General features: G+C 60.9%; 449 protein-coding genes, 3 tRNA genes and 6 pseudogenes (1 of these 458 only partly in view). 232 read left to right on the top strand and 226 right to left on the bottom strand.

Going from position 1 to position 442,506, the window contains the following annotated elements; genetic code table 11:
• Positions 1-16, top strand: the end of a protein-coding gene (locus AB4Z13_RS06510; protein WP_310382837.1) for an SDR family NAD(P)-dependent oxidoreductase. It extends 725 nt beyond the left edge of the window; only the last 16 of its 741 coding nucleotides appear in the window; the start codon falls outside the window, past its left edge; it ends in the stop codon at positions 14-16.
• A gap of 9 nt (positions 17-25) precedes the next feature.
• Here AB4Z13_RS06510 and AB4Z13_RS06505 read toward each other — a convergent pair whose 3' ends face one another.
• The gene (locus tag AB4Z13_RS06505) at positions 26-775 is read right to left on the bottom strand and encodes a glycoside hydrolase family 25 protein (RefSeq protein ID WP_439014510.1); all 750 of its coding nucleotides are present in this window, start codon (positions 773-775) and stop codon (positions 26-28) included.
• A 354-nt stretch (positions 776-1,129) separates the two neighbouring features.
• On the opposite strand from AB4Z13_RS06505, the gene cysS reads away from it, so the two are divergent.
• Genes cysS through cimA form a run of 6 tightly spaced genes read left to right on the top strand, consistent with a single transcriptional unit; the run spans position 1,130 to position 6,538 of the window.
• Positions 1,130-2,506: a cysteine--tRNA ligase gene (gene cysS, locus AB4Z13_RS06500; RefSeq protein ID WP_439014509.1), complete on the top strand. Its 1,377-nt coding sequence runs from the start codon at positions 1,130-1,132 to the stop codon at positions 2,504-2,506.
• The gene (locus AB4Z13_RS06495) at positions 2,503-2,979 is read left to right on the top strand and encodes a GFA family protein (protein WP_439014508.1); all 477 of its coding nucleotides are present in this window, start codon (positions 2,503-2,505) and stop codon (positions 2,977-2,979) included. Before cysS ends, AB4Z13_RS06495 begins: the two co-directional genes overlap by 4 nt.
• A gap of 8 nt (positions 2,980-2,987) precedes the next feature.
• Positions 2,988-3,464: a GFA family protein gene (locus tag AB4Z13_RS06490; RefSeq protein WP_439017187.1), complete on the top strand. Its 477-nt coding sequence runs from the start codon at positions 2,988-2,990 to the stop codon at positions 3,462-3,464.
• Positions 3,461-3,937 (top strand): GFA family protein, encoded by a 477-nt coding sequence (locus tag AB4Z13_RS06485; RefSeq protein WP_439014507.1) that lies wholly within the window; start codon positions 3,461-3,463, stop codon positions 3,935-3,937. The genes AB4Z13_RS06490 and AB4Z13_RS06485 overlap by 4 nt, the downstream gene beginning before the upstream one ends.
• A complete protein-coding gene (pip, locus tag AB4Z13_RS06480) occupies positions 3,934-4,893 on the top strand; it encodes a prolyl aminopeptidase (protein WP_439014506.1) in 960 nt (319 codons plus the stop codon). Before AB4Z13_RS06485 ends, pip begins: the two co-directional genes overlap by 4 nt.
• 28 nt (positions 4,894-4,921) lie before the next feature.
• A complete protein-coding gene (gene cimA / locus AB4Z13_RS06475) occupies positions 4,922-6,538 on the top strand; it encodes a citramalate synthase (protein WP_007820198.1) in 1,617 nt (538 codons plus the stop codon).
• A gap of 104 nt (positions 6,539-6,642) precedes the next feature.
• On the opposite strand, the gene AB4Z13_RS06470 is transcribed toward cimA, so the two are convergent.
• On the bottom strand, positions 6,643-7,503 hold the full coding sequence (locus AB4Z13_RS06470; RefSeq protein WP_439014505.1) for a protein-L-isoaspartate O-methyltransferase family protein: 861 nt from the start codon (positions 7,501-7,503) through the stop codon (positions 6,643-6,645).
• A gap of 113 nt (positions 7,504-7,616) precedes the next feature.
• On the opposite strand from AB4Z13_RS06470, the gene rarD reads away from it, so the two are divergent.
• A complete protein-coding gene (gene rarD / locus AB4Z13_RS06465) occupies positions 7,617-8,531 on the top strand; it encodes an EamA family transporter RarD (RefSeq protein ID WP_442205943.1) in 915 nt (304 codons plus the stop codon).
• Positions 8,532-8,599: 68 nt separating this feature from the next.
• Here the strand turns inward: rarD and AB4Z13_RS06460 are convergent, their stop codons facing one another.
• Positions 8,600-9,223: a TIGR00730 family Rossman fold protein gene (locus AB4Z13_RS06460; RefSeq protein ID WP_081493273.1), complete on the bottom strand. Its 624-nt coding sequence runs from the start codon at positions 9,221-9,223 to the stop codon at positions 8,600-8,602.
• Between the two features lie 156 nt (positions 9,224-9,379).
• Between AB4Z13_RS06460 and AB4Z13_RS06455 the strand changes: the two genes are divergently transcribed.
• From AB4Z13_RS06455 to AB4Z13_RS06435, 5 genes and pseudogenes are all read left to right on the top strand, one after another.
• Positions 9,380-11,425, top strand: coding sequence for a LysM peptidoglycan-binding domain-containing protein (locus AB4Z13_RS06455; protein WP_439014503.1), 2,046 nt, complete (start codon positions 9,380-9,382; stop codon positions 11,423-11,425).
• A gap of 163 nt (positions 11,426-11,588) precedes the next feature.
• Complete coding sequence (locus tag AB4Z13_RS06450) at positions 11,589-13,466, top strand: ABCB family ABC transporter ATP-binding protein/permease (RefSeq protein ID WP_439014502.1); 1,878 nt, start codon at positions 11,589-11,591, stop codon at positions 13,464-13,466.
• 133 nt (positions 13,467-13,599) lie between these two features.
• A pseudogene (locus tag AB4Z13_RS06445) lies at positions 13,600-14,301 on the top strand (phosphatidylserine decarboxylase); the annotation flags it as partial.
• Positions 14,302-14,319: 18 nt separating this feature from the next.
• Positions 14,320-15,165, top strand: coding sequence for a CDP-diacylglycerol--serine O-phosphatidyltransferase (pssA, locus tag AB4Z13_RS06440; protein ID WP_113324910.1), 846 nt, complete (start codon positions 14,320-14,322; stop codon positions 15,163-15,165).
• 166 nt (positions 15,166-15,331) lie between these two features.
• Positions 15,332-15,466 (top strand): hypothetical protein, encoded by a 135-nt coding sequence (locus tag AB4Z13_RS06435; protein ID WP_018115574.1) that lies wholly within the window; start codon positions 15,332-15,334, stop codon positions 15,464-15,466.
• On the opposite strand, the pseudogene AB4Z13_RS06430 reads toward AB4Z13_RS06435, so the two are convergent.
• From AB4Z13_RS06430 to AB4Z13_RS06420, 3 genes and pseudogenes are all read right to left on the bottom strand, one after another.
• Positions 15,463-15,595, bottom strand: a pseudogene (locus tag AB4Z13_RS06430) (amino acid transporter); the annotation flags it as partial. The gene AB4Z13_RS06435 and the pseudogene AB4Z13_RS06430 sit on opposite strands and share 4 nt — an antisense overlap.
• A gap of 58 nt (positions 15,596-15,653) precedes the next feature.
• Positions 15,654-16,418, bottom strand: coding sequence for an SOS response-associated peptidase (locus AB4Z13_RS06425; RefSeq protein WP_310382827.1), 765 nt, complete (start codon positions 16,416-16,418; stop codon positions 15,654-15,656).
• A gap of 95 nt (positions 16,419-16,513) precedes the next feature.
• Complete coding sequence (locus AB4Z13_RS06420) at positions 16,514-16,834, bottom strand: YnfA family protein (RefSeq protein ID WP_439014501.1); 321 nt, start codon at positions 16,832-16,834, stop codon at positions 16,514-16,516.
• Positions 16,835-16,940: 106 nt separating this feature from the next.
• Between AB4Z13_RS06420 and AB4Z13_RS06415 the strand changes: the two genes are divergently transcribed.
• The 8 genes and pseudogenes from AB4Z13_RS06415 (at position 16,941) to AB4Z13_RS06380 (ending at position 22,137) form a co-directional block, all read left to right on the top strand.
• Positions 16,941-17,357 (top strand): NUDIX domain-containing protein, encoded by a 417-nt coding sequence (locus AB4Z13_RS06415; RefSeq protein WP_037095812.1) that lies wholly within the window; start codon positions 16,941-16,943, stop codon positions 17,355-17,357.
• A 68-nt stretch (positions 17,358-17,425) separates the two neighbouring features.
• A complete protein-coding gene (locus AB4Z13_RS06410) occupies positions 17,426-17,896 on the top strand; it encodes a TIGR02301 family protein (protein WP_439014500.1) in 471 nt (156 codons plus the stop codon).
• Positions 17,897-17,999: 103 nt separating this feature from the next.
• Positions 18,000-18,257, top strand: a complete 258-nt coding sequence (locus tag AB4Z13_RS06405) for a hypothetical protein (RefSeq protein ID WP_007820178.1) — start codon at positions 18,000-18,002, stop codon at positions 18,255-18,257.
• 19 nt (positions 18,258-18,276) lie between these two features.
• Complete coding sequence (locus AB4Z13_RS06400; protein ID WP_439014499.1) at positions 18,277-19,029, top strand: hypothetical protein; 753 nt, start codon at positions 18,277-18,279, stop codon at positions 19,027-19,029.
• A 162-nt stretch (positions 19,030-19,191) separates the two neighbouring features.
• A complete protein-coding gene (gene ygfZ / locus AB4Z13_RS06395; protein ID WP_439014498.1) occupies positions 19,192-20,031 on the top strand; it encodes a CAF17-like 4Fe-4S cluster assembly/insertion protein YgfZ in 840 nt (279 codons plus the stop codon).
• Positions 20,028-20,636, top strand: a complete 609-nt coding sequence (locus tag AB4Z13_RS06390; protein ID WP_113324903.1) for an HD domain-containing protein — start codon at positions 20,028-20,030, stop codon at positions 20,634-20,636. The genes ygfZ and AB4Z13_RS06390 overlap by 4 nt, the downstream gene beginning before the upstream one ends.
• Positions 20,633-21,163, top strand: a complete 531-nt coding sequence (locus AB4Z13_RS06385) for a tyrosine phosphatase family protein (protein ID WP_439014497.1) — start codon at positions 20,633-20,635, stop codon at positions 21,161-21,163. Before AB4Z13_RS06390 ends, AB4Z13_RS06385 begins: the two co-directional genes overlap by 4 nt.
• A gap of 54 nt (positions 21,164-21,217) precedes the next feature.
• Positions 21,218-22,137 (top strand): annotated as a pseudogene (locus tag AB4Z13_RS06380) (mechanosensitive ion channel family protein).
• 1 nt (position 22,138) lies between these two features.
• Here the strand turns inward: AB4Z13_RS06380 and AB4Z13_RS06375 are convergent.
• Both AB4Z13_RS06375 and AB4Z13_RS06370 read right to left on the bottom strand, forming a co-directional pair.
• Positions 22,139-22,654, bottom strand: coding sequence for a superoxide dismutase family protein (locus tag AB4Z13_RS06375; RefSeq protein WP_310382817.1), 516 nt, complete (start codon positions 22,652-22,654; stop codon positions 22,139-22,141).
• 126 nt (positions 22,655-22,780) lie between these two features.
• A complete protein-coding gene (locus AB4Z13_RS06370) occupies positions 22,781-23,122 on the bottom strand; it encodes a hypothetical protein (protein WP_439014495.1) in 342 nt (113 codons plus the stop codon).
• Positions 23,123-23,589: 467 nt separating this feature from the next.
• Between AB4Z13_RS06370 and AB4Z13_RS06365 the strand changes: the two genes are divergently transcribed.
• The 3 genes from AB4Z13_RS06365 to AB4Z13_RS06355 all read left to right on the top strand — a co-directional run bounded on the left by AB4Z13_RS06365 (position 23,590) and on the right by AB4Z13_RS06355 (position 27,076).
• The gene (locus tag AB4Z13_RS06365) at positions 23,590-25,491 is read left to right on the top strand and encodes a putative bifunctional diguanylate cyclase/phosphodiesterase (RefSeq protein ID WP_442205942.1); all 1,902 of its coding nucleotides are present in this window, start codon (positions 23,590-23,592) and stop codon (positions 25,489-25,491) included.
• Between the two features lie 73 nt (positions 25,492-25,564).
• Positions 25,565-26,209: an HD domain-containing protein gene (locus tag AB4Z13_RS06360; protein WP_113324897.1), complete on the top strand. Its 645-nt coding sequence runs from the start codon at positions 25,565-25,567 to the stop codon at positions 26,207-26,209.
• A gap of 9 nt (positions 26,210-26,218) precedes the next feature.
• The gene (locus tag AB4Z13_RS06355; protein WP_439014493.1) at positions 26,219-27,076 is read left to right on the top strand and encodes an MOSC domain-containing protein; all 858 of its coding nucleotides are present in this window, start codon (positions 26,219-26,221) and stop codon (positions 27,074-27,076) included.
• A gap of 8 nt (positions 27,077-27,084) precedes the next feature.
• On the opposite strand, the gene AB4Z13_RS06350 is transcribed toward AB4Z13_RS06355, so the two are convergent.
• The 12 genes from AB4Z13_RS06350 to rpoZ all read right to left on the bottom strand — a co-directional run bounded on the left by AB4Z13_RS06350 (position 27,085) and on the right by rpoZ (position 37,568).
• Positions 27,085-28,080 (bottom strand): aldo/keto reductase, encoded by a 996-nt coding sequence (locus AB4Z13_RS06350; protein WP_439014492.1) that lies wholly within the window; start codon positions 28,078-28,080, stop codon positions 27,085-27,087.
• A gap of 108 nt (positions 28,081-28,188) precedes the next feature.
• On the bottom strand, positions 28,189-28,959 hold the full coding sequence (gene recO / locus AB4Z13_RS06345; RefSeq protein WP_439014491.1) for a DNA repair protein RecO: 771 nt from the start codon (positions 28,957-28,959) through the stop codon (positions 28,189-28,191).
• 54 nt (positions 28,960-29,013) lie between these two features.
• Positions 29,014-29,505 (bottom strand): chemotaxis protein CheY, encoded by a 492-nt coding sequence (locus AB4Z13_RS06340; RefSeq protein WP_439014490.1) that lies wholly within the window; start codon positions 29,503-29,505, stop codon positions 29,014-29,016.
• Positions 29,506-29,727: 222 nt separating this feature from the next.
• Positions 29,728-30,480: a Crp/Fnr family transcriptional regulator gene (locus AB4Z13_RS06335; protein WP_439014489.1), complete on the bottom strand. Its 753-nt coding sequence runs from the start codon at positions 30,478-30,480 to the stop codon at positions 29,728-29,730.
• Between the two features lie 251 nt (positions 30,481-30,731).
• On the bottom strand, positions 30,732-31,670 hold the full coding sequence (gene era / locus AB4Z13_RS06330; RefSeq protein WP_310382807.1) for a GTPase Era: 939 nt from the start codon (positions 31,668-31,670) through the stop codon (positions 30,732-30,734).
• Between the two features lie 8 nt (positions 31,671-31,678).
• Positions 31,679-32,395, bottom strand: a complete 717-nt coding sequence (gene rnc / locus AB4Z13_RS06325; protein WP_113325270.1) for a ribonuclease III — start codon at positions 32,393-32,395, stop codon at positions 31,679-31,681.
• The gene (gene lepB, locus AB4Z13_RS06320; protein ID WP_113325277.1) at positions 32,392-33,135 is read right to left on the bottom strand and encodes a signal peptidase I; all 744 of its coding nucleotides are present in this window, start codon (positions 33,133-33,135) and stop codon (positions 32,392-32,394) included. The genes rnc and lepB overlap by 4 nt, the downstream gene beginning before the upstream one ends.
• Before the next feature lie 114 nt (positions 33,136-33,249).
• Positions 33,250-33,654: a holo-ACP synthase gene (gene acpS, locus AB4Z13_RS06315; protein WP_439014488.1), complete on the bottom strand. Its 405-nt coding sequence runs from the start codon at positions 33,652-33,654 to the stop codon at positions 33,250-33,252.
• A gap of 34 nt (positions 33,655-33,688) precedes the next feature.
• Positions 33,689-34,279, bottom strand: a complete 591-nt coding sequence (locus AB4Z13_RS06310; protein ID WP_439014487.1) for a DUF2062 domain-containing protein — start codon at positions 34,277-34,279, stop codon at positions 33,689-33,691.
• Positions 34,280-34,424: 145 nt separating this feature from the next.
• Entirely contained in the window at positions 34,425-34,574 is a 150-nt protein-coding gene (locus AB4Z13_RS06305; protein WP_018115599.1) for a DUF3563 family protein, read from the bottom strand.
• 195 nt (positions 34,575-34,769) lie between these two features.
• Positions 34,770-37,004, bottom strand: coding sequence for a RelA/SpoT family protein (locus AB4Z13_RS06300; RefSeq protein ID WP_113325272.1), 2,235 nt, complete (start codon positions 37,002-37,004; stop codon positions 34,770-34,772).
• Between the two features lie 159 nt (positions 37,005-37,163).
• On the bottom strand, positions 37,164-37,568 hold the full coding sequence (gene rpoZ / locus AB4Z13_RS06295; RefSeq protein ID WP_007820129.1) for a DNA-directed RNA polymerase subunit omega: 405 nt from the start codon (positions 37,566-37,568) through the stop codon (positions 37,164-37,166).
• A 297-nt stretch (positions 37,569-37,865) separates the two neighbouring features.
• On the opposite strand from rpoZ, the gene AB4Z13_RS06290 reads away from it, so the two are divergent.
• Positions 37,866-38,447, top strand: a complete 582-nt coding sequence (locus tag AB4Z13_RS06290) for a LabA-like NYN domain-containing protein (RefSeq protein ID WP_007820126.1) — start codon at positions 37,866-37,868, stop codon at positions 38,445-38,447.
• A 39-nt stretch (positions 38,448-38,486) separates the two neighbouring features.
• On the opposite strand, the gene smpB is transcribed toward AB4Z13_RS06290, so the two are convergent.
• Together smpB and dapA are read right to left on the bottom strand one after the other, a co-directional pair.
• A complete protein-coding gene (gene smpB, locus AB4Z13_RS06285) occupies positions 38,487-38,966 on the bottom strand; it encodes an SsrA-binding protein SmpB (protein ID WP_007820124.1) in 480 nt (159 codons plus the stop codon).
• A 151-nt stretch (positions 38,967-39,117) separates the two neighbouring features.
• Positions 39,118-40,002 carry a 4-hydroxy-tetrahydrodipicolinate synthase gene (gene dapA / locus AB4Z13_RS06280; protein ID WP_439014486.1) on the bottom strand — a complete coding sequence of 295 codons (885 nt, stop codon included), beginning with the start codon at positions 40,000-40,002 and terminating at the stop codon, positions 39,118-39,120.
• Between the two features lie 215 nt (positions 40,003-40,217).
• Between dapA and AB4Z13_RS06275 the strand changes: the two genes are divergently transcribed.
• Together AB4Z13_RS06275 and AB4Z13_RS06270 are read left to right on the top strand one after the other, a co-directional pair.
• Entirely contained in the window at positions 40,218-42,296 is a 2,079-nt protein-coding gene (locus tag AB4Z13_RS06275) for a transglycosylase SLT domain-containing protein (protein WP_439014485.1), read from the top strand.
• A 64-nt stretch (positions 42,297-42,360) separates the two neighbouring features.
• Positions 42,361-43,254, top strand: coding sequence for an alpha/beta fold hydrolase (locus tag AB4Z13_RS06270; RefSeq protein WP_439014484.1), 894 nt, complete (start codon positions 42,361-42,363; stop codon positions 43,252-43,254).
• 128 nt (positions 43,255-43,382) lie between these two features.
• Here the strand turns inward: AB4Z13_RS06270 and AB4Z13_RS06265 are convergent, their stop codons facing one another.
• Positions 43,383-44,435 carry a porin gene (locus AB4Z13_RS06265; RefSeq protein ID WP_439014483.1) on the bottom strand — a complete coding sequence of 351 codons (1,053 nt, stop codon included), beginning with the start codon at positions 44,433-44,435 and terminating at the stop codon, positions 43,383-43,385.
• Positions 44,436-45,120: 685 nt separating this feature from the next.
• Here AB4Z13_RS06265 and AB4Z13_RS06260 point away from each other — a divergent pair.
• Positions 45,121-45,453: a hypothetical protein gene (locus AB4Z13_RS06260; protein WP_113324158.1), complete on the top strand. Its 333-nt coding sequence runs from the start codon at positions 45,121-45,123 to the stop codon at positions 45,451-45,453.
• Between the two features lie 138 nt (positions 45,454-45,591).
• Here the strand turns inward: AB4Z13_RS06260 and AB4Z13_RS06255 are convergent.
• The 3 genes from AB4Z13_RS06255 to AB4Z13_RS06245 all read right to left on the bottom strand — a co-directional run bounded on the left by AB4Z13_RS06255 (position 45,592) and on the right by AB4Z13_RS06245 (position 48,242).
• Positions 45,592-45,681 (bottom strand) — tRNA-Ser (locus AB4Z13_RS06255).
• Positions 45,682-45,822: 141 nt separating this feature from the next.
• Positions 45,823-47,040: an NAD(P)/FAD-dependent oxidoreductase gene (locus tag AB4Z13_RS06250; protein WP_439014482.1), complete on the bottom strand. Its 1,218-nt coding sequence runs from the start codon at positions 47,038-47,040 to the stop codon at positions 45,823-45,825.
• Between the two features lie 86 nt (positions 47,041-47,126).
• Positions 47,127-48,242, bottom strand: coding sequence for a Gfo/Idh/MocA family protein (locus AB4Z13_RS06245; RefSeq protein ID WP_439014481.1), 1,116 nt, complete (start codon positions 48,240-48,242; stop codon positions 47,127-47,129).
• 207 nt (positions 48,243-48,449) lie between these two features.
• Between AB4Z13_RS06245 and AB4Z13_RS06240 the strand changes: the two genes are divergently transcribed.
• From AB4Z13_RS06240 to AB4Z13_RS06205, 8 genes are all read left to right on the top strand, one after another.
• Entirely contained in the window at positions 48,450-49,322 is an 873-nt protein-coding gene (locus AB4Z13_RS06240; protein WP_439014480.1) for a MurR/RpiR family transcriptional regulator, read from the top strand.
• A 93-nt stretch (positions 49,323-49,415) separates the two neighbouring features.
• Complete coding sequence (locus AB4Z13_RS06235; protein WP_439014479.1) at positions 49,416-51,350, top strand: bifunctional 5-dehydro-2-deoxygluconokinase/5-dehydro-2-deoxyphosphogluconate aldolase; 1,935 nt, start codon at positions 49,416-49,418, stop codon at positions 51,348-51,350.
• Between the two features lie 24 nt (positions 51,351-51,374).
• Entirely contained in the window at positions 51,375-53,225 is a 1,851-nt protein-coding gene (gene iolD / locus AB4Z13_RS06230) for a 3D-(3,5/4)-trihydroxycyclohexane-1,2-dione acylhydrolase (decyclizing) (RefSeq protein ID WP_113324162.1), read from the top strand.
• A gap of 66 nt (positions 53,226-53,291) precedes the next feature.
• On the top strand, positions 53,292-54,209 hold the full coding sequence (gene iolE / locus AB4Z13_RS06225) for a myo-inosose-2 dehydratase (protein ID WP_439014478.1): 918 nt from the start codon (positions 53,292-53,294) through the stop codon (positions 54,207-54,209).
• Between the two features lie 16 nt (positions 54,210-54,225).
• Positions 54,226-55,023, top strand: coding sequence for a 5-deoxy-glucuronate isomerase (gene iolB / locus AB4Z13_RS06220; RefSeq protein WP_310382793.1), 798 nt, complete (start codon positions 54,226-54,228; stop codon positions 55,021-55,023).
• 91 nt (positions 55,024-55,114) lie between these two features.
• Positions 55,115-55,360, top strand: a complete 246-nt coding sequence (locus AB4Z13_RS06215) for a DUF1127 domain-containing protein (protein ID WP_113324165.1) — start codon at positions 55,115-55,117, stop codon at positions 55,358-55,360.
• A 49-nt stretch (positions 55,361-55,409) separates the two neighbouring features.
• The gene (locus AB4Z13_RS06210; RefSeq protein ID WP_113324166.1) at positions 55,410-56,243 is read left to right on the top strand and encodes a helix-turn-helix domain-containing protein; all 834 of its coding nucleotides are present in this window, start codon (positions 55,410-55,412) and stop codon (positions 56,241-56,243) included.
• An 88-nt stretch (positions 56,244-56,331) separates the two neighbouring features.
• Positions 56,332-56,496, top strand: a complete 165-nt coding sequence (locus tag AB4Z13_RS06205) for a hypothetical protein (RefSeq protein ID WP_439014477.1) — start codon at positions 56,332-56,334, stop codon at positions 56,494-56,496.
• Positions 56,497-56,593: 97 nt separating this feature from the next.
• On the opposite strand, the gene AB4Z13_RS06200 is transcribed toward AB4Z13_RS06205, so the two are convergent.
• Both AB4Z13_RS06200 and AB4Z13_RS06195 read right to left on the bottom strand, forming a co-directional pair.
• Positions 56,594-57,961 (bottom strand): MATE family efflux transporter, encoded by a 1,368-nt coding sequence (locus AB4Z13_RS06200; protein WP_439014476.1) that lies wholly within the window; start codon positions 57,959-57,961, stop codon positions 56,594-56,596.
• Positions 57,962-57,998: 37 nt separating this feature from the next.
• A complete protein-coding gene (locus tag AB4Z13_RS06195) occupies positions 57,999-58,439 on the bottom strand; it encodes a glyoxalase superfamily protein (protein ID WP_439017186.1) in 441 nt (146 codons plus the stop codon).
• 369 nt (positions 58,440-58,808) lie between these two features.
• Here AB4Z13_RS06195 and AB4Z13_RS06190 point away from each other — a divergent pair, with 369 nt between their 5' ends.
• Positions 58,809-59,147, top strand: coding sequence for a hypothetical protein (locus tag AB4Z13_RS06190; protein WP_112544807.1), 339 nt, complete (start codon positions 58,809-58,811; stop codon positions 59,145-59,147).
• Between the two features lie 71 nt (positions 59,148-59,218).
• Here AB4Z13_RS06190 and AB4Z13_RS06185 read toward each other — a convergent pair whose 3' ends face one another.
• Positions 59,219-59,665 (bottom strand): baeRF12 domain-containing protein, encoded by a 447-nt coding sequence (locus AB4Z13_RS06185; protein ID WP_007821673.1) that lies wholly within the window; start codon positions 59,663-59,665, stop codon positions 59,219-59,221.
• Positions 59,666-59,820: 155 nt separating this feature from the next.
• On the opposite strand from AB4Z13_RS06185, the gene AB4Z13_RS06180 reads away from it, so the two are divergent.
• The 3 genes from AB4Z13_RS06180 (at position 59,821) to AB4Z13_RS06170 (ending at position 62,009) form a co-directional block, all read left to right on the top strand.
• Positions 59,821-60,222 carry a DUF2177 family protein gene (locus AB4Z13_RS06180; protein WP_439014475.1) on the top strand — a complete coding sequence of 134 codons (402 nt, stop codon included), beginning with the start codon at positions 59,821-59,823 and terminating at the stop codon, positions 60,220-60,222.
• A 181-nt stretch (positions 60,223-60,403) separates the two neighbouring features.
• Positions 60,404-60,802, top strand: a complete 399-nt coding sequence (locus tag AB4Z13_RS06175; protein ID WP_007821677.1) for a hypothetical protein — start codon at positions 60,404-60,406, stop codon at positions 60,800-60,802.
• Positions 60,803-60,896: 94 nt separating this feature from the next.
• A complete protein-coding gene (locus AB4Z13_RS06170; RefSeq protein ID WP_439014474.1) occupies positions 60,897-62,009 on the top strand; it encodes a pyridoxal phosphate-dependent aminotransferase in 1,113 nt (370 codons plus the stop codon).
• Between the two features lie 179 nt (positions 62,010-62,188).
• On the opposite strand, the gene AB4Z13_RS06165 is transcribed toward AB4Z13_RS06170, so the two are convergent.
• Positions 62,189-62,458, bottom strand: a complete 270-nt coding sequence (locus AB4Z13_RS06165) for an SEL1-like repeat protein (RefSeq protein ID WP_007821684.1) — start codon at positions 62,456-62,458, stop codon at positions 62,189-62,191.
• 431 nt (positions 62,459-62,889) lie between these two features.
• On the opposite strand from AB4Z13_RS06165, the gene AB4Z13_RS06160 reads away from it, so the two are divergent.
• From AB4Z13_RS06160 to amn, 3 genes are all read left to right on the top strand, one after another.
• Positions 62,890-63,228, top strand: coding sequence for a DUF2147 domain-containing protein (locus tag AB4Z13_RS06160; protein WP_113324171.1), 339 nt, complete (start codon positions 62,890-62,892; stop codon positions 63,226-63,228).
• Positions 63,229-63,359: 131 nt separating this feature from the next.
• Positions 63,360-63,539, top strand: a complete 180-nt coding sequence (locus AB4Z13_RS06155) for a hypothetical protein (RefSeq protein WP_113324199.1) — start codon at positions 63,360-63,362, stop codon at positions 63,537-63,539.
• A gap of 71 nt (positions 63,540-63,610) precedes the next feature.
• The gene (gene amn / locus AB4Z13_RS06150) at positions 63,611-65,113 is read left to right on the top strand and encodes an AMP nucleosidase (protein ID WP_113324172.1); all 1,503 of its coding nucleotides are present in this window, start codon (positions 63,611-63,613) and stop codon (positions 65,111-65,113) included.
• A gap of 46 nt (positions 65,114-65,159) precedes the next feature.
• On the opposite strand, the gene AB4Z13_RS06145 is transcribed toward amn, so the two are convergent.
• Positions 65,160-65,327 (bottom strand): hypothetical protein, encoded by a 168-nt coding sequence (locus AB4Z13_RS06145; protein ID WP_439014473.1) that lies wholly within the window; start codon positions 65,325-65,327, stop codon positions 65,160-65,162.
• A 155-nt stretch (positions 65,328-65,482) separates the two neighbouring features.
• Between AB4Z13_RS06145 and AB4Z13_RS06140 the strand changes: the two genes are divergently transcribed.
• The 4 genes from AB4Z13_RS06140 to AB4Z13_RS06125 are packed head-to-tail and all read left to right on the top strand — an operon-like array spanning position 65,483 to position 67,822.
• Complete coding sequence (locus AB4Z13_RS06140) at positions 65,483-65,833, top strand: YciI family protein (RefSeq protein ID WP_007821693.1); 351 nt, start codon at positions 65,483-65,485, stop codon at positions 65,831-65,833.
• 12 nt (positions 65,834-65,845) lie between these two features.
• Entirely contained in the window at positions 65,846-66,205 is a 360-nt protein-coding gene (locus AB4Z13_RS06135) for a YciI family protein (RefSeq protein WP_439014472.1), read from the top strand.
• Between the two features lie 2 nt (positions 66,206-66,207).
• Positions 66,208-66,567: a YciI family protein gene (locus tag AB4Z13_RS06130; RefSeq protein WP_439014471.1), complete on the top strand. Its 360-nt coding sequence runs from the start codon at positions 66,208-66,210 to the stop codon at positions 66,565-66,567.
• A 19-nt stretch (positions 66,568-66,586) separates the two neighbouring features.
• On the top strand, positions 66,587-67,822 hold the full coding sequence (locus AB4Z13_RS06125; RefSeq protein WP_439017185.1) for an RNA polymerase sigma factor: 1,236 nt from the start codon (positions 66,587-66,589) through the stop codon (positions 67,820-67,822).
• Here the strand turns inward: AB4Z13_RS06125 and AB4Z13_RS06120 are convergent.
• On the bottom strand, positions 67,812-68,780 hold the full coding sequence (locus AB4Z13_RS06120; protein WP_439014470.1) for a lysylphosphatidylglycerol synthase domain-containing protein: 969 nt from the start codon (positions 68,778-68,780) through the stop codon (positions 67,812-67,814). The genes AB4Z13_RS06125 and AB4Z13_RS06120 overlap by 11 nt on opposite strands.
• A gap of 79 nt (positions 68,781-68,859) precedes the next feature.
• Here AB4Z13_RS06120 and AB4Z13_RS06115 point away from each other — a divergent pair, with 79 nt between their 5' ends.
• Positions 68,860-69,870 (top strand): glycosyltransferase family 2 protein, encoded by a 1,011-nt coding sequence (locus AB4Z13_RS06115; RefSeq protein WP_439014469.1) that lies wholly within the window; start codon positions 68,860-68,862, stop codon positions 69,868-69,870.
• A gap of 1 nt (position 69,871) precedes the next feature.
• On the top strand, positions 69,872-71,362 hold the full coding sequence (locus tag AB4Z13_RS06110; protein WP_439014468.1) for an ArnT family glycosyltransferase: 1,491 nt from the start codon (positions 69,872-69,874) through the stop codon (positions 71,360-71,362).
• Here AB4Z13_RS06110 and AB4Z13_RS06105 read toward each other — a convergent pair.
• On the bottom strand, positions 71,359-72,726 hold the full coding sequence (locus AB4Z13_RS06105) for an aspartate aminotransferase family protein (RefSeq protein ID WP_439014467.1): 1,368 nt from the start codon (positions 72,724-72,726) through the stop codon (positions 71,359-71,361). The genes AB4Z13_RS06110 and AB4Z13_RS06105 overlap by 4 nt on opposite strands.
• A 45-nt stretch (positions 72,727-72,771) precedes the next feature.
• Here AB4Z13_RS06105 and AB4Z13_RS06100 point away from each other — a divergent pair, with 45 nt between their 5' ends.
• Positions 72,772-74,148, top strand: a complete 1,377-nt coding sequence (locus AB4Z13_RS06100; RefSeq protein ID WP_439014466.1) for a glutamine synthetase family protein — start codon at positions 72,772-72,774, stop codon at positions 74,146-74,148.
• 163 nt (positions 74,149-74,311) lie between these two features.
• Positions 74,312-76,090, top strand: coding sequence for a diguanylate cyclase (locus tag AB4Z13_RS06095; protein ID WP_439014465.1), 1,779 nt, complete (start codon positions 74,312-74,314; stop codon positions 76,088-76,090).
• Between the two features lie 3 nt (positions 76,091-76,093).
• On the opposite strand, the gene AB4Z13_RS06090 is transcribed toward AB4Z13_RS06095, so the two are convergent.
• Positions 76,094-77,038 carry a diacylglycerol/lipid kinase family protein gene (locus AB4Z13_RS06090; RefSeq protein WP_439014464.1) on the bottom strand — a complete coding sequence of 315 codons (945 nt, stop codon included), beginning with the start codon at positions 77,036-77,038 and terminating at the stop codon, positions 76,094-76,096.
• 302 nt (positions 77,039-77,340) lie between these two features.
• Between AB4Z13_RS06090 and AB4Z13_RS06085 the strand changes: the two genes are divergently transcribed.
• Positions 77,341-78,573: an MFS transporter gene (locus AB4Z13_RS06085; RefSeq protein WP_439014463.1), complete on the top strand. Its 1,233-nt coding sequence runs from the start codon at positions 77,341-77,343 to the stop codon at positions 78,571-78,573.
• A 214-nt stretch (positions 78,574-78,787) separates the two neighbouring features.
• On the opposite strand, the gene AB4Z13_RS06080 is transcribed toward AB4Z13_RS06085, so the two are convergent.
• Positions 78,788-79,213, bottom strand: coding sequence for a winged helix-turn-helix transcriptional regulator (locus AB4Z13_RS06080; RefSeq protein ID WP_439014462.1), 426 nt, complete (start codon positions 79,211-79,213; stop codon positions 78,788-78,790).
• Positions 79,214-79,317: 104 nt separating this feature from the next.
• Between AB4Z13_RS06080 and AB4Z13_RS06075 the strand changes: the two genes are divergently transcribed.
• Both AB4Z13_RS06075 and mgtE read left to right on the top strand, forming a co-directional pair.
• The gene (locus AB4Z13_RS06075; protein WP_439014460.1) at positions 79,318-80,331 is read left to right on the top strand and encodes a zinc-binding alcohol dehydrogenase family protein; all 1,014 of its coding nucleotides are present in this window, start codon (positions 79,318-79,320) and stop codon (positions 80,329-80,331) included.
• Positions 80,332-80,647: 316 nt separating this feature from the next.
• Positions 80,648-82,021 (top strand): magnesium transporter, encoded by a 1,374-nt coding sequence (gene mgtE / locus AB4Z13_RS06070; RefSeq protein WP_113324186.1) that lies wholly within the window; start codon positions 80,648-80,650, stop codon positions 82,019-82,021.
• Positions 82,022-82,337: 316 nt separating this feature from the next.
• Here the strand turns inward: mgtE and AB4Z13_RS06065 are convergent, their stop codons facing one another.
• The 5 genes from AB4Z13_RS06065 to AB4Z13_RS06045 form a co-directional block, all read right to left on the bottom strand.
• Positions 82,338-83,150, bottom strand: coding sequence for an ABC transporter ATP-binding protein (locus AB4Z13_RS06065; RefSeq protein WP_113324187.1), 813 nt, complete (start codon positions 83,148-83,150; stop codon positions 82,338-82,340).
• Positions 83,147-84,151 (bottom strand): iron ABC transporter permease, encoded by a 1,005-nt coding sequence (locus AB4Z13_RS06060; RefSeq protein WP_113324188.1) that lies wholly within the window; start codon positions 84,149-84,151, stop codon positions 83,147-83,149. The genes AB4Z13_RS06065 and AB4Z13_RS06060 overlap by 4 nt, the downstream gene beginning before the upstream one ends.
• Entirely contained in the window at positions 84,148-85,161 is a 1,014-nt protein-coding gene (locus tag AB4Z13_RS06055; RefSeq protein WP_439014459.1) for a FecCD family ABC transporter permease, read from the bottom strand. Before AB4Z13_RS06055 ends, AB4Z13_RS06060 begins: the two co-directional genes overlap by 4 nt.
• A 6-nt stretch (positions 85,162-85,167) precedes the next feature.
• Positions 85,168-86,100 (bottom strand): ABC transporter substrate-binding protein, encoded by a 933-nt coding sequence (locus AB4Z13_RS06050; protein WP_439014458.1) that lies wholly within the window; start codon positions 86,098-86,100, stop codon positions 85,168-85,170.
• A 133-nt stretch (positions 86,101-86,233) separates the two neighbouring features.
• Positions 86,234-86,707 carry an Lrp/AsnC family transcriptional regulator gene (locus AB4Z13_RS06045; protein ID WP_037071926.1) on the bottom strand — a complete coding sequence of 158 codons (474 nt, stop codon included), beginning with the start codon at positions 86,705-86,707 and terminating at the stop codon, positions 86,234-86,236.
• 144 nt (positions 86,708-86,851) lie between these two features.
• Here AB4Z13_RS06045 and AB4Z13_RS06040 point away from each other — a divergent pair, with 144 nt between their 5' ends.
• On the top strand, positions 86,852-87,757 hold the full coding sequence (locus AB4Z13_RS06040; protein WP_439014457.1) for a DMT family transporter: 906 nt from the start codon (positions 86,852-86,854) through the stop codon (positions 87,755-87,757).
• Between the two features lie 78 nt (positions 87,758-87,835).
• On the opposite strand, the gene AB4Z13_RS06035 is transcribed toward AB4Z13_RS06040, so the two are convergent.
• Entirely contained in the window at positions 87,836-88,456 is a 621-nt protein-coding gene (locus tag AB4Z13_RS06035; RefSeq protein WP_439014456.1) for a L,D-transpeptidase, read from the bottom strand.
• A 230-nt stretch (positions 88,457-88,686) separates the two neighbouring features.
• Complete coding sequence (locus tag AB4Z13_RS06030) at positions 88,687-90,351, bottom strand: electron transfer flavoprotein-ubiquinone oxidoreductase (RefSeq protein WP_439014455.1); 1,665 nt, start codon at positions 90,349-90,351, stop codon at positions 88,687-88,689.
• A 255-nt stretch (positions 90,352-90,606) separates the two neighbouring features.
• Here AB4Z13_RS06030 and AB4Z13_RS06025 point away from each other — a divergent pair, with 255 nt between their 5' ends.
• Positions 90,607-91,395 carry an SDR family oxidoreductase gene (locus AB4Z13_RS06025; protein WP_007825239.1) on the top strand — a complete coding sequence of 263 codons (789 nt, stop codon included), beginning with the start codon at positions 90,607-90,609 and terminating at the stop codon, positions 91,393-91,395.
• Between the two features lie 9 nt (positions 91,396-91,404).
• Here the strand turns inward: AB4Z13_RS06025 and AB4Z13_RS06020 are convergent, their stop codons facing one another.
• Positions 91,405-92,274, bottom strand: coding sequence for a phosphotransferase family protein (locus AB4Z13_RS06020; RefSeq protein WP_439014454.1), 870 nt, complete (start codon positions 92,272-92,274; stop codon positions 91,405-91,407).
• Between the two features lie 296 nt (positions 92,275-92,570).
• On the opposite strand from AB4Z13_RS06020, the gene AB4Z13_RS06015 reads away from it, so the two are divergent.
• The gene (locus AB4Z13_RS06015; RefSeq protein WP_439014453.1) at positions 92,571-93,890 is read left to right on the top strand and encodes an efflux RND transporter periplasmic adaptor subunit; all 1,320 of its coding nucleotides are present in this window, start codon (positions 92,571-92,573) and stop codon (positions 93,888-93,890) included.
• Positions 93,887-97,003, top strand: coding sequence for an efflux RND transporter permease subunit (locus AB4Z13_RS06010; protein WP_439014452.1), 3,117 nt, complete (start codon positions 93,887-93,889; stop codon positions 97,001-97,003). The genes AB4Z13_RS06015 and AB4Z13_RS06010 overlap by 4 nt, the downstream gene beginning before the upstream one ends.
• Positions 97,004-97,039: 36 nt before the next feature.
• Here AB4Z13_RS06010 and blaOXA read toward each other — a convergent pair whose 3' ends face one another.
• Positions 97,040-97,864, bottom strand: coding sequence for a class D beta-lactamase (gene blaOXA, locus AB4Z13_RS06005; protein WP_439014451.1), 825 nt, complete (start codon positions 97,862-97,864; stop codon positions 97,040-97,042).
• A 104-nt stretch (positions 97,865-97,968) separates the two neighbouring features.
• On the opposite strand from blaOXA, the gene AB4Z13_RS06000 reads away from it, so the two are divergent.
• The 5 genes from AB4Z13_RS06000 (at position 97,969) to AB4Z13_RS05980 (ending at position 101,898) form a co-directional block, all read left to right on the top strand.
• Complete coding sequence (locus tag AB4Z13_RS06000) at positions 97,969-98,859, top strand: LysR family transcriptional regulator (RefSeq protein WP_439014450.1); 891 nt, start codon at positions 97,969-97,971, stop codon at positions 98,857-98,859.
• A gap of 233 nt (positions 98,860-99,092) precedes the next feature.
• Positions 99,093-100,388 (top strand): Hsp70 family protein, encoded by a 1,296-nt coding sequence (locus AB4Z13_RS05995; protein ID WP_442205941.1) that lies wholly within the window; start codon positions 99,093-99,095, stop codon positions 100,386-100,388.
• A 68-nt stretch (positions 100,389-100,456) separates the two neighbouring features.
• Positions 100,457-101,359 carry a uracil-DNA glycosylase family protein gene (locus AB4Z13_RS05990; RefSeq protein ID WP_439014448.1) on the top strand — a complete coding sequence of 301 codons (903 nt, stop codon included), beginning with the start codon at positions 100,457-100,459 and terminating at the stop codon, positions 101,357-101,359.
• A 134-nt stretch (positions 101,360-101,493) separates the two neighbouring features.
• Positions 101,494-101,685, top strand: coding sequence for a hypothetical protein (locus AB4Z13_RS05985; RefSeq protein ID WP_113324116.1), 192 nt, complete (start codon positions 101,494-101,496; stop codon positions 101,683-101,685).
• 66 nt (positions 101,686-101,751) lie between these two features.
• Complete coding sequence (locus AB4Z13_RS05980; RefSeq protein WP_439014447.1) at positions 101,752-101,898, top strand: hypothetical protein; 147 nt, start codon at positions 101,752-101,754, stop codon at positions 101,896-101,898.
• Here the strand turns inward: AB4Z13_RS05980 and AB4Z13_RS05975 are convergent, their stop codons facing one another.
• Entirely contained in the window at positions 101,899-102,771 is an 873-nt protein-coding gene (locus AB4Z13_RS05975) for a hypothetical protein (protein WP_310382759.1), read from the bottom strand. It abuts the gene before it with no gap.
• 247 nt (positions 102,772-103,018) lie between these two features.
• A complete protein-coding gene (locus AB4Z13_RS05970) occupies positions 103,019-103,957 on the bottom strand; it encodes a DMT family transporter (RefSeq protein ID WP_439014446.1) in 939 nt (312 codons plus the stop codon).
• 452 nt (positions 103,958-104,409) lie between these two features.
• Between AB4Z13_RS05970 and AB4Z13_RS05965 the strand changes: the two genes are divergently transcribed.
• The 3 genes from AB4Z13_RS05965 (at position 104,410) to AB4Z13_RS05955 (ending at position 110,871) form a co-directional block, all read left to right on the top strand.
• Complete coding sequence (locus AB4Z13_RS05965; RefSeq protein ID WP_439014445.1) at positions 104,410-105,516, top strand: methyl-accepting chemotaxis protein; 1,107 nt, start codon at positions 104,410-104,412, stop codon at positions 105,514-105,516.
• Between the two features lie 186 nt (positions 105,517-105,702).
• The gene (pepN, locus tag AB4Z13_RS05960; RefSeq protein WP_439014444.1) at positions 105,703-108,351 is read left to right on the top strand and encodes an aminopeptidase N; all 2,649 of its coding nucleotides are present in this window, start codon (positions 105,703-105,705) and stop codon (positions 108,349-108,351) included.
• A 204-nt stretch (positions 108,352-108,555) separates the two neighbouring features.
• Positions 108,556-110,871, top strand: coding sequence for a PAS domain-containing sensor histidine kinase (locus AB4Z13_RS05955; RefSeq protein ID WP_439014443.1), 2,316 nt, complete (start codon positions 108,556-108,558; stop codon positions 110,869-110,871).
• A gap of 12 nt (positions 110,872-110,883) precedes the next feature.
• Here AB4Z13_RS05955 and AB4Z13_RS05950 read toward each other — a convergent pair whose 3' ends face one another.
• The 4 genes from AB4Z13_RS05950 to AB4Z13_RS05935 form a co-directional block, all read right to left on the bottom strand.
• Entirely contained in the window at positions 110,884-113,841 is a 2,958-nt protein-coding gene (locus AB4Z13_RS05950) for a bifunctional [glutamine synthetase] adenylyltransferase/[glutamine synthetase]-adenylyl-L-tyrosine phosphorylase (RefSeq protein ID WP_439014442.1), read from the bottom strand.
• An 81-nt stretch (positions 113,842-113,922) separates the two neighbouring features.
• A complete protein-coding gene (locus AB4Z13_RS05945) occupies positions 113,923-115,329 on the bottom strand; it encodes a HAMP domain-containing sensor histidine kinase (RefSeq protein WP_113324124.1) in 1,407 nt (468 codons plus the stop codon).
• A complete protein-coding gene (locus AB4Z13_RS05940) occupies positions 115,326-116,072 on the bottom strand; it encodes a response regulator transcription factor (RefSeq protein WP_029616368.1) in 747 nt (248 codons plus the stop codon). The genes AB4Z13_RS05945 and AB4Z13_RS05940 overlap by 4 nt, the downstream gene beginning before the upstream one ends.
• Before the next feature lie 135 nt (positions 116,073-116,207).
• A complete protein-coding gene (locus AB4Z13_RS05935) occupies positions 116,208-117,773 on the bottom strand; it encodes a Do family serine endopeptidase (protein ID WP_439014440.1) in 1,566 nt (521 codons plus the stop codon).
• 242 nt (positions 117,774-118,015) lie between these two features.
• Between AB4Z13_RS05935 and AB4Z13_RS05930 the strand changes: the two genes are divergently transcribed.
• From AB4Z13_RS05930 to AB4Z13_RS05915, 4 genes are read left to right on the top strand one after another with little or no spacing between them, the layout of a single operon-like run.
• Positions 118,016-118,363 carry a metalloregulator ArsR/SmtB family transcription factor gene (locus AB4Z13_RS05930; RefSeq protein ID WP_113324126.1) on the top strand — a complete coding sequence of 116 codons (348 nt, stop codon included), beginning with the start codon at positions 118,016-118,018 and terminating at the stop codon, positions 118,361-118,363.
• A 40-nt stretch (positions 118,364-118,403) separates the two neighbouring features.
• Positions 118,404-118,880 (top strand): SRPBCC family protein, encoded by a 477-nt coding sequence (locus AB4Z13_RS05925; RefSeq protein WP_439014438.1) that lies wholly within the window; start codon positions 118,404-118,406, stop codon positions 118,878-118,880.
• Between the two features lie 5 nt (positions 118,881-118,885).
• On the top strand, positions 118,886-119,302 hold the full coding sequence (locus tag AB4Z13_RS05920) for a VOC family protein (protein WP_439014437.1): 417 nt from the start codon (positions 118,886-118,888) through the stop codon (positions 119,300-119,302).
• Positions 119,299-119,688 carry a DoxX family protein gene (locus AB4Z13_RS05915; RefSeq protein WP_439014436.1) on the top strand — a complete coding sequence of 130 codons (390 nt, stop codon included), beginning with the start codon at positions 119,299-119,301 and terminating at the stop codon, positions 119,686-119,688. The genes AB4Z13_RS05920 and AB4Z13_RS05915 overlap by 4 nt, the downstream gene beginning before the upstream one ends.
• Before the next feature lie 43 nt (positions 119,689-119,731).
• Here AB4Z13_RS05915 and AB4Z13_RS05910 read toward each other — a convergent pair whose 3' ends face one another.
• The 8 genes from AB4Z13_RS05910 to AB4Z13_RS05875 form a co-directional block, all read right to left on the bottom strand.
• Positions 119,732-120,205: a cytochrome c-type biogenesis protein gene (locus AB4Z13_RS05910; protein ID WP_439014435.1), complete on the bottom strand. Its 474-nt coding sequence runs from the start codon at positions 120,203-120,205 to the stop codon at positions 119,732-119,734.
• Positions 120,206-120,378: 173 nt separating this feature from the next.
• Positions 120,379-122,373: a heme lyase CcmF/NrfE family subunit gene (locus AB4Z13_RS05905; RefSeq protein ID WP_442205940.1), complete on the bottom strand. Its 1,995-nt coding sequence runs from the start codon at positions 122,371-122,373 to the stop codon at positions 120,379-120,381.
• Positions 122,370-122,897, bottom strand: a complete 528-nt coding sequence (ccmE, locus tag AB4Z13_RS05900) for a cytochrome c maturation protein CcmE (RefSeq protein ID WP_439014432.1) — start codon at positions 122,895-122,897, stop codon at positions 122,370-122,372. Before ccmE ends, AB4Z13_RS05905 begins: the two co-directional genes overlap by 4 nt.
• Positions 122,894-124,048, bottom strand: coding sequence for a c-type cytochrome biogenesis protein CcmI (gene ccmI, locus AB4Z13_RS05895; RefSeq protein WP_439014431.1), 1,155 nt, complete (start codon positions 124,046-124,048; stop codon positions 122,894-122,896). The genes ccmE and ccmI overlap by 4 nt, the downstream gene beginning before the upstream one ends.
• Before the next feature lie 99 nt (positions 124,049-124,147).
• Positions 124,148-124,576, bottom strand: coding sequence for a hypothetical protein (locus AB4Z13_RS05890; RefSeq protein ID WP_310377810.1), 429 nt, complete (start codon positions 124,574-124,576; stop codon positions 124,148-124,150).
• 121 nt (positions 124,577-124,697) lie between these two features.
• A complete protein-coding gene (locus AB4Z13_RS05885) occupies positions 124,698-126,101 on the bottom strand; it encodes a sensor histidine kinase (protein ID WP_113324135.1) in 1,404 nt (467 codons plus the stop codon).
• Positions 126,091-126,762: a response regulator transcription factor gene (locus AB4Z13_RS05880; RefSeq protein WP_113324136.1), complete on the bottom strand. Its 672-nt coding sequence runs from the start codon at positions 126,760-126,762 to the stop codon at positions 126,091-126,093. The genes AB4Z13_RS05885 and AB4Z13_RS05880 overlap by 11 nt, the downstream gene beginning before the upstream one ends.
• Positions 126,763-126,816: 54 nt before the next feature.
• Positions 126,817-127,065 (bottom strand): hypothetical protein, encoded by a 249-nt coding sequence (locus AB4Z13_RS05875; protein WP_113324137.1) that lies wholly within the window; start codon positions 127,063-127,065, stop codon positions 126,817-126,819.
• 274 nt (positions 127,066-127,339) lie between these two features.
• Between AB4Z13_RS05875 and AB4Z13_RS05870 the strand changes: the two genes are divergently transcribed.
• Positions 127,340-128,554, top strand: a complete 1,215-nt coding sequence (locus AB4Z13_RS05870) for an MFS transporter (protein ID WP_439014430.1) — start codon at positions 127,340-127,342, stop codon at positions 128,552-128,554.
• Between the two features lie 478 nt (positions 128,555-129,032).
• Here AB4Z13_RS05870 and AB4Z13_RS05865 read toward each other — a convergent pair whose 3' ends face one another.
• The gene (locus AB4Z13_RS05865) at positions 129,033-129,344 is read right to left on the bottom strand and encodes a Dabb family protein (protein WP_439014429.1); all 312 of its coding nucleotides are present in this window, start codon (positions 129,342-129,344) and stop codon (positions 129,033-129,035) included.
• 88 nt (positions 129,345-129,432) lie between these two features.
• Positions 129,433-130,053 (bottom strand): annotated as a pseudogene (locus tag AB4Z13_RS05860) (hypothetical protein); the annotation flags it as partial.
• A gap of 154 nt (positions 130,054-130,207) precedes the next feature.
• Between AB4Z13_RS05860 and AB4Z13_RS05855 the strand changes: the two are divergent.
• Positions 130,208-130,345 carry a hypothetical protein gene (locus AB4Z13_RS05855; RefSeq protein WP_162748077.1) on the top strand — a complete coding sequence of 46 codons (138 nt, stop codon included), beginning with the start codon at positions 130,208-130,210 and terminating at the stop codon, positions 130,343-130,345.
• Positions 130,346-130,439: 94 nt separating this feature from the next.
• On the opposite strand, the gene AB4Z13_RS05850 is transcribed toward AB4Z13_RS05855, so the two are convergent.
• From AB4Z13_RS05850 to AB4Z13_RS05835, 4 genes are all read right to left on the bottom strand, one after another.
• On the bottom strand, positions 130,440-131,006 hold the full coding sequence (locus AB4Z13_RS05850) for a TetR/AcrR family transcriptional regulator (RefSeq protein WP_439014428.1): 567 nt from the start codon (positions 131,004-131,006) through the stop codon (positions 130,440-130,442).
• 27 nt (positions 131,007-131,033) lie between these two features.
• A complete protein-coding gene (locus AB4Z13_RS05845; RefSeq protein WP_113324142.1) occupies positions 131,034-131,495 on the bottom strand; it encodes a nuclear transport factor 2 family protein in 462 nt (153 codons plus the stop codon).
• 209 nt (positions 131,496-131,704) lie between these two features.
• Complete coding sequence (locus AB4Z13_RS05840) at positions 131,705-132,073, bottom strand: DUF983 domain-containing protein (protein WP_037105104.1); 369 nt, start codon at positions 132,071-132,073, stop codon at positions 131,705-131,707.
• A gap of 304 nt (positions 132,074-132,377) precedes the next feature.
• The gene (locus AB4Z13_RS05835) at positions 132,378-133,781 is read right to left on the bottom strand and encodes a PLP-dependent aminotransferase family protein (RefSeq protein WP_439014427.1); all 1,404 of its coding nucleotides are present in this window, start codon (positions 133,779-133,781) and stop codon (positions 132,378-132,380) included.
• A gap of 401 nt (positions 133,782-134,182) precedes the next feature.
• On the opposite strand from AB4Z13_RS05835, the gene AB4Z13_RS05830 reads away from it, so the two are divergent.
• From AB4Z13_RS05830 to AB4Z13_RS05790, 9 genes are all read left to right on the top strand, one after another.
• Positions 134,183-134,665: an MSMEG_0572/Sll0783 family nitrogen starvation response protein gene (locus AB4Z13_RS05830; RefSeq protein WP_439014426.1), complete on the top strand. Its 483-nt coding sequence runs from the start codon at positions 134,183-134,185 to the stop codon at positions 134,663-134,665.
• A gap of 85 nt (positions 134,666-134,750) precedes the next feature.
• Positions 134,751-135,791, top strand: coding sequence for a Nit6803 family nitrilase (locus tag AB4Z13_RS05825; RefSeq protein ID WP_442205939.1), 1,041 nt, complete (start codon positions 134,751-134,753; stop codon positions 135,789-135,791).
• Positions 135,718-136,836, top strand: a complete 1,119-nt coding sequence (locus AB4Z13_RS05820; protein ID WP_439014424.1) for an MSMEG_0568 family radical SAM protein — start codon at positions 135,718-135,720, stop codon at positions 136,834-136,836. The genes AB4Z13_RS05825 and AB4Z13_RS05820 overlap by 74 nt, the downstream gene beginning before the upstream one ends.
• Positions 136,833-137,375 carry an MSMEG_0567/Sll0786 family nitrogen starvation N-acetyltransferase gene (locus AB4Z13_RS05815; protein WP_113323035.1) on the top strand — a complete coding sequence of 181 codons (543 nt, stop codon included), beginning with the start codon at positions 136,833-136,835 and terminating at the stop codon, positions 137,373-137,375. The genes AB4Z13_RS05820 and AB4Z13_RS05815 overlap by 4 nt, the downstream gene beginning before the upstream one ends.
• Positions 137,375-138,352, top strand: a complete 978-nt coding sequence (locus AB4Z13_RS05810) for a sll0787 family AIR synthase-like protein (RefSeq protein WP_442205938.1) — start codon at positions 137,375-137,377, stop codon at positions 138,350-138,352. Before AB4Z13_RS05815 ends, AB4Z13_RS05810 begins: the two co-directional genes overlap by 1 nt.
• Positions 138,349-139,500 (top strand): MSMEG_0565 family glycosyltransferase, encoded by a 1,152-nt coding sequence (locus AB4Z13_RS05805; RefSeq protein ID WP_442205937.1) that lies wholly within the window; start codon positions 138,349-138,351, stop codon positions 139,498-139,500. The genes AB4Z13_RS05810 and AB4Z13_RS05805 overlap by 4 nt, the downstream gene beginning before the upstream one ends.
• On the top strand, positions 139,493-139,780 hold the full coding sequence (locus tag AB4Z13_RS05800; RefSeq protein WP_442205936.1) for an MSMEG_0570 family nitrogen starvation response protein: 288 nt from the start codon (positions 139,493-139,495) through the stop codon (positions 139,778-139,780). The genes AB4Z13_RS05805 and AB4Z13_RS05800 overlap by 8 nt, the downstream gene beginning before the upstream one ends.
• 14 nt (positions 139,781-139,794) lie before the next feature.
• Positions 139,795-141,066, top strand: coding sequence for an MSMEG_0569 family flavin-dependent oxidoreductase (locus tag AB4Z13_RS05795; protein WP_439014421.1), 1,272 nt, complete (start codon positions 139,795-139,797; stop codon positions 141,064-141,066).
• A gap of 2 nt (positions 141,067-141,068) precedes the next feature.
• A complete protein-coding gene (locus AB4Z13_RS05790) occupies positions 141,069-141,926 on the top strand; it encodes a Pnap_2097 family protein (RefSeq protein ID WP_439017184.1) in 858 nt (285 codons plus the stop codon).
• On the opposite strand, the gene AB4Z13_RS05785 is transcribed toward AB4Z13_RS05790, so the two are convergent.
• Positions 141,904-143,343: a PLP-dependent aminotransferase family protein gene (locus AB4Z13_RS05785; protein ID WP_439014420.1), complete on the bottom strand. Its 1,440-nt coding sequence runs from the start codon at positions 143,341-143,343 to the stop codon at positions 141,904-141,906. The genes AB4Z13_RS05790 and AB4Z13_RS05785 overlap by 23 nt on opposite strands.
• 87 nt (positions 143,344-143,430) lie before the next feature.
• Between AB4Z13_RS05785 and AB4Z13_RS05780 the strand changes: the two genes are divergently transcribed.
• The 5 genes from AB4Z13_RS05780 to AB4Z13_RS05760 all read left to right on the top strand — a co-directional run bounded on the left by AB4Z13_RS05780 (position 143,431) and on the right by AB4Z13_RS05760 (position 146,665).
• On the top strand, positions 143,431-144,294 hold the full coding sequence (locus tag AB4Z13_RS05780; protein WP_439014419.1) for a DMT family transporter: 864 nt from the start codon (positions 143,431-143,433) through the stop codon (positions 144,292-144,294).
• Between the two features lie 44 nt (positions 144,295-144,338).
• Positions 144,339-145,055 carry a class I SAM-dependent methyltransferase gene (locus tag AB4Z13_RS05775; protein WP_439014418.1) on the top strand — a complete coding sequence of 239 codons (717 nt, stop codon included), beginning with the start codon at positions 144,339-144,341 and terminating at the stop codon, positions 145,053-145,055.
• Positions 145,056-145,145: 90 nt separating this feature from the next.
• Complete coding sequence (locus tag AB4Z13_RS05770) at positions 145,146-145,835, top strand: glutathione S-transferase family protein (protein WP_439014417.1); 690 nt, start codon at positions 145,146-145,148, stop codon at positions 145,833-145,835.
• 24 nt (positions 145,836-145,859) lie between these two features.
• Complete coding sequence (locus AB4Z13_RS05765; protein ID WP_113323025.1) at positions 145,860-146,204, top strand: metalloregulator ArsR/SmtB family transcription factor; 345 nt, start codon at positions 145,860-145,862, stop codon at positions 146,202-146,204.
• Positions 146,204-146,665 carry an SRPBCC domain-containing protein gene (locus AB4Z13_RS05760; RefSeq protein WP_439014416.1) on the top strand — a complete coding sequence of 154 codons (462 nt, stop codon included), beginning with the start codon at positions 146,204-146,206 and terminating at the stop codon, positions 146,663-146,665. The genes AB4Z13_RS05765 and AB4Z13_RS05760 overlap by 1 nt, the downstream gene beginning before the upstream one ends.
• Here AB4Z13_RS05760 and AB4Z13_RS05755 read toward each other — a convergent pair.
• The gene (locus tag AB4Z13_RS05755) at positions 146,652-147,272 is read right to left on the bottom strand and encodes a CGNR zinc finger domain-containing protein (RefSeq protein WP_439014415.1); all 621 of its coding nucleotides are present in this window, start codon (positions 147,270-147,272) and stop codon (positions 146,652-146,654) included. The two genes, AB4Z13_RS05760 and AB4Z13_RS05755, sit on opposite strands and share 14 nt — an antisense overlap.
• Before the next feature lie 161 nt (positions 147,273-147,433).
• On the opposite strand from AB4Z13_RS05755, the gene AB4Z13_RS05750 reads away from it, so the two are divergent.
• From AB4Z13_RS05750 to AB4Z13_RS05740, 3 genes are read left to right on the top strand one after another with little or no spacing between them, the layout of a single operon-like run.
• Positions 147,434-148,144, top strand: coding sequence for an alpha/beta fold hydrolase (locus AB4Z13_RS05750; RefSeq protein ID WP_439014414.1), 711 nt, complete (start codon positions 147,434-147,436; stop codon positions 148,142-148,144).
• A 57-nt stretch (positions 148,145-148,201) separates the two neighbouring features.
• A complete protein-coding gene (locus AB4Z13_RS05745; protein ID WP_439014413.1) occupies positions 148,202-149,041 on the top strand; it encodes an alpha/beta fold hydrolase in 840 nt (279 codons plus the stop codon).
• Positions 149,042-149,065: 24 nt separating this feature from the next.
• Entirely contained in the window at positions 149,066-149,836 is a 771-nt protein-coding gene (locus AB4Z13_RS05740) for an SDR family oxidoreductase (protein ID WP_439014412.1), read from the top strand.
• Positions 149,837-149,842: 6 nt separating this feature from the next.
• Here the strand turns inward: AB4Z13_RS05740 and AB4Z13_RS05735 are convergent, their stop codons facing one another.
• The 4 genes from AB4Z13_RS05735 to AB4Z13_RS05720 form a co-directional block, all read right to left on the bottom strand.
• On the bottom strand, positions 149,843-150,217 hold the full coding sequence (locus tag AB4Z13_RS05735) for a VOC family protein (RefSeq protein ID WP_439014411.1): 375 nt from the start codon (positions 150,215-150,217) through the stop codon (positions 149,843-149,845).
• Between the two features lie 6 nt (positions 150,218-150,223).
• The gene (locus AB4Z13_RS05730) at positions 150,224-150,400 is read right to left on the bottom strand and encodes a hypothetical protein (protein ID WP_439014410.1); all 177 of its coding nucleotides are present in this window, start codon (positions 150,398-150,400) and stop codon (positions 150,224-150,226) included.
• 115 nt (positions 150,401-150,515) lie between these two features.
• Positions 150,516-150,950 carry a DUF1801 domain-containing protein gene (locus AB4Z13_RS05725; RefSeq protein WP_113323019.1) on the bottom strand — a complete coding sequence of 145 codons (435 nt, stop codon included), beginning with the start codon at positions 150,948-150,950 and terminating at the stop codon, positions 150,516-150,518.
• Between the two features lie 11 nt (positions 150,951-150,961).
• Entirely contained in the window at positions 150,962-151,402 is a 441-nt protein-coding gene (locus AB4Z13_RS05720) for a DUF1801 domain-containing protein (protein WP_439014409.1), read from the bottom strand.
• A 165-nt stretch (positions 151,403-151,567) separates the two neighbouring features.
• Between AB4Z13_RS05720 and AB4Z13_RS05715 the strand changes: the two genes are divergently transcribed.
• A complete protein-coding gene (locus AB4Z13_RS05715) occupies positions 151,568-153,190 on the top strand; it encodes an ABC-F family ATP-binding cassette domain-containing protein (protein ID WP_113323017.1) in 1,623 nt (540 codons plus the stop codon).
• Here the strand turns inward: AB4Z13_RS05715 and AB4Z13_RS05710 are convergent.
• Positions 153,187-154,140, bottom strand: coding sequence for an SDR family NAD(P)-dependent oxidoreductase (locus AB4Z13_RS05710; RefSeq protein WP_439014408.1), 954 nt, complete (start codon positions 154,138-154,140; stop codon positions 153,187-153,189). The genes AB4Z13_RS05715 and AB4Z13_RS05710 overlap by 4 nt on opposite strands.
• A 115-nt stretch (positions 154,141-154,255) precedes the next feature.
• On the opposite strand from AB4Z13_RS05710, the gene AB4Z13_RS05705 reads away from it, so the two are divergent.
• Positions 154,256-155,167, top strand: a complete 912-nt coding sequence (locus AB4Z13_RS05705) for an AraC family transcriptional regulator (RefSeq protein ID WP_439017183.1) — start codon at positions 154,256-154,258, stop codon at positions 155,165-155,167.
• Positions 155,168-155,297: 130 nt separating this feature from the next.
• A complete protein-coding gene (locus tag AB4Z13_RS05700; protein WP_113323014.1) occupies positions 155,298-156,203 on the top strand; it encodes a S1C family serine protease in 906 nt (301 codons plus the stop codon).
• 56 nt (positions 156,204-156,259) lie between these two features.
• Here the strand turns inward: AB4Z13_RS05700 and AB4Z13_RS05695 are convergent, their stop codons facing one another.
• Both AB4Z13_RS05695 and AB4Z13_RS05690 read right to left on the bottom strand, forming a co-directional pair.
• Positions 156,260-156,988 carry an esterase family protein gene (locus AB4Z13_RS05695; RefSeq protein WP_037105163.1) on the bottom strand — a complete coding sequence of 243 codons (729 nt, stop codon included), beginning with the start codon at positions 156,986-156,988 and terminating at the stop codon, positions 156,260-156,262.
• Positions 156,985-157,950 (bottom strand): acetylxylan esterase, encoded by a 966-nt coding sequence (locus tag AB4Z13_RS05690; protein WP_439014407.1) that lies wholly within the window; start codon positions 157,948-157,950, stop codon positions 156,985-156,987. Before AB4Z13_RS05690 ends, AB4Z13_RS05695 begins: the two co-directional genes overlap by 4 nt.
• A 343-nt stretch (positions 157,951-158,293) precedes the next feature.
• On the opposite strand from AB4Z13_RS05690, the gene otnK reads away from it, so the two are divergent.
• The gene (gene otnK, locus AB4Z13_RS05685) at positions 158,294-159,556 is read left to right on the top strand and encodes a 3-oxo-tetronate kinase (RefSeq protein WP_439014406.1); all 1,263 of its coding nucleotides are present in this window, start codon (positions 158,294-158,296) and stop codon (positions 159,554-159,556) included.
• Complete coding sequence (gene otnC / locus AB4Z13_RS05680) at positions 159,549-160,184, top strand: 3-oxo-tetronate 4-phosphate decarboxylase (protein ID WP_439014405.1); 636 nt, start codon at positions 159,549-159,551, stop codon at positions 160,182-160,184. Before otnK ends, otnC begins: the two co-directional genes overlap by 8 nt.
• Here the strand turns inward: otnC and AB4Z13_RS05675 are convergent.
• Both AB4Z13_RS05675 and AB4Z13_RS05670 read right to left on the bottom strand, forming a co-directional pair.
• Complete coding sequence (locus AB4Z13_RS05675) at positions 160,181-160,990, bottom strand: endonuclease/exonuclease/phosphatase family protein (protein ID WP_439014404.1); 810 nt, start codon at positions 160,988-160,990, stop codon at positions 160,181-160,183. The genes otnC and AB4Z13_RS05675 overlap by 4 nt on opposite strands.
• A gap of 70 nt (positions 160,991-161,060) precedes the next feature.
• Positions 161,061-161,975, bottom strand: a complete 915-nt coding sequence (locus AB4Z13_RS05670; protein ID WP_439014403.1) for an SDR family oxidoreductase — start codon at positions 161,973-161,975, stop codon at positions 161,061-161,063.
• A 102-nt stretch (positions 161,976-162,077) separates the two neighbouring features.
• Between AB4Z13_RS05670 and AB4Z13_RS05665 the strand changes: the two genes are divergently transcribed.
• The 3 genes from AB4Z13_RS05665 to AB4Z13_RS05655 all read left to right on the top strand — a co-directional run bounded on the left by AB4Z13_RS05665 (position 162,078) and on the right by AB4Z13_RS05655 (position 165,540).
• Positions 162,078-162,647, top strand: a complete 570-nt coding sequence (locus AB4Z13_RS05665; RefSeq protein ID WP_439014402.1) for a TetR family transcriptional regulator — start codon at positions 162,078-162,080, stop codon at positions 162,645-162,647.
• Positions 162,648-162,750: 103 nt separating this feature from the next.
• Positions 162,751-163,902, top strand: coding sequence for a class C beta-lactamase (gene ampC / locus AB4Z13_RS05660; RefSeq protein WP_439017182.1), 1,152 nt, complete (start codon positions 162,751-162,753; stop codon positions 163,900-163,902).
• Positions 163,903-164,031: 129 nt separating this feature from the next.
• Positions 164,032-165,540 (top strand): mechanosensitive ion channel family protein, encoded by a 1,509-nt coding sequence (locus AB4Z13_RS05655; RefSeq protein WP_113322585.1) that lies wholly within the window; start codon positions 164,032-164,034, stop codon positions 165,538-165,540.
• Positions 165,541-165,543: 3 nt separating this feature from the next.
• Here the strand turns inward: AB4Z13_RS05655 and AB4Z13_RS05650 are convergent, their stop codons facing one another.
• Entirely contained in the window at positions 165,544-166,038 is a 495-nt protein-coding gene (locus AB4Z13_RS05650) for a YcgN family cysteine cluster protein (RefSeq protein ID WP_310377891.1), read from the bottom strand.
• A gap of 187 nt (positions 166,039-166,225) precedes the next feature.
• Here AB4Z13_RS05650 and AB4Z13_RS05645 point away from each other — a divergent pair, with 187 nt between their 5' ends.
• The 3 genes from AB4Z13_RS05645 to AB4Z13_RS05635 all read left to right on the top strand — a co-directional run bounded on the left by AB4Z13_RS05645 (position 166,226) and on the right by AB4Z13_RS05635 (position 169,669).
• Positions 166,226-168,409, top strand: a complete 2,184-nt coding sequence (locus AB4Z13_RS05645) for a transglycosylase domain-containing protein (protein WP_113322583.1) — start codon at positions 166,226-166,228, stop codon at positions 168,407-168,409.
• Positions 168,410-168,540: 131 nt separating this feature from the next.
• Positions 168,541-169,128, top strand: coding sequence for a DUF1214 domain-containing protein (locus AB4Z13_RS05640; protein WP_113322582.1), 588 nt, complete (start codon positions 168,541-168,543; stop codon positions 169,126-169,128).
• Positions 169,121-169,669, top strand: coding sequence for a DUF1254 domain-containing protein (locus AB4Z13_RS05635; RefSeq protein ID WP_113322581.1), 549 nt, complete (start codon positions 169,121-169,123; stop codon positions 169,667-169,669). Before AB4Z13_RS05640 ends, AB4Z13_RS05635 begins: the two co-directional genes overlap by 8 nt.
• A 15-nt stretch (positions 169,670-169,684) precedes the next feature.
• Here AB4Z13_RS05635 and AB4Z13_RS05630 read toward each other — a convergent pair whose 3' ends face one another.
• Positions 169,685-169,855 carry a hypothetical protein gene (locus tag AB4Z13_RS05630; protein ID WP_439014401.1) on the bottom strand — a complete coding sequence of 57 codons (171 nt, stop codon included), beginning with the start codon at positions 169,853-169,855 and terminating at the stop codon, positions 169,685-169,687.
• Between the two features lie 541 nt (positions 169,856-170,396).
• Here AB4Z13_RS05630 and AB4Z13_RS05625 point away from each other — a divergent pair.
• Positions 170,397-170,606, top strand: coding sequence for a hypothetical protein (locus tag AB4Z13_RS05625; protein WP_439014400.1), 210 nt, complete (start codon positions 170,397-170,399; stop codon positions 170,604-170,606).
• Between the two features lie 256 nt (positions 170,607-170,862).
• Complete coding sequence (locus tag AB4Z13_RS05620; protein ID WP_113322594.1) at positions 170,863-171,915, top strand: DUF2336 domain-containing protein; 1,053 nt, start codon at positions 170,863-170,865, stop codon at positions 171,913-171,915.
• 160 nt (positions 171,916-172,075) lie between these two features.
• Here AB4Z13_RS05620 and AB4Z13_RS05615 read toward each other — a convergent pair whose 3' ends face one another.
• From AB4Z13_RS05615 to AB4Z13_RS05600, 4 genes are all read right to left on the bottom strand, one after another.
• Positions 172,076-173,662 (bottom strand): ABC-F family ATP-binding cassette domain-containing protein, encoded by a 1,587-nt coding sequence (locus tag AB4Z13_RS05615; RefSeq protein ID WP_439014399.1) that lies wholly within the window; start codon positions 173,660-173,662, stop codon positions 172,076-172,078.
• Between the two features lie 124 nt (positions 173,663-173,786).
• A complete protein-coding gene (locus AB4Z13_RS05610) occupies positions 173,787-174,125 on the bottom strand; it encodes a DUF1491 family protein (RefSeq protein WP_113322578.1) in 339 nt (112 codons plus the stop codon).
• A 37-nt stretch (positions 174,126-174,162) separates the two neighbouring features.
• Positions 174,163-175,611 (bottom strand): methyl-accepting chemotaxis protein, encoded by a 1,449-nt coding sequence (locus AB4Z13_RS05605; RefSeq protein ID WP_439014398.1) that lies wholly within the window; start codon positions 175,609-175,611, stop codon positions 174,163-174,165.
• Positions 175,612-175,801: 190 nt separating this feature from the next.
• Positions 175,802-176,776: an oxidoreductase gene (locus tag AB4Z13_RS05600; RefSeq protein WP_439014397.1), complete on the bottom strand. Its 975-nt coding sequence runs from the start codon at positions 176,774-176,776 to the stop codon at positions 175,802-175,804.
• 54 nt (positions 176,777-176,830) lie between these two features.
• Here AB4Z13_RS05600 and AB4Z13_RS05595 point away from each other — a divergent pair, with 54 nt between their 5' ends.
• A complete protein-coding gene (locus AB4Z13_RS05595; RefSeq protein WP_439014396.1) occupies positions 176,831-177,898 on the top strand; it encodes an AraC family transcriptional regulator in 1,068 nt (355 codons plus the stop codon).
• A gap of 86 nt (positions 177,899-177,984) precedes the next feature.
• Here the strand turns inward: AB4Z13_RS05595 and AB4Z13_RS05590 are convergent, their stop codons facing one another.
• The gene (locus AB4Z13_RS05590; protein WP_442205935.1) at positions 177,985-178,938 is read right to left on the bottom strand and encodes a peptidoglycan-binding domain-containing protein; all 954 of its coding nucleotides are present in this window, start codon (positions 178,936-178,938) and stop codon (positions 177,985-177,987) included.
• Complete coding sequence (locus AB4Z13_RS05585) at positions 178,910-180,448, bottom strand: sensor histidine kinase (protein WP_310377916.1); 1,539 nt, start codon at positions 180,446-180,448, stop codon at positions 178,910-178,912. The genes AB4Z13_RS05590 and AB4Z13_RS05585 overlap by 29 nt, the downstream gene beginning before the upstream one ends.
• 450 nt (positions 180,449-180,898) lie before the next feature.
• On the opposite strand from AB4Z13_RS05585, the gene AB4Z13_RS05580 reads away from it, so the two are divergent.
• On the top strand, positions 180,899-181,438 hold the full coding sequence (locus AB4Z13_RS05580; RefSeq protein ID WP_310380014.1) for a DUF5330 domain-containing protein: 540 nt from the start codon (positions 180,899-180,901) through the stop codon (positions 181,436-181,438).
• Between the two features lie 208 nt (positions 181,439-181,646).
• Positions 181,647-182,069 carry a SufE family protein gene (locus tag AB4Z13_RS05575; RefSeq protein ID WP_310377918.1) on the top strand — a complete coding sequence of 141 codons (423 nt, stop codon included), beginning with the start codon at positions 181,647-181,649 and terminating at the stop codon, positions 182,067-182,069.
• 97 nt (positions 182,070-182,166) lie between these two features.
• Here the strand turns inward: AB4Z13_RS05575 and AB4Z13_RS05570 are convergent, their stop codons facing one another.
• From AB4Z13_RS05570 to AB4Z13_RS05525, 10 genes are all read right to left on the bottom strand, one after another.
• Entirely contained in the window at positions 182,167-182,592 is a 426-nt protein-coding gene (locus AB4Z13_RS05570) for a YciI family protein (protein WP_113322572.1), read from the bottom strand.
• A 365-nt stretch (positions 182,593-182,957) separates the two neighbouring features.
• Positions 182,958-183,389 carry a MucR family transcriptional regulator gene (locus AB4Z13_RS05565; protein WP_007821525.1) on the bottom strand — a complete coding sequence of 144 codons (432 nt, stop codon included), beginning with the start codon at positions 183,387-183,389 and terminating at the stop codon, positions 182,958-182,960.
• 437 nt (positions 183,390-183,826) lie between these two features.
• Positions 183,827-184,159, bottom strand: coding sequence for a monovalent cation/H(+) antiporter subunit G (gene mnhG, locus AB4Z13_RS05560; protein ID WP_007821521.1), 333 nt, complete (start codon positions 184,157-184,159; stop codon positions 183,827-183,829).
• A complete protein-coding gene (locus AB4Z13_RS05555) occupies positions 184,159-184,470 on the bottom strand; it encodes a cation:proton antiporter (protein WP_310377923.1) in 312 nt (103 codons plus the stop codon). The genes mnhG and AB4Z13_RS05555 overlap by 1 nt, the downstream gene beginning before the upstream one ends.
• Positions 184,467-184,946 (bottom strand): Na+/H+ antiporter subunit E, encoded by a 480-nt coding sequence (locus AB4Z13_RS05550; RefSeq protein WP_310377925.1) that lies wholly within the window; start codon positions 184,944-184,946, stop codon positions 184,467-184,469. Before AB4Z13_RS05550 ends, AB4Z13_RS05555 begins: the two co-directional genes overlap by 4 nt.
• Entirely contained in the window at positions 184,943-186,490 is a 1,548-nt protein-coding gene (locus AB4Z13_RS05545) for a Na+/H+ antiporter subunit D (RefSeq protein ID WP_439014394.1), read from the bottom strand. The genes AB4Z13_RS05550 and AB4Z13_RS05545 overlap by 4 nt, the downstream gene beginning before the upstream one ends.
• Positions 186,491-186,551: 61 nt before the next feature.
• Positions 186,552-186,929, bottom strand: coding sequence for a Na+/H+ antiporter subunit C (locus tag AB4Z13_RS05540; RefSeq protein ID WP_310377930.1), 378 nt, complete (start codon positions 186,927-186,929; stop codon positions 186,552-186,554).
• Positions 186,929-187,348 (bottom strand): Na+/H+ antiporter subunit B, encoded by a 420-nt coding sequence (locus AB4Z13_RS05535; RefSeq protein WP_310377932.1) that lies wholly within the window; start codon positions 187,346-187,348, stop codon positions 186,929-186,931. Before AB4Z13_RS05535 ends, AB4Z13_RS05540 begins: the two co-directional genes overlap by 1 nt.
• Before the next feature lie 85 nt (positions 187,349-187,433).
• Complete coding sequence (locus AB4Z13_RS05530; RefSeq protein WP_439014393.1) at positions 187,434-189,794, bottom strand: putative monovalent cation/H+ antiporter subunit A; 2,361 nt, start codon at positions 189,792-189,794, stop codon at positions 187,434-187,436.
• 132 nt (positions 189,795-189,926) lie between these two features.
• Positions 189,927-190,130 (bottom strand): hypothetical protein, encoded by a 204-nt coding sequence (locus AB4Z13_RS05525; RefSeq protein ID WP_113322567.1) that lies wholly within the window; start codon positions 190,128-190,130, stop codon positions 189,927-189,929.
• Positions 190,131-190,345: 215 nt separating this feature from the next.
• Between AB4Z13_RS05525 and msrB the strand changes: the two genes are divergently transcribed.
• Positions 190,346-190,759: a peptide-methionine (R)-S-oxide reductase MsrB gene (gene msrB / locus AB4Z13_RS05520; RefSeq protein WP_113322566.1), complete on the top strand. Its 414-nt coding sequence runs from the start codon at positions 190,346-190,348 to the stop codon at positions 190,757-190,759.
• 46 nt (positions 190,760-190,805) lie between these two features.
• Here msrB and AB4Z13_RS05515 read toward each other — a convergent pair whose 3' ends face one another.
• A complete protein-coding gene (locus tag AB4Z13_RS05515) occupies positions 190,806-191,873 on the bottom strand; it encodes an NAD(P)/FAD-dependent oxidoreductase (RefSeq protein WP_310377937.1) in 1,068 nt (355 codons plus the stop codon).
• 76 nt (positions 191,874-191,949) lie between these two features.
• On the opposite strand from AB4Z13_RS05515, the gene AB4Z13_RS05510 reads away from it, so the two are divergent.
• Together AB4Z13_RS05510 and AB4Z13_RS05505 are read left to right on the top strand one after the other, a co-directional pair.
• Positions 191,950-192,489, top strand: coding sequence for a GNAT family N-acetyltransferase (locus tag AB4Z13_RS05510; protein ID WP_310377939.1), 540 nt, complete (start codon positions 191,950-191,952; stop codon positions 192,487-192,489).
• Positions 192,486-193,232 carry a class I SAM-dependent methyltransferase gene (locus AB4Z13_RS05505; RefSeq protein ID WP_439014392.1) on the top strand — a complete coding sequence of 249 codons (747 nt, stop codon included), beginning with the start codon at positions 192,486-192,488 and terminating at the stop codon, positions 193,230-193,232. The genes AB4Z13_RS05510 and AB4Z13_RS05505 overlap by 4 nt, the downstream gene beginning before the upstream one ends.
• Before the next feature lie 66 nt (positions 193,233-193,298).
• Here the strand turns inward: AB4Z13_RS05505 and AB4Z13_RS05500 are convergent, their stop codons facing one another.
• From AB4Z13_RS05500 to AB4Z13_RS05480, 5 genes are all read right to left on the bottom strand, one after another.
• Positions 193,299-193,997 carry a pentapeptide repeat-containing protein gene (locus AB4Z13_RS05500; RefSeq protein WP_113322563.1) on the bottom strand — a complete coding sequence of 233 codons (699 nt, stop codon included), beginning with the start codon at positions 193,995-193,997 and terminating at the stop codon, positions 193,299-193,301.
• A gap of 104 nt (positions 193,998-194,101) precedes the next feature.
• The gene (locus AB4Z13_RS05495; RefSeq protein ID WP_439014391.1) at positions 194,102-194,650 is read right to left on the bottom strand and encodes a GNAT family N-acetyltransferase; all 549 of its coding nucleotides are present in this window, start codon (positions 194,648-194,650) and stop codon (positions 194,102-194,104) included.
• A gap of 33 nt (positions 194,651-194,683) precedes the next feature.
• On the bottom strand, positions 194,684-195,352 hold the full coding sequence (trhA, locus tag AB4Z13_RS05490) for a PAQR family membrane homeostasis protein TrhA (protein WP_113322562.1): 669 nt from the start codon (positions 195,350-195,352) through the stop codon (positions 194,684-194,686).
• Between the two features lie 118 nt (positions 195,353-195,470).
• The gene (locus AB4Z13_RS05485) at positions 195,471-195,791 is read right to left on the bottom strand and encodes a TraR/DksA family transcriptional regulator (RefSeq protein WP_113322561.1); all 321 of its coding nucleotides are present in this window, start codon (positions 195,789-195,791) and stop codon (positions 195,471-195,473) included.
• 11 nt (positions 195,792-195,802) lie between these two features.
• Positions 195,803-196,213: a universal stress protein gene (locus AB4Z13_RS05480; protein ID WP_007821491.1), complete on the bottom strand. Its 411-nt coding sequence runs from the start codon at positions 196,211-196,213 to the stop codon at positions 195,803-195,805.
• A gap of 198 nt (positions 196,214-196,411) precedes the next feature.
• Here AB4Z13_RS05480 and AB4Z13_RS05475 point away from each other — a divergent pair, with 198 nt between their 5' ends.
• Complete coding sequence (locus AB4Z13_RS05475) at positions 196,412-197,368, top strand: VOC family protein (protein WP_439014390.1); 957 nt, start codon at positions 196,412-196,414, stop codon at positions 197,366-197,368.
• 271 nt (positions 197,369-197,639) lie between these two features.
• Positions 197,640-200,459, top strand: coding sequence for a phospholipase D-like domain-containing protein (locus AB4Z13_RS05470; protein WP_442205934.1), 2,820 nt, complete (start codon positions 197,640-197,642; stop codon positions 200,457-200,459).
• A 111-nt stretch (positions 200,460-200,570) separates the two neighbouring features.
• On the opposite strand, the gene AB4Z13_RS05465 is transcribed toward AB4Z13_RS05470, so the two are convergent.
• Positions 200,571-201,644: an aldo/keto reductase gene (locus tag AB4Z13_RS05465; protein ID WP_439014388.1), complete on the bottom strand. Its 1,074-nt coding sequence runs from the start codon at positions 201,642-201,644 to the stop codon at positions 200,571-200,573.
• A gap of 95 nt (positions 201,645-201,739) precedes the next feature.
• Here AB4Z13_RS05465 and AB4Z13_RS05460 point away from each other — a divergent pair, with 95 nt between their 5' ends.
• From AB4Z13_RS05460 to AB4Z13_RS05450, 3 genes are all read left to right on the top strand, one after another.
• A complete protein-coding gene (locus AB4Z13_RS05460) occupies positions 201,740-202,639 on the top strand; it encodes a LysR family transcriptional regulator (protein WP_439014387.1) in 900 nt (299 codons plus the stop codon).
• An 81-nt stretch (positions 202,640-202,720) separates the two neighbouring features.
• A complete protein-coding gene (locus AB4Z13_RS05455; RefSeq protein ID WP_439014386.1) occupies positions 202,721-203,890 on the top strand; it encodes an AI-2E family transporter in 1,170 nt (389 codons plus the stop codon).
• A gap of 22 nt (positions 203,891-203,912) precedes the next feature.
• Positions 203,913-205,205 (top strand): NAD(P)/FAD-dependent oxidoreductase, encoded by a 1,293-nt coding sequence (locus AB4Z13_RS05450; RefSeq protein ID WP_439014385.1) that lies wholly within the window; start codon positions 203,913-203,915, stop codon positions 205,203-205,205.
• Between the two features lie 127 nt (positions 205,206-205,332).
• Here the strand turns inward: AB4Z13_RS05450 and AB4Z13_RS05445 are convergent, their stop codons facing one another.
• Positions 205,333-206,115 carry a polysaccharide deacetylase family protein gene (locus AB4Z13_RS05445; RefSeq protein WP_439014384.1) on the bottom strand — a complete coding sequence of 261 codons (783 nt, stop codon included), beginning with the start codon at positions 206,113-206,115 and terminating at the stop codon, positions 205,333-205,335.
• Between the two features lie 161 nt (positions 206,116-206,276).
• Entirely contained in the window at positions 206,277-206,669 is a 393-nt protein-coding gene (locus AB4Z13_RS05440; RefSeq protein ID WP_113322554.1) for a DUF930 domain-containing protein, read from the bottom strand.
• Positions 206,670-206,900: 231 nt separating this feature from the next.
• Between AB4Z13_RS05440 and AB4Z13_RS05435 the strand changes: the two genes are divergently transcribed.
• Complete coding sequence (locus AB4Z13_RS05435) at positions 206,901-209,009, top strand: S9 family peptidase (RefSeq protein ID WP_439014383.1); 2,109 nt, start codon at positions 206,901-206,903, stop codon at positions 209,007-209,009.
• Positions 209,010-209,060: 51 nt separating this feature from the next.
• Positions 209,061-209,588 (top strand): DUF1697 domain-containing protein, encoded by a 528-nt coding sequence (locus AB4Z13_RS05430; protein WP_439014382.1) that lies wholly within the window; start codon positions 209,061-209,063, stop codon positions 209,586-209,588.
• Here the strand turns inward: AB4Z13_RS05430 and AB4Z13_RS05425 are convergent.
• A complete protein-coding gene (locus tag AB4Z13_RS05425) occupies positions 209,585-210,262 on the bottom strand; it encodes a TetR/AcrR family transcriptional regulator (RefSeq protein WP_113323227.1) in 678 nt (225 codons plus the stop codon). The genes AB4Z13_RS05430 and AB4Z13_RS05425 overlap by 4 nt on opposite strands.
• Positions 210,263-210,481: 219 nt before the next feature.
• Here AB4Z13_RS05425 and AB4Z13_RS05420 point away from each other — a divergent pair, with 219 nt between their 5' ends.
• Positions 210,482-211,429, top strand: a complete 948-nt coding sequence (locus AB4Z13_RS05420) for a homocysteine S-methyltransferase family protein (protein WP_439014381.1) — start codon at positions 210,482-210,484, stop codon at positions 211,427-211,429.
• A gap of 18 nt (positions 211,430-211,447) precedes the next feature.
• Entirely contained in the window at positions 211,448-211,687 is a 240-nt protein-coding gene (locus AB4Z13_RS05415; RefSeq protein WP_439014380.1) for a hypothetical protein, read from the top strand.
• 16 nt (positions 211,688-211,703) lie between these two features.
• On the opposite strand, the gene AB4Z13_RS05410 is transcribed toward AB4Z13_RS05415, so the two are convergent.
• Entirely contained in the window at positions 211,704-213,158 is a 1,455-nt protein-coding gene (locus AB4Z13_RS05410) for an MDR family MFS transporter (RefSeq protein WP_439014379.1), read from the bottom strand.
• A gap of 261 nt (positions 213,159-213,419) precedes the next feature.
• Between AB4Z13_RS05410 and AB4Z13_RS05405 the strand changes: the two genes are divergently transcribed.
• The 3 genes from AB4Z13_RS05405 to AB4Z13_RS05395 all read left to right on the top strand — a co-directional run bounded on the left by AB4Z13_RS05405 (position 213,420) and on the right by AB4Z13_RS05395 (position 217,967).
• Positions 213,420-214,922, top strand: coding sequence for a protein adenylyltransferase SelO (locus AB4Z13_RS05405; RefSeq protein WP_439014378.1), 1,503 nt, complete (start codon positions 213,420-213,422; stop codon positions 214,920-214,922).
• Between the two features lie 44 nt (positions 214,923-214,966).
• Positions 214,967-215,512, top strand: coding sequence for a glutathione peroxidase (locus AB4Z13_RS05400; RefSeq protein ID WP_439014377.1), 546 nt, complete (start codon positions 214,967-214,969; stop codon positions 215,510-215,512).
• 115 nt (positions 215,513-215,627) lie between these two features.
• A complete protein-coding gene (locus tag AB4Z13_RS05395; protein ID WP_442205933.1) occupies positions 215,628-217,967 on the top strand; it encodes a glucose/quinate/shikimate family membrane-bound PQQ-dependent dehydrogenase in 2,340 nt (779 codons plus the stop codon).
• 45 nt (positions 217,968-218,012) lie between these two features.
• On the opposite strand, the gene AB4Z13_RS05390 is transcribed toward AB4Z13_RS05395, so the two are convergent.
• Positions 218,013-218,696: a type 1 glutamine amidotransferase domain-containing protein gene (locus tag AB4Z13_RS05390; RefSeq protein WP_442205932.1), complete on the bottom strand. Its 684-nt coding sequence runs from the start codon at positions 218,694-218,696 to the stop codon at positions 218,013-218,015.
• 127 nt (positions 218,697-218,823) lie between these two features.
• Here AB4Z13_RS05390 and AB4Z13_RS05385 point away from each other — a divergent pair, with 127 nt between their 5' ends.
• Together AB4Z13_RS05385 and AB4Z13_RS05380 are read left to right on the top strand one after the other, a co-directional pair.
• The gene (locus AB4Z13_RS05385; RefSeq protein WP_310377985.1) at positions 218,824-219,714 is read left to right on the top strand and encodes a LysR family transcriptional regulator; all 891 of its coding nucleotides are present in this window, start codon (positions 218,824-218,826) and stop codon (positions 219,712-219,714) included.
• 96 nt (positions 219,715-219,810) lie between these two features.
• Positions 219,811-220,299: a hypothetical protein gene (locus AB4Z13_RS05380; protein ID WP_439014374.1), complete on the top strand. Its 489-nt coding sequence runs from the start codon at positions 219,811-219,813 to the stop codon at positions 220,297-220,299.
• Positions 220,300-220,414: 115 nt separating this feature from the next.
• Here the strand turns inward: AB4Z13_RS05380 and bla are convergent, their stop codons facing one another.
• From bla to dmeR, 3 genes are all read right to left on the bottom strand, one after another.
• The gene (gene bla / locus AB4Z13_RS05375; protein WP_439014373.1) at positions 220,415-221,299 is read right to left on the bottom strand and encodes a class A beta-lactamase; all 885 of its coding nucleotides are present in this window, start codon (positions 221,297-221,299) and stop codon (positions 220,415-220,417) included.
• A 71-nt stretch (positions 221,300-221,370) separates the two neighbouring features.
• Positions 221,371-222,330 (bottom strand): CDF family Co(II)/Ni(II) efflux transporter DmeF, encoded by a 960-nt coding sequence (gene dmeF / locus AB4Z13_RS05370; RefSeq protein ID WP_439014372.1) that lies wholly within the window; start codon positions 222,328-222,330, stop codon positions 221,371-221,373.
• A gap of 23 nt (positions 222,331-222,353) precedes the next feature.
• A complete protein-coding gene (gene dmeR / locus AB4Z13_RS05365; protein WP_007816163.1) occupies positions 222,354-222,626 on the bottom strand; it encodes a Ni(II)/Co(II)-sensing transcriptional repressor DmeR in 273 nt (90 codons plus the stop codon).
• 114 nt (positions 222,627-222,740) lie between these two features.
• Between dmeR and AB4Z13_RS05360 the strand changes: the two genes are divergently transcribed.
• From AB4Z13_RS05360 to AB4Z13_RS05345, 4 genes are all read left to right on the top strand, one after another.
• Positions 222,741-223,382 carry a MarR family winged helix-turn-helix transcriptional regulator gene (locus tag AB4Z13_RS05360; protein WP_439014371.1) on the top strand — a complete coding sequence of 214 codons (642 nt, stop codon included), beginning with the start codon at positions 222,741-222,743 and terminating at the stop codon, positions 223,380-223,382.
• A 41-nt stretch (positions 223,383-223,423) separates the two neighbouring features.
• The gene (locus AB4Z13_RS05355) at positions 223,424-224,290 is read left to right on the top strand and encodes a hypothetical protein (RefSeq protein WP_442205931.1); all 867 of its coding nucleotides are present in this window, start codon (positions 223,424-223,426) and stop codon (positions 224,288-224,290) included.
• Between the two features lie 205 nt (positions 224,291-224,495).
• Positions 224,496-224,990: a GNAT family N-acetyltransferase gene (locus tag AB4Z13_RS05350; RefSeq protein ID WP_310378008.1), complete on the top strand. Its 495-nt coding sequence runs from the start codon at positions 224,496-224,498 to the stop codon at positions 224,988-224,990.
• Positions 224,991-225,030: 40 nt separating this feature from the next.
• A complete protein-coding gene (locus AB4Z13_RS05345; RefSeq protein WP_113323213.1) occupies positions 225,031-225,609 on the top strand; it encodes a type 1 glutamine amidotransferase family protein in 579 nt (192 codons plus the stop codon).
• Between the two features lie 19 nt (positions 225,610-225,628).
• Here the strand turns inward: AB4Z13_RS05345 and AB4Z13_RS05340 are convergent, their stop codons facing one another.
• From AB4Z13_RS05340 to AB4Z13_RS05325, 4 genes are all read right to left on the bottom strand, one after another.
• Positions 225,629-225,907 (bottom strand): hypothetical protein, encoded by a 279-nt coding sequence (locus AB4Z13_RS05340; RefSeq protein WP_113323212.1) that lies wholly within the window; start codon positions 225,905-225,907, stop codon positions 225,629-225,631.
• A 39-nt stretch (positions 225,908-225,946) separates the two neighbouring features.
• A complete protein-coding gene (locus tag AB4Z13_RS05335) occupies positions 225,947-226,861 on the bottom strand; it encodes a cytochrome c (protein ID WP_113323211.1) in 915 nt (304 codons plus the stop codon).
• A gap of 143 nt (positions 226,862-227,004) precedes the next feature.
• Entirely contained in the window at positions 227,005-227,448 is a 444-nt protein-coding gene (locus AB4Z13_RS05330) for a c-type cytochrome (protein WP_439014369.1), read from the bottom strand.
• 134 nt (positions 227,449-227,582) lie between these two features.
• Positions 227,583-228,218, bottom strand: a complete 636-nt coding sequence (locus AB4Z13_RS05325) for a LysE family translocator (RefSeq protein ID WP_439014368.1) — start codon at positions 228,216-228,218, stop codon at positions 227,583-227,585.
• Positions 228,219-228,345: 127 nt separating this feature from the next.
• Between AB4Z13_RS05325 and AB4Z13_RS05320 the strand changes: the two genes are divergently transcribed.
• Complete coding sequence (locus AB4Z13_RS05320) at positions 228,346-229,047, top strand: helix-turn-helix transcriptional regulator (protein ID WP_439014367.1); 702 nt, start codon at positions 228,346-228,348, stop codon at positions 229,045-229,047.
• 33 nt (positions 229,048-229,080) lie between these two features.
• Here AB4Z13_RS05320 and AB4Z13_RS05315 read toward each other — a convergent pair whose 3' ends face one another.
• The gene (locus tag AB4Z13_RS05315; protein ID WP_439014366.1) at positions 229,081-229,851 is read right to left on the bottom strand and encodes an SDR family NAD(P)-dependent oxidoreductase; all 771 of its coding nucleotides are present in this window, start codon (positions 229,849-229,851) and stop codon (positions 229,081-229,083) included.
• Between the two features lie 159 nt (positions 229,852-230,010).
• On the opposite strand from AB4Z13_RS05315, the gene AB4Z13_RS05310 reads away from it, so the two are divergent.
• Entirely contained in the window at positions 230,011-230,925 is a 915-nt protein-coding gene (locus tag AB4Z13_RS05310) for an AraC family transcriptional regulator N-terminal domain-containing protein (protein ID WP_439014365.1), read from the top strand.
• Here AB4Z13_RS05310 and AB4Z13_RS05305 read toward each other — a convergent pair.
• Positions 230,922-231,767, bottom strand: coding sequence for a metallophosphoesterase (locus tag AB4Z13_RS05305; protein ID WP_439017181.1), 846 nt, complete (start codon positions 231,765-231,767; stop codon positions 230,922-230,924). The two genes, AB4Z13_RS05310 and AB4Z13_RS05305, sit on opposite strands and share 4 nt — an antisense overlap.
• 135 nt (positions 231,768-231,902) lie before the next feature.
• Between AB4Z13_RS05305 and AB4Z13_RS05300 the strand changes: the two genes are divergently transcribed.
• A complete protein-coding gene (locus AB4Z13_RS05300) occupies positions 231,903-232,340 on the top strand; it encodes an NUDIX domain-containing protein (RefSeq protein ID WP_439014364.1) in 438 nt (145 codons plus the stop codon).
• A gap of 73 nt (positions 232,341-232,413) precedes the next feature.
• Here the strand turns inward: AB4Z13_RS05300 and AB4Z13_RS05295 are convergent, their stop codons facing one another.
• The 4 genes from AB4Z13_RS05295 to AB4Z13_RS05280 form a co-directional block, all read right to left on the bottom strand.
• Entirely contained in the window at positions 232,414-232,635 is a 222-nt protein-coding gene (locus AB4Z13_RS05295; RefSeq protein ID WP_310378027.1) for a hypothetical protein, read from the bottom strand.
• A 41-nt stretch (positions 232,636-232,676) separates the two neighbouring features.
• The gene (locus tag AB4Z13_RS05290; protein WP_439014363.1) at positions 232,677-233,087 is read right to left on the bottom strand and encodes an SRPBCC family protein; all 411 of its coding nucleotides are present in this window, start codon (positions 233,085-233,087) and stop codon (positions 232,677-232,679) included.
• A complete protein-coding gene (locus tag AB4Z13_RS05285) occupies positions 233,084-233,407 on the bottom strand; it encodes an ArsR/SmtB family transcription factor (protein WP_310378030.1) in 324 nt (107 codons plus the stop codon). The genes AB4Z13_RS05290 and AB4Z13_RS05285 overlap by 4 nt, the downstream gene beginning before the upstream one ends.
• Positions 233,408-233,566: 159 nt before the next feature.
• Positions 233,567-234,169 carry a superoxide dismutase gene (locus AB4Z13_RS05280; RefSeq protein WP_007827154.1) on the bottom strand — a complete coding sequence of 201 codons (603 nt, stop codon included), beginning with the start codon at positions 234,167-234,169 and terminating at the stop codon, positions 233,567-233,569.
• Between the two features lie 503 nt (positions 234,170-234,672).
• On the opposite strand from AB4Z13_RS05280, the gene AB4Z13_RS05275 reads away from it, so the two are divergent.
• From AB4Z13_RS05275 to AB4Z13_RS05265, 3 genes are all read left to right on the top strand, one after another.
• Positions 234,673-236,214, top strand: coding sequence for a hypothetical protein (locus AB4Z13_RS05275; protein WP_442205930.1), 1,542 nt, complete (start codon positions 234,673-234,675; stop codon positions 236,212-236,214).
• 135 nt (positions 236,215-236,349) lie between these two features.
• The gene (locus AB4Z13_RS05270) at positions 236,350-237,018 is read left to right on the top strand and encodes a class I SAM-dependent methyltransferase (protein ID WP_439014361.1); all 669 of its coding nucleotides are present in this window, start codon (positions 236,350-236,352) and stop codon (positions 237,016-237,018) included.
• Positions 237,019-237,182: 164 nt separating this feature from the next.
• Positions 237,183-237,914 (top strand): sulfite exporter TauE/SafE family protein, encoded by a 732-nt coding sequence (locus tag AB4Z13_RS05265; protein ID WP_439014360.1) that lies wholly within the window; start codon positions 237,183-237,185, stop codon positions 237,912-237,914.
• On the opposite strand, the gene AB4Z13_RS05260 is transcribed toward AB4Z13_RS05265, so the two are convergent.
• Positions 237,911-238,258 (bottom strand): nuclear transport factor 2 family protein, encoded by a 348-nt coding sequence (locus tag AB4Z13_RS05260; RefSeq protein ID WP_439014359.1) that lies wholly within the window; start codon positions 238,256-238,258, stop codon positions 237,911-237,913. The two genes, AB4Z13_RS05265 and AB4Z13_RS05260, sit on opposite strands and share 4 nt — an antisense overlap.
• A gap of 193 nt (positions 238,259-238,451) precedes the next feature.
• Between AB4Z13_RS05260 and AB4Z13_RS05255 the strand changes: the two genes are divergently transcribed.
• A complete protein-coding gene (locus AB4Z13_RS05255; RefSeq protein ID WP_439014358.1) occupies positions 238,452-239,681 on the top strand; it encodes an MFS transporter in 1,230 nt (409 codons plus the stop codon).
• Between the two features lie 3 nt (positions 239,682-239,684).
• Here AB4Z13_RS05255 and AB4Z13_RS05250 read toward each other — a convergent pair whose 3' ends face one another.
• A complete protein-coding gene (locus tag AB4Z13_RS05250; protein WP_439014357.1) occupies positions 239,685-240,293 on the bottom strand; it encodes a TetR/AcrR family transcriptional regulator in 609 nt (202 codons plus the stop codon).
• A gap of 110 nt (positions 240,294-240,403) precedes the next feature.
• On the opposite strand from AB4Z13_RS05250, the gene AB4Z13_RS05245 reads away from it, so the two are divergent.
• Both AB4Z13_RS05245 and AB4Z13_RS05240 read left to right on the top strand, forming a co-directional pair.
• Complete coding sequence (locus AB4Z13_RS05245; RefSeq protein ID WP_439014356.1) at positions 240,404-241,087, top strand: glutathione binding-like protein; 684 nt, start codon at positions 240,404-240,406, stop codon at positions 241,085-241,087.
• A 153-nt stretch (positions 241,088-241,240) separates the two neighbouring features.
• Positions 241,241-242,206 (top strand): NADP-dependent oxidoreductase, encoded by a 966-nt coding sequence (locus tag AB4Z13_RS05240; protein WP_439014355.1) that lies wholly within the window; start codon positions 241,241-241,243, stop codon positions 242,204-242,206.
• Between the two features lie 50 nt (positions 242,207-242,256).
• Here AB4Z13_RS05240 and AB4Z13_RS05235 read toward each other — a convergent pair whose 3' ends face one another.
• Entirely contained in the window at positions 242,257-243,159 is a 903-nt protein-coding gene (locus AB4Z13_RS05235) for a LysR family transcriptional regulator (RefSeq protein ID WP_439014354.1), read from the bottom strand.
• A 137-nt stretch (positions 243,160-243,296) separates the two neighbouring features.
• On the opposite strand from AB4Z13_RS05235, the gene AB4Z13_RS05230 reads away from it, so the two are divergent.
• The 3 genes from AB4Z13_RS05230 to AB4Z13_RS05220 all read left to right on the top strand — a co-directional run bounded on the left by AB4Z13_RS05230 (position 243,297) and on the right by AB4Z13_RS05220 (position 247,443).
• Positions 243,297-244,514: an HlyD family secretion protein gene (locus AB4Z13_RS05230; RefSeq protein WP_439014353.1), complete on the top strand. Its 1,218-nt coding sequence runs from the start codon at positions 243,297-243,299 to the stop codon at positions 244,512-244,514.
• 77 nt (positions 244,515-244,591) lie between these two features.
• Complete coding sequence (locus AB4Z13_RS05225; RefSeq protein ID WP_439014352.1) at positions 244,592-246,214, top strand: MDR family MFS transporter; 1,623 nt, start codon at positions 244,592-244,594, stop codon at positions 246,212-246,214.
• Between the two features lie 47 nt (positions 246,215-246,261).
• Positions 246,262-247,443 (top strand): adenylate/guanylate cyclase domain-containing protein, encoded by a 1,182-nt coding sequence (locus AB4Z13_RS05220; RefSeq protein ID WP_439017180.1) that lies wholly within the window; start codon positions 246,262-246,264, stop codon positions 247,441-247,443.
• Between the two features lie 12 nt (positions 247,444-247,455).
• Here AB4Z13_RS05220 and AB4Z13_RS05215 read toward each other — a convergent pair whose 3' ends face one another.
• Entirely contained in the window at positions 247,456-248,343 is an 888-nt protein-coding gene (locus tag AB4Z13_RS05215; protein WP_439014351.1) for a branched-chain amino acid aminotransferase, read from the bottom strand.
• A gap of 250 nt (positions 248,344-248,593) precedes the next feature.
• Between AB4Z13_RS05215 and AB4Z13_RS05210 the strand changes: the two genes are divergently transcribed.
• Complete coding sequence (locus tag AB4Z13_RS05210) at positions 248,594-249,634, top strand: zinc-dependent alcohol dehydrogenase family protein (protein WP_439014350.1); 1,041 nt, start codon at positions 248,594-248,596, stop codon at positions 249,632-249,634.
• A gap of 105 nt (positions 249,635-249,739) precedes the next feature.
• Positions 249,740-250,654 carry an adenylate/guanylate cyclase domain-containing protein gene (locus AB4Z13_RS05205; RefSeq protein WP_439014349.1) on the top strand — a complete coding sequence of 305 codons (915 nt, stop codon included), beginning with the start codon at positions 249,740-249,742 and terminating at the stop codon, positions 250,652-250,654.
• 3 nt (positions 250,655-250,657) lie between these two features.
• On the opposite strand, the gene tetR is transcribed toward AB4Z13_RS05205, so the two are convergent.
• On the bottom strand, positions 250,658-251,293 hold the full coding sequence (gene tetR, locus AB4Z13_RS05200) for a tetracycline resistance transcriptional repressor TetR (RefSeq protein WP_439014348.1): 636 nt from the start codon (positions 251,291-251,293) through the stop codon (positions 250,658-250,660).
• A 53-nt stretch (positions 251,294-251,346) separates the two neighbouring features.
• On the opposite strand from tetR, the gene tet reads away from it, so the two are divergent.
• Positions 251,347-252,525 (top strand): Tet(A)/Tet(B)/Tet(C) family tetracycline efflux MFS transporter, encoded by a 1,179-nt coding sequence (gene tet / locus AB4Z13_RS05195; protein ID WP_439014347.1) that lies wholly within the window; start codon positions 251,347-251,349, stop codon positions 252,523-252,525.
• Positions 252,526-252,580: 55 nt separating this feature from the next.
• On the opposite strand, the gene AB4Z13_RS05190 is transcribed toward tet, so the two are convergent.
• Positions 252,581-253,399 (bottom strand): sugar phosphate isomerase/epimerase family protein, encoded by an 819-nt coding sequence (locus AB4Z13_RS05190; RefSeq protein WP_439014346.1) that lies wholly within the window; start codon positions 253,397-253,399, stop codon positions 252,581-252,583.
• A 284-nt stretch (positions 253,400-253,683) separates the two neighbouring features.
• Between AB4Z13_RS05190 and AB4Z13_RS05185 the strand changes: the two genes are divergently transcribed.
• The 3 genes from AB4Z13_RS05185 (at position 253,684) to AB4Z13_RS05175 (ending at position 256,125) form a co-directional block, all read left to right on the top strand.
• On the top strand, positions 253,684-254,148 hold the full coding sequence (locus AB4Z13_RS05185; protein ID WP_439014345.1) for a cupin domain-containing protein: 465 nt from the start codon (positions 253,684-253,686) through the stop codon (positions 254,146-254,148).
• Positions 254,149-254,479: 331 nt separating this feature from the next.
• The gene (gene tam / locus AB4Z13_RS05180) at positions 254,480-255,250 is read left to right on the top strand and encodes a trans-aconitate 2-methyltransferase (RefSeq protein WP_439014344.1); all 771 of its coding nucleotides are present in this window, start codon (positions 254,480-254,482) and stop codon (positions 255,248-255,250) included.
• Positions 255,251-255,468: 218 nt separating this feature from the next.
• Positions 255,469-256,125: a hypothetical protein gene (locus AB4Z13_RS05175; protein ID WP_439014343.1), complete on the top strand. Its 657-nt coding sequence runs from the start codon at positions 255,469-255,471 to the stop codon at positions 256,123-256,125.
• Between the two features lie 13 nt (positions 256,126-256,138).
• Here the strand turns inward: AB4Z13_RS05175 and AB4Z13_RS05170 are convergent, their stop codons facing one another.
• Positions 256,139-256,801, bottom strand: coding sequence for a LysE family translocator (locus AB4Z13_RS05170; RefSeq protein ID WP_439014342.1), 663 nt, complete (start codon positions 256,799-256,801; stop codon positions 256,139-256,141).
• A 149-nt stretch (positions 256,802-256,950) separates the two neighbouring features.
• On the opposite strand from AB4Z13_RS05170, the gene zwf reads away from it, so the two are divergent.
• The gene (zwf, locus tag AB4Z13_RS05165) at positions 256,951-258,459 is read left to right on the top strand and encodes a glucose-6-phosphate dehydrogenase (RefSeq protein ID WP_439014341.1); all 1,509 of its coding nucleotides are present in this window, start codon (positions 256,951-256,953) and stop codon (positions 258,457-258,459) included.
• 23 nt (positions 258,460-258,482) lie between these two features.
• On the opposite strand, the gene AB4Z13_RS05160 is transcribed toward zwf, so the two are convergent.
• The 5 genes from AB4Z13_RS05160 to AB4Z13_RS05140 form a co-directional block, all read right to left on the bottom strand.
• A complete protein-coding gene (locus tag AB4Z13_RS05160; protein ID WP_439014340.1) occupies positions 258,483-258,776 on the bottom strand; it encodes a hypothetical protein in 294 nt (97 codons plus the stop codon).
• Between the two features lie 252 nt (positions 258,777-259,028).
• Positions 259,029-261,197, bottom strand: coding sequence for a TonB-dependent receptor family protein (locus AB4Z13_RS05155; protein ID WP_439014339.1), 2,169 nt, complete (start codon positions 261,195-261,197; stop codon positions 259,029-259,031).
• A gap of 348 nt (positions 261,198-261,545) precedes the next feature.
• Positions 261,546-262,424 (bottom strand): MurR/RpiR family transcriptional regulator, encoded by an 879-nt coding sequence (locus AB4Z13_RS05150; RefSeq protein ID WP_113323184.1) that lies wholly within the window; start codon positions 262,422-262,424, stop codon positions 261,546-261,548.
• Between the two features lie 81 nt (positions 262,425-262,505).
• On the bottom strand, positions 262,506-263,867 hold the full coding sequence (locus AB4Z13_RS05145; protein WP_439014338.1) for a metallophosphoesterase family protein: 1,362 nt from the start codon (positions 263,865-263,867) through the stop codon (positions 262,506-262,508).
• 84 nt (positions 263,868-263,951) lie between these two features.
• Positions 263,952-264,347, bottom strand: coding sequence for a hypothetical protein (locus AB4Z13_RS05140; RefSeq protein ID WP_439014337.1), 396 nt, complete (start codon positions 264,345-264,347; stop codon positions 263,952-263,954).
• Between the two features lie 228 nt (positions 264,348-264,575).
• On the opposite strand from AB4Z13_RS05140, the gene AB4Z13_RS05135 reads away from it, so the two are divergent.
• Positions 264,576-266,129: a helicase HerA-like C-terminal domain-containing protein gene (locus tag AB4Z13_RS05135; protein ID WP_439014336.1), complete on the top strand. Its 1,554-nt coding sequence runs from the start codon at positions 264,576-264,578 to the stop codon at positions 266,127-266,129.
• A gap of 104 nt (positions 266,130-266,233) precedes the next feature.
• On the opposite strand, the gene AB4Z13_RS05130 is transcribed toward AB4Z13_RS05135, so the two are convergent.
• The 3 genes from AB4Z13_RS05130 to AB4Z13_RS05120 form a co-directional block, all read right to left on the bottom strand.
• Positions 266,234-266,536 (bottom strand): alkylphosphonate utilization protein, encoded by a 303-nt coding sequence (locus tag AB4Z13_RS05130; protein ID WP_183735631.1) that lies wholly within the window; start codon positions 266,534-266,536, stop codon positions 266,234-266,236.
• 173 nt (positions 266,537-266,709) lie between these two features.
• Entirely contained in the window at positions 266,710-267,210 is a 501-nt protein-coding gene (locus AB4Z13_RS05125; RefSeq protein WP_439014335.1) for a metal-dependent hydrolase, read from the bottom strand.
• Positions 267,211-267,351: 141 nt separating this feature from the next.
• Complete coding sequence (locus tag AB4Z13_RS05120; RefSeq protein WP_439014334.1) at positions 267,352-267,765, bottom strand: GNAT family N-acetyltransferase; 414 nt, start codon at positions 267,763-267,765, stop codon at positions 267,352-267,354.
• Between the two features lie 381 nt (positions 267,766-268,146).
• On the opposite strand from AB4Z13_RS05120, the gene AB4Z13_RS05115 reads away from it, so the two are divergent.
• A complete protein-coding gene (locus tag AB4Z13_RS05115; protein WP_439014333.1) occupies positions 268,147-269,664 on the top strand; it encodes an ABC-F family ATP-binding cassette domain-containing protein in 1,518 nt (505 codons plus the stop codon).
• A 49-nt stretch (positions 269,665-269,713) separates the two neighbouring features.
• Here AB4Z13_RS05115 and AB4Z13_RS05110 read toward each other — a convergent pair whose 3' ends face one another.
• The 3 genes from AB4Z13_RS05110 to AB4Z13_RS05100 form a co-directional block, all read right to left on the bottom strand.
• A complete protein-coding gene (locus AB4Z13_RS05110; protein ID WP_439014332.1) occupies positions 269,714-270,490 on the bottom strand; it encodes a VOC family protein in 777 nt (258 codons plus the stop codon).
• A 112-nt stretch (positions 270,491-270,602) separates the two neighbouring features.
• Positions 270,603-271,067 (bottom strand): DUF1579 domain-containing protein, encoded by a 465-nt coding sequence (locus tag AB4Z13_RS05105; RefSeq protein WP_439014331.1) that lies wholly within the window; start codon positions 271,065-271,067, stop codon positions 270,603-270,605.
• A 33-nt stretch (positions 271,068-271,100) separates the two neighbouring features.
• Positions 271,101-271,844 (bottom strand): DUF899 domain-containing protein, encoded by a 744-nt coding sequence (locus tag AB4Z13_RS05100; protein WP_439014330.1) that lies wholly within the window; start codon positions 271,842-271,844, stop codon positions 271,101-271,103.
• Between the two features lie 90 nt (positions 271,845-271,934).
• Between AB4Z13_RS05100 and AB4Z13_RS05095 the strand changes: the two genes are divergently transcribed.
• The 3 genes from AB4Z13_RS05095 to AB4Z13_RS05085 all read left to right on the top strand — a co-directional run bounded on the left by AB4Z13_RS05095 (position 271,935) and on the right by AB4Z13_RS05085 (position 273,863).
• A complete protein-coding gene (locus tag AB4Z13_RS05095) occupies positions 271,935-272,381 on the top strand; it encodes a MarR family winged helix-turn-helix transcriptional regulator (RefSeq protein ID WP_439014329.1) in 447 nt (148 codons plus the stop codon).
• A gap of 110 nt (positions 272,382-272,491) precedes the next feature.
• The gene (locus AB4Z13_RS05090; RefSeq protein WP_007818807.1) at positions 272,492-272,899 is read left to right on the top strand and encodes a MerR family transcriptional regulator; all 408 of its coding nucleotides are present in this window, start codon (positions 272,492-272,494) and stop codon (positions 272,897-272,899) included.
• Positions 272,868-273,863 (top strand): aldo/keto reductase, encoded by a 996-nt coding sequence (locus tag AB4Z13_RS05085; protein WP_439017179.1) that lies wholly within the window; start codon positions 272,868-272,870, stop codon positions 273,861-273,863. The genes AB4Z13_RS05090 and AB4Z13_RS05085 overlap by 32 nt, the downstream gene beginning before the upstream one ends.
• 63 nt (positions 273,864-273,926) lie before the next feature.
• Here AB4Z13_RS05085 and AB4Z13_RS05080 read toward each other — a convergent pair whose 3' ends face one another.
• Positions 273,927-275,471 carry an acid phosphatase gene (locus AB4Z13_RS05080; RefSeq protein WP_439014328.1) on the bottom strand — a complete coding sequence of 515 codons (1,545 nt, stop codon included), beginning with the start codon at positions 275,469-275,471 and terminating at the stop codon, positions 273,927-273,929.
• Between the two features lie 211 nt (positions 275,472-275,682).
• Between AB4Z13_RS05080 and AB4Z13_RS05075 the strand changes: the two genes are divergently transcribed.
• A complete protein-coding gene (locus AB4Z13_RS05075) occupies positions 275,683-276,981 on the top strand; it encodes a cytochrome-c peroxidase (protein ID WP_439014327.1) in 1,299 nt (432 codons plus the stop codon).
• Positions 276,982-277,038: 57 nt separating this feature from the next.
• Here AB4Z13_RS05075 and AB4Z13_RS05070 read toward each other — a convergent pair whose 3' ends face one another.
• On the bottom strand, positions 277,039-277,461 hold the full coding sequence (locus AB4Z13_RS05070; RefSeq protein ID WP_007818814.1) for an organic hydroperoxide resistance protein: 423 nt from the start codon (positions 277,459-277,461) through the stop codon (positions 277,039-277,041).
• A 128-nt stretch (positions 277,462-277,589) separates the two neighbouring features.
• On the opposite strand from AB4Z13_RS05070, the gene AB4Z13_RS05065 reads away from it, so the two are divergent.
• Positions 277,590-278,066 (top strand): MarR family winged helix-turn-helix transcriptional regulator, encoded by a 477-nt coding sequence (locus AB4Z13_RS05065; RefSeq protein ID WP_310378109.1) that lies wholly within the window; start codon positions 277,590-277,592, stop codon positions 278,064-278,066.
• 62 nt (positions 278,067-278,128) lie between these two features.
• Here AB4Z13_RS05065 and AB4Z13_RS05060 read toward each other — a convergent pair whose 3' ends face one another.
• Positions 278,129-279,529, bottom strand: a complete 1,401-nt coding sequence (locus AB4Z13_RS05060; protein WP_439014326.1) for an MFS transporter — start codon at positions 279,527-279,529, stop codon at positions 278,129-278,131.
• A 123-nt stretch (positions 279,530-279,652) separates the two neighbouring features.
• On the opposite strand from AB4Z13_RS05060, the gene AB4Z13_RS05055 reads away from it, so the two are divergent.
• Positions 279,653-280,615 (top strand): LysR substrate-binding domain-containing protein, encoded by a 963-nt coding sequence (locus tag AB4Z13_RS05055; protein WP_439014325.1) that lies wholly within the window; start codon positions 279,653-279,655, stop codon positions 280,613-280,615.
• A gap of 143 nt (positions 280,616-280,758) precedes the next feature.
• On the opposite strand, the gene AB4Z13_RS05050 is transcribed toward AB4Z13_RS05055, so the two are convergent.
• The 5 genes from AB4Z13_RS05050 to AB4Z13_RS05030 form a co-directional block, all read right to left on the bottom strand.
• Entirely contained in the window at positions 280,759-281,484 is a 726-nt protein-coding gene (locus tag AB4Z13_RS05050) for a L,D-transpeptidase (RefSeq protein WP_113323165.1), read from the bottom strand.
• 176 nt (positions 281,485-281,660) lie between these two features.
• Positions 281,661-282,473, bottom strand: a complete 813-nt coding sequence (locus AB4Z13_RS05045) for a L,D-transpeptidase (RefSeq protein WP_439014324.1) — start codon at positions 282,471-282,473, stop codon at positions 281,661-281,663.
• 147 nt (positions 282,474-282,620) lie between these two features.
• Positions 282,621-283,544 (bottom strand): alpha/beta hydrolase family protein, encoded by a 924-nt coding sequence (locus AB4Z13_RS05040; RefSeq protein WP_439014323.1) that lies wholly within the window; start codon positions 283,542-283,544, stop codon positions 282,621-282,623.
• Between the two features lie 115 nt (positions 283,545-283,659).
• A complete protein-coding gene (locus AB4Z13_RS05035; protein ID WP_439014322.1) occupies positions 283,660-285,285 on the bottom strand; it encodes a cisplatin damage response ATP-dependent DNA ligase in 1,626 nt (541 codons plus the stop codon).
• A gap of 3 nt (positions 285,286-285,288) precedes the next feature.
• Positions 285,289-286,299: a ligase-associated DNA damage response exonuclease gene (locus tag AB4Z13_RS05030; RefSeq protein ID WP_439014321.1), complete on the bottom strand. Its 1,011-nt coding sequence runs from the start codon at positions 286,297-286,299 to the stop codon at positions 285,289-285,291.
• A gap of 157 nt (positions 286,300-286,456) precedes the next feature.
• Between AB4Z13_RS05030 and AB4Z13_RS05025 the strand changes: the two genes are divergently transcribed.
• Complete coding sequence (locus AB4Z13_RS05025; protein WP_439014320.1) at positions 286,457-287,053, top strand: DUF922 domain-containing Zn-dependent protease; 597 nt, start codon at positions 286,457-286,459, stop codon at positions 287,051-287,053.
• A gap of 5 nt (positions 287,054-287,058) precedes the next feature.
• Here the strand turns inward: AB4Z13_RS05025 and AB4Z13_RS05020 are convergent, their stop codons facing one another.
• Positions 287,059-287,655 carry a dienelactone hydrolase family protein gene (locus tag AB4Z13_RS05020; RefSeq protein ID WP_439014319.1) on the bottom strand — a complete coding sequence of 199 codons (597 nt, stop codon included), beginning with the start codon at positions 287,653-287,655 and terminating at the stop codon, positions 287,059-287,061.
• Between the two features lie 110 nt (positions 287,656-287,765).
• Here AB4Z13_RS05020 and AB4Z13_RS05015 point away from each other — a divergent pair, with 110 nt between their 5' ends.
• Positions 287,766-288,737 carry a glycerophosphodiester phosphodiesterase family protein gene (locus tag AB4Z13_RS05015; RefSeq protein WP_439014318.1) on the top strand — a complete coding sequence of 324 codons (972 nt, stop codon included), beginning with the start codon at positions 287,766-287,768 and terminating at the stop codon, positions 288,735-288,737.
• Here AB4Z13_RS05015 and AB4Z13_RS05010 read toward each other — a convergent pair whose 3' ends face one another.
• Positions 288,738-291,035, bottom strand: coding sequence for a putative bifunctional diguanylate cyclase/phosphodiesterase (locus tag AB4Z13_RS05010; RefSeq protein ID WP_439014317.1), 2,298 nt, complete (start codon positions 291,033-291,035; stop codon positions 288,738-288,740). It lies immediately after the preceding gene.
• Between the two features lie 225 nt (positions 291,036-291,260).
• Here AB4Z13_RS05010 and AB4Z13_RS05005 point away from each other — a divergent pair, with 225 nt between their 5' ends.
• Together AB4Z13_RS05005 and AB4Z13_RS05000 are read left to right on the top strand one after the other, a co-directional pair.
• Positions 291,261-292,643 (top strand): TIGR03808 family TAT-translocated repetitive protein, encoded by a 1,383-nt coding sequence (locus AB4Z13_RS05005; protein WP_439014316.1) that lies wholly within the window; start codon positions 291,261-291,263, stop codon positions 292,641-292,643.
• Positions 292,644-292,739: 96 nt separating this feature from the next.
• Positions 292,740-293,405, top strand: a complete 666-nt coding sequence (locus AB4Z13_RS05000; RefSeq protein WP_439014315.1) for a glutathione S-transferase family protein — start codon at positions 292,740-292,742, stop codon at positions 293,403-293,405.
• Positions 293,406-293,408: 3 nt separating this feature from the next.
• On the opposite strand, the gene AB4Z13_RS04995 is transcribed toward AB4Z13_RS05000, so the two are convergent.
• Positions 293,409-294,305 (bottom strand): LysR substrate-binding domain-containing protein, encoded by an 897-nt coding sequence (locus AB4Z13_RS04995; RefSeq protein ID WP_113323155.1) that lies wholly within the window; start codon positions 294,303-294,305, stop codon positions 293,409-293,411.
• Between the two features lie 171 nt (positions 294,306-294,476).
• Here AB4Z13_RS04995 and AB4Z13_RS04990 point away from each other — a divergent pair, with 171 nt between their 5' ends.
• Both AB4Z13_RS04990 and AB4Z13_RS04985 read left to right on the top strand, forming a co-directional pair.
• Positions 294,477-294,671 carry a hypothetical protein gene (locus AB4Z13_RS04990; RefSeq protein WP_113323154.1) on the top strand — a complete coding sequence of 65 codons (195 nt, stop codon included), beginning with the start codon at positions 294,477-294,479 and terminating at the stop codon, positions 294,669-294,671.
• A gap of 42 nt (positions 294,672-294,713) precedes the next feature.
• Positions 294,714-295,067, top strand: a complete 354-nt coding sequence (locus AB4Z13_RS04985; protein WP_439014314.1) for an MmcQ/YjbR family DNA-binding protein — start codon at positions 294,714-294,716, stop codon at positions 295,065-295,067.
• Here the strand turns inward: AB4Z13_RS04985 and AB4Z13_RS04980 are convergent.
• Both AB4Z13_RS04980 and AB4Z13_RS04975 read right to left on the bottom strand, forming a co-directional pair.
• A complete protein-coding gene (locus AB4Z13_RS04980; protein WP_439014313.1) occupies positions 295,064-295,684 on the bottom strand; it encodes a glutathione S-transferase family protein in 621 nt (206 codons plus the stop codon). The genes AB4Z13_RS04985 and AB4Z13_RS04980 overlap by 4 nt on opposite strands.
• Positions 295,685-295,786: 102 nt before the next feature.
• On the bottom strand, positions 295,787-296,143 hold the full coding sequence (locus tag AB4Z13_RS04975; protein ID WP_439014312.1) for a DUF4406 domain-containing protein: 357 nt from the start codon (positions 296,141-296,143) through the stop codon (positions 295,787-295,789).
• A 123-nt stretch (positions 296,144-296,266) separates the two neighbouring features.
• On the opposite strand from AB4Z13_RS04975, the gene AB4Z13_RS04970 reads away from it, so the two are divergent.
• On the top strand, positions 296,267-297,022 hold the full coding sequence (locus AB4Z13_RS04970; RefSeq protein WP_439014311.1) for a DeoR/GlpR family DNA-binding transcription regulator: 756 nt from the start codon (positions 296,267-296,269) through the stop codon (positions 297,020-297,022).
• Here AB4Z13_RS04970 and AB4Z13_RS04965 read toward each other — a convergent pair.
• Positions 296,997-297,794, bottom strand: a complete 798-nt coding sequence (locus tag AB4Z13_RS04965; protein ID WP_439014310.1) for a hypothetical protein — start codon at positions 297,792-297,794, stop codon at positions 296,997-296,999. The genes AB4Z13_RS04970 and AB4Z13_RS04965 overlap by 26 nt on opposite strands.
• Before the next feature lie 91 nt (positions 297,795-297,885).
• Positions 297,886-298,890 (bottom strand): asparaginase, encoded by a 1,005-nt coding sequence (locus tag AB4Z13_RS04960; protein ID WP_439014309.1) that lies wholly within the window; start codon positions 298,888-298,890, stop codon positions 297,886-297,888.
• A 197-nt stretch (positions 298,891-299,087) separates the two neighbouring features.
• Here AB4Z13_RS04960 and AB4Z13_RS04955 point away from each other — a divergent pair, with 197 nt between their 5' ends.
• Positions 299,088-300,314: an MFS transporter gene (locus AB4Z13_RS04955; RefSeq protein ID WP_439014308.1), complete on the top strand. Its 1,227-nt coding sequence runs from the start codon at positions 299,088-299,090 to the stop codon at positions 300,312-300,314.
• Here the strand turns inward: AB4Z13_RS04955 and AB4Z13_RS04950 are convergent.
• Positions 300,301-300,924, bottom strand: a complete 624-nt coding sequence (locus AB4Z13_RS04950) for a helix-turn-helix transcriptional regulator (RefSeq protein WP_439017178.1) — start codon at positions 300,922-300,924, stop codon at positions 300,301-300,303. The two genes, AB4Z13_RS04955 and AB4Z13_RS04950, sit on opposite strands and share 14 nt — an antisense overlap.
• Positions 300,925-301,030: 106 nt before the next feature.
• Here AB4Z13_RS04950 and AB4Z13_RS04945 point away from each other — a divergent pair, with 106 nt between their 5' ends.
• The gene (locus AB4Z13_RS04945) at positions 301,031-302,488 is read left to right on the top strand and encodes an MFS transporter (RefSeq protein ID WP_439014307.1); all 1,458 of its coding nucleotides are present in this window, start codon (positions 301,031-301,033) and stop codon (positions 302,486-302,488) included.
• Between the two features lie 50 nt (positions 302,489-302,538).
• Here the strand turns inward: AB4Z13_RS04945 and AB4Z13_RS04940 are convergent, their stop codons facing one another.
• The 4 genes from AB4Z13_RS04940 to AB4Z13_RS04925 form a co-directional block, all read right to left on the bottom strand.
• Positions 302,539-303,537 carry an NAD(P)H-quinone oxidoreductase gene (locus AB4Z13_RS04940; protein WP_439014306.1) on the bottom strand — a complete coding sequence of 333 codons (999 nt, stop codon included), beginning with the start codon at positions 303,535-303,537 and terminating at the stop codon, positions 302,539-302,541.
• A 78-nt stretch (positions 303,538-303,615) separates the two neighbouring features.
• Positions 303,616-305,421 carry a GGDEF domain-containing protein gene (locus AB4Z13_RS04935; RefSeq protein ID WP_439014305.1) on the bottom strand — a complete coding sequence of 602 codons (1,806 nt, stop codon included), beginning with the start codon at positions 305,419-305,421 and terminating at the stop codon, positions 303,616-303,618.
• 153 nt (positions 305,422-305,574) lie between these two features.
• Positions 305,575-305,817: a ribbon-helix-helix domain-containing protein gene (locus AB4Z13_RS04930; protein WP_037105511.1), complete on the bottom strand. Its 243-nt coding sequence runs from the start codon at positions 305,815-305,817 to the stop codon at positions 305,575-305,577.
• A 211-nt stretch (positions 305,818-306,028) separates the two neighbouring features.
• Positions 306,029-306,577, bottom strand: a complete 549-nt coding sequence (locus AB4Z13_RS04925; RefSeq protein ID WP_113323144.1) for an HdeD family acid-resistance protein — start codon at positions 306,575-306,577, stop codon at positions 306,029-306,031.
• Between the two features lie 141 nt (positions 306,578-306,718).
• Here AB4Z13_RS04925 and betI point away from each other — a divergent pair, with 141 nt between their 5' ends.
• Genes betI through betA form a run of 3 tightly spaced genes read left to right on the top strand, consistent with a single transcriptional unit; the run spans position 306,719 to position 310,509 of the window.
• The gene (gene betI / locus AB4Z13_RS04920; RefSeq protein WP_113323230.1) at positions 306,719-307,306 is read left to right on the top strand and encodes a transcriptional regulator BetI; all 588 of its coding nucleotides are present in this window, start codon (positions 306,719-306,721) and stop codon (positions 307,304-307,306) included.
• A 34-nt stretch (positions 307,307-307,340) separates the two neighbouring features.
• On the top strand, positions 307,341-308,804 hold the full coding sequence (betB, locus tag AB4Z13_RS04915) for a betaine-aldehyde dehydrogenase (RefSeq protein WP_439014304.1): 1,464 nt from the start codon (positions 307,341-307,343) through the stop codon (positions 308,802-308,804).
• A 52-nt stretch (positions 308,805-308,856) separates the two neighbouring features.
• Complete coding sequence (betA, locus tag AB4Z13_RS04910; RefSeq protein ID WP_439014303.1) at positions 308,857-310,509, top strand: choline dehydrogenase; 1,653 nt, start codon at positions 308,857-308,859, stop codon at positions 310,507-310,509.
• Here betA and AB4Z13_RS04905 read toward each other — a convergent pair whose 3' ends face one another.
• On the bottom strand, positions 310,510-310,809 hold the full coding sequence (locus tag AB4Z13_RS04905) for a type II toxin-antitoxin system RelE/ParE family toxin (protein ID WP_439014302.1): 300 nt from the start codon (positions 310,807-310,809) through the stop codon (positions 310,510-310,512).
• The gene (locus AB4Z13_RS04900) at positions 310,806-311,087 is read right to left on the bottom strand and encodes a YlcI/YnfO family protein (RefSeq protein ID WP_439017177.1); all 282 of its coding nucleotides are present in this window, start codon (positions 311,085-311,087) and stop codon (positions 310,806-310,808) included. The genes AB4Z13_RS04905 and AB4Z13_RS04900 overlap by 4 nt, the downstream gene beginning before the upstream one ends.
• A 202-nt stretch (positions 311,088-311,289) precedes the next feature.
• Between AB4Z13_RS04900 and AB4Z13_RS04895 the strand changes: the two genes are divergently transcribed.
• Together AB4Z13_RS04895 and AB4Z13_RS04890 are read left to right on the top strand one after the other, a co-directional pair.
• Positions 311,290-312,168 (top strand): sigma-70 family RNA polymerase sigma factor, encoded by an 879-nt coding sequence (locus AB4Z13_RS04895; RefSeq protein ID WP_442205952.1) that lies wholly within the window; start codon positions 311,290-311,292, stop codon positions 312,166-312,168.
• 91 nt (positions 312,169-312,259) lie between these two features.
• Positions 312,260-312,847, top strand: coding sequence for a flavodoxin family protein (locus tag AB4Z13_RS04890; protein ID WP_439014300.1), 588 nt, complete (start codon positions 312,260-312,262; stop codon positions 312,845-312,847).
• A 23-nt stretch (positions 312,848-312,870) separates the two neighbouring features.
• Here AB4Z13_RS04890 and AB4Z13_RS04885 read toward each other — a convergent pair whose 3' ends face one another.
• The 3 genes from AB4Z13_RS04885 to AB4Z13_RS04875 all read right to left on the bottom strand — a co-directional run bounded on the left by AB4Z13_RS04885 (position 312,871) and on the right by AB4Z13_RS04875 (position 314,277).
• On the bottom strand, positions 312,871-313,341 hold the full coding sequence (locus tag AB4Z13_RS04885; protein WP_439014299.1) for a DUF6644 family protein: 471 nt from the start codon (positions 313,339-313,341) through the stop codon (positions 312,871-312,873).
• 9 nt (positions 313,342-313,350) lie between these two features.
• The gene (locus tag AB4Z13_RS04880; protein WP_113323136.1) at positions 313,351-313,737 is read right to left on the bottom strand and encodes a DUF6152 family protein; all 387 of its coding nucleotides are present in this window, start codon (positions 313,735-313,737) and stop codon (positions 313,351-313,353) included.
• A 93-nt stretch (positions 313,738-313,830) separates the two neighbouring features.
• Positions 313,831-314,277 (bottom strand): RrF2 family transcriptional regulator, encoded by a 447-nt coding sequence (locus AB4Z13_RS04875; RefSeq protein WP_007818882.1) that lies wholly within the window; start codon positions 314,275-314,277, stop codon positions 313,831-313,833.
• A gap of 419 nt (positions 314,278-314,696) precedes the next feature.
• On the opposite strand from AB4Z13_RS04875, the gene AB4Z13_RS04870 reads away from it, so the two are divergent.
• Genes AB4Z13_RS04870 through cysN form a run of 3 tightly spaced genes read left to right on the top strand, consistent with a single transcriptional unit; the run spans position 314,697 to position 317,897 of the window.
• Positions 314,697-315,440 carry a phosphoadenylyl-sulfate reductase gene (locus AB4Z13_RS04870; protein WP_439014298.1) on the top strand — a complete coding sequence of 248 codons (744 nt, stop codon included), beginning with the start codon at positions 314,697-314,699 and terminating at the stop codon, positions 315,438-315,440.
• A 17-nt stretch (positions 315,441-315,457) separates the two neighbouring features.
• Positions 315,458-316,411, top strand: coding sequence for a sulfate adenylyltransferase subunit CysD (gene cysD / locus AB4Z13_RS04865; RefSeq protein ID WP_113323134.1), 954 nt, complete (start codon positions 315,458-315,460; stop codon positions 316,409-316,411).
• Position 316,412: 1 nt separating this feature from the next.
• A complete protein-coding gene (gene cysN, locus AB4Z13_RS04860; RefSeq protein ID WP_439014297.1) occupies positions 316,413-317,897 on the top strand; it encodes a sulfate adenylyltransferase subunit CysN in 1,485 nt (494 codons plus the stop codon).
• A 26-nt stretch (positions 317,898-317,923) separates the two neighbouring features.
• Here cysN and AB4Z13_RS04855 read toward each other — a convergent pair whose 3' ends face one another.
• Positions 317,924-318,976, bottom strand: a complete 1,053-nt coding sequence (locus tag AB4Z13_RS04855; protein WP_439014296.1) for a LacI family DNA-binding transcriptional regulator — start codon at positions 318,974-318,976, stop codon at positions 317,924-317,926.
• A 522-nt stretch (positions 318,977-319,498) separates the two neighbouring features.
• On the opposite strand from AB4Z13_RS04855, the gene AB4Z13_RS04850 reads away from it, so the two are divergent.
• Entirely contained in the window at positions 319,499-321,004 is a 1,506-nt protein-coding gene (locus AB4Z13_RS04850) for a DegQ family serine endoprotease (protein ID WP_442205929.1), read from the top strand.
• A 51-nt stretch (positions 321,005-321,055) separates the two neighbouring features.
• On the opposite strand, the gene pdxR is transcribed toward AB4Z13_RS04850, so the two are convergent.
• On the bottom strand, positions 321,056-322,462 hold the full coding sequence (gene pdxR, locus AB4Z13_RS04845) for a MocR-like pyridoxine biosynthesis transcription factor PdxR (protein WP_439014294.1): 1,407 nt from the start codon (positions 322,460-322,462) through the stop codon (positions 321,056-321,058).
• A 106-nt stretch (positions 322,463-322,568) separates the two neighbouring features.
• Between pdxR and AB4Z13_RS04840 the strand changes: the two genes are divergently transcribed.
• Complete coding sequence (locus tag AB4Z13_RS04840; protein WP_113323131.1) at positions 322,569-323,234, top strand: GNAT family N-acetyltransferase; 666 nt, start codon at positions 322,569-322,571, stop codon at positions 323,232-323,234.
• A gap of 243 nt (positions 323,235-323,477) precedes the next feature.
• A complete protein-coding gene (yghU, locus tag AB4Z13_RS04835; protein ID WP_439014293.1) occupies positions 323,478-324,356 on the top strand; it encodes a glutathione-dependent disulfide-bond oxidoreductase in 879 nt (292 codons plus the stop codon).
• 330 nt (positions 324,357-324,686) lie between these two features.
• Here yghU and AB4Z13_RS04830 read toward each other — a convergent pair whose 3' ends face one another.
• Both AB4Z13_RS04830 and AB4Z13_RS04825 read right to left on the bottom strand, forming a co-directional pair.
• Positions 324,687-324,872, bottom strand: a complete 186-nt coding sequence (locus AB4Z13_RS04830) for a hypothetical protein (protein WP_310378195.1) — start codon at positions 324,870-324,872, stop codon at positions 324,687-324,689.
• A gap of 372 nt (positions 324,873-325,244) precedes the next feature.
• The gene (locus tag AB4Z13_RS04825; protein WP_113323122.1) at positions 325,245-325,958 is read right to left on the bottom strand and encodes a class I SAM-dependent methyltransferase; all 714 of its coding nucleotides are present in this window, start codon (positions 325,956-325,958) and stop codon (positions 325,245-325,247) included.
• 699 nt (positions 325,959-326,657) lie between these two features.
• On the opposite strand from AB4Z13_RS04825, the gene AB4Z13_RS04820 reads away from it, so the two are divergent.
• Entirely contained in the window at positions 326,658-327,041 is a 384-nt protein-coding gene (locus AB4Z13_RS04820; RefSeq protein ID WP_439014292.1) for a hypothetical protein, read from the top strand.
• Here AB4Z13_RS04820 and AB4Z13_RS04815 read toward each other — a convergent pair.
• Positions 327,025-327,101: transfer RNA gene (locus tag AB4Z13_RS04815), tRNA-Pro, on the bottom strand. The two genes, AB4Z13_RS04820 and AB4Z13_RS04815, sit on opposite strands and share 17 nt — an antisense overlap.
• A 261-nt stretch (positions 327,102-327,362) precedes the next feature.
• Here AB4Z13_RS04815 and AB4Z13_RS04810 point away from each other — a divergent pair.
• Positions 327,363-327,773, top strand: coding sequence for a hypothetical protein (locus AB4Z13_RS04810; RefSeq protein ID WP_439014291.1), 411 nt, complete (start codon positions 327,363-327,365; stop codon positions 327,771-327,773).
• A 95-nt stretch (positions 327,774-327,868) separates the two neighbouring features.
• Here the strand turns inward: AB4Z13_RS04810 and AB4Z13_RS04805 are convergent, their stop codons facing one another.
• The 3 genes from AB4Z13_RS04805 to AB4Z13_RS04795 all read right to left on the bottom strand — a co-directional run bounded on the left by AB4Z13_RS04805 (position 327,869) and on the right by AB4Z13_RS04795 (position 332,360).
• Positions 327,869-331,264 carry an acyl-[ACP]--phospholipid O-acyltransferase gene (locus tag AB4Z13_RS04805; protein ID WP_439014290.1) on the bottom strand — a complete coding sequence of 1,132 codons (3,396 nt, stop codon included), beginning with the start codon at positions 331,262-331,264 and terminating at the stop codon, positions 327,869-327,871.
• Between the two features lie 93 nt (positions 331,265-331,357).
• Complete coding sequence (locus AB4Z13_RS04800; RefSeq protein WP_008529123.1) at positions 331,358-331,639, bottom strand: YiaA/YiaB family inner membrane protein; 282 nt, start codon at positions 331,637-331,639, stop codon at positions 331,358-331,360.
• Positions 331,640-331,673: 34 nt separating this feature from the next.
• Entirely contained in the window at positions 331,674-332,360 is a 687-nt protein-coding gene (locus AB4Z13_RS04795) for a PspA/IM30 family protein (protein ID WP_439014289.1), read from the bottom strand.
• Positions 332,361-332,471: 111 nt separating this feature from the next.
• Between AB4Z13_RS04795 and AB4Z13_RS04790 the strand changes: the two genes are divergently transcribed.
• Complete coding sequence (locus tag AB4Z13_RS04790; RefSeq protein WP_439014288.1) at positions 332,472-333,074, top strand: TetR/AcrR family transcriptional regulator; 603 nt, start codon at positions 332,472-332,474, stop codon at positions 333,072-333,074.
• Positions 333,075-333,093: 19 nt separating this feature from the next.
• On the opposite strand, the gene AB4Z13_RS04785 is transcribed toward AB4Z13_RS04790, so the two are convergent.
• Positions 333,094-333,168 (bottom strand) — tRNA-Gln (locus AB4Z13_RS04785).
• A 158-nt stretch (positions 333,169-333,326) separates the two neighbouring features.
• On the opposite strand from AB4Z13_RS04785, the gene AB4Z13_RS04780 reads away from it, so the two are divergent.
• The 3 genes from AB4Z13_RS04780 to AB4Z13_RS04770 are packed head-to-tail and all read left to right on the top strand — an operon-like array spanning position 333,327 to position 334,998.
• Positions 333,327-333,623 carry a cupin domain-containing protein gene (locus tag AB4Z13_RS04780; RefSeq protein ID WP_037105544.1) on the top strand — a complete coding sequence of 99 codons (297 nt, stop codon included), beginning with the start codon at positions 333,327-333,329 and terminating at the stop codon, positions 333,621-333,623.
• 2 nt (positions 333,624-333,625) lie between these two features.
• Positions 333,626-334,540, top strand: coding sequence for an MBL fold metallo-hydrolase (locus tag AB4Z13_RS04775; protein WP_439014287.1), 915 nt, complete (start codon positions 333,626-333,628; stop codon positions 334,538-334,540).
• A gap of 2 nt (positions 334,541-334,542) precedes the next feature.
• Positions 334,543-334,998, top strand: a complete 456-nt coding sequence (locus AB4Z13_RS04770) for a thiol-disulfide oxidoreductase DCC family protein (protein ID WP_439014286.1) — start codon at positions 334,543-334,545, stop codon at positions 334,996-334,998.
• Between the two features lie 156 nt (positions 334,999-335,154).
• On the opposite strand, the gene AB4Z13_RS04765 is transcribed toward AB4Z13_RS04770, so the two are convergent.
• Positions 335,155-336,060: a DUF1499 domain-containing protein gene (locus tag AB4Z13_RS04765; RefSeq protein ID WP_439014285.1), complete on the bottom strand. Its 906-nt coding sequence runs from the start codon at positions 336,058-336,060 to the stop codon at positions 335,155-335,157.
• Positions 336,061-336,286: 226 nt separating this feature from the next.
• Here AB4Z13_RS04765 and AB4Z13_RS04760 point away from each other — a divergent pair, with 226 nt between their 5' ends.
• Positions 336,287-336,676 carry a hypothetical protein gene (locus tag AB4Z13_RS04760; protein WP_113323114.1) on the top strand — a complete coding sequence of 130 codons (390 nt, stop codon included), beginning with the start codon at positions 336,287-336,289 and terminating at the stop codon, positions 336,674-336,676.
• Positions 336,677-336,782: 106 nt separating this feature from the next.
• On the opposite strand, the gene AB4Z13_RS04755 is transcribed toward AB4Z13_RS04760, so the two are convergent.
• Positions 336,783-337,028 (bottom strand): hypothetical protein, encoded by a 246-nt coding sequence (locus AB4Z13_RS04755; protein ID WP_025669523.1) that lies wholly within the window; start codon positions 337,026-337,028, stop codon positions 336,783-336,785.
• Positions 337,029-337,137: 109 nt separating this feature from the next.
• Here AB4Z13_RS04755 and AB4Z13_RS04750 point away from each other — a divergent pair, with 109 nt between their 5' ends.
• Together AB4Z13_RS04750 and AB4Z13_RS04745 are read left to right on the top strand one after the other, a co-directional pair.
• Positions 337,138-337,335 (top strand): hypothetical protein, encoded by a 198-nt coding sequence (locus tag AB4Z13_RS04750; RefSeq protein WP_439014284.1) that lies wholly within the window; start codon positions 337,138-337,140, stop codon positions 337,333-337,335.
• 73 nt (positions 337,336-337,408) lie between these two features.
• A complete protein-coding gene (locus AB4Z13_RS04745; protein ID WP_037105558.1) occupies positions 337,409-337,684 on the top strand; it encodes a hypothetical protein in 276 nt (91 codons plus the stop codon).
• Here the strand turns inward: AB4Z13_RS04745 and ppdK are convergent.
• The 6 genes from ppdK to AB4Z13_RS04715 form a co-directional block, all read right to left on the bottom strand.
• Positions 337,678-340,344, bottom strand: a complete 2,667-nt coding sequence (gene ppdK, locus AB4Z13_RS04740) for a pyruvate, phosphate dikinase (RefSeq protein ID WP_113323112.1) — start codon at positions 340,342-340,344, stop codon at positions 337,678-337,680. The two genes, AB4Z13_RS04745 and ppdK, sit on opposite strands and share 7 nt — an antisense overlap.
• 441 nt (positions 340,345-340,785) lie before the next feature.
• Positions 340,786-344,244, bottom strand: a complete 3,459-nt coding sequence (locus AB4Z13_RS04735; RefSeq protein WP_442205928.1) for a chromosome segregation SMC family protein — start codon at positions 344,242-344,244, stop codon at positions 340,786-340,788.
• Between the two features lie 78 nt (positions 344,245-344,322).
• Positions 344,323-345,021 (bottom strand): DsbA family protein, encoded by a 699-nt coding sequence (locus AB4Z13_RS04730; protein WP_439014282.1) that lies wholly within the window; start codon positions 345,019-345,021, stop codon positions 344,323-344,325.
• 137 nt (positions 345,022-345,158) lie between these two features.
• A complete protein-coding gene (locus AB4Z13_RS04725; protein WP_439014281.1) occupies positions 345,159-345,485 on the bottom strand; it encodes a type II toxin-antitoxin system RelE/ParE family toxin in 327 nt (108 codons plus the stop codon).
• On the bottom strand, positions 345,448-345,723 hold the full coding sequence (locus AB4Z13_RS04720; protein WP_439014280.1) for a type II toxin-antitoxin system ParD family antitoxin: 276 nt from the start codon (positions 345,721-345,723) through the stop codon (positions 345,448-345,450). The genes AB4Z13_RS04725 and AB4Z13_RS04720 overlap by 38 nt, the downstream gene beginning before the upstream one ends.
• 69 nt (positions 345,724-345,792) lie before the next feature.
• Positions 345,793-346,281 carry a DUF721 domain-containing protein gene (locus AB4Z13_RS04715; RefSeq protein ID WP_007818063.1) on the bottom strand — a complete coding sequence of 163 codons (489 nt, stop codon included), beginning with the start codon at positions 346,279-346,281 and terminating at the stop codon, positions 345,793-345,795.
• A 97-nt stretch (positions 346,282-346,378) separates the two neighbouring features.
• Here AB4Z13_RS04715 and mutY point away from each other — a divergent pair, with 97 nt between their 5' ends.
• Genes mutY through AB4Z13_RS04700 form a run of 3 tightly spaced genes read left to right on the top strand, consistent with a single transcriptional unit; the run spans position 346,379 to position 348,456 of the window.
• Positions 346,379-347,470: an A/G-specific adenine glycosylase gene (mutY, locus tag AB4Z13_RS04710; RefSeq protein ID WP_439014279.1), complete on the top strand. Its 1,092-nt coding sequence runs from the start codon at positions 346,379-346,381 to the stop codon at positions 347,468-347,470.
• 2 nt (positions 347,471-347,472) lie between these two features.
• On the top strand, positions 347,473-348,087 hold the full coding sequence (locus AB4Z13_RS04705) for an HAD family hydrolase (RefSeq protein ID WP_439014278.1): 615 nt from the start codon (positions 347,473-347,475) through the stop codon (positions 348,085-348,087).
• Between the two features lie 3 nt (positions 348,088-348,090).
• The gene (locus tag AB4Z13_RS04700; RefSeq protein ID WP_007818057.1) at positions 348,091-348,456 is read left to right on the top strand and encodes a nuclear transport factor 2 family protein; all 366 of its coding nucleotides are present in this window, start codon (positions 348,091-348,093) and stop codon (positions 348,454-348,456) included.
• Between the two features lie 124 nt (positions 348,457-348,580).
• Here the strand turns inward: AB4Z13_RS04700 and AB4Z13_RS04695 are convergent, their stop codons facing one another.
• The 3 genes from AB4Z13_RS04695 to AB4Z13_RS04685 all read right to left on the bottom strand — a co-directional run bounded on the left by AB4Z13_RS04695 (position 348,581) and on the right by AB4Z13_RS04685 (position 350,546).
• Positions 348,581-349,711: a site-specific DNA-methyltransferase gene (locus AB4Z13_RS04695; RefSeq protein WP_439014276.1), complete on the bottom strand. Its 1,131-nt coding sequence runs from the start codon at positions 349,709-349,711 to the stop codon at positions 348,581-348,583.
• A gap of 149 nt (positions 349,712-349,860) precedes the next feature.
• On the bottom strand, positions 349,861-350,220 hold the full coding sequence (locus AB4Z13_RS04690) for an antibiotic biosynthesis monooxygenase family protein (protein ID WP_113323104.1): 360 nt from the start codon (positions 350,218-350,220) through the stop codon (positions 349,861-349,863).
• Entirely contained in the window at positions 350,217-350,546 is a 330-nt protein-coding gene (locus AB4Z13_RS04685; RefSeq protein ID WP_113323103.1) for an NIPSNAP family protein, read from the bottom strand. The genes AB4Z13_RS04690 and AB4Z13_RS04685 overlap by 4 nt, the downstream gene beginning before the upstream one ends.
• 72 nt (positions 350,547-350,618) lie before the next feature.
• On the opposite strand from AB4Z13_RS04685, the gene AB4Z13_RS04680 reads away from it, so the two are divergent.
• Positions 350,619-351,305 carry an ArsR/SmtB family transcription factor gene (locus AB4Z13_RS04680; RefSeq protein ID WP_113323102.1) on the top strand — a complete coding sequence of 229 codons (687 nt, stop codon included), beginning with the start codon at positions 350,619-350,621 and terminating at the stop codon, positions 351,303-351,305.
• Here the strand turns inward: AB4Z13_RS04680 and AB4Z13_RS04675 are convergent.
• The 3 genes from AB4Z13_RS04675 to AB4Z13_RS04665 form a co-directional block, all read right to left on the bottom strand.
• Positions 351,302-351,727 (bottom strand): DUF1284 domain-containing protein, encoded by a 426-nt coding sequence (locus tag AB4Z13_RS04675; RefSeq protein ID WP_439014275.1) that lies wholly within the window; start codon positions 351,725-351,727, stop codon positions 351,302-351,304. The genes AB4Z13_RS04680 and AB4Z13_RS04675 overlap by 4 nt on opposite strands.
• A complete protein-coding gene (locus tag AB4Z13_RS04670) occupies positions 351,724-352,314 on the bottom strand; it encodes a biotin transporter BioY (protein WP_439014274.1) in 591 nt (196 codons plus the stop codon). Before AB4Z13_RS04670 ends, AB4Z13_RS04675 begins: the two co-directional genes overlap by 4 nt.
• A gap of 191 nt (positions 352,315-352,505) precedes the next feature.
• A complete protein-coding gene (locus tag AB4Z13_RS04665) occupies positions 352,506-353,174 on the bottom strand; it encodes a GntR family transcriptional regulator (RefSeq protein WP_113323099.1) in 669 nt (222 codons plus the stop codon).
• 159 nt (positions 353,175-353,333) lie between these two features.
• On the opposite strand from AB4Z13_RS04665, the gene AB4Z13_RS04660 reads away from it, so the two are divergent.
• On the top strand, positions 353,334-354,023 hold the full coding sequence (locus AB4Z13_RS04660; protein ID WP_113323098.1) for an HAD-IA family hydrolase: 690 nt from the start codon (positions 353,334-353,336) through the stop codon (positions 354,021-354,023).
• A 131-nt stretch (positions 354,024-354,154) separates the two neighbouring features.
• On the opposite strand, the gene AB4Z13_RS04655 is transcribed toward AB4Z13_RS04660, so the two are convergent.
• Entirely contained in the window at positions 354,155-354,841 is a 687-nt protein-coding gene (locus tag AB4Z13_RS04655) for a hypothetical protein (protein ID WP_439017176.1), read from the bottom strand.
• Between the two features lie 264 nt (positions 354,842-355,105).
• On the opposite strand from AB4Z13_RS04655, the gene thrC reads away from it, so the two are divergent.
• The 6 genes from thrC to AB4Z13_RS04625 all read left to right on the top strand — a co-directional run bounded on the left by thrC (position 355,106) and on the right by AB4Z13_RS04625 (position 362,359).
• Positions 355,106-356,506, top strand: a complete 1,401-nt coding sequence (gene thrC / locus AB4Z13_RS04650; RefSeq protein WP_439014273.1) for a threonine synthase — start codon at positions 355,106-355,108, stop codon at positions 356,504-356,506.
• 27 nt (positions 356,507-356,533) lie between these two features.
• Positions 356,534-357,832, top strand: coding sequence for a M16 family metallopeptidase (locus AB4Z13_RS04645; RefSeq protein ID WP_113323095.1), 1,299 nt, complete (start codon positions 356,534-356,536; stop codon positions 357,830-357,832).
• Between the two features lie 30 nt (positions 357,833-357,862).
• A complete protein-coding gene (locus AB4Z13_RS04640; protein ID WP_113323094.1) occupies positions 357,863-358,477 on the top strand; it encodes a GNAT family N-acetyltransferase in 615 nt (204 codons plus the stop codon).
• Positions 358,474-361,386, top strand: coding sequence for an EAL domain-containing protein (locus AB4Z13_RS04635; protein WP_439014272.1), 2,913 nt, complete (start codon positions 358,474-358,476; stop codon positions 361,384-361,386). Before AB4Z13_RS04640 ends, AB4Z13_RS04635 begins: the two co-directional genes overlap by 4 nt.
• A gap of 134 nt (positions 361,387-361,520) precedes the next feature.
• Positions 361,521-361,946 (top strand): hypothetical protein, encoded by a 426-nt coding sequence (locus tag AB4Z13_RS04630; protein WP_113323092.1) that lies wholly within the window; start codon positions 361,521-361,523, stop codon positions 361,944-361,946.
• Between the two features lie 104 nt (positions 361,947-362,050).
• The gene (locus AB4Z13_RS04625) at positions 362,051-362,359 is read left to right on the top strand and encodes a Dabb family protein (RefSeq protein ID WP_113323091.1); all 309 of its coding nucleotides are present in this window, start codon (positions 362,051-362,053) and stop codon (positions 362,357-362,359) included.
• Positions 362,360-362,371: 12 nt separating this feature from the next.
• Here the strand turns inward: AB4Z13_RS04625 and AB4Z13_RS04620 are convergent, their stop codons facing one another.
• The 6 genes from AB4Z13_RS04620 to AB4Z13_RS04595 form a co-directional block, all read right to left on the bottom strand.
• Entirely contained in the window at positions 362,372-363,271 is a 900-nt protein-coding gene (locus tag AB4Z13_RS04620) for a metal ABC transporter solute-binding protein, Zn/Mn family (RefSeq protein WP_439014271.1), read from the bottom strand.
• A gap of 15 nt (positions 363,272-363,286) precedes the next feature.
• Positions 363,287-364,159 carry a metal ABC transporter permease gene (locus AB4Z13_RS04615; protein WP_439014270.1) on the bottom strand — a complete coding sequence of 291 codons (873 nt, stop codon included), beginning with the start codon at positions 364,157-364,159 and terminating at the stop codon, positions 363,287-363,289.
• Positions 364,156-364,896: a metal ABC transporter ATP-binding protein gene (locus AB4Z13_RS04610; protein WP_439014269.1), complete on the bottom strand. Its 741-nt coding sequence runs from the start codon at positions 364,894-364,896 to the stop codon at positions 364,156-364,158. The genes AB4Z13_RS04615 and AB4Z13_RS04610 overlap by 4 nt, the downstream gene beginning before the upstream one ends.
• Entirely contained in the window at positions 364,893-365,021 is a 129-nt protein-coding gene (locus AB4Z13_RS04605; protein WP_439014268.1) for a hypothetical protein, read from the bottom strand. The genes AB4Z13_RS04610 and AB4Z13_RS04605 overlap by 4 nt, the downstream gene beginning before the upstream one ends.
• Before the next feature lie 181 nt (positions 365,022-365,202).
• A complete protein-coding gene (locus tag AB4Z13_RS04600) occupies positions 365,203-365,688 on the bottom strand; it encodes a peroxiredoxin (RefSeq protein ID WP_439014267.1) in 486 nt (161 codons plus the stop codon).
• Positions 365,689-365,758: 70 nt separating this feature from the next.
• Positions 365,759-366,598, bottom strand: coding sequence for a protein-disulfide reductase DsbD domain-containing protein (locus AB4Z13_RS04595; protein ID WP_439014266.1), 840 nt, complete (start codon positions 366,596-366,598; stop codon positions 365,759-365,761).
• Between the two features lie 141 nt (positions 366,599-366,739).
• Between AB4Z13_RS04595 and AB4Z13_RS04590 the strand changes: the two genes are divergently transcribed.
• The 3 genes from AB4Z13_RS04590 to AB4Z13_RS04580 all read left to right on the top strand — a co-directional run bounded on the left by AB4Z13_RS04590 (position 366,740) and on the right by AB4Z13_RS04580 (position 368,789).
• Positions 366,740-367,345 (top strand): YqgE/AlgH family protein, encoded by a 606-nt coding sequence (locus AB4Z13_RS04590; protein ID WP_007818010.1) that lies wholly within the window; start codon positions 366,740-366,742, stop codon positions 367,343-367,345.
• Between the two features lie 89 nt (positions 367,346-367,434).
• On the top strand, positions 367,435-367,626 hold the full coding sequence (locus tag AB4Z13_RS04585) for a CsbD family protein (RefSeq protein WP_037105617.1): 192 nt from the start codon (positions 367,435-367,437) through the stop codon (positions 367,624-367,626).
• 86 nt (positions 367,627-367,712) lie between these two features.
• Positions 367,713-368,789, top strand: a complete 1,077-nt coding sequence (locus AB4Z13_RS04580; protein WP_439014265.1) for a zinc-binding metallopeptidase family protein — start codon at positions 367,713-367,715, stop codon at positions 368,787-368,789.
• Here AB4Z13_RS04580 and rnhA read toward each other — a convergent pair whose 3' ends face one another.
• From rnhA to AB4Z13_RS04555, 5 genes are all read right to left on the bottom strand, one after another.
• Positions 368,790-369,242, bottom strand: coding sequence for a ribonuclease HI (rnhA, locus tag AB4Z13_RS04575; protein ID WP_113323084.1), 453 nt, complete (start codon positions 369,240-369,242; stop codon positions 368,790-368,792). It lies immediately after the preceding gene.
• Positions 369,239-370,204: a homoserine kinase gene (locus AB4Z13_RS04570; protein WP_113323083.1), complete on the bottom strand. Its 966-nt coding sequence runs from the start codon at positions 370,202-370,204 to the stop codon at positions 369,239-369,241. The genes rnhA and AB4Z13_RS04570 overlap by 4 nt, the downstream gene beginning before the upstream one ends.
• A gap of 64 nt (positions 370,205-370,268) precedes the next feature.
• Complete coding sequence (gene ispH, locus AB4Z13_RS04565) at positions 370,269-371,273, bottom strand: 4-hydroxy-3-methylbut-2-enyl diphosphate reductase (protein WP_113323082.1); 1,005 nt, start codon at positions 371,271-371,273, stop codon at positions 370,269-370,271.
• A 61-nt stretch (positions 371,274-371,334) separates the two neighbouring features.
• Positions 371,335-372,087: an SURF1 family protein gene (locus AB4Z13_RS04560; protein WP_113323081.1), complete on the bottom strand. Its 753-nt coding sequence runs from the start codon at positions 372,085-372,087 to the stop codon at positions 371,335-371,337.
• Positions 372,080-372,460 carry a DUF983 domain-containing protein gene (locus AB4Z13_RS04555; RefSeq protein WP_007817996.1) on the bottom strand — a complete coding sequence of 127 codons (381 nt, stop codon included), beginning with the start codon at positions 372,458-372,460 and terminating at the stop codon, positions 372,080-372,082. Before AB4Z13_RS04555 ends, AB4Z13_RS04560 begins: the two co-directional genes overlap by 8 nt.
• Before the next feature lie 126 nt (positions 372,461-372,586).
• On the opposite strand from AB4Z13_RS04555, the gene AB4Z13_RS04550 reads away from it, so the two are divergent.
• Together AB4Z13_RS04550 and AB4Z13_RS04545 are read left to right on the top strand one after the other, a co-directional pair.
• Positions 372,587-373,228: a chloramphenicol phosphotransferase CPT family protein gene (locus AB4Z13_RS04550; protein ID WP_439014264.1), complete on the top strand. Its 642-nt coding sequence runs from the start codon at positions 372,587-372,589 to the stop codon at positions 373,226-373,228.
• Positions 373,229-373,433: 205 nt separating this feature from the next.
• Positions 373,434-374,045 carry a GNAT family N-acetyltransferase gene (locus AB4Z13_RS04545; RefSeq protein WP_439014263.1) on the top strand — a complete coding sequence of 204 codons (612 nt, stop codon included), beginning with the start codon at positions 373,434-373,436 and terminating at the stop codon, positions 374,043-374,045.
• A 127-nt stretch (positions 374,046-374,172) separates the two neighbouring features.
• Here AB4Z13_RS04545 and AB4Z13_RS04540 read toward each other — a convergent pair whose 3' ends face one another.
• The 6 genes from AB4Z13_RS04540 to coxB form a co-directional block, all read right to left on the bottom strand.
• Positions 374,173-375,051, bottom strand: a complete 879-nt coding sequence (locus AB4Z13_RS04540) for a cytochrome c oxidase subunit 3 (RefSeq protein ID WP_113323078.1) — start codon at positions 375,049-375,051, stop codon at positions 374,173-374,175.
• Between the two features lie 57 nt (positions 375,052-375,108).
• Positions 375,109-375,714 (bottom strand): cytochrome c oxidase assembly protein, encoded by a 606-nt coding sequence (locus AB4Z13_RS04535; RefSeq protein WP_113323077.1) that lies wholly within the window; start codon positions 375,712-375,714, stop codon positions 375,109-375,111.
• A gap of 4 nt (positions 375,715-375,718) precedes the next feature.
• Entirely contained in the window at positions 375,719-375,856 is a 138-nt protein-coding gene (locus AB4Z13_RS04530; RefSeq protein ID WP_007817987.1) for a hypothetical protein, read from the bottom strand.
• Positions 375,856-376,812, bottom strand: a complete 957-nt coding sequence (locus AB4Z13_RS04525) for a heme o synthase (protein WP_037105949.1) — start codon at positions 376,810-376,812, stop codon at positions 375,856-375,858. Before AB4Z13_RS04525 ends, AB4Z13_RS04530 begins: the two co-directional genes overlap by 1 nt.
• 65 nt (positions 376,813-376,877) lie before the next feature.
• Positions 376,878-378,581: a cytochrome c oxidase subunit I gene (gene ctaD, locus AB4Z13_RS04520; protein WP_007817983.1), complete on the bottom strand. Its 1,704-nt coding sequence runs from the start codon at positions 378,579-378,581 to the stop codon at positions 376,878-376,880.
• 16 nt (positions 378,582-378,597) lie between these two features.
• Positions 378,598-379,491 carry a cytochrome c oxidase subunit II gene (coxB, locus tag AB4Z13_RS04515; protein WP_113323075.1) on the bottom strand — a complete coding sequence of 298 codons (894 nt, stop codon included), beginning with the start codon at positions 379,489-379,491 and terminating at the stop codon, positions 378,598-378,600.
• 314 nt (positions 379,492-379,805) lie between these two features.
• On the opposite strand from coxB, the gene AB4Z13_RS04510 reads away from it, so the two are divergent.
• The 4 genes from AB4Z13_RS04510 to AB4Z13_RS04495 all read left to right on the top strand — a co-directional run bounded on the left by AB4Z13_RS04510 (position 379,806) and on the right by AB4Z13_RS04495 (position 383,135).
• Complete coding sequence (locus tag AB4Z13_RS04510) at positions 379,806-380,468, top strand: invasion associated locus B family protein (RefSeq protein WP_439014262.1); 663 nt, start codon at positions 379,806-379,808, stop codon at positions 380,466-380,468.
• Between the two features lie 81 nt (positions 380,469-380,549).
• Positions 380,550-381,965 carry a metalloprotease TldD gene (tldD, locus tag AB4Z13_RS04505; RefSeq protein ID WP_439014261.1) on the top strand — a complete coding sequence of 472 codons (1,416 nt, stop codon included), beginning with the start codon at positions 380,550-380,552 and terminating at the stop codon, positions 381,963-381,965.
• 12 nt (positions 381,966-381,977) lie between these two features.
• The gene (locus AB4Z13_RS04500; RefSeq protein WP_439014260.1) at positions 381,978-382,466 is read left to right on the top strand and encodes a GNAT family N-acetyltransferase; all 489 of its coding nucleotides are present in this window, start codon (positions 381,978-381,980) and stop codon (positions 382,464-382,466) included.
• A 42-nt stretch (positions 382,467-382,508) separates the two neighbouring features.
• A complete protein-coding gene (locus AB4Z13_RS04495) occupies positions 382,509-383,135 on the top strand; it encodes a hypothetical protein (RefSeq protein WP_439014259.1) in 627 nt (208 codons plus the stop codon).
• Here AB4Z13_RS04495 and AB4Z13_RS04490 read toward each other — a convergent pair.
• Together AB4Z13_RS04490 and AB4Z13_RS04485 are read right to left on the bottom strand one after the other, a co-directional pair.
• Positions 383,116-383,424, bottom strand: coding sequence for a pyrophosphatase (locus AB4Z13_RS04490; RefSeq protein ID WP_439014258.1), 309 nt, complete (start codon positions 383,422-383,424; stop codon positions 383,116-383,118). The two genes, AB4Z13_RS04495 and AB4Z13_RS04490, sit on opposite strands and share 20 nt — an antisense overlap.
• 62 nt (positions 383,425-383,486) lie before the next feature.
• A complete protein-coding gene (locus AB4Z13_RS04485; protein WP_439014257.1) occupies positions 383,487-384,773 on the bottom strand; it encodes a serine hydrolase in 1,287 nt (428 codons plus the stop codon).
• Positions 384,774-385,005: 232 nt separating this feature from the next.
• Between AB4Z13_RS04485 and AB4Z13_RS04480 the strand changes: the two genes are divergently transcribed.
• A complete protein-coding gene (locus AB4Z13_RS04480; RefSeq protein ID WP_439014256.1) occupies positions 385,006-386,040 on the top strand; it encodes a polysaccharide deacetylase family protein in 1,035 nt (344 codons plus the stop codon).
• A gap of 5 nt (positions 386,041-386,045) precedes the next feature.
• Here AB4Z13_RS04480 and pdxH read toward each other — a convergent pair whose 3' ends face one another.
• Entirely contained in the window at positions 386,046-386,666 is a 621-nt protein-coding gene (gene pdxH, locus AB4Z13_RS04475; RefSeq protein ID WP_113323067.1) for a pyridoxamine 5'-phosphate oxidase, read from the bottom strand.
• A gap of 64 nt (positions 386,667-386,730) precedes the next feature.
• Between pdxH and AB4Z13_RS04470 the strand changes: the two genes are divergently transcribed.
• From AB4Z13_RS04470 to AB4Z13_RS04455, 4 genes are all read left to right on the top strand, one after another.
• The gene (locus tag AB4Z13_RS04470; RefSeq protein ID WP_007817961.1) at positions 386,731-387,189 is read left to right on the top strand and encodes an RT0821/Lpp0805 family surface protein; all 459 of its coding nucleotides are present in this window, start codon (positions 386,731-386,733) and stop codon (positions 387,187-387,189) included.
• Between the two features lie 287 nt (positions 387,190-387,476).
• Complete coding sequence (locus AB4Z13_RS04465; RefSeq protein ID WP_439014255.1) at positions 387,477-388,646, top strand: DnaJ C-terminal domain-containing protein; 1,170 nt, start codon at positions 387,477-387,479, stop codon at positions 388,644-388,646.
• A 122-nt stretch (positions 388,647-388,768) separates the two neighbouring features.
• On the top strand, positions 388,769-389,587 hold the full coding sequence (fabI, locus tag AB4Z13_RS04460; RefSeq protein ID WP_007817957.1) for an enoyl-ACP reductase FabI: 819 nt from the start codon (positions 388,769-388,771) through the stop codon (positions 389,585-389,587).
• A gap of 30 nt (positions 389,588-389,617) precedes the next feature.
• Positions 389,618-390,208: a histidine phosphatase family protein gene (locus tag AB4Z13_RS04455; protein ID WP_007817956.1), complete on the top strand. Its 591-nt coding sequence runs from the start codon at positions 389,618-389,620 to the stop codon at positions 390,206-390,208.
• A gap of 16 nt (positions 390,209-390,224) precedes the next feature.
• On the opposite strand, the gene AB4Z13_RS04450 is transcribed toward AB4Z13_RS04455, so the two are convergent.
• Complete coding sequence (locus AB4Z13_RS04450) at positions 390,225-390,485, bottom strand: DUF1344 domain-containing protein (protein WP_439014254.1); 261 nt, start codon at positions 390,483-390,485, stop codon at positions 390,225-390,227.
• 246 nt (positions 390,486-390,731) lie between these two features.
• Between AB4Z13_RS04450 and AB4Z13_RS04445 the strand changes: the two genes are divergently transcribed.
• From AB4Z13_RS04445 to ribB, 3 genes are all read left to right on the top strand, one after another.
• The gene (locus tag AB4Z13_RS04445) at positions 390,732-393,905 is read left to right on the top strand and encodes an EAL domain-containing protein (protein ID WP_439014253.1); all 3,174 of its coding nucleotides are present in this window, start codon (positions 390,732-390,734) and stop codon (positions 393,903-393,905) included.
• Positions 393,906-394,080: 175 nt separating this feature from the next.
• Positions 394,081-395,178: a chorismate synthase gene (gene aroC / locus AB4Z13_RS04440; protein ID WP_439014252.1), complete on the top strand. Its 1,098-nt coding sequence runs from the start codon at positions 394,081-394,083 to the stop codon at positions 395,176-395,178.
• Positions 395,179-395,189: 11 nt separating this feature from the next.
• Positions 395,190-396,293 carry a 3,4-dihydroxy-2-butanone-4-phosphate synthase gene (ribB, locus tag AB4Z13_RS04435; protein WP_439014251.1) on the top strand — a complete coding sequence of 368 codons (1,104 nt, stop codon included), beginning with the start codon at positions 395,190-395,192 and terminating at the stop codon, positions 396,291-396,293.
• A 33-nt stretch (positions 396,294-396,326) separates the two neighbouring features.
• Here ribB and AB4Z13_RS04430 read toward each other — a convergent pair whose 3' ends face one another.
• Positions 396,327-397,517: a winged helix-turn-helix domain-containing protein gene (locus tag AB4Z13_RS04430; RefSeq protein WP_439014250.1), complete on the bottom strand. Its 1,191-nt coding sequence runs from the start codon at positions 397,515-397,517 to the stop codon at positions 396,327-396,329.
• Between the two features lie 125 nt (positions 397,518-397,642).
• On the opposite strand from AB4Z13_RS04430, the gene AB4Z13_RS04425 reads away from it, so the two are divergent.
• Genes AB4Z13_RS04425 through AB4Z13_RS04415 form a run of 3 tightly spaced genes read left to right on the top strand, consistent with a single transcriptional unit; the run spans position 397,643 to position 399,512 of the window.
• Positions 397,643-398,317 (top strand): energy-coupling factor ABC transporter ATP-binding protein, encoded by a 675-nt coding sequence (locus tag AB4Z13_RS04425; RefSeq protein WP_439014249.1) that lies wholly within the window; start codon positions 397,643-397,645, stop codon positions 398,315-398,317.
• The gene (locus tag AB4Z13_RS04420) at positions 398,317-398,925 is read left to right on the top strand and encodes a CbiQ family ECF transporter T component (RefSeq protein WP_439014248.1); all 609 of its coding nucleotides are present in this window, start codon (positions 398,317-398,319) and stop codon (positions 398,923-398,925) included. Before AB4Z13_RS04425 ends, AB4Z13_RS04420 begins: the two co-directional genes overlap by 1 nt.
• 23 nt (positions 398,926-398,948) lie before the next feature.
• A complete protein-coding gene (locus AB4Z13_RS04415) occupies positions 398,949-399,512 on the top strand; it encodes a biotin transporter BioY (protein ID WP_439014247.1) in 564 nt (187 codons plus the stop codon).
• Here AB4Z13_RS04415 and AB4Z13_RS04410 read toward each other — a convergent pair.
• Positions 399,509-399,910 carry an acyl-CoA thioesterase gene (locus AB4Z13_RS04410; protein WP_113323057.1) on the bottom strand — a complete coding sequence of 134 codons (402 nt, stop codon included), beginning with the start codon at positions 399,908-399,910 and terminating at the stop codon, positions 399,509-399,511. The genes AB4Z13_RS04415 and AB4Z13_RS04410 overlap by 4 nt on opposite strands.
• 186 nt (positions 399,911-400,096) lie before the next feature.
• On the opposite strand from AB4Z13_RS04410, the gene AB4Z13_RS04405 reads away from it, so the two are divergent.
• From AB4Z13_RS04405 to dxs, 5 genes are all read left to right on the top strand, one after another.
• Positions 400,097-401,032, top strand: a complete 936-nt coding sequence (locus AB4Z13_RS04405; RefSeq protein WP_439014246.1) for a histone deacetylase family protein — start codon at positions 400,097-400,099, stop codon at positions 401,030-401,032.
• 2 nt (positions 401,033-401,034) lie between these two features.
• Positions 401,035-401,286 carry an exodeoxyribonuclease VII small subunit gene (locus tag AB4Z13_RS04400; RefSeq protein WP_047613900.1) on the top strand — a complete coding sequence of 84 codons (252 nt, stop codon included), beginning with the start codon at positions 401,035-401,037 and terminating at the stop codon, positions 401,284-401,286.
• Positions 401,287-401,375: 89 nt separating this feature from the next.
• A complete protein-coding gene (locus AB4Z13_RS04395; protein ID WP_439014245.1) occupies positions 401,376-402,143 on the top strand; it encodes an SDR family NAD(P)-dependent oxidoreductase in 768 nt (255 codons plus the stop codon).
• 89 nt (positions 402,144-402,232) lie between these two features.
• Positions 402,233-403,156 (top strand): pirin family protein, encoded by a 924-nt coding sequence (locus tag AB4Z13_RS04390; protein ID WP_439014244.1) that lies wholly within the window; start codon positions 402,233-402,235, stop codon positions 403,154-403,156.
• Between the two features lie 102 nt (positions 403,157-403,258).
• Positions 403,259-405,175 (top strand): 1-deoxy-D-xylulose-5-phosphate synthase, encoded by a 1,917-nt coding sequence (dxs, locus tag AB4Z13_RS04385; RefSeq protein WP_113323054.1) that lies wholly within the window; start codon positions 403,259-403,261, stop codon positions 405,173-405,175.
• Between the two features lie 23 nt (positions 405,176-405,198).
• Here the strand turns inward: dxs and AB4Z13_RS04380 are convergent, their stop codons facing one another.
• Together AB4Z13_RS04380 and AB4Z13_RS04375 are read right to left on the bottom strand one after the other, a co-directional pair.
• The gene (locus tag AB4Z13_RS04380) at positions 405,199-405,462 is read right to left on the bottom strand and encodes an Atu4866 domain-containing protein (protein ID WP_405049676.1); all 264 of its coding nucleotides are present in this window, start codon (positions 405,460-405,462) and stop codon (positions 405,199-405,201) included.
• A 77-nt stretch (positions 405,463-405,539) separates the two neighbouring features.
• Complete coding sequence (locus tag AB4Z13_RS04375; RefSeq protein ID WP_439014243.1) at positions 405,540-406,277, bottom strand: SDR family oxidoreductase; 738 nt, start codon at positions 406,275-406,277, stop codon at positions 405,540-405,542.
• 175 nt (positions 406,278-406,452) lie between these two features.
• On the opposite strand from AB4Z13_RS04375, the gene AB4Z13_RS04370 reads away from it, so the two are divergent.
• Positions 406,453-407,328, top strand: a complete 876-nt coding sequence (locus tag AB4Z13_RS04370) for an AraC family transcriptional regulator N-terminal domain-containing protein (protein WP_439014242.1) — start codon at positions 406,453-406,455, stop codon at positions 407,326-407,328.
• 63 nt (positions 407,329-407,391) lie between these two features.
• Here the strand turns inward: AB4Z13_RS04370 and AB4Z13_RS04365 are convergent, their stop codons facing one another.
• Complete coding sequence (locus AB4Z13_RS04365; protein ID WP_439014241.1) at positions 407,392-409,338, bottom strand: methyl-accepting chemotaxis protein; 1,947 nt, start codon at positions 409,336-409,338, stop codon at positions 407,392-407,394.
• A 313-nt stretch (positions 409,339-409,651) separates the two neighbouring features.
• On the opposite strand from AB4Z13_RS04365, the gene AB4Z13_RS04360 reads away from it, so the two are divergent.
• Positions 409,652-410,398, top strand: coding sequence for a TlyA family RNA methyltransferase (locus AB4Z13_RS04360; RefSeq protein WP_439014240.1), 747 nt, complete (start codon positions 409,652-409,654; stop codon positions 410,396-410,398).
• Complete coding sequence (locus AB4Z13_RS04355) at positions 410,395-411,645, top strand: class I SAM-dependent RNA methyltransferase (protein ID WP_439014239.1); 1,251 nt, start codon at positions 410,395-410,397, stop codon at positions 411,643-411,645. The genes AB4Z13_RS04360 and AB4Z13_RS04355 overlap by 4 nt, the downstream gene beginning before the upstream one ends.
• A 7-nt stretch (positions 411,646-411,652) precedes the next feature.
• On the opposite strand, the gene AB4Z13_RS04350 is transcribed toward AB4Z13_RS04355, so the two are convergent.
• The 4 genes from AB4Z13_RS04350 to AB4Z13_RS04335 form a co-directional block, all read right to left on the bottom strand.
• The gene (locus AB4Z13_RS04350; protein WP_439014238.1) at positions 411,653-412,126 is read right to left on the bottom strand and encodes an SRPBCC family protein; all 474 of its coding nucleotides are present in this window, start codon (positions 412,124-412,126) and stop codon (positions 411,653-411,655) included.
• A 4-nt stretch (positions 412,127-412,130) separates the two neighbouring features.
• Positions 412,131-412,496: an ArsR/SmtB family transcription factor gene (locus AB4Z13_RS04345; RefSeq protein WP_113323047.1), complete on the bottom strand. Its 366-nt coding sequence runs from the start codon at positions 412,494-412,496 to the stop codon at positions 412,131-412,133.
• Between the two features lie 292 nt (positions 412,497-412,788).
• Complete coding sequence (locus AB4Z13_RS04340; protein ID WP_439014237.1) at positions 412,789-413,541, bottom strand: crotonase/enoyl-CoA hydratase family protein; 753 nt, start codon at positions 413,539-413,541, stop codon at positions 412,789-412,791.
• A gap of 10 nt (positions 413,542-413,551) precedes the next feature.
• A complete protein-coding gene (locus tag AB4Z13_RS04335; protein ID WP_439014236.1) occupies positions 413,552-415,330 on the bottom strand; it encodes an acyl-CoA dehydrogenase in 1,779 nt (592 codons plus the stop codon).
• Positions 415,331-415,642: 312 nt separating this feature from the next.
• Here AB4Z13_RS04335 and AB4Z13_RS04330 point away from each other — a divergent pair, with 312 nt between their 5' ends.
• Positions 415,643-416,635, top strand: coding sequence for a transporter (locus AB4Z13_RS04330; protein ID WP_439014235.1), 993 nt, complete (start codon positions 415,643-415,645; stop codon positions 416,633-416,635).
• A 54-nt stretch (positions 416,636-416,689) separates the two neighbouring features.
• Here AB4Z13_RS04330 and AB4Z13_RS04325 read toward each other — a convergent pair whose 3' ends face one another.
• Together AB4Z13_RS04325 and AB4Z13_RS04320 are read right to left on the bottom strand one after the other, a co-directional pair.
• Complete coding sequence (locus AB4Z13_RS04325; protein WP_439014233.1) at positions 416,690-417,175, bottom strand: BA14K family protein; 486 nt, start codon at positions 417,173-417,175, stop codon at positions 416,690-416,692.
• A gap of 143 nt (positions 417,176-417,318) precedes the next feature.
• Complete coding sequence (locus tag AB4Z13_RS04320; protein ID WP_439014232.1) at positions 417,319-418,563, bottom strand: aromatic ring-hydroxylating oxygenase subunit alpha; 1,245 nt, start codon at positions 418,561-418,563, stop codon at positions 417,319-417,321.
• A 392-nt stretch (positions 418,564-418,955) separates the two neighbouring features.
• Here AB4Z13_RS04320 and AB4Z13_RS04315 point away from each other — a divergent pair, with 392 nt between their 5' ends.
• The 3 genes from AB4Z13_RS04315 to AB4Z13_RS04305 all read left to right on the top strand — a co-directional run bounded on the left by AB4Z13_RS04315 (position 418,956) and on the right by AB4Z13_RS04305 (position 422,079).
• Positions 418,956-419,564, top strand: coding sequence for a DUF6656 family protein (locus AB4Z13_RS04315; protein ID WP_113323041.1), 609 nt, complete (start codon positions 418,956-418,958; stop codon positions 419,562-419,564).
• 90 nt (positions 419,565-419,654) lie between these two features.
• Positions 419,655-420,629 carry an L-threonylcarbamoyladenylate synthase gene (locus AB4Z13_RS04310; RefSeq protein WP_439014231.1) on the top strand — a complete coding sequence of 325 codons (975 nt, stop codon included), beginning with the start codon at positions 419,655-419,657 and terminating at the stop codon, positions 420,627-420,629.
• Between the two features lie 19 nt (positions 420,630-420,648).
• Positions 420,649-422,079, top strand: coding sequence for an FAD-binding oxidoreductase (locus AB4Z13_RS04305; RefSeq protein ID WP_439014230.1), 1,431 nt, complete (start codon positions 420,649-420,651; stop codon positions 422,077-422,079).
• Positions 422,080-422,114: 35 nt separating this feature from the next.
• On the opposite strand, the gene AB4Z13_RS04300 is transcribed toward AB4Z13_RS04305, so the two are convergent.
• Positions 422,115-425,861, bottom strand: a complete 3,747-nt coding sequence (locus AB4Z13_RS04300; RefSeq protein WP_439014229.1) for a DUF1217 domain-containing protein — start codon at positions 425,859-425,861, stop codon at positions 422,115-422,117.
• Positions 425,862-426,161: 300 nt separating this feature from the next.
• Here AB4Z13_RS04300 and AB4Z13_RS04295 point away from each other — a divergent pair, with 300 nt between their 5' ends.
• The gene (locus tag AB4Z13_RS04295; protein ID WP_007817899.1) at positions 426,162-426,728 is read left to right on the top strand and encodes a DUF6101 family protein; all 567 of its coding nucleotides are present in this window, start codon (positions 426,162-426,164) and stop codon (positions 426,726-426,728) included.
• A gap of 77 nt (positions 426,729-426,805) precedes the next feature.
• Here the strand turns inward: AB4Z13_RS04295 and ubiA are convergent, their stop codons facing one another.
• Positions 426,806-427,765: a 4-hydroxybenzoate octaprenyltransferase gene (gene ubiA / locus AB4Z13_RS04290; protein ID WP_113322438.1), complete on the bottom strand. Its 960-nt coding sequence runs from the start codon at positions 427,763-427,765 to the stop codon at positions 426,806-426,808.
• Positions 427,766-427,917: 152 nt separating this feature from the next.
• Positions 427,918-428,685, bottom strand: a complete 768-nt coding sequence (locus AB4Z13_RS04285) for a FadR/GntR family transcriptional regulator (protein WP_442205927.1) — start codon at positions 428,683-428,685, stop codon at positions 427,918-427,920.
• 476 nt (positions 428,686-429,161) lie between these two features.
• Here AB4Z13_RS04285 and AB4Z13_RS04280 point away from each other — a divergent pair, with 476 nt between their 5' ends.
• Together AB4Z13_RS04280 and AB4Z13_RS04275 are read left to right on the top strand one after the other, a co-directional pair.
• Positions 429,162-431,063 (top strand): autotransporter outer membrane beta-barrel domain-containing protein, encoded by a 1,902-nt coding sequence (locus AB4Z13_RS04280; protein WP_439014226.1) that lies wholly within the window; start codon positions 429,162-429,164, stop codon positions 431,061-431,063.
• A 161-nt stretch (positions 431,064-431,224) separates the two neighbouring features.
• Complete coding sequence (locus tag AB4Z13_RS04275) at positions 431,225-432,016, top strand: SDR family NAD(P)-dependent oxidoreductase (RefSeq protein ID WP_439014225.1); 792 nt, start codon at positions 431,225-431,227, stop codon at positions 432,014-432,016.
• A gap of 24 nt (positions 432,017-432,040) precedes the next feature.
• Here the strand turns inward: AB4Z13_RS04275 and AB4Z13_RS04270 are convergent, their stop codons facing one another.
• The 4 genes from AB4Z13_RS04270 to AB4Z13_RS04255 form a co-directional block, all read right to left on the bottom strand.
• Positions 432,041-432,850, bottom strand: coding sequence for a MipA/OmpV family protein (locus AB4Z13_RS04270; RefSeq protein WP_310378487.1), 810 nt, complete (start codon positions 432,848-432,850; stop codon positions 432,041-432,043).
• A 117-nt stretch (positions 432,851-432,967) separates the two neighbouring features.
• Positions 432,968-433,546, bottom strand: a complete 579-nt coding sequence (locus AB4Z13_RS04265; RefSeq protein ID WP_439014224.1) for a histidine phosphatase family protein — start codon at positions 433,544-433,546, stop codon at positions 432,968-432,970.
• A gap of 52 nt (positions 433,547-433,598) precedes the next feature.
• The gene (locus AB4Z13_RS04260; RefSeq protein ID WP_439014223.1) at positions 433,599-434,858 is read right to left on the bottom strand and encodes a class I SAM-dependent methyltransferase; all 1,260 of its coding nucleotides are present in this window, start codon (positions 434,856-434,858) and stop codon (positions 433,599-433,601) included.
• A 133-nt stretch (positions 434,859-434,991) separates the two neighbouring features.
• Positions 434,992-437,301 carry a Tex family protein gene (locus AB4Z13_RS04255; protein ID WP_439014221.1) on the bottom strand — a complete coding sequence of 770 codons (2,310 nt, stop codon included), beginning with the start codon at positions 437,299-437,301 and terminating at the stop codon, positions 434,992-434,994.
• A 238-nt stretch (positions 437,302-437,539) separates the two neighbouring features.
• Between AB4Z13_RS04255 and glyS the strand changes: the two genes are divergently transcribed.
• Complete coding sequence (glyS, locus tag AB4Z13_RS04250; RefSeq protein WP_439014220.1) at positions 437,540-439,717, top strand: glycine--tRNA ligase subunit beta; 2,178 nt, start codon at positions 437,540-437,542, stop codon at positions 439,715-439,717.
• 51 nt (positions 439,718-439,768) lie between these two features.
• On the opposite strand, the gene AB4Z13_RS04245 is transcribed toward glyS, so the two are convergent.
• Positions 439,769-439,978: a tautomerase family protein gene (locus AB4Z13_RS04245; RefSeq protein ID WP_439014219.1), complete on the bottom strand. Its 210-nt coding sequence runs from the start codon at positions 439,976-439,978 to the stop codon at positions 439,769-439,771.
• A gap of 97 nt (positions 439,979-440,075) precedes the next feature.
• Here AB4Z13_RS04245 and AB4Z13_RS04240 point away from each other — a divergent pair.
• The 3 genes and pseudogenes from AB4Z13_RS04240 to AB4Z13_RS04230 all read left to right on the top strand — a co-directional run.
• A pseudogene (locus tag AB4Z13_RS04240) lies at positions 440,076-440,213 on the top strand (LysR family transcriptional regulator); the annotation flags it as partial.
• 85 nt (positions 440,214-440,298) lie between these two features.
• Positions 440,299-440,985 carry a LysR substrate-binding domain-containing protein gene (locus AB4Z13_RS04235; RefSeq protein ID WP_442205926.1) on the top strand — a complete coding sequence of 229 codons (687 nt, stop codon included), beginning with the start codon at positions 440,299-440,301 and terminating at the stop codon, positions 440,983-440,985.
• 32 nt (positions 440,986-441,017) lie between these two features.
• Positions 441,018-441,368 (top strand): annotated as a pseudogene (locus tag AB4Z13_RS04230) (DUF523 domain-containing protein); the annotation flags it as partial.
• Here the strand turns inward: AB4Z13_RS04230 and AB4Z13_RS04225 are convergent.
• Positions 441,324-442,506: methyl-accepting chemotaxis protein (locus tag AB4Z13_RS04225; RefSeq protein WP_442205925.1), on the bottom strand; the 1,183-nt coding region annotated here is incomplete at its 5' end. The pseudogene AB4Z13_RS04230 and the gene AB4Z13_RS04225 sit on opposite strands and share 45 nt — an antisense overlap.

Raw genomic sequence — 442,506 nt, 5'->3', positions numbered from 1 at the left:
CCAGCTGCCGGAATAGCCGGACGCTTCAATTCGCTGCAGCAGTCGCGAACAGATGAGCGAAACCGGTCTCCGACGCGCACATCGCGTTAAGATCGACCGGTCCCTGGATACCGTCCAAGGTGCCGTTATCGGCGAATTGCCAGATTGACCAGTGACTGCATTCTTCCTGCCTAGGTTCCTTGAAGACGCTTCGAAGCCACAGGTAATGGTCGGGGAACCGTGATTCATTGCCTTTCAGATATTGATCAAAGAACTCCTGAGTAACGTAAAAAATGGGCTTCTCGGGAAAGGTGCCTTTCAACTCGACGAAGAACGCGTTCACCTCGGCAGCCATTTCCTCGATCGTTGGAATCTTGTTGCAGTTGCCGACAAACTCCAGATCGACTGCAATGGGTAGAGTCCCCGGCTCCTTTGACACCGTCGCCAGGACATTCTGCGCCTGATCCTTGCCCGGGCGACAGAAGGTGAAGAAATGATACGCACCCCTTACCAGTCCGGCATCCCCGGCACGCTGCCAATTCTCGGCAAATTTGGAATCCCGGTGATCTCCGCCTTCGGTCGCCTTCATGATCGCAAAACGGACATTCGCCTGCGACGCGACAGTCTTCCAATCGATATCGCCTTGATGGTGGCTGACATCGATACCCTGGATCGGATAGCGGCTTAGAGACGGATTGTTGAAGCGAAGCATACCGAAATCATAGGCGAAATATGCGGCGGACGCGATTGTCAGAATTGCGGTCGCTCCTATTGTCCATCGTGCCGCTCTCCTCACCCAATCCCCCTATTTTCACCGGTTTCGCAATTGGCTATGCAAGATTTGCGTCTTGAAAATGACCAAAAATCTTAAAGCAAGCACGCCTCCTTTACTGGATGTCCATCGCGGCCATCGATTCACGAGATGGATAGCTCCGGTTGCCCGCGGGATCGTTGCTCGCCCTCTTGACCAAACTCCGATCCCACGCCATAAAACGCGTCATGAAAACGGTTACCTGCATTATTTGCCGGAAGATTATTCGCTAGCCCAAAGCTGGCCTGGCCGTTTTCGTCTCCCAAATTTCCAAGATGCGAAACGCCCCGGCCTGCCGGTGGTGGTATATTTTCTGCATATGCATTTTAGGAGAGTGAAATGGGCGGCACGCCGGAACTGAAGCTGTACAATACGCTGACGCGGGAGAAATCGGTCTTCAAGCCGATCGATGCCGAAAACGTCCGCATGTATGTGTGCGGCCCGACGGTCTATGATTACGCCCATATCGGCAATGCGCGACCGGTCATCGTCTTCGACGTGCTGTTCCGCCTGTTGCGCCATGTCTACGGCGAAAGCCACGTCACTTATGCCCGCAACATCACCGATGTCGACGACAAGATCAACGCGCGGGCGCTGCGCGACTATCCGGGCCTGCTGCTGAATGCGGCGATCCGGGCGGTCACGGAAAAGACCGAGAGGCAGTTTCTTGACGATGCCTTGGCACTCGGCTCGCTCGAGCCGACGTTGCAGCCGCGCGCCACCGACAATATCGCTGAGATGATCGCGATCATCGAGCGGCTGATTGCGCGCGGCCATGCCTATCAGGCATCAGGCGAGGTACTGTTCGACACCAGGTCGATGGCCGATTACGGCCAGCTTTCGAAGCGCAATCTCGATGAGCAGCAGGCGGGCGCCCGCGTTGCCGTCGATGCTCACAAGAAGAGCCCCGGCGACTTCGTGCTCTGGAAACTCTCCGACGACAACGAACCCGGCTGGGAAAGCCCGTGGGGTCGAGGCCGCCCAGGCTGGCATATCGAGTGCTCGGCCATGAGCGGGCGCTATCTTGGCGACGTCTTCGATATCCATGGCGGCGGGCTGGACCTGATCTTCCCGCATCATGAAAACGAGATCGCCCAGTCGCGTTGCGCCCATGGCACGGACGTGATGGCGAATGTCTGGATGCATAACGGCTTCTTGCAGGTCGAAGGCCGCAAGATGTCGAAATCCGAAGGCAATTTCGTCACCATCTACGAGTTGCTGCACACGGAAACATTCGCCGGCCGCCAGTGGCCGGGCGAAGTGCTGCGTCTTGCGATGCTGATGACGCACTATCGCGAGCCGATCGACTTCTCGGTGAAGCGGCTGGAGGAAGCCGAGCGGCTGCTCGCCAAATGGCCGGCGGCCGAACCCGGCGATGCCAAGCCGGATGAGACCGTGCTGAATGCGCTCGCCGACGACCTCAATACGGTCGCGGCAGTGCAGGCGCTGCATGCGCTCGCCCAATCTGGAGACCCTGCCGTCTTCGCCGCCAGTGCCGCCCTGCTCGGTGTGCTGCCAAGGAAGACCGAGATCGACGAGGCGGTGGCTGCGGAAATCGATGCGCGGGTTAAGGCCCGGCTGGAACTGCTCAAGGCGAAGAACTTCGCCGAGGCTGACAAGATTCGCGATACGCTCGCCGCCGAGGGCATCCAGCTCAAAGACGGCAAGGATCCGGCAACGGGTGAACGCGTGACGACGTGGGAGGTGAAGAAATGAACACCTACACCGGCGGCTGCCAGTGCGGGGCGATCCGCTTCCGTGCCACAGGCGTCCCGCAGGATTCGTCGATCTGTCATTGCCGCATGTGCCAGAAGGCATTCGGCGCCTATTACGCGCCGCTGGTTTCCATGCGCGGGATGGAGTTCGAGTGGACCAGGGGGCAGCGCAAGACCTTCCGGTCCTCGAATTTCGTCAGCCGCGGCTTCTGTGGTGATTGCGGCACGCCGCTAACCTATGAGGCGCCTGACGGTGTGGCGGTTGCGGCAGGGGCGTTCGACGACCCATCGCTGCTGCGGCCGACCATCCAGTGGGGTATGGAAGGCAAGATCGGCTTCGTCGATCATCTGCATGAACTGCCGGGAGAACGGACCGAGGCGGACCTCGCCGTAGGCTCCTTCCTCCACGAAATCGTCTCCTATCAGCATCCGGACCATGATACGCCGGTCTGGCCACCGGAGGATCACGCTTGACGGCAAAGATGGAACTGACCGGTGGATGCCAGTGCGGCGCGGTTCGTTACAGGGCGAGCGGCGAACTCAACTATCCGCATATCTGCCACTGCCGCATGTGCCAGAAGGCCGCCGGCAATTATTTCCTGCCGCTTGCAGGGGTGATGCGGGTCGATTTCGAGTTGACGCGCGGCGAGCCGAAATGGTTCCACTCCTCCGGTCTCGTGCGGCGCGGCTTTTGCGGCGACTGCGGCACGCCGCTTTTCTATGATATTCCCGATGCTGACTCCATCACCATCGCGCTCGGCTCGCTGGATGATCCGCAGGCTGTAAAGCCCGTCATGCAATCCAATCTCGACAGCAAAATGGTCTGGTTTCATGCGCTCGATGGCTTGCCTGTCGAACCGGAACCGGAAACAACCGATCGCGAGGACAGGATCGCGGCGAGCAATCACCAGCATCCCGACCACGATACATCCCACTGGCCACCCGGAGCTCATCCATGACCGAGACGACAAGAACAGGCGGCTGCCAATGCGGCGCCGTGCGCTTCCGCATCACAGGAAAGCTCGGACGCCCGTCCATCTGCCATTGCCGCATGTGCCAGAAGCAATTCGGCGGCTTCTTTTCAGCACTGGTAACAGCGCCGGAGGAAGGCATGGAGTGGACACGCGGCGAACCCGCCTATTTCCAGTCTTCGGTCAATATCGAGCGCGGCTTCTGCCGGGATTGCGGTACTCCGATGACATATCGTCATCCGGGCGGGCTGGAGCTTGCGATCGGCACCTTCGACGACCGGAGCGACCTCGCCCCGCAGATCCAGGTCAATTATGATGCCCGCCTGCCCTGGGTCGAGACCATCTTCGACGCGCCGGTTCATAAGGACCCTGATTTCTATTCCCGGCAGGAGGCGATCATCTCCTTCCAGCATCCCGACCATGATACCGCCGTCTGGCCGGCGAAAGGCGTGAAGATATGACCGAAGTGCTGCGCACGCTTTATCCTGAGATCGAACCCTATGCTTCCGGCCATCTCGATGTCGGCGATGGCCACGTGATCTATTGGGAGCGCTGCGGCATGCCGGACGCCAAGCCGGCGGTCTTCCTGCATGGCGGTCCGGGCGGCGGCATTTCGCCTGCGCATCGCCGCGTGTTCGACCCGAAGCTCTATGACGTCCTCCTGTTCGACCAGCGCGGCTGTGGTAAGTCGACCCCGCATGCGAGCCTCGAAGCCAATACGACCTGGCATCTCGTTGCCGATATCGAGCGGCTGCGCGAGATGGCCGGCGTCGACAAATGGCAGGTCTTCGGCGGCTCCTGGGGCTCCACGCTGGCGCTTGCCTACGCCGAGAAACATCCGGAACGCGTTTCCGAACTCGTCGTGCGCGGCATTTACACGCTGACGCGGGCCGAACTCGACTGGTATTATCAGTTCGGCGTCTCCGAGATGTTCCCGGACAAGTGGGAGCGCTTTGTCGCACCCATCCCGCCTGAAGAACGCCATGAGATGATGCTCGCCTATAACCGCCGGCTTACCGGTCCGGACCGGGCCGTAGCGCTGAAGGCCGCGCAGGCCTGGAGCATCTGGGAAGGCGAGACGATTACGCTGCTGCCGGAGAAATCGACCAGCGGCAAGTTCGAGGAAGCCGAGTTCGCCTATGCCTTTGCGCGCATCGAGAACCACTTCTTCGTCCATGCCGGATGGATGGAGGAAGGCCAGCTGCTGCGCGATGCCTATAAGCTGAAGGATATCCCCGGCGTCATCGTGCACGGGCGTTATGACATGCCCTGCCCGGCCAAATATGCCTGGATGCTGCACAAGGCATGGCCAAAGGCCGAATTCCACCTGATCGAGGGTGCGGGCCATGCCTTTTCGGAGCCCGGTATTCTCGACCAGCTGATCCGGGCGACGGACCGGTTCGCAGGAAAACAATAAAGGCCGCAAGCGGCGACAGGAAACACCCATGACACGCGAAAGAATCTACCTCTTCGATACGACGCTCCGGGACGGACAGCAGACGCCCGGCATCGACTTTTCCGTCGAGGACAAGATTGCGATTGCAAGCATGCTGGACGAGTTCGGGCTCGACTATGTCGAGGGCGGTTATCCGGGCGCAAACCCGACCGATACTGCCTTCTTCGCTGAGAAGCGCACGAACCAGGCCTCTTTCGTCGCCTTCGGCATGACGAAACGCCCCGGTGTTTCCGCCTCCAACGATCCGGGTATTGCCGGCCTGCTGCAGGCGCGCAGCGACGCCATCTGTTTCGTCGCCAAGAGCTGGGATTACCACGTGCAAGTGGCGCTTGGCTGCACCAATGAGGAAAACCTCGAATGCATCGCCGAAAGCGTGAAAGCCGCTGTTGCCGCCGGCAAGGAGGCACTGGTCGACTGCGAGCATTTCTTCGACGGCTACAAGGCCAATCCGGAATATGCGCTCGCCTGCGCAAGGACAGCCTATGAGAACGGCGCGCGCTGGGTGGTGCTCTGCGATACCAATGGCGGCACGCAGCCGCCGGAGGTGCGCGCCATCGTCGAGGCCGTGATTGCCTTCGGCGTGCCGGGGCACTGTCTCGGTATCCATGCACATAACGATACCGGCCAGGCGGTCGCCAATTCGCTCGCCGCCGTCGAGGCGGGCGTACGCCAGATCCAGGGCACGCTGAACGGCGTCGGCGAGCGCTGCGGCAATGCCAATCTGGTGACATTGATCCCGACATTGGCGCTGAAGAGCGCCTACAACACGCGTTTCGAAACGGCGATCGATGCGGATCGGCTGACCAATCTCACCCGCCTGTCGCATGCCTTCGACGAGCTGCTGAACCGCTCGCCGGATCATCAGATGCCCTATGTCGGCGCCTCTGCCTTCGCTACCAAGGCCGGCATCCACGCCTCGGCGCTGCTGAAGGACCCGCGCACTTACGAGCACGTGCCGCCGGAAAGTGTCGGTAATTTCCGCAAGGTCATGGTCTCGGATCAGGGCGGCAAGGCAAACTTCATCAATGCGCTGAGGCGGCGCGGTATCGATGTCGCCAAGGACGATCCGAAGCTCGATCTGTTGATCTCCATCGTCAAGGAGCGCGAGGCATCCGGCTATGCCTATGAGGGGGCCGATGCGAGCTTCGAGCTTCTGGCGCGCCGTACCATGGGCACCATTCCGGATTTCTTCACCATCGACGGCTTCCGGGTGATGATCGAACGGCGCTTCGATTCCCACGGCCGCATCAAGATCGTCTCCGAAGCCGTCGTGAAGATCGCCATCGACGGCCAGACGCTGATGTCGGTTGCGGAAGCCGAGGGACCGGTCAATGCGCTCGACCTCGCGCTGCGCAAGGATTTCGGCAAGTATCAGCATGAGATCGACGATCTTGTGCTCGCCGATTTCAAGGTGCGTATCCTCAATGGCGGCACCGAGGCCATCACCCGCGTTCTCATCGAATCCACCGATTCCAGCGGCGTGCGCTGGTGGACGGTCGGCGTGTCCGAAAACATCATCGACGCCTCGTTCCAGGCGCTGATGGATTCGGTCATCTACAAGCTGATGAAGAACCGGCAGCTCGCCGGCAAGATCGCGGCCGAGTGAGCTAAAGCAATTCCAGCAAAAGTGTGCAGCGGTTTTGCGTCCGGAATTGCGTGAGAATAAAAGAGATAGGGCATTTCCGTGTTTCGAAGAAAAACGAAAGTGCCCTATAGGAGGCCCCAGTCCTCCTCCGAATACCATTCGTCCTCCTGCTTCGGCTCTTTCCAGCGCAGCCGCGTGACCCTTCCCATGCCGCCCTGCCGGAAAGTGGAGTCCAGCACCTTGTATGTCTCGATCGTGCCGGTCGCGCCATGGCCCCAGACGAAGACGGTAGGGCTCAAATAACGGGCGCGATAGTGTTCGGGCGTGCGCTGGATCAGGAAGAAGCCGCCGCGCGCGCTGCGTGGCCGCAAATTGTCGTTGCCATCCCGCGAGGGAGCGCAGAGCGGAAAGATCAGCCTGCCGCCGATGGCGAGATTGTCCACCCAGGCTTCGGACGGCCTATGGACCCCGAAATTGACGTAGATCGCGTCGGCCGGCGACTGCGGCCATTCCAGGCCGTTGCCGCAGACAACCTCGACATTGCCATAGGGAGCCAGGTTGGCAATGGCGCGGGCGGCGAGATCCCGGTCATATTCGATCGCCGAGACATGGCCACCGCTGCCCACCAGATGCGACAGCATGGCGGTGTAATAACCACCGCCGACGCCGATGTGACAGGCTGTATCGCCGGGTTGAGATGCCAGCCAGTGGAGGCCGAGCGCATGAAGCGAGGGGCTGCCGTTGTTGACCTGCCTTCCCTCCTGCAGCGCAATCAGAACATCCTGATAGAGGATGACGGGATCGGTCGACGGCATATCCTGATAGCCGGTCCCGTTTGCCATGCGCCACGGCGGCGGGTCCAGGAAATCCTCACGTGGCACTGTGGCAAAAGCCTGTCGCAGCCGCTCGTCGCCCACGATACCCATCTTCGCCAGCATTTGAGTGGCATAGGCTTGCCGGCAAATCGCCAGTTCCGTTTCGTCCATGCTTGCCTCCCGCGTTGCCAGGCGCATGCGGATCCATTCACTGAAATGAATTGGCCTATTCACGCCGCTTAAGCTAATCCGGATCAGAAACAGAACAAAGATGGAAACACCCGATGTCTGCCGATGCAAGCGCCCCCCTCATCAAGAACGAAGACAGTCCACGCGGCTTTGCCTTCGCGCTGACGGCCTATCTTCTGTGGGGCTTCCTGCCGATCTATATGAAGGCTCTGGCGCATATTTCGCCTGCCGAAGTCATCGCCCACCGTATCGTCTGGTCGCTGCCGCTCGCCGGCATTGTGCTTCTGGTGCTGGGGCGCACGCAGGATATCGCTATTGCGCTGCGTTCACCGCGCATGCTCGCCATGGCAATGATGACCGCGGCGCTGATCACCATGAACTGGGGCACCTATGTCTGGGCGATCGGCGCCGGCCATTCGCTCGATGCCGCCATGGGCTATTTCATCAATCCGCTCTTCAGCATCTTCCTCGGCGCCGTGCTGCTCAAGGAAAAGCTGCAGCCGATGCAGATCGCGGCGATCTGCCTTGCCGGCCTTGCGGTCGTCGTGCTCGCCTTCGATAGCGGCGGCATTCCCTGGGTGGCGCTGACGCTGGCGATCAGCTGGGGCTTCTATGCGCTGTTTCGCAAGACGTTGCCGCTCGGGCCGAACCAAGGCTTCTTCCTGGAAGTGCTGATCCTCAGCCTGCCAGCACTGCTCTATATCCTCTACCTGGAATTCGTCAGCGGCGAAGGGCATCTGTACCGCACGAGCCTTAGCGATACCGCCCTGCTGCTTGGCTGCGGGCTGATCACCGCCTTACCGCTGATGATCTACGCCAATGGCGCCAAGCTGCTGAAGCTCTCGACCATCGGCATCATGCAGTATATCGCGCCGACCATGATCTTCCTGATTGCCGTTTTCGGTTTCGGAGAAGAACTGGATACGGCGCGCATGATCGCCTTCCCGCTGATCTGGGCCGGCCTGTTCTTCTACAGCTGGTCTATGTTGAGGACGACGCGCGGACGTTAGACCTGCGCCTGTCTGCATGTAATTCCAGCAAAACCGCTGCGCACTTTTGCTGGAATTGCTTCGGCGACTTACATCTTCGAGATCACGTCATCCTCGCCGTCACGGTCGGCGGCAAGCTCTGCCGCCTGCGCCATGATGGCCGGAATGATGCCCGATATCTCATCGATGACCAGCGGCTGCACGCGATGGGCAGTGTGCAGGAAGCCCTCGCCCGTCATGTGGCGCAGGAGCTCCATCATCGGATCCCAGAAGCCGTTGATGTTGGCGAAGACCATCGGCTTTTCGTGACGGCCGAGCTGTGCCCAGGTCATGATTTCGACGATCTCTTCCAGCGTGCCGATACCGCCCGGCAAGGCCACGAAGGCATCCGAGCGCTCGAACATCGTGTGTTTGCGCGCATGCATGTCAGGGGTTACAATAAGCTCGTTGAGTTGGCCGAGCGAATGGCGAGTCGCCTCCATGTCGATCAGGAACTCGGGAATGATGCCCGTCACCTGACCGCCGTTGGATAGGGTCCCGCTGGCCACAGCACCCATGATGCCCTTAGTGCCACCGCCGTAGATGAGGCGAAGGCCATATTCCGCGATCTCTTTTCCGAGCGCGCGGCCGGCAGCCATATGGGAAGGATCGCGTCCCGGCCGAGAGCCGCAGTAAACGCAAATGGATCGAATCGGTACAGATTGTTCGGTCATAAGGGAAAAACAACTATTCCATTTCAATGCAGTCAAGAAAATTGACTGAAAAGCGGCTTCCGGAGCTTGCCTATTTGCTTTGAATGCTTGTGCAAAGCAACGGGAATCGCTAGCAATTTCTGAATACTACGGCAATTTGCCGCCTTTGGAGACGCAATGATGAAAAACCGTGCCGGCTTGCTGGCCCTCGCAGTGCTCGTAATCGCAATCATACTGATGGTGTTTTTCGTCATGCCACGGCTCGGCTCTGATGTGGCGAAGGTTGGTGACGCTATCAATCAGGCCGGCACCGAGGTCAACAACACGGTTAACGAAGCGTCTAAGACTTCCCGCTCCGCTGCCGCGGATGCCACAGAAGCCGCCCAGAAGGTCGGCAGCCTCACCGCCGATGCCGTGCGGTCTCTCTCCGGCCTGAAGGCGCTGTTTGCGGACGGTAAGGTGCCTGCTGCCGATGCGCTGGCAGGCGCAAAGACTGCCGCCGTGAATACGCTGACCACGATCGTCGATTTCGCTGCCCCTGAAGGTCTCGATACTACCACCGCAAGCCTCGTCTCCAAGGCCAAGGACGGTGCGGGCAAGGCGCGCGACATCATCCGCAATCTCCCTGAAAATGCGGCCGACGCATTGGCCGCCCTCGCACGGGCCGAAGCCGCGCTGACCGGTGCGCCGGAGCCAACCGGCCAACCGGCCGCAGCCAATAACCAGACTGCTCCCACAGCCGATACCGCTGCCAACACCGGCCCGAAGATCCCAGCTTTCGACGTGCTGCGTGTCGAGCCGGATGGTTCGACCGTCATTGCCGGCTCGGCTGAGCCGCATGGCAAGCTGGAAGTGCTCGACGGCGACAAGGTGGTCGTAACAACCGATGTCGACGGCACCGGCGATTTTGCGGCCGTTCTCGACAATCCGCTTCCAGCCGGCGACCATCAGCTCGTGCTGAAAGTAACCGGCAAGGATGGCAAGACCACGCTGTCTGAAGAAGTTGCAACCGTTTCCGTGCCGAAGGATGGCAGCGGCAGCGAGTTGCTCGCCATGGTTTCCAAGCCGGGCACGGCAAGCCGCATCATCACCGCACCGAAGGCTGAGGTCGCAAACGCCCAGCCGCCGGCTGCTGACAGCTCGCAGCCTGCCCCTAATAGTGGTGCTCCGAGCGACCAGGTCGCGATGCAGACGCCGAATATGCCCGTGACATCTGATGGTGCGGGCAAAACAGCACCTCCTCTTCCCAGCACTCAGCAGGGCACCGAGGCTGTTGCCGATGTGGTGATCACTGCTGTGGAGATCGAAGGCAACAAGATCTTCGTGGCCGGCACGGCGCGCGCCAATGCCAAGGTTATCGGTTACGCCGATGATGCGCTGATCGGCCAGGATACCGCGGAGCCGGATGGTCACTTCGTTATCAGCGGCGCGATGGACCTCCCGGTCGGTGATCACAAGATCCGTGTCGATGTCGTCGATGGGACGGGCAAGGTCCTCATCCGCGCGACCGTCAATTTCAACCGTCCGGAAGGCGATCAGGTAACGGTTGCCGCGCAGTCCGGCAGTAATGCCAATGTCAATCAGGCGACGGTGCCGCTCGACGAGGGCCAGCTCGGCAAGCTCAAGGGCGATGCGACGAAAGCCTTCGGCCTGCTGAAGGGGCTGTTCGCAGACGGCAAGGTGCCGGGTGCCGAGCAGCTTGCGGCAGCCCGCTCGGCCACCGAGTTCGCGCTGCGCTCTCTCGTCGACTTCCGTCCGGGCATCGATGCTACCGACGCCTTCAAGCAGGCATCGGCTTCCGCCTCACAGGTTGCGGCGAATGCGCTGACAGTGCTGCAGAGCCTGCCGAAGGATGCCAAGTCGGTCGGCGCGGTACTCGACAAGCTCGGCTCGATCATCGCCGAACTGACGGTTCCCGGTGCCAATGTCGCGCCGATGCCCTCAAACGAGGTATCGGACGCCAGCCAGCCAAAGACGATTGAGCAGGCGCCGCTGACGGCAAACAACAACGCGGTCATCATTCGCCGTGGCGATACGCTCTGGCAGATCTCCCGGCGTACCTATGGCCTTGGTGTGCGCTATACGACAATCTACATCGCCAATGAGGACAAGATCCTCAATCCGGACCGCATCCGTCCGGGCCAGGTCTTCGGCCTGCCGAAGGATGCGCTTCCGAATGCCGAGGAACTGCACCGCAAGCGGCTCTCGGGCGGGCATCTCTAAATCAAAAAAACGGCGGCCCATCGGCCGCCGTTTTCGTTAAGACCGGCGCGCAACACCCCGCCTATAAAATCCCCGTCAATGTTGTAATCCGCCAGCCGGTGGCATATCTCGCGGAAGCGGCGACAAGCCGCGGCGATAGCGGCCCGCCGGGCTGGAGAAAAGCATGGCAAACGGCAAGACAGTTTCAGACTCCAACCTGTTGGGAACGCTCTACAATCTCTGGCCCTATATGTGGCCGAAGGATAGGCCGGATCTCAGGATGCGGGTCGTATGGGCCTCGGTCTACCTGCTGATCTCGAAGTTCGTCCTGCTGCTGGTGCCCTATTTCTTCAAGTGGTCCACCGATGCGCTGAACGGCAGGATGGACCTGCAGGGCACGCTGCCGCCGCTGCTGATCGGCGCCACCGCCCTCGTCATCGCCTATAACCTGACGCGCCTCATCCAGCTCGCCCTCAACCAGCTCAGAGACTCGCTCTTTGCCAGCGTCGGCCAATATGCGGTGCGCCAGCTTGCCTACCGCACCTTCGTGCATATGCATGAGCTTTCCCTGCGCTTCCATCTGGAGCGCAAGACGGGTGGGCTTTCGCGCATCATCGAGCGCGGCACCAAGGGCATCGAAACGATCGTGCGATTCACGATCCTGAACTCGATCCCGACGGTCATCGAATTCCTGCTGACGGCGGCGATCTTCTGGTGGGGTTACGGCTTCTCCTATCTCGCCGTCACCGCCTTCACCGTCTGGGCCTATATCTGGTTCACGATCCGCGCTTCCGACTGGCGCATCTCGATCCGTAGGGCGATGAACGACAGCGATACGGACGCCAATACCAAGGCGATCGACTCGCTCCTCAACTTCGAGACCGTCAAATATTTCGGCAATGAGGAGATGGAGGCCAAGCGCTTCGACAAGTCGATGGAGCGTTATGAGAAGGCGGCAACCGACGTCTGGACCTCGCTCGGCTGGCTGAACTTCGGCCAGGGCGTGATCTTCGGCATCGGCACGACGATCATGCTCGTCCTCTCGGCCTGGTCGGTGCAGAGCGGCGAACATACGATCGGCGATTTCGTTTTCGTCAATTCCATGCTGCTGCAGCTTTCCGTGCCGCTGAACTTCATCGGTTTCGTCTATCGCGAAATCCGCCAGGGGCTGATCGATATCGAGCAGATGTTCGATCTTCTGGAAGTGAAGGCCGAGGTGCTGGACGCGCCTGACGCGAAGGATCTTGCCATCGCCCAGGGCACCATCTCCTTCAAGGACGTGCATTTCGCCTATGATGCGGCCCGGCCGATCCTCAAGGGCATTTCCTTCGAGGTGCCGGCGGGCAAAACAGTTGCCGTCGTCGGCCCCTCGGGTGCCGGCAAATCGACACTGTCGCGCCTGCTCTATCGCTTCTACGATATCCAGAGCGGTTCCATCACCGTCGACGGGCAGGATATCCGCACGATCACTCAGAAGAGCCTGCGCTCGGTGATCGGCATGGTGCCGCAGGATACGGTGCTGTTCAACGACACTGTCGCCTATAACATACGCTATGGCCGCCCTTCGGCCAGTGAAGCCGAGGTGAAGCAGGCGGCTGAAATCGCCCAGATCGGACATTTCATCGAAATGCTGCCGGAGGGTTTCGAAACCAAGGTCGGCGAACGCGGGCTGAAGCTTTCAGGCGGCGAAAAGCAGCGCGTGGCGATTGCCCGCACTATCCTGAAGGCTCCGCCGATCCTGATCCTCGACGAGGCGACATCGGCGCTCGACACGACGACAGAGCGGGAAATCCAGACGGCACTCGATGTCGTTTCCAAGAACCGCACGACGCTGGTCATCGCCCACCGCCTGTCTACCGTGATTGGTGCCGACGAGATCATCGTGTTGAAGAGCGGGGAGATTGCCGAGCGCGGCACGCACGCGGCCCTTCTCGAACAGAATGGCCTCTATGCCTCGATGTGGAGCCGTCAGCGCGAAGCGACACAGGCCGAAGAGCATCTCAAGCAGGTTCGCGAAAGCGACGAGCTCGGCATCGTCAACCGGCTGGCGCCGGCGAGCTAGCGCAGTAAACGGGCGAGATCGTCCGTTTTGTTGTTCAGAACCGACGCGCTGGAGGCGGCCTGAGATCCACGCCATTGCTCCTCCTGTCGTTTTTCTGTAACCAGCGGATACGAAAAACGACAGGAGACCGGCATTCATGAGCTTGTTCGATACGGTTCGCAACACGATCGTTCCGGTGCACAAGGAGGGTTACCCCTTCGTTGCCGCCTTCTTCGTCGCGTCGCTCGTATTGGGCTGGATCTTCAAGCCGCTCTTCTGGATCGGCCTCATCCTGACGCTCTGGTGCGCCTATTTCTTCCGTGATCCCGAACGCGTCACGCCGCAGGACGACGATCTCGTCATTTCGCCGGCCGACGGCAAGGTTTCCTCGATCCAGATGGTCACGCCGCCCGCCGAGCTGAACCTCGGCAACGAACCGATGCTGCGCATCTCCGTGTTCATGAACGTCTTCAACTGCCATGTGAACCGCGCGCCGATGCGCGGCCGCATCGTCAGCATCAACTACCGCCCCGGTACCTTCGTGAATGCCGAGCTCGACAAGGCGAGTGAAGAGAATGAGCGCAACGGCCTCGTGATCGAGACCCACCACGGCCAGATCGGCGTGGTGCAGATCGCCGGCCTCGTGGCACGGCGTATCCTCTGCTTCTCGCATGCCAATGAACCTCTCGATGCGGGCGAGCGTTTCGGCCTCATTCGCTTCGGTTCGCGCCTCGATGTCTTCCTGCCGGCGGGTGCCGCCCCGCGCGTCTCGCTCGGCCAGACGGCGGTTGCCGGCGAGACTGTTATCGCCGAATTCGCCTCGACCAAGGGTCCGGTCATCAGCCGCCGCAGCTAATTTTCAGGAGAGCGCGATATGGAAACACCCTTTCCGCCCTTCGAACCGAACGGCCCGAACGACGATTCGGCCCGCGGGCCGCGCCTGCGCGAGATTCCGATCCGGCTCGTCGTTCCGAACCTCATCACTATCCTTGCCATCTGCGCCGGCCTGACCGGCATCCGGCTTGCCTTCGAAGGCCGCTACGAGCTGGCTGTCGCCATGGTGCTCGTCGCCGCATTCCTCGACGGCATCGACGGCCGTGTCGCGCGGCTGATGAAGGCCACGTCGAAATTCGGTGCGCAGATGGATTCGCTTGCCGATATCGTCAATTTCGGCGTCGCCCCTGCCCTCGTGGTCTATGTCTATGCACTTGACGCGGCGCGTTCGCTGGGCTGGATCGCGGCGCTCATCTACACGATCGCCGCCGGCCTCAGACTGGCGCGCTTCAACGTGATGTCGGAGCGCGAGAACCGCGCGCCCTGGCAATCGGAATATTTCGTCGGCGTGCCGGCCCCGGCCGGCGCAATGCTGGTGCTTCTGCCTGTCTATCTCGGCTTCCTCGGCCTCACCACCGACCGGACCTTCGCCTTTCTCTCCTCCGGCTACACGGTCCTCATCGCCTTCCTGCTCATCAGCCGCCTGCCTGTCTGGTCCGGTAAATCCGAAAGCCGGATGCGGCGTGATCTCGTGCTGCCAGCCATGCTCGGTGTCGTGATCTACGTCGCGCTGCTGATGAGCTTTACCTGGGAAGTGATGGTCTTCACCGTCTGCGCCTACCTCATTTCGCTGCCCTTCGGCGCGCGAAAGTGGAAGCGCAAATATGGCACGCTGACCATCGAGGAACCCGGTATCGGCGAGGACGACATCGGTCGCCACATCTGAGCATCTACTTTATTAAGTAAGTATTAACGAACGCAGGCTTCGGTTAAGCCTCGCGAATTATGGTCTGTGTTTACATTTCCTGATAGGCGGTGCCTCGCTTTTGTCGCTATTAAAGACAAAAGAACAAGACAGATAAAATTCTAGAGAAACACGTAAGGAGAGTATCGTGACCTCGAAGAAGTCGGAACAGCAGCAGGCAGCCAAGCCGGATCTCGCGACCAACTACCGCCCGCTCGGCCTCAAGGCCGTGGCTGCGGCCTCGATGATGGCAAAGCCGGCGCCGGTCAAGAAACTCGCCTAAGCGAGTGCGAAGAAGCGCACGAGCGGGCTGATTGACAGCAGGCTCATGACGATGCCGGATACGGACATCCAGAACCCGCCATGCGGCGGGTCTGGCAAAAATGGGCTGAAAGAGACGCGCCTCTTGGCCAAAACCGGCTGGCAGAGATCACCGGGTTTTCCATTCAACAGGATGGTGGGTTCGGGTTTCAAAAGAAGCTGAGCTGGCCGTCGTCAGATGTCTTTTTCTGCGGCTGCTTCGGCACCTTTTCGAGCGGCACTGGATCCTGCAGATCCGGCCCCATATTGGCGACCTTGTTGACCTTGTCGGAGACCGGGATCGCCTCGAAGAAATCCTCCTGGACCGGCTGCATCAGGTCGGCGACCTCACGCGGCTCCTGCGTCTTGCAGTCCAGCCAGCGGGAAAAATCCTCCGGCTTGATGACGACGGGCATGCGGTCGTGGATCGAAGAGATCGCGCTGTTGGCCTTGGTCGTCAGGATGGCGCCGGTATCGACCTCAGACCCATCGGCCGAGGACCATGTCTCCATGAGGCCGGCAAAGGCGATAACGCCGCCGCGGCGCGGCCGGATCCAATAGGCCTGTGCCTTCTCGCCGCTTTCCTTTGAGGGTCGATGCCATTCATAGAAGCCGGAGGCCGGAATGAGGATGCGGCGATGGCGCATGGCGGCGCGGAAGGAGGCTTTGCCGATTGCGGTTTCCGAGCGCGCATTGATCAGCAGCGGAAATTCCTTGGGATCCTTGACCCAGCCCGGCGTGAAGCCCCAACGCACCAGAAGCGCCCGGCGATCCGGCAGGTTGCTGCCCGGTTCCTGCCCTTCGCCCGCAATGACGACGAGGATCGGCTGCGTCGGCGCAATATTGTAACGCGCCGGAAAGCCTTCCAGCTCGGCGAGACTGAAAGCTTCGGCGATATCCTTGACCACTTCTGTCAGGGCAAAACGTCCGCACATGGGGATGTCTTTGCATCGTGCCCGACATCGGTCAAGGCGGTTTGCCCTCAAGCAATTCCAAATGGGGGGCGCTGCACATCTTTTGCGGAATTGTTCTAACTGCGCGGTGCAAAGAGGATGATCGCCGTCCCGACGAGGCAGACCATCGCGCCGCCGATGTCCCAGCGATCGGGAACGCGGTTTTCCGCCAGCCATAGCCACAGCAGTGAGGCGACGATGTAAATGCCGCCATAGGCCGCGAAGGTGCGCCCGGCCGCCTCGCTCGGCACCAGCGTCAGCAGCCAGGCAAAGAGCGCCAGCGACGCCATGCCGGGCGCCAGCCACCAGACGGGCTTTGCCAGCCGCAGCCAGGCCCAGAAGGCGAAGCAGCCGGCGATTTCGAAGAGGGCGGCAAGGGCATAGATCAGGTAGGTCACGGGCATCTCGCAGGAATCGTGGAACCATATTCCATGCAATGCCGACAGTTGCGCAAGGTGAGCCGCCCGTGGGATAAGGCGCCATCACAGCAAAGCGTGCGAAGCAATGACCTCCCAAGCCAAACCCGCCTCTTCCGCCATCCTTGAACGTGATGGCCGGTTCCTTCTCGTGCTCAGGCGAAACCCGCCTTCGGCCGATATGTATGCCTTTCCCGGTGGACGAGGCGAACCCGGCGAGACGCCCGAGGAAACGGCACTGCGCGAATTCCTCGAGGAGACCGGCATTCAGGCACGAAATCCGCGCCTGTTCTCCACCTATGACCTGAAGACGCATGCACCCGATGGCAGCATCAGCAGCCATTTCTTCCTCTCCGTCTTCCGCGTCGAGGCGGACCGCCACCTGGTGGCTGAAGCCGCCGACGATGCGGCAGCGATCGGATGGTACAGCGTGGAAGAGATCCGGCGCATGCCGGTGCCACAGAGCGTGCTCGAATGCGCGGAGCGGTTGGCCGCCGGTGAATGAGGCCCTCGCTAGAATAGAAGTGGAACTAGAATAGAAGTGGAAATTGCCGCATCCGCCTTGTTCCTGTCATGCTCCCTGTATCAACTGGGAGCATGATTCCCGTTCGACGCGTTGTTTTGTCATCTCTCGTCTTTGGCGGCCTCGTCGGGGCCGGTCCCACAATGGCGCAAGGTGGGGCGCAGGGCGGCAAGAATGCGCCTCCGCCGGTGGAGGAGATAGTGCCGCAGGTTGCGACCGTACCCTATGACGACAAGCTGGCGCGGCTGGCGGAGGTTCTGGGCTCGGTGCATTATCTGCGCACGCTCTGCAAGGCGCCGGGGGCGGACGAATGGCGGGCCGACATGCAGCAACTACTTGATTCCGAAACGAATGGGGAGCCGCAGCGCAAGGAAAAACTGACCGCAGCCTTCAATCGCGGATACCGAGCATTCGCCTCTGTTTACACGGATTGCACGCAGGCGGCCATCGTGGCAGAAGAGCGCTACCGTAACGAAGGTGCAACACTTGCCACAGAAATTACTTCGCGCTTTGGAAATTAACGTTTAATTAACCTGATTTCGCATGCGGCCGTGTCGTTTTGGGAAAAGGCTGTTAGTGTTGTTAACGTAGCGGTAAGACATGAGAAGTTCTGAGGAAAAGATAATGGAACCAAGCCTCAACGACATCGACGACATGATCGTCCACGAAAAGATGCAGGCGGCTCTGGAATACCAGAACGAGGCTTGGGCTGACGGCATGGCCGATGGTATCGAGCCTGAAATCATTGCCGATGCTGCGATTGCTCATGCGTTGCGCGAGACGATCAGACTGCATGGAGAAAACAGTGCCGAGGCCTTGCTGGACTCGTTGCGCGACCGCATGCTGGCAGGTGAGTTTTCCACCAACAGGACCCTGCAATAGGGGCAATACAGAGAGTCTCATGCGTACCGGTAAAGATATTTCCTCGCGAATTTCGCTCGCGCCGGTCCTGCTTGCCATCGGCCTCGCCGCAGGCAGCATGCTGTCCGCTTCTTCCGCCTACGCGCTTTCCGAACTTCAGAAGATCCCGGGCCAGGCCGATGCGCCTGCCACGGCGCAGCAGAGCCCACAGCAGCCGGCTCCACCGCAGAACGGTTCGTCAGGCATTCCCCAGCCAGATCCGCTCGTCAACAAAGAGAGCGGCCAGAGCGTCGACAAGACGCCAGGCGCATCCGACGATTCCAAACCCGTCGAAGTGATCTACGACATCAGCAAGGCGCCGGAACCGGTGCGCAAGATGCGCGAACAGATCGTCGAGGCGGCCGCCTCAGGCGATCTCGAACGCCTGCGCCCGCTGATGGGGACCGGTGCCGATCAGACCCAGGTGACGGTCGGCGAACCCACGGATGATCCAATCGGCACGTTGAAGGATCTCTCCGGCGATCCTGATGGCGACGAGATCCTCGCGATCATGCTCGACGTTATCTCGACTGGTTTCGTGCATGTCGGTCAGGGCACGCCCGAGGAAATGTATGTCTGGCCCTATTTTGCTGAAAAAGACTTGAAATCGCTGACACCGCCGGAACGCGTGGAGCTCCTGCGCATCGTCACGGCAGGCGATCTCTCCGACATGCAGGAATTCGGCGGCTATAATTTCTATCGCGTCGGCATTGCGCCGGATGGCAAATGGAAGTTTTTCACAGCCGGCGACTGACGCTGGAGCGCCGTGCGTCCATTCGGACGCACTAACTCCTTGAATCTACGCATCAGGCTTTTTGAAAATCGATTCCGATTTTCGGGCCGATACTGTAGAGCGCTTGCACCATCCGCTTCAAAGACTTACCTCTGAGCGATCACCAACGAGACAGGTTTCGCCATGCCAGCCGTATTCCTGAAAGACCGCTCGCTCATTGCCGTCGGCGGCGTGGAAGCAGAATCCTTCCTGCAGAATCTGATCACCACAGACATCGTCTCGCTCGGTGCGGACGAGGCGCGGCCGGGCGCATTGCTGACGCCGCAGGGCAAGATCTTGTTCGACTTCGTCATCTGGCGCGAGGGTGATGACTTCATCATCGAAACGGATGCGACCCAACGAGAAGCCCTGCTGAAGCGGCTGACCATGTATCGCCTGCGCGCGCCGGTGACGCTGACGCCAGGTGCCGAAGATGGTGTTACCGTTTCCTGGGGCGAGGATGCCGAAAAAGGCGTCAAGGACAGTCGCTTTGCCAAGGCTGATGTTACCGTTCTGCGTCGTGCCGGTCATCATGGCAGCGATGATGCGGCGCTCTACGATGCGTTGCGCATCGAGAATGGCATCGTCACGTCAGGACCTGATTATGCGCTTCAGGACGCTTTTCCGCATGATGTGCTGATGGATTTCAACGGCGGCCTCTCCTTCAAGAAGGGCTGCTATGTCGGCCAGGAAGTAGTGTCCCGCATGCAGCATCGCGGCACGGCACGACGCCGTGTCGTGACCGTTTCGGCCGGGACTGCGCTGCCTGCAAGCGGCACCGAAATAACCGCCAATGGCAAGCCGGTCGGCATGCTCGGCTCCGTCGAGGGGTCGAGCGGATTGGCGATCGTGCGCATAGACCGCGCAGGCGAAGCCATGGCATCCGGCACGCCGCTGCTTGCCGGCGATGTTTCCGTGACGCTCAGCCTGCCCGCCTGGTCCGGGCTCAGCTTCCCGACTTCCTCAGACGAGGCCAGCGCGTGACGACTGCGAAGGCTCCACGTGCCTGGCAACGCATGCTGTCCGGCCGGCGGCTCGATCTGCTCGATCCCTCACCGCTCGACGTCGAATTGAGCGATATCGCCCACGGACTTGCACGCGTCGCCCGCTGGAACGGCCAGACGTCGGGTGACCATGCCTTTTCCGTTGCGCAGCACTGCCTTGTCGTCGAATCCATCTTCCGGCATTTCAATGAGGCCACACCCGGCGATTGCCTGATGGCGCTGCTGCATGACGCGCCCGAATATGTGATCGGCGACATGATCTCCCCCTTCAAGGCCGTCGTCGGCGGCGGATACAAGACCGTCGAGAAGCGACTGGAAGCGGCCGTGCATCTGCGTTTCGGCCTGCCGCCGCACCCCTCCCGCGAGCTCAAGGACAAGATCAAGAAGGCCGATACGATCGCCGCCTATTTCGAGGCAACTGTCCTTGCCGGCTTCACGCCTGCGGAGGCGCAAAAATTCTTCGGTCAGCCGCGTGGTATCACCCGGGACATGCTCTCGATCGATCCCGTCCCGGCGCTCGAAGCGCAGCGGCTCTTCTGCGAGCGTTTCGCTGAGATCGAGGCGGAGCGGGGCATCGCGTCGTGACCGTGATCGTGGTTTCCCCACTGGCGCGCATCGCCGAAATGGCCGTGCGGCACAAGGCGCGCGAGATGATCAGCCTGATGGCAAAGGAGCAGGCCTTTCACCGGCCAGGTGTCATCAAGGCCGACCGGCATCTGCTGCTCAACATGAACGATATTGCCTTCAAGGGCACGGGCGATCTGGTGGCGCCCGACGAAAAGCATGTGCGGGCGATCATCGATTTTGCCGCCGGCTGGCAGCAGGAAGCACCGCTGCTCGTCCATTGCTGGATGGGCGTGTCGCGCTCGCCTGCCGCGGCGCTGATAGCGGCTCTCTCGCTCGCGCCCGAGCAGGAGGATATGGCGCTTACCCGGCGGCTGCGAACCGCCTCGCCCTATGCGACGCCGAATGCCCGGATCGTCGAAATCGGCGATGCGCTGCTTGACCGGCGCGGCCGGCTCGTCGATGCCGTGAGAGCCATCGGCCGCGGTGCAGACGCCGACGGCAACGCGCCCTTCGTGCTGACCGTCAGGGGCGATTCAAACGGTTGACGCTCCTCACCCCTGCTCCATCTAGCCCCCGACGAGGCATTCGAGGAGTACGTGATGGAACAGCAGGCCACCGACCTTATCATTGCAACCCGCTCAGCGCTCGATCAGGCGAGCGCGCTTGCCGTACAATATTCCTTTTCCATCCTCGGGGCGATCATCCTGCTCATCGTTGGCTGGGTGACGGCGAGCCTCATCAGCCGCTGGGCCTATGAGGGCATCTCGCGCGTACGCGGCATCGACGAGACGCTCGCCCGTTTCTTCACCAATGTGGTGCGCTTGCGCTGCTGGTGCTGGTCTTCGTCACCGTTCTCGGGCAGTTCGGCGTGCAGACGGCATCGATTATCGCCACACTCGGCGCCGCCGGCCTTGCCGTCGGTCTGGCGCTGCAGGGCACGTTGCAGAATATCGCTGCCGGCATCATGCTGCTCGTGCTGCGCCCGTTCCGCGTCGGGGAATATATTGAGACGAGCAGCGTCTCGGGAACGGTTCTTGAGATCGGCCTGTTTGCCACCGAGCTTAGAACCGGAGACGGTCTCTACCGGTTGGCACCCAATTCAACGCTCTGGAACACGCCGATCACCAATTACAGCCGCCAGCCGACGCGGCAGAACGAAGTGAAGATCAACATTACGCATCAGAACGATCTCGATCTCGCCATGGAGACGCTGATGAAGCTAGCAACCGCCGACAAGCGCGTACTCAAGACGCCGGCGCCGAGTGTCTTCATTGATAGTCTCAGCGACAGTGCGGTCAGCGTGACGTTGCGCTACTGGGCATCGACCGGCGACTGGTGGAGCCTCAGTCGCGACATGATCAAGCGCGTCAAGCTTGCCTTTGACAAAAGGGGCGAGGTTGGCGACGCTCCGGCGGAGGTTTCGAACGCTCCCGTTCCCGAACCGGCACGCGAGGAAGCGCAGGTCAGGGTTTCGGCCCGCAAGAGGACGCCGAAGACGTCCGCGCAAACGCAGCCATAACCTATTTGATCACGCCGCAGGCGATCCTGTCGCCGGCGCCGCCCGAAGGCTGGGTTCGATAATCATCGGAATCGGCATGCACCATCAGCGCGCGGCCACGCACACCATCCTCCTTGCCGTCGAGCGAGATCATGGTGTCGAAGACCTGTGCGCGCAGGATGCCGTCCTGACCGACATATTGGTTCGGCATATCGCCGGCATGCGGTCCCTTGGCGGCCAGGAAACCATGCTCGGCCTTGGTCGGATTGAAATGACCGCCGGCCGATTCGTGATGGGTCGCGGCATCGCAGCGGCCGGTCTCATGAATATGAAAGGCGACCCATTTATTGACGGGCAGGCCGGAGATTTCCGCCTCGATGAAGACACCACCATTGGCCGCAGCGGTGAGTGTGGCGCGGCCGGCCTCCTTGCCGTCAGGGCCGATAAAATTTGCCGTCGCCGTCTGCTTGTCCTGGGCAAAGCCTTGGGACGCCGCCGCAAGCAGCCCGAGGGCAGCGATGGTGCATATGATTTTCATCAGGTTTCCTTCCGTTTCGGGGACTGTGTCCCAACGCCTCACGAGGGAAGGTGTTCCTGCCTGCATAAAAGGCAAGAAAAAGCCGGCCACGAGGCCGGCTCGACTTCTGCAGTCTACGACTAAGGCTCAGGCGGCGATACCGAGATCGAACTCGCCGTAGGTATTGCGATAGATCTGCATCGCCTGGTCATCAGCATCAGGAGCAACCTGCTGCAGCGCATAGGGAACGGCCGTGCCGGTTGCCGAGCCGTTGTCGCTGTATTCCATCATGAGCGCGACGAGGCTGCTCGGATATTTCGGCTGCGTATTATCGCCATCATCATCTTCGAGAAACTCTCTGATGATGCCGGGCTTCTCATCTGCCGCACGTTCCGTGCGGCTCAAGACGCCGTCACCATTGGCATCAAGCCGCGAGAGCGTTGCCAAATATGCATAAGAGATGTCTGGAACTGATGAAATAACAGTCATACAAACCTCCGTTCACCGCTTCTTCCGGTGAGAGTCTGTACGCAATACGCGGGTGGGAAATATCAAGGACTGGATTGTTGACTAAACTGATTTGCGGCTTCGGTCAATAAGCTGTTAACACTCGATTAACCATAGTTGACAAAGTGTAACGACCCATTTCCGCGGCACTTTCCAATTGCCTCAAAAAGCCAGGTTTCCTCGGTATTTCAGTAGTTTGCGAGATACACGCAAATTGCCGGCTAGCTATAATGGCCGGGAGTTGCAACCGATTATTAATCGGCCCGGTAGAAGATGCCGCCTGCGAGTTGCCGGAAATGGCCACCTGCTGCTTACAAAAAATGATTCTTGCATCCATTTTAGAGAGGTCTTTTTCATGCCCGGCTCGATATGGCACCTTTGCCAGTCGAAGACGCCTTCGCCTTTTGCCATGCTTCCATCGCAATCGTCCCGCGAGGGGACTCGTGCGCATGAAAGCTGAGACGCTTTTCTGGCAACAGTGCACGCAGGCCGTCGATGAGGACGGATCGATCGATGCAGAGCATCTGATGGAGCTCGTCATCGCGACCTATCGCAGCCAAGAAAGCGAATATGATGAAATCGAGCGCAGCGCCGGGACGCTGCTCATCGAAAACCGCGAACTGCAGAAAACGATCAGTTCCACCACGCAGGCCCTTGCGGAACAGCGCAAGCTCTTCGAAATTGTCCTGAACAACCTGCCGCTCGGCCTCAGCGTGTTCGATGCGGACCAGCGGCTGACCCTTTCCAACCTGCGCTTCCGCCAGCTCTTCGGCTTTAGCGACGGCGATGTCACGCCCGGCACTACGATTGCCGACCTGATGCACAAGACGCGTGGCACCGAGCAGGCCGGTGCCAGGACACGCAGCAGGAAGGAAGGCCAGGGAGCTTCCTCGAAGGCAGGACGCATCCGTCGGCGCGAATGGCTGATGGATGACGGCCGCATCATCCAGAGCGTCGTTACCATCCTTGCCGACGGCAGCAATATCGCCATCCATGCCGACATTACCGAAGACCGCAAGGCCGCCGAGCGCATTACCTATCTCGCCCATCACGATCCGCTGACCGGTCTGCCGAACCGCATTCGCTTCCGCGAGCAGCTCGATGCGGCCCTTGCCGAGCGCAAGGAAGACGAGCAGATCGCGCTCGTGCATCTCAATCTCGACCGGTTCAAGTCGATCAACAATACGATGGGTGTTTCTGCTGGCGACAAGATCCTGCAGCAGGTCGCAGAGCGCATCCGCGCCTCGGCCGGCTCGGAAAACATTCTTGCCCGTCTCGGCTCGGACGAATTCGCGATCCTGCAGACGCACCGCCAGCAGCCGTGGAACATCACAGCACTTGCCGACCAGATCCGCCGTGAGCTCAGCGAACCCTTCTTCCGCAGCGACAAGCAGGTGGAACTCAGTGTTTCCATGGGCATTTCGATTGCCCCTGACGATGCTGTCGAGACCGACAAGCTGCTGCGCAATGCGGCGATGGCACTCTCCCACGCCAAGGCGGACGGGCGCCGGCATGAACGCTTCTTCACCGTCGAGATGGACGAGAAGATGCAGGCCCGTCACGCGCTGGAGGCCGACCTGCGGGCTGCCGTGCACAACGAGGAATTCGAACTTCACTACCAGCCGCTCTACGACCTGACGCAGCATCGCATCTGCGGCTTCGAGGCGCTGATCCGCTGGAATCATCCAGTGCGCGGCCGGGTCTCGCCGATGGATTTCATTCCGCTTGCCGAAGAGGTCGGCCTCGTGGTCGATATCGGCCGCTGGGTTTTACGCCGCGCCTGCAACGATGCAGCGCAATGGCCCGAGGATATCAAGATTGCCGTCAATGTCTCGGCTATCCAGTTCAGCAGCAGCGACCTGCCGAAGGATGTCGGCGAGGCGCTTGCTGCCGCAGAACTTTCTCCTTCGCGTCTCGAACTGGAGATCACCGAAAGCGTGCTGATGGAAAATCGTGATGAGGTAATGCCGATCCTGCATGCGCTCAGGGAACGCGGCATCCGCATCTCCATGGACGATTTCGGGACGGGCTATTCGTCGCTGAGCTACCTCTCGAGCTTCCCGTTCGACAAGATCAAGATCGACAAGTCCTTCGTGAACGACATCGCCGAGAACAGGGAAGCACATGCGATCATGCGTGCGATCATCCTGCTTGGCGATGCGCTTGGCATGCGCGTGACCGTGGAGGGCGTGGAAACCGCAGAGCAGATGGCGCTGCTCGAACGCGAAGCGTGTGACGAGATCCAGGGCTATTATATCAGCGCCCCAAAACCGTTTGGCGATGCGACCCGCATGCTGTCCATGCCGCCAAAGGCGAATGGCATTACGCCGTTCGCCAAATTCCGGCGCTGATCTCGGCACGTTGCGACTCGCCGGCCAAGCCGTTATCGACGGTATACGAACCCTTTGAAAACCGGTGACGACGATGTTCAAGGCCGAAGCCTTCTCTCCCCACGAGTCTCTGGCTGTGGAGCTCATTCCACATGCGACCGAGGGTGACGACGGGTCCCACGACCTCGCCCATATCCTGCGTGTCTTCCGTAATGCCATGCGCCTCCACGCCGCAGAAGGCGGCAAGGGCCACGTGCTGGCCGCTGCCGTTCTGCTGCATGATTGCGTCGCCGTCGAGAAGAATTCGCCGCTGCGCGCCCAGGCATCGGCACTCGCCGCAGAAAAAGCGTCGCGGATATTGAAAGAGCTTGGATGGGGCGATGAGGATATCGCTGATGTCGCCCATGCGGTGACCGCGCACAGCTTCTCGGCGAACGTGCCGCCGGAAACGCTGGAGGCGAAAATCCTGCAGGATGCCGACCGGCTGGATGCCATCGGCATGGTCGGCGCGGCGCGCTGTTTCTATATTGCAGGTCGGCTCGGATCGGGCCTCTACGATCCTTTCGATCCGGCTTCCGAGGACCGGCCGCTCGATGACAAGCGTTATGCGATTGACCATTTCCAGACGAAGCTGTTCAAACTGGCGGATGGTTTCCAGACCCGGACCGGCCGCGAACTGGCCGCAGCCCGCGACAGGAGCCTGCGCGACTTCCTCGCGGCATTTATGGATGAAATCTAGGAGCCTATGATGCGTGTCAGCGATCTCTTCATCTACCCGCTCAAGAGCGCCCGCGGCATCGCCCTGCCCTTTACCGAGATCGATGCCTATGGCCTGCCCGGCGACCGGCGCGCCATGGTGACGGACGCGGACGGACATTTCATTACGCAGCGCGAGCTCCCGACCCTTGCCCGCATCGACGTACGGCCCGAGGCCGGCGCCTTCCGGTTGATGATGCAGGGCGAGCCTGACATCGCCGTACCGCCGCCGCATCCGGACCGGCGGCTCGATGTCACGGTCTGGAAATCGGTCGTCAGCGCTGCCGTTGCCGACGATGACAGCAATGCCAGACTTTCGGAATGGCTCGGCCGCGCGGTGAAACTCGTCTTCTTCGACGGTGCTGCCAAACGAACGGCCAATGCCGAATGGGCAGGCGAAAACACACCGGTCACCTTTACCGACGGCTACCAGATCCTGGTGACGACGACGGGATCGCTGACGGCGCTGAACGCCGATCTCTCGGCCCATGCCGAAGGCGGCATCGGCATGGAGCGCTTCCGGCCGAATATCGTCATAGACACGGACGAGGCCTGGGCCGAGGACCGCTGGGCTGCGATCGAGATCGCGGGCATCCGCTTCGACCTCGTCAAGCCCTGCGCCCGCTGCATCATGACGACACAGGACCAGTTGACGGGTTCACGCGAGGTGGCGAACCCCATGCCCGCCATGGGCCGCATCCGCATGTCGGGAGACCGGCGCGTGCCTGGTCCGCTTTTCGGCTGGAACGTGACCCCGCGCGGTACCGGCAGGGTCGCGATCGGCGACGAGGTGAAGATCATCGATGCGCGGCCGGAAGGCTGGACCTTCAAGGTTCGTGCCCGAGCCTGAACCCGGTCTCAGACACCGGCAAGTGCCGCGTCGATCTCCGCCATCACATCGGCCGGCAATGGACCCTTTTCCAGTGCGCCGGCATTTTCCTCGACCTGGGCCACGGTCCGGAAACCGGGAATGGGCAGGGTGCGCAGCGAGCGCGCCCAGAGCCAGGCGAGCGCGCCCTGCGTCAGCGTGCGTCCCTCAGATGTGAGCAGACTGCGCACGGCGTCGAGCCTTGCGGCGAATTCGGGCGCGATACGCCCATCCTTGAAATAGATCATCCATTCGAGTGCTGCGCCGCGCACGTCCTTGGCGCCCACGGCCTTGTCCGGCGTGAACTTGCCTGTCAGCAGGCCCATGGCCAGCGGACCGCGATTGATGGAGATGAGGCCGTTCTTCTCGACGACATCGATCATCTGGGGCACGGGCTCGAAGACGTTCATCGTATGCTGGATCGAGACGAAGCCGGGGCGGCGGGCATGGCGGGCAGCGCGATCGGGGAAATCCGTGCTCCAGCCGAATGCATCGATCTTGCCCTCCGTCCGCAGGGCCTGCAGCGTATCGAAGACCTCGTCGGACTGATCCAGCGGAAAATCATTGATGTGGAATTGCAGGAGGTCGAGGCGCTCCCGTGTCAGCCGGCGGAGCGACGTCTCGACGGACTGGCGGATGAAGGCCGGATCGGCAAAGGCACCGGTCGCCTGCTTCGTCTCCGGATTGGTGGCAAAGCCGAACTTGGTGGCGATGACGATGTCGGCGCGATTGCCGATCGCCTGTCCCAGAACCTCTTCCGAATGGCCGGCGCCGTAATTCGAGGCCGTATCGAAAAAGCGAATGCCAAGGTCGATCGCGCGGTTGATCGCGGCGATGGATTCATTGTCGTCCACCTCGCCCCAGCCGAGCGGCGTATCGCCCGCGAAGAACGGACCGCCGATCGCCCAGCAGCCCATGCCGAGGCGGGGAACCTCCTGCCCGTTCCAGAGCGTGATGGTGGTCGATGTATCGGGCCTGGTCAGCATGGCTTCCTCCTTGAGCGCATAGACTTTCCGTTGCCGGAGAGATAGGGATGCGGCGCGTGGGGGTAAACCGCCAAAACTGAAGACCGTTTTGCAGGGATGAAAAGCCGTTCAGGCAGAAAGTTCATCCGGCCGTAGAAGCGTCCGCGCAGCCGGATTCAGCGCTTTGAGTGCCGCTTGAACGAAACCTTCACGCGCTGCCGAAGCCTCCAGACCACGCGGTTCATAGACATGGCGATGCAGAAAGAATCCAGTCAGACGGAATGCTGCCGTGAGGCTTTCGAAATCGGCCGCATGGTTTTCCTGCACACTCAGGAATGCCGGCAAAACCAGCATCTTGTCGGCCCAAGGCTCTCCGGCACCACGGCTCACGGCACGGCCGGATTTCGGCGAGACATAGGCGAGATCGGCGCGGGTCCCTGTCGCCGCACATTCGGTAAGATCGAGCCCGAAGCCGAGGTCGTTCAGCACCGCAAGCTCGAAACGTACGAAAAGCTCACCGGCATCGGTGGGATTGTGGAGATGATCGAGGATGACTTCCAAAGCCTCGAAGAGATGCGGATGCGGATCGCGCTCCGGCAGCAGGCGCAGAAGGGCGCCCATGGCCTGCACGCCGTAAACGGCGGTCGCCGTCTCCATCAGCCGTGCGGCGCGCAGCTTTACCGGTTCGAGGCGGAATTCACCGAGATGTTCATCCAGCCGGGCACGCCAGGTGACTTCCACCTCATTGCCGGGCTGCAGCACCGGCTGCATGGTGCGCGAACGGCCGGAGCGAACGAGACCGAGATGACGGCCGCGCTCACGTGTCATCACCTCGGCGATGACACTCGTCTCGCCGTGGCGCTTGACGCCAAGAATGATCGCCTGGTCCTGCCATTGCATCGGAAAACCGTCCTTCAGCCTGCCGATCCATTTTAAACCACGGCTCGAACTATGTCATTCCGCCGGCGACGGGAAAAGCTTCTGGAGGAAGTCGCGCATCGCATTCTCATCGAAAGGCTTGACGAGAAGGGGCACATCCTGAAGGTCGGTCGGGAAATCCTGCGTATCGGAATAGCCGCTAACGAAGCCGAACGGAATATTGGCCAGCGACAGATCGCGCGCGAAATCGAAGCTCATCGCCTCTCCCAGATTCACGTCGAGAAGCGCGAAATCGTAATCCGCGACCTGGATTGCGTCCCTGGCCTGATCGACGCTATTGGCAATATCGATGGTATCAGCACCAACGAGGCGCAGGATGTCCTCCGCCTCCATCGCGATGATCAGACTGTCTTCCAGGACCAGAACACGGGTTCTTGCGTTCATGATCTCCATGCCCCTCGTGAAGCGCAAACATTGCAGCGCTTCGGCCTTTTTGCAAACATCATTCCGTCGGTACCCCGCCTGGACCGTTGACGGTGGTTGCCCACCATAACTGAATAGCCACATTTTTGTCTCCGGTCGATAAAAACGAAAGTCGGAGGAAAGATGACGTGACTCTAGTTTCCCTGACGCCAATTTGCATTTAAAAAAGACATCAAGGTTGACCAATCCGACCGGGAGAGATTCTAAAGCGTGTCGCGATCTTTCAGATCCGCTCGCAACGCTTTAAGTTATTGTTTGGCGCATGTCGTTGTCGCAAAACCGCTGCACAGTTTTGTGCGACATGCTTTAGATGAAAGGGCGCTTTCCTTCGCGCAGTCCTTCCCAGCCGGCCATCTGCATCAGCCCCTCCCCGTCCAGCACGTCGCAGCCGCGCTCCTGCCAACGGATCAGGTTGCGTCCTGCAAGCTTTTTCAGGGTCTTGTTGGTGTGAACGATCGAAAGACCAAGCGTGTCGGCAATATGCTGCTGCGTGATCGGGATAACATTGCGGCCGTTGAAAAGGTTGAGCTTCCTTGCGCGTTCAAACAGGAAGGCGATGAGATAGGCGGCTCTTTCGAGTGCCGTACGACGGCCGATGCTCAACAGGTGCTCGTCGAGAATGCGCTCCTCCTGCGCCGCGATCCAGGTAATATCGAAGGCAAGCGAAGGGTGCTTGTTATAAAGGGTCATCAGCTTGTCGCGCTCGAAGACGCAGAGCGTCACCGGCGACAGGGCCTCCACCGAATGCTGCATCTCGCCCATGATCGTACCCTGCAAGCCGATCAGGTCGCCCGGCATGATGTAGTTCAGGATCTGCCGGCGGCCATCCTCCAACATCTTGTAGCGGAAGCCCCAGCCTGAGAGCACTGTAAAGAGATGGGCGCTGTGGGCACCTTCGACCAGGACGGTCGCACCGGCATCGACGGCCAGTTCGCCCCTTTTGAATGTCGAAACGAATTCCAGCTCGTCGCGGCTGAACTCCCGGAAATGCGGCAATGGCCGCAACGGACACTGCTCGCAGGGCGTCTTGAAGGAATGGGTGGGTTTTGCCGTCGCCATCTTGTCCCTGCTGTCGCAAAAACCGGCGCTGCAGGGTGCAGCGCCGTTGGCAGATCAATGCGCAGGCAGGCCGATTTGTTCCTTGGAACAGGCAGCGATTTTTATAGAAAAACAAAGGACTGAGTGCCCCTTGTCAGTTTTCTCGTCAAACTAAAGCGCGTCGCGATCTTTCAGATTCGCTTGTCGCGCTCCAGGTTCTTGTTTTCGCATGTTGTTATCGCAAAACCGCTGTACACTTTGCGCGATATGCCTTAGCGCGGAAATTCGAGGCCCATTTCACGGAAGCGCTCGGGATCATCGCCCCAGTTCTCACGCACCTTGACGAACAGGAAGAGATGGACTGGCTGTTCAAGGATTTCCGCCAGCTCGCGGCGCGACGCCGATGAGATCGCCTTGATCGTTTCGCCGCCCTTGCCGAGTGCGATCTTCTTCTGGCTGTCGCGCTCGACATAAATGACCTGTTCGATGCGCACGGAGCCATCCTTGCGCTCTTCCCATTTTTCCGTCTCGACATGCGAGGAATAGGGAAGCTCCTGATGCAGGCGCAGGAAAAGCTTCTCGCGGGTGATTTCGGCGGCGAGCTGGCGCATCGGCAGATCGGAGATCTGGTCTTCCGGATAATACCAGGGGCCTTCCGGCAGGGTCTTTGCCAGATAATCCATCACATCGTCGCAGCCTGAACCGTTCTCTGCCGAGATCATGAAGGTCTGCTCGAACTCAACCTTCTGGTTTGCAGTTGCGGCAATCGCCAGAAGCAGCTCGCGATTGACGCGGTCGATCTTGTTGAGAACGAGGATCTTCCTCTGGGGAACATCCTTCAGGCCTTCGAGAATCGCTTCGGCATCACCACGCAGACCGCGTTCGCTGTCGATCAGCAGCATGATGAGATCGGCATCCTTGGCACCACCCCAAGCGGATGTGACCATGGCGCGATCGAGGCGGCGGCGCGGCTTGAAGATGCCGGGCGTGTCCATAAAGACGATCTGCGCGTTGTTGTGGATGGCAATGCCACGCACGATGGCGCGCGTCGTCTGCACCTTGTGGCTGACGATCGACACCTTGGCGCCGACGAGGCGGTTGACCAGCGTCGACTTGCCGGCGTTGGTCGGGCCGATCAGGGCGACGAAGCCGGAATGCGTCGGATTGCTTTCAGCGGAGCTTTCGGCCGCCATTTCGTTTTCTTCTGTCATTGATCCCGTCAATTTCCGGCAGATGTCGACTGCCAAATGCCTTCGCGCTCGAGCATTCTCGTCGCGGCGACCTGTTCTGCGGCGCGCTTAGAGCGCTCTATGCCTGTTTCCGGTGCAACGCCAGCGACTTCTACAGTCACCTTGAAGCGCGGATCATGATCCGGTCCGCTGCGTTCTTCAACCCGGTAGACGGGCGTGACGCCATATTTGGCGTGCGACCATTCCTGCAACTCGGTCTTCGCATCACGGCGGGCGCCATCGGCACGCACCGCCCTGCCCTCCCAATAGCGCAGAATGAAGCGGCGGGCGACCTCCAGGCCGCCATCAAGATAGAGCGCGGCGATCAGGCTTTCGACGACATCGGCGCGCACGTTCATCATGCGCTTGCCGGTCAGTTTCTTTACGTCGGCACCGGTGCGGATATAGAGGTGGAGATTGAGTTCGTCGGCAACTGCCGCGCAGGTTTCGGCGCTGACGAGCTGGTTCAGGCGCACCGAAAGCTCGCCTTCGGTCGCGGCACCGAAGGTGCGAAACAACAACTCGGCGATACAGAGCCCGAGAACCCTGTCGCCGAGAAATTCAAGCCGCTCGTAATTGCCCTTGTCGGTGCGCGCGCTGGCGTGGGTCAGCGCGCGGTCAAGACGTTCCTTCTCGGCAAATTCATGCCCGATCAGGGTTTCAAGCTTTGCGCGGTCCGCCGCTGAGAGCGCCTGCGCCTTGCTCATTCAACAACCTTGAAGAGACGGTCCCAGCGCATGTTGGTCGGCCATTTCCAGATTTCGCGGAAGGACGTATCGTTGCCCAGCGAGAAGAAGATGACGCTGGCGCGGCCGACAAGGTTTTCCGCCGGGACAAAGCCGACGTCGAAGCGGCTGTCGAGCGAGTTGTCGCGATTATCGCCCATCATGAAGTAATGGCCTTCCGGAACGATGAACTCGCGGGTGTTGTCGCCGCGAGAAACCGGCGACTGGTCGAGCGTATCATAGGTCTTGCCATCATCCAGCGTCTCGCGGAACACCGGCACGTCCTGGCCCGGATCGAGCTTGTAGTCGGAGTTGAAAGTGCCATCGGGCACCTTCGGAACCGGCTTGCCGTTGATGTAGAGAATACCCTCGGTGACCTGGATATGATCGCCCGGAAGGCCGACGACGCGCTTGATGTAATCGACCTCAGGATTCGGCGGGAAACGGAAAACGACGATATCGCCGCGCTTCGGATCGGAACCAAAAATGCGGCCGCTGAAAATGTCAGGCGAGAAAGGCAGCGAATATTTCGAATAGCCGTAAGCAAATTTGTTGACGAAGATATAGTCACCGACCAGCAAGGTCGGCATCATCGAGCCTGAGGGAATGGTAAAGGGCTGGAACAGGACAGTTCTGATAATCATTGCCAGGACGAGAGCCTGGATGATGACCTTGATATTTTCCCAGAGGGCATTCGGCTTGGCTTCGACTTTTTCGGACACGCAGTCTTATTCCTTCAAGACGCCATGAAGGCGCATTTCTTTCTGATGTTCTCTCTAGCGGCTTCGGCCGGTGGCGGCAATAACGACAGCATTAAAAGCGACGAGACGTCGCTATCATACGGCATTCGGCAGCGCTTCGATGATCACAAAAGCCTGAGCCAAGGGATAATCATCCGTTATTGTCAAATGAATGGCGGCCTTATGGCCGGCCGGCAGCATGGCCTCAAGGACGGTGGCGGCACCGCCCGTCAACTGCATCGTTGGCTTACCGCTCGGCAGGTTGACGACGCCCATATCCTTCCAGAAAACGCCCTGCGAAAGCCCGGTGCCGAGTGCCTTGGAGCAGGCCTCCTTGGCGGCGAAGCGCTTGGCATAGGATTCGGCGCGGTTGGCGCGGCGATCCGAGCGCGCACGCTCGATCTCGGTGAAACAGCGATGCGTGAAGCGCTCACCAAAGCGCTCGATGGATTTCTCCACGCGCCTGATGTCGATGAGGTCGCTGCCAATGCCGATGATCATGCGAGAGGCCTTTCGGGATAGAACTGCTTCGGGCTCAGACGGTCGGCATCTCGGTGGCGGGATCGCCGAGCCTGAGACGCGCACGTTCCATCAGCCGGGCGCGGCGACGCGCCTGAAAGCCCCTCACGGTGTAGAATGTCAGTACATAAAGCGCAACCGAGGTGATAGCCGCCGGCGGGATGGCGCCGATCAGCATCGGCTCCAGCACCGGTTTCCAGAGTTCCGTGAATTGCAGCTTGTGGAAGAGCTCAGCAAGATCGATCGTCTGTCCGGCCATCTGGTCCTGCCGGCTGAGCAGCAGGTGGCCGACTTCCCAGGTAATGCCCCAGATGAAGGGATAGGTCAGCGGATTACCGAAGGCCGCGCAGCCAAGTGCCGCCGCCACCATATTGCCCGACAGGAAATAGGTGATCACGAAGGCCATGACGAAATGCACGCCGATAAAGGGTGTCCACGAAACGAAGACACCCGCAGCGACGCCCACCGCAACGGCATGCGGCGAGGCAGTCAGGCGCAGGACGCGCATCATGAGATATTTTGGCGGGCGCAGAAAACCCTTGCGAGGCCATACGAGCTCTCGCAGCTTTTCCTTAAATCCCGCAGGCTTGCGACGGCGAAACAACATGGCGCGTATTTAGTGCAGTGCACACCGCCATGACAAGAGCGGCAAATGGAACCGCTTCACAAACAGGCCGTCTATTCTTCTTTTCTTCCAAGGGGCGTGGACCATGCATAACGCCCCCTTCCTTACGTCAAGTATATCTCAGTGATTAGCGATTACGGAAGATGCCGCGATCGACCTGACGCTGACGATATTCAAGATCAATACGGTCATGCGAGCCATTGAGATATGCCATTTCACGTTCCTGAGCGGTCGGAGCGCGAAGGGCGCGGGCGAATTTCCTGATCGGTTCAAACATTGCTTTGCCTCATCTTCGTTTCATTTCTTGATGACCAGAAGATAGTCGCGGCAACGGTTAATTACTACCGCTGTAACCGGAGCACAGCCATGCAGAGGGCGCATGGCTTGCCTTTTCAATATGCCGATTCGGCCATTAAATGATCACAAAATATGCAAAGCGCAATTTTGCGATCGGCAAAACTTTAATAAATTCCTACTCGTAGAGGCGCCGGACCGTCGCGATGCAGTCCAGGTCCTTGAGCTGAGAGAGAAGCTGGTTCAGCTGACGCAGGTCCCAGACTTCCACTTCCAGCACCATTTCGGTGAAGTCGGCGGCCACACGTACCGTGTTCAGCATGCGGATATTGACGTCGAGGCTTGCGACCGTCTGCGCCACCTTAGCCAGCGTGCCGGGCTCGTTCAGCGCGTTGACCATGATGCGAGCCATGAACCGGGATTTGTTGGCCTCATCGAGATCCCAGCGTACGTCGATCCAGCGATCCGGCTGATCATCGAAGCGCTGCAGCGATGGCGACTGGATGGGATAGATGGTGATGCCCTTGCCCTTTTCCATGATGCCGACGATGCGATCGCCGGGCACGGCGCCGGTCGGCGAGAACTTGACGTCGACATTGCCGGAGAGGCCGCGGATCGGCACGATATCGGGATCGCTCTCGGTGGAGGCGCGCTCGCCATCGAGATCGGCCTTGGTCTTGCCGGGGATCTTGAAGATCATGCCCGCGGCGCTGCGGACATTGAACCAGCCCTCGTCGCCGGCCGGCTTGACGGTGACGCGCTCGTCCTGATGATCGGGATAGACGGCGCGCAGCACGTCGAGCGAAGACATTTCGCCGCGGCCGACGGCAGCGATCGCATCTTCCACATCCTTCTGCCCCAGCCGGTGGAGGGCCGGCTTCATGGCGTCACGCGAGAAGATCTTGCCGGCGCGCTCGAAGGTGCGCTCCAGGATGCGGTGGCCGAGACCGGCATATTGTTTGCGGATCGCCATGCGCGTCGCGCGGCGGATGGCTGCGCGCGCCTTGCCTGTCACGACGATCTCTTCCCAGGCGGCCGGCGGCACCTGCACGCCGGAGCGGATGATCTCCACTTCGTCGCCATTGTTGAGGCGGGTCACCAGCGGCATGATGCGGCCATTGATCTTGGCGCCGACGGTCGTGTCGCCGATGTTGGTATGAACGGCATAGGCAAAGTCGATCGGTGTCGCACCGCGCGGCAGGGCAATCAGCTTGCCCTTCGGCGTGAAACAGAAGACCTGATCCTGAAACAGCTCGAGCTTGGTGTGCTCGAGGAACTCTTCGGGGCTGTCACCTTCGGCGAGCGCCTCGATCGTGTGCCGGAGCCAGGAATAGGCATTGCTTTCGCGCGAGAGGATATCGCCATCGGCATTGGTGGCGCCGTCCTTATAGAGCGTATGAGCGGCAATACCGAACTCGGCGATCTCATGCATGCGCTTGGTGCGGATCTGCAGTTCGATGCGCTGCATCGACGGGCCGACGATGGTGGTGTGCAGCGACCGGTAGTCGTTCTGCTTCGGGGTCGAGATATAATCCTTGAAGCGGCCGGGCACGACGCGCCAGCGCGTATGCACGATGCCGAGCGCACGGTAGCAGGAGGGAATATCCTCGACGATGAGGCGGAAACCGTAGACATCGGAAAGCTGCTCGAAGGAGAGCGACTTCGACTGCATCTTGCGGAACACCGAATAGGGCTTCTTCTGCCGACCCTTGACATAGGCAGTCGCCAATCCATTGGCGATCAGCAGGTCGCGCAGTTCGGCCTCGATCTTCTTGACCAGACCTTCATTGCGCTTCGACAGTTCCTCGAGGCGCTTGGTGACAGTCTCGTAGGCTTCCGGGTTCATGTGCCGGAAGGAGAGCTCCTCCAGCTCCTCGCGCATGTCCTGCATACCCATGCGGCCGGCGAGCGGCGCATAGATTTCCATCGTCTCTTCAGAAATGCGCGCGCGCTTTTCCTGGGACATATGGTCGAGAGTGCGCATGTTGTGGAGACGATCGGCAAGCTTGACCAGCAGGACGCGTACATCATCGGAAATGGCAAGCAGCAGCTTACGCAGATTTTCCGCCTGCTTGGCCTTCTTGGTGACGAGATCGAGCTTCTTGATCTTCGTCAGGCCCTCGACCAAGCGGCCGATATCCTCGCCGAAGAGTTCGTCGATCTCGGCGCGGGTCGCCGTCGTATCCTCGATCGTGTCATGCAGAAGGGCGACTGCAATCGTCGATTCATCGAGATGCATGTCGGTCAGGATGGCGGCCACTTCGAGCGGATGCGAGATGTAAGGGTCGCCGCTCGCTCGCTTCTGCTGCCCATGCTTCTGCATGGCGTAGACATAGGCTTTGTTCAGCAGAGCTTCGTTGGCATCGGGCTTGTATTTCTGAACCCGCTCCACGAGCTCGTACTGCCGCATCATTCCAAAGCCACTCCAATAAAATAAAAGCGCGCCAATCGCAGATTGGCGCACACATGGGCAATATTATGCCTAAGCTTTACAGGCGCAAGATTGATGATTGGTAATCGTCGATCTTTTGCCGCGCAGGAAGCCCCGGCCGTTCAAGGGCCAGGGATGCGCTTAGTAATCGTCGCTCTTTTCCGGCGGGACGAGACCTTCGATACCGGCCAGAAGCTCCTCTTCCGACATCTGGTCGAAGGTGATCGTTTCCGGCAGGTCGTCCTGCTCTTCGCTGTCGGCATTAGCCGTTGCACCGGCGGCGATCAGGCTTGCCGGATCGGGCTCGGGCTCGTCCACTTCCACATGCTTCTGCAGCGAATGGATCAGGTCTTCCTTCAGATCGTCAGGAGACAGGGTCTCATCAGCGATTTCTCGCAGAGCCACAACCGGATTCTTGTCGTTGTCGCGGTCGATGGTAATCGACGCACCCTGGGAAATCAGCCGGGCGCGATGGCTGGCGAGCAGAACCAGCTCGAAGCGGTTCTCTACCTTGTCAATGCAATCTTCTACTGTGACACGGGCCATTGCCTGTCCTTTGCGGTCGTCTTTTCGGGATTAACACGCCCGATACAATTAAAACCGGGCAAATTCAAGTTTTTCGTTAGGGTCCCCTCGCCTTTATCCGCAGCCGGTCTAAATTTCCATGCACAATATGACATTTCCACCGGGGGTTGCTTGGAATATCCCGAATCGTGCCCTAAATCTTTCATATATGAATAATTCATAAAGTACGGAACAGCTCGACGCCACATCCGCAAGCCGCTGTTTTTATTAGGCTTAGTGGCTTATGGATTTCGATTACTCTCTTTGGATTGGTAAGCGATGTTTGACCCACGCGAAAAAATTGCACTATTCATAGACGGCGCCAACCTTTACGCTGCATCCAAGAGTCTGGGCTTTGATATCGATTACCGCAAGCTATTGAAAGCATTTCAGAAACGTGGATATCTGCTGCGCGCATACTACTATACCGCGCTTATCGAAGACCAGGAATATTCCTCGATCCGTCCTCTCATCGACTGGCTTGATTATAACGGCTACAAGGTCGTGACGAAGCCCGCCAAGGAGTTTACCGACTCCATGGGACGGCGCAAGATCAAGGGCAATATGGATATCGAGCTCGCAATCGATGCCATGGAACAGTCCGAAACGGTCGACCATCTCGTCATCTTCTCCGGCGACGGCGATTTCACCAATCTGGTCGAAGCGCTGCAACGCAAGGGACGCAAGGTTTCGGTCATTTCGACCATGTCGACCCAGCCGCCGATGATCGCCGACGATCTGCGCCGCCAGGCCGATCACTTCATCGATCTTCTGTCGCTGAAAGCCGAGATCGGCCGAGATCCTTCCGAACGCCCGCCGCGTCCTGCCGAAGTAGCACCGGCCAGCGATTTCGAAGACTGAATCTTCATTCACGAATAGCATGATGCTGCAGGCAAAGAGTCAGCCGTTGTCTTTCAACAGACGACTCTTCTGCCTGTTCCAATCGCGCTCCTTCTCGGATTCGCGCTTGTCGTGAAGCTTCTTGCCCTTCGCGAGCGCCAGCTCGATCTTGGCGCGGCCCTGATCGTTGAAGTAGATCTTCATCGGGATCAGTGTCATGCCTTCGCGATTGATGCCCGCGCGCAAACGGTTAATCTCACGCCCGGACAAAAGCAGCTTGCGGCGGCGACGCGGCTCATGGTTGAAGCGGTTCGCCTGCAGATATTCCGGCAGATAGGAATTGATCAGCCAGATCTCACCATCCTCATCGGAAGCGTAGGATTCGGCGATATTGGCCTTGCCTTCGCGCAATGACTTGACCTCGGTGCCCATCAGCACCAAGCCCGCCTCATAGGTATCGATGATCTCGTAGTTGAAGCGGGCCTTGCGGTTTTCCGCAACGACCTTCTTCACGATACGCTGGCTGCCTTTGGGGGCCATGACGATAATTCCATTAGAGGGGCGCGAATGCCGCGCCCTCATTTCCTGTTATCTATGTAGGAGAACGGCCCGGTCTTGTGAAGACGGGCCGGGTTTACGCTTAAGGCATGTCGTTATCGCAAAACCGCTGCACAGTTTTGCGCGACATGCTTTAGTTCAGCAGGCCGGCGTGACGCATAGCGGCGTCGATCGCCGCTTCCGTCGAGGGCTCGAGCGATGACATCAGCGGCGAGCGCACGCTGCGGCTCATGCGGCCGAGCTTTGCGAGGCCGTATTTCGCGCCACAGACGCCGGGTTCCATGAAGACTGCCTTATGCAGCGGCATCAGCCGGTCCTGCAGCTCCAGCGCCTTGGTGTAATTTCCTGCGGTCGTCGCTGCCTGGAACTCGGCACAAAGGCGCGGCGCGATGTTGGCCGTCACCGAGATGCAGCCAACGCCGCCATGGGCGTTGAAGCCGAGAGCCGTCGCGTCCTCGCCGGAAAGCTGCTGGAACTCCTTGCCGCAGGTGATGCGCTGCTCGGAGACACGCTCGATCTTGCCGGTCGCATCCTTGACGCCGACGATATTCTTGTGCGCCTTGGCAAGCGCACCCATCGTCTCCGGCGTCATGTCGACGACCGAACGGCCGGGGATGTTGTAGATATAGATCGGCAGCTTCACGGCCTCGGCGATCGCCGAATAGTGAGCGATCAGCCCCTTTTGCGTCGGCTTGTTGTAATAGGGCGTGACGACCAGAACGGCGTCCGCCCCGACCTTCTCGGCATGCTGGGCAAGTTCGATCGCTTCACGCGTATTGTTCGAGCCGGCGCCGGCCATGACGGGCACGCGTTTGCCGGCAACTTCGATGCAGAGCTCCACCACACGTTTGTGCTCGGCATGCGACAGCGTCGGCGACTCACCAGTCGTGCCGACCGGAACGAGGCCGCTGCTGCCCTCCCCGATCTGCCAGGCGACATGGGCGGCGAAGCTGTCTTCGTCGATCAGGCCGGCATCGGTGAAGGGGGTTACGAGCGCGGGGATGGACCCATTGAACATGCAAAGCTCCTCACGGCCGATATCCTTGCTTCAGCCGCATTCCATGAATAAGAGTTGCGCACCATAGAGCGGCGAAAAGGCTGCGACAAGCGCGCATAGGTCGGTTAGGGCAAATTCCGATAGCAAATGTGAATGAATTTTACCCGAGACGGTAAGGTTTCATTAAGATGCCTCCAGCCAAATGGAGGGGCATGGTTTCGTTGCGAGTAATCCGGATGAAGAGAGCCGTTCTGATCCTGTCCGTCTTCGGCCTGGTGGCCGCGGCATGGGGCAGCGTTGCATCGCCGCTCCCCGGCGAGGGCGCCCCTGCGCCGGCCGTCAAGCCGCTGGGTTTCGTGCCGGAAACCGCGTCTTTCCCCGAAGCGATCACGACCGGGTCCATTCCGCGCAATGCGGCGATCGCCCCCGTCAACAGCGATCTGAAGGCTGGCCTCGATGCGCTCTCCAACAAGGATCCGCAACAGGCGCTTGCCATCCGCAATACGATGGCGGCAGGTACACTCGACCGCCATATCCTGACCTGGGCAATCGCCACTTCCGGCCTGAAAGGCGTTCCCTCCTATGAGATCGCCAGTGCTTCGGACGAGCTGAATGGCTGGCCAGGTCTGGAACGTCTACGCGGCAATTCCGAGCGTGCGCTTTATGACGAGAACCCAGCCCCAGCCGCCGTGCTGAACGCCTTCGGCGATACGGCGCCCGAGACGTGGCAGGGCGCGATCATTATGTCGCGCGCGCTCGTAGCAACCGGCAAGTCTGCGCAGGCGGCAAAATATATCGGCAAGATCTGGCACGGACAGGCGCTCGACAAAGCAACCGAAGACAAGATCCTGGCCGAATTTGCCGGCCTGCTGACCGCCGCCGACCACAAGACGCGGATGGACTACCTGATGTATCGCGGCCGCGTGGCACAGGCCAAGCGCTTCGGCGACATGGGCCAGGCGCAATCGCTCTACAAGGCCTGGGCTGCCGTCGACAACAATGCTGGCAATGCCGGCGCATTGCTGAATGGGATCGATGCGAAATGGCGCAGCGATCCGGGCTTTCTCTTCGCGCGCATCGAATATCTGCGCAAGCAGGACAAGTATCTCGACGCCGCCAAGCTCTTGCAGCAGATACCGCGCGACCGAAGCGAGCTGATGAACTCGGGCGAGTGGTGGAACGAGCAGCGGATCATCAGCCGCGGCCTCGTGGACCAGGGACAGTTCAAGGCGGCTTATCAGATCGTCGCCGCCTCCGTCGCGACGGTGCCGACGGATATCGTCGAAGCGCAGTTCCATGCCGGCTGGTATGCGCTGCGCGGACTGCAGGACCCGACGACGGCCGAGACGCATTTCCACAAGATCCTGCAGGTTTCGAACGGCCCGCTTTCCGTTTCCCGTGCCTGGTACTGGCTCGGGCGATCGGCGGAAGCCGGCGGGCCGGGCAAGGCCAGCGAATTTTTCACCAAGGCTGCGAATTTTCCGGGCACCTTCTACGGCCAGCTTGCGGCCGAGCGGCTTGGACGGAAGACACTGAATGTCACCTATCCGTCGCCGACGGCGGCCGACCGACAGAGCCTGCAGCAGCGCGAGGCCGTGCAGGCGATCGGGCGGCTCGAATCGGCCGGTCATGGCTGGCGTGCGGCAGCCATTTACCTGGCACTGGCCGAGCAGCTTCAAAGCCCTGGCGAGCTCGCAATCCTGACGGCCAAAGCCGAGCAGGCGGGCGACCATCATCTTTCACTGCAGATCGGCAAGATCGCCTATGGGCGCGGTATCGATGTCGCGGCGCTGGCCTTTCCGGTTGGCGTCATTCCCGCCAACGCCAATATATCCGGCTCCGGCAAGGCGCTCGCCTATGCGATCGCTCGACAGGAAAGCGCCTTCAATCCGGCCGCCGTTTCGGCCGCCAATGCCCGTGGCCTGCTGCAGCTCCTGCCGGGCACGGCCCAGGCCGTCGCCAAGCGGAACAACATCACCTATTCCAAGGACAAGCTGACAGCCGATGCCGGCTACAACGCAACGCTCGGCGCGCATTATCTCGGCGAGCAGATCGACGCCTTCGGCGGCTCCTATATCCTGACTTTCATCGCCTATAATGCGGGACCGAAGCGCGTGCCAGAATGGATCGGCCGCTATGGTGACCCTCGCGGCAAGCCTATCGACGAAATCGTCGACTGGATCGAGCGCATCCCCTTCCCCGAGACGCGCAACTATGTGCAGCGGGTGATGGAGAATTACGAGGTCTACAAGGCCCGCCTGGGTCAGACACCGGACATCGAGCGCGACCTCATCGGTGGCCGCGGCGCGACCTGAGGCCGATTGGCAGACTTGCCGAAAGCACGCTACATCTCGTTCTGGCGGACGGGATGGAGATGTCATGGCTGACGCAGTCACGAACGGGTTTACCGAAAAATTCTATGGATCAACCGATGGGCTGAGGCTTTACGCCCGTAACTACCAGCCGACCGGCGGAGATACCGACCGGTTGCCGGTCGTCTGCCTGCCGGGCCTTACGCGCAATGTCCGCGATTTCCACGAACTTGCATTGATTCTGTCGCGCGACGCAGCTTTCCCACGGCGTGTCATGGCATTGGACTATCGCGGACGTGGCCTGTCTGATCGGGATGATAACAAGGCGAATTACAATCTCGCTGTCGAATGCGGCGATGTGATTGCCGCCTGCGCTGCGTTCGGCATCGACCGCGCCATCTTCATTGGGACCTCGCGCGGCGGGCTAATCCTGCATCTGGTGGCGGCAATAAAGCCGGAACTGCTCGCAGGCGTCATCTTGAACGATATCGGCCCAGTCATCGAGCCCGCCGGGCTGATGGCGATCAGGGACTATCTCAACCGTCCTCGCAAACCTCAAAGCTGGAGTGAGGCGGTCGATATCCTCAAGGAGAATCACGGTGCTGCCTTTCCCGCACTTGGTCTCACCGACTGGGAGGGCATGGCGCACGCCATCTATCGGGAACAGAATGGCGTACCTGTCGCCGACTATGATCCGGCCATTGCCGAGCAGTTGAAAACAGTCGATTTCAGCAATCCCCTGCCCGACCTCTGGCAGCAATTCGAGGGGCTGCGATCTATACCGCTGCTGGTGATTAAAGGAGAGACCTCCAATCTGCTATCGCGGGAGACGATGGATGAAATGGCGAAGCGGCATCCGGGAATGGTGCAGACCTTGGCACAAGGCCAAGGCCACGCACCGCTTCTGCATCTCGGGGACATTCCGACGGTGATCCGAACGTTTATCAGTGAACTCGGCTAATTCCGCTCCAGCTCCCCACCTAAGTTTTCACCGACTTCCAGATCGCCCATATGCGTCGGCCTTCCGGCAGAAACGAAAAAGCCCGGCTCGAAAGCCGGGCTTCTCTGAATGACCGAAGTCAGATCAGATTAGAAAGCGCGCTGCAGGCGGAAGTAGCCCGAGGTAACGTCGTCAGCATGTTCCGGATCGAGGTACTGAACCGAAACCTTGGCAGAGAGGTTGTCGACGATCTGGTAATCGATCGTTACGCCAGCCTTCCAGGCATTGTTGTCCGAGAAATCAGCATCGGTCGCGGCGTTAACTACGCCGTAGTTGCCGTAGTACTGGACGCCCGGGGTGATCTTCAGCTTGTCGGTCGCCTTGATAGCGTACTCGGCAGCAACAGCCCATTCAGACTTGTTGTAGTAGGCGTTCGGGCCGCTGGAGTAGACAGCTGCGAGGCCGAGCGTGCCCGGGCCGATAGCAACGGTACCCATAGCGCGAACAGCGCCTTCTTCGTTGTCGGTGTCGTAACCAGCGGTGATCTGGTAGGTGAAGGCGCCAGCCTTGCCACCGAGGCCGATTGCTACGCCGAAGTTGTTCGGCTGTTCGCCGTTGTAGAACGGGCCGTCTTCCAGTTCGTCAACGCTGATGCCAGCGTAGAAGTCGCCGGTTTCGTACTGATAACGGATGGAGTTATGCAGCGTGACCGGGGAGCCGATGTCGTCCGTTTCGCCGGAGAGACCATCGTCCCACCAAGAGTAGAAGAGACCAGCGCGGAAGCCAGCGATGTCGAGGTAAGCAGAGTCAAGCTGCGTCTTCTGAGCCGAAGCGTTGTCAGCATTGGCCTGGATAACGATCACGCCGGTGAGCGGGCCGTATTCGGTGTCGCTCTTAGCCGTGAACTGAACCTGACCACGCGTACGAGCGTCCCAGTCCGAGTCGTTCGGAACAGAACCGCCGCCGCTGGCGCCGATCGAGCTTGCGTTCGGAGCAACGTCAACCTGGAAACGGATGTAACCGTTGATCTTCAGGCAGGTTTCCGTGCCCGGGATGTAGAAGTAGCCGGTGCCGTAAGCGTCGCAGACGCGAACGTATTCAACCGGTTCCGGCTCGGCAGCAACGATTGCGTCAGCTGCCTGAGCGCCGGATACTACTGCCATAGCAGCAGCGGAGCCGAGAAGAAGGCTCTTGATGTTCATAATGACCTCCAATTCAAGTTTCGATCGGAGATAGGATCACGCCTGGACAGCGTTTCCCTGCCCCATCTCCGGTGTTTGAAGAAGTCGGGCGGTCAAGCCCTTGCTTCCGAGAGTGAAAATACAAGACGAAAGCTGTCACGCAATCACCAACTTGTGTTCGGAAGGGGTTTACGAAAGCCTTACCGAAACCCTGTTGCTGAAAGGCCACAAGTTGGGCAACGGGGCCGCCGCTTGTTTAGGCTTTATTAAGAAAGTGCTTATTTTCCCGGTATTTATTGGGCTTTGTAAGAGGGCAGCGCGTCCCGCTGTGCCAAATCGGCACCATTTTTCTGCCAGATTCGGCCTTTTTGCGATAACCGGCTAGCGACTGGCGAAACTCGCCAATGCGAAAATCGAAACCGATTTCAGCTTTGGCCGACGAGAGACGATTGATTTCCGTATGCGATTCGCCCGGCGACCATCGCGATTCGGGAACGAGGCATGCGACAGGGAGAATTTCGAGCGGAGAAAATAGGCGGCGGAAACGAGAAGCCGCGCGCAAAGACCATAACACTATCAATGACGGAAAATGGCCCTCCAACACTGTGGCCGGCTGGCCGGCGATTCCAGGCCGCTCGATCGCTGAAGCCGTTCATCGGAGGTTCACGCCTGGGGGCTCAAGCTGAAAACCTGAGAGGATACGTCGATGAGAAAGCTATTATCAGCACTCGCAGCCGTGGTCCTGGCTGCATCTTTCGCCCCACCGCTAAACGCGGCTCCGATCTTCGTGCCGAGAGCAGAGCAAGTGCAGATCGGCAATGTCGAGCAGGTCAGACATCGGAGCTATCGGCATTGGCGTGCGGATCGCTACCGGAACCACCGGTACGCCTACCGTTCCTGCGGATATTATGGCAGATGCTACGGATATCCGCGCTACGGTTATAGATACCCGCGGTATTACGATCGCGATTATTACGGCTACCGCGATTATTACGGCTACCGTCCGCGGTCAGGAGTGACTTTGTATTTTCGTTTCTAGCCGGCGACACTTGTCCGCCATATCGCAGGGCGCGGCATTCAACGGCCGTCGCCCAGCCCGATTAAGGCAAGCGAAAATCGCGTTGCGGGTGGATTGCCACCGCTGCCATCTATCTGATTTCATTTAACAGAAAATAGATGGCGGAGAAGATGGGATTCGAACCCACGATACCCTCTCGGGTATACTCCCTTAGCAGGGGAGCGCCTTCGACCACTCGGCCACCTCTCCGGTGGGAGCCCTGATATGGGTATTCACCGGTGCGATCAAGCTTTTTTTGAAGTTTTCACACCTCCTTTATTTAGGCGGCAAGCGCGGTGGCGACAGTTCAAAACTGAAACTGCCTGCAGAGCCGGGCGAGCCGGCTCCACTTCAGCCCAGCAACTGCTTCAGGTCGGCCGCAGGATCGGCCAGAACTGCCCGGTCGGGGTTGATACCTGATTCCAGCATTTTCTTGCCCGTCACATAGGCTTTTGCATCGTTGATGGCGTCGACGGCGATCAGCCTGCCCTCGCGGAAATACCAGACGGAGCTCGCTCCTTCGCGGGTGCCGGGGCGCAGCAGCGTGTCGTCATAGCCCATATTGAAGCCGGCAATCTGCAGCTTCACATCATACTGATCCGACCAGAACCAGGGCTTCGGATCATAGGGTTCGTTGCCGCCGGCGATGACGGCGGCGGCGGCGTCCGCCTGATCGACGGCGTTCTGAACCGATTCGAGCCGGATGCGGCCGCCCTGCCAAGGCAGGCTCGCGCAATCGCCGGCCGCAAAGATCGACGGGTCGGATGTGCGGGCGAATTCGTCGACGATGATTCCATTGCCGACTTCAAGCTCTGCCTCTTTCGCCAGAAGGTCGTTCGGCACGACGCCGATGCCGACAATGACGAAATCCACGTCGATGGTGCTGCCATCAGAGAGTTCGGCGCCGGTCACGCGACCATCCTTGCCGATCAGATGCTTCAGGCCGGTCTTTTCACGAATCGACACATCATGGCTCTTATGGATCGCGCGCATGATGTCGGCGGTTTCCCTGGCAGCGACGCGCTGCAGGATCCGGTCGGCCATTTCGATGACGGTCACCTCTAGGCCGAGATGGCGAGCGACGGCTGCGGCCTCGAGGCCGATATAACCGCCGCCGATGATGAGCACACGACGGCCGGGTCGCATTTCCCCTGCCAGCAGGTCGGCGTCGCGCTTGTCGCGGGCGACATAGACGCCTTCCAGATCGCCGCCGATCGCCGCCGGTAGGCGGCGGGGCGTGGAGCCCGTCACAAGCGCCAGCGTGCCATAGTCGAGAACGGAGCCATCCTGCAGCAGGACCTGTTTCGTGTCGCGCTTGATCTGCTCGGCCCAGGTCGAGAGACGGATCTCGACATTATTGTCAGGGTACCAATACTCGGGACGGAACAGCAGGCGGTCGAAGGCCATCTCCCCAAGCAGGTACTTCTTCGACAGCGGCGGGCGCTGGTAGGGAAGCACGTCTTCGGCGCCAATCAGCGTGATCGGACGCGCATCCTTCAGCGCACGCAGCTTGGCTGCCAATGCGAAGCCTGCCTGCCCCGCGCCGATGATCACCAGTCTATCCGTCACGATGTCACTCCCGAATATCAGCTTTTCCACAGGGACAAGGCCTATCCCCTGCCCCAAACGCCGTCAACGGAAGCGAGGCCATTGCCTCAGCCGATCTCGATCCAGCGGCGCTCATGGAAGGACTGTGCCATGGCATGAACCGACTTCTCTATCCTGAGACCGTCTTCGAATGTCACGATAGACGCCGGCTCTCCGGAAATCGCCCGGATCAGCTCGCGGCATTCGATGATCTTGAGATCGTTGAAGCCGAGGCCATGGCCGGGCGCCGGAATGAAGCGATCATAGGGCTGGTGGGCGGGAGCCGCCAGTATCTTGCGGAAGCCCTGTTCGGAGCCTCGTCCTTCGGCCTGATAGAGTTCGAATTCGTTCATGCGCTCCTGATCGTAGAGGATCGAGCCTTTCGAGCCATAGATCTGCAGTGCGATGCGGCCCTTGCGGCCCCAGGCGGCGCGGTTTGCCATCAGCACCGCGGAAATACCGCCGCCAAGGCGCATCAAGACATTGGCCGCATCGTGATTCTCAACAGCGCGGCGGCCGCCTTCCTTCAGAGGACGGTCAGCATAGGGTTTGACCATATCCGTGGTGACGGCCTCGACATGGCCGAAGAGATACCAGAGCAGCGACAGCGGATGGACGGCGAAATCGTCGAGTGCGCCGTAACCGGCCGACAGCTCGCTCTTCCAATAGAAGAGGACGTCAGGATCGGCCATGAAATCCTCGTCCATTTCGACGCGGATATGATTGACGGAGCCGACCGCGCCTTCGCCGATCAGCGTCTTGATATGCCGCATGATCGGGTTCTGGATATAATTATAGCCGAGTACAGCGACCTTGCCGCACTGCCTGGCGATCTGAAGCATACGCTCGGCATCGGCATAGGCAGGCGCCATCGGCTTTTCACACCAGACATGTTTGCCGGCCTGAAGGGCGGCGATCGCCATTTCGGCATGGAACTGGTTGGGTGTGGTGACGGAAACGACATCCACTTCAGGATCGGCAATCAGCGCCCGCCAATCGGCCGTCGCTTTCTCGAAACCGAATTCGGCAGCGCGGGCGGTTGCGAGCCCTGCATTCGCCTCTGCAAGATGCACGAGGCGCGGGCGCTCGACATCGCCGAAGACCGTTTTCACCGCATTCCATGCCAGTGCGTGGCACTTGCCCATATAACCGGTGCCGATCAAACCTATGCCGAGTGGCTTCATGTCAGGGTCTCCTCCTCAAATCCGGAGAATTTTTGGAATATTTGGACCATTTTGACAAGCACGTCCTGATGCATCATTTCGCCTCGCCTTGTCGAAGACTGTCTAAAACCCTTCATTTTCAGCCTATTAAAAACAATTAGGCGGCTTCGAGGAAATCGTTTATGCTCCGAAATATGGAATATTTGTTTCATCTTCTGAGCCGTCAGCATGGATAGTGACCCCCAAAGAGCGCGTGTGCCGCGCGATTTCGAAAGCCTGCGCAGTACGATCATCGAGCGGAAGGCGAGCATGCCGAAACGGTTGGCACAGGTCGCCGCCTTTGCACTCGGCAATCCCGACGAGATCGCCTTCGGCACGACGGCGAGCATTGCCGCGGCGTCCGATGTGCAGCCGTCCACGCTGGTGCGCCTCGCCCATCACCTCGGCTATGAGGGCTTCTCCGATCTCCAGAGCATTTTTCGCGAGCGGTTGCGCGACCGGACGCTGAGCTATGAGGAACGCCTCGTCACGCTGGAACAGTCCGGCGGGGATGACGAGGATGCGACCTTGCTTTCCGGCTTCATTTCGGCGGCGAGCCAGTCCGTGAACCGGCTTGCGGCGACGGTGCAGACGGACACTTTTGCCAAGGCCGTCGATATCCTCGCGGCAGCGGAGACCATCTATCTTATCGCCAAGCGGCGCTCCTATCCGCTGACCGCGCATATGACCTATGCTTTTTCCAAGCTGAACATCCGTCATCAGATCGTTGCCTCACCGAACGGCGTCGATCCGGAGATGGTGCAATTCGCCACGCCGCGCGATGCGGCGATTGCGGCAAGCTTTTCGCCCTATGCCGCCGACAGCCTCACCCAGAGCCAGGAACTTGCTGATCGCGGCGTGCCAGTCATTGCGATCACCGATTCGGCCTTTTCGCCGCTGGCGGCCTGCGCGACACATTGGTTCGAGGTAGCGGAGGCTGATTTCGGCGGTTTTCGTTCACTCTCGGCTTCGATGGCGCTCACCATGGCACTGCCGGTTGCCATTGCCGAGCGACGGCGCAAACTGCAGCATTCAAAACCCGTAAAGACCAAAATGGAATAAACATTCCGAATTGACAAAGAGACGGAACCGATGTTTCATTATTCAAAATTCGCGGGCGTTCCAGGCCGCGTAAAAATCTAGCGGGAGGACATCATGGTACAATCGAATCCGGGCTCACAGCCGGAGCCGACACTCGACGTGATCACCATCGGCCGCTCTTCCGTCGATCTCTATGGCCAGCAGATCGGCTCGCGGCTGGAAGACATCGGCTCGTTTGCGAAGTCCGTCGGCGGCTGCCCGGCCAATATTGCGATCGGTACGGCGCGGCTCGGGCTGAAATCGGCGCTGATTACCCGCGTCGGCGACGAGCAGATGGGTCGGTTCATCATTGAGCAATCGGCGCGTGAAGGTGTCGAGACCAAGGGCATAAAGACCGACAACGATCGGCTGACGGCGCTGGTGCTGCTGGCGGTAGAGGCTGAGGGCGTCTCGCCGATGATCTTCTATCGTTCCGACTGCGCCGACATGGCGCTCGAAGAAGGCGACATCGATGAGGATTTCATCAAGTCCTCGCGCGCCGTGCTCGTCTCGGGGACGCATTTCTCCCGGCCCAATACCGAGGCCGCGCAGCGCAAGGCGATCCGGATTGCCAAGGCCAACGGCCGCAAGGTGATTTTCGATATCGACTACCGACCGAATCTCTGGGGCCTTGCCGGCCATGCCGAAGGCTTCGAGCGTTATGTGAAGTCCGACCGCGTCTCCTCGAAGATGAAAGAGACGTTGCCGGATTGCGACCTGATCGTCGGCACGGAAGAGGAAATCCTGATTGCATCGGGTGCCGATGACGTACTCGGCGCATTGAAAGAAATTCGCCGCCTTTCGCCTGCGACCATCGTGCTGAAGCGTGGCGCCATGGGCTGCATCGTCTATGACGGCCCGATCAGCGACAATCTGGAAGACGGCATTGTCGGCCAGGGTTTCCCGATCGAGGTATTCAACGTGCTCGGCGCAGGCGATGCCTTCATGTCCGGCCTGCTGCGCGGCTGGCTGAAGGATGAGCCGCTGAAGACCTGTGCCACATGGGCGAACGCCTGCGGCGCCTTTGCAGTTTCCCGCCTGCTCTGCTCGCCGGAATATCCGACCTGGGCCGAGCTCGACTTCTTCCTGAAGAACGGCAGTAAACACCGCGCGCTGCGCAAGGACGAGGCGATCAACCACATTCACTGGGCCTCCACCCGCAAGGGCGCAATCCCGCTTCTGATGGCGCTCGCCATCGATCACCGTTCGCAATTGACCAGCGTCTGCGACGAGCTCGGCGTCGACTACAAGCAGATCGTCGCCTTCAAGCGGCTGGCGGTGGAAGCAGCCTCCCGCGTCGCAGGTGGGCGGCAGGGCTATGGCATGCTGATCGACGAGCGCTTCGGACGCGATGCCTTCTTCGATGCCGCCAAGAAGAATTTCACCTGGATCGGCCGGCCGGTCGAGCTTCCGGGCTCCAAGCCGCTACGCTTCGAGTTCAGCCAGGATATCGGCTCGCAACTGGTGGAATGGCCGCTCGACCATTGCATCAAGTGCCTGTGCTTCTACCATCCCGACGATCCGGCAGCGCTGAAGAGCGAGCAGCAGGAGAAGCTGCGCACGCTCTTTGAAGCCGCGCGCAAGGTCGGCCGCGAACTGCTGGTGGAGATCATCTCCAGCAAGAACGGGCCGCTGACCGACGATACGGTCTCGACGGCGCTGGAGGAACTCTATGCGCTCGGCATCAAGCCGGACTGGTGGAAGCTGGAGCCGCAGGCCTCAACCGGCGCCTGGAAGAAGATCGATGCAGTGATTGCCAAAAATGATCCATGGTGCCGCGGTATCGTGCTGCTGGGGCTCGAAGCTCCCGCCGACGAACTGTTGAAGGGTTTCGAGGCCACACTGGCTGCTCCCTCGGTCAAGGGCTTTGCGGTTGGCCGCACGATCTTTGCCGATGCCGCGCGCGGCTGGCTTTCGGGCAAGATCAACGACGAGCAAGCGATCGGCGATATGGCAGGCCGCTTCAAACAATTGACAGAGGCATGGCTGAAAACGCGTGGCCTCAATTAAGAGAGTGAATTTGGGAGGCGCCTGATGGGCAAGACGGTAAGATTGACGATGGCGCAGGCCGTCGCGCATTTCCTTAAAGTACAGATGACCATCGTCGACGGCAAAAAGGTGCCGATCTTCGGCGGCGTCTGGGCAATCTTTGGCCACGGCAATGTCGCCGGCATGGGTGAAGCGCTCTACCAGGTGCGCCAGGAACTGCCGACCTACCGCGCCCATAACGAACAGGGCATGGCGCATGCTGCGATCGCCTATGCCAAGGCGAGCTTCCGCCAGCGCTTCATGGCCTGCACGACCTCGATCGGTCCCGGCGCGCTGAACATGGTGACGGCGGCCGGTGTGGCGCATGTCAACCGCATCCCGGTGCTCTTCCTGCCTGGCGATATCTTCGCCAATCGCGCGCCCGATCCGGTGCTGCAGCAGATCGAGGATTTCGGCGACGGCACGGTTTCGGCCAATGATGCCTTCCGCCCGGTCTCGCGCTATTTCGACCGTATCACCCGGCCGGAGCAGATCATCACGGCGCTGAAGCGTGCCATGCAGGTGCTGACCGATCCGCTCGATTGCGGCCCGGTGACGCTGTCGCTCTGCCAGGACGTTCAGGCGGAAGCCTTCGACTATCCGGAGAGCCTGTTTGAGGAAAAGGTCTGGACGGTGCGTCGTCCGCAGCCGGATGCCGACGAGCTTACCAATGCGATTGCGCTGATCAAGGCCTCGCAGAAGCCCGTCATCGTTGCCGGCGGCGGCGTTCTCTATTCGCAGGCGACCAAGGAGCTTGCAGCCTTTGCGGAAGCGCATGGCGTTCCCGTCGTCGTCACACAGGCCGGCAAGTCGGCGATCGACGAGCGTCATCCTCTGGCGCTCGGTTCCGTCGGCGTGACAGGCACATCGGCTGCCAATGCGATTGCCGAGGAAACCGACCTGGTGATTGCCGTCGGTACGCGCTGCCAGGATTTCACGACCGGCTCCTGGGCGCTCTTCAAGAATGAAGGCTTCAAACTGCTCAGCCTGAACATCGCAGCCTATGACGCGCTGAAGCATGACAGCCATCCGCTCGTCGCCGATGCGCGCGAGGGACTGAAGGCACTCTCGGCCGGTCTCTCAGGCTGGAAGGCGCCTACGGCGCTTGCCGAAAAGGCAACCAAGGAAAAGAAGGTCTGGATGGAGGCTGCCGCCAAAGCGATGGGCGCCACCAATGCCGCCCTGCCCTCCGATGCGCAGGTTATCGGCGCGGTTGTCCGTTCGATCGGCGGCGAGAAGACCACGCTGCTTTGCGCGGCCGGCGGCCTTCCGGGCGAGCTGCACAAACTGTGGCCGGCCACCGTTCCCGGCAGCTACCACATGGAATACGGCTTCTCCTGCATGGGCTATGAGATTGCCGGCGGCCTCGGCGCCAAGATGGCGCATCCGGAAAAGGATGTCGTCGTCATGGTCGGCGACGGTTCCTACATGATGATGAACTCCGAGCTTGCGACCTCGGTCATGCTCGGCCTCAAGCTCAATATCGTGCTGCTCGACAACAGAGGCTATGGCTGCATCAACCGCCTGCAGATGGCGACCGGTGGCGCCAACTTCAACAACCTGTTGAAGGACTCCTATCATGAGGTGATGCCCGAGATCGATTTCCGCGCGCATGCGGAAGCGATGGGCGCCATTGCGGTGAAGGTTTCCTCCATCGCCGAGCTCGAACAGGCGATCGCCGATTCGAAGAAGAACGACCGTACTTCGGTCTTCGTCATCGATACCGACCCGCTTGTTACCACCGATGCCGGCGGCCACTGGTGGGATGTCGCGGTGCCGGAAGTCAGCCCGCGCGGCGAGGTCAACAAGGCCCATGAGGCCTATGTCAAGGCACGCGCCGCCCAGCGCGTCGGTTGATCGGATTGCTGTCATTTTCTGGAGGAGCGGAAGCGCTCCTCCGCGCTATTTTTAAGGAGACTATCGATGAAGGCCAAACTCGGCATGTCGCCCATCGCCTGGTGGAACGACGATCTTCCTGAACTCAGCGACGACGTGTCCCTCGAAGAATGCCTGCGGCAATCCCGCACCGCCGGGTTTACCGGCATGGAGCAGGGTCGCCGGTTCCCTAGCAATCCCCAGGAAATGCTGCCCATCCTGCGTGCTGCCGACGTGACGCTCTGCGGCGGCTGGTTCTCGGGTACGCTGGTCAATGAGGAGCTTGCGGCCAACAAGGACCGCATTGCGCCGATGATTGAACTCTTCAAGGCGGTCAATGCGCCCTGCATCGTCTATGGCGAAGTCGGTCGCTCGATCCAGGGCGATCGCTCCAAGCCGCTCGCGACCAAGCCGCGTCTTGGAGATGACGAGATGAAAGCCTATGCGCGCCGCGTCACCGAATTCGGCGAATGGTGCGCGGACCAGGGCATGCCGCTTTCCTATCACCACCACATGGCGGCCGTCGTCGAGACCGAGCCGGAACTCGATGCCTTCATGAAGAATTCGGGTGCCGGCATTCCGCTGCTGCTTGATGCCGGCCATCTGGCCTTTGCCGGCGGCGACGTGCTGCGTGCCATCGACAATCACCACGCCCGCATCAACCATGTGCACGTGAAGGACATCCGGAAGTCCGTCGTCGACGGGCTGGATCGCAGCAAGCAATCCTTCCTCGATGCTGTGGCGCTCGGCGCCTTCACCGTGCCGGGCGACGGCTCGCTCGATTTCGGCGCCATCGTCAAGCGGTTCGCCGAATACGGCTATGAGGGCTGGTTCGTTGTCGAGGCCGAGCAGGATCCGCGCAAGGCGCCGCCGCAGAAGATGGCGGAGATCGGCCATGCGGAATTGATGCGCGTCATGACGGCGGCCGGTTATACGGTGGAGACGGAAGGTTTCCCGAAGGGATAACGGAGGAGAAACACCAATGCCAAACCTCAAGGTAAAACCGTCGGGCAAGACCGGCCGCGTCACGCATGTGACGCCCGAAAGCGCCGGCTGGACCTATGTCGGCTTCGACATGTACCGCCTGAAGCCGGGCGAGACGACCGCTGGAGAGACGGGCGAGCGGGAAGTCTGCCTCGTCTGGGTGAGCGGCAAGGGCAAGGCTTCGGCCGGCACCAGGGATTTCGGCACGCTCGGCGAGCGCATGAGCCCCTTCGACGGCGCGCCGCACGCTCTCTATATACCGATGGAATCGACATGGTCGGTGACGGCCGAGACCGATCTCGAGCTTGCCGTGTGCTCCGCACCCGGCGGCGGTACCTATGAGGCGAAGGCCATTCCGCCCGGCACCCACCCGCCGGTGACGCGCGGCAAGGGCACGAATGTGCGCCACGTCAACAACATCATGCCTGAGGATGACAGCTCGGCGCATTCGCTGCTCGTCGTCGAGGTCATCACGCCCGGCGGTCACACCTCTTCCTATCCGCCGCACAAGCATGATCAGGACAACCTTCCGCATGAGAGCATGCTGGAAGAGACCTATTACCACCGCCTCAATCCGCCGCAGGGTTTCGGCTTCCAGCGTGTCTATACGGACGACCGCTCACTCGATGAGGCGATGGCCATCGAAGACGGCGACGTGACGCTTGTGCCGAAGGGGTATCATCCCTGTGCGGCGACGCATGGCTATGATCTCTATTATCTCAATGTCATGGCCGGGCCGAAGCGCGTTTGGAAATTCTACAATGCGCCGGAACATGAGTGGCTGCTGAAAGCCTGAACGGGCCGCAGATCGCTAAATAATCTGACAGCGGGCGGGCCGCGCAAATGGTTCAATCCTCCCATTCAAACGCAATGGATGGAGGAACACCATGCGCGGCTCAAGCCTTACCGTTTACTCTCAGACCACTCGCCGGACAGAAATCAGGCAATCCCGTCTTCTTGCCAAACTCCTTGATGGTTTGCGCTGGCTGGCGCGCAAGATTGCCGAGCGGCGCAATCGCAGCGCCGTCATGGAATTGTCCGACGATCAGCTCAAAGATATCGGTCTTTCCCGCGGCCAGATCGAAAGCGACGTGCATATCTCAAGCCACTACTGGAACAACAAAGGATTGTGATAGGCTGGTGCGGCGGGCGATGCTCGCCGCCCGAATTCCGGAAAGACCGATGTCGCAATTTTCGACCGCATTGCTCCTGAAGACGAAGACCGTCACGATCCGTGACATCGTCTGCAATGGCGAATGCCGTCACAAGAGCGACGAGGAATGCGCCCACAAGACCAGTCTCGTCTATCCCTATCGCGGCGTCTTCATGCGCCATGTCGGGCGCAACGACACCGTGGCGGAAGCCAATCAGGTACTGTTCTTCAATGTCGGGCAAGGCTACCGCATCAGCCATCCGGTCGATGGCGGCGATGCCTGCATCGATCTGTCTATCGACGAATCCCTGCTTGCCGAGCTTGCGCCTAGGGATCAGGTACAGGCCGGCGAGTTGTTCGGCTTCAAACGCCAGCGCCGGCGTGTCGATCCGCGCGCGCAGGCGCTTGTCGCCCTTCTGCGCCATGGCCTTCGCCGCAACGTTGCCGAGACATTGGAGGCGGAAACGCTGGCGCTGACGCTCGTACGCCGCTCGCTCGGCGAGCGCACCTCGCATGCGGCGGGTGCCAGTGCCGGACGGCAGAAACTTGTCGACCGGGCAAAGCTCGTGCTCTCCTCTGATCTGGCGCGGCGGTGGACGCTGGCGGAAATCGCGACCGAAGTCGGCGTTTCGCCTGTCTATCTCACGCAGGTCTTCCAGCAGGTGGAGGCGACGCCGCTCTATCGCTACCAGCTTCGGCTTCGCCTTGCCCGTGCGCTCGATCTGCTCGGTGAGTATGAGGATCTGACTGCGCTCGGCCTCGATCTCGGCTTTTCCAGCCACAGCCATTTCACCTCATCCTTCCGCCAGGCCTATGGCCAGACGCCGGCGGAATTCCAGCGCGCGACGCGGCTGCGGGCGTAAAGTCGCTAAAGAATTCGACAGCGACGAAAGGGCCAGCAGTGGTCTTATGATCCTACCCCAGACGGGGACCCAACCGGAGGATGACAAGATGAAGAAGACCACATGCGCTGCCTGCGACTGCGAACTCGGACCTGATGCCATCAGCGTCAAGCTTGGCGGGAAGACCGTCGAGGTCTGCTGCGAGGAATGCGCTCAGGCGCTCGGAGAAGCGGAGGCGGCTGTGGCATCCGCACCTGCAGCAGGTCAGAATTGAAAGCAAGGCCGCGCCGAAAAAGGCGCGGCCTTGTTTCTTTGTTTTACGCAATTCCGGACGCAAAACCGCTGCACACTTTTGCTGGAATTGCTTGCCTTCAGGCAGGCAACAGCCCGTAGCGCCAGCCAAGCCGTTTCGCATTGCGCGCAAGTACGGAAAAGGCCAGCAGGAACATGCAGGCCTCGGCAAAGACCGGCACCATCCAGATGCCCATCTCCCCGAAAGCATACGGCAGCAGAAAAGTCAGCGGCAGCGTGAAGAGATAGGCACGCGACAGACCGAAGATCGCCGCACGTTTGGCATCGCCGATCGCCTGGAAATAGCCTGACAGCACGATCATCTGACCGAACAGGAAATAAGCGCCGACCGTCCAGGGCAGGATGCGCGAGACCTCGGCGATGACGATCGGATCAGCAACGAAGATGTGGCCGATGCGAGTTGCCAGCAGCTCCACCGTAATCTCGACGCCAGTGCAGTAGACGAGCGCTGCGATCAAGGCGATCTGCAGGCTGCGGCCGACCCGCTCTGAAAGACCCGCTCCGTAATTGTTGCCGCAAATCGTCTGGGAAGCGATGTTGAGGCCAAGCAGCGGCAGATAGGCGAGCGTCATGACGCGGGTGATGATGCCGTAAGCGCCGATGGTTGCGACATAGTCGCCCTCGCCCCAGATCGACAGGTTGAAGATCACGGCTGCCGAGCAGAGCGAGATGCCGATGAAGCCGAGGCTCATCGGCGCACCAAGCGCCAGGATCGGCCGCCAATCCGAAAGCGGAAAGCGGGATGCCGGACGGAGTGCGCGCTCATTGCGCCAACGGTAGATCAGCACGGCAACGAGGCAGATCGCCTGCGCCAGCACGGAGCCCAGCGCTGAGCCGGCCACACCCCATTGCAGAATCGCCATGAAGAACCAGTTGGCGACGATGTTGAGTGCCGTGGCAGCGAGCATCACCATGGTCATGAAGCCGATCCGGCCTTCACTGCGCAGGGCGTCGATATTGAGCGACAGGAAGAAGGCGATTGGCGCGGCACCGATCATGATACCCATGAAGGTGCGGGCATTTTCGGCTACTGTGAGGTCACCACCTGCCGCATTTGCGACGACGTTCCAGCCGACGGTCCAGTAAATCACGTTGATGACAAGCACCACCACGATTGCCAGCACATGGGCAGCCGCGAAGGTGCGCCGGGCGGCATCGCGATTGCCGCCGCCAAGCTCGCGGGCAAGGATGCTTGCCATGCCGTTCGAGACGAGCGACTGCAGGGCGACGAGCATCATCAGGCCAGGGAAAATCAGGGTAACGGCCGACAGTGCGCCAGCCCCAACATAGGCGCCGAGGAAATAGGCGTCCACCACGGCGAACAGGCCGTTGATGGTAGTGATCAGAATGATCGGCAGCGCCGTGCGGGCAAAAACGGCAAGCAGCGGGCCGGTCAGAAAAGTATTGGTTTCAGAACGTGAGGTCATGGACGGAATCCGGGTGTTGCGGGCAACGATTTGGCGATCAGATATCGAGAACGAGATGCGGCAGACCGTTCGAGGTCTTGCGCGGTGAAACGCCATTCTCGTCGATCTGGGCGTGGATGCGCTGGCGGAAGGCCGAGAAGCTCTCGAAGGACACGACATCGACAGGCTCATCGAAATGGATGGTGACCCTGTAGAACTCGCTGCCGGGCACCGCCGAAAGCGCCAGAACCTTGCCGGTGAAGGGCTGGTTCAGGTAACGCCCGCGAATATGAGCGCCGACGAAGATCGGCGAGGTGGGCTTGTCATTGGGCTTGGCTGCAAGGGCCGACAGCGTGTTCCAGTCGCGGGCGCCATATTGGCGGGCGATCAGTTCGAGGGCGGCGGCATGGCTCACCTCGCTGCCGCGTTCAGTCATGGCCTGGCGCAGGCGCTTTGCCTGGGCCTTCAGTTCGTCGACCGGTGGATAGGTCCCAGTCATGGGTATACGAGTCACGGGTTCAGCCTTTCAACGGCATGCCATTCGACTGTCAGGGGGGCTCGCATTGCCGTCAGTCAGCATGCACAGGGGCTGTGACCATGATCGCGAGGGCTTCACCATGGATCTTCATCCGCGAGCGGCTGGTGCCTCGAACCGGCTTTTTTATGCGCGACGACAGACGCCAAGTCAAGATCGGCACACATCTGGTGAAAAAATGGGCAGATTCTGGACAGTATTGCCGACAATAAAATCGCTATGCCGTTAGATTTTGCACAAGCTTTTAATTTTAAAGATATTGTTCAGCAGATGTGAGCAATCCTGCGTTAAAGTCTGATCATACAACAAGCGGAGGCTGACATGGCCTTTCAGATGCACCTCGACACAGAACATCCCAAGCCCGAACAGGCTTACAGAGAATTCAACCTCGATCGGCCCGGCAACATCATCTTCGTCGGCCATCACCTCAGCACCGGAACGCAAGTCCGCTGCCTGATCCGCACCATCACGCTCGCCGGGGCGCTGCTGGAAGTCAGCCCCAGCCTGGAAATGCCGCAGAATTTCTTCCTGGAAATCCTCGGCATCCATGACGAGATCGGCGCGACCGTGGTCAAGCGCGAAGACGAGTTCGTGACCATCAGCTTCAACATGCTGCTGAACCCCGAATTCCTGCACCACGTGCTGCGGCTGAGCTTCGAAACCAGCCTCTGATTTCAGCCCTCTCCCCATAAGGAAACGCGGGCCATACGACCCGCGTTTCGAACAGCGATGACTTATCGCGATCAAGCGGCGAGGTGCCGCTCGATCTGGTCGATTGGCAGATTGGTGTAATCCTTCGCCACTTCGGCCGAGATCGCGGCCTGCGCATCGGCGCTGAGATTGGGCCGTAGCGTGCCGAGCGCGCGCGGCGGCGCCACCAGAACGATGCGGCTTGCCTCCTTCTCATGCACGAGCTCGTCGAGCTTTACGGCAACTTCCTTCAGGAAGTCGGCTTCGGCCTGGTCCTGCCAGTTGGTCTCCTCCATGGCGCTGCCGCTCAGTCCGTCAGGCGCGTAAGAGCGCCCGGGCTTGTCGGTGCCGAGTTCACGGTCAGGTTGGTTGGGCTGCGTGAGCGTTTCGCGGACCTGGAGATTCATCAGTTCCGCATCGCCGGCATTCTGCAGGATCAGGGCCTTCGCCCCATCGCAGACAACGACCCAGGATTCCCAGGGGACTTTGACGTCAGTCATTTGATTTCCTCGCTTTCATGATTGGAAGCAGCGTACCGCTTGAGGAAAAACGCCCGGCAACTGAAAGAGTTCGGGAAAAATCTGCGCAAAGAGAATCAACGGCGATCCGGAGGGCATGCCATGGCGTAGAAGGACAAAGCGGGAGATCAAAGACGATGAAGACAGCGCTTGTCGCCTATGCCGGTTGCCTTCTCACCCTTGCCGTCATCGACGCAATATGGCTCGGCATCGTCGCCCGCACCTTCTACCGCGATCAGCTCGGCGAGCTGATGCTGCCCTCGCCGAACCTTGGCATCGCCGCCCTTTTCTACCTGCTCTTCACAGTTGCAATTGTCATACTTGCGGTTTTGCCCGGGCTTTCCAGCGGCTCGCTCGGCACGACGCTGCTCTATGGTGCCATTTTGGGACTGGCGGCTTATGGCACCTACGACATCACTAATTTGTCGACACTGAAGAACTGGCCGCTCGCTATGAGCTTTATAGATATGGTCTGGGGAACCTTTCTGACGGCACTTAGCGCTGCTGGAGGCTATTGCGCGGCAAGATTGCTGGCCTGAGCGCGAATGGTTTATTCCCAAGAGGGCACAATAGATGTGCCGCTAACGCACAAATTTCAAACTCGCTAAAATTGTAGTTTTATATTTGACGAATGTGAAAAACATTCGTGTGAGCCTCTCCGTCGAACAGCCTGAAATTTGAACTGCCCCAAATTTTGAACTGCCTGACGGAGAATGCGAAATGGAAATGCTCCGCGCAACGCACCTCGCCACGGTGAAGTCGGCTGTCTACGACATTCGCTGGGAGGAGTTCAACGTCAAACGACCGGCTCGTATCGTCGCCGTTCGCCCCTGTCTGACCGGGATTTCGATGCGCAGCGCCGAAATCCTCGATATTTCCCAGGGCGGCGCGACCTTCGTCGTGTCGACCACGGCGGGCCTGCCCAAACATTATTATCTCAACATCTTGGGGCTTGCCTACCGCATCGGCTGTGCCGAGGTCTACCGCCATCATGAGCGTATCGGCGTTCGTTTCATCAACCTGATAGAGCCGGATGTTCTACGCAAGGTAGTGCGCGCCGACTTCATGATCGGCAACACGGAAGCGATCGACGCTCGCCGCAACGGCAGCCGCGTCTGAGCCGTCACGAACGAGAAATAATCTTGCTTGCCTTGGCAAAGTGAGAGCCTATTGTTGCGCGGCATTTTCAATAATTCCGGGAAATTGCCCTCGCATGTCTGCCTTTTTGCGCTTCACGCCGCTTGCCAGCGCCCTGCCCTCCACCGTTCCTTTCGTTGGCCCCGAGGCCATCGAGCGCCAGCGCGGCGTTAAAGTCGAAGCGCGCATCGGCGCCAATGAAAACGGCTTCGGCCCGGCTCCCTCGGTCATTGCCGCCATGCAGGAGCAGGCTGGCGATATCTGGAAGTACAACGATCCGGAAAATTATGCACTGCGCGAGGCGCTCGCCACCCATCTCGGCGTGAAACCGGCCAATATCGCCGTCGGCGGCGGCATTGACGAACTGCTCGGGCAAATCGTGCGGCTGGTAATCGAGCCCGGCGGCACCGTCGTGACCTCCTTCGGTGCCTATCCGACCTTCAATTTCCACGTGAACGGTTTTGGCGGCCGACTAGTCACCGTTCCCTATGCCGGCGACCGTGAAAATCTCGACGCGTTGCTCGATGCAGTCAAGCGCGAGAATGCGCCACTCGTCTATTTCGCCAACCCTGACAATCCGATGGGAAGCTGGTGGGATGCCGACAAGATCGTCGCCTTCGCGCGCGCCCTGCCGGAAACCTGCCTGATGATCCTGGATGAAGCCTATAGCGAGACCGGCCCGGCCTCTGCCTTACCGTCGATCCAATCGCTCATCGACCTGCCGAACATCGTGCGGACCCGCACCTTCTCCAAGGCCTACGGACTTGCCGGCGCCCGCGTCGGCTATGCCATCTCGACGCCGGGCACGGCGCAGGCCTTCGACAAGATCCGCAACCATTTCGGCATGAACCGGCTTGCGACGGTTGCAGCCCTCGCAGCCCTCAAGGATCAGGCCTATCTTTCCGAAGTGATCGGGAAAATCCATGCCGCGCGCGACAGGATCGCTGATATTGCCAGGGCCAACGGCTTGCAGCCGCTGGCATCGGCCACCAATTTCGTGGCTGTTGATGCCGGGCGCGACGGCGCTCACGCGCGGGCCATCGTCGACGGGCTGATGGAGCACGGCGTCTTCATCCGCATGCCGGGTGTCGCACCGCTCAACCGCTGCATCCGCGTCAGCGTCGGGCCGGAAGCCGACATGGCGCTGCTCGAAGAAGCGCTCCCGCTGGTCTTAAAAAAACTCGCCTGACAATGGGAAACCAAAACGGGTAAACCGCGGCCGGCGGGAGGGCGCCGGTCGCGGTTTCCTTCTCCCGGCGTCGGCCCCGTCCAAAGCGCCCCGCCAGCTCCCCTCTTTTGAGGTTGTTATTTCGAATTATCTTGTTGGAGACGGTCCTTACAGCGTGTCGCGCCAAGCGACGACATGCTTTAGTGGATCGTCATCCATTCGCGGGCGGCGCGGAGCGCTTCGGCAAGCTGCATTTTGCTCATCGAAGCGGCCACATCGGCGCGCAGCTCGGCGGCGCGGTCGTTGCCCTTGATTGCGGCGATGTTCAGCCACTTGTGAGCGGAGACGAGATCGATCTCGCAACCACGGCCGGTCGCATACATCAGACCCATTTCGCAGAAGACATCGGCGCTGTTGTTTTCGCCACCCATGGTGGCCATTTCAGCATTGTGCATTTCAAAGCGTGCCATCGGTTTCTATCCCTGTTTAGCCTGTTAAGACGTACCCTGTTTTACCTTTGGGCCTTGCCATCTTCTGCGGCTTTCGGCCTCTCCGGTCCGGCGGGTTTGCCCCGCTCGTTTGATGGGTTCACTATGCCAAACTGCTTTCAAAAAACGCCTAAAATGCATGATTAATTTGACGCAAACAAAGTGCAAATGCTTGGTAAACTTGGGTTTTTGTTAAACATCGGAATCCCTGCAAATTAAGGATTTTTGCGCGCCTTTTACGAAAAATTCAGATTTGGAAATTGAGGATTTGTTCACTATGAAATCAGCATCGATCCGGCGATCATCAGAAAAAACCTGACGGGAAGGCCGGAATTCGGGCTCTTCGGAGGCGTATTTACCTTTACGTTCGCGTCAGTTATTTTCGCGCCATTTCATATCTTATGGAGGAAGAGATGATCCGTACCCTCGTTCTCGCCGGCGCGCTGGCACTTGTTGCAGGCCTTGCACAGGCGGATGAACCGATCGTCGGCAACTGGAAGACCCGCGCCGGCGACACGGCGGCGATTGCGCCCTGCGGCGGCGCTTACTGCATCACGCTGAAGACGGGCAAATATGCAGGCAAGAAGATCGGCAGACTATCCGGCACCGGCGGCAGCTATAGCGGCGAGATCACCGATCCTGCCGACGACAAGACCTATAGCGGCTCGGGCAGCATCTCCGGCGGCTCGCTCAAGATGCAGGGCTGCGTGATGCAGGTCTTCTGCAAAACGCAAACCTGGACCCGTCTCTGAGACGTTCAGGCAGGCTCTGAGAACCTTAGCCGGCCTCAGAAACTGAACGCAAAATGAACCGCCATCTCAGCACCCGTTCAGCCACATCATGGCAAAACAGCACCATGAAGGGCGTATATCGGGGTAAGGACGTGGACGTGTTCATTCTGGCGAGACGGTTTACAATCATAACGCTGTTTGCGGCGATCTTCGCGATCTCTTTTTCGGCAGTCGTCGTGCGCACCGGCGGCGGCGGCGCACAGCAGTCGCATTTCGGCGCGAACTATACCTGCCTGGAAAGCAGCGGCGGTTACTGCACCACCATCCGCTGAGACCTGGAAAAATCTGGGTCTCAGCCTTCGCGCGTCGTTTGCTTGTTAAAAACAACCCCCTATAATGCGCCATGAGCAAACGAATCTATCCCCTGTCCGCTTTCGACATCTCGTCCCCTCCCCCTTTCGAGCCGCAAGCCTTCGATGATCCGGCAAAAGCCGTCGAAGCTTTGACGGAGCTCTACGAGCGCAATACCTCGTTCCTGATCGACAGCTTCACGAAGCTCGCGCAAGGGGCGCCAGTCACCTCCCGCTACCGCGCTTTCTACCCGCAGGTCAGCATCGAGACGACGAGCTTCGGTCATGTCGACTCCCGCCTTTCCTATGGTCATGTGACCGCACCGGGCGTCTATACGACGACGGTCACGCGGCCGAAGCTCTTCAAACATTATCTGAAGGAGCAGCTGCTGCTCCTGATGAAGAGCCACAATGTGCCTGTCGTCGTCTCGGAATCCTCCACGCCGATCCCGCTGCACTTCGCTTTCGGCGAAGGCGCGCATGTGGAAGCGTCTGCGGCGGCTTTCGTCGATATTCCGCTGCGCGATCTCTTCGATACGCCTGACCTCAACACGACGGATGACGAGATCGCCAACGGAGAGTATCTGCCGCCTCCGGGCGAGCCCTCACCGCTGGCACCCTTTACCGCACAGCGCATCGACTATTCGCTCGCCCGTCTGTCGCACTATACTGCCACCGGTGCCGAGCATTTCCAGAACTTCGTGCTTTTCACGAACTACCAGTTCTATATCGACGAGTTCTGCTCCTGGGCGCGCAAGATGATGGCCGAAGGCGGCGACGGCTACACGGCCTTCGTGGAGCCCGGAAACATCGTCACGCTCGCAGGATCAAGCGTTCCGGAAACGGATGTGACGCTTGCCCGCCTGCCGCAAATGCCGGCCTATCACCTTAAGAAGAAGGGCCATGCCGGGATCACCATGATCAATATCGGCGTCGGTCCTTCCAACGCCAAGACGATCACCGACCACGTGGCCGTGCTTCGCCCGCATGCCTGGCTGATGCTCGGCCATTGCGCCGGCCTGCGCAACAGCCAGCGGCTCGGCGATTATGTTCTGGCACATGCCTATATGCGCGAAGACCATGTGCTCGACGACGATCTGCCGGTCTGGGTGCCGATCCCCGCACTTGCCGAAGTGCAGGTGGCGCTCGAGGCTGCCGTTGCCGAGATCACCGGTTACGAAGGCTTCGAGCTGAAACGCATCATGCGTACCGGCACGGTCGGCACGATCGACAACCGCAACTGGGAACTGCGCGATCAGGCAGGCCCGGTTAAGCGCCTGTCGCAGGCTCGCGCCATCGCGCTTGACATGGAATCGGCAACGATCGCCGCCAACGGCTTCCGCTTCCGCGTACCCTATGGGACGCTGCTCTGCGTTTCCGACAAGCCGCTGCATGGCGAACTGAAGCTGCCGGGTATGGCGACCGCCTTCTACCGTACACAGGTGAACCAGCATCTGCAGATCGGTATCCGGGCGATCCAGAAGCTTGCCGCCATGCCGCCGGAAGCCCTGCATTCGCGCAAGCTGCGCAGCTTCTTCGAAACGGCGTTTCAATAAGATATCAGGCGCGGCCCGGCCTTGTCCGTCGGGCCGCGCACTGTTCTCAAGCGCTTGCGGCAAGCTGCAGCGCTGCGATCAGGCCGGCAAACGCCGCCAGCGCAATCACGGTCCTGACCAGCACCTTTATCACCTCGACATTCTCAAGCGGCGGCATCTTGCATGCGCCGCGTGTGACGATCAGGTGTGCTATTCCGATTTCAAGCATGCTCATTGCTCCATCTCCTCGATGTTGTCAGATGAAGCTTTGTCGAGCGCTGCCTCGGCTGTTCGACATTCAGACCGCTTAAAAGATACTTTTCTTCCCTGTCGAAAAGCGCCTAGGCTGTTCGTCCAAGGGCTGTGAAAGCACAGCGTGGAGGATAAGCAATGAAATATCTTTGCCAGGTCTGGTTCGACGGCACGGTGCTGTCGGCCATGTCGCAGGAAGAGAAGAACAAGCTCGACCGGGACTCGCTCGCCTATGACCGCGATCTTGCCGACAGCGGTCATATGATCGTTGCCCAGGCGCTGCAGTCGCCGCAATCGGCGGTCACGGTGCGGGTGCGCGGCGGCGAGATGTCGGTCACAGATGGCCCCTTCATCGAGACGAAGGAGGCGCTCGGCGGCTTCATCCTGATCGACGCCAAGGACCTCAACGATGCGATCCGTGTTGCCGCCGGCATTCCGCTGGCGAAGCTCGGCGCGATCGAGGTTCGCCCCATCCATGAATTCGGCTGAGGAGGTGACGCCATGAAGTTTCTGGGCCAGATCTGGTTCGATACCGAAAAGAGCAAGCGGGTTACGCCAGAGGAATGGGAGGCTGTCACCCAAGAATGCATCGTCAGCGACGACAGCTGGCGCGAAAGCGGCCATATGCTGAGCGCGCTGGCGCTCTACGAGCCGGAGCAGGCCGTGACGCTCAGGGTTCGCAATGGCACCGTCGCTGCAACGGATGGTCCTTTCGCAGAGATCAAGGAGCATCTCGGCGGCTTCGTCGTGATCGAGGCTGGAGATATGGAGGAAGCGAAAGCGATCATCTCCACCTTCCCGATCCTCAAATATGCATCGATCGAAATCCGGCCCGGCTATTCGATCAAGGATGGGAGATAGCCATGCGCTTCGTCTGCCTCATCTATAATTCCGCCCATACGGACGGCACACTCAGCCAGGCCGAGGGCGACGAGCTCGTCAGGGCACATTTCCAGTATGACGAGGAACTTCAGCGCAAAGGCATCATGATCCATTCCGATGCGTTGGAAGGTCCTGACTGTGCCTCTGTATTGAGGGTGCGCGATGGCACTCTGTCTTCGACCGACGGCCCCTATGTCGAGACCAAGGAACATCTGGCCGGCATCTACATCATCGACGCGACCGATCTGGAAGATGCACGCAAGGTCGTTGCGGGCATTCCGAGCGTCCGGGTCGGGTCGATCGAATTGCGCCCGGTGAGACTGCTCACCCTGCCGCAGTGAGGGTCGGCCCTTGGGACAGGTGATTGGGGAACAGGCAATCGAGGATATCTACCGACAACATTCGCGCCGGGTTCTGGCGACGCTGATCCGCCTGCTCGGCGATTTCGACCGGGCGGAGGAAGCGCTGCACGATGCCTTTGCGGCGGCGGCGCGGACGTGGCCGGTTGACGGCATGCCCAACAATCCCGTCGCCTGGCTGGTTTCGACCGGCCGCTTCAAGGCGATCGATCACCTCAGGCGGCGGGCGCGCTTCAACGCCTCGCTGCAGCATATCGAGGACGGCCTTTACCCTGATGGCACAGAAACGGAGATCGGCGATATGGAACCGATCGAGGACGACATGCTGCGGCTGATCTTCATCTGCTGCCATCCGGCTCTTGCCGCCGATGCACAGACTGCGATGGCGCTGCGCGAGGTCTGCGGATTGACGACGGAAGAGATTGCCCATGCCTTCCTGGTGCCGGCGCCGACCGTCGCGCAGCGCATCGTGCGCGCCAAGAACCGCATCAGGACGGAGAATATCCCTTATGAAGTGCCTGTCGGGGCGGAGCTTCCGGAGCGGCTCGACCGGGTGCTGCATGTCATCTACCTCGTCTTCAACGAGGGCTATTCGGCATCCTCAGGCAACACGATCGTCCGCGCCGACCTGACGGCCGAGGCGATCCGGCTGGCGCGGCTGCTGGCGACCCTGCTGCCGCATCCGGATGTCGCAGGCCTGCTTTCGCTGCTGCTCCTGCAGGAGTCGCGCCGTGCTGCCCGGCAGGATGTCGACGGCGCGCTGGTGCTGCTTGCCGATCAGGATCGCTCGCGTTGGGACCGAAGCAAGATTTCAGAGGGGCTCTCGCTGCTCGCAAGCGCCATGCGCACGCCTGATATCGGCATCTATACGGTTCAGGCGGCGATCGCGGCGGAGCACGCGAAGACCGGCAGCGTCGAGGAAACGGACTGGCGGCGCATCGCCTTCTATTACGACCTGCTGATAGCTGCCCACCCTTCAGCAATTGCAGAGCTCAACCGCGCCGTGGCGATCGCCATGTCCGAGGGGCCGGAAAAAGGATTGGCACTTGTCGACGCCATTCTCGGCAAGGGGGAGCTGACGACCTATCACCTCGCCCATTCGGCGCGGGCCGATTTCCTGCGCCGGCTCGAACGCCGGGCCGAAGCGATTCAAGCTTATGAGACGGCGCTGACATTCTGCCGGCAGGAACCGGAACAGGTCTTTCTGCGCAAGCGCATTCTGGAGCTTACGACCTAGCCTTGCGCCGGCGGCCAAGGGGAAGCGAGATGGCGGTCCCGGTCAGGGCCGAGACGATGATGAGCAGGTGGGCGTTGACGCTTGCCTGGGCCAGCGCACCCAGCGCAGCGCGTTCGCTTGAAGCACCGAAGGCGATCGCGCCGGCAGTGATGCCGGCCGGATAGGTGCCAACGCCACCGGGCGCATGGACCGGAAGGACGGAGGAAAGCTCACCGCCCAGCGCGCCCCCGAAGCTCGCGGCCATCGGCATTACGCCCATCAGACCGAGCGCCCAGGCGAGCACCAGCACCTTCACCAGCCAGTTGACGATGGTCATCGCCCAGGCACGGCTAAAGGCGACGGCATCGAAAGGCAGTCCATTCTCGATTTCATGAAGCAGTGCCTGCGCCTTGCGCGGCAGAAGTTTTGCACCGAGGCGCAGCAGCGGCTTGCGGGCAGCGAAGGCGAAGACCGGCAGGAACAGGAAGATGACCCAGACAAGCCATGCAAGGGCCGCGTTCGGGGCGACCACAGCAAAGCCGAGGCCGGCGGCGGCCAGCAGCGCATGCAGGTCCAACAGCCGCATGACCAGCAGGGCGGAGGTGCCGCGTGTCAGGGGAATGCCGAATTCCGTGCGCATCAGCACCGGAAAGCTGGTCTCGCCGGCTCGGAAGGGCAGCATGATGTTTAAAAGGTTATGGATCTGGGTCACCCGGAAGAGCGTTGCGAAACGGCCCCCCGTCTCCCGTGGAAAATAATCGTAGATGCGCCATGTACGCAGGAAATAGGTGCTGGTCAGGAGTATCAGCGCGCCGATGACCGGACGTGGACCGACGGCGGCCCATTGTTCCAGTATGACCGACCAGCCCCAGAACCATTCGATGAAAAGTGCATAGGCTGCGACGATCGCGACCGTCAGGAGGCTCATGCGATTGCGCAGAAACCAGGATTGCCCGCTTTCAACACTCGGGGTCTTCATGTATCAGGCTTCCTAAGTTTGGCTGCGGCGGCTGGCTTCCATTGGCTTCCATTGCCGCGCCTTTTAGGAGAAATGAAAGTTGCAGACAACGGTAGAGTCCATTCGCGATGCGAATGATCAGGTGCAACCGCTCGAACTGTCGCTGGTCGTTCCTGTCTTCAACGAGGAAGAAAGCATCGGCCCGCTCGTCGAGCGCATTGCCGCGGCGATGGTAGACTATCCGCATCGCTGGGAACTGATCCTCGTCGACGACGGCAGCACGGACGCAACGCTCGTCAATGCCCGCAAGTTCGTCAACCGCGAAGAGCTGACGCTGCGCATCGTCGAGCTGCAGCGCAATTTCGGCCAGACCGCCGCCATGCAGGCCGGCATCGATACGGCGCGAGGCCGGCTGATCGCCACGATGGACGGCGACCTGCAGAACGACCCGAAGGATATCCCTTCGATGGTCTCGGAGCTGGAACGGCGCGAACTCGACCTGCTCGTCGGCTGGCGCAAGAACCGCCAGGACGGGTTGCTGCTGCGCAAAATCCCCTCCTGGTGCGCGAATTACCTCATCGGCCGCATCACCGGCGTGAAGCTGCACGACTATGGCTGCAGCCTGAAGATCTACCGTGCCTCGATCATCAAGCAGGTGAAGCTGATGGGCGAAATGCACCGCTTCATCCCGGCCTGGGTTGCCGGCGTCGTGCCGAGCTCGCGCATCGGCGAAATGGCTGTAACCCATCACGCACGCCAGCACGGCACGTCGAAATACGGCATCTCGCGTACCTTCCGCGTTATCCTCGACCTGCTGTCGGTGATGTTCTTCATGCGCTACAAGGCGCGTCCCGGCCATTTCTTCGGCTCGCTCGGCCTCGGCCTCGGCGGCCTCGCAGCGCTGATTCTCATCTATCTCGGCTTCGACAAGTTCATCATGGGCAACGATATCGGCACGCGACCGATGCTGATGGTCGGCGTCGTGCTGCTGCTCTCGTCCGTGCAGATGATCACGACCGGCATCCTGGCGGAGATGATCGCCCGCACCTACTACCGCGACGACGCCTCGCCGAATTATATCGTGCGCCAGATCTTCTCCCGAGAAAGCTGACGTGCAGAGCCTTTTCAGCCGCCGGCCACATCTGATCCTGGCGGTGCTCGGAACCTATTTTCTGCTCCACCTGATCGTACGGCTCAGCATTCCCAATGCGCTGGAGCTGGACGAGGCGGAGCAGATCCTGCTCTCGCAGTGGTTCGCCTTCGGCTATAATTCGCAGCCGCCTTTCTACAACTGGGTGCAGTATGGGGTGACATCGCTGCTTGGCGTGTCGCTCTTTTCGCTGTCGCTCCTCAAATGCAGCATGCTGTTCCTCTCCTACACCTTCTACTGGCTGGCGGCACGGCTGACATTGAAGAACAGCAGCTTGGTGGTGGTGGCGACGCTTGGCCTGCTCACCGTGCCGCAGATCGTCTTCGAGGCGCAGCGGGATCTCACCCATTCCGTGGCGACGATCTTTGCCGGCTCGCTGTTTCTCTATGGTTTCTTCCGCACGCTGAAGACGCCTTCGGCAATCTCTTATGCCATCGTCGGCATTGCGACCGGCATCGGCATGATATCGAAGTATAATTTTGCGCTTCTTCCTGCCGCCGCTCTGGTCGCTGCCCTCATCGACACCGATTTCCGCAAGCGGATTTTCGACTGGCGGCTCGCACTGACGATCGTCTTGTCGATCGCAATCGTGCTGCCGCATGCGCTCTGGTTCCTCCAGCATCTGGACCTTGCCGTCGATCGCACGCTGCACAAGATGACCGGTGCGGGTGAAGGCTTTCTGTCGCAGGTATCGACCGGCTTTTTCCGCTTCATCTCCGCGATGGTCGGCATCGCCGGCGTCTCGGTCGTCATTTTTCTGGCGCTCTTTGCCAAATCGCTGCGGGCAATGTGGCGCGCTTCCAGCCGCTGGACACGAATTGCCGGGCGCATCCTGCTGATCGAGATCGGCGCCATTGCGCTGATGATCCTGCTTGCCGGTGTCGACAACGTCGCCGACCGATGGCTGACGCCACTCTTCCTCATCCTGCCGCTCTATATCTGCATGAAGGCCGACAGTGCCGAAGTCGATGCAGGCGTGCCCTTACGGGCATCGCTTGCGGTAAGTGGCGTCATCATGGGCGCGGTGCTCGCCGTGCTTGCCATGCGGGCCTATTGGGGGCCGCTCATCGGCGATTATCAGCGCCTGAACATTCCCTACGACAGTTTTGCCGAGATCATCCGCAGGGATATCGGCGGCGAGCCCGGGCTGATCGTCGGCTATGATCCGCATCTCGACGGCAATATGCGCCTGCAAATGCCGGGCACCCCGGTGCAGTCCTATTTCTATCCGGAGTTCAAGCCGAAATTCCAGCTGGATGCGAAACATCCCGTCGTCTTCGTCTGGCGCGACGACAAGGGCGGGACCCCGCCGGCCTGGCCGAATGAATATTTTGGGGATGTGCTGGCGCAGACCGGCTTGAAACAGCCGGAGACGCATATCGTCGCCCTGCCCTATATCTACGGCCGGCCGGGTGATACCTATCAATTCGCCTACGCGGTCGCCTATCCTTAGGAGCGCAACTCCTTCCAGGCAGCATCCAACGCAATCTTGGTGATGCGTGCCATCTCATCGACTTCCTCGTGGCTGATGACGAGCGGTGGCGAGGCCAGCATGCGGTCGCCGGTGGCGCGCAGCACGAGGCCGTTTGCGAGCGCGTGATTGCGCACCAGCGAGCCGATCGGATCAGGCTTTTCGAAGCGGGTGCGGGTTTTCTTGTCGGCGGCAAGCTGCAGGCCGCCCATCAGGCCGACGCTTTCCGCCTGTCCTACGAAATCATGCTCGGCAAGGGCGCCCCATTTCTTGGCGAAATAGGGGCCGATATCGTCGCGAACGCGCTCGACCAGCTTCTCCTCCTCGATAATGCGCAGGTTTTCGAGGGCCGCGGCAGCGCAGACCGGGTGGCCGGAATAGGTGAAACCGTGATTGAAATCGCCGACCTCGTTGATCAGAACGTCGGCGATGCGATCGCTGACGAGCACGCCGCCGATCGGCAGATAGCCTGACGACAGCCCCTTGGCGATCGGTGCAAAATCCGGCTCGACGCCGAAATACTGATGGCCGAACCATTCACCGAGGCGACCGAAGCCGCAAATGACTTCATCGGTGACGAGCAGGATGTTGCGCGCCTTGCAGATACGGTCGATCTCCGGCCAGTAGGTCTCCGGCGGTATGATGACGCCGGCTGCCCCCTGGATCGGCTCGGCGACGAAGGCGGCGACGTTCTCCTCGCCGAGCTCATCGATCTTGGCTTCCAGCTCGCGGGCGACCTTCAGACCGAATTCGGCCGGCGTGAGATCCCCTCCCTCCCCATACCAGTAGGGTTGGCCGATATGGACGATGCCCGGGATCGGCAGATCGCCCTGTTCATGCATGTATTTCATGCCGCCGAGGCTGGCGCCAGCGACCGTCGAGCCGTGATAGCCATTGCGCCGGGCGATGACCGTCTTCTTCGACGGCTGGCCGACCGCCGCCCAATAGACGCGGGCCATGCGGAACCAGGTGTCGTTCGCCTCCGAGCCTGAGCCGGTGAAGAAGATGTGGTTGAAGCGCGGCCCGGCCTTGGACGTCACCTTCTGAGCCAGCAGGGTCGTCGGCGGCGAGGTCGTGCCGAAGAAGGCGTTGTAATAGGGGAGCTCGTTCATCTGCCTGACGACGGCATCGGCGATTTCCTTGCGGCCGTAGCCGATATTGACGCACCAGAGGCCGGCGAAACCATCGAGATATTTTTTGCCGTTGGCATCGAAGATATGCACGCCCTCGCCGCGCTGGATGATGCGCGTGCCGTCGGCATTCAGTTTCTTCATGTCGGAGAAGGGATGCAGATGATGGGCGGCATCGATCGCGGCAAGGTTCGACAACGGATAAGTATCGGACATGATTAGACCTTCGGATTGAAAGGCTTTCGGTGATAGTTTACGACCTTGGCCTTCTGCGAGAGGATTTTCAAGGTCATGGCGAGCAAGGGCAAAGAGGCTGGAGAGGGCGATCCGCGTTTCGAGATCCTGGTTGTCGGCATGAATGGCGATCTGCGCGGCAAGCAACTGCCGCTTTCGGCCGAAAAGAAAGTCTGGGCTGGCGACATCCGCCTGCCGACCTCCACGCAGTCGCTCGATATCTGGGGCGATGACAATGACGACATCACCGGCCTGTCGCTGACAATCGGCGACCCCGACGGCAATGTCATTCCCGACAAGCGCAGCCTGACGCCGATGCCCTGGGCGCCCGAGGGATCGATGCAGGTGCTTGCCATGATGCATGAATTCGACGGCAGCCGCAGCTTCATGGATCCGCGCAGCATTCTCGCTTCCGTGCTTGAACGCTATGCCGAACGCGGGCTGACGCCCGTCGTCGCGACCGAGCTGGAATTTTATGTGGTTGAGGAGAACTGGCGCGAGACGGGCATTCCCTCCCCGCCTGCAAGCCTCACCTATCGCGGCAATCCGAACGGCTTCCAGCTCTACGACATGAGCGCCGTCGATGCACTCGACGACTACCTGCAGACGCTGCGCGCCTACGCCAAGGCGATGAACCTGCCGGCGGAGGCAACGACGGCGGAATTCGGGCCCGGCCAGTTCGAGGTCAACCTGCTGCACCGGCCCGATGCGCTGGCTGCGGCCGACGACTGCCTCTACCTGAAACGCGTTGCCGAACAGGCGGCGCGCAAGCACGGGCTGAAATCGACCTGCATGGCCAAGCCCTATTCGGACCAGGCGGGATCGGGTCTGCATGTGCATGCCAGCATCATCGACAGGGATGGCAACAATATCCTCGATGCCAAGGGCGGCGAGCCGACACTTCTGAAATCGGTGACGGCAGGCATGCTGCAGACCATGCAGGAGGCGCAGCTCGTCTTCGCCCCCTTTGCCAATTCCTATCGCCGCTTCCAGCCGGGCTCGTTTGCGCCGACCGATCTGACCTGGGGTAGCGGGCATCGCGGCACGGCAATCCGCATTCCTGATAGCAACGGGCCGGCGGCGCGCATCGAGCACCGCGTGGCGGGTGCAGATGCCAATCCCTATCTGCTGCTGGCGACGATCCTCGGCGGCATGCTGCTCGGCCTCGACGGAGATCTCGATCCCGGCGAGGAAACGACGCCCGCCTATACGCCACCGGGCGCGAAGCGTCTGACGCATGATTTCCTGACGGCGGTCGAGGCCTTCCGGCAGTCGGCATTTATCGCCAATATCTTCAGCGATAAGTATCGAAAGTTGTATGGTGATACGAAGTACAAGGAAGCAATAGCGTACCTGCGCACCGTGTCGGATTTCGACTATCGCACCTATCTTGCGCGCCTCTAGTTAATAGAGCCCGTCACATAACTTTCACTTAGACGCTTTTCTTAACCCTGTTGGCATTATCGATTATCTATACTCGAAATCGGTAATATATGCCCGATATCAGCATATTCAATAAACCGGCAACGGCGCCGGATTGGATGACGAGTTGAAAGGGATCGGTTTGATGAACCGCATCACTCTTGAGGGAAAGCTGCTCTTTGCGACCGTCATCGTGGCGTTTCTGACCCTCATTCTGACAGCCAGCGCTCTCATTCCGACTTATGAAAGCTACCGCTCCACCAATAACAATCTGCTGGCTGTAGAGCGCTTCCGCCAGGTTCTGGAAGCGGCGAGCCGCATGTCGGCGGAGCGCGGACCGGCCAACGACATCATGGCGATAGAGCCAAATAGCAGCGCGCCCGCAACAGAGCGTTTAAAGGTCTTCCGGCGCATCAGCGATCTCTCGCTCGAGGCGCTCGATGAGCCGCCCGAAGTCGATCTATCCTCCTCGCTTCCCGATCTCCAGGGGGCGCTCTCTGAGACAAGGGCGCAGCTTCGCAGGGCTCGCCAAGCCGTCGACCGCGTTGCCGCAACACCGCTCGCCGACCGCGAGCCCGGCGATGTGCAAAACGCGATCGGCGAAATGATCGAGGTGATCGAAACATTCCAGCATGTCGTCGACTGGCACATAGCCGCTTTCACCACCCGCCGGTCGGAACTGACCGCGCCATTCCTGACGGGGCGGATGATCAGCGACATGCGCGAATATGGGGGCCGGGCCGCCTCGCAGATCATGGGTCCGATTGCCACCCGCCAGCCTTTACGCGACAGCCATATCACCGACGCGAACCGCACCATTGGCCGGCTTCTGGAACTGCGTGCGCTGATGCAGGGCCAGAAAATCGTCAGCGATCACGAGGCGCTCTCTGCGCAGCTCATGAAGGATGTCGATACGATCTTTTTCGGGTCTGGCCTCGAACTCGTCAAGATATTGATCGAGCAAGGCAAGATCTCGGGGGACTATTCGGTTTCCGCAGTTGACCTGACACGCGACTATGTTCCGACGCTGCAGCCGCTGGAGCGGCTGCGTACGGTCTTTCTCGACGATGTGGTGAAGCGCTACCGGACCCAGCACTACGCCGCTTCCTATCGCCTGGCGGTCATCGCTGTGATCACGGCCTCCGCTCTTGCGGTGCTGTTTACGCTCTTCCGCTCCATCCGCCTGCACATGCTCGGTCCGCTGCTGACGGCACGACGCCAGATCATCGCGCTCGCAGACGGCAGTCCCGCGACCGACCTGGAGACGATCTCCAAGGCGCCGGAGATGCGCAGCCTGTTCGAGGCGCTGGAATTGCTGCGCGGCAAGCTGGACGAACGGGCCGAATATGAGGCCCGCCTGAAGATGCAGGCCGAAAAGGACGGGCTGACCGGTGTCTGGAACCGCCGGGCGCTGGAAGGCTTCGGCAATGCCCCTTCGGAGCGCGAGGAAGATGTCTGCCTGATGCTGATCGATATCGATCACTTCAAGACGGTGAACGACACCTATGGCCATCTGACGGGCGACGCCGTGCTCATCGAAATCGCCACCCTGCTGCAGGGCGCGATGCGTCCGACGGACATCGTCGCGCGCTATGGGGGCGAGGAATTCGCCGTTCTCGTTTCCACATCCGATCTTTCGAACACCTTGGATTTTGCCGAAGAACTTCGCAGCCGCATTCAGGCGCATGTCATCCGTGACGCGGAAACCGGCGTCGCTCTCTCGATCACTGTCAGCATCGGCGTCGCCTCCGGCGCCTGTGGTGCTGAAGGCTGGCGACAGCTCATCGCATCAGCCGACGAAGCGCTGTACTGCGCCAAGAAGAAGGGGCGCAATCGCACCTGTGTTTTCGGCGACGAGGCGGACCGGGATATCGTCGAAAGCGCTCTCATTCCTTTCAGGGCCAGACGCTCCGCTTCGTTCTGAAAATCACGCGGCCGGTTCGCGCCGCTCCCTCTCGCCTTCCTGCGCGGCCAATCCCTGCTTGACCAGCACCTTCAATTCGCCCGGATGCAGCTTGACGGTGACATCGCGCTCCAGCGGCAGAAGCTCGCCATCCATCACGCAGTTCGCCTTGGCGCGCAACTTCGGGAAGTGCAGATGCACCTCGGCCGGATGCAGGACCATGACCGCATCGTTTTCCCGGAATCTGCCGCGCAGCATGTCGATCGCCAACCGTGCGACGCCGAGCGGTTTCAGCGGTTTTGCCGTGTAGAAGCCGAGTTCGCCGCTGCGCAGATTGTCGGCATAGAGCAGCGCGTTTTCGCCGAAGGGGTTGTTGGAGACTGATATCGCCGAGACGCGTCGGGTCTCCTTCATGCCGGCCGCCTCGAACTCGACCTCGAATTCCGGCGGGTTGAAGACGACGCCGAAGGCAGCGCGAGTGCTGGCGCCCATCTTTCCGAGGCGGGAGCGGTAGCTGTAGGAATTGCGGTAGCGCACCATGCGCGCATGCAGGCCGGCGGAGAACTGGTGGATGAACGGCCTTCCGTTGGCGCTGGCAATATCGATATTGTCGACTTCGCCGAAAGCCAGCACATCGAGCGCCTGCCAGATATCGAGCGGCACTTTCAGGGAGCGGGCAAAGAGGTTCATGGTGCCGGCCGGCACGACGCCGAGCGCCACGCCGTTCTTCCAGGCAATCGATGCGGCCGCCGAAATGGTGCCGTCGCCGCCGCCGGCGACGATGCCGTCGATGTCGTCGCGCCGTGCGGCCCGTTCCATGGCGGGAACGATCTCGTTGCCGGAGAAGACGATGGCATCGAAATCATGGCCGGCTTCGCGGAAGACTTCTTCCGCGCGTTTCTCATAAGCCTGCATGTCCGTCGTTCTGAAGGTACCGCCGTCGCGATTGAAAAAACCGACGAGCTTCATGAGGTGCCTGTTCCTATCCCGCTATCCATGCCCTCAAGAAATGGTTGACGCACCTGCGATTTCAAGCCGGATGGTTTTCCGGGTCACATCGCCGAAACGCAAATATTGCAATGGACGTATGCAGATAGCAGGACGCTGCACTGCAAAAAAAGCACTCGACGCTTCCGGTTTCCCGTTCAATAGATGGGATATTGGAGATCATATCTCCGCCCCCCGCCATTTCTGCCCACCAATTGCAAATGACCGGCCCTGCGCGTCCCGCCAGCGGCCGTCGCCAAGCTTAGATCCTCCGAGGACCGCCCGTGAGCCAGGTTGCCGTCAACGATTCTATCGATGCTTCTATCGATTCCGGGCCGGAGGCAGCGCTTCCCTCGGCCATGACCGTTGCCCTGGTCCAACTCGCACTTGCCGCTGGCGGCTTCGGCATCGGCACCGGTGAATTCGCGATCATGGGCCTACTGCCGAATGTGGCCGATACTTTCTCGGTCACGACCCCGCAGGCAGGTTATGTCATCAGCGCCTATGCGCTCGGCGTCGTCATCGGCGCACCGGTCATTGCCGTGCTCGCCGCCAAGATGGCGCGGCGCACGCTGCTGCTCTGCCTCATGCTGCTCTTTGCCGTCGGCAACATCCTGAGCGCCGTCGCACCGACCTTTGAGAGCTTCGCGGTGCTGCGCTTCATCACCGGCCTGCCGCATGGCGCCTATTTCGGCGTGGCAGCGCTCGTCGCCGCCTCCATGGTGCCGGTGCATCGCCGCGCACGGGCCGTCGGCCGGGTCATGCTCGGCCTGACGGTCGCAACTCTGCTCGGCACGCCGCTGACGACCTTCTTCGGCCAGGCGCTCGACTGGCAGGTCGCCTTCCTCACCGTCGGCATCATCGGTCTGTTGACGGTCGCCCTCATCTGGTTCTACGTGCCGCATGACAAGGTCGCCGAAGGGGCGAGTGCGCTGCGCGAACTCAGCGCCTTCCGTCGTCCGCAAATCCTGCTGACGCTCGCCATCGCCGCTGTCGGTTATGGCGGCATGTTTGCCATGTTCAGCTATATCGCCTCGACGACGACGCAGGTGGCGATGCTGCCGGAGACGGCCGTTGCGCTCATGCTCGTGCTGTTCGGTGTCGGTATGAATGCCGGCAATGTCATCGGCTCGTGGCTGGCGGACAAATCGCTGCTCGGCACGATCGGCGGTTCGCTGGTCTATAATATCGTCGTGCTGACGATGTTCTCGCTGACTGCCGCCAACCCCTACATGCTCGGGCTTTGCGTCTTCCTCGTCGGCTGCGGTTTTGCGGCGGGCCCGGCGCTGCAGACGCGCCTGATGGATGTTGCGGCCGATGCGCAGACGCTGGCCGCCGCTTCCAACCACTCTGCCTTCAACATCGCCAACGCACTCGGCGCCTGGCTCGGCGGTCTCGTCATTGCCTGGGGTTACGGTTTTGCGGCGACCGGCTATGTCGGCGCCGTCCTGTCCTTCCTCGGCCTCTTCGTCTTTGCGGCGTCGCTACGCTTGGAGCTCCGCAGCCGGAACGCTTAGAGCCTTTCCCGGTTATATTGCAGCATTCTGCCGGAGCAGGTTTTCGTCAGGGCAGAAGCGATTGGCGAAGGGCATACCCTGGGGTATGTCCGAGCCGATCGCTTCTGATCCTGGCGGAAAGATGCCCGGCCCTTCGGGTTGGCTGAAACGGGCCGGCTGATCGACCGGCCGGCTTGGCCGTAGATCTGGGCTACGACGCGCGCCGGCCGGTCGATCATCCGACTCCGTTTGAGCCAACAGAATGCTGCAATATAACCGGGAAAGGCTCTAACGCCTTTGCGATACGCAGCTCCCGTCCCTCCGGGCTGCAGAAGACGAATTCATCGCCCCAGGCGGCAAGCGCCCGGATGACCGGTTTCAGCGTGGAGCCGAGCGGTGTCAGCGCATATTCGACGCGCGGCGGCACGACCGGGTAAACAGTTCGTGAGATCACGCCGGATTCTTCCAGCTCGCGCAGCTGCTTCGTCAGCATGCGCTGGGTGATGGCAGGCAGATGGCGTCTCAGCTCGTTGAAGCGCAAAGTCTTGTCCATCAGGTGGAAAAGGATCACGCCCTTCCACTTTCCATCGAGATAAGTCAGCGTCGCTTCCACCGGGCAACCCGGGAAATTCTCGATCAGTTTGGCGCGCGGGCGTGACATTTACAGTATCCTTTTTGGTACTACGTACAGAATTTGTGCATTCTTGCGTTGCCGGAACATAGGTCGCATCTAGCTCTCGTACAACAGACACAGGAGTTACCAAGATGCGCGCCGTCGCCTACAAGACCCCACAGCCAATTGCCGCCGAAACCTCGCTGATCGATGTCGAACTGCCCACACCCGAGGCCAAGGGCCACGACCTGCTCGTCGAGATCAGGGCGGTCTCCGTCAACCCCGTCGATGTGAAGGTGCGCGCCAACATGGCGCCGCCCGCCGATGAGCTGAAAGTGCTCGGCTTCGATGCCGCCGGCATCGTCAAGGCCGTCGGTTCCGATGTGACGCTGTTTACGCCAGGCGATGAAGTCTTCTATTCCGGCGTCATCAATCGCCCCGGCTCGAATGCCGAGTTCCAGCTCGTCGACGAACGCATCGTCGGCAGGAAACCGAAGACTCTCGACTTCGCCGCTGCGGCCGCCCTGCCGCTGACATCCATCACCGCTTACGAAGCCTTGTTCGACCGCCTGCGCGTCACCGATCCGGTCCCAGGTGCTGCCCCTGCCGTGCTCATCATCGGTGGTGCGGGCGGTGTCGGCTCGATCGCTATCCAGGTCGCCCGCGCGCTGACGGACCTCACCGTTATCGCCACAGCCTCGCGTCCGGAAACGCAGAACTGGGTGAAGGAGCTTGGCGCCCATCACGTCATCGATCATTCGCAGCCGATCGCGCCGCAGGTCGCAGCACTCGGCATCGGCGCGCCGGGCTTCATCTTCTCGACGACGAATACGGACAAGCATGTCGCCGATATTGTCGAAGCGCTCGCGCCGCAAGGCCGGTTCGCACTGATCGACGACCCTAAGACCTTCGATATCGTTCCCTTCAAGCGCAAGGCCGCTTCGGTCCACTGGGAACTGATGTTCACCCGCCCACTCTTCGGCACGCCCGACATGATCGAGCAGCACAAGATCCTGAACAGGATTTCCGAGCTTGTCGATGCCGGCAAAATCCGCACGACGCTGTCGGAAACCGTCGGTGCGATCAACGCCACGAACCTGAAAAAGGCGCATGCCATGGTCGAAAGCGGCAGGATGAAGGGCAAGGTCGTTCTCGCCGGATTCTGAGGTTTTCGAGGTCGAAAATCCGCCTTTTCCGACGCTCGAAATATTGCGTAAAGGATGCTGACCTATAATGCCGCGCCGAGGGTGCGGCATTCTGGCGTTAAGCATTTAAGCAGCTTGACTTTTTCCGCATTCGAGACCACCTAGTGTGACACGTGGATGACGTACGTCGTGCACGGATATCAACGGAGCCATCATCACGATGCCAAGCGACAGTAGCAGTCGATTGCCTTTGCCGTACGCGGCCTTCGTGCGCTGACCTGGTTGCTCCGGGCTCGCCCGATCGGACGCTACGGCGGATCGACGGAAAGGCGAGCCAATGAATATCAATCGCTTCCCTCTGCGGGCCGGCTATGCCGCCCGTGCGTTCATGAATAACAGCCGTGTTGCGTCCATCGCCGAGCGCGTGGAATCTCTGAACGGGCTTGCCCCGGCTGAAGCCGGCCGCATCCTCTCGCGGATGCCGCAGGAATATGCCGTCAACATTCTCGACCGTCCGGAGCTGCGCAACGCACCGGCCATTCTGGCGCTGATGGACAGTGCGGATTCGGCCCGGCTGCTGCACGGCATGTCGAACGACCGCGTCGCCGACGTCCTGCTGGAACTCGACATCGATGACCGCGTACGCCTGTTCTCCAGCCTGGAAGAACCCGTCCGCGTCGCCATCCAGCATCTGATGGGCTATCCGCCGCGCACGGCCGGCAGCATCATGACGACGGAATTCGTCAGCGTGCCCGATGACTGGACGATCGCCCAGACATTGGACCATGTCCGGCAGGTCGAACGCTCGCGCGAAACCGTCTATGCGATCTATGTGCTGGATCATAATTCCGGCGTGCTGCTGCATGTCGTCACGCTGCGCCGCCTGATCACCGGCGAGCCCGATGCCTCGATCCTGTCTGTTGCCCAGAAGGGCACGCCGGTTTCGGCCAATGCGCTGATGAAGCAGGAAGATGTCGCGCGGCTGATCCGCAAGCATGACCTCCTGGCACTGCCCGTCGTCGACGATCACGGCATGGTGCTCGGCATCGTCACGGTCGATGACGTGATCGACACGATGATAGCTGATACGACCGAAGCCGCGCAGAAATTCGGCGGTATGGAAGCGCTCGGCAAGCCCTATATGAAGATCAGCTTCGGCGGCATGATCCGCAAGCGTGCAGGCTGGCTCTGCGCCCTCTTCCTCGGCGAAATGCTGACGGCAAGCGCCATGCAGCATTTCGAAGGCGAGCTGGAAAAGGCCGTCGTGCTGACGCTCTTCATTCCGCTGATCATGAGCTCCGGCGGTAATTCCGGTTCGCAGGCAACCTCGCTCATCATCCGGGCGCTTGCCGTCGGCGAGTTGAAGCTGACGGACTGGTGGCGAGTGCTGCTGCGCGAACTGCCGACAGGCATCGTGCTCGGCGCCATTCTCGGGCTTGTCGGCCTGCTGCGCGTGATCTTCTGGCAGACTGCCGGGCTCTATGATTACGGCCCGCATTGGCAGCTGGTCGGCCTGACGGTCTTTGCCGCATTGGTCGGTATCGTCACCTTCGGCTCCATATCGGGTTCGATGCTGCCGTTCATCTTGCAGAAGCTGCGGCTCGATCCGGCAACGGCATCGGCTCCGTTCGTCGCCACGCTGGTCGATGTGACCGGGCTCGTCATCTATTTCTCAGTGGCGCTGCTGATCCTCAGCGGGACGCTGCTGTAGATCCTGCTTCAGATTTCAGGCCGGTCGGCCTGAAATCATCCGCATCCAGAGCTTTGTTCTGATGCAATTCCGGACGAGGCCCTCAGTGCCTGCATAGGATGCATAAGATGCATAGGCAGTTTTCCACTGCTCTATAGGAAATGTCAGATACACACCTGTCATGTCACCATCTGACATTTCCCACACGGCGTATGGAAAATCCTATGCAAGTTATGCATCCTATGCACCCTATCAATGATCTGGCTGGCTCTGCGCAAGAACAGCTCCATCCCATCACCTCAACGCAAAATCGCTGCACATTTTTGTTGGAATGGCTCTAACGTTCGACGAAGGGGAGGCAGAGTGGTGTCCCATCAACGGGATGGGATATCACGACGGCGTCGATGCCGAAGACTGCGCGAATGAGCTCCGGCTTCAGAAGATCGGCAGGGCTGCCTGCCGCGTGAATGCCGCCATCGGCGACCGCGATGATGTGGTCGGCATATTGGGCGGCATGATTGAGATCGTGGACGACCATGACGATGGTGCGTCCACTCTTCTCGTTCAATTCCTTCAACAGTTCCAGAACTTCCAGCTGATGGGCGATGTCGAGATAGGTCGTCGGCTCGTCCAGCAGCAGGATCGGCGTTTCCTGCGCCAGCGCCATGGCGATCCAGGCGCGCTGGCGCTGGCCGCCGGAGAGGCGGTCGAGCGGGCGCTCGGCGAGACCGGTCAGGCCGGTCGCGGCCAGCGATGCCTCGACGATCTGCTCGTCACGGCGCGTCGTGCGCGACAACATGCCCTTGTGCGGATGGCGTCCGAAGCGGCAGAGCTGGCGCACTGTGAGACCATCGGGTGAAACAGGGCTTTGCGGCAGGAGCGCCAGCGTCTGCGCAATCGTCTTGCCGGGCATGGCGGCGATCGCCTTGCCGTCCAGCGTCACGGTGCCGCCGAGCGGCTGGATGATGCGGCCGAGCGCGCGCAGCAGCGTCGATTTACCGGAGCCGTTGGCGCCGATCAGGGCGGTGATCTTGCCGTCGGGGATCGTGACATCGACATGATCGAGAACCTTGATCGCGGCATAACCGAGCGTCAGGTCCTGCGCGGACAGGCGCGAATGGGCGGCATCAATCATACCTGCATCAGTCATGGGCGGCCTGCCTCCTTGATCAGCAGGAAAATGAGATAGGGACCGCCGATCACGGCAGCGACGATGCCGGCCGGGATCTCGTTCGGCAGGGCAACTAGCCGGCCGATCAGGTCAGCAGCGGAAAGCGTCAGGGCGCCGATCAGGGCGCTTACTGGCACCATGTGGCGGGCGCGCGGGCCGGCGAGCAGCCGGGCGGCATGCGGTGACAACAGGCCGAGGAAGCCCATGCTGCCGACGGCGGCGACGCTGCCGGCGCAGAGCAGCACCGAGACGACGATGAGGCCGCCGCGCAGGAGACCGGGCGAGATACCCAGGCTCGTCAACGTATCGTCGCCGAAACCGCCGGCATCAAGCCGGATGGTGGCGATCAGCACGAAAGGCAGACAGGCGAGAAGCCAGAGCGAGAGAGCGACCACATCGGTCATCGTCGAGCCATAGACGCTGCCGGCAAGCCAGACCATCGACTGGTCAGCGCGGGTCGGCACGAGCACCATGACATATTGCATCAACGCCTGGGCCAGCATGCCGAGGGCGACGCCGACGAGCGCCAATGCCGCTATGCCGCCACCGAAGCTGCGGCCGATCGCAAGCAGCACCAAAGCGCCGGCAACCGCGCCAGCGATGACACCTGATGGAATGGCCCAGACGGCCCAGGCCGGCGGGGTGAAGAGACCGGCGAGGAAGGCGCCGAGGCCGGCCCATTTGGTGATGCCGACCACATCGGGCGAGGCCAGCGGATTGCGCAGCGCACCTTGCAGGAAGGTGCCGGCAATGCCGAGCGAGGCCCCGGCGAGGATGGAAACGATGACGCGCGGGGCGCGGTACTGCATGACGATGAAGGCGCTCTTGCCGCCGGCGATACCATCCAGCACCTGGGCGACCGACAGGGTCACGGCGCCGATCGTCATGCCGAGCACGGCAATGATGAGGATGAGAACAGCGACGACGAGGCAGACGCTTGCCGCACGCAGGCTCTTCGATGGCAAGGCCGCACTGGTCATTTTGCCCTCTGCCGCCAGAGGATGGCAACGAAAGCCGGTGCGCCGATCAGCGCCGTCACGATGCCGACAGGGGTTTCGGCCGGAAAAGCGGCGACGCGGCCCACGAGATCGGCGGCAGTCAGGAGCAACGGGCCGGCGATGGCGCTCAGCACAATCACTGTCAGCTGGTCGTTGCCGGCGAGACGCCGCACGATATGTGGCACCAGCAGGCCGATGAAGCCAATCGGGCCGCTGACGGCGACGGCGGAGCCGGCGAGAATGACGATCAGCATTGCAGCAAGGCCGCCGACACGCCGGGCATTCTGGCCAAGCGAAACACCGGTGGTCTCATCGAGCGCCAGCACCCCGAAATGACGACCGGCGATGAGGGCGATCCCCCCGCCGAGAAGCGTGAAGGGCAGTATGATCCAGACCTTGCTCCATTGCGCGCCATTGATGGAGCCGGCAAGCCAATAGACGATATCCTGACCGGCATTGTTGGCAACGAGGATCGCCTGCACGAGGGCGGCAAGCACGAGCTGGATGGAGATGCCAGCAAGGGCCAGCTTCATCTCGTTCATGGCGCCCGATACCGACAGTGCCCACATGGCGAGACCTACGGCAGCCGCGCCAATGAAGGCCGGCCAGACCGTGCCGCCGGCACTCAGGCCGGGCATGGCGATGAGAGAGATGACGATGACCAGTGAGGCCCCGGCATTGATGCCGAAGGTCTGTGGCGAAGCGAGCGAATTGCGGGTCAGCGTCTGGATCAGCACGCCTGCAATTGCGAGATTGGCGCCGACCAGCATGGCGAGCATTGCCCGCGGCAGGCGCACATCCCAGACCAGCGCGCTATCCGGCGAGCCGTCGGGTGCAAACAGCAGATGAAGCGCGCGGGCGACCGGCAACTCGGAGACGCCGAAGGAAATGCCGGCGAGAATAACCATGGCGAGCGCCAGCAACAGGCAGAATGCCAGCAGCACGGGGCTGCCGGTTTCATGCCGCATGGCTGCGCCGCCTTTTGTCGTCATTGGCGCTTATCCGGCCTGATAGACCTTGGCGAGGATTTCGCGAGCGATCATCTCTGCCGTCGTCAACCCGCGGAAACGGGAAAACTGGTTGCGGTCGACCTGAAAGACCATGCCGGTTTTCACCGCCGCAATGTTGTTGAAGGCGGTGTTGCTCTTCCACTGGTCGAACACGGTGGCGCCGGCGTCGGTCGCGACCAAAAATACGTCCGGATTGACGGCGACGAGACGCTCGATCCCTGCCCCGCTTTCCACGGCATCGCTGGAATCGATCGCCGGCGTCAAGCCCATGGCCTTGAAGACGGAACCGGTGAAGGAGGAGGAGCTATGCAGGCTCATGGAATCGGGATTGGCGACGGCGAGCAGGAAGCGGCGCTTTTCGCCGGCCGGGATCTTTGCGACCAGTCCGGCGATGACGGCCTCATGGGCGGCGAGCGCCTGTTCACCCTTCGCCTTTTCACCCAGGGCATCGGCGATGGTTATGACCGAAGATTTGATAGTCTCGTAGCTGCCTTCCCAGCTGTTCAGCACGATGGTCGGCGCAATGGCACTCAATTGTTCGTAGATCGCCGAATGGCGGAGTTCATCGGCAATGATGAGATCGGGCGTCAGGGCGGCGACGAGCTCGAGATTGGGCTCCAGCCGCGTGCCGACCGAGCTGTAGTCGATCTTCTTGCCGAGAAGCTGTTCGATACGCTTCGGCTGGTTGTCGTCGGTAATGCCAACCGGCACGACATCGACCGCATTCAGCGCCTGCACGAAGGAGAATTCGAGGGCGACGACACGCTGCGGCTTGCCGGAGATTTCGGTAGTGCCGAGCTCGTGTTTGATCGTGCGCTTGTCATCATCGGCAAAGGCAAGGCTCGGTACGGCAGCAACCGCACCAGCCGAGAGCAACAGGCCGAACTGGCGGCGCGACAGCGGAATATCAAAAACGCTCACGGCAAATGTCCTCATACTGAAATGATCACCGGCCCTCACACCGGATGAGACACCCGCTACAGAAGTGAAGTGAATTTTTCAAGTAAAGTTTACAAAAACAATCACCTTATTGGGATGCCTTGTTGGGGGCGCGTCAGTTGCGCTCGGGCAGCTTCAGCGGTCCATGCGTCTTGATGCTGCGAATGGCGAAATTCGAGCGGATATCGGTGACATTCGGCAGGGTCAGCAGCGTCTCCGTCAATAGCCGCTCATAGGCCGAGAGGTCTTCGACCACGACTTCCGCCAGGAAATCGGCCGTGCCCGAGATCAGGAAACAGGAGACGATTTCGGGGATGGCGAGCAGTGCCGCCTGCTGGGCCTCGGAATTCTCCTTGCTGTGACGGGCAACCTTGAATTCGACGAAGACGGTGAGGCCGAGCCCGACCTCCTTGCGATCAATATCGGCTGTGTAGCGGCGGATGACGCCGAGCTTTTCGAGATTGCGGATACGGCGCAGGCAGGGTGATGGCGAGAGGTTCACCTTCTCGGCGATCTCGACATTGGTGGCGCGGGCATCCTCCTGCAGGCATTTCAGGATGGCAATATCGAACTTATCGAGATTTGGCATATTTGCGAAATCCATCAACATGAATTGGCAGATCATTGCGCATAACACGTTTTTTGAGCCACAGATAGCAAGGACATGCCTCGGCTTCCGGCGCTAAAGTTCTTTTCAACCGGATGGCATCCGGATGGAGGAAAGGACAGGACGATGAGCACGATCGCATTTTCAAACGAGAAATCGCCTTCGCAGACACTGGGTTATGCCGCCGGCACGATCACCGTGCTGATCTGGTCGACATGGTTTCTGGCAACCCGCCACAGCGCTGCAACGCCGCTCGGTTCCATCGATATCGGGCTCATCCGCTTCGGCATTCCGGCGCTCGTTCTCTCACCGGTCTGGCTGCGCACCGGGCTCTTGCCTAAGGGCCTTCCGCTTCACCTGCTGGCGATCATGGTCGCCGGCTGCGGTGCGATCTTCTTCCTGGTGACGACGCTTGCCATTCATTCGACGCCAGCCGCCTCGTCGGGCATCCTGCTCGGCGGCTCCATGCCGCTTGCCACCGCCTTGATCGGCGTTCTGCTGTTCGGCGAACGGCCGGATGCCACGCGGATTGCCGGGCTGCTCGCGATCGTCGCCGGTGTGCTGATCCTGCTCGTTCGCAGCCTTGCCGATGCTTCCCTGCCCTGGACGAGCTTCGTGCTGCTGCCATCAGGCGCCGTTCTCTGGGCAAGCTATACACATGCCTTCCGCCGTTCGGGCCTGACCGCCATCCAGGCCAGCGCGCTGATCGCCATCTGGTCCTTCCTGATCATGGCCGTCCTTGCGCTGGTCTTCGGCATTTCGCTGCCGCAGGCCCCTCTTCCGGAAATCGGCCTGCAGGTTCTGAGCCAGGGCATTCTTTCCGGCCTCGTTGCCATGGTCGCCTACGGCACGGCGGTGCGCACCCTCGGCGGAACGCAGGCTGCGGCTTTCACCGCGCTGACGCCGGTGCTTGCGACACTCGGCGGCGGCTTCCTGCTGGGCGAGCAGATGGGTCTTGCCGAAATCAGCGCGGCCGTGATCACTGGCATCGGTGTCGCGCTCTCGACCGGTATTGCCGCCAAGCGCCGCTGAGCATCCACCAAAAACAAAAGCCGCCGACAGCGATCCGCTGCGGCGGCTTTTGCATGCCTATCGTTCGGGCTTGGGGGTTCAGGCTGTCGCCTGGATGACGACGACCTTGGCACCGACTTCGACGCGGCTGTAGAGGTCGATCACATCGTGGTTCATCATGCGGATGCAGCCGCTTGACATGGCAAGGCCGATCGATTGCGGCTGGTTGGTGCCGTGGATGCGAAAATGCGTGTCGTTGCCGCCGCGATAGAGATACATGGCGCGCGCACCCAGCGGATTGTTCGGGCCGCCCGGCATGCCGCCGGCGAGCTTGCGATAGCGCTCCTCGCGACGCTGCATGTTTTCCGTCGGCGTCCAGCTCGGCCATTCCGCCTTGCGGCCGACATAGGCATTGCCGGCGAAGGCCAGCCCCTCACGACCGACACCGACGCCATAGCGCATCGCCCTGCCGTCACCGAGGATATAATAGGCGCGCCGTATCGGGGTATCGACGACGACAGTGCCCGGCGCAAAGCTGCCCTCATAGGCAACTTCGGTGCGGCGCAGCTCCGGCTTGATCTGATCGATCGGCACCTGTCGCAGCGGAAATTTCTCATCCGGAAGTGCGGCATAATTCGTCTGGCTGTTCAGAGTGGTCGAAGAGCAACCGGCGACAAATAGGGGCAGAGCGATCAGAAAGCCCCGGCGCGAGATCGTCATGAATGTGTCCTTAACGCGTCAAGAAGATGTCGCAAGCTAAGGAGATTATGGTTAATGAAATGATAAACGGGCGCGGCAGAAAGAGATAACGAATGTGTTATCAGGTATAGGCGGCGCATTGCTCGGCGCAGCTTTCAATACTACTCGCCAGTGCAAGATATTGATCTGCGGCAAGATTTTTCCGGGGTCATTCCGGCGCCGGGTTTACGGCGCCGAACAACCGCGCGGCCTCACATATTCGGATAGACCGGCCCCTCGCCACCCTGCGGCGGCACCCAGTTAATGTTCTGGTTGGGGTCCTTGATGTCGCAGGTCTTGCAGTGGACGCAGTTCTGCGCGTTGATGACGAAGGTCTCTTGGCCGTCCTTTTCCACCCATTCATAGACGCCGGCCGGACAGTAACGCGCCGACGGGCCGGCATAGATGTCATGTTCGGACGATTTCTGCAGGGCCATGTCCTTCACCTGGAGATGGACCGGCTGATCCTCCTCATGGTTGGTGTTCGACAGGAAGACGGAGGACAGGCGGTCGAAGGTGAGCACACCATCCGGCTTCGGATAATCGATCTTCTTGTGCTGTGAAGCCGGCTCCAGCGAGGCTGCGTCGGTCTTGCCATGACCAAGCGTGCCGAAGAAGGAGAAGCCGAAGAGCTGGTTGGTCCACATGTCGAGACCGCCAAGGGCGACGCCCAAGGCTGTGCCGAACTTCGACCATAGCGGCTTGACGTTGCGCACGCGCTTCAGGTCCTTGCCGATATCGCTCTTGCGCCAGTCGGTTTCGATCTCGGCTACTTCGTCATTGGCGCGGCCGGCAGCAATCGCCTCGGCGATGCGGTCGGCGGCCATCATGCCCGAGAGCACGGCATTGTGGCTGCCCTTGATGCGCGGCACGTTGACGAAGCCCGCCGAACAGCCGATCAGCGCGCCGCCCGGGAAGGAGAGCTTCGGCACCGACTGATAGCCGCCCTCGGTGATGGCACGCGCGCCATAGGAGAGGCGCTTGCCGCCCTCGAACGTGCCGCGGATCGCCGGATGCGTCTTGAAGCGCTGGAATTCCTCGAAGGGATAGAGATAGGGGTTCTTGTAGTTCAGGTGGATAACGAAGCCGACGGCGACAAGATTGTCTTCCAGGTGATAGAGGAAGGAGCCACCGCCGGTGGACATATCAAGCGGCCAGCCGAAGGAGTGCTGCACCAGGCCGCGGCGGTGGTTTTCCGGCTTGACCTCCCAGAGTTCCTTGATGCCGATGCCGAATTTCTGGGGTTGGCGGCCGCTCGAAAGATCGAACTTGGCAATCAGCTGCTTGGCGAGCGAGCCGCGCACGCCCTCTCCAACAAGCACATATTTGCCCATGAGAGCCATGCCACGCGCATAGTTCGGGCCGGGCTCGCCGTTCTTCTCGATACCCATGTCGCCGGTCGCGACACCGATGACAGCGCCCTCATCATTGTAGAGCATTTCGGTCGCGGCAAAGCCTGGATAGATCTCGACGCCGAGTTCTTCGGCCTTGGTCGCCAGCCAGCGACAGACATTTCCGAGCGAGACGATATAATTGCCGTGATTGCTCATCAGCGGCGGCATCATGATGTTCGGCAGGCGGATGGAACCGGCGGGGCCGAGCAGCAGGAAGTGATCGGCATTGACCTCGGTCTTGAAGGGGTGGTCAGCCTCCGTGCGCCAGCCTGGAAGCAGGCGATCGATGCCGATGGGGTCGACAACGGCGCCGGAGAGGATATGAGCGCCGACTTCGGAACCCTTCTCCAATACCACGACCGACAGTTCCGGATTGACCTGTTTCAGGCGGATGGCGGCTGAAAGGCCGGCGGGACCGGCGCCGACGATCACCACGTCGAATTCCATGCTCTCGCGTTCCGGCAGCTCAGTCATTTCGGTCATCCATCCGTCTCCGCTCGGCCCTCTCAAGGCCGTTCATCCCCATTCCTGAGGTACTCTCTTGTCAAAACCGGAAAACATTGTCGAGCCGGGAAGCGACAGCCAATCCTCCAATTCGCACAATGATGTTCCTCCGCACAGAAGATTATATGACGCTTACGTTAACGTCAATTATTGGAGTACCGTGAAAGCGGTCTTCGCGCTTTTCTTTCACGGGACTTGCGCCCTATAGAAAGGGCACAGGAAATGGAGGAAATCATGGATCTCGGCATCAAGGGCAAACGCGCACTCGTACTGGCTTCCTCGCGCGGCCTCGGGCTCGGCATTGCGAAGGCGCTGGCGCAGGAAGGGGCAAACGTTCTTCTCTGCGGGCGCAGCGGCGAGCAGCTGGACGCCAATTGCAAGGCGATCAATGAGCAAGGAAATGGCCGGGCCGACTGGATCTGGGCCGACCTTTCCGAGGACAATTTCATCGCGAGCGTAACGGCTGCCGTGCAGGAGAAATTCGGCGGGCTCGATATTCTCGTCAACAATACCGGCGGCCCGACGCCCGGCACGACCGAGGACATGTCGCCGGAAAAGCTCGAAACCTATTTTCTCTCCATGGTCGCGCGCGTCATCACGCTGACCAACGCCCTGCTGCCCGGCATGAAGGCGCAGGGCTGGGGCCGCATCCTGACAGTCGCCTCGTCAGGGGTGATCGAACCGATCGCCAATCTGGCACTGTCGAACACGCTGCGCCCGGCCCTTGCCGGCTGGAGTAAGACGCTCGCATCGGAAGTGGCCGGCCATGGCATTACCACCAACCTGCTTCTGCCCGGCAGCATTCTCACCGCACGGCTCGACGATCTCGACGGCGCGGCCGCCAAACGGACCGGCAAGAGCGTCGAGGAGATTCGCGTGGAGAAGGAAGCGCGCATTCCGGTCGGGCGGTACGGCAAGGTGGAGGAATTCGCCGCAACGGCGGCCTTCCTCTGCAGCCAGCCGGCAAGCTACATCACCGGATCGCTGATCCGTTGCGACGGGGGTGCTGCGCGCTCCGTCTGAGCAACTGCATCATCCAGCAGCGGCCCATGCTTTGACGCTGTCGATCATCTCGCCGGCATAGGTCGGATCGTCTGCAAATTCTGCGAGTTCCGACAGGCGGTGGAAGCCGGTGAGGATAGCGATGCGCCAGCGGTCGAGCCGGCGGCCGGTCAGCATCTCGTAGGCCGAGACGATGCGTGATGTCAGATCGGGCGAGATGAAGTTCGAATAGATGAACTCCTGATGCAGCGGGCCGAAGCCTGAATCCGAGAAATCATAGAGGCCGTTCAGCCTGCCCTCAGCATGGTCGAACGCCATATTCCAGCCATGACCGTCGAAGAAGCCGTAAATGACCCCGTAAGGATCTGGCGGTAAAGCAATGAAATCCCAGATAATCCTTTCTGCATAACTTACCAGCTCGGACGACAGCAGCGGTAGCGCCTTTTCCCGCACCGCGTCAGGTGATTGCCAAGGCAGGATCGGTCCGGCGCCGAGCGCGCGCAGGCGGTCGGCATCGAGAGCATGCAGTTCGGCATAGAAGCGGGCGAGATCGTCGCCGAGGCGCTGGCGGGCCGCTTCCGGCAGACGCTCGTAATCGCCGGCGATGAGATGTTCGCCCCGGATCTTGGCATGGTTGGAGAAGATCGGCGGGCCGTCATGGATGCGCATATCGGGAACCGCCATCGACAGCGACGGCCTGATGATGCCGAGAAGGGCCGCCTCTTTGACCAGTGCCCTCTCCGCGGCCAGATCGCGCGGGAACTTGAAGATCAGCCTGTCATCCACATCGATGGCTATCGAATCCCAACCCTTCGTCGCGAGCCGGAAAACGGAGGCCGTAAGCTCCGGAAAGATGTTGGTGATGAGTGAACGAAATTCACCGGCATTCAACTCGGCCATGACCGTCTGCCTCTGCGTTTTCCAGATTCTAACCCGCGCACAGGACCTGCAATTCGGAGCAAATAGTGTTCGCCAATACAGCCTGCGCTGGCAGGTCACCAAGGCGGAGGACGCTGCCTATCCGACTATATATTAGTATAGTTTGAATATTACAGAATGTTCATTACCAAAATTTAAGCCATTATAACCGCTTAGTGATCATCGCCGGGGTGATTATGTCTTTTTTGCGCCGCAATATAGGCGGCTCAATCAGCGCGGAAAATCACGCAATCTGCCCAACAAAACCGGTTTCGCTTATGAAGAAATTTTGGATCACCGTCACTATTGTAGCCGTGGCCGCGGTTGGCTTCTGGCAGTTCGGGGACAAGATCCCCTATGCTTCACGCATCCCCTATCTCTCACAGTTCATCAACAAGCCTGAGGGCAGCCAGAACAACGGCCATCAGCAGGCGCAGGCCGATCAGGCCCAGAGTGGCGGCGGGCAGCAGGGTGGTCAACAACAGGGTGGCGGGCGCAGGCGTGGCGCGAACGGTGGTCCCACGATGATCAAGACCGTTGCAGCCGTGAAGGCCGCTCTGCCCATGGATGTGACGGCGACCGGTTGGGCCGATGCCGAGGATAATACGACGATTGCCGCACAGGAACAGGGCCTCGTCGTCAGCATCGAGTCCGAAGACGGTGCGACGGTCAAGGAGGGCGATCTGATCGCCAAGCTGGACGACCGGACGGCCAAGGCCGCCGTCGACAAGGACAATGCGATGATCGTGCGCGATACGGCAACGCTCGCAGAATCCGAGACGGCGCTGACCCGGGCGCAAGACCTCTTCAACCAGAAGGCCGGCACCCAGCAGAGCCTCGATCAGGCCAGGGCTGCCCGCGATACTGCCGCCGCGACCGTCGAAGCCGACAAGGCCACGCTTGCTTCGGACCAGGTCATCCTCGAGCATACCGATATTCGCGCGCCCTTCGACGGCAGGCTCGGCGATATCGCCCTCAGCAAGGGCGCCTTCGTCAATGCCGGTGCGGCCATCGTCACCATCGCCAAATACGATCCGATCTATGTGAAGTTCCACCTGCAGGAGCGCTACCTGCGCGTCCTGAAGAAGGCGCTGGCCTCCGGTCCGGTCGAGGTCAGCACGGCGCCCAATTCCACCAAGGGGCAAGTGCGCAAGGGCGAAATCAGCTTCTACGACAATACGGTCGACACGGCATCGGGCACGATCCTCGCCAAGGCTAAGTTCGAAAACGCCTCCGGCGCTCTGTGGCCTGGCCAGTCGGTCAATATCGTCGTGCATTTCAACAACGACGAGCAGCAGGTGGTCGTACCGACGGTTGCCGTCAGCCCCGGCCCCGACGGTTTCTTTGCCTTCGTGGCCAAGGACGGAAAATCGCATCTGACGCCTGTTACCGTCGCCCGCGCCAACGGCGGCTTCACCGCCATCGCGTCGGGCCTTTCGGAGGGCGACCATGTGGTCGTCGAAGGCCAGGGTCAGCTCAGCGACCAGCAGGCGGTCAACGAACAATTCGACGACAAGACGCTCAACGTCGCGTCCGCTGACGTGCCTCAGCAACAGCAGCAACAGGCCGAGACGATCGCGGTGGGGGCTGAGCAATGATCCCGAATTTCTGTATTCAGCGCCCGGTGGCGACGACGCTGCTTGCGATCGGTGTCATTCTGGCAGGCCTCGCGGGCTACCGGCTCGTGCCGGTTGCGGCTCTGCCGCAGGTCGACTTCCCGACCATCAACGTTTCGGCGCAGCTGAGCGGCGCCTCGCCGCAGACGATGGCGACTTCGGTCTCGACACCGTTGATCAAGCAGTTCGAGACGATCCCCGGTATCAGCGAAATCAGCGCGTCGAGTTCGCTCGGCAGCACCAGCATCGTGCTGCAATTCGACCTGAACCGAGATATCGATGCGGCCGCCGCCGACGTGCAGGCGGCCATTTCGCATGCGACGCGGCAGCTGCCCGACAACATGACGACACCGCCGAGCTACCGCAAGACCAACCCGGCCGATGCGCCGATCATGCTGCTTTCGGTGCAGAGCAACACCATGCCGCGCAGCAAGCTCGACGAGATCGCCGAAGACATTATTTCGCCGTCGCTGTCGACGCTTCCGGGCGTCGCCCAGGTCAGCGTCTTCGGTGCGCAGACCTATGCCGTGCGCGTCGAGGTCGATCCCAACAAGCTGCTGACCCGCGGCATCGGCATCGACACCGTCAACAAGGCGCTTGCGGCCGCCAACAGCCAACAGCCGGTCGGCACGCTGCAGAACAATTCGCAGGCCATGACCATCACGGCGAATACGCAGCGCACCAACGCCGAGCAGTTCCGTTCGCTCGTCATCGCCAATCCGAACGGCGCGCCGGTCCATCTCGGCGATATTGCCGATGTCCAGGACAGCGTCGAGAACCAGTATACGGGCAGCTGGTATGACGGCCAGCGCGGCATCATCCTTGCCATCCAGCGCCAGCCGGATGCCAATACGGTCGATGTCGTGGATGCGATCAACGCCAAGCTGCCGCAGCTCCATGCCGAAATCCCGCCCTCGGTCAACACGGTCATCATGAACGATGCCGCAAAGCCGATCCGCGATGCCATCGCCGACGTGAAGTTCACGCTGCTTCTGACGATCGGCCTCGTCGTTCTCGTCATCTACCTCTTCACCGGCCATGCGACCGCTACGATCATTCCGGGGCTTGCCGTTCCGCTGTCGCTGATCTCGACCTTCGGCATGATGTATGTGCTGGGCTACAGTATCGACAATATCTCGCTGCTGGGGTTGACGCTCGCGGTGGGTCTCGTGGTGGACGACGCGATCGTCATGCTGGAAAACATCCTGCGGCATGTCGAGGAAGGCATGCCGGTGCGGGAGGCGGCTATCAAGGGTGCGGGCGAAGTCAGCTACACGATCATCTCCATGTCGGTGTCACTGATCGCGGTCTTCATCCCAATCCTCTTGATGGGCGGCGTGGTCGGCCGCGTGTTCAACGAATTCGGCATGGTGGTGGCGATCGCCATCATCGCTTCGGCCATCGTATCGCTGACGGTGACGCCGATGCTCGGTTCGCGCCTTTCCAACAACCACAGCCGTCCGCCACTCATCATCCGCATCTTCGACGCCGGTTTCGAGCGGACGCTGCGCGGCTACGACAATGCGGTCGGCTGGTGCCTTCGCCACCGCCCCTTCATCCTCGGGATCTTCTTCGCTTCCGTCGCGCTGACGATCTATTTCTTCATGACGCTGCCGACGAGCTTCTTCCCGCAGGAAGATATCGGCCGCCTGACGATCAGCACCCAGGCGCGACAGGACATTTCCTATTCGGCGATGGAAGCCCTGCAGCAGCAGGCTGCCGCGATCGTCAAGGCGAACCCAGCCGTCAACCATGTGATGTCGACGATCGGTGGCAACCCCAACAAGCCACAGAACAACGGCTCGATGTTCGTCGAACTGAAGGACAAGGATCAGCGTGCACCGCTTGACCAGACGCTGCGCGAGCTGCGCACGGCGATCAACAAGATCCCCGGCCTGCAAGCCTTCGTGACACCGAACCAGAGCCTGCGCTTCGGCGGACGCCAGACTGCCAGCCAATATCAGCTGGTCATACAGGCACTGAACGCCGACCAGACCAACTTGTGGGCAGGAAAGGTCCAGCAGGCGATGCGCGCCGACCGCCTGTTCACGGACGTGACCTCGGATGCGCAGAACAACGCCCTGCAAGCCAATATCGTCATCGATACCGAGCGGGCAGCCGCCTACGGGATCGACAACGACACGCTGCGCACGACGCTGCAGGAATCCTTCAGCGGCTTTGCGGCTGCGGAAATCCAGTCGACCGGCGACAGCTACGACGTCATCGTCGAATATGACACGAGCAAGCCCTGGGACGACCAGAAGCTATCGGAAATCCGGGTCGCTTCTTCCAATGGCAGCCTGGTGCCGCTGTCGAACTTTGCGCATGTCGAGCGCACGGTCGGACCTGTCACCATCAACCAGACGGGTCAGCTCGTCTCGACCACCGTGTCCTTCAACCTGCCGGAAGGCGTATCGCTCAGCGACGCGACGGCCAGGATCGAGCAGATCAAGAAGGACCTCGACATGCCGGCAGACGTCTTCACGTCCTATGGCGGTACGGCAGAGATCTTCCAGCAGTCGCAGGGCAATACGCCCTATCTGATCCTGGCGGCTGTTCTGACCATCTATGTCGTGCTCGGCGTGCTCTATGAAAGCTTCATCCACCCGCTGACCATCCTCTCCGGCCTGCCGGCGGCGGCCTTCGGGGCACTGCTCGCGCTTAAGATCATGGGCTTCGACCTGTCGATCATCGCCCTCATCGGCCTCCTGATGCTGATCGGTATCGTCAAGAAGAACGCGATCATGATGATCGACGTGGCGGTGGAAACCATGCGCACGACGGGCGAGAAGGCGACAGCGGCGATCCACGAAGCATGCGTGCGACGCTTCCGTCCGATCATGATGACGACCTTCTGCGCCCTGCTCGGCGCCCTGCCGATCGCGCTCGGCACAGGTGCGAGCTCGGAACTACGCCAGCCGCTCGGCATCGCCGTCGTCGGTGGCCTCATCGTCTCGCAGATGCTGACGCTGTTCATCACGCCTGTCATCTTCGTCGAGATGGACCGCTTCGGGAATTTCCTCCACCGCATGCTCAGCCGCGAGAAGAAGGAAGAGCATGTGGCAGCGGAAACGCGAGCGATGGCCGCGGAATAGAGAGACAGAAAGGGCGCCTTCCGGCGCCCTTTCGCATCAGCGGCCTTCGACCAGCTTGGGGAAATCCGCGACCAGCGTATCCCGCGTCTCGAAGCTGATCGGATTGTCGCTGTAGCGGTGATTGGCGATATAGAGCCTTGCGAAGATGAGCCGCCTGTCGCCCTTGGTCGCCCAGCCGACAAACCAGCCGAGCGGCCGTTCGTAATTGGTCTTGCCGGCCGCATTGCGCAACCAGCCGGCGCCGGTTTTGCCCTGAATATCCCAGCCGCCAGCCGCCTGGAAATGCGGCACGATCGCCTCCGTCATCTGCCGCGCACGTTCCGAAATCGGCAGGATGCCGGTCCGGAAGCGGCGCAGGAAGCGCACCTGATCTTCGGCCGAGATCTTCAGCGAGGACATCAGCCAGGATTCGGTCAGTCCATCCGTATTGCCAGGCCCGCCCGTAACATCCTGATTGCCGTAGCCGAAACGCCTGACGTAATCGGCAAAGGCGCGCTTGCCGAGCTTGCGGGTCAGCGCCTGTGAGAACCAGACGATGGAATCCCGCTCCCAAATGGTCGGATCGGTATCCTTCTGCTCGCGTGGGGATCGCCTGAGCTTCGGATCATATGTCCAGAGCGGATTGTGCTCGTCGACCAAAATGCCGGAATCATAGCCCATCATGGCCAAAGGCAGTTTGAAGGTCGACTGCGGATAGAAGCCCTGGTCGCAATTGCCCTGACGGTAAATCGTCTCGCCGGTCTTCTCATCGATGATGACGGTGCAGCGGATCGCATCCGCGGCATCGGCCGGCGATACACCCATGGAAATTGCTGTAATACTTATGGAAAATGCCAGAAGAAGAAGTCTTTCGAAAGCCACTTTCGTTCTCCATATGGTTCGACCTCAGCTTTCTAGGCCGGCCTGGAAGGCCTGATCAAACGATGATATTTCCGGTCAGGCATAAATCAGATTAGGCCATTGCCATGGTTCGACCATATTTGCCGCTGAACTCGCTGCGTGCTTTCGAGGCGGCGGCGCGGCACCTTTCCTTCACCCGGGCGGCGATCGAGCTCTGCGTTACGCAGGCGGCCGTCAGCCATCAGGTGAAGCTTCTGGAACAGCGCCTCGGGGTGAGCCTGTTCCGCCGCCTGCCACGCGGGCTGATGATCACGGAGGAAGGGCTTGCGCTGCTGCCTGCCCTGCAGGATTCCTTCGACCGCATGGCCGATATGCTGGAGCGTTTCGAGGGCGGCCATGTGCGCGAGGTGCTGAAGCTCGGCGCCGTCGGCACGCTCGCCGTCGGCTGGCTCCTGCCCCGGCTTGCCGATTTCCGCGAGCAATATCCATTCATCGATCTCAGGCTTTCGACCAACAACAATCGCGTCGATATAGCCGCCGAAGGGCTCGACTATACGATCAAGTTCGGCAATGGCGCCTGGCACGATATCGAGGCGGAGGCACTGTTCGAGGCGCCACTTTCGGTGCTCTGCATTCCCTCGATCGCCCGCCAGCTTTCTTCCCCTGAAGATGTCGCCCATCAGACATTGCTGCGCTCCTACCGCGCCGACGAATGGCCAAGCTGGTTTGAGACGGCGGGCGTCACACCGCCGCCGATCCGGGGCATGGTCTTCGATTCCTCCGTGCTGATGATCGAGGCGGCACTGCAGGGTGCGGGCGTGGCGCTGGCGCCGCCCTTGATGTTTTCCCGCCAGCTTGCGGCGGGCGAGCTGGAGCAGCCCTTCCCGATCTGGATTTCCAAGGGCAGCTACTGGCTGATGCGGCTCAAATCCCGCTCCGTCACGCCTGCCATGGAGATGTTCCGCAAGTGGATCGGCAGGATGGCCGAGGAGACGCGGATGCAGCTCGGAAACTGATTAGAGCGCCGTGCATCCGCACAGCGCTCTAACTCTCTAGATTTGCGCATCAGGCTTTCCGAAAATCGATTCCGATTTTCGGGCCGATGCTAAGGCGGGTTGCTTTCCGACCTCTCCTGTGCGATCACGCGCCTCTCAAAACATCTTCGGGGGCGCAGCAAAGCGCCCTTTCGCATTTCGGGGTATCTGCCCCGGCTCATAGATTTTCGACATATTTGATAGGGAGCACGGCCATGGCACGGGCGCTCGGGCTTGACTTCGGCACGACCAATACTGTTCTGGCGCTGGCAGATGGCGACGCAGACACACATTCCATATCGCTTACCAGCAGCGCCGGCACGGCCGACAGCATGCGCACCGCGCTCTCCTTCATGAAGGATCCGCAGCTCGGTGCCTCGGCGCTGAAGGTCGAGGCCGGGCACGCGGCGATCCAGCAGTTCATCGACAATCCCGGCGACTGTCGTTTCCTGCAGTCGATCAAGACCTTTGCGGCCAGCGCCCTCTTCCAGGGCACGATCATCTTCGGCAAGCGGCAGAGCTTCGAAGACCTGATGGAAATCTTCATCCGGCGCCTGCGCCATTACGCAGGCGAGAACTGGCCCGAAGATACCGGCCGCATCATTGCCGGCCGCCCGGTGCATTTTGCCGGCGCCAGTCCGGACCCGGTGCTGGCCGTGCAGCGCTACAACGAGGCGCTGACGCGTTTCGGCTTTCCGGAAATTCACTATGTCTACGAGCCTGTTGCGGCCGCCTTCTACTTCGCGCAAAACCTGAAGTCCGATGCGACCGTGCTCGTTGCCGACTTTGGCGGCGGTACGACGGACTATTCGCTGATCCGCTTCGAGACCAGGGCCGGCAAATTGACGGCAACGCCGATCGGCCATTCCGGTGTCGGCGTCGCAGGCGATCATTTCGACGCGCGCATGATCGACAACATCGTCGCGCCGCTGATCGGCAAGGGCAGCCATTTCAAGAGCTTCGACAAGATCCTTGAGGTGCCGTCAAACTACTATGCGAGCTTCAGCCGCTGGAACCAGCTGTCAATCTTCAAGACATCGCGGGAATTCGAGGATCTGAAGAAGCTGGTGCGCACGGCGCTGGAACCGGAGAAGCTGGAAACCTTTGTCGATCTCATCGATCATGACGAAGGCTATCCGCTCTATCAGGCGGTCTCGGCAACGAAGATGGCGCTTTCCTCCGCGGAGGAAGCACCCTTCGATTTCGCCCCGCTCGGGCGCGGCGGTCATCGCACGATCAAACGCCGCGATTTCGAAAGCTGGATCGTCGGCGACCTCGCCCGCATCGAAGGGGCGCTCGACGAGGTGCTGGAAAAGACCAATACGGATGTGTCCGGCATCGACAAAGTGTTCCTGACCGGCGGCACATCCTTCGTGCCGGCGGTGCGGCGCATCTTCACCGAGCGCTTCGACAGGGACAAGATCGAGACCGGCGGCGAACTGCTGTCGATCGCGCATGGTCTGGCACTGATCGGCGAACGCGACGATATCAACCAGTGGACTGTGCAATAGCAGCCGAAAGGGCGCCGGCAGACCTGCCCGCCCTTTCATTGCCGTTTTCGCTCCGCTAAAGTCTGTCCATGATCTCCGCCAACGACCTGAGTCCGGCCGAACTTTCAGCACTTCTGCATTTTCATGCGGAGGCGGGTGTGGACTGGCTGCTGGAGGAAGAGCCGGTCGATCGTTTCGCCGAGTTCGAGGCGATGAAGGCTGCGCGCCGTTCGGCGGCACCGGCCGCGCAACCGCAGCAGGATAGACAGGCACCACCTGAGAGGCAGGCGTCCTCCCGCCCTGCCCCACCCGCGCCGCAGCAGCACGCGGCCGTGTCGGCTCCTGCCTCGCGGCCACAACCGGCAATTCCCGACGGTGAGGCGGTGCAGCAGGCGCGGTTCGCAGCCGAGAGCGCCCGCTCGCTTGCAGAACTCAAGACGGCGCTCGAAGCCTTCAATGGGTGCAATCTGAAAAACAGCGCCCGCTCGACTATTTTCGCAAGCGGCGATCCGGCAAGCGGCATCATGGTGATCGGCCCGGCGCCAGGCGCCGATGACGAGCGTGAGGGAGTGGCCTTTGCCGGCCGGCAGGGCCAGTTGCTAGACCGGATGCTGGCCTCGATCGGGCTTGAGCGGTCAGCCATTCTCCTGACGCAGATCATTCCCTGGCGTCCGCCCGGCAGCCGCATGCCCTCGGCGGCCGAGACGGAGATCTGCCGTCCCTTCATCGAGCGGCAGATCGCGCTTGCCGAACCGCGCGCCATTTTGCTGCTCGGCAACTATACGGCACGATTCTTCTTTGGCGAAACTGACACGATCCACGGGCTTCGCGGCCGGTGGAAGGAGATCGCTGTCGCAGATCAGGTCATTCCGGCCATCGCCAGCCTGCATCCGCAAGACCTGTTAACCGCGCCAGTAAACAAGCGGCTGGCCTGGAGCGATCTACTGGCCTTCCAGGCTAGACTTAAAGAGCTGTCTCTGCTTACAAATTAGCCAAGTTTGAAAATATTATGAATTTGTCCATGCAATATACGCATGGCTGCATCCTGCAAGGGTGCATTGAAGAATCAATGCTGCACTGCAATATAGAAGGCGTGTCTTGGGAGGAATGAACAGGAACCAAGGCCATGAGCAAGCGTTTTCGTCCTATACATTGCGGGTTTGAAACCCTGCGCCAAGCAAGCGATCAGGTTCGCACCACGCAGGGCTACAGCCGTTTCGGCTTTGCCACAAACGAACAGATGATCGCCCGCGGTACCGGCATCAACGGTCGTACTTCGCGTCCGGTGATGATCTTCGCGGATTTCCAGGAATATTGAAAATTCCGGAATGATGATCCGGCAGGCGGTTCGCCTGCCTTTTCGCATTTCAAGAAGCAACGACCGATGTCAACAATTCTGATTTCACTGCTGCGCCACATCGACTCTTTCGAGCATATCCGTGCTGCCGTCTGCGCCGCGCACGAATATCGCCGCGAGCTTTGCGATGCGCCGTCCGAGGTCAAGAGCCCGGCTTCCGCCATCGCGCTCTGATCAGGCGCCTGCGCTCTCGAATCTTTCCTTGGCGGATTCGAAGGCTTCGTCCACATAGGCGAACTTGATCGCCTGCCAGCCGACATATTCCTTCAGGAAATCGCGCGACAGCCACAGTTGCGACTTCTTCGGCTCGTCGTACCAGCCGACACAGCCGCGCTGCGCGCCCTTGGCGAGTAGCCGCTGGAGATGTGTGCGCGACATCATGAAATCACCGGCAAGCGCGCGGGTTTCCACCTTGCCGATCGCCAGCCTTGCCGGATCGGATCCTTCGAGATCGAGCCGGGACATGAAGTGATCGATGACCATACCGCCCGCTTCCGTCCAGAGGAACAGCGCCACCTGTTCAGGCGGTTCGCGCCAGTTGATATCCTCGAGGCAGTTATAGGCAACACGCGGCTGGATCTGGCGGAAAAGCGTGGGATTTTCCTGCAGAAACGCCGCCCGGCTTCCACCATCGATGAGATCAAGCGCGCCGAGGTTGGAGTACAACCAGCCGAACATTGCCTGGTGGCTGACTTCGGCCGGCTCGAAATGGCGAGGACGGCGGCGTTCGTCACCGGGCGTATGGGTGATGAAGCGGTAGGTGAAGAGCTCTTCGATGAAGGCAAGCACCGTGTTGCGGCTGGCGATCTTGTGCGCCGTGATCTTGCCGGTCAGCCGGACGGCGGTGAAACCCGAGGTCACGTCCCGCGGATCATATTCCAGATGCAGCGCATAGGCCGTCTGCGTCAGCAGCCAGCGTTGATGCGAGGCCAGCAGGCGCGCCAGCCGCGGCCCCGCATCAAACATGCCGCGCATTTGCCCGGCCAGAAAGCGAATGCTCACTACAAAAGAAGGATCCCGCGCCAGTTGTTCCGCCGTGAACGCCATGATGCTTTTCCTCAACCCTCGCTCGCAAGCCAGCGTTCGGAGCAGCGATACCGAAACTCCCCCGGCATCTATGGCCTATCGATTATGCACGGCTTTGAATAAATGAAAGTAATTCACTTTCATAACCATATTTTTGCGAAAAGCGATATCCCAAGATTTCACCATCCCATTCTCTTTTGAGGGGCGGATGACATAATTTTTCAATCAGAGCGATAAAAAATTCGCCTTGTGATATAGGTTCAGCCGCTCAGGATTGCGGCGCACCGGCTTTTCGCGCTTCGCGGCGCTCCAGGCCAAGCTGGTGCTCGCGGTAGATGATGAAGATGCCGGCGGCAATGACGATGACCGTGCCGAAAAGCATCGTACTGCTCGGAACGTCGCCGAACACATAGTAAGCGACGATGCCGCCAAGCAGGATCGAGCTGTATTCGAAGGGAGCGACGGTGGAAACATCCGCGTGCCTGTAGCTCTCGGTCAGGAGGATTTGCGCCACACCGCCGCAGAAACCGGCAGCGATGAGGAAAGGAGCCGAGGACCAGTCGAGCAGAAGCCAGCCGAGGGGGACGGTCGCAAGCGAGAAGACCGAAGCGGTGATCGAGAAGTAGAGGACGATCGTCGCCGTCTTCTCTTCCTCCACGAGCCGGCGCACCTGGATCATCGCCATGCCGCCGAGCACGGCCGACAGCAGCACGCAGAGTGCACCGACCGCCTGTTCAGCCGCCATGCCGCCCTCCCGGAACAGCGTGAGCTTCGGCCAGGAGATGATGGCGACACCGATGATGCCGAAGCAGACGGCGCTCCAGCGATAGACGCGCACCGTCTCTCCTAAGAAAACCGCCGCGAAAATGACGGCGACGAGCGGCGTGGCATAACCGAGCGCGATCGCCTCCGGCAGCGGCAGATGCAGAAGCCCGTAGAAGCCGAGCCCCATCGAGATGATGCCGAGCGTGCCGCGCTTCAGATGGCCGATCGGATTGGCCGTATAGAAGGCAGAGCGCAGCTGACGCCGGTAGCCGAGATAGGCCATGATCGGAAACAGCGCGAAGAAGGAGCGGCAGAAAGTCACCTGCCCCGGCGGAATATCCGACCCAGCCAGCTTGATGAATGTCTGCATGGCCAGGAAGACCACGACCGACGAGACTTTCAGCGCAATGCCTCTCATCGGGTTTCTGAGAACCGATTCCATAATCCAGGCTCTTATGCGGGCATGCCGAGCGGGGGAGACGCGTTCGACTCGAACGCAGCGGATGATTTCTTCATCGTAACCGAAGAAATGCACCGGTGGGAAAAAATCTGCGCGCAGTAGAGCGCCGTGCGTCCATTCGGACGCACAAAGGACGCCCTAACTCTTGGAATCTAAGTATCAGGCTTTCCGAAAATCGATTCCGATTTTCGGGCCAATGCTGTGGGCGGCAAGTATTTACCCGCTTTTTGTCTGCCGCTTTTCTGTGCAATTCCGTTTTCTGATGAAAAAACTTCGCGTTTTACGCTTATTCGCCCGAAAATGTTCGCATCCGCACCCATTGCGTTAACCGGTTGCAAACCATGCCACCGCATCGTTCTCAGCTAATTAATCATACAAAAGAATCGCATTCGTTCCGCAGCCAGTCGCGTCAGATTATTTTCAGGATCTTTTTGATGAAGCCGCTCAGCGCAGAGATCGTTTCCCAGTCGCAGAACGCAACGCCCCGCTCGATGCGTGTCGTCACCGATGGCATCAGCACGGATCTGGAGCGCTTCAGCGCCGACAACACCAGCATCGTCAAGCAGATCAAGCTGCTTGCCATCAACGCGCTGATCGAGGCGGCCCGCGCCGGCGAAACCGGCAAGGGCTTTGCCGTCGTCGCCAATGAAGTGCAGCGGCTGGCGCAGATCGCCACGGAGATCACCAACAAGTTCGAAAGCAATGTGCTCGGGCGCATCGGTCTCAGCCGTGCGATGGCGGATTCGCTCGTCACCGAGATGGAAGGCGTGCGGTTGACCGATCTCGCGCAGACGCTGGTTCAGCTCATCGTGCGCAACCTCTTCGAACGCACCGCCGACGTGCGCTGGTGGGCGACGGATCCGGCGCTCTGGCAGGCGCTGCAGGAGCCGGACAAGGATCGTGTCGCGTTCGCGGCCGAACGGCTCGGCGTCATCAACCGCTTTTATACTGTTTATCTCGACCTCGTGATGACTGATCTCTCCGGCCGGGTGATCGCATCGGCCAATCCGACCTTTCAGCGCAAGATATCAGGTTCATCGCTTGCGGGCGATCCGTGGTTCCGGGCCGCGGCGGGCTGCGCCTCCGGCGACGACTATATCGTCGATGAAGTAAAACCGAGCCCTCTCCACGACCAGCGCCATGCGCTCGTCTATGCGACCGGCATCCGCGAAGGCGGCAAGCTCGACGGCAAGCTCCTGGGTACGCTCGGCGTCTATTTCGACTGGCAGAATCAGGGTCAGGCGATTGTCGAGAAGGAAGCGAACCTGCCGCCGCAGCTTGCGGAAAAGACCACCGTCATGCTGCTCGACGGCGCAAGCCGTGTGATCGCCAGCACCAATCCGGCCATGCTCTTCACCCATTTCGCGCTCGCCAACCAGACCGGTCAGCCTAAGGGCAGCTATTACGACAATAACGGCTCGATCGTCGCCTTCGCGCGCACGCTCGGCTACGAGGATTATGACGGGCTCGGCTGGTATGGCGTTGTCATCCAGCAGACGGAAAGCGACGCCGAGATCAAGACTGCGCTCAATCTCAAATAGCGGTCTTCTCCTTTCAGCTGCACATGCACGACAAATTGACCATAATAATTTGGCTGTGAACTTCGCATTCACGGTCGATTTGCTTTAACTTTAGTTCAGACTTTAATGTAATTATGGCGGCCAAATTTCAGCAGAGTGCGCCCGCCTCTGTAATCGGCCATTGTCTAATAAAGGTCTTCAGGCAACATGCGAACAGATACCGGTCAGGTCATCAATCTGGCAGATTACCGCCCAACAGATTTCGTGCTGGAACGCGTCGACCTGACTTTTGAACTGGATCCGACAGAAACAAAGGTGGAAGCGCGGCTGATCTTCCATCGCCGCGAAGGCGCCGATCTTTCCGCTCCCCTCATCCTCGATGGCGACGAGCTCAATCTTTCCAGCCTTCTCTTCGACCAGAACGAACTGGCGCCGGAACGCTATACGGTAACGCCCGAAAGCCTGACCATCCGCGACCTGCCGGAAACGGTGCCTTTCGAAGTGACCGTCACCACGATCATCAATCCGGAAGCCAATACACAGCTGATGGGCCTTTACCGCACCAGCGGCATCTATTGCACGCAGTGCGAGGCCGAAGGCTTCCGCCGCATCACCTATTTCCCCGACCGGCCGGATGTGCTGGCGCCCTATACGGTCAACATCATCGCCGACAAGGATGCCAACCCGCTGCTCTTGTCTAACGGCAATTTCCTCGGTGGTGCCGGCTATGGTCCGGGCAAGCATTTCGCCGCCTGGTTCGACCCGCATCCGAAGCCGAGCTATCTCTTCGCACTGGTCGCCGGCGATCTCGGCGTCGTCGAAGACACGTTCACCACGATGTCCGGCCGCGAGGTCGTGCTGAAGATCTACGTCGAGCATGGCAAGGAGCCGCGCGCGGCCTATGCGATGGACGCGCTGAAGCGCTCGATGAAGTGGGACGAAGAGGTGTTCGGGCGCGAATACGATCTCGACATCTTCATGATCGTCGCGGTTTCCGACTTCAACATGGGGGCCATGGAGAACAAGGGCCTCAACATCTTCAACGACAAATACGTGCTCGCCGATCCCGAGACGGCGACCGATGCCGATTACGCCAATATCGAGGCGATCATCGCGCATGAGTATTTTCATAATTGGACCGGCAATCGCATCACTTGCCGCGACTGGTTCCAGCTCTGCCTCAAGGAAGGCCTGACTGTTTATCGCGACCACGAATTCTCGTCCGACCAGCGTTCGCGCCCGGTCAAGCGCATTGCCGAAGTGCGCCACCTGAAATCCGAGCAGTTCCCGGAAGACGGCGGCCCGCTCGCCCATCCGGTGCGCCCGACCAAGTATCGCGAGATCAACAACTTCTATACGACGACGGTCTATGAGAAGGGCAGCGAAGTCACGCGCATGATCGCGACCCTGCTTGGCCGCGAGACCTTCAAGAAGGGCATGGACCTCTATTTCGATCGTCACGACGGCCAGGCCGTCACGATCGAGGATTTCATCAAATGCTTCGAGGATGCGAGCGGCCGCGATCTCGCGCAGTTCTCGCTCTGGTACCATCAGGCCGGCACGCCGCTCGTGACCGCATCCGGCACCTATGATGCAGGCGCCAAGACGTTCAGCCTGTCACTGGAACAGATGATCCCCGCGACACCCGGCCAGCCGACCAAGGAGCCGATGCATATTCCGCTGAGCCTCGCACTCTTTGCAGAGGACGGCTCCAAGATCGAACCTGCTACCGTCGACGGCGCCGAATATGCCGGCGAGGTGCTGCATCTTACGGCGCGGACACAGACTGCCGTCTTCCACGGTATCGGCTCGCGCCCGGTGGTTTCGATCAACCGCAGCTTCTCTGCGCCGATCAATCTGCATTTCGATCAGAGCCCGGCCGATCTGGCGCTGCTCGCCCGCTATGAGACGGATCATTTCGCCCGCTGGCAGGCGCTGACGGATCTGGCGCTGCCGAACCTCCTGAAAGCCGCCCGCGATGCCCGCGAGGGTGCGCCGATCGTCTGCGAACAGACCTTCGTCGATACGCTGATTGCGGCGGCTGCCGATGAAAGCCTCGAGCCTGCCTTCCGCGCCCAGGCGCTGGCCTTGCCGAGCGAATCCGACATCGCCCGCGAGCTCGGCAGCAACATAGATCCCGATGCCGTCCATGCCGGCCGCCAGGCGATCATGAAGCAGATCGCCGAAGCCGGCAAAGCCACCTTCGCGGCCCTCTACGACGCGATGACCACACCGGGTGAATTCAGCCCGGATGCCAAGAGCGCCGGCCGCCGCGCGCTGCGCAACACCGCCCTTACCTATCTCTCCTATGCCGAGGGCAGCCCGGCTCGCGCCAAGGCCGCCTTCGACGGCGCCAACAACATGACCGATCTCAGCCATGCGCTGACGATCCTCGCCCATCGCTTCCCCGACAGCGCAGAGGCCAAGGCGGCGCTCGAATCCTTCCGCAGCCGTTTCTCGGAAAATGCGCTCGTCGTCGACAAGTGGTTTGCGATCCAGGCCGGCATTCCCGGGTCGGGCGCGGTCGATCGCGTCAAGGCGCTGATCGAAAACCCGCTCTTCAAGCGCACGAACCCGAACCGCATGCGCTCGCTGGTCGGCACGTTCGCCTTCGGCAATCCGACCGGCTTCGGCCGCGCCGACGGCGAAGGCTACCGTTTCCTCGCCGGCGAGATCCTCGACATCGACCAGCGCAACCCGCAGCTAGCCGCACGCTTGCTGACCTCGATGCGCTCCTGGCGCTCGCTGGAATCGGCCCGCGCCGATCATGCACGCTCGGCACTGATCGAGATCGAACGGGCGGCCAACCTTTCAACCGATGTCCGCGACATCGTCGAGCGCACGCTCAAGGGGTGATTTTCCGCAAATGATTTGCCGCCTAGCTGTCTTCCACCCGTGGGACAGCTAGGCCCGCCATCAGCGAATCCCTCCGAAAAACCAGCAATCCCAAATGGTTAATAAATTTTTACCGCCGGCTCTGGACAAGGCGAATCACGCATGATTCTCTAGGTGTAGTTCGAGCGAGCGGCGCGCGAATCACACGAGGGATTAGGTTCAGAGATGATGGACGTGCGGCGGGCAACCGCGGCCGAAGGACGGCTGCGTGTCGATTTTGGCGGGCTCAAAGCCTGGCGCGACAGCCTGTCCGGACAGACCGCAAAAGCTCCTGAGCCATTGCTGCGCCACCTGCCAAAGGCAGAGCTTCTCCTGAAGCGGACGATCCCTGTTCTCATTGTTGCCTTTCTTGCTGTCGTTGCGGCCTCGCATTTCTTCGGCATGGTCAGCGAATATAGCCGCATGGAAGCCTCCGCACGGCATGCAACGGCGCTTTCGGCTGCAACGGCGGCCGCCGTCTTTGCCGATGCGACCGATCTCTTCGACGGCGGCAGTGCGGCAGAGGCGCAGGCGCGCCTTGCGAAATTCCTGCCGCAGGATCGGCTGGAGAACGGCGCCTTCGTGCTGCTGGTGCAGGCAAGCGGCAAGGTGTTTGCGGCAACGACGGCCGGTGCCTCCTATATCGGCGCCGATGTCTCGGCCCTCTTCCCGGAGATCTCCGCGATCCGCCGCTTCGGCGACCGCACTGATGTCATCGAAACCAGCATCGGCGGCGAGCTGCATTATGCCGAGATCTCCCTGATGGGCACGGCGGGCGGCTATATCGTTTCCGCCACGTCGCTCAACGAGATAAACCGTCTCTGGCGCGAGGAACTGACGCTCAACGTCACGCTGTTTGCCGGCATCTCCTCCATCCTGCTCGTCATCCTCTATGCCTATTACATGCAGGTGAAGCGGGCGCGCGATGCCGATGACATCTTCCTGGAATCCAATCTCAGGGTCGAGACGGCGCTGTCGCGCGGCCGCTGCGGCCTTTGGGATTTCGATTTCCACAATCGCGAATTCTTCTGGTCGCGCTCGATGTACGACATGCTCGGACTTGCCGGCTCCGACAAGACGATGGGCTTTGCCGATGCGGCAAGGCTCATGCATCCGGAGGATAACGGGCTGCACGAGATCGCCCGCGCCGTCGCCAAGGGCGATTCCGGCCAGGTCGACCAGATCTTCCGCATGCGCCACGCGAGCGGCCACTATGTCTGGATGCGCGCTCGCGCTCAGGTGATCCGCGGCCATTCCGGCCGCGTGCACATGATCGGCATCGCCATGGACGTGACCGAACAGCATCGGCTTGCTCAGCGCTACGCCGAGGCCGACCAGCGACTGGCCGATGCTATCGAGTGTACCTCGGAAGCCTTCGTGCTGTGGGACAAGAACGACCGGCTCGTCATGTGCAACGCGCATTTTCAGCAGGCCTACGGACTTCCGGACAGCGTGCTGGTGCCCGGCACGGAACGTACGGTCGTTCATGCCGCTGCGGCGCGGCCCGTCATCGAGCGGCGCATTGCCGATGCGGACGGTTCCGGCTATTCGCGCACGACGGAAGTGCAGCTTGCCGACGAACGCTGGCTGCAGATCAACGAACGTCGCACCCGTGACGGCGGTCGCGTATCGGTTGGCACCGACATCACGCCCTTGAAGCGTCACCAGGAGCGCCTGCGCGACTCCGAGCGCCGACTGATGGCGACGATCAACGATCTCTCCGCCTCCCGCCAGACGCTGGAATCGCAGAAGGCCGAGCTTTCGACCGCCAACTCCAACTATCTGGTGGAGAAGGAGCGCGCGGAAGCGGCCAACAAGGCGAAGTCGGAATTCCTCGCCAACATGTCTCATGAGCTGCGCACGCCGCTCAACGCCATCCTCGGCTTCTCGGAAATCCTGCAGAACCAGATGTTCGGGCCGCTCGGCTCGGCCAAGTACAATGAATATGCCCGCGACATCCATGACAGCGGCAAGCATCTCCTCAACGTCATCAACGATATTCTCGACATGTCGAAGATCGAGGCCGGTCACATGCTGCTGTCGCGCGAGCGCACCGACCTTGCGCCGCTGATCGAGGAAAGCCTGCGCTTCACCGCCATTCCGGCCGCTGAAAAGAACATCGTCATCGAGCAGCGCATCTCCTCGGGCATGACGCTGATGGCCGACCGCCGCGCCATGAAGCAGGTGCTGCTGAACCTGCTCTCCAATGCCGTGAAGTTCACCAATGAAGGCGGGCGCATTGCGGTTCGTACCCGCCGCGTCGCCGATGGCGTCATGGTCACTATCGCAGATACCGGCATCGGCATCCCGCGCGCAGCACTCATCAAGATCGGCCAGCCCTTCGAGCAGGTACAGAGCCAGTATGCCAAGAGCAAAGGCGGCTCCGGCCTCGGCCTCGCCATCTCCCGTTCGCTGACAAGCTTGCACGGCGGCAGCATGAAAATACGCTCGCGCGAGTCGGTCGGAACGGTCATCTCGCTGCGTATTCCCGATCAAGCCTGAGGCAATCCGGTCCTACGCCTTCACCACCGTCTGAAGGACCTTACGGACCGCCTTGGAAAGCCGCTTTACTTCGCCCTCCAAAGTCTTGATGTCAGGGCAGTCTCCGGCCCGGCAGACGAGCTCGGTCAGGCCCGCGGGTGCTTCCTTGGGATCGAAGAGGCTGTCGATGCAGAGCCGGATCAGTTGCGAAAGCTCTGTGTAGAGCGCGAAAGCTTCGAGGCAGGTATCGAGATCGGCGGAGGTCATCAACTTGTCGCCGATCGTCTTCAAAGCGGCACCGGTGGTAAGGCCGTTGATCTTGGTCTCGACACCCTTTACCGGCGCGATCAGGGCCAGATATTGGGCGATGAATTCGATATCGATCACGCCGCCCGGAATGAGCTTCAGATCCCAGCCATTTTCCGGCGCCTTTTCCTTTTCGATCAGCTCGCGCATCTCCGCGACGTCGTGGGCGACCTTGGCGATATCGCGTTTTGTTGAGAGCACGTCAGCAATGATGCCTTCCGCCTCGCCGACCAGGCTTTGGTCGCCGCAGATCAGTCGGGCGCGCGACAGCGCCATGTGCTCCCAGGTCCAGGCCTCTTCGCGCTGGTATTTGCCGAAGGAATTGATACGGGTCGCGACCGGTCCCTTGTTGCCGGAGGGGCGAAGCCGCATGTCGACTTCATAAAGCACGCCTTCTGCCGTGGGGGCCGAGAGGGCAGCAATCAGGCGCTGGGTGATGCGGGTGAAGTATCGCGTCGCATCGAGTGGTTTTGCACCGTCGGATTCGCCAGCGGCATCGTCGTAGTCGTAGAGCAGGATGAGATCGATATCGGAGCCTGCCGTCAGTTCGAAGCTGCCGAGCTTGCCCATGCCGGCAATCGCAATCCGTCCGCCGGGATAATTTCCGTGTGCAACGCGGATCTCGTTCATGACCGCGTCGAGGGCGGCTTCAATGATGAGATCGGCGAGATGGGTGAAGGCGCGCGCGGCCATGTCGCCATTGATTGCGCCTGTCAGCAGGCGGATACCGATCAGGAAGCGCTGTTCTGACGCGAAGATGCGCAGCCGGTCCAGCACTTCCTCATAGTGTCGGGCCTGCACCAGCGAGGCCTTCAGCCGCTCGCCGAGATAGTCGCGCGTTGGCAGCTCGGCCATCAGGCCGGGGTCGAGCATGCCGTCGAAGACATGCGGGCGGGCGGCGATGACTTCCGCGAGCTTCGGCGCCGAGGACATGATGTTGACGATGAGGGAGAGCAGCGCCGGGTTGCTGCCAAGCAGCGAGAAGAGCTGGATGCCCGACGGCAGGCCGGAAATGAAGCTGTCGAAGCGCAGCAGCGCCTCGTCCGCCCGCTTGCTTTCGCCGAAGACGCGCAGAAGCCCGGGCGTCAGCTCCGTCAGCCGCTCGCGCGCCTCGACCGATTGCGTGGCACGGTAGCGGCCGTAGTGCCAGGTGCGGATGATGCGGGAAATATCCGAAGGGCGTTCGAAGCCGAGTTTCCTCAGCGTCTCCAGCGTATCGGGATCGTCGCCCTGGCCGGTAAAGACGAGATTGCCTGTCCCAACGGAGAGTTTGGTTTCCTGTTCGAAGAGGTCGGCATAACGCCGCTCGACCGCCTTGAGCACCTCCACCAGCCGCTCGGAAAAACTCGGCGTATCGGTAAAGCCCATCAGGAAGGCGATACGCTTCAATTCCGCGTCCGTCTCCGGCAGAAGATGGGTCTGCTCGTCGCGCACCATCTGGATGCGGTGCTCGACATCGCGCAGGAACCAGTAGGCTTCGGTCAGCTCGTCTCGGGTTTCCGCGTCGATCCATTTTGCCCTGGTGAGTTCGGCCAGCGTCTCCTCGGTGACGCGGGAGCGCAGAGCCGGCATGCGCCCGCCGGCGATCAGCTGCTGGGTTTGCACGAAGAATTCGATCTCGCGGATGCCGCCGCGGCCGAGCTTGACGTTGTGGCCTTTCACGGCGATTGCGCCGTGGCCCTTATGGGCATGGATCTGCCGCTTGATGGAATGGATGTCGGCAATCGCCGCATAATCGAGATATTTGCGGAAAACGAAGGGAGCGAGGCCGCGCAGGAACTGCTCGCCTGCCGCGATATCGCCGGCAACCGCACGGGCCTTGATGAAGGCGGCCCGCTCCCAGTTCTGCCCCCTGCCCTCGTAATAGATCATGGCGGCATCGACGGGGATTGCGAGCGGCGTGGAGCCGGGGTCAGGCCGCAGCCTGAGATCGGTGCGGAAGACATAGCCATCCGCCGTGCGCTCCTGCAGGATGCGCACCAGCCGTCGCATCATGCGTGGGAAGATCTCGATCGCATCATCGGGGTCGGGCACGATGCCGGCCTCTTCATCGAAGAAGATGACGAGGTCTATATCGGAGGAATAGTTGAGTTCGGAGGCACCGAGCTTGCCCATGCCGAGAACGATTACGCCGGAGCCTTCGCTGGGAGCGGCGATATTTTTCAGTTTCAGCTTGCCGCTTTCATGCGTCGACAGCAGCAGGTGATCGATGGCGGCCTCGACCGAGGCCTCGGCAAGTTCGCTGAGCCAGCCGGTTGTTGCGCGACCGTCGAAGATACGGGCGAGATCGGCAAGGGCTACGAGGAAGGCCACCCTGCGCTTGACGATGCGCAGCCTGCTCATCACCTGGCTTTCGCCGGGCGTACTTCCTTCGCCGTCCGGTTTCCAGCAATCGCGCGCTTCTGCAATCAACGCTTCGATCTGCGGCTCCAGCGGGTCGCTGATAGCGGAAGCAAGGATTGCCGGATCGAGATTGGCGATTTCGCGCAGGTAGGGAGAGAGCGTCAGGACGGCGGCGATAAAGTCGCGCAGCGACCCCTCGGCTTTCAGCATCTCAGCCACGACAGGCTCGCTCTTGCCGATATCCTGCAGGTCGGCAAGCGCCGACTTCAGTTCCGCCTGGCTCAGCGGCCGCAGGAGTCCTTCAGCGACATCCTTCAGGCCGTGGTTCGATTTCGTCAGCATTTGCTCTCCCTGCCATGCAGCAATGCGACTTTAAACTAGGGTGTCGAAACGAAAGCGCCAATATGAAAATGATCAGGAAAATCAGGCTGCCTTAGCGGGGAAAACCATACTGACGGTGAGGCCGGGGCGTTCGGTATTGCCGGGCTCGGTGTCGGACAGTTCCAGCGTGCCACCATGCAGCTCCATGATCGCTTCGACCAGCGAGAGGCCAAGGCCGGTGCCCGGCTTCGAGCGGCTTTCATCCAGGCGCACGAAGCGCTTCACTACGTCCTCGCGCCTGTCGAGCGGCACGCCCGGGCCGTGATCGGCGACGGAAAGGCAGATGCCGTCAGGGCGGCGGCTGAGCTTCACCGAGACGGCGCCTGGCCCTTCGGTATCAGCGGAATATTTGATCGCATTGTCGAGCAGATTGAAGATCGCCTGGCCGATCAGTTCGCGATTGCCCTGGATCTCGATGCTGGGCTCGATCTCCGAGGTCAGGGCCATGCCCGCCTCATCGGCGACAGGCTCATAGAGTTCGGCGCTGTCGGCGACGATGGCGGAGAGCTCGATCGGCGACATTTCGGCGGCGACGGAACCGGCTTCCACGCGGGAGATCATCAGCAGCGCATTGAAGGTGCGAATCAGCTGGTCGGATTCTGAGATGATGCCTTCCAGCGCGCCGCGGCGCACCTCGCCGTCCTCAATGTCGAGCGCATCGGCGGCCTTGTTGCGCAGGCGCGTCAGCGGCGTCTTCAGGTCATGGGCGATATTGTCCGAGACCTGCCGCAAACCTTCGTTCAGCTTTTCGATGCGTTCCAGCATGTTGTTCAGCGAGACGGAAAGACGGTCGAACTCGTCGCCCGAGCCGGCGACCGGCAGGCGCTGCGAGAGATCGCCGGCCATGATCTTCTTGCCGGCGTCCGACATGCGGTCGATGCGTTTCAACGCGTTGCGGCCGATGCCGAACCAGATGATGATGGCGCCGAGGCCCATGATGGCGAGCGCGATCATCAGCGCCTGGCGCACCAGCACGCGGAAGCGTTCCGGCTCGCCGAGGTCGCGGCCGATCAGCACGCGCAGGCCATTGTCGAGAACGAAGATGTTGGCAATCGCCGTATGCCGCACCACGCCGCTATCGGTATAGCGCTGATACATGAAGGGCACCGAGGTCCAGCCCTGCTCCTCGAAAACACCCGGCTGCACGGAGGCGACGTTGCCGGCAAGGATATCACCCGAGGGGCCTGCAATGAGGTAGAGATTGGCGCCCGGCTGACGGGCGCGGCGCTCCATCGTGCGCAGAAGCAGGTTCATGCCGCCGGCATCATAGGCGCGCTGGACCTGCGTCACTTCCTGGGCGACCGCATCGCGGATCTGGCCGGTCAGCAGCCGCTCGGACATCGCCGTCACATAGAAGACGAGCGTTGCAGCGCAGATGGCGAAAAGCAGGATATAAAGTGCCGAAAGGCGGACTGCGGTGGACTTGAAGAGAACCCGGAAACGGCTCATCCCTCATCCTTGATCATGTACCCCGCACCTCGGATCGTCTTCAGCAGCGGCTGGCTGAAGTCTTTCTCGATCTTGGAGCGCAGGCGCGAGACATGCACGTCGATGACATTGGTCTGCGGATCGAAGTGGTAATCCCAGACATTCTCCAGCAGCATGGTGCGGGTCACGACCTGACCGGCATTCTTCATCAAATATTCCAGCAGGCGGAATTCGCGCGGCTGCAGCGGGATTTCCTTGCCGCCACGGCGAACCTCATGGGAAAGGCGGTCGAGCTCGAGATCGCCGACGCGATAGACGACATCCTGATCCGGCGTGCCCTTGCGGCGACCGAGCACTTCGACGCGGGCAAGCAGCTCACTGAAAGCGTAGGGCTTCGGCAGATAATCGTCGCCGCCGGCGCGGAGACCCGTCACGCGGTCGTCGACCTGGCCGAGGGCAGAAAGAATGAGAACGGGCGTGTGGATGCCCTTGCGGCGCAGCTCGCTGATGACGGAGAGACCATCGCGGCGCGGCAGCATGCGGTCAATGACGATGACGTCGTAAGTATTCTCCGATCCCATGAAAAGACCGCTTTCGCCGTCGCTTGCATGGTCCGCAACGATCCCCGCCTCACGAAAGGCTTTCGTGAGATAGACCGCCGCTTCGAGATCGTCTTCGATAATGAGAATCTTCATGCGGCCGACATTACCCGCCGGTTGCTTTTCGGCAAGGCTCAAAGCGTCTTCTTGTTGGGGGGAGGTCATTGCGGGCGTCCTTCATAATTGAAGAATTTGGCATAATTGAAGAATTTGGCAGCTGTGAAGAATTCGTCAGACTTGAGGCGTTGGAGCCGCGCGGCGTTTGCGCCTGCGCGGCTCCGGCATTCTGAGGCCAGAAGATCAGCCCTGGCCATTGATCGGAAGCGCGACGAAGCGGCTGCCGTCCTTCGACTGGATCTGGAACAGCGCGCGGGTGCGGCCGTCCTTCTTGGCCTGGTTGATGACGCGGACGACATCGTCGGCGCTGGAGACCTCCTGGTTGTTGACCGAGGTGATCGTCTCGCCTTCCTTGATGCCCTTGTCGGCAGCATCCGAATTCGGATCGATGCCGGTGATGGCGAGGCCCTTACCGTCATCCGACGGGCCGACCGTCAGGCCGAGATCGGCAAGCGCCTTCTCGGAAGCCGGCGGCTGGGCCTGCTCCGGCTGGCCGTTGTCGTCACCAGCAGAAGCCTGCTGGTCGGCCGGCAGCGTGCCGAGCTCGACAGTCACGGACTGGGCCTTGCCGGAACGCCATACCGAAAGCTCGACCTTGCTGCCCGGCGTCATCGCGCCAATGCGACGGCTGAGATCGCGGGCATCCTTGACAGGCTCGCCGTTGACGGCAGTGACCACGTCACCCGTCTTCATGCCGGCCTTCTGGCCGGGCGTGCCTTCCTGAGCGGAGACGACCAGAGCGCCACTTGCTTCAGAGAGACCGAGGGAGTCGGCGATATCCTTGGTGACCGGCTGGATCTGAACGCCGAGGTAGCCGCGCGAAACGGTACCGTCCTTCATCAGGTCGGCAACGACATCCTTGGCGGTGGAGGCCGGGATGGCGAAGGCGATACCGACGCTGCCGCCCGACGGCGAGAAGATCGCGGTGTTGATGCCGACGACCTGGCCGTTGAGGTTGAAGGTCGGGCCACCAGAGTTACCGCGGTTCACGGCTGCGTCGACCTGGAGGTAATCGTCATAGGGGCCGGAGCCGATATCACGACCGCGGGCCGAAACGATGCCGGCCGTGACCGTGCCACCGAGGCCGAAGGGGTTGCCGACGGCGACGACCCAGTCACCGACGCGGACCTTGTTGTCATCGGCCCAGTTGACATAGGTGAATTTGCGGCCCTTGCCATCGACCTTCAGCACGGCAAGGTCGGTGCGCGGGTCCTTGCCGATCAGCTTGGCATCGAGCTCGGTGCCGTCGTTCATGACAGCAACGAATGCGGAGCCGTCGGAAACGACGTGGTTGTTGGTGACGATGTAGCCATCTTCAGTGATGAAGAAGCCCGAACCTTGAGCGACAGGGCGCAGACGGCCCGGACCGCCCGGCTGGCCGAAGCGGCGCTGCTGGTTCTGACCCTGGTGGCCCTGGCCCTGTTCGCCGAACTGACGGAAGAACGGCTTCAGAGCGTCAGGCAGATCGTCAAAGCCGCGACCGTTGAAATCGAAGGAGAAACCGTCGCCATCATCAGAGGCCGGCTTGACGCGGCTTTCGACGCGGACGGAAACGACGGCCGGGGAAACGGCGTCAACGACATTTGCAAAGCTCGGAACCGAGGGGGACTGGACATTGACAGCCTCGGCATAGGAACGGGAGATCTCGACAGGGATACCGGTTGCAAGAACGGCGGCTGCCAGACCTGCAACGGTGGATGCCTGAAGCACCGTTTTGAGGGACGGACGTCCGCGGAAATTTTTCAGCATAAGAGTACCTTCTTTTCTTGTTCAGACCTTCGTTCCGGCGGTGCCGGACCAGTTATGACCGAGATATAGGACGCCGCACCTTACTACGAACTGTCCAGCCCATGAAAAATTCGTAATGTACCAATATTCTTTTGGTTGCATGCCGAAGGGCGAGATTAATTGACCAAACCGCATTTAACCGATCAGTTGACAATCGATATCGCGCCCTGTATTTAACCGTTGAGTTATATACGAGGCCCATCATGCAGACCGACACTCTGAGCGCCGCTTTCGCAGCCCTCGCAGACCCCACACGCCGGGCGATCATCGCGCGGCTGGCCGAAGGCGAGGCTTCGGTCAACGAACTCGCCGCCCCCTTCGAGATGAGCCTTCCGGCGGTCTCGAAACATCTGAAGGTGCTGGAAAAGGCAGGGCTTATCAGCCGGGGCAAGGAAGCCCAATGGCGACCGGCCAAGCTCGAACCGATAGCGATGAAGGGCATTGCCGACTGGCTGGAGCAATACCGGCGTTTCTGGGAATCGAGCTTCGACCGGTTGGATGGCTACCTTCAAAAGATCCAGAGAGCGGACGACAGCGGCCCCCGCAATTGACAGTCGCCCTCTCATTTTTCAATCACGATAGGGGAATACCATGGCCGATCAGCTATCGCGCCCCACATTGCATATGCAACGGATATTCAATGCACCGCGTGCCCTCTTATGGGCCGCCTGGACCCGGCCGGAAATGGTCGTTGCCTGGCTCGGCCCTGTCGAACGGCCGGCGGTCAGCGTCGTGCAGGATCTGCGCGTCGGTGGCACATACAGGGCATGCCTGAAGAATATCGGGGATGGCAGCCTGCTGTGGCAGAGCGGCGTCTATAGGGAAATCGAGGAACCCTCGCGTCTCTCTTTCACCTTCCAGTGGGAGGGATCGCATGAGGATGGCGAACCGGTCGTGACACTCGTGACCGTCGTCTTCGAGGAACTGGCCGATGGCCGCACGCTGATGGATTTCACCCATGCGGACCTGAGGTCCGAAGAGAGCCTTACCGGACACAGACACGGCTGGGAGAGCACCTTCGGCAGGCTGGAAAGCTGGATTGCGGCTCAAGGAAATCAAAGGGAGTGATGACCATGAAACTCGTAACGAATCTCGTCTTCAAAGGCGAATGCCGGCAGGCCTTCGAATTCTACGCCAAAGTGCTCGGCGGCAAGCTGAACGGCATGTTCACCTTCGCCGAAGCGCCCGGCGACATGCCGATCGATCCGTCCTTCAAGGACAAGATCATGCATGCCTGGCTCGATGTCGGCGACCAGTCCCTCATGGGCTGTGACGCCCCTCCCGGATATCAGGAGAACATGGGCGGCTTCAGCGCCACGTATCACAGTCAGGATGCGGCGGAAGCGAAGCGTGTCTTCGAGGCGCTGTCGGAAGGCGGCAAAGTGACCATGCCCTTCAACGCGACCTTCTGGTCGCCGGGCTTCGGCATGTTCACCGATCGCTTCGGCACACCCTGGATGGTCAATACGATCCCGGCGGATCAGCGATGAGCGATAAGGCCATGATCTGGACCGGTCGCGTGCTGACCGGGCTTTTCGCGCTCTTCATGCTCGGAGCATCGATCGCCCCCAAGCTTCTTGGCCTGCCGATTGCCGAGGAAACCATGACCCAGCTCGGATGGCCAAACGGCTATGTGCTGATGATCGGCCTGATCGAGCTGACCTGCCTCGTGCTCTACCTCATCCCGCAGACGAGCGTTTTCGGTGCGGTGCTGATGATGGGGCTGCTCGGGGGTGCCATGGCCACGCAGATCCGGGCCGGAAGCCCGCTCTTCAGCCATATCCTGTTCAGCATCTATCTCGGGCTGTTCATGTGGGGCGGCTTGTGGCTGCGCGATCCTGCAGTCAGGGCGCTGTTTCCCTATCGAAAGGCGTGAGGATCAACCATTCCGCCGTGATTTGTCGCGGCGGAATGGTTTCTTATTTTTCCAGTAGCTCGGCGAGCTTCGCCTGCTCTTCGTCCGTGAGTTTGCTGCCGGTTGGCTTGCCGGCCCGCTTGCGGGCAAAGACGATGAGCGAAACCCCGCCGGCGAGGATCAGCAGCACCGGTGCACCCCAGAGCAGCAGCGTGCGCAGGCTGAAGCGCGGCTTCAGCAGCACGAATTCCCCGTAGCGTGAGACGATGTAGTTCAGCACCTGTTCGTCGCTATCGCCATCGGTGATGCGCTCGCGCACCAGCAGGCGCAGGTCCTTGGCGAGATCGGCATTGGAATCGTCGATCGACTGGTTCTGGCAGACCATGCAGCGCAGTTCGGCAGACAGTGCCCGCGCCCGCGCTTCGAGGGCCGGATCGGTGAGCATCTCGTCCGGGTTGACGGCGAAGGCGGACAGGGGCGTGAAGAGGACGAACAGGATAATGAGGAGCCGGGAGAGCAGAGACGAGATTTGCGACATGCGCCGAACCTCTCCTCCCCTCATTCCTGTGCTTGTCACAGGAATCCAGCCACGGCGCGTCCGCGCCGTGAATGAATCCATGCCAGTGTCAAATGAGTCTTCTGCGCCCAAGGACTTGGGCGCGCTGGATTCTTGTGACAAGCACAGGAATGAGGGAGATGGGGGACGGCGCATCATTCCGCCGGCTCCATGGCGGGTGTCGCCGGCTTCGCCTTTGCCTTCCTGCTTGGTGCACCGACACGCAGACGCCGGTCGCTGAGCGAGACGAAGCCGCCGAGGGCTATAATCAAGGTCCCGCCCCAGATGCACAGGATGAAGGGTTTCCACCAGATACGCACGACGATGCCGCCGTCATGGGTGGCGTCACCCAGCGAGACATAGAGCTGGCTGAGACCGAAGGTGAGGATACCGGCTTCCGTCGTCGGCATCTGCCGGGCGGTGTAAACCCGCTTGGCCGACCAGACATCGGCGACTTGCGCGCCGCCGCGGCGGATCGAGAAATGGCCGCGGTCCTCGGTATAGTTGGGACCGGTGGCCGGCTGCATGCCATCGAAGACGATGCTGTAGCCGCCGGCATCGGTCGACTGGCCCTGCTTCATCTCGACCACATGTTCGGTCTGGAACGTGGTGACCGCGACAATGCCGAGCACGGTGACGCCAAGCCCGGCATGGGCAAGTGCCGTGCCGAAGGCCGAGCGCGGCAGGCCGGAGAACCGGCGCCAGGCGATATCCGCCTTCACCTTGCCGATACCGGCGCGATACCAGAGGTCGGCCACCGCACCTAAGATCAGGAACAGGCCGGCAGCAAGGCCGAGCACGGCCATGACCGGGCCGCCATGTTCGAGATAGAAGAAGACCAGCGCTGCGACGAAAGCGAGACCGGCAACAACGTACAGCCGCTGCAGGGCGCCGAGCAGATCGCCGCGCTTCCAGGCAAGCAGCGGCCCGAACGGCACGACGATCAGAAGCGGCGCCATCAGCAGGCCGAAGGTCAGGTTGAAGAAGGGCGGCCCGACGGAGATCTTGTCGCCGGTCAGCGTTTCCAGCACCAGCGGATAGAGCGTGCCTGTTAACACCGTGCCGCAGGCAACCGTCAGGATCAGGTTGTTGACGACGAGCGCCCCCTCGCGCGAGATCGGCGCAAACAGGCCGCCGGCCGACAGAAGCGGAGCGCGGAAGGCAAAGAGCGACAGCGCGCCCCCGATGAAGATCAAGAGGATGCAGAGAATGAAGACGCCGCGGCTCGGGTCGCTGGCGAAAGCATGCACCGAGGTCAGGACGCCGGAGCGCACCAGGAAGGTGCCCATCAGCGACAGCGAGAAGGTGAGGATGGCCAGCAGCACCGTCCAGATCTTCAGCGCCTCGCGTTTTTCCATGACGAGGGCGGAATGCAGAAGTGCGGTGCCGGCAAGCCAGGGCATGAAGGAGGCATTCTCCACCGGATCCCAGAACCACCAGCCGCCCCAGCCGAGCTCGTAATAGGCCCAGTAGGAGCCCATGGCGATGCCGAGCGTCAGGAAGGTCCAGGCGGCCAGCGTCCAGGGCCGCACCCAGCGCGCCCAGGCGGCATCGATGCGGCCATCGAGAAGGGCGGCAACGGCAAAGGAGAAGCAGACGGAAAAGCCGACATAACCGAGGTAGAGCAGCGGCGGATGGATGGCGAGCCCGATATCCTGCAGCACCGGGTTCAGGTCCTTGCCCTCGGCAGGGGCCGGATCAAGGCGGACGAAGGGATTGGAGGTCAACAGGATGAAGAGGATGAAGGCAACCGAGATCCAGGCCTGGACGGCGAGAACATTGGCCTTCAGCGTATCCGGCAGATTGCGGCCAAAGATCGCGACCAGGGCGCTGAACAGCGAAAGGATCAGGAGCCAGAGCATCATCGAGCCCTCGTGGTTGCCCCAGACGCCGGAATACTTGTAGATCAGCGGCACCAGCGAATGCGAGTTCTCCCAGACATTCTGCACCGAGAAGTCGGAGACGACATGGGCATAGGTGAGCACGCCGAAGGAGAAGGCGACGAGGGCAAAGAGCAGGACGGAACCGAGCGGGGCGACATCCATCATCGCCTGATCGCCGCGCCGGGCACCGATCACGGGCACGACCGACAGGACGATCGCGGTTGCGAGCGCCAGAACCAGCGCATAATGGCCGATCTCGATGATCATGGCGTCGCCTTTGTCTCTTGCGCCTGGGCTTCCTGAGCCTTGGCTTCAGCACCTTGCGGCGCCTCACCTTGCTTTGTCGGGCCCTTGCCCTCTTCCCAGAGGCCTTGAGCCTTCAGCCTGTCGGCCACTTCCTTGGGCATATAGGTCTCGTCATGCTTGGCAAGCACGGTATCGGCGGTGAAGACAGTGCTGCCCGTCTCGAAGGCGCCTTCGGTCACCACCCCCTGCCCCTCGCGAAACAGATCCGGCAGGATGCCCTCATAGCGGACATTGACGATCTCTCCGCTCGGATCGGTCACGGCAAAGCGCACGACCGAGCCCTCGCCGCGCATGACGCTGCCGCTTCCGACAAGGCCGCCGAGGCGGATGCGGGTGCCGGGCGCCACCGGTGTCTTGGCGAGATCACCCGGCATATAGAAATAGGCGACCGACTGGCTGAAGGCGAACATCACGAGTAGCACCGCGACAAGGATGAAGCTCATGCCGCCGGCAATCACCGCCAGGCGTTTCTGCTTGCGCGTCATTCACTCAATCCTTCCGTCGCGATGCCGAGTTCCTTTGCCAGCGCGAGCAGCTGCCTGCCCTCGTCGCCCGATGCCGGGAAGGCGGCAAGCCCCCGCTTCAAGGCGCCGGCAGCGCGATCCTTGTCGTTCAATACGGCGTAAGAGCGGACGAGACGCATCCAGCCCTCGAAATTATCAGGGTCAGCCGACAGTTTGGCATCCAGGCTTTCCACCATGCCACGGATCATCTGCTGACGGTCGCCGCTATTCATGTTCTGAGCCGCCGCCACATCCTCCGCCGTCGGCCCGACCGGGGCGGCAGGCTTGGCTTCTGGCTCGGCTACAGGGGCGACCGCCGTGCCGCCGTTCTTGGCGATATGCTCGTTGACCAGCGGAAGCCAGGGTGCATCATCAGGCGATTGCTTCGCCAGATCCTCGAAGGCCGTGCGCGCCTGATCCGGCTGGCCCGCCTGCTCCAGGCTCAAAGCAACATAGAAGCGCGCACGCGGGTTGTTCGGCTCAAGCGCCAACGACTGTTCCAGCACCTTGCGCGCATCTTCGGTCACCACGCCTTCGGCCATCGCCATCAGCGTTTCTGCAAGGCCGTCGAGACGCGCGGGGCTTGGGCCAAGCAAACGGATGGCGTTGCGATAGGCGGTCTCGGCGTCGGTAATGCGCATGGTGCTGAAATAGATCGGCGCCAGCACATCCCAGCCCTTGCCGTCGTCAGGGTTCTGCGCCAGATGCCGCTCCGCCTTGGCCACGAGAACGGCCATATCATTCCCGGGATTGGCAAGCCGCGCCTCTAGCGGCTGGGACGGCAGGTCGGGCCTGCCGGTATTCATGTAAAGACAGAGCCCTATGATCGGCAGGAGCAGCACGATGAAGGCTTCGGTCAGGCGGTGATGCCTTGCGGGCTTGCGTTCTTCGGCCGGAGCAACACCGGAAACGGCGATCAGCCGGCGTCCGATCTCCGCGCGGGCGTAATCAGCCTCGTCAGCGCTGATCAGGCCGCCCGATAGATCCCTGTCGAGTTCACGCAACTGGTCGCGATAGACGGCCGCTTCACCGGCGCGCGTATCCTCAGCCGCCTTCGCCCCACGCAAAAGAGGGTAAAGCAGAATGGCGGCAACAGCCGCCGTCAGGACGGCCACGAGAATCCAGAACAGCATATCGGCCCAATTACTTGAAGCGCGCCCTCATTCCAACTGCCAATGCCGGAATGACGAAGATTTGAGGCTTTTGGCCGCAAGGATAACGAGCAAGGGCGCTCAGCCGAGCGGCGACCAGGTGCCGTTTTCGTTGCGACAGGCGGCACCGCGCGCCAGCGTATTCTTGCCATCGACCGTCACCGTATGGGTGTACTGACGGCAGTTCTGCGAGCCGACCTGATAGGGTGCTGCCGCAACGACGCTGCCATTGGCATCGCGACCAGTCCAGGTCACCGGCTGCCCGACGGCTGCACCTTCCAGCGCGCGGTATTCGGCTTCCAGCGCCCGCTGCTTGTCGCTGTCATCAAGCTCCACGCCGGTGCGTCCGACGATGCCACCCTGCAAGGCGGAGATGAAAGCGGCCGAAGCCGGGGGCTTGCCGCCGCCAAAGAGCCCACGCGTTGTAGCTCCCTTCGTCGTCGTGCAGCCAGAGAGCGCAACGGCGACGAGAAGGGAAGAAACGATCATGCCTTGCGAACGTAGAGTCATTGCAATCGAACCACGATCAGGGGTGTCAAAATGAGCCGATCGAAGTGCAGCGTCCCCGTGTCAGCATTAAGGCAAAGCATGCTATACATTTGCCACTATCTTTGTGACATCAAGCAGTTGCTCATGCAACATCCTTTGTCACACCTGGCAGGATAAGCTTGGCTTTGAGTCCGCCCCACTCCCCGCGCGTGAGTTCCAGGCGGCCCTGGTACTCGTTGGAAATTTCGGTGACGATGGAGAGGCCAAGGCCGGTTCCGGGCTTGCTCTCATCCAGCCGCCGGCCGCGCTTCAGCGCTTCGCGGATCTGGTCGGGCTCCAGGCCCGGGCCGTCATCCTCGACGGCAAGCTCCACCCAATGTTTTCTGGCGCTGGCTTCTGTGCCCTTCACGTCATCGCCGGCTTCGACCGCCGAGAGGCGCACCTTGCTCTTGGCAAAACGCGCAGCGTTTTCCAGCAGGTTGCCGACCGTCTCCTCGAGATCCTGCTGCTCCATGGCAACAGCCAGATGCGGCGGCTGGACGATCAGTTCGAATTCGGTATCGACATTCAGGCGACGCATGACGCGCACCAGCCGCTCGAGCGCCGGTTCGGCATCGGTGCGCGCAAGCACGGATTCACGCTGGGCGGCAATACGGGCGCGGTTGAGATAGGACTGCACCTGCCCCTGCATGGCTTCGGCCTGATTGCGCACCAGGTCGCCATGCGATCTCTCAAGCACACGCGCTTCATTGAGCAGCACGGCTATCGGCGTCTTCAGGGAATGGGCAAGATTGCCGACCTGCATGCGCGCCCGCTCGACGATGCGGCGGTTGCTGTCGATCAGCGCATTGACCTCATTGGCAAGTGGCAGGATTTCGCGGGGGAAATCACCCTTCAACTGCTCGCTTTCACCGGCGCGAATACGCTCCAGGGCGGCGCGCGCCTTGTCGAGCGGCTTGAGGCCATAGAGAATGGCAAGCGCGTTGACGATGAGACTGCCGACGCCGAAGCCGGCGAGCGCCAGATAGAGCCGGTGGGAGAAGTTGCGGACGTCGTCTTCCACGACATCGACATTGCCTGTCACGCGGAAGCGCGCGGCTCGGCCGTCGGTATCGAGCACGACTTCGGTTTCAGCCACCTGCACGCGGTTCCCGGAGGCGTCCGTCACCTGGTAGTAGCGCTCGTAATTCTTGTCGAAGGGGGCTTCCACGACCGACAGCACCGGGATCGTCGCGGAACCAAGAGACGGCGAGACGAGCGGCGCGGTCGTATAGGTGCCGAGCGGCTCGACTACCCAGTACCAGCCGGTCTTCGGCTGGGCGAAGCGCAGGTCGCCGAGCTGCGGGCTGCCCGACAGGGCACCCTGATCACCGATCGTCACGGAATTGATGACGTTATACAGCTGCGCGCGCAGGAGATCCTGAAAGCCGCGCTCGGCGCTGCGTCTATAGAGTGTCGAAATCAACAGGCCGATCACCACCAGCGCCACCGTCGACCAGACCGTGGTCAGAAGGAGCACGCGTGCGGTGAGCGACTTAATTCGCATTGGTCGGCGCTTGGATGCGGTAACCGAGACCGCGCACCGTTTCGATCAGATCGACGCCCATCTTCTTGCGCAGGCGGCCGACGAAGACCTCGATCGTATTGGAATCGCGGTCGAAATCCTGATCGTACATATGCTCGACCAGTTCCGTGCGCGACACCACCTCGCCCATATGGTGCATGAGATAGGCAAGCAGGCGGTACTCATGCGAGGTGAGCTTCAGCGCCACGCCATTGACGATCGCCTTCGAGGTCTTGGTATCGAGCCGCACCGGGCCGCAGACGATTTCCGAGGAGGCATGGCCGGCCGCACGGCGGATCAGCGCGCGGATGCGGGCGAGCACCTCCTCGACATGGAAGGGCTTGGTGACATAGTCGTCGGCGCCCGCATCGATGCCGGCCACCTTGTCGCTCCAGCGGTCACGGGCGGTCAGGATCAGTACCGGTACGGAGCGGCCGGCGCCGCGCCATTTTTCCAGAACTGTCACGCCGTCCAGTTCGGGAAGGCCGATATCGAGGATGATGGCGTCATAGGGCTCTGTGTCACCGAGGAAATGGCCTTCCTCACCATCGAACGCCTGATCGACGACATAACCCGCCTCTTTCAGCGTGTCGCTCAGCTGTCGGTTCAAATTGACGTCGTCTTCGACTACCAGAATGCGCATCGCTTCGCCTTCATCCGCTGCAAATCACTGATGTCATGAATAAGCCGATTCCGCCTACATCGGAACCTTTACCGTCACCTTGCGCGGACGCTGGCCATTGCCCTGAACGAGAACGGTGATGATGCAGGCATTGCCTACCGGCTGCACGGAAAGAAGCTGGCCGCCCGTCTCTTCCACGACCTGCTGGGCTGCGGCGCTGCAATCGCCCGCCACACGCAGGACAAGCGTGTGCGTATCGTCCGGTGAGGGCGCCGAAACCGCCAGACCGGCGGCCAATGCTGCGACGCTCAGAGGAGAGGCCATGTGCTGTGCTTTCAATGTAATGCCAACTTGTCCCGAATATGTACTCACGCGACCTGAATGGCAAATGAATGCACGGTAACGCAGGGTTTTTAGAACAATTCTCGACTATTGCGCGAAATATACGTGATTTCTGAATGATGCCGCTAAGGCCTTCTGCCACTGGGAGAATCCCGACACAAGGCAAATCCGTACTGGATTTGTTCGATCAAGCCTTTCACCATCTGGTTGAAACTGCTATCGCTGGGCCGTCTTCATCCATTTCATTTTCGAATCCATGCAAAAATCACTTTCGCTTCGTACGGCGCAGACAGTTGGCGTGCTCGCAGTCACCCAGCTTATCGGCTGGGGCACCACTTTCGATATGCTCGGTGTCATGGGCCGCGTCATCGCACCATCGCTCGGCCTGCCGAATGAGGTGATCTTTGCCGGTCTGACCGTGATGATGGTCATCAGTGCCTTCGCCGGTCCAGCCACCGGGCGCTGGCTCGGCCGCTATGGTGCCGCGAAAGTGCTGGCGGCCTCGTCGCTCACCTTTGCGATCGGCCTGCTGCTGCTTGCCGCCGCCACCAATATCGTCGTCTATGGCCTTGCCTGGGTCGTCATCGGGCTCGGCGGCGCGCTCGGCCTCTCGGCGCCGTGTTATACCGCAGTTGTCGAACGCGAGGGTGCGAACGGCAAACGCGTCATCGCCATCCTCATGCTGTTCACAGGTCTTTCGGCGACCATCTTCTGGCCGATCCTGACGCTGCTCAACGAGAATTTCGGCTGGCGTGTCACCTTCGTCGTCAGCGCCTGCCTGCAGTTCTTCGTCTGCCTGCCGCTGCATCTCTTCGGCCTGCCGAAGCCGGTTGCGAGCCACACGCAGGGCAACGCCGCCGAAACACCGCCGGTGGAGCTTTCGCCTGCCGACCGGCGCAAGGCCTTCCTGCTGATTGCCGTCTCCACCACACTCTGCACCTTCATCACCTTCGGCGTCTCGCCGTCATTGCTCGAAATCTTCCGCCAGTCCGGCGCATCGTCGGCCCTTGCACTGCAACTCGGCTCGGCCCGCGGCGTCATCGGCATTTCGGCACGCGCACTCGACATGCTGCTCGGCAAGCGCGGCAATCCGATCCTGACATCGGTGATGGGCGTCAGCCTGATGCTGTTCAGCTTCCTGATGCTCTTCATCGTGCCGCCATCGACGCCGCTGCTCGTCACCTTCGTGCTGCTCTACGGTTTCGGCTCCGGCGTGCTGGCGGTCGCCCGCGCGCTAATGCCGCTCGCCCTCTTCTCGGCCAAGGAATACGGGCTGCAGGCGGCGCGCCTGTCGATGCCGCAGAACCTTGCCAATGCCATCGCACCCGTCATCTTCACCGCCATCCTCGATCGCGCCGGCGCCGGTCCGACAGTCATCACCTGCGCGGTGCTTGCGGCCATCGCCATGGTTTTCGTGCTGATGCTGATGTCACTGGTGCGCAGCGCGAGGCCGAGCGAGCAGCCGGCCTGACCGGCGACAAAACTGAGAACCAGCACTGTGCCTTCAGGCAGAGGAGGTTCCGGTCATACAGCATCAGGAACTGCCAAGCCGTTAAGCTTTTGAATCATTTACGGCTTTTTTCTCAAGAGCTGCTTCCGGCCCTTCACAGATTGATTCATCTGCAACCGGCATCGCTTCCGATCCTCCCTATCTATTTGAAACTGAATAAGAATTTTCAGAATGAGCCTTCAGTGTAGTGTTTTTGGGGCTAAGTCATTGATTCTGAATAAGTGATCCACTTAGCCTCAAAATTTCGCATAAGGAATTTCAAAATCAGAAGCAGCGTTTGCCGAAATCGAATTATTAAAAGATTTTTGTGCTTTGGTGGATCACTTAAACACTATCAATGACTTAGCCGGAAAATCACGGCAAAATGCACCAGCACTAGAAAATACTTATTCATTTTCAATGAGATAGATCTTCGCCCTAAGCGGCACACTCTTCATCGTCAATCGTGCAGGGGCCTGGTGACCGCTTTGCTGCTATCGAAATCGGCCGCGGTCCTCGTATCCCGAAGCGGCTTTACCGTGCGTGTGGAGAGATCATAATCGGGATGCGCCTTGTAAGCGGCAAGCGCCTCCTCGCTTTCAAATTCGCCATAGACGACGAAATCGACCGCATTGCCCCACTGGTCCGTCTTGACGTTTTCGCCGATCTCCAGCTTCAGCGCGTGCGGTATGCCCGTCAGTATGGAGAGCCCCTTGCGCACTGCCTCGCGGTTTTCCTCCGGCACGGTGAAGAAGACGATATGGCGGATCACGCGGACACTCCTGTGGCAATTCTCTGAGCTTAGGTCGGGCGATAACACGCGCCGCCCAGGCCTTCAACCGGGCCACAATGCCGCGTCAGGATGGCTTGCGCATGGCGGCAAGGAATGTCCGCCCATATTCGGCGAGCCTCTCCGCCCTGTCGGTGCCGTTGACGATGCGGCGCGCATTCACCCAGTCTTCCCTCTCCTCATTGAGGTGATCGCAAAGCCGGTGGCTGGTGAAGCTGCCGCGCAGCATGCCCTCGATCAGGATCGTCACGGCGGGCGTCATCTCCATAGCGCGGTCAGGATGAGCGACGAGATCGATGCCGGTCACCTCGCTCATAGCCTCGTAGTTTCGCTTATGGGTGAGCTGCACCAGCCCGCGGCCAAGCCAGCACTTGCCATCCTCATCCGGCCGCCAGTAAGGCGACTTCACCCAGGAGAGCCGGCCGGATGCGAAGGCGGTCTCGAGGATCTCGACGGCGCGCGAATCGCTCGTTGCCAGCGTCTCACGTACAGGCTGCATCGTGTAAGCCGTCTCATGAAACGCAGTCGCCAATACATAGGCCAGCCAGCGCCGATCGGCGGTAGCCAAATTCGCGTCCCAGTAGTCGAGGATCGCGTTCATGCCTTCGATCTGGGTAGTGGTGAGACTGCCTTTGAAGAGGGCGTTCTGCACGGTATCGAAGAAGAATTGCCGGTCGAGTGGGGCTGTCATGATACGCTTCTCTGAGGCCTGCTGTGGTTAACGTCGGCTTAATCGATTGAAATTAATTTAATCGTTTCAAGTGTGACCGGGGTAGATTTACACGCAGTTTTTGTTGTGCGATGCATCAATCCGTAAGCACACCCTTGCTGAGGAAGAGAGGCATATGATGCAGACCACCGCAGAAACTCCGACCAAGATCCCCCAGCACGTCGTCGACCAGATGGAAAACGAGTGGCGCCAGGTACGCACGCAGCGCGAGAATCCGCGCCCGGTCCGCCTGCCCTCCCAGAACGACTCTTAAGCACAATCTTGACGGGTGAGGACGTCCTGAACCCCTCACCCGCAGTTCCCCGCGTTGCCGGCATTCCTGCTCCTGCCAAGACAGCGGCCACCGCCTATCCCCCACGTTTCGTCGCAGCCAGCCTGCCGGTCAGCCGATCCAGGGTTCTGCGGAACATATCCTTGTCATCCAGCGCCCGCGAGAGCACCAGCGCGCCCTGAATGCCGGAGACGGCCTCTTCGGCCGCGGCAAGTGCGTCATCCTCGGCGGAGCCGGCGCGGACCAGCGCCTGGCGCAGCGCCTCGATCCAGCGGACGAAATAATCCCGGATGACAGGCGAAAAGCGCTGGCGCGTTTCGTCCAGCGCAAAGGCGCCGACGAGGCAGATGCGGCTGCCGGAGCGGAAATAGTCCATCACATTCGCCCACATCCCATCGATCGCCGCCCTGGGATCGTCACGTCGCAACGGCTCGTAGATAGCGCGCTCGAACCAGGCGTCGACATCAGCAAGGACTGCGGCCGCCATCTCCTCCTTGCCGCCGGGGAAGAAGTGATAGAGGCTGCCTTTGCCGATGCCGGTGCGTTCGGTGATGCGGCTCAATGTCGTGCCCTCATAGCCGAGCTCGCGGAAGATTTCCGCAAGCAGCGGCACGACATCGGCACGTTCATAAACGGTCTTCACAATTCACCCTCGGGTCACCTGCAGGCCTCAAAGGCCGAGGTCGGAAAGGCCCGGATGGTCATCAGGCCGCCGGCCGAGCGGCCAATGGAACTTGCGATCCGATTCCTTGATCGGCAGATCGTTGATGCAGGCGAAACGGCGCTGCATCAAGCCCTCTGCATCGAATTCCCAATTCTCGTTGCCATAGGAACGGAACCAGTTGTTGCTGTCGTCATGCCACTCATAGGCAAAGCGCACGGCGATGCGGTTGTCGGTGAAGGCCCAGAGTTCCTTGATCAGCCGGTAATCGAGCTCCTTCGCCCACTTGCGGGTCAAGAAGGCCACGATCTCGGCGCGGCCGGTGACGAATTCGGCGCGGTTCCGCCACTGGCTGTCGGGCGTATAGACGAGCGATACGCGCTGCGGATCGCGGCTGTTCCAGCCGTCCTCGGCAAGGCGGACCTTCTGGGTTGCGGTTTCATGGCTGAAAGGGGGAAGCGGTGCAGGCATGTCTGGTCTCCTTGATTGAATTGTACCTTTCGTCACGCATTGTACCGATCGGTACATAAAACGCAAGAGGCTTTGATATCCATTTCCTGCGGCATTTTGGCTTCAGACAACGACGGCCGCTTGCGCAGCAAAAAAGGCCGCTCGATGTTCCGAGCGGCCTTTCATACGCAAAGATCAGGATATCCCGCGCGATCCTTGACTACCCGAGATCAGGCGAGCTTGCCCTCTTCGGCCTTGTAGAAATACTGGCTTGCGACCAGCCATCCCTTCAGCGGCCTCAATGGCGGAATACAGGTGGCGAACATGAAGGGGCCGGTGACCAGCAGCTGGACCCAGAGCGGCGCGGAGAAGGCAACTTCCAGCCACACGCCAAGCAGCACGCTCGGCACGCAGGCGAAGCAGATTACGAAGAAGGCCGGGCCATCGGCCGGATCGGCGAAGGAATAATCCAGCCCGCAGACTTCGCATTCCTTCTTCAGCGTGAGGAAACCCTTGAACATATGTCCCTGTCCGCAGCGCGGGCAGCGGCCCCGGATGCCGGTCTGCATCGGAGGGAGAGGAGGATATTCGGTATCCATGGCGATCTCGCTTTTCGACGTTGCGAGGCATTGGCGTAATCCATTCAATGCCTCATAATGTATGCATACAATATAATTACATTAAAAGCGGATTGCCAGTCTATTCGTCAGAATGACGCAGAGATTCTTTGAATCGGGTTTGGGGCGTGAAAGAGTGGATGGCGGACGCACGAGCAGGCAAGCCGGAAGATCCGACGGCGGCCGTATTTTGTGCAAGGGAGAGTCATTCACCGCGCAGACGCGCGGTGGCTCGACCCTCTTGACATCCCTTGTGCCGGCACGAGGGCAAAGGGATGAGGCGACATCAGAAGAACGAAGCGGACATTTCCGGCGGGCCTTCGAGGGCATGGGCCATGAAGTCCAGCGCGCCTTTCAGCCTGTCGCGGCTGATCGGTCCGCCGAGGCAGACGCGCACGGCTTCAGGGGCGGCACCTTCCACTGTGAATGCGTCGCTTGCCACCACGCCGATGCCTGAGGAGCGCATGTGGCTGCCGAAAGTGGAGCGGGTCCAGCCATTGGTGAGCGGCAGCCAGATGTTGAAGCTGATCGGATCGGCCTTGTAGCTGCCGTCGGGCAGGATATTCGCCACCATCTGCTGGCGCGCCCCTGCTTCCGCGCGGATGAAGCGCAGGATCGTGTCTGCCGTGCCATCCTCGATCCAGCGCGTCGCAAGCGCCACGGTCATCGGCGAGGCCATGACATTGTTGGCGCGCATGGCGCTGACGAAGGGCCAGATCGCCTTGGTGTCCGGGGCGACCACATAGGCAAGACGCAGGCCGGCGCCGATGCACTTGGCGAGACCGCCGATATGCCAGGTCAGATCGGGCGCGATGGCCGCGAGTGGCGGCGGGCCATGCAGCGGGATGAAGCCATAGGCGTCATCCTCGACGATTGGCACGTGATATTTGCGGGCGACGGCAGCGATCTCCTCGCGGCGCTTTTCCGGAATGGTCAGCGTCAGCGGGTTCTGCAGGGTCGGATTGAGATAGAGTGCCTTCGGGGCCAGGCGCTGACAGGCCTCCGCAAAGGCGTCGGGCAGGATGCCCTCCTCATCCATCGGCAGGCCCGAGAGATTGAGCCGCAACTGGGCGGCGATCGAGCGCATGCCGGGATAGGTGATGTTTTCCGAGAGCACTGTTTCGCCGGGCTTTGCCAGCAGGCCGAAGATCGCGAGCAGAGCCGGATGGGCGCCGGGTGTGACGAAGATGCGCTCCTGCGACGGCACGAGCCCGCGACGGCTGAGCCAGGCGGCGGCGGCCTCCTTATCCATGCCGGAACCGCCGAAACCCTGGTAGCGCAAGAGCGGAATGAGATTGGTCGCCACGGCCGACATGCCCTCGCGCATGCGGGCGATCAGATCCTGATCATCCGGCTCCGGCGGCAGGTTCATCGAGAAGTCGACGACGGAGGCGCGGCGCGGATCGGGCGCCGCATCGGAGGCGAAGCCGCGGCGCTCCCTGTCCTGCCCGCCAGTCACGAAAGTGCCGCGGCCGACATGCGAATCCACCAGGCCGCGCTTCTGTGCTTCCACATAACCGCGCGCCACTGTGGTGAAATCGATGCTGAGGCGCTTTGCCAGCTCGCGCTGCGGCGGTAGCCGGTCCCCCACCGCCAGCACGCCGCTCCTCAGATCCATCTCGATCAGATCGGCAATTGCCATGTAACGGGGGCTGGAGGAGCGGCTGAGATCGGGATGCCAGTCTTTCATTTCATGTTCCGCAATTCGTGATCGACGCAGAGGGGGATTCCCGTCGACATTGACCGTATATTGTTGCATATTTCTTCTGTCACGCAAAAACAGCGTCGCGCCCACGTGCGCCAGACGACTGAATGCCGCATGCAAGCATGATATAATCAGCATCGCGCATAGCATCAATACATTGATAGCATTTTGACTGCATTCATTTCGATCTCTCTTGCATTCATTTTTTGCACATAAATGCCCGCCTAATCGGCGTCAAATTCACCTCCCTTCAAAATTGAATGTATAATTGAATGCTTTTCTGCATAAATTGACTGCTATTTGTGCAAAGTCAATTTGGCACGGCGCTTGCAATTCAATGGCTGTACCCCGCGAGAGGGGCCTGACTTCAAACACAGGAGCCATTCATGCCCGCAGTTACCGCACCGGCCCACGCAGATGGAGACTTCTTCGTCGATTATGAGGAAAAGGTCTTTGAAGACGTCCAGGCCAAGGAGGGTGAGAAAGCCCTCATCACCTTCCACACCGTCGCCTTCGAAGGGTCGATCGGCCTTGTGAACCTGCTGCAGGCCAAGCGCCTGAAGCGCAAGGGGTTCGAAACCTCCGTCCTTCTCTATGGTCCCGGCGTGACGCTCGGCGTGCAGCGCGGCTTTCCCAAACTCGGCGCGGAAGCATTTCCCGGCCATCTGAACTTCAACAATCAGATCAAGGGATTCCTGGAAGAAGGCGGCAAGGTCTATGCCTGCCGCTTCGCGCTGCAGGCGCTCTATGGCCATGGCGAACAGGCCTTGATCCCCGGCATCCGGCCGATCAGTCCGCTCGACGTGCTGGACCTGATCCTGATCCACCGTCGCGACGGCGCCTTCATCCTCGATACCTGGACGCTCTGACCCGGAAGCAACGCCGTCGTCAGCCGCGTTCGGGAGGCGGAGTTCCCCTCCTCCGCCTCCCTCACACCATCAGAAGGATTTCGTCATGGAGAAGAATACGACCGTCCGGGCCGCAGCCGCGCAGATCGCGCCGGATCTGACCTCGCCCGAAAAGACGCTGGCGCGCGTGCTGGAGACAATTGCCGAAGCCGCTACCAAGGGTGCCGAGATCATCGTCTTTCCGGAGACCTTCGTTCCCTGGTACCCCTATTTCTCATTCGTGCTGCCGCCGGTTCTATCGGGCCGCGAGCATCTGCGCCTTTATGAAGAAGCAGTCACCGTTCCGAGTGCGGCAACCGATGCGGTTGCAGCGGCTGCCCGCGAACATGGCATCGTCGTGGCGCTCGGCATCAACGAGCGCGATCACGGCTCACTCTACAATACCCAGCTTCTCTTCGATGCGGATGGCAGGCTCATCCTCAAGCGCCGCAAGATCACGCCGACCTACCATGAGCGGATGATCTGGGGCCAGGGCGATGCCTCCGGCCTCACGGTCGTCGATAGCAGCATCGGGCGGCTCGGAGCGCTCGCCTGCTGGGAGCATTACAATCCGCTTGCCCGCTACGCGCTGATGGCCCAGCACGAGGAAATCCACATCGCCCAGTTTCCGGGCTCGATGGTCGGGCCGATCTTTGCCGAGCAGATGGAGGTGACGATCCGCCACCACGCGCTTGAAAGCGGCTGCTTCGTCGTCAATGCCACGGGATGGCTGACCGAGGAGCAGATCAATTCCATTACCCCCGATCAAGGCCTGCAGAAGGCACTGCGCGGCGGCTGCATGACGGCGATCATTTCGCCCGAGGGCAAGCACCTGGCACCGCCGATCACCGAGGGCGAAGGCATCCTGATCGCCGATCTCGACATGAGCCTGATCACCAAGCGCAAGCGGATGATGGATTCGGTCGGCCACTACGCCCGCCCCGAACTGCTGCATCTCGTCATGGACGGCCGCGCCACCCAACCGATGGTCGGCTCTGCACATTCCTTCCAAACAGACACAGGGAGCAACACCGATGGACAATACGACGTTTCTGCCGACCGAGACTCTGATCAACGAGTTGCAGTCCTTCGGAGCCAGGCTCGTTGATCCCAAGGCCGGCCACGAGAGCCGCCGCGGCGGCGCCGGCCCATCCGATCACAAGGCGCTGACGATCGACGGCATGACCGTGATGGTACCGGTTCATACCGCACCGGCTTTCGAGAGCCCCTATCTGGTCGATAAACCCGATGAGGCCGGCAAGAGCCGCATCAGCCGCGATGGGCGCGTGCTCGGCGAAGTGTCCTTCCCGCTGCGCCCGCGTTTCTACGAGCGCAGCACGGCCGATGGCATTCCCTATTCGCAGATCGCCGTGCTGCATGGCCGTGACGTGCTGGCGACCACGGTGCTGCAGACCTGCATCCGCTATCAAAGCCGCACCAAGACCTGTCAATTCTGCGCCATTGGCCAGTCGCTGGCGGCGGGCCGCACCGTTGCCCACAAGACGCCGGAACAGCTCGCGGAAGTCGCCAAGGCCGCCGTCGAGCTCGATGGCATCAAGCATATGGTGATGACGACGGGAACGCCGAAGGGGCCGGATCGCGGCGCTTCGATCCTTGCCGACAGCGCCCGCGCCATCAAGGCGGCCGTCGACCTGCCGATCCAGGCGCAGTGCGAGCCGCCGGAAGACGACATCTGGTTTTCGATCATGAAGGAAGCCGGCGTCGATGCGCTCGGCATGCATCTCGAAGTCGTCACGCCGGAATTGCGTGAGCGCATCATGCCCGGCAAGGCGCAGGTCCCGATTTCAAAATACATGGCCTCGTTCAAGGCCGCCGTCGAAGTGTTCGGGCGCGGCCAGGTCTCGACCTACATTCTCGCCGGCCTCGGCGATACGCGTGAGGCGATCCTCGATATCTGCGAAAAGCTTGTTGCCATCGGCGTCTATCCTTTCGTCGTGCCCTTCGTGCCGATTTCGGGAACGCCGCTCGAAAGCCATCCGGCGCCGAAGCCTGATTTCATGCATTCGATCCTCGGCCCGCTCTCCAAGATGCTGGTCGATAGCGGGTTGAAGGCCGTCGACATCAAGGCCGGCTGCGGCAAATGCGGCGCCTGCTCTGCCCTTTCCTCCTATGAAAGGATGCTGACCAAATGATGCTGGAGCCCTTCTCGCCCTATCGCGCCAGCGAATTCCAGGTGAAATTTTCGACCTCGGAGTGGGAACGGCAGGAAGCGCATGCGCTGCGCCGCGCCGTCTTCTGCGAGGAGCAGAAGATCTTCGAGAGCGATGACCGCGATGTGATCGACGATCACGCCATTCCGATCGTGGCGCTGTCGATGATGGGCGTTGCCGCCGACAGGCTGGTCGGCACGGTGCGCATCCATCAGGAGGAGCCCGGCCTCTGGTGGGGCTCGCGGCTCGCCGTGCACGAGGATTTCCGTAAGATCGGCGCGCTTGGCGCAACGCTGATCCGGCTTGCGGTCTCCTCGGCCAATGCGATGGGCTGCCACACGTTTCTTGCCAATGTGCAGGTGCAGAACGGGCTGCTCTTCCGCCGTCTGCATTGGGATGTGATCGAGGAATTCGAGGTCTACGGCAAGCCGCATCTCAGGATGAAGGCGGACCTTGCCTGGTACCCGCCCTGCCCGACGCCGGAAACCGGGCTGGTGGCACTCGCCAGGAAGGCGGCGTGATGGGCGACAGGATCGATCTCACGGTGCTGGCAGCCAAGCTTTCCGCCTCCTCCGGCATCGCTGCCAAGGCGGATATCGGCACGGTTGCCGCGCGCCTTGGCCTTGCCGGTCAGCAGATACCGGTGGGCGACGATTGTGCAGCGCTGCCCGATGGCGACGGATACCTGCTCTTTGCCATCGAGGGCTTCATCAACGAGTTTGTTGCCGCCGATCCCTGGTTTGCCGGCTGGTGCGGGGTGATGGTCAATATTTCCGATGTCGCTGCCATGGGTGGCCGGCCGGTCGCCGTCGTCGATGCCGTCTGGGCGAATGGCGAGGCAGGCGCAGCACCTGTTCTTGAGGGCATGCGGGCGGCAGCCAGGACGTTTGGTGTGCCGATCGTTGGCGGCCATACCAATATCCGCACCGATCGCGGTCAGCTTTCAGTCGCCATTCTCGGCAGGGCGAAGAAGCTGCTGACGAGCTTCGATGCGAAGGTGGGCGATGTGCTGATCGCGGCGATCGATCATCGCGGCCGTTATCGCGAACCCTTCAACAATTGGGAAGCGGCAACCGATGCCCCGTCCGCCCGGCTGCGCGGCGATCTGGAGATCTTACCGCAGATCGCAGAAGCCGGATTGGCACTCGCCGCCAAGGATATCAGCCAGGGCGGAATTATCGGCACGGCAATCATGCTGGCGGAATGTTCCGGGGTCGGCATCGATATCGATATCTCGGCAATCCCGCTGCCGGATGGCGTGGCGCTCGAGCGCTGGCTCGCGACGTTCCCAAGCTTCGGTTACCTGATCTCCACCACGCCCGAAAAGGCCGATGAGGTGATCCTGCGTTTTGCCGCCCGCAATATCAGCGCGGCCGTGATCGCCAATGTCAAAGCTGGCAGCGAAGTGGCGATATCTGATGGCACCGATCGTGCCGTGATCCGCGATTATGGTGAGACACCGCTGCTGCAGCTCGGCCGGCAGGAGGATGCTGCATGAGCCGGGCGCTGCGCATCGCCATGCTTTCCCACTCCACGAACCCGCGCGGCGGCGTGGTGCATGCCATGCAGCTTTCCGAAGCACTGGCCGATCTTGGCCATGAGGTCGTGCTGCATGCGCCAGATGCCAAGGGGACAGGTTTCTTCCGCACGCCGGCCTGTAGCGCGATGTGCATTCCTGTCGGGCCTGCGCATGATGGCATGACCGCCATGGTCGAGCAGCGGATTGCCGATTATGTCAGGCATTTCGAAAGTGCTGGGGCCTGCGACTTTGATATTTTCCACGCCCATGACGGCATTTCGGGCAATGCACTGGCAACCTTGAAGGAGCGCGGGCTGATCCCCGCTTTCGTCCGCACCGTCCATCATATCGACCAGTTCGCCGATATCAGGCTGATGGAGCTGCAGGATCGATCCATCGACCAGGCCGACCTGTTCTTTACCGTCAGTTCGATGTGGCGCAAGACGTTCAAGGAAACACGCGGCATCAGCTCCACCGTCGTCGGCAATGGCGTCGACACCAAGCGCTTCTGTCCCACCGCCGACGGCACTTCGCTGCGCAGCAAACTCGCCTTGCCGGATGGCCCTGTTTTCCTTGCTGTCGGCGGCATCGAGGCGCGCAAGAATACGATCGCCATGCTGCAAGCCTTCGACCAAGTGCGCGCGATCCGCCCGGATGCGCAATTCGTGTTCGCCGGCGGTGCCTCACTGCTCGATCATCGCGGCTATCAGGGCGAGTTCCGCGCCGCGCTAGCCTCGCTCGGCGAGTGTGCGGCTGCCGTCCATATCCTCGGCACCGTTGCGGACGAGGACATGCCGGCGCTTTACCGGCTTGCCGATACACTGGTCTTCGCCTCGGTCAAGGAAGGTTTCGGCCTCGTCGTGCTGGAGGCGATGGCGAGCGGTGTTCCCGTTGTCGTCTCCTCGATCGCACCCTTTACCGAATATCTCGGCCCTGAAGACGTCGTCTGGTGCGATCCGCACAATGCCGCCTCTATCGCCGAGGCCATGGCGATTTCGCTTATGCCGCCGGTGCGTGCCGGGCTTATCCCGCGCGGGCTGAAGCTTGCCGCCCATCACGGCTGGCAGCGTACGGCTGCCGCGCATCTCCAAGCCTACGAGACATTGAAGGAGCCTGCCCATGCCTGAAATGCGTTTCGTCATCGCCTGGCCGGATGGCCGCGAGGAGACCTGTTATTCGCCCTCGCTCGTCATCCGGGAATTCTTCGAGGAAGGCCAGACCTATCCGATCCGCGATTTTCTCGACCGCAGCCGCAAGGCGCTGACCATCGCCAGCGACCGGGTGGAGGCGAAATACGGCTATCCGTGTTCGCTCGCCCGCGGCCAGCTCGCCCGCATCGAGGAGGGGGGCTCCCTGTTTCTTGCCGACGTCGATGCCCGCGTGCGCTGCGAAAGCTTCATTCTCTGAAAGGAACCCGACCAATGACCTTTTCCCTCAAGCCGCATTACAGCGCCGTCGTCATCGGCGGCGGTCAGGCCGGGCTTTCGGCCAGCCACTATCTCAAGGAGCACGGCATCGACCATGTCGTCTTCGAGAAGAAGACCGTGGCGCATAAATGGAAGAACGAGCGCTGGGACGCCTTCTGCCTGGTGACGCCGAACTGGCAGTGCCAGCTGCCCGACCACCCCTATGACGGCGACGATCCGCATGGTTTCATGGTGAAGGACGAGATCCTCGCCTATGTCGATCGCTTCGTGAAAAAGGTGAATGCGCCCGTGCTGGAAGGCACGACGGTCACCTCGCTGGAAAAGGCTGGCGATCTCTTCAGGCTCTCGACTTCGGCGGGATCGCTTACCGCCGACAGCGTCATTATCGCCACCAGCCTCTACAGCGCGCCGGCGATCCCACGCGCCGCCGAGCGCCTGCCGGATGATATCCTACAGATCCACACCGCTGACTATCGCAATCCCGGCCAGCTGCCGGAGGGCGCCGTCGTCGTTGTCGGCTCCGGCCAGTCCGGTTGCCAGATCGCCGAAGACCTGCATCTTGCCGGCCGCAAGGTGCATATGGTCACCGGCAATGCACCACGCTGCGCCCGTTTCTATCGCGGCCGCGATGTGGTCGACTGGCTCGCCGATGTCGGCCAATACGACATCACGGTCGAACATGACGGCATGACCAAGAAGAAGCACGACACCAACCACTATCTGACCGGCCGCGACGGCGGGCGCGATATCGATCTGCGCAAATTCGCGCTGGAGGGCATGTCGCTTTATGGGCGCATGGAGGGTGTTTCGGGTGGGCGGATGCTGTTCGAGCCGAATCTGAAGGCCAATCTCGACAATGCCGACCGCGTCTATAACGGCATCAACGCGCTGATCGACCGGCATATTGCCGAGAAAGGCATCGATGCGCCGCCGGCCAGCCTCTACACGCCGCTCTGGGAGCCGGAAAGCGAGCCGGCGGAACTCGATCTCAGGGCGGAGGGTGTCACTTCGGTGATCTGGGCGACCGGCTTTTCGCCTGACTGGTCCTATGTCGGCCTGCCGATCTTCGACGGCACCGGCTATCCGGTGCAGCGGCGCGGCGTGACCGGCATCGACGGCGTCTATGTTCTCGGCCTGCCCTGGCTCTGGACCTGGGGTTCCGGCCGGTTCCTGGCCGTCGGCAAAGATGCCGAGCATGTGGTGAACCACCTCGCCGGCCATCTTGAGGTCACCCATCAGGTCCTGAAACAGGCGGCCAGCGCTTGAACATGAATGTCGCGATCCTCGATTTTCATCCACCCGAGCCGTCAGCGCGCGAGCTGATGGAGCAGGCGCTTGCGCCGCATATGCTCGTCGGCATGCCGCACCTGACGCCGTCAGGCCTCTCGGAAACCTGGGCGATGAAAGAGCTCGGGCATCGCCACTGGCTGATGCTCGCGCGCCATCTCGGCATGGAGAATGCCGATTTCCGCGCGCCCGATGGCGGCGAGGCCTATGCGGCAATCTGCGCGACGTCGCTGGAGCATGCAAACTTCGGCGCGGTTCGCGCCAATGATGTGCTCACGATACGCTCGACACTGTCGCCCGTCTCGCGCACGCAGGTTTCAACTCGCCACCGGCTTTTCGTGCGTGGCAACCTGATCGGCGAGGTGGAGCTTATTTCCACTTTCGTCTGCCGCATGCGGGAGGGCGACAACTATTCGATCGCCCGCGTTCCCCTGCCCGGCCTGACGACGGCTGTGGAGGACAATGCGCTGGCAAGGACGGCAGCATTGCTGCGCGCCGGCACGCTGGAGGCGCATTTCGGCCTGCCTGCCAACCCGGCCAAGGCACTGCGCGGCTTTCGCTTCGAGCCGGATGCGTCGCAGGAGTTCAACGGCGCCGGGCTGTTCTACTTCGCCGAATTCCAGGCACTGGCCGACCGCGCCTTCGGGCGGTGGTTTCCCGAGCTTTCGCAGGTGTCTCGGCGTGAGATCTTCTTTTCCGGCAATATCCGGGCGAGCGAAGCCGTGCGGGTGGAGTTGATGGGGCTTTCTCCCGATCGGCGGCAAGCCCTCTGCCGGCTGCGGCGGGAAGAGGATGGCAAGGTGATCGGCAAAGCCTTCATGGAGTGGCAGGCGGACTAATTGATGCCTGCCTGAGCGCATCCCGAAGCACGTCAAACACCCTGTTGTCCAGTGTCTGGGAGACGTTGAAGCGCATGAAGCCGGTGGCCGATTGCGACAGGCTGAAGGCGTTGCCCGGCGCGAGCACGACATTCTGGGCGAGCGCGGCACGCGCCACGGCCGCGGCATCCAGACCATCCGGCAGATGGCACCAGAGGAACATGCCGGCTTGCGGCTCCAGCCATGGGCGGATGCCCAATGTTTTCAGCCGGGTCGTGACATCAAACATCGCCTTGGAGAGACGGCTGCGCAGGCCTTCGGCATGTTTGCGGTAGCTGCCGTCGCTGAGCACGCTCAACACCAGTTCGGCATTCAGCCGGGCGCCGCCGAAGGAGGTGGCAATCTTGAGGTCGATCAGGCCTTCGATCCATTCAGGCCGCGCCGCGATGAAGCCGCAGCGCGCGGCGGCCGAGAGTGTCTTCGAAAAGCTGCCGATATGGATGACGCGGTCGAGGCCGTCGAAGGCGGCAAGGCGGGGCGCCGGCGTCAGTTCGAAATCGGCGAAGATATCGTCCTCGATGATGGTGAGGCCATGTTGTTCGGCGAGCTTCAGCAATCGGTGCGCCGTGACCGGCGAGAGCGTGGCGCCGGTCGGATTGTGGATTGCGGAGTTGGTGATGTAGAGGCGCGGCCGGTGCTCGGTGAGGGCTGCGGCAAAGAGCTCGATATCGGGGCCTGAAGGCGTGTAGGGAACGCTGACGACCTTGGCGCGGTGGGCTCTCAGCAGCGCATGAAAATTGAAATAGCAGGGATCGTCGACCAGCACCGTATCGCCGGACTCGATGAGAAAACGGCAGAGGAAATCGATTGCCTGTGTGCCGGATTCGGTGAGCATGATCTTATCGGGCGCGGCCTCGATGCCGCGCTCGGCCATGCGCCTGGAAATCAGTTGGCGCAACGGCTTGAGGCCGAGGGGCGAGCCGTAGTCGGAGAGGCTTGCGGCGTCCGCACGCGACAGGGATCGCAGCGCCCGGCGAATGGCCTCCTCGGGAAGCCATGCGGGCGGCAGCCAGCCGCAGCCGGGCTTGAGATCGCTTTCCTGCGCCTCCAGCGATTGCCGCGATACCCAGAAAGGATCGACCGCGCGATCGAGCTTCGGGCCGATATCGGCCAGCGAGAGTGGCGCGGCCTGGCTCGCGACATAGAAGCCAGAACCGGGGCGCGAGAGGATCGCACCCTCGGCCACCAAGCGCTCATAGGCATCGACCACCGTAGAGGCGGAGACTTTCAAAGTTCCCGACAGGCTGCGGATCGAAGGCAGCTTGGCTCCGGGCGTGAGGCTGCGGCCGGCAATGCGCTGGCGGATGGTCGCCATGACCATCCCGACCCGGCTGCTTGCCTGTACTTGCTCGTCCATCCGTACTGCTTCCCCAACCATAACAGTTTCAGCCAACTGTATCGAACTGTGGCTGGTAGTACCAGTGCGAACGGCGGATAAGCATGGGGCAAACAAAGGAGTGCCCGCATGGATCGCACAGCGACCGGATGGATCAATGGTTTTATCGGCGTGCTCATCTTCAGCGGATCGCTGCCGGCCACCCGCGTGGCCGTCATGCAGCTCGATCCGGTTTTCCTGACGGTGGCGCGAGCGGCGATTGCCGGCATCCTGGCGCTTTGCCTGCTGATCACTTTCCGTGAGAAACGGCCTTCACGGCAGGATCTCATTTCGCTTGTTGTCATCGCGCTCGGCGTTGTCGTCGGCTTTCCGCTGTTGACGGCGCTGGCGCTGCAGCATGTAACCTCGGCGCATTCCATCGTCTTCATCGGCCTGCTGCCGCTGGCGACTGCGATCTTCGGGGTCATCAGGGGCGGCGAAAGGCCGAAGCCGGCCTTCTGGCTCTTCTCGCTGCTCGGCAGCGCGCTGGTGGCGGGCTTTGCGCTGGCGCAGGGGCTGACGGCCTCGCCTGTTGGCGATGCGCTGATGCTGGCCGCCGTCATCGTCTGCGGGCTTGGTTATGCCGAGGGCGCGCGGCTGTCGCGCCGGCTTGGTGGCTGGCAGGTGATCTCGTGGGCGCTGGTGGTGTCGTTGCCGGTCATGATCGTCGCCGCCATCCTCTACAGGCCGCCGAGCTTTGCCGAGATCCAGACGCCGGCCATGCTGGGCCTTGCCTATGTCTCACTCTTCAGCATGCTGATTGGCTTCATCTTCTGGTATCGCGGGCTTGCGCAGGGCGGCATTGCTGCCGTCGGACAGCTGCAGTTGCTTCAGCCTTTCTTTGGCCTGGCGCTTGCCGCGACGCTGCTGCGCGAAACGGTGAGCTGGAGCATGCTCGCGGTGACGGTCGCCGTCATTCTCTGCGTAGCCGGGGCACGCAAGTTCGCAAAATAGGTCGAAAATTGACAGCTCTGGCATCCTGTAATAATTAAAGTTACATGATGCGAGATCACAATTACCCTAGCCTGCCCACACCTCACAAGACGGCATCTGCCTTTACCGGCGATGCCGTCAAATCCTATCTCGAAGGGCCGCCGCGGCAGGTTCCCGGCTTATCAAGCCTGCACCGGATGGCGACGATGCTGATGGCGGAGCGGACGCCTGACAATGGCCGCGTGCTCGTGCTCGGCGCCGGCGGCGGACTGGAACTCAAAGCCTTTGCCGAGGCGCATGCGGGCTGGACTTTTGATGGCATAGACCCCTCTGCCGACATGCTGCAACTGGCGCGGCAGGTTGCCGGAGAGCACAGCAGTCGCATCGGTTTTCACCAGGGCGGCATCGATATCGCGCCCGAAGGCCCCTTCGACGCCGCCGTCTGCCTGCTGACCTTCCATCACATCCCCGTCGAGCAACGACCTGAAATACTTCAGCAAATTCGCCGCCGACTGAAAGCCGGTGCGCCGTTTGTTGTTGCGCATATGAGTTTCCCGCAAGACGAGCCGGGGCGGTCGATGTGGATCGATCGCCATATCGCCTATGGCGCTCCTGACGGAGGAGACCCTTCTCGGCAGGAGAATGCGCGCACCGCCATGCGCGAGAGGCTGCATATCCTCGCTCCGGAAGATGAGGAGGCCATGCTGCGCGCGGCAGGCTTTTCGGATGTCAGCCTGTTCTACGCCGCCTTCAGCTTCAGGGGATGGGTGGCATACGCATAGGCGCCCCTAAACTTTCCAGTTTTGGAAAGTATCTTGCGTGACAATAGCGACCGAGATATAGTTTCCGAAATTGGAAACTATAGGTGCCGTATGACGCTGACCCTTTACCTGCATCCGCTTGCCTCCTTCTGCCACAAGGTGCTGATCGCGCTTTATGAAAACGAGACCGCGTTCGACAGCCGGATCGTCAATTTTGCCGATCCGGACTCGGCCGCGGCCCTGTTCGACAAATGGCCGGTCGGCAAGATTCCGATCCTGCATGACGAGGCAACCGGGCGTACGGTCCCGGAGACGAGCATCATCATCGAATACCTGCAGGCCCATTATCCGGGGCCGGTGCGGCTTCTGCCCGATGATCCGGACGCGCTGCTGCAGGTGCGGCTCTGGGATCGGTTTTACGACCTCTATGTCAGCGTGCCGATGCAGAAGATCGTCACCGACAGAATCCGGCCGGCGGACGCCCATGATCCGCATGGCGTCACTGAAGCGAGAGGGATGCTTGATCAGGCCTATAAGATGATCGAGGCGGATATGCAGGGAAGGCTCTGGGCGACGGGCGATGATTTCACCATGGCCGATTGCGCGGCTTTGCCGGGGCTGTTCTTTGCTTCCATCGTGCATCCTTTCACAGCTGAGCAGCAGGCGCTTTCCTCCTATCTGGAGCGTCTGTTACAACGTGCTTCCGTCAAACGCGTGCTGGCCGAAGCGCAGCCCTATTTCTCGATGTTTCCCTATCGGGAGGCGATGCCAGCGCGTTATCTTGAAGCCGCGACATCTTGAGGCCGGGACATCTTGAGGCATATGATGGCAGAACTGGCGCCAGCCGAATTCGACCGGATATTTCAGGCGCTCGCCGATCCCTATCGCCGTGGCTTCGTGGAAAAGCTTGCCAGGGGGCCGGCCTCCGTCACGGAACTGGCAGAGCCCGCCGATGTCGGCCTGCCGGCGGTGCTGAAACATCTGCGAATTCTGGAAGAAAGCGGCATTGTCATTTCGGAAAAGGTGGGGCGGGTGCGCACCTATCGCATGCAGCAGCAGGCATTCGGCGCCATCAACCAATGGATCGAGCAGCGTCAAGCTGAAATGCACGCCGCCTTCGATCGCCTCGCCTTGCTGATGGCGGAAACTCCTGAGGAAAAGGATCACTGATGGGTGTCAGCGTCAATCACCGCACCTTCGTCATCAAACGCGACCTGCCCGGCAGCGTGGCGCATGCATTCCGCTTCTGGTCGGACCATGCGCTGAAACGGCGCTGGACCGCCTGCCATCCCGACTGGCAAGTACTGGAGGATCAATTCGACTTCGAGACCGGCGGGAGCGAGCGCATGACATGGCGCATGCCCGACGGGACGGAACAGGCGATGCGCGCCTATTATCTCGAAATCCACCCGCGCGAACGCATCGTCTATGCCTATACGATGCTGACGGCGGGAAAGAGCATCTCTTCCTCGCTGGTCACGGTGGAATTCACCGGACGCGGCGGCATGACGCTGATGACCTTCACCGAACAGGCCGTCTTCGGCGATGCCAAAGACGGCGATATCAGAGAGAGCGGCACCGGCATCGGCTTCGACCGGCTCGTCGAAGAGATGGCGGCTACGCCTGTCTGATCCGGTGCCGATGTGCGGCCTGCTTGGCGCGATTACCGCACATCGCCATGCTGCACCAGCGCCGGCGATGACCACGGGTATGGTCGGCAAACAGCAGGGTGCAGACTGGTCCTTCGCAGGCCTTCACATTGGAAAAATCCTCGGTACAGACGAAGCGGCCGAGTGCCTCGCCGACCGGTAGCAGCAATGATTCCGGCGAGCGCCATTTGCGCATGGGCTGGAAGTCGAAGACCGCGCCCTCATCCGTCTGCCGCGCCACGACGCGGCCATAGCCTTCGTCGCGCTCCAGCAGACGGTTCAGCGGTTCGAGCTCGGCCAGGGCGTCGGGCTTCAACTGCCTTCCCTTATGCTCGCGGACGAAGGTCCGGAACCACTCGCGCAGGTTCCTTGCCTGATCGGCGACGTTGTCGAGTTCGCCCGGCAACGCCTGGGCACGCAGGCTTTCGAGCGTTTCGCGCGGGACGAGGTTTGCCTGCTCGAGCCAGCGCAACAGTCCCTCCCCGTCCTCTATCCAATCAACAGGCGTGTCGACGGGCGTTGCCACCGAATTCAGGAAATCCAGTGCCAGCGCATCACCCAGAAACAGGGCGGGAGAGTGGTTATCCATGACAAGTCCTATTCCGGCTGCCGACCATAGTTGTAGGGCAGCCTGCTTGAAGACGCGACTCTTATGTAACCTGTCAAAAGGCTGTTGACAAGTTACCTTCCTAAGGAGTAACCGTCCTGTATCGATTTAAGCGGTTACAAGCCGAACGAAGGAGAAAGCAGATGTCGTCGCAGTCGATTGATCAGCAGACTATGCATATCGTGCTCGTCCATGGCGCCTGGGCCGACGGCTCTGGCTGGGCCAAAGTCATCGCGCCGCTTGTCGCCGAGGGTTTTGCGGTGACAGCAGCGCCGCTACCGATGACCTCCTATGCCGATGACGTTAAAGCCCTTGAGCAGGCGCTGGACCGTGTGGATGGGCCAGTGGTTCTTGCCGGCCATGCCTATGCCGGAGCGGTTATCGCCGGGGTGGGGAATGAAAATGTGAAGGCACTGGTCTATGTTTCTGCTCTCGCCCCCGATGAGGGAGAGACGGTTGCCGATGTCTTCTATCGCAGCGAACTCGATCCGCGGGCGCCGCAGCTAGCGCCTGATGAAAACGGCCTGATCTATTATCCGCATGAAGCCTTTGCCGCGGCCTATGCGCAGAATGCCACGAATGAGGAACTAGTGGTGCTTGCAGCCGTGCAGCGGCCGATCTCGCCTGCCTGCATCACGGCACCGGTCGGGCGGCCGCTCTGGAAGGATCGCCCTTCCTGGTTCCTGGTCGCCGAGGACGACCGTATGATCGCTGCCACCAACCAGCGCTTCATGGCGGAGCGCATGCAGGCGCATCAGCGGCCTTTCCCGGTCGATCATACGCCGATGGCGACGGCGCCGGAGGCAGTGCTGCAGGTCATCCGTGAAGCGGCGGCAAGTGTGGCCGCAGGCTGAATGACAGACATATCTCCCAACACATCGCCATTCATCTCAACTGAAGGAAACAGGACCATGACCAAGATCAGCTACCGCCACACCACCGTCGACGGCATCAAGATCGCCTATCGCGAGGCCGGCACCCAGGACGCTCCGAAGCTCCTGCTGCTGCATGGCTTCCCGACCTCCGGCCACATGTTTCGCGATCTGATCCCGCTGCTGGCCGATCGCTATCACATCATCGCGCCGGATCTTCCGGGCTTCGGGCAGTCGGACGATCCCGCGGTCAACAGCTTCGACAGCATTGCAGACACGATCGACCGCTTCACCGAGATCGTCGGCTTCGTTCGCTATGCCGTCTATGTCTTCGATTACGGCGCTCCGACGGGCTTCCGCCTGGCGGTCAAACATCCCGAGCGGATCACGGGCATCATTTCGCAGAATGGCAATGCCTATGTCGATGGCCTCAGCGACGCATGGAACCCGGTGCAGGCCTACTGGCAGGACGCCAGCGCAGAAAACCGCGCCGTGCTGAAGGGGTTCCTCGGGCCGGAAACGACGGCCTGGCAATATACGCATGGCGTTGCCGATACGACCAGGATTTCGCCTGACGGATATTCGCTCGACAATTTCTATCTCTCGCGTCCGGGCGCTGAAGATGTGCAGCTCGATCTCATGGGCGACTACAAGAGCAATGTGGCACTCTACCCGACCTTCCAGGATTACTTCCGGACCCACAAGCCGCGCTTCCTCGCCGTCTGGGGCAAGAATGATCCCTTCTTCCTGCCGCCGGGCGCGGAAGCCTTCGCCCGCGATATTCCTGACGCCGTGATCAAATTCTTCGATACCGGCCACTTCGCGCTCGAAACACATGCGGATGAAATTGCCGCTGCAGTCCGCGATTTCCTTGGCTGATAATCCCGCGACAGGAGAGATATCATGTCCGATAAAGTAGCCATCATTACCGGTGCCAGCCAGGGCATCGGCCAGGCAACGGCCATCCGGCTCGCAAAGGATTTTTCCAAGCTCGTGCTCGTTGCCCGCAACAAGGCCAATCTCGCGGAGACGGCGAAAGCAGTCGAAGCGGCGGGTGCCAAGACGCTCGTCATCGATGCCGACCTTGCGGAGCCGGTCGCGGCACAGGTCGTCGTCGACAAAGCGCTTGCCGTTTTCGGGCGGATCGATGCGCTGCTCAACATTGCCGGCGCCGTGCCGCAGATCGACGTGTTCGAAATGACGGACCGACAATGGGATGATGGCATGGCGCTGAAGCTGCATGGCGCACGGCGGCTGACCATCGCCGCCTGGCCGGCACTGAAGGAAACGAAGGGTTCCGTCGTGCTGATGTCAGGCAATTCGGCGGTCTTTCCGAAGGCGGCCTATGCTGCCGTCGGCACGATCAATGCGGCGATATCCGCACTCGCCAAGGCTTTCTCCGATCGCGGCATCGAGGATGGCGTGCAGGTCAACAGCGTGCTGCCCGGCCCGGTCATGACCGGCCGCCGGCGCAGCTATCTGGAGCACTGGGCGCCGCTGCACGACATGACGGTGGAAGAGGCGACAGCCCGGTTTCCGAAGGAGGCTGGCATTGCCCGTTATGGAGAACCGGAGGAGATCGCCGAACTCATGGCCTTCCTCGTATCGCCGGCGGCGCGCTGGATGACCGGCACGACGCTTCGCATGGATGGCGGCGAGGTGAAGTCTGTCTGACGCTGACTAATCGGAGGTGACGCAGAAATTGTTGCCTTCGGGATCGTTCAGCACGGTGTAATCGGCCGTCTCACGCACGAAGGTCGCGCCCAGAGAGATGAGGCGCGCGAGTTCTTTTGTCCGGTCGCCGACAGCGATATCGAGGTGAACGCGATTGCGGGCCGGACGCTCTCCCGGGCGAAGATGGAAGCAAAGGCGCGTTCCCGGTCCTTCGACCATCACCACCGGATCGGTTTCCGGCGTCAGGCCAAGCGTGGCAAGGCGGGCGATTTCCTCATCGTCGTAGGGCAAGACCGCATAGTCATCGAGCGCTTCGGCCCAGAAGCGGGCGACGCGGGAGGGCACATCGCAATCGATGACGATTTCCTTCAGCCGCCCCATGGTCACTCACGAATTGCCGGAGCGGCGCTGAGAAACACGCTCGGCGACAGCACCACCGACTACGGGCAGCAGGGCGAAAAGGACCAGCTGTGGCGTTCCTGTCAGCGTCAAAAGGCTGGACAGGAAAATGGCCACGAGCATTCCCGCCAGTGCGCCGGCCAGATAGGGAAGGTAACCCTTCAAGAGAGCCTCCGTCTTAGCGGGTTTCAATCGAAATGAGCTCGCAAGGCTCCACATAGGACGCTCCGCGGCATCGGCAATGACCAGTTGTTGCCCCAGATGCCTTTTACCCTCAGAACTAGGCGCTCGCTTTCTTCGATGCCGGTTTGCCCGCCGTGTTCAGCGCCACCGCGGCCTGCACCAGCGCCTTCAGCGCCGCCTCATCGATCTTATCCCCCTCGCGAATATCGATCGCCCGGCGCGTATTCCCTTCAAGGCTGGAGTTAAAAAGGTTGGACGGGTCTTCCACCGAAGCGCCCTTGGCGAAGGTCAGCTTGACCACCGCCTTGTAGGTTTCGCCGGTGCAGATGATGCCGGCGTGTTCCCAGACCGGGACGCCCCTCCATTTCCACGCCTCCTCCACCTCGGGATCGGCCTCGCGGATGATGGCCCTCACACGGGCGAGCGTTTCGCCGCGCCAGTCGACCAATTCCCTGATCTTGGCATCGATGCGTTCGGAGGGAGAGATTTCTTTCGGTTCCGCTTCCTTTTTCGTCGTCGCCGCTTTCTTCATGGTCTCTCTCCTTACATTTTCTCGCCCGGCAACAGGCTTGCCTGCCTGATCCAGTCGGCGAGCTGCGCCTCGTCGATCGGATCGTTCTCATGGATGTGGAAATAGCGCGTTTCCGCAGTCTTGGATTCTCCCGGCGGTATGGGCTGCAAAGCAGCGCCGCGGAAGAAGGCCAGCTTGATGTATTTGTTGAAGCAATGGATGCCGAGGAACCAGCCGTCGCCTTTCGTGCCGTAGAGCGGCGAGTTCCATTTGACGGCCTTGTGGGCATCTGGAACAGTGCGCATGATCAGTCCATCGAGGTGGCGGCCGACATTGCTTTTCCAGCCGGGCATGGCGGCGATATAGGCCTGGACGGGGCCATCGCCCTCGCCTTTGGCGATCTGCGGATTGCCGCCGGATAGCAGCTTGGGCTCTGCCGATTTTGCCGGCTTGCTGGACATCTTATTGACCATGGGCTCCTCCCCCTTGGGGATAATAAGGAAGCATCCCTCGATTTCCAGTCGTGCGGAATGGCCACAGCTGCAAAGATCACAGCTTGATGACGCGGAAAACCTGCGACACGGCGGCAAACCCGTGGCATAAGGGCGCCAAAATTCTCCCAAGCTCCCGCGTAAGACATGATCCGTATCGAAAATATCAGCAAGCAGAACAGCCACCGCATCCTCTTCATCGAAGCCACTGCCGCCCTCAATCGCGGCGAAAAGATCGGTCTCGTCGGCCCCAACGGCGCCGGCAAGACGACGCTTTTCCGCATGATCAATGGCGAAGAGCTGCCGGATGAAGGCCAGGTCTCAGTCGAAAAGCACGTCTCCATCGGCTACTTCAACCAGGATGTCGGCGAAATGTCCGGCCGCAGCGCGGTTGCCGAGGTGATGGAGGGGGCCGGCCCCGTCAGCATCGTCGCCGCAGAGCTGCGCGAGCTGGAAGCGGCCATGTCCGATCCTGACCGCATGGACGAGATGGATCAGATTATCGAGCGCTACGGCGAGGTGCAGGCGCGCTACGAGGAACTGGATGGCTATGCGCTGGAAGGCCGTGCCCGCGAAGTTCTGGACGGCCTGAGCTTCAGCCAGGAAATGATGGACGGCGATGTCGGTGCACTCTCCGGCGGCTGGAAGATGCGCGTGGCGCTCGGCCGCATCCTGCTGATGCGTCCCGACGTCATGCTGCTTGACGAACCGAGCAACCACCTGGATCTCGAAAGCCTGATCTGGCTGGAAGAATTCCTCAAGACCTATGAGGGCGCATTGCTGATGACCTCGCACGACCGCGAGTTCATGAACCGCATCGTCACCAAGATCATCGAGATCGATGCCGGCTCGCTCAACAGCTATTCCGGCGACTACGGTTTTTACGAGCAGCAGCGGGCGCAGAACGAGAAGCAGCAGCAGGCGCAGTTCGAGCGCCAGCAGGCGATGCTCGCCAAGGAAATCAAGTTTATCGAGCGCTTCAAGGCGCGCGCCAGCCATGCTTCGCAGGTGCAGAGTCGCGTCAAGAAGCTGGAAAAGATCGAGCGCGTGGAGCCGCCGAAGCGCCGCCAGACGGTGGCCTTCGACTTCCAGCCGGCGCCGCGCTCGGGCGAAGACGTCGTCAACCTCAAGAACGTGCACAAGAAATATGGCAGCCGTACCATCTATGAAGGGCTGGACTTCATGGTCCGCCGCAAGGAGCGCTGGTGCATCATGGGCGTCAACGGCGCCGGCAAATCGACGCTCCTGAAGCTGGTAACCGGCACGGCAGAGCCGGATGCCGGCAGCGTGGCGCTCGGCGCCAGCGTGAAGCTCGGCTATTTCGCCCAGCACGCCATGGACCTGCTCGATGGCGAACGCACGGTACTGGAATGGCTGGAAGATTCCTTCCCGCTCGCCGGCCAGGCGCCGCTACGTGCTCTCGCCGGCTGCTTCGGCTTTTCGGGTGACGACGTCGACAAGCGCTGCCGCGTGCTGTCCGGCGGCGAGAAGGCCCGCCTCGTCATGGCTCACATGCTGTTCGACCCGCCGAACTTCCTCGTGCTCGACGAGCCGACCAACCATCTCGACCTCGACACCAAGGAAATGCTCATCAAGGCGCTCGCCGATTTCGAGGGCACGATGCTCTTCGTCTCGCACGATCGCCACTTCCTTGCCGCCCTTTCCAACCGCGTGCTGGAGCTGACGCCCGATGGCATCCAGCAGTATGGCGGTGGCTATACGGAGTATGTCGAGCGCACCGGCTACGAGGCGCCCGGCATCCACGCTTAACGGCTGAACGCGTCTGCACCGGTCAGTTCCGCCGAGAACGCCCAGAGACGGGCCGCCTCGTCGGGATGGACGGCGTAAGCGCGCACGCTGGTTTCCGCACCGTCATCCGAGACGGATGCGATATCGCAGTCGGCGCAATAGAGGCCGCCAAGGTCTGCAAGCTGCGGCGAGGTTGCGGCCCAGACCTGCGTCGCGGCACCCTGCTCCGGTGTCTTGAACGTTGGGTCGGCCGCATTGCCGTCAGCGTCGATCCAGCCGGCGGCGACCATGTCTTCCTTCTCCAGGTGCCGCTGCAGCGGCGTCAGGATCTTGCCGGGATGCAGCGAGAAGGCACGCACGCCGGCATCCCTGCCCAGCCTGTCGAGTTGCACCGCAAAGAGCGCGTTTGCGGTTTTCGCCTGTCCATAGGCCTGCCACCGGTCGTAGCCCTCGGTGAACTGGACATCGTCCCAGCGGATGGGCGTGATGCCATGGGCACCGGAGGAGACGGCAACCACTCGGGCTCCCCTCGCCATCGCCGGCCAGAGGCGATTGACGAGTGCGAAATGGCCGAGATGGTTGGTGGCAAACTGTGCCTCCCAGCCCGGCCCGACCCGCGTTTCCGGGCAGGCCATGATGCCGGCGCTGTTGATGAGGATATCGGTCTTGCGGCCGGAGGCGACGAAGCGCTCGGCGAAGTCGCGGACGCTTTCGAGATCGGAGAGATCGAGCCTGTCGACCTCGACATTGGCGATGCCCGAGACCGCCTTGGCCGCCGCTTCCGGCTGACGCGCGCCGATCAGCACATGCGCGCCGGCCCGCGACAGCGCTTTCGTCGTCTCCAGTCCGAGGCCGGAATGGCCGCCGGTGACGATTGCCAGTCTGCCCGTGAGATCGATGCCCGCGAGCACGTCGTCGGCTGTGGAGCGAGCGCCAAAACCGGAGCCGATGGGGTGTTGTGTGTTTTCCATGGATGCCTCCTTCTGCTTTCGGCCGGAGACTAATGCGGTGGCGTCCATACGATCTATGCGTTAAAGTCCATGATATGTTTGCGATCGTCCGGATTTCCTTATGAGTTCTGTTTCCATGGATCCGCTTTCCGATGTGCTGGCGCTCTTGAAGCCGAAGAGCTACGTCTCGCTCGGGCTCGATGCCGGCCGTGACTGGGCGATCGATTTTCCGCCACCGCAGGGCATCAAGTTCAATGCCGTTCTCTCGGGCGGCTGCTGGCTGGAGGTGGATGGGGTCGCTGAGCCTGTGCGGCTGGAGGAAGGCGATTGTTTTCTGCTGACGCAGAGCCGGCCCTTCCGGATGATGAGCGACCGCAGCCTGCCGACGATCCCCGCCAATGACATCTATGCGCATGCTAAGGATGGTGTCGCGATCTGCAATGGCGGCGGCGCCTTTTTCCTCGTCGGCAGCCGCTTCGGCTTTTCCGGCGCAGGCGCCGATCTGCTCGTCGGCATATTGCCGCCGGTCGTCCATGTCAGCGAGCATTCGGATCAGGCCTCGGTGCTGCGCTTTGCGATCGACCAGATGGCGCGGGAGCTGCGCGGCCGCCACCCGGGCGGCTTCCTGATGACCGAGCATCTGGCGCATATCATGCTGATGCAGATCCTGCGGCTCTATCTCTCAGCACCCGATATCAAAGGCACCGGCTGGCTGTTTGCGCTCGCCGACCGGCAGATCGGCATGGCGATCGGCGCCATGCATGCAGAGCCGGCGCGGCGTTGGACGCTGCAGCAACTTGCTGCGATGACCGGCATGTCGCGCTCCTCCTTTGCCGAGCGCTTCAAGGAAAAGGTCGGAGCCGCGCCGATGGACTATCTCACACGCTGGCGTATGATGCTGGCGAGCGAGCGGCTCTCCAACAGCAGCGAGCCGATCGGCAAGATTGCACTTTCGCTCGGCTACGATTCCGAAAGCGCCTTCAGCACCGCCTTCAAGCGGGTGATGGCGCGCTCGCCGCGGCAATACAGCCGGGAAGCAGCAGGGTAAAAGACCGCAGGCTGCGGGTCTTGCAGAAACGACTGTCGTTTCATACCTATAGAAGGAATGGTATGCGTCCGGCCCTTGCCGGCCCTCGCTGCATTCCGAGCCTTTGTGCCCGCCTTACGAGGATGAAACCATGAATATCGACAGGATCCTGCGGTCAGTTGTGGCCGTTCGCGCCTCCATCCCCGAAGATGCCTTCACCGCGAATACGCTGGGCACCCGCCGGGAAGGAAGCGGCGTCGTCATCAGGGAAAACGGGCTGGTGCTCACCATCGGCTACCTGATCACCGAAGCAGACGAAATCTGGCTGACGCGCCATGACGGCAAGGTCGTACCTGGCCATGCGCTCGCCTATGACCAGGAAACCGGCTTCGGCCTCATCCAGTCGCTGGCGCCTCTCGACCTGCCGGCCATCGACATCGGCGACAAGGTCAAGACGACGGTCGGCGATGCCGTGATCTTTGCCGATGGTCTCGGCGAATTCGTGCAGGCCAATATCGTCGCCAAGCAGGAATTTGCGGGCTACTGGGAATATCTGCTCGACGAGGCGATCTTCATCGCACCCGCGCATCCCTCCTGGGGCGGTGCGGCGCTGATCAGCGACGACGGCAAGCTGCTTGGCATCGGTTCGCTGCGCCTGCAGATGGTTCAGGACGAAGAGGTCGCCGATATCAACATGGCCGTGCCGATCAACCTCCTTCCGCCGATCCTTGACGACCTGCTTAACCGCGGCCAGATCGACAGGCCGCCGCGCCCCTGGCTCGGCGCCTTTTCGGCTGAAAGCAACGGGGAAGTTGTCGTCATGAGCGTTGCCAAGGGCAGCCCGGCCGCGCAGGCCGGCCTGCAGCAGGGCGACGTGATCTCGGAAATCCGCGACGGCGAAGTGGACGGGCTTGCCGATTTCTACCGTAAGGTCTGGAAGAGTGGCCCGGCAGGCGCTGAAATCCCGATGCGTGTGCTGCGGAACGGCCGCGAGGCCTGGCTGCGGATCAAATCCGCCGACCGCAACAGCTTCCTCAAGAAGCCGCTGATGCAGTGAATCAGATATAGAGCGGCGCCATCCGGCGATGCCTAGATATAAACATCCGGCGATGCTCATATATAAAGGGGCGCCATCCGGCGCCAGGCACCGGCGCGGTGCGCCCTGCCATCCCAGAAATGCAGCCGATGGCCGACACCCATGTCAGCGAGAAGGCGGCTGAGATAGCGATTGTTATCGAGGAACGGATCCTCGTTGCCGATCGTCAGCACGATATCCACCTGCCGCAGCTTTTCCAGCCGCCAATCGCAGGCAAGGCCCGGCAGGAAATGTGTCGGCATGTGGAAATAGACCGTGTCGTCGTAATAACCGTCGAAGAGATCCGAGAAGGATTCGACCTTCATCGTCAGGTCGTAGCGGCCGGAAAAGGCCACCAGCTTGCGGAAGAGATGCGGGTGGCGGAAGACGAGGCTGGCGGCCTGGAAGGCGCCGAGGCTGCAGCCGTGGACGATGGTGCATTCGTGGCCGTTGCGGCTCTCCATCAGCGGCAGAACCTCGTTCAGCACATATTCCTCGAAAGCGATATGGCGACGGATACGATCGGCCGGATGGCGGCCGAAGTCGTAGAAGGTTTCGCCCGCGAGGCCCTCGATGCAGAACAGCTGCAGATGACCGGCCTCGAGCTTATCGGCGAGGCTGGCAACGATTCCGAGATGTTCATATTCCCAAAAGCGCCCTTCCCGCGTTGGGAACATCAGTACTTTGGCGCCGGCATGCCCGAACACCAGAAGCTCCATGTCACGATGGAGCCGATCGCTGTACCAGCGCAGATATTCTCGGTTCATAGACCCCTGAAAAACCGCCCGACTCGCTCGCGCAGCACAGTTTGCTGCACTGCACTATCAGCATAGTCGAAATGCCCGGCATCCAGGATGAAGATTTCATTAAATTTTGATTTCGGCAAAGCGTTGGCCACCGTGAACTGACAGGGGGGTGCAACCGCCGGATCGAAGAGGGCGACGGCGGCCAGCATCGGCACGGTGATGCGGGTCGCTGCCGTTGCGGCATCGAAGAGCCGCAACTTTTCGAAAACACCCGCGTGCGTCTTTGCATAATCCTGCACCGAATGGGCGCTGCCGACCGTCGGCAATGTTAGCCACAGCTTGCGGTTACCAAAGGTCGGTACCGTCAGATGGCCGCGGGCAATACGTTTATCGAAGGGAATGCCGAGCGCGCCGATGCCGCCGCCGAAGCTGATGCCGCTATAGCCGATATGGCCATCAAGCGCGGGATAGAGCGATAGCAGCGCCGACACTGCAACCCAGAGATCCTCAACGCAGCCGCCGATCACGTAATGATCGGGATCATCGATGTCGTGGAGCACATGCCAGGGCGCGTCAGGCGAAATCGGCGGATGGGCGCTGCGCGACATGCCGCGGAAACAGGGAAAGAGGATGGCGGTGTCCTCGACCGGAATATCGAATTCAGGCTGGTCCCTGCCTCCATAACCGTGGCCAACGACGAGGCCGCGCTTGACCTCGCCCTTGCGGGGCGTGAGCAGCCAGCCGCCGATGCGGACGTCATCCGTGGACGTGTAGACAATATCGCGTACCTGCCAGTCCGGATGGGTATCCTTGCTTGGGCTCAAGCGCGGCTCAGGCTTCACCGCCAGCGCCCTGGCATAACGCTTCTGCCAAAAGGCATCGAATCCCTCAGGCGCTTCCGGCGGGCGGATTGCCTGCAGGTCGGCAAGCGTCATGCCGTAGGTGGGGTCGAAGTCGAAAGGGTATTCTGTCGGGATGCTCATGCCATGCTTGTTGCCGCGAAACCGGTCTCGGAGCAAGGCCGACTGCCAATTCCAACCCACAATCAAACCGGACCCTCCGCCCGAAATTGCGTGACAGCCTTGCCCGGCTGGTCTTAACTAGAAACGCACCGTGCCTGCCGACTCAGGCGGCGGCGCGTTTTGGTTTGCGTTCACATCATCCGTCGGAAGGACCGCTTCAGATGAAAATCCTTGTGATCGGCGCAGAGTTTGGATGCCAGCCCCACCCTTTCGCTCGGCTTCACAGCCGAGACATCCTTTGACGACATTATCTGCGTCCATATCGAGGACGAATTGAACAACAGACTGCCGGAGCCTGCCTGACATGCTGCTTGGAGCCATTGCCGACGATTTCACCGGCGCCAGCGATCTAGCCAACACCCTTGCCCGCGGCGGCATGTCGACGATGCAGTTCGTCGGCCCCGGCCGCGGCAAAGTGAATTGCGAAGCCGGTGTGGTGGCGCTGAAGACGCGCTCGATCTCGGTCGAAGATGCGGTGTTGCAATCCATGGATGCGGCGCGCTGGCTGCTGGATCAGGGCTGCGAGCAGATCTTCTTCAAATATTGCTCGACCTTCGATTCCACACGTGAAGGCAATATCGGCCCGGTGGCCGAGGCCCTGCAGCGGCTGACGGGCGCCGATGTCACCGTGTTCTGCCCGGCCTTTCCGGCGACCGGAAGGCGGGTCTTCATGGGCCACCTCTTCGTCAAGGACAAGCTGCTCAGCGAATCCGGCATGGAGAACCATCCGCTGACGCCGATGACGGATCCCGACATCCGCCGCTGGCTGCGGCACCAGACCCGCGGCAGTGTCGGCAGCATTACGCTCGATACGGTGCGCGAAGGTTCCGGCGCCATCCGCAGCCGCCTGCGCGACGAACTGACCGATGGCAACCGCCTCGTCGTCGTCGATGCCATCGAGGATGCCGATCTGATAACCATCGGTGAAGCTGTCGCCGACCATGCGCTGGTAACCGGCGGGTCGGGAGTGGCGCAGGGGCTGGTGCGTAATTTCGCCAAGCTTGGCAAGCTTTCCGGTATTCCCGCCGAAGTGCCTATCGTTGCTGGCCCCGGCGTCGTCCTCTGTGGCTCCTGCTCGCTCGCCTCGCAGAACCAGGTCGCTTGCCATCTGGAGAACCATCCAGGCCTGTCGATCGATCCAGCAGCCATCGTGCGCGGCACCATGTCGGTGGAGCGCGCCGCCAGCTGGGTCGCCGCCAATGCGGCCGACAATCCGATCGTTTACTCCACCACCTCGCCGGATGTCGTGAGCTTCGTGCAGCAGCGCTTCGGCCGCGAGGAATCGGCAAAGATCCTTGAGGATTTCTTCGGCGGCCTTGCCAAGCGGCTCGCCGATTCCGGCACATGCCAGATCGTCGTCGGCGGCGGGGAGACCTCTGGTGCGGTTGTTGAGGCACTCGGCCTCAAGCATATGACCATTGGTGCGGAGATCGATCCCGGCGTGCCGGTTCTGGTGTCCGAGCGCGGCCGGCCTGCGCGGCCGATCGGACTCGCGCTGAAGAGCGGCAATTTCGGCTCGCCGGATTTCTTCGCCAAGGCTCTGGACAGGATTGCAGGCCATGAATGAGGCAGCGCTGCGCGAAGCCATCGTCCGCTGGGGAAAATCGCTTTTCGAGCGCGGGCTTACGGCCGGCTCCTCGGGCAATATTTCGGTAAAGACCGCAGACTTCTATCTCGCAACGCCGACCAATTCCTGCCTGGGCTTTCTCGATCCTGAGCGGCTGTCGAAACTCGACAAAGACGGCAAGTCCCTCTCGGGCGATGCGCCGACAAAGGAACTGCCGCTGCATTTCTCCTTCTATGAGAAACGGCCGCAGACGGGCGCGGTCGTACATCTGCATTCCACCTATGCAACTGCCCTTTCCTGCCTTGCCGATACCGATCCCAAGGACGCCATTCCACCATTGACGCCCTATGTGGTGATGCGCGTCGGCAAGGTGCCTGTCGTGTCCTATACACGGCCGGGCTCGGTTGACGTAAAGCCACTGATTGCTGAAATCGCCGGCGAGCACAGCGCCGTGCTGCTGGAAAACCACGGGCCGATCGTGTCGGCTGCCACGCTCGATTCCGCCGTCTTCGCGATCGAAGAGCTGGAAGAGGCGGCAAAGCTTTCGATCATTACGCGCGGCATGAAGGTGCGACAGCTCAATAGTGAGCAGATTGCCGACCTGGAGCGGCACTTTAAGCTGCGCTAGGTAAGATCAATCAACAGAGCCCGGTGATCGGAAACTTCGGGAGCCTCCACCACCTCGAAGCGCTTCACCACCACTTCCGGCGTCACCAGCATATAGTCGGCAAAGCGTCCATCCTTCGGATAGAGCGAGGTGCGGGTATCGGTAAAACCCCTGCCGGTGACGAGATCGTTGAGGCCGAGGCGGCCAAGCTTTTCGAAGGTTACGCTGTCAGGCAGCACGTTGAAATCGCCGCAGACGACCAGGCGTTCATCACCCGGCCAGACACGTTCGATCAGCTCGACGAGCGCATCCGCCTGCGCATGCCGAGCCGGAATATCGCCCTTGCCGGCGGGATCACGCAGGCCGTGGAGCTGGGCGATGGTGACGGAAAAGCCGCCGGCATAATCGAACAGGCGAATGCAATGGGCATTGCGCGAACGCGGATGCTCACCCCAGCCATTGGACGAGAAACCGCCATGGATGAAGTCCACCGCCTGGGCGATTACCGCATGCGACTTACGCACGAAGGTGGCAATGCCGAATTCGGTCGGGAAGACCGCCTCGCCGTGAAAGAGATGCCCCCGCGCGAATGGACAGAAGAAGCCGTCATGGTCAGGGAGGACGGCGGCAATCTCGTCATAGAGATGGGCGCGCTGCGGCAGCACAACGCCGCCATCACGATATTCCAGCCATCCCGGCGTATCGGCTGCGGACCGGACTACCTCCTGCAGGCAGAAGACGTCGGCATCCACATTTGCCAGATAGTCGATCAGTGGCGCGTGGATGCTGCCGCCCCAGGCATTCAATGAAATGATACGCAAAGCCATGCGAACTCCCTCTTCGTCGAGAGACTAGCAGATTCGCATGGGGATCGATCCCTCGGGCGGCAGCGTCTGATCAGCGATATCCAGTGTCATCCGCCGGCTTACCAGGTTCCTGCACTTCGGCGAGGTAACGCCAGCAGTCCGGCCGCGTGCCGTCGAGATCGGTGAAACCGTAGGCATCGGCCAGCTGGAAGCTTGAGAGCGACTGACCGTTCCATCTCTTGCGGTCGGGATCGGCGGCCAGTGCAGCCACTCCCCGGCCGGTGAAACGCGGCGTTTCCGAGATGACGAAATGCGGCTGGACTTTTGTGCCGTCGCGCCAATTTTCTTCCTTAACCCCATAGATTTCCAGCATCATTTCCGAGCGCATCCAGCCGGGTGAGAGCGAGACGGCAGTGGCACCATGCGCTGCCAGATCTTTGGCATGCGCCCAGGCCATACGGTTCGTGCCCGTTTTCACCAGATCGTAATAGGGGCAGAGCCTGTAATGCGTGGCATTATAATCCGCCGTGCCATCCGTCATCTCCACCAGCAATCCGCCCGGCTGCTCGATCATCAGTGCCAGCGCGTAATGGGCGGTGATGAAATGGGTGTCGATGGCAAGCCGCAGCATGCGCAGGCCCTTGTCGAGGGAATGCTCCCAGACCGGCTTGTTCCACTCCGTCAGATGCTCGCCGCCCCAGATATCGTTGACGAGGATATCGAGCCTGCCCTCCTCCGCGCGAATGCGGGCAACCAGCGCTTCGACTTGCTCCGGCACCAGATGATCCACCTGCACGGCGATGCCACGCCCACCTGCCGCGCTCACCAGTTCGGCGGTCTCCTCGATGGTCTCAGGCCGGCCGTATTCGGATTGCTGCGTGCGGGTCGTGCGGCCAGTCACATAGACGGTCGCGCCTGCCGCGCCCAGTTCCACCGCAATGCCGCGGCCGGCGCCGCGCGTTCCGCCGGCAACAAGCGCCACCTTTCCCTTTAAGTTCGCTGTCACTTCGCTGTCCTCCCCGCTAGAAGCAATTAACCGGCCCAGTCGGCTTACTTGTATATAAACGAATGTTCGTTCATAAATATGGCGAACGCAAGAGGGAATTTCATGCCGCGTCCGCGCACGCTTTCAGATGAACAGCTGCTTTCGATGGTTCTCGATGTGATCCAGTCCGAGGGGCCGGATGCGGCGACCTTTGCGGCGGTCGCGAAGGCAAGCGGCCTTTCCGGCTCGACACTGGTGCAGCGCTTCTCTACCAAAGCCGGCATGCTGCGCGCCGCCCTGCTCCACGCCTGGGACCGGCTGGACGCGGAAACGGCGCGGCTTGCCGATACGCTGCCGAAGACCGCGGACGGAGCGATCGCGCTGCTGACCGGCCTTTCCCAGGACTATGGCGATAATCCCGCCTCCTATGCGGAAGGCCTGCTTCTACTGCGCGAGGATTTCCGCGATCCGGTTCTCCGCGCTCGTGGCGCGGCCTGGGGTGCTGCCCTGACGGCAGCGATTGCCGAGCGTTTCGGGGGACAGGGGCAAGCGCAGACCATTGCCCGGCTGATGCTCTCGCAATGGCAGGGATCGCTGCTCTGGTGGGGCTTCTCGTCCGAGGGAGCTGTAGCCGACTACGTCCAGCGGGAACTACGGCTCTTTCTCGCCGCCCTCGAGCCCAAATTAAACTAGGGTCTCCTGCGAGTTCTTATCGTTTGTGGAGGGACAAAGGGCCACGCTATCGACCGTGTGTCGGCCATATTGCCGGATGCACAGAGAGGAACCGCTAGTGAATATGAGACACTGCCTCATCGCCCTCGCCTTGTCGGCGAGCCCGCTCCATGCAGCAGACATGACGGACAAAGCGTTCCAGGAGATGGTCGATCGCGTTTTTCAGCCGGTAATTAGGAAATACGACATCCCGGGACTGGCCGTCGGCGTGACGATCAACGGCTCGGAATTCTATTACACCTATGGTGAAGCCTCGCGCGAGACGAAAGCACCCGTCACCAGCGACACGATCTTCGAGCTCGGCTCCGTCAGCAAAATTTTTAATGTCACGCTTGCCGCACTTGCCGAACAGCGCGGCCTGTTGTCGATGGACCAGCCGGTTTCGACCTACCTGCCGGAGCTCAAGGGCGGCGCCTTCGACAAGATCACCCTCGTCAATCTCGCCACCCACACGTCAGGCGGCCTGCCGCTGCAGGTGCCGGATAGCGTGAATGACGATGCCGGGCTGATGACCTATCTGAAAAGCTGGAAGCCGGCCTATAAGGCAGGCACCATGCGCTCCTATTCCAATGTCAGCATCGGCCTTCTCGGGCGGATCTCCGGTGAGCGTTTTGGCGGCACTTACAGGCAGGCGGCCGAAGGCAAGTTGTTTCCCGCCCTCGGTCTCAAGAGCACCTTCATCGCGGTTCCGCTTGACGTCATGGATCGCTACGCCTTCGGTTATTCCAACGCCAATAAGCCGGTCCGCGTCGGACCCGGCGTCCTTGAGGACGAGGCCTATGGCATCAAGACCACGGCCCGCGACATGGTGCATCTGCTGGAACTCAATTTGAAGCCGGGTGCTCTGGCACCCGAATTCAAGGCCGCGATCGAGAAGACGCATATGGGCTATTTCGATACGGCCTATTACACGCAGGACATGGTCTGGGAACAATATGCCTGGCCCGTGGCGCTCAAGAAGCTCCTCGACGGCAACTCGGCCAAGATGAGTCTGGAAAGCCAGCCGGTCAAACAGCGGGCGAAGCCGCTTGCGCCGCAAAGCGCGGTGCTGATGAACAAGACCGGATCGACGAACGGCTTCGGCGCCTATGTCGTTCTGGTGCCGAAGGCGCATATCGGCCTGACGGTGCTGGCGAACCGGAACTATCCGAACCCGGTACGTGCCGAAACGGGGCTGAAGCTCATCCAGGCGCTGGAAGCTTACGCGGCGAAATAGCTCAAATGGCCGGCCGGGCAAAATCCCGGCCGGTATTATCAACGGTCACGACACCCTATCCATTCGTGTCAGAGGACAGGACTTCTTCTTCCGTGATATAGGGTCCAACGCCCAATCAGGATGTACTGCATGTCATGGCAGATGCTGGAAGATCCGCTGTATCAGTTTATTGTTCTCGTTCTGGCCAGTGCCGCGGCGCGGTTCATTTTCGGACGGGAACCTGCCTTCCGGCTGATCGCCAACTTCATCTTCTTCGCGCTGCTGACCTTGCTGCTCGTGAAGCACGAGATTGCCCCCTATACGTCCGATATGGGCAAGGCCGACGATCTCTTCCGGCGCATCTTCGTCGGGGTCGCCAAGGCCGTCTGGTGGATAGGCGGCGCAATGGTGCTGGCGAGCTCGGTGCGGCTCTTCCTGATTTTCGAGCGCAAACCACGCGAGGGGCGCCTGCTGCAGGATCTCGTCGTCGCCATCATCTATCTCGGCGCCGGGCTTTCGGTCGTGGCTTACGTCTTCGGCGCGCCGATCGGCACGCTGATTGCTACATCGGGTGTCTTCGCCATCGTGCTCGGTCTTGCGCTGCAGAGCACGCTGAATGACGTATTCTCGGGCATCGCACTCAATCTCGGCCGGCACTATAGCGTCGGCGACTGGATCGTCCTCGACGATGGCGTGCAGGGCCGCGTGGTGGAAACGAACTGGCGTTCAACCCATCTTCTGAACGGCACCAACGACCTCGTCATCGTTCCCAACAGCGCGCTCGCCAAGGCGCGGCTGACGAACCTGACGAGCCCTGAAGAAGCCCATGGCGTCTCGCTGAAGATCCGGGTTGTTCCCTCGATCCCACCGGCGACCATCGAAGAGACGATGCGCACGGTACTTTTGAGCAGCAACGCCATCCTGAAATCCCCTACCCCTGTTGTCAGCGTCACGGGGCTCGACAGCAATGCCATCGAGTTTGAGCTCTCTTTCCGTGTCTCCGGACTGGGCGAAGCGACGGCTGCCCGGAACGAAGTCTACGATCTCGTCTATCGTCACACCAAGGCGTCAGGCCTGCAGCTTGCGCCACCCGCCGGGTCGACGCTTCCCCCGGTTGCCGATCCGCTGGAAGCGGCCGGAAAGCACCCGAATTCGGCCTGGCGGCTGCTGAACGCCATCCCGCTCTTCTCAACACTGACGGAAGACGAAAAGGAGTCGCTCGCGGCCGACATGAAACGGCTGAATTTCCGCAAGGATGCGCTGATCGCGACGCAGGACACCTCGCTGACCTCCCTGATGATCGTGCGGCGCGGCGTTGCCGTCGTGGAGCGGATCGAGGGCAACGAGATCATCGAGCTCGCCAGAATTGCACCCGGCGATCTATTCGGGGAACGCGGCGTGCTGATGGGTGCGCTCGAGCCGGCCAATATCCGCGCGCTCACATCCGTCATCGTCTATGAAATCGCCAAGGACCATCTCGCCGCGATCATGCAGGAACGGCCGGCGCTTGCCGAAGAGCTGGGACTGCTGCTGTCGCGCCGGATCGAATCCGAGAAACATCACTTCAGCGCCGGCGTATCGGCTGAAGGCAGCCATCCGACGACGCTGACGACGCGCATCCGGCATCTGTTCCAGATCCCCCATGGCACCTGGCCGTAGCGGTCAGCCAGCCTTTTCTTCGGCTTCCCGGTTTTTTTCGGCGTCCTCTCCGACCGTCAGCGGCCAGTCGACGACATAATCCTCGAAATCATCGACATCGACGTCGTTTTCGCTGATGGTGCGGCCGCGGGCCGAGATGCCGGCAGCGTGGACGGTTTCCGGATCCCCTGATACCAGCGGGTGCCACCAGTAGAGATCACGGCCCTCATTGACGAGGCGATAGCCGCAGGTCGGCGGCAGCCATGCGATCTCGGAGACGTTCTCCTTGGTGAGTTGAACGCAGTCAGGCACGAAATCCCAACGGTTCGGATAGCTGGAACATTGACAGCTCTCGCTATCGAGCAGCTTGCAGCGGACCGAGGTGAAATAGACGTCGCCGCTATCCCATTCCTCGATCTTGTTGAGGCAACAGAGGCCGCAGCCGTCGCAGAGGCTTTCCCACTCCTCGGCATTCATTTCGGCAAGCGTCTTGCGCTTCCAGAAGGGCAGATCGTTCATCGTTCGTTTCTTGCAACAGCCGCCCGCAAATTCGCGTGACGACCGTTCAACTCTCTTGTTCTTGTGCGCAAAATCAACCAATCATTCAACATGCTCCGGCTATCCGGAGAGTTGCGGCCCCTTTCAGGCCCCGCTCCTGCGTCCGGATTTCACGGCCGCCGAGCGTGCTCAGGCGGGAATATAGGACGTGCAGGATCCGGACAACCCAGATAATGGGCCAGACGAGCCCGAAAACGGGCAAGGCAAGAAGCCTCAGAAGCAGCAGTCGAGAAACCGACACCTGCTGTTGCGTATCGATTCATGGATCGACTCGACCGTCTGGAACGCTGGCTTCCGCGCTGCAGAAATCTGGGAAGACACCACCATTTTCTTTCGCCGCTTTCGCGTTCGCGGCTGGAAACGTGCGGTGTTCGAACTCGCCGGCGAAGGGCTGACGCTCGGGGCCGTCGGTTTCGTGCTGATGCTGGCGCTCGCGCAGCCGGCTTTCGAGGCCACCAAGGAAGACTGGCGCAACCGCGGCGATTTTGCCGTCACCTTTCTCGACCGCTATGGCAACGTCATCGGCCATCGCGGCGTGATCCATCAGAATTCCGTGCCGATCGACGAATTGCCGGATTCGCTGATCAAGTCCGTCATCGCGACCGAAGACCGCCGCTTCTTCGACCATTTCGGCATCGACGTCATCGGCCTCTTCCGCGCCATGGTCACCAATGCCCAGGCCGGCGAAGTCGTGCAGGGCGGTTCGACGCTGACGCAGCAGCTCGCCAAGAACCTGTTCCTTTCCAACGAGCGCTCGATCGACCGCAAGATCACCGAGGCCTTCCTGGCGTTCTGGCTGGAAGCCAACCTTTCCAAGAAAGAGATCCTCGCGACCTATCTCGACCGCGCCTATATGGGCGGTGGCACATTTGGTGCGGCGGCTGCGGCGCAATTCTATTTCGGCAAGAGCATCACCGACGTGAACCTCGCCGAATCCGCGATGCTGGCCGGCCTCTTCAAGGCGCCGGCCAAGTATGCTCCGCACGTCAACCTGCCGGCGGCGCGCGGCCGCGCCAACGAGGTGCTGACCAATCTGGTTCAGAGCGGACTGATGACCGAGGGGCAGGTGATCGCCGCGCGGCGCAATCCCGCCACCGTCGTCGACCGCAATGAAGTGGAATCGCCCGATTTCTTCCTCGATTGGGCCTTCGACGAGGTGCAGCGTCTGTCGCCGCGCTTCCATCAGCGCTCGCTGATCGTGCGCACGACGATCGACATGGGCATCCAGCAGGCGGCGGACGATTCCATCGAGACGTCGCTGCGCGAATATGGCGAAGCCTATCACGCCAAGCAGGGCGCGATGGTGATGATCGAGAATGGCGGTGCCGTGCGCGCCATGGTCGGCGGACGCGATTATGGCGAGAGCCAGTTCAACCGCGCCACCAAGGCGCTGCGCCAGCCGGGCTCCTCCTTCAAGGTCTATACCTATTCGGTGGCCATGGAGAGCGGGATGACGCCGAAGACGACGATCATCGACGCGCCCATCTCCTGGGGCAACTGGAGCCCGCACAATTACGCAAACCATTATGCGGGCCGCATCACGCTGGAAACCGCGGTCGCCCAGTCGATCAATACCATTCCAGTGCGCCTGGCCAAGGAAAAGCTCGGCATCCAGCCGATCCGTGCCATGGCCAAAGCCATGGGCGTCGAAACGCCGATCCGCGACGACGTGACGATCCCGATCGGCACGTCCGAGGTGACGGTGCTGGACCAGGCGACCGCCTATGCGGTGTTCCCGACCGGCGGCTATCAGTCTCGTCGCCACGGCATCACGCAGGTTCTCGATTATGACGGTGACGTCCTCTACGACTTCGATCGTGACGAGCCGCCCGCCCAGCGCGTGCTGTCGGAACAGGCCGACAGCTACATGAACCAGATGCTGTCGCGCGTGCCCTATGTGGGTACGGCGCGCAAGGCAGCACTCGACAATGGCGTCGTCACCGCCGGCAAGACGGGCACGACGCAGGCCTATCGCGATGCCTGGTTCGTGGGCTTCACCGGCAACTACACCTGCGCCGTCTGGTTCGGAAACGACGACTATACGTCGACCAACAACATGACCGGCGGCTCGCTGCCTGCCATGACCTTCAAGCGCGCCATGGACTATGCCCATCAGGGTGTCGCGCTGCGCCCCATCCCCGGTATCGAAAACCCGCTGCCATCCGAAAAGGATGTCGCCAAGGCCCAGGCCAGCAAGCCGAAGGACGGCGTGCCGACCCTCATTCGCCCGCGCATGCTCTCCGTGCAATCGACAAACATTCTCAAGGGCATCGGCGAGAAACTGAAGGATGCTGCACCGCTCGAGGTACAGAAGGTCGCGAGCGCGGAGTGATGCTTCGGCTGTTTTAGTCAAACCGACATATCTGGTTTGCCAAGACTTGGGGGACACATCGCCTCACGGCATTCCACCCTGCCAGAATCAGTGGTAACCCTTTCAACTGATTTGATCTTCAAGGGCGCAAGGTGTTTCGGTTTCCCCTTTTCATCCTAATCACGCTGATCGTCGCCTTCGGCGGCGGCATCATGATTTCGCTTTATGCGCTGGATGCAACGCAGGGATTCGGGGCGATCAAGCTCGGGGCCTGGGAGGCCTTTCCGGAACTCCAGACCGTCGACGCAGACCCCTACGCAAAGTCGCATCGTGCGCGCGCAGGCAAGCTGCTCTATGGCAGTGCCGAGGGCCTGACCTTTACAGCGAGTGTGGACGATAGCGGCGAGCGGCTGAACGCTGCCTGCCGCTACCGCATCATCGGCCAGACGCCGCCGGCGCGGCTGTGGACGCTGTTTACCGCCGACAATGCCGGCAATCCCGCCTCGTTGCAGGCGACCCTGCCAGCAGCGCTGAATTCATGGACGGTGCTGCGACAGCCCGATAGCAGCTTCACCATCGACATTGCCGCACGCGCTGAGCCCGGCAACTGGCTGGCGCTGCCGCAGGCCGGCACATTCCGGTTGGTGCTGACGCTATTCGATACGCCGACTGCCGGCAGCTCCGGCGTGATCGACCTTTCGATGCCGAAGCTGACCAAGATCGGATGTGGCAATGCTTAGGGTGTTCTTCGCCCTCCTCACCGGGCTTTTCGGCGCAGCACTTCTGCACCTCGTCATCATTCTCGCTCTGCCACACTTCACCGGCCGCGATGCCGCAACGCGCGTGGAGGCTGAGGGCGATCCGAACACTTTCTATCTGCTTACCGGCCGCTATGACGAAGCAGGGCTCGCCAATGGCGATCCCTTCGTGCGCACCGCCGTCTGCTCCTTCGATGTGAGCGAGGCTCCGGTGCATTTCACCGCCAAGGGCAATGTGCCCTTCTGGTCAATCGCGATCTATGACAGCGCCTCGAACGAGGTCTTCAGCATGAACGACCGCACCTCCGTCGGCGGCGCGCTCGACGTTGTTACGGCAAGCCCGATCCAATTGACGGACCTCCGGAAGAACCTGCCGCAGGAACTGCAGCAGACGATCATGGTGGAGATGGCACATCCTGAGGGGTATGCGGTGCTGCGCACGCTGGCGCCGCAGGCAAGCTTCGACGAAGCCGCGCGAGCCTTCCTGACGGAAGCGACCTGCGATGAACTCGACGCCCGCTAGGGTTGTTTTCGTGAGTTACTTGTTATTGACGCGCGGCGCAGAATGCGCCGGATTTTTCTTCGGGGTTTCGACGATCCGTTCGTAACGGACGCCGGTGAACCAGAGGATTTTTGCTTCGCGGGGCTCTTTACCCATGCGGCGCGGCTCCTCACGCAGCCGGTCCGCCAATGCGACTACAATTGCCATTCTCGTCTCCATGCACTGCCCGAGACGGATGAACTTGCGATGGATTTCACCCTGCCCGCCATGCTGCGGGCCAGCGCGTCCTCAAGCGCCGGATGAACCGGACCGAGGGCATTCGCGCCTTTCTCACGGCACCTGACCGAAATACCGTGATGTTGCGGAGCTTCCACGATCCATATTCCCAAATCGCGTCGTTCCTGTCCGAATTGAGACACACGACCGTTAACAGATTACTAATATTCAGCCACTGCTTTGGGCAGTCTGCTCGGCATTGAGATAACGCGCAGAATGGTTGTTTGGTTTCAGTCGCGAAAAAGAAAAGGCCGGCTGAAAGCCGTCGGATAAAATTAGAAACAATTCAGATAGTTAACAGCCCCTCTCCGCTGAAACGGCCGTTGCACCGCAGGTGTTGCAAATATGCGTCACAAAAATATTAATTGCCGCAAGGGTGGATGGGTGTATTCTCGCCCCATCGGCCAAAAGTTTAAGGCATTGGCCGCCTGGGAGATTGTACGTGCTCTTGCTGCCATACGGAGAGCAACCCATGCCCCTTCTATACAACGCCACATTCACGTCAGAAGATCTGGATATATTGCGTAGCGCGCTGGATGCCTGGTGCGCGGAAAAGCAGATCGACATCAGAAGTGTCGAAGCGCAGTTTGCTGCTTCGACCGCGCTCGACCTTTTTTACCAGTCGGGCCATGACGACCACGACAAACTGCTGTCGGCACTCAGAGGCCACAAGGGCCTCTAGATTATTTGCCGGCTATTTATCCACATCTTTAAAAACTGGAAATCGCCCCGCTTCCGGGGCGTTTGATTTTATTTTGCCGGCTCACCAATCCACGACACGCGAAACGTGTATATTTCTGTTGCATTTTAATAGAATCTTCAGCATCCATTAACCGTGCCGGTGTAGGATTTGTTCATAACCGTATGTCTGACATGCGTCCCGCCAGCGCTTGTCGGCCCACGGTCTCCCGCTTGTTCTGCGTTTTCGGGGTGTTCTTGTGCGTGACCGGTTTCGAGACCTAGAGGGCCCCATGGCCATCAGGAAGAAGGACGTGGTGTTAATGGCGACTGTCAGCAGTTTCGAGAACCTGTCACATCCGACACGCTCCGAACTGCGCCAGTTTGCCGAACTCTTCATGCCGCTTTTCCAGGCCTCCTCCGAAGAGGCAAGACGCCAGGCCGTAGCAGCTCTTTCCCAATGCGAGAACATGCCGGCAGCAGTTGCACTGTTCATCGGCAACCAGCCAATCGAAGTCGCCGCACCTTTCCTCGCTGCCTCCAAGGCAATCAGCGACGATACGTTGATCACCATTGCCCGCACCCATGGTGCTGCGCATGTGAAGGCGATCGTCAGCCGGGATTCCCTGTCGCCGAAGGTCATCGATGCGCTGGTGGCGCTGCGCCAGGCCGAGCCGCGCCCATCCTCCGCCGCACCGGCCGAGCAGCCGGCTATGCCGCTTTCGCCGATGCCTGCTGCACCCGAAGTGGACCAGCAGGAAGCAGAACGCATTGCCAATGAAGAGGCGCTGCGCGAGCGCATCCGAAGCCTTGCCGGCCATCTCAGCCGCAACGATGAGGATCGGCTCGGCCTTCGCTCGCTGTCCGACATTCAGGAGGCGCTGCTGGTGCGCTTTGCCCGCTCGCGGGAAGCCACGCATTTCGCCACCGCACTTGCCGATGCGCTGTCTGCCAGCCGCTGGCTTGCCGAGCGCATCATGCTCGACCTCTCCGGCCAGCAACTCGCCACGACGCTGACGAGCCTCGGCATGGGCTTTCTCGATTCCGTCTTCGTGCTAGAAAAGCTCTATCCGCATCTTGCTGAAGTGCAGCACAATGTCAGCCGCGCCTTCCTCGTTCTCGATGCGCTGGACCCGGAAGAGTGCCATGCCCGTGTCGAGGCATGGCGCCGCGCCGACAGCTATACCTACAATCCGCAAAGCCCGGCAGCAGCCCAGCCGGCACCCGCAGCACAGCCACAGGCCGCGCCGGCCTATCGCTTCATCCGGCAGGCGCCGGTGCGCGACCTCAAAAGCGTCAACCGGGCGCGCTAACCGTCAAACAATCGCGTCGGTCCCGCGGCGGCGCGACGCGATATTATGCGCTTAAAGGCATTGCTGACGGCGCTCTTCGCGCTTTTCGCTGACCGACTCAGAGGCTACCGAGCGGCTCTGGTCGCTCAGCGAAAAGCTGCTCGGCATCTCCTTCACGTAACTATCTTGCAGGCAATTCCAGCCGACGCGCGATGCCGACCATCTCCAGAAACACCTCGTCATGGCTGACGATCAGCAGTGCGCCGTCATAAGCCCGGAGACCCGCTTCGACGGCGGCGATGGAATCGATGTCGAGATGGTTGGTCGGTTCATCGAGGATCAGCAGCGCCGGCGGTGTCGCGCCGCCGAGGACACAGGCAAGGCCAGCGCGCAGAAGCTGGCCGCCCGACAAAGTGGAAACGATCTGCAGCGCTGCATCCGCCCGGAACATGAAGCGGGCGAGTGCTGCGCGGCAGGCATTCTCATCCGATTGCAGGTTCAGCCGCCGGAAATTGTCGCGGATCGAGGTCGCGGGGTCGAGCAGGCTGACGCGCTGGTCGAGCATCGAGACGGAGGTCAGCACACGAACCGTTCCTTCCCACGGCTGCAGATCGCCTGAAATCAGCGCGAGCAACGTCGTCTTGCCCGAGCCGTTTGGGCCGGTAACGGCAATACGTTCGGGGCCGGTGATATCGAAGGACAGTTTGCGGATGATGGGTTCGTCCGTCTCGTAACCGGCCGTGACGGCGTCGATCTTCAGCACCGATCTGCTTGGCGGCAGGCCGGTCGAGGGCAGCTTGACGGAGAGCGGCTGCAGGATCTCGATGCGCTTGCGCGCCTCCTCGGCATCCTCGAGCGCCTGCGTGTGACGCCGTTCGGCGAGGCGGGCATTCTCGCCACTGGTACTCTCCGCCTGCCGCTTCAGGCCGCCGGCGATGATGCGCGGCATGTCGCCCTTGGCCGCTTTCTTCTTGCCGGCGCTGTCCTTGCGGGCCTTGCGCTCAGCCGTTTCCTGCGCGCTGCGGGCGACCTCCGCCACACGTTTCTTGGCGTCCGCCAGATCGTGCTCGGCGGCGGCAAGTTCCAGCGCCTTGCGGGCGCGGTAATCGCTCCAGTTTCCGCCATAGCGGGTGGCGCCCAAAGTCGTCAGCTCGACAACGGCGTCCATCGTCTCCAGCAGTTCCCGGTCATGGCTGACGACCAGAGCACCGTGGCGCCAGCCGCTGAGAAGCGAGATCACCGCATCGCGCCCATCCCGGTCCAGATTGTTGGTCGGCTCGTCGAGGATGAGGAAATCCGGATCTTCGAAGATCAGGGCGGCGAATGCTGCACGGGTGCGCTGGCCGCCGGAGAGCGCTGCCAGCAGCGTCAGCGGCCCGGCGGCGAGGCCGGCGCGCTCCAGTGCGGCTTCCATGCGGGCTTCGAGTGTCCAGTCGGCAAGGGCAAGCTCATCGGCGCTCGCTTCGCCACTTTCGGCGCGGTGGAGAATGGCAAGCGCCTGCGCCGCACCGAAGAGATCGGCAACCGTTTCATCCGGCCCGACCTGCACGCTCTGGCGCAGTATGCCTATCGTGCCGGATACGGCGACAGAGCCGGTCTGCGGCTGCAGTTCGTCGGCAACCAACTTCAGAAGCGTGGTCTTGCCAACGCCGTTGCGACCGACGAGGCCGGTGCGCTCAGCATTGAAGCTCAGATCGATATTGGAAAAAAGCGGCCGGCCGTCAGGTGTGGACCACGAAAGATTGGAAAGTGTAATGGATGCAGGCATGGAAATCCCCGATGGCAAGGCGAATTGGCATTGCGATCAGGTTGGAATCCATTTTGCACCGTCCTGTTGGTATTGCGGATGGCGGTAAACTAGGCGGGAATTGGCGTAAATTCAAGGCAGGCCGTCAGCCGGCCATCGGGATGAGTTCCGAGACCTTGTCTGTCTCCAACTCGACAATCCAGAGATCGGGGTCGAACTTGCGCTCGCGGTCCAGCATCTCCCGCACCTTGTCCGGCTCGGCGCGCTCCAGCCTGACTTCGAACAGGCGGTCGCCGCTGCTCTCCTCATCGAAGAAACTCTGCGGGGCTGGCGCATAGAGGGTTTCGAGGCCGTCACGGAAGCGCTGGCGGATGAAGATGGCACCGGCCTGCTCAGCGCCCTTCTTTTCCACGGCAGCAAAATCGCCCGCGGAGAAAACCCTGCGGACGAGAGCGGAAACGTAGATATCGGCGCGCAATCTCATGGGCGCGGTATAGACCGTGCGGCAGGTGGCGGCAACGCTATACCTTGACCGCCAGCCGCAGGCCGCCCCAATGCCGGCCGCGGACGGTGATCGGGGCGGAAATATCCTTCATCATGACAAAATTGCCGCCGCCCATGTCCCGTCGATAGGTCTGGACGAGGAAGGGCGCGGTGCTCCTTCCGGCGGCAAGGCCGACGCGATCGTTGAAGATGCGGCGGTTGCGGCAGTTCGCAGTATTCCAGACGATATCGCCCGGCCGCTGCGGCTCAGAGAACTTGCGGTTATGGGTCGGGAGGTAGCCATTTTCATCGATGGCGGCGCAGAAGGCGATGCGCTGGTCGGAGCCGGCCACCGGCTCCTGGATCGGCGGCAGCAGGCGGTCGGTGAGATCAGTGAAGGGGGCCATCATCTGCACCGGATCGGTGCCTGATATCGGCTGGTACTGGCGGTTGAACAAGCTCTCCATGCCGATTGCGCCTTCGGCAACGGCACGCTCGAGAGCATGCGATATCTTGCCAGCGACGGATTGCGCCTGTTCGATCCAGTGGCGGTCGGCGGTTTCCACGCCGGCGCTCGCGGTCAGCTGGATCAGCGTTTCCGACAGACCGACGACGCTGTCGACGCGTTTTGCCGCCTGCTGCAGTCGGCCGTTGGAATCCAGCACCTCGGCGGACATTTCGCCGAGCTTGGCAACGAAGCCGGCGCAATCGCGGTCCACGGCCTCGGTCGTATTGGCCATGACGGCGGATGAATCGAGGATGCGGGTGATGACATGCTCCATGCTTTCGAAGGCGCCGCGCATTGCCTCAGACTTTTCGCTGACGCCAGCAGCACTCTTGCGCGCGCCGCCGCCGACAGTCGAGAGACGATCGATCTTGACGCGAAGCTGCTCCAGCGTTTCCTGAATGGAGCCCGTCGCCTTGGAAGTCTGCAGCGACAAAGCGCGGATCTCAGAGGCGACGACGGCAAAGCCCTTGCCCGCCTCGCCGGCGCGGGCGGCCTCGATCGCTGCATTGAGCGCCAGAAGATTGGTCTGGCGGGCGATGGTGCTGATTTCGGCGGCCACCTTGTCGACGTCGGTCAGTGAGCGGGAGAAGCCTGCGATTTCCGTGCTGATCTCTTCCGATGACTGAACCATATGGCGGATTTCCTCGACCGAACCGGACAGGCGATCGGCCGATTCCTTCAGCATGTGGCGCGCTTGTGCGGCGGTACTATCCGTCTCACGCAGCGAAACGGCGACGGAACGGTTGGTCTCGGCGATGGAAAGGGCTGTGCGGGTGACGTCATCGAAGGCGGCGGCATGGCGGGCGGACATCGCCGCCATGTCCTGGATGGCGCCGGCTATATCGACGAGGTCGACGCCGAGCGTGGAGGCCTCTTCGGCAAGGCGCGAGAGGATATGGCGCAGAGCGTCGCGATCCGGTCCATCCGGTTCGTGGGCCGGGCTTACGGCATTCTCCTCCACTGCCTTCAACGCCTGCATGATCCAGCTCCCCCAAGCTACATTAGAGAAGCTTCAAACAACATGGTTAACAATTGTCTAAGAATATCGGGGCTTAGACTTAGGTCTTAGGGCCTCTGCCCCTCCGTCATTCTAGGTCTGTCCCCTGGCATCTGCTGGCAGCAGATGCCAGGCACAAGGCCGAGGATGACGTCAAGTGTGGGCTCCGTCTTCAGCTCTGCGTCAGTCCGGTCAGTCTTTCGCTCATCTGCCACAAACGCTCGGCAAGCTCCGGATCGGTCGCCCAGGGGCGCACGCCGAGCAACTCCTCGGAGTTGGCTGGAACAGCCTTGGCGATATCGCAGTTCTCGCAATAGACGCCGCCCATGCCTTCCAGCTCATCGCTGACGGCGCACCAGATGGTGGTTGCGGCACCCTGGGCGATGGTCTTCTTGTTGTTTTGGGGATCGATGACCGGGTTGCCATCGGCATCCACATAGCCGCTCGCCAGAAGATATTCGCGCGACTGATGGCGGATGAGATCGGTCGTGACGATGCCGCCCGGATGCAGTGAGAAGGCGCGCACACCCTCTCTTGCGCCCAAAGCATCCAGCGAGACGGCAAAAAGTGCATTCGCCGTCTTCGACTGGCCGTAGGCGACATAGGGCTGGTATTCGCGGTTTTCGAACATCGGATCGTCGAAATCGATGCCGGCGCGGACATGGCCGCGAGAGGAGACGGCAATGACGCGGGCGCCCTCCGCCTTCACCAGCGCCGGCCAGAGGCGGGCGGCGAGCTGGAAGTGGCCGAGGTGATTGGTGGAGAACTGCGATTCATAACCGCGGCTGTCGCGCGTCAGCGGATTGGCCATGACGGCGGCGTTGTTGATGAGGAAATGCAGCGGTTCGCCATTCTCCAGAAAACGGTCGGCGAAGTCGTCGATCGTGTCGGGATCCATGAGGTCCATGTAGTCGAGCTTCAGACTCGGAACGACTTCAGCGGCGGCCCTCGCCTTCTCGATATTGCGGGCGGGCACGATGACCTTGGCGCCGGCATCCGCCAGCGCGCGGGCGGTTTCGAGGCCGAGGCCGGCATAACCGCCGGTGACGATCGCCACCTTGCCGGTGAGATCATGGCCGGCAATCACCTCTTCCGCCGTGGAAGCGGCGCCGAAGGCGGAGCCTATAGGAGCTTGGGGAGTGGACATAGGATGTCTCCTTTCTAGTCGGAGAACATCTATGTCCCGCGAGCGGGATTCTGAATGCTTGTAAATCCCGATTTCTTGCGCCATCGTACAAAGATGACCAGTGATCCCCTCTCCGAAATGCTTAATCTGCTCGATGCCCGCTGCCTGATGGCCGGCGGGCTGATTGCCGGCGGCGCCTGGGCGCTTGCCTTTCCGCAGCCGAACCGCATCAAGATCAGCGCGGTGGCCAAAGGCCGCTGCTGGCTGGTGCTCGACAATGGCAGCGAGCCGATCCTTCTCGAAGCCGGCGACGTCGTGCTGCTCAACGGCAAGCATTCCTTCGTGCTGGCAACCGATCTTGCGGTGACGCCAGCCGATGCTGTCACAACCTTCAAGGAGAAGAAGGTCAATGGCATGGCGCGGCACGGCATGGGCGAGGATTTCCTCTATATCGGCGGCCATATCGCGCTTGGACCAACCGGCACGGCGCTGCTGCTCGATGTGCTGCCGCCTGTCATCCATGTGCGGGCGACCCTTGCTGAGGCCGGCGTGCTGCGGTGGCTGCTGGATCAGCTGGTGCGGGAAATGGCGGCGGGTAAACCGGGCGCACTGCTTGCCTCCACCCAGCTTTCGCAGCTCATCTTCGTACAGGTGCTGCGCGCCCATATCATGACATCGGAGCCGCTGACGGTCGGCTGGCTGCGCGCCTTCGGCGACGAGAAAATTGCGCCGGCGCTGCGACTGATGCATTCGGACCCGGCGCATGACTGGCAGCTTGGAGAGCTTGCGAAATCGGCCGGCATGTCGCGCACCAGCTTCGCGCTGCGCTTCAAGACGGTCGCGGGCGTCGCTCCGCTCACCTATCTCACCGCCTGGCGCATGCGCCTTGCCGAACGGGCGCTGCGCGAGGGCTCGATGCCCGTCTCCTCGCTGGCGCTTTCACTCGGCTATACTTCGGAAAGCGCTTTCAGCAATGCGTTCAAGCGCGTGACCGGCATTGCGCCGAAGCGCTACCGGACGTCGGCTGCCATCAATATCGGCCCGATCGAAGAAGTGGTGGATGTGGAAGGACGGGTGCCGACAGTGGACTACCGGCTCCTGCGGCTGGCGAACCAGCCATCGTCCCTTGCGCGCCAGGTTTGACGACTGGGTTGTCACCATCAGCAGCCAGTTTTGGTTCGTCTTTTCTTCCGGGAGCAAAACCGCTGCGCATGTTTGCCGGGATTGCTTTAAAGCGCGCCAATTTCCTTGAGCTTCTTCAGCACGGCTTCGCTCGGCTCGCCATTTTCCGGAAGATTATAGTGCTTCTGGAAGTGTCTGATGGCAGCGCGGGTCTGTTCGCCCGCTACGCCGTCGACGCCGACATTGGCGTAGGCCATGTTGGTGAGGCCCTTCTGGATCCTCAGCACCAGATCGACATTGGAAATGCCTGACAGCGGAACCTGTCTCGGCGCAGACGGCGCCGTCTTGACGGTCTTTTCGGCGCTGCGGATGGCAGCTGCAACCGGATCTTCCTCCGTCGCCTTCGACGTCACGTCCTCCCGCGGCTTTTCGACGGGAATGGTCGAGGGGCCGGCGGCATCGGTTCTGAGCGCTGCGAGCACTTCGGGCGTCGCGTCGCCGCTCTGCGCCATGCCGACCGTTTCCTCGAAGAAGAGGATGGCCGCACTGGTGCGCGGGCCGATGACGCCATCCGCATTGCCGTTATAGAGACCGCGGCGGATCAGCTCCTTCTGGATGTCCATCACGAGCTGGTTCGGCTGCTGGCCGGCCACGGCAGGTGGTGGCGTGGTCTGGGTCGTCGCGCTGGCATCGTCCGGCCGCTCGATGCGGAACGTGGTGACATCGCCTTGCGGCTCGGCCTGCGGACGAAAGCCGATAGCCGTCGGCGCGCCCGGATCGCGCGTGCGGAAGATCGGATGCGGGTGCGAGCCGGGCTGATACCAGAGCGCATTGGCGGCGACGAAAGAGAAGATGACGACGAAAGCGATCGTGCCGCCGGCAATGGAAGGATTGCGGCCGATGACGCCGCCGAGCGCACCAGCACCCCGGAGACCGAGGCCACCCAGCGCGGTCGCGCCCTGCAGGCCGACACCGCCGAGCGCCGCCACACCGGTCATCAAAAGGCCCGGCTGCTGCCGCCCTTTCCTGCCTTTAGGCGATTTTCGCTTGCGCGCGGCCATCGAAGAGCCCCTCCTCCAGTTCTACGGCGACCACCGCACCCTTCAGTCGCGGCGGAAACTCGACGGGCCCCGTCTGGCCGGTATCCTCGCCGGTGCAGGCGCCGGAACCATCAGCGGCGATCTCGATGGTGATGATCGTGCCTTCGCCCGGCTGGCTGGCGATGGCGAAATGACCGCCATGCAGGGCGACTAGGCCCTTGACCAGCGAGAGACCAAGACCCGTGCCCTCGAATCGGCGGGTATAATCATTCTGGATCTGGACGAAAGGTTGGCCGAGTGTGGCGAGCCTATCGGCCGGAATGCCGATGCCGGTATCGCTGACCGTCAGCTTGAGAATGCCGTCGCGCATGGCCGCATCGACAGTGACCACGCCGCCAGCTTCGGTGAATTTCACGGCATTGCCGACGAGATTGATGAGGATCTGCTGCAGCGCGCGCTGGTCGGCCACGACCTCTCCGATACCGCGCTGGACACGGTTCGTCAGCGTGACACCCTTGCTCTTGGCCTGCAGGGCCAGCATCGATTCGCAGGAGCGGATCGATGCGCCGATATCGAAAGGCTCGAGCATCAGCTCGTAGCGGCCGGCCTCGATCTTGCTCATGTCCAGCATCGTGTTGACGACGGAGAGCAGATGCGCGCCGGATTCACGGATCAGGCCGGCATATTCACGCTGACGCTCGTTCTCGAACTTGCCGAAATATTCGCCGATCAGGATATCCGAAAAACCGAGGATGGCGTTCAGCGGCGTGCGCAGCTCATGGCTGACGGCGGCAAGGAAGCGGGATTTGGCGTCATTGGCCGATTCCGCATCGGTCGCGCGCGCCTGCGCCTCGGCGCGAAGCCGCTGTTCTACCGAAACATCATGCAACTGGGCAACGACGGCCGAAAGCATGCCGTCGATATCGCGCCGCGCGGTCATATCCATACGCAGGTAAGCGAACTGCCTGCTATCGCGCGAGACCGAGGGACGCTCCAGCCTGAGATCGACGATCGCTTTTTCCTCGCCCTGGCGTAGTGCATCCAGCGCCTGCAGGAAAAGAATGCGGTCGGAAACATGCACCTGCTCGAAGAAGCCTCGGCCTTTCAGGTCGCGCATCCAGGCGAGATAGTCGCGCTTGTCGCGGCCGCCCGTCATCGTCACGCTGCCATGCGGATCGAGGAAGAGCACGAGGCCTGGGCTCATCTCAAGGAAGAGATCGTCGGCAGTGGCTGCCGCCACGTGCTGGGGGATAGCCTGCCGAGCCAGCGCGATGCTGCCGACGGCGGAAAAGAGAAAGGCGGCGCAGACGGTGGCGACACCGGCCGGCAGTGCAACAGCGGGGCTGGTGACGATGGAGAGGCCGACCGGAGCGGCAATAAGAGCGGCAGAAGACAGGAAGACGAGGCGGCGCAGAATCGCGAGCTCACTCTGGCGCACAGCTTCGCCACCGCTCGTCCGGGAGAGCCAGCCTGCCGCTGCCCGGTCCACGAGGGCTGTCGCCCGGCCGCCGATGTCACTCAATACACGCACGCAATACCTGCCCGAAAAGGCCTTTCATTACCCCGGACAATAGGCCCCCTCGGCTTAAGGAAAGGATAAGGCAAAGTCGCCTTCCACAGCCCAAAAACGCTAAAAGTCCCGTTTTGGGCCATCCGCATGGCTCTTTGAATTTTGTGGTTAATAGCAGGTAAGCGACGGATTTTCCTCATATTTCAGCATTGCGTTAACTCTTATGGCAGAGCGGCGGGCCAAAAGCCCAACGATTGCAGGCGGCGGCTGCCACCATGCTTAACGACATCTGGTAGAATTTGACTGAAATGCCCCGAAAATACCGATCATTAAAATTCGAGACAAATTTGCCGCAAATGCCAGTGAGTTTCGAAAAGCGGCATTCGCAACTTGGCGGTAGGGTGCAAACACACCGGACAACCGGCCCGATTCGGCGACAAGACCGGACGGGAAAACAGGATGGGCAAGACAATGTGGTTTCTGATCAAAGGATCATTCTGGTTTGGCCTTGTGCTCGTCGCTCTCTCCGTTTTCAGCTCGGAGAGCTTCGACAATGCCGGCCACCCGCAATTGCAGCTTTCCGACGCCTTCACGGCGGCAAGCGGCGCTTATGACTATATGACCGGCATGTGCTCCGAAAAGCCCGAGGTCTGCACCAAGGGCGGGGAAACCCTGACGGCTCTCGGCTACCGGGCCCGCGAAGGCGCCCGTGTCGCTTATGAACTGCTCGACAGCCAGTTTAGGGATGACAGCTCCAAAATGGCTTCTGCAAAGACGGCTGCGCCGCCGGCGCCTGTGGCACTCGCCGTTCCTTCCCTGCCGGAGGCCGTCACCAACACCGTGCGCGAGGCACAGGCCGCGCTGAACCAGCCGATGCCGCACCTGCCGCAGCCCTACCGCCCGCCGGTCGATGACGGTGCCTCGGCCGAACAGGTCGTGACTGGTACTATCTCGGCTAGCACCATTCCGGCAGGCTCGATCCCGCTGCCGACGCCGAAACCGGCGATCTGACGAATTTCGCGAGCATCCGCCCGCCCCCAAGCTTGCATCGGTGGTCCGCATGACGCGGAGATGCCCCATGCCTGACGTGCCTGCCCTGTTTATTTCAGCACTTTGCTGCGCCGTGAGGATGCCCATCCCTCACGGCGTTTCTTTTTAACTGTTCAAATCTGCGGTCGTTTCACCTATATCATCCGGTAACAGTGAAAGGCCTGACAGCATGGCGACCCTCGACCAGATCATCGACGACTTCTCCTTCCTGGATGATTGGGAAGACCGCTACCGATACGTCATCGAACTCGGAAAGGCGCTGCCTGATTTGGCCGACGCAAAGAAGACTTCCGAGAACAAGGTGATGGGCTGCGCCAGCCAGGTGTGGCTGGTGACGCATACGTCAGGCAATCCCGACAATCCGGTCATGACATTCGAAGGCGATTCCGATGCGCATATCGTGCGCGGCCTCGTCGCTATCGTGCTCGCCACCTATTCCGGCAAGACGGCGTCCGAAATCACTTCGCTGGATGCCTTCGAGATCTTCTCCAAGATCGGGCTCACAGAAAACCTCTCCTCGCAGCGCTCCAATGGGCTGCGCTCGATGGTGAACCGCATTCGCGAGGAAGCGCGTGTACGCGCTGCGGCCTGAGGGCGCGTGATCGGTATAATACAGAGCTGCGATCACATACGGCTGAGCGCCCGGAGGAAATCCGCCGGGCGCCCGAGTATAATATCCCCTGATGGGATTATTTGCCGTCAGCCATCTTTTCGCGCAGGCGCTCTTCCTGCTCGACAAGCTCCGGCGTGAAGGCTTCGCCGAAATCGGCAGCTTCGAAGACCTGGCGGATCTCGATTTCGCTCGGGCCAGGCATCGGATTGGGGCAGCGCTTGATCCATTCCAGCGCTTCATCCATGTCCTTGACCTGCCACAGCCAGTAACCGGCGATCAGTTCCTTGGTTTCGGCGAAGGGGCCGTCGATGACCAGACGCTTCGGGCCATCGAAGGCAACGCGCTTTCCCTTGGAAGACGGATGCAGGCCTTCGCCCGCCAGCATGATGCCGGCATTGACCAGATCCTCGTTATACTTGCCCATGGCCGCCAGAAGCTCAGTCGAGGGCATGACGCCCGCTTCACTGTCTGCTGTCGCCTTGACGATGACCATTACACGCATTGTCTCTTCTCCTCTTATTTGCGGCGGCATGAGTGCCTGCCTGTCATCAATCTCTTTGCTTCACGCAATTCCGAACGCATAACCGCTGGGCACTTTTGCTGGAATTGCCCTAAAGCGTGTCGCGATCTTTCAGATTCACTTGCCACGCTTCAGGCTTTTGTTTTCGCATGTCGTTATCGCAAAACCGCTGCGCACTTTTGCGCGACATGCTTTAGAGACGGATGAGCAATCGCGGGGCCGACATTTTTTGCCGCGCTTTTTTTGAAGATAAATGACGAGGGCCGAACATCCCCGGAAGGGACGATCGGCAAATACAAAAAAGCCGGGCAGCAGGCCCGGCTCTTTATCGTCTAGCGGTATGATACTCAGCCGCGTCCGCGTTTGCGGCGCTGACCCAGGCCCATTTCCTTTGCGAGGCGCGAACGCGCTTCGGCATAGGCCGGGGCTACCATCGGGTAATCGGCAGGCAGGTCCCACTTCTCGCGATATTCTTCCGGCGCGAGATTGTGATGCGTCATCAGGTGGCGCTTCAAGGACTTGAAGTTGCCGCCGCATTCCAGGCACGTAATCTGCTCGTCCTGTACGGACTTGCGGACAGAGACTGCGGGCTTCTGCTTTTCGACGACCGCTGCCACCGGCTGCGGTACGGATGTGTTGCTCAATGCCGAGTGTACATCGGAAATCAGATTGGCCAGGTCGCTGACCGGGACAACGTGGTTGCTGACATAGGCCGCGACGATATCGGCCGTCAGTTCCACAAGCAGCTCCGGCGCATTGCCGGTCGCCATATCCGTCATATTCTTTCTCCTGTTAGCATGCTCAAACGGTCCTTCTCCCAAAAAGACAAAGAACCCTCGTCGCAGAGCCAAACAGCAAAAGAGCAGGTCACAGCCTTTGTTTCGAAAAACCGGAATCCACCCCTAGATTCCGAAGACCGTATTCTGCACCAATACTGCCTGAAGGTGAGCTACTACGTATTCTTCCAGGCCGTCACCCAGTTAGACATTGGCAATCAAGGCTAAGGGACTTGGAAGCAGTACGTTTCTAATTCACAATCAGAACTCTACTTGGATTTTCAAATAGCATCGTTTTCGCAAAAGGCCAATTATTAATTGTGATTTTCCTAGAAAAAAAATCCATCACAAAGAATTGGTCAGCAGTTCAGCAAGCTTTACTCGTGCTTCCGGTGCATAAGTTTGCGTAAAATTGCTTAAAATTCTGAGTAGCCCCGCCTTCAGCGCATTCGCATATCGTCACGTACTGAGATATCAGCCGGGAAATGCCCCGATATATGCGAAGCTCTCGCAAGAAGGTGTGCAGAAACCGGTGCCGTCAGGATGAAGAAGAGGAAACCGGCCAGCGCTCTTGCAAGCACAGCAAGTTCGCCCGAGTAAAGCCCGGCGGCAAGCAACAACAAGCCGGAACCGACCGTGCCGGCCTTGGAAGCGGCATGCATGCGCGTATAGAGATCCGGCAGGCGCACGATACCGATCGCGGCCACCAGCGCGAAGAAGGCGCCGGCCAGCAGCAGGACGGCGGTGATTATAGCGAGCGCATAGTCCATCATCATTCGCTCCTCTTTCGCGTCTCAGGCCCCGCGTTTCCGCGCGAGAGCACGAAACGGGCGAAGGCGACGGTTGCCAGAAAGCCGACGAGGCCGAGCGCAATAGCGATATCGATGTAAAGCGAGAAGCCGGTGCGCACCGCGACGACGGCGATGAAGCCGATGGCGATGCCTGTCAGCATGTCGAGCGCCAGGATGCGATCCGGCAGGCTGGGGCCGGCAATGACCCGCCAGACCGTTATGAAGAGCGCCACGCAGAGGATGCCAAGCGCTGCGAATGCGGCAGTGGAAACGATGGCGGCGGGCGTTATCATCCGAAGGCCTCCATGATACGGCGCTCGAATCCGTCAGCAATATCGCGTCTGACGGCCAGCGGATTGGCACAGTCCAGCGCGTGCACATAGAGCGTACGCCGATCCGCTGACACATCGACCGAGAGTGTGCCGGGCGTGAGCGTGATGAGATTGGCAAGCAGAGTGATCTGGAAATCGCTCGTCACCGTCAACGGGAATGCGAGAATGCCGGGAGTAAGCTGCATACGCGGCGAAAGCACCGTCAGCGCCACCCGCCAGGCGGAAAGCGCCAATTCCTTCAGGAAAAGGCCGGCGAGCAGGAGGACATGCAAAGGGCGGATACGGCGCGGCGGCGAACGGTCGGCAAAGGCTTCGCGCACGACGGCGAGCGACAGCAGCGACAGGACGAGGCCGAAAACGAAATTATGCGGCGAGGCGCTGCCGGTCACGGCGACCCAGGCAATGGCGAGCGGCAGGCTCAGGAACAGCACGATCATCGTATAGTCCCTTCCGGAAAGACGGAAAAGATATAGGCGGAGGGATCGGCAAGCCCGTCGGCGGCCGACCGGGCGAGCTGCAGCAACTGCTCCGGCAGGACGCCGAAGCCGATGACGAGGATCGTCAATGCGGCAAGCGGCAGGCCGGTTGTCCAGCCGGTTCGCACCGGCGGGAGCGTCAGGAGGGCGGGACGCCAATAAGCAAACAGGAAGACGCGGCCACAGGCGATCGTCAGCAGGAAGCCGCCGAGCAGGATCGCGCCCGCCAGCCACCAGGCACCGACATCGAGCGAGGCCTTGACCAGCAGCACCTTCGGCCAGAAGCCGGAAAAGGGCGGCAGGCCGCAGGCGGCCAGGAGCAGCATGAGCGAAATCGCGGCAAACCATCCGCTCTGGCGATAAAGGCCCCCGAGCGCGGCCAGCGAGAAGGAGCCGCCCCGCCTGCCCGCTTCGCCGGCCAGAAGATAGAGCGCCGTCATCAGCACCACTGAATGCAGCGCATAGAAGACCGCGCCGCCGAGGCCATCGGCGGTGCCGAGTGCGGCACCGACCAACATGTTGCCGATGCCTGATATCACCACATAGCCGAGCAGACGACGCAGGTCGGTCTCGGCGAGCGCACCCAATGCGCCGACGAGAACGGTCAGGGCTCCGACGATCGCGATCAGCAGGCTGAGCTCATCGCGCTCGGCCGGCAGCAGCATGACCAGGACACGCAGCAGCGCATAGATGCCGACCTTGGTCAGCAGGCCAGCAAAGAGCGCGGAAACGGCGATGCGCGGCGTGTGGTAGGAGGCCGGCAGCCAGAAATTCACCGGGAAGGCCGCGGCCTTCATGGCGAAGGCGAGCAGAAAGAGGCAGGCGAGCGTCATCAGTGGCGCTGTGTCGCTCAAGCCCGCTGCCCGCTCGGCAATATCGGCCATGTTGAGCGTGCCGAAGCTCGCGTAGAGGATGCCGACAGCGATGAGGAACAGCGTCGTGGCGATGAGGTTCAGCACCGCATATTTCAGCGCGCCATCGATCTGCGCCCGTTCGGAGCCGAGGATCAGCAGGCCGAAGGAGGAGATGAGCAGCACCTCGAACCAGACATAGAGGTTGAAGATATCGCCGGTCAGGAAGGCGCCGGTGACACCAGCCATCAGCAGCATCAGCAGCGGGAAGAAACCGTAGCGCCGGCCGCTTTCGGTGGTATCCGAGAGCGCATAGATGCCGGCGGCAAGGGCAGCGACCGCTGCGGCGAGCGCCATCAGCGCGCTGAAGATATCGACCGTGAAAGCGATACCGAAGGGCGGCAGCCAGCGCCCCATGACCATGGTGAGCGGACCGTGTTCGACGACCTGCCGCAGGAGAGCGGCGTCGAGAAGCAGGAGGACGGCAAGGCCGGTGACGGCGATCCATGCCTGCAGGCGGGGAAGGTCCCGCAGCATCAGGAGCAGCGCGCCGAGGCTGATGCAGAGCACGACCGGCAGGATCGCCAGCCAGTGGGCCGGCGGGACCGGGGTGGTGACCATGGCGGCAGAGAGATCGGTGATGGGGGCGGCCATCAGGGGGTGCCTCCCTTGATAGCCGACGGGCAGAGGGGGGTGAGCATCCGCACAACCATGCTCAATACCCCACAGGCGGCAGCGGCCGGTCTTCGGGTTCGGCATCGTGCATGCGGGTCGTATCGTCTGTGCCGAGCTCCTGATAGGCGCGGTAGGTCAGCACCAGCAGGAAAGCGAGGAAGGAGAATGAGATGACGATGGCCGTCAGGATCAGCGCCTGCGGCAGCGGATTGGCCGCACCTGATGGCAGCATGTCGGCCCCGGCGGGTATGATCGGCGGCACGACGCGGGTCAGCCGTCCTGCCGTGAAGATCAGCAGGTTCACGGCGTTACCGAGAATGGCGATGCCGAGCATGATACGGATCGAGAAGCGCGACAGGATCAGATAGATGGCGGCCGAAAAGAACAGGCCGACGACGATGGCAAAGAGCGCCTCCATCAGTCCACCTCCCTTTCTTCCAGCGCCAGCGCGATCGAGGCGACGGCGCCGAGCACCACGAAATAGACGCCGAGATCGAAGAGCACGACGCTGGAGAGCGGCACCTCCACGCCTGCCACGACGGGATAGACCCAGAGGCCGGTCATGAAGGGCACGGCAAAAAGGACAGAGATCAGGCCGGCGAGGCAGGAGAGCAGCAGACCGAAGCCGGCAATCGCCAGCGGGTGGAAGCGGATCGCCCGGCGTACTGCCTCAACGCCGAAGGCAATGCCGTAGATCGCCAGAGCCGAAGCGGCAATCAGCCCGCCGATGAAGCCGCCACCCGGCTCATTGTGGCCGCGCAGCAGGATGAAGACGGAAAAGAGCAGCATCAGCGCGGTGATAAAGGGAGCGATCGTGCGGAAGATGATTGTGTTCATGCGGCGCCTCCGCTTCTCTGCGTGGCCGGGCGGTCAGACACGAGAAGGCGGATGCCGACGCCGACAGGTTTTGCGAAGACCCGGCTCATGCCTCCTCCGCATCCGGATCGTTCGTCGCCAGCCGGCGCTCCGTATTGCCGCGGATGCGGATGAGGGCCAGGATGGCGAGGCCTGTCACCGCCACGACGGCGATTTCGCCGAGCGTGTCCGTGCCGCGGAAATCGACGATGATGACGTTCACGACATTGGCGCCATGGGCGATCAGCTTCGAATGGGCGTTGAAGAAATCGCTGAGTGCCGTGTTGAACGGTGGCTCCGTGGCGCGCATCAAAAGCAGCGCGAAGCCGAGGCCGCATGCGAGTGAAAGCGCGATATCGAAGAGACGGCGGGCGCCGTGGCGCGGATCGGTCGGCGACAGGCGCAGACGGGTCATGACGAGGGCGAGGATGACGACTGCGAGCGTTTCGACCATGAACTGGGTGAAAGCGAGATCCGGAGCGCCGAAGAGCAGGAAGATCAGCGCGACAGCAAAACCCTGAATGCCGAGCGAGACGATAGCCGTCAACCGGTCGCGGGCGATCAGCACCGCGACGAGGCCGAGCATGGCGATGAGCATGATGCCCGCTTCGCGCAGGCGCAGGTCTGCGGGCCAGGCAAAGGCCAGCGGCAGTTCGTCATGGATGACGAGCGGCACGAGCAGCATCGCTGCCACACAGACAAAGGTGCAGGCGACATAGATATCGAGACGTCTCGGCTGGACGATGCCGATGAAGCGGTGCGCGAAACGCACAAGCCCGGCGATGACGTGATCAAAACCGCGATCGGGACCAAGGGCGGAGCGCAGGGCATGGGCCACAAGCGCGCGGGCACGGTCGAGATGCCAGTAGACAACGACACCGAGCACTATCGTCAGCAGCGACAGGGCAAGCGGCACCCCGATATGCGGGGCCAGCGAAATGGAGATGGCGGCCGTAGCTTCACCCGCCACGGCAGAGGCCATGGGCGAGGAAATCATGGCATGGGTGAAACCGGAAAAGAGCGCCGTGAGCAGCCCTGCGACAGCGAGGATCGCCGGACCGAACCAGAGCAGGACCGGCGCCTCATGCGGATGTTTCGGTGTTTCCACCGGCCGGCCGAGGAATGGCGTCAGCGCCACGGCAAAGGCGATCGCAAACATCAGGGCATTGCCAAAGACGGCGATGGCCGTGACGAGGATCGAATAGAGATCGCCGCTGGCGAGAGCCGTGTAGATTTCCTCCTTGGCGAGGAAACCGAAGAAGGGTGGCAGACCGGCCATGGAAAGGGCAGCTGCCATGGCGATCAGGAAGGTCAGCGGCATGGCCCTTCGCAGGCCCCGCAGCCGGGTGATATCACGCGTGCCGGTCTCATGGTCGATGATACCGGCGACCATGAAGAGCGCGCCCTTGAAGAGCGAATGTGCCACCAGATAGAGCACCGCCGCTTCGATGGCCGAGTGCGAACCGAAGCCGGTCAGCAGCACCAGCAGGCCAAGGGAAGAGACGGTCGTGTAGGCGAGCTTCAGCTTCAGGTCCGTCTGGCGGATCGCAAGCACCGAGCCGGTAACGAGCGTCAGGCCGCCGAAGACGGGCAGCAGGACCTCCCATGCGGGCGTCGCGCCCATGACCGGGTTCAGCCGCATCAGCAGGTAGACGCCGGCCTTCACCATGGTGGCGGAATGCAGGTAGGCGGAAACGGGTGTGGGCGCTTCCATGGCATTCGGCAGCCAGAAATGGAATGGAAACTGTGCCGATTTGGTGAAGGCACCGCCGAGCACCAGCAACAGGGTGGCGAAATAGAGCGGGCTGCCCCTGACGACATCGCCGAACTGCAGCAACTCGGACAACTGAGCAACGCCTGTCAGTCCCCAGAGCAGCAGCAAGCCGGCCAGCAGCAGCAGCCCTCCCCCGCCGGTGACGACGAGTGCCTGCAAAGCGGCGCGCCGTGCCGCCTCCCGCTCATGGTCGAAGCCGATCAGCAGAAAGGAAGTGATCGAGGTGAGCTCCCAGAAGATGAAGAACATCAGGAAACTGTCCGACACCACGACGCCGAGCATCGCGCCCATGAAAAGGAAGATGAAGGAGAAGAACCGGCCCTGATCCGGATGGCCCTTCAGATATCCGCCGGCGTAGAGCACGATCAGCGTGCCAATGCCGGTGATGAGCAGGGCGAAGGTGAGCGACAATCCGTCAAGGAACCAGGAAAAGCGCAGGCCCAAGCCCGGCACCCAGTCATAACCGCCGGTTATGACTTCGCCGTGAGCGATTTGCGGCACGAGACGCAGGAAATGCAGGAAGGCGAGCAAAGGGGCGATGGCGAGCAGCCAGGCACCGCCTGCGCCAAAGGCACGAATGATGAAGGGAGCCGCGAGAGCGCCGATCAACGGCAGACACAGGGCCAGAAATGTCAGAGCCGTGACATCGGCCATGTCCCCTCCCCGTGAGCACGGATGAAAGCCGGCAAGCAGCCTTTTCCAAGGCTTAGGCGAATCGGCTGATAGCCTCAAGCAATTTCGGCAACCCGCAATGGATGCAGGCGGCGGTTTTCACAGGCTTGGAGTTCAGGAAAGGCGTGTGACGAGACGGGAAACGGAACCGTGCAGGATGAAGAAAGCAAGCGGCAAAGGCCAGAGAATGCAGGCGATCAGCCCGCCAATGCGATGCACCGTCCAGCGGTCGTGATTGACCCAGCCTTCCAGCAGGGTCACGCCCAGGGCGATTGCGGCGACTGCGCCGTACAGAACAATCATCAGAGTATGAAACACCGTTTGTCCCCGAAACACGCAGCATTAAGCTTAATGGCACACTAAAGATAAAGCACGGGTGATTCGTCGTCTTCCCCCGAATTGGGTAGATGGTAATTGGGGCCTTGACGCGGCAGGTTTGATCGTGAGGCCTGATCCCAGACTTGATCAATCGTGCTCAGCGCACCACATTTGCGCACGAAAGAGATTGCCCCCATCGGCGAAAGGAGCACTCCATGGCCGAAACGACCACCACACCAAAAATTCACAAGACCGATGCCGAATGGAAGGAACTGCTGACCCCTGAGCAGTATCGCATCACGCGCCAGCACGGCACCGAACGCGCCTTTACCGGTCCCTATTGGGATTCGTTCGAGACCGGACTCTACCGCTGCGTCAGTTGCAATGCGCCGCTCTTCCGCTCCGACACCAAGTTCGATGCAGGATGCGGCTGGCCGAGCTATTTCGAACCGGTCTCTCCGGAGTCCGTGACCGAACACCGCGACACCACCTATGGCATGGTGCGCACGGAAATCCGCTGCGGCACCTGCGAGGCCCATCTCGGCCACGTCTTCCCTGACGGACCGCCGCCGACCGGCCTGCGCTACTGTATCAACGGGCATGCAATGGTTTTCGAGCCCGGCAAGTAAAGGCTTGTAAGTAAAAGAAAAGCGGACCCCACCAGGCCCGCTTTTTTCATATCAGCCCGGCGGATGGGATGAGCGGCGATCGCCGATCTTCCATTACATGCTCGGCGGCAAGCCGGCCGAGCAGTGGCGCGAGAATGACGCCGGGATGGCCGACGGCGACATAGGCGCCCTCGATGCCGGGCAGGAAACCGAGCCGCGGCATTCCATCGGAGAAGAAGGGCCGGTAACCTGCAGCCGCCTCGACCAGCGACACGCCTTCGGGCAGGCGCAGGCGCTCATGCATGACCTTCAAGATCCGCTGGCCGACCCTTTCCGGCGCGTTTTCGGAGGTATCGTCGATATAGCCCTTGGCGACATGCAGCATGTTGTCCGCCGACTGGCGGATTTCCAGGCCAGGGCCGCGGAGGATGCGGTTCACGACAGGCTCCGCGCAGCCATAGCGCAGGATGATGGAGGGCGAGGCTTCGACGCCTGTTCGGAAGCCCAGGCTTTCCGTTAGGCGGTCGACCGCTGTTCCGCCTGCGAGGATCACGAGATCGGCCTCGATCGCGCCATCGGCCAGACGCACGCCACTCACCCGGTCGCCCGAAAGGATGAGGCTTTCGACCTTCCGGCCAAAGGTGGCGGTTACGCCGGCGGCATCGATCAGGTCGCGTGACAGCCTTGCAGGGTCGAGCGCTAGATCGTCGGGCGAGAAGATCGCGCAGGCGGGAGGCTGACACAGATTGGGTTCCCATGCAGCAATCGCTGCGGCATCGACCAGTTCGACATCCGTGCCTGCAGCGCGATGGGCTGCGGCAAAGGCTTCGGTTTCGGCAGTACCTTTGAGCCAGAACAGAGAGCCGGGACGTGCAGCGGCAAAGGCATCCGGTAGATCGGCCTGCAGGCGGCTATAGTCGGCGAGCGCTTCCTGCACCAGGCGGTAATTGACCGCTCCCGGCGCGATGTTGATGATATTCACCCAGCCGAAGGCACGTGCCGTCACGCCGCTGCCGGCTTGCACATTCTCCTCCACCAGATGGACGGTGGCTCCGCGCCGGGCGAAATGGAAGGCGAGCGAAGCGCCGACAATGCCGGCGCCGATAATGATGACGCGTATCTTTGCAGATGCCATGACGGGAGCTCTCGTATAAATCGGGAGGAAGAGGTAGGCGCGGCTTAGGCACGCTCCATGACAGAGGGATGAAACAATGTCTATCATCCGGGAAATCCTGCGCAGCGACCGGCTGGTGTTGCGCGAAATCACCGTCGCGGACTTGCCGGCGCTCGAGCGCATCTTCGCCGATCCGCTGTGCATGCGGTATTACCCTTCCGTGAAGGATGCCGCAGCAACGCGCGATTTCTTCGACAGGCTCGCCTTCGGAAGCTACGAGAAAAATGGTTTCGGTCTCTGGGCGATGATCGATCGCGAGAGCGGCGATCTGCTCGGCGATTGCGGGATCACGCTGCAGGACACATCGCGCGGAATGGAGCCGGAGCTTGGCTACCATCTCTGGCCGGATTACTGGGGCAAGGGTTATGCCACCGAGGCCGCCCTTGCCTGCCGCGACCATGCCTTCTCGGTCATGGGACTGTCGCGCCTCGTCAGTATCGTCAGCCTGGAAAATCTTCCCTCGCAGAAGGTCGCCGGGCGGGTGCATCAGCGACGGGAGGTTTTCACCAAGCAGAATGCGGCCGGCGAGACAGTGGAACGCTATCTCTACATCAGCGAGAAGAATTCAGGCGCATGAGCACGAGTTCCGACGATCCCCTCTACCGCGATCCTTCACTTGCACAATTCTACGATACGGCCAATCGCTGGGGACCGGATTTCGACTTCTGCATGAAGCTGGCGGAAGGCGCCAATTCCGCGCTCGACCTCGGCTGCGGGACGGGCGAGCTGACGGCAGCGCTCGCCGCGACGCGCAACGTCACCGGCGTTGATCCTGCCGCCGCGATGCTCGACATCGGCAGGGCGCGGCCGGGCGGCGGCAAGGTGGCATGGGTCGAGGGTGACGCCCGCACCGTTCGCCTCAGGAAGAGATACGATCTCATCGTGCTGACGGGCCACGCGTTCCAGGTCTTCCTGACGGAAGAGGACCAGCGCGCCGCCCTTGCGACGATCGCAGCACATCTCAGCCCTGCCGGCCGGTTCGTGTTCGATACGCGCAATCCCGGTTTTTACGGGGAGCGCGACGTACGCCATAGCAGCGTGCGCCAGCTCGAGCATGCGGAACTCGGTGCGATAGAGGCCTCGGACGAGTCTCATTACGATGAGACGACCGGCATTCTTTCCTATGAGAACGGCTATCGGGTGCTCTCGACCGGCGAGCACTTCGCCGGGCGCTCGCAAATCCTCTACACGCCGCGCGACAAGCTTGCGAGAATGATCAGCGACGCCGGGCTCACCATCGATGCCTGGTATGGCGACTGGGAAGGCAACCCCTTCCATGCGCGGTCGCGCGAGATCATTCCGGTTGGTCGTCTCGCCTGAACCAAAGGGCCCTGTTTCCACGCAATTCCGGACGCAAAGCCGCTGCAAACTTTTGCTGGAAAGGCGCTAGTCCTGCTCCTGCGGGCAGGGCCAGCCTGAGGGAACAGAAAGCCCCGAAGGCAGCTTCGTCGAGGAATCGCCGCAGGCGAGGTCGATCTGCGCCTGCTGCAGGCCAGTAGCGGCGGACAGATCCAGCCCCTCGATGCGGGTCAGAAACATGAAGGCTCGGTCGAAGGTGATCGGACCTTCAAAGCTTGCGCCCGTCAGATCGGCGCGGGAGAGATTGGCGAGTGCGAAGCTGACGCCTGTCAGCACCGCCTTGTCGAAATTGGCCCGACCCAGCTCGGCCTTCTCGAAGTTGGCCTTCGTCAGCTGCGCCCCGGTGAAATCGGCCCGCTGCAACTCCGCACCGGCAAAGCTTGCACCATCGGCGATGGCCCTGGCAAAAGTCGATCGATAGGCTTCGATTTTTCCGAAGTTCGCGCCCTGCACGGTAGCGCCTTCAAGCGAGGCGCGCACGAGGGTCGCCTTTTCGGCATTGGCGGATTTGAGGTTGGCGCCGCCGAGATCGGTCAGCGAAAAATCCGTGCCGGCCAGATTGGCGCCCTGGAGGTCACTGCCCTGAAGCATCAGATTCTTCTTGTTGCACTCCTGCCAGTCGAGCTCCGGCGAAGCCGTGCTGCCGCAACTGGCCGCCATTACCGGCAGCGAATAGGCTGCCATGGCCAGAAAAGCCGAAAGACCGAGCACCGAGCGTCCAAACATCAACCTCTCCTCCGCGAGTCGCGCCATCAGAGATTTCTACAAGGCGCAGACTACGATAAAAATATGGTTAGTCCCCGCCAGCAATCAATCTGGAGATGGCCCTGTCAGGCTTTCGGTATGCGCAATTCCATGCAGGTGAGATCCAGCCAGCGGCCGAATTTGATGCCAACTTCGGAAAATGTGCCGGCGATGCGAAAGCCAAGCTTCGCGTGCAATTTGATGGAGGCGGTATTTTCGGCCTCGATGCCGGCGATCATGACGTGGATATTGCCGGCGCTCGCACGTTCGATCAATGCGCGCATCAGCTTTTCGCCAATGCCGGCACCGCGGCAATCCTTGTCGACATAGACAGAATGTTCGACCGTGTGGCGGTAGCCATCGAAGGCGCGCCAATCGCCATAGGAGGCGTAGCCGGCGACCTTGCCGTCCATTTCGGCGACGATGACCGGAAAGCCCCTGCCCTTGCGCGCCTTGAACCATTCCAGCCGGTTGTCGAGATCGACGAGCGTTTCGTTCCAGATTGCCGTGGTGTGCTCGACAGCGTGATTGTAGATATCTCTGATAGCAGGAAGATCGGCTTCGGCGGCGTCTCGGATGAGAACGGTATCGGTCATTTGGCAGGCCCGGTTCGAAATGGTCTTCTGCCGGGGCATACGCCGGGCGCGGGCCGATGTAAACGCCAGATATCAGAAGGCGGGAACCGAGAGGCTGAAGCAGGTCAGCACGGCCGAATAATGCACGGCGGCGGCGGCCACCACGAAGCCATGCCAGATGGCGTTCTGGAAGCGCAGCCTCTCCCAGACATGGAAGATGACGCCCAGCGAATAGATGATACCGCCGATGACGATCAGCAGCATGGAAGCATAGGGAATGCGCGAGGCGACGGGCTCGGCCACCAAGACGCCGCTCCAGCCCATGGCGAGATAAAGCAGGATCGCCAGGCGGTCATATTTGCCCGGAAAGACACATTTGACGAAGATGCCGAAGGCGGCAATCAGCCAGATGACGACCAGCATGCCAGACAGCAGCGGATCGTCGGCGCCGCGCTCCAGAAAGGGTGTATAGGTGGCGGCGATCAGGATGAAGATCGCCGAATGATCAAGCCGGCGCAGATACCATTTGGTGCGCGAAACCGGCCAGATATTATAGGAAAAGGAAATGCCGAGGGTCAGCACCAGCCCGACGCCGTAAACCCAGGCGGCAACCAGCGCACCGGCGGGGCTCCAGAGGGTGGCGTAGAAGATCAGCACAGTCACGCCGATCAGGGCAAAGAACAGTCCGACGCCGTGGACGATGCCGTCGGCGATCAGCTCATATCTGTCGTAGGCCCAGCGAATGCCGTTAATTTCGCCCATGCGCGCACCCCTACTCAGCGGAGGGGATCGTCGCATTGAATTCGCAAAGGCGCAACCGGACGCCCGGTGGCGTCAGGTTAAATCTTTGTGACGAGCCATGCTCGTTTTGATGACGCGCTTACTTGCCTGCCGCGCAATCCTCGCAGAGCGGCGTCTGCGGCAGCACTGCAAGGCGGGCCTCGGAGATCGCAGCACCGCAGCGGGCGCAGGTGCCGTAGGTGCCCCTGGCGATACGTTCGAGGGCGGCGTCGATGGCGCGCAGCTCATCCTCTCCGGCCTGGCCGAGACCTTCCAGCACTTCGTCATTCTCGTTCTCGATGGCGCGGTCGTCGTCATCGGTCGCCTTGGTGCGGCCGAGGTCCGTGTCGATCTTGCGCAGGCGCGCTGTCAGTTCGTGCCAGCGGTCGCGCAGGATCTTTTCCTGAAGTTTCATATCCATAGCTTCACGTCCTACCGATCCACCAGCACCGAGCACTTGGCGTGGCGCACCACGCGGTCGGCGGTGGCACCGATGAAATAATTGTAGATATCAGGAATGTGAGAGGCGATCATGACGAGATCGGCACCATGGCTTTCCGCTGCGGCAAGAATGCCGTTGGCGGGCGGGCCATTGCGGACTTCGACGGTGGCCGGAATGCCGGTCTTGGCGACGAGTTCATTCAGCCGGTCGCGGCCTTCCTTCATGGCATCCTCGACGACATTTCCCGGCAATTCAATGGCGACATAGGTTGGAATATCCTCGACGACATTGAGGAGGATGATCTCACCGCCATTGTCGAGCAGCTTTGCCGCCTTGCGGAAAATCTTCTCGCCTTTTTCGATGCCGCCGATTTCAACTGGAACGATGATCTTCTTGTACATGCTATCCTCCTTGAGGTGTTGATCTTCGTCATCAACCTCCTCCCTGGATAGATAAAGCGCATTGACTGATATCAAGTGGGGCGCGAGCCATCGTCAACGTTTGCAGAACGCTTCATCGTCAAAAACGAGCCTTCTGTGAACAATGAGAATGCGCCATATTGGGATCAAGTACAGCAGCCGAGGGGAGCTTACAGGCGAATGGACCGGCGAAAATTCCTCGCGCTCGCTACGGGCGGCACATTTGCCGCCACCGCCGGTACGCCTTTCAATTCCAGGGCAGGAGATCATTCCATGACGGCATCAGAACCATCTTACGCGCTGACGCGCCCTGCCTATATCGACCAGTCGCATCTGGTCGTGAAAGACTTGGCCGCGGTCTCCGGTTTCTATCAGAAGATGCTTGGCCTTTCGGTGCTCGAAAAGACCGCAAGCGGCGAAGTTCTGGGGGTTGCCGGCCTGCCGCTGCTGACGCTGACAACGGATAGCAATGCGCGCGAGGCCCCCCGCAATGCCGCCGGCCTCTTCCACACCGCTTTCCTGATGCCAAACCGCACCGAACTTGTCCGCTGGCTGCGCCATGCCGCGGACAACAATGTCACCCTCGAGGGCGCGTCCGACCATCTGGTCAGCGAGGCGATTTACCTTTCCGATCCTGAAGGCAACGGCATCGAAATCTATGCAGACCGTCCGCATGAAAGCTGGAAGTTCCATCCGGACGGCATGGTAGAAATGGCCACGCTGCGGCTCGACCTGCAGGCGCTCTACAACAGTGCGCCTGAGAATGCCTGGACCGGCATGGCTGACGGCACCGCGATCGGTCACATCCATCTGCAGGTCGGCGACATTCCGCAGGCAGATGCCTTCTATCGCGACGTGCTTGGCCTGAAGGTAATGGCGCGTTATCCGAGCGCAAGCTTCTTTGCGAGCGGCGGCTATCACCACCATCTCGCCGCCAATATCTGGAACAGCCGCGGCGCTGGCACCCGCGCCGACCACATGACCGGCCTTTCCGACTACAAGATCCGTTTCAATGACAAGGAAACGCTAGACAAAGCCGTTTCCAAGCTCGACGAGCTTGAGATCAAGAGCGAGAAGCGCGACGGCGGCGTCTTCCTGAAAGACCCGTGGGGCATCGGGCTTACACTCTCGGCCTGAAGGAATATCTTTTAAGGCACTCGGAAAGGATCGTTTTGGTATTTCACCGAAACGGTCCTTTCTGTTTTCAAGGAACTCCCAAAACAGTCGCGGCATATTCTCGATATTTGCTTTCAGGACGACCGAACGGTCGCGCAGGCGCTGGGCTCGACGCCATCATGCGGCTGTAATAAACTGGACGTATCTTCCCAGTTTACAACCCTCAATAGATTTCGCAGCCAATCCCCATCGTACACCGACGAAATGTCCGCCATCGGACGGAGGAGGCAGAATGACAGTGGAGGATTCCCAGCGCGTCCGGCAGGTGGCGGAGCAGGTTGTGGCCGCCAGCTCGGCGGGTGTGCAGGAGGACATCAACGCGCTGATGAGCAGCGCGCAAAGACCTGGCTGGCTTGATGAAGCCGGCCGCGCGATGAACGTCCGTTACGGCGGCGTGCGCGCATTGATGAACCGAGATCAGCCCGTCGAAGAAGGGGTCGATATCGGCCCACCTCCGGTCGGCGACTTGGAGACGATCGTCTTTGCCGTGGGTACGCCGGTTTTCCTTGTCAGGAACAATGCCGTCGACATCGACAGCGCCCGAGAGGAAGCGAAGGCCTGGCGCCGCATCCTGACGGACAACGCTGCGAACGTGGACCGGGCGATGGTTTCGATCGGCCGCGTCGACGTCACCAATGCCGACCGCGACTATGCCGGAACGGCATGGGTGATCGATGACGGCCTTGTCATCACCAACCGCCATGTGGCCAACCTTTTTGCGGAAGCAAGCGGCACCAGCTTCAAGTTCAAGATCGGCTTTGACGCGCGCCGCGAGATCGGCGTCAATATCGACTTCCTGGAGGAATTCGGTAACGCCACCAGCGACGAGGTGAAGATCGAACGTGTCGTCTGGGTGGCGCCTGAAAACGGACCCGATGTTGCCTTCCTGAAGCTGGAACAGAAATCCTCGCCGGTCGGCCGTCTGAAGCTCGACCTTGCCTCCGAGGTGCCGGTGCGCAACCTGCCGGTTGCTGCAATCGGCTATCCCGCCAGCGATTCCCGCTTCTCCGATCAGAGACTTGCCGAAAAGATTTTTGGCGGCGTCTTCACCAAGAAGCGGCTTGCAGTTGGCAACCTGCTGGCCGCCGACGAGAACCGTGTCACCCATTCCTGCTCTACCCTCGGCGGCAATTCCGGCTCTCCGTTGCTCGACATCGGCACTGGCAGGGTGATGGGGCTTCACTACAGCGGAACCGAATTCATCGAGAATGACGCGGTGCCGGCAGCCGTTCTGCGGCGTTGCCTGCAGCGCGCCCGAGGACTGCTCCAGCCATTGAACGGGGAGGTCATTGTGAGCAATAATGAGGAAAGCGGCACGGGCAGCGGCGGCGGCGGCAAGGTGACATTCACGATACCGCTGAAGATTACCGTCGAACTGGACACTGCAGCGTTGCAATCTTCGCTCGCAGGCGGACCAGCGGGCTCTCCTTCGGGGCCGTCCATTGTGATGAGTGCGACCGGTTCCGGTCCCAATCCGCCGTCCCCCTCGCCGATCGCAATGCCGACCAAGGAGCAGGTACTTGCTGCGGTCCGCAGCGCGCGATCTCAGTTTGCCAACCGTGACGACGTCGTTGCCATCAAGCCGGGCTATCGCTTCGAGAATGGCGAGATCACCGATCAGCGCGCCGTCGTGATCGCGGTCAATCGCAAGCTCGAACTGGGCGCCCTGGAATCGCGCGGCCGCACGAAGCTGCCGGACTACATCGATGGCGTTCGCACTGACGTCACTGTCGCCTCGGCGCAGGATCTCTTCGGCATTGACATGGATGAAGCCGCGAAGCCGAGCTGGCATACGAATTACAAGAAGCGCGACGACCTGCCGCTGACCCGTCGCCCGGTCAATGGCAAATTCGTCATCCATACCGGACCTGACGCGAGCTGGCCGCAGCTCGGTCCATTCCTGGCGAAGACCCGCAAGTCGCTGGTCGTTGCCATGTACGATTTCGGCGCGACGAATGTCGCCAATGGCGTGCTCGATGCGGTCAAGGGCCAGGCCGAAACCATCTCCATGGTGCTGCAGATGGGCGGCAAGGTGCATGATGGCGATCTGACGGATGCCGAAGCGGTCGCGCAGATCCGCGATGCGAAGGGTAACAAGTTCGATTTCGCGCCGGCGAGCGTCGGCAGGGACGGCATCTTCGATTCCGCCTACCATATCAAGGTCGCCGTGCGCGACCACAATGCCATGTGGCTTTCGAGCGGCAACTGGCAGAGTTCCAACCAGCCCAACGTCGCGCCTTTGACAAACAAGGATGACGCTCCATCGGCTCTCCGGCTCTACAATCGCGAATGGCATGCCATCCTTGAAAACGCCGAGCTCAGCAAACTCTACGAGGATCATATTCTGCGCGATCTGGAAGAGGCCAAGACGGTAACGGAGGCCGGCATCGTGTCGGAACAACTGGTCTTCCTGCCCGCCAACGTCGCCATGGACACGCTCGAAGCGCCCGAGAAGCCGCACTATTTCCAGCCGCTGACCGGCGAGCGCACAATCGACGTGCAGCCGATCCTGACGCCCGACAACTATCTCGATGTGGTATTGCCGTTCATTCAATCGGCCAAGAGCCGGATCTATTTCCAGAACCAGAGCTTCAATACCAAGACGGTGGGCGACAACTATCGCCGTCTGCTGGATGCGCTGCTCGAAAAGCAGAAGGGCGGGCTCGACGTGCGCATCATCTTCCGCAGCTTCGGCTCCGAGGACCGCGACGTCATCAGCAATGCCAAGGATTACGGCTTCGATACCAGTAAGATCCGCAAGCAGAAGAACTGCCATACCAAGGGAATCATCATCGACAGCGAAGCCGTGCTGATGGGCAGCCACAACTGGACGACAGCCGGCACCGGCTTCAACCGGGATGCGAGCCTGATCTTCTATGATGCCGAGATCGCCAAATTCTACGAGGAGATCTTCCTCTACGACTGGAACCGCATCGGCCCGGCGAAAATAGATGAAAATCTGCCGCCGCCGGTACTCGCACCATCAGGAGGGGAGACAGCACCGCCGTCAGGCTACATTGCCGTCCCGCTTTCGATCGCGCTTGGGCGGTGACTTCGGAGCGGCACAAACGGCGATTGGAACGCGCGGGGGCTGCGCTTTCGGAACAAAACTTCCAGACGACAAATGGCGCCGTTTCCGGCGCCATTTTCAGGTTTGCATGTTTCAATGACGGGGCTCGATGGTCACCTCGCCGAACATGACGCCGCGCGTCAATGGTTTAGCGAGGAAATCATGCGGGAAGCCGAGAACGATGGCGCTTGCTTCGGCCAGCCGAGTGCGATGCTCATCCGACAGGACCACATCAAGCGCACCGAGATTGTCTTCGAGCTGCGCCATCGTCTTTACGCCCATGATCGGCGAAGTTACGGCCGGGTTGGTGAGCGTCCAGGCGATCGCCACCTGCGCCGGCGTCTTGCCGATCTCGGCAGCGATTGCCTTTACGACCTCGGCGATGCCGAGGCTGCGCTCGGTCAGCGAACCGTTGCCGGCAGCGACATTCTTGCGGGTGCCGACGGCACTTGCGGTGCCACCGCCGATATCGAGGTCGGCACGACTATATTTGCCGGTGAGGACACCCATGCCGAGCGGCGACCAGGGAATGACGCCGAGACCGAGTTCAGCGGCCATCGGGATCAGTTCGCGCTCCACCGTGCGTTCGATCAGGCTGTATTCGATCTGGAGAGCCACCAGCGGCGCCCAACCACGAAGGTCTGCCAGCGTCTGCATGCGCGCGACCTGCCAGGCCGGTGTATCGGAAATGCCCGCATAGACGATCTTGCCGGCACGGACGAGATCGTCCAGTCCGCGCATCACCTCCTCGACCGAGGTCGTGAAATCCCAGGCGTGCAGGTAGAAGAGATCGATGTAATCGGTGTTCAGCCGCTTCAGGCTGTCTTCCACCGAACGGACCATGCTGCGGCGGTGATTGCCGCCGGAGTTCGGATCCCTGGGGCGCGAAGTGATCGTGTATTTGGTGGCAATCACCAGTTCGTCGCGGCGGCCTTCGGCAAAGCGGCCGACGAGGGTTTCGGACGTGCCGCCCGTATATTGATTGGCGGTATCGATGAAATTGCCGCCGCGATCGACATAGGCGTCGAACATGCGGCGGGACTCCTGCTCATCTGCTCCCCAGCCCCAATCTGTTCCGAAGGTCATGGCGCCGAGCGACAGCGGCGAAACGCGCAGGCCGGAACGGCCGAGGAGACGGTAGCGGTCAAGGGACAATGTATCAGTCATGGATAATCTCCTGTGTTGCAGAAAGAGGATGCGCCTTGCCGATACTGACAACAATGCTACATTATCGGCATGACTTCTTTAGAAACGAGAGCATAATGCGCGGCAGCGACTATGCCGAACTCAGGGCTTTTGCTGCGGTCGCCGAGCACGGCAATTTTGCCCGTGCGGCCGCCCGGCTCGGCATATCGGCCTCCGCGCTCAGCCAGACGATCCGCACGCTCGAGGAACGGATGGGCATCCGGCTGCTCAACCGCACGACGCGCAGCGTGGCGCCGAGCGAGGCGGGCCAACGGCTGCTTTCAAGGCTGCTGCCGGCGCTTGCCGATCTCGACCAGGCGGTGGCGGATGTTTCGGCGCTGCGCGATACGCCGGCCGGGTTGTTGCGCATCAACGCGCCGCGGGTTGCGATCGCGCACGGGCTGGCGCCGCTGATTGCGCCCTTCCATGCTGCCTTTCCCGATATCGTCATGGACATTATCGTGGATGACAAACTCTCCGATATCGTCGCCGATCGTTTCGATGCCGGCATCCGGCTGGGCGAGATGGTGGAAAAAGACATGGTGAGCGTAAAACTCGGCGGCGAGATGCGGCTCGTCGTGGTCGCCTCGCCCGACTACATCGCGCGCCACGGCATGCCGGACACACCGCGCGACCTGCGCGACCACTCTTGCGTCGTCTCCCGCTGGCCGACGGATGGCAGCCTCTATCATTGGGAATTCGAGCGCGGCGACGAGAAGCTCGAAGTGGCCGTCTCGGGGCCACTCAGCACCACAGACAACGACCTGATGCTGCGGGCCGTGCTTGATGGCATAGGCATCGGCTATCTCTTCGACTATCACGTGGCGGAAGATCTTACCGCCGGCAGGCTGGTGAGCATGCTGGATGACTGGACACCGCCCTTCCCCGGTTTCCACCTCTATTATCCGAGCCGGCGCCAGATGCCGCCGCCGCTGCGCGCCTTCGTGGATTTCGTCGGGCGGCGGCGGACGGCCTAGACGCCTCGATACCAGGGGGGAACCTGTAGCAAGCCTGCGCGTTGATTGGCGGAGCAATGGGGCTTCGGGGACACATCGCACATGGGAATCGCCAACGGCATCCGGAAACAGGCAAACAAGATCCGCCTCGGCGAACGCCACACCAGCGCATGGGCACGAACGCTTCAGGAAGAAGCTGCTGAAGAACTTCCACCGGCACCGATGCGGCGCGTCGAGAAGGACGGGCTCGATGTCAGCATGGCCTGGGCCATCATCGGCATCTTCGGCATCCTTGGGCTTGCCGCAGTCTATATGATGTCGCTGATTCTGATCCCCATCACGCTCGCGGTGGTCGTCGGCATGATCCTCGGCATGGCGGCAGAAAAGCTTTCGAAGATGGGCGTGCCGCGGCTTGCCAATGCGGCGATCCTTTCCTCCGCTGTCGCGCTGGTCATCGTCCTGCTGGCCAATTCGCTTGCCGGTCCCTTGGCGATGCTTGCCAATGAAGCGCCTGATTTCATCGAGCGCACGACCCAGCGCGTCATGCCCTATCTGGAGCGGATCGAATGGCTGCACATCACGCCTGCGACCTTCCAGAGCGGGCCGATGTCCATCGATGCGCTGCTCGAAAACACCGGAAACGTGCTGCATGTCGTGACAACAAACCTGACGCCGGCGCTGGTGCAGGGGCTGATCTTCTTTGCGGCGTTGCTGCTCTTTCTGGCAAGCCGCGTGAGCCTGCGCAAGACGATCATCATGACCTTTCGCGAACGGGCGCAGCGGCTGGCAGCGATCCGCGTCATCAATGCTGTGGAACAGGCGCTTGGCTTCTATTTCGCCACGGCCTCGCTGATCTATGTGGCGCTCGGCGTCGTGATGACTGTTATCGCCTATGCGGGCGGGCTGTCCATGCCAGTGCTCTGGGGTTTCTTTGCTTTTCTTTCGAGCTTCATTCCCTATCTCGGCATCACGATGATGACCGTTGCGGTCGCCATTGCCGGCGTTATCGCCCATGACGGCATCATTATCGGTCTTATACCTGCTGCAGCCTTCTTCACTGTTCACCTTGTGATGGAAAACCTGATCTTCCCCGCTGTCATGGGCCGGCGGCTGGAGATCAACCCGTTCGTCATCTTCCTGGCGATCATCTTCTGGACATGGATGTGGGGCGCGGTCGGCGCGATGCTGGCACTGCCGCTCTCGCTCATCGCCATGACCATCATGGAGGAACTGGTGATCGAGGAAAGACCGCAGCCGCAGCTGCCGAAGTAACGACACCGACTGGAGGCAAGCCATGGCATCCGACCTGCATCTCAACGAAGCCAGCCACGCTGAACTCGTAGGCGGCTGCTCGCTCTGGGGCAGGAACGGCGTGCGGCCGGCCTATCAGCCGCTCGAACTGAGCTTCAAGACCGATATCGCCATCATCGGCGGGGGGATAACCGGTGCGCTTGCCGCCGAACATCTGACGGCGCGAGGCTTTTCGGTCGTCGTCATCGACCGCGAGCAGCCGGGGTTCGGCAGTACCGCGGCAAGCACGGCCATGCTGCAATGGGAGATCGACCGCACACTCGGTGAGCTGGAAACCCTTTACGGCTTCGAGCGGGCAGCCGGCATTTATCGCCGCAGTGCTGCCTGTGTCGCAGGGCTTGCCAAGCTGATTGCGGCCCACGGCATTACCTGCGGTTTCCAGCCACGCAACACGCTCTATCTCGCCAATAATCACGAGGGTGCGCGCGAACTGATGGAGGAACGGCAGCTTCGCCGCCGGGCGGGATTGCCGGGCCATTATCTCGAACATCCCGATCTCCTCACCCAATACGAGTTCGACCGTGATGCGGCGATCCTCTCGCCGGGTTCGGCGGAGGCCGACCCGCTGCTGCTCACCTGGGCCTTGCTGCAGACTGCCTTTTCGCGCGGTGCGCGGTTGATCAACGCCTCGGTGACCAGGCTTCACAGCGAAGGCGGACATGTGACGGCCGAGACGAACGGCGCCCATGTAATCGAGGCGCGGCATGTGGTACTTGCGACCGGCTATTCCATGCCCGGCCTCGACATGCCGAAGCTGCATCGCACCAGTTCCAGCTGGGCTCTCGCCACCGTGCCCCAGAAGCCGGAAGACCTCTGGCGCGACGGCATGCTGCTCTGGGAAGACAGCCATCCCTATCTCTATGTGCGCACCACTGATGACAATCGTATCATCGTCGGCGGCGAGGACGATGACACCACCGATCCCGAAGAGCGCGACCTCAAGCTGCCGGGGAAGGTCATAACGATCCGGGAAAAGCTGAAGCGGCTGTGGCCGAGGGCGGATACGCGGGTGGAGCATGCCTGGTGCGGCACATTCGGCGAGACGGTGGATGGCCTGCCGCTGATCGGCCCGGTGCCAGGGATGGCTGGCGTCTATGCCGCCTATGGGTACGGCGGCAACGGCATCACCTTCTCCTACCTCGCCGCGCAAATGATCGGCGCAATGTTCGCCGGCATGCATCGTGACTGGTTCGAGGATTTCGCTCTCGACAGGGATGCGCCGACTGTGCGGAGTTTCATGGCGGGTTCGATACGGACCGGAGACGAACTGAGGTAAGCTTCGTTCCAGAGCATTTCCGTTTTCTTCGAATCACGAAAATGCTCTATCTCTTTGTCTTCACGCAATTCGGGGTTTTCACGCAATTCCGGACGCAAAACCGCTGCACGCTTTTGCTGGAACTGCTCTACTCCGTCGTCTTGTCGTCGCCCGTATCGGCAACATCCTGCAGCCGGACGAACTCCGTACCCTTTGCCTTGAGATCGACGAGTGCCTTGGCGACACCCGCACCGGCCGCATGCGTCGGCTGGTTGATGTGGGAGATGACGACGTCGCCGTCCTTGGCCGAGGAAATGCGCTTTTCGGTGACCGCGGCACCGAGCAGCGAACCACCGTCGCCATTCACGGAATAACCGGCGATGCGGTAGCCCATGGCGCGGATCTGGCCGATGGCCGAGAGATCATACTTGGCGGTCGAGCCACGGAACCAGCGGGGCGCCGGAATGCCCGACGCGACCATCGCGGCGGCACCACCTTCCACTTCCTGCCTGACGGCATCGGGCGAGCCGGCAGATGCGATGCCATAGACCCGCACCGGCTTGTCGATTGCCGGGATATGCTTCTCGCCGTGATTTTCCAGTTCGAAGAGATCCGGGTTCTGCAGGAAGACGGCAACCGCCTTCGGATTGCGCTTCAGCCAGCGGGCGGTGACGAAGATCGTCGCCGGGATGCGCTCGTTGACCAGCGTCGAGACAATGCGCTCATCGGCCTCGCCCATGCAGGCATCGAAGGTCAGCGCAATGCGCGCGTGGCCTGATATGTTGGAACGGGCGATGTGCAGGTGCGGCTCTACCAGCTTGGGACCTGCCGCGACCGGCGGACGGGCAGGTGCGGCGGCGGGCGTTTCCGCGGCAAAAGCCGATGAGGCAGCGGCGAGCAGCAGTGCGTAGCCGAGAAGAAAGCGGTTCATGAACAATCAGATTCTGTTGATGTTTTAGCAGGGCTTAAAGCAAAACAGGGACCCGAGCCATGTGGCCTGATGCCGCCCGTCGAGGACGGCTCATGTCTCAATCTGCCCGCATTCCTGTGCCTGTCACGGGAATGCGGAAGAGCAAAGAAGAGGCCAAGGGCTCAATCATAGAGATAATATTTGGTCCACTTATCCTTCGGCACCTTGTCGCCGATCTTGTACTTCAGGTCGCGAACGTTGATGTGCTGCGGGCCGGTGATGCAGGTATAGGAGAGATGATACCAGTCGCCCTTACTGCGGAAGACGGCGCCCGGGGCTTCGAGGCGGTCATCGCTCGGGATCGGGTCCTTGAAGGTGTAGGCGATGACCTTGTCCGGCCGGAAGCCCGTGCCGTCACTGTTGATGCGGCTCATGGCTTCCGTATCGCAGCTCTGCTCAAGGCGGGTGGCCGGATCGAGCTTTTCGAGCTGCTTCTTGATGGCGGGATCGACCGCAAGGGCGGACGAGGCGGCAAGGCCCGCGAGCGACATAAACAGGACCAGACGTTTCGGCATTACGGGGAAACCTTTACTGTTATGTATTCGTCACGCTGCCGCCGACCGCTTGCCGGGACCCGACGCTGGTGCAATTTTCGCGCAATGCCAGCGGACATTCTTAAACAATGTGGTGACATCAAGGCGACGCGCCGGTCATCTTGTCTCAATAAGGTTCACCGGCTGACGCTTGATCCTGACCTGCAGCACCTCTATCTCTTGCCCACCGACACCGCCCTTACGGAGCTTTCCTTGACCGCTTTCAAGAACCTGCCTGTCCCGCCCGCCGCTGAAAAAAGACCCGTCTCCGACACGCGCCACGGCATCACGCGGACCGACGATTATGCCTGGCTGCGGGCCGACAACTGGCAGGCCATGTTCAAGGATCCCTCCATCCTCGACCCCGATATCCGCGCCCATCTGGAAGCCGAAAACGGCTACATGAATGCTGCCATGGAAGACACCAAGCCGCTGCAGAAGACGCTGTTTGCCGAGATGCGCGGCCGCATCAAGGAAGACGACAGCTCAGTACCGATGAAGGATGGGACCTATGCCTACGGCACCTCCTTTGTCACCGGCGGCGAGCAGCCGCGCTATTTCCGCATTCCGCGCGATGGCAACGTAAAGGACGAGACGATCCGCATCATCCTTCTCGACGGCGACAAGGAAGCCGCCGGCAAGGCTTATTTCCGGCTCGCCGGCCTCGACCATTGCACGGACCACAGCCGCGGCATCTGGGGCTATGACGACAAGGGCTCGGAATTCTTCACGCTGAGGGTTCGTGATCTGGCGACCGGCGAAGACCTGTCCGACGTGCTCGAGAATACCGGCGGCGGCGGGGTCTGGGCGCCTGACGGCAGGAGCTTCTTCTATTCGGCGCTTGACGAGAACCACCGCCCCTCGAAGGTTTTTCACCACATTCTCGGCACGCCGCAGAGCGACGACCGTCTGGTCTACGAGGAAGAGGACGCCGGCTTCTTCATGGGCGTCGGCGGTTCGCTGCTCGACGACTTCATCTATATCGATATCCACGACCATGAAACGAGCGAATACCGGCTGCTTTCGACCAAGGACCTGACGGCCGAGCCGAAGCTGGTGGCGGTGCGCGAGGAAGGCATCGAATATTCGCTGACAGAGGGCGGCGACGTCTTCTACATCCTCACCAATGACGGCGGCGCCAAGGATTTCAAGATCATGGAAGCGCCGGTTGAAAAGCCGGGCAAGGAAAACTGGCGCGAGGTCGTACCGCACAAGCCGGGCACGCTCATCATCAGCCACATGGCATATGCTCGCCATCTCCTGTGGCTCGAGCGCAAGGACGGCCTGCCGCAGATCATGATCCGCGACCGCCGCACCGGCGAAGAACATGCAATCGCCTTCGACGAGGAAGCCTATTCGCTCGGCCTTTCGGGTGCCGCCGAATACGACACCGACGTCATCCGCTTCTCGTATTCCTCGATGACGACGCCCTCGCAGCTTTATGACTACAACATGGTCACCCGCGAGCGCACGCTGCTCAAGACGCAGGAAGTACCATCGGGCCATAATCCTGACGACTACGTCACTCGCCGCGTCTTCGCGCCGGCATGGGATGGGGAGAAAGTGCCGGTCACCCTGCTCTATCGCAAGGATACGCCGCTCGATGGTTCCGCGCCCTGCCTGCTCTACGGATACGGCGCCTATGGCATCACCATTCCGGCCGGCTTCAACACCAATTGCCTGTCGCTTGCCGATCGCGGCTTCGTCTATGCCATCGCCCATATCCGCGGCGGCAAGGACAGGGGCTTTGCCTGGTACGAAGACGGCAAGATGGACAAGAAGACCAACACCTTCAAGGACTTCATCGCTGCCGCTGATTATCTGAATCAGGAGAAGTTCACGTCTTACGCGAACATCATCGCCGAGGGCGGATCGGCCGGCGGCATGCTGATGGGGGCGGTCGCCAACATGGCACCGGAGAAATTCGCCGGTCTCATCGCCGCCGTTCCCTTCGTCGACGTCCTGAACACCATGCTCGATGACACACTGCCGCTCACCCCGCCGGAATGGCCGGAATGGGGCAACCCGATCGAGAGCCGCGAAGAATACGAGCAGATCGCCGCCTATTCGCCCTATGACAATGTCGGCGCGAAACCCTACCCGCCGATCCTGGCGCTCGGTGGCCTGACCGACCCGCGCGTCACCTATTGGGAGCCGGCGAAGTGGGTCGCCAAGCTGCGCGACAAGACGACAGGCAATGCGCCCATCCTGCTGAAGACCAATATGGATGCCGGCCACGGCGGCGCCTCCGGGCGCTTCCAGCGGCTCGAAGAGATCGCGTTCGAATATGCGTTTGCGGTCAAGGTGGCAGGCAAGATGTAGGAGCCGAATGTGGCGTGCCCTGCGCACGCCACGCAGTCAAGGGAGGGAGAAATGGCCGTCTATATCGCGCTGCTGAGAGCCGTGAATGTCGGCGGCACGAGCTCCCTGCCGATGGCGGAGCTGAAGGCGATATGCGAGGGGCTCGGCTTTTCCGATGTGAAGACCTACATCCAGAGCGGCAACGTCCTGTTCCGCTCTGATGAGGCCGAAAAGGCAGTCGAGGAGAAGCTCGACAACGCGCTGGGCAAGAAATTGGGCAAGAGGCCGGGCGTGATGGTGCGCAGCCGCAAGGAACTTGACGGCATCATCGCCCACGCGCCCTTCCCCAAGGCCAAACCCAATTTTCTGCTGGTCTATTTCCTGCCGGAAGCAGCACCTAAAGATGCCTTGGACAAGATGGCGGCGCCCGATGGCGAGGAAGCAAAGCTGGCCGGGCGCGAGATCTATGTGCACTATCCCATCGGCTCCGGCCGATCGAAGCTGAAGCTGCCGGCGCTGAAGGCGGGTACCTCCCGCAATCTCAACACCGTGCGCAAGCTCGCCGACTTGGCAGCTGAGCTGGAAGACGGCAAAACCTAAAGTCCGCCACTCCTCACCGTGCCGTAGATCTGGTCGTGCCTGACGGCAACGAGCGGCGACTCGATGGCCGGCAGGAAGAGCATCCTTACGAAGATGCGCAGCATCAGCACCTGTTCGGCGAGCGTATTCGGCTCCTTCAGCGTCTTTGAGAGAACGATACCGCCTTCGAGCACCGAAGAGACCATATCGGCGAGCTGGTCGACATCCACGGGCTCGCGTGGCGTATAGACGGCCATGATCTCGCGGAACATGCGGCCGAAGCGGCGACGCCAGGCGAGTACGGCATTGCGGTTAGTCTCCTGGATCTCGCGGTCGAAGAGCCGCTCGTAGTAGCAGACAGTCGCCACCAGGCAGCCCGGATGGCCGTTCGGCAGGTCGGCCACCAGTTCGGAGAGCAGCTTCAAGCCAAGCAGAAAGGACTGCAGCGGATCATCCATCAGATCGCGCGCGCGGCTGAAGATCTCGTCATAGATGCGTTCGTCGTTCTCGATGTAGCGGTTGAGCAGCGCTTTCGCGAGCTCGTTCTTGTCCTTGAAGTGGTAAAAGAAGCCGCTCTTGGTGATGCCCGTCTCGACGATCAGTTCCTCAATGGACGTGCCGCCGAAACCCTTCTGCAAGACCGCTGCTTCTGCCACATCAAGGATGCGATTCCGCGTTTCCTCGCCCTTTCGCATGTTCCCCTCCTGTACCCGCGGTACAGTTTTCTGCGCAGCAAGATCGGGCCTGGCTCCGCCCCCGGCAGCATTGGCCCATGCAAGGGATTGATTTCAATCCGCAAAATTCGAAACCCGCAGTAGTATACCGCAAGTCGCCTAGTTTGGCATCAGATTAAGCGGCAGAACATCACCATCGACGGCAGCCATTACTGGCGCCGCGACAGGAGAGGTTTCACAATGGCAAAGTACAGGCATGGGCTGCCGCAGCTAAAGGGCGGCACCTTCATTAGCGATGGCGGCATGGAAACCACGATGATCTTCCACGACGGCATCGAGCTTCCGCATTTCGCCTCCTTCGTATTGCTGGCTTCTGAGGACGGACGGGAGCGCACGAAGAATTACTATCGCCGCTATCTGGATATCGCCCGGCGGCACGGAACGGGTTTCGTGCTCGACACCGCCACATGGCGTGCCAATCCCGACTGGGGCCAGAAGCTCAACTATACGACCGAGGCGCTGCAAGCGGCAAACGAGCAAGCCGTCGAGCTTCTCGTGGGCTTACGCCACGCCTATGAGCGGCCGGAGCAGCCAATCGTCATCAGCGGCGCTATCGGCCCGCGCGGCGACGGCTACAAGGCGGGCGTGATGAGCGCCGACGAGGCGGAGGACTACCACGCCTTCCAGATCGAGACCTTCGCCGGCACGGAGGCCGATATGGTCGCCGCCTTCACGCTGACCAACATCGACGAGGCAATCGGCATTGCGCGTGCAGCCAAAACGCTCGGCATGCCCTGCGCGATCTCCTTCACGCTGGAGACTGACGGCAGGCTGGTGACCGGCCGCAGCATTCAGGACGCGATCGAAACGACGGATGCGGCGACCGGCGGATCGCCGGCCTATTACATGATCAATTGCGCCCACCCGACGCATTTCGAAGGGGCGCTCGATCACGGCAGCGCCTGGGTGAAGCGCATTTCCGGCATCCGCGCCAATGCCTCGACCATGAGCCATGAGCAACTCGATAACAGCGAGGTGCTGGATGCGGGGGATCCTGCCGATCTCGGCCGACGCTACCGCGAACTCCTTCGCCGCATGCCGCAGGTGCGGGTGCTCGGCGGCTGCTGCGGCACCGACCACCGCCATGTTGCGGCGATCTGCGAGGCCTGCCTGCCGCAGGCGGCGTGACGGGGCGAGCGGAAGGGCATGATTGTGACGATGGTGGGGGCAATGACGCGCCAGCGCAGCTGGCGTGATCTGTGGTTTGCGATCACAGGGCGGCAGACGCAAGCCGAACCGGAGGCGGTTGTGGAGGTGGCATTGCAGGATATGGATCTTGCAGCTTTCGAGGACCTCGACAGCCGCATGGCCTACGGGCTTCAGGCGGACCAACGCAAGGGGCGTCCATCGTGGCGCCGGCGATTGCGGAAGCCTATCGGCCTCTAACGAAGAGGAAGGCGCCTCAGCTTCCGGCTGCGGCGCCTTTTGTCTGCTTGGCCTTATAGCCGCTGATCTCTTCGCCTGCGGTCGGTGAGAAGCGCAGGTTCCAGATGGTGGCGCTAATCGAAATGATCGCAACCACGATGAAGGCGGTGGAGAAATCACCAAGCTCGGGCGTTTCGACACCGTTGAAGGCCATGGAGGCATGCAGCGCCAGTGCACCGATGCAGATGCCGAGCGAGAGCATCAGCTGCTGGAAGGTAGTGTAGAAGCTCGTTGCCGAGCTCATCCGATCCTGGCTGATCTCATCATAGGCGATGGTGTTGTAGGCCGTGAACTGGAACGACATGAAGAAGGCGCTGAGCACCAGCGCGATGAAGATCAGCGGCATCGGCCAGTCCGGCCGGAAGGCGGCGCAGAGACCATAACCGATCGTGCCGAGAATGCCGTTGATAATAAGGCTTCGGCGGAAACCGACGCGGCGGAAGACGGCCTTTGCCAGAGGCTTCATGAACAACGCACCGAGTGCCGTGGAAATGACGATCTGGCCGGCGGCAGCTGCCGAAAGGCCGAAGCCGATCTGGAAGAGCAGCGGCAGCAGGAAGGGCTGTGCGCCCTGCGTGATGCGCGTCAGCGAACCGGCGATGACCGAGGTGCCGAAGCTTGGCACCTTCATCAGCGAGAAATCCATGATCGGGGCCGGATGCTTGCGAGCATGGCGCAGATAAGCAATGCCGAAGAGCAGGCCGATGGCGATGAGGAAGATCGAGAACGAGCCCTGCCCTTCATGGCTAGACAATTCGAAGCCGAAAAGCATCGAGCCGAGCGAGATACCAGAGAGGATGAAGCCGAGCGTATCGAAGGGGCCGGCCGCCTTGCCCTTCACTTCGTCGATATAAATCGACACGAAGATCATGCCGATGATGCCGATCGGCACGTTGATGTAGAAGATCCAGCGCCAATCGAGATAGGTGACGATGAAGCCACCGAGCGGCGGGCCGACGATCGGGCCGATCAGCGCCGGCACCAAAAGCCAGGACATGGCGCTGACCATATCCTTGCGGTCGACACTGCGCATCAGCACCAGACGGCCAACGGGCATCATCATGGCACCGCCAATGCCCTGCAGCAGGCGGGCGAGCACGAGGAACGGCAAGGTCGGCGCGAAGGCACAGAGGATGGAGCCGATCACGAAAACGGCGATCGCAGAGCGGAAGACGGTGCGCGAACCGAAACTGTCTGCCATGCGGCCGCTGGCGGGAATGAAGATCGCCAGACTGAGCAGATAGGAGGTCAGGGCGATCGACATGGCCGGGGCGTCGACGCCGAAATCGCGCGCCATCGTCGGCAGTGCGGTCGCCAGCACGGTTGCGTCGACATTTTCCATGAGCATGGCACTCGCGACAATCATCGCGATCACCCGGAAATTGGGTGCTGCGCGCCGAACCATCGGCGCATGATAAATCTGATCCGACATCGTCAGGGATCACTCGCAAAGGCGCAGCGGAGCACACGGGGCGACAGGGCCGCGGGGGATGACATGGCAAAACTGCCAAGAGGAGATGATTTTGCTATACGCCTGCAATCATGGCGGCGCTATGTCTTTTATGGCACATCTGCTTTGCCGAGAGGTAAAGGCAGATCACCATTCCTTGCACTTTTTTGCCCTTCGTGAAGGGAATGGTTTCGGGGCCAAAATCGGCTTGCGTGACCGCACCTGCGGCCCTACCTATTAGTCATGACCTCCGCCCTGCAGAAAAAACGGCCGGATACGGCCTTCAGCTTCGACAACAGCTATGTGCGGTTGCCGCAGCGCTTCTTCGCTACGCAAGTGCCGACACAGGTAGCGGAGCCCTGGCTGATCAAGCTCAACGAGCCGCTCGCGGAAGAACTGGGGCTCGATGTCGATATTTTGAAGCGCGATGGCGCTGCGATCTTTTCCGGCAATCTCGTGCCCGAAGGCGCCGAACCGCTGGCGATGGCCTATGCCGGCCACCAGTTCGGCCACTTCGTGCCGCTGCTCGGCGACGGGCGGGCGATCCTGCTCGGCGAAGTGATCGACCGTAGCGGCGAGCGCCGCGACATTCAGCTCAAGGGTGCGGGACAGACGCCCTTTTCCCGCCGTGGTGACGGGCGGGCGGCGCTTGGCCCAGTCTTGCGCGAATATATCATCAGCGAGGCGATGTTTGCGCTCGGCATTCCCGCCACGCGGGCGCTTGCTGCCGTGTTGACAGGCGAAGGCGTGCGGCGTGAGGAGATATTGCCGGGCGCCGTCTTTACGCGCGTCGCGGCAAGCCATATCCGCGTCGGCACCTTCCAGTATCTTGCCGCTGGTGGTGACGAGGATGGCATCAAGGCGCTCGCCGATCATGTCATCGAACGGCACTATCCCGAGCTGAAGGCGGCGGAGAATCCTTATCTCGCGCTCTACGAATCTGTCTGCGACCGGCAGGCGGCGCTGATCGCGCGCTGGCTGCAGGTCGGCTTCATCCATGGTGTGATGAATACCGACAATATGACGATCTCGGGCGAGACGATCGATTTCGGTCCCTGCGCCTTCATGGATATCTATGATCCGATGAAGGTCTTCTCGTCGATCGACCAGCACGGGCGCTACGCCTATGCCAATCAGCCGGGTATCGGGCAATGGAACCTGGCACGGCTCGGCGAAGCGCTGCTGCCGCTGATCGATGCCGACAAGGACAAGGCGATCGAGCATGCCAATGCCATCATCAAGGCCTATGGCGAGCGTTTCCACGCCTTCTGGCTGCAGTGCATGCGCGGCAAAATTGGCCTGAGCGCAGCTGAGGATGACGATCTGGAACTGATCCAGTCGTTACTGGCGCTGATGCAGGCTGAGAACGCGGATTTCACGTTGACCTTCCGGCGGCTTTCAATCCTGGCAGGCGATGAGACGGCGGAGGCTGTCTTCGCCTCGAGTTTCCGGGAGCCGACTGCCACTGCCGAATGGCTGACGCGCTGGCGCGAACGGCTTTCGCGCGATCCGCAGACGCCCAGTGATCGGGCTGCCGCGATGAAGCAGGTCAACCCGGCCTTCATTCCGCGCAACCATCGGGTCGAGCAGGCGATCGAGGCGGCCGTTCAGGACGGCGATTTCTCGCTGTTCGAGGCGCTGCTGACAGTTCTTTCGCACCCCTATGACGAGCAGCCAACATTTGCGGCCTATATGGACCCGCCGAAGCCCGAAGAGCGGGTGCTCCAGACCTTCTGCGGAACCTGATTTCCGACAAGTCGATATCAACTGGGTCATACTAAAGGGAGATAATGATGACTGATCTTCTCGATATTCCGGTCAAGACCGTTCAGGGGCGCGAGACGACGCTCAACGAATATCGCGGCCAGGTGCTGCTTATCGTCAACGTCGCCTCCAAATGCGGCCTGACGGTGCAGTATGAAGGGCTTGAAAAGCTCTATGCCGACAAGCGCGAGAGAGGCTTCGTCATCGCCGGCTTCCCGGCCAATAACTTCAAAGGCCAGGAACCGGGGACGGACGCGGAAATCCTCGATTTCTGCACCAGCACTTTCGGCGTCGATTTCCCGATGTACTCCAAGATTTCCGTCAAGGGGCCGGACAAACATCCGCTCTATAAGAACCTGACAAGCTCCACCGTGGAAACGACTGGGGAAGGACCGATGCGCGAACGGCTGAAGGGCGCCGGTCTCGCCTCCGACGACAACGAAATCCTCTGGAACTTCGAAAAATTCCTCGTCGGCCGCAACGGCAAGGTCGTTGCCCGTTTCGCCCCCGACGTGACGGCTGACGATAACCGCCTCGTCTCGGCGATCGACCGCGAGCTTGCAAAAGCCTGACACCGCGACCGCTGCCAATTGTGGCGGTTGAAAGGTAAGCCTCCCGCTCTATCTGTCTGATCGGCGTATATTTTTCGCCATTCTCCGATCCGGCTAACCAGCGGGAGACTGCCTTATGGCAATCGTCATTACCTCCATCCTCTTCATCATTTTTGGACTGGCGCTGGGCACCGGCGGGCTTTGGCTCGTCACGCTCGGCGGCAGCATCTTCTATCTCTTCGCGGGGCTGATGTTCCTGCTGACGGCAGGCCTGCTTCTCATGCGTAAGGCCGTGGCGCTCTGGGTCTATGCGGTGCTCGTGGTCGTTGCACTCGCCTGGGCGATCTGGGAGGTGGGGTTCGACTGGTGGCAGCTTGGTCCCCGCGGCGGCCTCATCATCCTCTTCGGGATCTGGCTGCTGACGCCCTGGATCCGCCGGCCGCTCGGCTTTCGCAGCCCGACCGGCACTTATTACGGCGCCAATCCCTGGCCGCTCGCCATTCCGGTCATCGCTGCCATCATCGTCGCTGCCTATTCGATAACGACGGATCCGCATGATCTCGCGGGCGATCTGCCGATACAGACGGTTGCCACAACGCCAGCCTTCGGCGGCAATGTGCCCGATAGCGAATGGCACCAATATGGCCGCACGCCCTATGGCCAGCGCTATTCGCCGCTCGACCAGATCACTGCACAGAATGTCTCCACCCTGAAAGAGGCCTGGCGCTACCAGACCGGCGACGTGAAGCGGCCTGACGATGTCGGGGAAACGACCTATCAGGTGACGCCACTGAAGGTGGGCGACACGCTCTATCTCTGCACGCCGCACAACTGGGCGATCGCGCTCGATGCCAAGACCGGCCAGCAGAAATGGAAATATGACGCCAATTCCGGCATGAACCCGGACCGGCAACACCAGACCTGCCGTGGCGTCACCTATTACAGCGATGAGGCCACGCCGGCCGGCCAGCCCTGCAAGGAGCGCGTCTACCTGCCGACTTCGGATGCACGGCTGATCGCGCTCGATGCGACCAACGGGCAGGTCTGCACCAGTTTTGCCGAACAGGGCGTGCTGCAGCTACAGGCCGGCATGCAGTATAATCCGGCCGGTTATTATTACTCCACCTCGCCGCCGGTCGCTGTTGCGGGCAAGATCATCATCGGCGGGGCGGTCAACGATAATTATTCGACGAAAGAACAGTCCGGCGTCATCCGCGCCTATGACATCAACAGCGGCGCGCTGATCTGGAACTGGGACTCCGGCAATCCGGACCAGACGACGCCGCTGCCCGAGGGGCAGCATTACACGACGAATTCGCCGAACAGCTGGTCGGTCTTCAGCGTCGATGACCAACTCGGCATGGTCTATATCCCGCTCGGCAATCAGGTGCCGGACCAGCTCGGCATGAACCGCAGCGCCGATGTCGAGAAATTCTCCTCTTCGGTCGTGGCGCTCGACATCAATACAGGCCAGCTGCGCTGGGTGCAGCAATTCGTCCACCACGATCTCTGGGACATGGACGTCCCTGCCCAACCGGTGCTGCTTGATCTGACGAAACAGGACGGAACGGCGGTGCCGGCGCTGGTGGCATCCACCAAGCAGGGCGATATCTACGTGCTCGACCGGCGCGCCGGCCAGCCGATCATTCCCTTCAAGGAAATCCCGGCGCCTGGTGGCGCTATCCCGGAGGATCACACGGCGCCGACGCAGCCAATCTCCGATCTCACCTTCTCGCCGGAGCCACTGCAGGAAAAGGATATGTGGGGTGTCTCGCTGTTCGACCAGCTTGCCTGCCGCATCGAATTCCACCGCTACAAATATGAGGGCCGCTACACGCCGCCGTCGCTGCGGGGAACGATCGTCTATCCCGGCAATTTCGGCACCTTCAACTGGGGCTCCGTCGCTGTCGACCCCGAGCGGCAGGTTATGTTCGGCATGCCGACCTACCTCGCCTTCACCTCGCGCCTGGTGCCGGCCGCCGATATTCCGCCGCGCGGGCAGGATGAGAAGGGAAGCGAACAGGGCCTCAACCGCAATGACGGCGCGCCCTACGGTGTGTTCATGGGTCCGTTCCTCGGGCCGTTGCAGATCCCTTGCCAGGCGCCGCCATGGGGCTATGTCGCTGGCGTGGATCTGCGCACGGGCCGCATCGCCTATATGCACAAGAACGGGACGGTGCACGACATGACGCCGCTGCCTCTTCCCTTCAAGGTTGGCGTGCCCGGCATCGGCGGGCCGATGGTGACCAAGGGCGGCGTCGCCTTCCTGGGTGCTGCCGTCGACAACTATCTGCGCGCCTATGACGTGACGAACGGACGCCAGCTCTGGGAAGCACGTCTTCCGGCCGGCGGACAGGCAACGCCGATGACCTATACGACCGATGACAACAAGCAATATGTCGTCATGGTCGCCGGCGGGCATGGTTCTGTTGGCACCAAGCCGGGCGATTATGTGATCGCCTACACGCTACCATAACGACTGGACCGGCCCGCTGATATTGGGCCGGTGCTCTGGCAACTGTCAGGCGGTGAGCAGGTCGCGGATCGCCTCGCCGACACCGGTAGCAGATTGCGGGTTCTGGCCTGTAACGAGCCTGCCATCAACCACAAGCTTGGCATTCCAATCCGGCGCCGGATGATGGCTGGCGCCGCGTTCGATGAGCGTGCTGGCGAGCAGGAACGGAACCGTCTTGTCGAGACCGACCGCCCGCTCCTCGGAATCCGTGAAGGCACTGACGTTGCGTCCGGAAACGAGATAGCTGCCGTCGCTGAGCTTGACGTTTACCAGCGCTGCCGGACCGTGGCAGACCGCCGCGACGATGCCGCCGGTTTCGAAGATCTTCTGCGTAACGTCAAGCACAGCAGGGCTTTCCGGCAGATCCCACATGGCGCCGTGGCCGCCAGCAAAGAAGATCGCCGAATAGTTGATAGGATCGATATCAACGAGCTTTGCCGTGCCGCGGATCGCATGGCGAAATGTCTCGTCGTTCCAGTAACGGGCATTCGTCGCATCCTCGAGATCGAGGCCATCGACCGGCGGTTCCCCGCCCTCGATCGAGGCAAACTCGACCTTGATGCCGGCCGCATCGAGGACAGCCAGCGGGTGTGTTACTTCACCGAGGTAGAAGCCGGTCGGCTGACCGCTGTCGCCTTTGACGCCATGGCTGGTCAGAACGAAGAGTACGGGCTTTGTTGCGGATGTCATCGCTTTCTCCTGATGTTTGATCGGCTTGCGAAAGCCGTGATGCATTCGATGACAAAGGTTTATTATCTCCTTCAGAGAGGATAAAGCAGCACCGGTGGAAATCATCTGTTCTTAAAAGGTTATAATCATGCGGCGTTTCGATCATCTCGGCGATGTGGAAGCCTTCGTCACCGTGGTGGAAAAAGGCTCGATCAGCGGTGGCGCGATCGCGCTTGCAACCACGCCTTCGGTGCTCAGTCGGGCGATCACGCGGCTGGAGACGCGGCTTGGTGCGCAGCTCATGCGGCGCACGACGCGGCGGCTCAGCCTCACCGAGGCCGGCCGCGCTTATCTGGAGCAGACGCGAGCGGCCTTCTCGCTGATCGAAGATGCCGAGCGCGCCATTCAGGGACAGGACGGAGCGCTTAGCGGCCGCGTTCGTCTCAGCGTTTCCACCACCTATGGCCATTTCCGGCTTCCGGAGAAACTGACGCGCTTCTGTGCTGCCCATCCGCATGTGCATGTCGAAGTCAGCATCACCAACCGAAATGTCGATCTGGTCGCCGAAGGCTACGATCTGGCAATCCGCCTCGGGCCGCTGCCGGACAGCGGGCTTGTCGGCCGCAAGCTGGAAGACGCGCCGCTGCGGCTCGTCGCTTCGCCTGATTATCTCAAGCGCACGGGCACGCCCCGGACGATCGAAGACCTGGCAGGCTACAGATGCCTGCCGTTTTTCATGCCGAGCACCGGCAGGCCGGCGCCATGGCTGTTTCGAATCGATGGCGCGGAGACGGACTGGACGCCGGAGGGGACGATCGAGATCCACGACGATGTGCTGGGCGTCGTATCACTGGCCGAAGCCGGCATGGGCATCTGCCAGAGCTACGACTTCATCGTTCGCGACAGGATCGATCGCGGCAGCCTGATCGAGATTCTCCCTGACATCAGCGGGCGCTCGCGCCCTTTTTCGCTGGTCTACGCGCCGCATCGCCGTCTCTCGGCCGCGACGAGGACGATGATCGATTTCCTGCTGGATTAAGCGGTGGCCAAAGATTTGCTCGCCCTCTGGTAGAGACGCAAGCCTCAGACAGGCTCCGGGGAGAATGGTGCAGCCGGTTTTTCAGGGGGATTTTTCATGGAAATCGGTAGCAACCTCTCAATTTACTCTGGCCTCGGCTCGCTCTTCGAGCAGGGCAAATCCAAGAACAAGCAGACCGAGGAATTTGGCGGCAGCACGCGCAACCAGTCCGGCGCCGGCCTGCAGCCGAGCACCACCCCGCCGTCCATCGCCAATACGATGTGGGCGGTGCAGGCCGGCAACGAGACCTATATCAACCAACCCTCTGATGCAGAAATGGAAGCCAAGGCAGCACATAAGAGCCTGGTCGACGAATTCTCCGACTGGAGCAGCATGACGCCGGAAGAATTCATCCGCGCCCGCTATCTGGCAGCCCATAATCTCACCGAAGACGATCTGAAGGCGATGCCTGCCGACGAGCGCGCGGCGATAGAGAAGGAAATCGCCGAGCAGATCAAGCGCGAGCTCGCCGGCATCGAAGGCGGTGGAGACGGCACCACTGATCCTGCGACTGCGCAGGCAAGCAATACGAAGTCCACCGACTAGGCCGAAAACGGCTGATAGTTGCCGATCGATCACCTAAATCTTTCGAAAGCCGCAGGCCGCGAACCGGGCTGCGGTTTTTTCGTTGAGTCCGACCGACCGCGACGCTGTTGGCGGCCTACACCATCTCAGTGATCATCTTGCCGATTTCGGCGAAGACGGGATTGAATTCGTCCATCTTGACCGTCGTTTCCGCCATATAGACGGCGGCGACGATGGGGCCGCGCTTCGGCGGCCAGATGATGGCGATATCACCGGCCGAACCGTTGTCGCCTGTTCCAGTCTTGTCGCCGATCTTCCAGTCGCTGGGCAGGCCTGCGCGCAGGCGCGCGCCGCCGGTCGTGTTTGCAATCATCCAGTCGACCAGCTGATTTGCAGAGGTTTCTGCCAGAACCGAGCCGAGAGCGATATTGCCGAGTGAATCGAGCATTGCATCCGGCGTCGTGGTGTCGCGCGGATCGCCTTTCGCGGCCTCGTTCAGTGCGGTTTCCATGCGGTCGAGTCTTGTCGTGCCGTCGCCGATCGAGCGCAGCCAGTCGGTAAGTGCAGCCGGGCCGCCGAAACTTTCCAGCATCAGATTACCGGCAGTGTTGTCGCTCAGTGTAATGCCGGCCTTGCAGATCTCGGCCATCGTCATGCCGTCGCCGCCCGCATGCTTTTCGGTCTCGGGGGAATAGGTGACAAGCTTTTCCTTGCCGTATTTGACGGGCCGGTCGAGGCTCTCATCGCCCTTGTCGACACGGGCAAGAACGAGGCCGGCGGCCAGAACCTTGAAGGTGCTGCACATGGCGAAGGGCTCGCTGCCGCGATAGCCGAAGGAAACATTCGTGTCGCTGTCGAGAACGGAGACCCCGAGACGCCCGCCAATGCGCGCTTCCAGTGCTGCAAGCCGCTTGTCGATATCGGCGTCCTGCTGCTCAGCGCGTGCGAGAGGGGCAAAGCCCAATGCAGGCAGCAGCAAGGCGGAGCCCATGAAGCTGCGGCGGGTGAGGCTGTGATTCATGAAGACCTCCGGGGAATCAGGATCACAGGCGTAAGGCCCGATTGCGGCGGCATCTCGGCTTTTTGGCGGGATCAGGCAGCGTGCGTGACCTCCACCGTCACATGCGACAACTCGTCCAGGCTCGCGAGCCTCTCCTTGTAGAAAGCGGTGTCGCGCAGCTGTGGTGTCATTACGGCGACGATCGCTGCATGGTGGCCGGGACCGACCTGCCAGACATGCAGATCGGTGATGCTGTCGCCGTCTCCTTCGATTGCGCCGCGGATCTCATCCGGCAGCGTCTCACCCTCGGAGAGCACATCAAGCAGCACAGCTCCGGACGATTTCATCAGACCCCAGGACCATTGCGCAATGATGAGAGCGCCGACAATGCCCATCAGAGGATCGAGCCAGAGCCAGCCATAAAGGCTACCGAAGGTGAGCGCGGCGATGGCGAGCACCGAGGTCAGCGCGTCGGCGATGACGTGCATATAGGCGGAGCGGATATTGTTATCCGCATGACCATGGTGATCATGGCCATGGGCATGATGATGATCGTGATGGTGATCATGCCCGTGACCGTGATGGTGGTGGTCGTGGCCGCCACCGCTGAGGAGCCAGGCACTGACGAGGTTGACGGCAAGGCCGATGACGGCGACGGCAATCGCCTGGCTGAAGCTGATCGGCACGGGCGATGTGATGCGCAGGAAACTTTCCCACCCCATCAGCAGCGCGATCATTGCCAGAATGATGGCACTCGCGAAACCGGCTAGATCGCCGAGCTTGCCGGTGCCGAACGTGAAGCGCGGGTTGCGGGCCTGCTTGCGGGCGAAGAGATAGGCGAGCGCAGAGATGAGCAGCGCACTGGCATGGGTGGACATATGCCAGCCATCGGCCACCAGGGCCATCGAGCCGTAAATGGTGCCGGCGCCGATTTCGACGACCATCATGACCGCCGTCAGCGCGATCACCAGCCAGATGCGGTGTTCGTTCCGGGCATGGTCCTGCCCCAGGAAGATATGCTCATGTCCATGGGTATTCGTTCCGGCACTCATCGCCAGCTCCTTATCGATCCGGTTCAGCGGATATAGGTTCGCAAGACTTCCGATATTTCTTCGACTGCCTCCGCCCTCGCCTTCTCGTCGGCGGCATGCAGCACATGTTCGTGCAAATGGTCGTCCAGCACCTCGCCCGTCAGCCCCGTCAGCGCGCCGCGCACGGAGGCGAGAAGCTGGAGGATCTCGCCACAGGGACGCTCGCCCTCCAGCGCGCGCTCGACCGCCTCGAGCTGGCCACGGATGCGACTGACACGGGCGATGAGTTTCTTCTTCTGATGGGTCGTATGGGACATGGCAGTCTCTAATGTAGGATAGGGGGGTACCCTATATTACCCTCCCGAAAAACGAAAGCGGCAATACAGCGCAATTGTCCTTGAAATTACATAGGACTCCTATATATTACGTGCATGGAAACGCCTAAAGACCCCACATCGATCGACAACCGCATCAGCGAAGGCCTGTCGCGCATCGCAATCGCAATGCGCAGCGACGAATGGTCGAAGGCCGAAAAGGCCGGGCTGAAGCCGACGCAGCTTGCGATCCTCGAATTTCTCGCCGGTCGCAATGGCGCACGGGTGAAGGAGATTGCGGCGCATCTCGGCGTCTCGCAGCCGACGGCGACGGATTCGATTGCGGCACTGGAGCGCAAGGGGCTCGTCGCCAAGGCGAGCGCTCCCGACGACAAGCGCGCCACCGCGATCCGCATCACGGTCGAGGGAACGGCAGCGCTCGGCTCCGTTTCGCCGATCGAAACGGCGGCGATGGAGGCCGCCCGTTCGCTCTCCGCGAGCGAACAGGAGAGCCTGCTGCTGTCACTCGTCAAGATGATCCGGCATCTGCAGGAGGCAAACGCCATACCGATCCAGCGGATGTGCACGAGCTGTCGCTACTTCCGCCCCTACCAGCATTCTGGTGCTGCCAAACCGCACCACTGCAATTTCGTGAACGCGGCCTTCGGCAGGAATGAACTGCGCATCGACTGCCGTGACCATGAAACCGCCGATCCGGCAACCCGGGCTGCCACCTGGGACGCCTTTGAAAAAGGATAGGCGCACTCTCCAGGCAACCTAGAAAGAGAAGGAAGTCCAAAATGTTAAGGCAGTTGATCACCGGCGCAGCCATCGCCGGAACGCTGTCGCTTTGGCTCGGCTCAGCCGTGGCCCATCCCGTCACGGCCGAGCCGTCGAAGAGCGTGAGGGCCTCGTTCGACATCATTGAAACGCAGATTGTCACCAAGGGCGACAAGGCGATTTTCACAACCCGCGTGCCCGGTCCGTCGACTGCCATCGCCGGACCGGCTCTTTCCTCTCTCCAGGCAAATAGAGAAAGAAAACGCCAGGCAGGATTATCCCATTGCGCCCCGGATGCAACTGATGATGCGAAGGCCTGCCCAACGACCAAGGATTTCGACATGTCCGATCTGACACTCGCACCGGAACTTTCCGTCACCGAATGGTTCAACACGCCTCAACCGCTCTCCATCGCCGGATTGCGTGGCAAGGTGATTTACCTGCACAGCTTCCAGCTGCTCTGCCCCGGCTGCGTGGCCGAAAGCCTGCCGCAAGTGCGCCGCATCGAGCGCATCTTCGCCAACACGGATCTTCAAGTCATCGGCTTGCACACGGTCTTCGAGCATCACGAAGCGATGACACCAACCGTGCTCAGGGCTTTCATCCATGAATATCGGCTGACCGCGCCAATCGGTGTCGATCAGGCGGACGGGCGTTCCGACATACCGGTGACGATGCGCCGCTATGGTTTCAGGGGAACGCCCTCCTCGGTCCTGATCGGCCGCGATGGTGCTATCCTGCATCATGCCTTCGGGGTCGAAGACGATATCGCTCTCGGCACGCGCATCGGCATGGCGCTGGCGGCACCCATTCCAGCGGCGGCGCCCAGTGACAAGGCTGAAGGCTGCGCGGCAGGTGTCTGTGCCATACCCGCCAGTGCGGCCTGATTGGCCTGCATCTGCCATTGACAAACGGGCGGTTTCGGAGAATGTATGGCGCATGATCAAGAACGCGCACCATAACCGCTCGTATTTTTGGCTGTACCTGTAAAGGGCGGCCGAGACAGATCATAATGTCAACAAGCCGCCGTCAGGCGGCTTTGTTGTATCAGCAGCGTCCTGGCGGCATAAACTCAAAAAGGACGCGAAGACCATGCTTGAAATCGAAGACAGCGAAATATCGCTCATGCGACCGCCGGTCGTGACGATCCGCGCCGCCAAACCCCGCGACATATCCGAACTCCACCAAATGATCGGCCTGCTTGCCGCCCATCACGGCGACATCTCGGCTTCCACACCTGCACAGCTCGAACGCGATCTCTTCGGCCCGACGCCGTGGATTTCGGCCCTCGTCGCTGATGGTAGCGACGGGCTGATCGGCTACGCCATCCTCGTTCCACTCTACAGGGCGCAGGAGGGCAAGCGCGGCATGGATCTGCATCACCTCTTCGTACGCGATGGCCATCGCGGCCATGGCACAGGCCAGCTTCTCGTCGACCGCGCCCGCGAAACGGCACGTATTGCGGGCTGCGATTACCTCTCCGTCAGCGCTGCGACCGGCAATCTCAAGGCGCACCGATTCTACGAACAGATGGATTTCACCCCTCGCCCGGTCACCGGCATGCGCTATATGCAGGCTTTGTCGTAAGTGGCTACAGCCGCTCGGCCATCTTGCAAGGGAGGAAAGCATGACCCGACTGGCGGTGGTTCTGACCGAAGGCTTCGCGGACTGGGAAGTGGGGCAGCTTGCTGCCTCCGCCCGCACCCATTTCGGTTTCGATGTGGTGACGGCAAGTCCCGGCGGCGCGGAAGTGCGCTCCATGGGCGGCATGCGAGTGGCACCCGATGCGGTAGCCGAGAACCTGCATGGCGACGCCTTCGATGCGCTGGTCATCTGCGGCGGCACCATCTGGGAGACAGAAAAGACGCCCGACCTTTCGCCCGTGATCAACGACTTCATCGCACGCGGCAAGCTCACCGCTGCGATCTGCGGCGGGACGCTGGCGTTGGCGCGTGCCGGTGCTCTCGACCAGGTTGCCCATACCAGCAACGCCCCCGATCTCCTCGCCGGCGCCGAGGGCTATCATGGCCAAGCGCATTACCGTGAGGGACCGCAGGCAGTTCGCTCCGGCATGATCGTCACTGCGCCGGGTTCGGCGCCGATTACCTTTACGGCAGAGATCTACCGGGCACTCGGCTTCGGCAGCGAAGAGCTCGACACCTATGTGCAGATCTTTGGTGCGGAGCATCAGCCGAAGGCGGCCTGAGCGGCCCCAAGCATGCCAATCATTTGAGCCGTCGAGCCTCTTTCGGGAGGCTGTCTCCGGGCGCCACCTCATGCACCGGGCGGCTCGCCCATTGGTGAAGCGCCCTCTTTACAAACAAAAAGGCCGCAGCCCTTGCCTGCGCCAGATCGCCGGGATCATCGAGGCGGCTCGCGATTTTTGCTTCCATGACAGCAAGTGTGTCGGAAAACCAGCGCGCAAGAACGGCATTGCGCGCGGCAAGCCGGTCCTGCATGCGAGCAATCGCAGCGTCTGTTTCCTCAAGGGTCGGGTGCTTCATGGTGGCAGTGTGGCTTGCGGCGCTTGCCCCAGGCAGACGCTACTTGCTCGGCACGGCCTTCAAATAGGCTGCGATCGCTTCGATATCGGACTGCGGCAGATGGGCGATGTTCTGCTGCACGTCGACCATCTGGCCACCGGCGGAGTCGAAATCCGGGGTGAAGCCAGTCTGAAGGTAGTTGGTTATGTCGGCCTCGCTCCAGGAGCCGACGCTCTTCGAGCCCGGCGTGATATCGGGTATGCGGCCCTTGCCTTCCGGGTTCGGCGCGCCGGCGAGCCACTGATCGCGGACGAAGCCGCCGAGGAAATCGCGTGGGGTGTGGCATTCGCCGCAATGGCCGAGGCCCTCGACCAGATACTGGCCGCGCTTGAGCTTGTCGTCGGCATTGGCGAGCACGACGCGCGGCTGGTCGTTGAAATAGAGGAGTTTCCAGCCACCGAGCGCCAGGCGGATGTTGAACGGGAACGGCAGTTCATGTGGCGGTGCGACGTTGCTGCTCTTCGGCAGCGTTTTCAGATAGGCGAAGAGATCGTTGACGTCCTTGTCGCTCATGCGCGTATAGGAGCCGTAGGGGAAGGACGGGTAGAGATGCTGCCCATTGGGGCCGACGCCGCGCTTCATGGCATTGCCGAACTGGGCCAGCGTCCAGCGGCCGATCCCGGCCTGTTCATCCGGAGAAATGTTGGGCACATGGAAGGTGCCGAAGGGGCTCGTCAGGGCGAGACCGCCGGTCAGCGTCAGCTTCGCATCGTCTTTCGCACCGGGCGCGGCATGACAGCTGACGCAGCCGCCGGCCCAGAACACCTTCTCGCCATTCGCAACGTCGGGCGCGCCGAGATTGGCCCAATGGCTTTCCGGCAGCGGATCGGGCGCGGTGATAAAGTAGAAGGCTGCGCCGCCGATCACGACGATGCCGATGAGACAGAGCACAAAGCGGATGAACCTGCGGACCATGCGCCGCCTCTCCTTACTGTCGATATCAAGGGACATTCCCGGGTTTGCCGGCCCCGGCCCCGCTGCCGGGGAGAATAAGGCGATCCGCACCGGCGGCAAGGGCCGATGCGGATCGCGAGATCATACGGGAATAGCTCTATCGCCTAGTCCTTCTTGATGCGATAGAGCTGATGACAGCCACCGCAATTGCCGCCGAGCGTGTTCAGCGCAGCGCCGACGCCGGCGGCATCAGCCGGAAGCTGGGCGAGCACGGTTTCGGCGTCGGCAGACAGCTTCGCGGCGCGTGCCTTGAAGTCATCCATGTTTTCCCAGATCTTCGGGCTTGCTTCCTCGTCGCCCGTCTCGGTGCCCGGCTTGAACTGGTCCGGGAAGGCCTTCGCCGTGGTGGCGATCGTCGTCAGCGCCGTCTTCACGGCATCCGCATCATACGGCTTGGTGCCCTTGGCGATGGCGGACAGCGCGCCTGCTGCGCCACCGATCTGCTTCATCATTCCAATACGTGCGTCATGCGTGCCGTCGACGGCCATGGCCGAACCGAGGGCAATGCCGGCGAACGCAACAGCCGCCGCAACTGTTTTCCAATTCATGATTCTCTCTCCATTGTTCCACCGGCGAAGCCGGTCGAGGGCAATTTGCACCGGGATCATGACAAAATCCATGTGCTCGCATAGTCACGTTTAGCCGGATCCTCATAAAAACAATGTGATAAAAATAGGCAAGATCAGGCTGTCTTCCACCCTTGCCAGAGGCTGATCGCGGAGATGACGACCAGCAGCAGGCCGGCGAGACGGCCGATGACGGCAGTCGTCTTCGGGTTGGAAACCAGGAGATCGCGGCTGCGGCCGGCCGTCATCGCGAGCGTTCCGTAGACGGCGAGCTGCGTGAGCACGGTCATGATGCCCATTATCAACCCCTGCAGCCAGATCGGCCCATATTCCGGCTTTATGAATTGCGGATAGACGGCGAGCACGAAGATATAGGCCTTGGGATTGACGAGGCAGGTGACCGCGCCCTGCCGGAACGCCTTCCAGGTGGAACGCGCCGTGCCGGGGCCGACCGCCTCGACCTTGATCGAGCTGCGCATCAGCGAAATGCCAATCCAGATCATATAGGCGACGCCGGCAAAGAGCAGCACGTTGAAGGTCTGCGGCAGCATGGCGACGAGAATGCCGACGCCCGCCGCACCATAGGCCGAATGCACGGCCCCGCCGAGCATGATGCCGCTGGTGGCGGCCAGCCCGCGCTTGGTGCCGCCGGTCAGCGAGTTGGCGAGCACGAAGAGCATGTCCATGCCGGGCACGATGATGATGCCGAAGAGAAGGGTGAAGTAGAGCCAGAGGCTTTCGTGGTAATTCATGTCAGTTGTCCATCCTGTATTTTCGTGCGATTTTTCAGGAAATTCATCAATTTCAATCCGATAGATGGCTCTATACGGGAAGCCAACTGACAGTGTATTGTCAGGAGCGTTGGAGAAAGGGCGACAAATGCGCAAGGCCTCCAGGCTTTTCGAGATCATCCAGATATTGCGGCTGGCGAAGAAGCCGATGACCGCAGCCGTCATGGCCGAGAGGCTGGAGGTGACGGTGCGCTCGATCTACCGCGACATCGCTGCGCTACAGGCGATGCGCGTGCCGATCGAGGGCGGGCGCGGCATTGGCTATATCATGCGGCCGGGCTTCGATCTGCCGCCTTTGATGTTTTCGATCGAAGAGACGGAAGCGATCGTGCTGTCCCTGGCGCTCCTGGAGCGCACCGGCGACGAAGAGCTGAAGCTTGCCGCCCGGCGCGTCAACCAGAAGCTTGCCGGCGCAGTACCCGCACCGCTGCGCCAGGCGATGGAGAACAAGGCGCTGTTTGCCTGGGGCACGGTCGCCCAGGCGCCTGCAGGCGTCGACCTTGCCATTGTGCGCCGTGCGATCCGCGACGAACGCAAACTCACGCTCAACTATCGCGACGAAATGGGACGCACGACCGAGCGGATGATCCGCCCGATCGCGCTGATCTATTATTCCCAAACCGCCAATATCGTTGCCTGGTGCGAACTCAGGCAAGCGATCCGCAATTTCCGCGGCGACCGGGTGGAGGCCTGTGCCGAAGCCGACGTCTTCTTCAAGGGTGAAGGCGACGGTCTGCGCGCGCTGTGGACCGAGAGCTGGACGGAAAAGCCGCTGGCGGCCAATGCGTGAGCCAAGCCCGCCAACCCTCCATCCAGCAAGAACTCAGAGCGCCATGCCGCCGGAGACCTCGATGCGCTGGGCGTTGACCCAGCGGTTGGCTTCCGTCAGCAGCGAGGCGATCATGGGGCCGATATCATCGGGCACGCCGGCACGGCCAAGTGCCGTCATCGAAGCGACCCTGCGGTTGATTTCCGGATTATCGCGCACCATGCCGCCGCTGAAATCGGTGGCGATGGCGCCGGGTGCGACCGTGTTGACGGCGATGCCGCGGGCGCCGAGTTCGTTGGCCATGTAGCGCGTCAGCACCTCGACGGCGCCCTTGAGCGAGCCGTAGGCCGAGGAACCCGGCACGGCGACGCGGGCAAGGCCGCTGGAAAGATTGACGATGCGGCCGCCGTCGGCGATTACGGGCAGGAGCTTCTGGGTCAGGAAGAAGACGCCCTTGAAATGGATGTTGTAGAGCCTGTCCATTTCCTCTTCGGTCGTCTCCAGGATCGAGGCATGGTAGCTGGTTCCGGCATTGTTGACGAGAAAGTTGAAGTGCTCGCGGCCCCAGCCCTTCAGCACCGAGCGGACATTGTCCACGAAAGCATCGAAGGTGGCGACATTGCCGGTATCGAGCTGCAGGGCGGCGGCCTTGCGGCCGAGCGCTTCGATCTCGGCGACGACCTTGTCGGCCTCGGCGCGGTTGGAATTATAGGTGAAGATCACGTCGACGCCATCACGGACGAGGCTGACGACGGTGTTGCGGCCGAGGCCGCGGCTGCCGCCGGTGACGATTGCGATTTTCGAATTCGTGTTCTGATCGGTCATCTCAGTTACTCCTTGTTCGGATGACTGGAATCTAGGTCCTGACACCCCTTTTCTTGAATGCCGAAAGCCTCGAACTTCTTGCCTATTCCTCCAGATAGGTTGTCGCCTCCGGTCTACGGAGTAGGATAGCGGGCAAAGGCCGCTACCCGGAGAATGACGATGTCCAATGAAATCAAGACTGTACTCAACCAGTACATGGACAGCCACGGTGGCGGCGACGGGCTGTTTGCAACTGCCCTGCCCGGCTTCTACCTGATGCGTTCTTCCACGCTGACCATGCCAAAGCCTGCGATCTACCGGCCGGCGCTCTGCATCATCATCGATGGTGCCAAGCAGATCATGTTCGGAGAACGGCTCTATACCTATACAGCCATGCAGGCGCTGGTTATCAGCGTGGAAATGCCTGCCTTCGGCCAGGTGATCGAGGCAAGCGTGGAACGGCCGATGATCGCGCTGACGCTGGAACTCGATGTCACCATTCTGCGCGAGGTTCTGGAGGCGATGGAAACTCCGCCGAAGCCTTCGGGTGAGGGCGGTCCCGGCGTTTTCGTGCAGCATTTCGGGGCAGAGCTGCAGGATTGCATCCTGCGGCTGATGCGCATGCTCAACACACCGAAATCTATCCCGATCCTGCGACAGGCGATCCTGCGCGAGATCAGCTTCTGGCTGCTGTCCGGCGAGAATGGCAGCGAGGTCTGCAAGCTGGCGCTGCCCGGCAGCCAGACGCGGCGTGTGGCAGATGCCATTCACCTGCTGCGCGACAATTTCACGGCGCCGGTGCGCGTGGAGCAGCTGGCGGCGGCAGCAAGGATGAGCCCCTCCTCCTTTCACCAGCATTTCAAGATGCTGACCTCTATGAGCCCCCTGCAATATCAGAAACAGTTGCGGCTTTTGGAAGCGCGGCGGCTCATGGTGGCCGATGGCATTAATGCCGCCAATGCCGCCTATCAGGTGGGCTATGAAAGCGCCTCGCAGTTCAGCCGCGAATATTCGCGCATGTTCGGCACGCCGCCGAAGAAGGACGCGCAGGAGCACCGGGCACAGCCAGCGGCGATCGCAACGGAAGTGGCTTAGTAGTTGAGCGTGCGGCTATCCTCGCGGCCGAAACCGCGGATCTCCATCCGGTTCTCGTAGACATGGACGATGGCGAAGGTGTTTTCGCTCTCGGTATCGACCACGCCCTTGAAATTGACGAAGTGGCAGCCACCGACTTTGCCGTAATTGCCGACATGGTTATGGCCGTTGAGATAGGCGACGACGTTTTCCTGCGAGGACAGAAGCTCGACGATGCGCTGCCGGTCCCACATGTCATGCTCGCAGGGCGGATGGACGGGGAAGTGATTCATGACGATCACCTTCTCGCCCGCCGCTTTCGCTGCTTCGATCTCACCAGCCAGCCAGGCGAACTGTTCGTCGCTCAGCGATGCGTTCCACTCATGGGCGTTGTCGGCGCCGGCTGCCAGCAGAGCCGCCAGACGCTCGCGGCCAAGCGCACGGTGGGGATGGCCTTCCGGCGGCGCGAAGGTGCTGACCTCATTGCCGTTGAGTACGATGAAGCGGAAACCGTGGCGCTGGAAGCTGTAATAGGGCGCCGGCATGCCGACCCGTCCCGCGACCTTTTCCAGATGCTCAGAAGCCACGCCAAAATCGTGATTGCCGAGCAGGAAGAACGCTTCGTGATACAGCGTGTCATAGACCGGCAGGATATCGTCGAAGCTCTTGAAATCGCGGTCGATGATATCGCCGAGCGTCATGACGAAGCTCAGCTCCTCGCCATTGAAGGTCTCGATCGCGGCACCGACCTTGGCGAGGCTGTTGGCGTAATAGCGCCCCATCTCGACCTGCGGTTCGAATGCGGCATATTGCGGATCGGCGATGATGCCGAAGCGGAAAAGGGGAAGATCGGCGGAAGACATGCGGCGTGATGTAGAGGCGGCGGATGACAGCGATGTGACGGGCCAGCCGCGGTCTTGGGAGCCCCGCCAATACCGCTCTTGCATCGGTCGTCCGGCCCATACAACATGGGTCTTATCCTCTGAGGAGCATTCCAGATGACATCCTACATAAGGGAGCTTCGCGGCCTGATCGGAAACCGCTTGCTGATCCTGCCTTCGATTGCTGCTGTGATCCACGATCCCCGTGGCAATCTGCTCTTACAGGAAAAAGCTTCGGGAGAGGGATGGAGCTTGCCTGCCGGCGCAATTGAACCAGGGGAGACCCCGGAAGAAGCCGTCATTCGTGAGGTCATGGAAGAGACTGGCCTTGCAGTGACCCCTACCAACATCCTCGGCGTTTTTGGAGGTAGAGATTTTCGCTACACCTATCCAAACGGCGATCAGGTCGAATATGTCGTCACGCTATTTAAATGTCGGGTCATCGAAGATCGCGGCGGGTGGACAGATACTGAGACAAGATCACTCGAATATTTTGCACGAAACGAAATGCCCTCGCTTGCGCTGCCTTACCCTTTATCGACGCTGTTTTCGTAGGCATTTCGGCAACGCAAGATGAGGTATTTACGCAGGAATGGGGACAAACCCTTTTACGGGTAGCTGCGATTCCTTACCTTGCGGCCGACGCCTGTTCCCGGCGACCGGCAAAGTAGGGCAAGGCAAACATGTAGAGGCCGCTGAACAATAGCAGAAAGAGTGGTGGTAGCGGCGAGTAAACCACAAAGGCAGGCGGAGCGCCCACCGCCATGGTGGCGAAATTGGCAATGACAGTCACCGTGAAGATGATGGACAGCCAACGGTGAAGCTGGCGGATCGCCTTGTTCCAATTCATTATTCTTCCTCCTCAAACAATCAGACGCCGTGCGTCATGCTTCAGTCGGCGCGCGCCAGCACCTGTTCCAGATTTTCGAAGAAACGCTGCCAGCCGAACTTGGCGCCCTGGTAGGCCTGTTCCTGATCCGGACGGAAGCCGGCTTGTTCCATGCGCAGATGCGTGCCTGATTCGACAGGTGTCAGTGTCCAGGTAACGGTGCTTTCGAGACCGTAGGCATCCCAGGTATAGGCGAGCGTTCGGTTCGGCTCGATTTCCAGTACCCGGCAATCGACGGAGCCCCACTCGGCGGTCAGTTTGAAGCTGTGATCGCGCACGGGCTTGAAGTCGTTCTTCATCAGCCATTCCTGGATCAGATGCGGTTGGGTGAGCGCACGCCAGATCTTTTCCGGCGGGAACGCGATTTCCCGCTCGACGATGACGGAGCGGATTTCAGTTGCGGTGTCGTTCATTGGTCCATCCTTTTGAGCAAATCTTCCAAAGCGTCGAACCGGCTCTCCCAGAAGCCGGCCATCTCCGTCGTCCAGTCGGCGAGCGGAGCAAGCGCGCGGATTTCGGCGCTGTAATGCGTCTGACGACCTTCATGGCGGTCGCGCACGAGGCCGGCGTTTTTGAGCACCGCCAGATGTTTCGAAACAACCGGCTGAGACACACCCGCGTGAGTCGTCAGAGCGCCAACCGTCTTCTCGCCCTGACGGCACAGGCGCTCGAAGATGCCCCGACGGGTCGGATCGGAAAGCGCCCTGAACAGCGCATCTTGAGCATTCGACATTTGAATTCATACCCGATTGGCTATGGATCGATCTATAGCCAATCGGGTATGAATGAGTCAAGCCATCCTTGGCGGATAGATTGCAGGAGAATAGAAGCAGAAACGAAAACACCCGGCGCTTGCGGCGCCGGGTGCTGAAAATCAGATGCTCGGAAGTGCTTACTTCGTCGCCGCTTCGTAGCGCTCCAGGACGTAGTCCCAGTTGATCAGGCTGTCGATGAAGGCTTCGAGGTACTTCGGACGCAGGTTGCGGTAGTCGATGTAGTAGGAGTGTTCCCAGACGTCGACGCCGAGGATCGGGGTGGCGCCGTGAACGAGCGGGTTTTCGCCGTTCGGGGTCTTGGAAATTTCGAGCTTGCCGTTCTTGACGGAAACCCAGGCCCAGCCGGAGCCGAACTGGGTGGCGCCGGCAGCGGCGAAATCGGCCTTGAACTTGTCATAGCCGCCGAGGTCGGAATTGAAGGCAGCTTCGAGCTTGCCCGGCAGCTTGTTGCCGCCGCCGCCCTTCTTCATCCACTTCCAGAAATGGATGTGGTTGTAGTGCTGCGCAGCATTGTTGAACAGGCCGGCATTGGTGCCGAAGGACTTCTTGACGACCTCTTCCAGGGAGAGATCGGCAAGGCCGGCTTCCGCTGCGAGCTTGTTGCCGTTGTCGACGTATGCCTTGTGGTGCTTGTCGTGGTGGAACTCCAGCGTCTCCTTCGACATGAAGGGAGCAAGGGCTTCGTAGTCATAGGGAAGTTCAGGCAATTCGAAAGCCATATCAGATCTCCTCTTGGCAATAGATTGCGTCATCGGCAGGTGAGGCGGAACATAGGAGGGGAAGCATTGAGAGGCAACCGGCGAATTATCAAAAAACAACCGCTTCGAGGAAAAATTGCCTCTCGTCACGGGCTTTCTCCACACGCATAAATCACCCGGAGATGTCGCGCTTTCAGGGATATGAAGCAGCGTGACGACAAGACGGGAACTGCCATGCAAAGGAATAAAATCCCTCTCCTTGCGGCGCTCACATTCCCGTAATCGCCCCTGGAAGATGAGGCACGCTCGGGTCCGGCAGCCGCGCTTAGGGGCGGCGGCCRTTATTTCAATAAAAAACTGTTAATTTCTTTTGGGCGCTTTTGACAGGCGATGAATAGCGCGTCTTAGATGCAATCCAGGGCTATCAAAGAGCGTTAGCGCAACCTTTGATAGGAATAGCTTAATTAGCATTGCATAAATCATTTCAGGGACTTCTGACATCAACTTCGGGGCGTGTGATGGTCATGAGCTTTTTTCGTCGTAATGAAGAACCCGTCAAGCCGGGTTTGAGAGTATCCAGCCATCGCCAGATGTTGTCCGTCACCGAACAGACGGGTCTCGTGGACAAACCGCCGGTGCAGTACAGCGTTTCGGAAGTCGATGATTTCCAGGCTTTCGGCACGGCAATCGAGGAAAACAAGCAATCTTCCGAGGAGCTGCTCGTTAGCCTGACGTCGCTGCAGGAGCGGGTTTCCTCGCTGCTCGGTGCGCACAGTCACTCGCTCAACGAAACGGGCGCTCTGAGGGCCGAATGTTCGCGTTTGAGCTCGCTCCTCGACTATGAGAGCAATGCGCGGCGCAAGGCTGACCAGGAAAACCAGCGCCTGACGGCCGACAACAAGGAGCTGAAGCTCGACGGCAGCCAGCTTCGCGTCGAGGCCGGCACTTACCGCGAAGAACTGGTGAAGCTGCAGGGCGTGCATGAGCTGACGCGGGAAGAATTCACCGTCGTCGAGGCGCGGTTGATCGATGCCGAGCGCGAGATCCGCGACCGGGCGCTGCAATTCGACGAGGTTTCCTCACAGCTTCGCCGCACGCAGCAGGATCATGATGCGCGCAGCCGCGAACTGGCGAGCACCCGCGAGAAGCTGGAACTGGAAACCACGGCCCATCAGCTGCTCGTTGAAAGCTCGCGCCGCGAAAACAGCATCCAGCTTCGCGAAATCGCCCGTCTCAACGAAGAGCGCAGCCACCTCAAGACCAATCTTTCCGAGCATGAGGCGCTGACACGCGGCCTGCAGTCCTCCGTCGCCAACCTGAAGCAGGATCTGGTCGCTTCCGAGGAACGCTATCGCCGCCTGGAAACCGAATTCGAGACGCTGGAAACCTCCTCGACGCTCGAAATCGCAAACCTGCGCACCAGGCACGAGGCGATCGGTTCGAAGTCAGAGCTTGTCGAGAAGCTGCTGTCGACCGCCAACGGCCGCAACAAGATGACGGACGAGGAACTGCAGTCGACCCGTGCGGAACTGAAGCGTACGAAGGGCGAACTCGCCACGGCGCTGGCACGCCTGGAGCGGATGACCGACGAGCTCAACCGCGTTCGTCTCAACGGCACGGAAAGCGAAGCCGCCCGCCGCGAGCTCGCTGCCCACAGCAACGATCTGGTGATGAAGCTGCGCGAGGCCGAAGGCCAGCGCAGCAAGCGCGACCGCGAGATCGAAGCTTTCAAGCACGATCTCGACACGCGCCTCGATACCGACCGCTATGAAATCAGCCAGCTGCGGACGAGCCTTGAAATCGCCAAGTCGGAAATCCGCCAGCTCCGCGCCGAACGCGCGATCCTCAGCGGCCAGCTCGAAGTGGCGCGCGGCGATCGGCCGAGCCTCGCAGACGCCCTGCCCGTCGAAGAGCCCGTGAAGGAAGATGTCCGCATGCCGACCGCTACCTTCGCGCCGATGATCGACATTTCCAAGAAGTCGCTGCGCGGCAATGGCGTGGTCGCCGGCTCGGTCAGTGACGAACTCGCGGCCATCGAAACCAATCTGCGCACGCCGGCGGAATGATCGAAGCGCTCTTCGGCGGGAAGAAAATTTTCCGCCGAAGGCGAAAGCAGCACATCTGACAACTCCTCTGTCGTGTCGCCGGAACCGGAGCCTGCCTTTACGAGTTTGAAGGCAGGGTCTGGAGGAGGCGCTCTCATGGGACAAGTTCAAAATCGGGGACAAGTTCAAAATCAGGCGGAAGACCAGCAGAAGATCTATCAGCGCTGGGCACCGGTCTATGATCAGGTCTATCGCGGTCTCCTGCGCGACGGGCATCGCACGCTGGCGCGGCTTGCCGCTGACGCCGGTACGGACATTCTGGAAATAGGCGTCGGCACCGGGCTGGTGCTCTCCCACTACCCTCGGCGATCCCGGGTGACGGGCATCGACATTTCCGAGCATATGATCGCCAGGGCGCGGGAAAAGGTCGTAAGACAGAAGCTCTTCCATATCCGGCAATTGCAGGTGATGGACGCGCACGCGCTGACCTTCGAAGACCAGTCTTTCGATGCTGTCTGCCTGCCTTTCGTCATCACGCTCATCCCCGAGCCGGAACGGGCGCTCGATGAATGCGCCCGTGTTCTGCGGCCAGGTGGCGAAATCATTCTGGCCAGCAAGCTCGGCGACGGCGCCGGCCTGCAGGGCGCGATCGAGGAGGCCGTGGCGCCGCTTGCCCGGCGCATCGGCTGGAGCTCCTCCTTCCGGATCAGCCGGATCATCGACTGGGCGCGAGCGAGCGGTTTCGATGCCATTGAAATATTGCCGGTTTTCCCGAAGGGCTTCTTCAAGGTCATCCGCCTCAAACGGAGCGCTCTTGACGCTTGAAACGGAACTTTTTTCACCCTCAAAGCGTGTCGCGATCTTTCAGATTCGCTGCCACGCTTTAGGTCTTTGTTCTCTGCATGTCGTAATCGCAAAGCCGCTGCACAGCTTTGCGCGACATGCGTTAGGCGTGTTTTCAGTCGAGCTTTTGCTCACCAGGGATCTTCATGACCACGGATTTCTTCCTATTCATCATCGTCGGTTTCTGCGCTCAGATCGTCGATGGCGCGCTCGGCATGGCCTTCGGCGTGCTCTCGACGACCAGCCTGCTGGCGCTCGGCGTGCCGGTCGCCAATGCCAGCGCGATGACGCATGTGACGGAGATGTTCACGACGGCCGCATCGGGCATTTCCCATGCCTGGCACCGCAATGTCGACTGGAAGCTCGTGGCGCGGCTCGCACCCGCCGGCATGATCGGCGGGGCGGCCGGCGCCTTTCTGCTTGCCAATGTCGATGGCAAGGTCATTGAGCCCTTCGTTTCGGCCTATCTGATCGCCATCGGTCTCGTGATCCTCTGGAAAGCCTTCCACCCGATGCCGAAGCGCGATGTCCGCGACTGGATGGTGCCGCCCGTCGGACTTTGCGGCGGCGTGCTGGATGCGATCGGCGGCGGCGGATGGGGACCGATCGTCACCAGCTCGCTTGTCGGCCGCGGCCACGATCCGAAGCGGGTGATCGGCTCGACCAATTTCACCGAATTCGCGGTGACGCTGATCATCTCGATTACCTTCGTGCTGACGCTTGGCTGGTCGGAACTCGGCTCAGCGGTTGGCCTTATCATCGGCGGCGTGATCGCCGCGCCCTTCGGAGCGATCCTCGTCAAGCGGCTACCGGTGAAACCGCTGATGATTGCGGTTTCGATCATCATCATCACGACATCGGCGATACGGTTTTTCTAAGCGGTGTTGCGGCCGAAATAGACATCGACGGATGCTATGCGGTCGCGATCGAAGCGGAAGCTTTCGATATTGCGGAAGGCTTTGCCATCAGTCATTTCGGCCCGGTAGCGGACGACGGCCTCATCGCCACGGACCGCCAGGAACTCGATATCGAAGGCGTTCAGCTGCGGCTCGTTCGGCCAACAGCGCGCGAAATAAGTTGCGCGGTCGATATGATTATCCTGCGGGCTGGAAAAGGTGAAGTTCTCCGTCAGCATAGCGCCGACGATATCCTTCCGGCGATCCAGATAGGCTGCATAGAGCGCGCGCAGCATCTGCGCACGGCTTTCGTCCCTGTGATCCATGATTGTTCCTCCCTTGTAATTCTGATTGCATATTGCAATCAGTTAGAGGCAAAATCGTGGCTTTCGATGCGTTTTTCCTGATGACGGCAGGTCGGATCGGCCGGAATCCGTCCTTGGCAGCCCTCAGGGCGGTGCGTAAAGTGAGGATCGCTTCATCTTGGCCACGGCCAGACTGTACCGAAGAAGATCCGCAATGACCGACACTCAATGGGACGCCGCAAAGGTGGCGCCTGGCTCCGCCTACTGGAAACGCAATCTTGTCATCTCGCTGCTTGGCTCGTTCACGACCATCGTGGCGATGACGCTGCTGCTTCCTTTCCTTCCGCTTTACGTGGAGGAGCTTGGCGTGAGTGATCATGCGGCGATCGTACAGTGGTCGGGCATTGCCTATGGCGCGACCTTCTTTGCCGCCGCCTGCGTGGCGCCGCTCTGGGGCCGGCTGGGCGACATCTACGGTCGCAAGCTGATGCTGGTGCGCGCCAGCCTCGGCATGACCATCGCCATCTCGCTGATGGGCATGGCCGGCAGCGTCTGGCAGCTGGTGGCGCTGCGCCTCTTCGTCGGCCTGGCGGGCGGTTACGCCTCCGGCTCGATGGTGCTGGTGGCGACACAGACGCCAAAGGACCGCTCCGCCTGGGCGCTCGGCGTGCTCTCATCCGGCATCATGGCCGGCAATCTCGTCGGCCCGCTGATCGGTGGGGCGCTGCCGCCCATCATCGGCATCCGCGGCACGTTTCTCGCAGCCGGCGGCATGATCTTCTTCGCCTTCCTCGCCACCACCTTCCTCATCAAGGAGGAGAAATCGGCGGCCCGCAAACAGGCGGCCAAGGCATCCGGCGGCTGGAAATCCATTCCCGACAAGGGGCCGGTGGTCGCCATGCTTGCGACCGGGCTGCTGCTGATGCTCGCCAATATGTCGATCGAGCCGATCATCACCGTCTATGTGGCGCAACTGGTGCCCGATCAGGGTCAGGTGACGATGGTGGCCGGCATCGTCATGTCGGCGGCGGCGCTCGGCAGCATTCTGTCGGCCTCGCGGCTCGGCAAGCTTGCCGACCGGATCGGCCACTGGCCGGTCATTGCCGGCGCGCTCGCGGTTGCCGGACTGCTGCTCATTCCGCAGGCCTTCGTCACCGGCTCCTGGCAGCTGATTGCTCTGCGTTTCCTGATGGGCCTGGCGCTTGGCGGGCTCCTGCCCTGCATTACTGCCGTCATCCGGCATAGTGTGCCCGATAGTGCTGCCGGCAGCATTCTCGGCCTGTCCATCTCCTCGCAATATGTGGGCCAGGTCGCCGGGCCCGTTCTCGGCGGCTTCGTCGGCGGGCATATCGGCATGCCGGCGGTCTTTCTCGGTACCAGCGTCCTCCTGCTCGCGGGCGCGGCCTTCACATGGCTAGTGCGCACCAAGGAAGAGCAGGCCTGAGCCTCAGGCTTTGCCGCAGATCATGTCCACTCCGGACTGTGCCAGGGCCTCGAGCGTTTCGCGGCTATCGCCGGCCCGCGCACGGACTGCAAGCGAATGCATGACGGCGGAAGCGAGCCTTGCAAGCGTGTGAGGATCGCTTCGGTCGGGCAATTCGCCCCGTTCTATCGCGAGCTTCATGCGTTTTTCGATCTCCCCGTCGAAATCGTCGAGGCTGCGGCTCAATATTTCCCGGACCCGCTCATGCTGGATCGCCTCGGCTGTTGCTGTGCCGATGAGGAAGCAGCCACGTGCGGCGGTTTCCCCGTGTAGATAGATGGCCAGCGCACGTTGATAGACACGCGCGAGGTTTTGACGCAGGGGCAGCGATGGGTCGAGCGCATCTGCCAGCACGTCCATGCTTTCGGCGCGGTAGCCCTCAAGGGTATCGAGATAGAGATCTTCCTTATCGCCGAAGGCACCATAGAGGCTCGGGCGGTTGAGCTGGGTAGCGGCGCTCAGTGTGTCCAGCGACGTGCCGGCAAAACCGCGATCCCAGAACACCTCCCTCGCCTTTTCCAATGTCACCTTCGCATCGAAGGCCCTCGGGCGGCCGCGCTTCTTCTCGTTCATTTTGTACCATTTCGCATAAAATAATTGACCACAGGAATTTTATGCGAAATAGTACAAATGTCCAACGAATTGATGCAGGCGGTTTCACGCTGCCGCAGAAGGAGGAACCTATGAAACTCTATATGCACGCGGCCGCCTGTTCGCTTTCGCCGCATATCGTCTGCCGGGAACTGGATATCGATATCGAGCTCATCACGGTCGATCGAAAGACGCATCGCACCAGCAACGGCGAGGACTATCTCGCCATCAACGGCAACGGCTATGTGCCGGCGCTGATGCTCGACGATGGCAAGGTGCTGATGGAGGGGCCGGCGATCGTGCAGCTTCTTGCCGATAGCGCGCCTGAGGGCAGAAGGATGCTGCCCGAGATCGGCGACTTTGGCCGCAATCAGGTGCAATCCCTGCTGAATTTCATCACGTCGGAACTGCACAAGCCGATGGCAATGCTCTTCAATGCCGATTACGCCACCGCACATGAGGCGATGCGCACGGTCGTGAACAAACGCCTCGACTGGATCAATGGACGCCTTGCCGGTCCCTATCTCACCGGCGAGAATTTCACGGTCGCGGATGCCTATCTCTTCGTCTGCCTCAACTGGTCGCCTTGGATCGAAATCGATCTCGATCGTTTTCCCGCCCTTCCTGCCTTCATGAAGCGTGTCGCAGCCCGCCCGGCCGTGCGGGCGGCGTTGAGCGAGGAAGGGCTGATGGCCTTCAATGCCCGCGGCAACTTCTTTGCGCCCATCGCCTATATCCAGTCTGCCGGATATGTCGGCTCGCCGGTCCGGCCGTGATAAAATGTCGGTCCGGCAGAACGCGCGGCCGGACCGGATTATCCTCTGATGCTTGATAATCGTTCCCGAACAGCAGGGATTATCGAAAGTCTTCGATGGCGGCATCTTCACTCCATCGAAACCGGAGAGCCGGTTCACACGAAGGAGCAGAAGATGACCACGATTACCGAGAGCGAGACAAAGACGACCATGAAAGCCTACAGGGTTCATGCATTCGGACCGCCGGAAGCCATCATTGCCGAGGATGTCGAGATCCCCGCGCCCGGCAAGGATGAGGTTCTGATCAAGGTGCATGCGGCCGGGGTCGGTCCCTGGGATGGCTGGATCCGTTCGGGCAACAGCGCCCTGCCCCAGCCGCTACCGCTGACGCTCGGCTCTGATCTCTCGGGCACGGTGGAAGCGGTCGGCGAAGGTGTCACCCATGTAGCCCGCGGCGATGCGGTCTACGGTGTCACCAATCCGCGCTTCATCGGCGCCTATGCCGAATATGCGATTGCCGCAGCCGGCATGATTGGCGTGAAGCCGGCAAGCATCGGCCATGTCGAAGCCGCCTCGATCCCCGTCATCGCGGTGACCGCAAAGCAGGCGCTGTTCGACCACGCTAGGCTGACGGCTGGACAGACGGTGCTCATTCATGGCGCGGCGGGCAATGTCGGCGCCTATGCGGTGCAGTTCGCCCACAAGGCCGGGCTGAAGGTGATCGCCACGGCAAGCGGAAGCGATATCGAGACCGTCAAGCGACTCGGCGCCGATGTCGCCGTCGACTTCCGCAGCCAGCGTTTCGAGGACTTTGCCCATGAGGTCGATGCCGTCATCGATCTTGCCGGCGGGGAGACGCAGACACGCTCCTTTGCTGTGCTGAAGCGCGGCGGCAAGCTTGTTTCCGCCGTTTCGCAGCCGGATCAGGACCTAGCTAAAACGCAGGGCATCGAAGCTTTCTTCTTCCTCGTCAATGTCACGACCAAGGAGCTCCGCGAAATCACCGCGATGGTCGATGCCGGTCAGCTCGAAACCAATGTCGGCGATATGCTGCCGCTCGATGCGGCGATCGCGGCGCATGAGATGCTGGAAGGCAAACGCCCGCATAGCAAGGGCAAGATCGTGCTGAAAGTCATCTGACAAGGACCGTAAGGGCGCCCGGTGAGATAAACAGTCCCGCCGGACGCTTTTCATGCCATCCATTTTCGGTGTTCGGCGAAACGGTCCACCAGCATGTCGAGGAACAGCCGCACCTTAGTCGGCAAGTGGCTGCGGTTCGGATAAACGGCGTTGATATGGATCTCGACGCCGCGATAATCCGGCATCATTCGCACCAGGCGGCCGGCCTCCAGATCCTCGAAGACGACGAAGCTTGGTGCGAGGAAGATGCCCTGCCCGTTCAGCACCAGATAACGCAGGGTCTCGGCGCTGTTGGAGATGATGCTGCCGCCCACCTTGACGCTTTCCGGCTGTCCCTCGGTACCCTCGAAACGCCATTCCTCGCCAAAGGGATAGTAGGCATACTGCAGGCAATTGTGCCCGGCGACCTCCGCCGGTGTCGTCGGCATGGCGTGGGTCTTCAGATAGTCCGGCGAGCAGACGAGGAAATGCCGCCAGGGCGTCAGCTTGCGCGCAACGAGGCTCGAATCCGGTGATGGCGTCGTGCGGATCACCAGATCATACCCGTCTTCGATCATATCCACCGATCGCTCGCCGATGTTGAAATCGATCTGAACCGCCGGATAGAGCGTCATGAACTCATTGATGACCGGCAGCAGGAAGCGGACGATGGCGCTGCTCGTATAGAATCTCAGCGTGCCGCGCGGCGTCGAACTCAAGGCCCCGGCAGCCCGGTCCGCCTCTTCCAGATCGGCCAGGATCTGCGACGAGCGCTCATAATAATATTTGCCGGTTTCGGTCAGGCTGACCTTGCGCGTGGTGCGGTTCAATAGCCGTACGCCGAGGCGATCTTCCAATGATTGCACATGGTTGCCCACCATGGTGACGGACATGTTGAGGCGCCGCGCGGCAGCGGAAAAACCGCCGCATTCCACCACCCGACCGAAGACTGTGAGGCTGGTCAGCCGATCCATATTATTCCTCGATTATCCGCTGAGAGTTGATGATCCTTCCCGAAAACAGCAGATTATCAGAAAGCATGTCCGGGTCCATCTTCCGCTCATCGAACAGGGCTTCGCACTGATGAAGCCGAGACGAATGGAGAAGGACAATGGTCGAACTGCCCCGCAACGAAGTTTTCAAGAACGTCCAGCAGGCCGGAACCGCCCCCACCGCAGAAGCTGCAGCACCGGCTGCAGAAGCGATGGCTGCAGCCGCCGCCGCGGTCGTAGAGACCCCTGGGAAGACCGGCCGCAAGCTCATCAAGCGCGCCGTCATCGCCGCAGCGCTGCTTGCTGGTGTCGCCTTCGCCGGCGATTTCGGCTACCGCTACTGGACAGTCGGCCGCTTCATCGAATCCACCGATGATGCCTATGTGAAGGCAGATTATACGACCGTTGCCCCGAAGGTCGCCGGCTATATCAGGCAGGTCCTCGTCAATGACAATGACACCGTCAAGGCCGGGCAGGTTCTCGCCCGCATCGACGACCGCGATTTCCAGGCCGCCCTCTCACAGGCCAAGGCCGATGTGAAGGCTGCTGAGGCCGCCGTCACCAATCTCGATGCGCAGATCTCGCTGCAGCAGTCGATCATTGCGCAGGCCCGCGCAACGCTCGATGCATCGCAGGCCTCGCTGACCTTCGCCCAGTCCGATGCCAACCGCGCCAGCCGGCTGATCACCAACGGCGCCGGCACGCAATCCCGTGCAGAACAGAGCCAGTCGCTGAAGGATCAGGCCGCCGCTGCTGTCGAGCGCGATAAGGCGGCACTCGTTGCCGCCGAGAACAAGGTGCCGGTGCTGCAGACGCAGCGCGAGCAACTGCTCGCCCAGCGCGACCGCGCTGCTGCCGCCGCCGGCCAGGCCGAACTGAACCTCTCCTATACGGATATAGTCGCTGCCGTTGACGGCACGGTCGGCGCCCGCTCGATCCGCGTCGGCCAGTATGTCACCTCAGGCACCCAGCTGATGGCGGTCGTGCCGCTGCATGCGGTCTATGTCGTCGCCAACTTCAAGGAAACGCAGCTGACCTTCGTTCGCCCCGGCCAGACGGTGGAGATCAAGGTCGACAGCTTCCCGGATGTTGCCATCAAGGGCCATGTCGATAGCGTCTCGCCGGCCAGCGGTCTCGAATTCTCGCTGTTGCCGCCCGACAATGCCACCGGCAACTTCACCAAGATCGTCCAACGCATCCCGGTCAAGATCGTCATCGATGACGAACGCCTTGCGGGCCTGCTGCGCTCGGGCATGTCTGTTATCCCCGATATCGATACCAAGGCCGCTCAGACCTCCGCGGCCGCGGAGGAAGGATTATCCACTCCTGCTGGATGATCCTTCCATCCCTTTCTCAATTATCACCCGAAAAGCGTCATGAGACAGTTTTCCGCAGAGCCGGAAGGAGATAAGTCATGGCTACGCTTCAGATCGCCGCAAACAGCAATTCGGTCGCGCGCCCCGCCGCAGCGACGGTCCCCGCTGTCAAACCCGCCATGAGCCCGCTTCGCATGTGGACCGCCGTCGTCGGCTCCACACTCGGCGCCTTCATGGCGATCCTCAACATCCAGATCGTCAATGCTTCGCTGGCCGACATTCAGGGCGCCATCGGCGCCGGCACCGACGATGGCGGCTGGATCTCGACCTCGTATCTCATCGCCGAGATCGTCGTCATTCCGCTCAGCGCATGGCTTGCCCGGGTCTTCTCTGTGCGCAACTACCTGCTGGTCAACGCAGTGCTCTTCCTGGTCTTCTCGGTCGCCTGCGCCTTTGCGGTCAACCTGCAGCAGATGATCATTCTGCGGGCCATCCAGGGCTTTTCCGGTGGCGTGCTGATCCCGATGGCCTTCACCATCATCATCACGCTTCTGCCCAAGCCCAAGCAGCCGATCGGTCTTGCGCTCTTTGCCCTTTCGGCCACCTTCGCGCCGGCGATCGGCCCGACCATCGGCGGCTATTTCACCGAAAACTGGGGCTGGGAATATATCTTCTATATCAACCTCGTGCCCGGCGCGCTGATGGTCGGCATGCTCTGGGCTTCGCTCGATCGTGCACCGATGAATCTCGGCCTGCTCGCCAAGGGCGACTGGCCCGGCATCATCACCATGGCGATCGGTCTTGCCGCACTTCAGACCGTGCTGGAAGAAGGCAATAAGGAAGACTGGTTCGGCTCGGATTTCATCGTCCGCCTCACGATCATTGCCGCCGTCTCGCTAACGCTCTTCCTCATCATCGAGCTGAAAGTCGCCCATCCGCTCTTGAACCTGCGCCTGTTTGCTCGCCGCAACTTCGGCTTCGGCATCCTTGCGAACTTCCTGCTGGGTATCGCGCTCTATGGCTCCGTCTTCGTACTGCCGATCTACCTAACCCGTATCCAGGGCTATAATTCCGAGCAGATCGGCTTGGTGCTTGCCTGGACCGGCATCCCGCAGCTTCTGCTGATCCCGCTGGTGCCGCGCCTGATGAAGCACTTCGATATCCGCCTGCTGATCGTCGTCGGCTTCGTTCTCTTCGCCGCCTCAAACTTCATGAACGTTCATATGACGGGCGACTATGCGAGCGATCAGCTCTTCTGGCCGAATGTCGTGCGTGCCGTCGGTCAGGCCCTCGTCTTCACGCCGCTGTCGGCGATCGCCACCGCAGGTATCGAGCCGGAGAATGCCGGTTCGGCTTCCGCCCTCTTCAACATGATGCGCAATCTCGGCGGCGCCGTCGGTATCGCCTCGCTGCAGACCTTCCTGTCGAAGCGCGAGCAGTTCCACTCGAATATCCTGACCAATTCGGTCTCCGTCTTCGAGGAAGCCACCCGCGATCGCGTCGCAAAGCTCACGGGCTATTTCATGAGCCACGGCGTCAGCGACCAGGCCATTGCCACGCACAAGGCGGTCGTCGCCATCGCACTGAAGCTGCGCAAGCAGGCCAATATCATGGCCTTCAGCGACACTTTCTTCCTGCTCGGCGTCGCCCTCGTCATCGCTCTGCTCGCCTCCCTGCTTCTGAAAAAAACCGGCCAGGTCTCCGGCGGCGGCGCTCACTGAGCGCACCGTCCCAGCGAAGGAGAACACTCGTGAATAACCTGCTCGACATCGACTACGCCGTTGAAACCAGGGCACCGGCCAATAGCCTCAACACGACTGCGGTGCTCGGCCTCATCGAATGGCTGACCGGCGACGAATGTCATGCTCTCGACGAGGTCGGCCTCGTCTCCGGCCTCGGGCGCCGCCTTCGGGCGCTCGGTGTTCCAGTCGATCGGCTGACGCTGCATCTGATGACGTTGCACCCGGAATATATCGGCCGCACCATCGCCTGGGCGCCGGGCGAACCGGTGGAAATCCATGACCGCGAGCATGGCACACGGCTCGCCATTGCCAATACGCCACTGCAAAAGGTTTTCGAAAGCCGTGAAATGCTCGTCGTCGGCCCTGGCCAGAGCCCGCATGGCCGCTGGCAGCATATCGACGTCTTCGCCGGGCGTGGCCTCGTGCAGCTGATGATCGCGCCGCTCTGCAATGCCGACGGTCCAGTCAGTGCCGCCATCTTCGGCACCAAACGGCCGGGCGGCTTCACCGCTTCGGAGATGCAGGTGATCGAACGTATCGTGCCGGCGCTGCGCAATACCAGCGAACTCCGCATTCTGCGCCAGGTCGAGCTCAGCCTGCTCGACACCTATATCGGGCCGCTGACGGCAAGCCGTATCCTTTCCGGCCGCATCCGCCAGGGCGAGATCGAATCCATGCAGGCAGCCCTGCTGCTCTGCGACCTGCGCGGCTTTACCGAACTCTCCAACCGCTTGCCGGGCGAAACCGTGCTCGGGTTGCTGAACGCTTATTTCGACCACGTCATTCCGGCGATCACGCGAGAAGGCGGCGAAGTGCTGAAGTTCATGGGCGATGCGGTGCTCGCCTTCTTCCCCGGCTATGATGCGACCCGAACCTGCAATGCAGCGCTTTCGGCTGCCCGGGCGATTCTCGAGGCGCTGGATGGTTTCAACTATGACGGGATCGGCGCGAAGGCCGGCATCGCGCTGCATCACGGCGAGGTCAGCTACGGCAATATCGGCTCCGGCCGGCGACTGGATTTCACGCTGATCGGCGGGGATGTGAATCTCGTCAGCCGCATTCAGGGCGTGTGCAGTGAGCTTGGGGAGGCCTTGCTGATGTCTCAGGACTTTTTCAATGAGGTGCGCCCTGAGGATGCCGTGTCAGTGGGAAGCCACAGATTAAAAGGCTTCACGGATGGCGTAGAGCTTTATGCGGTGAGACGCTAGGCAGCGGCCACACTACTCCTCATTCCCCCCGCGCCCATAAGCCCAGTTCATGTAGAGCTCCAGCGCCTTGCGGGTAATCGGACCTTCCTGGAAATTGCGGCCGTCGAGCCTGTTGACGCCGACGACCTTCGAATAGTTGCCCGACGTGAAAATCTCGTCGGCGCCCATGAAATCCTCGACAGAAAGTGTCGCCTCGCGCACGTCGAAGCCGGCCTTGCGCAGCAAGCCGATGACGCGCAGCCGCGTGATGCCGGCGAGGAAGGTACGGTTGGCAATCGGTGTGAAGACGACGCCGTCCTTGACCATGAAGACGTTCGAGGAAGCTGTTTCGACCACATTACCGTTCATATCGCGCATCAGCGCATTGTCGAAGCCGCGGCCTCTCGCTTCGGCAATCGCACGGCCGCTGTTCGGATAGAGCGCGCCTGCCTTGGCATCGGTCATTGCGGTTTCCGGCGTGGGGCGGCGGTAGGGCGAGACGGTCAGCGAAGAGCCGCCATGGCCGCCCATCGCGGCTTCGAACAGGCAGAGCGCGAAGCGGGTGGATTCGCCATCAACGGCCACGACACTGCCCGGCGAACCATGCTCGCCCCAATACATCGGCTTGATGTAGATCGGAGTCTTGCCGTCGAATTTCTTCACGCCTTCCCAGGCAAGCGCCTCGATCTCTTCAGCAGTCTTCACCGGCTTCAGGCCCATGGCGACAGCGGAACGGTTGATACGCTGGCAATGCAGGTCGAGATCGGGCGCGATGCCATCGAACCAGCGGGCGCCGTCAAAGACGGTGGAGCCCAGCCACATGGCATGGGAGGTCGGCCCGATCAGCGGCGGGTTGCCGGCAATCCACTCTCCGTCGACATAGGTCCAGGTGGTCGTGCGGGGTGACGTATCGACGGGCATTTGCGGCTCTCCTCATGAAGTCGGCAAAGCAAAATCCTCCCTGTCGGGGGCGGTCAAGCGCAAATTGACGGTTGAAACATCGAAGCAATAAAATGCCCGATAGTGCGCTAGGATTGAAATATTGATGCGCGTGCCATGGTTCTAAAACGATGGGTCCATAAAGGAAAATGATGGAAAGGCGACTGGATGAAAACCCTCGCCGCATGCCATCATGGATGAAGACACGCATATCCCGCCCAGGAGAAGACAGATGAAAGCCATGTATTACGAAGCTTTCGAACAGGCGCCTGATATCCGCACCGTGCCGGACCCGACGCCGACGGAAGACGGTGTGGTCATCAAAGTCGGCGCAACCGGGCTTTGCCGCAGCGACTGGCACGGCTGGATGGGCCATGATCCGGATATCCACCTGCCGCATGTGCCGGGCCACGAGCTTGCCGGCAAGATCGTCGCGACCGGCAGAGGTGTCGTGCGCTTCAAGGTCGGCGACCGTGTGACGGTGCCCTTCGTTTCCGGCTGCGGCCATTGCAGTGAATGCCATTCGGGCAACCAGCAGGTTTGCCCCAACCAGTTCCAGCCGGGCTTCACCCATTGGGGTTCCTTCGCGGAATATGTCGGCATCGACTATGCCGATACCAATCTGGTGCACCTGCCCGAGAGCGTTGATGATGCCACGGCAGCGAGCCTCGGCTGCCGCTTCGCCACCTCCTTCCGCGCGGTTGCCGATCAGGCGCGCACCGGCCCCGGCGAATGGATTGCCGTACATGGCTGCGGCGGCGTCGGGCTTTCGGCGATCATGATCGCGACTGCGCTGGGCGCGAATGCTATTGCCGTCGATATATCCGAGCAGAAGCTTGCCTTTGCACGCGAATGCGGGGCCGTCGCCACGATCAATGCCTCCACGGTCGCCGATGTGGCCGAAGCGGTGCGTGAAATCACCAAGGGTGGCGCGCATGTCTCCATCGACGCACTCGGCCACCCCGTCACCTGCTTCAACTCGATCAAGAACCTGCGCCGGCGCGGCCGGCATGTGCAGGTAGGGCTGATGCTCGGCGAGCATTCCACGCCGCAGATCCCGATGGCGCAGGTGATCGGCCATGAGCTGGAAATCTACGGCAGCCACGGCATGCAGGCTTGGCGCTACGATGCCATGCTTTCGATGCTCGCCGCCGGCAAGATCGCGCCGCAGAAACTGATCGGCCGGCGCATCAGCCTGGCAGAGGCAGTGCCGGCGCTGATGACGCTCGACAAGGCCGAAGGCACGGGCATCAGCGTTATTACGCAATTCTAGGAATGTGGGATGGTAGCCCGCGCTGGAGCGGACTACCGAAACAAGACTGCGATCCCACTTATAGAATAACGAAGCCAGTTCCGGCCGGCGGCGATGGGGGATTTCATGAGCGAGACACAACGCAAGCTGACGACGATCTTTGCAGCCGACGTGCAGGATTATACTCGCTTGATGGGCGCGGATGAGGAAGGCACGCTCGCCATGCTCAAGCATTATCGCGATGCCATGTCCCGCCTCATCGCCTCGCATGGCGGACGCGTAGTCAATACCTGGGGCGACGGATTGCTGGCCGATTTCCCGAGCGTTGTCGAAGCGGTGCGGGCGGCGATCGACGTGCAGAACGAGCTAGCAGGCAAGAATGCAGCGCGGCCCACGGATGGGCGCATGCTCTTCCGCATCGGCATCAATCTCGGCGATGTCATCGTCGAAGGCGAGGATATCTACGGCGATGGCGTCAATATCGCTGCCCGCCTGCAAGCGTCCGCGCCGGCCGGAGGGATCGTGATCTCGAACACGGTCTATGACCAGGTGCGAAACAAGGTGGCTGTCGGGTTCGACTTTCTGGGGGCATTGGAGATGAAGAACGTTGCCGATGCCGTGCCTAGCTATGCCGTGCGCATCGGCGATATCAGCGCGGAGCCGCGGAAGCCGGCAGCCGCTCCCGAACGGCCCGTCGAAATGCCAGCGCCAAGACCGGCCCCGGCGCTGCGCCCGCGCGGCAGGCTGCGCAAGCTCGGCGGCATTCTCGCTCTTATCGGCGCCGTGCTCGTCTTCATCAACATTGCCACTTGGGAAGGCGAGTTCTGGGCCGTCTGGCCGATGCTTGCCTTCGCCTTCGTGACGGCAATGATATGGGTGCGGAGGCAGGATCGGTTCGATCAGCGCGTCGCCGCGTTTGCCGTCATCGGGGTCGGCATCGTCGCCATCAACATGCTGACATGGCAGGGGACATTCTGGGCAATATGGCCGCTGCTGGGGCTTTCGGTCGCCGCCGGCATTCGCTGGGCGATGCGCGACTGAGACTTAGGCGTCCTGCGACAACCGAAGGGCGGCGCCGTCGATCATCATCCTGAGGCCGGCCTCGAAGAAAGCCTCGTGGCCGCGATTGCGATAATGCGTGATCGCCCGGCGCGTCAGCGGGAAATCGGCTGCGGCCGCATCGAGCTTTTCCTGTTCCGGCGGCGGTTCGGCCTGTTCCTCGATGACGCAGCCGACAGTGTAGCGGGCGATGGCGACGAGCAGTTCCATAGCGAATTCCGCTTCCATGCCCGCTTCGACGAGAACGGCGATATGGGCTTCGACATTGGGAAGATCCTGCGGACTGGTTTCCGTGCCGGCATGCACGCGGCCGCCATCGCGATAACTCAAGAGCGTGCGACGGAAATCACGGGCGTTTTCGAGCATGAAATCCCGCCAATTATCAGGCACGACCGGCCAGTCGTGGGTGTGGCCGCGCGCCATGATCTCCTCGGCCATGGCTTCTATAAGCGCCCGCTTGCTCTTGAAATGCCAATAAAGCGCAGGCTGGCGCACATTCAGCCGATCGGCCAACAGCCGCGTGGAAAGCGCGTCGATGCCTACCTCGTTCAAGAGCTTCAGCGCTTCGTTGACGATCTGCGCCCGGTCCACCTTCATCCTGTTTCCATTCGCTGTTGCCATTTCAATTTATCAGCGATAAGGAACTTATCAGTGATAAATTTTCAGATGATCCCATGAAAAAAGCACTTACCGTCATCTATGCCACCGTGATCCTCGATGCCGCCGGGATTGGGCTCACCCTGCCGATCTTTCCGCGGCTGCTTCAGGATGTCGGCCATACCGATAATCTCGGCTGGCGATTCGGTGCCTTCCTGGCACTCTATGCGTTGATGCAGTTCATCTTCTCGCCGGTGCTCGGTTCGTTGTCGGACCGCTTCGGCCGCAAGCCGGTGCTGATGCTGTCGCTTGCCGGCGCGGCGGTCGACTATGTTTTCATGGCTCTTGCCCCGTCGCTCTGGCTGCTCTTCATCGGTCGGGCGATCGCTGGTATCACCGGCGCCAGCAATGCAGTGGCCGCCGCCTGCGTGACCGACATTACCGAAGATGCCGAGCGCACGCGCCGCTTCGGCCAGCTCAGCGCCTGCTTCGGCATCGGCTTCATTGCCGGGCCGGCGATCGGCGGCGTGCTCGGCGAATTTTCCGTGCGGCTGCCCTTCATCGCCGCCGCCGTGCTCAATGCGGCTAACCTGCTGATGGCGCTGTTCCTGCTGCCTGAGACGCGCAAGACCGGCGCGGAGGCCGAGAGCCAAGAGTTTTCACCACTCGCGCATTTCCGCTGGCTACTAGGCTACCGTCTGCTTTTGCCGCTTGCGGGCGCCTATTTCGTCCTGGCACTCGTCGGCGAAGTCGGCGGCACGATCTGGGTTCTCTATGGGCAGGACAAGTTTTCCTGGTCGCCGATGATGGTCGGAATCTCGCTTGCGGCCTTCGGCTTCTTCCACGCCGTCGTGCAGGCCTTCATTGCCGGGCCGATCAGCGAGCGATGGGGCGAGCATCGGGCGCTGCTGATCGGCATCATTGCCGACAGCGCGGCCTATATCATCATCGCGCTTTTGACGGAGGGGTGGATGGCCTTCCTGCTGATGCCACTTTTCTGCCTCGGCGGCATCGGTGCGCCCGCCCTGCAGTCTCTGGTGACGGGGCGCGTCGATAACGATCATCAGGGGCGTGCACAGGGGATGCTCGCGAGCATGACGAGCCTTGCCTCGATCATCGGGCCGCTGGCGATCAGCACCATCTACTTCGCCTCGCGCGATGTCTTTCCGGGGCTTGTCTGGGTGCTTGGCGCGGCTTTCTATGTGCTCTGCCTGCCGCTTGCCTTCACGCGCCGGCCGAAGGATGCAACGGCCTGAAAGTTAAGGGCGGCGAGATGATCATCACGCCGCCTGTTCCGATTACTTGACGCTGTTATTGGGCAAGGCCGAGCGAAGCCAGGTATTCGGCCGAAGCGATGATCTTCGACTTGTCCTTGATCTCGATGATCAGGCGCGGATTGCTTTCGACCTTAGCAAGTGCTGCGAAAACCGCACGCCAGTTGACGGTGCCTTCACCAAGCGCCCAGTGGCGGTCGGCATAACCGTCGGCATCCTGCAGATGAATGTGGCCGAGGCGGTTGCCGGCGGCATGAACGTAATAATCGACCGGCGGAGCGCCGGTATAGCCGTGGGCGTAATGCGCGTGGCCGGTGTCGATGGAGACGGATACGGCCGGCGAGTTGAAGCTTTCAGCCAAGGCTACTCGGATATGCGGATCCTTGTCTTCAATGTTCTCGATAACGAGGGTGCAGCCGATTTCATCGGCGCGCTTCACCGCTTCGCGCATCGTCTGATGGCAGTATTCAACGATCTTTTCGCGTTCGCCCTCGTTGTTGTCGAGGTTGTTGTAGCTCCAGGTCGTGTAGGGGCTATGGATGACCATATGCGTGCCGCCGATCGCAGCGCAGACATCGAGGCCCTGCAGCATACGGCGGGAGACGACGGCGCGGATATCCGGATCCTGCGAGGCGATGATGAAGCCCCAGAACGGGCCATGGATGCCGACGCGGCCCTTGTAGCCGTCGAGCAGCTTCCTGGCGCGATCGGCACGCGGCGTCCAGTCACCGTTCAGCACCTCGGCGTTGACGAAGCTCTGCAGCTCGAGATCGCGGGACTTTTCGAAGAGCCAGTCACGATGGGTTTCGAGTTCGTCGATCGTCATGGCTGCGCCGACGACGGGAAGTGAAGACATGGGGTTGCTCCGCTGATGGTATGCCTGATTGGCGGGGAAGGATCGGCGCGTTCTATGCGCCTCTTCTGTGTCGCCGATATTACAGGCCGGTATCATGGAAACAGCGGCTGCCAACCTGTCGCACTTGCGAAGCGGAGAAGCCATACCAATATGATCGTCGTCGGTTTCAGGGCCCGAGAGCGCGCAAAAGCCATCTCCGCTCACCCTCCCCTGATTTTGTGGCGGTTGCCAAAACGGCCGCAAAGGTCTATCGGACCGCCCCGCAAGAGCAAGAAAGAGACATCATGTCCAACTCATTTGTGAAAACAGATGCCCGGACGGAGGCAAAAAGCTTCTTCGTGCTGGGCGACAAGGTCGAGCGACGGGCTCGCCTCACAGGCAACTGGCTCAACATCTTCGACGTGACCGTTGAGCCCGGCGGCAAGACGCCGCGCCACGCCCATGCAAGCCCGGAAGTCTTCCGGATCATCGAGGGCACGCTGACGATCTGGCGACTTACCGATACCGGGCCGGAAGAGATCGAGGCGAGCGAAGGCGACATCGTCACCATCGCGCCTTTCATGGTGCACGGCTATTCCAACAATGGAACCGTCCCCGCGGTCTTTTCTGCCATCGTCGATCGCGACATGGCCGAATTCATCGAGACCGAGGGTGTTACCGAACAGCCGCAAGGCAGCCCGTCACAGGAAACGGTGGCGCGTATGCGGGCAGCGGCAAATGCCCATGGAATCACGATCCTGGCGGCGTAAGCGCCGTCAGTTTCTTCTGATGCCACGCAACGGCTAGCGAAGAGATCGTCATTGCCCAGTGACTGAACGACGACGCCAACAAATGTTTCATCGAGTTCTTCTACATCGACGGCAATAAGTGGAAGCCCATCAGCAAGACTGCGATCGGCGACACTGAAGTCTGTTAAAAACTGATATAGGAAAACCTTTGTTGAACCCGCTGAATCATGTCGAGGACCGGATATTTTCAAGCGTTGGCGCTGCGATCCTGGCTGCCTGAACCGGTCGGCCCGTATCGACAAAGTTCGCATCTGCTGCGTCGAGGACGTGGCCTGACTTCAGGAGAAAGACGATGGCATGGTCAGCCAGCCAGTATGTGAAATTCGAGGATGAACGCACCCGCCCGGCGCGCGACCTGCTGGCGCAGGTGCCCCTGACGGAGCTGCGCCACGCGGTCGATCTCGGCTGCGGTCCGGGCAATTCGACCGAACTGATCATCGAGCGCTATGGTGCGCAAAATGTATCGGGTCTCGACAGCGACCCGAACATGCTGGAGGCGGCCCGCAAGCGCCTGCCGGGCACGGCTTTCGTAGAGGCCAACCTTTCGACCTGGCAACCCTCGGAGCCGGCGGACCTGCTTTTTGCCAATGCCGTGTTCCAATGGCTGCCCAACCATCTCGACATCTTCGACAGGCTGATGGACGGGCTGGCGCCGGGCGGAGTGCTCGCCGTGCAGATGCCCGACAATCTCGGCGAGCCGAGCCATCTGATGATGGAGGAAACGGCGCATGCCGGCCCGTGGAAGACGGCTTTCGAGAAGAAGAGCGTGCGCCGCAATGTGCTTCCGCCGCCTTTGACCTATTACAGCCGGCTGATCGCCAAATCCTCCCGCGTCGACATCTGGCATACGATCTACAATCATCCGATGGACAATGCAGCCGCGATCGTCGAGTGGGTCAAGGGAACTGGCCTTCGCCCCTATCTCGACCATGCCGGCGAAGAGCATCGCGAGGCGTTTCTGGCCGACTATCTCGAACGTATCGACAGGGTCTATCCGAAGGCCGCCGACGGCAAGGTGCTGCTCAAGTTCCCGCGCTTGTTCATGGTGGCGGTGAAGGCCTGACCGGAAATTCTGAGTTCTATGACGCCGGCAGCAGTCCGCTTGATCGCTGCCGGCGAAACTTTGTCAGCCATCCGCAAGCCACACGCAAAGTTTGAAGTGTAGCGGTTCGCCCTGGGATTTCTCAATCCAGACGTGCTTTAGCGACGCCGCCAGCGTCGATCGCTATCCTTTAAACGCCTTTGCGCCACCAGTGCGAGGCCCGACAAAGAGATTTTCAGATGGTTTCTTCCGTTTCCACCATGAGGCTTATGACGGCGCAGATAGCGTTGCAGACGATCAAGGGCGGCTCCTCGGAGAGCAGCTCCAGCAGCACGACCGATCACGACTATTCCAGCCTTCCCTCGCAGACGCGCTCGGCGCTATCGGTCATGCTCGACAAGATCAATGCCGGCAAGGCAGGATCGACTGATACCTCCGGCAACACCACCGCCAGCACCGATATCACCACCGCCTCCTTCATGGCGCTGCTGCGCCAGAACATGACGGCTGCGGCAGACGCCAAGGGCGCCGGCAGCCAGGAAGCTGCCATGCTTGCCGCTTTCAAGAAAGGCCAGCTGACGGTTACCGATCCGACCAAGGGCGTTTCGATCAAGGCCTGGGACGTGACCGACCCCAAGGAAGCCGATGTCGACCAAAAGAAGGGCACGGCGATCAAGACGGACGACTGGAACGACTTCCTGCGCGACCATCTGCAGCGCGATTCGCACGGGCGCCTGGTCAGAAGCGAAAACGGCAGCTTCATCGAAAAGGGCACCGGCAACGAAGTCTATTTCGGCCAGGTCGGCACGCAGAATTACTACATCACCTGGCCGGTGAAGACCGACACGAAGCCGGCCACCGATACGACAACGGACAAGTCCGCCTCCAAGGCGTAAGTTATCCATCATCTTAAAACGGCCATTGCGGAAAGACCTTCAGCAATGGCCATATCGTTTCAGGCGCCGACAAGCTCGACCAGCGACAGTACCGCAGTCGCGAGAATGACGAGGCCAAGCAGATGTTGAGCGCTCGCTCGCTCGATGGCTCCAGCTTCACCTTGCCCAAAACAACGCCCAGCCACAGCCAGAAAATATCGACCACGATCATGACGAGGACGCAGAGCGCCCATTTGGCCTGCATGTCCAGCGCGCCATCCTGCGAAAGCCGGTAAGCGGCAAAGAGCGAGGCGAACGCGATATAGGCCTTGGGATTGGTGAGGCCTAGAACGACACCGCCGGCGATGGTTGGCGAGGCTTGCCGCCGTGCGGCGGAGAGATCTGCACCGACAGGCGCCGATGCGATCTTCCAGGACAGCCAGACGAGGTAGACGGTGGCAGCGACTGTCATCACCATCATCGCCAGCGGGATTGCCTCGATCAACGACAGAAGGCCGGCTGCCGCCGCGGCGGCTGCAATTGCCAAGCCGATCTGCAGCCCGACATGAAAACGCAGGCCGGTCGCCATACCATGGAGGCGGCCGATTGCCAGGAGCGCAGCGATGGCGGGACCGGGCGAACCGAGAAGGGCAAGAGCCGCCATGAGGAAGAAGCTGGCGCTGACAAGATCGATCATGGATCACCCAATGACATAACGATATCTTTATGTCTTTATGTATTTCTAGCACTGTGTCAAACGCTTGTTATTCTTGGGCTGCAAGGTGCTTGCGGCAGAACCGGAGCGCTTTATATTCGGCCGGGAGAATTAAGCTGGAGATGACACGCATGGACGCTCACCCCACCCCGCCCGTCACTCTCGTCATCTTCGGCGCCACCGGCGATCTGACACGGCGATTGCTGGTTCCGGCCATCATCAATCTCACCCGCAGCCATCTCGTCGGCGGGGACCTGAACATCCTCGGCGTCGGCATCGAGCCTGGTGACGATGAATTCCTGCGCCAGCGGCTGGACGCTTTCCTCACCCATCTCGATGGCGAGGAAGCAACTGGCAAGGACAAAGCCTGGGAGAGCCTGCGATCGCGCATCTCCTATCTGCAGGGCGATTTCACCAAGGATGATATCTTCCTCGAAATCGGCAAGCGCCTCGGCACGACCTGCAATGCAGCCTTCTATCTCGCAGTGCCGCCAAGCTTCTTCGGGCCGATCGTCGAGAAACTTGCGGATCTCGGACTGATGGACGAAAGCGGCGGTTGCTTCCGTCGTATTGCGATCGAGAAGCCCTTCGGCACCGATCTCGCCTCAGCCCGCGCTTTGAATGCGCGCATCCTCGCCCGCGTGGAGGAAAGCCAAGTCTACCGGCTCGACCATTTCCTCGGCAAGGAAACGGTGCAGAACCTGATGACGGCGCGTTTCGCCAACATGATGATCGAGTCGCTGTGGAACAATCGCTATATCGACCACGTGCAGATCACCGCCTCGGAGATCGTCGATGTCGGTACGCGCGGGAAGTTCTACGACGCGACCGGCGCGTTGCGCGACATGATCCCCAACCATCTCTTCCAGCTTCTGGCAATGATCGCCATGGAGCCGCCGAACAGTTTCGACGCCGAGGCGATCCGTAACGAGAAGAGCAAGGTGCTGAAGGCTCTGCGCATCTACACGCCGGAGGAAGCAAAGGCGAATGGCGTACGCGGGGCTTATACCGCCGGTCCGCTCAACGGTACCGACTTGCCCGCTTATCGCGATACGAAGGATATTTCGCCCGCCAGCAAGACAGAGACCTATGTGGCGCTGAAGCTCTATGCCGATACCTGGCGCTGGGCTGGCGTGCCCTTCTATCTGCGCACCGGCAAGGCGATGACGGCACGCGACACGGAAATCGTCATCACCTTCCAGCCCGTTCCTTTCGCGCAGTTTCGCGAAACGGAGGTCAACCGCCGTCTGCCGCCGAACAGGCTCGTCATCCAGGTGCAGCCCGATGAGGGCATGAGCATGGAGATTTCCATCAAGTCGCCGGGACAATCCGTCGACACCGTGCCGGTTTCGCTGGATTTCCGCTATGCCGACAAATTCGATATCGGCAAGACGACAGGTTATGAATCGCTACTCTACGACCTCTTCATCGGCGACCAGACGCTATTTCAGCGCGCCGACGGCATCGAGGCCGGCTGGGCGGCGGTACAGCCCTTCCTGGATGAGTGGGCGAAAGATCAGAGCGTGCCGGACCCTTACGCACCCGGCAGCATGGGACCGGCCTGCGCCGACGAGCTTATCCAGCGAGACGGGCGTGAGTGGCATGAGCTTGGCGTGATCCTGCACAAGAACGGCAAATAGCCGTTCCTGCACTGGAATTTAACTTACCGTCGGCGGCAGGCGGTAGCCAGCGTGCCGTCACGCTCGGCCGTGCGATAGGCGCTCGTACCAAGCCGCGGACAAGCCGTCCGGTCGGACGGAATGACGACGGTGATATTGTCGCTCTCGACGGGATCGAGCGGAATCGAAAAAGCATTACTTGATTCCGCGTCCGGCACCGTGCCGGGCGGCATGCCGCCGAAGCGTCCGGAATAGTCCATATCACCGAGGGCCTGGGAGAAGGCCGGAGCGGCGAACCCGAGGAGAATGATCGAGGCTGCTGCAATGACCGTACGCATGACCATATTCCTTCTTATCTGGCCGATATGAAACGGGATTTGGGTATCCATCGTTCCAGCCGATCCGGCCGTCGGTGAAAAATCCCGCACCTCTTAATCTAGGAAAGGTCAGTGCGAATTTCCATCCGACGGATGGATTGATCAGGCCCTTAAAGCGTGTCGCGATCTTTCAGATTCGCTTGCCACGCTTTAGGCTCTTGTTTTCGCATGGCGTTGCAGCAAAACCGCTGCACACTTTTGCGCGACATGCTTTTAAAAGGCGATCGATGCGTTGACGAAGAATGTGCGCGGCTGGCCCACGAACTTGCCGCCATTATTGTCCGTCGAGCGGGTGAAATACTCCTTGTCGAACAGGTTCTTCACGCCGAAGGCAAATTGCGGGGCATTCTTCTTGTCTTCCGGCTGATAGGCGACGCGCAGGTTGACGGTGCCGTAGCCTGGAATATCGCCGAGGCGGCCTGTCGCATCCTCTTCCGTCACATAGGTCGCGCCGGCATCGGCAGATCCCGGCGAATGCTGCTTTGACTGGGCCTGCAGGTCGGCATTGAAGATCCAGTCGTTGTAGCGGTAGCGCGCCCCGAGCGAGGCGACCTGACGCGAATAGAACGGCAGGTCGCGGCCTTCGAAGGCGCCGGCTTCATAGGTCGCCTCGGTGTAGGTGTAGCTTGCCGACAGCGACAGGCCGTCGAGTGCGGGCACGACATCGCCGATATCGTAGTTGATGGCGGATTCGATGCCGCGGTGGCGCGTGGCGCCGAGATCGGTCCAGATGCCCTCGCCGACGATGGTGCGGCCGAGATAGAGTTCCTTGTCGAAGTCGATATTGAAGGCAGTCAGCTCAGCGTTCCAGTTATCGCCCTCATAATGCAGGCCGATTTCGTAGGTCGTCGCCTTCTCGGGATGCAGGCCATCCGTGGTGGATGCGAGTTGGCTGTATTGCTGCGGGCCGAAGGAGACGCCGACATTGCCGAAGACGGTCAACTCATTGGTGAGCCGGTAGGAAGCCGACAATGTCGGCAGGGCTTCGTTCGCCTCGACCGAGGGAGAGAGCGAGCTGGTGACCGCACCACTGGTGCCGAAATTCACGACATCGTTGTGCGTGCTGATCATCTCGTAGCGAATGCCCGGTGTGATGGTCCAGTCGCCGATCTCGATCTTGTCGTCGATGTAGAAAGCATGGGCAATCGTGCCGCCATCGCTCGTCTGGTAGGTGGGCGAGCTACGCGTGGTCGGATCGATGCCCGAGGCTCTGCTGTAGAAAGCCGTGCGGGACGCGACTTCCGAGCTTTCTTCCCAGAGATACCGATAGCCGACGGTCACCTCCTGGGTAATGCCGCCGAGCTCGATCAGGCGGGAATAGCGCGGCTCGATGCCGAAATAGCTGTAGCTGCGCGGAGCAGACGTCAGGCGATAGAGGCCGGCGCTGGCGCCTGTGCCCTGCTGCTCCACATGGCTGCCGCGGAAGGAATCCACGTAGTAGGTCAGCACTTCGAAATTGTTGTCGCCATCGTCATGCTGGTAGCGCAGCGAGATATCATTGCGGCGACCGCTGAAATCGTCGTAGCGGCGTGTCGACTGGTAGGGATCGGCTTCATATTCGGCGCTCGTCAGGCCGCCGGGCATCTTGCCCTCGCCCTCATAGTGATGGAACTGGATGCCGAGCTTGTCCGTATCCGAAAACTCGTAAGCGCCCTTGGCAATGATATCGTCGATATCGGTGCGGTCGTTGGCGTCACGATAGCCTTCGCCGTGGATTCCGGAATAGAGGATGGCCGCACCAAGGCCGTCAACATTGGTACCGCCGATCAGGAAATTCGGCGTCGCCTTGACGTGGCCGTTGTTGCCGGCGATCTCCGCGCCCGAGGAGAAGCGAGCGGTGAAATCCTCCGGGATCGGACGGGTGACGAAGTTGATAATGCCGCCGACATTCTGCGGTCCGTAGCGTACGGAGCCGGCGCCGCGCACGACGTCGATCGTTTCGACATTTCCGAGCGTCAGCGGAAAGAGCGAAAGCTGCGGCTGGCCATAGGGCGCATAAGCCAGCGGGATGCCGTCCATCAATACGGTGGAGCGTGGCGACAGGCGCGAGGTCAGACCGCGCACGCCGAGATTCAGCGACACATCGCTGCCGCCGGTACCATTGGCTTCCTGCACCTGGACGCCGGGGATCTGGTTCAACGCATCGCGGATATCCTGCGCGCCGCGCTCTTCGAACTGTTCGCGATCGAGGATCGTGCGGGCGCCCGGATGTTTCAGCACCTTCTCCTCGTTCGGCTCTTCCAGCCAGTTGCCGGTGATCTTGATCGTTTCGAGCTGAGTGACGGTGCCGTTGGCTGCTTCCTGTGCGAGTGCCGATGTGGCGGATGCCAGAAGGGCGACGGTGAGAGCGAGCTGCTTTCCTTGGAGTTTGGGGGCAATCATGGGAGTTTTCCGTGGGCGTTCGAGAAATTCGGGCAACAGGGGACCTTGCCGAAAATGCCTAGGCATTCCGGTGCAAGAGACTGTTTTTGTTGAATGATTATGTGGTGGTGTCAGCCGTTACGCCGGTATCGGCGTCTGGACACAGTCTTATGGGAGAAGGGACGGACTTCAGCCGTCTTGCTGCGATGAAACAGGCGCGTCATGCAATAACCCCGACAGTCAACGCCGCTGCTGCACGGCGTCATGTCGTGTTGACTACAATATTGTAGTTCGCATTTCAATAAACATAACTTAATTTCTCATGTTTATTTTCATGCGGATGAAATTGCAAAGATATTGCCGTGGAGGTCAGTCGTTGCGCAGCGCCTGGTCGCGCAGGTCGGCGAGACGCTTCTTGGCATCCGTCGCCTGCTGCTGGTTACGGACCGCTACACCATAGGCGAGGAGATCGGCCACAACGATGGCGCCGATGCTCCAGCTTGCCAGCTTCGAGGGCGAACCGATGCAGGTCAAAATGGCCGAGACCTTATCGACATAATTGGCGCGCAGCTGCACACCGCAAACCAGAATGACCTTGCAACCGATATCCCGGAGCTGGCGAACAATGAGCTTGAATTCCGCCGTTTCGCGCACAGCATGGAACATGACGATGACATCGGCGGGACGCAGATCGATCAGCTCATTGGCAAGCGTAAAACCCGAGGCGCCGGAACAGCGGGTGCGCACGCCGGCGCGACTAAGCGCAATCGAACAATGGCGCGCCTCGACCTCGGCTGTGCCCATGCCGATGCACCAGACGGTATCGGCCTCTTCGACGAGCGAGATGGCGGCGGCGAGCATTGCGCCATCCATCTGCTCCTCGGTGGAGGTCAGCACCTCACGGGCGGTCGCAAACATCTGCGTCGCAACCTTTTCCAGATCATCGCCGGTGGCGCGGAAACGCTGTTCCAGACGCTCGCTGGTGGAAATGGTGCGCGCCATGACGCGGCCCGATACCCGCTTCAGCTCCGGCAGGCCGGAAAAGCCGAGGCGCTTGGCCGTCCGGATAACGGTCGCATCGCTGGTGCCGGTTTCGGCGGCGATCTCCTCGGCGCTGCGGAAAATCAGCACATCGATCGGCATCTTCACCAGATGCTCTGCTACTGCCAGTTCCGACCGGCTGAGCTTGGTTCTGTGCTCTTCGAAATGCTCTCTGAGCACCGATGACGATCGATCGCTTCCGTTCATCCGCCCTTCCCTAGATGATATTCAGAAGGCCGAATAACCGACTTTGGTGCATAGCGAAACAAGAAACCGATCAGGCGTTTTTCAACCTGCAATACTCAGGCTCAGGCTCCCGCCCATGAACGGCCGGTCGCCATCGCCTTTCTGGCCATGACCCACACTCCAGCGGGCGGGCCAGACAAGGCGTTGAAGCCCTGTCGAGGCGATCGCTTCGAAGGAGGACCATGCCCTGCTACCCTCCGTGCGCCAGAGCACGCCGCCTGGGCCCATGCAGGCATGGAGAAGGATGTGGATATCGAATTCCTTGCCCGGCGGCAGGTCCGGACCGAAGAAATAATAGGGGCTGCGACCAGGATCGCGACCGAGGATGAGCGTCAACTGCTGCTGCTTGCCGCGCAGGCCAAGCCACAGAAGCGCCAACCCTTCATCGCTGAAAGCCGAGAAGATGGTCTGCTGGGACGCGCAGGCGTCCGAAGCCATCCGACCGCTCAGACGGAGTTCGACGATCCGGTCCGTGTCCATCGGACCCGACCAGAGAGCGTCACTCACGCCATGGGCGGCAAGGTCGTGCCATTGATCCTCGCGTGCAAGAACGGGCGGCCATTGCAGGCGCTCGCGCTCAATGCCTTCGGTATCGAGGACCTGATAGCGCAGGCCGTCCTCATCGAGGGCTGCCTGGATGCAATGGAGATATTCGACACCCTCGGGCATTCTGTGCGCGGTTCCCGCCCCCGCCGTGCATATCTGCAGCACGCCGCGATGGGCCTGCACATCGAAAGCCAGGATATGGCTGCAGCAATAGGCGAAGACATCGGCCTCCACGAGAATATCCCAGAAGCGCTCGGCATATTCGCGGCCTATCTCACGCTGATAGGCGCCCGCATAGCCATTGATCGGAAAGACCGGGTGATGGCCGAGCACCAGCTTGTAGCGGGCATCGGCATGGGCCTTCAGGGTCGCCTCCAGCCACTCGGTCTCGACATGGCCTTCGCCGCCGAGACCTGTCCAGAGCGTATGGACAAAGACCATGAGCAGATCGCCCCGGCGCACCCAATAGGCCAGCCCTTCCTGCCCCGCCGGCCCGTTTGCCGGAAGGCCAAGCGTGTCGCGGAACACCGCCTCGCTCATCTCGTCATAGGTCGTGTGATTGCCGGTCGTGTGCCACATTGGAATGTTCGTTCGGTCGAGCCAGGCCATCTCGACATCGAACCAGTGCCGCCACTGGGCGCGCAGCGATGCTTCATCCGCCGTCAGGCCGATGATCTCGTCACCCGGAAAGAGGACGAACTGCGGCTGGGGCTCAAGCCGGCGCAGGACAGCGTTCACGGATGCGAAGGTACGCTCGTGCAGGGCGCCGGCAACGCCCGAGCAGGAATCGCCGTAGAGCACGAATTGATGGCCGCCTGACTTGGGCAGCAATGCTTTGATCGGGGACTTATCGGGCATGGAACACACACAAAGAAAAGAGAAAATGCTTAAAAAACAAAGCCCCCGGACAGTGCCGGGGGCTTGTGGAAATGATGGGTCGCCTTAGACGAACTGGCTGAGGCCGGGTACAGAGGCGACGACCTGATCGACCACCTCTTCGCCGGCATGTTCCTTGGCGATGGCGATGGTTTCCTTGGCGAGCGAGGTGATTTCGCTCATGCCGAGGCCTTCGCTCATCAGCTGCTGGCCGAGGCCCATGATGCCACCACCACCGAGTGCACTCATGAGGCCGCCGAGCAGACCGCCGCCGCTGCTGGATCCTTCGCCGTTGAACTGGGCGACGAGTTCGGTGGCGCCGGGGATCTTTTCGATCATCTCGGCGACCGGGCCGTCGGCTGCTTCGCGCTGCAGGAAGCCGAGCATCATGCCGAGCGCCTTTTCAGCCAAATCAGGCGCAATGCCCACACGATTGGCGATTTCAGTCACAATCTCATTCATCGTCTGCCTCCTGTTTTTGACGTTGACGTCAACGTAATCGAATCGAGGCGGCAACTCAAGCGGCGCTTTGTGAGGCGCCTCTTTCCTGCTTTCCCTTTTAACGCAGACAGTTGTCCGTCTCCCGTCGGCTGCTTATAACAGAGAAACGATATTTGCATGACTGTGCGGAAAGAGCATCCCGCATATTCGAGAATTGAGCGGCGGCATCGACCGAGGGAGACATTCTACATGCTCGAGGACGGCAAGATTTTCATCGGCGCAAGCCGCAATCCTGACGACAGCATCAACAAGGGCGAATATCTCGACCTCAAATTCGGCAACCGCCATGGACTCGTGACCGGCGCGACCGGTACCGGCAAGACGGTGACCCTGCAGGTGCTGGCCGAGGGCTTTGCGAGAGCCGGCGTGCCAGTTTTCGCCGCCGACATCAAGGGCGACCTCTCGGGCATCGCCGCCAAGGGCGAAGCAAAAGACTTCCTCACCAAGCGCGCCGAACAGATCGGCTTTACCGATTACGAATTCGAGCAGTTCCCGGTCATCTTCTGGGATCTCTTCGGTGAGAAGGGCCACCGGGTGCGCACGACCATCGCCGAGATGGGACCGCTGCTGCTGGCACGGCTGATGGATGCTTCCGAGCCGCAGGAAGGCGTCATCAACATCGCCTTCAAGATCGCCGACAAGGCCGGCCTGCCACTGCTCGACCTCAAGGATTTTACCTCGCTGCTCAACTATATGGGCGAAAACGCCACCGAGCTTTCCAGCCAGTTCGGCCTCATCTCCAAGGCCTCGGTCGGCTCCATCCAGCGCGCGCTACTGGTGCTGGAACAGCAGGGCGCGGAACATTTCTTCGGCGAGCCGGCACTGAAGATTACCGACATCATGCGCACGTCGAACAATGGCTACGGGCAGATTTCCGTGCTTGCCGCCGACAAACTGATGATGAACCCGCGCCTTTACGCCACCTTCCTGCTGTGGCTGCTCTCCGAGCTCTTCGAGGAGCTGCCCGAAGTCGGCGATCCCGACAAGCCGAAGCTCGTCTTCTTCTTCGATGAGGCTCATCTGCTCTTCAACGACGCGCCGAAGGTGTTGACCGAGCGCGTCGAGCAAGTGGTGCGCCTCATCCGCTCCAAGGGCGTCGGCGTCTATTTCGTGACGCAGAACCCGCTCGACGTGCCGGAAACGGTACTCGCCCAGCTCGGTAACCGGTTGCAGCATGCATTGCGCGCCTATTCGCCACGCGAGCAGAAGGCGGTGAAGACGGCGGCCGATACCTTCCGTCCCAACCCCGCCTTCGATTGCGCCACCGTCATCACCACTCTCGGCACCGGCGAGGCGCTGGTTTCGACGCTGGAAGCCAAGGGCGCGCCATCGATCGTCGAGCGAACGCTGATCCGCCCGCCATCCGGCCGCGTCGGACCGGTGAGCGATGTCGAGCGCCAGCAAATCATGGACCGCAGCCCGGTTCTCGGCGTCTATGACGAGGACGTGGACCGCGAATCTGCTTTCGAGATGCTGGCGGCGCGCGCCAAGAAGGCTGCCGATTCCGACGCTGCCAAGCGGGCGCAGGAAGAGGCGCCGGCGCCACAGGAGGGCAGCACCACGTCAGGCTGGACCCTACCTGGCTTTGGCGGCGGCGATGACGACAAGGCGCAGCCTCGCGGCCGCTCCGGTTATCAGCGCGAAACGGTGGTGGAAGCGGCGATGAAGAGCGTGGCGCGCACGGTGGCGACGCAGGTCGGCCGGGCGCTGGTACGCGGCATATTGGGAAGCTTGAAGCGGTAAGTCTAAGCGGAGCGCGATCTTTCAGATTCGCGCCACGCTGACCTTTGTCTTTGCGCATGTCGTTATCGCAAAACCGCTCCGCACTCTTGCGAGACATGCTTTAGTCACCGCTTACGGACAAATTCCGTGCGCAGGACGAGACCTTTGATCGTATCGTGACGGCAGTCGATTTCTTCGGGATTGTCCGTCAGACGGATCGAGCGGATGACCGTGCCCTGTTTCAGGGTCTGGTTGGCGCCCTTTACCTTCAGGTCCTTGATAAGCGTGACGGAATCGCCGTCCTTCAACACGTTTCCGGAGGCGTCGCGAACCTCGGACGCAGCCTGTGCGGCTGCAGCCATCTCGGAGGCAGGGCGCCATTCGCCTGTCGCCTCGTCATAAACATATTCGTCGTCACCGCCTGCCATCACTTCGCCCTCGATCAGGAATTTCCTCAGTCCATCGACGGCCGCTTATAACGATCGCACGGTGCTGTGCAACTAGAGTGGCAAACAGGCAGGCAGGCGAAATGTGTCCGGCCACGATCAGGGCGTTCCAGCCTTTGCGATAACCGCTGACCTGCGCGCCATCCTCCCTGTGGTCAGGCCGCAGATCGACCAGGTTCGGCGCGTCGGCGGCGCATCAGGAAGAGTGCCAGGGCCGAAAGGCAGATCGAGATTTCCAGCAGGAATGTCCAGTGAAGCAGGAAGCTCATGATCCAGCTGGCATGGGTTGCGGGAACTCGAACCAGCTCGAATTCATGAAAGGAAAAAGGTGCCAACCAAAAGAGCGGTGCCGCGATCGTGTCCATGACCATATGCAGCATGGCGGCGGCGAAGAAGACGCAACCTGCAGCGAGCCAGGCCGAACGAAACCATTTGAGGAGCGGCAGGATCAGGATCGCCGAGACCAGCCAGAAGAGCGGCCAATGCGTTACATAGGCATGGTGATGAACCCGGCCGCCGGAGGCGTAGAAATAGATCATGTCAAAATCCGGCATGACGCTGCCGATCAGCGCTGCCGCCATGACCGCAATGGACGAAGCCCTGCGTCGCGCGGCAGTTCCGAGAATATAGCCTGCCGGCAGATGAGCGATGAGCATGCCGTGCCTCCCTGTGACATCCGACATCGCTAAGAAGCGATTGTGTCGGGATCAAAGCGGCCGCGACATGAAGACTTCGGTGTGGCTGATTTCAGCCGGCACGCTGTGAAAAGGCGGGCAATGGGTAAAGCCGAAGGCTTCCTAGAGGGAAAGCGCGCTCTTCAGATAGGCGGCGGTATTGACGAGCATGGTGGGGCGGCCGCTCTTTTTTGCTTCCTCGAACACCCGCCGCATCAGCACATTGGCGATGCCCCGACCGCGAAAGGCGGGATCCACATAGAGTTTATGGATCTCCATCGCAGCAGTCTCAAATGGTGCGAGCGCGATGCAGCCTGCCGGTGCTCCCTCCCATCTGGCCAGGAACATCATCGCTTCGTCGGAGCTATATTTCCGGGCGAGGCTTTCATGATTTTCGCTGTGGAAGAGCGTCATGACGATCTCGGCGGGGATACCATGATCACGCCCGAGTTCCACATCCAGGGCGCCGAGTGCTTCGCAGAAGCCGGCGGCGATGACGAAATCCTCTGTGCTGCCTGCCCTTGCGATGGAAATCATCCCGCGTCCCCCGATCCCGGATGATGAAGGCCTTTCATACCATCTGAGCGTGTTTACTGCCATCATGATCCCTTGTTTCCAACCGCGAGCAATGGTATTTCCCTCTTGCAACCGAGAAAGAAGGAGGGCTGCGCGTGAATATGTATTTCCGGCATCATCGCCAGCGTGGCCCAGTCAACGCCCTGCAGATGCGTTTGCAGGGCTGACCAGAGACCGTTTCTCGCAAATCTCTTCCTGGTCTGCCCCTAGTGGCACTGCTGCACCTGAATGCCCGTCGTTCAAGCTGCAAGCATTTCATAATCCGCCAAGCATAACGCGCTTTCCGTTGATGGCTGGACGCCCCGGATATGCGCGATCGCTTGGCAAGACCAGGATACGATCATGACCCTCATCAATATCCGCAATCTCGGCATCGTGCTGTCCGCGCCGCTGTTTTCGAAGCTCAATCTCGTCGTCAACGCCGGCGACCGGATCGGCCTCGTGGCGGCGAACGGACGCGGCAAATCCACCCTGCTCAACCTCATGACGGGCAAGCTGGAACCGACCGAAGGCGAAATCACCAGGGCGCGCGGGCTCACCATCGGCCATATGGAGCAGAATGTGCCGCCGGCACTTCTCGATGCCAGTTTCCGTGATGCCGTGCTTCTCGCCCTTCCTCCTGACCAGGCAGACGGCGAAAGCTGGCGTGCGGATGTCGTGCTGGAATCGCTCGAAGTGCCCGAGGAGTTGCGCGAGCGGCCGCTCCGACAGCTCAGCGGCGGCTGGCAGCGGCTGGCACTGATTGCCCGCACCTCAGTGAATGAACCCGACGTGCTGCTGCTCGACGAACCGACCAACCATCTCGACCTCGAAAAGATCGCGCAGGTGGAAAGCTGGCTGAACGCACTGCCGCGCGATACGCCTGTGATCATCTCAAGCCACGACCGCGCCTTCCTCGATGCGACGACCAACCGGACGCTCTTCCTGCGGCCGGAGCAATCGCCGGTCATCTCCCTGCCCTATAGCCGGGCGAGAGCGGTACTCGACGAGGCGGATGCCTCCGATGCGCGGCGCTACGAGAAGGATATGAAGACGGTCGAACAGTTGCGCAAGCAGGCGGCAAAACTCAACAATATCGGCATCAATTCCGGCAGCGACCTGCTGGTCGTCAAAACGAAGCAGTTGAAGCAACGCGCCGAAAAGCTGGAGGAAACCGCAAAGCCTGCCCATCTGGAGCGTTCGGCAGGCGCGATCCGCCTCGCCAATCGCGGCACGCATGCCAAGGTTCTGGTGACGCTCGAGGATGCCGAGGTCACGACGCCTGACGGCACGCTGCTCTTCCGCACGGGAAAGCAGTTCATCTGCCAGGGCGACCGCATCGTGCTACTCGGCCTCAATGGCGCCGGCAAGTCGCGGCTCGTCTCCATGCTGCGCGCGGCGGTCGCCGAGCCGGAAACAGCAAAGGCCGGCATCAAGGCCACGCCCTCGCTCGTGCTCGGCTATGGCGACCAGCTGCTTGCCGATCTCAGCGATGCCGACACACCGCTGCAGACGATCATCCGCCGCTTCGATGTCGGCGACCAGCGGGCGCGCTCGCTGCTTGCCGGCGCCGGCATGACGATCGAGATGCAGGGCAAGCCGGTGAAGCTGCTCTCCGGCGGCCAGAAGGCGCGGCTCGGGATGCTGGTGCTGCGGCTGACGCAGCCGAATTTCTACCTGCTGGACGAACCCACCAACCATCTCGACATCGAGGGGCAGGAGGCGCTGGAAAGCGAGCTGATGGCACATGAGGCGAGCTGCCTGCTCGTCTCCCACGACCGCAGCTTCGTGCGGGCCGTCGGCAACCGCTTCTGGCTGATCGAGCGGAAGAAACTGGTGGAAGTGGAAAGCCCGGAAGGGTTCTTTGCGAGTGTGGGGTAGAAAAACAAAGGGGCGCAAACGACGGTGTTTGCGACCCTTGTCATCGGTGCTACCGCACACCCGCCGAGAGGCAGAAGAACGCTCCCTGCGGGTCTATCGCCTGACAGATCCAGGCCCCTGGGACTTCCACGGGTCCGTGGACCACCTTGCCGCCGCCGGCGTTGATGCGGTCAATGGCGGCATTGAGCGCCGGCACTGTGAAATAGTAGGACCAGAAGGACATGCCGACCTCAGGCGGGCGGGTCATCATGCCGCCGGTCTGTTTTCCGTGCTCGGCGAAGATGTGGTAGACGCCCATCGGACCCATGTCGAAGTCCTGATCCTTCGTCCAGCCGAAGAGCTTGGAATAGAAGTCGAAGGCCTTGGCGCCATCATTGGCGTAGAGTTCGCGCCAGCCGACATGGCCGGGCGTGTCGAAGGGCAGTTCCGGTGGCGGATTTTCCATCGGCAGTGGCGTCATGATGCAGAGCACCGCTCCGTCAGGATCGGCTACCACGGCAAAGCGGCCTATGCCTGGAATATCCGCCGGCTGGCGACGGATAGTGCCACCGTTCGCAGCAAAGTCGCGTGCCGACTGATCGACATTGTCGACGGCGACATAACCGGTCCAGTTCGGCGGAATGCCCTGCCCTTCCAGCTCTGCGGGAAAGGGCATCATGCCGGCGACCCTGACGCCGTTTGCCTCGAAGATGGTGTATTCCGGCTGGTCCGCCGCCGGCATTTTGCTCGACGTCCAGCCGACGACCGAGCCATAGAATCTCGCCGCCGCTTCGGGGTCCGGCGTCATCAGTTCGCACCATATGAACTTGCCATGCGTATTGGACATCGTGTTCTCCTCGGTCCACGCTTGAGTTCTATCTCTTTGTTTTCATGCAATTCCGGACGCAAAACTGCTCTCGCACTTTTGTTGGAATTGCTCTTGATGTGCCCCGGCGATTTCAGCCCTTGCGGGTATATTTGACTTCCATGAACTGCTTCCAGGTGCCGTCAGCTTCCTTGACGCTCGATGTGAAGGTTCTGACGCTGTCATCGAGAAAGGCGATCTGCTCGCGATAGTCGGCAAGGCCACCGCCTTCGAAAGCCGGCCCCCTGGTGTAGAGCGACAGCACATTACCCGAGGGTTCGATCTCACCCTCATAGATCCACATGTAGTCCATCATCGAGCCGATCCAGCTGCCGACATATTTGCCTTTGCTTGGGTCGTAGCCGAGGGTCAGGATCGTCGTCGCCTGCTTGCCGTCGCTCATTTCACCGGCGCCTTCGGCAACGAACCAGATGCCTTGCAGGGAGCGCACGGTCTCATCCCAAGGCTTGTCGCCGGTCATGTCCGAAGCGGCGACGGTCCAGTGACCGACCATTCTCTCCAGGAAAGCATGCTCCTTCAGCACTTCTGCAGTCTTCATCGTCCTTCTCCTCCGGATGATGGATGGCTGGGTCTAGTGGCAGCTGGATGAGGCTTGGGGGGCTTCCTCATATTCATCGTGACGCTTCACGAAATCCATGGTCGAATCTTCGTTGCGGCCCTTGGGCGCGTGATCCAGGATCATCAGCGTACCGAGGATTTCCTCCGCGCCTCGGGCATAGCTTGAATAGGTATGGAACACTTCGCCCTTCTCATTCCGGTAAAAGGCCGAAAGTCCAGGCAGTTCGTCATTGGCGTCAGAGGGCGCTATCGGAGAGAAATTATAAAAGACCTTGTCTTTGGCAAGGTCCTCAGGCGTGAAAGATACGTGATAATCGAAGTTGAAATCGCTGCCGAAGGACGAGACCCACGGGAATTTCCAGCCCATGCGCTGCTTGTAGGCGTCGATCTTGGCAAGCGGTGTGCGGGCGACGGCGACAAGTGTGACGTCGTGGTGATTCAAGTGCGGCAGCGTGCCGTCGAGATGATCGGCGAGGAACGAGCAGCCGGGGCAACCGGCCTCCCATTCGGGGCCGAACATGAAGTGATAGACCATAAGCTGGCTGCGGCCATCGAAAAGGTCGGCGAGCGATTTCGGCCCCTGAGGCGTTTCGAACGTGTAGTTCTTGTCTACTTTCACCCAAGGCAAAGCCATGCGCTCGGCATTCACCTTGTCTCTGAGATGGGTCGCCTCTTTCTCTCTCAAGAGCAAAGCTCGGCGGGCTTCAAGCCATTCCTCGCGGGAAACGGCGGGATTTTGGGTAACCTTGTTCAGCATGATCTACGCCCTCCTCCGGCGCGGCCGGCATTTTCCGGCAGATAGTCTCCTCTTCTTGACTAAATACATTGATATCAATAGAAATAGATCATGTCAAACTCGATCGCGATTCCTTTTTCTACGACGCTTCTGGTGCGGGACACGTGCCTGTGCCTGCATGTGCAGCGCGCCGCCCGTGCGCTCGCAAGGCTGTTCGACGATGCCCTGCGGCCCGTCGGCCTCACCAACGGCCAGTTCTCCCTGCTGATGTCCCTGAACAGGCCGGAGCCGCCGCCTATGGGACCGGTCGCACGCCTGCTCGCCATGGACCAGACGACGCTAACGGCGGCGCTGAAGCCGCTACAGCGCAAGGGTTTGGTCGATGTTGTGCCGGACCCGAGAGACCGGCGCGCCCGCCTGCTCCGCTTAACGGATGACGGGCGGGCAGTCCTGCAACAGGCGCTGCCGATCTGGGAAAGCACGCATGCGGCACTCGAGACGAAATTGCCTGAGGGCAACGGCGATCACCTGAGACGCGACCTGCAATACCTAACGTGACCCTGCAGAGTCCGCATGGGTGGTCGCGAAATTAGCCACAAAAAGCCTATTGACTTAGAGTGCACTCGAAGCCGTAGCTTCCTTGGCGTCGTGACGAAAACAGGTGTTTCATGAAGATCAGTGACCTCGCGAAACGGTCCGGTTTGTCGGCTCATACGCTGCGTTATTACGAGCGTATCGGCCTGCTTCCCTATGCCGATCGCGACCGATCCGGACAACGCGACTACGACGCTTCCATCCTTTCCTGGATCGAGTTTGTCGGCCGTCTGAAGACGACCGGCATGCCGATCCGCGACATGCTCCATTATGCGAAGCTTGCCGATAACGGGAAAGCCACTTTCAGTGAGCGTCGAGAGATGCTTAGGGAGCATCGTGAGCGTGTCCGGGCCCATGTGGCCGATCTCGAAACCTGCCTTCGCGTCCTCGACGGCAAAATCGCCTCCTATGAAGAGGCGGAAGAAAGGATGAGAGATGATAGACTCAACAATGCGGACACGCCGGCTCGGGCAAGGACTTGAGGTCGGATCGATCGGCCTCGGCTGCATGGGCATGAGCTGGGCCTATGGCGCGACCGCCGCCGACAGGGGCGAGGCGATCGCCACGATCCACCATGCGCTTGATCGTGGCGTAACCCTGCTCGATACGGCCGATAGCTATGGCCCGCACACCAACGAAGAACTCGTGGCGGAGGCGATCAAGGGCCGGCGTGATCAAGTCGTACTGGCAACCAAGTTCGGCATCGTGCGCGCAGCTGGGGCGATACCAGGCGTCAGCGCCCAGACAGCAAACGGGCGGCCCGAATATGCAAAGGCATCCTGCGAAGGGTCTCTACGGCGGCTCGGCGTCGACCATATCGATCTCTACTATCTCCACCGTGTCGATCCCGATACGCCGATTGAAGAGACCGTGGGCGCGATGAAGGAACTCGTCGAAGCCGGCAAGGTCAGACATATCGGTCTGTCGGAAGCCCGCGCTGACACAATCCGCCGGGCACATGCCGTGCATCCCATTACCGCCGTTCAAAGCGAATATTCGCCCTGGTCACGCGATCCGGAAGGCGGCGTGTTGCAGACGCTTCGTGAACTCGGGATTGGGCTCGTGGCCTATTCGCCGCTCGGACGCGGCTTCCTGTCCGGCGCGATCAAGTCCGTCGATGAACTCACGCCCGATGACTACAGGCGGACCTCGCCGTGGTTCATGGGTGAAAATTTCAAGCGCAATCTCGAGCTCGTCGCCCTGTTCGAAGAGATTGCGCGCCGCAAGGGCGCAACACCGGCGCAACTGGCTCTCGCCTGGGTGATGGTTCAGGGCGAAAATATCGTGCCCATTCCCGGCACCCGCCGCCGCGCGCGACTGGACGAGAATCTTGGAGCGGCTGGCGTTGATCTTACACCACAGGATCTCGAGGAAATCGCCAGGGCCCTGCCCCGCGCCGTCGGAGATCGCTACGGCGAAATCGGCATGCGGGCGCTCAACGGATAAACATCCGGAAGTCGAAGTCTTCTCCCCAACCTGTGGGGAGAAGACATAGCGTTGTCGCGACGATCAGCGCGACAGATCAAGCGCTGCCGTCAGGTTGCCCATCGGCGCCTCGCTGTTCAGCGCCAACGCCTTATCGCGGGCGAGCAGGCCCGGCAGCACCGGCAGGTCGTAACGGGCGGTGATCAGGCGCAGGATCGAAGTCGTATCATACTGGGTGTGATCGACCATGCCGCCCTTGGCGTAGGGCGAGATGATGAAGGCCGGTATGCGGTTGCCCGGGCCCCAGCGGTCGGCCTTCGGCGGAGCGACGTGATCCCAGAAACCGCCGTTTTCGTCATAGGTGACGATGACCAGCATGTGCTCCCATTGCGGGCTCTTTTCGAGATGCGAGACCAGATCGGCGAGGTGCTGGTCGCCGCTCGAAACATCGGCGTAACCGCCATGTTCGTTGAGGTTGCCCTGCGGCTTGTAGAAGGAAACGGCCGGCAGCTTGCCGTCGTCGATATCCTTGATAAAGGCTTCGCCGCCTAGGCCGCCGTCCTTCAGGTGCTCGGCGCGGGCGGCCGTGCCCGGCGCATAGTTGGCGAAGTAGTTGAAGGGCTGGTGGTGGAACTGGAAGTTGGGCACCGGCGTGGCATTCTTGCCATCGAGTGCTGCCTGCCAAGCGCCGCTATACCATGCCCAGGTGACGCCCTTCAGCGACAGCAGGTCGCCGATGGTAATCTCGTGCTGCGGTGGCAGGGTGTTCGGCTGCGAGGGATCGGCATAGGCTGCATCGCCGTCCTTGGCCGGGGCGTTGGCGCTCGGCTGATAAGGCGGCTGCATGGTGTTGACCGCGTAGAAATCCGGTGTGAGGTTGCCGTCGGAGACGAATTTCGGAGCACCTTCGAGGGCGGATTTCGGTCCGTTGTCGGCAACGGTCAGCGAAATGCCGTCGGCATCGACCTTGGCGATCGTCGGCTTGGCCGGGCTCTTGTCGGCATCCGTATAATAGGGCGCGCAGGCGCAGATCAGCTGGAAGTGGTTGAAGAAAGAGCCGCCGAAACCGCCCTGGAAGAAATTGTCGGCAAGGACGTATTTCTTGGCGACCTGCCACATGGGCAGGATCGAGCCGTCATAATGGCCCATGACGAGGCCACCGGAATCGGCCCAGGCGACGAACTTATCGTTCTTGCCGCCGTCGATCTGCATCTGCTCCTGATAAAAACGATGCCAGAGGTCGCGGGTGATGACGTTTGTCGTCTGGGCAAAACCCTTGGGATCGTCGATCGAGAAGACGGCGTTGGCGAGGTGAGCGGACTGGGCCTCGGTGATGGCGGGCGTGACACCCTTGGCGGTCAGGCCGCCCCAGGAAGGCGGCAGTTCGGCGAGCGGCGCGCCGTCGCGATCAAGCTGCCGTGCCTGGCTTTCGCTTGCATTGGCAAGGCCGTTGGCGCCCGGAAAGCTGCCATAGAGGTTATCGAAACTGCGGTTTTCAGCGTAGATGACGACGATATTCTGGATCTTGTCCATACCGGCGGGTGCTGCATAGGCGGCCGCGGCTGATACCAGCGGCAGCATGGCCGAGCCGGCCAGCGAAAGATTGCGGAGGAGATTCAGTCTGGTCATGGCGGGATACCTCATGGCTAAGGGGGCGTGGCTAGAGGGGCGCCGGGCGGACGTGGAATGGCCAAGCGCAGGCGAGACGCTATTCCCGCCATCTATCAACTTTGTGACATCGGACGGGTTGCGGCTGCGGCCGGTACGCGCGCGTCATCAATCTGTTGCAGTCAGGTTCGATCATGAGGGCCCACAATGTTAACCCATTGGAATCCCTGACATGGCGACGAAGATTATCTGGCTCCTCCGGTCTGGCTTGGCGCTCGGTTTGGCAGCGACAGCGCTCGATTTTGCCATTCTGCCCCTGCGGCAAAGCAGCGCGGCCGTTGCCGGCGGTGTGCATCCCGGCCCCATGTCACGGGCGCAAGCCTATGTCCGCGCCGAAGCGCTGACGGAACTCGGCCGCAAGATGTTCTCCGACACGTCGCTTTCCGCCTCCGGCGTGCAGGCCTGCGCCTCCTGCCACGATCCGCATCACGGCTTCGCCCCGTCTTCCGCGACGCCGATCGAAATGGGCGGGCCGGATATGGACCAGCCGGGACTGCGCGCCGTGCCAACCTTGCGCTACCTGCAGGCGATACCCTCGTTCACAGAGCATTTCTACGATTCCGAAGACGAAGGCGACGAGAGCGTCGACAACGGGCCAACAGGTGGCCTGACCTGGGACGGGCGCGTGGACCACGGTTACGATCAGGCGAAGATCCCCCTGCTTTCGCCTTTCGAAATGGGCAACAAGGATGAGGCCCAGGTCGTCGCCTCGCTCGGCAAGGCGGTCTATGCGGAGGATTTCCGGGAGATTTTCGGCCAGGACATATTCGGTAATGCCAAGGATGCTTTCCAGGGTGCGGTCGAGGCTCTCAGCACCTTCGAGCAGAGCGGCGCGGATTTCTACCCCTACACCAGCCGCTATGACGCCTTCCTTGCCGGCAAGGGGACACTGACTGCGCAGGAGATGCATGGGCGTGAACTCTTCGAGGATCCGGCCAAGGGAAACTGTTCGAGCTGTCATTTGAGCGAGCCCGCCAACGACGGCGAGCCGCCGCAATTTTCCGACTTCGGCTTCCTCGGGCTGGCGGTGCCGCGCAACATGGCGATCCCCGCCAACAGCGACCCTGATTATCACGATCTCGGCCTCTGCGGCCCTCAGCGTGCCGACTTCAGGAACCGGCCGGACTATTGCGGCTTGTTCCGCACGCCGACGTTGCGCAATGTGGCGCTGAAGAAGAGCTTCTTCCACAATGGCTACTTCCATTCGCTGCGTGACGTCGTCTCCTTCTACGCTACGCGCGACAGCGATCCCGGCCGCTGGTATCCGAAGAATGCCGATGGCACGATCCGCAAATATGACGATGTTCCGCAGGTCTATTGGGACAATCTCAATCAGGACCCGCCCTTCGGCCGCAAGCCCGGCGACCCGCCGGCGCTGACGGAATCGGAAATCGACGACATCGTCGCCTTCTTGGGCACGCTGACAGATGCGGACCAACTGCCCGGCCCGACGCAGCAGGCGGCGCATTAATTCAAAAGAAAAGGCCGGAGCAATGCCCCGGCCTTTATTCATTGGTGCTGCAAGTAATCAGGCAACCGTGACCGGAACTTCGGTCGAGGTACGCATGGCGTGGCTGTAAGGGCAGACGATGTGGGCCGCCGCAGCGAGCTTTTCAGCGGTTTCGCGGTCGACGCCCGGGATGTTGACGGTCAGGGCTACTTCGATACCGAAGCCGCCGCCATCCTCACGCGGGCCGATGCCGACGGTTGCGGAGACAGTGGTTTCCTCGGGAATCTTGACCTTTTCCTTGCCGGCCACAAATTTCAAAGCACCGAGGAAGCAGGCCGAATAACCGGCCGCAAAGAGCTGTTCGGGATTGGTGCCCGTTGCGCCGTCGCCGCCGAGTTCCTTCGGCACGGTCAGCGTGACGTCGAGAACACCGTTTTCGGAAACGGCTCGGCCTGCGCGGCCACCGGTGGCGGAAGCTTTGGTCGTATAGAGAATAGGCATAACAATCTCCTGTGGTTGGCCCCGTTCGTTCGGGTTGAGTTTTTAATAACGCCCAATTAAATTGTACGCAAGTGAATTTTGCAAATTGCATTCGGAATTTGAAAAGAGGACAATGAAGACCTCTAGGGATGGCAGAGATGAAAGCGAGACCTGCGAAAGTGATGGAAATACCGGAAGAGGAAAAGCGGCTGGAGAAGCAGCTCTGTTTCGCGGTCTACGCGACAGCGCATGCCTTTACCCGCGCCTATAAGCCCATACTCGACAAGGTGGGCCTCACCTATCCGCAATATCTCGTCATGCTAGTGCTATGGGAAAAGGCCGAACTGCCAGTCAAGACGATCGGCGAGCAGCTCGATCTCGATTCCGGCACGCTCTCCCCTCTCCTCAAACGGCTGGAACAGAACGGCCTCATCAAGCGCACCCGCGATTCCCGCGACGAGCGGCAGGTTATCGTGTCGCTGACGCCGAAGGGTCAGGCGATGAGGGGCGAGGTCAATACGATCATGTCTTCGATCGGCGAGGCGATCGGCTGCACGCTGGAGGAAATGGCGGTCATGCGCGACATGCTGACCCGGCTCAGGGGAAATCTCAACGCAAGCATATAAGCCGGGACTTGATCATCGGCTGAAAGAAGATGCCCGCGCCACCCCGGCGCGGGCAATTTGCATTATTCTGCTGCCTGATAGGCTTGAGGGCGAAGCGTGGAGGTCTTCGGGCCGACAGCGGCAAGCAGGGTGATCAGGATCGCCAGCAGCGCCACGAAGACGATACCGCCGACATAGGGATCCCAGCCGAAGTGCGGGGCTGCGGCGAAGATTGCGGAGGCCGCCGCAAGCACAATGCCGCCGCCGATCTGGAAGGAGGCAAAGAGCAGGCCGGAGGCAAGGCCGGACTTGTCCTCTTCGACATCAGACAATGCGGCAACCTGGATCGCCGGATAGGTCATGGCATAACCGACGCCGAGCGGGATCTGGTTCAAGGCAACCAGGATGATCGGATCGATGTGGCCGACCAGCGCTACCCAGAGGATGTAGCTCGTCGCCTGCAGGCCGACGCCGACAGCCATCAGGCCCGTCGTGCCGCGGTTCTGCGCCACAGTGGCAAAACGCGGCGCCAGGAACATGACGCAGACGCCGCCGAAGGCGAAGCAGAAGCCGGTGGCAAAGGCCGACCAGCCGATGACATCCTGATAGTAAAGCGTCGCGATGAACTGGAAGCCGACATAGGCGCCCTGGAACAAAGCGGCGATGGCATTGGCATGGCTGAGTTTTGCCCTGCGGAAGATATGCAGCGGCACCATGGGATCGGCATGGCGCGATTCGACGATCAGGAAGAGTGCGATCAGCACCACGGAGGCAACGAGCGAACCCCAGGTGAAGAAGTCATTCCAGCCGGCTGCGGCAGCATTGGTGATGCCGAAGACGAAGAGCAGCAGGCCGGGGGTGATCGTCAAGGCGCCCGCCCAGTCGAAATGCTTGCGTCCCTCGCCGCGCCGCGCATCCGGAGGCAGGACAAAGGGAGCGATCGCCAGCGTGAGGATTGCGACCGGAGCGCCCATGACGAGCGTTGCCCGCCAGCTCACGAGGGTGGCGGCACCGCCGAGCACCATGCCGAGCACGAAGCCGGTGGCGCCCGTGGAGGCGAAGACGCCGAGCGCCTTGGCCCGCTTCTCGCCCTCGCCGAAGACGGAGAGCAGCAGGGCAAGTGCTGCCGGGGCGGTAAAGGCTGCGGCGATGCCCTTCACAAGGCGGGCAGCGATCAGCGTCGGCCCGCTATCCACGAAGCCGCCGGCAATGCTGGCGGCCGCGAAGATGCCGAGCGACCAGAGGAAAACGCGGCGGTGGCCGAAGAGGTCGGCGACACGGCCACCGAGCAGCAGGAATCCGCCATAACCCAGCACATAGGCGCTGACGGCCCATTGAAGCGAGGTTGCCGGCATACCAAGTTCGGTCTGGATGGCAGGCAGGGCGACCCCGATGGTGGACACATCCATGGCGTCAAGGAAATTCGCAGCGCAGAGCAGCAGCAACGCCAGGCCGGCTCCGCGTGGAGATGGGGAATTGGTCATCGATCTCAGTTCCTTCTTTGCTGCCGCTCTTGCCGGGAGGCTGGCCGGCGGCAGGGAACGAGAAAATGTACAGCTTCCGACCCTATTGCAAATTGATAGTACCCATGTCAGGTATTACTGGTAATGATGAATGACGTTATCCTTCGCAAAATCGACCTGAACCTCCTGCTCGCCTTCTCGGTGTTGATGCAGGAGCGCAACGTCAGCCGCGCTGCCGAAAGGCTGCTGCTTGGCCAGCCCGGACTTTCGGCCGCTCTCAAGCGGCTGCGCGAGGCGCTTGATGATGAGCTGTTCGTGCGCGTCGGCCGCGGCCTGCAGCCGACGGCGCGGGCGCTCGCCATCGCTCCAGCAATCGAGGATGCGCTCTCCGGCATCGAACGAGCCATCCGCCCGCCCACAGGCTTCGATCCATCAACCTGGCAGGGCGAATTTCGTGTCGGCATGTGCGACAACCTGGAAACCGCCTTCTTCGGCCCTCTGGTCGCGCGGCTGCGCCAGCTTGCTCCGGGCGCACGGCTCGTCGGGGTTGCAGCCGACAAGCGCGATGCGGCGCAGATGCTCGATGACGGCGCGTATGAATTCAGCATCTCCGTTCATGGCGAACCGGCCTCCTGGCATATCCGCATGCCGTTGTTCGAGCAGTGCTCGATCGCCATCTACGATCCGCAGCAGTTGAAGCTGAAGCCGCCGATCAGCGTCGAGGATTTCATCGCCGCGCCGCATATCGCCATCTCCTTTTTCGGCAGCGCGACGACGGCGGTCGATGCCGCGCTCGACAAGGTGGGCCTGAGCCGCAACGTGGTGGCGACCGTTCCCCGCTATTCGGCCGTGCCGCCGGCGCTGAGAGCCATGCCGTCGATCGCCGTCGTGCCGGAATCGCTGGGGCGCTGCATGGCGCAGCTTCATAATCTCGAGGTGTCGATGCCGCCGATCGAGCTGCCGGCCGATCCGGTGTCGATGCTGTATCGGCGGGTGGATAGGGCGGACGAGCGGGCGTCGTGGTTTCGGCGATTGTTTGTCGAGGTGGCGGATAAGGCACTGCTTGCTTCGGGGTGCAGAGCTGGGATTTGCGCTGAGGCGGCGTAACTATCAAGTCAAAAGAAAACCGCCCGTGTTGGGCGGTTTTTTGTTTTGGGCGAGGCACCCTCCGGCCCTGCGCTTGCGCTTTGGGCGTTCGTCACTGCAATCGATTCACTGTATCGATTGCTCGGGCTTCGCCCGACCGTTCCTCACTGCCAAACAACGATCGGGGTTTTGTTGGGAACGCGATCGTAGAGGTCAATGATGTCCTGGTTGAGCAGGCGCACGCAGCCCGACGAGACCGCCTTGCCGATGGAGCGCCATTCCGGGTTGCCGTGCAGGCGGTAGAGCGTATCTTCGTTATTCGAGAAGATGTAGAGCGCACGCGCACCGAGCGGGTTCAGGAGGCCGGGCTCCATGCCGCCGCGGTCGATCGAGTATTTCGCAAGCTCCGGCTGGCGGGCAACCATCTCATTCGGCGGCTTCCAACGCGGCCATTTCTGCTTCCACTGGATCACGCCATTACCCGACCAGGCGAAGCCTTCGCGGCCGATGCCGACACCGTAGCGCATAGCCATGCCGCCGGGCTGGACGAGATAGAGGAAGCGCGAGGGCGTATCGACGACGATGGTGCCGGGCGGCTGGCCCGTCGGATCCACGACCTGCTGGCGATAGTAGCGCGGATCGATCTGCTGATAGGGAACGGCGGGGATGAGGAAACCGCCGTCTTCGATTGGGCCGTACATGACGGCAAGTTCTGCTTCGCCGGGCACGCTCGTCGTCTGGAACGCGCGGAAGGGCGAACGGTAGCTGATCGACATGCCGCCATTTTCGACCGTATTCGAAGTGGAGGCACAGCCTGCCAGCGCGGAAGCCGCTGTCAAAGCCGAAAAGGAAAGAAAGCTACGACGGGAGAGGGGTTTATCGAGGCTCATGACGCGGGACTGATTTCCTTCGTGATACGGGGCTTGCCATAAACGCAGCTCGCCCCTGATTCGTCCAATGCCGAAATCGACAAGGAAAAAATCTATCGGCTTATACTAAATAAACCATAGCATCACGCAGACGTGTCCAGCTCCAGGCAGACGATCTCGCCTGCCCTGTTGCAGCCCTACATCACAACGATCTCGGACTTGGCCGGTACGCGGTCGTAGAGATCGACCACATCCTGATTGAGCATGCGCACGCAGCCGGAGGAAACCGCCTTGCCGATCGACTGCCAGTCGGGCGTGCCGTGAATGCGATAGAGCGTGTCCTGGCCGTTCTTGAAAATATACATGGCGCGAGCGCCGAGGGGATTTGCAAGGCCCGGATTCATGCCGCCATTTTCCGCAGAGAAGGGACGAACTTCCGGCTGGCGGGAGACCATTTCGACCGGCGGCGTCCAGCGCGGCCACTTCTGCTTCCACTGGATCACGCCACGGCCCTTCCAGGCGAAGCCTTCGCGGCCGAGACCGACACCGTAACGCATCGCCCTGCCATTGGGTTCGACCAAATAGAGGAAGCGGTCCTTGGTATCGACGACGATCGTGCCGGGGCGCTCGTTGGTCTGGTAATCGACCTCCTGGCGCAGATATTCCGGATGGATGCGAGTGGCGGGGATGGCAGGCAGCGTGAAGTCGCCGTCCCTCAACTGGCCATACATGCCCATGTCGAGGTTCAGCGGGTTGCTGACTGGCAGACCGTAAGTCTGGTGGAACTGCGTCTTGTAGAGTTCGCGCGTCTGCGGCACCGGCTGATCGGGGATCGGCTTGACGCGGCGCGGATCGACGCCTGGGGGCTCGTAGAAGACCGGCGAGATTTCCTGCACAAAGCGCGCAGGCGAATCGGCTGCGACATCGGGCACGAGAATATTGCAGCCGCTGAGCGTCATTGCGGCAGCCGCGAGCCCGGCAAAGGGGAAAGCCCGGCGCAGAAAATTCATGAAACCACCCTCATCAGCGACAACAGAGATAGCATTATCTGCTCGCAAGATGGCATTCGCGGCTGGCGCGAGGCTGGTGGCCGAAGCTAAAATCAGCTGAAAAAGACTGATGATGCAGGTCCTTGCCGGACCCGCATCGGGCGGCTATCAGGCCGCCACACCGTGGAAGAATTGGATGCTCTGTTCGATCTCGGCCGGCAGCGCCGAGGTATGGTTGCCGGCGACCGTATCGGCTTCAATATGCGTGCCTGCCGCACGGGCGCGCGAGACAAGCAGATCGGCGCGATCGTTGAAGTGAGACTCTTCCGTGCCGTGCAGTACGCGCACCGGGCATTTGAAGCTGTGTGCGTAGCAAAGTGCCGTGCGTACCTCGAATTCATGCGTGTTGGAATCGTCGAAACGGATGTCTTCAGGATAACGGTTGAAGAAACGGAAGGCATCCGCGTTACCTGAAATCGGCACGGCCGCCCGAAAATGATGCGTACTCATCGCCGTCAGCATGGTCAGCGTGCCGCCGACGCTGTGGCCGGCAATGAAGAGGCGCTCGGGATCGACGCCCGGCAGATGGCGCAGGCGCTCGGTCGCGGCGAGCACGTCGTCCACCTCGTCATAGAAGCCTGAGAAATTGCCCATCTGGCCGTTTTCGCCGCGCATGGACGGCATCATCACCACATAACCGGCATCGATGTAGGGCTTCATGAGCTGCCAGTGGCCCATGCCCATGGCATTGCCGCCGTGAAGGAAGAGGATACCGGGCTTTGGCTTGCTCTCGCGCTTGTATTTGGACACCCAGGCCGTCAGTTCCAGCTCGCCGCCATAGCCGGAGCGGTAGAAGATCCGGTCGGCATCGGGGGGTGCTGTCAGCGGCTCATATTTGTCCGGCGCCGGCCCCTTCTGCAGCAGCTTGGTGCGGAAGCGATGGCGGACACTGGCATAGTCATGCTTGGCGAGCCTCGGAACATCGGGAACATCGAAGGCATTCGCAAGCCGAGGCAGCAAAAGAGAGCCAGCCATGCCTGCAAGCAGGCCGCGGCGTTGACGGAAAAAGGCATTTCGTTCTTGCGAGCTCATACGCGGCACCCATCATTTCCCCGGCTCAAAAAATCTGCACCGGAAGAGCGTTGCCGCCAATACACATGCTGTTGAAAACGGGGGGCCTGCGTCATTTTTGCGCAGGCAGATATCGTCAACCCGCCTTGGCGTCGATCATAGCAATGAGCGTGCGCAGGCGATCGGCCTCGTAGGAGGGCTTGTCGGGGCGCAATCTCGCAATGCGAGGGAAGCGCATGGCGACGCCCGACTTGTGGCGAGTGGAGCGATTGATTCCCTCGAAGGCGACCTCCACCACGAAGCCGAACTCCTTATCCGCCCGCACTGCCCTTACCGGACCGAAGCGCTCGGTCGTGTTGTTACGCACAAACTTGTCCAGCACTTCGAGCTCGGCATCGGTGAAGCCGAAATAGGCCTTGCCGACGGGGACGAGCTGTTCACCATCCTCGTCATCCGCCCAGACGCCGAAGGTGAAATCCGAATAATAGCTGGAGCGCTTGCCGTGGCCGCGCTGGGCGTACATCAGCACCGCATCGACATTGTAGGGATTGCGCTTCCATTTGAACCACGGCCCCTTCATACGGCCGGCCTGATAGATGCTGTCGCGACGCTTGATCATCACGCCTTCGATAACGGGATCGGGCGGGGCGGCGCGCAGATCGTCCAGCTCCTCCCAGGTGGAGAAAGGCACTAGAGGAGAGAGGTCGAAGCGGTCATGCGGAGCGCGGTCGATGATTTCCGAGAGCCGATCGCGACGCTCGACATAGCTCTTGCCGCGCACGTCCTGCTCGCCGTCGAAAAGCATGTCGTAAGCGCGGATGAAAGCCGGATATTCCTCCAGCATTCTTGCCGTCACCGTCTTGCGGTTCAGCCGCTGCTGCAGGTCGGAGAAGGTGCGGGTCGGATTATTCGAACGCGCCGTTCCGCCGACCAGAAGCTCGCCGTCGATGACGCCGGAAAGGCTGATCGCTTCAAGAATATCAGGAAAGGCGCCGGAGATATCATCGCCGGAGCGGGAATAGATCCTGCGCGTCTCGCCGGAGCGGGACAGCTGCACGCGGATGCCATCCCATTTCCACTCGGCGGCATAATTGGTGGGGTCGAGACTATCAAGATCACCCTCCTCCACCGGATTGGCAAGCATGACGGAATGGAAGATGGCAGGCGTTGCAAGCACCGGCTTTTCCTCACCGCCCTCCAGCCATTTGAAGAGCGATTCATAAGGCGGCTGCAGGCCGTGCCAGAGGGTTTCGATCTCGGTGACGTCCTTGCCGCCGAGATCGGCGAGCGCCTGCTTGGCAAGTCGCGCGGACACGCCGATACGCAGCGCCCCGGTCGCGAGCTTGATGAAGGCGAAACGGCCGGAAGAATCCAAGCGGTCGAGCAGGTCGCGCACGAAGCTGCGCACCTCGGTGCGGCCGAGCGAATTCATCCTGACGACGACTTCGCCAAGACGCGGCTGGGCGAGTGCGGAGCGGTCGATATCGCGCTCATTGTCCCAGACCAGCGAGATGGTTTCGGCGAGGTCGCCGACATAGTCGTAGGAATAACGGAACAGCACTTCGTCCATGCGCTCCAGCACCAGCTCGCGCAGCATGGCGGGCTTGACGTTGCGCACCTCCAGCGTGCCGGCAATGGCGGCAAGGCCATAGCCGCGGTCGGGGTCCGGTGTGTCGCGGAAATAGTCGGTCAGGAGCTTCAGCTTGCCGTTGCGGCTGGGGGTGAGAACCAGGCGGTCCAGGAGGTCGGCGAAGGCTTTCATGCTTCAATCCCCCTCATCCTCATAGCCCACCAGATGGAGCGGCTTGGCCTTGATGCCCTGCAGCTCGCACCAGCGCACCAGCGCCTCCTCGCGGCCATGGGTGACCCAGACCTCCTGCGGGGCAAGCTCGGTGATCGTCTCGGTCAGTTCCGGCCAGTCGCAATGGTCGGAGATGACGAGCGGCAGTTCGACACCGAGCTGTTTGGCGCGCTGGCGCACCATCATCCAGCCGGAGGCGAAGGACGGCAGCGGATCGTTGAAGCGGCGGGCCCAGCGGTCGGCAAAGGCAGAGGACGGGCCGACGACGACGGCGCCCTTGAAAATGGACTTGTCGCGGCTTTCGATCGTGGCCGGCAGCAGTTCGCCAAGATCGATGCCCTGGCTGATATAATAATCGCAGAGCCGTTCCATGGCGCCGTGGATATAGATCGGCTCGCCATAACCTGTATCGCGCAACAGGCGGATGACGCGCTGCGCCTTGCCGAGCGCATAGGCACCGACCAGGTGCGTGCGTTCGGGGAACTGGCGCAGCGAGGCGAGAAGCTTGCCGGTCTCGTCGATCGGATCGGGATGGTGGAAGACCGGCAGGCCGAAGGTCGCCTCGGTGATGAAGACATCGCAGGGCACCGGCACATAGGCATCGCAGGTCGGGTCCGGGCGGCGCTTGTAATCGCCCGATACGACGATGCGTGTGCCATTCCTCTCGATGGCGATCTGAGCCGAACCGAGCACATGGCCGGCGGGATGGAAGCTCACCTTCACGCCGTTGACGACGAGTTCCTCCCCGAAGGCGACCGGCTGTTCGCTGGCTGAGCAGCGGTCACCGTAGCGGATGCGCATGATGTCGAGCGTCTGGCGGGTGGCGAGCACATTCACGTGGCCTGGACGCGCGTGATCTGAATGGCCGTGGGTAATCAGCGCCCGCTCCACCGGCCGCACCGGATCGACATAGAAGCCGCCTTCCGGGCAATAGAGCCCCTCGGGGGCGGGATAGAGCAGCGCGTCTGGTCTCATGACAGCAAAGATAGTGGGAAATGTGTTTTGCGCCAGAGGGATACACAGCGCCAAATTTAGCAGTGAAGGCGGGCTATGCGGGCCTCCCGTCCATTGCATCCGCCCACAAGCCTCGTTAGCTTCCCCGCGCTGCAGCAGGGAGGCGAATGAGAGGCGCATGCGGACTGTTATCGGATATGGACTACTGGCGCTCGGGCTGATGCTGCCTGCCGCGGCCTCGGCAACCGACTGGCAGCCGAGCGAGGAAGTAAAGGCTTATGCAATCACCGGCCGCACCGGCATGGAACTTTACCGGTCCATTGGCGGACGCGGGCCGCAGGCTGGGCTGGGTCGGGTGATCGCACATACGACTTTCAAGCTGACCTGGACGCGCAAATATGAACAGCAGGGCAGTGCCTGCACGCTGACTTTCGCAAAACCGAAGCTCACCATCATCTACACGCTGCCGAAAGCGCCAATCGACCTTCCGGCGGCGACCAAGGCAAGCTGGGACAGCTTCATCGCCGGCGTGCGCACCCATGAGCGCTGGCATGGCGAGACGATCATCGAGATGGTCAAGGAGATCGAGACGCTGAGCAATGGCTTCTCAGTGCCCGATGACCCCGGCTGCAAAAAGATCAGGCCTGAACTGACGGTACGGCTCGGGGAGCTCTCCAACAAGCAACGCCAGCGCGGCCGGGATTTCGACCGCGTGGAAATGAGCGAGGGTGGCAACATCCAGCAGCTCATCCTGAAGCTGGTGAACGGTCCCTGACCGGTTCAGAGCGCGGCGAGGAAAGCGTCGACGCGGCTCCAGGTGGCCTCCGCCGCCTTTGCATCGTAGTCAGGCAGCGACTGATCGGTATAGAGATGACCGACGCCGGGATAGAGGAAGACCTCCGGGCTGATATTTGCTCTCGCAGCATGCGCACGCCACGCCGCCATCTCGTCCGCCGGCGCGAACTCGTCGGGCTCTGCCAGATGGACCTGCAGAGGAATGCCTTCGCGCGCATTGGCCGGAATGTCTGCGATACCGTGCAGCAAGAGAATGCCGGTCGCTTGCGGTCGGCCCGGCCAGAGGCTTGCGGCGATGCCTGCGCCCATGGAGAAGCCGCCGAGGACGGCGGATGCCGGCAAGTCGGCGACCGCCTTTTCGGCGCGCCTGCAAAGTTCGGCCCAGCCAATCTCCTTGCGAATGGAGAACCCTTCCTCAAGCGTCTGCCCTACCCTGCCTCCGTAGAGATCGGGCGTTACGACCTGATGGCCCGCTGCGCGCAGAAGTTCCGCGGCACTTCGTTCAAGAGACCGAAATCCATAGACCGAATGAAAAAGTGCAATCGCCGCCATCGCTACCTCCCTGTTTTGCGGGGTCAACATAGGGTTTTTGCAACGTGAAGGCGAGCCTTTACCCATAAAAGCCGCAAATGAGCCAAAGAACCACCGGAATCGCTTTCTAGCCATTTGCCGAGGCACGACCGGAGGGGATGATGGGACGGAAGCTCACATATGCAGGCGTGGCGGTTCTCACCTTTGCCGCCGCAATTTATCTCAACAATACCAGCTTTTTAGCCGAACATCGCGAGGGCAAGCCACTGCTTCTGGCGCATCGCGGCGTCGCCCAGCGATTCGACGAGACGGATCTGAAGAACGATACTTGCACGGCCACGCGCATGCTGCCGCCGAAGCATGATTTTCTCGAGAACACGATTCGCTCCATGCGGGCGGGATTCGATGCCGGTGCCGACGTGGTGGAGATCGACGTGCATCCGACAACCGACGGGCAGTTCGCCGTCTTCCACGACTGGACGCTCGATTGCCGCACGGATGGGCATGGCGTCACGCGCCAACACTCGATGGCCGAGATGAAGACACTCGACATCGGTTACGGCTATACCGCCGATGGCGGCAAGAGTTTCCCCTTCCGTGGCAAAGGCATCGGTCAGATGCCGACCCTAGATGAGGTGTTTTCCACCTTCCCGGACAAACATCTGCTCATCAATGTCAAAAGCCGCGACCCCTCCGAAGGCGAAAAGCTGGCGGCCGTGCTGAATGGCCTGCCGGCTGAACGGCGCGCCAAGATCATCGTCTATGGAGGCGACGAACCAATCGATCGCATCAGGCAGCTGGCGCCCGATATCCGCACGGCTTCACGCGCCAGCCTGATGGGCTGCCTCACCGGCTATATCGGCTACGGTTGGACGGGCATTCTGCCTGATGATTGCAAGAATGTGATGATGCTGGTTCCGATCAATTATGCGCCATGGCTGTGGGGCTGGCCGGACAGGTTCCTCAAGCGCATGCAGGACGCAAATACGCAGGTCTTCGTCATCGGCCCCTATCACGGCGGCGGCTTCTCGACCGGTATCGACAATGCCGAACGCTTCGCACAACTGCCCGCCAATTATTCCGGCGGCATATGGACGAACGAGATCGAGACGATCGCCGATCTGGTTAAGTGATCAGGCGCCTCGCGCCAGCAGCATGACGACGATCTCTTCCGGCGCGACAGGCCTCGAGAAGCGATAGCCCTGCGCCTCCTCGCATCTGGCATGGCGCAGGAATTCCAGCTGCGCATCGGTTTCCACCCCTTCGGCGAGCACCGAGAGCTTCAAAGTCTGGGCGAGCGAAATGACGGCGGACGCAATGGCGACGGCGGTCTTATCCGCAGGCAATGCCTCGACCAATGAGCGGTCCATCTTCAACCTGTCGAAAGGAAAGGTTTTCAGTGCGGCAAGCGAGGAATAGCCGGAACCGAAATCATCGATCGACAGGCGGAGGCCGAGCGCACGCAGCGACAGCATGATGGCGAGCGCACGGGCGGCATCATGCATGATGACGCTTTCGGTCACCTCCAGCTCTAGCCAGCGCGCATCGAGCCTATGGCTATCGATCGCTTCGGCGACGTGGGAGGCGAAATCCGGATCGGCAAACTGCTTGGGCGAGACATTGACGGCAATGGTCAGTGGCGTCAGCCCCATGTCCTGCCAGGCGCGGGCCTGGCGACAGGCCTCATTCAGCACCCAGAGGCCGAGTGGCACGATGAGACCGGTTTCTTCCGCAAGCGGAATGAAATTGACGGGCGGTATCACGCCCTTCGTCGGGTGGTTCCAGCGCACCAGGGCTTCGAGGCCGGTGATGCGACCGGTAGCGACATCCACCTGCGGCTGGTAGAGCAGGAAAAGCTGATTGGCGATGATCGCCTGGCGCAGTTCCTCCTGTTCGCTGAGCGGCAGGTCGACGGAACTGCTGACGACGCCGTCGTGATATTGCAGCGTGTTCCGGCCGAGCTGCTTGGCACGGTACATGGCTCGGTCGGCATTGGCGAGCAACTCTTCAGGCGTCGCACCATCCCACGGGAAGGCTGCAATGCCGATGCTCGAGGTGACGGCGATCTCAGTAACCCCGGAGCGCACTGGCTTGGAAATCGCCTTCTGCAGGTCGCGCAGGCGCCGCGTGATGCCGGCATCGTGGCCGGACTGGTGGACGAGCACGACCAGGAATTCGTCGCCGCCGAGCCGCACGACCATATCAGAGGCGCGCACGCAGTTCGCCATGCGGGCAGCGGTCTCCTTGAGCACCTCGTCACCGGCGGCGTGGCCGCTCGTATCGTTGATCTCCTTGAAATTATCGAGATCGATATAGGCGACCGTGACCTTGCGGTTATTGCGCCGGGCCTGATCGAGAATCTTCGCCATGCGCTCCTTCAGGAAGGCGCGGTTCGGCAGGCCCGTAAGATCGTCGTGATGGGCCATGAAATGGATGCGGTCATCGACGCGTTTACGCTCGATGGCGATGCCGGCGATATGGGTGGCGAGCGCCACCAGCTTCATCTCGTGTTCAGTCGGGCGTCGCGTCTCCTTAGAATAAAGCGCGAAGGTGCCGAGCACATTCTTCTGCGAGGTGCAGATCGGCGTAGACCAGCAGGAGCGGAAGCCGAACTGGCTGACCATCGCCCGGAAATCCTCCCAGAGCGGATCGGCCATGACGTCCTCGACGATGATGGTTTCACCACGCCAGGCTGCCGTGCCACAGGAGCCCACCTTCGGGCCGATGGCAACACCGTCGATCATGCGGCTATAGGCGCCGGGCAAATTGGGAGCCGCGCCGTGGTAAAGCCGGGTGCCCTCGCTGTCGAGCAGCAGCACGGAACCGGAAATGCCGGTCATCTGGCGCTCGATCATCAGCACCAGCGCCTCCAGGATCATCGGCAGCGGTTCGTTGCGGGCGATCATTTCCAGCAGGTTCGCCTGGCCGCGATAGAGCTCCTCCTGCCGCTTGCGCTCGGTAATATCGCGGGACACACCGATGAGGCCGACAACCTCGCCGCGATCGTTGCGCAGCGGTATCTTGGAGGTCAGGCGACACATGATGCCGCCATCCGGCAGCGGCACGAGCTCTTCCATGTCGATGCGGGGCTCGCCGCTCGACATGATCTCCTGCTCGACATCGAAATACCGGCGGGCCGTCTCAAAATCGAACAGGTCGAAGTCGCGCTTGCCGGCGACCTCGGCAGCGTTCTCCAGCCCGTGGCTGCGCGCCATGACAGCGTTGGCGAAGACGAAGCGGCCGTCGCGGTCCTTGACGTAAAGAAAATCAGGAAGCTCGTGGACAATCGCCTTGAGGCGGAGGTTCTCTATGCCTTCGGAAAGATGATGGGCAGTCGCCGCCATCATTGCCTCCGTGGCGGCTACGATACGTTGTGTCTCGGCACTGAAGTTATCACCAGATTCCCAACGTCGGGCACCCATTCCATTCATGACGCTGTTCTCTCCCGGTAACCGCAGGCTTTTCCACAATAGTCATAATTGAAACCGCTTTCTAAAATAGCGAGCATTTCCTTCGGGGTGTTTAAATGGAAAGGTGAACAAGACGACAATATTAGGGAGGTTGCGTTTGCTACTCGACCGATGGTTCTTCTTTTTCTGCGGGTATGTGTCGAAAAGAAACATTTCTGCTGGCATGAATCCTGCGTGGACACCGCTATGAAGAAGGATTTCAGCAAAGTCTCCCGACGGGATATACTTGGCGTGCTGGCGGCCTCTGCAGCGGCCATGGCGGCGCCGCGCGCGTTTGCAGCTCCGCTCAGTGCGGAGCAGCCCGACATGCGCGGCTCGATCGATGCGGTGCAGTACCGCGCCATTCCCGAAAGCGGCGACAAGAAAAACCGCAACCTGCAGCAGATGATCGAGAAAGCGGCGCGTGAGAATGTGCCGGTCTTTCTGCCGCCTGGCACCTATCGCATCTCCAACCTGACGTTGCCGGACAATACGCGCATATCAGGCGTGCCCGGTGCGACGCGGATCGTCTATAGCGGGGAAGGCCACCTCTTTGCAGCTGACAATGTCGGCCGTATCGAGCTTTCCAACCTCGTGATCGACGGATCAAACCGTTGGCTTGCGGACTACGCCGGCGCCCTCGTCCAGTTCACCGGTGTCGGTGAGGCGCTGATTGACAATTGTGAGATCGTCGGCAGCCGCAAGCACGCGCTGCAGCTCGAGCGCTGCGGCGGGCGGATCGAGCGCAGCAAGATCTCCGGCGCAGGGCAGTCCGGCATTTATGCCGTGGAATCTGCGGGGCTTTCGATATCAGGCAACACGGTTTCGGACTGCGGCAATGGCGGCATTCTGGTGCATCGCTGGAAGAAGGCGGACGATGGCACGGTCGTTTCGGGGAACCGTGTTTTCAATATCCGTGCCAATGACGGCGGCACCGGTGAAAACGGCAACGGCATCAATATCTTCCGCGCCGATGGCGTGACGGTGACCGATAACCAGATCTCCGACTGCGCCTTTACCGCAGTTCGCGTCAATTCCGGCTCCAACATCCTGATCAGCAACAACCAGTGCCGCCGCTCCGGCGAGACGGCAATCTATGTGGAGTTCGAATTCGTCGGCGCGGTCGTGTCAGGCAACGTGATCGACGGGGCGGCAAACGGCATATCGATTGCCAATTTCGACCAGGGCGGCAGGCTGGCAAGTGTGACGGGCAACATCATCCGCAACCTGACGCTCAAAGGGCCCTACAAACACGAGGTCGGCTTCGGTATCGGCATTGCGGCGGAGGCCGATACGCTGGTGTCAGGCAATGTCATCGAGGATGCGCCGCGCTGGGGGCTGCAGATCGGATGGGGTCCTTATCTGCGCAATGTCGTCGTCAACGGCAATGTCGTGCGCAAGTCCCCGGTCGGCTGCGCGGTCTCGGTTGCCGAAGGTGCAGGTTCAGCCGTCATCACCGACAACATCTTCCAGGAGATGGGCAAGGGCGCAGTGCTAGGCTTCGAGTGGGAGAAACAGGTCTCGGATGAACTTGCGGACGATAGCTCCCGCTACGGACAACTGACCGTCGGCCGGAACCGGATTTCCTGAGCGCTATCAAAAGCTTTCATCAACATATCATCCGCAGGTGCTTTCTTCACGCCTGAGCTGGCTTTAGGGTCGGCGCGAAACGGAAGGGGACATGCCATGCTGACAATCTACGGGGTTTATCGCTCGCGTGCCGCACGCGTTTACTGGATGGCCGAGGAGCTGGGGATCGAATTCCAGTCGGTGCCGGTGCTGCAGGCCAAGCGGCTTGACAACCCCCTCTCGCCGGACGCGCCTGTCAACACGCTCTCGCCGGAATTCCTTGCGCTCAATCCGATGGCGCTGATCCCGGCCATAAAGGATGGCGATCTCGTGCTGAACGAGTCTCTGGCGATCAACCTCTACCTTGCACGCAAGTATGGTGGCGACCTCGGCGGCAACACCGTCGAAGAAGACGGTTTGATGACGATGTGGACGATCTGGGCGGTTTCCGAGCTCGACGGCAACACCGGCAAGATCGTTTCGACCTATGATGACGGCAAGGAAAACACCGAAGCGGGGCGCGCGGTGATCGATGTCGCCTGCCGTACCATGAAGCGTCCGCTTTCGGTTCTCGAAAAGCATCTTGACGGCAAGGACTGGATCGTCGGCGGGCGCTTCACGGTCGTCGACCTCAACATCGCGGAAGTGCTGCGTTACGCCCAGAGCGAAGCCTCGCTCTTCGAGGCACATCCGAATATTGATGCCTGGATCAAGCGTTGCCAGGCGCGGCCGGCCTATCTGGAGATGCAGCGCAAGCGCTCGCTGGAGCCGATCGAGATTTGAGGATCAGCCGAATATCGCGGCCGTTTCAGCCATTTCCTCGCGGATCCAGGCCTTGAAGTCGCGTACCTTCTTCGGCTCGCGGCCGCCTTCGGCACTCACGAAATAATAGCCGTCGCCTGTATTGGCGCGGATGCCGAAGGGTGCGACCAGTCGGCCTTCCTGCAACGAAAAGCCCGCAAGCGTCTGCCAGGCAAGCATCACGCCCTGACCGGCAATCGCCGCATCGAGGCAAAGCGAGGCATCGTTGAAGCTGTGGCGTATGGCAGGCGGAGCGCCTGAAAGCCCCGCTGCCTGCATCCAGACATCCCATGTGAACATGGCATGGGCATCGATGACAGCCGGGAGTTTCAGGATATCGGCCGGCTTCTTCAGTTTCGCGGCCATCTCGGGAGAGCAGACGGGAAACACCAGCTGATCCAGGAGATGCTCGACCTTCACGCCCGGCCAATGGCCCTTTCCGACGCGGATGGCGACATCGATATCGGAGGCGGCCAGATTGACGAGCTTGGTGGTCGCGTCGAGGCGCAGGTTGATTTCCGGGTGGCGCTCCATGAAACGGTCCAGCCGGCAGACCAGCCAGCGGGCGGCGAGAACCGGGGCCACCGAAATGGTCAGGATACATTCGTCCTTGCGCTGCGCCATCGAGACGGCTTCCGCAAGACGGAGGAAACCTTCGTTCAGGGCGGCAAGAACGGGAGCACCTGCTTCCGTCACCAACATGCCCTTCGGCGTGCGTTCAAACAGCAGCCGACCAAGCTGGGCTTCGGCCTTGATGACCTGCTGACTGACGGCGCCGACGGAAACGCCAAGCTCATCCGCCGCCGCCTGAAGCGATCCGAGCCGGCCGACGGCTTCCAGCGCGCGAAGGCCGTTGAGATGCACGGAGTTGAGATTTCTCATATAGTTTTCCTACAGTAGGAAACCGGTAATCTCAATTGAAAAGCAGGCGCTCGCCGCCGATATTGGCATCATAAGACGATAATCTTCACAGCACAGCAAGATGCAAAGCGCCGGCGCAATCGAAATCCCTTGTGCCGAAAGCTGAGCCGAGCCTCAGAAAGCGAGAGCAAGATGTCATTGCTGAAGTTTTTCTTAAGCCAATCGGACCCTGCCGCCAGAGTTTCGCAAAGCGAATATGATGGAGATGAAGATCTTCTCGATCATCCCGACATCGCCTCCATGTCGCAGCGGGAGCTTGCGGACCTGCCTCTGCCGATACCCGCGCCCAAACGCCCTCTGCAACGACAACTAGAGAAATGCACTTGAATATATGATAGGTTTCCGCCGGGAACATTCAGGGCGGACAAGATGACCGAGAGCGTGAACAGCATTCTGGCGCGGTTAAAGCGGCTGGCAAAGGAGGCGGGCCTCCCCGGCATTGAGGAAAGTACGTCCTATGGCAACCTGGCGCTGAAGGTCGGGGGCAAAAGTTTCGTCGCGGTCAAGAACGACGAAACGGTGGTCATCTCGATCCCGATCGACCACAAGGAGCACCTGTTGACGATGGCGCCCGACATCTACTTTCAGACGAACCATTATGTCGGCTGGCCGCATCTGCCGGTCCGCATCGCAGCTATCGGCGACGATGAACTCAAGCAGCGGCTGATCGACGCCTGGACCTACCGGGCGTCGAAGAAGCTGATTTCAGCCTATCGCGCTTAGGCTTTTTCGCGCGCCAGCGCACGCTGAACAGCAGGACGCTCCAGCATGCGGGCGTGATGCTCGCTGATCTTGGGGAAGCGCGCGGGATCGACGCCATCGGATGGCAGCCAGCCGGTCATGACGAAGAGATAGGGATCGGCGACCGTATAGCTGTCACCCATCACCCATGGCCCCTTGAACATGGTTGCCTCGATCAGCTCGAAGCTTTCGCCCATGGTCTGCGGCACCTTGGCCTTCATGGATTCCAGCGCGGCTTCATCATCGGCCCAGCGGGAGCCGCGCGGGCGGTGGGCGTGGTTCACATGCACGGTGGAAGAGATATATCCGTTGAAAGCCTGCAGCCGGGCAAACTCGAACGGGTCGTCCAGCGGGGCGAGCTTGGCGGCGGGCGCCATCTGGGCGATATAGGCGAGGATCGCCGTCGACTCTGTCAGCACGCCGCGATCGGTGGCGAGCGCGGGAACGCGGCCCTTCGGATTGATCTTCAGATAGGCTTCCGAGCGCTGCTCGTTCTCCCGCGTATTGATCTTCCTCGTATCAAAGGAAAGGCCGGATTCCTCCAGCGTAATCAGGCTTGCAAGCGCGCAGGTTCCCGGTGCGAAATAGAGTGTGAGCATGGTGAGACTCCCCTTTCGGGGAGCCTTATAGCGCGAGTTTCAGGGCCAGCGAAAGACACCGCGATGTGTTCCTTCTCCGCGCCGGAAAGAATGGGCAACGCCTCAAGCGCAACCCGGAACGTCCTCCAGCCGGTACCAGACGGGAATGCCACGCTCGGTGGCGATGCGCACGTCATTATCGGCACCCTTGGAGTCGCCCGGCAGGCGCAGCACGCCTTCGCAAAGCTGCAGCAGGCGGCCGGCGACAGGATGAAATATCTCCTCGTAGAGATCGTCACCCACCGACTTGCCGCCGGCGGCATGCCAGACCGGCAAGGCCACCCATTCGCCGATCATCGGCACATGGCCAGCTTTGAAGAGCGCGTGCGACGGCGCCTCGAGGCGCTTGAGATTGGCAGCCATCTTTGCCGGGTCATCGCCCGTTCCGGACCTGTAGGGCCCGGCAATCAAAATCAACATGATCTACTCCATCAACTCCCGGCCTCATGCACGGGATTTCGCGAAAATGCACGATATTTCTTGAATGTCGAGTCAATTCGTGCATATTCACGATGTTTCGTAAATTATCGTGCAGGAGCATTCATGCTGACCAGCCAACGCAAGGCCCTCATCCTCGACATCCTGCGCCGCGACGGGCAGGTCATCGCCAAGCGCGTGGCGGAGGATTTCGAGCTCTCGGAGGATACGATCCGCCGCGATCTGCGGGAGATGGCTGCGGAAGGGCTGCTGAAGCGCGTGCATGGCGGGGCCTTGCCCATTGCCCCTGAGCTGCCCGACTTCACGGCCCGCCGCGACGTCGCTTCCGACATCAAGGCGCGGCTCGGCGCGAGGGCGGCGCAGATGGTGAAGGCCGGGCAGATGGTATTTCTCGACGGCGGCACGACCACGGCAGAAATTGCCCGTCACCTGCCGCGCGACATTGCCTTCACGATCGCCACCCACAGCCCGACGATCGCCGCCGAGCTGGAACATCACCCGACGGCCGAGGTGATCCTCTGCGGCGGCAGGCTCTACAAGCATTCCATGGTGGCGACAGGCGCGGTCGCGATGGCGACGATCTCCGCTCTGCGGCCGGATATCTTCTTCCTCGGGGTGACGGCCGCTCATCCTGTGCACGGATTTTCGACCGGGGATTTCGAGGAGGCGGCAATCAAACGGCATATCGCCCGATGTTCGGCGGAAACGCACGTGCTGCTGACAGCGGAAAAATTCGATCTCGTTTCGCCCTGCACGGTGCTTGCCGCAGGCGAAGTGGCGGGGCTGATCGTGCCCCCAGAAATGCCGGCGGAACGGCTTCAGCCCTATGCGGATCTCAATGTCGCAATTGCCGCAGCTTGACCCGCTTGCGGCGGAGCGGAGGAACAACTCCCGGCGGCAGGAGGCTGAGGAGCAGCGCGGCGATAAAAACCACAAGCACGAAAATACCGGTCAGGACATTGCCTAGCCCAAGCGTCAGCGCCTCCTGCAGGCGTGGCTGGGCATTCGCAATGATGGCCGCGAGCGCCGGCATGCCTAGAAACTTAGCCACCATCGATGAGAGCCAATTCATTTCAGAGGCGGCGGCGAGAGCGCCATAGAGGGCAGCGGCATAAACAATCCCGCGCAGGATAGCGGAGGCGCCGAAGGGCCTGGTGTCATCGACCTCGAAGGGAATGGCAAGATAGGCAAGCAGGGAGGCGAGAAACAGGAAAGCAAGCGGAAGTGCTCCAGATATCGCGGCCCATTGCAGGCGTTCGCCGGTTGCGATGAACAGCAGGAAGGGCGTGGAGGCCATAAACCACAGGGCTGCCGGCAGCCCCCAAAGCCGCAGAAGCGAGAGGTAGCTCAGCCGCAGCATCGCAGCGCCAAACAGAATGCCGATCGCGGTCCAGACGCCTGCAGTTTTCAGCGTACCGGCCATGAATTGCACCACCGGCATGCAGGAGCCGGCCATCTCCACACAATTGGAGAGCTGCACCGCAAGCCAGGTGAAGTAATCGAAGCAGATCGTAAGGAACATCAGGAGGGTGATGCCTGTCATCATCCACCACAAATAGCGGCCTGCGAACATGTTCTGCCCTCGCAGCTTCGGAGGAACCGTATTCACACGCTCCGTCACGGCGAGAGACATGACCGATCGCCGGACGCGCCTCCATTTATATTAGGCAATTCTTATTTTTTTATAACTTATATATCTAACAATGCAGCGATCGGGGCAGCGATCAGGCAAAGGCGCCTGTCACCCTGACATCGCCGACATGGATGCCGTTCCAGTTGTGCATCGATTTATTTGCCAGAGCGGTCAGCGCAGCATGTTCCTTGCCGCCCTTCTCGAAGTAGCGGGCAAGTGTCGCCGCAACCATGGCTTCGGCAGCGCGGGTGGTGCCGTCATCACACTTCAATGCGATCGCAATGCCCTGTTCCGGGATGGCAGCGCAGAAGACGCCTTCCGCGCCCGTCTTGCAAAAGATCCGGCCGGGGGCGATCTGCATCAGTATCGTGCAGGCGCGGCCGGTGCCGGCCACATAGAAGGGCTCGGCCATGCAGGCTTCGATCAGGCGGCGGGATGCCTTGGCGCGCAGAGGCTCCAGGCCGTTGCCGGTCGCCATCTTCGCAAAGCCATGAGCGAGCGCCTTAAGCGGCACGGCGTAAGTCGGAATGGAGCAGCCGTCGGTGCCGCAGACGTCATGACCGAGTGCGGCGCCCGTGAGGTTTTCCATGGCGTCACGGATCTGCTGCTGCAGCTGATGGTCGTAGCCGACATAACCCTTGCTATCGATGCCCTGATGGCAGCAGACGCAAACGAAGCCGGAATGTTTGCCGGAGCAATTGTTGTGAAGCGCGGTGGGCTTCTGCAGCGTGCGCGCTTGGTGGATCAACGTCTTCTGGTCCGAGGACCAGTGCGCGCCACATTCCAGCGCCTCCACGTCACGGCCGGCACGCGAGAGCATGGAGGCGGCAAGCGCCACATGCTCATCCTCGCCGCTATGCGAGGAGCAGGCGAGCGCCAACTCCTTGTTGCCGAAGCCGTAGGCATCCGCCGCACCGCTTTCGACCAGCGGCAGGGCCTGCATGGCCTTGCAGGCCGAGCGCGGGAAGACATTTGCCGCGATATCGCCGAGCGAAAAGGCGACACGGCCATCGCCATCCACGACCGCAACCGAACCGCTGTGGCGGCTTTCGACAAGCGAGCCCCTGGTGACTTCGACGAGGATGGGATTGGACATGGGCAAGAATCCAGATTGTGGGCAAGGAGACTGCAGGCATAGCCTCTCACTCTCTGAAAGCCAATGGAATTTGCGCCATATGCCGGCCGATCACAGCATCTAAACAGCCATCACACGAAGTGACTGTTGGTGCGGCAAACTATCGTTTTCCGTGCAGGCGCGATGGGGCTAAAGGTTGTGTGTCAGGACTCATACTCATGCCATCCTCATTTTCTTCCATCATCCGCGACAGCCGCATCCGCATTCCAACCGTCACGCTGGTGGCGCTCGCCTTCACCTACGCCTCCACGGTTCCCTACCAGTCGATTATCGGCATCAGCGAACTTGGAATGAGTGACGGCGCCTATTCGGCGCTGGTCTTCTTTGCTGCCGTCGTCAATGTCGCGATCAGCCTGACGCTCGGCATATGGTCGGACAGGCTGACGGAAAGACGGCCACTGGTGCTTGCGCTTTCCATTGCCGGTATCATCGGCTTCGGATCGATCGCGGTCATCCACAGTCCCGCGATCTTCATCTTCTCGGTGCTGTTCCTGGTGCCGATGAGCAATTCCACCTATTCGTTGCTCTTTGCCAGCGTGCGGGCGCGCACCAATCAGCTGGCCCGTAGTGAAGCGGTCGCCATCACCTCGACGGTGCGCGCGCTCTATTCCGGTTCCTGGGCGGTGGCGCCGGGGCTGGTCGGGCTTGCTCTGGTCACTTCGCCCTCGATGAGGCCGGCTTATGGGGTGGCGGCGGTGGCAAGCCTCATCTGCTTCTGCCTCTATTTCTTCTTCGCGCCCGGCAACGGCCCGGTGCGCGAGACGATCCCCAACCAGCCGGGCTTCTTCGCCTCACTGAAGCGAGTCTTTGCGCCCGATGTTTTCATCCGCGTCTTCGTCATGTCTCTGCTGCTCGGCCTGCAGCGGCTGAACGGCATGGTTTCGCCGCTCATCGTCGTGCACTCGATCGGCGGCAGCGTCGTTGACGTCGGCTTTCTCTCGGGCCTGACGGCCTTTCTCGAAATGCCCTTCATGATGATGTGGGGCCTGGTACAGCGGCGCTTCCATACCGTGCATGTATTGGCATTAGGCACGGTGCTCTACTGTCTCTATCTGGTGCTGCTAGGCTTTGCGACCGCGCCCTGGCAGCTCTATGCGCTGCTCGGTCTCAACGCCTGCGGGGCGGCTGCCATCCTCAGCCTGCCGATCACCTATCTGCAAGACCTTATCGCCGATCGCCCGGGCCTCGGCAGCTCACTGATCTCGCTCAACACCTTCATCGGCATCGGCGTCGCCGCAGGTGTTTTTGCCCTTGGAACAGCGGTGACGGACTATTCCGGCACGGCTTTCGTCGGCGCCGCTGTCGGCATCGTCGCCATTGTGATCCTGCTTTATCTGGAAAGCGGCAGCCGCATGCGCCAGCCGGCCCAAATTACCTTGGAGTAATGCGATAAGCGCAGCGGCGCGCGCCGAGCAGGATATGCTCGCTACGCTCGACATTGGCCGAGAGCACGCTGCGGAAAGTTTCGAGTTCGGAACGGCAGAAGCCGGCGCAGACCGTCGCCGCAGCGCAGATCGGACAATGGTTTTCGACCAGCATCAATGATCCATCGTCCTCCTGCCAGCTATCGGCCATATAGCCCTCACGGCTGCGGATGGCGGCCAACCCCTCGACGCGGGCGGCCAGATCCGACCTGTCTGAGAGTTCGGCGCGATAGCGCTGCAGCGTTTCGTTTTCGCGGGCGGCGATGACGGTATCCAGCGCGGCGGGGCCGAGTTGCGCGACAACAGTCGTCAGCAGGGTCGCCGTCAGTTCTGCATGGCCATCCGGGAAATGGCTGTTACCCTCAGCCGTCAGGTGCCAGAGCTGCCTCGGACGTCCCCTGCCCTTGGGGGCGACCGTTGCGGGTTCCACAAGTCCCTCTTCCGCCATTTTGGCAAGCTGCTGACGGGCGGCCTCACCTGATATGCTGAGCGCATCGCCGACCGCAGCGGCAAGCTGCGGCCCTTCGGTCTTCAACAGGATCAGGATGCGGTTGACAGGAGACTGGCGCATAATTTTCCAAGCTACCTCTTGTTTTAATCCGATGCTCATGCAATTTTCCAATTCATAACTTGGAAAATAAAATAATAACGGGCCAGGAAAAACGCAAGGATTCATCATGTCCGAGACCGCCTTGGAGCCATCAGGCTCTTCAACTTCTGTCTTCCAGTTGTTTTCCCCTGCGCTGCTGCCGGCGACATTGATGCTTGGCGGCGGCATGACGATCTCTGCCGTCGAAAGCTACATCACGGCGACGATCGCGCCGAGCATCGTGCGCGATGTCGGCGGGCTGGAACTTTTCTCACTGGTGACGACGCTTTATATCGCCGCGACCATACTGGGTTCGATCTTCATGGCGATGCGGCCGAGGAATATCGGGCTGCGCAGAGTCTACGTGATCGCGGCAGTGATCTTCGGCGTCGGCAGCCTGCTTTGCGCTGCAGCCCCCTCGATGCCTGTCGTGCTGATCGGTCGAACGGTGCAGGGTTTCGGCACCGGTGCGCTCGCCGCCCTCTGTTACGCCTTCATTCGCTTCGTCTATCCCGAACCGCTCTGGCCGAAGGCGTCAACGCTCTATGCGGCGATCTGGGGGGTGTCGACCGTCATTGGCCCGACGCTTGGCGGCTTCTTCGCGCATGACGGCGCCTGGCGCTACGCCTTTGCCGTGCTCGTCCCGCTCAGTGTGTTGATGGCAGTGCTGGCGCCGCGGCTTTTGCCGCAGGCCGAGGACGACCGCGAACAGGCAAAGATGCCTGTCGCGCAGATCTGCCTGCTGCTCGGGGCAGTGCTGCTGGTCAGCACCGCAGGGACGACCGAGATGACGACAGCCAAGATCGGGCTGATCGCCGTTTCGGTCGTGGCCGTCGGCGTCATGCTCGTTTTGGAACGCAAGGGAAACTACCGGCTGCTGCCGTTAGGCGCGGTGACGCTGAGCCAGCCGATATCACGGGTCTATCTGACAATGATCGGCCTCAACTTCGTTCTCGTCAGCGATATCTTCATTCCCTATTTCCTGCAGGTTCTGCACGGGATAACGCCGCTGATTTCAGGCTATCTGGTGGCTCTCGTCGCCCTCGGCTGGACGGTGGCCGCCTTCTTCAGCGGCTCCTTCTCCGGCAGGAAAGCCAACGCCGCGATCGTTGCGGGCTGTGCAACCGAAGCCGCAGCGACAGCCGTGCTTGCCGTCTTCCTTGCCCGCGAGAACCCTGAAGCGCAGCTTATCATCCTTGGACCGGCAGCAGTCGCCATGTTCATGATGGGTTTTGGTGTCGGCCTCGGCTGGGCGCATCTCGTCGCCAAGGTGCTGAAGCTGGTAGCCGACAGCGAGCAGGACAAGGCTTCGGCAGCCATTCCGACGATGAGCTCGCTCGGTAGCGCCTTCGGAGCGGCCTTTGCCGGCGTCATCGCCAACGGCGCGGGACTGGTCGACCCGGGCGGCATTGCGGGCGCGCTTTCGGCGGCGAGCTGGCTCTATGTGATCATGGCCTTGCCGGGACTGATCGCCGTCGGCGCGGCGCTGTCGCTTACAGCATCGGCCCGAAAATCGGAATCGATTTTCGGAAAGCCTGATGCGTAAATTCAAAGAGTTAGAGCGTGTTTTGTGCGTCCGAACGGACGTACGGCGCTTTAGCCGAGTTTCAGCATGATCTTGCCGATGTGGTTGCTGCTTTCCATCAGCCGATGAGCAGCTACCACGTCTTCAAAGGCAAAGGTCTCATAGATGACGGGCGCGACCGTTCCGGCTTCCAGAAGCGGCCAGACCTCGGACAGGAGATCGTCACGGATCGCCCGCTTCTCCTCCGCCGTGCGCGGGCGCATGGTGGAGCCCGTCACCGTCAGGCGCTTGACCATGATCGGGGTAAGGTTGACCTTTTCGGCGACCGCGCCCTGCAGAAAGGCGATGATGGAGAGGCAGCCATCTTTCGCCAGCGAGGCGATGTTCTTCTCGAAATAGGCCGCACCGATCATGTCGAGGACGATATCGACGCCGTGGCCGGTCTCTTCCTTGATGATGGCTGCGAAATCCTCTTGCCGGTAGTTGATGGCGCGCTTGGCGCCTAGCTTCTCGCAGGCCTCGCATTTTTCCTTCGAGCCGGCGGTCGCATAGACCTCCGCGCCGAAAGCCTTGGCGAGCTGGATAGCGGTCGTGCCGATGCCGCTGGAGCCGCCATGGATCAGCACTTTCTCGCCTTCCGTCAGGCCTGCCATCTGGAAGAGGTTCGCCCAGACGGTGAAAAAGGTCTCCGGAAGAGCTGCAGCCTTCACTGCATCATAACCCCTGGGGAAAGGCAGCACCTGACCGGCCGGCAGAAGGCAATATTCGGCATAGGCGCCGCCATTGGCGAGGCCACAGACCTTGCCGCCCAGCGAATAGCCGGTCACGCCGGGGCCGATCGCGACGACCTCGCCCGCGAGTTCCAGGCCGAGAATGGGGCTCGCATCCTTCGGCGGCGGATAGCTGCCCTGGCGCTGGGAAATATCGGGGCGGTTGACGCCGACCGCTTCGGTACGGACGAGGATCTGACCTTCGCCGGGCATCGGCACCGGTCCATTTGCAATGACCATCGCCTCCGGCCCGCCAAAAGACGGCAGATCCACAAAACGCATATGCGACGGCAACGACATGGCCCGGCTCTCCCTATTCCGAAGCATTGGAGATAATTCAGGGTCTGGGGCTTGGGAAGGCCGGAAGTGCCAGAGGCGTCAATTCGCCTCGCCTAACGCATGGAATATGAGGCCTTCGTCGCTCTCCTTGGCGCTCGACTTCACCTGGGCGATCTCGGCGCTGACGCGATTGATATCGTCGATGACGAGACCTTCCGGCAGTTCGAGAACACCGATCGAGCAGCGCATCAGCGGGAAGAAGGCTTCCGCGCCGGCGCGATCGTGACCGTGGATACGGCCGGCAGCACGGTCCTCGTCCGAATAGAGATCGAGCACGTCATCGTGGAAATCGCTGATGAGACGATCGAGGATTTCCGTCAGTTCCTCCTTCGTCCAGCCGACGACACCGACGAAGAAATCGTCGCCGCCGACATGGCCGAGGAAGTGACGCTCGGCAAAGAAGTAACGGCGCATCAGCGCGGCGAAGAGCGAGATCGCATGGTCGCCGAGATGAAAGCCGTAGGCATCGTTGAAGGGCTTGAAATTATCGAAGTCGCAATAGCAGAAGTGGCGCACTTCATCGCCGTCGCGTCCGGAATGGCGCATGAAATCCCGGATGGCACGGTTGCCTGGCAAGCCAGTCAGCGGATTCTGGTCCTGTGCCGTCTTCAGCTGCTTCTCATTGATGACCTTGATCAGCGAGGCGGCGGAGACGACGCCGGCGTAGCGCATGTTGTCGGTGAGGATCAGGCAGTTGCTGCCTTCCATATTGGCGAAGATCACCATGAGCTGATCAGCATCGCTGTCGAGGCCGACGATCGGCGCGCGCTCGACGAAATGCGAGATGGTGCGCTCATAGTCCTTGTTCTTCAGAAGGTCGCGGCCAAAGGGCTGATAGATATATTCCTTGAGGTGATGCTCGTGAATGATGCCGCGCGGCTCGCCATTGGCATTGAGAACCGGGAAATAGGCCTGGCGCGGATTGCGGCGGAACAGTTCAAAGACCGTATCAATACCATCGCTCTCATAGACGGTCGGCAGCATTTCGATCTGCTTGCGGATGAGGATTTCGTCGAGCGACTGGCTGTTACCCTTGTTCTTGCCGAGTTCCTGCAGGTGCGGGAAGGCAGGCACGAGTTCGGAGAGATGCGTCGACGGGCGCGAGATGAACCAACCCTGCACGAGGTCCACGCCATAATCGCGGCAGACGATGAATTCGGCTTCCGTCTCGATGCCCTCGGCGATCACACGGGTGCCGAGCACGTGGGCCATGTTGACGATGCTCTTCAGCAGGTGGCGCTTGCGCGGGCTGCGGTCGATATCGGCAACGAAATGGCGGTCGATCTTCAGGTAATCGACGGAATAGTCGCAGAGCAGCTTCATTTCGCCATGACCGACGCCGAAATCGTCGATCGCCAGCTTGAAGCCGGCCTTGCGCAGGCGCGACACGAGATCGGCGAATTCGGGTACGCTGGTATTGTCGAAGCGCTCGGAAAACTCGAAACAGACGGAGGACGGCGGGATATTCGCCGTTTTCAGCTGCAACAGCAGGCTCTCGACAAGACGATTGCCATGCGGGATGAGGCGAACGTCGAGATTGAGGAAAAGCGTGGCCGTCGCGAAGTTCGAGAGCGTCGAGAATTTGGCGAGCGCGCGGTTCGCGACCATCTGCTCAAGCTGCAGGAGCTGGCCGGTCTCATGGGCTTCGTCGAGGATTTCGATCGGCGTTTCGAAGCCGATACGCTCCTGCCCGCGCATGAGGGATTCATAACCGAAGACCGTGCCGGTACCGGCTTCGACAATCGGCTGAAACGCGTTTTCAACGACAAGTTTGGCGAGGGTAACGATCTGATCGCTGGCATAACGACGCACGACACCCGGTTCGACGCTGGCAGCCAAAGACATGCCAATCTCCACTGTGACCTTTTCTTTTTCGGCCGGACAATGGAGCAGAAGGGTCAACGAACCCTTTCCTCAGTATGAAACTTTCATGAACGCGCAACCGCTCATGCACGCCAAGCGCTTATTAGATTTTCGAGTTTACAATCAACGGCTTATTCAGGCCGAACGGCGATGCTCGGCTTCATGATCGGCGAACATATCGGCGACGCATCTGCCGCCGCTGGGTGCGCTTTCATCGGCCAGGACTTCGCTGCGATATTCGCCCAATTTACGGGCGGCATCCCACAGGCGCAGTGCCTCGCGCACGACTTCGCTGCTCGATGCATATCCGCCTTGATCGACAGCATCGCGGATGCCGGCTGCCTGGAGCGGTGAGATGGAAACGGTGACCATCGGCATGGAATTCTCCTCCCATTCTATTCGGCAGAGACTGCCTCGGGGGTCTATTTTCGGCTTCTGGGGCGACAAGCGCCAATGCCGAAGTGCCTTAGCACAGGAGGCGGCTCTTCTGCGGAGCCGGCCTTCAATCGCAGAATTTTAGTACCCCGTCATGTTCTTGTCAAAAAAGAAACGGCCGAAACGGACCATCCGGCGGCCTCTCTCCACAGTTTCAAGAACGGATACCTAGGCCGAAGGCGAGCATTGTCCAGCCCTGAACGACAAGATCGATCGCCAGGAAGAGGCCGAGGATCCAGAGGCTGTTGACCGGCCAACCGAGTGCAATCACGAAGCCTGCGAGAGCTGTGATGAGGCCGCTCGCAACAATCCATCCCCAGCCCTTGAGCGGCCGCATGCGCATGCCGACGAAAAGGCGGAAGACACCGGCAATGAGCAGCGCTATGGCCAGAAACAGGGTCAAGGCGGCGGACGTAAGGATGGGGTTGATGAAGGCGCAGACGCCAGCGAGCACATAAAGGACGCCACTCAACGCCCAGAAGAGCACATGATCCCAGCCGCGCACCTGGAAGGCGTGGATGAGATAGATAACACCGCCTGCCAGCATCAGCATGCCGACATAAAAGACCGAAGCGACGGTCGCCATCAGCAGGTTGCTGAGAGCGATGAGGCCGCAAATGAGAAGCAGCACGCCGAGACCGACGAACCACACCCATTTCGACCGCAACGGGGATTCGGGCATTCCGTCGTAAATATTGGCCATTGGCACACCTCCTGATTGCTGGAGATATGCTGCAGCAATTTCTCGCGAAAAGAGGTGATCCGGATCAATCCGGCGAAAGATTTTTGTTGATTGATCAGTCAATCAAAAATACGCTTACATGCATTCTCGGGAGAAATGAGCTTGCCGAAGGTCGGAATGGAACCGGTGCGCCGCAAGGCGCTTGTGGATGCAGCGCTGCGGGTGATCGGCGATCACGGCTCGCTGACCGTCACCATGTCCGATATCGCCCGGCGGGCGGGGGTGTCGCCTGCCCTTGCCCACCACTATTTCGGCAGCAAGGAACAGCTGCTGATCGAGACAATCCGTTCCCTCCTACGCCAGCTGCGCGACGACGCGGTGACGGCACTGGGACAGGCGGCAACGCCACGGCAGCGGATCTCGGCCATTATCCGCGTCAGCTTTAACGCCGACCAGTTCGCGCCGCAGACGATTGCCGCCTGGCTTGCCTTCTATGCCGAGGCGCAGCGATCCGAAGAGACACGGCGTTTCCTCGTCATCTATGCGCGGCGCCTGCGCTCCAACCTGCTTGCGGCCCTCAAGGCGCTTTGCCCAGACGATGCCGCAGAACGCATCGCAGAGGGCGCGGCCGCGATGATCGACGGGCTCTATATCCGGCAAAGTCTGAAATCGGCGCCGATCGGCATTACAGCCTCGATCGCGCTGACGGAGGATTATGTAACGATGCAGCTCGACCGCATCGGCAAATGAACAACCTCATGCCAACCAGCCAGGGAACAGCGACATGAAAGCCCAGCCGAAAGCATCGCACTTCATCGACGGGGAATATGTCGAGGATGACAGCGGCACCCTCATCGAAAGCATCTATCCGGCAACCGGTGAAGTGATCGCCCGGCTTTATGCCGCAACGCCCGCGATTGTCGAGAAGGCGATCGCGGCTGCCAAACGCGCGCAGCCGGAATGGGCGGCCTTGAGCCCGATGGCGCGCGGGCGCATCCTGAAGCGCGCGGCCGAGATCATGCGCGAGCGCAACCGCGAACTTTCAGAGCTGGAAACGCTCGATACCGGCAAGCCGATCCAGGAAACTGTTGTCGCCGACCCTACCTCGGGCGCCGACGCCTTCGAGTTCTTCGGCGGCGTAGCACCGGCGGGACTGAACGGCTCGCATATCCCGCTCGGCCAGGACTTTGCCTATACGAAGCGCGTGCCGCTCGGTGTGTGCGTCGGCATCGGCGCCTGGAACTATCCGCAGCAGATCGCCTGCTGGAAGGGTGCGCCGGCGCTGGTTGCCGGCAATGCCATGGTCTTCAAGCCCTCGGAAACCACGCCGCTCGGCGCGCTGAAGATTGCCGAAATCCTGCACGAGGCCGGCCTGCCGAAGGGGCTCTACAATGTCATCCAGGGCGACCGGGATACCGGGCCGCTGCTCGTCAACCACCCCGACGTCGCCAAGGTTTCGCTGACCGGCTCGGTCCCGACCGGGCGCAAGGTGGCTGCTGCGGCTGCAGGCCAGCTCAAGCACGTGACGATGGAGCTTGGCGGCAAGTCGCCGCTGATCGTCTTCGACGACGCCGATCTCGACAGCGCCGTCGGCGGCGCGATGCTCGGCAATTTCTATGCTACGGGCCAGGTCTGCTCCAACGGCACGCGCGTCTTCGTGCAGAAGAAGATCAAGGGTGAATTCCTGAAACGGCTGAAGACGCGAACCGAAGCGATCCTCATCGGCGACCCGATGGATGAAGCCACGCAGCTCGGCCCGATGGTCTCCTGGGCACAGCGCGAGAAGGTGCTTGCCTATATCGAGAAGGGCAAGGCCGAGGGTGCGGCACTGGTGACCGGCGGCGGTATCCCGAACCATGTGACGGGCGAAGGCTATTATGTGCAGCCGACCGTCTTTGCCGATGTGACCGACGGGATGACGATCGCGCGCGAAGAGATCTTCGGCCCGGTCATGTGCGTGCTCGATTTCGACGATGAAGCCGAGGTGATCAAGCGCGCCAATGGGACGGAGTTCGGCCTCTCCGGCGGCGTCTTCACCGCCGATCTGACACGCGCTCACCGCGTCGTCGACCAGCTGGAGGCCGGCACGCTCTGGATCAATACCTACAATCTCTGCCCGGTGGAAATACCCTTCGGGGGATCGAAGCAATCGGGCTTCGGACGGGAGAATTCGCTGGCAGCGCTTGAGCACTATAGCGAGCTGAAGACGGTTTATGTCGGCATGGGGCCGGTCGCCTCGCCGTACTGAGCCCATCCAAAATCGACGCATCCGTTGCACACGACAATCCAAAGGGAACAGCATGCAACAGGCAGATTTCGTCATCGTCGGCTCCGGCTCGGCAGGGTCGGCGCTGGCCTACCGGCTTTCGGAAGACGGCAAGAACACGGTCATTGTCATCGAGGCGGGCGGCTCGGATTTCGGGCCGTTCATCCAGATGCCGGCGGCCCTTGCTTGGCCAATGAGCATGAAGCGCTATAACTGGGGTTATCTTTCCGAGCCCGAGGCCAACCTCAACAACCGGCGCATCACCGCGCCGCGCGGCAAGGTGATCGGCGGTTCCTCCTCCATCAACGGCATGGTCTATGTGCGCGGCCATGCGGAAGACTACAATCGATGGGAAGAGCTCGGCGCGAATGGCTGGGCCTATGCGGACGTGCTGCCCTATTTCAAGCGCATGGAGAATTCGCACGGCGGCGAGGAAGGCTGGCGCGGCACGGACGGCCCGCTGCATGTGCAGCGCGGCGTGGTGAAGAACCCGCTGTTTCACGCCTTCATCGATGCCGGAAAACAAGCGGGCTTCGAGACGACCGAGGATTATAACGGCTCGAAGCAGGAAGGCTTCGGGCTGATGGAACAGACCATCCATCGCGGACGGCGCTGGTCGGCGGCAAGCGCTTATCTGAAGCCGGCGCTGAAGCGGCCGAACGTTGAGCTCGTCAAAGGCTTTGCGCGCAGGATCATCATCGAGAACGGCCGCGCGACAGGCGTGGAAATCGAGCGCGCCGGCGCGACCGAGATCGTCAAAGCTAATCGCGAGGTGATCGTCTCGGCCTCCTCCTTCAACTCTCCGAAACTCTTGATGCTCTCCGGCATTGGCCCCGGCGGGCATCTGCAGGACATGGGCATCGAGGTAAAGGTCGACCGGCAGGGCGTCGGCGCCAATCTGCAGGACCATATGGAATTCTATTTCCAGCAGATCTCAACCAAGCCGGTGTCGCTCTATTCCTGGCTGCCATGGTTCTGGCAGGGTGTCGCTGGTGCACAATGGCTGCTTTCCAAGGGCGGCCTCGGCGCTTCCAACCAGTTCGAAGCCTGCGCCTTCCTGCGTTCCGCGCCGGGGCTGAAGCAGCCTGATATCCAATATCATTTCCTGCCGGTCGCCATCAGCTATGACGGCAAGGCGGCGGCCAATACGCACGGCTTCCAGGTGCATGTCGGCTACAATCTATCGAAATCACGGGGCAACGTTACGCTGCGCTCCGCCGATCCGAAGGCTGATCCGGTGTTGCGTTTCAATTATATGAGCCATGCCGAAGACTGGGAGAAGTTCCGTCATTGCGTGCGCCTCACCCGCGAGATTTTCGGCCAAAAGGCCTTCGACCACTATCGCGGCCCGGAAATCCAGCCAGGCGAGAAGGTTCAGACGGACGAACAGATCGATGCGTTCCTGCGCGAACATCTGGAAAGCGCTTACCACCCCTGCGGCACATGCCGGATGGGCGCGAAGGACGATCCGATGGCGGTGGTCGATCCCGACACACGGGTGATCGGCGTGGACGGCCTGCGGGTCGCAGACAGCTCGATCTTCCCGCATGTCACCTATGGCAATCTGAATGGTCCGTCGATCATGACAGGCGAGAAGGCCGCAGACCACATTCTCGGCAAACAGCTGATGGCACGATCCAATCAGGAGCCGTGGATCAATCCGCGCGCGGCGGTGAGCGACCGGTAGTCAGTGGTAGTCTTCTTCGCGCTGGTGACGGATGGCGAGGACAATGACGGTCGCCTCATCGATTATCTTGAAAAGGATGACATATCCGGCCGAGCCGAATGGTACGACGAGTTCGCGCAGCAAGGGATCATCCGCAGACGCGCGTCTGGCCATCAGCGGGAAATCCTGCAGTATCATCAGAGCTTTTTGGATGGCGCCGATGGCACGTTCCGCCAAATCTGGATCACGGTCGATCAGAAAGTCAGCGAGCCGGTCCAGGTCTTCATAGAAGGTTTGGGTGTACTTCAGCTCGAAGGTCATTTCTGTTGCGCGGCTTTGCGCGCTTTCGCCTTTTCAAGCTTCTTGCGTATCAACTCCATGACGTCGTCCGTCGTGGGATAGACACCCGTCCGTTCCGCTTCCGCCAAGCCGGCCAGCCCCCGTGCTATGAACTCCGCCTGGGTCTTTCTGTAATCGATCTGACGACGCAGAGAATCCTCGATCAGCGCCGACAAGCTCTCGCCTTCCTTCAGAACGCTTTCGGCCGCAGCGCGCAGTTCCGGATCCACGCGAAGAGAGGGAAGCGATGCGGTTTTCATGATCCACCTCATGCATTGCAATTGCGATGCAATATGGCGGATCACGGTGTCACATTCAACGCCCTCTCCCAGGCACCCCCGCCAGAAGGCAAAAAAACTGGACAGCGTGTCACAAATGACCACCTCATCTCGTCCAGCCTTCTCGAACGGACGAGGTGAAGGAGATGGCGGTGGTGAAGCTGGAAAAAAGAGAGGCTGAGTGATGACGGCGGCAGAGGGAGCAGATGCCATTGCCGCCTTCAATCCGCTGCGCCCGCGGTTGACACGGGTTGCCTATCGCATGCTGGGCTCAGTAGCAGAGGCCGAAGATATCGTGCAGGAGGCTTTCCTGCGCTGGCTCGATGCCAATCGCGATGAGGTTCGCGAGCCCGCCGCCTTCTTGCACCGGATCGTGACGCGACTTTGCCTCGATCAATTGAAATCGGCGCGGCGCCGGCGCGAGACCTATATAGGACCGTGGCTGCCGGAGCCGATCGTGGTCGCGCCGGAAGATGAAGTCGACGATGTCGCGCTGCCGCTGATGCTGGCGCTGGAACGGCTTTCGCCGCTCGAACGAGCGGTGTTCGTGCTGCATGACGTCTTCGGCGTCGGCTTCGAAGAGATCGCCGCCACCATCGGACGCAAACCTGCGGCCTGCCGTCAGCTTGCCAGCCGGGCACGGGCCAATGTCCGGAGCGCGCGGCCACGCTATGCCTTGCCGCCGGAACACGGCCTGCAGATCGCCTCCGCCTTCTTCATGGCGTCGCGCAGCGGCGATATCGAGGCATTGCGGGCGCTGCTGGCTGAGGATGCAACCGTCTATACGGACGGTGGCGCGAAGGCGGTGGCGCCAAGGCGGCCGATCATCGGTCGCGACAAGGTGACAAAGCTCTTTGCGGCACTGGCGCCGATCTTCACCGCGCATATGTCGCGACTGCTGCACTACGGCTTGATCAACGGATTGCCGGGCTTTGTCAGCATCGAGGAAGACAGCTGGCTACAGACCACGGCTCTTCAGATCGAAGATGACAGGATCACCGCGGTCTATGTGACGCGCAATCCCGAAAAGCTCGCGCATCTGGAACAGAACTCCCTGCACTAGGGCGCATCACACTCACAACCCGCCCGTTTCACTATCCGCAGCCCCATTGCGGAGGCGGGCATCTGTATTTCAAATCAGAGGAGATCGACCCATGACAGAGATACGTATCGCTATCGTCTACCACAGCGGATACGGCCATACGGCGCGGCAGGCAGAAGCAGTGAAAGCCGGTATTGACCGGGTCGCCGCCGTCAGCTGTCTGCTGCTGACGGCGGAGGAAGCGCCGGACCGTTGGGACGATCTCGCCGCGGCGGAGGCGATCATCTTCGGCGCGCCGACCTATGTCGCCGGACCGTCTGCCGCCTTCAAGGCCTTTCAGGAGGCGAGCTCACATGCGGTCATGGCGAGAGGTTATCGCTGGAAGGACAAGATCGCTGCCGGCTTCACCAATTCGGGCTCCCAGGCGGGCGATAAGCTCGCCACCCTGATGCAGATCGCCCTCTTTGCCGCCCAGCACGGCATGCACTGGATCAATCTCGACCTGCCGCCGGCCAACAATTCCTCCTTGGGCTCGAAGGAAGAGCTCAACCGGCTGGGCTTCTGGCTCGGTGCGGCCGCGCAATCGAATGTCGACGAGGGCCCTGACCTCGCGCCGCCTGAAGCAGACCTCGCGACTGCCCGCCACCTCGGCCAGCGGGTCGCCGAAGCAACGCTGCAATTCGTGCGCGGGCGCGGCTGAGCGACATCTGGCGGAGGATCACGTCAGAGAAAACCGATCCACCTGCCGGCCACGACGGCCGCGATCCATATCATCGCAGAAAGAGCTGCGGAGAACCGCATGGCGGGACGGACGATGCCGATCGTGATTGCGGTTCGCCATCCCTGCCCTGCATGAACCAGGAGCACATTGAGGATGCCGAAAGCGATCAGTCCGAGCTTGGCGAGGAAGGCGGGATTGGCCGCATACTCGCCGGGGCGGACGCTGAAGAGGCAGAAGCCTGTCAGCAAAGCCAGGGCGAGGCCGACGCCGGCCGAACGGGACAGGAATGGCGCGACGACCTCCACCGGCACCTTACCAAAAAAACCGGCGAGCCTGAGATCAAGCGGCAGGATGGCGCCGACCAGAAGGCCAATCGCCAGGATATGGCCGGCATTGACGAACATGTAGAGCGTCGCGGAGCGCCGCAGCTCGACCGCAAGCGTCGTGGCAGCCAGCCATTCGAGAAGCTCCATGACGAGGCGTCAGTTCGTCTGGATGCGTTCCGGATAAATATCGTAGCGCTTTTCACCAATCGTGATGCGCACCGCCTTCAGCCGCTTCTCTGTGCGGTCCTGCGACCGGTTTCCGAGTGCTATGACCTGATCGCCAGGCTTTGCGACACCTTCCACGAAACCCGCGCGTTCCGTCTGGCGCGGATTGCCGAGTTCGACGCGCCAGACACCGTCATCGACGGTTGCGACATCGAGCGTCGGATGCGGCCCGCCCATCGATATTTGCTGGATGATGCCGCGAAGCTCTATCTGGTCGGCTTCCGCCCATGACCAACCGTGATGGGCCGCAGCACTGGTTGCGACTGTCGCCGACAGCAGGACAGCTGCCAGCGCTCTCTTTCCCGAAAGTGCAAACATGATGTTTCTCCCTACCCGAATGCATGGGCAGGTGGAGCATGTCAGGCAGATGGAAAGGTCACTCACCGAATCTTGAAGGCCGGCGAGAGGGGATCAGGCAAGCAGACGGGTGACTTCCGCGCCACGCTTGGTGCCGACGGCATCGGCAATCGTCGTGGAGAACAGGACCTTGCGGGTGGCGTCCGCTACCTTGGCGAAGACGTGGCGAATTTGACAAGTCTGCTCGCCGTCGCAATCATCGCACTTGCGGTAGGCGGTGATCGACAGGCAGGGTAGTGGTGCGATCGGGCCATCGATGATGCGCAGGATCTCGCCGAAGGTGATGCTGTGGGCCGGCTTCAGCAGCAGGTAGCCACCCTGCTTGCCGCGGCGGCTGACGACGATGCCGTGATGTTTGAGGTCGAGCAGGATCTGTTCCAGAAACTTCTTCGGGATCTTTTGCTGCACGGCAATGTCGGAAATCATGACGGGCTCGTCGGCCGCAGCTTCCGCCAGAACCGTCAGCGCCCGCAGCGCATATTTTGCCTTTTGCGTAATCATCTCGGACCGTCGACATACACAGAGCGGTGTCGAATCCCGACATCGCCAAAAAAGCTAATTGCCTCTATTGCACGGCCAGCATGAACGGAATTTGAACAAGCCGGAAAAGCCTTGAGAGCCAAGTATTTTGGCCCTGTTTTTCACCCTCGGCCAACAGCTGATAATCTATGTCAAAAGAGGACAATTTTCATCATCGCCGCCATCAATTCAGATTTCCAATTGACAGGCGCCGTGTAACACTACTATTTCTATAGACATTAAGTTCGAGGCGCCATTTCTGCGCCTGCGGCTGCTTTTCTGCATTGCGGCAGGATGGGAGAGATATTTGCTCCGCTAAGCAGTCCTTTCGAAATCCCTTTTTCTGTCCGATCCGTCCTTCAGCTGTAATACTCCGGCCAATATCAAGGACAGGATCCCCCATGACTGTTATCAATCCGATCGAAGAAGCCGAGGCTTTGGCTGACAAGCTTTCGGGTCTCGACCTCGCCGGCCGGCTTTCGTTCGTCGCCGGCCTTGGCGGGCGTGTGGTCTTCACCACCTCGCTCGGCATCGAGGACCAGGTCATCACCGCCGAGATCGGCACGCATCGCCTGCCGATCGACGTTGTCACGCTGCAGACAGGGCGGCTTTTCCCCGAAACGCTCGCGCTGATCGACGAGACCGAGAGCCAGTACGACATTCACATCACCCGCTATGAACCGGAGCAGGCCGATATCGACGCTTACGCGGCGAAATACGGCATAAACGGTTTCTATGAGAGCGTCGAAGCCAGACATGCCTGTTGTGGCGTGCGCAAGCTGAAGCCGCTTGCGCGGGCGCTGGCAGGCGCAACAATCTGGATCACCGGCCTGCGCCGCGGCCAGTCGGCCAACCGCGCCGAAACGCCCTTTGCCGAATATGACGCCGAACGCCACCTTCTGAAGGTCAACCCGCTCGCAGACTGGGATATCGAGAAGACCAAGGCCTTTGTCGCCGACAATGGCGTGCCGGTGAACCCGATGCATGCACGTGGCTATCCCTCGATCGGCTGCGAGCCCTGCACGCGCGCCATCAAGCCCGGCGAGCCAGAACGCGCCGGCCGTTGGTGGTGGGAACAGGATGAGAAGCGCGAATGCGGTCTGCATGTCGCCGAAGAGGCGACCGCGATCGCCGTGCAGCAATAAGAAGTCTGGAGTACGAAATGCCCGATACCCGTCAGGATACGGAACTGAACAATCCGCAGAGTGCCAAGCCGCCACTCGACCCGCATCTGAAAGCCCTGGAAAACGAAGCGATCCACATCTTCCGCGAAGTTGCCGCCGAATTCGAGCGTCCGGTGATGCTCTATTCGATCGGCAAGGATTCCTCCGTCCTGCTGCATCTTGCCCGCAAGGCCTTCTATCCCGGCCGCGTGCCCTTCCCGCTGCTGCATGTGAATACCGGCTGGAAGTTCGCGGAGATGATCACCTTCCGCGACGAGATCGTGAAGAAGTACGATCTCGATCTGATCGAGCACATCAATCCGCGCGGTGCAGCTGAAAACATCACGCCCTTCACCTATGGATCGGCCCGCTATACCGATATCATGAAGACGGAAGCGCTGCGCAATGCGCTGGATGCCGGCCAGTACGACGCCGCCTTCGGCGGCGCACGGCGCGACGAGGAAGCCTCCCGTGCCAAGGAACGCATCTATTCCTTCCGCACGCCCGACCATCGCTGGGACCCGCGCAACCAGCGCCCGGAGCTCTGGAACGTCTATAACGGCCAGATCCGCAAGGGTGAAAGCGTTCGCGTCTTCCCGCTCTCGAACTGGACCGAGGTCGACATCTGGCGCTATATCCAAGCCGAGGATATTCCGATCGTGCCGCTCTATTTCGCGGCCAAGCGCCCCTATGTCGAGCGTGACGGCATGATGATTGCGGCCTCCGATCCGCGCCTGGAACTGCTGCCCGGCGAAACGAAGCAGGAAGACTTCATCCGCTTCCGCACGCTCGGCTGCTTCCCGCTGACGGGCGCGATCCGCTCTACCGCCACCACCCTTGAAGAGATTATCGCGGAACTGGAGATCGCCACGGTTTCCGAGCGCCAGGGCCGCGCCATCGACCGTGACCAGTCCGGTTCCATGGAAAAGAAGAAGCGTGAAGGATATTTCTGAGATGACTGCAGCAGTTCCCGCAAACGCCGTCGCCGTGCCCGCCGCCGAGCCCCTGAAGGCCGTGCGCGACTCGCGCCCGTTGCGCCTCATCACCTGCGGCAGCGTCGATGATGGCAAGTCAACCCTGATCGGCCGCCTGCTCTGGGACACCAAGGCAGTGAAGGAAGACCAGGCGGCAACGCTTCGCCGCGATTCTACCGGCAAGCAGAACGATCTCGGCCTGCCCGATTTCGCGCTGCTGCTCGATGGGCTGCAGGCCGAGCGTGAACAGGGCATCACGATCGATGTCGCCTATCGCTATTTCTCGACCGACAAGCGCTCCTTCATCGTTGCCGACACGCCCGGCCACGAGCAGTATACCCGCAACATGGCGACTGGCGCATCCACGGCCGATCTCGCCGTGCTGCTGGTCGATGCCCGCGCCGGCATTCTCGAGCAGACGCGCCGCCACGCGACGATCGCATCGCTGCTCGGCATCAAACAGTTCGTGCTTGCCGTCAACAAGATCGACCTGACGAATTACGACCGCGCCGGCTTCGACAAGATCACCCACGAGTTCAAGGAATTCGCACTTTCGCTCGGCGTCAAGCAGATCACCGCGATCCCGATGTCGGCGCTGAAGGGCGAAAACGTCGTCTATTCCGGCCAGGCAGCAATGCCCTGGTATAGCGGCCCGACGCTGGTCGAAACGCTGGAACATGCAACCGTGCGCTCCGGCCAGACGACCGGTTTCCGCCTTTCGGTTCAGCGTGTTTCGCGTCCGGGCGAAAGCTTCCGCGGCTATCAGGGCACGGTTGCCGGCGGCAATGTGAAGCCAGGCGACAGCGTCATGATCCTGCCCTCGGGCATGGTTGCAAATGTCACAAAGATCGTCACCTTCGATCTGGTGCGTAATGCGGCAGTTGCCGGTGATGCGATCACGCTCGTTCTCGACCGTCAGGTGGACGTCGCACGCGGCGACATGATCGTTTCGATCGACTCGCAGCCGCAGACCGGCCTTTCCTTCGATGCACAGGTCGTTGCGCTGCAGCCTGAGGGCATCGAGGCCGGCAAGCGCTACTGGCTGAAGAGCGGCTCGCGCCGCCAGCGTGTTCAGGTCGAGCCCGTCAGCCAGCTGGAGCTCAAGACCGGCACATGGAATTCCGCCCAGCGGCTTTACATGAACGCCATCGGCAAGGTGCGTCTCGTTTTCGACGAAGCGGCAATCTTCGATCCCTACGAGCAGAACCGCGCCACCGGCTCCTTCATCCTGATTGACCCCGAGACCAACAACACCATCGCCGGCGGCATGGTGACCGGCAAGCGCGCCGATGTCAGCGGCTTGCATGGCAATGATGCCCGCGTGATCCTGTCGCTTCCGGCCGACCTTGCCGAGCAGATCATGGCAAGCGAGTTGTTCGCCAAGCGTAGCCACGAAGCGGAGGTGCGCCGCATGACGGCATCGGAAGCGGCCGAGCTCTGGTCGAGCGCCGCCAGCGATATCTAAGAAAAAAGGGGCCGGTCGGCCCCTTTTTATTGCTTCAGCATCGAGCGCGTCGACCCGCGCTCGATGATCGAAAAGCCGAGATCGACCCTGTGCTCCTCCGCCGGCTCTTCGCGGATGGCGCGTAGCAGCATATCGGCAACCCGGCGGCCAAGATCATAACGCGGAACATGCACCGTCGTCAGAGATGGCGAGGTGAACTGCGCGAATTCCAGATCGTTGAAGCCGCAGATACCGAAATCATCGGGCACGCTGATACCGCGTTCATTGCATTCGATCAGCGCGCCGAGGGCGAGATCATCATTTTGCGCAAGGATCGCATCGAGATCCGGCACCCGCTCCAGCAGCTCGCTGAACAGGTGCCGTCCGAGACCAATGCTGGTGGAACCGTCTTCGCCGTGTGTCAGCGAAGGATTGTCGAGACCGGCCTGGCGCATGGCCTCCTCATATCCCGCACGACTGCGGCGCGAGCGGATATCGCTGAGCCCGCCAATGAAACCAATCCGCTTGTACCCTTTCGACAGAAGGAACCGGGTGGCGGCGGCGGCGGCGACATGATGCGACATGCCGACAAGCAGCGTTTCCGGCGGCTGGCTGAGATCGGCAACGTGGGCGACCGGAAAGGCGGCCGCATCCATCAGCGTCGCAAGGCCGTCGTAATATTCCGCGTTGACGAGGATGATCCCGGCCGGCTTCTGCGCCAGGAAGGATTTAAACTGGTTGATCTCCTGATCGACGTCGTTGAGCGTGTTGGCATATTGCACCCGCAGATCCGTAGCGCGCAACCGCTCCTCGATGCCCATCATCACACCGGTGAAGCAGGGATGATGAAGCGACGGCGTGATGACGCCGACGATGCCGCTGTGGCGGCCGGCAAGAGCGCGGGCGGCAAGATTGGGGATGTAGCCCATCTCGTCGACTGTGCGCAGGATGACCTCTCGCAGCTCTTCAGAGACGATTTCGGGATTGCGAAGCGCACGCGAGATTGTGATCGGACTGACCCCTACCCTCTTTGCAACATCACTCAGCTTTACATGGGAACCGCGCTTCTTTTCCCGCCCCGGCTTCACTGAATCCCTCATCGCTTCCCGCATGCCGCCGCGAGCCCGGCCCTTCGCCGATTCGCAGTTTTCTCTTTCTGAAGAAAAATTAATTTAGAGTCTACTAACATTTTAACGTTCCGCCTCAACCAAACCGCGAAAAAACATGAACAACCGTTGCGAATGGTTCGATTTAATACGCGCTGGCACGCCGGCGGATCACGGGAAAGTGGGATATATTTTACTATTCTGGCGCCCCGCGGCGCGGGCAACAGCAGACGCCGGGAGAATTGCGGCAATGCTTGGTCATCCAAGATTAAATTATAGTAATGTCTTACGATACTGTAATACAAACATGATCAATGTTTAATTTGTAAATCCCGGGGAACGGGTCATATAGGTATCAAGCGCCAGTTCTTCCTGAACATAGTATTCGCCACATCATACAGGCGAAATCCAGGTAATATACGGCAAAAACTGACGCCAATACTTATCGACGCCAAGGTCCATGGCACGGAACCAAGACGCCATTCAATGCCAACGCTCTCGCAAGGGACTTCCACCATGTCAAACATTCTTCGCAAGCATCGGGCCGCAGCACTTGTCGGAGCGGCCATCGTTCTCGGCGCGGCCTCCCTGCCCTTCGCCATCTCCTCTTCCTCGGCGGCTCTTGCTGCACCGGCCGAGACTGGCGGCATTCTTGCCTCCAACGGCTCGTTTGCTTCCATCGTCGATGCCGACAAGCCGGCCGTGGTAACCATCACCACCACGATGAAGGCGACCGACGCCAGCGCCGACAGTTCACCGATGGACGAGCAGTTCCGCCAGTTCTTCGAACAGCAGGGTATTCCTCTACCGCACCAGGCACCACAGCAGCAGCAACCGCAGCAGCATGCCATGGCGCTCGGCTCCGGCTTCGTCATCAGCCCCGACGGCGTGATCGTCACCAACAACCACGTCATCGACAATGCCATCGACATCAAGGTCACACTCGATGACGGCACCGAACTGCCGGCCAAGCTGCTTGGCGCCGATGCCAAGTCCGACCTCGCGGTTCTGAAGGTTCAGGCTCCGCATCCGCTTGCAACGGTCGCCTGGGGCGATTCCGACAAGCTGAAGCTCGGCGACCAGATCCTTGCCATCGGCAACCCGTTCGGCATCGGCACGACGGTGACGGCCGGCATCGTCTCGGCCCGCGGCCGTGACCTGCACAGCGGCCCCTATGACGACTTCATCCAGATCGATGCACCGATCAACCACGGCAATTCCGGCGGCCCGCTGGTCGATCGTGACGGTAATGTCGTCGGCATCAATACCGCCATCTACTCGCCGAACGGCGGCAGTGTCGGCGTCGGCTTCGCCATTCCTTCGTCTGAAGCAAAGACGATCGTTACCAAGCTGCAGAAGGACGGTTCGATCGATCACGGCTATCTCGGCGTGCAGATCCAGCCGGTCACGCAGGATGTCGCCGATGCTGTCGGCCTCTCCAAGGCTGAAGGCGCACTGGTTGCCGCCGTTACCAACGGAACGCCTGCTGCCCATGCCGGCATCAAGACGGGTGACATCGTAACCGCCGTCGGCAGCGAAAATGTCAAGACGCCGAAGGACCTGTCGCGCCTGGTTGCCGACCTGTCGCCGGGTGCGAAGGAAACGCTCGCCGTTTGGCGTGACGGCAAGACGGTGGATCTCAACGTCACCGTCGGCGGCAATGAAGACACCCAGAAGCAGGCTGCCGTCGAAAGCAGCGACGACCAGGGCCAGGCTGCCGGCCAGCCGAGCCTCGGCATCGGCCTTGCCGACCTGACGCCCGATGTCCGCCAGCAGCTTAATCTGCCTCACAGCGTTGCCGGCGCAGTCGTTGCCAACGTCAACCCGGACAAGTCGGCCGCAGCGGCCGGCATCCAGCCCGGCGACGTGATCGTCTCGGTCAACGACAAGCCGGTGCATGATGCCCGCGACGTCAAGACCGCCGTCGCCGATGCCGGCAAGTCCGGCCGCAAGTCGGTGCTGCTCCTGATCGAACGCGGCGGCAACAAGACCTTCGTGGCCGTGCCCTTCGCCGCCGCTTGAAGGGCATCCACGCGAGCGCTGCGCCCGGACCAGGTCCGGGCGCAGTTGTTTCTAACCAAGCATCAACTTCAGATCGGCCGCCAGTCTTTGAACGGCAGCCGCTTCCGCTTGCGAGATACCGAAGAGAACGCCGGGGGCAGATTTGCCGATAAAGAAACCCGACATCGGCATCAGACCATAGCCAGATGCATTCACCTTCGCGACGACCGCCCGGTCATCCACCGTCTCATCGCGAAACCAGGTCGCGAGCTGCAGTCCGCCATTGCCGCCCGAAATGACAAGCCTTCCGCCAAAATGGCTCTCCAGCATTCCGATCGTCCGGGCCATGCGCTCGGCATATTGCTGGTTCATGCGCCTCAAATAGGCGCGCAGACGGCCCTCGTTAATGAAATCGGCAAGTGCTGCCTGAATATGGGTGGAGACGGCGACGCCCCTGCGATGCAGCGCCTCCGAAGCCTCTGATACCAGCCAGCGCGGCACGATGGCATAGGCGACACGCAGGCCGGGTGCCAGTACCTTCGAGAAGGTCCCGACATAGGCCACGACCTCCGCCCTGTCGATGCCCTGCAAGGCGGCGATCGGCCGCGAGCCATATTGAAAATCGCTGTCGTAATCATCCTCGACGATAAGGCTCTCGTGACGGCGCGCCGCTTCCAGCAGCGCCAGCCGGCGCGGCAGGCTGAGCGTGGCGCCGGTCGGATATTGATGGGATGGCGTCACATAGATCAGCGCCGGCTGCGGCCCTTCCGCCTTCGATACGTCGATGCCCTGCTCATCGCAGGGAACGGGCACGATGTCGGCGCCGGCATCGCCGAGCAGCAAGCGCGCGGCAGCGTAGCCAGGATCCTCCATCCATGCAGTCTGGCGCCCGCTCCTTCTCAGCATGGTTCTCGCCAGCATGTCGATCGCCGCGCGTGTGGAGGGCATGATCATGACCTGCTCCGGCTCGGCGACCACGCCGCGCGTCGCAGAAATATGCCCAAGAATGGCTTCGCGCAGCTCGCGGATACCAGTCGGGTTCTCATAGCCGAGATGATGGATGCGCAGCGAGCGGCTGCGTGCGGCGAGATGACGGCTCCAGGCGGCATGCGGGAAATCCGATACATCGGGCACACCGGGCCGGAACAGGCCACGATAGGAAGGCTGGTCCGATCTTTTTTCCTCAACAGGAGCGCGGTCGTCCCTTTGGTGCTCGGGTCGCATGCGTTCAAGCGCGGCAACCCGGGTCGCAGCACCGGCAGACGCCTCGATATAACCTTCGGATCTCAGGCGATCATAGGCCTCTACCGCCGTGGAGCGTGCAACACCGAGCGAAGCCGCAAAGGCACGGGTCGATGGCAGCTTATGGCCGGCCGGAAGCTGGCCGAGCAGGATACGATCGCGCAGGCTTCGATAGATCTGTCCGGTCAGGTCACCGCCGTTTCGATCGAGGCTCAGCCATGTGGGTGCCGATGTCATGCGTCAACTGGTCTGCCAGAAAGTTCAAAACTGGACTTTTACTCCAGTCCATTTGCAAGGCAAGAGCAGTCGGAGTTCAATGCATAAGCTCAATGGAATGACGGATATGACAAAAGATCTTGCCGACTGGAAGGGTGTTGCCCGCCCCGCCCGCGCCCCGATTGAAGGCCGCTACACCCGTCTGGAACCGCTGGACGCCGCAAAGCACGGCGCCGATCTGCTCCGCTCGGCGCAGCAACCGGGCGCGGAGGACCGCTTCCGCTATCTCTTCGAAGCAGCACCGGCTGATATGGCAGCCTTCACGCCCTGGCTGGAAAGGTCCGTCGCAAGCGAAGACCCTTTGTTCTTTGCCGTCATCGACAAGGCAACGGGACGCGCCGAGGGCCGGCAGGGACTGATGCGCATCGATACCGCCAATGGCGTGATCGAGATCGGCAACATCCTCTGGGGACCTGATATCGCCCGCAAGCGCGTGGCGACCGAAGCGCTCTATCTCTGCGCCGATTATGTCTTCGACACGCTCGGCTACCGACGCTTCGAATGGAAGTGCAACAATCTCAACGAACCGTCCAAGCGCGCGGCACAACGCTTCGGCTTCGCCTTCGAAGGCATTTTCCGTCAGCACATGGTGCAGAAGGGCCGCAACCGCGATACCGCCTGGTTTGCCATGACGGACGGCGATTGGCCGAAGCTGAAGGCCGGCTATGAGGCATGGCTGGCGCCCGAAAACTTCGATGCCGAGGGACAGCAAAAAAGCAAGCTCAGCTTCTAACGCGATCTAAAGCGTGCCGCGATCTTTCAGATGCGCTTGTCACGCTTTAGACTTTTGTTTTCGCATGTCGTTACCGCAAAACCGCTGCACACTTTTGCGCGACATGCTTTGAGCGGCAACAATTAAAAAGCCGCCGCCCCGATGACAATAACTTCATTGCTACCAATATGTTCATGGGTCCCAATTGAGGTTAAGGGTTGGGCCTTTCACGCAAAGCACGAAGTTATTCTGTCAGGAGCTCATATGACCAGTTCGTCCGAGTACACGCCCCCCAAGATCTGGACCTGGGACAAGGAAAGCGGCGGCCAATTCGCCAGCATCAACCGCCCGATTGCCGGGCCGACCCGTGAAAAAGAGTTGCCGATCGGCCGTCACCCGCTGCAGCTTTATTCACTTGGAACACCAAATGGCGTGAAAGTGACGATCATGCTGGAGGAGTTGCTGGCGCTTGGCCATAGCGGCGCGGAATATGATGCCTGGCTGATCAGGATCGGCGATGGCGACCAGTTCGGCAGCGGGTTCGTCGAGGTCAACCCAAACTCCAAGATCCCGGCGCTAATGGACCGCAGCGGCGAAAAGCCGGTGCGCATCTTCGAATCCGGCGCGATCCTCACCTATCTCGCGGAAAAATTCGGCGCCTTCCTGCCGACCGACCCGGCCAAGCGCGCCGAATGCTTCTCCTGGCTGTTCTGGCAGGTCGGCAGCGCGCCCTATCTCGGCGGCGGCTTCGGCCATTTCTACGCCTATGCGCCGACCAAGATCGAATATGCGATCAACCGTTTCGCCATGGAAACCAAGCGCCAGCTCGACGTGCTCGACCGGCAACTTGCGGAGCGCGAATATATTGCTGGCGACGAGTTCACTATCGCCGACATGGCGATCTGGCCCTGGTATGGCGGCCTCGTGAAGGGCTGGATGTATGGTGATTCCGCCGAATTCCTGCAGGTGCAGGAATACAAGAACATGAAGCGCTGGGCTGACCTGATCGGCGAACGCCCGGCCGTCAAGCGCGGCCGCATGGTCAACCGCGTCAGCGGCGAGCTCTCCAGCCAGCTCCACGAACGCCATGACGCCAGCGACTTCGACACGAAGACGCAGGACAAGCTGCTGGCAGTCGGCTGACGACATCAGAAAGGCAGGCGCGCCGTTACGACGGCGTGCCTGCCCTTGCCAAAAAACGGCGCCAGGCCGAAATCGCAAATTTTCCCACTAAAAATTATGGGTTTTTAAGCGAACTGTACCGAATCCGGCAAAAGTGCCCTCGCCTCATTCTTCCAGTCTTGCTGAAATGCCCAAGCTCTCCTGCCACCTTTCGGAGAGCTTTCCCCATCTACCCCGCCGAAAGCCACCGGCGGGGCTTTTTATTTCGAGCATCTGGGAAATCTCTTGGCCGTGTCAGAGCGGGCTGACGCCAACAATCACATTCATAGCTCAGGTGAAAAAGCTTTCGCTCTAACGCCACTTCGGCTGAGGCGTGGAAGCGTTCGCCTGGATCTCGTGGAGTGGCGCCCGATGGCCCAGGAGCTTCTTCAGCTTCTTCTCCTCGGCCGGGCCTATCCCGAATTTTCGGCAATGCTCCGTGATATCCTGATCTTTCGGGCCGGGGATTCGAACTTGTCGATTGTTCATCTTCTTCATTGACGCTTCCTCCTCCGAAGGAAACCAGCTTAGCGCCAATTTGTTCGTTAGCAACATCTAAAATTTAACGTTTTGGCTATTTCAAATCGGTGGGCGGAGGAGGAAACAGAGCCTGTCGGGCTACGGTGAATACCGGCGCCAGTGAGGTCGGCCTTGCTGATCCTGATGCCGGTGACCCTTAGGTTGGGCGATTTTGGACAATGGCGTAAAGCCGGCCGCGGACAGCTGGGGCTACCGCGGATCGGTGGTGACCGACATGAACAGCCGTGTCGTTAGCTGGGCCACCAGCAATCTGAACTTGGCCGTTCAGACCGTCGGCTATTGGGATCGCGCCGGAAGGACGATTGAGGCGGCGGGCTTCGACCCGCTCTATCAATCAGCTTTGCAAAGTGCTCCCGCCATATAGACCATATTCCTCGTGGCAAACTTCGGAGCGATTCTCAGGAGTTTTTGGCGAATTTGGTACTTTAGCCATCCCTTTGCCCGTCCAGCCAAGTACTGTTCGTATTGAATGTCGTGGGCAAAAACCATTAGACGCTCGACCTTAAGGCCACACGTCTTCAGCAAGTTCTCGAAGGAGCCTGGCGTATAAAAGTTGATATGGCCGTAGGGGCCGGATTCTCGGATAGACTTCGAAAGATCGTTGGTAAGTTCAAGCGGCACCTCGACATAGAGGTTTCGACTGACACGTTTGGCCTCCCGCAGAAACATCCGTTCATGCTCGACATGTTCGAGAACGTGGATTGCCAGACCCAAGTCGAATGTCTTGTCTGGATGTGGGATTGAATAGCCGTCGAATTGGTCGACTGCTGCCAGAGCTTCGATCTGGCGTGCCCGTATGGCCTCTATACCTGATCGAGATAGCTCCACTGCCGCGAAACGATTGGCAAAGCCATTGTCCGCAAGTTCCGAAAGAACCGCGCCCTCGCCTGCGCCGATATCGATGATTGATTGGAAGCTCTGATCTGCTGCAACTTGCTTGATGTGTCCAACGGACTGCTTCGCGGCGATTGCGCGTTTCTCAGCGACTTCGCCGTCAGTATAATAGTCCGAATACATTTCGATTATTTCAGCGCTGCTGATCATCCCCGTTCCTCCCCAAGGGGATTATGCGCACCCAACACGCATTAGCAAGTTAGAATTTTCTAAATACACACCAAAGTTGCGTCGACTATCGCGCAAGCGATCGTCATTTCTTGATACGCGGGGCAGATCCGTGCCGGCAAAGGGGTGGCGTTCGGGTTGCCTATTCCCGCCAGAGCATCCTGTGGATGGCAACCCAGAGCGAAAAAGTACCTTGGGCGATATCGTAATACTCAGCGGCTTCCTTGCGACCAAAGAGGCGTGGCTCAGTAGTCATCTAAAATCTCTCATCAAAACACGTTGAGGCTTTTGCCGCCGGCGCGAACGCCGAAAGCATATTTTCCCATGTCTCCTCAGTGTGGTGATGTGCGAGTTGGTGACCCGGTGTTAGAAGTTATTGAAGCGAAATGGAGCGGTCAAGTGTTCGTGATGGCTCTCGCATCCGTCTAAGGGAGCGACATTTTGCGTTCAGGCGCTTTGCCACGGGAAGGTGACCATGATGAGCAGATTTCGGACACTGATAATAGGCGTTGCGTTGATCTGGCTGACCACTCTAGCCTCAGCGTGCACGACGCACCAAACTTCAAATCGTGCCGATTTCCAGTATCAGCCCAGGACTTCCGTGAATCCCGCATGTAGCCAGGGCTTCAGGCCGACCAACGCGCTGTCCTGCAGCTATTGAAGATGGAGCGGTCAAGCCGGGTGGCGAAGTCGAACGCCGGGGCCGTTGCCGTTCAAGTCGATGAAGACAATGCCGGCAGCTTCGAGGGCGGACTGGGCGATGATGCGAAAGGCATTGTCAGGCATACGCTGCGACACACGGCGGCCATCTGGCTAATGCAAGCCGCGGCCGATAAGTGGGAAGCTTCCGGCTACTTAGGCATGACCCTTAGACGCTCGAGAAAACCTACGGCCATCAGCATCCCGATCATCAAGCAAATATCGGTGCAGCATTCACCACTGGCCGCGCAGGAAGAAGAAGTGACCATTCATTGCCGCAATCGTTGCCGCGAATTTTCATGCAGCAAAGCCGGAAAAGAAAAAAGCCCGCAGAAGCGGGCTTTTCGGCTGGTCGGAGTGGAGTGATTCGAACACTCGACCCCCACGTCCCGAACGTGGTGCGCTACCAGACTGCGCTACACTCCGTGACCAGCGGCGCCTCTATAGACCGGCCTATCATGTTGCGCAAGCGCCAAAATTCAAAAAGTCGTCTGAATTTTTGACAGGCTAATGACAGCACCTTCCGGCCGGCCATGCAGCAAAAAGCCACACCTCCGGCAAATTGTTCACAAGCGCCGAACAGGCAATTTTCTTTTGCCGGGTTACGCGCTAAAGGGCTTGGCGGGACAGGCGAAACCGCCGTGAAGGCGGCTTCGCAGCCACTGGCTAGATATCAGGGACGACACGATGAAATTCCGCACCATGACCGGGGCCGCCGCGCTTGCGATTGCGCTTGCCGGATGCACCACGATACCCACTCCCGGCGATCCGATCGAAGCACGCTGGGTCGGCCAGTCGGCCGGCAAGTTCTTTGCCGCCTACGGCCCGCCGCTCAGCGACCGCGACGAAGGCTCGTCGACGATCTACAGCTGGAAGGGCGGATACAAGACGGTGCGCGTTCCCGCGAAATATGCCGAAGGCGCCGATGGCAAGCGCGGCAAGCAGATTGCGAGCGCCCGCACGCTCTACCTGCGCTGCCAGGCCGAAATCACCACCAATTCCGACTACACGATCCGCGACATCCGTACCGTGAACGATATTCCGGGCGTGAACGGCCCTTCCTATTGCGCAGAACTCCTGGCGCCGGAACAGAAGTAACGCGGTCTGTCAGAGATACAGATACAGGCGGCCATAAGCCGCCTGTTTCATTTTCAGAGATCATCGCTGGGCCGTTCAACCGGCGAAGACTGGCTTTATGCCGCCTGCTCCGGCTGCGCCGCGGTTTCGGCCATTTTGCGCGCCGTCACAAAATCCACCTTGCCCGATCCGAGCACCGGCACCGCGCCGATGTTAACCTCGGCCGGCACCATCATATCCATGGCACCCTTCGATTTGGCGAAAGCGAGGAACTCGGCGCGGGTGGCAGTCGGCGCATCGGTCAAAAGAACCAGCCGCTCGCCCTTCTTTGCGTCCGGGATCGAGGAGACGACCGAAAGTGCGCCCGGCCATAATTCCGCAGCAAGGGTCTCGACGGCAGCAAGCGATATCATCTCGCCGCCGATCTTTGCAAAGCGCTTGGCGCGGCCACGGATCTTGACGAAACCGTCCTCATCAATGGTGACGATGTCGCCAGTATCGTGCCAGCCATCGACGAGCGGTTCGAGCACACCGGGATTTTCGGCGCGCAGATAACCAGCCATGACATTGGCGCCGCGAACGACGAGCCGGCCGCCCTCATCGATGCCAGGGACCGGTTCGAGCTTCCATTCCATGCCCGGCAGGATTTTGCCGACCGTGCCCGACTTGTTGTACATCGGCGTGTTGATCGAAATGACCGGCGCGGTCTCGGTGACGCCGTAACCTTCGAGAATGCGCAGGCCGAATTTCTCCATATAGGTGGTGCGGGTCGAGGCCTTCACCGGCTCGGCGCCGGAGAAAATATAGCGGATAGAGCGGAAATCATAAGGGTGCGCTGTCCGGCTGTAGCCGTTGAGGAAGGTGTCGGTGCCGAAGATGATCGTGGCGTTCGAGACATAGATCAGTTCCGGCACGATGCGATAATGCAGCGGCGAAGGATAGAAATAGACCGGCACGCCCGAGATCAGCGGCAGAACAGTGCCGGCCGTCAGGCCGAAGGAATGGAAGACGGGCAGGATGTTGAACACCTTGTCGCCGCTATGAAAATCGATGCGAGCGGCGGCCTGGGCGGCGTTCGACAGGATGTTGCGATGGGTCAGCACCACGCCCTTGGGCGTGCCCTCCGAACCAGAGGTGAAAAGGATGACGGCCGGATCATCCGGCTGGCGTTTCACCAGCGGCCTTGCCTTGTGCAGATAGCCTCTGATCTTGCTGACCAGACCAATTTCGGCACGCAGATCATCAAGCCAGACGATCTTCACCTGCTTTTCCATCTCCTCGATGACAGGGCCGAGCTTGGCCTGCGTTACGAAGGCGCGGGATGTGAGGACATGCTTCACCTCCGCCGCCTTACACGCGGACAGGATATTGGCCGCACCGGCGGTGAAATTCAGCATGGCCGGCACCTTGCCTGCCGTCATTACACCGAGAAGGGTGGCCGCGGCACCATTGGCGTTCGGCAACATGACGCCGAGATTGCGTTCCGGGAATAGGGTGCGGAACTTCGCGCCGAGCACGGCAGCACCCGTCAGCAGCTTGCCGTAGGTGAGCTTGCCGGTGACCGGATCCTCGACGGCGAGCTTGCTCATGCCGAATTCGTGGCTTGCCTCAATGATGCGATCAAGGACGGTCGAGGACGTATCGGCGGTCCTGAACATCAGGTTCGACATGACCTGATAGAGGGCAGCGCCCGCCGCCGTGCGGCGCCTGCGACCCTTGAGTTCAGGCGGGACTTCCAGCTTCACCGGTTCGAGAATGGTGACCTTGACCTTGGGAAACAGCCGGCGGCGGATCTTGCCGTTATCAAGATAGGAGAGATAGCTCTTCTCCAGGCCGTCGATCCGCACAGGCACGACCATCGATCCCGTCTTGTCCGCGACCATGGCGGCACCGTCATAGACCTTCATCAGCGTGCCGGTCACCGTCAGGCGTCCCTCGGGAAAGATGCCGATCGGGCTGCCGTCCTGTACCACCTTGATCAGCGAACGCGTCGCCATCGGCTTGGTCGGATCGAGCGGCAGGAATTTGCACATCTTCAGGAAAGGTCTGACCCACCACGCCTGGGCGATCTTGTAGTCGACCGCAAAGACCGGTTCCTCCTCGGTGATGGCGAGTGCCAGCGCGCCATCGAGCAGGCTGACGTGATTGAGCGCGATGATCGGTGCGCGACCTGCCTTCTTGATATTTTCGAGCCCTTCGACCTCCAGCCGCATGAAGGCGCGGAAGAGGATCGATACGAAATCGCGGAAGGGATTGGTCGGCAGCGTCTTCAGCATCAGCCAGGCAACGGCGAAATTGATGATGCCGAGGCCGATCAGGATCTCAGGAATGGAGGCGCCCAGGGCCTGGACGGCGGCAACGACACCGAGGCCGACCGTGATGAAGAGAGCCGACAGGACATTGGCAGCGCCGATAACGCGGGCGCGGTGGTCTTCATGCGCCCAGGTCTGCAATGCAGCGAATGTCGGTACGGCAATGAAGGCGCCTGAGATCGCCATCCCGGCGAGATCGATTGCGACGCGAATGGTGTTCTGGCCCGCGAAGAAGGTGAGGATGGTCGTCGCATGGCTGGTCGATTGCAGACCCCAAAGGTTCCAGGCGAGATCGAGGCTGAAGATGGCAAGTAGGGCCGTGCCGATCGGCGCCGGCAACAACACGATGCGACCCGACGACATCCAGGCAGCGATTGCCGAACCGATCGCGACGGCGACGGCAAAGACCGTCAGATAGGCCGGCACGACGATTTCCGAACCACCAAGCAACTCGGTGACCATGGTCGGCAGGATGGACAGGACGAAGGCGCCAACCAGCCAGAACCAGCAATTCATCAGCGCCGAACGCCAGAGGCGCTTGTCGCTGCGGATTTCCATGACGAGATTGTAGCTGGAGCGGATGACGTTGGTGTCGATCTTGAGATCGGGAGCCTTGGAGCCGGTTGCCGGGATCATCCGGCTGACAAGCCAGCAGATCACCGAAAGCCCTATCATCATCGTGCCGAAGACGAGGACATTGTCGCCGCCGGAAAAGGCGAACGCGGCAACGATCGTGCCGGCAAGGATAGCAATGAAGGTGCCGCCTTCGATCCAGGCATTGGCCTTCGGCAGGTCGCGGCGCTCCAGATGGTCGGGCAGGATGCCATATTTGATCGGTCCGAAAAGCGCAGAGACGACGCCAAAGCCAAACAGCGCCGCCATCAGTATCCAGATGGACGAGAATGCAAGACCGACGACGGCAAGAGCGGCGACCGCGATCTCGCATCGTTTCAGAAGTTCGGCGATCCGTGCCTTGTCGTGCTTGTCGGCGAGTTCGCCGCCGATGGCCGAAAGCAGCAGAAACGGTATGATGAGGATGACGCCGGCGAGCGTGACGAGTGCCGCGCCTTCATTGGCCGACATCTGGAACAGGATCAGGAACACAAGGGTGTTCTTGAGAAAGTTGTCATTGAAGGCGGTCAGGAATTGCGTCCAGAACAACGGCGCGAATTTCCTCGAAGTCATCAGGCTGCGTTGCATGGGCTGGCTCCTTGTGCGATCCACAGACAAGGCCATAGAGTTGTTACGCAAAAGTTGAGCGCGATAACAACTCTATGGTGTAGTTAAAGAAGATCAATCTTCACCGTTACGATTGAACTTGACGAGCAGCTTCTCCGTGCGAGCGTCTTCGACCTTGCGGATCAGCTTTTCGGATTCGGCATTGTCGCGCAGTGTCTTGGTGATATTCACCGTCGTCTGGACCAGCATCAGAATGCCCATCGCCAGATAGCCTTTGCCCCAGAGATCGAGCGGCATCATATAGAGGCCGAGAGCCAGCATGAAGGCTGCTGCACCGAAAGAGATGTAGGAGAAGCTGACCCAGCTGGCGGAATGTTTCTGGAAACTATCGTTCATTGTCGTGATTCCCTCAGGTTTGATGATGTGAAGTTTAAGCGGCGGGGTTGATGCGGCTGCGCAGGCGAGCGAGCACGTCATCGGCGGAGGAGCGCAGCGGCGCGCCGCATCCGGCATTGGCAAGCTTCTCGATGATGCCGGCGGGAGCAGTTGATGTCTCCATCGCCTTCAGGGCCGAGGCCGTCATCTCATTCTGGTTCTGGCGGATGCGAAGGCGCGCAAGGGTCTCCTCCGCATCGTCAAGCGTCGCAAGACCTGGACCGGCCACGGTGACATCGAGCTTCTGCGCCTCTTCGGTGGCGCGGGCCAGGCGCTCGCCACGCTGGAGTTCCTGCAGCCGCGTTTCTGAGACGCGGACAATTCCCTTCAGTTTGTCGATTGCAGTGGTGAACTGGGCCTGGGCCTTTTCGGATTGATCGCGCTCGGCTTCAAGATAGGCGATCGCTTCGGCGGCCTGCCGGGCCAGTCCTTCATTACCCTTGGCAAGTGCAGCGGAGGCGCGGGTTTCGAGATCGTCGATCCGGGAGATGATCGTTGCGTGCTGGATCCGCTCCTGCTCGTTTTGGGCAATGGCGATCGCCACACTGCGACGGGCCGACTGGATCGATTGTGCGGCATCGCGAATCTGCTGGGCGAGCAGAGGCACGGCATTGCGGTCCGCGAGGGCCTGTTCGGCATCGTGAGCCCTGCCCCGCAGCAAAGTCGAAATCAGTTTGAACATTTCCTTCCTCCGGTTTATGAACGTTGTTCAAGAGTTGGGTTATGGCAGAATCGTGAACGGTGTTCAAGAATAATTTTGAACACCGTTCACAAAATCGAAGCGAGATAGTTAATGGCCGGCAAAAGAGAAGAAAAACGCGAGGATCTGAAGGCACGGCTGATCGATGCGGCGCGAAATCGGATTGCCCAGGAAGGGCTCACCAATCTCAGGGCGCGCGACATCACGCAGGATGCCGGGTGTGCGCTCGGTGGGCTCTATACGGTCTTCGCCGATCTCTCCGAACTCGTCATCCACGTGAACTCCACAACGCTAAAGGCGCTCGAGGCAAGGCTGACACTACCCGAAACCAGGGACAGGACGCCGACAGACCGGCTGCGTAAGCTGGCGCAGGGATATTTAAGTTTCGCGGTCGAAAACCGAAATCTCTGGAAGGCGCTGTTCGACCACCTTCCGCCTGAAACCAGCCCGACGCCGCAATGGCATCTCGACGAGCATCTCTTCCTGATGGACGTGATCGCCGACCCGCTTGCCGAACTGCAACCCGATATGCCGGCCGAAGACAGGGCCATCCGCGCCCGCACCCTGTTCGGCGCCGTTCACGGCGTCGTCAGCATCAGTCTCGAAGGCCGCTTCGTCGGCCTGCCCCCCGAGCGTCTTGCGCGCGAGGTAGATGAGCTTGTGCTGACTATTGCCGCAGGGGCAGCGAACAGGTGAACGGGTTGTCCGAGAGATGTGGCTGGGGCGCCTGGATTCGAACCAGGGGATGGCGGTACCAAAAACCGCTGCCTTACCGCTTGGCTACGCCCCACCAGAGCTGAAGCGAATGCCGCTTCGCCAAAACGTGGCCTGATTAGCAAAGGACTGTCTGCGCCACAATCACTAAGTTCACTGCGACGTCATATTTGTATGCGCTGTGACGTCGGCATGGTAGGACTTCAAGCATCGACACAGCCAATGGAGATACCGTTGAGCCAATATCGCGCCCGTCCGCCGGCGCTTGCGACGCTGATCCTCGATGATGCCGTCGTGCGCATCACGCAGTGGGATTTCGAGCCGGGTGCCGATACCGGCGTTCATACACATGGGTTCGGCTACGTGGTCGTGCCGATGACCGACTGCCAGTTCCTGATCGAGGATGCCGAGGGAAGCCGGCGGGTGGATATCGCCAAGGGCGCTGCCTATCGCCGCGAGGCCGGCACCGAGCACAATGTCGTCAATGCGGGCGACCAGCCCATGTCCTTCATCGAGATCGAATATAAATAGACATGTCCGGCGCGAACTTCGATCTTTTCTTCGATCCGGCTTACGGCCGGGCGGTTCCGGTCACAGCTGACATCCAGCGCCTGACGGCGAATAATCCGAGCCCTTTCACCTTCCGCGGCACGAACAGCTATATCGTCGGCGGCACATCGGTTGCCGTTATCGATCCGGGGCCGGAGGATGAGGTGCATTTCGAAGCGTTGATGGCAGCACTTTCCGGCCGGCAGGTGACGCATATTTTCGTCAGCCACACCCATCGGGACCACTCGCCGCTCGCAAAACGGCTGAAGGAAAAAACGGGAGCGCTGACGGTCGGCGAAGGACCCCACCGTCCGTCGCGGCCGCTGCGCGAGGGCGAGATCAACCCCTTTGCGGAAAGTTCCGATATGGATTTCGTGCCCGACATCGCCATCGGCGACAGAGAGACGATTTCGGGCGATGGCTGGGCGCTGACGGGGGTGCTGACGCCCGGCCACACTGCCAATCATGCGGCCTTCGCGCTTGAGGGCAGTGGCATCCTGTTTTCGGCCGACCATGTGATGGCCTGGGCAACGACGATCGTGGCCCCGCCGGATGGCTCCATGGCCGACTATATGGCCTCGCTCGACAAGCTGATCGCCCGTGAGGACAGCCTGCTGCTGCCCGGCCACGGAGGGCCGGTGACGTCGCCTGCGCCTTTCCTGCGCGCGCTGAAGACGCATCGGCGCCTGCGGGAGCGCTCTATCATCGAGCGCATCCGGGCGGGGGACAGCACCATCCCTAGGATGGTCGAGGTGATATACCGCGATACCGATAAGCGGCTGCATGGTGCGGCAGCCCTTTCGGTGCTGGCACATATCGAGGACCTGATGGAGCGCGGCGAGGTAACAGCCGACAGGCCGCCTTCCCTCGTTGCGCATTATCGATTGGCAGGAGGCTGAGGATGGCGGCGCATTCGGATTACAGCTATCGCGGCGACCCTTCCGTACCCGCTTTCGCGGACGACAGGCCGCTGATCCTCTTCGATGGCGAATGTGTCTTCTGCTCCGGCTGGGTGCAGTTCCTGCTGAAGCGGGATAGGGAAAAACGCTACCGCTTCATCGTGGCCCAGACACCGCTCGGCGAAGCGCTCTACCGGCATTACGGGCTGGAGACGCGGGACTACGAGACCAACCTACTGCTCGACAGGGGTCGCGCCTATTACAAATCCGATGCCACGATCCGTATGCTGGAGGGGCTCGGCATGCCTTGGGCTCTGGCAGGAATGTTGCGGATCGTGCCGCGGCGAATTGCGGATGTCGCCTATGGCTTAGTTGCGCGGAACAGGCTGAGGATAGCGGGGCGGCGGGAGAGTTGCATGGTGCCGACGGCTGAGGTGCGGGAGCGGTTTCTGGGGTAGATTTGGCGGTTACGGCTCTTCGTATTTTATCGGATAGTTTTGCGATAAGGGCGTTTTACTGTGCCTCACCGTATCCCGGCCCTGCGCATGGCTCCGGGCGTTCGGTCTTGCAATCGATTCACTGGATCGATTGCTGCTGCTCCGCAGCACCAGACCTCACCCACCCGCAATACCCAGAAGTTCTGAATCGAGGGCACCAAGATATTGCTCGGCCTCTTCGGCGCTGAAGCCGAGGTCGTGCTGGCCATAGCGGGAGGCAACGCGCACGTCGACGAAGGTGGTTTCGGCCTCTTCGCGCAGACGGATGATGAAGTCGAAACGCAGACCGAGGATGAAGGTACGCGTCGTGCCCTGCAGGATCACGCCATTGGCGCCGCGGATCAGCTTCGCCACATCGTCCTCATAGGGGCGCGGCGTCGGCACGGGGATGATATCGGGCGAATCGGCGACACCGCTTTCGGGCTGCGCCGGAACGGGCCTATTTTCCAGTTCGCGGCCGGGCGTCGTGTCGCCTTCGCTTTTGGTGATGGTGATGCCGTTTTGCTTGGCGACCTTCTTGACGGCTTCGAGAACACGGTCGAGCGCGCCGTCGTAGCGGCGGCCCGTGAGTTCCGGATAGGCGACAAGCTGCCTTTCGCGGTCGGCGGATGTGAGGACGGGATCACGCGGCAGCCAGATCTGGTCTGCCTGCGGCGTCGACAGCCAGTCGGGTGCGGTGGCCGTATCCGTGGTCACGTCATAGATTGCCGGCAGAGTGAAATAGCGCTCCGCTGCAAAGGCACCGATGCCGAGCGGAAAGGCAGCGTAAATGAGTGCCGCCAGCGCATTCAACCCGCCTTCGGCACCGGTCATCCAAAGGCTGCGAAGGCCGATAGCAGCCAACAGGGTCGCGAGAATCGCGCAGCCGACGGAAACGAGCAGCACCAGAATGAGATAGGGTGTCGCCAGCCCACCGAAGCGGTGGGCGATCAGCACCGCCACCGAAAGCACAAGCGCAAACGCCCCGAAGTGCCGCGAAAAGCGGGCAGCGCTGGAAACGGGACGATCGAAACGGATGGCCATCAAACTTACCAGTTGGTCGGCAGCGATGCATCGAATGCACCTACTGCCAACGACTTTTCTAGTGCAAGATTCGTTTAAATTGAAACTCTTGTCTGAGCATTGCCGAAGCAATCCACTTCAAAGGCCAAATCAAAGAGCATACGATCTCCATAAGCTATTGCTGATATGCCGTAAAAAGGCCATTCTACCGGAGTCTCATGCACTTCCCACGAAACAGGAGAGACAGATGATCTCATCCGAGACGATGGAAAGGCCGCGAGCTTCCTCGCTTGGCGGCATCGACCGCGCCGAGCCGCTGTTGCCACTGGAACTGCTCGAACTCGAACTTTCGCTGGAAGGCTACGCCGATGGCGAAGCCGGCTTCTGCGAGGTGGTGCGCAAGGCGGCTACCGAAAGCCGTGGCGAATTTCTCTTCGACCTGCCGGCAGCGGGGCTCGTGGAGGATTGCCGGCGAATCGCGGTTCTGCGCATCCCAACATCGGACAAGAAGATGCGGGTGGTTCTGGCTCTGCTCGACCAGAACGGCACGGAAATCCGCATGCAGGCGCCCGATGAGGATACCGAACATCTGGTGCGTTTCGCCGATGCCTTCATCGAGGTTCTCGAGCGGATCTGAATTCTAAAGCGCGCCGCGGTCGCTAGGATTCGCTCGCCACGCCTTAGCTCTTTGTTTTGCGCATGTCGTTGTCGCAAAACCGCCGCACACTTTTGCGCGACATGCTTTAATCGCGGCCTGCTGCAGCTTCCGCCAACGAGCGGAAAGGAAATTTGCGGCCGCATTCGCATTTCAGCATGAATGTTTCCTGATGGACCGACGAGCGCTGCACGAAGAAGCCGCGTGGCAGCTGATCCACCTTGAAGTCGGGATTCTTGCGCTTGGCGTCGTCGATCTCGGAGGCTTCGGCAAAACCGCTATTGCCACATTGCGGACAGGTGAGTTTCTTCGAGAATCGATCGCGGATCGCCATGGTGCTCTTTCCAGTGCTGCTGTCTTTGCTCTTACATAGGAACGCATGGCAACGAAAGTGGAACCAAGCATGCATCCTGCCGTTCCTTCCTCAGTGAAGGAGGCGAATCATGCCGAAAAGAGATCCGATTCAGACGCCCGGCGCAAAGGCGCCGCTTGGCCCGCAACCGACCCCTGATATTCCTGACCGCATTCAGGAAAAACCGCCGCTGGCGCCGGCACAGGACCCGAGCGACACGAAGAAGCCGGAAGGCCGGCCGCTTGACCCGGCGCTGCTGCCGATTGGCGATCCAGCGGGCGCGGCTTGATATCACAGTCAGGTTGACGGCGCCTGGCAGATGGATTTTCTTGGTCGGACATTCATGCTCAAGGAATAGACCGATGCGCCCATATGTTCTGCCGCTTCTTGCCGTTCTGGCCGCCGGGCTTGCCGCCTGCCAGACCCTGACGCCCGAGGAGCGCCGGGCACGTGACGAACAGACCTGCCTCGGCTACGGCTTCAAGCGCGGAACGGACGGCTTTGCCAACTGCCTGCAGCGCATCGATCTCGACCGCCGCGCCCAGGCCCGCTACGACAGCGACTGGGTTATGGCCGACATGGCCTATAATCTGAACGGTCCCTACGTTTATCCGCGCTACTATCGCTACCGTCACTGAGCGCCTGAAATCACCGCCTGCGCGGCTGCAAGCCGCGCAATCGGCACGCGAAAGGGCGAGCAGGAGACGTAGTCGAGGCCGATCGTTTCACAAAAATGGATAGAGGCGGGATCGCCGCCATGTTCACCGCAAATGCCGAGCTTCATGTCGTTTCGCGTGCGCCGGCCGCGCTCGGCAGCGATACGGATCAGCTCCCCTACTCCATCGAAATCCAAGGATATGAAGGGATCATGCTCGATGATGCCTTTGCGCTGGTAGGTCGGAATGAAGGCCGAGGCATCGTCGCGCGAAATGCCGAAGGTGGTCTGCGTCAGGTCGTTAGTGCCGAAGGAAAAGAATTCGGCTGCCTCGGCAATGACATGGGCGCGCAAAGCGGCACGCGGCAGCTCGATCATCGTGCCAACCAGATAGTCGATGCGCATCCTGGCTTCCGACATGACATCCAGTGCCACGGCATCGATCTTCGCCTTCACGTAATCGAGCTCCGAGCGCAGACCGACGAGCGGCACCATGATTTCGGGAACGACGGCCGCCCCCGTTTCCTGCGCTGCGGCAATCGCAGCCTCGAAGATGGCACGCGCCTGCATCTCGACGATTTCAGGATAGGAGATGGCAAGGCGGCAGCCGCGATGGCCAAGCATGGGATTGAATTCGTGCAGTGCGTCGACACGCTGGCGCAGGGCCGAAGGCTCCATGCCCATGGCATAGGCGACCTCGGCGATCTCCTCATCACTCTTCGGCAGGAATTCGTGCAGCGGCGGATCGAGCAGACGGATCGTTACCGGCAGGCCGTGCATGACGGTGAAGAGGCCGGTGAAATCACCCCGCTGCATGGGAAGGAGCTTGTCGAGCGCGCTGCGTCTGCCCTTCTCGTCTTCCGCCAGGATCATCTCGCGCATGACATGGATGCGCTCGCCCTCGAAGAACATATGCTCGGTGCGGCAAAGCCCAATGCCTTCGGCACCGAAGGAGCGGGCGGCACGGGCATCGGCCGGCGTGTCGGCGTTGGTGCGCACGGTCATGCGGCGGGCGCGGTCTGCCCAACCCATGATGCGGCCGAAATCGCCCGACAGTTCCGGCTGGATCATCGGCACTTCACCCTTCAGCACCTGACCGGCGGAACCGTCGATGGTGATGATATCGCCCCTCTTCAGCGTCACACCAATGCCTATCAACCGTTCATTGCGGGCGTCGATACGCATGGTGCCGGCGCCGACGACGCAGGGGATGCCCATGCCGCGAGCAACGACGGCGGCGTGGCTGGTCATGCCGCCGCGCGTGGTGAGAATACCTTCTGCGGCATGCATGCCGTGAATGTCTTCCGGGCTCGTCTCGACGCGCAGCAGGATCACTTTGCGACCTTCCGACTCTGCCTCAACGGCCTCTTCCGACGTGAAGACAATCTCGCCGGTGGCCGCCCCCGGCGAGGCCGGCAAGCCGGAGCCGATCACCTGGCGGGTGACGCGCGGATCGATGGTCGGATGCAGGAGCTGGTCGAGTGACGATGGCTCGATGCGCAGGACGGCTTCGTCCTCGGTGATGACACCTTCGTCCACCATGTCGACGGCGATCTTCATGGCTGCCCGTGTCGAGCGCTTGCCGGAGCGTGTCTGCAGCATCCAGAGCTTGCCGCGCTCGATTGTGAATTCGATGTCCTGCATATCGCGGTAATGAGCTTCGAGCTCGTTGCAGATGCGGCCGAACTCGGCAAAGGCTTCCGGCATCAGCTTTTCCATCGAGGGCTTTTCGGAACCTGAGGCTATACGCCCCTCCTCGGTGATGCTCTGCGGCGTGCGGATACCGGCGACGACGTCTTCACCCTGTGCATTAACGAGGAACTCGCCGTAAAGCAGCTTCTGCCCAGTCGAGGGATTGCGCGTGAAAGCGACACCCGTGGCAGACGCATTGCCGAGATTGCCGAAAACCATCGCCTGGATGTTGACCGCCGTGCCCCAGGCTTCCGGAATATTGTGAAGCTGGCGGTATGTAACGGCGCGTGCGCTCATCCAGCTGGAAAACACCGCGCCGACAGCGCCCCAGAGTTGTATCGCGGGATCCTGCGGGAAAGCCTCATCCAGCTCTTCCTCGATCAGCGCCTTGTAGAGCGAAACGACATGCTGCCATTCGGAAGCGTTGAGTTCGGTATCGAACTCGTGGCCGAGGCGCCCCTTCTCATCCTCGAGGATTTCCTCGAAAAGGTCATTGCCGAGCCCCATGACGACATCGGCATACATCTGGATGAAGCGGCGATAGCTGTCCCAGGCGAAGCGCGCATCGCCGGCATCATGGCCGAGCGCCTGCACCGTCTCATCATTCAGGCCGAGGTTGAGCACCGTATCCATCATGCCCGGCATGGAAACACGGGCGCCTGAGCGAACGGAGAGCAAAAGAGGCTGGTTGCCCGCACCGAAACGGCGGCCGGTGATCTCCTCGATACCCGCAATGCCCGCGAGCACCTGCTCCTTCAGTGCCCGATCAATCTTGCGGCCGTTCTTGTAATAGGTGCTGCAGGCTTCGCTGACGATGGTGAGGCCAGGAGGAACCGGGAGGCCGAGGCTGCACATTTCGGCAAGATTGGCGCCCTTGCCGCCAAGGATCTCCTTGTCTCGCGCCCGGCCTTCAGCCTGCCCGTTGCCGAACGTATAGACCCACTTGGTCATCTTCCCCCCAACACCATTTCGGAGACCAGCTTAATCCCTTGGTGTTGAAATGAAAATCGACAAATGCGGCGAAATGTTGCGCCGCACAATAAATCCCTAACAGGATGCAAGATCAAACGATTGAAACTGATGAGGCGCAGCGAAGGCGCACAAAAAAAGCTTTGCGGGACTGCAACAACGGTCCCGCAAAGCCTTGTTTCCGTCCGGCCAGGAAAACCGGACGGGGGGTCCACTTATGCCTTGTGATCTTCGGGGCCGATCCCCAACCCGAAGACAGCATTGCAAATTCAACAGATCACAACGACCGATTGCTACTTATCCGTAACGGCGCGGTTGCGATAAAACAACTTCTAATGCAATGCGCGCAAAAGAGCATCACCCAAATGGGGTACGTACCCGATGTCAGGGTGACCTTTTTTGGTCTTTAATTAAAATGCGGCCTCAAGCCGTCTCACGGAGACGCTCTGCGGTCTGCAGATCGACCGAGACAAGTTGAGAAACACCCTGCTCCGCCATCGTGACACCAAAGAGGCGATTCATGCGGGCCATGGTGATGGGGTTGTGGGTAATGATGACGAATCGGGTCTCGGTGGAGGCCGCCATCTCGTCCATCAGATTGCAGTAGCGCTCGACATTGTGGTCGTCGAGCGGTGCATCCACCTCGTCCAGCACGCAGATCGGCGCAGGATTGGTGAGGAAGACGGCGAAGATCAAAGCCATTGCCGTCAGCGCCTGTTCGCCGCCCGAGAGCAGCGTCATGGTCTGTGGCTTCTTGCCGGGCGGGCGGGCAAGAATTTCGAGACCAGCTTCCAGCGGATCGTCGGATTCGATCAGTTGCAATTCCGCTGTGCCACCGCCGAAGAGATGGGTGAAGAGGCGCTGGAATTGGGCGTTGACGACATCGAAGGCGGCGATCAGGCGCTCACGGCCTTCGCGGTTCAGGCTCTGGATCGCGCCGCGCAGCTTGCGGATGGCATCTATGACGTCGTCACGTTCCTTGATAAGCGCTTCCAGCTTCTCGCTGAGTTCCTTCTGCTCCTCGTCGGCGCGCAGGTTGACGGCGCCCAAACGTTCGCGCTCGATCCGCAGCCGCTCCACCTCGCGTTCGACCTCGCGCGGATCCGGCAGCGTCTGCAGTCCCGGCCGGTCGGCAAGGCGCATCGCCTCATGGGGCTGCACATTCAGCGTTTCACGAATGCGCTGTTCGCTCTCCTGCCGTTTCTCGCGTGCGGAGACGAGGCGCTCCTCAGCGCGGCCGCGGCGTTCGCGGCTTTCGGCAAGTTCGGAGAGCGCCATCGCCGCCTTGTGGTCGACATCGCGCTGCAGAAGCTCGGCCTGCGCCAGGAGATCGGCAGCGCCGCGACGGGCTTCCTCGGCTTTCTGCAGCTCCGTCAGCAAGGCGCGACGCTTGTCGTCAAATTCATCAGGCGCCATTTCGAGTTCGGCTGCTTCCTCGCGGGCCTCCTCCTCGCGCTCACGCAGCGTGGCGATGTGATCCTCAGCACTTGCAGCGCGCTGGCGCCAGGTTTCGCGCTCCTGGCCGATGGCGAAGATGCGGCGCTGGCGGGCGTCGTTCTCGCGATTCAGGCTCTCGTGGCGGGCGCGGGCTTCAGCAAGGGCACCGCGGTCCGTCGCGACCTCGGCCTGCTGAAAGCGCAGCCGTTCGTCGAGCGCGGTCAAGTCCGGCGCATCCTCCAGTTCGATACGGGCATTTTCTTCCTGAACGGCAACATCCTCGAGCTGCGCCTGCAACTGGCTGACGGCTTCGGCAATGACATCGCGGCGGCGGATGAGATCACCGGAGGCGCGCTCGGCAGCGGCAAGCGCATCTCGCGCCTCGGCCAGATGGCGGGCGGACAAGCGGCTCATATCGCGGGCTCCGGTGAGCCTGCGCTCCTCCTCGCGAATGGTATCGGCGGCGGCGGCAAGACGCTCCTCAGCCTCGGCCAGAACATCGCGGGCAAGCTCCGCCTCGCCTTCCAGCTCGGCAAGGCGGTTCTTCTGGGCAAGGCGCAAGGCTGCAGCACTCGGCGCGTCCGCGCCGGCGACATGGCCATCCCAGCGATAGACGGCGCCGTCCTTGGTCACCAGGCGCTGGCCGGCTTTGAGTTCCCTCACCAGACGCGGCGCGTCGGCATCAGCCACCAGACCGATCTGGCGCAGGCGGCGGATCAGCGCGGCAGGTGCGCGGACATGGTTCAGCAGGGGCTCAGCGCCAGCGGGAAGCGCTGGATCACCAGAGCCATCGCCGTTTTCCGACCAGTGGGCAGGCGCATTCGGATCGAGCGGGGATTCGAGATCGTCTCCGAGTGCGGCACCGAGCGCCGTCTCGAAACCGCGATCGACCTTCAGCTCTTCGGCAACCGGCGGAAATTCGCCTGCCGCAGCACCTGCCAGCATGCGCTGGATGGTACGGGCTTCCGTTTCCAGCGCGTTGAGCTTGCTGCGTGCCTGCTCAACGGGAGTACGGGAAAGCGCTTCGGTCTCGCGCGCCCTGGCAAGCGCCTGCTCGACGGACTGGATTGTCGTCTCGGCCTCGGCCAGGGCGACTTCGCCTGCCTCGACCACGGCCCGCTTCTCGTCCGGGTCGGGCAGCGTCGCCATCTTCTGCTCGATGCCGGCGAGTTCGCGATTAGCATCGTCCATCTGGCGTTCGAGCCGCAGCATGCGATCAGCGAGGTCGCGAATGGCGCGTTCCAACTGATTGCGTCCGGCAGCAGCTTCAGCGCGCTCTGCAGTCAGGGTGGTGAAGATACGCTCACTGTCGGCGAGTTTGGCGGCGGCCTCTTCGAAAGCCTGCTGCGTCTCTTCGGCATAACGGCCGGAATCGGCCAGAATTTCAGCAATATCGGCCTCTTCGGCGTCGAGTCTTGCCAGGATCGTGGCGTTGTCGGCGACAAGCCGCTCCTCGCGCCTGATGTCTTCGGCAAGTTGCGCCAGGCGGCGAGTGAGTTCATCGCGGCGCCGCAGGATGCGGTTGGCATCCTCTTCGAGCTGGCTGCGGGCGATCTGCAGGCGCTGGAGTGCGGCAGCCGCTCTCGCCTCGCCTTCGCGCAGTTCGGGCAGCTTCAGGGCGGCGATGCCCTGGTTCTTTGCCGCATCCATCTGGATCTGCGCCTTCCCGGCGACAGCGACGGTTGCCTGGTTGAGCGCGCTGTCGGCCTCGGCTTCGGCCTCTTTCGCCTGCACCCAGCGGATATGCAAGAGCATTGCCTCGCGGGCGCGGATATCGGCAGAGAGCGTCTTGAAGCGGTTTGCCTGGCGGGCCTGGCGCTTCAGGCTCTCGATTTGGCTTTCAAGCTGCGAGGTGACGTCGTCCAGCCGCTCCAGATTGCTTTCGGCGGCACGCAGGCGAAGCTCGGCCTCGTGGCGGCGGGAGTGCAGGCCGGAAATGCCGGCGGCTTCTTCCAGCAACTGGCGGCGGGCCTGCGGTTTTGCGGCGATCAGCTCGCCGATGCGCCCCTGCCCGACCATGGAAGGAGAGCGGGCGCCGGTGGAGGCATCGGCAAAGAGCAGTTGCACATCCTTGGCCCGGCTTTCCTTGCCGTTGATGCGATAGATCGATCCCTGCTCGCGCTCGATGCGGCGGGTGACCTGGATTTCATCGCTGTCGTTGAAGGCGGCCGGCGCCGTGCGCTCGCCATTGTCGAGATAGAGCGCGACTTCGGCAGTGTTCCGCGCCGGGCGGTTTCCCGAGCCGGAAAAGATCACGTCGTCCATGCCGGACGCGCGCATATTCTTGTAGGAATTCTCGCCCATGACCCAGCGCAGGGCTTCCACGAGATTGGACTTGCCGCAACCGTTCGGCCCGACCACGCCCGTCAGCCCGCGCTCGATGAAGAATTCGGTCGGTTCGACGAAGGATTTGAAGCCGACAAGGCGGAGCTTGTTGAACTTCATGCCCCAGCCTCACGCTGCACATATGAAAAAACGGGCGCACGGCTTTCGCCGTCGCCCGCCTTTGCAAAACGGTACGGATCAGAGGAGGCTGTCGATGAGGGCCGACATGGTGTCAACCGGCATGTCTCCAGAGTAGCGCTTGCCATTGATGAGGAACGTCGGCGTGGCATTGACGCCGAAGTCCTTGGAACCGCGTTCCCGCGTGGCATTCACTTCATCCAGCAGTTTCTGGTTCGTCAAGCACTTCGTGAAGCTATCCTCAGTAAATCCGGCAAGCTTCGACATTTGCAGCAGCGCTGCGCGGCCGTCATCGGCGGCAGCCCAGACCTGCTGCTGCTTGAAGAGCATGGCGACCATCGGGAAATACTGCTCGGGCGTTGCGAGCTCTTCAGGCTTCTGCGGGTTGCAGCGGGCGAGCATGAAGGCGGCGGCAGCGCGCGGATCGAAGGGGAATTCGCGCAGGACGAACTCGACCTTGCCGGTGTCGACGTATTTCTGCTTGATCGTATCGAAGGTGGTGTTGTGGAAGTGGGCACAGTGCGGGCAGGTCATCGACATATATTCGACGATCTTGACCGGGGCATCGGTCTTGCCGAGCGCCATTTCCGGCAGCGTGCCAGGGGTCATGACCTTGGCCATGTCGACATCGCCATCCGGCTTCGGGATTTCGACGGCTGCCTGCGCCTGCGCCGTACCGTATACCGCCATGGATGCGGTTGCGGCGGCGACACCGCCCAGAAGCTGGCGTTTCGTCAGTTGCATTTCAGAGATGCGCATGGGTTCCCCATAAACAAGTGTGGCAGCTAATTGTGCGATATAACGGCCAGAAGCCGCGAACAAGGCACGCTTCGCCAACTTTCTTCAAAGAATTGTGACCTGCGCGAGACGAAACCGCAGATCAATGAACAAATCAATCATTCCCGGAATGCAGAAGGAGTGTTTCGCCCCGCATAAAAGAGACGGATTATCTGTATCTCACCGTTCCGCAAACGGTAGGCGATCGTAACGCGCTGTTCAAAGACCAGAATTCTGACGCCGGGCGCGAAATCATCGCGTAGCGCGCCACGCTCAGGCATTGTTTCCAGTGAGACGCAGAGGCTTCTCAGCCTGCGGACAAATTCGATAGCCCGGACCGGGCTGTCGCGGGCGATGAATTCGTATATGGCAAGAAGATCATCCTCCGCCTTTGGCCGAAAGAAGACCCTAATCGCCACTGCCGCCCACACCACCGCGTTCGGCATGGAGTTGTTCTATACGATCGAAAACCGTTTCTGCGTCGATATCCGGACGTGGATCATCGAGCGCTTCGCGAATTTTCTGCCTCATGATCTCGTTAATCGCGTCATCTTCGCGATCAAGAGCCCGCAGAGCGGCGCGCAGAACCTCGCTGGCGGAGCTGTAAGCCCCCGATTCCAGACGGCTATCGAGACTTTTCTGCTGGCTGCCGAGTGTGACCGTGATGGGCTTGCTGGTGCGCATGGCTTGACCTCGCTTCGATCTATTACAGTGTAATACACGGCGCGGATGCTGCCAACAGAATGGCGAAGGTTATTTCGGCTTTTTACCCAATACTGCCGTACCCAGACGAGCGATCGCCTGGCGCAATTTGTCGTCCTCTATGCCCTGCATCATGCCTTCCAGCTTGCGAGCGGCTTCGCCCTTCAGCGGCGGGGGCGTGCGAGAGCGTTTGACCGGCTGGTAGACCGGTTTCTGGACGATGCGGAGCTGGTGGACGGCGGCGAAGCCGAAGAAGCTGTTGATGCGCTGGATGAGTTCGCCTTGCGCGTGGGTCAGAAAAAGCGCGCGCGCACCTTCGCAGGCAACGGTCAGCACGCCGGGGCGGAAACTGCCGTCATCGCCGCCGCGGGCCCAGGCGATCTTTTCCGGCCGGGTGCAATCGGCAAAGTCCTCGCCGGCGATTTCGTCCCAGGAGCCGAGAAGCGCGCTATTGATGCCGGCACGGCGAGCCAGAACGGGATCGATGATGCCGTTCGTCAGCTCGGAAATCTGCTTCCCATCTTTGCGTGGATAACTCATCGAAACCTTGATAAGCGATAGCCATTCGAGGCCATCGGCTTGATTACGCCGCATTGCTTCGTCAAGTATAGAGCACTTCCCCCGATCGCGGCAAATAATGACGATACGCACACCGGACGCGCCGACCGCCCTCCCTCTCCTCGAATGGTACGACCGTCATCATCGCGACCTGCCCTGGCGGGTTTCGCCGCCGATGGCTGGGCGCGGCGTCAAGGCCGATCCCTATCACGTGTGGCTGTCCGAGGTGATGCTGCAGCAGACGACGGTGCAGGCGGTAAAACCCTACTTCGCCAATTTCCTGGCGAAATGGCCGTCGGTGACGGATCTCGCCGATGCGCCTGTTGAAGCGGTGATGGCCGCCTGGGCGGGGCTCGGTTATTATGCTCGGGCGCGTAATCTGAAGAAATGTGCCGAAGCCGTTGCTACCGAACATGGCGGCATCTTTCCCGACACCGAAGAGGGCCTGAAAGCCCTGCCCGGGATAGGCGACTATACGGCGGCTGCGGTTGCGGCAATTGCCTTCAACCGGCAGGCGGCCGTGATGGACGGCAATGTGGAGCGGGTGATCTCGCGGCTCTATGCCATCGCCACGCCGCTTCCAGCCGGCAAGCCGCTGATGCGCCAGAAGGTGGCGCTGCTGACGCCGGCCGATCGGCCCGGCGATTTCGCCCAGGCGATGATGGATCTCGGCGCCACCATCTGCACGCCGAAGCGACCGGCCTGTTCGCTCTGTCCCTTCAATGTATCGTGCGAGGCGCTCAGGCTGCATGATCCCGAGCAGTTTCCAGTCAAGGCCGCCAAGAAGGAAAAGCCGGTCCGGCGCGGCGCCGCCTTCGTGGCAGTCACCTCCGATGGCGATATCCTGCTTCGGCGGCGGATCGAAAGCGGCCTGCTCGGCGGCATGACGGAAATTCCGACGACAGCATGGACCGCGCGGCAGGACGGCGAGACGTCAGCCGAAGCGGCACCCTTCAAGGCTGACTGGGAGAGCGCCGGCAGCGTCACCCACGTCTTCACCCATTTCGAGCTCAGGCTTTCGATCTTCCGCGTCGCGATTGCCAATCGCCTTCAAATCGATGACGGCTGGTGGGAGCCGGTTATAAATCTTGAAGCTCAGGCGCTGCCGACTATCATGAAAAAGGCGATCGCAGCGGCTATTCCTCTCGCGTTCAAAACAGCCAAGGGATGATTATGGCAAACGACATCAAGCATATCGTTTTCGATATTGGCAAAGTTCTTATTCATTACGATCCGCATATTCCCTTCAGCCGCCTCATTCCCGATGAGGCCGAGCGCAAATGGTTTTTCGCCAACGTCTGCACGCACGACTGGAACATCGAACAGGACCGCGGTCGCACCTGGGCCGATGCCGAGGCATTGCTGATCGAGCAGCACCCGGCCCGCGAAGAGCATATCCGCGCCTTCCGCAAGAACTGGCACGAAATGGTGCCGCATGCCTATGAGGACAGCGTCGCGATCATGGAAGGCTTCATCAACGAGGGCCGGGATGTGACGATGCTGACGAACTTCGCCTCCGACACGTTCCGCGAGGCGCAGGAGCGCTTCGCCTTCCTCAAGAAGCCGCGCGGCGTGACCGTTTCCGGCGATGTCGGCCTCATCAAGCCGGATATCGCGATCTACGAAACGCATACCAAGAGCTTCGGCCTCGATCCGGCCGCGACGATCTTCATCGACGACGCGCCTGTCAATATCGAGGGTGCGAAGGCTGCCGGCTGGAATGCCGTGCTCTTTACCGGCGCCGACAAGTTGCGCGCCGATCTCGCCACCTATGGACTGAAGGCCTGAGCCATGAGCTTCGACCCTGCAGCAGCCATCGACCGTTTCCACACCGCGATCAACGATCTCGATTTTCCTGAAATCGAGAACTGGTTCGCCGAGGATGCGACTTATGTCTCCAACGGCGTCGGCAGCCTTGCCGGCCGCGCCGAGATCATGGCCGCATTCCGCCGCTACTTCGACGACTACCCGGACCAGACGGCGGAGAATTCTGTGGTCGAGACGCTGACGCCGCTCTCCGGCCGTGCCGTGTGGTCTGTTCGCGCGACCCATAGCAAGACCGGCAAGCCGCTGATCCGCGAAGGCGAGGAAACGATCACTTTCAACGAGGACGGCAAGGTTACGCGCGTCGATGTAACCGATTACCAGGAATTCTGACGCAGATCTTAGCTTTAATAGTAAGAAGCCCGGGGCCTTTCGGTCCCGGGCTTTCTTTATGCGTCTTCCGTAACTGGAGGTACAAACCGGAAGAGGCCTGGTCCTGTCCTTGCAAGGATGTTGCTCAACCCACCTTTGCAAGGTCACTGCGGATGACGGACCGCAATTCGTCGATCGCGCGCAGGGATTGCCCGTCGTCGAAGTGCCAGAAGGTCCATCCGTTGCATGCATCAAGGCCCTGCACTTTTGCGCCAAGGCGATGAATGGAGCCGGCCTCGCCGCCCGAGGCGACCGTGCCGTCGGCGCGCACCACGGCGCTGTAGCGCCGCTTGGCATCCGTCAGCACCTGGCCAGGCCTGATAAGGCCGCTTTCGACCAGCACATTGAAGGCCACGCGCACTTCGGCCTTCTTGCCGGTCATGACGGTCAGTTCCGCCTTGCCGAGCGGCTCGACGGCGGCGATGCGGGCAGAGGCCGCATCGATATAGTCCTGCTCGCGCTCGATGCCGACGAAGTGGCGGCCGAGGCGCTTGGCGACGGCGCCGGTCGTTCCCGAACCGAAGAAAGGATCGAGGATGATATCGCCAGGCTTGGACGAGGCCATGATGACGCGGGCGAGCAGCGCTTCCGGCTTCTGCGTCGGATGGGCTTTCTTGCCGTCCTCGCCCTTCAGGCGTTCGTTGCCGCTGCAAATCGGGAAGAGCCAATCGGAGCGCATCTGCACGTCGTCATTGGCGGCCTTCATGGCATCATAGTTGAAGGTATAGCCCTTGGCCTTGGCGTTCGGGCTTGCCCAGATCATTGTCTCATGGGCGTTCTGGAAACGGCGGCCCTTGAAATTCGGCATCGGGTTGGTCTTGCGCCAGACGATGTCGTTGAGGATCCAGAAGTTCAGATCCTGCAGCGTGGCGCCGACGCGGAAGATGTTGTGATAGGAGCCGATGACCCAGATCGTGCCTGATGGTTTCAGCACGCGGCGGCAGGCAAGCAGCCAGGCACGGGTGAAGGCGTCATAGGCCTCGAAGGAGGCGAACTGGTCCCACTCGTCATCGACGGCGTCGACCAGCGACTGGTCCGGCCGGTGCAGCGTGCCGCCGAGCTGGAGATTGTAGGGCGGATCCGCGAAGATGACGTCAACGGACTGGCTCGGAAGAGCCTCAAGGGCTGCAACGCAATCACCCTTGATGATCGTGTCGACCCAAGAACCCGGCTTTACGGAAGTCTTGAGGTCGGCAAGCGGAAATACAGACGCCATGTGGATACTCACTCATACGCTTTACGCTTAACTGTCCGTTATGGTTACGCAAGTTGGTTACCAAAGCCTGAAGCACCGACCCGTTTCGGGAAAATATTCCGGTTTACCTACAAGAAAAAGGCGGACACCTGGCTGCGCCCGCCCCGATTTCACTCCGCTGCCGAGGGCATGTGGACCTGCCTGCTGTCCTCAGGCGCCTCGGCGCGCTCGACCATTCCATAGTCCCTGACGACGTGGCCGATGCGCAGCCGATAATCGGCGAAAATGCCGTTGCGGCCGGCCTTTTGCGCAGCCCGATGGACTTCGAGATTGCGCCACTCACGCACCGCCTCCTCATCCCGGAAGAAGGACAGCGAGAGGATTTTGCCCCGCATCGTCAGGCTCTCGAAACGCTCGATGGAAATGAAACCGTCGATTTTTTCGAGCTCGGATCTGAGCTCACCGGCAAGGTCCAGATATCGATGGCGCTCGCCGACATAAGGGATAACTTCGAAGATGACGGCGATCATGGCAGCACCAGCTTCGCATGAGGCGCCGAAACATTCTTCAAGAAGATGCGGTCTTCCTTCAGGATGAAGCGTTCGCGACGCGCCAATTCGTAGTTTTCCCGGCCGAGCGGATCTGCAGTAAGCCGCGCGCGATAGGCCTCGTAGGCTGCGAGGCTTTCGATGTTGTAGACACCGTAAGCCGTCGTTGCCGAGCCCTCATGCGGGCCGTAATAGCCGATCAGGTCCGCGCCGTTTCTCGGGATCGCTTGTCCCCAGTTGCGGGCATATTCGGCAAAGGCATCCTTGCGGAAGGGGTCGATCTCGTAGCGGATGAAGCAGGTGATCATCGGTTTTCTCCTTTCGTGTGAGAGGAGTTTTCGCACATTGCCGTACGAGAATGCTTCGGTTACGATCGAAGTATGAAAGAAGGACCCGACATTGCGCAGATCGGCGCACTCATCGGCGATCCGGCGCGCGCCAACATGCTGGCGGCGCTGACCGGCGGTCGTGCGCTGACGGCAACCGAGCTTGCGGCGGCCGGCGGCATCACGCTGCAGACGGCCAGCACTCATCTTTCGAAGCTCGAAACCGGCGGGCTGCTGGCTCAGCGAAAACAGGGGCGGCATCGCTATTTTACACTCGCCGACGAGGCGGTGGCCCGGCTGATCGAAAGCATGATGGGTCTTGCGGCAAGCCGCGGGCATCTGCGCCACCAGCCCGGCCCGAAGGATCCGGCACTGCGCAAGGCGCGCATCTGCTATGACCATCTCGCCGGCGATTTTGGCGTGCGCATGCTGGACAGTCTGGTGGCATCGGGATCGATCGATGCCATCGGCGACGGGCTCGCAGTGACGGCCAAGGGCGAGAGCGATCTGCAATGCATCGGCATTGATGTCAGCAGCCTCAAATCCTCGCGCCGACCGCTCTGCCGCTCCTGTCTCGACTGGAGTGAACGTCGCGCCCATCTCGCCGGAAGCCTTGGCAAGGCGCTGCTTGCAAATTTCATGGAAAAGGGTTGGGCGCGGCGAATACCGGAAAGCCGCTCGGTGATCTTTTCACCCGAAGGCGAGCGGCAATTCCTGAAACTCTTTCCGCTGGAAGCCTAGCAAGGTGCCACCAGCGTATTCCTGAAATGATTATGGGCAACCGTGCTACAGAGTTCACTCCATTCGCAATCCGTGCAGGCATTGCGGATGAGGTCGGCAGCGAAGGCCCGGCGTAGTCTTTTTAGCAGGGCTTTGTCAGGAATGAGACGGGCGCCCTGCTCTACCCGCACGCCCAGGAGCCTGCCAACTGCTTCGGCGGCAGCTTCGTCCCTGGCCTTCGGACTCGGCAGGAGGCAATGCGCTGAAGCCTCGGACAGCAGGGGAGCGCAGATATCGTCGGGGCCGGAGACGATTTCGATCTCCTCTCCGGCCGAGAGACGCTCAGCGATGCGGCGGTAATTGGCGGTGAAGGCCGGCGTATAGCCCTCACCGACGAAAGTCAGCATGCAGAGCAGATGGTGGGCGCGCAGCCTGACGGTCAATGCAGCTCTGCCCGGCCGCCATAGATGCGGATGCCCTTGAGCACGGCCGCAGCGAGTGCGGACTTCAGCACGCCGCCGAGGATGAAGGGCGCGACGCCGAGCAGCCAGCCTTTTTCCGCTCCAATCAGCGAGGCGAGATAGATGCCACCAAGGGCGAGGCAGAAGATGTTTGCAGCAAGGTGAGCGGTGAAGCTTCTGATAATATTATCGCCGGTCCAGCCGCGCTCGGCGAGCCAGCCGACCATCAGCGCCATCAGCGGAAAGGCGACGAGATAACCAGCCGTCGGCCCGGCAAAGGGCGCAAGACCGCCTGAACCGTTTGCCAGTACCGGTGCGCCGAGCATGGCCTCGCCGAGCCAGGCAAGAACGGTGAGCGTGCCGAGGCGCCAGCCATAGAGCGCGCCGATCATGGTGACGGCGAATGTCTGCATGGTGATCGGCACCGGCACCATCGGCACCGAGATCTGCGAGGCAAGGGCAAGCACCAGCGTACCGGCGAGAACGAAGAGATATTTGACCGCAATCGACCGTGCGGAAAGGCGCAGCGGATCGAAAGCGATATGACGGGACTGGTCAGCGAGGGACATGAAATTCTCCTTTTCAAAATTATAGATAATTTTTGATTCCCATCTATTTGATGGCGGAGATTCTTGCGCAGCGCAAGAGCATGCGTATGGGATTCGAATGCGCTTGATCCACAAGCGGGCGCAAGCACACGCCAAAACGCCCGAAAATCAGGAAATTTCGCACGTTCTGAAATTATCTATAATTTTGGAATTTAGCCGACGATAGCAAAGGCTTCCCGCTCGCCGCCCTTCTGGGCGGGCTGCGGAGCGCGTCCGATCCACTGCACATGCTTCTGCAGAATGGCGGCAGCCTCTTCCGCCTTGCCTTGGCGAAGTGCGGCAAGAATGGCGCGATGGTCGTGATCCGTGCGCTTTTCCCAACCCGAACGCCAGGCCGAAAACAGGAAGCGGGCGCTCGCCGCATGCAGGTCGTCGATTGAGGCGAGCAGGCGCGGCATGGCGCAAGGGGTGAGGATGAGGCGATGGAAGCGGCGGTTTGCCTCCTCCCAGGCATGCACATCGGCAGCGGCATCGCCCTCGCGCGTCGCCTCTTCCGCGGCATCGAGGATGGCGGGCGTCAGGTGGCGGGTGGCGTGCTTCAGGGCGAGCACTTCGAGGGCGGCGCGCATTTCCGCCACTTCGCGCACTTCGGCAAGATCGAAGGAGGCGACACGGACACCACGGCGCGGCTCGCTGATTGCCAGCCCCTGCGCTTCGAGCCGGCGAAAGGCCTCGCGCACGGGCACATGGCTGGTCTCGAATTCTTCGGCGATATGGTCCTGCCGAAGACGGGCGCCGGGCGCGAGTTCGCCATGCACGATGCGCTCTGCAAGCACGCGGGCAATCCGCGCGGCGATGGTGTCTTCGGGTTCCCTACTCATTGTCGTTCAGTAACGAGCCCTGCAGGGCTTGTCGAGGTCATATGACAGCCGTTACGGCAAAGCCGCCCGCATGGCGCAATCCAGCCATGCCCGGTCATCGGTTGAGCTTTCGGCGGCCATCGTGTAAAGCCCCATCATCCCCAAACAAGGCATGAGTATATGGACGGCTTCGACCTCATCATCTTCGACTGCGACGGCGTTCTGGTCGATTCCGAAATCATCGCAGCGGATGTTGAATCCAAGCTGCTGACGGAAGCAGGCTATCCGATCAGCGTCGAGGAAATGAACGAGCGCTTCGCCGGTCTCACCTGGCGCGATATCCTCTTCCAAATCGAACGGGAAGCCAGCATTCCGATTTCGGCATCGCTGCTCGATCAGTCGCAGAAGCTTCTGGACATCAGGCTCGAACAGGAAGTGCAGGCCATTCCCGGCGTCGAATTCGCCGTCAGCCGCCTGTCGATGAAGCGTTGCATCTGCTCGAACTCGTCGAGCCAGCGGCTTGACATGATGCTGGGCAAGGTCGGACTGAAGAAGCTCTTCGCCCCCAATATCTTCTCCGCCAAGGATCTCGGTCCCGACCGTGCCAAGCCGAAGCCCGATATCTTCCTTCACGGCGCAAGCCAGATGGGCGTTTCGCCCTCCAGGACCGTTGTCGTCGAAGATTCCACGCATGGTGTTCATGCTGCACGCGCTGCCGGCATGCGGGTGATCGGCTTCACCGGCGGTTCGCACACCTATGCCTCGCATGCTGATAAACTGACGGATGCGGGCGCGGAGACGGTAATTTCCCGCATGAACGATCTGCCAGGCGTTGTCGCCGCATTGGCAGAGTGGGAAGGCGTGCTCTAAGGGCAGCGCCTTCGCTGCCCTAGTGCCTCCAAGAAACGGCGGCTCTTATTCACGCAACGGGTTTTTGTTTGCAGAGGCGCGCCCGCCTTCGCGAAGCCATCAGGGCTCAGCGATTGTCAGCAGCCGGCGCCTCAGCTGCTTTTCTTCTTGGAGTTTTTGACGTTCTTGGCGGGCTGATTGTCGAAGCCGACATTGACTCGGACCAGCGCGCCGGAGCCGACCGGCATCTTGATGCCCTCGTGGCGGAAGATGACCTGCGTGGCCGGCGCGCCAGCCGGGATCTGCGTCGGGAAATTGACGACTTCGGACGACAGGACGTCCTGTCCATCCAGCACCGAGATGCGGATCGGCAGCGTGACCGGGCCTGGCGTCCCGCCTGGGCCGGCAACAAGACGAAGCTGCGCCACGACGGTCATGGAGAGCGCCGTGTCGTTGAGCATGCACTGGCGGCTATAGTCGCCGAAAGATGCCTGGAAGACGACCTGCTGCGGATCACCGGTCTTCGCACCTTTCGCATAGGTGCGGTAGATCGCGTCCTGGTCACGCATGAAGATCTGCGGGCATGCACCCTGCACAACGGGCGCGACCGTTCCTTGCGCGGTAACGCCGGTGCCGATCGGAGCCTGGCTCGACGAAGGACTGGTCGGCGCGACCGGCATGATCTGGGCATTGCCGTTCGGCTGAAGCGGAGCGGGACCGCTGCTCGCACTTGCAGCTTCAGGCTTGCTATCGCCGCCGAGGCCGAGCGAATTGCAGCCGGCAAGAGCCGCAAGAAGGGATGCGGAAACGATGAGACGAGAGACCTTGCCGAGCACGATATTCCACCCCTTGCAAACGCTTTTCTTCTAGGTGCTTGCGACTTTCGCGCAAGGCCTTTCATGACAGTTGGCGATGGTCTATATCAGCGGCGCAAAGAAAAATCGATTGGGTAAGCACCGTTTTGATGCACTTTTCGGCGCCGGATGCGGGCAAGTTCAATAGGATACCTGCGGCACTGCCCCGACAGGCCGTTAAGCCCCCTCTTTTCGGCCGAACGGCAGCGTCCCGTTTGCGCGCCGAATTTCTCCAGCCATAGATCAAGGATGACGAACGTGGACTATATCTCGACCCGCGGCGAGGCCCCTTCCCTCGGCTTTTGCGACGCCCTTCTGGCGGGGCTGGCGCGCGATGGCGGGCTCTACGTTCCTCGCAAATGGCCGAGCTTTTCCAAGAAGGAAATCCGCGCGCTGCGCGGCAAGACCTATCAGGAGATCGCCTTCACCATCCTCTCGCCCTTCACCAATGGCGAAATCCCCGATGAGACCTTCCGGGCCATGATCGACGAAGCCTATGGCACCTTCCGCCATCCGGCGATCGCGCCGCTGGTACAGACCGGCCCGAACAGTTTCGTGATGGAACTTTTCCACGGCACGACGCTCGCCTTCAAGGATGTGGCGATGCAGCTTCTTGCCCGCCTGATGGATTACGCCCTGGAAAAGCGCGGCGAGCGGGCGACCATCGTCGGCGCCACCTCGGGCGACACCGGTGGCGCTGCGATCGACGCCTTTGCCGGCCGTGAGCGCACCGACATCTTCATCCTCTTCCCACATGGCAAGGTCTCGCCGGTACAGCAGCGGCAGATGACGACGTCGACATCAGGCAATGTGCATGCGCTTGCCGTCGAAGGCAATTTCGACGATTGCCAGAACCTCGTCAAAGCCATGTTCAACGACGCGGCCTTCCGCGACAAGGTGAAGCTCTCGGGCGTCAACTCGATCAACTGGGCGCGCATCATGGCCCAGATCGTCTATTATTTCACGACAGCGATCGCACTCGGCGGACCGGACCGGAAGATCTCGTTCACGGTACCGACTGGGAATTTCGGCGATATCTTCGCCGGCTATTGTGCCAAGCGCATGGGCCTGCCGATCGACAAGCTCGTCATCGCCACCAATGAGAACGATATCCTAGCGCGGACGCTGAAGACCGGCCGTTATGACATGAAAGCGGTGAAGGCCACGAGTTCGCCTTCCATGGATATCCAGATATCCTCCAACTTCGAGCGACTGCTGTTCGAGGCCTATGACCGCGACGCCTCCAAGGTTCGCGCCGCCATGGAAAGCCTCAAGCAATCCAACGGCTTCGAGATCTCGCCCGAAGCGCTGAAATTCATCAAGAAGGATTTCCGTGCCGGCCGCGCGAGCGAACGCCAGGTGGCGGAAACGATCCGCAAGACCTATGCGGAAACCGGCTATCTGCTCGATCCGCATTCGGCGATCGGCGTCTTCGTCGCCGCCAAGCGCGAAAAGCCGAATACGCCGATGGTGACGCTTGCCACCGCCCATCCGGCGAAATTCCCGGCTGCCGTAAAATCCGCCTCCGGTATTGACCCGGCGCTTCCGACGTGGCTTGCTGATGTGATGCACAGGGAGGAGCGCTTCCAGATCATCGAGCCCGAGCTCAAAGCGGTTGAAACTTTTATCGGCAAGCATGCCCGCAGCTAGATGACGGCAGGCGCAGAAAGATAGCACATGACAGTTGAGTGCACCCGGCTCAAATCCGGGCTGACAGTAGTCACACAGACCATGCCGCACCTTGAAAGCGCTGCGCTCGGAGTCTGGATCAAATCAGGTTCGCGCAACGAGACGGAAGACGAACACGGCATTGCCCACCTGCTCGAACACATGGCCTTCAAGGGAACGGCACGACGTACCGCCCGTGAGATCGCCGAGGAAATCGAGGATGTCGGCGGCGAAGTGAACGCCGCGACCTCCACCGAGACGACCTCTTATTATGCCCGCGTTCTGAAGGATCACGTGCCGCTCGCCGTCGATATCCTCGCCGATATTCTGACAGAATCCGCCTTCGAGGAAGAAGAGCTGGAGCGCGAGAAGCAGGTCATCCTGCAGGAGATCAACGCGGCCAACGACACGCCCGACGATGTCGTCTTCGACCGCTTCTCCGAGGTCGCCTATCGTGGCCAGACGCTCGGCCGGCCGATCCTCGGCACGCCGGAGACCGTCGTTTCGTTCACGCCGCAGCAGATCCGCACCTATCTCGGCCGTAACTACACGACCGACCGGATGTTCGTGGTCGCAACCGGCGCCGTCGAGCATGACGAGTTCGTGCGCATGGTCGAGGACCGCTTCGCCAGCCTGCCGACCACGCCCAACGCGCCGCCAGTCATGGAGGCTGCACGCTATATCGGCGGCAATGTGCGCGAGCCGCGCGACCTCATGGACGCGCAGATACTGCTCGGCTTCGAGGGCAAGGCCTATCATGCCCGCGATTTCTACTGCTCACAGATCCTCGCCAATATCCTCGGCGGCGGCATGTCCTCCCGCCTCTTCCAGGAAGTACGCGAGTTTCGCGGCCTCTGTTACTCCGTCTACGCTTTCCACTGGGGCTTTTCCGACACCGGCATCTTCGGCATCCATGCCGCAACCGGTGGCGAGAATCTGCCGGAGCTGGTGCCGGTCATCATCGACGAGTTGCACAAGTCGGCGGACAATATCGACCAGAAGGAAATCGAGCGCGCCCGGGCGCAGATCCGCGCCCAGCTTCTCATGGGCCAGGAAAGCCCCGCCGCCCGCGCCGGCCAGATTGCCCGGCAGATGATGCTTTATGGCCGTCCGATCTCCAATCCGGAAATGATGGAGCGGCTAGAGGGTATCACCGTCGAGCGCCTGACCGATCTTGCCGGTCGCCTTTTCTACGATACCGTCCCGACGCTTTCGGCGATCGGTCCGCTCGAGCAGCTTGCCCCGATGGAAGACATCACCGCCTCGCTTTCGGTTCCGGCACCGAAGACGAAGCAGGCAAGCCGCTGACCGACACATACGTTGCGCCGGGGGTTATCGATGCCAAAATCGGTTTTTCGGTTCCTTTCGCGACAGCCTGAAGCGGTCGAACTCGAGAACGATAAATATGTCCTGCGCCTGCCGCGCTACCAGGATTTCAACCAGTGGCACCGGCTTCGCGCCGACAGCCGCCGCTTTCTGGAACCCTGGGAGCCGACCTGGCGGCGCGACGAGCTGACCGAAGGCTCGTTTCGCGCCCGCGTCATCCGCGGCAAGCAGGAATATGCCTCCGGGCAGGCGATCCCGCTCTTCATTTTTCTGAGAAAGGATATGACGCTCGTCGGCGGCATCACCATCGGCTATATCCGCCGGGGGGCCGCCCAAAGCTGCATGATCGGCTACTGGATGGGCGAGCGTTATGCCGGCCAGGGACATATGTTCGCCGCACTTCAATTGGTTATTCCCTATATCTTCACAGGGCTTGAGTTGCACCGTATCGAAGCAGCCTGTATTCCAGACAACGCACGGAGCATTCGCCTGCTTGAGAAAGCCGGGTTCCAGCGGGAAGGCTACCTGCGCGGATATTTGAAGATCAACGGTCAGTGGCATGATCACGTGATGTTTTCACGCTTAGCCACCGACGCGGATACAGGCAGGAAACCCAACAGCCGATGAACAAAGACCGCATGCTGCTGACGTCACCGTCCGGACGAGTGATCGCGGTGATCGCAGCCCTTCTCCTGTCGGTGTTCGCCCTTGCGGCGGGAACCGTGCAGGCGGCCGAACCGGTTAAGATTTCCCGCGACGATACTGCGCTGGACCTGACTGCCACGACTGAAATCTACGCCAACCAGGGCGAGGCCTTCCAGGTTTCCACCGCGGCCGGCGCCGATGGTATCCGCCGGCGTATCGAAGTGCGCGCAAGTTCGGAAAACCATCAGGGCGACTGGGCAGTCTTTGCGCTCGCCAATGTTTCGGAAGAACAGCTTGAGCGCGTCATCGTCGCGCCGCACTTCCGTCTCGTCAATTCCAAGCTGTTCTGGCCCGATCTCGGCTCGCAGCGCATTATTGCGATCACGCCGAGCGAAGGTTTTGCGCTCGACCGCCAGCCGAGCGACGAGGCCGATGTCTTTCGCATCACGCTGAACCCTGGCGCCGTCATCACCTTCGTCGCCGAGCTTGCCACACCCGACCTGCCGCAGATCTATCTGTGGGAGCCGGATGCCTACAAGGACACGATCAACGCCTTCACGCTCTATCGCGGCATCGTGCTCGGCATCGCCGGCCTGCTCGCGGTCTTCCTGACGATCCTTTTCGTCGTCAAGGGAACCTCGATGCTGCCGGCGACGGCGGCGCTTGCCTGGGCAGTGCTCGGCTATATCTGCGTCGACTTCGGCTTTCTCGGAAAGCTGATCAGCGTCGCCTCTGCGGATCAACGAATATGGCGCGCCTGTGCGGAGGTGTCGCTCGCCTCCAGTTTCGTGATCTTCCTGTTTACCTATCTCAATCTCAACCGATGGCATGTGCATCTCGGCTATGCCACGCTTGCCTGGGTTCTTGGCCTCGCGCTGCTGTTTGGCGTCGCAATCTACGATCCATCGATTGCGGCTGGCATTGCTCGGCTGTCCTTCGCTCTGACGGCGGCGACCGGTCTGCTGCTGATCATCTATCTCGGCTTCAACCGCTATGACCGCGCCATCCTGCTCGTGCCGGCATGGGCGCTGACGCTCGTCTGGCTGTTCGGCGCATGGATGACGATCACCGGCCGGCTCGACAATGACATCATCCAGCCAGCACTCGGCGGTGGCCTCGTCCTCATCGTGCTGCTGATCGGCTTTACCGTCATGCAGCACGCCTTTGCGGGCGGCGCGTTCCAGCAGGGGCTGTTCTCCGATCTCGAGCGCCAGTCGCTGGCGCTGACGGGCTCGGGCGATATGGTCTGGGACTGGGATGTGGCGCGCGATCGCGTCGTTACTATTCCCGATGTTTCCGTGAAGCTCGGGCTTTCACCGGGCACGATGCATGGTGCGGCGCGCAACTGGCTGCCGCGGCTGCATCCTGACGATCGCGACCGTTTCCGGGCGACGCTGGACGTGCTGCTGGAACATCGCCGCGGGCGGCTGAACCATGAGTTCCGCATCCGCGCCGAAGACGGTCACTTCCACTGGCTCTTGATCCGCGCCCGGCCGGTACTCGGCTCGAATGGCGAGATCATCCGCTGCGTGGGCACGATCGTCGACGTGACAGAGCAGAAGAATTCCGTCGAACGGCTGCTGCACGATGCGCTTCACGACAACCTGACGGGCCTGCCGAACCGGCAGGTGTTCATCGACCGCCTGCAGTCGGTGCTGACGCTGGCACCGGGCGGCGAGACGCTGCGCCCGACCGTCATGGTGATCGATATCGACCGCTACAAGCTGGTCAATGATTCCCTCGGTGTCGCCGCCGGTGACAATATCCTGATCGCGCTTACCCGCCGCCTGCGCCGCCTTCTGAAGCCGCAGGATACACTGGCGCGCCTTTCCGGCGACCAGTTCGGCCTCATTCTCGTTTCCGAGCATGATCCGGCCAAGGTTGCCGATTTCGCCGATGCGATGAGCAAGGCGATCATGGTGCCGATCAACTTCTCCAACCGCGAGATCATCCTGACGGCCTCCATCGGTCTCACCTCCTGGGTGGACCAGCAGGAGAGTGCGTCGGGTCTGCTCAGCGACGCCGAGCTTGCCATGTACCGGGCCAAACGCGCCGGCGGCAATCGAGTGGAACCCTTCCAGCCGGCTTTCCGTGATTTCGGCACCGATCGCCTGCAGCTCGAATCGGATCTGCGCCGCGCCATCGAGCGCAAGGAGCTTTCGATGGTTTACCAGCCGATTGCGCGGCTGGAGGACGTCGAGATCGCCGGCTTCGAGGCGCTGATGCGCTGGGAACATCCCAAGCGCGGCAATATCCCGCCGTCCGAATTCATCCCGATCGCCGAATCTTCCGACATTATCGGCGCGCTCGGCATCTTCGCGCTGGAGCAGGCGACCAACGACCTGATGGGGTGGCAGAACCAGACCGGCGAGCTGCCGATCTTCGTCTCCATCAATCTGTCGAGCGTGCAGCTTCTCAACAACGATCTTTACGACGATGTCCGTTCGGTACTGGCGAAGACCCATTGCGATCCTTCGCGGCTGAAGCTGGAACTGACGGAATCCATGGTGATGGAGAACCCGGAACAGGCTCGCCTCGTACTGCAAAAGCTGAAAGAGGCCGGCCTCGGTCTGGCGCTCGACGATTTCGGCACCGGCTATTCCTCACTCGCCTACCTGACCCGCTTCCCCTTCGACACGATCAAGCTCGACAAGGCGCTGGTGCGCGACAACAGCGACAAGAAGGCGACGATCTTGAAATCGGTGATTGCCATGGCGCGCGAGCTGGACATGAAGGTGGTGGCCGAAGGCATCGAGTCCAACGAGGATGCGATCGAACTTGCCAAGATGGGCTGCAGCTACGGCCAGAGCTATCTCTTCGGCCCGCCGATGCCGTCGGAATCGGTGCTGCGGCTGCTGAGGGAACGGTTTCCGCTGACGAAGCGGGCCTGATCCCAGAGCCTGTTTCATCGGATTTGCCGAGGAATTGGCACCTCTTGGATCGATACGGCTTTCCTTGCCTGCGGCGGCCATTGACCATTGGCCGCCGATATGCGCCTCTGCCTCAGCGCAACAAGGAAAATCCGATGCTCAAGCTTCTGCTCGCCCTCTCGATGGGCGCCTTTTGCGTCTCTCCGGTATACGCCGCCGAAATTCACCCGCCCTCGCTGAGCTGCCTGGCGGCAGCAGCGCCGGCGCGCTGCGAAAAATTGAAGGAGGATTTCACCGCCGCCTATGCGCTTGCCCACAAGGGCGATCATGGCGCGCAGGTGACTGTAGCCTTCTGCCTCTCCACTGGTTGCCGAGGTGCTGTGATCATCGACAAGGTCGCCGCTTGCAGCTGGCATATCGTCATCGCCAATTCCGGGGCAGCAACCGTCATAGACGGCTCCAATCTCAAGGATACCTGCCGGCCGATGACGGAAGAGCAGAAGGCGGCTGCACGTGCCTTGTCCCATGATCTCGTCCGCAAGATCTATAACCGTCCGGTGGCGGTGGCGGACCAGATGTAGGCTGGGTTGGCCTTCGACAGGTCTGGCGGCTGCGGGCGCGAAATATCGTTGCCCTTGTCGTTTTCGTCGCTATTCTGCCCGAAAACATAATCGGGAGGTACCTTATGATCCTGCACTGCGTATTCATGCGTCTGAAGAGCGCCATGACACCTGACGATAAGCAGGCGCTGTTCGACGCCATCGTGGCGCTGAAGCAGGTGATCCCGGGAATTCTTGACATTAAATACGGGCCGAATGTCTCGCCCGAGGGGCTGCATGGCGGTTTCGTCGACGGCTTTGCCGTGACCTTCGAAAGCCCCGAGGCTCGTGATACCTATCTCGTGCATCCCGAGCATGTGACCGTCGGCGAGCGCATCGTCTCGTCGACGGATGGAGGCCTGGCGGGCCTCCTGGTTTTCGATTTCGTTCTCTAAGATCCCGTCAGCTCAGCTCGATTTCGCCATGGCGGCGGAGAGCTGGTCGACATTGTAGCGGAACATCCTCTCGTAGGTCGGGGCCGGGCCTTTCGAGTCCGAGAGAGATTCGACGTAAAGCTCACCGCCCGGCTCGGCGCCTGTCGCAGTGGCAACCTGCTTGACGAGGCGCGGATCGTTGGAGTTTTCGAAGAAATAGGTTTTCACGTGCTCCTGCTTGATCTGCTCGATCAGCTTGGCAACGTCGGCGGCCGATGCTTCGCTTTCGGTGGAGAGGCCGAGGGGCGCCAGGAAGCTGACATTATATTCGCGGCCGAAATAACCGAAGGCATCGTGGCTGGTCAGCACGTTGCGGCGATCGTTGGCAATCTTGTCGAACTTGGAATGCGCATAGGCGTCCAGCTCGTCAAGCGTCTTCGTATATTTCTCGGCATTGGCCTTGAAGGCATCGGCATCAGCCGGATCGGCTGCGGAAAGCGCCTTCTCGATATTGGCGACCCAGACCTTCACATTGACAGGGCTGTTCCAGACATGCGGATCGGTGACGGTTTTACCATCCTCTTCCATCGTGCGGGTGTTGATGCCTTCGGACACTGTGACCGGATTTCCCTTGTAGCCGGAGGCGGTGATGAGACGGTCCATCCAGCCTTCCAGCCCCTCACCGCTGACGAAGGTAACTTTTGCAGCATTCAGCGCCTTGGCATCGGCCGGCGACGGCTCGAATTCATGGGGGTCTCCGTTCGGACCGACGAGGCTCGTGACCTTGACGTGATCGCCGCCGACCTGTCGGACGACATCAGCAAGCACGGTGAAGGACGCAACGACCTTCAGCGTTTCGGCCGAAGCCGGCACGGCCGAAAGCGTCATCAGCACGGGCAAGGCGGCGGAGAGAAGCAGTCTGCTAGGTAACATCGATGTCTCCTGTAATCAGCCCTTCAGATGCGGGCGGGGGAAGAAGCGTCGGGCAAGGCCCGACGGCGCGAAGAAGATGGAGAGGCCGTAGAGCAGCGCCGCCGTCATGATGATCGTCGGGCCAGAGGCAAGTTCGAGATGATAGGAGGCGATAAGGCCGAGATAGCCGGATGCCGCAGCACTTGCCGCCGCTGTCATCATCATGGCCGGCAGATTGCGGGACCAGAGCTGGGCGATCGCCGCCGGCAGCATCATCAGGCCGACGGCCATCAGCGTGCCAAGCGCCTGGAAGCTCGCGACAAGGTTCAGCACCACAAGCAACAGAAAGAGGAAATGATAGACCGGCCCGCACCCGCCGACGGCGCGCAGGAAGCCCGGATCAAAACATTCCGCGACCAGCGGGCGGTAGACGATCGCGAGCGCCAGCAATGTAACCGACGTGATGGCACCGATCTGCGTCAGCGCCGGCGCGTCGATGGCAAGGATCGTGCCGAAAAGCACATGCAGCAGATCGATGTTCGAACCGCGCAAAGAGACGATGAGGACACCCAGGGCCAGTGACGCCAGATAGAAGCTTGCGAAACTCGCATCCTCCTGCAGCACGGTCATACGGCTGACGACACCTGACAGTAGCGCAACGGAAAGACCTGCTACGAGACCACCAATACCCATTGCCGTCAGCGACAGCGAGCCGGCAACGAGATAGCCGACCGCAGCACCAGGCAGCACGGCATGGCTCATTGCGTCCCCCATGAGGCTCATGCGGCGAAGCATCAGGAAAACACCGATGGGGCCGGAGCCGAGACCCAGGCACAGGCAGGCGACAAGCGCCCGGCGCATGAAGCCATAATCGGCGAAAGGGGCGAAGAAGATATCGTAGGCCGTCATGCCGCCGGCTCGCAGGCTTCGGCATCCTCATCCCAGCGTTCGGCCATGGCGCGGGCCTGCAGAAGATTGGCAGATGACATGACCTCCTGCGTCGGCCCCCAGCCGATCAGCCTGCGGGCGAGCAGCAGGGTTTCCGGGAAATGTGCCCTCACCTGCTCGAAATCATGAAGCACCGCAATCACCGTCCGCCCGTCGCCATGCCAGCGGACGACAATGTCGAGCAGATCCCTCGTCGTGCGGGCATCGATGGCGGTAAAGGGTTCGTCAAGCAGGATGATACGCGCATTCTGCAGCAGCAGGCGGGCGAAGAGCACGCGCTGGAACTGGCCGGCCGAAAGCGAGCCGACATGGCGCTTTTCAAACCCTTCCAGACCGACGGTGGCGAGTGCGTCGCGGGCACATGCGGCTTCTTGTTTTGCGATGCGGCCAAAGGCACCGGCCGAACGCCAGCTTCCGAGCAGCACCGTATCCAGCACCGAGATCGGGAAACGCCTGTTGATCTCCGCCGCCTGCGGAAGATAGCCGAAATCAGTGCGTTGCAGCCGATGCTCCACCCGCCCTTCGGCAGGACGCAGCTCCCCCATGATCGCCTTCAGCAACGTGGATTTTCCCGCTCCATTCGGCCCGGCGATTGCTGTCAGGCTGCCGGGCTGGAACGTGCCGGAGAGATGATGGACAGCAGGATGACGATCATAGGAGACCGTCAGATTGTCGAGGCGAATGACTGGCGCGCTCATGGCAGGAGGATCGCCCAATGGATCGCGAGCCAGAGAAGTGCGACGATGGCGACCGCACCGCAGGCGCGCAGAAGTGCCGATTGCCCGAGGAGACTGACGGCGAAACGTTCCTGATCGGGCGGCATTCTCAATCCTTATATGTAATAACATTACCGTTATGTTATAACAATTATGGCAAGAATGAGGCGAAGCCGCTCTTGATGCAAAACGGCGGATGCCCAGCGCGACATTGACGCTTACTTCAGCGATCAAAATTAAAAAGGGCGCCAGAAGGCGCCCTTGCGTAACAACGGGAGATTTTCCGGCTTAGAGCTGTTCGAGTATCGCGGCAGCACCGGAAACCGTTGCCTGGCCGGGCGATTCCTCGACGTTGAGCGATTTCACCACCCCATCTTCGACCAGCATGGAATAGCGCTTGGAGCGGACACCAAGGCCACCGCCGGAGAGATCGGCATCGAGGCCGACTGCCTTGGTGAACCCGGCATCCCAGTCGGCGAGGAAATGAATCTTGCCGAGGCCGCCCGAAGACTGCGCCCAAGCGCCCATGACATGCCAGTCGTTGACGGCGAGAACGGCGATGTCGTCAACGCCCTTGGCGAGGATGGCATCGCGGTTTTCCAGATAGCCCGGCAGATGGTTCAGCGAACAGGTGGGCGTGAAAGCGCCGGGTACGGCGAAGAGCACGACGCGCTTGCCGGCAAAGAGCTGCTCGGTGGTGGTTTCGACCGGGCCGTCTGTGGTCTTTTCCTTGAAGGTGGCGGCAGGAAGCTTGTCGCCGATCGCGATGGTCATGGATTTTCTCCTCGGTTCTGGCTGGTTGCGGCAAGACCGCATAGGGATTGAGAGGGACTATAAGATGCGGTCAATCAAAGGCAAGCGTGGTTTCCATGGCGCGGACGCCGTCAACGATCAGTACCCCCCACTGCTTGCCCTTGATATCGTAGTTTTTCGGTAGCTTTCCGATGGCAATATCGGCGGAATAGGCCTTGCCGCTGCGCCCCACATTCATCTGCTTGGTGAAGGCGTAACCGCTCGGGCCGGTGACGATGATTTCGGGCGTTCCATTCCCTGCTTCCGGCAGAGTAACCTTCAGCGAGAGTTGCTTCAGGTCGGGTGACATCCCGTGTGCCACGACCTCGAAATCGGCAGACGGCGCTTCGGGAAGGCGGCCAGCGGCGCTCTGAAGGATCATTTCCTCCTGCGGGCGCGACTGGGCGACAGTACCAAATTTCAATGAAAGCTGCGCCTGGAACGGAATGCAGATATCCTTGCAGATGCCGATGAAAGCGGTGGCCTCGAGAACGACCGGTCCCACTTTCGAAGCCGTCAGCGATAATGGCAGGGTCACCGGTGTCTCATAGCCGATATCCTCGACCTTGCCGCTGGAGATATGTTTCGGAACGGGATAGGAAATGGCGTCCAGCGTTACACCGCTTTGCGGTGCGATGGTGATCTGCGGCGGGATGCCATTATTGCCCGGTTCACGCCAATAGGTGATCCAGCCAGGCTTCGGCTCAATCTGCAGGCCTGCCCTTATATGGCCATCAGCGTCCGGCGGCAGCGCCACGAGACGCATGCGGCCACCCTCGTTCTCCGCCCAGTCACTCATTTCCGCATGCGCCTGACGCAGCAATCCGAGCATGGACGCAGCCGAAATGACTGCAATTAATGGCGCGCGCGCGAGCAATGAAATAACTCTCATGGAACAAGGGTTTACCGAAACTTGCCAATTGCCGCCAGAAGTCCCGCCCATATAAATCTTCATTTTCAGTTGATTGATTTGTGACATTGCCCCATGTTTCTCTTGTCGGAGCCTTTGTGCGGTCTGGCGGCAGGAGGAACCATGTCCCTAGCAACGCTGAAGAACAGACGGGAACGCGGATTTTTCGACGGTCAGTTCCTGATCGCCATGCCCGGCATGGAGGATCGCAACTTCGCACGCACAGTGATTTATATCTGCGCCCATTCGGACGCAGGCGCCATGGGCTTTGTCATCAATCGCCCGCAGAGCCTGACCTTCACCGATGTCCTGCTGCATCTCGACATGATCAAGCAGGAAGATTCCATCGTGCTGCCGAAAGATGCGCGGGAGTTTCCGATCCAGACTGGTGGGCCGGTCGAGAGCGGTCGTGGTTTCGTGTTGCATTCCGACGATTATGTCAGCGATTCCTCCATCCCCGTCAGCGACGATATCTGCCTGACGGCAACGCTCGATATCGTGCGCGCCATCTCCAAGGGCGGCGGTCCCAAGCGGGCCACCATGCTGCTCGGCTATTCCTCCTGGGGTGCGGGCCAGCTCGAAAACGAGGTGGCCTCCAATGGCTGGCTCAATTGCGCGGCCAATGAGGAGTTGATCTTCGATCGCTGCCTCGATGACAAGTATGAGCGGGCGCTTGCCAGCATGGGTATCACGCCTGCCATGCTTTCGGCCGAAGCCGGCCACGCCTGACTGCATCATTCCGGAACGAAACTCGTTCACTGGCGTTTCCTGTCGGCAAACACGGATACTCCGTCCGTGATCCGAGAGGAGACATACACATGGGTAGCACTGGCGACAAGATTTCCGGCAAGGTCAACGAGATGGCCGGCAAGGCGAAGAAGACGGCCGGCAAGGCCACCGGCAACCGCGAAATGCAGGCCAAAGGCGGCATGCAGGAAGCCAAGGGCAAGGCCCAGGTCGCGAGCGGCAAGGTCAAGGACAAGCTGAAGGGCGCTGTCGACCGGCTCTAACGCCCCATCTTATTCATAGGTGCAATGCCTGTCGCATCAGTGTGCGGCGGGCATTTTCCATCATATCCTGCCTGTAGGGGGCTGCCATGAGGCTGTTTGCCTGCGACAATTGCGATCAGGTCATCCATTTCGACAACAGGCAGTGCGTGCGCTGCAACCATCGCCTCGGCTTCTTCGCGCGCGATCTTTCCATGCATGCGCTGGAATCGCGCGACGAGACGAACTGGCAGCTCGTCTCCGATCCGAACCGGCTTGTGCAGTTCTGTGCCAATGCGGGCCTCGACATCTGCAACTGGCTGGTCGATGACAACAATGATTTTTGCATCGCCTGCCGACATAACCGGCTGGTGCCGAATACCGACACGCAAGATGGGATCGACCGCTGGCGCCGCATCAGCCAGGCGCAGCGCCACCTCTTCTATTCGCTACTGCGCTGGAACTTGCCGCATCCCAACCGGCGGGAAGACCCGCAAGGCGGCCTCGTTTTCGATTTTCTCGAAGACACCGTGCAGAATGACGGCAATGTCGTACCGGCCATCACCGGCCATGAGGACGGGCTGATCGCGATCCGCGCAGCGGAAGCAGACGATGTGACCCGCGAGCAGGCGCGCATGGCGATGGATGAACCCTATCGCACGCTGCTCGGCCATTTCCGCCACGAGACCGGGCACTTCGTCTGGAACAAGCTGGTCCGCGATCGCAATGGATTCGACGAGTTCCGCGCAGTCTTCGGCGATGAGCGGCAGGACTATGGCGCCGCATTACAGGATCGCTATGCCAATGGGCCAGTTGCAGGCTGGCAGGAGACCTTCATCAGCGCCTATGCCTCCGTTCACCCTTGGGAAGACTTCGCAGAATGCTTCGCGCACTACCTGCACATCGTCGATACGCTGGAAACGGCGCGTGGCTTCGGCATCGCGATCGATCCGCGCGGGCATGAAGAGATCGCTGGTGAAGTGGATTTCAATCCCTATCGGGCACAGAGCGTCGAACAGCTCGTCGGCGCCTGGGTGCCACTCAGCCTTGCGATCAACGCGATCCAGCGCAGCATGGGACAGCCGGATTCCTATCCCTTCGTGCTGTCACCGCCTGTCGTGACAAAGCTCGAATATATGCACCGGCTGATACGGAATGCTACGGCAGAGCAGCGGCAGGCGGCCTGATCAGCCTGCCTTCTTGCTCTTCTTGAAAGGCTCCATACCCTTGCGGGCGAGCTCATCAGCACGCTCGTTTTCGGGGTGGCCGGCGTGGCCTTTGACCCAATGGAGCGTCACCTTGTGCCGGTTGCGGGCCTCTTCCAGCGCCTGCCAGAGTTCGGCATTCTTCACCGGCTTATTGTCCGATGTCCTCCAGCCGTTCTTTTTCCAGCCGAAGATCCATTTGGAAATGCCGTCTTTCACATAGGCGCTGTCGGTATAGAGATCGACCTCGCAGGGCTCCTTCAGGGCAGTCAGTGCGGAAATGGCAGCCAGGAGCTCCATGCGATTGTTGGTGGTTTCAGCCTCGCCACCGGAGAGTTCCCTCTCGACCTCGCCGTAGCGCAGCACAGCGCCCCACCCGCCGGGGCCGGGGTTACCGGAGCATGCCCCGTCGGTGAAGATATCGATGTGCTTCATAGGCTCAGTCCATATTCGGCGGGCGAGGAAATCTGGCGGTGGAAGCGCAGCTTGCGCAGATATTCCAGCGGATCCTTCTTGGTGACCATCGCGCCCTCGGGCGTTGTCAGCCAGTCGTAGAGTCGGGTCAGGAAGAAGCGCAGCGCCGAGCCACGGGAGAGAACCGGCAGAGCTTTAATCTCCGCCTCGCTCAGCGGCCGCACGCTCTGGTACCCTTCCAGCATCTGCATGCCCTTGGTGATGTTGTAGGCGCCGTCCTTCTCGAAGCACCAGGCATTGAGGCAGATCGAAACGTCATAGGCGAGCAGATCGTTGCAGGCGAAATAGAAATCGATGAGGCCCGAGAGCTCGTCGCCGAGGAAGAAGACGTTGTCAGGGAAAAGATCGGCGTGGATGACACCAGCCGGCAAATCCTTCGGCCAATAGGCCCGCAGGAAATTGAGATCACTGCGGATCTCGTTCTGCAGTCCGGGCTCGACCTCGTCGGCGCGTGCCTCGGATTTGTCCCAGAGCGTCTGCCAGCCTTCCAGCGACAAGGCATTTGGCCGCGTCAGTGCAAAACCTTCACCAGCAACATGCATCTGCGCCAGCGCCTTGCCGACTTCGCGGCAGTGTTTGGCTTCCGGCTTTCTGAGCCACATGCCTTCAAGGAAGGAGATGAGTGCGGCGGGACGGCCCGACAGAGTGCCGAGCAGCGCGCCGTCCTTGCGCGGCAGCGGCAGTGGGCAGGACAGGCCGCCGGCAGACAGATGCTGCATCAGGCCGAGGAAGAAGGGCAGATCGCTCTTTTCCACCCGCTTCTCGTAAAGCGTCAGGATGAGCGGCGCCTTGGATGTGTGCAGCAGGAAATTGGAATTCTCCACGCCTTCCGCGATGCCCTTGTAAGAGAGCAGCGTACCGGCATCATATTCGGTGAGAAACCATTTCAGATCGTCTTCGGCGATATCGGTATAAACTGCCAAGGTGGGTATCTCACTGTAGAAGCGGTGTCATCAGGTAGGCAGGACGGAGGGTGGGCCCCTCACCTCATTCCCCGTTCACGAATGCCATGTCAGCCGTCGTCAATTCAAGGCTGCGCAGTTCGCGATTGACGAGGAAGTGCTCGTTTTCCTGCACGGTTTCGGCAAGCTCGACGCGGGCATCGAAGCGTGTGCGGAAGGCCTCGATGATCTCGTTGACGATCACTTCCGGGGCGGAAGCACCGGCGGACAGGCCGAGCGTGGCAATCGGGCCGATCTCATCCCAGTCGAGCTCTGAAGCACGCTGCACGAGGATCGACTTCTTCGCGCCTGCCCGGAGTGCCACTTCGACGAGCCGCTTGGAATTGGACGAATTCGGCGCGCCGACAATGATGAACAGATCGCAGCCGGGGGCTGCTTCCTTCACCACTTCCTGGCGGTTGGTCGTGGCATAGCAGATGGAATCAGCGGCCGGAGCCTGTAGCTTGGGGAAGCGCTCTTCCAGCCGTTTGATGACGCCGGCGGTGTCGTCGACCGAAAGCGTCGTCTGCGTGACATAGCCGAGATTATCGGGATCGACCGGCTGATAAACGTCCGCATCCTCGACAGTTTCGATGAGCGAAACAGTGCCTTCGGGCAACTGACCCATGGTGCCGATCACTTCGGGATGGCCGGCGTGGCCGATCAGGACGACATGGCGGCCGAGGCGATTATGGCGCATCGCCTGCTTGTGGACCTTGGAGACCAGCGGACAGGTTGCGTCGAGATAGAACAGGTTGCGGGCATTCGCATCCTCGGGCACGGATTTCGGCACGCCATGAGCGGAAAAGACGACCGGCTGGGCACGATGTTCCGCCGGGATCTCGTCAAGCTCCTCGACGAAGACCGCTCCCTTGGCTTCCAACCCTTCCACGACATAGCGGTTATGGACGATCTCGTGGCGGACATATACAGGCGCGCCGTAAGCCTTCAGCGCCAGCACGACGATCTGGATCGCCCGATCGACGCCGGCGCAGAAGCCGCGCGGACCGCAGAGCCTGATCGTCAACGGAGGTTTTGCCGCAATGTTCATAACATACCCAGGTTAAGCTTCAGGGACCTCTAACCCAATATGGGTCGGAATTGAAGCGATACTATTGCGCTGCACCCTTGCGGGGACGGAACCAGGAGATGGCGACGACAACGAGCAGCACCGCAGCCAGCCCGTACCAGGTGAAAGCATATTGCAGATGGTCGTTCGGCAGATCGACCTGCGTGACGCCGCCGATCGGAAAGCCCGCCGGGTTGGGCGTGGAATCGGCATCGAGGAAGAAGGGTAAGACATCAGCCTTGTCGAGGTCGACGCTCGACGCCATCACATCAAGATCTTTCCAGTAGAAGATATTCTTCGCCACGTCGTTGTCAGGCACGAGCGAGGAGGGTTTGCCGGGGAGTTTGGCACGCGCGAGGCCGGTTACCGTCTGCTGGTCCGTCAACTGGCCCTGCATCCGCATTTCCGGCTCCTTGTTCTCATAGGGAACGAAGCCTCTGTTGACGAAGAGGTAGCGCCCATCCGCGAGCTGCAGCGGCGTATAGATGTAATAGCCGGTCTGGCCACGCCAGGTGGCGAAGAAATGGCGCTCCTTGTTGTTGATGTAGCGGCCGGTGGCCGTGACCGTGCGATACTCGATGTCGCCGCCCTGAGCGGCCATGGCCTCGATATCGGCAAGCGGAACCGGGGCTGCGGCTCGGCGCTCGGCTATATCGGCGAGCAGGCCTTCCTTCCAGTGAAGACGCTCCACCTGCCAGGTGCCGAGCGAGATCAGGATGGCGAGCGCAATGAGAACGGTTATGCCGGTAAACACCGGCAGCTTGCGGCGCGGGGCCGGACTCTCGATGTCAGTCACTCAGGCGTCCCTCGCGGGCATTATGGCGATATTGCATGGCGATGAGGATGCCCTTGCACCAGCGCAACGCCAGCAGGGAGAGTATGATTGTGAGCGGAGCAAAGAGCAGAATGTGAACCCAGATCGGTGGCGCATAATTGACCTGCAGCCAGAGCACCGAACCGATGATGATGAAGCCGACGATGAGGATAACGAAGACGGCGGGACCATCGCCTGCATCGGCGAAGGAATAATCCAGCCCGCAGGCGGCGCAGTTCGGTTTCAGGCCGAGCACGCCATCGAAGAGCTGCCCATGACCGCAGCGCGGGCAGCATCCCTTGATGCCGGTCTTGACCGGATCGACCGGTGGAAATTGTGCGCTATCTTCGTTCATGCCGATCTCCATGCAGGCGGCTTTTCGTCGTCTGCCTTAACTCTCCCATAAAGTATTCGCATCCCGAATGGAAATACCTGCGCGATTTCGCCTCAGCGATTCGCGCCAAACAGAAGAAGAAGACTGATGACCAACGACAGCCATGCCGGACAGATCATTATCCTGAACGGCGCGCCGCGAAGCGGCAAATCCAGCATTGCACGCGCAATCCAGGAAGAATTCGAGGGGCCGTGGATCAACCTCGGCGTCGATACCTATAATTCCATGACGCCAAAGCGCTACCTGCCCGGTATCGGATTGAGGCCCGGCGGCGAGCGGCCGGATCTCGAAGAACTCGTGCCGTTCCTCTATGCAGCGCTTTATGAATCGATCGCCATCCATGCCGGATTGGGGCTCAACGTCGTCGCCGACCTCGGCCACCACGACAGCTACTCGCAGCCACTCGGCATCCTCGGCGACTGCGCCAGACGACTGGACGGTTTTCCCGTGCTGTTCGTCGGCGTCAGATGTCCGATCGAGACGATCATGCAGCGGCGGGAAATCGCGGAGGAAGGGCGTGAGACCCTCTACCTGCGCGCCACCGGGGAGGCACCCGTGCCGGAACCAGTACAGCGCTGGCAGGACGAGGTGCATCGCCCCGGCCTCTACGACATGGAGGTTGATACATCCGTGCTGACGGCGCTCGAATGCGCCGAGGCGATCCGCCATCAGCTGGACCTCGGCATTCCCGAGCCTTCGGCCTTCGAGAGGCTGGCTGGCCAACGGTAAGACGAAGAGCAGCAGTTAAGACAAAGAGGCTTGGGATTAAATGACAGCCTGCCCCTACTGACAGACTGTCGTCAGCAAGGGTATAGCTTTGCTGAATTCATGACGGGATGAAGATGTCGGGATCCGCGATATTACATCGATCCCGACAGCAATAAACTTCAGGCTGTCTGCTACGCGACCGACTGAGATACCTTTGAGAGGCGGAATGCCTGATACGTTTGATATCCACCCACTGACGGCCGATCGTTGGGCCGATCTTGAAGACCTTTTTGGTCCATTGCGCGGAGCCAATTCGGGATGCTGGTGCATGTGGCCTCGCATCAAGGGCGCTGACTACAAGGCAATGGAGAGAACTGGCCGGAAAGATGCTTTCCGGGCGATAGTGGAGGCTGGGCCGCCACCGGGGCTGATTGCATATCATCGCGGGACAGCGGTCGGTTGGTGTGCGATCGGCCCTCGGCCTGGCTTCTCACGCTTTCAAGAGGCAAAAACTTCACGGCCGCTGGAAGATGTGAGTGAGCCTGATGCTTCGAGTGTCTATGCCATCACGTGCTTTTTCATTCGCACAGGCTACCGCCGGCAAGGCCTTATGCGGCATCTTGCCAGTGCCGCCGTTGAATTCGCGATAGCCAATAATGCGGTTGCAGTTGACGCCTGCGCCATCGATCCCGAAAAACCTCTGACGTGGGGGGAGGGTTTTGTCGGTATCGCCTCGGTATTTACGAAGCTTGGATTCTCGGAGATCGCGCGCCGATCTCCGAGACGACCGTTGATGCGGCTCAAACTTTCCGAGCGTGAATGCTCCGAAGTTCGCTAGATTAAACTCCTGTCGCAAAAACCGCAAAAGTCGGAGTTTCGCGCCGATACTTGCGACAAGGAGTATTCCACTTTCGGTTAGGCGGGTCAGTGAGCACCCGCCTTTTTTGATTTCTATCCGGTCTCGATCAGCCTGCCGCAACCGGTGCGCCCCAGCCGCCCCAGACGTAGATGCAGAAGAACAGGAACAGCCAGACGACGTCGACGAAGTGCCAGTACCAGGCGGCCGCCTCGAAGCCGAAGTGCTGCTTCGGCGTAAAGTCACCGCGCAACGCACGAAGGAGGCAGACCAGCAGGAAGATGGTGCCGACCAGAACGTGGAAGCCGTGGAAACCGGTGGCCATGAAGAAGGTCGCGCCGTAGATCGAGTTGCGGAACTCGAACGGAGCATGGGCATATTCATAGGCCTGGACGGAGGAGAAGAGCACGCCGAGCAGGACCGTCAGCGTCAGGCCCTGGATAAGGCCCTTGCGGTCGTTGTGCAGCAGAGCGTGGTGAGCCCAGGTGACCGTCGTGCCCGAGAGCAGCAGGATGACGGTGTTGTAGATCGGCAGGTGCCAGGGATCGAGAACCTCGATGCCCTTCGGCGGCCAGACACCGCCGGTATAGGCAAGGCGCGAAGCCTGGATGGCCTCGTGCGGAAAGAGGCTGGCGTCGAAATAGGCCCAGAACCAAGCGACGAAGAACATCACTTCCGAAGCGATGAACATGATCATGCCATAGCGCAGGTGCAGCGACACGACGCGTGTATGGGCGCCCTCATGGGCTTCCTTCACGGTGTCAGACCACCAGCCGTACATGACGTAGAAAACGACAGCCAGCCCGATGAAGAAGAGCCACGGATGCGCCCATTCGATACCGAAAACATGCAGCGAGCCGCCGTTCAGGTAGCGCATGTAGCCGACGCCGCCAAAGGCCATCAGGAATGCGCCGAGCGAGGCCAGTATCGGCCACGGGCTCGGAGCTATGATGTGATAGTCGTGATTCTTCTGATGAGCATCGGCCATGTCAGATCCCCGGTGTCTTCCTTCTCCGCTTCCGGCACGGCCGGAAACACTCCTCAATCAAAGTTTCTTTTCAGCCTGTCCCGTTCCATCCTCATTCGAAGCCACCGGCTTCGGACCCTCTTTAGGATAGAACGTGTATGACAGCGTGACCGTGTGAATGCTTTTCGATTCAGCGGCCTTGGTAATCTCCGGATCGATGTAGAACACGACCGGCATTTCAAGCTTCTCGCCCGGCTTCAGGTCCGTTTCATTAAAGCAGAAACATTGCACCTTGTTGAAATAGGCGCCCGCCTCGCCCGGCGTCACGTTGAAGATCGCCTGGCCGCGCTGGGTTTCGTTGGAACGGTTTTCGGCGATGAAATTGACCTGGATGGTCTCGCCGATCTTCGGATTGACCTCGCGCTCGACCGGCTTGAATTCCCATTGCAGGCCGGGAGCGACGTTGGCGTCGAAGGTGACACGCATCGTACGGTCGAGAATGACGCTGGAAACCTGATCAACACGCTGTGTCGTGCCGTTATAGCCGGTCACCTGGCAGAAGAGCCGATAGAGCGGCACGGCGGCATAGCTTGCCGCGCCCATACCGACGACGAAGCTCAGGCACATGAAGACGACGGCAGCGTTGTTGCGCGGCTTCTTCGGTGTGTTGACGGCGTCGCTCATCTCATCAGCCTCCATGTCCGAGGAACTTGACGATGGTGATGACGTAAAAAAGGATTACCAGACCGGCGAGCACGACGCCGAGCGCAATGTTGCGATTGCGGCGCGACTTGCGTTGCGCTTCAGTAAGCTTGACCAATTCCATCAGAACGAGCCTCCTGCATACGAGGCCAGCATGGCGACCAGCCGGTCGAGCATCAGCGCGGAGAACACGGCGAAGAGATAGAAGATCGAGAAGCCGAACAGCTTCTTCGCCGGGATCATCTTGAGATCGCCGTCGGGCATGCGCCAGACGGCGATGGAACAGTATATGAAGACCGCACCGAGTGCCGCGGCCACCACGCCATAACCGACACTGGCAAAGCCGAGGAAGGTCGGCAGCACCGCGCATATGGCCGTCAGCACGGCATAGGCAACGATCTGGTGCTTGGTGGTGCGCTCACCGGACACGTTCGGCAGCATCGGCACGCCAACAGCTTCGTAATCTCGCATCTTGAAGAGGGCAAGCGCCCAGAAATGCGCCGGCGTCCACAGGAAGATGATGAGGAAGAGGACGGTGCTTTCGATCGTGACGGAATTCGTCACGCAGGCCCAGCCGATCATCGGCGGAAAGGCGCCGGCCGCGCCACCGATGACGATGTTCTGCGGCGTCGAGCGCTTCAGCCACATCGTGTAGATGACGGCATAGAAGAAGATGGTGAAGGCAAGGATCGAGGCCGACAGCCAATTGACCGCGAGGCCCAGGATCGTCACCGAGAAGCAGGAGAGCACGAGGCCGAAGGCCAGGGCTTCCTTGGGCTTGATGCGGCCGGCCGGGATCGGGCGCTTGGCGGTGCGGCTCATGACGGCGTCGATGTCGGCGTCATACCACATGTTCAGTGCACCCGATGCGCCTGCACCGACGGCAATGCAGAGAATGGCGATCAGGCCGAGAACGGGGTTGATGTGGTCCGGCGCCAGCACCAGGCCGGCAAAGGCCGTGAAGACCACGAGCGACATGACCCGCGGCTTCAGAAGCTCGAAATAATCGCGTGCACTGGCTTCCGACAGGCGAAAATCGCCGTCTTCAGCAAGAGCCTCGTGATTGTCGATTACCGTCATCATTCCGTCCTGAATTCCTCAATCGCCAGACGCCGCAGAGGCCTGCGGCGTCTGGATCCGGCATCTTACTTGATGCGCGGAAGCTGTTCCCACTGATGGTAGGGCGGCGGCGAAGGCAGCTGCCACTCGAGGGTCGTTGCGCCCTCACCCCACGGATTGTCACCGGCAACGCGCTTCTTGGCGAAGGCTTCCCAGACACCGACGAGGAAGATGATCACGCCGACGAAGGAGATGTAGGAGCCGATCGACGAGACATAATTCCAGCCGGCAAATGCATCCGGATAGTCGATGTAGCGGCGCGGCATGCCGGCGAGGCCGAGGAAATGCTGCGGGAAGAACACCAGGTTCACGCCGATGAACATGACCCAGAAGTGCAGCTTGCCAAGGAACTCGCTATACATGTAGCCGGTCATCTTCGGGAACCAGTAATACCAGGCAGCGAAGATGGCGAAGACGGCGCCGAGCGACAGAACGTAGTGGAAGTGAGCCACGACGTAGTAGGTGTCATGCAGCGAACGGTCGAGGCCGGCGTTTGCGAGCTGGACGCCCGTCACGCCACCGACGGTGAAGAGGAAAATGAAGCCGATCGCCCAGATCATCGGCGTGCGGAAGGTGATCGAGCCACCCCACATCGTTGCGATCCAGGAGAAGATCTTCACGCCGGTCGGAACGGCGATGACCATCGTTGCGAAGACGAAGTAGCGCTGTGCGTCGAGCGACAGGCCGACCGTGTACATGTGGTGAGCCCAGACGACGAAGCCGACGGCGCCGATCGCGACCATGGCGTAGGCCATGCCGAGGTAACCAAAGACTGGCTTCTTCGAGAAGGTCGATACGATGTGGCTGACGATGCCGAAGCCCGGCAGGATCAGGATGTAGACTTCCGGATGACCGAAGAACCAGAACAGGTGCTGGTAGAGGATCGGGTCACCGCCGCCTTCCGGCGCGAAGAAGGCTGTGCCGAAGTTACGGTCGGTCAGCACCATGGTGATGGCGCCAGCCAGAACCGGCAGCGAGAGCAGCAGCAGGAAGGCGGTGATCAGCACGGCCCAGGCAAAGAGCGGCATCTTGTGCAGCGTCATGCCGGGAGCGCGCATGTTGAGGATTGTGGTGATGAAGTTGATCGCACCGAGGATCGACGAGGCACCGGCAATGTGCAGCGAGAAGATCGCAAGGTCGACTGCCGGACCCGGCTGACCGCCGACTGCGAGCGGCGGATACATGGTCCAGCCACCGCCTGCACCGTATGCGCCGGCCGGGCCTTCGACGAACATCGAAATGACCAGCAGCAGGAAGGCCGGAACGATCAGCCAGAAGGAGATGTTGTTCAGACGCGGGAAGGCCATATCAGGCGCGCCAATCATGATCGGCACCATCCAGTTGGCAAAACCGCCGATCATCGCCGGCATGACCATGAAGAAGATCATGATCAGCGCGTGAGCGGTGGTGAAGACGTTGAACATGTGCTTGGCGCCATCGATGGCAGCATCGCCTTCGAAGCCGTAGACCATGGAGGCCAGGCCGTGGAAGATCTGGATGCCCGGCTCCTGCAGCTCCATGCGCATGGCAACGGAGAGAAGGCCGCCGACGATACCGGCGAAGATCGCGAAGATCAGGTAGAGCGTGCCGATATCCTTGTGGTTCGTGGAGAAGAACCAGCGATCGGCAAAGCTCGGCGTATGAGAGTGATCGTGATGGTCGTCATGCGCGTGAGCGTCATGAGCGTGGTGATCATGAGAATGATCGTCGTGAGCGGAAGGTCCAGCCATTGTCCCGATCCCTATCTTACTTTGCGACGTTTTCAGCGACATCAACGGTCTTTGCAGGACCATCGGCGGCGGCGATCAGTGTCTTGTAGGCGCCGGGCAAGTCACTGGCGGCCGAAGCCAGCCACTGCTTGTACTTGTCCTCGGAGACGACGCGGATGGCGATCGGCATGAACGCATGGTCCTTGCCGCAAAGCTCGGAACACTGGCCGTAGAAGAGGCCTTCGCGCTCGGCGCGGAACCAGGTTTCGTTCAGGCGGCCCGGAACGGCGTCGATCTTGACACCGAAGGACGGCATGGCGAAAGCGTGGATAACGTCGGTCGGCGCGGCGGTGACGAGAACGCGAACGGTCTTGTTGACTGGCAGCACGAGTTCGTTGTCGACGGCGAGCAGGCGCGGATAGACGGAAAGATCGGTCTTGCCCGCAGCGGCACGATCCGGCTCCTTCAGAAGATAGGAGTCGAAGGCGACAGGCGTTTCGCCCGAACCTTCATATTCATAGTTCCACTGCCACTGGGTTGCGGTCGCCTTGATTGTCACATCAGGGTTTTCCGGCAGGGTGAGCTGCGCGGTCAGCAGGGTAAAGGAAGGAATGGCGAGGAAGAGAAGTACCAAGACCGGCCCCACGGTCCAGATGACTTCGATCACCGTATTGTGGCTCGTCTTGGAGGGAACCGGGTTTGCCGAAGCACGGAACTTGAAACAGACGACCAGAAGGAGAACGAGAACAAACAGCGTGATCGGAACGATGAACCACAGCGTGTATTGTTCGAACCAGTGGATCTCCCGCATGATCGGCGTCGCTGCCGGCTGCAGGGTAGCCTGCCACGGCATCGGCTGATCGGCATATGTGCCGGAAGCAAAAAGCAGACAGACCAGCGCGGTCAGAGCTGCAAAAGCCTTCTTAATCACCTTGTAATCTCCCTCGAGCGCTGATCTGCATCAAATCGGACGCAGAATCCTTGCCATCTTCTGCGCTTCAAACCACAGTTTGGCATCCGCCGCAACAGGCAGAAGCAATTGTCTATGCGGCATATTTGCTCAAAGACTGCCTCCTCAGTCACGGCAAAACATTGCAAGCTTTTCATCAGCATACGAAAAACGCGCTTCAGGGCCAATCCGCGGGCTGCACATTCTTTTGGCGAGGTCCTATTTCTGCCGCAGTCCCCCGGTTTTCACGGGGTGGGGCTTTTCATTTTCTGTGGGCAGCTTCACAAATAGCGGCAATGATTCGATATCCAGAGGTTTTCATGGGTTTCCGTTCCCTCGCGCGGTCTTTTGTACTGACCGCGGGCATCGCGACCGCCGCGACGAGCCCCGTTTTCGCTCAGCAGACGCCGGCGCCCGCGCAGTCGCGTCCCGCCGCGCCTGCTCCGAAGCCCGCCCCGACACAGCAGCCCGCGCCGTCAACGACGCCGAACGTCGAGCAGGTGACGCCTAGCCAGGCGCAGCCACCGGCACCCGGCACGGTCCGTTCCAACCATGGCGCATGGTCCGTCGTCTGCGACAAGCCGGCGGGTGCCTCGACCGAGCAGTGTGCGCTGATGCAGAATGTCATCGCCGAAGACCGTCCGGAAGTTGGCCTGTCCGTCGTCGTCCTGAAGACGGCTGACCGCAAGTCGAAGATCCTACGCGTGCTCGCACCGCTCGGCGTGCTGCTGCCGAACGGCCTCGGCCTCAATGTCGACGGCAAGGATATCGGCCGCGCCTATTTCGTGCGCTGCTTCGCCGACGGCTGCTATGCCGAAGTCGTTCTCGAGGACGAACTGCTCAAGACCTTCCGCAGCGGTGCGCAGGCGACCTTCATTGTCTTCCAGACGCCGGAAGAAGGCATCGGCATCCCCGTAGACCTCAAGGGGTTCGCGGAAGGCTACGACGCTCTGCCCTGATTTGGCGGGGCTTGCTCGCGCAGCACAACAGACCTACATCGGCTATTGAGCATTCCCGCTCTTCTTGCGGAGCAAAAGACCATGACCACCGATCTCCTGACGCTTTTTGATGCCGACGAAGCCGCCATGCGCAAGCATGTCGCCGAGGCGCTTTCCGGCGCCGATGACGGCGAGCTCTTCATCGAGCACGCGCAGGCGGAATCGCTGACCTTCGATAACGGTCGCCTCAAGGGCGGCAGCTTCAACACTGAACAGGGTTTTGGCCTGCGCGCAGTGGCAGGTGAAGCTGTCGGCTACGCGCATGCGGGCGATCTCTCCGTCTCAGCGCTGAAACGAGCAGCCGATGCGGTCAGCGCCGTCACGCGCGGCTATTCCGGCTCTTACGCGGCAGCGCCCCAGCGCACCAACCGCAAGCTCTACACCGACGAGAACCCGATCGGTTCACCGACCTTCGAGGAGAAGGTGAAGGTGTTGGCCGATATCGATGCCTATCTGCGCGGCAAGAACGACAAGGTGCGGCAGGTCACGGCTTCGGTTGCGGCAAGCTGGCAGGTGGTCGATATCCTGCGCGCCGATGGCCATCGCGTACACGACATCCGGCCGATGACGCGTATCAACATCTCCGTCATGGTCGGCGAAGGCGACCGGCAGGAAAGCGGCTCTTATGGCCAGGGCGGGCGCATCGGTTTCGGCGATTTCATCGCGACCGGAAGCTGGCAGCACGGCGCCGACGAAGCGCTTCGGCAGGCACTCGTCAATCTCGAAGCGATCGATGCGCCGGCAGGCACGATGGATGTCGTGCTCGGCTCCGGCTGGCCTGGCGTCATGCTGCACGAGGCCGTAGGCCATGGCCTCGAAGGTGACTTCAACCGCAAGAAGACATCTGCTTTTGCGGGTCTCTTGGGCCAGATGGTGGCGGCACCGGGCGTGACCGTCGTCGACGACGGCACAATCGACAGCCGCCGCGGCTCTATCACCATCGACGACGAAGGCACGCCGTCCGCCTACAACGTGCTGATCGAAAACGGCAAGCTCGTCGGCTACATGCAGGACCGGCAGAACGCCCGGCTGATGGGCATGACGCCGACCGGCAACGGCCGTCGCCAAGGCTATGCGCATGTGCCGATGCCGCGCATGACCAACACCTATATGCTCGGCGGCGACAAGACGCCGGAAGAAATCATCTCTTCGGTCAAGAAGGGCGTCTATGCCGTCTCCTTCGGTGGCGGTCAGGTGGATATCACATCGGGCAAATTCGTCTTCGGCTGCACCGAGGCCTATCTCATCGAAAACGGCAAGATTGGCGCGCCGATCAAGGGCGCCATGCTGATCGGCAACGGCCCGGATGCGATGAAGCGTGTTTCCATGATCGGTAACGACATGAAGCTCGATACCGGCATCGGCAATTGCGGCAAGGCGGGCCAGTGGGTGCCTGTCGGCGTCGGCCAGCCGCATCTGCGCATGGATCAGGTGACCGTCGGCGGTACTCAGGCCTGAGGCGGTACTGTCATGGTCGAAATCGAGATCAGAACCTTCGCTCCTGACGATGCCGACGGCGTGATCTCGGTCATCCTACCGATCCAGCGCGAAGAATTCGACATTCATATCACTGCTGACGCGCAGCCGGACCTGCGCGTCATTCCGGACTTTTATCAGTCCGGCAAGGGCCAGTTCTGGGTCGCGGTGAAGGACGGCGCCATCGTCGGCACGCTCGGCCTCAAGGATATCGGCAATAACCAGGCGGCACTGCGCAAGATGTTCGTTGCCTCCGAGGTGCGCGGGCGCGAACACGGCGTTGCCGCCCGGCTGCTAGAAGCGCTCTTTGCCCACGCCGGCGAGGTCGGCGTGACCGACATCTTCCTCGGCACGGCGGACAAGTTTGTAGCCGCGCACCGGTTCTATGAAAAGAACGGTTTCTCCGAGATCGCCAGCAAGGACCTACCGCGAGCATTCCCGCGGATGGCCGTCGACAGCAAGTTCTATCGGCGGACAATTTAGGCTAGCCTCAAGCAATAGAACATCGAGCCGATGGGGCGTTGCTTGGCGACGGAGACATTTCTGCTGAAATTCCTGTCACCCGAGACGGGTTGCTCGGCGCATGAGATGCGCTTCGAGGCCCCGATGGAGGCAGTTGCGGCCATTCTCAACGTAGAAATGTCCGAACTGGCAGAGCATCTCTTCTACCTCGAGAAAAACGAACTGGACGGGCTGTCCTCGATGCTGGCCCTCCCCTTTCCCGAACCGTATGGTGAGGTTGTACTCACCCGGCCGCAATGGATCGATAGCGTGCCCTATCTGGTCCATACCAACTTCGAGCTCGCTCTCATGCTGGATGGCTGCAAGCCATTCAGCATGTTTTCGGACGAAGAAAGCTCGGGGATCCTGAAGGAGATCCGAGCCTACTTTCAGCCCTACGTCGATAGAGGTGTAATCATCGAACGGGTCGAGCCATTCCTTGAGGGCAAGTTTCGCCTGGTTCGCATTCTCTACGCGTTGCCGAAAGAAGAATGGCGGTTCGACGCCTATACCGAGCTGATGAGCGAAAGGCGTTGGACGGACGAAAGCGAGTATCGCCTGGGGCGTCTGCTCGGTTATACAGAAGAACAATGCCAATGGTGGATCGCGCAAGGACGTGAAGCAGGAAACGCTACTGCACCGAAGGCCTGAATTTCCATTTCCGCTCGATCGCAGCGGAGAGATCGATGTCATGGCGACGGGCGAAAAGCAGCAGGTGGCCGAGGATATCGGCGGTTTCGTCTGCGAGCTCGCGCGCCATCTCCTCAGGTGAGCGGCCTTTGGCACGGCCGCGACCGGTCAAGCGGTTCCAGGCCTGGGTCAACTCGCCCATCTCCTCCTGCAGTTTCAGCAGAAACCAGTCGGCATCACGCTCAATGTCGTTGGCGGCGGCGTAAGCGGAGGATGATGTTTCGAACTGGTCGGCGAGGCGCTGCAGCATGACGTTCTCCTTTTGTTTATGAGGAGAGCGCCGATTCCCGGAAATTGTCCAGAGTAGCCAGCTCAGCCCTGGTTCGGCAGAAGCATGCAGTCGTATGAGCGCTTCTTCAGGGCATCGCAGGCGGAGGTCGCATCTTCCTTGCTTTGGAAGCCGACGAAACGGGCGCGGTAAATCGTACCAGGCCCCTTCCCCACAGCTTCGGTGTAGGGCGAGGCGGAAACGAGCGGCGCACCTGCCTCGGACTGGGCCTGCGCAAGAAGCGCGCGGGCAGCATCGGCGCTCGGAGCAGCCGAGATCTGGATTTGCCAGCCACCTGCCTTGCCGACTGGCGCTTTAGGCGCCTTGCCGGCATTCATGATCTCGTCCATTGCCGCCGGGCGCTCCAACGGGATAACGCCGTTATCGGCATAACCGAGCGCCTTCGGTGCGGGTGCTGCTGCCTCGCCCGCAACGCGCGGCGCGATCGCCGGCGCGGGAACATCGGCCTCATCCGCGGCCGAGGCGACTTCGACCTGCTGTTTTGCATTGATGCTGGCGGTCAGCTTGGCGCTGCCCGAGGAGGCACGTCCCATATAGCGGTCGAACAATCCGGCCATCTTGGCGTCGCGACTGCGGGCCGTACGGCCGCCGAGAACCACGCCGACCACGCGGCGATTGCCGTCCTTCACGGCGCTGACGATGTTGAAGCCGGACGCATTGGTATAACCGGTTTTGATGCCGTCCATGCCCTGGTAGCGATACATGAGATTATTGTGGCCACGGATGGTCTGGCCACGGAAATTGAAGCTTGCAATGGAGAAGAGACGATATTCGCTGGGATAATTCTTCAGCAGCGCCACAGCGAGCGTGGACATGTCGCGCGCAGTCGTGATCTGACGCGCGTCCGGCAGGCCAGATGCATTGACAAAGACCGTGCGGCTCATGCCGAGCTGGCGGGCCTTCTGGGTCATAAGCCGGGCGAAATTGCTTTCCGAACCGCCGAGCTTTTCACCGATGGCTGCAGCAGCATCGTTGGCCGACTTGACGATCATGCCATAGACCGCCTCGCGCACAGTGATCGTACCGCCCGCTTTCACCCCGAGCTTCGTCGGCGGACGGGAGGCAGCATATTTCGACATGGTGATCGGTGTATCCCAGGTGATCTTGCCGCGATTGAGCGCCTCGAAGGTGAGATAGAGCGTCATCATCTTCGTGAGCGAGGCCGGATGGTTCAGCGTATCACCGTTTTCGGACGCAAGGACCTTGCCGGTGCGGGCATCGAGCACGAGGGAAGCGCTTCCGGCAAAGGCCGCAACGGGTGCAGTAATTGCCAGCGTCGCGGTCAAAATGGCAGCCAAAAGCCTTCTCATGCACTTCCCCTCATTATATCCGGCGAGTCGCTACAACCGAAATTATGTCCCGTATTGTGATAGATGCCCACAATCTGGCGCGACTTTGAGGCAACGCCCAAGTTTTTTCCAAGCTTTTGTTTCGCTTGGTTAAAGGCCGGTAAATAAACCGCTTTCCAATCGGATTCAGCAAGGTTTAACGGCGGCATTGATAGTCTGTGTGACACGATTACAAAGCGGGGTCACGGAAAAAATGGGGCAGTGGAAGCGGCGTCTGAAGCGCATCGCGATCGGCGGCGGGCTGGAAGCGGCCTGGCTGGCGAATGCCGCCGGGCTCATGAAAGAGGCCTGCGGACGCGTCGTCATCTTCACACTCCATCATGTACGTCCGCATATCGCCCAACCGTTCGAGCCAAACCAACATCTTGAAATCACGCCGGAATTTCTAGACGCGGCGCTTCGGCGGCTGAAGCGGAGCGGCTATCGTTTCGTGCCGCTCGATGCGGTGCCCTCCCTCTTGTCGGACGCGCAGGACGATCGCCTGTTCGCCGCCTTCACGCTGGATGATGGGTATCGCAACAATTTCGTCCATGCCCTGCCCGTTTTCGAACGGCATGGCGCACCCTTTACGGTTTTCATTGCGCAAGGCTTTGCCGAAGGCTCGCACAGCATCTGGTGGGAGACGCTGGCGCTGCTGCTCGGCAGGGAGAACAGCATCGAGTTCAATTTCGGCCTAGGCAGAGAGAGGCTGGCGCTCGATACGCCCGTCCGGAAATGGGACGCCTTCGACCGGCTTGCCGAGTTTATCCACAGGCAAGACGAGAGCCGCGCCATCTCGGAGGTGGATGCGCTGGCGCGGCGCCACGGTATAGAGCCGGTCGATATCACGCGGGAACTGGTCATGGAGCCACAGGAATTGCGCGAGCTCGCGGCAAGCCCGCTCGCCAGTCTCGGCGCCCATACGATCAGCCATCGGGCGCTTGCCCGCCTGCCGCATGCGGAAGCTCGGATCGAGATGGAAATCTCGGTCGATTATGTCGAGTCGATCACCGGCACCCGCCCCCGGACGATCGCTTTTCCCTACGGCACGCCCGAGGCAGCAACGGGCCGCGAAGCGGACCTTGCGGCAAAGCTCGGATTTGCCGTCGCGGTAACAACGCAGCCAGGCTTTCCGACCGCAAGCTTGCCCACCTATATGCCGCGCATCTCGCTCAACGGCTTTTACCAAAAGCCACGCTATGTTTCGGCGCTGGCATCAGGCATTCCATTGAAACTGCTCGGGAAATAAGCCCTTTACGGATACATTCGCACCTTGTCCCAGGCCCCCTCAGGCGTCGGTCGGCGAAACTCGACGCGGTCGTGCAGTCGGAACTTCTGGTCTTTCCAGAACTCGATCGAGGTCGGGCGGATCCGGAAGCCGGACCAGTAAGACGGGCGCGGGATGTCGCCGATGGCGTAACGCGCCGTATATTCGGCAACGGCCTTTTCCAGCGCGAAGCGGCTTTCGAGCGGGCGCGACTGCTTGGAAGCCCAGGCGCCGATACGGCTGCCGCGGGCGCGGGTCGCAAAATAAGCGTCGGCCTCGGCATCGGTGACCAATTCGACAGGGCCGCGAATGCGCACCTGGCGGCGCAGCGTTTTCCAGTGGAAACACATGGCGGCTTTCTTCTGCCCCAAGATTTCGCGACCTTTCCGGCTCTCGAAATTCGTGTAGAAGACGAATCCGTCGGTATCGAAACCCTTCAGGAGAACCATGCGGACATTGGGCAGCCCATCTTCATCGACCGTCGCGAGCGCGACAGCATTGGGGTCGTTGACTTCGGAAGCCTCCGCCTCCTTCAGCCATTCCCCAAAGAGCTTGAAGGGCTCTTCACTTTCGGTAAAGTCACCACCTGTTAACCCGTTTTCCGACATATTAATTCAAATCCCGCGGTTTATGAAAACTGACCCAGCTTTCGAAGCTGGGGAAGGATACAGGGTGGAAGTCATAGCAAAGACACATCGCCATACAAAGGGTTCGCTGCGCCGCAGCTTCAGGCTCTCCATCGTCGGTATCGCGATTCTGTCACTTTCCGGCTGCGTGGCCGGAGGGTTCGATTTCCTGAGTTCGTCAAAGGTGGACCGTTCGGTTGCGACCGGCACGGTGCCGCAGCCAGCGCCCAGCACCGATACGCTTTCCGACGAGATGACGGTGCGCAACGCCGTGACGTCTGCCGATATCCAGAAGCTCGAAGGACAGCCGCTTCCCTGGGCCAATGCGTCCACCGGCAGCGCCGGCATCATCGACACGATCGTGGAGAATAATGACGCCGGCCAGGTTTGCCGCCAGTTCCGCACGACGCGGCATTCCTATGTCGGCATCGCCAAATTCTACGGCAAGACCTGCCTTGTCGGTGGCGGCAACTGGCAGCTTCTGAGCTTCCAGCCGGAAAGCTGATCCCACTGTCCACCTGTTCCGGCACGATGCGCCCCTGACACGTCAGGGTTAATGTGCCGTGCCGATTCGCCTCAATGTTTAGTGAAAGGCTAACCATTCGCGGCAAAACACCCCATATCCAACTTCGGAAATAAGAAGTGATTAGCAACTCTACCGCACGATCGCCCAACGAGCGGGCTTTCCTGTCGCGAGAGCGAACCGGACGGCGCGTCATGAGTTGAGATTCGGTTTCCGGGAACGGCCACGAGGAACATGCCTCCCGGATTGCGACAGCGGTGGTGCGAACAATGCGTGATCCATACAAGGTGCTGGGCGTCAAGCGCGACGCAGGAGCAGACGAAATCAAGACTGCCTGGCGCAACATGGCCAAGGCCGTGCATCCTGATCACAATCAGGGCGACCCGACGGCGACCGCACGTTTCGCCGAGATCGGCCGCGCCTATGAAACGTTGAAAGATCCGAGAAAGCGTAATCTCTTCGACAGCGCCGTGCGCATGGCAGAAGCCAAGAAGCAGGAACAGACGATCATGCAGCAGCGCCAGGCTGCCCGTGAGGCCGCCGTCCGCGCCAGGGCCGCGCAGGCCAATGCCGAGCGCGTGATGGAAGAGCTTGCGCGCGCCAATGCCAATGCGCAGAAGGCCGCAGCAGCAGGTGCCAAACCGCAGCAGGCAGGCACAACCGAAGCCGCAGAAGAGATGGTCGAACGCATTTTTGGCGCACAGGCGCAATCTCACGCCCAGCAGGCACATTCTCAGCAAGCACAAGCCAGGCCGCATGCAGCCGAGGCGGCCAAGCAGCCGGAACAGGAAACAGCGGAATCCGAAACCGCCAGGGCGGAGGACGAGCAGACCGAGTCCACCACCGGCACTGGCGCCAACATGTCGCTACCGCTCAGCCTGCTGACCTCGCTCGTGCGCCGCTTCACCGGCGCCGGCCAGCCAGGCCTTGAGAAGGCGCCGGATGAGGTGGCGACCGCAACCGTGACGATCGAAGACATCATGAAGGGAAGCTGGACGACAGTTTCCCTTCCGGAGGGCCGCGAAGTCGGCTTCGCCCTTCCGGCCGGCACGACTGAAGGCCATCAGGTCCGGCTCAAAGGGCAAGGATTCAAGCTGCCGGGCATGCAACGCGGCGACGCCGTCATCAATATCCACATCGCGCCCGATCCGCGCTTTACCGTCGATGGCTTCGACGTGCATGCCGTGCTGCCGCTCAACATCGAAAACGCAGTGCTTGGCACCGAGGCGCGCGTTGACGGTCCGCAGGGACCGCTCAATGTGACAGTCCCTGCCTGGTCCGGCTCCGACAAGACTATCCGCATTCCCGACCAAGGTCTGCCTAACGACAGCGGCGGAAAAGGCGATCTCGTCGTCGAATTGCGTATTATGTTGTGGGAAAAACCCGACGCTAAAGTCACTGATCTCATGCGGAGCATGCGTGAAGGGCTGTTTTTATGAAATTTCGGTGACAATCGCACCCTTTGTTACGATCCCTAACAGTTGATGATCTTGGGCCTGCTTGAACCGATTAACGGCCTATGCCATAGGCAGGATCATCAGAATTCCTAGGGAAGCGAAATATGGCTCAAGCATCCGGCCTCATGGCAGGCAAACGCGGCGTCATCATGGGTGTCGCCAACAATCGTTCGATTGCGTGGGGTATTGCCAAGGCCATTCATGCGCAGGGCGGAGAAGTTGCCTTCACTTACCAGGGCGATGCCTTGAAGAAGCGCGTGGAGCCGCTGGCTGCCGAAATCGGCGCCGTCATGGTCGGCCATTGCGATGTCAGCGATGAATCCACGATCGATGCCGTTTTCGAAAACGTCGAGAAGCTGTGGGGCAAGATCGATTTCATCGTGCACGCGATCGGCTTTTCCGACAAGGACGAGCTGACGGGCCGTTACGTCGATACGTCGGCCGACAACTTCGCAAAGACCATGCAGATCTCCGTCTACTCCTTCACCTCGGTCGCTCGCCGCGCCGAGAAGCTGATGACGGAAGGCGGTTCGATGCTCACCCTCACATATTACGGTGCTGAAAAGGTGATGCCGAACTACAATGTCATGGGCGTCGCCAAGGCGGCTCTTGAAGCCAGCGTGAAGTATCTCGCCGTCGACCTCGGACCGAAGAACATCCGCGTCAACGCTGTTTCGGCAGGCCCGATCAAGACGCTTGCTGCCTCCGGCATCGGCGATTTCCGCTACATCCTCAAATGGAACGAGTATAATGCGCCGTTGCGCCGTACCGTGACCATCGAGGAAGTGGGCGATGTCGGCCTCTACCTTCTCTCGGACCTGTCCCGTTCGGTGACGGGTGAAGTACATCATGCCGACAGCGGCTATCATGTCATCGGCATGAAGGCTGTGGACGCGCCTGATATTTCTGTCATCAAGGACTGAGGCGTCCTCCCCCAAGCGGAGCCGATCCCCGTGCTCATCTATGTGATCAGACACGGCCAGACCGACTGGAACGCGGAACGCCGTCTGCAGGGGCAGAAGGATATTCCGATCAATGCGATCGGCCGCGAACAGGCAAAACAGAACGGGATCGCCCTTGCGGCGGTCCTGAAGGGCGAAGATACGGAATTCGATTTCGTCGCAAGCCCGCTCGGGCGCACGCGCGAGACCATGGAGATCATGCGATCGGCCATGGGGCTCCCGCCCAAGGATTACCGAACCGACGAACGTCTGGTCGAAGTCTCCTTTGGCGACTGGGAAGGCTATACGCTAAAGCAGCTCAGGGCCTCGCAGGCCGAGAGAGTGACGGAACGCAACATCAACAAGTGGGATTTCATTCCGCCGGGCGAAGATGCGGAAAGCTACGAGATCATGTCGTGGCGGACCGGCGCATGGCTGAATTCAGTCGACCGGCCGACCGTCTGCGTCACCCATGGCGGCGTCATCAGAAGCTTGTTCAAGATAATCTCCAACCTGCCGAAGGACGTCGCCTCTGAGGGCGAAATCCCGCAGGACCGGATTTTGAAAATCGAGACGTCGCAGAGCCTGATCGGCTGGATCTAGCCCAAATGCGGCTTGCCTACTTGACGATGTCGAGATCGTTGATGACGCGCTTGCCGTCGACTTCTGTATAGAAAATCACCACCTTGACGCCGACCTTCAGGCCTTCGAAATCGAATTCCTCGGGCGCCTGATAGGTCTTGCCATCATCGAGCGTCAGGACAAGATTGGCCGTATCGACCTTCTTGATCGTCGCCTCGACATCGGCGCTCTCGGCAAAACTGCTCATGGGTGAAAGAAAATTTGCCGTGGCCAGAAGCGTAGCAATAACGAAACGCATGTCGGCAATCCCTTTGAAACGCTGCCATTGATATCGAGTGGCCACAGATAAACTCCTGAATATGGCGAAAATTGCCCGGAAGAATGGCTTTCGGCGCCCAATTGATGAATAGGATTTTACGGATAATCAAGAGGCTCGATTAACCGTCATTTTCTCTCTGTTTACGCGATTTAGCGGCCGCGAATGCGCGCAATCGTAAATTAACTCCTGCCCCCTAAAGTCGGCCCGAATGTAGGGGTATGTGATTTGCAATTCCGGCTGAGCAACGGCAACCAGCTGCGGCGTGTTCTGAAGAATACGCGTGTCTCGCTGCTGGTTTCAGCCCTCGTGGCCATTGTCGTAATTGCCGTCGGCTTTGCACTCGACAGAGCAAATACTGCCGCCCATCTGCGCGAGCTGCAAATCCGTACTGAAAACGAGACGAACCTGATCCGTGCCCGCATGATGGCGCAGATCAATATGGACATTACCGCCGTCCGCGACCTTTCCAACCTGATCTCACTCGGCACGCAGGCCAACGAGGTCGAGATGGAGCGGCAGATCAACTGGCTGCTGATCCAGAACCCACATTTCATCCATATTGCGGTCGCGCCCGATTTCATCGTCAAGTCGGTCTATCCGGCGCAATCCGGTCGAGACAGGATCGGCAAGGATGTGCGCGAGCGGCTGATGGAGCGCATGTCGATCAGCCGCAATACCGGCGACCAGTCGGCGCGCTTCTACGGTCCCTTCAAGACGGCGGATGCAGAAAACGCCTTCGCGATCTTCTTCCCGGTTTTCGTCAAGCAGAACGGCCAGCGTCGCATCTGGGGCGCGGTCGAGGTGGTCATCGACCAGAACATGTTCTACGAGGCGACCGGCCTGAAGCCCGCGCGCAACAGCGAAAACCAGGAGCGCTATCCGCATCTCGACCATTTGTCGATCGCGGTGCGTGACATCGGCATTCCGGACGAAACGGCCGCGCCCTTCTTCGGCCCTTCCAATATCTACGAGAACGATCCGCTTCGCCGCAAAATCAACTTCGCGGGCGGGCGATGGGAACTGGCGGCAGTGCCGAACTCCGGCTGGCATGCGGTTCCCAATAATCAGCGTGAACTGCGATTGATCATCGTCGCCGCAGGCTGCGTGATCATCATCCCGATCTTTTTCGCCACGTTGCTGCTTGGCGAACGCAACCGCAACATCACGCAGCTCGAGGCCCGGGAAGCCAAACTTATGGAACTGTCGCAGCGCCTCAACCTGGCGCTGGAATCTTCCCGGATCGGCATATGGGAGCTGCAGGAAAACGCCACCAACCTTGCCTGGGATGCACGCGCATCCACCCTTCACGGCCTCAAAGCGATCGAAGGCAGCCGGCCACTGGAAGTGTGGCTTTCGACTATCGTGCCGGAAGACCGCGAAATCGCCGAGGTTCATTTCTTCGGTTGCAGCATCGCTGGAGAAGCCTGCACCGCGCAATACAGGGTGATGCGGGACGATGGCCGCATCCGCCATCTGCGTTCCATCGGCGCCTTCTATACGGATGCCGGCGGCACAGGAAAGACGATCGGCATCGTCTGGGACGTGACAGCCGATGCGGAAGTCACCAACACGCTTCGCCTTGCCAAGGAAACGAGCGAGCTCAAGAATGCCGAGCTGGAACTCGCGCTGGAAGAACTTTCAAGCCGCGAGGCGGAGCTCTCCGAACTCTCCGGCAAGCTCGATCTGGCCCTCGATTCCTATCAATGCGGCATCTGGGAGGCAATTCTCGGCAAGAGCGGCTCGATCTGGGACGAGCGCATGCACGAGCTCTACGGGTTGAAGCAGAGCAATGCCTTCGTGACCGAGGACGCATGGCTCTCCTGCATTCACCCCGATGACCGCGGGCTGGCGCTCGAAAGCGCCGGGCATTTCAGGCAGCTCGGAGACACGCATACGCTGGTCTGCCGCGTGCCGGACGAAAATGGCGGCGTGCGCTACGTGCGTTCCGTCGGAAAGGTGCACCGCACGCCGACCGGCGAGATGAAGATCATCGGCATCGCCTTCGATTCGACCGAGGATGCATTGATGACGCTGCGCCTCAAGGCCGCGAAGGATGAGGCGATCACCAAGAACATCGAGCTGGAACTCGCAAAGAACAGGATCGAGCACAATTCCCTGCACGACCCGCTGACCTCGCTTGCCAACCGTCGCAAGCTCGATATCGCGCTGGAAAACCTGACGGATGCCGGCCATAGCGACCGGCAGAAATTTGCGATCCTGCATATCGACCTCGACCGCTTCAAGGAAATCAACGACACGCTGGGACATGCAGCCGGCGATGCGATGCTGGTCCATGCTTCACGCGTGCTTTCCAGAAATCTGCGTGACAGCGATGTCGTTGCGCGTATCGGCGGCGACGAGTTCGTCATCCTCTCCTTCGACGTGGGCGACAAGGAGATGGCGGAGCTTGCAGGCCGCGTCATCGAGGAAATGCGCCAGCCCGTCGATTTCCAGGGGTTTCCCTGCCGTTGCGGCGTGTCGATCGGCATTGCACTGGCGAACGGCATTCATGTCGATGCCCGCAAAGTGTTGATCAATGCCGACATCGCGCTCTATCGCGCCAAGAGCCTCGGCCGCAACCGCTTCGAATTCTTCAACCACAATCTGCAGGCCGACATCATTAACAATAAACGCACGGCCGATGAAATCCTTGCCGGCATCGACAATGGCGAGTTCACGGCCTGGTACCAGCCGCAATTCTGCGCGCGGACGATGAAGCTGACGGGCGTCGAGGCGCTGGTGCGCTGGCGCCATCCCTCCAAGGGCTTGCTCACCCCGGACAAATTCCTGCGCATTGCCGATGAGATCAACGTCGTGCAGACGCTCGACCGCATCGTCCTGGAAACCGCGCTGCGCGACAAGATGCGCTGGGCTGCGCAGGGCATCTATATACCGAAAGTCTCCGTCAACGTTTCGGCGCGGCGCCTGCATGATGGCAGCCTCCTGGAATCGCTTGGTGACCTGCAGATCCGCCCCGGCGAGATTTCCTTCGAACTGGTGGAATCCATCTTTCTCGACGAAAGCGAGGACGTGGTTTCGCAAAACCTCGAACGGATCAAGGCGCTCGGCATCGATATCGAGATCGACGATTTCGGCACCGGCCACACCTCGATCGTGTCGCTGCTGAAGCTCAAGCCGAAACGGCTGAAGATCGACCGGCAGCTTGTCCAGCCGATCGTCGCATCCTCACAGGAGCGCACGCTCGTCAGTTCCATCATCGAAATCGCCCGTTCGCTCGGTGTGGAGACCGTGGCGGAGGGTGTCGAGACGCTGGCACATGCCGAACTGCTGCGCGATCTCGGCTGCGATCTGCTGCAGGGTTACGCCTTCGCACGTCCCCTTTCCTTCGATGACTTCGCCATTGAGGCGCGCGGCACGGCCTGGCTGCTGGCATCCTAGCGCTGAAGCCGCGGCGGCTATCGGTCGCAAATACGGGAAATACCATTTCCCTGATCGCACCATCAGGCGCAAAGAAAGGCTTTTGCCTGAACGGTTTTTTGGCCTATGAGTGTCGCGCCTTTTCGAGTAATGGCGCGGCCGGTGACGACTGGTTCCGCGCATCCGGCGGGAACACATGTCGCACAATACATTCGGTCATCTCTTCCGTGTAACTACCTGGGGCGAAAGCCATGGGCCGGCGCTCGGCGCCGTCGTCGACGGCTGCCCTCCGGGGCTGCGCTTCAAGCTCGAGGACCTGCAGGTCTGGCTCGACAAGCGTAAGCCCGGCCAGAGCCGTTTCGTCACCCAGCGGCGCGAAGACGACCTGGTGAAAGTTCTCTCGGGCGTGATGATGGACGCCGACGGCGAGACGATGATTTCGACTGGCACACCGATTTCCATGCTGATCGAGAATACCGACCAGCGTTCCAAGGACTATGGCGAGATCGCCCGGCAGTACCGCCCCGGCCATGCCGATTATACCTATGATACCAAATACGGCATCCGCGACTATCGCGGCGGTGGCCGTTCGTCTGCCCGCGAGACTGCTGCCCGCGTGGCGGCCGGCGGCATCGCCCGGCTCGTCGTGCCCGGTGCCACCATCCGCGGGGCGCTAGTGCAGATCGGCAAGCACAAGATCAACCGTGCCAACTGGGACTGGGATCAGGTCGGGCAGAACCCGTTCTTCTCGCCGGACGCCGAGATCGTGCCGGTCTGGGAAGAGTATCTCGACGGCATCCGCAAGGCCGGCTCCTCTATCGGCGCCGTCATCGAAGTGATCGCCGAAGGTGTACCCGCCGGTCTCGGCGCCCCGATCTACGGCAAGCTCGACCAGGATATCGCCTCGCTGCTGATGTCGATCAACGCCGTCAAGGGCGTCGAGATCGGCAACGGCTTTGCCGCCGCAGAGACGAGCGGCGAGGACAATGCCGATGAGATGCGCATGGGCAATGACGGCAAGCCGATCTTCCTGTCCAACAATGCCGGCGGCATCCTCGGGGGCATTTCGACCGGCCAGCCGGTCGTCGCCCGCTTTGCCGTCAAGCCGACCTCTTCCATTCTCACCGAACGGCAGTCGATCGATGCCGACGGCAAGAATGTCGATATCCGCACCAAGGGCCGTCATGACCCCTGCGTTGGCATCCGCGCCGTGCCGATCGGCGAGGCGATGATCGCCTGCGCCATTGCCGACCATTATCTTCGCGACCGCGGCCAAACCGGCCGGCTGAAATAGGAATTTGTCCCATGCCTTATGATCAGAAGCGCGTTGTTGATGCCATCAGGGCTTTCGAAGCCGGCGAAATCGTCGTCGTCATGGATGACAATGATCGTGAAAACGAGGGTGACCTGATCGTTGCCGCAGTGCATGCGACGCCCGAAAAGATGGCCTTCATCGTGCGCCACACGTCAGGCATCGTCTGCGCGCCCATGCCGAAGGAAGAGGCTAAGCGGCTGAACCTCAACGCCATGGTGGCGGAAAACGATTCCGCCCATACGACCGCCTTCACCGTTTCCGTCGACTTCAAGCACGGTACGACAACGGGCATTTCCGCCGACGACCGCACGCTGACGGTACGCAACCTTGCCAACCCGAATGTGGGCGCGTCAGATTTCGTCCGTCCCGGCCACATCTTTCCGCTGGTCTCCCGCGAAGGCGGTGTGCTGATGCGCTCTGGCCATACGGAAGCGGCCGTGGATCTCTGCAAGCTTGCCGGCCTGCCGCCGATCGGCGTCATCTCCGAACTCGTCAATGACGACGGCACGGTGACGCGCGGCCCGCAGGTCGTGGATTTTGCCGAACAGCACGGACTGAAGCTTCTCTCGGTCGCCGACCTCATCGCCTATCGCCAGCGCAAGGAAACGCTGATCGAACTCGGCTCGAGCTTCGATATCGAGACGCCGTTCGGCAAGGCCAAGGCGCATACCTACGCCCTGCCTTGGGATCCGATGCAGCATCTCGCCGTCGTCTTCGGCGATATCAGGGACGGTGTCGATATCCCGGTGCGCCTGCATCCGGAAAACGTCGCCGACGACCTGTTCGGCAAGCGCAAACCGGTCGACTTCTACATGCAGAAAATCGCTGAAGAGGGCCGCGGTATTATCGTCTACCTGCGTGAAGGCTCGGTCGGAGTCGGCCATTACGACAATGGACGCAAGGCGCGCGGCCAGGGCCGCGAGGCCCATGCCGAAGCGCAGACGCGCGACAGCGAATGGCTGGAAATTGGCCTCGGCGCACAGATCCTCAGGGATCTCGGCGTCAGCTCGATCAAGCTGATGACCAGCCGCGAGCGGCATTATGTCGGCCTGGAAGGATTTGGGATCAAGATTTCCAAGACGGAAATCTGCTGACTAGCTATCCCTTCTCCCGTCGGGGAGAAGGGATTACCCTTTCCAGCGGTCGTGATAGACGACGTTCTCCACGCCGGCGAAGCGCGCTAAGCGATCCAACTCGGCTTCCAGCTTTTCCAGCCGCCCTGCGGATGCTTTCACGCGTGGCTCAAGCCATAGGCGCTTGACATCCAGTGTGCCCTTCTTCCTGTCCGCCTTCATATCGATACGGCCGATGAGCCTGTCGCCTTCCAGGAGCGGGAAAACGTAATAGCCGTATTCCCGCTTCGGCTCCGGCACGAAGATCTCGATACGATAGAAGAAGCCGAAAAGACGCTCTGTCCGGTTTCTGTCCCGGATCATCGGATCAAACGGGCTGAGCACCCGGATTCGCGGTGGCGCTTCCGGATAAGCGTCTGTCGTTCCAAGGAAATCGGCAAAGGCCCATGAGGCCCGTGGCTTACCGCCGAGAGCCGGTTCGATCATCACTTCGATCAGCTCATCCCTGTTTTCGGCAACCCAGGCCTTGGCTTCATCAGGCGAGAGCAGATCCCAGAAGGCGGCGATTTCGCCGTGTGTGGCAAAGCCCAGACGGGTAAGCGCGCTGCGGCAGGCCCAGTCCACGAAATCCCCACGGCTGACCTCAGGCTTATGGAATTCGGCGGGAATGACCCGCTCGACGAGATCATAGATCTTCTGGAAGTTGGAGCGGCCGGCGATGGCGAATTTGCCGGTGCGCCAGAAATATTCGAGCGCCGTCTTGTTGGGGTGCCAGTTCCACCAGCCGCCGGAGACGTGGCCGTCCGCCTTCATGTCGCGCGCCAGGATCGCCCCATCCTTGACCACCCGATCATAGGTCTCCTCGAAGGAAGCTTCGAAGCCCTCGCCGCGCCATCTACGCCAGCGCTCGACGAGCGCCAGTTCCTCGTCGCGGAATTTGTGTTTCCAGTATTTGAAGAAGGCGCTCGGCAGGATGGAGGCATCATGCGTCCAGTGTTCGAAGAGCGCACCATCCTTCTCCAGGAGCGCGGTCAGGTGTTCGCGCCGGTATGTCTGATTGCGGGAAAAGAGGATCTGATGATGGGCGCGTTCCACCGTCTGAATGCTATCCACCTGCACAAAGCCGAGGTCGTGAATGAGGTCCAGCAGGCCGGCCTTGGTCAATGCACGGTTCGGAGGCGCGCTCAGCCCCTGCTTGGCGAGAAAGACACGGCGGGCATCGGAATTGGAGAGCAGATTCGTCATGCCGGCATCATAGCGCGGAAAATCTTCCTAGCTACCCGATACGATATTCGAGCCGATTTGATTTTGATCCTTTATCGCGTCGTCACCGCCTTATAGAAGCAGGAGTTCAAACAAGGGGACCAGAGTTGGATATTCGTTTCGAGAGCGCGGGCGCCAGTTTCGGAGCAAGGATCGCGGTCGAGCCGCTGACACTGTCTCTCACCGAAAACCGTCTCGGCGTCATCGGGCTCAACGGTTCGGGCAAAACGACCTTCGCGCGGATGATCAACGGGCTCATGAAACCCACCACGGGCAAAGTCACCGTCAACGGGCGCGATACACTTGAGAAGAAGACGGCGCTTGCCGATGTTGGCTTCATCTTCCAGTCGCCGCAGAACCAGATCATCCTGCCGATCGTCAAGGACGACATCGCTTTCGGACTGAAGGGCCGCGGTTTTAGCAAGGCGGAGATCGATCGAAAGGTTGAGCTGGTGCTGGCACGCTTCAACGCCGAGGAACTCGCCACGCGCCGTGCCCATGAGCTTTCCGGCGGCGAGTTGCAGATCGCGGCGCTCTGCTCGGTGCTGGCAACCGGTCCCCATATCCTGATCCTCGACGAGCCGACCAATCAGCTTGACCTGCGCAACCGCGCGCTCGTGCAGAAGACCATCGATGGGCTCGAAGAAAATGTCGTCGTCATCACCCATGATCTCGAGCTGATATCAGGCTTCGAGCGGGTGTTACTGTTTCATGAGGGCAGGCTGGAGGCCGATGCGCCGGCAGCCGAAGCGATTGCCCGCTACAGGGAGCTCGCCATCTGATGCAGTCGCTTTATGTCGAAGGCAACAGCGCGCTGCACCGGCTTTCGCCGCGGGTAAAGATCTTTTCCCTCTTCCTGCTCGGCGTCGTGTTGTTCCTCGGCGACAATCTTCCGCTGCTTGCCATCGTCACGCTGCTGACGGCGCTGACCTATCGCAGCATCGGCTTGTCGCTGAACGAATCGGCCGTCCGGCTGCGGCCAATCTTGCTGACGATCGTGATCGTGGCACTCTTCACCCTCATCGTCAGTCCGTGGCACGTGGCGCTTGCGACGCTGCTCCGGCTGACAGCGCTGATGCTGTTTGCTGCCGCCGTGACCGCAACGACGACAATCACACAATTCATGGATGAGATAACGGCGCTTGCACGACCGCTGGAACGGATCGGCTGGGTGAAGGCCGACGACATTGGGCTGGCGGTCGGTCTCGTGCTGCGCTTCGTGCCAGAAATCATCGCCCGCTACCATGCGATCAGCGAAGCGCATGCGGCGCGTGGACTGAAGGTGCGACCGGCGACGATCCTTACCCCGCTCATCATTTTAACGCTCAGGGATGCGGATAACATTGCCGCGGCGATTGACGCGCGCGGCATTCGGCGGCATGTCAGTTAACGATTTATGAATTGGAGATCACGATGAGCACGCGCGACCTCGTTCTTGCCGCTCTTTTCGCCGCGATTATCGTGGCTCTCGGCCTGCTGCCGCCCATCTATCTCGGCTTCATCCCGGTGCCGATCACCGCGCAATCGCTCGGCGTCATGATGGCAGGCGTCGTGCTTGGCGCAAGACGCGCCGCGATTGCCGTGCTGATCGTCCTGGTGCTCGTAGCCATCGGGCTGCCGGTGCTTTCGGGTGGCCGCGGTGGATTTGCCGCTTTCGTGGCCCCAACCTCCGGCTTCCTGTTCGGTTGGGTCTTTGCCGCTTTTGTGACGGGCTTCCTCAGTGAACGGCTGGTTCACGGCGATCAGTCCGGCCTCGTCCAGACGGTAAGCTTCTTCCTTGCCGCCATGATCGGCGGCATCGTCGTGCTTTACGCCTTCGGGATCGCCTATCTGGCCCTTGCAGCAAATATCGGCCTGAAGCAGGCCTTTGTGGGCAGCATGGCATTCATCCCAGGTGACGTCATAAAGGCCTTCGTCGCAGCGCTCGTCGGTCGGGCCGTCATGGCCGGTTATCCACTCTTGCGGATTCGCGCTTAATCCAGGAAGCCATAGAGCCAGTCGCGCGTCTCTTCGGGAAGCGAGACTGGCGAGCCGTCGTCGCGGCTGCGCGCCTGCCAGGTGATTTCGACCTCGGCAGCACGCTCGTCGTCAATCTCGGCGGCGATGAGAAAGCCGATGGAGCGCACACCGATCTTGTCGACGCCGGCGGTGAAGGTCACTGCTTCGTGATAGTGCAATGGCCGGTGAAGGATGCAGGACACCTTGGCGGGAGTATAGACAGGCTCGTCCTCCACATCAGGTCTCAATGACCAGAAACCCGCAAGTACGGATTCGGCATAGGAAATATAGGAGGCCAGAAACATCTGGCCGTTCATATCCACATCACGAAACGGTATGCGCAATTCCACCACGTCCGGGCGGTTCGTCTTACTCATTTACAGGTCTGCCTTGCAGGTTATCACTAGGACCCTAGCATGGGGTCCGTCGATGTAAACGAAACAATTAAAATAGCGTAAACGGAGGATGCGGAGCGTTAACCGCGACGATGCAGCGTGTTGAAATCGACACGCTGCGCTCCATCTGCTGTGGATCATGACATTTGCGATCGATAGAGTGCCGGCATGAGCACCCGTCTTTACGAACATCCCATCTTTCTCGAGCACGTGACGCCGTCAGGCCATCCCGAGCGCTCCGACCGCATCCGCGCGCTCAATGTCGCGCTGGAGCATCCGAATTTCGAGCGGCTGGACCGAAAGGAAGCGCCGCAGGCGAATGAAGACGCCGTGCTGCTTGCCCATCCGGAAGAACATCTGATCGCTGTCATGCGGCAGATCCCGGAAGAGGAAGACAAGATCAACCAGCTCGAAGCCGATACCTATGCCAGCCAGAAGAGCCTGCAGGCGGCGCTGACTGGCATAGGCGGGGCGATGGCCGCCGTCGACGACGTGTTCCGCGGCAAGGCCGACAATGTGTTCGTCGCGGCGCGCCCGCCGGGTCACCATGCCGAGAGGATGACGGCGATGGGCTTCTGCTTCTTCAACAATGCGGCGATCGCTGCCCGCCATGCGCAGAAGGCTCACGGCGCCGAACGCGTCGCCATCGTCGATTGGGACGTCCACCACGGCAATGGCACGCAGGATATTTTCTGGGACGATCCCTCCGTGCTTTTCTGCTCCACCCATCAGATGCCGCTTTATCCCGGCACCGGGGCCAAGGATGAAAACGGCGCGCACGGCACGATCGTCAATGCGCCGCTTTCGCCCAATGTCGGCAGCGATCATTTCCGCGAGGCGTTCAAATCGCGCGTGCTGCCGGCGCTCAATGACTTCCGGCCTGATATCATCATTATCTCTGCCGGATTTGACGCCCATCACCGCGATCCGCTGGCGCAGATCAACCTGACCGGCGAGGATTTCGACTGGGCGACGGGACGTCTTCTTGAGGTTGCCGATCGTAGCGCCAATAACCGGGTCGTCAGCCTGCTGGAAGGCGGGTATGATCTGGAGGGACTCGCCGAGTCGGCGGGCATGCATATCCTCAGAATGATGAAGGGTTGAGAATGACTGACAGCGCCAAGCCGGAGGTTTCCGGTCTTTCCTTCGAAAAGGCGGTTGCCGAACTCGAAAGCATCGTTGCCCGGCTGGAACGCGGTGACGTGGCGCTGGATGAATCCATCGAGATCTACGAGCGCGGCGAAGCGCTGAAGAAGCATTGCGAAACGCTGCTTTCGGCCGCCGAAAACCGTATCGAGAAGATCCGTCTTGACCGCGCCGGCAAGCCGCAGGCCGTCGAGCCGCTCGACGGCGCTTAAAGGCGTACCGAAACTCCCTTTCAAGACGCTTGGCGACCAGCTTCCGACCGATCTATGATCCCCTTTCAAAGCAAGAAGGGGACTGACTGATGACGGACAGATTGAAGGGCAAGGTCGCTATCATATCGGGCGGCGCGACCGGCATGGGCGGCGCGGCCTCGAAGCTCTTTGCGGCCGAGGGTGCGCGTGTCGCCATCATCGACCGTAATGGCGAGGCTGCGGCGGAAACCGTCACCGAGATCCGCGCCGCCGGCGGCGAGGCCGATTACTGGACGGCCGATGTTTCGGAGGAAGCAGCCGTCAATGCCGCGGTGGCCGGCGTCGAGGAGCGCTACGGACCGGTCACTGTCCTTTTCAATCACGCGGGTACGATCGTCATCAAGCCGTTCCTGGAGACCACGCTGCAGGAATGGGATTGGCTGCATGCGGTCAACGTCCGCTCCATGTTTCTGATGACGAAGGCGGTGCTGCCCAAGATGATCGAAGCCGGCGGCGGATCGATCGTCTGCACCTCGTCAATCTCGGCGGTCGCGGCGACGCCGATGGAAGTGCTCTACGACACGACCAAGGGCGCGGTGCATATGTTTGCGCGCGCCATCGCCGTCGAATTCCGTGACCGCAACATCCGCTGCAATGCCGTCTGCCCCGGCTTCATCCGCACGCCGCATGGCCTGCGCGAAGTGAAGGAACTGCAGGCGCATGGCGTCGATGTTTCGGACGCAGCGATTGCCGCACAGCAGGGCCGGATCGGCGAGCCCGAGGATGTCGCTCGCGCCGCACTCTATCTCGCGAGCGATGAATCGGTGTTCGTCAATGGCGCCCATCTTTTCGTCGACAATGGTTTTACGGCAATCTGACGGCTTCCCGACGATCTCGCAAACTGGCCCTTTCGCGCCGGACCCGCAGGCGCTATCTGTGGCGGAAGCCTTTGTGATTGGAGTGCGCCATGTCCTTCTTCCCCGGTAAAGATCCCCTGCCCGGTGATGCTTTCGCCTGTGATGCGATCGAGAATCTGATCATTCCGCGCACCAGCGATATCGGCGGCTTCCAGGTGCGCCGCGCCCTGCCAACGCGCCAGCGCCGGCTTGTCGGACCGTTCATCTTCTTCGACCGCATGGGACCGGCGATCCTAAAGCCGGACGAGGCGCTGGATGTGAAGCCGCATCCGCATATCGGGCTTTCGACGGTCACCTATCTCTTCGATGGCGAGATCCGTCATCTCGACAGTCTCGGAACGGAAAAGGTCATCCGCCCCGGCGATATCAACCTGATGACGGCCGGCCGCGGCATCGTGCATTCGGAGCGCACGCCGGACAATCTGCGCGGCCATCCGCTTCTGATGTCCGGACTGCAAACGTGGCTGGCGTTGCCTGACGACAAGGAGGAAATCGACCCCTCCTTCGCCCATACCGAAAAGGGAGAGATGCCTCTGATCGAGACCAACGGCGTGCGTGGACGCGTCGTCATCGGCTCGTTCGAGGGTCTCGCCTCGCCGGTGAAGGTGTTCACAGATACGCTTTATGTCGATCTCGACTTACAGCCGGGCGCGAAATTTCCCTTCGGCGCGGCTCACGAGGAACGCGCCGTGTATGTGCTGTCAGGCGAGGTCGTCATTGCCGGCGACAGGTTTGCGGCAGACCAGCTTCTCGTCTTCCGGCCCGGCGATGCGATCACGCTCGAAGCCGGCACTGAGGGCTGTCATCTGATGCTGTTCGGCGGTGCCGCGCTGAATTCCAAACGCTACATATGGTGGAATTTCGTGTCCTCCTCGAAGGAGCGGATCGAGAAGGCCAAGGAGGAATGGCGCACCGGCCGCTTCGATATCGTTCCCGGCGATGAAGAGGAATTCGTGCCTTTGCCGGAGGGCTGAAGTGCTCTAAGGTGAAAAACTTGCGGTTATGCAAATGTAGTTGTTTTGCCGCAATTCAATCGAATAAAGCAAAGCCGATCAGTCAAAGAAGAGCGCCCGCCCGTGACACAATCCCCGAAGACCCCGCTGCTCGATCAGGTCACCTATCCTGCCGACCTGCGCAAGCTCGAGGATCGCGATCTGCCGCAGCTTGCACGCGAAGTCAGGGACGAAATGATCGACGCCGTCTCCCGCACCGGCGGGCATCTCGGCGCAGGTCTCGGCGTGGTGGAGCTGACGATCGCCATCCACAACGTCTTCAACACGCCTGACGACCGGCTGATCTTCGATGTCGGCCATCAATGTTATCCGCACAAGATCCTGACCGGGCGCCGCGACCGCATTCGCACGCTGCGCCAGGAAAACGGTCTCTCGGGCTTCACGCGCCGGGCCGAAAGCGAATACGACCCCTTTGGTGCTGCGCACTCCTCAACCTCGATTTCCGCCGGCCTCGGCATGGCTGTTGCTGCCGATATCGACAGGACGGACCGCCGCGTCATCGCCGTCATCGGCGATGGGGCACTGTCAGCCGGCATGGCCTATGAGGCGCTGAACAATGCCGGCGCGCTCGATGCCCGCCTGATCGTCATTCTCAACGACAACGACATGTCGATCGCCCCGCCGACCGGGGCGATGAGCGCCTATCTCGCCCGCCTTGCCTCCGGCCGCACCTATATGGGCTTCCGCGACTTCGGCAAGAAACTGACGGCCTATCTCGGCAAAAACATCGACCGGGCGATCACCCGCGCCGTCGAGCATGCCCGCGGCTACGTGACTGGCGGGACGATGTTCGAAGAGATGGGCTTCTACCATATCGGCCCGATCGACGGTCATTCCTTCGACCACCTTCTGCCCGTGCTGCGCAACGTGCGCGACAATGCCAATGGCCCGGTGCTGATCCATGTCGTGACCCAGAAGGGCAAGGGCTATGCGCCGGCGGAAGCTGCAGCCGACAAGTATCACGGCGTCAACAAGTTCGATGTCATCACCGGCACGCAGGCGAAGGTGAAGCCGAATGCACCGAGCTATACCAATGTCTTCGCTGAGACGCTGGTCCAGGAAGCAACACTCGACGACCGCGTCGTCGGCATCACTGCCGCCATGCCGACCGGCACCGGCCTCGACAAGTTCGCCGAGATTTTCCCGTCACGCTGTTTCGACGTCGGCATTGCCGAACAGCATGCCGTGACCTTCGCCGCCGGCCTTGCCGCCGAAGGTTTCAAGCCTTTCGCGGCGCTCTATTCCACTTTCCTGCAGCGCGCCTACGACCAGGTCGTGCATGACGTGGCGATCCAGGGCCTGCCCGTGCGCTTCCCGATCGACCGCGCCGGTTTCGTCGGTGCCGATGGTCCGACACATGCCGGTTCCTTCGATACGGCCTTCCTTGCCACCCTGCCCGGCTTCGTCGTCATGGCGGCCGCGGACGAGGCGGAGCTCAAGCATATGGTGCGCACGGCCGTCGCATATGATGCCGGCCCGATCTCGTTCCGCTATCCGCGTGGCGAAGGTGTCGGCGTCGACATGCCGGAGCGCGGCCAGATCCTTGAGATCGGCAAGGGCCGCATCGTCAAGGAAGGCACGAAGGTTGCGCTTCTTTCCTTCGGGACGCGGCTTGCCGACTGTCTGCTGGCGGCCGAAGACCTAGATGCCGCTGGCCTTTCGACGACGGTTGCCGATGCGCGCTTTGCAAAGCCGCTCGACCACGCGCTGATCCGCCAGCTTGCGCGCCACCACGAAATCCTCATCACGGTGGAAGAAGGCTCCGTCGGCGGCTTCGGCAGCCAGGTCATGCAGTTCATGGCGATGGATGGCCTTCTCGACCGTGGTCTGAAGGTGCGCTCGCTGGTTATGCCCGATATCTGGATGGAACAGGCTAAGCCGGAAGCGATGATCGCCCATGCCGGTCTCGACCGTGCCGGCATCGTCTCGACTGTGTTCAACGCGCTCGGACGTGGTGTTGCCGTCGGCGTGGCCGGTTAAGGCAGCACGCCGACGGGCTTTTCTCACTCAGGCTTTTTTCCATCACGGTAGAAGATCATTCCGCCGTGATGCAGCACGCCGTCGATGAAATCACCATCGGCGGTAAAACCGGTATCGTCCCAATATTCGATATGATCGCCGGTCACTTCATAGCGGCCCTGGTAGGCACTCTTTCGCGTACCCCTCGCCTCGTCATAACGGCCGTTGGACAGCAGTTCCTGCTGGATGTGGCCGTCACCGGTGATCCACATTCCGAGATAGGGGCCGAGATAGGGACGGTTCTGCATTTTCGTTTCCTCTGAAAGAGCGGATGAGGCGGCAAGCGAAAGCACCACCCCGCCGAGAGCCCCGCGGATCCGCATGGTCACAGTCCCACGCTCGCCGTCGGGCGGACGGTGATGTCGTTGACATCAACATCCTCGGGCTGCTCGATGGCGAAACGGATCGCCCGGGCAATGGCATCGGGCTTCAGGGCGATCTCGCGGAAGGCGACCATGGCTTCGGCCGAAAAAGGTTCGGTGATCGTCTCGGCGAGTTCGGATTCGACAACGCCGGGATAGATGCAGGTCACACGCAGCTTCTTGTTTTCCTGGCGCAGACCATCGGAAATCGCCCGCACTGCATATTTCGTGGCGCAGTAGACGGCAGCCGTTGGCACAACCGCCAAGCCGCCGACCGAGGAGACGTTGATGATCTGGCCGCGCTCCTGCGTGTTCATGATCGGCAGTACGGCGGCGACGCCGTAGAGTACGCCCTTGATATTGACATCGATCATGCGGTCCCATTCCTCGACCTTGAGCGAGGACATCAGCGACAGCGGCATGACGCCGGCATTGTTGACCAGAACATCGACGCCGCCGAAAGCCTCGACCGCGGCCTTGGCGAAGGCCTCGGTATCGGCCCGGTCGGTAACGTCGAGCGCGCGGAATTCCACCGTGCCGCCACCGGCGCGGATTTCCTTTGCCAGCTCTTCCAGCCGGTCGGTACGGCGTGCGCCGATCATCAGCTTGGCGCCGGCAGCACTCAGTTCGCGTGCGGTGCCGGCGCCGATGCCACTGCTCGCGCCAGTGATGAGAACTGTCTTGCCTTTTATACCCGTCATGTTCTTTTCCTCATGCTTCAATCGGGACCGCAGCCGAATGCTGCCGATCCATGCGCATAAGATTGGGCTTGGCCAGGCAGCGACCGATAGCAAGCTTTTCCGGATTTCTTGCACGATCTTCCGAAAGCCGCTTCAGGCGCTTGGCATTTGCAGCAGTAGGGTTCATGCTGCTTCCATGGAAAAGATTGCCGAACTTGCAGACTTGATCGATCGTCATACCGAGACGGATGGTAATTTCGACACGGTGCTGCCGCGGGTCGGTATCATACGATCCTCCGCCCGCACCGAACCGATCCATACGCTCTATGAACCTTCGCTCTGCATCGTGGCGCAGGGGCGCAAGCGCGCCGTGATCGGCGAGATCGCGCATGTCTATGATGCCGCGCATTATCTCGTGGTCGGTGTCGACCTGCCGGTGATCGGCGCCGTTGTCGAGGCGAGCGCCAACCGGCCATACCTGTGCCTTCGGCTACAGCTCGACCGCAGCACGCTTGCCGAAATGCTGCCTGCCGTAGAGGGGCGTCTGCCGGAAAGCCCTGCGGCCGGTGTCAGTGCCACGACGCCTGAACTCATCGACGCGGTCGTGCGCCTGTTGCGCCTGCTCGACACACCCGAGGATGCGGAGGTTCTGGCGCCGCTGATCGAGCGGGAGATCCTCTACAGGCTGATCCGCGGGCCGCAGAGCGCGCTGTTGCGGCAGATCGCCAATGGCGAAAGCAGGCTCAACCAGATCGGCCGGGCGATCGATTTCGTGCGGAAGAATTTCAGCGAGCCCTTCGCCATCGAGCATCTGGCTTCGGTGGCTGGCATGAGCGCTTCATCCTTCTACGAGCATTTCAAGACCGTGATGGCGATGAGCCCGCTGCAGTTCCGGACCCAGCTTCGTCTGCAGGAGGCACGGCGGCTGATGGTGACCGAGGGGCTGAGCGCTGCCGAGGCTGGTTTCCGTGTCGGTTACGACAGCCCTTCGCAGTTCAGCCGCGATTATGTCCGCATGCATAGCATCCCGCCGCGGCGGGATATCGAGCGGCTGCGCGCCTCCGCCGGGTAAACCCAAAAAGAAAGGGCGGCACTCAATGCCGCCCTTTCTTTTTCATTTCCGAAGAGATCGCTCTCAGAACTCGGTCCAGTCTTCCTGGACGACGGCAGCAGCCGCGGTTGCCTGCTTGCCGCCGAAGGCCCTAGTGACCTTGCTAGCGAGCGCGCGGGCCGGAGAGGCGACCGGTCGGGACGCGGTGGTTGCTGCAGTGGTTCTCTGGACCGGAGCGGCAGCCTGAGCGCCGAGCTTGAACTGGCGCAGCAGGTCGTCAAGAGCGGATGCTTCCTGGGCAAGCGCGTGGCTCGCAGCAGTCTGCTCTTCAACCATGGCGGCGTTCTGCTGAGTGCCCTGGTCCATGTTGTTGACAGCGGTGTTGATCTCCTGCAGGCCGATCGACTGTTCGCGGGTCGCGGTGACGATTGCGCCGACATGACGATTGATTTCCTGAACCTCGGCGACGATCGCTTCCAGCGCCTTGCCGGTTTCGCCGACAAGGCCGACGCCGGAGTTGACCTGTTCGCTCGACGTGTTGATCAGCGCCTTGATTTCCTTGGCGGCATTTGCGGAACGCTGGGCGAGTTCACGCACTTCCTGTGCGACGACGGCAAAACCCTTGCCGGCTTCACCGGCACGTGCTGCTTCGACGCCGGCGTTCAGCGCCAGAAGGTTGGTCTGAAAGGCGATGTCGTCGATGACGCCGATGATGTTGGAGATCTCGCCCGAAGACTTTTCGATCTGCTGCATGGCCGAAACCGCCCTGCGGACGACTTCGCCGGACTTTTCAGCGCCGAGGCGGGTGCGCTCGACGAGGTTGCCGACGTCTTCGGCGCGCTTGGCAGAGTCGCGCACTGTGGTCGTGACTTCTTCGAGAGCAGCTGCGGTCTCTTCGACGGCAGCGGCCTGCTGTTCGGTGCGGTGGGCGAGATCGTCCGCGGCAGAGCGAATTTCACCGGCGCCGGCATTGATGGCCGAAGCGTTGCGGCCAACGGACTGCAGGGCAGCCTGCAGCTTTTCGACGGCATTGTTGAAGTCGTTGCGCAGGCTGTCGTACTGCGGCGCAAACGGCGTATGGATGCGGGATGCGACATCGCCAATGGCAAGGCCGGCAAGGCCGCCGGCCAGAGCATCGACGGCGAAGCGGATTTCGCCTTCTTCGCGGGCCTTCTGCTCGTCGCTCATCTGTCGTTGGCGCTCGGCTTCGCCGCGCATGCGGTCGGTTTCGCCGGCAAGCTGCTGCTTTTCGATCGCAGCATCCTTGAAGACCAGAACGGACTGGGCCATGCGGCCGACTTCGTCCTGACGGCCGGTTGCCGGAACTTCGATATTGTGGTCGCCGCCGGCCAAACGGTCCATGGCGGCCGTCATGCCGACGATCGGGCGGACGATGGTGCGCGACAGGGCCCAGGCGAGTGCAGCGGCGGCAAGAGCTGCGGCAATGCCGCCGACCAGAAGCGTCGTCTTGAGATCGCTACTGGCGTCCGCCTGAGCAGCGGCGAGTGCAATGGACTTGTCGCGGGCGAGAGACTTGATCTTGGCGGAAGCGGCGCGGAAGCCGTCGAGCTGGCCCTTGGTGGCGTTGACACCGATCTTGACGACCTCTGCGATCGGCATTTCTGTTTCCTTGCGGGCCTTGGCTTGCGGCTCGGCGAGCTCGTGGAAATACAGGTCTGCAGCCTTCTGCATGTCGTCGATCATCGAGACGAGCTCAGGCTGGGAAGCGGCGGTCTGCTTTGCAGCGGCGATCGCCTTCAGCATGCGCTCGCGGTTGGCAAAAATATCGCCATAGGTGCTGTCGCTGCGGAAGAGGATGAAGCCGCGCAGGTTGACGGCCTGCTCAAGCATGGCCTGCAGCGCGTCATCGATCTGGTTGACGAGAAGCTCGGATTTTTCCTGTTCGGCGGAAGAGCTCGCCGACGTCGTTGCCTTGGAATAAACGAACGCGGAAACTGATACGAAAATAAGGATGAGTGCTGCGAAAGTGGCCGCAAGCTTACCATTCAAGGATATGTTTCGAGCGAACATCGGTCAATTTCTCCTGGCGACATCAGGCGCGACAAGGGGCGACTACGCAAATGCGCAGCCACAAGACTTCTTGATGAGGGACATGATCGGCGGGGAGGACGCGGGAGCCTTCATGGCACGAAGCGATTCAAAAGCGAGCCGCTGCAATCAAAACGAACCTATGCGGGCAGGATTTAAAATTGTTTAAATTTGGTGCGTCGCAGCACAGGTCGATTTAGTTTATTGCGGTTCCGGCGATGTGAGCCTGCACTGGCGTGCCCGCGATGCCAACAAAACGCTTGCAACCGGCGGCTTTGACGGTCATTCACAGCCGATGTCAGATCAAAACAGCCAGCGCCTCGACCAGCTTCTCGTCACCCTCGGCCTCTTTGCGAGCCGCTCGCGGGCGCGAGACGCCGTGGCACGCGGCACGGTGAAGGTCGCCGGCAAGGTGGTGACGAAGGCCGGCGCCGTCTTCGGCGACGATGCGACAATCGAAATCGACGACCCGGCGCAGGACTATGTTTCGCGCGCAGCATTGAAGCTGGTGGCCGCACTCGACCACTTCGGGCTCGATCCGGCAGGACGGCACTGTCTCGATGTCGGCGCTTCCACCGGCGGCTTTACGGAAGTGCTGCTGGAGCGGGGTGCCGCACATGTGACGGCTGTTGATGTCGGCCACGGGCAAATGCATCCGCGCATATCGGGCAATCCGCGCGTGACAAATGTCGAGGGACTCAATGCCCGCAATCTGAGGGCTGAGGATATCGGCCAGCCCCTGGAGTTCATCGTCTCCGACGTCTCGTTCATCTCGCTCAAACTGGCGCTTGCTCCGGCGCTCGATATTGCGGAGCCGGGAGCGCTTGCCGCGATCCTCGTCAAGCCGCAATTCGAGGCGGGGCGCGAGGCGATCGGCAAGGGCGGGCTGCTCAAGGATCCGACTTCCGGGCCTGCCGTGGCGGCAGAACTTGAGCGATGGTTCACTGAAGACATGGGCTGGAAGAGTTTCGGGCTCATCCCCTCGCCCATTTCGGGCGGAGACGGCAATCAGGAATTTCTATTGGCAGGGACAAAAGCGTGAGCACGGAAACAATCACCATCGACAGGCTCGGCGCACAGGGCGACGGCATTGCCAACGGCAAGGACGGACCTGTCTATGTGCCCTTCACGCTGCCGGGAGAGACGGTGGCGATCGCCCGCGTCAAGAGCCAGGGCACGGTCATGTCGATCGCCTCGGCCTCCGCCGACCGGCAGGAGCCGCCCTGTCGGCATTTCGGGCCAGACGGCGTCAACGGCACCTGCGGCGGCTGCACGCTGCAGCATATGGCAGATATACCCTACCGCACCTTCAAGCGGCAGCTCGTCATCGATGCGCTGAAGTCCAAAGGGCTGACGCCTGAGGTCGGCGAGATCGTCGCGGCCCATCCCGGCGAGCGACGGCGAGTGGTCTTTGCTGCACGCAAGACCGAGAAGGATATGCTTGTTGGTTTCAACCAGGCCGAAAGCCATCACATCGTCGCCATCGAGGAATGTCCCATCTCGTCGGCGGGGATCATTTCCCGGCTGCCGGCAATCAAGGCTGTCGGGGCGGCAGTCGCGACCAATGCGGATGCCTTCCGCATCGCGGTTCTCGAAACGCTCTCCGGCCTCGACCTTGCGGTCGAAGGCATAAGGAAGCTGTCCGACCAGCAGCGTCGCAAGGCGGTCGAGGTCATACTCGGCCTTCGCGGCATTGCCCGCGTTTCGCTTGATGGTGAAATCCTGATCGAGCCGGCCAAACCTGTCGTCGAGTTCGGCGGTATCCAGGTCTATCCGCCTGCCGGCGGCTTCACACAGGCGACGAAGCCTGCAGAAGAAGCAATGGCAAAGCTGGTGCTTGCGCATGTCGGCAAGGCCAAGCGGATCGCAGATCTCTTTGCCGGCGCCGGCACCTTTTCGCTGCAGCTTGCCCGTCTCGGCCGCGTGCATGCCGTTGAAGGCGACGGCAAGGCGATTGCGGCACTCGACTACGCGGCGCGCAATACGCAGGGCCTGAAGCCGGTGACCGTCGAAAAGCGCGATCTCTTCCGCCGCCCGCTGATGACCTCGGAGCTCAAAGTCTTCGACGCCGTCGTCTTCGATCCACCACGTGCGGGCGCGGAGTTCCAGTGCAAGGAACTGGCGCGCTCGATCGTCAAGAAGGTCGTGGCGGTGAGCTGCAATCCGCTGACGCTCGCCCGCGACCTCGCCATCCTCGTCGAGGGCGGCTACCGAATTACATCGGTCACGCCCATCGACCAGTTCCTCTGGACCTCGCATGTTGAGATCGTGGCGACGTTGGAGAAATAAGCAGCCGTCAGCCGACCTTTTCGCCGGCGAGATAATGGCCCAACTGGTCGAGTTGTCCGGCGATGCCCGCCTGGCGATATTCCACCTTATCGCCGCCGTCGAGAATGGTGATCTGCTCGGTGACGACGACATGCGTGCCTTCGGCAACCGACGTCAGGCTGATGGTCGTCAGTGACGAGGAGATGCGCCGCTCATTGTGCGACATCGTATAGGCGTAGACGATGCGGCGATCCCTGACGATGTCTTCGTAACGCGCATCGGCGACATATTCGTCACTCTTGCCGAAGTTGAACCGGCTGATATCGCGGCCACCGACGCGGAAATCATTTTCGGTATAGGTGGTGGTGAAATCCTCGCCGATCGCCTCCCACTGCAGGCGCGCCTTCGGATCGGACCAGGCGGCAAAGACGCGCGGAGCCGGCACGTCATAGGTGCGCTCGATGGAGAAGGTGGAATGAAGGGTGCTATACTCTTCCTGCATGGTCTTACTCCTTTTCGTTCTGCTTCTCAGGTTTGTCCGGCATTTCCGGATTGGCTTCGAGATATGCGCCCAGTTTGTCGAGGCGATGCTCCCAGAGGGTGCGACGCTCGTTGATCCAGGCTTCGGCTGAGCGGAGCGCCCGCGGCTCGATCCGGCAGGTGCGCACGCGGCCGTTCTTTTCCGATCGCACAAGGCCGCTCGATTCCAGCATCTGCAGATGCTGGAGAACAGAAGGCAGCGCCATGGACAGCGGCTCCGCAAGCTCCTTCACCGAGGCGGGGCCCTTGCAGAGCCGATCCACCATGCTGCGCCGGGCGGGGTCTGCCAGCGCCTGAAACATCAAATCGAGCGCATGTGATTGGTTAGGCATGTACCTAACTATAGATATGAGATGGCGAGAGTCAATAAATAGTTCGGCAAATACCTAACTATTCCACGGGGGGCGCGCGGCTGGGATGCACGTCGCCCAATAGTTTCGCAGCGCGGGGGTTAAGCGCGCTGCGAACGGGCGATAGACGTTGGATGAATTCGGACAAGGGGGGTCGTACGAAACACATCACGCGCCCGGACAGTTCGGGGGAACCATCCTCCATTCATTAGTTAGACTATGCTTAAGAGAGGCTTTAAATTCGCGTCTGACAATAACCACTGATTTCTAGGGCTCAGCGGCGCATGAAAGCCTCGAAGGCAGCGCGCGCCTCATCACTTCTCATGCGGGCGGCGAAGTGACGGGCCTCTTCATCGATACGCGCGATGATCTCCTCCCGCGGGCCGCGAACGAGATCGCGAGCGATCTTCAACGCTTCCGGCGGTTTGGCTGCAAGCTTTGCGGCCGCAGCGATCGTCTGGCTTTCCACATCTTCCGGCGTCGTCACCTTCCAGATCAGGCCGGCTTGCTTCGCATCCTCAGCCGTAAAGGCCTCTCCGGCAACGAGCATGGCGAAGGCGCGCTGATGACCCGTAATGCGCGGGACGATCAGGCTCGAGCCCGCCTCCGGCACCAGCGCCAGATCGACAAAAGGCGTGCGGAAATGGCTGCGGTCGGAAGCAACAGTCAGGTCACAATGCAGGTTGAGCGTCGTGCCGATGCCGATCGCCAGACCATCGACGCCCGAGACGAGCGGTTTTTCGGCATTGACGAGTGCATAGAGAAAATCAATCAGTTCCTGGCCCATGCTGCCGCCCATGGCCACGGCGAGAAAATCGCTGATATCATTGCCGGCCGAGAAGCAGCCTTCGGTGCCGAGAAAGACCGTCACCCGGATATCGGCATCGGCATTGGCGGCATTCAGCGCGTCGGTCATGGTACGGTACATGGCGCGAGTGAAGGCATTCTTCTTTTCCGGCCGGTTGAAACGGATGAGCTGGACGGACGGATGTTCCGCGGATCGCTCGATGATGATGGGATCGCTCATATCAGTCTCCTCAGGCAAGGACGGTGCGGGCAGCTGCAAGGCTATTGGCACCGTTGACGACACGGTCTTTCAGCGCCGCCGTTTCGGACAGAAGGTTTTCGGCTGCGAAACGGCAGAGCGCGATACGGCCCTCGCCTGCCCCATCCGCGGTGCGGGCAAGGCCGCCCTTGGCGAGATAGCAGCCTGTGAGCGCAAGGCCGAACAGACGCTGATAGGGGGTTGCGCCGGACAGGGCCTCGGCGGACTTGCCCTCTGCAAGGCGCGCGAGAAGCCAGTCGGTAGCCTCTGCCAGATCGGCAAGTGCTGTCTCCAGCCTGTTGGCCGTCGTGCCGAAACCGTCGAGATTTGAACTGTGGACAGCCTCGGCGATCGCCTTCAGCTCGGCAATGAAGCCCCTGACCTGCTTGCCATCAGACAAAGGCAGCTTGCGGGTGACGAGATCAATTGCCTGAATGCCGTTCGTGCCTTCATAGATCGGGGCGATGCGGGCATCACGCAAATAGCGAGCGGCACCTGTCTCCTCGATGAAGCCCATGCCACCGTGCACCTGGATGCCGAGGGAGGCGACATCGACGCCGGCATCCGTCGCGAAGGACTTGGCAATCGGCGTAAGCAGCGCAGCGCGCTCCTGCCAGTGTTCGCGTCGCTCATTGGCGCGATGCGCCATATCGATCGCATGGGCGCAAGCATAGGCGATGGCGCGTGAGCCCTGCGTCAGGGCCTTCATGGTGAGCAGCGTGCGCGTGACATCGGGATGGTCGATGATCGGGCTCATGCCGGAGCCGCTCCAGCCAGGGGCCTTGCCCTGCGTGCGCTCCTTGGCATAGGCGATCGCCTTCTGCGTCGCCGCTTCACAGATCGCCACACCCTGCATGCCGACGGCAAGTCGGGCATTGTTCATCATCGTGAACATGCAGGCGAGGCCCTTGTTCTCCTCGCCGATCAACCAGCCGATCGCACCCTTCTCTTCGCCGAACTTGCCGTCGCCATAGACCATGGTGCAGGTGGGCGAGCCGTGAATGCCGAGCTTATGTTCGAGCGAATGGCAGTGAAGATCGTTGCGGGCGCCGAGCGAGCCGTCATCATTGACAAGGAATTTCGGCACGAGGAAAAGCGAGATGCCGCGAGTGCCGGCCGGCGCATCCGGCAGGCGCGCCAACACGAGATGGATGATGTTGTCGGCCGCGTCATGCTCGCCCCAGGTGATGAAGATCTTCTGGCCGAAGATGCGGTAGCTACCATCCTCACGGCGCTCGGCGCGCGCCTTCAGTACGCCGAGATCGGAGCCGGCATGAGGTTCCGTGAGGTTCATCGTGCCGGTCCATTCACCGGACACCATGCGCGCCAGATATTTTTCCTTGAGAGCGGCACTACCATGCACGTTCAGCGCCTCGACGGCACCCATGGTGAGCGTCGGGCAGAGTGCGAAAGCCATTGAGCCGGAGTTCCACATTTCGAGGGCCGCGACATTCAGCATGTGCGGCAAAGCCTGGCCACCGAAGTCCTCCGGCGCGGTCAGGCCGTTCCAGCCGCCTGCGGCCCAATTGCGGTAGAGGTCGCGCCAGCCTTCCGGCGTCTTCACCTCACCGTCGGCAAGCCGGGTGCCCTGGCGGTCTCCGATATCGGCGAGAGGGGCGATTTCCTCCGTGGCAAATCGTCCCGCCTCGGCAAGAATGGCATCGACGAGATCCTCGCCAAGATCGCCGAGAAGACCGTCGTCGATCGCCTCAGCCATGCCGGCGACATGCTTCAGCGTGAACGCGATTTCCTCGACAGGCGCCTTATACATCTTATTTTCCTCCGCATTCAGCTCACGCACGGCAGAGCCGGTGCACAAGCGCCTCCATTCGAAGAGCTAATTGATTTTTACGTAAACGTCAATTTGGTTTCCGTCGATAACCTTGATCGAGAGCGCCTTTTCGCTTGTGCACTTGCACAAACAGACGTCATGGAGAATCTCTAAGCGTGTCGCGATCTTTTCAGATCCGCTGCCACGCTTCAGGCCTTTGTTTTGACGCATGTCGTTATCGCAAAACCGCTACACAGTTTTGCGCGACATGCTTTAGTAGGATTGATCGCTTTCGCGAGAGGATCGGCAATAATGGATACCTTGCCCGTCAACATACCCGGCCTCGTATGGGCCTACCGTTTCTCGCCGGAAAGCAAGAAGGCCGCGCGACTGCAAAACAGCGCGACGGCCGCAGAGCTGACCGTGGACGACGGTTTTTATTGGCTGCATCTCAACCTCGCCGATGCCCGCGTGCCCGCTCTGCTCGACACGCTCGGCGTGATGGATGACGCCAAGTCGGCGCTGACCACGCGCGACACGCACGCGGTCCTGACTGTCGACGAACAGATGCTCTACGGCACGCTGGTGGACTGCCAGCGCGAATTCGATCAGGACACGGCCGATCTCGGCTGGCTGCATTTCGCCATCTCCGACCGTTTCATCATCACCACGCGCCTGCAGCCGCTGAGAAGCGTGGAGCGGACACGTGTGATGATCGAGAAGAATCCCGGCAAGTTCGCCCGTCCCGTCGACCTCTTCGAACTGCTTGTGACCGAGTTCCAGCGCACGCTGATCTCCGTCGTCATGGAGCTCACCGAGGAGCTCAACCTGATCGAGGACTTCGTCTACGACAACGCGCCGCGTGACGAACGCCGCAGGCTTGCTCCCGTCCGCCGCACGATCGTGCGCCTGCATCGCCACCTGCGCACGGTCCTTGCGCTGATGCGGCGAGCGGCAGCCTCCGACGAAGACGAAATGCCCTTCGGTTTCGACGATATTGCCGGGCGACTGACGAGCCGGTTGGAGACAGTCGACCACGATGTCTACGCGCTGCAGGACCGGGCAAGGCTGCTGCACGAAGAAATCGACTCCAAGCTTTCATCGGAGACGAACCGCCACCTCTACATCCTGTCGATCATGACGGCCTTCCTATTGCCGCCGACACTGGTGACCGGCTTCTTCGGCATGAACACGGCCAACCTACCCTTTGCCGTCGGAGACTACGGTACGGAATATGCCGTGGGGCTCATCCTCGCCTCCATCGCCTTGGCCTGGTGGCTCTTGAAGCGGGTGGATATTCTCTGAACGAAAACGCCCGGCTCGATGGCCGGGCGTTCAATCTCGATCTCTGGTTTCGCCTCAGTAGTAGGGCGAGTAGCACTGCTGGCGCGGACCGTTATAGGGCTGGAACGTATTGTCGTAGGCCCTGTAGGAACGGTAGCGGTTTTCGCACCAGGCGACATGGCTCGGATTGATGCCCGAGGGAGCCGGCGCGGGCGCATAGTAGCGCGGCTGCGCCGCGATAGCGCCGCCGATGACGGCACCGGCGCCAAAGGCTGCCAGCGGATACCAGTAGCCGTCATAGTGGCGGTAGCCCGGACGATAATAGGAATAACCGCGATAGCCGCTGTACCAGCCAGAACGATATGCGGGGCGGTAGCCCGGATAGTAGCCGTGGCGGTAGCCAGGACGATAGTAACGGCGATATTGGACGTTTTCGACAGGCGAAGATTTTTCCACCTGCGGGGCGGTCGGCATCTGGATTGCCTGCGACGGCACGAAGCTCGTCACAACGACGGCGGCGGCCATAACCGCAGTCGCGACCTTCTTACTCAGCCCAAACATTGCGTGTCTCCGATCAAGAGCAAAAAAGCCTGCCGGACAACGGACAAAACGGAAAATTGTTCCCGAAAGACCCGAAAACGGCATCCACACTCCATTTTTACCGGAGGCGAAATGAACCGGACATTAACCGGTGGCGATCGCCCTCAGGCAACGACCGAGAGCTTGGCCTGATCGCCCTGCAAACGGTTGATCATGAAGTTCGAATACCATTCGAGGAACTGCATGACACCGCCCTCGTGGACCTGCGAATAAGGACCGGGCTCATAGGCCGGCGAACGGATGCCGAAGGCGTTCTCTTCGACGATGCGGCGGTCCTGATCGTTGGTCTCGGTCCAGACGTGCGTCAGCTCCTCGAGGTTATAATCGACACCTTCGACAGCATCCTTGTGAACGATCCATTTCGTCGTCACCGCCGTCTCGTTGGCGCTGAGCGGCAGTACGCGGAAGGAGATGGCGTGGTCGCCGAGCAGATGGTTCCAGGTCGTCGGGTAGTGGAAGAGCAGCATCGTGCCGATGTGGCTGATCTTCACGTCGTCGGAGAGCGGGCGCTTGACGGCGGGCCTGCCGGACATCGTGTAGCTTTCGGCATCCTCGATCAGCGGCATGCGGGCGGTGCGGAACTGTCCATCCGGCGAGATCTGGAACTTGCTCGGCAGACCGGCGGCCTCGCAGCGCGCCCAGTGGCCGGCAATCTCGGGATCGTCGGCGCCGCCATCAGTGCCGGTCACGCTCGGCGCTTCCGGATAGGTGCGGCAGAGCTCAGGATGGTTTGCGGCACAATGATAGCACTCGCGATTGTTTTCCCAGACCAGCTTCCAGTTGCCCTTCTCGATGATGGTGCTCTGGAAGGCGATCTTGGCCTCGCCGATGTGATGGGGCGCCATATAGGGCTCGACCTTGTCGCGCACGGTCTGGAAGTCCGGCGCGACATTGGCGAGGCAGATGAAGACGTAACCGGCGACGATTTCGCAATGGACCGGTTTCAGCCCGTAGCCGCTCTTGTCGAAATCATCGCCCATGTGGCGCGCGAAGGCGAGCTTGCCGTCGAGATCGTAGGTCCACTGATGATAGGGGCAGACGAGGCGTACCGACGAGCCGTGCTCCTTGGTGCAGACGCGTGAGCCGCGATGGCGACAGCTATTGTGGAAGGCGCGAATGACATTGTCGCGTCCGCGCACGATGACGACAGGATACTCGCCGATCTGGACGGTAAAGTAGGCGCCTGGCTTCGGCAGTTCGCAATCATGGCCGATGAATAGCCAGTCGCGATAGTAGATCATCTCCATATCCAGACGGAAATAATCCTCGTCAATGTAGAAGGGCTGTTCGAGACTGAAACCCTCGCGGCGGCTCTTGAGCTGGCGCAAAACGTTGCTGCGAATATCCATCTGCCTATCCTCGTGCATGTGGCTGCTACTCTTTTCGAGCACGGCAGCGGAAGCGCGCCCGCTTCCTTCTCCCTCCGGAGAACTGGTCATGGTGTTATTTAAGCACCGAGCATGCCGGTCGCTTGGTTGTAAAGCGACATCCGCTTCGAAATTGACGACAGGGAGCCGGGTGGTCCTCAGAAACATTCACTCGCCTTTGATTATCGTCAATTGCGACATTTCGTGACCCGTCAGACATAAGTAAATCCAATGTGGCTGGCGAGGCACTGTCGCATTTGCGACATACCGCTCGCAAACCCAGCTCTCGCGCCTTCTTCGCGCTATTTTAACAGCGTGTTAAGCACGAAATCCTATCCTTGCCGACGACCCACACAGCGAAGACTGCGAAAGCCATGGCCAAACTTCGATATTTCGACACGCGGGAAGAAATCAAGCCTACAGAACCACGGCTTTTCGCCAAGCACTCTGAATTCCTGCGCACCGGCCGCATCAGCCGCCGTCGCGAAGACTGGCTCCCGGACGAGCGCCGCTATCTCACCCATGAGGAAGTGGCTGAAAAGACCGCACGCAAGCTGCAGGCCGCCGGCGAAAAGACCCACCAGAACATCAATGGCTTCCACCGCGCGATCCAGTTTCCGAAGATGATCTTCCACCGGACGCTGGCGGATAGCCCGCATCTCGGCTACTGCCACGTCACGGCCGCACGCACCAAATTCGCTCGCTACGACGAAGTGGCATGGGCCTTCTACATCGCCAACTTCTATTCCGACATCGGCGACAACGACAATTTCTTCGACAATATCGCGGTGCAGAATTCCCGGATGTATTTCGCCGTGGCGATCAAGCCGGGTGAAAGCACGCCGGAGAGGATGGTGGTCGACCGCTCGGTGCGGGGCAACGGCCTGCTCTTCCGCACCAACGATCCGCAGATCGCCATCCGCAACATCCTCCTGCTCGGCGCCCGCAACGAGCAGCTTCGCCAGATCATCCGCCAACTGTAGGTTCGCCGGCAGTTGATCTGCAAGCTTCGGGCGGGATTGATCGCGCCGCAAGGAAAGCCTAATGACTGCCGCAGTAAAACCGGGCAGGACATGGCAAGAATAATCGACATCAAGGCGGACAGGCAGACGGCACTCGAAGCCGGCTGCGCGGCGCTCGGCGAAGGCTTTGCGATCGCCATTCCGACCGAGACCGTCTACGGCCTTGCCGCCGACGCCACCAATCCGGCGGCGATCACCCGCATCTATGAGACCAAGGGGCGGCCACGCTTCAATCCGCTGATCTGCCACATGGCGGATCTTGCGATGGCAGAGACCTATGCCGAATTCGATCCGATCTCCCGCGGTTTGGCAGAAGCCTTCTGGCCTGGCCCGCTGACGCTGGTACTGCCCCTGAGGACCGGCACCGCGATCCATGCGCTGGCGACCGCCGGCCTCGACAGCGTCGGCGTCCGCATACCGAAAGGTTTTACCGGCGATCTGATCCGGGCCTTCGGGCGGCCGCTTGCGGCTCCGAGCGCCAATACATCCGGCAAGGTGAGCGCCACAAGCGCTGCCCATGTCGAGGCTGATCTGGGGGCAAAGATACCTCTCATCCTTGACGCAGGCGCGAGTACCGTTGGCGTGGAATCGACGATCGTGAAGGTCGAAAACGGCGAACTGCGACTGCTGCGGCCCGGCGGACTGCCGGCCAAGGAGATCGAGCGGGTGGCAGGCAAGCGTTTGCTGCGTTCGAAGAAGGCAACCGCAGCGATCGAAGCGCCGGGCATGCTCGCTTCACATTACGCGCCGGGCGCGGCCGTCCGGCTCGAAGCCACGGCACTGGAACCCGGTGAAGCTTTGATTGCCTTCGGTCCAAACAGGGTGGCAGGCGCCGAGCAAGCGGCGATGGCGCTGAATCTCAGCCCGCGCGGCGATCTCTCGGAAGCGGCCGCCAATCTTTTCGACTACATGAAGAAGGCTGATGCCAGCGGCGCGGCCGTGATCGCCTTTTCGCCGATCCCTGACGAAGGGCTTGGAGAGGCAATCAACGACCGGCTGCGGCGAGCGGCAGCACCGCGCGAGTGAAGAAGAGGGACCGGGCTCCATGAGCAGCACAAGCATTTCTCCAGAGAACATCGAACGTTTCACCGCCATCGTCGGCGAGAAATATGCGCTGCACAGTGAAGCTGATCTCGCGCCGCACCTCATCGAAAACCGCGGTCTCTATCACGGCTCCTCCCCTCTCCTGCTGAAACCCGGTACGGTCGAGGAAGTCTCCGCAATCATGAAGCTTGCCACCGAAACCGGTACGGCCATCGTACCGCAGACCGGCAATACCGGCCTCGTCGGCGGGCAGACGCCGCGCGCGGGCAAGGCCGATGTCATCCTTTCGCTCGAACGCATGAACAAGATCCGCGATGTTGATCCGGTCGCAAACGTGCTGGTCGCCGACGGCGGCGCGATCCTGGCCGAGGTGCAGAAAGCGGCCGAGGCGCACGGCCGCCTGTTTCCGCTCTCGCTTGGCTCGGAGGGCTCCTGCCGCATCGGCGGCAACCTTTCCACCAATGCCGGCGGCACGGCGGTTCTCGCTTATGGCAACATGCGCCAGCTCTGCCTCGGCCTCGAAGTCGTGCTGCCGACCGGCGAGATCTGGGACGGACTGCGCCGCCTGAAGAAAGACAATACCGGCTATGACCTGCGCGATCTCTTCATCGGCGCGGAAGGCACGCTCGGGATCATTACCGGCGCGGTCCTGAAACTCTTCCCGCAGCCGCTCGGCCATCAGGTGGCCTTTGCTGGGCTATCCTCGGTCGAGGATGCGCTTGCCTTCTTCAACCTCGCTTCCAGCCTCTGCGGCGCCTCGCTCACCGGCTTTGAGCTGATGCCGCGCTTCGGTGTCGAGATCACCGCGCGCAATATCGATGGCGTGCGCGATCCGCTGGAGACGCCGCATGACTGGTATGTGCTGATCGACATCTCCACCTCCGATTCCGCCGAAACGGCCGAGCGGATGATGAATGCCGTTCTGGAGCAGGGTTTCGAAGCGGGACTTGTTCAGGATGCGGCAATCGCCTCCTCGGTCGCGCAGCAGAAGGCGCTCTGGCACATGCGCGAGAGCATGTCGGACGCCCAGAAGCCGGAGGGCGGCTCGATCAAGCACGATGTTTCCGTGCCGGTTTCGAAGATACCGCACTTCATGAACGAAGCTGCAGAGGCGGTGATGGCGGCAATGCCCGGCGCGCGCATCTGCGCCTTCGGCCACATGGGCGACGGCAACATCCATTACAACATCTCGCAGCCGGTTGGTGCCGACAAGGATGCCTTCATCGCCCGCTGGCACGAGATGAACCATATCGTGCACGGGCTGGTGCTTGCCAATGGCGGTTCGATTTCCGCCGAGCATGGCATCGGTCAGCTGAAGCGTGATGAGCTCGCGTCGATTCGGCCGGAAATCGAGATGGAACTGATGCGCCGCATCAAGCGCGCCTTCGATCCGGCCGACATCATGAACCCGGACAAGGTGGTGAGCCTCTAGAACCTTTCCTAGGCTCCAGGAGGCTCACACCATTATTAAAGCAACGATGACGCCTGGCCGGTGCCGCCGGTCAGTAGCTGAAGCGCCGGCGACTGCTGCGTGTTGTTCTTGATGTCGTACATGGCTGTGAAGCGCTTGACCAGCTTGTCAACCTTCTTGGGATCCTGCAGGTCCTCTAGCTTTACGAAACGGCCGAGGAGATCGACCTGCTTGGCGACATCCATCGACGAAATCTGCGCCGGCAGGCTATAGGTCGTCTGGACGACCTGATAGAGCGCCTTGTCGCCGAGGATCTGGTAGAGCGAGGTGACGTCACCGGCTTTGCGCTTGAAATAGAGTGCCAGGCGAACGCCATCATTCTTTTCGCCCTCCTGGGTTTCCAGGGTCATCTGCACATACTGCTGCTGCGTATTCGCCTCGGCCTGCTTGTCCTGGATCGTACCCATCTTGGCGCGTGTCAGGTTGCCGTCCTTGTCGAAATTGAAGGAGGCGACGATCTCCTTGAAGCGCGCGTCAGCCGTGGTGTTGAGATAGCTCTTCTTGTCATCGGGATCGGAGGTGAAGATCTTCTTCAGCGTATCCTTGTCGTATTTCTTCGGATCGAGGCCATTTGCTTTCAGCACGAGATCCGTCAGGCGCTTGTCGGCCAGGAAATCGTCGAGCGAGGTTATGCCTGGAATGGTCTTGCCGAAATAATCCACTTCCTTGGTGGCATCCTTGGAAGCGCGGTCCTTTGCGGGGCCGTCTTTCATGAGCATGGTCACGTGCGACTTATAATCGGTCGCATATTTCGCCAAGGTGGCGGCAGACAGAGCCGACAGGGGCTCGGCAGCCTTGCCATCGGAACCGAAATTGAAAGCGCGCACCATCTTGGTGATACGGTCGTCCTTGAAGGATGCGACATATCCCTTCGGATCATAGGGGTCGCTGACCAGCAGCTTGCGCATGGTGGAGCGCGACACGTCGTTCGTCGTCAGGCCGTAAGCCTGCAGCGACATCTGATAAAGATCCGGATAGGAGTCGTTGCCGAGGAGCGTATCGGCGGTGGCATTGGTTTTCATGAAATCATTGATGCTCTTTACGCCCTTGGCGTCGTCCATTCGCGACTTGTAGTTCGCGATGATGCGGTCAATGAGATCGTCGCCCTGACTGTTGACGCGAGCGCCGTAATTGTCTGACGTGTTCGTCGTCTGCTCGCCAGTCTGGGCGGTGGTCGAAGTCGGCAGCGATCCATCCGAGCCGAAATTGAAAGCGGCGTTGAGATCGCCCTGGCCGACGGAAGCAGCATGGGCCGGATCGGTGAGGATATTCTTTAGCTCGGCGTTGCTCGTGTCGTAGGCTAGGCCGTAAGCCATTTTCAGATAGTCCGTCAGGGACGAGTCAGCGAGCAGCTGATCGACATCATTGACGTCGCCCATCCGGTCCAGAACGCCTTGTTCCCGCGCGTTAGCCGCCGAATTCACAGAAGCCATCTGTGCGGAGGTCTGCGCCCAACCGGGAGTGACAGTGCCGTCCGCCGCGAAATTGAACGCCGCCTTCACATTGGCATAGGGTCCGGTGTCGCTCTGATCGGTGAGAATGTTGCGCAAATCGGTATCCGAAACGCTCGTCGGAATACTGAAGGCATAACGGATGTAGCTGTTGAGCTTCTGGTCGCCCAGCAACTGATCGACGCTGGTGATCGAAGACATAGTGCTGCCGTAATAGGTGGCAGCGTCGTCTGCCTTCTTAGTCATCGCGGCCACCTGGCCGGCGCTCTGCGACAGGGTGTTTTGGGCGACCGTGCCGTCCTGGTGGAAATTGAAGAGCTTATAGACGTCGCTATAGCCCTGGGCAGCCGCGACCGTTGGATCGGTCAGAATGCTGCGAAGCGTGGTGTCGCTGATGTCGTTGCCGATCTGCATGCTGGAGCGCAAGAAGCTCACGGCTCTGCCGTCGGCTAGGAATACGTCGACCGCCGCGGTCGCGCCGTTGTTGGAAAGGTCGCTGAGCTTGACCTGATAATACGAAGAGTTGTTCGCAACGAGCTGATTGATGCCCTGAAGCTGGAGAGTATTTTGGGCGCCGACAACACTGCCATCCGGCTGCGTCTGGAAGGTGACCGAGCCATCCGCGTTGAAATTGAAGGCATCATGGATGTTCTGATGGCCTGCGGTAGCGGCATAGGCGGAATCCGTGAGGATGTTCTTCAGTTCGGCATTGCTGAAATCCTGACCGAGACCGTAGGCATCCTTAATATAGGAGGCCAGCATCTTGTCCGAAAGTAGTTCGTCGACGTTGTCGATCGGGCTGACGCCACCCGGCGGCTTCATCATGTTCGAGAAGTAGCTCGAGACGTTCGACGCGGCATTCACTATGCCCGTCAATTGATCGTAGGACTGTGCGCGCTCGGTCGGAGAGACCGTACCGTCGGATTTGAAATTGAAGGCCTCGTAGGCATCTCCCAAATCGACCGAACGGGCATAGGCAGGATCGGTCAGGACGTTTTTCAGCTGCGTAAAGCCCGGATCCATGCCGAATGCGGCACGAACATAATCTGCAAGCCGCTTGTCGTTGACCAATTGATCGACATTGGTGATCGTGCCGATCTTGGACAGATAGTAGCTCTTGTTGAGGTCGGACATCACCTGGCTGGTATAGTACACATCGCTCGCCGTGCCGTCGCGGTCGACGATCTGCGGCGCAGTCTTGATGTTATACTGTTCGATGACGTTGTTCTTCTGCGTCGCGGTCTGGGCGGCGCCACCGACTACGGGGGCGCGGAAGGCGTATAGCTCCGCGACCGTGTCGGTCTGGCCGGAATTCTGCGCCGAACCATTGACCGAACCATCGGCGTTGAAGTTGAAATAAGAACGAAGTTCCTTGTATTTGTCGCCGACATAGTTGAGCGATGGATTGGGGTTGTTGAGTGGAGCGTCGCCGCCAAGTGTGGCCGGATCGCTTGTCAGCACCATCTTGATGAAAGCGTTATCGGCCGTTGCCGGATCGATGCCGACGGACTGCAGCGCCACCGTGCGCAGGCGCGGATCGGCTAGAAGGTCGTCGACCGACTGCACCGAACCGATATTGTTGCGGAAATACTGGGTGTCGCCGTTGTCAGGCTTGAAGTTGAATTGCTGCGCGAGCGCATAGAGCTTGTCACCGATATATGTCTTGGTCGGATCGTAAGCCGGATCGCTCGGATCAGGCGCATTGCCGCCAAGCTTGCTGATGTCAGTGGTCAGGACATTGGCGATGTAGTCCTTCGACATGTATGTCGGGTCGATGCCGACGCTCTTCAACGCGTAGTTCAGCAGGCGGGAATTGCCGACGAAGTCCTGGACGGTCTTCACGCCATCCATCTGCGCGCTGTAATATTTCGTTTCGGTGGCAGTCTGTTGTGCCGCGTCGGCAAAGGACTGCTTGTAGAGGCCGATCAGATCGTCTTCCTGCGCGTCCGTTTGAATATCCTTGGGCGGCGCATTGAAGTTGAAGGCGGCGGCGAATTCCTTGTAGCGCGTGTCGGAAAGCTTGTTGGCGAAACTGTTCGCATCCGTGAGATTGCTCTCCAGAACCTTCTTCATGAAGGCCTTGGCATAGATCATGTCATCAAGACCATAGGCTTTCATGGCGTAGCTGTAGAGCTTGTAGTCGCCAAGGAAGTCGTCGACGTCCTTCACCTTGTTGATGTTGTCGGCGTAATACTGGGCGTCTTTTTTGACCTGCGTCTGATTGGCGACGCGGTCCAGACTCTTAGGCATATCACGAGACAGAATGACGTATGCCAGGGATGCCGTGATCATAAATGCGCCCTTTTCAGCAAAGTCTTTAAAGAATGACGGACCATTGGTGCGAACATTTTGCCACGCAAAGCTTACCCGAGACTTACCTGAAGCTGTCCCGCTTTAAGACACGGGCGCGTTCACCATCCGGAAACCCTGCCATATTCAGTTTTGCTAACCATTCCGGGAGGCAGGATTTCTTTAACCGCAATTTTTAAGCTGTACGGAACGGGGGCCGCCTATTGTCAGACCACAGAGGACGAAAAGTCCCGAGGAGAAGACCGGAAACCGGCTCTCAGGTAAGACAAGGGTAGAAATGAAATGAAGAATACCGTTCTGAAGCCCGTCTGGGCTGGCACGACATTGCGTCTTGATCCGTCTCGCTTTCCGCAGCAGGTAAGCTACGCCATCCACGACCATGCCAGTGACGTCAGCATAACGATCGACGAACGCGGCGCGGTCCTGCGCAAGATTCTCCCCTCCAGCGGCCTGCCGCTCTCCATCGCCTTGCCGCGGCGCGTCTTCAAAGGCGTTGCAGCCCGCGCCATCGACCACGGCAATGGTGAAGTCACCGTGACGCTCGAGTTGCATCACGAAGATCCGGAACTCTGCATTCCGCTGCTCGTCGCCCACGATCTCGGCGATATCGCGGCCGACTGGCGCAGCTGGTCGGAAGCCTTCGGCATTCCCATGCTGATGGTGGAAGCCGACGGTGTCGCCCGCCCTCTCGAAGAACATCTTGGCGGACTGCGCACCAGCGAAATGAAGCCGCGCCGTCGTCACTCCTATTTCGCAAACCGCCGCCCGCGCTTCCTCGTGCGCCGCACGACCGGCAAGCTCGGCGTCATCATGAAGATCGAAGGCAAGGAAATCATCGCCCGCAGCTGAGCGATACGTTCTGAGCCGATTTCAAAACCCGGCCATCGTGCCGGGTTTTTCATTTCGGGGTCATTTTTCACTTCAGATCAGGGAATGGCAAAAAGCAGCGAGACGAACAGGCCGAGAAAGATGATCAATCCGACTCGGGTGTTCGATTTGAAGAGCGCGAGGCACTGGGCGCCGTCGTTGATATCGAGCGTCCTGATCTGCCAGGCGAACATTCCGGCGGCAATCAACAGACCGACAAAAGCCAGAAGGCCGACACCAGCAAGCGCAAAGGACAGGAACATCAGCACCAGCGTCAGTCCGTAGAGGCCGACAAGCGCCAGACGCGTGCGCTCGCCGAACAGGCGCGCGGTGGAGCGAACGCCGATCAGCTCGTCATCCTCCTTGTCCTGATGGGCATAAATCGTGTCGTAGCCGATCGTCCAGACGACCGAGGCTAGATAAAGCAGGAAGGCAGAGAAGGAGAGGCTGCCGAAAATCCCTGCCCAGCCCATGAGCGCGCCCCAGGAAAAGGCAAGACCGAGGAAGAATTGCGGCCAGTCGGTAAAGCGCTTGGCGAAGGGATAGAGGGCGACGACCCCGAGCGACAGCACGCCGAGAAGCACGGCAAACCAGTTGAACTGCAATAGCACGAACAGGCCGACCAGCGCCTGTAGCCCGATGAATATCTTTGCCTGCCGGCGCGTCACACGACCCGAGGGCAGTGGACGAGAGCGAGTGCGCGCCACCTGCATGTCGATCTCGTGGTCGACAAGGTCATTATAGGTGCAGCCTGCGCCGCGCATGGCGACAGAGCCGATAAAATACAGGAACAGATGGTAGAGCAGCAGGGCGCCGGAGAAGACGCGCGGCTCGATAGCCGCATTGGCGGCAAGGGTCGCCGACCAGAAGCACGGCCACATGAGGAGTTGCCAGCCGATCGGCCGGTCCCAGCGCGCAAGCTGCGCATAGGGCCACAGCCAGGGCGGCAGGATGCGATAAACCCAATTATCCGAGGGCGCATCGGCAACGCGCCCGTTGAGACCGTCAATCTGTTGCATACGGTCATCTAGCGATGGGCAGGACCCATGGTCAAGACTCCATCGCCGGCGAGCTTCGCCATCTGCGGCTCGATGGAATCCGCTTCGTCCTGCAAGGCTCCTGCTCTGAGGAACGAAGGAAGGTTCATCGGATCACCGGCCAGCCGGCGTATCTATCGCTGACGCGCGGCCAGGGCACGCCTCACATCTTCCTCGGCCCCGTCCAGCAAAGAAACCAGGGCCTTGCTCGCGCCGGCGGAATCGCGATTTGCCATACTCTCCACGACCTGCTGATGCAGCGGCAGCGAATGGCTCTGGCCCTGCGGATTGTCGTCGGAAAGCCGGAAACTGATCACCAGCGCAGTCTCGATCAGCGCCGCCAACGAACCGATCAATTCATTGCCGGACATGCGTAGGATCGCCTGATGGAAAGCAAGATCCGGCACGGCAAAACGCGCTCCGTCATCGCCCGCCCGCTCCATCTCGGCGAGCAGACCACGCAAATGCTCGATCTCTGCCGCGGTGGCGCGTTCGGCCGCCAGCGCACCGGCGGTCGGCTCGATCGCACGGCGCAACTCGAAAAGCGAACGGGCGTCCTCGGCGGTGGTCCTGCCGCCGTAGCGCCACAGGAGCACATCCGGATCGAGAAAATTCCAGTCCCTGCGCGGACGCACGCGGGTGCCGATTTTCGGACGCGATTCCACCATGCCCTTGCCGGCCAGAACCTTGATCACTTCACGCAATACGGTGCGGCTTACCCCATGCGCGGCACTCCAGTCATCCGCATTCGGCAACGGATCGCCGGGCAAAAGATCACCGCGCACGATGCTCTGGCCGATCTCATTGAGCACCCTCGTGTGAAGGCTGCTGCCGACCATCCCCTCCATGCGCAACGGCGCCGCGAGAGCCAGACGGGCTTTCGCATTCTTCCTATTCTTCATACTATTCATACTATTCATACTATTGTCATATCGCTCCCCTATTACCGCTCTCATAGAACAGTCTCTTTAGTGACGTCAACTCGCAATACATGAATAAACTTGGATAAACGTGTTTAAGTAGAATCAGAGTCCCAGAAATGGAAGATTTATGATGGATTTACTGACAAAATTTCGAGCTTAGATCCCGATTTTATTCTATATTTCTGTGTCTATATTTTCAACATTTGAAAATGACGCGATTTATAACTCGAATATCGCAAATGTATAATCGCATTTTCGATCGGTTCGACTACGCGCGCTGAACCAGCACGCACCCCACTCTCCATGAAAGCATCACGACCGACCGGCCTTCGCGGCCTGTCAGCGGATCACTGCGCTTTCATCACGCCGCCTTCACCGCCGCCGCCTGCCATCAGGTCGGCGGCCCCTCTCGGCTGCGATCAAGCAGCCTTTGCCCTACGAAAAGGAAACTTGAAATGCCATTCATGACCAGAGGTCCCTCAACCAGGGCGCCCATGGCGCAAGCGGCAAGACCGCTCGTCCTGACCGCTCTCCTCTGCGCGACGGCCATGCCTGCTTATGCCGTCGAGCCCTGGATCATGGTCGAGAAGTTTACATTCACCGACGATCCCATCACCTATCGCGGCCAGGGCGTGACGACGGACGGCAAGAACTGGTACTTTTCCGGCACGAACGCGCTGGACAAGGCGGACGGCAACTTCAACACGATAACGCGCGACAACAGCGCGATCGATCCGGCCCTGGCAAACCCGTTTGCCGGTGCGCCCAGAGGCCTCAATCATATCGGCGACATCGATTACGCCGACGGATACCTCTACATCTCGCTGGATACCAGCACCCGCGATCCGATCACTGGCGAGAAATACAACACGCCGGTCTTTGCGATCTATAACGCGAGCGACATGACCTATACGGGCAAGTATTTCGCCCTGACCCCTCCGCATGGCAAGCATGACGTCGCGAGCTGGGTGGCCGTGGATGCCAAGAAGGGCCTCCTCTATGGCATGGCCTATGACAACTCCACGGAGATCGCGGTCTACAATCTCTCCGACGGCTCCTTCAAGCAGTACATTCCCCTTTCGAGGACGATCGACCAGGCACAGGGCGGCAAGATCCTTGATGGCTGGATGTATTTCTCCACCGAAAGCGATACAAAATCGCTCTATCGCGCCAATCTGACGACAGGCGAAGTGGAAGAGATCGGCCAACTCGACACTCCCGGCGACCAGGAAGTCGAGGGCCTCTCCTTCGGCTGGACCAAGGATGGCTGGTCGCTTTATGTCATCAACCGCGAACAGCCCGATCCGCTGATCGACGAGTCCATCGGCTTCTATCGTTATCTGCGGCCCTACGGCAATGCGCTCTCCGGCGAGATCCATTCCAGCGTCAAGGGCGCCTTCATCCAGGACAGCCTCTATCTCGACGATGCGGTCGGCCAGCGCCTCCGCTCGGCGTTCAGCGCAGTGGGCACGCCCATGTCGGAGGTCACCTCCTATGACGAGAACGGTTTGACAGGCGCTATCAGCGACACCGAAGGCCTCGCCATCTGGAGCCAGGCGATCGGCGCCAAGAGCACGACCGAGGGAGCGGGCTACGCGGCCGATTTCGATCACTCGACCGGTGGCATCGTCTTCGGCGTCGATGCGGCGGTCGGGACATGGCGCTTCGGCGCAATGGCCGGCTACAGCAATACCAGTTTTGATGTCGATGCCCGCACCTCATCCGGCTCGAGCGATAACGTCCATCTCGGTATCTATGGCGGCACGCAATGGGGTGCGCTGGGCTTCCGCACCGGCGTCTTCTATACCTCGCACGATATCAGCACTAAGCGCCATGTCGTCTTCCCAGCCTTCAACGAGACCCTGTCGGCCGACTACGACGCCCGCACCACCCAGGCCTTCGCGGAACTGGCCTACCGGATGGATTTTGAAGATACCGCTTTCGAGCCCTTCGCCAACCTCGCCTATGCTCGCCTGAAGAGCGATGCCTTCTCGGAAGAAGGCGGCACGATCGCAGCGCTGTCAACCGGATCGTCCAGCATGGACACCGCTTTCACCACGTTCGGCATTCGCGCCTCCACCGATATCGATCTGCAGGATACCAAGGCGACCGTGCGCGGCATGCTTGGCTGGCGGCACGCCTATGGCGATGTCACGCCGAGCTCCAAACTCGCCTTCAATACCGGCGCAAGCTTCGATTCCGTCGGCGCCCCGATTGCCGAGAATGCACTGACCATGGAAGCCGGCCTGGATTTCAACCTGGCGAAAAACGCAACGATCGGCGCATCCTACGCCGGTCAGATTGCGGGCGATACCCAGGACCATGCGGTCAAGATCAATTTCAACGTGAGCTTCTGAACCGGGCCTGAAGTCCGCCGCAGGTCCGGGTTCTGAACACCGTTGAAAAAAGACGCCGCAGCGCTTCCGGGGTGCCTGCGGCGTCTTCCGTTTGATACAGTCGGGCGGCACGTTCGTGCGCGGCCCACCAGCCTTTACGACATTCTTTTCCGGAGTTCCCGATGAGCCGAGATGCCAGCGACAATCTTGTGACCTACGCCAGCTATCCGAGCCTCCAAGCCAGAAGCGTGTTCATCACCGGGGGTGCAAGCGGCATCGGCGAAAGCCTGGTGCGGCACTTTTGTGCCCAGGGCAGCCGGGTCGCCTTCGTCGATATCGCCGAGGAGAGCGGCCGCGAGCTTGTCGCTGCGATAGATGCCGATGGTCATGCCGCACCGCTCTTCATTCCCTGCGATCTGCGCGATATCGAGGCGCTGAAGCACGCGATCGGTGAAGCGGTTGCGCAGAACGGCCCGCTTCAGGTTCTCTGCAACAATGCCGGCAATGACGACCGGCACCAGACGGAGGACGTAACCGTCGCCTATTGGGATGACCGCATGGCGATCAACCTGCGTCATCAGTTCTTCGCCGCACAAGCCGCCCGACCCTTCATGAAGGCGCTCGGCGGCGGCTCGATCATCAATTTCGGCTCGATCACCTGGATGGTCGGCGATCCGGACTGCCCTGCCTATGTGACGGCGAAAGCGGCAATCTGGGGCATGACGCGGGCGCTCGCCCGCGAATTCGGCCCCGAGCGAATCCGTGTCAATTGCATGGTGCCCGGCTGGGTGATGACCGAACGGCAGATGAGCCTCTGGCTGAATGAGGCAGGCGAGCGGCAGATCGCCGAGCGTCAGTGCCTGCCGGACAGACTGCAGCCTTCCGACATCGCCCGCATGGCGCTGTTTCTCGCAGCCGACGACAGCGCCATGTGCACAAGTCAGCAGTTCATCGTCGACGGCGGCTGGGTGTGATTTGGACCCGTTCGGGCGGCTGGATCAGTTCAGCGTGAAATTGAACTTGTAGCTCGCAGACAAGCCGATCAGGAACTGGTTCTTCGAACCTTTCTCGCGCACAAGGCTGCTGTCAGCGGCCGGACCGGCAAGGCGCTTATATTCCGCGAAGGCGCTCGTCGACAGGTTCTCAGTCGCGTTCCAAGTGAGTGCGGTGCCGGCACCATAGGACTGGATGCCGCCCGAGGGATCATAAGGCTTCAGCCCGCTTGCGGCTGACTGCGCTTCGTTGACGCCGTAATAGGAATGGAAGTAGCCGCTCGTCGCAAAGGTGGCACGCGGGCCGCCGGAGAGCTGCAGATCGGGCGCGATATCGGTGAAGGCGTCAAGCGCCACGTCGGCCACGAGACCGTCATGGGAGCGGATACCCTGGCGGACTTCGGCGCGGGCGCGCAGCCAGTCGGTCGGATAAACCTCGGCAAAACCACCGATTTCCGCACCCCATTTGACCTTCTTCAGGCCGTGCAGATCGCTGTCGTCGTCTTGGTCACGCTCAGGCACATAGCGACCGACGATACCGGCGCGGAAGCCGCTGTTATCGACGAGCGCGAAGGATGGATTGTCGTTGCGCGAGGAAAAGCGCGGACCGGCGCCCTGACGACCGACCGAAATCAGCGGGCTGAACTTGAATTCGTTGCTTGAGGCGCCTTCGAATTTCGGCGCGGAAAAGCCTGATACGCCGACTTTCAGATACCAGTCGCCGGACCACCAATGGCCGCCTTCCTGGGCGGAGGCGGTGCCGAAAGAGGAAAGAGCAATAGCTAAAGAGATCGATACGACAGATCGATTAAACACATCCGCACTCCAGGAAACGCAATACAAGAACGGCCGCGGACGGCGGCGATCGGTACATTTATAGCGAGGGTGTTACCTCTATCTTAACCAAGGCGGAAAGATCGAAGGGATGGGAAATTACTTCTGGTTCCAGCGGCGGATGACCGGTTCGGTCAAATCGTGCTCATAGCCGAGAACGCTGATGCTCGTCGTATCCAGAATGAAACGGGAGCCGTCTTCCGGGGGCAGGCCGAGCCAGCGGGCGCCGAGCACACGCAGGAAATGCGAGCTCGAAAAGATCAGGACCGGGGCATTGGCCTGCCGCAATTCGGCAATGATGCGATCGGCACGAGCGCCGATATCGGCGGCGGCTTCACCATCCGGACAGCCGTCGCGGAAGAGCCGCCAGCCGGGACGTTTCGACAGGATTTCCTTGGTGGTGATGCCTTCGTAGGCACCGTAATCCCATTCGGCGAGATCGGGCTTGATGACGGCGCCCTCGCCGAAACCTGCGAGTGCGCATGTGTTGCGCGCCCGCTGCGAGGGGCTGGACCAGACAGCGGAGACGGAAAGACCTGCGAGCCGCGGAGCGAGCGCGCGGGCCGCAGCCTCGCCATTGGCGGTGAGCGGAATATCGCTGCGGCCAGTGTGCTGGCCGGATAGCGACCATGCCGTCTCGCCGTGGCGTACAAGAGTGATTTCGGGAAATGCGCTCATATCCGTCTCTCCAAAAAAAGAAAAAAGCGCGGGCCAGGCCGCGCTTTCAATATCAGAAGGTAAACTTTTCCAATGGCGGACGCGTCGACTCGAATTCCCTAAGCTTCGCCTCGTTCTCCGGAATATAATTCCGGTTATCGGGCGTCGCGAACTGGTTCTTGGTGATCTGGATCTGCTCGATGAAGAGTTCATCCCAGCGGAAGCCCATTTCGGAGCCGGCCAGATAGAATTCCCACATACGGAAGAACTTCTCGTCGTAAAGCGCCACGGCTTCGGCCTTGCGGGCAACGAAGCGCTCGCGCCAGTGGCGCAGCGTATAGGCGTAATGCAGCGGGAGCACTTCGACGTCGCGCGTCAGCAGTCCCGCCTTTTCGAGCGGCACCAGTGTTTCGGCGATCGAGGGAATGTAGCCCTGCGGGAAGATGTACTTCTCGATGAAGGCGTTGGTGGCGAAGCTCGGCTTCGGACGCGCGATCGAATGCAGCAGCATGATGCCGTTGTCATCCAGGAGCTCGTGCACCTTCTTGAAAAAGTTGCCGTAATTGCCGATGCCGACATGTTCGAACATGCCGACCGAGACAATGCGGTCGAACTTCCTGCCGTTCATGTAACGATAATCCTGCAGCTCGAAGCGGACGCGATCGGCAAGACCGCGTTTCTCTGCCCGTTCGCGGGAAATCTTCAGCTGCTCTTCGCTGAGCGTAATGCCAGTGACATCGAGGCCGGGCGTCGATTCCGCCAGATACATGGCCATGCCGCCCCAGCCGGAGCCGATCTCCAGCACGCGCTGGTTCGGCTGCGGCATGAGCTTTGCCGCGATGTGGCGCTTCTTGGCGACCTGCGCTTCTTCCAGACTGATACCGGGCGGATCAAAATAGGCGCAGGAATATTGCCAGTCCTCGTCGAGGAAGAGTTCGAAGAGCTTTTCGGAGAGGTCGTAATGGTGGGCGACATTACGCTTGTTGTGGTTGATCGGCATGCGGCTCTTGAGTTGCTGCATGGCAATGCGGCCGATCAGCAGGGCTGCCATCTTGAAATCGAAGATTTCGTTGGTGGTGTTCTGCTTCACCAAAGCGAGGAAGTCGTAGATGTTGCCCTGTTCGAGAATGAACCGGCCTTCCATATACATTTCGCCGAGCTTCAGCGTCGGATCGCGACGGATCGCATCCTCGGCTTCCTGATCGGCAAGACGAACGGCAACCAGTTCCCCGGTGCCGTCACCAATCGTGTGGGTCTCGCCATTGGCAAGAGTAAGGGCCAAAGAACCCTTTCGGACAATTTTTTGGACAATCGATAAGAATGCCGACGCCATGGACGCCTCGCAAATGTGACAGGATGGTCACATCAACTTAATAGCTCTCTTCTGCCTTACAAGCGCCGGATTTAGCACTCCGCAGATTCAATTGCCAAAGTGTGACATTTTTGCCATTTCGGGGCCTAAGCCCTTATTTTCGCTTCATGGCTTCGGCCAGCGCCGCACCGAAGGCGCCCTGGCTCTGCGGCTTTGCCGGCGTGGGCTTACGATCCTGCTGCGGGCGCTGGCCGGTATTGCCACGCGACTCACCACGCGGAGAGCCGGCCGGAACGCCGTCATCCTTGCGCATAGAAAGGCCGATGCGCTTACGCTTCACATCCACCTCGACAACGCGCACCTTGACGACGTCGCCGGCCTTCACAATTTCGTGAGGATCCTTGATGAAACGGTCGGCAAGCTGGGAGACGTGGACCAGACCATCCTGATGCACGCCGATATCGACGAAGGCGCCGAAGGCCGCGACATTGGTGACGGTGCCTTCCAGCACCATACCTGGCTTCAGGTCACTGATTTCATCGACGCCTTCCGCAAAAGTCGCAGTCTTGAAGCTAGGGCGCGGGTCGCGTCCGGGCTTATCCAACTCGGCGATGATATCCTTGACTGTCGGCAGGCCGAACTTCTCGTCGATGAACTTGCGCGGGTCGAGCGCCTTCAGGGTGGCGCTGTCGCCCATCAGTGAGCGCAGATCACGGCCGCAGGCGGCGACGATCTTCTTTGCCACGCCATAGGCTTCCGGATGCACGGAAGACGCATCGAGCGGCTCCTTACCGTCAGGGATGCGCAGGAAGCCCGCGGCCTGTTCGAAGGTGCGCTGGCCAAGGCGGGCAACCTTCAACAGGTCCTTGCGGCTTTCGAAAGCGCCATTCTGGTCTCGGTGCAGCACGATCGCATCGGCAATCGAACGACCAAGGCCGGACACGCGCGACAGAAGCGGCGCGGACGCCGTATTGAGATCGACGCCGACGGCATTCACGGCATCTTCCACGACCGCGTCGAGCGAGCGGGAGAGCTTCGTCTGATCGACATCGTGCTGATACTGGCCGACGCCGATCGACTTCGGCTCGATCTTGACGAGTTCGGCGAGCGGGTCCTGCAGGCGCCGCGCGATGGAGACGGCGCCGCGGAGCGAAACGTCGAGCTGCGGGAATTCGGCGGCCGCGGTTTCGGAAGCTGAATAGACGGAGGCACCGGCTTCAGAGACGATGACCTTGGTGGGCTTTGGCGCAGGAAGTGCGGCCAGCATATCGGCCACGAGCTTTTCCGTCTCGCGGCTGCCCGTGCCGTTGCCGATCGCGATCAGTTCGACATTGTGCTTGCGGATGAGGGAGGCAAGCTCTGCCTGCGTGCCGCGCACGTCATTCTTTGGCGGGAAAGGATAGACGGTCGTCGTATCGAGCAGCTTGCCGGTACCATCGGTGATCGCAACCTTGACGCCGGTGCGGATGCCCGGATCGAGGCCCATCGTGGCCCGCGAGCCGGCGGGGGCTGCCAAAAGCAGATCCTTGAGGTTGCGGGCAAAGACATGGATCGCCTCTTCTTCCGCCCTTTCGCGCAGTTCGCGCATCAGGTCGAGCGAGAGCGACATGGAGAGCTTCACGCGCCAGGTCCAGCTTACGGCATCCATCAGCCAGCGATCGCCGGGGCGGGTTGCACCGATTTCGTAGGCGGTCGCGATCATGCGCTCGACCGGCTTGTTCGGCGAGGCGACCTCGGCATCGGCCTCGATCGTCAGCGTCAGCACTTCCTCGTTCCAGCCGCGCAGCATGGCAAGCGCGCGGTGGCCGGGGGCGGTTGCCCAGCGTTCGGAATGATCGAAATAATCGGAGAACTTTTCGCCGGTCGCCTGCTTGCCGTCTACGACCTTGGCCTTCAGAAGGGCGGCATTGCGCATATGGGCGCGCAGCCTGCCGAGCAGATCGGCATTTTCGGCAAAACCTTCGGCGACGATATCGCGGGCCCCTTCGAGGGCCGTCTTCACGTCAGGCACATCGGCCGTGATATAGGCCTCCGCCAGCGCGGCCGGATCCTTGCCACGATCGGCGAGGATCGCTTCGGCAAGCGGGCCAAGGCCGCGCTCGCGGGCAATCTCGGCGCGGGTGCGGCGCTTCGGCTTGTAGGGCAGGTAGAGGTCTTCCAGCTCGGCCTTGGTGGCGGCCCTCGAGAGCTTCGCCATCAGTTCGTCACTCATCTTGCCCTGGCTGGTGACGGATTCGACGATCGTATCGCGGCGGGCTTCAAGCTCGCGCAGATAGACAAGCCGCTCGGCCAGCGTACGCAGCTGCGTATCATCCAGCCCACCCGTCACTTCCTTGCGGTAGCGGGCGATGAACGGCACCGTTGCACCCTCGTCCAGCAGCTCGATCGCCGCCTTGGCCTGATCGGGCCGGGCGTTGATTTCGGCGGAGATACTTGCTGCGAGCGAACGAAGGTCAGCGGCCATGAGATTTCCTGCAGTTTATTAGGGTTGGCGGACCATAGCGGCGAAAAGCAGCAAGGCAATGCCTCCCGCCGCTTTCCACAGCGGAAGGGAACGCTCCTGTGGGTTTAAGCCATATATCTGAGGCGCAATTGAGCCTTTCGCCTCCTGTTTTTGCGGTTGTGCAGATGCGGCATTCTTTGGTAGCAGAGGCGACCATTTTTGATTGCCCCTGCCCTGCAGGCGCCAGGAAAAGAGTACCATGCCGAACCTGCTTCTCGAACTTCGCTCCGAAGAGATCCCCGCCCGCATGCAGCGCAAGGCCGCCGGTGACCTCAAGAAGCTCCTTACCGATGCCCTGGTGGAAGCAGGACTGACCTATGAGGGTGCGCGCGAATACTGGACGCCGCGTCGCCTGACGCTCGACATTCACGGGCTGACGGCCCGCTCCGCCGATATCCGCGAGGAGCGCAAGGGGCCGCGCACCGACGCCAACGAAAAGGCGATCGAGGGCTTCCTGCGCGGCGCCGGCCTTTCTTCAGTTTCCGAGGCACAGGTCGTCAGCGATCCGAAGAAGGGCGATTTCTACGTCGCCGTCATCTCCAAGCCCGGCCGTGGCGCCGAGGAGATCATCGCCGAAGTGATGCCCGGCATTATCAAGGATTTCCCCTGGCCGAAGTCGATGCGCTGGGGCAAGGCCTCCTCGCAGCCTGGCTCGCTGCGCTGGGTTCGTCCGCTGCAGTCGATCGTTTGCACCTTCGGGACCGAGCATGAAGAAACGGTCGTCATCCCCTTCGAGATCGACGGCCTCGTTGCCTCCAACGTGACCTACGGCCATCGCTTCCACGCGCCCGAGGCCATCACCGTCAAGCGCTTCGACGATTACGTCGCGAGCCTCGAAAAGGCGAAGGTCATTCTCGATGCTGAGCGGCGCAAGGACATCATCCTGCATGATGCCCGCGACATCGCCTTTGCGAGCGGGCTGGAACTGGTCGAGGACGAGGGCCTGCTGGAAGAAGTCTCCGGTCTCGTCGAATGGCCGCAGGTGCTGATGGGTTCCTTTGAGGAGGACTACCTTTCGATCCCCTCCGAGATCATCCGCCTGACCATCAAGACCAACCAGAAATGCTTCGTCACCCGCAAACAGGGTGAAGAGACGCTTTCGAACAAGTTCATTCTCGTGTCTAACATCCAGGCGAAGGATGGCGGCAAGGAAATCGTTCACGGCAACGGCAAGGTCGTACGTGCGCGCCTGTCGGACGCGCTGCATTTCTGGAAGCGCGATCAGGGCAACCTGCCGGACCTCGAGACGCTGGAAGCTTCCGCAAAGAAATTCGGCCTCGACCTCGCCAAGCCGCTCGACCAGCGCATGGCCAAGCTCGATGCTCTCAACGTGACCTTCCATGCCAAGCTCGGCACGCAGGGCGATCGCGTCGAACGCATCCGGGCGATGGCCGCCAAAATCGCCATGCCCGTCGGCGCCGATTACAAGGTGGTGGACCGCGCCGCGGTTCTCTGCAAGGCGGACCTGCGTACCGAAGCCGTTGGCGAATTCCCGGAACTGCAGGGCGTCATGGGCCGAAAATATGCGGCACTGCAGGGCGAAGACGCCTCCGTTTCGACCGCGATCGAAGACCATTACAAGCCGCAGGGTCCGTCTGACCGTGTGCCCGACGACAAGGTGGCGATCACGGTGGCGCTTGCCGACAAGCTCGATACGCTCATCGGTTTCTGGGCAATAGACGAGAAGCCGACCGGCTCGAAGGATCCATTTGCGCTTCGCCGTGCGGCACTCGGCATCATCCGCATCCTGCTCGAAAAGCGCGCCCGCGTGACGCTCTTGCCGCGCATCACCTCGCATATGCAGCGCATCGATACGGATATTGGCGCCAGCGTCGATACCGACGACCTAACGCGGCAGTTCGATCTGCTCTCCTTCTTCCACGACCGCCTGAAGGTCTATCTGCGCGAACAGGGTGCTCGACACGACCTCATCGATGCCGTGCTGACACCTGAATCCGACGACCTCTTGATGGTCGCCCGCCGCGTCGAGGCGCTGACGGCCTTCATCACCTCGGAAGACGGCATCAACCTGCTTGCCGGCACCAAGCGCGCCACGCAACTTCTGGCCGCCGAGGAAAAGAAGGGCACGGTTGTCGCCGACGGCGTTTCCGAGGCATTGCTGAAGCTTGATGCCGAGAAAGAACTGTTTGCCGCCATCACCAAGGCTTCGTCGGAAGCTGCCGGCGCGGTTGCGCATGAAGACTTTCGCTCGGCGATGGAAGCGCTGTCGAAGCTGCGGGCTCCCGTTGACCGCTTCTTCACCGATGTGCTGGTCAATGACGAGGATGCCGCGATCCGCGCCAACCGCCTCGCGTTGCTGCGGATGATCCGCGCGGCGACGGGGACAGTCGCGGACTTTTCGAAGATCACCGGCTAAACGGCCGACAAGTGAAAATGGGGCCGAATGGCCCCATTTTGCTTTTCTGCCTCATCGTCCCTTTTGCATCTTGGCGATGGTAAGCGTTTCGCCTGCGCGGCCATAACCGCCGTCGATGACCTCATCGACGAGGACCATGGTATAGGGGCGAACGCCCTCCCCGAAAAAGTCGACGAACATGGCCGTCGTTCTGAGGATGATGTCCTCCTTCTGCTCTGCGGTCAGAATACCCTGGGGAAACTTGTAGTTTGCGAATGGCATGATGTGCTTCTGCCTGGTTTACGTTGTGACCCGGCAAGCCTAGCGGCATCGGCAACATGCTTGAAATTGATATGAAGTATATGCATTCATCCACGCAATGGATTTGCATGGTATCGATCTCAACCTGCTCGTTGCCTTCGACGCGCTCATGAAGGAACGGAGCGTGACGAAGGCCGGCATTCGCATCGGCCGCACGCAACCTGCCGTGAGCGCTGCTCTGGCGCGGTTGCGCAGCCTTCTCAAGGATGAGCTTTTGGTGCGGGGACCGCAGGGCCTGCAGCCGACACCAAGAGCGCTTGATCTCGCCGAGCCATTGTCGCGTGCTCTTGCCGATATCCAGCGCACACTCGATTTCACCCAGGCATTCGATCCTGCGACCTGCCGCCTTCACGATCGGCCTCTCCGACCATCCGACTTTCGCGCTGCTGCCGCAACTCGTTGCGCATCTTGTCAAGGCGGCTCCGGATGCGACATTGCAGGTCCGGAATTTCAGCGCCCGCGACGACGCCATCGATCTCTTGGATGCCGGAGAGGTCGATGTGACGGTTGGGGTGCCGGCAACGAAAACGGGACGTATTCTGACCCAGCCTCTGTTTGAGGAGCGTTTCGTCTGCATCGTCAGGAAGGATCATCCAGCTACACGACGCACGCTCGATCTCGACGCCTTTCTGGCTCTCCCGCACCTGCTCGTCTCGCCGGAAAACGAGCGTTTCGGCCATGTCGACGCGGCGCTGGCAAAGACAGGGCTTCAGCGGCGGCTCGCGCTCACGCTTCCCAATATGTATGCCGCGCCGCTCTTGATTGCCCGTTCCGACATGATCGCCACCTTGATGGCCGGCGTCGTGGAGGCCTCCGGCCATGCGGACGAACTTGCCCTGTTGGAGCCGCCGCTCATGCTGGAGCCCATCCCCTTCGTCATGTCCTGGCATCGGCGCAACGATGCACATCCGGCGCAGCGCTGGTTCCGGAATTGCATTGCCGAGGTTGCACCTGATGTCAGGCGATGACGTCCGCATGAATCTCCATTAAACCTCATCCCATGGTGTCCAAGATCCTCGTCAGTGCCTGTCTCATGGGCCACGCCGTCCGATATGACGGACGCGCGAAGCAGCTCGTCCATCCGGCAATCGAGCGCTGGATGCAGGAAGGCCTGATCGTGACGATCTGTCCGGAAATGTCGGCCGGCATGCCGGTGCCACGGCCACCCGCCGAAATCGGCGATGCGGCTGATGGCGAGGATGTGCTGGCAGGAACTGCCCGCGTCGTGGAGTTGACCGGTGGCGACGTGACCGATGAATTCCTACGGGCGGCGGAAAGTGATGAAATTGCTTTTAGTCACCCCGGCTTATGCGGCGCGGCGACCCTGATGCATGGCAGGAGCTGCGGCAGCATTGCCGACGCGGAAGCCACGGATGAGACCGAGCAGTTCATCGGTGTCGGCAGCCAGCGTTTCGGCCGATGCCGTGGTCTCTTCGGCCATGGCGGCGTTCTGCTGGGTGGCGGCGTCGAGCTGGTTCATCGAGGACGAGATCGAACGCAGCGTCGTATCCTGTTCGGAGGCGCTGTGGGCGATCTTGGCGACGATCTCGTTGGCAGCCTTGATCTGGTCGGAGATGCGCTTCAGCGCTTCGCCTGCCTCGCCGACGAGGCGGACACCATGGTCGACCTGGCTGGAGGAGCGGGCGATCTGATCCTTGATCTCCTTGGCGGCAGCAGCCGAGCGCTGGGCCAGTTCACGCACTTCCTGGGCGACGACGGCAAAACCCTTGCCGCTTTCGCCGGCACGGGCTGCCTCGACACCGGCGTTGAGCGCCAGCAGGTTCGTCTGGAAGGCGATCTCGTCGATGACGCCGATGATCTTGGTGATCTCCGACGAGGACTTTTCGATGCCGCTCATGGCTTCGATCGCCTGGGTGACGATCGCATCGCTATGGGTGGCTTCGGTCGAGACCGAGTGAACCCGCTTGCTGGCTTCATGGGCACCATCGGCCGTCTGGCGGACGGCAACGGTCAGCTCATCGAGAGCAGCCGAGGTTTCTTCCAGGCTTGCGGCCTGACGCTCGGTGCGCTGCGAAAGCTCGTTGGAGGCGCGACGGATCTCTTCCTTGGCGACACCGATATCACCGCCCTTGGCGCTGACCTGGGCCATCGCGGCCTCGAGATGCGAGAGCGCATCGTTGAAGTTGTCGCGCAGGGCCGCATATTTCTGGCCGATGTCGGCGCAACGCACCGTCAGGTCGCCGTGGGCGATCTGCTCCAGCGCCTGACCGATGGTGCTGACGACACGGGCCTGCAGCGAGGCTTCATCCTGCTGATGGCGCAGGTTGCTTTCGCGCTCGCTTTCGAGAGCCAGCTGCTGGGCAGCCTCGCGATCGGACATCGCGTGACGTTCCCTGATCTTTTCCTGCAGCGACTGCGTCGCCTTCGCCATCATGCCGACTTCGTTGTTCATGCCGGTATGCGGGATCTTCAGGGAAACATCTTCCTCGGCAACCGCCTGCAGAGCGTTGTGCACGTCCTTCAGAGGG

Source organism: Rhizobium sp. YAF28, assembly GCF_052113285.1.
Taxonomy (GTDB): domain Bacteria; phylum Pseudomonadota; class Alphaproteobacteria; order Rhizobiales; family Rhizobiaceae; genus Rhizobium.
The sequence above is the reverse complement of the archived record's forward strand: the minus strand, read 5'-3'. Positions and strand labels throughout refer to the sequence as shown.

Excerpts from the sequence above, each read along its gene's own strand:
- cysS (WP_439014509.1), top strand. The coding sequence starts at position 1,130 with ATGGGCGGCACGCCGGAACTGAAGCTGTACAATACGCTGACGCGGGAG.
- AB4Z13_RS06495 (WP_439014508.1), top strand. The coding sequence starts at position 2,503 with ATGAACACCTACACCGGCGGCTGCCAGTGCGGGGCGATCCGCTTCCGT.
- AB4Z13_RS06490 (WP_439017187.1), top strand. The coding sequence starts at position 2,988 with ATGGAACTGACCGGTGGATGCCAGTGCGGCGCGGTTCGTTACAGGGCG.
- AB4Z13_RS06485 (WP_439014507.1), top strand. The coding sequence starts at position 3,461 with ATGACCGAGACGACAAGAACAGGCGGCTGCCAATGCGGCGCCGTGCGC.
- pip (WP_439014506.1), top strand. The coding sequence starts at position 3,934 with ATGACCGAAGTGCTGCGCACGCTTTATCCTGAGATCGAACCCTATGCT.
- cimA (WP_007820198.1), top strand. The coding sequence starts at position 4,922 with ATGACACGCGAAAGAATCTACCTCTTCGATACGACGCTCCGGGACGGA.
- AB4Z13_RS06470 (WP_439014505.1), bottom strand. The coding sequence starts at position 7,503 with ATGGACGAAACGGAACTGGCGATTTGCCGGCAAGCCTATGCCACTCAA.
- rarD (WP_442205943.1), top strand. The coding sequence starts at position 7,617 with ATGTCTGCCGATGCAAGCGCCCCCCTCATCAAGAACGAAGACAGTCCA.
- AB4Z13_RS06460 (WP_081493273.1), bottom strand. The coding sequence starts at position 9,223 with ATGACCGAACAATCTGTACCGATTCGATCCATTTGCGTTTACTGCGGC.
- AB4Z13_RS06455 (WP_439014503.1), top strand. The coding sequence starts at position 9,380 with ATGATGAAAAACCGTGCCGGCTTGCTGGCCCTCGCAGTGCTCGTAATC.
- AB4Z13_RS06450 (WP_439014502.1), top strand. The coding sequence starts at position 11,589 with ATGGCAAACGGCAAGACAGTTTCAGACTCCAACCTGTTGGGAACGCTC.
- pssA (WP_113324910.1), top strand. The coding sequence starts at position 14,320 with ATGGAAACACCCTTTCCGCCCTTCGAACCGAACGGCCCGAACGACGAT.
- AB4Z13_RS06425 (WP_310382827.1), bottom strand. The coding sequence starts at position 16,418 with ATGTGCGGACGTTTTGCCCTGACAGAAGTGGTCAAGGATATCGCCGAA.
- AB4Z13_RS06415 (WP_037095812.1), top strand. The coding sequence starts at position 16,941 with ATGACCTCCCAAGCCAAACCCGCCTCTTCCGCCATCCTTGAACGTGAT.
- AB4Z13_RS06410 (WP_439014500.1), top strand. The coding sequence starts at position 17,426 with ATGCTCCCTGTATCAACTGGGAGCATGATTCCCGTTCGACGCGTTGTT.
- AB4Z13_RS06405 (WP_007820178.1), top strand. The coding sequence starts at position 18,000 with ATGGAACCAAGCCTCAACGACATCGACGACATGATCGTCCACGAAAAG.
- AB4Z13_RS06400 (WP_439014499.1), top strand. The coding sequence starts at position 18,277 with ATGCGTACCGGTAAAGATATTTCCTCGCGAATTTCGCTCGCGCCGGTC.
- ygfZ (WP_439014498.1), top strand. The coding sequence starts at position 19,192 with ATGCCAGCCGTATTCCTGAAAGACCGCTCGCTCATTGCCGTCGGCGGC.
- AB4Z13_RS06375 (WP_310382817.1), bottom strand. The coding sequence starts at position 22,654 with ATGAAAATCATATGCACCATCGCTGCCCTCGGGCTGCTTGCGGCGGCG.
- AB4Z13_RS06370 (WP_439014495.1), bottom strand. The coding sequence starts at position 23,122 with ATGACTGTTATTTCATCAGTTCCAGACATCTCTTATGCATATTTGGCA.
- AB4Z13_RS06365 (WP_442205942.1), top strand. The coding sequence starts at position 23,590 with ATGAAAGCTGAGACGCTTTTCTGGCAACAGTGCACGCAGGCCGTCGAT.
- AB4Z13_RS06360 (WP_113324897.1), top strand. The coding sequence starts at position 25,565 with ATGTTCAAGGCCGAAGCCTTCTCTCCCCACGAGTCTCTGGCTGTGGAG.
- AB4Z13_RS06355 (WP_439014493.1), top strand. The coding sequence starts at position 26,219 with ATGCGTGTCAGCGATCTCTTCATCTACCCGCTCAAGAGCGCCCGCGGC.
- AB4Z13_RS06350 (WP_439014492.1), bottom strand. The coding sequence starts at position 28,080 with ATGCTGACCAGGCCCGATACATCGACCACCATCACGCTCTGGAACGGG.
- recO (WP_439014491.1), bottom strand. The coding sequence starts at position 28,959 with ATGCAATGGCAGGACCAGGCGATCATTCTTGGCGTCAAGCGCCACGGC.
- AB4Z13_RS06340 (WP_439014490.1), bottom strand. The coding sequence starts at position 29,505 with ATGTGGCTATTCAGTTATGGTGGGCAACCACCGTCAACGGTCCAGGCG.
- AB4Z13_RS06335 (WP_439014489.1), bottom strand. The coding sequence starts at position 30,480 with ATGGCGACGGCAAAACCCACCCATTCCTTCAAGACGCCCTGCGAGCAG.
- era (WP_310382807.1), bottom strand. The coding sequence starts at position 31,670 with ATGACAGAAGAAAACGAAATGGCGGCCGAAAGCTCCGCTGAAAGCAAT.
- rnc (WP_113325270.1), bottom strand. The coding sequence starts at position 32,395 with ATGAGCAAGGCGCAGGCGCTCTCAGCGGCGGACCGCGCAAAGCTTGAA.
- acpS (WP_439014488.1), bottom strand. The coding sequence starts at position 33,654 with ATGATCATCGGCATTGGCAGCGACCTCATCGACATCAGGCGCGTGGAG.
- AB4Z13_RS06310 (WP_439014487.1), bottom strand. The coding sequence starts at position 34,279 with ATGTTGTTTCGCCGTCGCAAGCCTGCGGGATTTAAGGAAAAGCTGCGA.
- AB4Z13_RS06305 (WP_018115599.1), bottom strand. The coding sequence starts at position 34,574 with ATGTTTGAACCGATCAGGAAATTCGCCCGCGCCCTTCGCGCTCCGACC.
- AB4Z13_RS06300 (WP_113325272.1), bottom strand. The coding sequence starts at position 37,004 with ATGATGCGGCAGTACGAGCTCGTGGAGCGGGTTCAGAAATACAAGCCC.
- rpoZ (WP_007820129.1), bottom strand. The coding sequence starts at position 37,568 with ATGGCCCGTGTCACAGTAGAAGATTGCATTGACAAGGTAGAGAACCGC.
- AB4Z13_RS06290 (WP_007820126.1), top strand. The coding sequence starts at position 37,866 with ATGTTTGACCCACGCGAAAAAATTGCACTATTCATAGACGGCGCCAAC.
- smpB (WP_007820124.1), bottom strand. The coding sequence starts at position 38,966 with ATGGCCCCCAAAGGCAGCCAGCGTATCGTGAAGAAGGTCGTTGCGGAA.
- dapA (WP_439014486.1), bottom strand. The coding sequence starts at position 40,002 with ATGTTCAATGGGTCCATCCCCGCGCTCGTAACCCCCTTCACCGATGCC.
- AB4Z13_RS06275 (WP_439014485.1), top strand. The coding sequence starts at position 40,218 with ATGAAGAGAGCCGTTCTGATCCTGTCCGTCTTCGGCCTGGTGGCCGCG.
- AB4Z13_RS06270 (WP_439014484.1), top strand. The coding sequence starts at position 42,361 with ATGGCTGACGCAGTCACGAACGGGTTTACCGAAAAATTCTATGGATCA.
- AB4Z13_RS06265 (WP_439014483.1), bottom strand. The coding sequence starts at position 44,435 with ATGAACATCAAGAGCCTTCTTCTCGGCTCCGCTGCTGCTATGGCAGTA.
- AB4Z13_RS06260 (WP_113324158.1), top strand. The coding sequence starts at position 45,121 with ATGAGAAAGCTATTATCAGCACTCGCAGCCGTGGTCCTGGCTGCATCT.
- AB4Z13_RS06245 (WP_439014481.1), bottom strand. The coding sequence starts at position 48,242 with ATGAAGCCACTCGGCATAGGTTTGATCGGCACCGGTTATATGGGCAAG.
- AB4Z13_RS06240 (WP_439014480.1), top strand. The coding sequence starts at position 48,450 with ATGGATAGTGACCCCCAAAGAGCGCGTGTGCCGCGCGATTTCGAAAGC.
- AB4Z13_RS06235 (WP_439014479.1), top strand. The coding sequence starts at position 49,416 with ATGGTACAATCGAATCCGGGCTCACAGCCGGAGCCGACACTCGACGTG.
- iolD (WP_113324162.1), top strand. The coding sequence starts at position 51,375 with ATGGGCAAGACGGTAAGATTGACGATGGCGCAGGCCGTCGCGCATTTC.
- iolE (WP_439014478.1), top strand. The coding sequence starts at position 53,292 with ATGAAGGCCAAACTCGGCATGTCGCCCATCGCCTGGTGGAACGACGAT.
- iolB (WP_310382793.1), top strand. The coding sequence starts at position 54,226 with ATGCCAAACCTCAAGGTAAAACCGTCGGGCAAGACCGGCCGCGTCACG.
- AB4Z13_RS06215 (WP_113324165.1), top strand. The coding sequence starts at position 55,115 with ATGCGCGGCTCAAGCCTTACCGTTTACTCTCAGACCACTCGCCGGACA.
- AB4Z13_RS06210 (WP_113324166.1), top strand. The coding sequence starts at position 55,410 with ATGTCGCAATTTTCGACCGCATTGCTCCTGAAGACGAAGACCGTCACG.
- AB4Z13_RS06205 (WP_439014477.1), top strand. The coding sequence starts at position 56,332 with ATGAAGAAGACCACATGCGCTGCCTGCGACTGCGAACTCGGACCTGAT.
- AB4Z13_RS06200 (WP_439014476.1), bottom strand. The coding sequence starts at position 57,961 with ATGACCTCACGTTCTGAAACCAATACTTTTCTGACCGGCCCGCTGCTT.
- AB4Z13_RS06195 (WP_439017186.1), bottom strand. The coding sequence starts at position 58,439 with ATGACTGGGACCTATCCACCGGTCGACGAACTGAAGGCCCAGGCAAAG.
- AB4Z13_RS06190 (WP_112544807.1), top strand. The coding sequence starts at position 58,809 with ATGCACCTCGACACAGAACATCCCAAGCCCGAACAGGCTTACAGAGAA.
- AB4Z13_RS06185 (WP_007821673.1), bottom strand. The coding sequence starts at position 59,665 with ATGACTGACGTCAAAGTCCCCTGGGAATCCTGGGTCGTTGTCTGCGAT.
- AB4Z13_RS06180 (WP_439014475.1), top strand. The coding sequence starts at position 59,821 with ATGAAGACAGCGCTTGTCGCCTATGCCGGTTGCCTTCTCACCCTTGCC.
- AB4Z13_RS06175 (WP_007821677.1), top strand. The coding sequence starts at position 60,404 with ATGGAAATGCTCCGCGCAACGCACCTCGCCACGGTGAAGTCGGCTGTC.
- AB4Z13_RS06170 (WP_439014474.1), top strand. The coding sequence starts at position 60,897 with ATGTCTGCCTTTTTGCGCTTCACGCCGCTTGCCAGCGCCCTGCCCTCC.
- AB4Z13_RS06165 (WP_007821684.1), bottom strand. The coding sequence starts at position 62,458 with ATGGCACGCTTTGAAATGCACAATGCTGAAATGGCCACCATGGGTGGC.
- AB4Z13_RS06160 (WP_113324171.1), top strand. The coding sequence starts at position 62,890 with ATGATCCGTACCCTCGTTCTCGCCGGCGCGCTGGCACTTGTTGCAGGC.
- amn (WP_113324172.1), top strand. The coding sequence starts at position 63,611 with ATGAGCAAACGAATCTATCCCCTGTCCGCTTTCGACATCTCGTCCCCT.
- AB4Z13_RS06145 (WP_439014473.1), bottom strand. The coding sequence starts at position 65,327 with ATGAGCATGCTTGAAATCGGAATAGCACACCTGATCGTCACACGCGGC.
- AB4Z13_RS06140 (WP_007821693.1), top strand. The coding sequence starts at position 65,483 with ATGAAATATCTTTGCCAGGTCTGGTTCGACGGCACGGTGCTGTCGGCC.
- AB4Z13_RS06135 (WP_439014472.1), top strand. The coding sequence starts at position 65,846 with ATGAAGTTTCTGGGCCAGATCTGGTTCGATACCGAAAAGAGCAAGCGG.
- AB4Z13_RS06130 (WP_439014471.1), top strand. The coding sequence starts at position 66,208 with ATGCGCTTCGTCTGCCTCATCTATAATTCCGCCCATACGGACGGCACA.
- AB4Z13_RS06120 (WP_439014470.1), bottom strand. The coding sequence starts at position 68,780 with ATGAAGACCCCGAGTGTTGAAAGCGGGCAATCCTGGTTTCTGCGCAAT.
- AB4Z13_RS06105 (WP_439014467.1), bottom strand. The coding sequence starts at position 72,726 with ATGTCCGATACTTATCCGTTGTCGAACCTTGCCGCGATCGATGCCGCC.
- AB4Z13_RS06095 (WP_439014465.1), top strand. The coding sequence starts at position 74,312 with ATGAACCGCATCACTCTTGAGGGAAAGCTGCTCTTTGCGACCGTCATC.
- AB4Z13_RS06090 (WP_439014464.1), bottom strand. The coding sequence starts at position 77,038 with ATGAAGCTCGTCGGTTTTTTCAATCGCGACGGCGGTACCTTCAGAACG.
- AB4Z13_RS06080 (WP_439014462.1), bottom strand. The coding sequence starts at position 79,213 with ATGTCACGCCCGCGCGCCAAACTGATCGAGAATTTCCCGGGTTGCCCG.
- AB4Z13_RS06075 (WP_439014460.1), top strand. The coding sequence starts at position 79,318 with ATGCGCGCCGTCGCCTACAAGACCCCACAGCCAATTGCCGCCGAAACC.
- mgtE (WP_113324186.1), top strand. The coding sequence starts at position 80,648 with ATGAATATCAATCGCTTCCCTCTGCGGGCCGGCTATGCCGCCCGTGCG.
- AB4Z13_RS06065 (WP_113324187.1), bottom strand. The coding sequence starts at position 83,150 with ATGACTGATGCAGGTATGATTGATGCCGCCCATTCGCGCCTGTCCGCG.
- AB4Z13_RS06060 (WP_113324188.1), bottom strand. The coding sequence starts at position 84,151 with ATGACCAGTGCGGCCTTGCCATCGAAGAGCCTGCGTGCGGCAAGCGTC.
- AB4Z13_RS06055 (WP_439014459.1), bottom strand. The coding sequence starts at position 85,161 with ATGACGACAAAAGGCGGCGCAGCCATGCGGCATGAAACCGGCAGCCCC.
- AB4Z13_RS06045 (WP_037071926.1), bottom strand. The coding sequence starts at position 86,707 with ATGCCAAATCTCGATAAGTTCGATATTGCCATCCTGAAATGCCTGCAG.
- AB4Z13_RS06040 (WP_439014457.1), top strand. The coding sequence starts at position 86,852 with ATGAGCACGATCGCATTTTCAAACGAGAAATCGCCTTCGCAGACACTG.
- AB4Z13_RS06035 (WP_439014456.1), bottom strand. The coding sequence starts at position 88,456 with ATGACGATCTCGCGCCGGGGCTTTCTGATCGCTCTGCCCCTATTTGTC.
- AB4Z13_RS06030 (WP_439014455.1), bottom strand. The coding sequence starts at position 90,351 with ATGACCGAAATGACTGAGCTGCCGGAACGCGAGAGCATGGAATTCGAC.
- AB4Z13_RS06025 (WP_007825239.1), top strand. The coding sequence starts at position 90,607 with ATGGATCTCGGCATCAAGGGCAAACGCGCACTCGTACTGGCTTCCTCG.
- AB4Z13_RS06020 (WP_439014454.1), bottom strand. The coding sequence starts at position 92,274 with ATGGCCGAGTTGAATGCCGGTGAATTTCGTTCACTCATCACCAACATC.
- AB4Z13_RS06015 (WP_439014453.1), top strand. The coding sequence starts at position 92,571 with ATGAAGAAATTTTGGATCACCGTCACTATTGTAGCCGTGGCCGCGGTT.
- AB4Z13_RS06010 (WP_439014452.1), top strand. The coding sequence starts at position 93,887 with ATGATCCCGAATTTCTGTATTCAGCGCCCGGTGGCGACGACGCTGCTT.
- AB4Z13_RS06000 (WP_439014450.1), top strand. The coding sequence starts at position 97,969 with ATGGTTCGACCATATTTGCCGCTGAACTCGCTGCGTGCTTTCGAGGCG.
- AB4Z13_RS05995 (WP_442205941.1), top strand. The coding sequence starts at position 99,093 with ATGGCACGGGCGCTCGGGCTTGACTTCGGCACGACCAATACTGTTCTG.
- AB4Z13_RS05990 (WP_439014448.1), top strand. The coding sequence starts at position 100,457 with ATGATCTCCGCCAACGACCTGAGTCCGGCCGAACTTTCAGCACTTCTG.
- AB4Z13_RS05985 (WP_113324116.1), top strand. The coding sequence starts at position 101,494 with ATGAGCAAGCGTTTTCGTCCTATACATTGCGGGTTTGAAACCCTGCGC.
- AB4Z13_RS05980 (WP_439014447.1), top strand. The coding sequence starts at position 101,752 with ATGTCAACAATTCTGATTTCACTGCTGCGCCACATCGACTCTTTCGAG.
- AB4Z13_RS05975 (WP_310382759.1), bottom strand. The coding sequence starts at position 102,771 with ATGGCGTTCACGGCGGAACAACTGGCGCGGGATCCTTCTTTTGTAGTG.
- AB4Z13_RS05970 (WP_439014446.1), bottom strand. The coding sequence starts at position 103,957 with ATGGAATCGGTTCTCAGAAACCCGATGAGAGGCATTGCGCTGAAAGTC.
- AB4Z13_RS05965 (WP_439014445.1), top strand. The coding sequence starts at position 104,410 with ATGAAGCCGCTCAGCGCAGAGATCGTTTCCCAGTCGCAGAACGCAACG.
- pepN (WP_439014444.1), top strand. The coding sequence starts at position 105,703 with ATGCGAACAGATACCGGTCAGGTCATCAATCTGGCAGATTACCGCCCA.
- AB4Z13_RS05955 (WP_439014443.1), top strand. The coding sequence starts at position 108,556 with ATGATGGACGTGCGGCGGGCAACCGCGGCCGAAGGACGGCTGCGTGTC.
- AB4Z13_RS05950 (WP_439014442.1), bottom strand. The coding sequence starts at position 113,841 with ATGCTGACGAAATCGAACCACGGCCTGAAGGATGTCGCTGAAGGACTC.
- AB4Z13_RS05945 (WP_113324124.1), bottom strand. The coding sequence starts at position 115,329 with ATGAGCCGTTTCCGGGTTCTCTTCAAGTCCACCGCAGTCCGCCTTTCG.
- AB4Z13_RS05940 (WP_029616368.1), bottom strand. The coding sequence starts at position 116,072 with ATGACCTCCCCCCAACAAGAAGACGCTTTGAGCCTTGCCGAAAAGCAA.
- AB4Z13_RS05935 (WP_439014440.1), bottom strand. The coding sequence starts at position 117,773 with ATGCTGAAAAATTTCCGCGGACGTCCGTCCCTCAAAACGGTGCTTCAG.
- AB4Z13_RS05930 (WP_113324126.1), top strand. The coding sequence starts at position 118,016 with ATGCAGACCGACACTCTGAGCGCCGCTTTCGCAGCCCTCGCAGACCCC.
- AB4Z13_RS05925 (WP_439014438.1), top strand. The coding sequence starts at position 118,404 with ATGGCCGATCAGCTATCGCGCCCCACATTGCATATGCAACGGATATTC.
- AB4Z13_RS05920 (WP_439014437.1), top strand. The coding sequence starts at position 118,886 with ATGAAACTCGTAACGAATCTCGTCTTCAAAGGCGAATGCCGGCAGGCC.
- AB4Z13_RS05915 (WP_439014436.1), top strand. The coding sequence starts at position 119,299 with ATGAGCGATAAGGCCATGATCTGGACCGGTCGCGTGCTGACCGGGCTT.
- AB4Z13_RS05910 (WP_439014435.1), bottom strand. The coding sequence starts at position 120,205 with ATGTCGCAAATCTCGTCTCTGCTCTCCCGGCTCCTCATTATCCTGTTC.
- AB4Z13_RS05905 (WP_442205940.1), bottom strand. The coding sequence starts at position 122,373 with ATGATCATCGAGATCGGCCATTATGCGCTGGTTCTGGCGCTCGCAACC.
- ccmE (WP_439014432.1), bottom strand. The coding sequence starts at position 122,897 with ATGACGCGCAAGCAGAAACGCCTGGCGGTGATTGCCGGCGGCATGAGC.
- ccmI (WP_439014431.1), bottom strand. The coding sequence starts at position 124,048 with ATGCTGTTCTGGATTCTCGTGGCCGTCCTGACGGCGGCTGTTGCCGCC.
- AB4Z13_RS05890 (WP_310377810.1), bottom strand. The coding sequence starts at position 124,576 with ATGACTCTACGTTCGCAAGGCATGATCGTTTCTTCCCTTCTCGTCGCC.
- AB4Z13_RS05885 (WP_113324135.1), bottom strand. The coding sequence starts at position 126,101 with ATGCGAATTAAGTCGCTCACCGCACGCGTGCTCCTTCTGACCACGGTC.
- AB4Z13_RS05880 (WP_113324136.1), bottom strand. The coding sequence starts at position 126,762 with ATGCGCATTCTGGTAGTCGAAGACGACGTCAATTTGAACCGACAGCTG.
- AB4Z13_RS05875 (WP_113324137.1), bottom strand. The coding sequence starts at position 127,065 with ATGGCCTCTCCTCTGAGCGTCGCAGCATTGGCCGCCGGTCTGGCGGTT.
- AB4Z13_RS05870 (WP_439014430.1), top strand. The coding sequence starts at position 127,340 with ATGCAAAAATCACTTTCGCTTCGTACGGCGCAGACAGTTGGCGTGCTC.
- AB4Z13_RS05855 (WP_162748077.1), top strand. The coding sequence starts at position 130,208 with ATGATGCAGACCACCGCAGAAACTCCGACCAAGATCCCCCAGCACGTC.
- AB4Z13_RS05845 (WP_113324142.1), bottom strand. The coding sequence starts at position 131,495 with ATGCCTGCACCGCTTCCCCCTTTCAGCCATGAAACCGCAACCCAGAAG.
- AB4Z13_RS05840 (WP_037105104.1), bottom strand. The coding sequence starts at position 132,073 with ATGGATACCGAATATCCTCCTCTCCCTCCGATGCAGACCGGCATCCGG.
- AB4Z13_RS05835 (WP_439014427.1), bottom strand. The coding sequence starts at position 133,781 with ATGAAAGACTGGCATCCCGATCTCAGCCGCTCCTCCAGCCCCCGTTAC.
- AB4Z13_RS05830 (WP_439014426.1), top strand. The coding sequence starts at position 134,183 with ATGCCCGCAGTTACCGCACCGGCCCACGCAGATGGAGACTTCTTCGTC.
- AB4Z13_RS05825 (WP_442205939.1), top strand. The coding sequence starts at position 134,751 with ATGGAGAAGAATACGACCGTCCGGGCCGCAGCCGCGCAGATCGCGCCG.
- AB4Z13_RS05820 (WP_439014424.1), top strand. The coding sequence starts at position 135,718 with ATGGACAATACGACGTTTCTGCCGACCGAGACTCTGATCAACGAGTTG.
- AB4Z13_RS05815 (WP_113323035.1), top strand. The coding sequence starts at position 136,833 with ATGATGCTGGAGCCCTTCTCGCCCTATCGCGCCAGCGAATTCCAGGTG.
- AB4Z13_RS05810 (WP_442205938.1), top strand. The coding sequence starts at position 137,375 with ATGGGCGACAGGATCGATCTCACGGTGCTGGCAGCCAAGCTTTCCGCC.
- AB4Z13_RS05805 (WP_442205937.1), top strand. The coding sequence starts at position 138,349 with ATGAGCCGGGCGCTGCGCATCGCCATGCTTTCCCACTCCACGAACCCG.
- AB4Z13_RS05800 (WP_442205936.1), top strand. The coding sequence starts at position 139,493 with ATGCCTGAAATGCGTTTCGTCATCGCCTGGCCGGATGGCCGCGAGGAG.
- AB4Z13_RS05795 (WP_439014421.1), top strand. The coding sequence starts at position 139,795 with ATGACCTTTTCCCTCAAGCCGCATTACAGCGCCGTCGTCATCGGCGGC.
- AB4Z13_RS05790 (WP_439017184.1), top strand. The coding sequence starts at position 141,069 with ATGAATGTCGCGATCCTCGATTTTCATCCACCCGAGCCGTCAGCGCGC.
- AB4Z13_RS05785 (WP_439014420.1), bottom strand. The coding sequence starts at position 143,343 with ATGGTTGGGGAAGCAGTACGGATGGACGAGCAAGTACAGGCAAGCAGC.
- AB4Z13_RS05780 (WP_439014419.1), top strand. The coding sequence starts at position 143,431 with ATGGATCGCACAGCGACCGGATGGATCAATGGTTTTATCGGCGTGCTC.
- AB4Z13_RS05775 (WP_439014418.1), top strand. The coding sequence starts at position 144,339 with ATGATGCGAGATCACAATTACCCTAGCCTGCCCACACCTCACAAGACG.
- AB4Z13_RS05770 (WP_439014417.1), top strand. The coding sequence starts at position 145,146 with ATGACGCTGACCCTTTACCTGCATCCGCTTGCCTCCTTCTGCCACAAG.
- AB4Z13_RS05765 (WP_113323025.1), top strand. The coding sequence starts at position 145,860 with ATGGCAGAACTGGCGCCAGCCGAATTCGACCGGATATTTCAGGCGCTC.
- AB4Z13_RS05760 (WP_439014416.1), top strand. The coding sequence starts at position 146,204 with ATGGGTGTCAGCGTCAATCACCGCACCTTCGTCATCAAACGCGACCTG.
- AB4Z13_RS05755 (WP_439014415.1), bottom strand. The coding sequence starts at position 147,272 with ATGGATAACCACTCTCCCGCCCTGTTTCTGGGTGATGCGCTGGCACTG.
- AB4Z13_RS05750 (WP_439014414.1), top strand. The coding sequence starts at position 147,434 with ATGTCGTCGCAGTCGATTGATCAGCAGACTATGCATATCGTGCTCGTC.
- AB4Z13_RS05745 (WP_439014413.1), top strand. The coding sequence starts at position 148,202 with ATGACCAAGATCAGCTACCGCCACACCACCGTCGACGGCATCAAGATC.
- AB4Z13_RS05740 (WP_439014412.1), top strand. The coding sequence starts at position 149,066 with ATGTCCGATAAAGTAGCCATCATTACCGGTGCCAGCCAGGGCATCGGC.
- AB4Z13_RS05735 (WP_439014411.1), bottom strand. The coding sequence starts at position 150,217 with ATGGGGCGGCTGAAGGAAATCGTCATCGATTGCGATGTGCCCTCCCGC.
- AB4Z13_RS05725 (WP_113323019.1), bottom strand. The coding sequence starts at position 150,950 with ATGAAGAAAGCGGCGACGACGAAAAAGGAAGCGGAACCGAAAGAAATC.
- AB4Z13_RS05720 (WP_439014409.1), bottom strand. The coding sequence starts at position 151,402 with ATGGTCAATAAGATGTCCAGCAAGCCGGCAAAATCGGCAGAGCCCAAG.
- AB4Z13_RS05715 (WP_113323017.1), top strand. The coding sequence starts at position 151,568 with ATGATCCGTATCGAAAATATCAGCAAGCAGAACAGCCACCGCATCCTC.
- AB4Z13_RS05710 (WP_439014408.1), bottom strand. The coding sequence starts at position 154,140 with ATGGAAAACACACAACACCCCATCGGCTCCGGTTTTGGCGCTCGCTCC.
- AB4Z13_RS05705 (WP_439017183.1), top strand. The coding sequence starts at position 154,256 with ATGGATCCGCTTTCCGATGTGCTGGCGCTCTTGAAGCCGAAGAGCTAC.
- AB4Z13_RS05700 (WP_113323014.1), top strand. The coding sequence starts at position 155,298 with ATGAATATCGACAGGATCCTGCGGTCAGTTGTGGCCGTTCGCGCCTCC.
- AB4Z13_RS05695 (WP_037105163.1), bottom strand. The coding sequence starts at position 156,988 with ATGAACCGAGAATATCTGCGCTGGTACAGCGATCGGCTCCATCGTGAC.
- AB4Z13_RS05690 (WP_439014407.1), bottom strand. The coding sequence starts at position 157,950 with ATGAGCATCCCGACAGAATACCCTTTCGACTTCGACCCCACCTACGGC.
- otnK (WP_439014406.1), top strand. The coding sequence starts at position 158,294 with ATGCTGCTTGGAGCCATTGCCGACGATTTCACCGGCGCCAGCGATCTA.
- otnC (WP_439014405.1), top strand. The coding sequence starts at position 159,549 with ATGAATGAGGCAGCGCTGCGCGAAGCCATCGTCCGCTGGGGAAAATCG.
- AB4Z13_RS05675 (WP_439014404.1), bottom strand. The coding sequence starts at position 160,990 with ATGGCTTTGCGTATCATTTCATTGAATGCCTGGGGCGGCAGCATCCAC.
- AB4Z13_RS05665 (WP_439014402.1), top strand. The coding sequence starts at position 162,078 with ATGCCGCGTCCGCGCACGCTTTCAGATGAACAGCTGCTTTCGATGGTT.
- ampC (WP_439017182.1), top strand. The coding sequence starts at position 162,751 with ATGAGACACTGCCTCATCGCCCTCGCCTTGTCGGCGAGCCCGCTCCAT.
- AB4Z13_RS05655 (WP_113322585.1), top strand. The coding sequence starts at position 164,032 with ATGTCATGGCAGATGCTGGAAGATCCGCTGTATCAGTTTATTGTTCTC.
- AB4Z13_RS05650 (WP_310377891.1), bottom strand. The coding sequence starts at position 166,038 with ATGAACGATCTGCCCTTCTGGAAGCGCAAGACGCTTGCCGAAATGAAT.
- AB4Z13_RS05635 (WP_113322581.1), top strand. The coding sequence starts at position 169,121 with ATGCTTAGGGTGTTCTTCGCCCTCCTCACCGGGCTTTTCGGCGCAGCA.
- AB4Z13_RS05630 (WP_439014401.1), bottom strand. The coding sequence starts at position 169,855 with ATGGCAATTGTAGTCGCATTGGCGGACCGGCTGCGTGAGGAGCCGCGC.
- AB4Z13_RS05625 (WP_439014400.1), top strand. The coding sequence starts at position 170,397 with ATGCCCCTTCTATACAACGCCACATTCACGTCAGAAGATCTGGATATA.
- AB4Z13_RS05615 (WP_439014399.1), bottom strand. The coding sequence starts at position 173,662 with ATGCCTGCATCCATTACACTTTCCAATCTTTCGTGGTCCACACCTGAC.
- AB4Z13_RS05610 (WP_113322578.1), bottom strand. The coding sequence starts at position 174,125 with ATGAGATTGCGCGCCGATATCTACGTTTCCGCTCTCGTCCGCAGGGTT.
- AB4Z13_RS05605 (WP_439014398.1), bottom strand. The coding sequence starts at position 175,611 with ATGCAGGCGTTGAAGGCAGTGGAGGAGAATGCCGTAAGCCCGGCCCAC.
- AB4Z13_RS05600 (WP_439014397.1), bottom strand. The coding sequence starts at position 176,776 with ATGTCCACTCCCCAAGCTCCTATAGGCTCCGCCTTCGGCGCCGCTTCC.
- AB4Z13_RS05595 (WP_439014396.1), top strand. The coding sequence starts at position 176,831 with ATGCTTGTAAATCCCGATTTCTTGCGCCATCGTACAAAGATGACCAGT.
- AB4Z13_RS05590 (WP_442205935.1), bottom strand. The coding sequence starts at position 178,938 with ATGGCCGCGCGCAAGCGAAAATCGCCTAAAGGCAGGAAAGGGCGGCAG.
- AB4Z13_RS05580 (WP_310380014.1), top strand. The coding sequence starts at position 180,899 with ATGTGGTTTCTGATCAAAGGATCATTCTGGTTTGGCCTTGTGCTCGTC.
- AB4Z13_RS05575 (WP_310377918.1), top strand. The coding sequence starts at position 181,647 with ATGGCGACCCTCGACCAGATCATCGACGACTTCTCCTTCCTGGATGAT.
- AB4Z13_RS05570 (WP_113322572.1), bottom strand. The coding sequence starts at position 182,592 with ATGCGTGTAATGGTCATCGTCAAGGCGACAGCAGACAGTGAAGCGGGC.
- AB4Z13_RS05565 (WP_007821525.1), bottom strand. The coding sequence starts at position 183,389 with ATGACGGATATGGCGACCGGCAATGCGCCGGAGCTGCTTGTGGAACTG.
- mnhG (WP_007821521.1), bottom strand. The coding sequence starts at position 184,159 with ATGATGGACTATGCGCTCGCTATAATCACCGCCGTCCTGCTGCTGGCC.
- AB4Z13_RS05555 (WP_310377923.1), bottom strand. The coding sequence starts at position 184,470 with ATGATAACGCCCGCCGCCATCGTTTCCACTGCCGCATTCGCAGCGCTT.
- AB4Z13_RS05550 (WP_310377925.1), bottom strand. The coding sequence starts at position 184,946 with ATGATCGTGCTGTTCCTGAGCCTGCCGCTCGCCATTGCCTGGGTCGCC.
- AB4Z13_RS05545 (WP_439014394.1), bottom strand. The coding sequence starts at position 186,490 with ATGGCCGCCCCCATCACCGATCTCTCTGCCGCCATGGTCACCACCCCG.
- AB4Z13_RS05540 (WP_310377930.1), bottom strand. The coding sequence starts at position 186,929 with ATGGAGGCGCTCTTTGCCATCGTCGTCGGCCTGTTCTTTTCGGCCGCC.
- AB4Z13_RS05535 (WP_310377932.1), bottom strand. The coding sequence starts at position 187,348 with ATGAACACAATCATCTTCCGCACGATCGCTCCCTTTATCACCGCGCTG.
- AB4Z13_RS05530 (WP_439014393.1), bottom strand. The coding sequence starts at position 189,794 with ATGGCCGATGTCACGGCTCTGACATTTCTGGCCCTGTGTCTGCCGTTG.
- msrB (WP_113322566.1), top strand. The coding sequence starts at position 190,346 with ATGGCCGAAACGACCACCACACCAAAAATTCACAAGACCGATGCCGAA.
- AB4Z13_RS05515 (WP_310377937.1), bottom strand. The coding sequence starts at position 191,873 with ATGGCATCTGCAAAGATACGCGTCATCATTATCGGCGCCGGCATTGTC.
- AB4Z13_RS05510 (WP_310377939.1), top strand. The coding sequence starts at position 191,950 with ATGTCTATCATCCGGGAAATCCTGCGCAGCGACCGGCTGGTGTTGCGC.
- AB4Z13_RS05505 (WP_439014392.1), top strand. The coding sequence starts at position 192,486 with ATGAGCACGAGTTCCGACGATCCCCTCTACCGCGATCCTTCACTTGCA.
- AB4Z13_RS05500 (WP_113322563.1), bottom strand. The coding sequence starts at position 193,997 with ATGTTTGGACGCTCGGTGCTCGGTCTTTCGGCTTTTCTGGCCATGGCA.
- AB4Z13_RS05495 (WP_439014391.1), bottom strand. The coding sequence starts at position 194,650 with ATGCCCCGGCAGAAGACCATTTCGAACCGGGCCTGCCAAATGACCGAT.
- trhA (WP_113322562.1), bottom strand. The coding sequence starts at position 195,352 with ATGGGCGAAATTAACGGCATTCGCTGGGCCTACGACAGATATGAGCTG.
- AB4Z13_RS05485 (WP_113322561.1), bottom strand. The coding sequence starts at position 195,791 with ATGGATATGAAACTTCAGGAAAAGATCCTGCGCGACCGCTGGCACGAA.
- AB4Z13_RS05480 (WP_007821491.1), bottom strand. The coding sequence starts at position 196,213 with ATGTACAAGAAGATCATCGTTCCAGTTGAAATCGGCGGCATCGAAAAA.
- AB4Z13_RS05475 (WP_439014390.1), top strand. The coding sequence starts at position 196,412 with ATGGACCGGCGAAAATTCCTCGCGCTCGCTACGGGCGGCACATTTGCC.
- AB4Z13_RS05470 (WP_442205934.1), top strand. The coding sequence starts at position 197,640 with ATGACAGTGGAGGATTCCCAGCGCGTCCGGCAGGTGGCGGAGCAGGTT.
- AB4Z13_RS05465 (WP_439014388.1), bottom strand. The coding sequence starts at position 201,644 with ATGACTGATACATTGTCCCTTGACCGCTACCGTCTCCTCGGCCGTTCC.
- AB4Z13_RS05460 (WP_439014387.1), top strand. The coding sequence starts at position 201,740 with ATGCGCGGCAGCGACTATGCCGAACTCAGGGCTTTTGCTGCGGTCGCC.
- AB4Z13_RS05455 (WP_439014386.1), top strand. The coding sequence starts at position 202,721 with ATGGGAATCGCCAACGGCATCCGGAAACAGGCAAACAAGATCCGCCTC.
- AB4Z13_RS05450 (WP_439014385.1), top strand. The coding sequence starts at position 203,913 with ATGGCATCCGACCTGCATCTCAACGAAGCCAGCCACGCTGAACTCGTA.
- AB4Z13_RS05445 (WP_439014384.1), bottom strand. The coding sequence starts at position 206,115 with ATGAACCGCTTTCTTCTCGGCTACGCACTGCTGCTCGCCGCTGCCTCA.
- AB4Z13_RS05440 (WP_113322554.1), bottom strand. The coding sequence starts at position 206,669 with ATGCCGAAACGTCTGGTCCTGTTTATGTCGCTCGCGGGCCTTGCCGCC.
- AB4Z13_RS05430 (WP_439014382.1), top strand. The coding sequence starts at position 209,061 with ATGGCCGTCTATATCGCGCTGCTGAGAGCCGTGAATGTCGGCGGCACG.
- AB4Z13_RS05425 (WP_113323227.1), bottom strand. The coding sequence starts at position 210,262 with ATGCGAAAGGGCGAGGAAACGCGGAATCGCATCCTTGATGTGGCAGAA.
- AB4Z13_RS05420 (WP_439014381.1), top strand. The coding sequence starts at position 210,482 with ATGGCAAAGTACAGGCATGGGCTGCCGCAGCTAAAGGGCGGCACCTTC.
- AB4Z13_RS05415 (WP_439014380.1), top strand. The coding sequence starts at position 211,448 with ATGATTGTGACGATGGTGGGGGCAATGACGCGCCAGCGCAGCTGGCGT.
- AB4Z13_RS05410 (WP_439014379.1), bottom strand. The coding sequence starts at position 213,158 with ATGTCGGATCAGATTTATCATGCGCCGATGGTTCGGCGCGCAGCACCC.
- AB4Z13_RS05405 (WP_439014378.1), top strand. The coding sequence starts at position 213,420 with ATGACCTCCGCCCTGCAGAAAAAACGGCCGGATACGGCCTTCAGCTTC.
- AB4Z13_RS05400 (WP_439014377.1), top strand. The coding sequence starts at position 214,967 with ATGATGACTGATCTTCTCGATATTCCGGTCAAGACCGTTCAGGGGCGC.
- AB4Z13_RS05395 (WP_442205933.1), top strand. The coding sequence starts at position 215,628 with ATGGCAATCGTCATTACCTCCATCCTCTTCATCATTTTTGGACTGGCG.
- AB4Z13_RS05390 (WP_442205932.1), bottom strand. The coding sequence starts at position 218,696 with ATGACATCCGCAACAAAGCCCGTACTCTTCGTTCTGACCAGCCATGGC.
- AB4Z13_RS05385 (WP_310377985.1), top strand. The coding sequence starts at position 218,824 with ATGCGGCGTTTCGATCATCTCGGCGATGTGGAAGCCTTCGTCACCGTG.
- AB4Z13_RS05380 (WP_439014374.1), top strand. The coding sequence starts at position 219,811 with ATGGAAATCGGTAGCAACCTCTCAATTTACTCTGGCCTCGGCTCGCTC.
- bla (WP_439014373.1), bottom strand. The coding sequence starts at position 221,299 with ATGAATCACAGCCTCACCCGCCGCAGCTTCATGGGCTCCGCCTTGCTG.
- dmeF (WP_439014372.1), bottom strand. The coding sequence starts at position 222,330 with ATGAGTGCCGGAACGAATACCCATGGACATGAGCATATCTTCCTGGGG.
- dmeR (WP_007816163.1), bottom strand. The coding sequence starts at position 222,626 with ATGTCCCATACGACCCATCAGAAGAAGAAACTCATCGCCCGTGTCAGT.
- AB4Z13_RS05360 (WP_439014371.1), top strand. The coding sequence starts at position 222,741 with ATGGAAACGCCTAAAGACCCCACATCGATCGACAACCGCATCAGCGAA.
- AB4Z13_RS05355 (WP_442205931.1), top strand. The coding sequence starts at position 223,424 with ATGTTAAGGCAGTTGATCACCGGCGCAGCCATCGCCGGAACGCTGTCG.
- AB4Z13_RS05350 (WP_310378008.1), top strand. The coding sequence starts at position 224,496 with ATGCTTGAAATCGAAGACAGCGAAATATCGCTCATGCGACCGCCGGTC.
- AB4Z13_RS05345 (WP_113323213.1), top strand. The coding sequence starts at position 225,031 with ATGACCCGACTGGCGGTGGTTCTGACCGAAGGCTTCGCGGACTGGGAA.
- AB4Z13_RS05340 (WP_113323212.1), bottom strand. The coding sequence starts at position 225,907 with ATGAAGCACCCGACCCTTGAGGAAACAGACGCTGCGATTGCTCGCATG.
- AB4Z13_RS05335 (WP_113323211.1), bottom strand. The coding sequence starts at position 226,861 with ATGGTCCGCAGGTTCATCCGCTTTGTGCTCTGTCTCATCGGCATCGTC.
- AB4Z13_RS05330 (WP_439014369.1), bottom strand. The coding sequence starts at position 227,448 with ATGAATTGGAAAACAGTTGCGGCGGCTGTTGCGTTCGCCGGCATTGCC.
- AB4Z13_RS05325 (WP_439014368.1), bottom strand. The coding sequence starts at position 228,218 with ATGAATTACCACGAAAGCCTCTGGCTCTACTTCACCCTTCTCTTCGGC.
- AB4Z13_RS05320 (WP_439014367.1), top strand. The coding sequence starts at position 228,346 with ATGCGCAAGGCCTCCAGGCTTTTCGAGATCATCCAGATATTGCGGCTG.
- AB4Z13_RS05315 (WP_439014366.1), bottom strand. The coding sequence starts at position 229,851 with ATGACCGATCAGAACACGAATTCGAAAATCGCAATCGTCACCGGCGGC.
- AB4Z13_RS05310 (WP_439014365.1), top strand. The coding sequence starts at position 230,011 with ATGTCCAATGAAATCAAGACTGTACTCAACCAGTACATGGACAGCCAC.
- AB4Z13_RS05305 (WP_439017181.1), bottom strand. The coding sequence starts at position 231,767 with ATGTCTTCCGCCGATCTTCCCCTTTTCCGCTTCGGCATCATCGCCGAT.
- AB4Z13_RS05300 (WP_439014364.1), top strand. The coding sequence starts at position 231,903 with ATGACATCCTACATAAGGGAGCTTCGCGGCCTGATCGGAAACCGCTTG.
- AB4Z13_RS05295 (WP_310378027.1), bottom strand. The coding sequence starts at position 232,635 with ATGAATTGGAACAAGGCGATCCGCCAGCTTCACCGTTGGCTGTCCATC.
- AB4Z13_RS05290 (WP_439014363.1), bottom strand. The coding sequence starts at position 233,087 with ATGAACGACACCGCAACTGAAATCCGCTCCGTCATCGTCGAGCGGGAA.
- AB4Z13_RS05285 (WP_310378030.1), bottom strand. The coding sequence starts at position 233,407 with ATGTCGAATGCTCAAGATGCGCTGTTCAGGGCGCTTTCCGATCCGACC.
- AB4Z13_RS05280 (WP_007827154.1), bottom strand. The coding sequence starts at position 234,169 with ATGGCTTTCGAATTGCCTGAACTTCCCTATGACTACGAAGCCCTTGCT.
- AB4Z13_RS05275 (WP_442205930.1), top strand. The coding sequence starts at position 234,673 with ATGAGCTTTTTTCGTCGTAATGAAGAACCCGTCAAGCCGGGTTTGAGA.
- AB4Z13_RS05270 (WP_439014361.1), top strand. The coding sequence starts at position 236,350 with ATGGGACAAGTTCAAAATCGGGGACAAGTTCAAAATCAGGCGGAAGAC.
- AB4Z13_RS05265 (WP_439014360.1), top strand. The coding sequence starts at position 237,183 with ATGACCACGGATTTCTTCCTATTCATCATCGTCGGTTTCTGCGCTCAG.
- AB4Z13_RS05260 (WP_439014359.1), bottom strand. The coding sequence starts at position 238,258 with ATGGATCACAGGGACGAAAGCCGTGCGCAGATGCTGCGCGCGCTCTAT.
- AB4Z13_RS05255 (WP_439014358.1), top strand. The coding sequence starts at position 238,452 with ATGACCGACACTCAATGGGACGCCGCAAAGGTGGCGCCTGGCTCCGCC.
- AB4Z13_RS05250 (WP_439014357.1), bottom strand. The coding sequence starts at position 240,293 with ATGAACGAGAAGAAGCGCGGCCGCCCGAGGGCCTTCGATGCGAAGGTG.
- AB4Z13_RS05245 (WP_439014356.1), top strand. The coding sequence starts at position 240,404 with ATGAAACTCTATATGCACGCGGCCGCCTGTTCGCTTTCGCCGCATATC.
- AB4Z13_RS05240 (WP_439014355.1), top strand. The coding sequence starts at position 241,241 with ATGACCACGATTACCGAGAGCGAGACAAAGACGACCATGAAAGCCTAC.
- AB4Z13_RS05235 (WP_439014354.1), bottom strand. The coding sequence starts at position 243,159 with ATGGATCGGCTGACCAGCCTCACAGTCTTCGGTCGGGTGGTGGAATGC.
- AB4Z13_RS05230 (WP_439014353.1), top strand. The coding sequence starts at position 243,297 with ATGGTCGAACTGCCCCGCAACGAAGTTTTCAAGAACGTCCAGCAGGCC.
- AB4Z13_RS05225 (WP_439014352.1), top strand. The coding sequence starts at position 244,592 with ATGGCTACGCTTCAGATCGCCGCAAACAGCAATTCGGTCGCGCGCCCC.
- AB4Z13_RS05215 (WP_439014351.1), bottom strand. The coding sequence starts at position 248,343 with ATGCCCGTCGATACGTCACCCCGCACGACCACCTGGACCTATGTCGAC.
- AB4Z13_RS05210 (WP_439014350.1), top strand. The coding sequence starts at position 248,594 with ATGAAAGCCATGTATTACGAAGCTTTCGAACAGGCGCCTGATATCCGC.
- AB4Z13_RS05205 (WP_439014349.1), top strand. The coding sequence starts at position 249,740 with ATGAGCGAGACACAACGCAAGCTGACGACGATCTTTGCAGCCGACGTG.
- tetR (WP_439014348.1), bottom strand. The coding sequence starts at position 251,293 with ATGGCAACAGCGAATGGAAACAGGATGAAGGTGGACCGGGCGCAGATC.
- tet (WP_439014347.1), top strand. The coding sequence starts at position 251,347 with ATGAAAAAAGCACTTACCGTCATCTATGCCACCGTGATCCTCGATGCC.
- AB4Z13_RS05190 (WP_439014346.1), bottom strand. The coding sequence starts at position 253,399 with ATGTCTTCACTTCCCGTCGTCGGCGCAGCCATGACGATCGACGAACTC.
- AB4Z13_RS05185 (WP_439014345.1), top strand. The coding sequence starts at position 253,684 with ATGTCCAACTCATTTGTGAAAACAGATGCCCGGACGGAGGCAAAAAGC.
- tam (WP_439014344.1), top strand. The coding sequence starts at position 254,480 with ATGGCATGGTCAGCCAGCCAGTATGTGAAATTCGAGGATGAACGCACC.
- AB4Z13_RS05175 (WP_439014343.1), top strand. The coding sequence starts at position 255,469 with ATGGTTTCTTCCGTTTCCACCATGAGGCTTATGACGGCGCAGATAGCG.
- AB4Z13_RS05170 (WP_439014342.1), bottom strand. The coding sequence starts at position 256,801 with ATGATCGATCTTGTCAGCGCCAGCTTCTTCCTCATGGCGGCTCTTGCC.
- zwf (WP_439014341.1), top strand. The coding sequence starts at position 256,951 with ATGGACGCTCACCCCACCCCGCCCGTCACTCTCGTCATCTTCGGCGCC.
- AB4Z13_RS05160 (WP_439014340.1), bottom strand. The coding sequence starts at position 258,776 with ATGCGTACGGTCATTGCAGCAGCCTCGATCATTCTCCTCGGGTTCGCC.
- AB4Z13_RS05155 (WP_439014339.1), bottom strand. The coding sequence starts at position 261,197 with ATGATTGCCCCCAAACTCCAAGGAAAGCAGCTCGCTCTCACCGTCGCC.
- AB4Z13_RS05150 (WP_113323184.1), bottom strand. The coding sequence starts at position 262,424 with ATGAACGGAAGCGATCGATCGTCATCGGTGCTCAGAGAGCATTTCGAA.
- AB4Z13_RS05145 (WP_439014338.1), bottom strand. The coding sequence starts at position 263,867 with ATGCCCGATAAGTCCCCGATCAAAGCATTGCTGCCCAAGTCAGGCGGC.
- AB4Z13_RS05140 (WP_439014337.1), bottom strand. The coding sequence starts at position 264,347 with ATGAATGAGATTGTGACTGAAATCGCCAATCGTGTGGGCATTGCGCCT.
- AB4Z13_RS05135 (WP_439014336.1), top strand. The coding sequence starts at position 264,576 with ATGCTCGAGGACGGCAAGATTTTCATCGGCGCAAGCCGCAATCCTGAC.
- AB4Z13_RS05130 (WP_183735631.1), bottom strand. The coding sequence starts at position 266,536 with ATGGCAGGCGGTGACGACGAATATGTTTATGACGAGGCGACAGGCGAA.
- AB4Z13_RS05125 (WP_439014335.1), bottom strand. The coding sequence starts at position 267,210 with ATGCTCATCGCTCATCTGCCGGCAGGCTATATTCTCGGAACTGCCGCG.
- AB4Z13_RS05120 (WP_439014334.1), bottom strand. The coding sequence starts at position 267,765 with ATGATTTCCATCGCAAGGGCAGGCAGCACAGAGGATTTCGTCATCGCC.
- AB4Z13_RS05115 (WP_439014333.1), top strand. The coding sequence starts at position 268,147 with ATGACCCTCATCAATATCCGCAATCTCGGCATCGTGCTGTCCGCGCCG.
- AB4Z13_RS05110 (WP_439014332.1), bottom strand. The coding sequence starts at position 270,490 with ATGTCCAATACGCATGGCAAGTTCATATGGTGCGAACTGATGACGCCG.
- AB4Z13_RS05105 (WP_439014331.1), bottom strand. The coding sequence starts at position 271,067 with ATGAAGACTGCAGAAGTGCTGAAGGAGCATGCTTTCCTGGAGAGAATG.
- AB4Z13_RS05100 (WP_439014330.1), bottom strand. The coding sequence starts at position 271,844 with ATGCTGAACAAGGTTACCCAAAATCCCGCCGTTTCCCGCGAGGAATGG.
- AB4Z13_RS05095 (WP_439014329.1), top strand. The coding sequence starts at position 271,935 with ATGTCAAACTCGATCGCGATTCCTTTTTCTACGACGCTTCTGGTGCGG.
- AB4Z13_RS05090 (WP_007818807.1), top strand. The coding sequence starts at position 272,492 with ATGAAGATCAGTGACCTCGCGAAACGGTCCGGTTTGTCGGCTCATACG.
- AB4Z13_RS05085 (WP_439017179.1), top strand. The coding sequence starts at position 272,868 with ATGCGGACACGCCGGCTCGGGCAAGGACTTGAGGTCGGATCGATCGGC.
- AB4Z13_RS05080 (WP_439014328.1), bottom strand. The coding sequence starts at position 275,471 with ATGACCAGACTGAATCTCCTCCGCAATCTTTCGCTGGCCGGCTCGGCC.
- AB4Z13_RS05075 (WP_439014327.1), top strand. The coding sequence starts at position 275,683 with ATGGCGACGAAGATTATCTGGCTCCTCCGGTCTGGCTTGGCGCTCGGT.
- AB4Z13_RS05070 (WP_007818814.1), bottom strand. The coding sequence starts at position 277,461 with ATGCCTATTCTCTATACGACCAAAGCTTCCGCCACCGGTGGCCGCGCA.
- AB4Z13_RS05065 (WP_310378109.1), top strand. The coding sequence starts at position 277,590 with ATGGCAGAGATGAAAGCGAGACCTGCGAAAGTGATGGAAATACCGGAA.
- AB4Z13_RS05060 (WP_439014326.1), bottom strand. The coding sequence starts at position 279,529 with ATGACCAATTCCCCATCTCCACGCGGAGCCGGCCTGGCGTTGCTGCTG.
- AB4Z13_RS05055 (WP_439014325.1), top strand. The coding sequence starts at position 279,653 with ATGATGAATGACGTTATCCTTCGCAAAATCGACCTGAACCTCCTGCTC.
- AB4Z13_RS05050 (WP_113323165.1), bottom strand. The coding sequence starts at position 281,484 with ATGAGCCTCGATAAACCCCTCTCCCGTCGTAGCTTTCTTTCCTTTTCG.
- AB4Z13_RS05045 (WP_439014324.1), bottom strand. The coding sequence starts at position 282,473 with ATGAATTTTCTGCGCCGGGCTTTCCCCTTTGCCGGGCTCGCGGCTGCC.
- AB4Z13_RS05040 (WP_439014323.1), bottom strand. The coding sequence starts at position 283,544 with ATGAGCTCGCAAGAACGAAATGCCTTTTTCCGTCAACGCCGCGGCCTG.
- AB4Z13_RS05035 (WP_439014322.1), bottom strand. The coding sequence starts at position 285,285 with ATGAAAGCCTTCGCCGACCTCCTGGACCGCCTGGTTCTCACCCCCAGC.
- AB4Z13_RS05030 (WP_439014321.1), bottom strand. The coding sequence starts at position 286,299 with ATGAGACCAGACGCGCTGCTCTATCCCGCCCCCGAGGGGCTCTATTGC.
- AB4Z13_RS05025 (WP_439014320.1), top strand. The coding sequence starts at position 286,457 with ATGCGGACTGTTATCGGATATGGACTACTGGCGCTCGGGCTGATGCTG.
- AB4Z13_RS05020 (WP_439014319.1), bottom strand. The coding sequence starts at position 287,655 with ATGTTGACCCCGCAAAACAGGGAGGTAGCGATGGCGGCGATTGCACTT.
- AB4Z13_RS05015 (WP_439014318.1), top strand. The coding sequence starts at position 287,766 with ATGGGACGGAAGCTCACATATGCAGGCGTGGCGGTTCTCACCTTTGCC.
- AB4Z13_RS05010 (WP_439014317.1), bottom strand. The coding sequence starts at position 291,035 with ATGAATGGAATGGGTGCCCGACGTTGGGAATCTGGTGATAACTTCAGT.
- AB4Z13_RS05005 (WP_439014316.1), top strand. The coding sequence starts at position 291,261 with ATGAAGAAGGATTTCAGCAAAGTCTCCCGACGGGATATACTTGGCGTG.
- AB4Z13_RS05000 (WP_439014315.1), top strand. The coding sequence starts at position 292,740 with ATGCTGACAATCTACGGGGTTTATCGCTCGCGTGCCGCACGCGTTTAC.
- AB4Z13_RS04995 (WP_113323155.1), bottom strand. The coding sequence starts at position 294,305 with ATGAGAAATCTCAACTCCGTGCATCTCAACGGCCTTCGCGCGCTGGAA.
- AB4Z13_RS04990 (WP_113323154.1), top strand. The coding sequence starts at position 294,477 with ATGTCATTGCTGAAGTTTTTCTTAAGCCAATCGGACCCTGCCGCCAGA.
- AB4Z13_RS04985 (WP_439014314.1), top strand. The coding sequence starts at position 294,714 with ATGACCGAGAGCGTGAACAGCATTCTGGCGCGGTTAAAGCGGCTGGCA.
- AB4Z13_RS04980 (WP_439014313.1), bottom strand. The coding sequence starts at position 295,684 with ATGCTCACACTCTATTTCGCACCGGGAACCTGCGCGCTTGCAAGCCTG.
- AB4Z13_RS04975 (WP_439014312.1), bottom strand. The coding sequence starts at position 296,143 with ATGTTGATTTTGATTGCCGGGCCCTACAGGTCCGGAACGGGCGATGAC.
- AB4Z13_RS04970 (WP_439014311.1), top strand. The coding sequence starts at position 296,267 with ATGCTGACCAGCCAACGCAAGGCCCTCATCCTCGACATCCTGCGCCGC.
- AB4Z13_RS04965 (WP_439014310.1), bottom strand. The coding sequence starts at position 297,794 with ATGTCTCTCGCCGTGACGGAGCGTGTGAATACGGTTCCTCCGAAGCTG.
- AB4Z13_RS04960 (WP_439014309.1), bottom strand. The coding sequence starts at position 298,890 with ATGTCCAATCCCATCCTCGTCGAAGTCACCAGGGGCTCGCTTGTCGAA.
- AB4Z13_RS04955 (WP_439014308.1), top strand. The coding sequence starts at position 299,088 with ATGCCATCCTCATTTTCTTCCATCATCCGCGACAGCCGCATCCGCATT.
- AB4Z13_RS04950 (WP_439017178.1), bottom strand. The coding sequence starts at position 300,924 with ATGCGCCAGTCTCCTGTCAACCGCATCCTGATCCTGTTGAAGACCGAA.
- AB4Z13_RS04945 (WP_439014307.1), top strand. The coding sequence starts at position 301,031 with ATGTCCGAGACCGCCTTGGAGCCATCAGGCTCTTCAACTTCTGTCTTC.
- AB4Z13_RS04940 (WP_439014306.1), bottom strand. The coding sequence starts at position 303,537 with ATGTCGTTGCCGTCGCATATGCGTTTTGTGGATCTGCCGTCTTTTGGC.
- AB4Z13_RS04935 (WP_439014305.1), bottom strand. The coding sequence starts at position 305,421 with ATGTCTTTGGCTGCCAGCGTCGAACCGGGTGTCGTGCGTCGTTATGCC.
- AB4Z13_RS04930 (WP_037105511.1), bottom strand. The coding sequence starts at position 305,817 with ATGCCGATGGTCACCGTTTCCATCTCACCGCTCCAGGCAGCCGGCATC.
- AB4Z13_RS04925 (WP_113323144.1), bottom strand. The coding sequence starts at position 306,577 with ATGGCCAATATTTACGACGGAATGCCCGAATCCCCGTTGCGGTCGAAA.
- betB (WP_439014304.1), top strand. The coding sequence starts at position 307,341 with ATGAAAGCCCAGCCGAAAGCATCGCACTTCATCGACGGGGAATATGTC.
- betA (WP_439014303.1), top strand. The coding sequence starts at position 308,857 with ATGCAACAGGCAGATTTCGTCATCGTCGGCTCCGGCTCGGCAGGGTCG.
- AB4Z13_RS04905 (WP_439014302.1), bottom strand. The coding sequence starts at position 310,809 with ATGACCTTCGAGCTGAAGTACACCCAAACCTTCTATGAAGACCTGGAC.
- AB4Z13_RS04900 (WP_439017177.1), bottom strand. The coding sequence starts at position 311,087 with ATGAAAACCGCATCGCTTCCCTCTCTTCGCGTGGATCCGGAACTGCGC.
- AB4Z13_RS04895 (WP_442205952.1), top strand. The coding sequence starts at position 311,290 with ATGACGGCGGCAGAGGGAGCAGATGCCATTGCCGCCTTCAATCCGCTG.
- AB4Z13_RS04890 (WP_439014300.1), top strand. The coding sequence starts at position 312,260 with ATGACAGAGATACGTATCGCTATCGTCTACCACAGCGGATACGGCCAT.
- AB4Z13_RS04885 (WP_439014299.1), bottom strand. The coding sequence starts at position 313,341 with ATGGAGCTTCTCGAATGGCTGGCTGCCACGACGCTTGCGGTCGAGCTG.
- AB4Z13_RS04880 (WP_113323136.1), bottom strand. The coding sequence starts at position 313,737 with ATGTTTGCACTTTCGGGAAAGAGAGCGCTGGCAGCTGTCCTGCTGTCG.
- AB4Z13_RS04875 (WP_007818882.1), bottom strand. The coding sequence starts at position 314,277 with ATGATTACGCAAAAGGCAAAATATGCGCTGCGGGCGCTGACGGTTCTG.
- AB4Z13_RS04870 (WP_439014298.1), top strand. The coding sequence starts at position 314,697 with ATGACTGTTATCAATCCGATCGAAGAAGCCGAGGCTTTGGCTGACAAG.
- cysD (WP_113323134.1), top strand. The coding sequence starts at position 315,458 with ATGCCCGATACCCGTCAGGATACGGAACTGAACAATCCGCAGAGTGCC.
- cysN (WP_439014297.1), top strand. The coding sequence starts at position 316,413 with ATGACTGCAGCAGTTCCCGCAAACGCCGTCGCCGTGCCCGCCGCCGAG.
- AB4Z13_RS04855 (WP_439014296.1), bottom strand. The coding sequence starts at position 318,976 with ATGAGGGATTCAGTGAAGCCGGGGCGGGAAAAGAAGCGCGGTTCCCAT.
- AB4Z13_RS04850 (WP_442205929.1), top strand. The coding sequence starts at position 319,499 with ATGTCAAACATTCTTCGCAAGCATCGGGCCGCAGCACTTGTCGGAGCG.
- pdxR (WP_439014294.1), bottom strand. The coding sequence starts at position 322,462 with ATGACATCGGCACCCACATGGCTGAGCCTCGATCGAAACGGCGGTGAC.
- AB4Z13_RS04840 (WP_113323131.1), top strand. The coding sequence starts at position 322,569 with ATGACAAAAGATCTTGCCGACTGGAAGGGTGTTGCCCGCCCCGCCCGC.
- yghU (WP_439014293.1), top strand. The coding sequence starts at position 323,478 with ATGACCAGTTCGTCCGAGTACACGCCCCCCAAGATCTGGACCTGGGAC.
- AB4Z13_RS04830 (WP_310378195.1), bottom strand. The coding sequence starts at position 324,872 with ATGAAGAAGATGAACAATCGACAAGTTCGAATCCCCGGCCCGAAAGAT.
- AB4Z13_RS04825 (WP_113323122.1), bottom strand. The coding sequence starts at position 325,958 with ATGATCAGCAGCGCTGAAATAATCGAAATGTATTCGGACTATTATACT.
- AB4Z13_RS04810 (WP_439014291.1), top strand. The coding sequence starts at position 327,363 with ATGAAATTCCGCACCATGACCGGGGCCGCCGCGCTTGCGATTGCGCTT.
- AB4Z13_RS04805 (WP_439014290.1), bottom strand. The coding sequence starts at position 331,264 with ATGCAACGCAGCCTGATGACTTCGAGGAAATTCGCGCCGTTGTTCTGG.
- AB4Z13_RS04800 (WP_008529123.1), bottom strand. The coding sequence starts at position 331,639 with ATGAACGATAGTTTCCAGAAACATTCCGCCAGCTGGGTCAGCTTCTCC.
- AB4Z13_RS04795 (WP_439014289.1), bottom strand. The coding sequence starts at position 332,360 with ATGTTCAAACTGATTTCGACTTTGCTGCGGGGCAGGGCTCACGATGCC.
- AB4Z13_RS04790 (WP_439014288.1), top strand. The coding sequence starts at position 332,472 with ATGGCCGGCAAAAGAGAAGAAAAACGCGAGGATCTGAAGGCACGGCTG.
- AB4Z13_RS04775 (WP_439014287.1), top strand. The coding sequence starts at position 333,626 with ATGTCCGGCGCGAACTTCGATCTTTTCTTCGATCCGGCTTACGGCCGG.
- AB4Z13_RS04770 (WP_439014286.1), top strand. The coding sequence starts at position 334,543 with ATGGCGGCGCATTCGGATTACAGCTATCGCGGCGACCCTTCCGTACCC.
- AB4Z13_RS04765 (WP_439014285.1), bottom strand. The coding sequence starts at position 336,060 with ATGGCCATCCGTTTCGATCGTCCCGTTTCCAGCGCTGCCCGCTTTTCG.
- AB4Z13_RS04760 (WP_113323114.1), top strand. The coding sequence starts at position 336,287 with ATGATCTCATCCGAGACGATGGAAAGGCCGCGAGCTTCCTCGCTTGGC.
- AB4Z13_RS04755 (WP_025669523.1), bottom strand. The coding sequence starts at position 337,028 with ATGGCGATCCGCGATCGATTCTCGAAGAAACTCACCTGTCCGCAATGT.
- AB4Z13_RS04750 (WP_439014284.1), top strand. The coding sequence starts at position 337,138 with ATGCCGAAAAGAGATCCGATTCAGACGCCCGGCGCAAAGGCGCCGCTT.
- AB4Z13_RS04745 (WP_037105558.1), top strand. The coding sequence starts at position 337,409 with ATGCGCCCATATGTTCTGCCGCTTCTTGCCGTTCTGGCCGCCGGGCTT.
- ppdK (WP_113323112.1), bottom strand. The coding sequence starts at position 340,344 with ATGACCAAGTGGGTCTATACGTTCGGCAACGGGCAGGCTGAAGGCCGG.
- AB4Z13_RS04735 (WP_442205928.1), bottom strand. The coding sequence starts at position 344,244 with ATGAAGTTCAACAAGCTCCGCCTTGTCGGCTTCAAATCCTTCGTCGAA.
- AB4Z13_RS04730 (WP_439014282.1), bottom strand. The coding sequence starts at position 345,021 with ATGCGCATCTCTGAAATGCAACTGACGAAACGCCAGCTTCTGGGCGGT.
- AB4Z13_RS04725 (WP_439014281.1), bottom strand. The coding sequence starts at position 345,485 with ATGCCGAACGCGGTGGTGTGGGCGGCAGTGGCGATTAGGGTCTTCTTT.
- AB4Z13_RS04720 (WP_439014280.1), bottom strand. The coding sequence starts at position 345,723 with ATGCGCACCAGCAAGCCCATCACGGTCACACTCGGCAGCCAGCAGAAA.
- AB4Z13_RS04715 (WP_007818063.1), bottom strand. The coding sequence starts at position 346,281 with ATGAGTTATCCACGCAAAGATGGGAAGCAGATTTCCGAGCTGACGAAC.
- mutY (WP_439014279.1), top strand. The coding sequence starts at position 346,379 with ATGACGATACGCACACCGGACGCGCCGACCGCCCTCCCTCTCCTCGAA.
- AB4Z13_RS04705 (WP_439014278.1), top strand. The coding sequence starts at position 347,473 with ATGGCAAACGACATCAAGCATATCGTTTTCGATATTGGCAAAGTTCTT.
- AB4Z13_RS04700 (WP_007818057.1), top strand. The coding sequence starts at position 348,091 with ATGAGCTTCGACCCTGCAGCAGCCATCGACCGTTTCCACACCGCGATC.
- AB4Z13_RS04695 (WP_439014276.1), bottom strand. The coding sequence starts at position 349,711 with ATGGCGTCTGTATTTCCGCTTGCCGACCTCAAGACTTCCGTAAAGCCG.
- AB4Z13_RS04690 (WP_113323104.1), bottom strand. The coding sequence starts at position 350,220 with ATGATCGCCGTCATCTTCGAAGTTATCCCTTATGTCGGCGAGCGCCAT.
- AB4Z13_RS04685 (WP_113323103.1), bottom strand. The coding sequence starts at position 350,546 with ATGATCACCTGCTTCATCCGCTACGAGATCGACCCCTTCCGCAAGGAT.
- AB4Z13_RS04680 (WP_113323102.1), top strand. The coding sequence starts at position 350,619 with ATGAAAGAAGGACCCGACATTGCGCAGATCGGCGCACTCATCGGCGAT.
- AB4Z13_RS04670 (WP_439014274.1), bottom strand. The coding sequence starts at position 352,314 with ATGTCCCTCGCTGACCAGTCCCGTCATATCGCTTTCGATCCGCTGCGC.
- AB4Z13_RS04665 (WP_113323099.1), bottom strand. The coding sequence starts at position 353,174 with ATGAGTAGGGAACCCGAAGACACCATCGCCGCGCGGATTGCCCGCGTG.
- AB4Z13_RS04660 (WP_113323098.1), top strand. The coding sequence starts at position 353,334 with ATGGACGGCTTCGACCTCATCATCTTCGACTGCGACGGCGTTCTGGTC.
- thrC (WP_439014273.1), top strand. The coding sequence starts at position 355,106 with ATGACGAACGTGGACTATATCTCGACCCGCGGCGAGGCCCCTTCCCTC.
- AB4Z13_RS04645 (WP_113323095.1), top strand. The coding sequence starts at position 356,534 with ATGACAGTTGAGTGCACCCGGCTCAAATCCGGGCTGACAGTAGTCACA.
- AB4Z13_RS04640 (WP_113323094.1), top strand. The coding sequence starts at position 357,863 with ATGCCAAAATCGGTTTTTCGGTTCCTTTCGCGACAGCCTGAAGCGGTC.
- AB4Z13_RS04635 (WP_439014272.1), top strand. The coding sequence starts at position 358,474 with ATGAACAAAGACCGCATGCTGCTGACGTCACCGTCCGGACGAGTGATC.
- AB4Z13_RS04630 (WP_113323092.1), top strand. The coding sequence starts at position 361,521 with ATGCTCAAGCTTCTGCTCGCCCTCTCGATGGGCGCCTTTTGCGTCTCT.
- AB4Z13_RS04625 (WP_113323091.1), top strand. The coding sequence starts at position 362,051 with ATGATCCTGCACTGCGTATTCATGCGTCTGAAGAGCGCCATGACACCT.
- AB4Z13_RS04620 (WP_439014271.1), bottom strand. The coding sequence starts at position 363,271 with ATGTTACCTAGCAGACTGCTTCTCTCCGCCGCCTTGCCCGTGCTGATG.
- AB4Z13_RS04615 (WP_439014270.1), bottom strand. The coding sequence starts at position 364,159 with ATGACGGCCTACGATATCTTCTTCGCCCCTTTCGCCGATTATGGCTTC.
- AB4Z13_RS04610 (WP_439014269.1), bottom strand. The coding sequence starts at position 364,896 with ATGAGCGCGCCAGTCATTCGCCTCGACAATCTGACGGTCTCCTATGAT.
- AB4Z13_RS04605 (WP_439014268.1), bottom strand. The coding sequence starts at position 365,021 with ATGCCGCCCGATCAGGAACGTTTCGCCGTCAGTCTCCTCGGGCAATCG.
- AB4Z13_RS04600 (WP_439014267.1), bottom strand. The coding sequence starts at position 365,688 with ATGACCATCGCGATCGGCGACAAGCTTCCTGCCGCCACCTTCAAGGAA.
- AB4Z13_RS04595 (WP_439014266.1), bottom strand. The coding sequence starts at position 366,598 with ATGAGAGTTATTTCATTGCTCGCGCGCGCGCCATTAATTGCAGTCATT.
- AB4Z13_RS04590 (WP_007818010.1), top strand. The coding sequence starts at position 366,740 with ATGTCCCTAGCAACGCTGAAGAACAGACGGGAACGCGGATTTTTCGAC.
- AB4Z13_RS04585 (WP_037105617.1), top strand. The coding sequence starts at position 367,435 with ATGGGTAGCACTGGCGACAAGATTTCCGGCAAGGTCAACGAGATGGCC.
- AB4Z13_RS04580 (WP_439014265.1), top strand. The coding sequence starts at position 367,713 with ATGAGGCTGTTTGCCTGCGACAATTGCGATCAGGTCATCCATTTCGAC.
- rnhA (WP_113323084.1), bottom strand. The coding sequence starts at position 369,242 with ATGAAGCACATCGATATCTTCACCGACGGGGCATGCTCCGGTAACCCC.
- ispH (WP_113323082.1), bottom strand. The coding sequence starts at position 371,273 with ATGAACATTGCGGCAAAACCTCCGTTGACGATCAGGCTCTGCGGTCCG.
- AB4Z13_RS04555 (WP_007817996.1), bottom strand. The coding sequence starts at position 372,460 with ATGAACGAAGATAGCGCACAATTTCCACCGGTCGATCCGGTCAAGACC.
- AB4Z13_RS04550 (WP_439014264.1), top strand. The coding sequence starts at position 372,587 with ATGACCAACGACAGCCATGCCGGACAGATCATTATCCTGAACGGCGCG.
- AB4Z13_RS04545 (WP_439014263.1), top strand. The coding sequence starts at position 373,434 with ATGCCTGATACGTTTGATATCCACCCACTGACGGCCGATCGTTGGGCC.
- AB4Z13_RS04540 (WP_113323078.1), bottom strand. The coding sequence starts at position 375,051 with ATGGCCGATGCTCATCAGAAGAATCACGACTATCACATCATAGCTCCG.
- AB4Z13_RS04535 (WP_113323077.1), bottom strand. The coding sequence starts at position 375,714 with ATGAGCGACGCCGTCAACACACCGAAGAAGCCGCGCAACAACGCTGCC.
- AB4Z13_RS04530 (WP_007817987.1), bottom strand. The coding sequence starts at position 375,856 with ATGGAATTGGTCAAGCTTACTGAAGCGCAACGCAAGTCGCGCCGCAAT.
- AB4Z13_RS04525 (WP_037105949.1), bottom strand. The coding sequence starts at position 376,812 with ATGACGGTAATCGACAATCACGAGGCTCTTGCTGAAGACGGCGATTTT.
- ctaD (WP_007817983.1), bottom strand. The coding sequence starts at position 378,581 with ATGGCTGGACCTTCCGCTCACGACGATCATTCTCATGATCACCACGCT.
- AB4Z13_RS04510 (WP_439014262.1), top strand. The coding sequence starts at position 379,806 with ATGATTCGATATCCAGAGGTTTTCATGGGTTTCCGTTCCCTCGCGCGG.
- tldD (WP_439014261.1), top strand. The coding sequence starts at position 380,550 with ATGACCACCGATCTCCTGACGCTTTTTGATGCCGACGAAGCCGCCATG.
- AB4Z13_RS04500 (WP_439014260.1), top strand. The coding sequence starts at position 381,978 with ATGGTCGAAATCGAGATCAGAACCTTCGCTCCTGACGATGCCGACGGC.
- AB4Z13_RS04490 (WP_439014258.1), bottom strand. The coding sequence starts at position 383,424 with ATGCTGCAGCGCCTCGCCGACCAGTTCGAAACATCATCCTCCGCTTAC.
- AB4Z13_RS04485 (WP_439014257.1), bottom strand. The coding sequence starts at position 384,773 with ATGAGAAGGCTTTTGGCTGCCATTTTGACCGCGACGCTGGCAATTACT.
- AB4Z13_RS04480 (WP_439014256.1), top strand. The coding sequence starts at position 385,006 with ATGGGGCAGTGGAAGCGGCGTCTGAAGCGCATCGCGATCGGCGGCGGG.
- pdxH (WP_113323067.1), bottom strand. The coding sequence starts at position 386,666 with ATGTCGGAAAACGGGTTAACAGGTGGTGACTTTACCGAAAGTGAAGAG.
- AB4Z13_RS04465 (WP_439014255.1), top strand. The coding sequence starts at position 387,477 with ATGCGTGATCCATACAAGGTGCTGGGCGTCAAGCGCGACGCAGGAGCA.
- fabI (WP_007817957.1), top strand. The coding sequence starts at position 388,769 with ATGGCTCAAGCATCCGGCCTCATGGCAGGCAAACGCGGCGTCATCATG.
- AB4Z13_RS04450 (WP_439014254.1), bottom strand. The coding sequence starts at position 390,485 with ATGCGTTTCGTTATTGCTACGCTTCTGGCCACGGCAAATTTTCTTTCA.
- aroC (WP_439014252.1), top strand. The coding sequence starts at position 394,081 with ATGTCGCACAATACATTCGGTCATCTCTTCCGTGTAACTACCTGGGGC.
- ribB (WP_439014251.1), top strand. The coding sequence starts at position 395,190 with ATGCCTTATGATCAGAAGCGCGTTGTTGATGCCATCAGGGCTTTCGAA.
- AB4Z13_RS04430 (WP_439014250.1), bottom strand. The coding sequence starts at position 397,517 with ATGACGAATCTGCTCTCCAATTCCGATGCCCGCCGTGTCTTTCTCGCC.
- AB4Z13_RS04420 (WP_439014248.1), top strand. The coding sequence starts at position 398,317 with ATGCAGTCGCTTTATGTCGAAGGCAACAGCGCGCTGCACCGGCTTTCG.
- AB4Z13_RS04415 (WP_439014247.1), top strand. The coding sequence starts at position 398,949 with ATGAGCACGCGCGACCTCGTTCTTGCCGCTCTTTTCGCCGCGATTATC.
- AB4Z13_RS04410 (WP_113323057.1), bottom strand. The coding sequence starts at position 399,910 with ATGAGTAAGACGAACCGCCCGGACGTGGTGGAATTGCGCATACCGTTT.
- AB4Z13_RS04405 (WP_439014246.1), top strand. The coding sequence starts at position 400,097 with ATGAGCACCCGTCTTTACGAACATCCCATCTTTCTCGAGCACGTGACG.
- AB4Z13_RS04400 (WP_047613900.1), top strand. The coding sequence starts at position 401,035 with ATGACTGACAGCGCCAAGCCGGAGGTTTCCGGTCTTTCCTTCGAAAAG.
- AB4Z13_RS04395 (WP_439014245.1), top strand. The coding sequence starts at position 401,376 with ATGACGGACAGATTGAAGGGCAAGGTCGCTATCATATCGGGCGGCGCG.
- AB4Z13_RS04390 (WP_439014244.1), top strand. The coding sequence starts at position 402,233 with ATGTCCTTCTTCCCCGGTAAAGATCCCCTGCCCGGTGATGCTTTCGCC.
- AB4Z13_RS04380 (WP_405049676.1), bottom strand. The coding sequence starts at position 405,462 with ATGCAGAACCGTCCCTATCTCGGCCCCTATCTCGGAATGTGGATCACC.
- AB4Z13_RS04375 (WP_439014243.1), bottom strand. The coding sequence starts at position 406,277 with ATGACGGGTATAAAAGGCAAGACAGTTCTCATCACTGGCGCGAGCAGT.
- AB4Z13_RS04370 (WP_439014242.1), top strand. The coding sequence starts at position 406,453 with ATGGAAAAGATTGCCGAACTTGCAGACTTGATCGATCGTCATACCGAG.
- AB4Z13_RS04365 (WP_439014241.1), bottom strand. The coding sequence starts at position 409,338 with ATGTTCGCTCGAAACATATCCTTGAATGGTAAGCTTGCGGCCACTTTC.
- AB4Z13_RS04360 (WP_439014240.1), top strand. The coding sequence starts at position 409,652 with ATGTCAGATCAAAACAGCCAGCGCCTCGACCAGCTTCTCGTCACCCTC.
- AB4Z13_RS04350 (WP_439014238.1), bottom strand. The coding sequence starts at position 412,126 with ATGCAGGAAGAGTATAGCACCCTTCATTCCACCTTCTCCATCGAGCGC.
- AB4Z13_RS04345 (WP_113323047.1), bottom strand. The coding sequence starts at position 412,496 with ATGCCTAACCAATCACATGCGCTCGATTTGATGTTTCAGGCGCTGGCA.
- AB4Z13_RS04340 (WP_439014237.1), bottom strand. The coding sequence starts at position 413,541 with ATGAGCGATCCCATCATCATCGAGCGATCCGCGGAACATCCGTCCGTC.
- AB4Z13_RS04335 (WP_439014236.1), bottom strand. The coding sequence starts at position 415,330 with ATGTATAAGGCGCCTGTCGAGGAAATCGCGTTCACGCTGAAGCATGTC.
- AB4Z13_RS04330 (WP_439014235.1), top strand. The coding sequence starts at position 415,643 with ATGGATACCTTGCCCGTCAACATACCCGGCCTCGTATGGGCCTACCGT.
- AB4Z13_RS04325 (WP_439014233.1), bottom strand. The coding sequence starts at position 417,175 with ATGTTTGGGCTGAGTAAGAAGGTCGCGACTGCGGTTATGGCCGCCGCC.
- AB4Z13_RS04320 (WP_439014232.1), bottom strand. The coding sequence starts at position 418,563 with ATGGATATTCGCAGCAACGTTTTGCGCCAGCTCAAGAGCCGCCGCGAG.
- AB4Z13_RS04315 (WP_113323041.1), top strand. The coding sequence starts at position 418,956 with ATGGCCAAACTTCGATATTTCGACACGCGGGAAGAAATCAAGCCTACA.
- AB4Z13_RS04310 (WP_439014231.1), top strand. The coding sequence starts at position 419,655 with ATGGCAAGAATAATCGACATCAAGGCGGACAGGCAGACGGCACTCGAA.
- AB4Z13_RS04305 (WP_439014230.1), top strand. The coding sequence starts at position 420,649 with ATGAGCAGCACAAGCATTTCTCCAGAGAACATCGAACGTTTCACCGCC.
- AB4Z13_RS04300 (WP_439014229.1), bottom strand. The coding sequence starts at position 425,861 with ATGATCACGGCATCCCTGGCATACGTCATTCTGTCTCGTGATATGCCT.
- AB4Z13_RS04295 (WP_007817899.1), top strand. The coding sequence starts at position 426,162 with ATGAAGAATACCGTTCTGAAGCCCGTCTGGGCTGGCACGACATTGCGT.
- ubiA (WP_113322438.1), bottom strand. The coding sequence starts at position 427,765 with ATGCAACAGATTGACGGTCTCAACGGGCGCGTTGCCGATGCGCCCTCG.
- AB4Z13_RS04285 (WP_442205927.1), bottom strand. The coding sequence starts at position 428,685 with ATGAAGAATAGGAAGAATGCGAAAGCCCGTCTGGCTCTCGCGGCGCCG.
- AB4Z13_RS04280 (WP_439014226.1), top strand. The coding sequence starts at position 429,162 with ATGCCATTCATGACCAGAGGTCCCTCAACCAGGGCGCCCATGGCGCAA.
- AB4Z13_RS04275 (WP_439014225.1), top strand. The coding sequence starts at position 431,225 with ATGAGCCGAGATGCCAGCGACAATCTTGTGACCTACGCCAGCTATCCG.
- AB4Z13_RS04265 (WP_439014224.1), bottom strand. The coding sequence starts at position 433,546 with ATGAGCGCATTTCCCGAAATCACTCTTGTACGCCACGGCGAGACGGCA.
- AB4Z13_RS04260 (WP_439014223.1), bottom strand. The coding sequence starts at position 434,858 with ATGGCGTCGGCATTCTTATCGATTGTCCAAAAAATTGTCCGAAAGGGT.
- AB4Z13_RS04255 (WP_439014221.1), bottom strand. The coding sequence starts at position 437,301 with ATGGCCGCTGACCTTCGTTCGCTCGCAGCAAGTATCTCCGCCGAAATC.
- glyS (WP_439014220.1), top strand. The coding sequence starts at position 437,540 with ATGCCGAACCTGCTTCTCGAACTTCGCTCCGAAGAGATCCCCGCCCGC.
- AB4Z13_RS04245 (WP_439014219.1), bottom strand. The coding sequence starts at position 439,978 with ATGCCATTCGCAAACTACAAGTTTCCCCAGGGTATTCTGACCGCAGAG.